This is a genomic window from Anaerostipes sp. PC18, assembly GCF_039789045.1.
Lineage (GTDB): Bacteria > Bacillota > Clostridia > Lachnospirales > Lachnospiraceae > Anaerostipes > Anaerostipes hominis.
This window is the reverse complement of record NZ_CP121164.1, coordinates 2,465,221-2,926,593: the sequence shown is the minus strand read 5'-3', so window position 1 is coordinate 2,926,593 and position 461,373 is coordinate 2,465,221. Positions and strand designations below refer to the sequence as shown.

Annotated in this window: 446 protein-coding genes, 1 tRNA gene, 6 pseudogenes, 1 CRISPR repeat array, 3 riboswitches and 1 other annotated feature (1 of these 458 only partly in view); of the genes and pseudogenes, 376 read left to right on the top strand and 77 right to left on the bottom strand. The window is 42.6% G+C overall.

The window, feature by feature from the left end:
- The first annotated feature begins 334 nt into the window (after window positions 1-334).
- On the top strand, window positions 335-754 hold the full coding sequence (locus P8F77_RS15680; protein ID WP_287519771.1) for a sigma-70 family RNA polymerase sigma factor: 420 nt from the start codon (window positions 335-337) through the stop codon (window positions 752-754).
- Window positions 755-795: 41 nt separating this feature from the next.
- Window positions 796-996: pseudogene (locus tag P8F77_RS15675) on the top strand (helix-turn-helix domain-containing protein).
- A 245-nt stretch (window positions 997-1,241) separates the two neighbouring features.
- Here the strand turns inward: P8F77_RS15675 and P8F77_RS15670 are convergent.
- Window positions 1,242-2,291, bottom strand: a complete 1,050-nt coding sequence (locus P8F77_RS15670) for a LacI family DNA-binding transcriptional regulator (RefSeq protein WP_270432710.1) — start codon at window positions 2,289-2,291, stop codon at window positions 1,242-1,244.
- Window positions 2,292-2,578: 287 nt separating this feature from the next.
- Between P8F77_RS15670 and iolG the strand changes: the two genes are divergently transcribed.
- Genes iolG through iolE form a run of 4 tightly spaced genes read left to right on the top strand, consistent with a single transcriptional unit; the run spans window position 2,579 to window position 6,667 of the window.
- Window positions 2,579-3,586 carry an inositol 2-dehydrogenase gene (gene iolG, locus P8F77_RS15665; RefSeq protein ID WP_148459495.1) on the top strand — a complete coding sequence of 336 codons (1,008 nt, stop codon included), beginning with the start codon at window positions 2,579-2,581 and terminating at the stop codon, window positions 3,584-3,586.
- A gap of 1 nt (window position 3,587) precedes the next feature.
- On the top strand, window positions 3,588-4,376 hold the full coding sequence (locus P8F77_RS15660) for a TIM barrel protein (protein WP_024726408.1): 789 nt from the start codon (window positions 3,588-3,590) through the stop codon (window positions 4,374-4,376).
- Window positions 4,377-4,404: 28 nt separating this feature from the next.
- Window positions 4,405-5,760, top strand: a complete 1,356-nt coding sequence (locus tag P8F77_RS15655) for a glycoside-pentoside-hexuronide (GPH):cation symporter (RefSeq protein WP_148459494.1) — start codon at window positions 4,405-4,407, stop codon at window positions 5,758-5,760.
- Window positions 5,761-5,773: 13 nt separating this feature from the next.
- Window positions 5,774-6,667: a myo-inosose-2 dehydratase gene (gene iolE, locus P8F77_RS15650; RefSeq protein WP_148459493.1), complete on the top strand. Its 894-nt coding sequence runs from the start codon at window positions 5,774-5,776 to the stop codon at window positions 6,665-6,667.
- Window positions 6,668-6,714: 47 nt separating this feature from the next.
- Here the strand turns inward: iolE and P8F77_RS15645 are convergent, their stop codons facing one another.
- Window positions 6,715-7,494, bottom strand: coding sequence for a class I SAM-dependent methyltransferase (locus P8F77_RS15645; RefSeq protein WP_270432707.1), 780 nt, complete (start codon window positions 7,492-7,494; stop codon window positions 6,715-6,717).
- A 179-nt stretch (window positions 7,495-7,673) separates the two neighbouring features.
- Here P8F77_RS15645 and P8F77_RS15640 point away from each other — a divergent pair, with 179 nt between their 5' ends.
- The 10 genes from P8F77_RS15640 to P8F77_RS15595 all read left to right on the top strand — a co-directional run bounded on the left by P8F77_RS15640 (window position 7,674) and on the right by P8F77_RS15595 (window position 18,708).
- Window positions 7,674-8,927, top strand: a complete 1,254-nt coding sequence (locus P8F77_RS15640) for a zinc-binding dehydrogenase (RefSeq protein ID WP_287519776.1) — start codon at window positions 7,674-7,676, stop codon at window positions 8,925-8,927.
- A 3-nt stretch (window positions 8,928-8,930) separates the two neighbouring features.
- Window positions 8,931-9,713: a DeoR/GlpR family DNA-binding transcription regulator gene (locus P8F77_RS15635; RefSeq protein WP_287519778.1), complete on the top strand. Its 783-nt coding sequence runs from the start codon at window positions 8,931-8,933 to the stop codon at window positions 9,711-9,713.
- 322 nt (window positions 9,714-10,035) lie between these two features.
- The gene (locus P8F77_RS15630; protein ID WP_095143014.1) at window positions 10,036-11,454 is read left to right on the top strand and encodes a PTS mannitol transporter subunit IICB; all 1,419 of its coding nucleotides are present in this window, start codon (window positions 10,036-10,038) and stop codon (window positions 11,452-11,454) included.
- 62 nt (window positions 11,455-11,516) lie between these two features.
- On the top strand, window positions 11,517-13,595 hold the full coding sequence (locus P8F77_RS15625) for a transcription antiterminator (RefSeq protein WP_270432701.1): 2,079 nt from the start codon (window positions 11,517-11,519) through the stop codon (window positions 13,593-13,595).
- A gap of 11 nt (window positions 13,596-13,606) precedes the next feature.
- Window positions 13,607-14,050, top strand: a complete 444-nt coding sequence (locus tag P8F77_RS15620) for a PTS sugar transporter subunit IIA (protein WP_034548780.1) — start codon at window positions 13,607-13,609, stop codon at window positions 14,048-14,050.
- Between the two features lie 19 nt (window positions 14,051-14,069).
- Complete coding sequence (locus tag P8F77_RS15615) at window positions 14,070-15,224, top strand: 3-hydroxyacyl-CoA dehydrogenase NAD-binding domain-containing protein (protein WP_287519781.1); 1,155 nt, start codon at window positions 14,070-14,072, stop codon at window positions 15,222-15,224.
- 1 nt (window position 15,225) lies between these two features.
- Entirely contained in the window at window positions 15,226-15,852 is a 627-nt protein-coding gene (gene hxlA, locus P8F77_RS15610) for a 3-hexulose-6-phosphate synthase (RefSeq protein WP_024726417.1), read from the top strand.
- A 29-nt stretch (window positions 15,853-15,881) separates the two neighbouring features.
- The gene (gene hxlB / locus P8F77_RS15605) at window positions 15,882-16,442 is read left to right on the top strand and encodes a 6-phospho-3-hexuloisomerase (protein ID WP_287519783.1); all 561 of its coding nucleotides are present in this window, start codon (window positions 15,882-15,884) and stop codon (window positions 16,440-16,442) included.
- A 346-nt stretch (window positions 16,443-16,788) separates the two neighbouring features.
- Window positions 16,789-18,243 carry an FAD-dependent oxidoreductase gene (locus P8F77_RS15600; RefSeq protein ID WP_081723774.1) on the top strand — a complete coding sequence of 485 codons (1,455 nt, stop codon included), beginning with the start codon at window positions 16,789-16,791 and terminating at the stop codon, window positions 18,241-18,243.
- Window positions 18,244-18,246: 3 nt separating this feature from the next.
- A complete protein-coding gene (locus P8F77_RS15595) occupies window positions 18,247-18,708 on the top strand; it encodes a VOC family protein (RefSeq protein WP_034548782.1) in 462 nt (153 codons plus the stop codon).
- A 29-nt stretch (window positions 18,709-18,737) separates the two neighbouring features.
- Here P8F77_RS15595 and P8F77_RS15590 read toward each other — a convergent pair whose 3' ends face one another.
- Complete coding sequence (locus P8F77_RS15590) at window positions 18,738-19,643, bottom strand: PHP domain-containing protein (protein WP_024726421.1); 906 nt, start codon at window positions 19,641-19,643, stop codon at window positions 18,738-18,740.
- Window positions 19,644-19,758: 115 nt separating this feature from the next.
- Between P8F77_RS15590 and P8F77_RS15585 the strand changes: the two genes are divergently transcribed.
- Window positions 19,759-20,121, top strand: a complete 363-nt coding sequence (locus P8F77_RS15585) for a hypothetical protein (protein WP_270432693.1) — start codon at window positions 19,759-19,761, stop codon at window positions 20,119-20,121.
- A 2-nt stretch (window positions 20,122-20,123) separates the two neighbouring features.
- On the opposite strand, the gene P8F77_RS15580 is transcribed toward P8F77_RS15585, so the two are convergent.
- Both P8F77_RS15580 and P8F77_RS15575 read right to left on the bottom strand, forming a co-directional pair.
- Window positions 20,124-20,924: an ABC transporter permease gene (locus P8F77_RS15580; RefSeq protein WP_024726423.1), complete on the bottom strand. Its 801-nt coding sequence runs from the start codon at window positions 20,922-20,924 to the stop codon at window positions 20,124-20,126.
- Entirely contained in the window at window positions 20,917-21,678 is a 762-nt protein-coding gene (locus P8F77_RS15575) for an ABC transporter ATP-binding protein (protein WP_024726424.1), read from the bottom strand. The genes P8F77_RS15580 and P8F77_RS15575 overlap by 8 nt, the downstream gene beginning before the upstream one ends.
- Window positions 21,679-21,814: 136 nt before the next feature.
- Window positions 21,815-21,869, top strand: a riboswitch (cyclic di-GMP riboswitch).
- A 98-nt stretch (window positions 21,870-21,967) separates the two neighbouring features.
- Between P8F77_RS15575 and sfsA the strand changes: the two genes are divergently transcribed.
- Window positions 21,968-22,663 carry a DNA/RNA nuclease SfsA gene (gene sfsA, locus P8F77_RS15570; RefSeq protein WP_148459484.1) on the top strand — a complete coding sequence of 232 codons (696 nt, stop codon included), beginning with the start codon at window positions 21,968-21,970 and terminating at the stop codon, window positions 22,661-22,663.
- A 69-nt stretch (window positions 22,664-22,732) separates the two neighbouring features.
- On the opposite strand, the gene P8F77_RS15565 is transcribed toward sfsA, so the two are convergent.
- The gene (locus tag P8F77_RS15565) at window positions 22,733-23,983 is read right to left on the bottom strand and encodes an MFS transporter (RefSeq protein ID WP_024726426.1); all 1,251 of its coding nucleotides are present in this window, start codon (window positions 23,981-23,983) and stop codon (window positions 22,733-22,735) included.
- A gap of 111 nt (window positions 23,984-24,094) precedes the next feature.
- Window positions 24,095-24,745, bottom strand: a complete 651-nt coding sequence (locus tag P8F77_RS15560; RefSeq protein WP_303008677.1) for a TetR/AcrR family transcriptional regulator — start codon at window positions 24,743-24,745, stop codon at window positions 24,095-24,097.
- Window positions 24,746-24,896: 151 nt separating this feature from the next.
- Here P8F77_RS15560 and clpB point away from each other — a divergent pair, with 151 nt between their 5' ends.
- Together clpB and P8F77_RS15550 are read left to right on the top strand one after the other, a co-directional pair.
- Window positions 24,897-27,479 (top strand): ATP-dependent chaperone ClpB, encoded by a 2,583-nt coding sequence (clpB, locus tag P8F77_RS15555; protein ID WP_024726428.1) that lies wholly within the window; start codon window positions 24,897-24,899, stop codon window positions 27,477-27,479.
- Window positions 27,480-27,569: 90 nt separating this feature from the next.
- Window positions 27,570-27,728: a putative holin-like toxin gene (locus P8F77_RS15550; RefSeq protein ID WP_328514495.1), complete on the top strand. Its 159-nt coding sequence runs from the start codon at window positions 27,570-27,572 to the stop codon at window positions 27,726-27,728.
- Window positions 27,729-27,897: 169 nt separating this feature from the next.
- On the opposite strand, the gene P8F77_RS15545 is transcribed toward P8F77_RS15550, so the two are convergent.
- Together P8F77_RS15545 and P8F77_RS15540 are read right to left on the bottom strand one after the other, a co-directional pair.
- The gene (locus P8F77_RS15545) at window positions 27,898-28,707 is read right to left on the bottom strand and encodes an HAD family hydrolase (protein ID WP_024726429.1); all 810 of its coding nucleotides are present in this window, start codon (window positions 28,705-28,707) and stop codon (window positions 27,898-27,900) included.
- Between the two features lie 100 nt (window positions 28,708-28,807).
- The gene (locus P8F77_RS15540; protein ID WP_024726430.1) at window positions 28,808-29,293 is read right to left on the bottom strand and encodes a peptidylprolyl isomerase; all 486 of its coding nucleotides are present in this window, start codon (window positions 29,291-29,293) and stop codon (window positions 28,808-28,810) included.
- 173 nt (window positions 29,294-29,466) lie between these two features.
- On the opposite strand from P8F77_RS15540, the gene mltG reads away from it, so the two are divergent.
- Window positions 29,467-30,327 carry an endolytic transglycosylase MltG gene (gene mltG / locus P8F77_RS15535; RefSeq protein ID WP_270432684.1) on the top strand — a complete coding sequence of 287 codons (861 nt, stop codon included), beginning with the start codon at window positions 29,467-29,469 and terminating at the stop codon, window positions 30,325-30,327.
- 273 nt (window positions 30,328-30,600) lie between these two features.
- Window positions 30,601-34,127, top strand: a pseudogene (gene nifJ / locus P8F77_RS15530) (pyruvate:ferredoxin (flavodoxin) oxidoreductase).
- Window positions 34,128-34,194: 67 nt separating this feature from the next.
- Here the strand turns inward: nifJ and P8F77_RS15525 are convergent.
- The 6 genes from P8F77_RS15525 to P8F77_RS15500 all read right to left on the bottom strand — a co-directional run bounded on the left by P8F77_RS15525 (window position 34,195) and on the right by P8F77_RS15500 (window position 40,013).
- Entirely contained in the window at window positions 34,195-35,055 is an 861-nt protein-coding gene (locus P8F77_RS15525; protein WP_095143012.1) for a MurR/RpiR family transcriptional regulator, read from the bottom strand.
- A gap of 45 nt (window positions 35,056-35,100) precedes the next feature.
- On the bottom strand, window positions 35,101-35,739 hold the full coding sequence (gene dhaL, locus P8F77_RS15520; protein WP_347256184.1) for a dihydroxyacetone kinase subunit DhaL: 639 nt from the start codon (window positions 35,737-35,739) through the stop codon (window positions 35,101-35,103).
- 120 nt (window positions 35,740-35,859) lie between these two features.
- Window positions 35,860-36,858: a dihydroxyacetone kinase subunit DhaK gene (locus P8F77_RS15515; protein WP_347256183.1), complete on the bottom strand. Its 999-nt coding sequence runs from the start codon at window positions 36,856-36,858 to the stop codon at window positions 35,860-35,862.
- Between the two features lie 12 nt (window positions 36,859-36,870).
- Window positions 36,871-37,728, bottom strand: a complete 858-nt coding sequence (locus tag P8F77_RS15510; protein ID WP_347256182.1) for a sugar phosphate isomerase/epimerase family protein — start codon at window positions 37,726-37,728, stop codon at window positions 36,871-36,873.
- 15 nt (window positions 37,729-37,743) lie between these two features.
- On the bottom strand, window positions 37,744-38,940 hold the full coding sequence (locus tag P8F77_RS15505) for a hypothetical protein (RefSeq protein WP_287519246.1): 1,197 nt from the start codon (window positions 38,938-38,940) through the stop codon (window positions 37,744-37,746).
- Between the two features lie 161 nt (window positions 38,941-39,101).
- Window positions 39,102-40,013, bottom strand: a complete 912-nt coding sequence (locus P8F77_RS15500; protein ID WP_270432412.1) for an aldose 1-epimerase family protein — start codon at window positions 40,011-40,013, stop codon at window positions 39,102-39,104.
- A 303-nt stretch (window positions 40,014-40,316) separates the two neighbouring features.
- Here P8F77_RS15500 and P8F77_RS15495 point away from each other — a divergent pair, with 303 nt between their 5' ends.
- The 8 genes from P8F77_RS15495 (at window position 40,317) to P8F77_RS15460 (ending at window position 47,165) form a co-directional block, all read left to right on the top strand.
- Entirely contained in the window at window positions 40,317-41,195 is an 879-nt protein-coding gene (locus P8F77_RS15495) for a ketose-bisphosphate aldolase (RefSeq protein ID WP_287519241.1), read from the top strand.
- Window positions 41,196-41,217: 22 nt separating this feature from the next.
- Window positions 41,218-41,667, top strand: a complete 450-nt coding sequence (locus P8F77_RS15490) for a PTS sugar transporter subunit IIA (RefSeq protein ID WP_287519239.1) — start codon at window positions 41,218-41,220, stop codon at window positions 41,665-41,667.
- A 13-nt stretch (window positions 41,668-41,680) separates the two neighbouring features.
- Entirely contained in the window at window positions 41,681-41,986 is a 306-nt protein-coding gene (locus tag P8F77_RS15485; protein WP_039946376.1) for a fructose PTS transporter subunit IIB, read from the top strand.
- Window positions 41,987-42,011: 25 nt separating this feature from the next.
- Window positions 42,012-43,094 carry a PTS fructose transporter subunit IIC gene (locus tag P8F77_RS15480; RefSeq protein WP_270432418.1) on the top strand — a complete coding sequence of 361 codons (1,083 nt, stop codon included), beginning with the start codon at window positions 42,012-42,014 and terminating at the stop codon, window positions 43,092-43,094.
- 120 nt (window positions 43,095-43,214) lie between these two features.
- Window positions 43,215-44,855 (top strand): Na/Pi cotransporter family protein, encoded by a 1,641-nt coding sequence (locus P8F77_RS15475; RefSeq protein ID WP_347256181.1) that lies wholly within the window; start codon window positions 43,215-43,217, stop codon window positions 44,853-44,855.
- A gap of 94 nt (window positions 44,856-44,949) precedes the next feature.
- Window positions 44,950-45,606 carry a ribulose-phosphate 3-epimerase gene (gene rpe, locus P8F77_RS15470; protein ID WP_137329705.1) on the top strand — a complete coding sequence of 219 codons (657 nt, stop codon included), beginning with the start codon at window positions 44,950-44,952 and terminating at the stop codon, window positions 45,604-45,606.
- 2 nt (window positions 45,607-45,608) lie between these two features.
- Entirely contained in the window at window positions 45,609-46,430 is an 822-nt protein-coding gene (locus P8F77_RS15465) for an Mrp/NBP35 family ATP-binding protein (RefSeq protein ID WP_347256180.1), read from the top strand.
- Between the two features lie 321 nt (window positions 46,431-46,751).
- Window positions 46,752-47,165, top strand: coding sequence for a 3D domain-containing protein (locus P8F77_RS15460; protein ID WP_034548802.1), 414 nt, complete (start codon window positions 46,752-46,754; stop codon window positions 47,163-47,165).
- 46 nt (window positions 47,166-47,211) lie between these two features.
- Here the strand turns inward: P8F77_RS15460 and P8F77_RS15455 are convergent, their stop codons facing one another.
- Window positions 47,212-48,126 (bottom strand): sugar phosphate nucleotidyltransferase, encoded by a 915-nt coding sequence (locus tag P8F77_RS15455; RefSeq protein WP_024726446.1) that lies wholly within the window; start codon window positions 48,124-48,126, stop codon window positions 47,212-47,214.
- Window positions 48,127-48,476: 350 nt separating this feature from the next.
- Window positions 48,477-49,220: a CRISPR direct-repeat array (repeat unit 30 nt; unit sequence GATAAACAATAACAAGAGTTGTATTGAAAT).
- A gap of 254 nt (window positions 49,221-49,474) precedes the next feature.
- Between P8F77_RS15455 and P8F77_RS15450 the strand changes: the two genes are divergently transcribed.
- The 11 genes from P8F77_RS15450 to P8F77_RS15400 all read left to right on the top strand — a co-directional run bounded on the left by P8F77_RS15450 (window position 49,475) and on the right by P8F77_RS15400 (window position 59,441).
- Window positions 49,475-51,403, top strand: coding sequence for a BglG family transcription antiterminator (locus P8F77_RS15450; protein WP_024726447.1), 1,929 nt, complete (start codon window positions 49,475-49,477; stop codon window positions 51,401-51,403).
- A 184-nt stretch (window positions 51,404-51,587) separates the two neighbouring features.
- Window positions 51,588-53,693 (top strand): BglG family transcription antiterminator, encoded by a 2,106-nt coding sequence (locus tag P8F77_RS15445; protein WP_303009399.1) that lies wholly within the window; start codon window positions 51,588-51,590, stop codon window positions 53,691-53,693.
- Window positions 53,635-54,099, top strand: coding sequence for a PTS sugar transporter subunit IIA (locus tag P8F77_RS15440; RefSeq protein ID WP_024726449.1), 465 nt, complete (start codon window positions 53,635-53,637; stop codon window positions 54,097-54,099). The genes P8F77_RS15445 and P8F77_RS15440 overlap by 59 nt, the downstream gene beginning before the upstream one ends.
- A 43-nt stretch (window positions 54,100-54,142) precedes the next feature.
- Window positions 54,143-54,427, top strand: coding sequence for a PTS sugar transporter subunit IIB (locus tag P8F77_RS15435; RefSeq protein ID WP_024726450.1), 285 nt, complete (start codon window positions 54,143-54,145; stop codon window positions 54,425-54,427).
- Between the two features lie 23 nt (window positions 54,428-54,450).
- The gene (locus tag P8F77_RS15430; protein WP_024726451.1) at window positions 54,451-55,821 is read left to right on the top strand and encodes a PTS transporter subunit IIC; all 1,371 of its coding nucleotides are present in this window, start codon (window positions 54,451-54,453) and stop codon (window positions 55,819-55,821) included.
- Between the two features lie 15 nt (window positions 55,822-55,836).
- On the top strand, window positions 55,837-56,511 hold the full coding sequence (locus tag P8F77_RS15425) for a class II aldolase/adducin family protein (RefSeq protein WP_095142958.1): 675 nt from the start codon (window positions 55,837-55,839) through the stop codon (window positions 56,509-56,511).
- Between the two features lie 146 nt (window positions 56,512-56,657).
- Window positions 56,658-57,035, top strand: a complete 378-nt coding sequence (locus tag P8F77_RS15420; RefSeq protein WP_347256179.1) for a hypothetical protein — start codon at window positions 56,658-56,660, stop codon at window positions 57,033-57,035.
- The gene (locus P8F77_RS15415; protein ID WP_287519220.1) at window positions 57,029-57,901 is read left to right on the top strand and encodes a class II fructose-bisphosphate aldolase; all 873 of its coding nucleotides are present in this window, start codon (window positions 57,029-57,031) and stop codon (window positions 57,899-57,901) included. The genes P8F77_RS15420 and P8F77_RS15415 overlap by 7 nt, the downstream gene beginning before the upstream one ends.
- A gap of 20 nt (window positions 57,902-57,921) precedes the next feature.
- Window positions 57,922-58,443 carry a YjbQ family protein gene (locus tag P8F77_RS15410; RefSeq protein ID WP_024726454.1) on the top strand — a complete coding sequence of 174 codons (522 nt, stop codon included), beginning with the start codon at window positions 57,922-57,924 and terminating at the stop codon, window positions 58,441-58,443.
- Window positions 58,444-58,453: 10 nt separating this feature from the next.
- On the top strand, window positions 58,454-59,143 hold the full coding sequence (locus tag P8F77_RS15405) for a triose-phosphate isomerase (RefSeq protein WP_287519217.1): 690 nt from the start codon (window positions 58,454-58,456) through the stop codon (window positions 59,141-59,143).
- Window positions 59,144-59,288: 145 nt separating this feature from the next.
- Window positions 59,289-59,441: a hypothetical protein gene (locus P8F77_RS15400; protein WP_270432438.1), complete on the top strand. Its 153-nt coding sequence runs from the start codon at window positions 59,289-59,291 to the stop codon at window positions 59,439-59,441.
- 80 nt (window positions 59,442-59,521) lie between these two features.
- On the opposite strand, the gene P8F77_RS15395 is transcribed toward P8F77_RS15400, so the two are convergent.
- On the bottom strand, window positions 59,522-60,355 hold the full coding sequence (locus P8F77_RS15395; RefSeq protein ID WP_024726456.1) for a class II aldolase: 834 nt from the start codon (window positions 60,353-60,355) through the stop codon (window positions 59,522-59,524).
- Between the two features lie 320 nt (window positions 60,356-60,675).
- On the opposite strand from P8F77_RS15395, the gene P8F77_RS15390 reads away from it, so the two are divergent.
- From P8F77_RS15390 to P8F77_RS15315, 16 genes are all read left to right on the top strand, one after another.
- On the top strand, window positions 60,676-61,086 hold the full coding sequence (locus P8F77_RS15390) for a PTS sugar transporter subunit IIA (protein ID WP_024726457.1): 411 nt from the start codon (window positions 60,676-60,678) through the stop codon (window positions 61,084-61,086).
- Window positions 61,083-61,568 (top strand): PTS sugar transporter subunit IIB, encoded by a 486-nt coding sequence (locus P8F77_RS15385; protein ID WP_024726458.1) that lies wholly within the window; start codon window positions 61,083-61,085, stop codon window positions 61,566-61,568. Before P8F77_RS15390 ends, P8F77_RS15385 begins: the two co-directional genes overlap by 4 nt.
- A gap of 15 nt (window positions 61,569-61,583) precedes the next feature.
- Window positions 61,584-62,378 (top strand): PTS sugar transporter subunit IIC, encoded by a 795-nt coding sequence (locus P8F77_RS15380; protein ID WP_034548805.1) that lies wholly within the window; start codon window positions 61,584-61,586, stop codon window positions 62,376-62,378.
- Entirely contained in the window at window positions 62,350-63,219 is an 870-nt protein-coding gene (locus P8F77_RS15375; RefSeq protein ID WP_347256178.1) for a PTS system mannose/fructose/sorbose family transporter subunit IID, read from the top strand. The genes P8F77_RS15380 and P8F77_RS15375 overlap by 29 nt, the downstream gene beginning before the upstream one ends.
- Before the next feature lie 20 nt (window positions 63,220-63,239).
- Complete coding sequence (locus P8F77_RS15370) at window positions 63,240-64,286, top strand: zinc-binding dehydrogenase (RefSeq protein ID WP_270432444.1); 1,047 nt, start codon at window positions 63,240-63,242, stop codon at window positions 64,284-64,286.
- Between the two features lie 3 nt (window positions 64,287-64,289).
- A complete protein-coding gene (locus P8F77_RS15365) occupies window positions 64,290-65,777 on the top strand; it encodes a xylulokinase (RefSeq protein ID WP_148459454.1) in 1,488 nt (495 codons plus the stop codon).
- A 7-nt stretch (window positions 65,778-65,784) separates the two neighbouring features.
- The gene (locus P8F77_RS15360) at window positions 65,785-66,348 is read left to right on the top strand and encodes a DUF4428 domain-containing protein (protein WP_287519204.1); all 564 of its coding nucleotides are present in this window, start codon (window positions 65,785-65,787) and stop codon (window positions 66,346-66,348) included.
- 15 nt (window positions 66,349-66,363) lie between these two features.
- Window positions 66,364-66,621 (top strand): HPr family phosphocarrier protein, encoded by a 258-nt coding sequence (locus tag P8F77_RS15355; protein ID WP_024726464.1) that lies wholly within the window; start codon window positions 66,364-66,366, stop codon window positions 66,619-66,621.
- A gap of 193 nt (window positions 66,622-66,814) precedes the next feature.
- Complete coding sequence (nadA, locus tag P8F77_RS15350; protein WP_024726465.1) at window positions 66,815-67,723, top strand: quinolinate synthase NadA; 909 nt, start codon at window positions 66,815-66,817, stop codon at window positions 67,721-67,723.
- 44 nt (window positions 67,724-67,767) lie between these two features.
- Entirely contained in the window at window positions 67,768-69,075 is a 1,308-nt protein-coding gene (locus P8F77_RS15345; RefSeq protein WP_287519199.1) for an L-aspartate oxidase, read from the top strand.
- Window positions 69,044-69,898 (top strand): carboxylating nicotinate-nucleotide diphosphorylase, encoded by an 855-nt coding sequence (nadC, locus tag P8F77_RS15340; protein ID WP_334293352.1) that lies wholly within the window; start codon window positions 69,044-69,046, stop codon window positions 69,896-69,898. The genes P8F77_RS15345 and nadC overlap by 32 nt, the downstream gene beginning before the upstream one ends.
- Before the next feature lie 180 nt (window positions 69,899-70,078).
- The gene (locus tag P8F77_RS15335; RefSeq protein WP_287519192.1) at window positions 70,079-72,052 is read left to right on the top strand and encodes a PTS sugar transporter subunit IIA; all 1,974 of its coding nucleotides are present in this window, start codon (window positions 70,079-70,081) and stop codon (window positions 72,050-72,052) included.
- Window positions 72,053-72,278: 226 nt separating this feature from the next.
- Complete coding sequence (locus P8F77_RS15330) at window positions 72,279-72,998, top strand: ribulose-phosphate 3-epimerase (RefSeq protein ID WP_270432448.1); 720 nt, start codon at window positions 72,279-72,281, stop codon at window positions 72,996-72,998.
- Window positions 72,982-73,410, top strand: coding sequence for a PTS sugar transporter subunit IIA (locus P8F77_RS15325; protein WP_024726470.1), 429 nt, complete (start codon window positions 72,982-72,984; stop codon window positions 73,408-73,410). Before P8F77_RS15330 ends, P8F77_RS15325 begins: the two co-directional genes overlap by 17 nt.
- 14 nt (window positions 73,411-73,424) lie before the next feature.
- On the top strand, window positions 73,425-74,492 hold the full coding sequence (locus tag P8F77_RS15320) for a fructose-specific PTS transporter subunit EIIC (RefSeq protein WP_270432450.1): 1,068 nt from the start codon (window positions 73,425-73,427) through the stop codon (window positions 74,490-74,492).
- 34 nt (window positions 74,493-74,526) lie between these two features.
- Entirely contained in the window at window positions 74,527-74,841 is a 315-nt protein-coding gene (locus P8F77_RS15315) for a PTS fructose-like transporter subunit IIB (protein WP_270432456.1), read from the top strand.
- A gap of 50 nt (window positions 74,842-74,891) precedes the next feature.
- Here the strand turns inward: P8F77_RS15315 and P8F77_RS15310 are convergent, their stop codons facing one another.
- The 4 genes from P8F77_RS15310 to P8F77_RS15295 are packed head-to-tail and all read right to left on the bottom strand — an operon-like array spanning window position 74,892 to window position 78,248.
- A complete protein-coding gene (locus P8F77_RS15310) occupies window positions 74,892-76,103 on the bottom strand; it encodes an ABC transporter permease (protein ID WP_347256177.1) in 1,212 nt (403 codons plus the stop codon).
- Window positions 76,090-76,977 (bottom strand): ABC transporter ATP-binding protein, encoded by an 888-nt coding sequence (locus P8F77_RS15305; protein WP_347256176.1) that lies wholly within the window; start codon window positions 76,975-76,977, stop codon window positions 76,090-76,092. Before P8F77_RS15305 ends, P8F77_RS15310 begins: the two co-directional genes overlap by 14 nt.
- Window positions 76,961-77,722: a hypothetical protein gene (locus P8F77_RS15300; protein WP_287519185.1), complete on the bottom strand. Its 762-nt coding sequence runs from the start codon at window positions 77,720-77,722 to the stop codon at window positions 76,961-76,963. The genes P8F77_RS15305 and P8F77_RS15300 overlap by 17 nt, the downstream gene beginning before the upstream one ends.
- Window positions 77,691-78,248 carry an RNA polymerase sigma factor gene (locus P8F77_RS15295; protein WP_287519182.1) on the bottom strand — a complete coding sequence of 186 codons (558 nt, stop codon included), beginning with the start codon at window positions 78,246-78,248 and terminating at the stop codon, window positions 77,691-77,693. The genes P8F77_RS15300 and P8F77_RS15295 overlap by 32 nt, the downstream gene beginning before the upstream one ends.
- A gap of 206 nt (window positions 78,249-78,454) precedes the next feature.
- On the opposite strand from P8F77_RS15295, the gene P8F77_RS15290 reads away from it, so the two are divergent.
- From P8F77_RS15290 to P8F77_RS15280, 3 genes are read left to right on the top strand one after another with little or no spacing between them, the layout of a single operon-like run.
- Window positions 78,455-80,809: a formate C-acetyltransferase/glycerol dehydratase family glycyl radical enzyme gene (locus tag P8F77_RS15290; protein ID WP_287519179.1), complete on the top strand. Its 2,355-nt coding sequence runs from the start codon at window positions 78,455-78,457 to the stop codon at window positions 80,807-80,809.
- 1 nt (window position 80,810) lies between these two features.
- Window positions 80,811-81,722, top strand: coding sequence for a glycyl-radical enzyme activating protein (locus P8F77_RS15285; RefSeq protein WP_287519176.1), 912 nt, complete (start codon window positions 80,811-80,813; stop codon window positions 81,720-81,722).
- 15 nt (window positions 81,723-81,737) lie between these two features.
- The gene (locus P8F77_RS15280; protein WP_024726478.1) at window positions 81,738-82,418 is read left to right on the top strand and encodes a transaldolase family protein; all 681 of its coding nucleotides are present in this window, start codon (window positions 81,738-81,740) and stop codon (window positions 82,416-82,418) included.
- 328 nt (window positions 82,419-82,746) lie between these two features.
- Here the strand turns inward: P8F77_RS15280 and P8F77_RS15275 are convergent, their stop codons facing one another.
- Together P8F77_RS15275 and thiC are read right to left on the bottom strand one after the other, a co-directional pair.
- Window positions 82,747-84,102 carry a sodium-dependent transporter gene (locus tag P8F77_RS15275; protein WP_270432474.1) on the bottom strand — a complete coding sequence of 452 codons (1,356 nt, stop codon included), beginning with the start codon at window positions 84,100-84,102 and terminating at the stop codon, window positions 82,747-82,749.
- Window positions 84,103-84,126: 24 nt separating this feature from the next.
- Window positions 84,127-85,428, bottom strand: a complete 1,302-nt coding sequence (thiC, locus tag P8F77_RS15270) for a phosphomethylpyrimidine synthase ThiC (protein WP_347256175.1) — start codon at window positions 85,426-85,428, stop codon at window positions 84,127-84,129.
- 92 nt (window positions 85,429-85,520) lie between these two features.
- A riboswitch (TPP riboswitch) is annotated at window positions 85,521-85,624 on the bottom strand.
- Between the two features lie 207 nt (window positions 85,625-85,831).
- Here thiC and P8F77_RS15265 point away from each other — a divergent pair.
- From P8F77_RS15265 to P8F77_RS15245, 5 genes are read left to right on the top strand one after another with little or no spacing between them, the layout of a single operon-like run.
- Window positions 85,832-86,662, top strand: coding sequence for a patatin family protein (locus tag P8F77_RS15265; protein WP_148460327.1), 831 nt, complete (start codon window positions 85,832-85,834; stop codon window positions 86,660-86,662).
- A gap of 30 nt (window positions 86,663-86,692) precedes the next feature.
- Window positions 86,693-87,721, top strand: a complete 1,029-nt coding sequence (locus tag P8F77_RS15260; protein WP_148460326.1) for a hypothetical protein — start codon at window positions 86,693-86,695, stop codon at window positions 87,719-87,721.
- Between the two features lie 9 nt (window positions 87,722-87,730).
- On the top strand, window positions 87,731-88,432 hold the full coding sequence (gene vanR, locus P8F77_RS15255; protein WP_148460325.1) for a VanR-ABDEGLN family response regulator transcription factor: 702 nt from the start codon (window positions 87,731-87,733) through the stop codon (window positions 88,430-88,432).
- Window positions 88,433-88,466: 34 nt separating this feature from the next.
- Window positions 88,467-89,567: a HAMP domain-containing sensor histidine kinase gene (locus tag P8F77_RS15250; RefSeq protein ID WP_148460330.1), complete on the top strand. Its 1,101-nt coding sequence runs from the start codon at window positions 88,467-88,469 to the stop codon at window positions 89,565-89,567.
- Window positions 89,564-91,198: a putative manganese-dependent inorganic diphosphatase gene (locus P8F77_RS15245; protein ID WP_148460324.1), complete on the top strand. Its 1,635-nt coding sequence runs from the start codon at window positions 89,564-89,566 to the stop codon at window positions 91,196-91,198. The genes P8F77_RS15250 and P8F77_RS15245 overlap by 4 nt, the downstream gene beginning before the upstream one ends.
- Here P8F77_RS15245 and P8F77_RS15240 read toward each other — a convergent pair.
- From P8F77_RS15240 to P8F77_RS15215, 6 genes are all read right to left on the bottom strand, one after another.
- Complete coding sequence (locus tag P8F77_RS15240) at window positions 91,163-91,759, bottom strand: CoA pyrophosphatase (protein ID WP_024726483.1); 597 nt, start codon at window positions 91,757-91,759, stop codon at window positions 91,163-91,165. The genes P8F77_RS15245 and P8F77_RS15240 overlap by 36 nt on opposite strands.
- A 9-nt stretch (window positions 91,760-91,768) precedes the next feature.
- Window positions 91,769-93,187, bottom strand: coding sequence for a [FeFe] hydrogenase H-cluster radical SAM maturase HydG (hydG, locus tag P8F77_RS15235; RefSeq protein WP_024726484.1), 1,419 nt, complete (start codon window positions 93,185-93,187; stop codon window positions 91,769-91,771).
- Between the two features lie 12 nt (window positions 93,188-93,199).
- Complete coding sequence (locus P8F77_RS15230) at window positions 93,200-93,451, bottom strand: TM1266 family iron-only hydrogenase system putative regulator (RefSeq protein ID WP_024726485.1); 252 nt, start codon at window positions 93,449-93,451, stop codon at window positions 93,200-93,202.
- Between the two features lie 252 nt (window positions 93,452-93,703).
- Window positions 93,704-93,799 (bottom strand): ATP-binding protein, encoded by a 96-nt coding sequence (locus P8F77_RS15225; protein WP_235824630.1) that lies wholly within the window; start codon window positions 93,797-93,799, stop codon window positions 93,704-93,706.
- On the bottom strand, window positions 93,775-94,257 hold the full coding sequence (locus tag P8F77_RS15220; RefSeq protein ID WP_347256174.1) for a hypothetical protein: 483 nt from the start codon (window positions 94,255-94,257) through the stop codon (window positions 93,775-93,777). The genes P8F77_RS15225 and P8F77_RS15220 overlap by 25 nt, the downstream gene beginning before the upstream one ends.
- A gap of 39 nt (window positions 94,258-94,296) precedes the next feature.
- Window positions 94,297-94,758 carry a hypothetical protein gene (locus P8F77_RS15215; RefSeq protein WP_347256173.1) on the bottom strand — a complete coding sequence of 154 codons (462 nt, stop codon included), beginning with the start codon at window positions 94,756-94,758 and terminating at the stop codon, window positions 94,297-94,299.
- Between the two features lie 474 nt (window positions 94,759-95,232).
- Here P8F77_RS15215 and P8F77_RS15210 point away from each other — a divergent pair, with 474 nt between their 5' ends.
- The 5 genes from P8F77_RS15210 (at window position 95,233) to P8F77_RS15190 (ending at window position 98,727) form a co-directional block, all read left to right on the top strand.
- Window positions 95,233-95,556: a Cna B-type domain-containing protein gene (locus P8F77_RS15210; RefSeq protein WP_287519164.1), complete on the top strand. Its 324-nt coding sequence runs from the start codon at window positions 95,233-95,235 to the stop codon at window positions 95,554-95,556.
- Between the two features lie 5 nt (window positions 95,557-95,561).
- Window positions 95,562-96,017, top strand: coding sequence for a Cna B-type domain-containing protein (locus tag P8F77_RS15205; protein ID WP_330625657.1), 456 nt, complete (start codon window positions 95,562-95,564; stop codon window positions 96,015-96,017).
- Between the two features lie 95 nt (window positions 96,018-96,112).
- The gene (queF, locus tag P8F77_RS15200) at window positions 96,113-96,610 is read left to right on the top strand and encodes a preQ(1) synthase (protein ID WP_270432492.1); all 498 of its coding nucleotides are present in this window, start codon (window positions 96,113-96,115) and stop codon (window positions 96,608-96,610) included.
- A 109-nt stretch (window positions 96,611-96,719) separates the two neighbouring features.
- Window positions 96,720-97,970, top strand: a complete 1,251-nt coding sequence (locus P8F77_RS15195; protein WP_137329658.1) for a DUF2369 domain-containing protein — start codon at window positions 96,720-96,722, stop codon at window positions 97,968-97,970.
- Between the two features lie 82 nt (window positions 97,971-98,052).
- On the top strand, window positions 98,053-98,727 hold the full coding sequence (locus tag P8F77_RS15190; RefSeq protein ID WP_024726492.1) for a DUF5105 domain-containing protein: 675 nt from the start codon (window positions 98,053-98,055) through the stop codon (window positions 98,725-98,727).
- Window positions 98,728-99,040: 313 nt separating this feature from the next.
- On the opposite strand, the gene P8F77_RS15185 is transcribed toward P8F77_RS15190, so the two are convergent.
- Both P8F77_RS15185 and P8F77_RS15180 read right to left on the bottom strand, forming a co-directional pair.
- Complete coding sequence (locus P8F77_RS15185; RefSeq protein ID WP_347256172.1) at window positions 99,041-99,541, bottom strand: EcsC family protein; 501 nt, start codon at window positions 99,539-99,541, stop codon at window positions 99,041-99,043.
- A gap of 49 nt (window positions 99,542-99,590) precedes the next feature.
- A complete protein-coding gene (locus P8F77_RS15180) occupies window positions 99,591-99,722 on the bottom strand; it encodes a hypothetical protein (RefSeq protein WP_347256171.1) in 132 nt (43 codons plus the stop codon).
- A 539-nt stretch (window positions 99,723-100,261) separates the two neighbouring features.
- On the opposite strand from P8F77_RS15180, the gene uvrC reads away from it, so the two are divergent.
- The 10 genes from uvrC to P8F77_RS15130 all read left to right on the top strand — a co-directional run bounded on the left by uvrC (window position 100,262) and on the right by P8F77_RS15130 (window position 108,025).
- A complete protein-coding gene (gene uvrC, locus P8F77_RS15175) occupies window positions 100,262-102,145 on the top strand; it encodes an excinuclease ABC subunit UvrC (protein WP_287519154.1) in 1,884 nt (627 codons plus the stop codon).
- Between the two features lie 29 nt (window positions 102,146-102,174).
- On the top strand, window positions 102,175-103,110 hold the full coding sequence (gene hprK, locus P8F77_RS15170; protein ID WP_024726495.1) for an HPr(Ser) kinase/phosphatase: 936 nt from the start codon (window positions 102,175-102,177) through the stop codon (window positions 103,108-103,110).
- A 5-nt stretch (window positions 103,111-103,115) separates the two neighbouring features.
- A complete protein-coding gene (locus P8F77_RS15165; RefSeq protein WP_347256170.1) occupies window positions 103,116-104,054 on the top strand; it encodes an ROK family glucokinase in 939 nt (312 codons plus the stop codon).
- Between the two features lies 1 nt (window position 104,055).
- Window positions 104,056-104,964, top strand: coding sequence for a UDP-N-acetylmuramate dehydrogenase (gene murB, locus P8F77_RS15160; RefSeq protein ID WP_024726497.1), 909 nt, complete (start codon window positions 104,056-104,058; stop codon window positions 104,962-104,964).
- 11 nt (window positions 104,965-104,975) lie between these two features.
- Window positions 104,976-105,830 carry an RNase adapter RapZ gene (rapZ, locus tag P8F77_RS15155; protein WP_024726498.1) on the top strand — a complete coding sequence of 285 codons (855 nt, stop codon included), beginning with the start codon at window positions 104,976-104,978 and terminating at the stop codon, window positions 105,828-105,830.
- Between the two features lie 3 nt (window positions 105,831-105,833).
- Entirely contained in the window at window positions 105,834-106,760 is a 927-nt protein-coding gene (whiA, locus tag P8F77_RS15150; RefSeq protein WP_024726499.1) for a DNA-binding protein WhiA, read from the top strand.
- Complete coding sequence (locus P8F77_RS15145) at window positions 106,757-107,014, top strand: HPr family phosphocarrier protein (RefSeq protein ID WP_024726500.1); 258 nt, start codon at window positions 106,757-106,759, stop codon at window positions 107,012-107,014. The genes whiA and P8F77_RS15145 overlap by 4 nt, the downstream gene beginning before the upstream one ends.
- 14 nt (window positions 107,015-107,028) lie before the next feature.
- Window positions 107,029-107,101, top strand: a tRNA-Thr gene (locus tag P8F77_RS15140).
- Between the two features lie 94 nt (window positions 107,102-107,195).
- A complete protein-coding gene (locus P8F77_RS15135) occupies window positions 107,196-107,678 on the top strand; it encodes a hypothetical protein (protein ID WP_347256169.1) in 483 nt (160 codons plus the stop codon).
- Between the two features lie 119 nt (window positions 107,679-107,797).
- Window positions 107,798-108,025 (top strand): hypothetical protein, encoded by a 228-nt coding sequence (locus tag P8F77_RS15130; RefSeq protein ID WP_347256168.1) that lies wholly within the window; start codon window positions 107,798-107,800, stop codon window positions 108,023-108,025.
- 267 nt (window positions 108,026-108,292) lie between these two features.
- Here P8F77_RS15130 and P8F77_RS15125 read toward each other — a convergent pair whose 3' ends face one another.
- A complete protein-coding gene (locus P8F77_RS15125; protein WP_347256167.1) occupies window positions 108,293-109,012 on the bottom strand; it encodes an ImmA/IrrE family metallo-endopeptidase in 720 nt (239 codons plus the stop codon).
- Window positions 109,013-109,019: 7 nt separating this feature from the next.
- Window positions 109,020-109,343, bottom strand: coding sequence for a helix-turn-helix transcriptional regulator (locus P8F77_RS15120; RefSeq protein WP_024726504.1), 324 nt, complete (start codon window positions 109,341-109,343; stop codon window positions 109,020-109,022).
- A 157-nt stretch (window positions 109,344-109,500) separates the two neighbouring features.
- On the opposite strand from P8F77_RS15120, the gene P8F77_RS15115 reads away from it, so the two are divergent.
- From P8F77_RS15115 to P8F77_RS14955, 33 genes are all read left to right on the top strand, one after another.
- A complete protein-coding gene (locus P8F77_RS15115) occupies window positions 109,501-109,713 on the top strand; it encodes a hypothetical protein (protein ID WP_270433296.1) in 213 nt (70 codons plus the stop codon).
- An 86-nt stretch (window positions 109,714-109,799) separates the two neighbouring features.
- Window positions 109,800-110,072 (top strand): hypothetical protein, encoded by a 273-nt coding sequence (locus P8F77_RS15110; RefSeq protein WP_270433297.1) that lies wholly within the window; start codon window positions 109,800-109,802, stop codon window positions 110,070-110,072.
- 17 nt (window positions 110,073-110,089) lie between these two features.
- On the top strand, window positions 110,090-110,500 hold the full coding sequence (locus tag P8F77_RS15105) for a DUF1492 domain-containing protein (protein ID WP_235824521.1): 411 nt from the start codon (window positions 110,090-110,092) through the stop codon (window positions 110,498-110,500).
- Between the two features lie 11 nt (window positions 110,501-110,511).
- Window positions 110,512-111,516 (top strand): hypothetical protein, encoded by a 1,005-nt coding sequence (locus P8F77_RS15100; RefSeq protein ID WP_024726508.1) that lies wholly within the window; start codon window positions 110,512-110,514, stop codon window positions 111,514-111,516.
- A 190-nt stretch (window positions 111,517-111,706) separates the two neighbouring features.
- A complete protein-coding gene (locus P8F77_RS15095) occupies window positions 111,707-111,991 on the top strand; it encodes a hypothetical protein (RefSeq protein ID WP_009291007.1) in 285 nt (94 codons plus the stop codon).
- Between the two features lie 14 nt (window positions 111,992-112,005).
- The gene (locus tag P8F77_RS15090) at window positions 112,006-112,278 is read left to right on the top strand and encodes a phage holin family protein (RefSeq protein ID WP_009291008.1); all 273 of its coding nucleotides are present in this window, start codon (window positions 112,006-112,008) and stop codon (window positions 112,276-112,278) included.
- Entirely contained in the window at window positions 112,265-113,062 is a 798-nt protein-coding gene (locus tag P8F77_RS15085; RefSeq protein WP_347256166.1) for an N-acetylmuramoyl-L-alanine amidase, read from the top strand. Before P8F77_RS15090 ends, P8F77_RS15085 begins: the two co-directional genes overlap by 14 nt.
- Window positions 113,063-113,164: 102 nt before the next feature.
- On the top strand, window positions 113,165-114,046 hold the full coding sequence (locus tag P8F77_RS15080) for a hypothetical protein (protein ID WP_347256165.1): 882 nt from the start codon (window positions 113,165-113,167) through the stop codon (window positions 114,044-114,046).
- The gene (locus tag P8F77_RS15075; protein WP_186992391.1) at window positions 114,027-114,194 is read left to right on the top strand and encodes a hypothetical protein; all 168 of its coding nucleotides are present in this window, start codon (window positions 114,027-114,029) and stop codon (window positions 114,192-114,194) included. The genes P8F77_RS15080 and P8F77_RS15075 overlap by 20 nt, the downstream gene beginning before the upstream one ends.
- A 1-nt stretch (window position 114,195) precedes the next feature.
- Window positions 114,196-115,614: a phage tail sheath subtilisin-like domain-containing protein gene (locus tag P8F77_RS15070; protein WP_051405176.1), complete on the top strand. Its 1,419-nt coding sequence runs from the start codon at window positions 114,196-114,198 to the stop codon at window positions 115,612-115,614.
- A gap of 12 nt (window positions 115,615-115,626) precedes the next feature.
- Window positions 115,627-116,097 carry a hypothetical protein gene (locus tag P8F77_RS15065; RefSeq protein ID WP_024726513.1) on the top strand — a complete coding sequence of 157 codons (471 nt, stop codon included), beginning with the start codon at window positions 115,627-115,629 and terminating at the stop codon, window positions 116,095-116,097.
- 21 nt (window positions 116,098-116,118) lie between these two features.
- Window positions 116,119-116,616, top strand: a complete 498-nt coding sequence (locus P8F77_RS15060) for a hypothetical protein (RefSeq protein WP_347256164.1) — start codon at window positions 116,119-116,121, stop codon at window positions 116,614-116,616.
- A gap of 206 nt (window positions 116,617-116,822) precedes the next feature.
- Window positions 116,823-117,287 (top strand): hypothetical protein, encoded by a 465-nt coding sequence (locus P8F77_RS15055; protein WP_024726515.1) that lies wholly within the window; start codon window positions 116,823-116,825, stop codon window positions 117,285-117,287.
- A gap of 58 nt (window positions 117,288-117,345) precedes the next feature.
- Entirely contained in the window at window positions 117,346-118,569 is a 1,224-nt protein-coding gene (locus P8F77_RS15050; protein WP_347256163.1) for a hypothetical protein, read from the top strand.
- A 67-nt stretch (window positions 118,570-118,636) separates the two neighbouring features.
- The gene (locus P8F77_RS15045; RefSeq protein ID WP_024726516.1) at window positions 118,637-119,104 is read left to right on the top strand and encodes a hypothetical protein; all 468 of its coding nucleotides are present in this window, start codon (window positions 118,637-118,639) and stop codon (window positions 119,102-119,104) included.
- A gap of 44 nt (window positions 119,105-119,148) precedes the next feature.
- Entirely contained in the window at window positions 119,149-120,516 is a 1,368-nt protein-coding gene (locus P8F77_RS15040; RefSeq protein WP_287517179.1) for a hypothetical protein, read from the top strand.
- A gap of 68 nt (window positions 120,517-120,584) precedes the next feature.
- Complete coding sequence (locus P8F77_RS15035; protein ID WP_287517180.1) at window positions 120,585-120,815, top strand: hypothetical protein; 231 nt, start codon at window positions 120,585-120,587, stop codon at window positions 120,813-120,815.
- Complete coding sequence (locus P8F77_RS15030) at window positions 120,812-121,051, top strand: hypothetical protein (protein ID WP_287517181.1); 240 nt, start codon at window positions 120,812-120,814, stop codon at window positions 121,049-121,051. Before P8F77_RS15035 ends, P8F77_RS15030 begins: the two co-directional genes overlap by 4 nt.
- Window positions 121,052-121,125: 74 nt before the next feature.
- Complete coding sequence (locus tag P8F77_RS15025) at window positions 121,126-121,620, top strand: hypothetical protein (protein ID WP_287517182.1); 495 nt, start codon at window positions 121,126-121,128, stop codon at window positions 121,618-121,620.
- Between the two features lie 64 nt (window positions 121,621-121,684).
- Window positions 121,685-122,179, top strand: coding sequence for a hypothetical protein (locus P8F77_RS15020; RefSeq protein WP_287517183.1), 495 nt, complete (start codon window positions 121,685-121,687; stop codon window positions 122,177-122,179).
- Between the two features lie 60 nt (window positions 122,180-122,239).
- On the top strand, window positions 122,240-122,719 hold the full coding sequence (locus P8F77_RS15015) for a hypothetical protein (protein WP_287517184.1): 480 nt from the start codon (window positions 122,240-122,242) through the stop codon (window positions 122,717-122,719).
- Between the two features lie 42 nt (window positions 122,720-122,761).
- A complete protein-coding gene (locus tag P8F77_RS15010) occupies window positions 122,762-124,153 on the top strand; it encodes a hypothetical protein (protein WP_287517185.1) in 1,392 nt (463 codons plus the stop codon).
- A 21-nt stretch (window positions 124,154-124,174) separates the two neighbouring features.
- On the top strand, window positions 124,175-125,122 hold the full coding sequence (locus tag P8F77_RS15005) for a peptidoglycan-binding protein (protein ID WP_024726521.1): 948 nt from the start codon (window positions 124,175-124,177) through the stop codon (window positions 125,120-125,122).
- Window positions 125,123-125,134: 12 nt separating this feature from the next.
- Entirely contained in the window at window positions 125,135-126,142 is a 1,008-nt protein-coding gene (locus P8F77_RS15000) for a hypothetical protein (protein WP_287517186.1), read from the top strand.
- The gene (locus P8F77_RS14995; protein ID WP_024726523.1) at window positions 126,143-126,415 is read left to right on the top strand and encodes a hypothetical protein; all 273 of its coding nucleotides are present in this window, start codon (window positions 126,143-126,145) and stop codon (window positions 126,413-126,415) included.
- A gap of 14 nt (window positions 126,416-126,429) precedes the next feature.
- Window positions 126,430-126,900 (top strand): DUF2634 domain-containing protein, encoded by a 471-nt coding sequence (locus tag P8F77_RS14990; protein WP_024726524.1) that lies wholly within the window; start codon window positions 126,430-126,432, stop codon window positions 126,898-126,900.
- A 15-nt stretch (window positions 126,901-126,915) separates the two neighbouring features.
- Window positions 126,916-128,091 (top strand): baseplate J/gp47 family protein, encoded by a 1,176-nt coding sequence (locus P8F77_RS14985; protein ID WP_024726525.1) that lies wholly within the window; start codon window positions 126,916-126,918, stop codon window positions 128,089-128,091.
- 9 nt (window positions 128,092-128,100) lie between these two features.
- On the top strand, window positions 128,101-128,694 hold the full coding sequence (locus tag P8F77_RS14980; protein WP_024726526.1) for a putative phage tail protein: 594 nt from the start codon (window positions 128,101-128,103) through the stop codon (window positions 128,692-128,694).
- Between the two features lie 10 nt (window positions 128,695-128,704).
- On the top strand, window positions 128,705-129,733 hold the full coding sequence (locus P8F77_RS14975) for a hypothetical protein (RefSeq protein ID WP_024726527.1): 1,029 nt from the start codon (window positions 128,705-128,707) through the stop codon (window positions 129,731-129,733).
- A 57-nt stretch (window positions 129,734-129,790) separates the two neighbouring features.
- A complete protein-coding gene (locus P8F77_RS14970) occupies window positions 129,791-130,000 on the top strand; it encodes a hypothetical protein (RefSeq protein ID WP_024726528.1) in 210 nt (69 codons plus the stop codon).
- 2 nt (window positions 130,001-130,002) lie between these two features.
- A complete protein-coding gene (locus tag P8F77_RS14965) occupies window positions 130,003-130,215 on the top strand; it encodes a hypothetical protein (protein ID WP_024726529.1) in 213 nt (70 codons plus the stop codon).
- A 45-nt stretch (window positions 130,216-130,260) separates the two neighbouring features.
- Window positions 130,261-130,485, top strand: a complete 225-nt coding sequence (locus tag P8F77_RS14960; RefSeq protein WP_143266056.1) for a hypothetical protein — start codon at window positions 130,261-130,263, stop codon at window positions 130,483-130,485.
- Window positions 130,486-130,489: 4 nt separating this feature from the next.
- Entirely contained in the window at window positions 130,490-131,080 is a 591-nt protein-coding gene (locus P8F77_RS14955) for a hypothetical protein (protein ID WP_347256162.1), read from the top strand.
- Between the two features lie 582 nt (window positions 131,081-131,662).
- Here the strand turns inward: P8F77_RS14955 and P8F77_RS14950 are convergent.
- The 4 genes from P8F77_RS14950 to P8F77_RS14935 all read right to left on the bottom strand — a co-directional run bounded on the left by P8F77_RS14950 (window position 131,663) and on the right by P8F77_RS14935 (window position 133,840).
- On the bottom strand, window positions 131,663-131,836 hold the full coding sequence (locus tag P8F77_RS14950; RefSeq protein WP_022261054.1) for a YdeI/OmpD-associated family protein: 174 nt from the start codon (window positions 131,834-131,836) through the stop codon (window positions 131,663-131,665).
- 71 nt (window positions 131,837-131,907) lie between these two features.
- On the bottom strand, window positions 131,908-132,582 hold the full coding sequence (locus P8F77_RS14945; RefSeq protein WP_024726532.1) for an Ig-like domain-containing protein: 675 nt from the start codon (window positions 132,580-132,582) through the stop codon (window positions 131,908-131,910).
- Window positions 132,583-132,601: 19 nt separating this feature from the next.
- Complete coding sequence (locus P8F77_RS14940; protein ID WP_024726533.1) at window positions 132,602-133,252, bottom strand: Ig-like domain-containing protein; 651 nt, start codon at window positions 133,250-133,252, stop codon at window positions 132,602-132,604.
- A gap of 111 nt (window positions 133,253-133,363) precedes the next feature.
- The gene (locus P8F77_RS14935) at window positions 133,364-133,840 is read right to left on the bottom strand and encodes an entericidin EcnA/B family protein (protein WP_024726534.1); all 477 of its coding nucleotides are present in this window, start codon (window positions 133,838-133,840) and stop codon (window positions 133,364-133,366) included.
- A gap of 121 nt (window positions 133,841-133,961) precedes the next feature.
- On the opposite strand from P8F77_RS14935, the gene P8F77_RS14930 reads away from it, so the two are divergent.
- From P8F77_RS14930 to P8F77_RS14920, 3 genes are read left to right on the top strand one after another with little or no spacing between them, the layout of a single operon-like run.
- Complete coding sequence (locus P8F77_RS14930) at window positions 133,962-134,636, top strand: response regulator transcription factor (RefSeq protein ID WP_287517188.1); 675 nt, start codon at window positions 133,962-133,964, stop codon at window positions 134,634-134,636.
- Window positions 134,633-135,994, top strand: coding sequence for a HAMP domain-containing sensor histidine kinase (locus P8F77_RS14925; protein WP_287517189.1), 1,362 nt, complete (start codon window positions 134,633-134,635; stop codon window positions 135,992-135,994). Before P8F77_RS14930 ends, P8F77_RS14925 begins: the two co-directional genes overlap by 4 nt.
- A 2-nt stretch (window positions 135,995-135,996) precedes the next feature.
- Window positions 135,997-137,367, top strand: coding sequence for a sodium-dependent transporter (locus P8F77_RS14920; RefSeq protein WP_287517190.1), 1,371 nt, complete (start codon window positions 135,997-135,999; stop codon window positions 137,365-137,367).
- A 58-nt stretch (window positions 137,368-137,425) separates the two neighbouring features.
- Here P8F77_RS14920 and P8F77_RS14915 read toward each other — a convergent pair whose 3' ends face one another.
- The 3 genes from P8F77_RS14915 to murF form a co-directional block, all read right to left on the bottom strand.
- A complete protein-coding gene (locus tag P8F77_RS14915; RefSeq protein ID WP_287517191.1) occupies window positions 137,426-138,268 on the bottom strand; it encodes an MBL fold metallo-hydrolase in 843 nt (280 codons plus the stop codon).
- Between the two features lie 24 nt (window positions 138,269-138,292).
- Window positions 138,293-139,681, bottom strand: a complete 1,389-nt coding sequence (locus tag P8F77_RS14910; protein ID WP_287517192.1) for a solute carrier family 23 protein — start codon at window positions 139,679-139,681, stop codon at window positions 138,293-138,295.
- Window positions 139,682-140,091: 410 nt separating this feature from the next.
- Window positions 140,092-141,447: a UDP-N-acetylmuramoyl-tripeptide--D-alanyl-D-alanine ligase gene (gene murF / locus P8F77_RS14905; RefSeq protein ID WP_287517193.1), complete on the bottom strand. Its 1,356-nt coding sequence runs from the start codon at window positions 141,445-141,447 to the stop codon at window positions 140,092-140,094.
- A gap of 119 nt (window positions 141,448-141,566) precedes the next feature.
- On the opposite strand from murF, the gene P8F77_RS14900 reads away from it, so the two are divergent.
- The 38 genes and pseudogenes from P8F77_RS14900 (at window position 141,567) to P8F77_RS14715 (ending at window position 177,965) form a co-directional block, all read left to right on the top strand.
- On the top strand, window positions 141,567-142,124 hold the full coding sequence (locus tag P8F77_RS14900; protein WP_287517194.1) for a GerMN domain-containing protein: 558 nt from the start codon (window positions 141,567-141,569) through the stop codon (window positions 142,122-142,124).
- A gap of 18 nt (window positions 142,125-142,142) precedes the next feature.
- The gene (locus tag P8F77_RS14895) at window positions 142,143-145,604 is read left to right on the top strand and encodes a DNA polymerase III subunit alpha (RefSeq protein WP_287517195.1); all 3,462 of its coding nucleotides are present in this window, start codon (window positions 142,143-142,145) and stop codon (window positions 145,602-145,604) included.
- 81 nt (window positions 145,605-145,685) lie between these two features.
- Window positions 145,686-146,675, top strand: coding sequence for a 6-phosphofructokinase (gene pfkA, locus P8F77_RS14890; RefSeq protein WP_006566089.1), 990 nt, complete (start codon window positions 145,686-145,688; stop codon window positions 146,673-146,675).
- A gap of 68 nt (window positions 146,676-146,743) precedes the next feature.
- Entirely contained in the window at window positions 146,744-148,102 is a 1,359-nt protein-coding gene (locus P8F77_RS14885; protein WP_024726544.1) for a potassium transporter TrkG, read from the top strand.
- 23 nt (window positions 148,103-148,125) lie between these two features.
- Entirely contained in the window at window positions 148,126-148,770 is a 645-nt protein-coding gene (locus P8F77_RS14880; protein ID WP_024726545.1) for a TrkA family potassium uptake protein, read from the top strand.
- Between the two features lie 61 nt (window positions 148,771-148,831).
- Complete coding sequence (locus tag P8F77_RS14875; RefSeq protein ID WP_024726546.1) at window positions 148,832-149,605, top strand: RNA methyltransferase; 774 nt, start codon at window positions 148,832-148,834, stop codon at window positions 149,603-149,605.
- An 8-nt stretch (window positions 149,606-149,613) separates the two neighbouring features.
- The gene (locus tag P8F77_RS14870; protein ID WP_347256161.1) at window positions 149,614-150,033 is read left to right on the top strand and encodes an NfeD family protein; all 420 of its coding nucleotides are present in this window, start codon (window positions 149,614-149,616) and stop codon (window positions 150,031-150,033) included.
- 10 nt (window positions 150,034-150,043) lie between these two features.
- The gene (locus P8F77_RS14865) at window positions 150,044-151,015 is read left to right on the top strand and encodes an SPFH domain-containing protein (RefSeq protein ID WP_024726548.1); all 972 of its coding nucleotides are present in this window, start codon (window positions 150,044-150,046) and stop codon (window positions 151,013-151,015) included.
- 73 nt (window positions 151,016-151,088) lie between these two features.
- The gene (locus P8F77_RS14860) at window positions 151,089-151,895 is read left to right on the top strand and encodes a transporter substrate-binding domain-containing protein (RefSeq protein ID WP_024726549.1); all 807 of its coding nucleotides are present in this window, start codon (window positions 151,089-151,091) and stop codon (window positions 151,893-151,895) included.
- A gap of 11 nt (window positions 151,896-151,906) precedes the next feature.
- Entirely contained in the window at window positions 151,907-152,590 is a 684-nt protein-coding gene (locus tag P8F77_RS14855) for an amino acid ABC transporter permease (RefSeq protein WP_024726550.1), read from the top strand.
- Window positions 152,580-153,329, top strand: a complete 750-nt coding sequence (locus P8F77_RS14850; protein WP_006565743.1) for an amino acid ABC transporter ATP-binding protein — start codon at window positions 152,580-152,582, stop codon at window positions 153,327-153,329. Before P8F77_RS14855 ends, P8F77_RS14850 begins: the two co-directional genes overlap by 11 nt.
- A gap of 76 nt (window positions 153,330-153,405) precedes the next feature.
- Window positions 153,406-154,059: an SGNH/GDSL hydrolase family protein gene (locus P8F77_RS14845; protein ID WP_270430869.1), complete on the top strand. Its 654-nt coding sequence runs from the start codon at window positions 153,406-153,408 to the stop codon at window positions 154,057-154,059.
- A gap of 38 nt (window positions 154,060-154,097) precedes the next feature.
- Window positions 154,098-155,036, top strand: coding sequence for an ornithine carbamoyltransferase (gene argF / locus P8F77_RS14840; RefSeq protein WP_095142869.1), 939 nt, complete (start codon window positions 154,098-154,100; stop codon window positions 155,034-155,036).
- Window positions 155,037-155,039: 3 nt separating this feature from the next.
- A complete protein-coding gene (locus P8F77_RS14835; protein ID WP_287517196.1) occupies window positions 155,040-156,023 on the top strand; it encodes a biotin--[acetyl-CoA-carboxylase] ligase in 984 nt (327 codons plus the stop codon).
- 12 nt (window positions 156,024-156,035) lie between these two features.
- Window positions 156,036-156,365, top strand: a complete 330-nt coding sequence (locus P8F77_RS14830; RefSeq protein WP_024726555.1) for a DUF6145 family protein — start codon at window positions 156,036-156,038, stop codon at window positions 156,363-156,365.
- Window positions 156,366-156,368: 3 nt separating this feature from the next.
- Window positions 156,369-157,136 carry a type III pantothenate kinase gene (locus P8F77_RS14825; protein WP_024726556.1) on the top strand — a complete coding sequence of 256 codons (768 nt, stop codon included), beginning with the start codon at window positions 156,369-156,371 and terminating at the stop codon, window positions 157,134-157,136.
- The gene (dusB, locus tag P8F77_RS14820) at window positions 157,120-158,118 is read left to right on the top strand and encodes a tRNA dihydrouridine synthase DusB (RefSeq protein WP_287517197.1); all 999 of its coding nucleotides are present in this window, start codon (window positions 157,120-157,122) and stop codon (window positions 158,116-158,118) included. The genes P8F77_RS14825 and dusB overlap by 17 nt, the downstream gene beginning before the upstream one ends.
- Before the next feature lie 85 nt (window positions 158,119-158,203).
- The gene (gene greA, locus P8F77_RS14815) at window positions 158,204-158,683 is read left to right on the top strand and encodes a transcription elongation factor GreA (protein WP_024726559.1); all 480 of its coding nucleotides are present in this window, start codon (window positions 158,204-158,206) and stop codon (window positions 158,681-158,683) included.
- Window positions 158,684-158,695: 12 nt separating this feature from the next.
- Complete coding sequence (lysS, locus tag P8F77_RS14810; RefSeq protein ID WP_287517198.1) at window positions 158,696-160,645, top strand: lysine--tRNA ligase; 1,950 nt, start codon at window positions 158,696-158,698, stop codon at window positions 160,643-160,645.
- An 833-nt stretch (window positions 160,646-161,478) separates the two neighbouring features.
- Window positions 161,479-161,757, top strand: coding sequence for a molecular chaperone (locus tag P8F77_RS14805; protein ID WP_287517199.1), 279 nt, complete (start codon window positions 161,479-161,481; stop codon window positions 161,755-161,757).
- Between the two features lie 84 nt (window positions 161,758-161,841).
- Complete coding sequence (locus P8F77_RS14800; protein ID WP_287517344.1) at window positions 161,842-162,051, top strand: helix-turn-helix transcriptional regulator; 210 nt, start codon at window positions 161,842-161,844, stop codon at window positions 162,049-162,051.
- A 6-nt stretch (window positions 162,052-162,057) separates the two neighbouring features.
- Window positions 162,058-163,083 (top strand): hypothetical protein, encoded by a 1,026-nt coding sequence (locus P8F77_RS14795; RefSeq protein ID WP_287517200.1) that lies wholly within the window; start codon window positions 162,058-162,060, stop codon window positions 163,081-163,083.
- Window positions 163,080-164,360, top strand: coding sequence for a DNA (cytosine-5-)-methyltransferase (dcm, locus tag P8F77_RS14790; protein WP_287517201.1), 1,281 nt, complete (start codon window positions 163,080-163,082; stop codon window positions 164,358-164,360). Before P8F77_RS14795 ends, dcm begins: the two co-directional genes overlap by 4 nt.
- A 3-nt stretch (window positions 164,361-164,363) precedes the next feature.
- Window positions 164,364-164,657: a hypothetical protein gene (locus tag P8F77_RS14785; RefSeq protein WP_287517202.1), complete on the top strand. Its 294-nt coding sequence runs from the start codon at window positions 164,364-164,366 to the stop codon at window positions 164,655-164,657.
- Window positions 164,658-164,746: 89 nt separating this feature from the next.
- Window positions 164,747-166,144: a serine/arginine repetitive matrix protein 2 gene (locus tag P8F77_RS14780; protein ID WP_287517203.1), complete on the top strand. Its 1,398-nt coding sequence runs from the start codon at window positions 164,747-164,749 to the stop codon at window positions 166,142-166,144.
- A 58-nt stretch (window positions 166,145-166,202) separates the two neighbouring features.
- Window positions 166,203-166,799 (top strand): CHC2 zinc finger domain-containing protein, encoded by a 597-nt coding sequence (locus tag P8F77_RS14775; protein WP_287517204.1) that lies wholly within the window; start codon window positions 166,203-166,205, stop codon window positions 166,797-166,799.
- Window positions 166,771-168,180: a virulence-associated E family protein gene (locus P8F77_RS14770; RefSeq protein WP_287517205.1), complete on the top strand. Its 1,410-nt coding sequence runs from the start codon at window positions 166,771-166,773 to the stop codon at window positions 168,178-168,180. Before P8F77_RS14775 ends, P8F77_RS14770 begins: the two co-directional genes overlap by 29 nt.
- Window positions 168,181-168,500: 320 nt before the next feature.
- A complete protein-coding gene (locus tag P8F77_RS14765) occupies window positions 168,501-168,698 on the top strand; it encodes an excisionase (protein ID WP_287517206.1) in 198 nt (65 codons plus the stop codon).
- Between the two features lie 103 nt (window positions 168,699-168,801).
- On the top strand, window positions 168,802-170,031 hold the full coding sequence (locus P8F77_RS14760) for a site-specific integrase (protein WP_287517207.1): 1,230 nt from the start codon (window positions 168,802-168,804) through the stop codon (window positions 170,029-170,031).
- Between the two features lie 158 nt (window positions 170,032-170,189).
- Window positions 170,190-170,651: pseudogene (locus P8F77_RS14755) on the top strand (lysine--tRNA ligase); the annotation flags it as partial.
- 348 nt (window positions 170,652-170,999) lie between these two features.
- Window positions 171,000-171,167, top strand: a complete 168-nt coding sequence (locus P8F77_RS14750; protein WP_303007440.1) for a DUF6075 family protein — start codon at window positions 171,000-171,002, stop codon at window positions 171,165-171,167.
- A 219-nt stretch (window positions 171,168-171,386) separates the two neighbouring features.
- On the top strand, window positions 171,387-172,526 hold the full coding sequence (locus tag P8F77_RS14745) for a DUF4474 domain-containing protein (RefSeq protein ID WP_287517209.1): 1,140 nt from the start codon (window positions 171,387-171,389) through the stop codon (window positions 172,524-172,526).
- The gene (locus tag P8F77_RS14740) at window positions 172,523-173,431 is read left to right on the top strand and encodes a metallophosphoesterase family protein (protein WP_287517210.1); all 909 of its coding nucleotides are present in this window, start codon (window positions 172,523-172,525) and stop codon (window positions 173,429-173,431) included. Before P8F77_RS14745 ends, P8F77_RS14740 begins: the two co-directional genes overlap by 4 nt.
- Window positions 173,432-173,535: 104 nt before the next feature.
- Window positions 173,536-173,997: a hypothetical protein gene (locus P8F77_RS14735; RefSeq protein WP_287517211.1), complete on the top strand. Its 462-nt coding sequence runs from the start codon at window positions 173,536-173,538 to the stop codon at window positions 173,995-173,997.
- On the top strand, window positions 173,975-174,931 hold the full coding sequence (locus tag P8F77_RS14730) for a hypothetical protein (RefSeq protein ID WP_287517212.1): 957 nt from the start codon (window positions 173,975-173,977) through the stop codon (window positions 174,929-174,931). The genes P8F77_RS14735 and P8F77_RS14730 overlap by 23 nt, the downstream gene beginning before the upstream one ends.
- A gap of 59 nt (window positions 174,932-174,990) precedes the next feature.
- Window positions 174,991-175,815: a diadenylate cyclase CdaA gene (gene cdaA / locus P8F77_RS14725; RefSeq protein WP_287517346.1), complete on the top strand. Its 825-nt coding sequence runs from the start codon at window positions 174,991-174,993 to the stop codon at window positions 175,813-175,815.
- Window positions 175,793-177,022 (top strand): CdaR family protein, encoded by a 1,230-nt coding sequence (locus tag P8F77_RS14720; RefSeq protein ID WP_287517213.1) that lies wholly within the window; start codon window positions 175,793-175,795, stop codon window positions 177,020-177,022. Before cdaA ends, P8F77_RS14720 begins: the two co-directional genes overlap by 23 nt.
- A gap of 10 nt (window positions 177,023-177,032) precedes the next feature.
- Entirely contained in the window at window positions 177,033-177,965 is a 933-nt protein-coding gene (locus tag P8F77_RS14715) for a glycosyltransferase family 2 protein (RefSeq protein ID WP_287517214.1), read from the top strand.
- 36 nt (window positions 177,966-178,001) lie between these two features.
- Here P8F77_RS14715 and P8F77_RS14710 read toward each other — a convergent pair whose 3' ends face one another.
- Entirely contained in the window at window positions 178,002-178,715 is a 714-nt protein-coding gene (locus tag P8F77_RS14710; RefSeq protein WP_287517215.1) for a PIG-L family deacetylase, read from the bottom strand.
- Between the two features lie 200 nt (window positions 178,716-178,915).
- On the bottom strand, window positions 178,916-179,353 hold the full coding sequence (locus tag P8F77_RS14705) for a GtrA family protein (RefSeq protein WP_287517216.1): 438 nt from the start codon (window positions 179,351-179,353) through the stop codon (window positions 178,916-178,918).
- 224 nt (window positions 179,354-179,577) lie between these two features.
- Between P8F77_RS14705 and P8F77_RS14700 the strand changes: the two genes are divergently transcribed.
- From P8F77_RS14700 to P8F77_RS14595, 22 genes are all read left to right on the top strand, one after another.
- A complete protein-coding gene (locus P8F77_RS14700) occupies window positions 179,578-182,244 on the top strand; it encodes a YfhO family protein (RefSeq protein WP_287517217.1) in 2,667 nt (888 codons plus the stop codon).
- Window positions 182,241-184,232, top strand: a complete 1,992-nt coding sequence (locus P8F77_RS14695; RefSeq protein WP_287517218.1) for a S8 family serine peptidase — start codon at window positions 182,241-182,243, stop codon at window positions 184,230-184,232. The genes P8F77_RS14700 and P8F77_RS14695 overlap by 4 nt, the downstream gene beginning before the upstream one ends.
- Before the next feature lie 169 nt (window positions 184,233-184,401).
- Complete coding sequence (locus tag P8F77_RS14690) at window positions 184,402-185,778, top strand: glycerophosphodiester phosphodiesterase family protein (protein WP_287517219.1); 1,377 nt, start codon at window positions 184,402-184,404, stop codon at window positions 185,776-185,778.
- Between the two features lie 77 nt (window positions 185,779-185,855).
- On the top strand, window positions 185,856-186,467 hold the full coding sequence (locus P8F77_RS14685; protein ID WP_287517220.1) for a Wzz/FepE/Etk N-terminal domain-containing protein: 612 nt from the start codon (window positions 185,856-185,858) through the stop codon (window positions 186,465-186,467).
- 18 nt (window positions 186,468-186,485) lie between these two features.
- Window positions 186,486-187,901 (top strand): sugar transferase, encoded by a 1,416-nt coding sequence (locus P8F77_RS14680; protein ID WP_287517221.1) that lies wholly within the window; start codon window positions 186,486-186,488, stop codon window positions 187,899-187,901.
- Between the two features lie 22 nt (window positions 187,902-187,923).
- Window positions 187,924-189,099, top strand: a complete 1,176-nt coding sequence (locus tag P8F77_RS14675) for a DUF1972 domain-containing protein (RefSeq protein WP_287517222.1) — start codon at window positions 187,924-187,926, stop codon at window positions 189,097-189,099.
- Window positions 189,100-189,183: 84 nt separating this feature from the next.
- Complete coding sequence (locus tag P8F77_RS14670; protein ID WP_347256160.1) at window positions 189,184-190,293, top strand: glycosyltransferase family 4 protein; 1,110 nt, start codon at window positions 189,184-189,186, stop codon at window positions 190,291-190,293.
- Between the two features lie 4 nt (window positions 190,294-190,297).
- Window positions 190,298-191,398: a UDP-N-acetylglucosamine 2-epimerase (non-hydrolyzing) gene (gene wecB / locus P8F77_RS14665; protein WP_287517224.1), complete on the top strand. Its 1,101-nt coding sequence runs from the start codon at window positions 190,298-190,300 to the stop codon at window positions 191,396-191,398.
- Between the two features lie 38 nt (window positions 191,399-191,436).
- Window positions 191,437-192,564, top strand: coding sequence for a glycoside hydrolase family 99-like domain-containing protein (locus P8F77_RS14660; protein WP_287517225.1), 1,128 nt, complete (start codon window positions 191,437-191,439; stop codon window positions 192,562-192,564).
- Window positions 192,565-192,582: 18 nt separating this feature from the next.
- A complete protein-coding gene (locus P8F77_RS14655) occupies window positions 192,583-193,215 on the top strand; it encodes a CatB-related O-acetyltransferase (RefSeq protein ID WP_287517226.1) in 633 nt (210 codons plus the stop codon).
- Between the two features lie 65 nt (window positions 193,216-193,280).
- Window positions 193,281-194,477, top strand: a complete 1,197-nt coding sequence (locus P8F77_RS14650) for a hypothetical protein (protein WP_287517227.1) — start codon at window positions 193,281-193,283, stop codon at window positions 194,475-194,477.
- A gap of 162 nt (window positions 194,478-194,639) precedes the next feature.
- On the top strand, window positions 194,640-195,734 hold the full coding sequence (locus P8F77_RS14645) for a DegT/DnrJ/EryC1/StrS family aminotransferase (RefSeq protein WP_287517228.1): 1,095 nt from the start codon (window positions 194,640-194,642) through the stop codon (window positions 195,732-195,734).
- A 43-nt stretch (window positions 195,735-195,777) separates the two neighbouring features.
- Window positions 195,778-196,203: an FdtA/QdtA family cupin domain-containing protein gene (locus P8F77_RS14640; protein ID WP_287517229.1), complete on the top strand. Its 426-nt coding sequence runs from the start codon at window positions 195,778-195,780 to the stop codon at window positions 196,201-196,203.
- Between the two features lie 19 nt (window positions 196,204-196,222).
- Complete coding sequence (locus P8F77_RS14635) at window positions 196,223-197,101, top strand: hypothetical protein (RefSeq protein WP_347256159.1); 879 nt, start codon at window positions 196,223-196,225, stop codon at window positions 197,099-197,101.
- Between the two features lie 3 nt (window positions 197,102-197,104).
- Window positions 197,105-198,592: a hypothetical protein gene (locus P8F77_RS14630; protein ID WP_287517231.1), complete on the top strand. Its 1,488-nt coding sequence runs from the start codon at window positions 197,105-197,107 to the stop codon at window positions 198,590-198,592.
- Window positions 198,593-198,606: 14 nt separating this feature from the next.
- Window positions 198,607-200,043 (top strand): oligosaccharide flippase family protein, encoded by a 1,437-nt coding sequence (locus P8F77_RS14625; RefSeq protein ID WP_287517232.1) that lies wholly within the window; start codon window positions 198,607-198,609, stop codon window positions 200,041-200,043.
- A gap of 13 nt (window positions 200,044-200,056) precedes the next feature.
- Window positions 200,057-201,790, top strand: a complete 1,734-nt coding sequence (locus P8F77_RS14620; protein ID WP_287517233.1) for a thiamine pyrophosphate-binding protein — start codon at window positions 200,057-200,059, stop codon at window positions 201,788-201,790.
- Window positions 201,791-201,813: 23 nt separating this feature from the next.
- The gene (locus tag P8F77_RS14615; protein ID WP_287517234.1) at window positions 201,814-202,647 is read left to right on the top strand and encodes an SDR family oxidoreductase; all 834 of its coding nucleotides are present in this window, start codon (window positions 201,814-201,816) and stop codon (window positions 202,645-202,647) included.
- A gap of 238 nt (window positions 202,648-202,885) precedes the next feature.
- Window positions 202,886-203,317 carry an adenylyltransferase/cytidyltransferase family protein gene (locus tag P8F77_RS14610; RefSeq protein WP_287517235.1) on the top strand — a complete coding sequence of 144 codons (432 nt, stop codon included), beginning with the start codon at window positions 202,886-202,888 and terminating at the stop codon, window positions 203,315-203,317.
- Window positions 203,318-203,870: 553 nt separating this feature from the next.
- Window positions 203,871-205,100 (top strand): O-antigen ligase family protein, encoded by a 1,230-nt coding sequence (locus P8F77_RS14605; RefSeq protein ID WP_287517236.1) that lies wholly within the window; start codon window positions 203,871-203,873, stop codon window positions 205,098-205,100.
- A 152-nt stretch (window positions 205,101-205,252) separates the two neighbouring features.
- Complete coding sequence (locus tag P8F77_RS14600) at window positions 205,253-206,209, top strand: glycosyltransferase (protein WP_347256158.1); 957 nt, start codon at window positions 205,253-205,255, stop codon at window positions 206,207-206,209.
- Window positions 206,206-208,224 (top strand): hypothetical protein, encoded by a 2,019-nt coding sequence (locus tag P8F77_RS14595; RefSeq protein ID WP_287517238.1) that lies wholly within the window; start codon window positions 206,206-206,208, stop codon window positions 208,222-208,224. Before P8F77_RS14600 ends, P8F77_RS14595 begins: the two co-directional genes overlap by 4 nt.
- A gap of 80 nt (window positions 208,225-208,304) precedes the next feature.
- On the opposite strand, the gene P8F77_RS14590 is transcribed toward P8F77_RS14595, so the two are convergent.
- On the bottom strand, window positions 208,305-210,632 hold the full coding sequence (locus tag P8F77_RS14590) for a CDP-glycerol glycerophosphotransferase family protein (RefSeq protein WP_287517239.1): 2,328 nt from the start codon (window positions 210,630-210,632) through the stop codon (window positions 208,305-208,307).
- Window positions 210,633-210,650: 18 nt separating this feature from the next.
- A complete protein-coding gene (locus P8F77_RS14585) occupies window positions 210,651-213,194 on the bottom strand; it encodes a glycosyltransferase (RefSeq protein ID WP_287517240.1) in 2,544 nt (847 codons plus the stop codon).
- Between the two features lie 161 nt (window positions 213,195-213,355).
- Between P8F77_RS14585 and P8F77_RS14580 the strand changes: the two genes are divergently transcribed.
- The 12 genes from P8F77_RS14580 to P8F77_RS14525 all read left to right on the top strand — a co-directional run bounded on the left by P8F77_RS14580 (window position 213,356) and on the right by P8F77_RS14525 (window position 231,062).
- Entirely contained in the window at window positions 213,356-214,441 is a 1,086-nt protein-coding gene (locus P8F77_RS14580) for an acyltransferase (protein ID WP_287517241.1), read from the top strand.
- A 70-nt stretch (window positions 214,442-214,511) separates the two neighbouring features.
- Window positions 214,512-215,291 (top strand): ABC transporter permease, encoded by a 780-nt coding sequence (locus P8F77_RS14575; RefSeq protein ID WP_006565700.1) that lies wholly within the window; start codon window positions 214,512-214,514, stop codon window positions 215,289-215,291.
- Window positions 215,292-215,300: 9 nt separating this feature from the next.
- Window positions 215,301-216,044, top strand: a complete 744-nt coding sequence (locus P8F77_RS14570) for an ABC transporter ATP-binding protein (protein ID WP_287517242.1) — start codon at window positions 215,301-215,303, stop codon at window positions 216,042-216,044.
- Between the two features lie 8 nt (window positions 216,045-216,052).
- Window positions 216,053-219,409 carry a CDP-glycerol glycerophosphotransferase family protein gene (locus P8F77_RS14565; protein WP_347256157.1) on the top strand — a complete coding sequence of 1,119 codons (3,357 nt, stop codon included), beginning with the start codon at window positions 216,053-216,055 and terminating at the stop codon, window positions 219,407-219,409.
- Window positions 219,410-219,420: 11 nt separating this feature from the next.
- Window positions 219,421-219,831: a glycerol-3-phosphate cytidylyltransferase gene (gene tagD, locus P8F77_RS14560; protein ID WP_287517244.1), complete on the top strand. Its 411-nt coding sequence runs from the start codon at window positions 219,421-219,423 to the stop codon at window positions 219,829-219,831.
- 21 nt (window positions 219,832-219,852) lie between these two features.
- Window positions 219,853-220,749, top strand: coding sequence for a UTP--glucose-1-phosphate uridylyltransferase GalU (galU, locus tag P8F77_RS14555; RefSeq protein WP_287517245.1), 897 nt, complete (start codon window positions 219,853-219,855; stop codon window positions 220,747-220,749).
- A 7-nt stretch (window positions 220,750-220,756) separates the two neighbouring features.
- Window positions 220,757-221,920: a CDP-glycerol glycerophosphotransferase family protein gene (locus tag P8F77_RS14550; protein WP_287517246.1), complete on the top strand. Its 1,164-nt coding sequence runs from the start codon at window positions 220,757-220,759 to the stop codon at window positions 221,918-221,920.
- A gap of 3 nt (window positions 221,921-221,923) precedes the next feature.
- Window positions 221,924-224,380, top strand: a complete 2,457-nt coding sequence (locus P8F77_RS14545) for a glycosyltransferase (protein WP_287517247.1) — start codon at window positions 221,924-221,926, stop codon at window positions 224,378-224,380.
- Window positions 224,381-224,408: 28 nt separating this feature from the next.
- Window positions 224,409-226,547 (top strand): bifunctional glycosyltransferase family 2 protein/CDP-glycerol:glycerophosphate glycerophosphotransferase, encoded by a 2,139-nt coding sequence (locus tag P8F77_RS14540; RefSeq protein ID WP_287517248.1) that lies wholly within the window; start codon window positions 224,409-224,411, stop codon window positions 226,545-226,547.
- 9 nt (window positions 226,548-226,556) lie between these two features.
- Window positions 226,557-228,941 carry an LTA synthase family protein gene (locus P8F77_RS14535; protein WP_287517249.1) on the top strand — a complete coding sequence of 795 codons (2,385 nt, stop codon included), beginning with the start codon at window positions 226,557-226,559 and terminating at the stop codon, window positions 228,939-228,941.
- A 12-nt stretch (window positions 228,942-228,953) separates the two neighbouring features.
- Window positions 228,954-229,889 carry a glycosyltransferase family 2 protein gene (locus P8F77_RS14530; RefSeq protein WP_024726605.1) on the top strand — a complete coding sequence of 312 codons (936 nt, stop codon included), beginning with the start codon at window positions 228,954-228,956 and terminating at the stop codon, window positions 229,887-229,889.
- Window positions 229,890-229,895: 6 nt separating this feature from the next.
- Window positions 229,896-231,062: a CDP-glycerol glycerophosphotransferase family protein gene (locus P8F77_RS14525; RefSeq protein WP_347256156.1), complete on the top strand. Its 1,167-nt coding sequence runs from the start codon at window positions 229,896-229,898 to the stop codon at window positions 231,060-231,062.
- Between the two features lie 499 nt (window positions 231,063-231,561).
- Here P8F77_RS14525 and P8F77_RS14520 read toward each other — a convergent pair whose 3' ends face one another.
- Window positions 231,562-231,945, bottom strand: a complete 384-nt coding sequence (locus P8F77_RS14520; protein ID WP_347256155.1) for a sporulation initiation factor Spo0A C-terminal domain-containing protein — start codon at window positions 231,943-231,945, stop codon at window positions 231,562-231,564.
- 234 nt (window positions 231,946-232,179) lie between these two features.
- Between P8F77_RS14520 and P8F77_RS14515 the strand changes: the two genes are divergently transcribed.
- On the top strand, window positions 232,180-232,908 hold the full coding sequence (locus P8F77_RS14515; RefSeq protein ID WP_287517252.1) for a helix-turn-helix domain-containing protein: 729 nt from the start codon (window positions 232,180-232,182) through the stop codon (window positions 232,906-232,908).
- Window positions 232,909-232,965: 57 nt separating this feature from the next.
- Window positions 232,966-234,132 carry a cyclopropane-fatty-acyl-phospholipid synthase family protein gene (locus P8F77_RS14510; protein WP_024726609.1) on the top strand — a complete coding sequence of 389 codons (1,167 nt, stop codon included), beginning with the start codon at window positions 232,966-232,968 and terminating at the stop codon, window positions 234,130-234,132.
- Window positions 234,133-234,194: 62 nt separating this feature from the next.
- Here the strand turns inward: P8F77_RS14510 and P8F77_RS14505 are convergent, their stop codons facing one another.
- Both P8F77_RS14505 and P8F77_RS14500 read right to left on the bottom strand, forming a co-directional pair.
- Complete coding sequence (locus tag P8F77_RS14505) at window positions 234,195-235,217, bottom strand: LCP family protein (protein WP_024726610.1); 1,023 nt, start codon at window positions 235,215-235,217, stop codon at window positions 234,195-234,197.
- 10 nt (window positions 235,218-235,227) lie between these two features.
- A complete protein-coding gene (locus tag P8F77_RS14500) occupies window positions 235,228-236,655 on the bottom strand; it encodes an undecaprenyl-phosphate glucose phosphotransferase (RefSeq protein WP_024726611.1) in 1,428 nt (475 codons plus the stop codon).
- 175 nt (window positions 236,656-236,830) lie between these two features.
- Between P8F77_RS14500 and P8F77_RS14495 the strand changes: the two genes are divergently transcribed.
- The 4 genes from P8F77_RS14495 (at window position 236,831) to P8F77_RS14480 (ending at window position 240,449) form a co-directional block, all read left to right on the top strand.
- Window positions 236,831-238,093 (top strand): trypsin-like peptidase domain-containing protein, encoded by a 1,263-nt coding sequence (locus tag P8F77_RS14495; protein WP_287517253.1) that lies wholly within the window; start codon window positions 236,831-236,833, stop codon window positions 238,091-238,093.
- Between the two features lie 94 nt (window positions 238,094-238,187).
- On the top strand, window positions 238,188-238,664 hold the full coding sequence (locus P8F77_RS14490; RefSeq protein WP_024726613.1) for a DUF5721 family protein: 477 nt from the start codon (window positions 238,188-238,190) through the stop codon (window positions 238,662-238,664).
- Window positions 238,665-238,677: 13 nt separating this feature from the next.
- Window positions 238,678-239,532, top strand: coding sequence for a DUF368 domain-containing protein (locus P8F77_RS14485; protein WP_148458611.1), 855 nt, complete (start codon window positions 238,678-238,680; stop codon window positions 239,530-239,532).
- 80 nt (window positions 239,533-239,612) lie between these two features.
- Complete coding sequence (locus P8F77_RS14480) at window positions 239,613-240,449, top strand: DegV family protein (protein WP_287517254.1); 837 nt, start codon at window positions 239,613-239,615, stop codon at window positions 240,447-240,449.
- A gap of 80 nt (window positions 240,450-240,529) precedes the next feature.
- Here P8F77_RS14480 and P8F77_RS14475 read toward each other — a convergent pair whose 3' ends face one another.
- A complete protein-coding gene (locus P8F77_RS14475; RefSeq protein ID WP_024726623.1) occupies window positions 240,530-241,174 on the bottom strand; it encodes a chloramphenicol acetyltransferase CAT in 645 nt (214 codons plus the stop codon).
- A gap of 297 nt (window positions 241,175-241,471) precedes the next feature.
- Here P8F77_RS14475 and P8F77_RS14470 point away from each other — a divergent pair, with 297 nt between their 5' ends.
- From P8F77_RS14470 to P8F77_RS14415, 12 genes are all read left to right on the top strand, one after another.
- Window positions 241,472-243,304 (top strand): NAD(P)-binding protein, encoded by a 1,833-nt coding sequence (locus P8F77_RS14470; protein ID WP_287517255.1) that lies wholly within the window; start codon window positions 241,472-241,474, stop codon window positions 243,302-243,304.
- Window positions 243,298-245,016, top strand: coding sequence for a [FeFe] hydrogenase, group A (locus P8F77_RS14465; protein WP_024726625.1), 1,719 nt, complete (start codon window positions 243,298-243,300; stop codon window positions 245,014-245,016). Before P8F77_RS14470 ends, P8F77_RS14465 begins: the two co-directional genes overlap by 7 nt.
- 83 nt (window positions 245,017-245,099) lie before the next feature.
- Complete coding sequence (locus P8F77_RS14460) at window positions 245,100-246,311, top strand: NADP-dependent isocitrate dehydrogenase (RefSeq protein WP_148459265.1); 1,212 nt, start codon at window positions 245,100-245,102, stop codon at window positions 246,309-246,311.
- Window positions 246,312-246,706: 395 nt separating this feature from the next.
- Window positions 246,707-246,841 (top strand): hypothetical protein, encoded by a 135-nt coding sequence (locus P8F77_RS14455; RefSeq protein WP_270430826.1) that lies wholly within the window; start codon window positions 246,707-246,709, stop codon window positions 246,839-246,841.
- Window positions 246,842-247,197: 356 nt separating this feature from the next.
- Window positions 247,198-247,454: a binding site (T-box leader), on the top strand.
- A 94-nt stretch (window positions 247,455-247,548) separates the two neighbouring features.
- Window positions 247,549-249,006: an anthranilate synthase component I gene (trpE, locus tag P8F77_RS14450; RefSeq protein ID WP_148459266.1), complete on the top strand. Its 1,458-nt coding sequence runs from the start codon at window positions 247,549-247,551 to the stop codon at window positions 249,004-249,006.
- The gene (locus P8F77_RS14445; RefSeq protein ID WP_287517256.1) at window positions 249,003-250,640 is read left to right on the top strand and encodes a bifunctional anthranilate synthase component II/anthranilate phosphoribosyltransferase; all 1,638 of its coding nucleotides are present in this window, start codon (window positions 249,003-249,005) and stop codon (window positions 250,638-250,640) included. The genes trpE and P8F77_RS14445 overlap by 4 nt, the downstream gene beginning before the upstream one ends.
- A gap of 10 nt (window positions 250,641-250,650) precedes the next feature.
- Entirely contained in the window at window positions 250,651-251,430 is a 780-nt protein-coding gene (gene trpC, locus P8F77_RS14440; protein ID WP_270433270.1) for an indole-3-glycerol phosphate synthase TrpC, read from the top strand.
- Complete coding sequence (locus P8F77_RS14435) at window positions 251,427-252,047, top strand: phosphoribosylanthranilate isomerase (RefSeq protein WP_287517257.1); 621 nt, start codon at window positions 251,427-251,429, stop codon at window positions 252,045-252,047. The genes trpC and P8F77_RS14435 overlap by 4 nt, the downstream gene beginning before the upstream one ends.
- Window positions 252,044-253,234 carry a tryptophan synthase subunit beta gene (gene trpB, locus P8F77_RS14430; RefSeq protein ID WP_270433272.1) on the top strand — a complete coding sequence of 397 codons (1,191 nt, stop codon included), beginning with the start codon at window positions 252,044-252,046 and terminating at the stop codon, window positions 253,232-253,234. Before P8F77_RS14435 ends, trpB begins: the two co-directional genes overlap by 4 nt.
- Window positions 253,224-254,009 (top strand): tryptophan synthase subunit alpha, encoded by a 786-nt coding sequence (trpA, locus tag P8F77_RS14425; RefSeq protein ID WP_148459273.1) that lies wholly within the window; start codon window positions 253,224-253,226, stop codon window positions 254,007-254,009. The genes trpB and trpA overlap by 11 nt, the downstream gene beginning before the upstream one ends.
- A gap of 275 nt (window positions 254,010-254,284) precedes the next feature.
- Complete coding sequence (locus tag P8F77_RS14420; protein WP_270433274.1) at window positions 254,285-255,343, top strand: sigma-70 family RNA polymerase sigma factor; 1,059 nt, start codon at window positions 254,285-254,287, stop codon at window positions 255,341-255,343.
- A 462-nt stretch (window positions 255,344-255,805) separates the two neighbouring features.
- Window positions 255,806-256,024 carry a hypothetical protein gene (locus P8F77_RS14415; RefSeq protein ID WP_287517258.1) on the top strand — a complete coding sequence of 73 codons (219 nt, stop codon included), beginning with the start codon at window positions 255,806-255,808 and terminating at the stop codon, window positions 256,022-256,024.
- A 100-nt stretch (window positions 256,025-256,124) separates the two neighbouring features.
- Here P8F77_RS14415 and P8F77_RS14410 read toward each other — a convergent pair whose 3' ends face one another.
- The gene (locus tag P8F77_RS14410) at window positions 256,125-257,435 is read right to left on the bottom strand and encodes a glucosaminidase domain-containing protein (RefSeq protein ID WP_024726635.1); all 1,311 of its coding nucleotides are present in this window, start codon (window positions 257,433-257,435) and stop codon (window positions 256,125-256,127) included.
- A 286-nt stretch (window positions 257,436-257,721) separates the two neighbouring features.
- Window positions 257,722-259,140 carry a glucosaminidase domain-containing protein gene (locus P8F77_RS14405; RefSeq protein ID WP_287517259.1) on the bottom strand — a complete coding sequence of 473 codons (1,419 nt, stop codon included), beginning with the start codon at window positions 259,138-259,140 and terminating at the stop codon, window positions 257,722-257,724.
- 208 nt (window positions 259,141-259,348) lie between these two features.
- Here P8F77_RS14405 and P8F77_RS14400 point away from each other — a divergent pair, with 208 nt between their 5' ends.
- From P8F77_RS14400 to P8F77_RS14385, 4 genes are all read left to right on the top strand, one after another.
- A complete protein-coding gene (locus tag P8F77_RS14400; RefSeq protein ID WP_034548883.1) occupies window positions 259,349-260,158 on the top strand; it encodes an amino acid ABC transporter substrate-binding protein in 810 nt (269 codons plus the stop codon).
- 111 nt (window positions 260,159-260,269) lie between these two features.
- Window positions 260,270-260,941, top strand: a complete 672-nt coding sequence (locus tag P8F77_RS14395; protein WP_024726638.1) for an amino acid ABC transporter permease — start codon at window positions 260,270-260,272, stop codon at window positions 260,939-260,941.
- 12 nt (window positions 260,942-260,953) lie between these two features.
- Window positions 260,954-261,715 carry an amino acid ABC transporter ATP-binding protein gene (locus P8F77_RS14390; RefSeq protein ID WP_006565643.1) on the top strand — a complete coding sequence of 254 codons (762 nt, stop codon included), beginning with the start codon at window positions 260,954-260,956 and terminating at the stop codon, window positions 261,713-261,715.
- A 59-nt stretch (window positions 261,716-261,774) separates the two neighbouring features.
- Window positions 261,775-263,142, top strand: a complete 1,368-nt coding sequence (locus P8F77_RS14385) for a citrate/2-methylcitrate synthase (RefSeq protein WP_270433280.1) — start codon at window positions 261,775-261,777, stop codon at window positions 263,140-263,142.
- 53 nt (window positions 263,143-263,195) lie between these two features.
- Here P8F77_RS14385 and P8F77_RS14380 read toward each other — a convergent pair whose 3' ends face one another.
- Complete coding sequence (locus P8F77_RS14380; protein ID WP_287517260.1) at window positions 263,196-264,017, bottom strand: DUF6612 family protein; 822 nt, start codon at window positions 264,015-264,017, stop codon at window positions 263,196-263,198.
- Window positions 264,018-264,152: 135 nt separating this feature from the next.
- Here P8F77_RS14380 and P8F77_RS14375 point away from each other — a divergent pair, with 135 nt between their 5' ends.
- Window positions 264,153-265,061: an alpha/beta fold hydrolase gene (locus P8F77_RS14375; protein ID WP_287517261.1), complete on the top strand. Its 909-nt coding sequence runs from the start codon at window positions 264,153-264,155 to the stop codon at window positions 265,059-265,061.
- Between the two features lie 22 nt (window positions 265,062-265,083).
- Window positions 265,084-266,175, top strand: coding sequence for a fibronectin type III domain-containing protein (locus P8F77_RS14370; RefSeq protein WP_287517262.1), 1,092 nt, complete (start codon window positions 265,084-265,086; stop codon window positions 266,173-266,175).
- A 94-nt stretch (window positions 266,176-266,269) separates the two neighbouring features.
- On the opposite strand, the gene P8F77_RS14365 is transcribed toward P8F77_RS14370, so the two are convergent.
- Both P8F77_RS14365 and P8F77_RS14360 read right to left on the bottom strand, forming a co-directional pair.
- Window positions 266,270-266,560 carry a hypothetical protein gene (locus P8F77_RS14365; RefSeq protein ID WP_287517263.1) on the bottom strand — a complete coding sequence of 97 codons (291 nt, stop codon included), beginning with the start codon at window positions 266,558-266,560 and terminating at the stop codon, window positions 266,270-266,272.
- The gene (locus P8F77_RS14360; RefSeq protein WP_303007302.1) at window positions 266,551-266,763 is read right to left on the bottom strand and encodes a relaxase/mobilization nuclease domain-containing protein; all 213 of its coding nucleotides are present in this window, start codon (window positions 266,761-266,763) and stop codon (window positions 266,551-266,553) included. The genes P8F77_RS14365 and P8F77_RS14360 overlap by 10 nt, the downstream gene beginning before the upstream one ends.
- Before the next feature lie 533 nt (window positions 266,764-267,296).
- Here P8F77_RS14360 and P8F77_RS14355 point away from each other — a divergent pair.
- From P8F77_RS14355 to P8F77_RS14340, 4 genes are all read left to right on the top strand, one after another.
- Window positions 267,297-268,157 (top strand): PRD domain-containing protein, encoded by an 861-nt coding sequence (locus P8F77_RS14355; RefSeq protein WP_270430198.1) that lies wholly within the window; start codon window positions 267,297-267,299, stop codon window positions 268,155-268,157.
- A gap of 109 nt (window positions 268,158-268,266) precedes the next feature.
- A complete protein-coding gene (locus P8F77_RS14350; RefSeq protein WP_024726645.1) occupies window positions 268,267-270,129 on the top strand; it encodes a beta-glucoside-specific PTS transporter subunit IIABC in 1,863 nt (620 codons plus the stop codon).
- 632 nt (window positions 270,130-270,761) lie between these two features.
- Window positions 270,762-272,165, top strand: a complete 1,404-nt coding sequence (locus tag P8F77_RS14345) for a glycoside hydrolase family 1 protein (RefSeq protein ID WP_287517264.1) — start codon at window positions 270,762-270,764, stop codon at window positions 272,163-272,165.
- A 114-nt stretch (window positions 272,166-272,279) separates the two neighbouring features.
- The gene (locus P8F77_RS14340) at window positions 272,280-272,492 is read left to right on the top strand and encodes a helix-turn-helix transcriptional regulator (protein ID WP_148460047.1); all 213 of its coding nucleotides are present in this window, start codon (window positions 272,280-272,282) and stop codon (window positions 272,490-272,492) included.
- 135 nt (window positions 272,493-272,627) lie between these two features.
- On the opposite strand, the pseudogene P8F77_RS14335 reads toward P8F77_RS14340, so the two are convergent.
- A pseudogene (locus P8F77_RS14335) lies at window positions 272,628-272,735 on the bottom strand (TnpV protein); the annotation flags it as partial.
- A gap of 227 nt (window positions 272,736-272,962) precedes the next feature.
- On the opposite strand from P8F77_RS14335, the gene P8F77_RS14330 reads away from it, so the two are divergent.
- Window positions 272,963-273,886 (top strand): TDT family transporter, encoded by a 924-nt coding sequence (locus P8F77_RS14330; protein ID WP_287517265.1) that lies wholly within the window; start codon window positions 272,963-272,965, stop codon window positions 273,884-273,886.
- A gap of 75 nt (window positions 273,887-273,961) precedes the next feature.
- Here the strand turns inward: P8F77_RS14330 and P8F77_RS14325 are convergent, their stop codons facing one another.
- Entirely contained in the window at window positions 273,962-275,050 is a 1,089-nt protein-coding gene (locus P8F77_RS14325) for a histidinol-phosphate transaminase (RefSeq protein WP_024726649.1), read from the bottom strand.
- A 167-nt stretch (window positions 275,051-275,217) separates the two neighbouring features.
- Between P8F77_RS14325 and P8F77_RS14320 the strand changes: the two genes are divergently transcribed.
- The 26 genes from P8F77_RS14320 to P8F77_RS14195 all read left to right on the top strand — a co-directional run bounded on the left by P8F77_RS14320 (window position 275,218) and on the right by P8F77_RS14195 (window position 302,401).
- A complete protein-coding gene (locus tag P8F77_RS14320) occupies window positions 275,218-278,352 on the top strand; it encodes a DUF5717 family protein (protein WP_024726650.1) in 3,135 nt (1,044 codons plus the stop codon).
- On the top strand, window positions 278,349-279,401 hold the full coding sequence (locus P8F77_RS14315) for a DUF5716 family protein (protein WP_034548891.1): 1,053 nt from the start codon (window positions 278,349-278,351) through the stop codon (window positions 279,399-279,401). The genes P8F77_RS14320 and P8F77_RS14315 overlap by 4 nt, the downstream gene beginning before the upstream one ends.
- Complete coding sequence (locus P8F77_RS14310) at window positions 279,398-280,198, top strand: hypothetical protein (protein ID WP_024726652.1); 801 nt, start codon at window positions 279,398-279,400, stop codon at window positions 280,196-280,198. The genes P8F77_RS14315 and P8F77_RS14310 overlap by 4 nt, the downstream gene beginning before the upstream one ends.
- On the top strand, window positions 280,173-281,168 hold the full coding sequence (locus P8F77_RS14305; RefSeq protein ID WP_024726653.1) for a hypothetical protein: 996 nt from the start codon (window positions 280,173-280,175) through the stop codon (window positions 281,166-281,168). The genes P8F77_RS14310 and P8F77_RS14305 overlap by 26 nt, the downstream gene beginning before the upstream one ends.
- Before the next feature lie 24 nt (window positions 281,169-281,192).
- Window positions 281,193-283,832 carry a valine--tRNA ligase gene (locus P8F77_RS14300; RefSeq protein ID WP_287517266.1) on the top strand — a complete coding sequence of 880 codons (2,640 nt, stop codon included), beginning with the start codon at window positions 281,193-281,195 and terminating at the stop codon, window positions 283,830-283,832.
- Window position 283,833: 1 nt separating this feature from the next.
- Window positions 283,834-285,072, top strand: a complete 1,239-nt coding sequence (locus P8F77_RS14295) for a folylpolyglutamate synthase/dihydrofolate synthase family protein (protein ID WP_024726655.1) — start codon at window positions 283,834-283,836, stop codon at window positions 285,070-285,072.
- Window positions 285,069-285,212, top strand: a complete 144-nt coding sequence (locus tag P8F77_RS14290) for a hypothetical protein (protein ID WP_022261227.1) — start codon at window positions 285,069-285,071, stop codon at window positions 285,210-285,212. The genes P8F77_RS14295 and P8F77_RS14290 overlap by 4 nt, the downstream gene beginning before the upstream one ends.
- 13 nt (window positions 285,213-285,225) lie before the next feature.
- A complete protein-coding gene (locus tag P8F77_RS14285; protein ID WP_270430208.1) occupies window positions 285,226-286,557 on the top strand; it encodes a tetratricopeptide repeat protein in 1,332 nt (443 codons plus the stop codon).
- Window positions 286,558-286,678: 121 nt separating this feature from the next.
- The gene (spoIIAA, locus tag P8F77_RS14280; protein ID WP_006565629.1) at window positions 286,679-286,984 is read left to right on the top strand and encodes an anti-sigma F factor antagonist; all 306 of its coding nucleotides are present in this window, start codon (window positions 286,679-286,681) and stop codon (window positions 286,982-286,984) included.
- Window positions 286,985-287,002: 18 nt separating this feature from the next.
- Window positions 287,003-287,416: an anti-sigma F factor gene (spoIIAB, locus tag P8F77_RS14275; RefSeq protein ID WP_024726657.1), complete on the top strand. Its 414-nt coding sequence runs from the start codon at window positions 287,003-287,005 to the stop codon at window positions 287,414-287,416.
- Between the two features lie 9 nt (window positions 287,417-287,425).
- Complete coding sequence (locus P8F77_RS14270) at window positions 287,426-288,151, top strand: SigB/SigF/SigG family RNA polymerase sigma factor (protein WP_024726658.1); 726 nt, start codon at window positions 287,426-287,428, stop codon at window positions 288,149-288,151.
- A 171-nt stretch (window positions 288,152-288,322) separates the two neighbouring features.
- Window positions 288,323-289,666, top strand: a complete 1,344-nt coding sequence (rho, locus tag P8F77_RS14265) for a transcription termination factor Rho (protein WP_270430209.1) — start codon at window positions 288,323-288,325, stop codon at window positions 289,664-289,666.
- A 109-nt stretch (window positions 289,667-289,775) separates the two neighbouring features.
- Entirely contained in the window at window positions 289,776-289,976 is a 201-nt protein-coding gene (rpmE, locus tag P8F77_RS14260; protein ID WP_009290709.1) for a 50S ribosomal protein L31, read from the top strand.
- 78 nt (window positions 289,977-290,054) lie between these two features.
- Window positions 290,055-290,987 (top strand): DUF1385 domain-containing protein, encoded by a 933-nt coding sequence (locus P8F77_RS14255; RefSeq protein WP_148460036.1) that lies wholly within the window; start codon window positions 290,055-290,057, stop codon window positions 290,985-290,987.
- Window positions 290,980-291,816 (top strand): peptide chain release factor N(5)-glutamine methyltransferase, encoded by an 837-nt coding sequence (prmC, locus tag P8F77_RS14250; protein WP_270430210.1) that lies wholly within the window; start codon window positions 290,980-290,982, stop codon window positions 291,814-291,816. Before P8F77_RS14255 ends, prmC begins: the two co-directional genes overlap by 8 nt.
- 11 nt (window positions 291,817-291,827) lie before the next feature.
- Window positions 291,828-292,901, top strand: a complete 1,074-nt coding sequence (prfA, locus tag P8F77_RS14245; RefSeq protein WP_287517267.1) for a peptide chain release factor 1 — start codon at window positions 291,828-291,830, stop codon at window positions 292,899-292,901.
- Between the two features lie 2 nt (window positions 292,902-292,903).
- Window positions 292,904-294,802: an NAD(+) synthase gene (locus tag P8F77_RS14240; protein ID WP_024726663.1), complete on the top strand. Its 1,899-nt coding sequence runs from the start codon at window positions 292,904-292,906 to the stop codon at window positions 294,800-294,802.
- A gap of 191 nt (window positions 294,803-294,993) precedes the next feature.
- Entirely contained in the window at window positions 294,994-295,443 is a 450-nt protein-coding gene (locus tag P8F77_RS14235; RefSeq protein WP_024726664.1) for a PTS sugar transporter subunit IIA, read from the top strand.
- A 14-nt stretch (window positions 295,444-295,457) separates the two neighbouring features.
- A complete protein-coding gene (locus P8F77_RS14230; RefSeq protein WP_024726665.1) occupies window positions 295,458-296,894 on the top strand; it encodes a PTS ascorbate transporter subunit IIC in 1,437 nt (478 codons plus the stop codon).
- Between the two features lie 48 nt (window positions 296,895-296,942).
- A complete protein-coding gene (locus P8F77_RS14225) occupies window positions 296,943-297,239 on the top strand; it encodes a PTS sugar transporter subunit IIB (protein WP_024726666.1) in 297 nt (98 codons plus the stop codon).
- 15 nt (window positions 297,240-297,254) lie between these two features.
- Window positions 297,255-298,127 (top strand): L-ribulose-5-phosphate 3-epimerase, encoded by an 873-nt coding sequence (locus tag P8F77_RS14220; protein ID WP_024726667.1) that lies wholly within the window; start codon window positions 297,255-297,257, stop codon window positions 298,125-298,127.
- Window positions 298,127-298,519, top strand: coding sequence for an HAD hydrolase family protein (locus P8F77_RS14215; protein ID WP_347256153.1), 393 nt, complete (start codon window positions 298,127-298,129; stop codon window positions 298,517-298,519). Before P8F77_RS14220 ends, P8F77_RS14215 begins: the two co-directional genes overlap by 1 nt.
- 16 nt (window positions 298,520-298,535) lie before the next feature.
- Window positions 298,536-299,222 (top strand): L-ribulose-5-phosphate 4-epimerase, encoded by a 687-nt coding sequence (locus tag P8F77_RS14210; protein WP_024726669.1) that lies wholly within the window; start codon window positions 298,536-298,538, stop codon window positions 299,220-299,222.
- A 12-nt stretch (window positions 299,223-299,234) separates the two neighbouring features.
- Window positions 299,235-300,338 (top strand): L-ascorbate 6-phosphate lactonase, encoded by a 1,104-nt coding sequence (ulaG, locus tag P8F77_RS14205; RefSeq protein WP_024726670.1) that lies wholly within the window; start codon window positions 299,235-299,237, stop codon window positions 300,336-300,338.
- Window positions 300,339-300,355: 17 nt separating this feature from the next.
- On the top strand, window positions 300,356-301,414 hold the full coding sequence (locus tag P8F77_RS14200) for a hypothetical protein (protein WP_024726671.1): 1,059 nt from the start codon (window positions 300,356-300,358) through the stop codon (window positions 301,412-301,414).
- Window positions 301,415-301,435: 21 nt separating this feature from the next.
- Window positions 301,436-302,401 (top strand): sugar-binding transcriptional regulator, encoded by a 966-nt coding sequence (locus P8F77_RS14195; protein WP_270430211.1) that lies wholly within the window; start codon window positions 301,436-301,438, stop codon window positions 302,399-302,401.
- Between the two features lie 211 nt (window positions 302,402-302,612).
- Here P8F77_RS14195 and P8F77_RS14190 read toward each other — a convergent pair whose 3' ends face one another.
- Entirely contained in the window at window positions 302,613-303,644 is a 1,032-nt protein-coding gene (locus P8F77_RS14190) for an STAS-like domain-containing protein (protein ID WP_287517268.1), read from the bottom strand.
- 275 nt (window positions 303,645-303,919) lie between these two features.
- Between P8F77_RS14190 and deoC the strand changes: the two genes are divergently transcribed.
- From deoC to P8F77_RS14170, 4 genes are all read left to right on the top strand, one after another.
- Entirely contained in the window at window positions 303,920-304,597 is a 678-nt protein-coding gene (deoC, locus tag P8F77_RS14185; RefSeq protein ID WP_024726674.1) for a deoxyribose-phosphate aldolase, read from the top strand.
- 13 nt (window positions 304,598-304,610) lie between these two features.
- Window positions 304,611-305,624, top strand: coding sequence for a Gfo/Idh/MocA family oxidoreductase (locus tag P8F77_RS14180; protein ID WP_024726675.1), 1,014 nt, complete (start codon window positions 304,611-304,613; stop codon window positions 305,622-305,624).
- Window positions 305,625-305,639: 15 nt separating this feature from the next.
- On the top strand, window positions 305,640-307,487 hold the full coding sequence (locus P8F77_RS14175; protein WP_287517269.1) for a PTS mannitol transporter subunit IICBA: 1,848 nt from the start codon (window positions 305,640-305,642) through the stop codon (window positions 307,485-307,487).
- A 106-nt stretch (window positions 307,488-307,593) separates the two neighbouring features.
- Complete coding sequence (locus tag P8F77_RS14170) at window positions 307,594-308,358, top strand: DeoR/GlpR family DNA-binding transcription regulator (protein WP_287517270.1); 765 nt, start codon at window positions 307,594-307,596, stop codon at window positions 308,356-308,358.
- Between the two features lie 114 nt (window positions 308,359-308,472).
- On the opposite strand, the gene P8F77_RS14165 is transcribed toward P8F77_RS14170, so the two are convergent.
- The gene (locus tag P8F77_RS14165; protein ID WP_347256152.1) at window positions 308,473-308,676 is read right to left on the bottom strand and encodes a cold-shock protein; all 204 of its coding nucleotides are present in this window, start codon (window positions 308,674-308,676) and stop codon (window positions 308,473-308,475) included.
- Between the two features lie 159 nt (window positions 308,677-308,835).
- Entirely contained in the window at window positions 308,836-309,261 is a 426-nt protein-coding gene (locus tag P8F77_RS14160) for a hypothetical protein (protein ID WP_024726678.1), read from the bottom strand.
- 183 nt (window positions 309,262-309,444) lie between these two features.
- Here P8F77_RS14160 and P8F77_RS14155 point away from each other — a divergent pair, with 183 nt between their 5' ends.
- Window positions 309,445-309,897 (top strand): PaaI family thioesterase, encoded by a 453-nt coding sequence (locus tag P8F77_RS14155; protein ID WP_270430215.1) that lies wholly within the window; start codon window positions 309,445-309,447, stop codon window positions 309,895-309,897.
- A 305-nt stretch (window positions 309,898-310,202) separates the two neighbouring features.
- On the opposite strand, the gene P8F77_RS14150 is transcribed toward P8F77_RS14155, so the two are convergent.
- The 6 genes from P8F77_RS14150 to P8F77_RS14125 all read right to left on the bottom strand — a co-directional run bounded on the left by P8F77_RS14150 (window position 310,203) and on the right by P8F77_RS14125 (window position 314,889).
- Entirely contained in the window at window positions 310,203-310,586 is a 384-nt protein-coding gene (locus P8F77_RS14150) for a molybdopterin cofactor-binding domain-containing protein (protein ID WP_287517348.1), read from the bottom strand.
- Window positions 310,587-310,792: 206 nt separating this feature from the next.
- Window positions 310,793-310,921, bottom strand: a complete 129-nt coding sequence (locus P8F77_RS14145) for a hypothetical protein (protein WP_287517350.1) — start codon at window positions 310,919-310,921, stop codon at window positions 310,793-310,795.
- Window positions 310,922-310,929: 8 nt separating this feature from the next.
- A complete protein-coding gene (locus tag P8F77_RS14140; protein WP_287517352.1) occupies window positions 310,930-311,163 on the bottom strand; it encodes a hypothetical protein in 234 nt (77 codons plus the stop codon).
- A 209-nt stretch (window positions 311,164-311,372) separates the two neighbouring features.
- Window positions 311,373-312,647: a VanZ family protein gene (locus P8F77_RS14135; RefSeq protein ID WP_270430216.1), complete on the bottom strand. Its 1,275-nt coding sequence runs from the start codon at window positions 312,645-312,647 to the stop codon at window positions 311,373-311,375.
- Between the two features lie 42 nt (window positions 312,648-312,689).
- Window positions 312,690-314,147 carry a GHKL domain-containing protein gene (locus P8F77_RS14130; protein WP_287517271.1) on the bottom strand — a complete coding sequence of 486 codons (1,458 nt, stop codon included), beginning with the start codon at window positions 314,145-314,147 and terminating at the stop codon, window positions 312,690-312,692.
- A complete protein-coding gene (locus P8F77_RS14125) occupies window positions 314,131-314,889 on the bottom strand; it encodes a LytTR family DNA-binding domain-containing protein (protein ID WP_024726684.1) in 759 nt (252 codons plus the stop codon). Before P8F77_RS14125 ends, P8F77_RS14130 begins: the two co-directional genes overlap by 17 nt.
- A gap of 269 nt (window positions 314,890-315,158) precedes the next feature.
- Between P8F77_RS14125 and P8F77_RS14120 the strand changes: the two genes are divergently transcribed.
- The 14 genes and pseudogenes from P8F77_RS14120 to spoIIID all read left to right on the top strand — a co-directional run bounded on the left by P8F77_RS14120 (window position 315,159) and on the right by spoIIID (window position 328,798).
- Window positions 315,159-316,124: a GTP-binding protein gene (locus P8F77_RS14120; RefSeq protein WP_024726685.1), complete on the top strand. Its 966-nt coding sequence runs from the start codon at window positions 315,159-315,161 to the stop codon at window positions 316,122-316,124.
- 13 nt (window positions 316,125-316,137) lie between these two features.
- A complete protein-coding gene (locus P8F77_RS14115) occupies window positions 316,138-317,094 on the top strand; it encodes a GTP-binding protein (RefSeq protein ID WP_270430218.1) in 957 nt (318 codons plus the stop codon).
- A 176-nt stretch (window positions 317,095-317,270) separates the two neighbouring features.
- Window positions 317,271-318,179: a D-alanyl-D-alanine carboxypeptidase gene (locus tag P8F77_RS14110; RefSeq protein WP_287517272.1), complete on the top strand. Its 909-nt coding sequence runs from the start codon at window positions 317,271-317,273 to the stop codon at window positions 318,177-318,179.
- 491 nt (window positions 318,180-318,670) lie between these two features.
- Complete coding sequence (locus P8F77_RS14105) at window positions 318,671-319,747, top strand: zinc-binding dehydrogenase (RefSeq protein ID WP_024726688.1); 1,077 nt, start codon at window positions 318,671-318,673, stop codon at window positions 319,745-319,747.
- Between the two features lie 35 nt (window positions 319,748-319,782).
- On the top strand, window positions 319,783-320,496 hold the full coding sequence (locus P8F77_RS14100; protein WP_287517273.1) for a ribulose phosphate epimerase: 714 nt from the start codon (window positions 319,783-319,785) through the stop codon (window positions 320,494-320,496).
- 54 nt (window positions 320,497-320,550) lie between these two features.
- A complete protein-coding gene (locus tag P8F77_RS14095; protein WP_024726690.1) occupies window positions 320,551-321,921 on the top strand; it encodes an MFS transporter in 1,371 nt (456 codons plus the stop codon).
- A 24-nt stretch (window positions 321,922-321,945) separates the two neighbouring features.
- Entirely contained in the window at window positions 321,946-323,001 is a 1,056-nt protein-coding gene (locus tag P8F77_RS14090) for an NAD(P)-dependent alcohol dehydrogenase (protein WP_024726691.1), read from the top strand.
- A 15-nt stretch (window positions 323,002-323,016) separates the two neighbouring features.
- The gene (locus tag P8F77_RS14085; protein WP_024726692.1) at window positions 323,017-323,856 is read left to right on the top strand and encodes a class II fructose-bisphosphate aldolase; all 840 of its coding nucleotides are present in this window, start codon (window positions 323,017-323,019) and stop codon (window positions 323,854-323,856) included.
- Window positions 323,849-324,820 carry a sugar kinase gene (locus tag P8F77_RS14080; protein ID WP_148458726.1) on the top strand — a complete coding sequence of 324 codons (972 nt, stop codon included), beginning with the start codon at window positions 323,849-323,851 and terminating at the stop codon, window positions 324,818-324,820. Before P8F77_RS14085 ends, P8F77_RS14080 begins: the two co-directional genes overlap by 8 nt.
- Window positions 324,821-324,873: 53 nt before the next feature.
- Entirely contained in the window at window positions 324,874-325,866 is a 993-nt protein-coding gene (locus P8F77_RS14075; protein ID WP_024726694.1) for an aldo/keto reductase, read from the top strand.
- 164 nt (window positions 325,867-326,030) lie between these two features.
- Window positions 326,031-326,753 carry a DeoR/GlpR family DNA-binding transcription regulator gene (locus P8F77_RS14070; protein ID WP_207727503.1) on the top strand — a complete coding sequence of 241 codons (723 nt, stop codon included), beginning with the start codon at window positions 326,031-326,033 and terminating at the stop codon, window positions 326,751-326,753.
- Window positions 326,754-326,880: 127 nt separating this feature from the next.
- Complete coding sequence (locus tag P8F77_RS14065; RefSeq protein WP_024726696.1) at window positions 326,881-328,233, top strand: dicarboxylate/amino acid:cation symporter; 1,353 nt, start codon at window positions 326,881-326,883, stop codon at window positions 328,231-328,233.
- Between the two features lie 20 nt (window positions 328,234-328,253).
- Window positions 328,254-328,367 (top strand): annotated as a pseudogene (locus P8F77_RS14060) (HPr(Ser) kinase/phosphatase); the annotation flags it as partial.
- Between the two features lie 155 nt (window positions 328,368-328,522).
- Window positions 328,523-328,798 carry a sporulation transcriptional regulator SpoIIID gene (spoIIID, locus tag P8F77_RS14055; RefSeq protein WP_024726697.1) on the top strand — a complete coding sequence of 92 codons (276 nt, stop codon included), beginning with the start codon at window positions 328,523-328,525 and terminating at the stop codon, window positions 328,796-328,798.
- Window positions 328,799-328,851: 53 nt separating this feature from the next.
- Here the strand turns inward: spoIIID and P8F77_RS14050 are convergent, their stop codons facing one another.
- A complete protein-coding gene (locus P8F77_RS14050) occupies window positions 328,852-329,493 on the bottom strand; it encodes a hypothetical protein (protein WP_024726698.1) in 642 nt (213 codons plus the stop codon).
- A gap of 162 nt (window positions 329,494-329,655) precedes the next feature.
- On the opposite strand from P8F77_RS14050, the gene P8F77_RS14045 reads away from it, so the two are divergent.
- Together P8F77_RS14045 and P8F77_RS14040 are read left to right on the top strand one after the other, a co-directional pair.
- Window positions 329,656-330,975 carry a replication-associated recombination protein A gene (locus P8F77_RS14045; protein ID WP_024726699.1) on the top strand — a complete coding sequence of 440 codons (1,320 nt, stop codon included), beginning with the start codon at window positions 329,656-329,658 and terminating at the stop codon, window positions 330,973-330,975.
- A gap of 3 nt (window positions 330,976-330,978) precedes the next feature.
- Window positions 330,979-331,845 (top strand): aldo/keto reductase, encoded by an 867-nt coding sequence (locus P8F77_RS14040; RefSeq protein WP_148458722.1) that lies wholly within the window; start codon window positions 330,979-330,981, stop codon window positions 331,843-331,845.
- Window positions 331,846-331,886: 41 nt separating this feature from the next.
- Here the strand turns inward: P8F77_RS14040 and P8F77_RS14035 are convergent, their stop codons facing one another.
- The 3 genes from P8F77_RS14035 to P8F77_RS14025 all read right to left on the bottom strand — a co-directional run bounded on the left by P8F77_RS14035 (window position 331,887) and on the right by P8F77_RS14025 (window position 333,609).
- Window positions 331,887-332,072: a hypothetical protein gene (locus P8F77_RS14035; RefSeq protein ID WP_024726701.1), complete on the bottom strand. Its 186-nt coding sequence runs from the start codon at window positions 332,070-332,072 to the stop codon at window positions 331,887-331,889.
- The gene (locus P8F77_RS14030) at window positions 332,069-332,815 is read right to left on the bottom strand and encodes a tyrosine-protein phosphatase (RefSeq protein WP_024726702.1); all 747 of its coding nucleotides are present in this window, start codon (window positions 332,813-332,815) and stop codon (window positions 332,069-332,071) included. Before P8F77_RS14030 ends, P8F77_RS14035 begins: the two co-directional genes overlap by 4 nt.
- Before the next feature lie 647 nt (window positions 332,816-333,462).
- Complete coding sequence (locus P8F77_RS14025; RefSeq protein WP_347256151.1) at window positions 333,463-333,609, bottom strand: hypothetical protein; 147 nt, start codon at window positions 333,607-333,609, stop codon at window positions 333,463-333,465.
- A gap of 107 nt (window positions 333,610-333,716) precedes the next feature.
- Between P8F77_RS14025 and P8F77_RS14020 the strand changes: the two genes are divergently transcribed.
- The 19 genes from P8F77_RS14020 (at window position 333,717) to P8F77_RS13930 (ending at window position 354,667) form a co-directional block, all read left to right on the top strand.
- Window positions 333,717-334,061: a hypothetical protein gene (locus P8F77_RS14020; RefSeq protein WP_024726704.1), complete on the top strand. Its 345-nt coding sequence runs from the start codon at window positions 333,717-333,719 to the stop codon at window positions 334,059-334,061.
- Entirely contained in the window at window positions 334,058-334,231 is a 174-nt protein-coding gene (locus P8F77_RS14015) for a hypothetical protein (protein WP_155854002.1), read from the top strand. Before P8F77_RS14020 ends, P8F77_RS14015 begins: the two co-directional genes overlap by 4 nt.
- A gap of 478 nt (window positions 334,232-334,709) precedes the next feature.
- A complete protein-coding gene (locus P8F77_RS14010; RefSeq protein ID WP_024726705.1) occupies window positions 334,710-336,113 on the top strand; it encodes an AAA family ATPase in 1,404 nt (467 codons plus the stop codon).
- Window positions 336,103-336,735, top strand: coding sequence for a hypothetical protein (locus tag P8F77_RS14005; RefSeq protein ID WP_235824515.1), 633 nt, complete (start codon window positions 336,103-336,105; stop codon window positions 336,733-336,735). Before P8F77_RS14010 ends, P8F77_RS14005 begins: the two co-directional genes overlap by 11 nt.
- Window positions 336,736-336,759: 24 nt before the next feature.
- Window positions 336,760-337,104, top strand: coding sequence for a Fic family protein (locus P8F77_RS14000; RefSeq protein WP_330606997.1), 345 nt, complete (start codon window positions 336,760-336,762; stop codon window positions 337,102-337,104).
- A 349-nt stretch (window positions 337,105-337,453) separates the two neighbouring features.
- Entirely contained in the window at window positions 337,454-337,960 is a 507-nt protein-coding gene (locus P8F77_RS13995) for an SEC-C metal-binding domain-containing protein (RefSeq protein WP_024726707.1), read from the top strand.
- Between the two features lie 226 nt (window positions 337,961-338,186).
- On the top strand, window positions 338,187-339,473 hold the full coding sequence (locus tag P8F77_RS13990; RefSeq protein WP_024726708.1) for a hypothetical protein: 1,287 nt from the start codon (window positions 338,187-338,189) through the stop codon (window positions 339,471-339,473).
- Window positions 339,460-340,131 (top strand): DUF6320 domain-containing protein, encoded by a 672-nt coding sequence (locus P8F77_RS13985; RefSeq protein ID WP_270430228.1) that lies wholly within the window; start codon window positions 339,460-339,462, stop codon window positions 340,129-340,131. Before P8F77_RS13990 ends, P8F77_RS13985 begins: the two co-directional genes overlap by 14 nt.
- A gap of 18 nt (window positions 340,132-340,149) precedes the next feature.
- The gene (locus tag P8F77_RS13980; RefSeq protein WP_024726709.1) at window positions 340,150-341,082 is read left to right on the top strand and encodes an alpha/beta hydrolase; all 933 of its coding nucleotides are present in this window, start codon (window positions 340,150-340,152) and stop codon (window positions 341,080-341,082) included.
- 102 nt (window positions 341,083-341,184) lie between these two features.
- Window positions 341,185-341,646 carry a MarR family transcriptional regulator gene (locus P8F77_RS13975; RefSeq protein ID WP_024726710.1) on the top strand — a complete coding sequence of 154 codons (462 nt, stop codon included), beginning with the start codon at window positions 341,185-341,187 and terminating at the stop codon, window positions 341,644-341,646.
- A gap of 18 nt (window positions 341,647-341,664) precedes the next feature.
- Window positions 341,665-343,833 (top strand): ABC transporter ATP-binding protein, encoded by a 2,169-nt coding sequence (locus P8F77_RS13970; RefSeq protein WP_024726711.1) that lies wholly within the window; start codon window positions 341,665-341,667, stop codon window positions 343,831-343,833.
- Window positions 343,826-345,661, top strand: a complete 1,836-nt coding sequence (locus P8F77_RS13965) for an ABC transporter ATP-binding protein (protein ID WP_024726712.1) — start codon at window positions 343,826-343,828, stop codon at window positions 345,659-345,661. The genes P8F77_RS13970 and P8F77_RS13965 overlap by 8 nt, the downstream gene beginning before the upstream one ends.
- A gap of 102 nt (window positions 345,662-345,763) precedes the next feature.
- Window positions 345,764-346,753: a Gfo/Idh/MocA family oxidoreductase gene (locus P8F77_RS13960; RefSeq protein WP_024726713.1), complete on the top strand. Its 990-nt coding sequence runs from the start codon at window positions 345,764-345,766 to the stop codon at window positions 346,751-346,753.
- Between the two features lie 14 nt (window positions 346,754-346,767).
- Window positions 346,768-347,538 carry a peptidylprolyl isomerase gene (locus tag P8F77_RS13955; protein WP_024726714.1) on the top strand — a complete coding sequence of 257 codons (771 nt, stop codon included), beginning with the start codon at window positions 346,768-346,770 and terminating at the stop codon, window positions 347,536-347,538.
- A gap of 22 nt (window positions 347,539-347,560) precedes the next feature.
- The gene (locus P8F77_RS13950) at window positions 347,561-348,952 is read left to right on the top strand and encodes a PLP-dependent aminotransferase family protein (RefSeq protein ID WP_024726715.1); all 1,392 of its coding nucleotides are present in this window, start codon (window positions 347,561-347,563) and stop codon (window positions 348,950-348,952) included.
- Window positions 348,953-348,981: 29 nt separating this feature from the next.
- The gene (clpX, locus tag P8F77_RS13945; RefSeq protein WP_024726716.1) at window positions 348,982-350,391 is read left to right on the top strand and encodes an ATP-dependent Clp protease ATP-binding subunit ClpX; all 1,410 of its coding nucleotides are present in this window, start codon (window positions 348,982-348,984) and stop codon (window positions 350,389-350,391) included.
- Between the two features lie 86 nt (window positions 350,392-350,477).
- A complete protein-coding gene (locus tag P8F77_RS13940) occupies window positions 350,478-352,433 on the top strand; it encodes a fructose-bisphosphatase class III (protein ID WP_006565581.1) in 1,956 nt (651 codons plus the stop codon).
- A 12-nt stretch (window positions 352,434-352,445) separates the two neighbouring features.
- Window positions 352,446-352,928 carry a gamma carbonic anhydrase family protein gene (locus tag P8F77_RS13935; RefSeq protein ID WP_006565580.1) on the top strand — a complete coding sequence of 161 codons (483 nt, stop codon included), beginning with the start codon at window positions 352,446-352,448 and terminating at the stop codon, window positions 352,926-352,928.
- Between the two features lie 53 nt (window positions 352,929-352,981).
- Complete coding sequence (locus tag P8F77_RS13930; RefSeq protein WP_006565579.1) at window positions 352,982-354,667, top strand: S8 family peptidase; 1,686 nt, start codon at window positions 352,982-352,984, stop codon at window positions 354,665-354,667.
- Window positions 354,668-355,034: 367 nt separating this feature from the next.
- Here P8F77_RS13930 and hydE read toward each other — a convergent pair whose 3' ends face one another.
- Window positions 355,035-356,084, bottom strand: coding sequence for a [FeFe] hydrogenase H-cluster radical SAM maturase HydE (hydE, locus tag P8F77_RS13925; protein WP_287517274.1), 1,050 nt, complete (start codon window positions 356,082-356,084; stop codon window positions 355,035-355,037).
- A 138-nt stretch (window positions 356,085-356,222) separates the two neighbouring features.
- On the opposite strand from hydE, the gene upp reads away from it, so the two are divergent.
- The 14 genes from upp (at window position 356,223) to P8F77_RS13855 (ending at window position 371,132) form a co-directional block, all read left to right on the top strand.
- Window positions 356,223-356,855 (top strand): uracil phosphoribosyltransferase, encoded by a 633-nt coding sequence (gene upp / locus P8F77_RS13920; RefSeq protein WP_006565577.1) that lies wholly within the window; start codon window positions 356,223-356,225, stop codon window positions 356,853-356,855.
- A 111-nt stretch (window positions 356,856-356,966) separates the two neighbouring features.
- Window positions 356,967-358,793, top strand: a complete 1,827-nt coding sequence (typA, locus tag P8F77_RS13915; RefSeq protein WP_006565576.1) for a translational GTPase TypA — start codon at window positions 356,967-356,969, stop codon at window positions 358,791-358,793.
- Window positions 358,794-358,898: 105 nt separating this feature from the next.
- Complete coding sequence (locus tag P8F77_RS13910; RefSeq protein ID WP_024726720.1) at window positions 358,899-359,534, top strand: single-stranded DNA-binding protein; 636 nt, start codon at window positions 358,899-358,901, stop codon at window positions 359,532-359,534.
- A gap of 192 nt (window positions 359,535-359,726) precedes the next feature.
- On the top strand, window positions 359,727-360,215 hold the full coding sequence (locus P8F77_RS13905) for a cob(I)yrinic acid a,c-diamide adenosyltransferase (protein ID WP_024726721.1): 489 nt from the start codon (window positions 359,727-359,729) through the stop codon (window positions 360,213-360,215).
- Window positions 360,216-360,244: 29 nt separating this feature from the next.
- Window positions 360,245-361,129 carry a 4-hydroxy-tetrahydrodipicolinate synthase gene (gene dapA, locus P8F77_RS13900; RefSeq protein ID WP_287517276.1) on the top strand — a complete coding sequence of 295 codons (885 nt, stop codon included), beginning with the start codon at window positions 360,245-360,247 and terminating at the stop codon, window positions 361,127-361,129.
- A 12-nt stretch (window positions 361,130-361,141) separates the two neighbouring features.
- Complete coding sequence (gene dapB, locus P8F77_RS13895) at window positions 361,142-361,897, top strand: 4-hydroxy-tetrahydrodipicolinate reductase (RefSeq protein WP_024726723.1); 756 nt, start codon at window positions 361,142-361,144, stop codon at window positions 361,895-361,897.
- Window positions 361,898-361,977: 80 nt separating this feature from the next.
- Window positions 361,978-363,171, top strand: coding sequence for a pyridoxal phosphate-dependent aminotransferase (locus P8F77_RS13890; protein WP_287517277.1), 1,194 nt, complete (start codon window positions 361,978-361,980; stop codon window positions 363,169-363,171).
- Window position 363,172: 1 nt separating this feature from the next.
- Window positions 363,173-364,225 carry a histidinol-phosphate transaminase gene (hisC, locus tag P8F77_RS13885; protein WP_024726725.1) on the top strand — a complete coding sequence of 351 codons (1,053 nt, stop codon included), beginning with the start codon at window positions 363,173-363,175 and terminating at the stop codon, window positions 364,223-364,225.
- A 150-nt stretch (window positions 364,226-364,375) separates the two neighbouring features.
- Window positions 364,376-365,248 carry a DUF5688 family protein gene (locus P8F77_RS13880; RefSeq protein WP_024726726.1) on the top strand — a complete coding sequence of 291 codons (873 nt, stop codon included), beginning with the start codon at window positions 364,376-364,378 and terminating at the stop codon, window positions 365,246-365,248.
- Between the two features lie 86 nt (window positions 365,249-365,334).
- Window positions 365,335-366,513 carry a sporulation integral membrane protein YtvI gene (ytvI, locus tag P8F77_RS13875; protein WP_287517278.1) on the top strand — a complete coding sequence of 393 codons (1,179 nt, stop codon included), beginning with the start codon at window positions 365,335-365,337 and terminating at the stop codon, window positions 366,511-366,513.
- Window positions 366,510-367,358 carry a thymidylate synthase gene (thyA, locus tag P8F77_RS13870; RefSeq protein ID WP_024726728.1) on the top strand — a complete coding sequence of 283 codons (849 nt, stop codon included), beginning with the start codon at window positions 366,510-366,512 and terminating at the stop codon, window positions 367,356-367,358. Before ytvI ends, thyA begins: the two co-directional genes overlap by 4 nt.
- Window positions 367,359-367,367: 9 nt before the next feature.
- On the top strand, window positions 367,368-367,865 hold the full coding sequence (locus P8F77_RS13865; protein ID WP_270430233.1) for a dihydrofolate reductase: 498 nt from the start codon (window positions 367,368-367,370) through the stop codon (window positions 367,863-367,865).
- Between the two features lie 69 nt (window positions 367,866-367,934).
- The gene (locus P8F77_RS13860) at window positions 367,935-369,005 is read left to right on the top strand and encodes a branched-chain amino acid aminotransferase (RefSeq protein WP_287517279.1); all 1,071 of its coding nucleotides are present in this window, start codon (window positions 367,935-367,937) and stop codon (window positions 369,003-369,005) included.
- Between the two features lie 150 nt (window positions 369,006-369,155).
- Window positions 369,156-371,132 (top strand): sodium-translocating pyrophosphatase, encoded by a 1,977-nt coding sequence (locus tag P8F77_RS13855; protein ID WP_024726731.1) that lies wholly within the window; start codon window positions 369,156-369,158, stop codon window positions 371,130-371,132.
- An 81-nt stretch (window positions 371,133-371,213) separates the two neighbouring features.
- Here P8F77_RS13855 and P8F77_RS13850 read toward each other — a convergent pair whose 3' ends face one another.
- Both P8F77_RS13850 and P8F77_RS13845 read right to left on the bottom strand, forming a co-directional pair.
- Window positions 371,214-371,516, bottom strand: a complete 303-nt coding sequence (locus P8F77_RS13850; protein WP_287517280.1) for an MATE family efflux transporter — start codon at window positions 371,514-371,516, stop codon at window positions 371,214-371,216.
- Window positions 371,517-371,895: 379 nt separating this feature from the next.
- On the bottom strand, window positions 371,896-373,131 hold the full coding sequence (locus P8F77_RS13845) for a peptidoglycan-binding protein (RefSeq protein ID WP_287517281.1): 1,236 nt from the start codon (window positions 373,129-373,131) through the stop codon (window positions 371,896-371,898).
- Window positions 373,132-373,269: 138 nt separating this feature from the next.
- Here P8F77_RS13845 and rsmH (P8F77_RS13840) point away from each other — a divergent pair, with 138 nt between their 5' ends.
- From rsmH (P8F77_RS13840) to P8F77_RS13760, 17 genes are all read left to right on the top strand, one after another.
- Window positions 373,270-374,325 (top strand): 16S rRNA (cytosine(1402)-N(4))-methyltransferase RsmH, encoded by a 1,056-nt coding sequence (gene rsmH, locus P8F77_RS13840; protein WP_287517282.1) that lies wholly within the window; start codon window positions 373,270-373,272, stop codon window positions 374,323-374,325.
- A 29-nt stretch (window positions 374,326-374,354) separates the two neighbouring features.
- Window positions 374,355-374,717, top strand: a complete 363-nt coding sequence (locus tag P8F77_RS13835) for a ferredoxin domain-containing protein (protein ID WP_287517283.1) — start codon at window positions 374,355-374,357, stop codon at window positions 374,715-374,717.
- Between the two features lie 189 nt (window positions 374,718-374,906).
- Entirely contained in the window at window positions 374,907-375,608 is a 702-nt protein-coding gene (gene cas6 / locus P8F77_RS13830) for a CRISPR-associated endoribonuclease Cas6 (RefSeq protein WP_095142870.1), read from the top strand.
- Between the two features lie 11 nt (window positions 375,609-375,619).
- Window positions 375,620-377,344 (top strand): CRISPR-associated protein, encoded by a 1,725-nt coding sequence (locus P8F77_RS13825; RefSeq protein WP_287517284.1) that lies wholly within the window; start codon window positions 375,620-375,622, stop codon window positions 377,342-377,344.
- A complete protein-coding gene (locus P8F77_RS13820; RefSeq protein ID WP_287517285.1) occupies window positions 377,345-378,286 on the top strand; it encodes a type I CRISPR-associated protein Cas7 in 942 nt (313 codons plus the stop codon).
- A gap of 3 nt (window positions 378,287-378,289) precedes the next feature.
- Window positions 378,290-379,048, top strand: coding sequence for a type I-B CRISPR-associated protein Cas5b (cas5b, locus tag P8F77_RS13815; protein WP_287517286.1), 759 nt, complete (start codon window positions 378,290-378,292; stop codon window positions 379,046-379,048).
- A 75-nt stretch (window positions 379,049-379,123) separates the two neighbouring features.
- The gene (gene cas3, locus P8F77_RS13810; protein WP_287517287.1) at window positions 379,124-381,703 is read left to right on the top strand and encodes a CRISPR-associated helicase Cas3'; all 2,580 of its coding nucleotides are present in this window, start codon (window positions 379,124-379,126) and stop codon (window positions 381,701-381,703) included.
- 338 nt (window positions 381,704-382,041) lie between these two features.
- Entirely contained in the window at window positions 382,042-382,575 is a 534-nt protein-coding gene (locus P8F77_RS13805; RefSeq protein ID WP_287517288.1) for a nucleotide-binding protein, read from the top strand.
- A 67-nt stretch (window positions 382,576-382,642) separates the two neighbouring features.
- Entirely contained in the window at window positions 382,643-382,864 is a 222-nt protein-coding gene (locus P8F77_RS13800) for a hypothetical protein (RefSeq protein WP_024726750.1), read from the top strand.
- The gene (locus P8F77_RS13795; RefSeq protein WP_148458687.1) at window positions 382,845-383,156 is read left to right on the top strand and encodes a YbjQ family protein; all 312 of its coding nucleotides are present in this window, start codon (window positions 382,845-382,847) and stop codon (window positions 383,154-383,156) included. The genes P8F77_RS13800 and P8F77_RS13795 overlap by 20 nt, the downstream gene beginning before the upstream one ends.
- A 155-nt stretch (window positions 383,157-383,311) precedes the next feature.
- On the top strand, window positions 383,312-383,917 hold the full coding sequence (locus P8F77_RS13790) for an epoxyqueuosine reductase QueH (RefSeq protein ID WP_034548907.1): 606 nt from the start codon (window positions 383,312-383,314) through the stop codon (window positions 383,915-383,917).
- 181 nt (window positions 383,918-384,098) lie between these two features.
- The gene (locus tag P8F77_RS13785; protein ID WP_148458686.1) at window positions 384,099-385,178 is read left to right on the top strand and encodes a carbamoyl phosphate synthase small subunit; all 1,080 of its coding nucleotides are present in this window, start codon (window positions 384,099-384,101) and stop codon (window positions 385,176-385,178) included.
- Entirely contained in the window at window positions 385,171-388,371 is a 3,201-nt protein-coding gene (gene carB, locus P8F77_RS13780) for a carbamoyl-phosphate synthase large subunit (RefSeq protein ID WP_024726754.1), read from the top strand. Before P8F77_RS13785 ends, carB begins: the two co-directional genes overlap by 8 nt.
- 172 nt (window positions 388,372-388,543) lie before the next feature.
- Entirely contained in the window at window positions 388,544-389,875 is a 1,332-nt protein-coding gene (locus P8F77_RS13775) for a glutamine synthetase family protein (RefSeq protein WP_024726755.1), read from the top strand.
- Between the two features lie 33 nt (window positions 389,876-389,908).
- The gene (locus tag P8F77_RS13770) at window positions 389,909-390,466 is read left to right on the top strand and encodes an ANTAR domain-containing protein (protein WP_051405181.1); all 558 of its coding nucleotides are present in this window, start codon (window positions 389,909-389,911) and stop codon (window positions 390,464-390,466) included.
- A 34-nt stretch (window positions 390,467-390,500) separates the two neighbouring features.
- Window positions 390,501-391,715 (top strand): LL-diaminopimelate aminotransferase, encoded by a 1,215-nt coding sequence (locus tag P8F77_RS13765; RefSeq protein ID WP_024726757.1) that lies wholly within the window; start codon window positions 390,501-390,503, stop codon window positions 391,713-391,715.
- Window positions 391,716-391,889: 174 nt separating this feature from the next.
- Entirely contained in the window at window positions 391,890-393,155 is a 1,266-nt protein-coding gene (locus P8F77_RS13760) for an SH3 domain-containing C40 family peptidase (protein WP_024726758.1), read from the top strand.
- Window positions 393,156-393,463: 308 nt separating this feature from the next.
- Here the strand turns inward: P8F77_RS13760 and ychF are convergent, their stop codons facing one another.
- Window positions 393,464-394,561 (bottom strand): redox-regulated ATPase YchF, encoded by a 1,098-nt coding sequence (gene ychF / locus P8F77_RS13755; protein ID WP_287517289.1) that lies wholly within the window; start codon window positions 394,559-394,561, stop codon window positions 393,464-393,466.
- A 143-nt stretch (window positions 394,562-394,704) separates the two neighbouring features.
- Here ychF and lgt point away from each other — a divergent pair, with 143 nt between their 5' ends.
- From lgt to P8F77_RS13685, 14 genes are all read left to right on the top strand, one after another.
- Complete coding sequence (gene lgt, locus P8F77_RS13750) at window positions 394,705-395,586, top strand: prolipoprotein diacylglyceryl transferase (protein ID WP_024726760.1); 882 nt, start codon at window positions 394,705-394,707, stop codon at window positions 395,584-395,586.
- Window positions 395,587-395,781: 195 nt separating this feature from the next.
- A complete protein-coding gene (gene mraZ / locus P8F77_RS13745) occupies window positions 395,782-396,213 on the top strand; it encodes a division/cell wall cluster transcriptional repressor MraZ (RefSeq protein WP_148458817.1) in 432 nt (143 codons plus the stop codon).
- 16 nt (window positions 396,214-396,229) lie between these two features.
- Window positions 396,230-397,165, top strand: a complete 936-nt coding sequence (rsmH, locus tag P8F77_RS13740; RefSeq protein WP_148458682.1) for a 16S rRNA (cytosine(1402)-N(4))-methyltransferase RsmH — start codon at window positions 396,230-396,232, stop codon at window positions 397,163-397,165.
- On the top strand, window positions 397,152-397,685 hold the full coding sequence (locus P8F77_RS13735; protein ID WP_186992392.1) for a hypothetical protein: 534 nt from the start codon (window positions 397,152-397,154) through the stop codon (window positions 397,683-397,685). Before rsmH (P8F77_RS13740) ends, P8F77_RS13735 begins: the two co-directional genes overlap by 14 nt.
- 12 nt (window positions 397,686-397,697) lie before the next feature.
- Complete coding sequence (locus tag P8F77_RS13730) at window positions 397,698-399,512, top strand: penicillin-binding transpeptidase domain-containing protein (protein ID WP_287517290.1); 1,815 nt, start codon at window positions 397,698-397,700, stop codon at window positions 399,510-399,512.
- Window positions 399,513-399,596: 84 nt separating this feature from the next.
- Window positions 399,597-401,333: a penicillin-binding transpeptidase domain-containing protein gene (locus P8F77_RS13725; protein ID WP_024726765.1), complete on the top strand. Its 1,737-nt coding sequence runs from the start codon at window positions 399,597-399,599 to the stop codon at window positions 401,331-401,333.
- Between the two features lie 41 nt (window positions 401,334-401,374).
- Window positions 401,375-402,343 (top strand): phospho-N-acetylmuramoyl-pentapeptide-transferase, encoded by a 969-nt coding sequence (gene mraY / locus P8F77_RS13720; protein WP_006565520.1) that lies wholly within the window; start codon window positions 401,375-401,377, stop codon window positions 402,341-402,343.
- 14 nt (window positions 402,344-402,357) lie between these two features.
- Complete coding sequence (gene murD / locus P8F77_RS13715) at window positions 402,358-403,722, top strand: UDP-N-acetylmuramoyl-L-alanine--D-glutamate ligase (RefSeq protein ID WP_287517291.1); 1,365 nt, start codon at window positions 402,358-402,360, stop codon at window positions 403,720-403,722.
- Between the two features lie 63 nt (window positions 403,723-403,785).
- Complete coding sequence (locus P8F77_RS13710; RefSeq protein ID WP_081723787.1) at window positions 403,786-404,844, top strand: putative peptidoglycan glycosyltransferase FtsW; 1,059 nt, start codon at window positions 403,786-403,788, stop codon at window positions 404,842-404,844.
- Between the two features lie 11 nt (window positions 404,845-404,855).
- Window positions 404,856-405,623 carry an FtsQ-type POTRA domain-containing protein gene (locus P8F77_RS13705; protein WP_270430251.1) on the top strand — a complete coding sequence of 256 codons (768 nt, stop codon included), beginning with the start codon at window positions 404,856-404,858 and terminating at the stop codon, window positions 405,621-405,623.
- A gap of 114 nt (window positions 405,624-405,737) precedes the next feature.
- Window positions 405,738-406,877, top strand: coding sequence for a cell division protein FtsZ (gene ftsZ, locus P8F77_RS13700; RefSeq protein WP_024726769.1), 1,140 nt, complete (start codon window positions 405,738-405,740; stop codon window positions 406,875-406,877).
- Window positions 406,878-407,001: 124 nt separating this feature from the next.
- Window positions 407,002-407,796: a sigma-E processing peptidase SpoIIGA gene (locus P8F77_RS13695; RefSeq protein WP_148458680.1), complete on the top strand. Its 795-nt coding sequence runs from the start codon at window positions 407,002-407,004 to the stop codon at window positions 407,794-407,796.
- A gap of 4 nt (window positions 407,797-407,800) precedes the next feature.
- The gene (gene sigE / locus P8F77_RS13690) at window positions 407,801-408,532 is read left to right on the top strand and encodes an RNA polymerase sporulation sigma factor SigE (RefSeq protein WP_034548912.1); all 732 of its coding nucleotides are present in this window, start codon (window positions 407,801-407,803) and stop codon (window positions 408,530-408,532) included.
- 176 nt (window positions 408,533-408,708) lie between these two features.
- Entirely contained in the window at window positions 408,709-410,127 is a 1,419-nt protein-coding gene (locus P8F77_RS13685; protein WP_287517292.1) for a GH25 family lysozyme, read from the top strand.
- 442 nt (window positions 410,128-410,569) lie between these two features.
- Here the strand turns inward: P8F77_RS13685 and P8F77_RS13680 are convergent, their stop codons facing one another.
- A complete protein-coding gene (locus tag P8F77_RS13680) occupies window positions 410,570-410,740 on the bottom strand; it encodes a type II secretion system protein (protein ID WP_287517293.1) in 171 nt (56 codons plus the stop codon).
- A 150-nt stretch (window positions 410,741-410,890) separates the two neighbouring features.
- Between P8F77_RS13680 and P8F77_RS13675 the strand changes: the two genes are divergently transcribed.
- The 4 genes from P8F77_RS13675 to P8F77_RS13660 all read left to right on the top strand — a co-directional run bounded on the left by P8F77_RS13675 (window position 410,891) and on the right by P8F77_RS13660 (window position 414,818).
- Window positions 410,891-412,222 (top strand): glycoside hydrolase family 25 protein, encoded by a 1,332-nt coding sequence (locus tag P8F77_RS13675; RefSeq protein WP_287517294.1) that lies wholly within the window; start codon window positions 410,891-410,893, stop codon window positions 412,220-412,222.
- Window positions 412,223-412,303: 81 nt separating this feature from the next.
- Window positions 412,304-412,663 (top strand): methylglyoxal synthase, encoded by a 360-nt coding sequence (locus P8F77_RS13670; protein ID WP_024726772.1) that lies wholly within the window; start codon window positions 412,304-412,306, stop codon window positions 412,661-412,663.
- A gap of 57 nt (window positions 412,664-412,720) precedes the next feature.
- A riboswitch (ZMP/ZTP riboswitch) is annotated at window positions 412,721-412,800 on the top strand.
- 116 nt (window positions 412,801-412,916) lie between these two features.
- Window positions 412,917-413,630, top strand: coding sequence for an IMP cyclohydrolase (locus P8F77_RS13665; protein WP_287517295.1), 714 nt, complete (start codon window positions 412,917-412,919; stop codon window positions 413,628-413,630).
- A 9-nt stretch (window positions 413,631-413,639) separates the two neighbouring features.
- Complete coding sequence (locus P8F77_RS13660) at window positions 413,640-414,818, top strand: phosphoribosylaminoimidazolecarboxamide formyltransferase (protein ID WP_148458678.1); 1,179 nt, start codon at window positions 413,640-413,642, stop codon at window positions 414,816-414,818.
- Between the two features lie 136 nt (window positions 414,819-414,954).
- Here P8F77_RS13660 and P8F77_RS13655 read toward each other — a convergent pair whose 3' ends face one another.
- From P8F77_RS13655 to P8F77_RS13640, 4 genes are all read right to left on the bottom strand, one after another.
- Complete coding sequence (locus tag P8F77_RS13655) at window positions 414,955-415,251, bottom strand: TipAS antibiotic-recognition domain-containing protein (RefSeq protein ID WP_330625541.1); 297 nt, start codon at window positions 415,249-415,251, stop codon at window positions 414,955-414,957.
- A 3-nt stretch (window positions 415,252-415,254) separates the two neighbouring features.
- On the bottom strand, window positions 415,255-415,506 hold the full coding sequence (locus tag P8F77_RS13650) for a MerR family transcriptional regulator (RefSeq protein ID WP_330625542.1): 252 nt from the start codon (window positions 415,504-415,506) through the stop codon (window positions 415,255-415,257).
- A 67-nt stretch (window positions 415,507-415,573) separates the two neighbouring features.
- Window positions 415,574-416,323 (bottom strand): TIGR03915 family putative DNA repair protein, encoded by a 750-nt coding sequence (locus tag P8F77_RS13645; RefSeq protein WP_024726775.1) that lies wholly within the window; start codon window positions 416,321-416,323, stop codon window positions 415,574-415,576.
- Window positions 416,324-416,370: 47 nt separating this feature from the next.
- A complete protein-coding gene (locus tag P8F77_RS13640; RefSeq protein ID WP_270430257.1) occupies window positions 416,371-417,843 on the bottom strand; it encodes a putative DNA modification/repair radical SAM protein in 1,473 nt (490 codons plus the stop codon).
- Between the two features lie 169 nt (window positions 417,844-418,012).
- Here P8F77_RS13640 and P8F77_RS13635 point away from each other — a divergent pair, with 169 nt between their 5' ends.
- From P8F77_RS13635 to guaB, 44 genes and pseudogenes are all read left to right on the top strand, one after another.
- Window positions 418,013-418,921 carry a DMT family transporter gene (locus P8F77_RS13635; RefSeq protein ID WP_270430258.1) on the top strand — a complete coding sequence of 303 codons (909 nt, stop codon included), beginning with the start codon at window positions 418,013-418,015 and terminating at the stop codon, window positions 418,919-418,921.
- 102 nt (window positions 418,922-419,023) lie between these two features.
- Window positions 419,024-421,924 (top strand): insulinase family protein, encoded by a 2,901-nt coding sequence (locus P8F77_RS13630; protein ID WP_287517296.1) that lies wholly within the window; start codon window positions 419,024-419,026, stop codon window positions 421,922-421,924.
- Window positions 421,925-421,935: 11 nt separating this feature from the next.
- Entirely contained in the window at window positions 421,936-422,841 is a 906-nt protein-coding gene (gene era / locus P8F77_RS13625; RefSeq protein WP_024726779.1) for a GTPase Era, read from the top strand.
- Window position 422,842: 1 nt separating this feature from the next.
- Complete coding sequence (gene recO / locus P8F77_RS13620; RefSeq protein WP_287517297.1) at window positions 422,843-423,583, top strand: DNA repair protein RecO; 741 nt, start codon at window positions 422,843-422,845, stop codon at window positions 423,581-423,583.
- A gap of 90 nt (window positions 423,584-423,673) precedes the next feature.
- A complete protein-coding gene (locus P8F77_RS13615) occupies window positions 423,674-425,065 on the top strand; it encodes a glycine--tRNA ligase (protein ID WP_024726781.1) in 1,392 nt (463 codons plus the stop codon).
- A gap of 327 nt (window positions 425,066-425,392) precedes the next feature.
- Window positions 425,393-425,707, top strand: a complete 315-nt coding sequence (locus tag P8F77_RS13610) for a sigma 54-interacting transcriptional regulator (RefSeq protein ID WP_287517298.1) — start codon at window positions 425,393-425,395, stop codon at window positions 425,705-425,707.
- Window positions 425,704-425,925, top strand: a complete 222-nt coding sequence (locus tag P8F77_RS13605; protein WP_287517299.1) for a hypothetical protein — start codon at window positions 425,704-425,706, stop codon at window positions 425,923-425,925. The genes P8F77_RS13610 and P8F77_RS13605 overlap by 4 nt, the downstream gene beginning before the upstream one ends.
- A 99-nt stretch (window positions 425,926-426,024) precedes the next feature.
- Window positions 426,025-426,468 (top strand): hypothetical protein, encoded by a 444-nt coding sequence (locus P8F77_RS13600; RefSeq protein WP_006568076.1) that lies wholly within the window; start codon window positions 426,025-426,027, stop codon window positions 426,466-426,468.
- A gap of 138 nt (window positions 426,469-426,606) precedes the next feature.
- Window positions 426,607-427,875: a dihydroorotase gene (locus tag P8F77_RS13595; protein ID WP_024726783.1), complete on the top strand. Its 1,269-nt coding sequence runs from the start codon at window positions 426,607-426,609 to the stop codon at window positions 427,873-427,875.
- 107 nt (window positions 427,876-427,982) lie between these two features.
- Entirely contained in the window at window positions 427,983-429,161 is a 1,179-nt protein-coding gene (locus P8F77_RS13590) for a hypothetical protein (protein ID WP_024726784.1), read from the top strand.
- 363 nt (window positions 429,162-429,524) lie between these two features.
- Window positions 429,525-430,415, top strand: coding sequence for a substrate-binding domain-containing protein (locus P8F77_RS13585; RefSeq protein WP_024726785.1), 891 nt, complete (start codon window positions 429,525-429,527; stop codon window positions 430,413-430,415).
- Between the two features lie 40 nt (window positions 430,416-430,455).
- Window positions 430,456-431,307, top strand: a complete 852-nt coding sequence (pstC, locus tag P8F77_RS13580; RefSeq protein WP_287517300.1) for a phosphate ABC transporter permease subunit PstC — start codon at window positions 430,456-430,458, stop codon at window positions 431,305-431,307.
- Window positions 431,307-432,206, top strand: a complete 900-nt coding sequence (pstA, locus tag P8F77_RS13575; protein ID WP_287517301.1) for a phosphate ABC transporter permease PstA — start codon at window positions 431,307-431,309, stop codon at window positions 432,204-432,206. The genes pstC and pstA overlap by 1 nt, the downstream gene beginning before the upstream one ends.
- 3 nt (window positions 432,207-432,209) lie before the next feature.
- Window positions 432,210-432,962, top strand: coding sequence for a phosphate ABC transporter ATP-binding protein PstB (pstB, locus tag P8F77_RS13570; protein ID WP_270430267.1), 753 nt, complete (start codon window positions 432,210-432,212; stop codon window positions 432,960-432,962).
- Window position 432,963: 1 nt separating this feature from the next.
- Complete coding sequence (gene phoU, locus P8F77_RS13565) at window positions 432,964-433,617, top strand: phosphate signaling complex protein PhoU (RefSeq protein WP_270430268.1); 654 nt, start codon at window positions 432,964-432,966, stop codon at window positions 433,615-433,617.
- A pseudogene (locus P8F77_RS13560) lies at window positions 433,614-434,294 on the top strand (response regulator transcription factor). Before phoU ends, P8F77_RS13560 begins: the two are co-directional and overlap by 4 nt.
- Entirely contained in the window at window positions 434,291-435,946 is a 1,656-nt protein-coding gene (locus P8F77_RS13555; RefSeq protein WP_270430269.1) for an ATP-binding protein, read from the top strand. The pseudogene P8F77_RS13560 and the gene P8F77_RS13555 overlap by 4 nt, the downstream one beginning before the upstream one ends.
- A 221-nt stretch (window positions 435,947-436,167) precedes the next feature.
- The gene (gene pyrF / locus P8F77_RS13550; RefSeq protein WP_287517302.1) at window positions 436,168-437,091 is read left to right on the top strand and encodes an orotidine-5'-phosphate decarboxylase; all 924 of its coding nucleotides are present in this window, start codon (window positions 436,168-436,170) and stop codon (window positions 437,089-437,091) included.
- A 10-nt stretch (window positions 437,092-437,101) separates the two neighbouring features.
- Window positions 437,102-437,869 carry a dihydroorotate dehydrogenase electron transfer subunit gene (locus P8F77_RS13545; RefSeq protein WP_270430270.1) on the top strand — a complete coding sequence of 256 codons (768 nt, stop codon included), beginning with the start codon at window positions 437,102-437,104 and terminating at the stop codon, window positions 437,867-437,869.
- Window positions 437,869-438,771 carry a dihydroorotate dehydrogenase gene (locus P8F77_RS13540; protein ID WP_024726794.1) on the top strand — a complete coding sequence of 301 codons (903 nt, stop codon included), beginning with the start codon at window positions 437,869-437,871 and terminating at the stop codon, window positions 438,769-438,771. Before P8F77_RS13545 ends, P8F77_RS13540 begins: the two co-directional genes overlap by 1 nt.
- Before the next feature lie 30 nt (window positions 438,772-438,801).
- On the top strand, window positions 438,802-439,239 hold the full coding sequence (locus P8F77_RS13535; RefSeq protein ID WP_024726795.1) for a CBS domain-containing protein: 438 nt from the start codon (window positions 438,802-438,804) through the stop codon (window positions 439,237-439,239).
- Window positions 439,226-439,900, top strand: a complete 675-nt coding sequence (pyrE, locus tag P8F77_RS13530) for an orotate phosphoribosyltransferase (RefSeq protein WP_024726796.1) — start codon at window positions 439,226-439,228, stop codon at window positions 439,898-439,900. Before P8F77_RS13535 ends, pyrE begins: the two co-directional genes overlap by 14 nt.
- A gap of 14 nt (window positions 439,901-439,914) precedes the next feature.
- Window positions 439,915-440,370 carry a VanZ family protein gene (locus P8F77_RS13525; protein ID WP_024726797.1) on the top strand — a complete coding sequence of 152 codons (456 nt, stop codon included), beginning with the start codon at window positions 439,915-439,917 and terminating at the stop codon, window positions 440,368-440,370.
- A gap of 1 nt (window position 440,371) precedes the next feature.
- Window positions 440,372-440,701, top strand: coding sequence for a hypothetical protein (locus P8F77_RS13520; RefSeq protein WP_024726798.1), 330 nt, complete (start codon window positions 440,372-440,374; stop codon window positions 440,699-440,701).
- A gap of 9 nt (window positions 440,702-440,710) precedes the next feature.
- Window positions 440,711-441,301 (top strand): HD domain-containing protein, encoded by a 591-nt coding sequence (locus tag P8F77_RS13515; protein ID WP_024726799.1) that lies wholly within the window; start codon window positions 440,711-440,713, stop codon window positions 441,299-441,301.
- 16 nt (window positions 441,302-441,317) lie between these two features.
- Window positions 441,318-443,306 (top strand): aminopeptidase, encoded by a 1,989-nt coding sequence (locus P8F77_RS13510; RefSeq protein WP_287517357.1) that lies wholly within the window; start codon window positions 441,318-441,320, stop codon window positions 443,304-443,306.
- A gap of 60 nt (window positions 443,307-443,366) precedes the next feature.
- Window positions 443,367-443,870: a 5-(carboxyamino)imidazole ribonucleotide mutase gene (purE, locus tag P8F77_RS13505; protein WP_287517303.1), complete on the top strand. Its 504-nt coding sequence runs from the start codon at window positions 443,367-443,369 to the stop codon at window positions 443,868-443,870.
- Window positions 443,863-444,588, top strand: coding sequence for an N-acetylmuramoyl-L-alanine amidase (locus P8F77_RS13500; RefSeq protein WP_287517304.1), 726 nt, complete (start codon window positions 443,863-443,865; stop codon window positions 444,586-444,588). The genes purE and P8F77_RS13500 overlap by 8 nt, the downstream gene beginning before the upstream one ends.
- Window positions 444,589-444,649: 61 nt before the next feature.
- Entirely contained in the window at window positions 444,650-445,675 is a 1,026-nt protein-coding gene (purM, locus tag P8F77_RS13495) for a phosphoribosylformylglycinamidine cyclo-ligase (RefSeq protein WP_024726803.1), read from the top strand.
- The gene (gene purN, locus P8F77_RS13490; RefSeq protein WP_024726804.1) at window positions 445,669-446,295 is read left to right on the top strand and encodes a phosphoribosylglycinamide formyltransferase; all 627 of its coding nucleotides are present in this window, start codon (window positions 445,669-445,671) and stop codon (window positions 446,293-446,295) included. Before purM ends, purN begins: the two co-directional genes overlap by 7 nt.
- A gap of 16 nt (window positions 446,296-446,311) precedes the next feature.
- On the top strand, window positions 446,312-447,583 hold the full coding sequence (purD, locus tag P8F77_RS13485) for a phosphoribosylamine--glycine ligase (RefSeq protein ID WP_024726805.1): 1,272 nt from the start codon (window positions 446,312-446,314) through the stop codon (window positions 447,581-447,583).
- Window positions 447,584-447,714: 131 nt separating this feature from the next.
- Window positions 447,715-448,092 carry a GntR family transcriptional regulator gene (locus tag P8F77_RS13480; protein ID WP_024726806.1) on the top strand — a complete coding sequence of 126 codons (378 nt, stop codon included), beginning with the start codon at window positions 447,715-447,717 and terminating at the stop codon, window positions 448,090-448,092.
- Window positions 448,093-448,101: 9 nt separating this feature from the next.
- A complete protein-coding gene (locus tag P8F77_RS13475; protein ID WP_287517305.1) occupies window positions 448,102-450,564 on the top strand; it encodes an ATP-dependent Clp protease ATP-binding subunit in 2,463 nt (820 codons plus the stop codon).
- 56 nt (window positions 450,565-450,620) lie between these two features.
- The gene (locus tag P8F77_RS13470) at window positions 450,621-451,034 is read left to right on the top strand and encodes a hypothetical protein (protein ID WP_024726808.1); all 414 of its coding nucleotides are present in this window, start codon (window positions 450,621-450,623) and stop codon (window positions 451,032-451,034) included.
- 15 nt (window positions 451,035-451,049) lie between these two features.
- Complete coding sequence (radA, locus tag P8F77_RS13465) at window positions 451,050-452,405, top strand: DNA repair protein RadA (protein ID WP_024726809.1); 1,356 nt, start codon at window positions 451,050-451,052, stop codon at window positions 452,403-452,405.
- A 54-nt stretch (window positions 452,406-452,459) separates the two neighbouring features.
- Window positions 452,460-454,118, top strand: coding sequence for a glutamine--tRNA ligase/YqeY domain fusion protein (locus tag P8F77_RS13460; protein WP_024726810.1), 1,659 nt, complete (start codon window positions 452,460-452,462; stop codon window positions 454,116-454,118).
- A 146-nt stretch (window positions 454,119-454,264) separates the two neighbouring features.
- Entirely contained in the window at window positions 454,265-454,870 is a 606-nt protein-coding gene (locus tag P8F77_RS13455) for a GrpB family protein (protein WP_347256445.1), read from the top strand.
- A 141-nt stretch (window positions 454,871-455,011) separates the two neighbouring features.
- Window positions 455,012-455,284: a co-chaperone GroES gene (locus tag P8F77_RS13450; RefSeq protein ID WP_006568089.1), complete on the top strand. Its 273-nt coding sequence runs from the start codon at window positions 455,012-455,014 to the stop codon at window positions 455,282-455,284.
- A gap of 21 nt (window positions 455,285-455,305) precedes the next feature.
- Complete coding sequence (gene groL, locus P8F77_RS13445; RefSeq protein WP_006568088.1) at window positions 455,306-456,934, top strand: chaperonin GroEL; 1,629 nt, start codon at window positions 455,306-455,308, stop codon at window positions 456,932-456,934.
- A 184-nt stretch (window positions 456,935-457,118) separates the two neighbouring features.
- Complete coding sequence (locus P8F77_RS13440) at window positions 457,119-457,964, top strand: hypothetical protein (protein WP_024726812.1); 846 nt, start codon at window positions 457,119-457,121, stop codon at window positions 457,962-457,964.
- Window positions 457,965-458,125: 161 nt separating this feature from the next.
- Window positions 458,126-458,947 (top strand): sulfide/dihydroorotate dehydrogenase-like FAD/NAD-binding protein, encoded by an 822-nt coding sequence (locus P8F77_RS13435; protein ID WP_022261290.1) that lies wholly within the window; start codon window positions 458,126-458,128, stop codon window positions 458,945-458,947.
- 2 nt (window positions 458,948-458,949) lie between these two features.
- A complete protein-coding gene (gene gltA, locus P8F77_RS13430; RefSeq protein WP_024726813.1) occupies window positions 458,950-460,338 on the top strand; it encodes an NADPH-dependent glutamate synthase in 1,389 nt (462 codons plus the stop codon).
- A 15-nt stretch (window positions 460,339-460,353) separates the two neighbouring features.
- On the top strand, window positions 460,354-460,722 hold the full coding sequence (locus tag P8F77_RS13425; protein WP_024726814.1) for a PTS glucitol/sorbitol transporter subunit IIA: 369 nt from the start codon (window positions 460,354-460,356) through the stop codon (window positions 460,720-460,722).
- A gap of 123 nt (window positions 460,723-460,845) precedes the next feature.
- Window positions 460,846-461,373, top strand: partial view of an IMP dehydrogenase gene (gene guaB / locus P8F77_RS13420; RefSeq protein ID WP_024726815.1) — the 5' end (the start) only. 927 nt of this gene lie beyond the right edge of the window; the window shows 528 of its 1,455 coding nt (coding positions 1-528); its start codon is at window positions 460,846-460,848; the stop codon falls past the right edge of the window.

The following is a 461,373-nucleotide window of genomic DNA, read 5'->3' as shown; positions in this document are numbered from 1 at the left end:
TTTACCCAGGAATACATCAAGAATACAGTAGGAAAAGATATAAACTATTTAAAGCTTACAGACTATATGTTTTGTACGGGCATATTTTTTTTTTTATGTGACTGCATGTTTTTCGTGACAACGGAGCTGTCTAGTCTCTTATGATAAATACCGCAGGAATAGCAGATACAATTAGGCTATGCAGGAAAAGATAAATCAAATATCACTTTTTAGCTCGTACAGACTATATGTTTTTAGCTTTTTTATATACCTCTTTTTGCAGTTATAAACAAATATTTTCGCTATGAAATATTCCGTTTGTATAGTTTAGCTCTTGCAGAAAGGAGATGAGATTATGGGAACCTCTTCTTTCGAGCATATCGTCAGATTACAATTTAATGCTTTGATGATGATTGTCATTAAAGGTGCATTATCAAGTCATAGAAGACAGATTGCTAGGCGTTCAAAACATGAAATACTATTTTGTGAATTGCCTGAAATGAAACAAATTGAACATGGTATGAATGATGAATATTCTTGCGATTTTGTATCGTTTCAAGTTATGCATTTTGTAATTTATGTAGCTGATGAAGAATTAAGTACAGCATTGAAAGAATTAACAGAGAAACAGCGTAATGCTATCTTGTTGCATTTCTTTCAAGGCATGAACGACAGAGAAATCTCAAAATTGTATCATGTATCACGTTCAGCTATCAATAACAGACGGGTTAGAGGACTAAGAAAATTACAGAAGTTATTGAATGAAAGGGAATAGGAAAAATGAAAAAAGATTAAGGTTATCCCTCTTACGACCTTATTTGCAGAGCGTCTAATGGAGATGAAAAGGCAGTCAGATGAATTTTAGACTTTTACAACGCTTATATCTCTAAAGTATGCTTGCGTCCATGCTATCATGCAAATGGTACTGTAAATATGCAGGTTGATGAAGAATTAAAAGGTCGAATTCATACAGAAATGATGAAAGCCATTTTAAGGTTTGAAATCAGAGAGAAGTAGTCAAGTGGTATGAAAAAAGGAGATACACAGTTTCATTTCATGTGCTATCTCCCTTGTGGTTTATATTGTCATATCAAGGCTCTTCAATCGTGGTAAAATGAATGTTTTTCAATTTTGAAATTGCTTATAAATATAGTGTTTATGGGGATAATTCAAAATCTTATATAAAATTTATCATAAATATTTTATGTACGTCAAAAATCCGGAGAGGGATCAGAGATGATCCTTTCCCGGATTTTTAAGTTTTATGAGTTCTCCAGGTTCTGGGAGCAGATGATGGAGATGTTGGTATTCGTTTCTTCCGATTCTGGAAGTTTCCCTTTCTGCAGATAGTCCCGCAGGTAGATCATAGGCAGATAGCCCTGTCTGAAAATATCCTGGGAAATTGTAAAATCAATACTTCCATTTTGTAGAAGCCGTTTTGTGCTCTCTGATATATCATGGCAGATGATCTTAAGAGAATCCTTCATGCCCAGTGTGTTTACGGCCTCGGTACATCCGGCCACACTGCGGTTGGCCATATATATACCGCAGATACCGGAGGTCTGTTCAAGAGCCTCCGTAACTTTCCGGAAAGTTGTCTGATAGTCATTGTATGTCTCAATGACCTGTATCTGGTCTTTTCTAAAACCGATTTCTTCCATCCTGTCCAGAAAACCTTCCAGGCGGGTCCGGTGACCGTCAAATTCCAGGTTTCCCACAGCAGCCAGGATGCTGCCTGAAACGGGGATACACTTGCTCAGAAGCTCAGCGGCAATGCGCCCGCTCTTATGATAGTCCTGTCCGATGAAACAGAGCCGCCGGCTTTCCGGAAGATCCGAATTCAATGTGATGACGGGGATATTGTTGTCGTTCAGCGCAGAGACGTGAGTTTCAATGGAAGGATTGTTGAGGGCGCACAGGGCGATGCCCTGGACTTCTTCATCCAGCAGTTCATCCAGCAATTCGATTACCTCGCCGGGAATATCTGTCTTGCATTCTTTCAGAATAATCTCTACGTGAAAATCCTCCAGCTCAGACCGGGCCGCATCGATGCCCCGTAAAATTTCAGTTTTAAAATGGCCTGTCCAGTTGGGCAGGAGTACTCCCAGTTTTATATGAGAATAGGAAACTTCGGACAGCTTGGTCTGGTATGCCTGTCTCGGTGACAGATAGCCTGTTTCCCGGATCGCTTTCATGACCCTGTCATGGACGTCTGGGCTGACATGGGAACGGTTGTTTAATACCCGGTCTACGGTGCCCCTGGAAACTCCGGCCAGCTCCGCGACCATCTGTATCGTAGGTTTCTTTTTCATTGGAATGCCTTCTTTCTCTGCTTTCTTGTGTGCATTTGCATTCTATCATATCAGGAAACATGCTGCAATGCTTTGGGTTGGTCATTTTTCACAAAGGACCAGGCGCAGAAGCCTGATAAACACGTAATGTGCAAAAGCACATATAACGTATAATGCACAAAAATACAGAAAACCAATTGATTGCATTGACTTTGCTGCTGGGTGGACCTATAATTATAAGTGCAAAAGCACATGAATGATACAAAAACACAATTAAATCAAAATCATCAGAAAGTGAGGTTCATCAAATGAAAGTAGGAATCATTGGAGCAGGGAGAATCGGAAAGGTACATGCAAAAAATATCTCTATGTTTGTGCCGGAGGTTGAGATCAAGACAGTTGCGGATCCGTTTATGAACGCAGAAACAGAAAGCTATCTAAAAAACTTAGGGGTCCGGGAAGTGACAAAAGAAGCCCGGGATATTTTAAATGACAGGGAAATCGAGGCTGTTCTGATATGTTCTTCCACAGACACTCACTCAAAATACATCATAGAGTCCGCCAGGGCAGGGAAACATATCTTCTGCGAAAAACCGGTTGACTACGATTTAGATAAGGTTCATGAGGCTGTCAAGGCGGCTTGTGATGCCGGAGTAAAGCTTCAGATCGGATTTTGCCGCAGGTTTGACCACAACCACAGGGGAGTGTACGACGTGGTGAAATCCGGCAGGATCGGGGATGTACATATGATCAGGATCAGCTCCAGGGATCCGGAGCCGCCGGCCATTGACTATGTAAAAGTATCCGGAGGAATTTTTTACGATATGATGATTCACGATTTTGACATGGCAAGATTCCTGGCCGGCTCAGAGGTAACAGAAGTCCATGCGGCAGGTTCTGTGCTTGTTGACCCGGAGATCGGGAAAGCGGGGGATGTGGATACTGCCGTGGTTACCTTAAAGTTTGAAAACGGAGCCATCGCAGTCATAGACAACAGCAGAAAGGCTGTGTACGGATATGATCAGAGAGTAGAGGTATTCGGTTCCAAAGGCTGTGTAAGAAATGAAAATGACGTACCAAATACGGTTGTAGTATCTGATGAAGACCGGACGAGCTATGAAAATACATATAAGATCATGTGGGACCGCTACACAGGAGCTTTCGTCTCCGAGATCCAGGCATTCGCAGATGCAGTGTTGAATGATACCGAGACACCAGTGGGCGGAGAAGACGGCCTGTATCCGGTGCTCATGGCTGCAGCGGCGACAAAATCCCTGAAAGAAGGAAGACCGGTCAAAATCGCGGAGGTAGAATAAAATGGGTTTAAGAAAATGTGCATGTATCGATACTTTATACACAGAGCTGCCCTGGAACGAACGTTTCCAGGCAGCCAAGGATGACGGGTTTGAAGCTGTGGAATTCTGGGACTGGAGAATCCGGGATCTTGAGGAAACAGCGAAGGCCGCAAAAAATGCAGGAATCCAGATCAGCGGGTTTAACGGTGATGCTGATTATTCCCTGGTGGACCCTGAGCATAAGGAGAAGTATCTGACTGAGTTAAAAAAATCCATCGGAGCGGCTAAAAAAGTAGGAGCGCTCAGTGTCACGATCCATTCTAACGCTTTGGGGGACGGCGGAGTTGTTGTAAACCATTATGATCACCTGTCGGATACAGTAAAGCTCTGCGCGATGTACGACACACTCTTGGAATGTGCCAAGCTTGCCGAAAAAGAAGATATCAATGTCAATCTGGAAGCGCTGAACATTACAACAGACCATGAGGGGAACTTCCTGAAATATACTCAGATGGGTGCAGAAATATGCAGTCTCATCGGTTCCCCGAGACTGAAACTATTGTATGACGTTTATCATATGCAGATCAATGAAGGCTGCATCTGTGACACAATTAGTAATTACAGCGGGCAGTTCGGACATATCCATGTGGCAGACGCACCGGGAAGACATGAACCGGGTACTGGTGAGATCAATTATAAAAAGGTGATCAGACATCTTGAGGAATGCGGATATGAGGGTTACGTGGGATATGAATTGTTTCCTCTCACCGATACAAAAGCTGCAGTTAAGGCAATCATGGAAGAATGTTAATGCGCAGGAAAAAGGATGGGTATAAATTATGAAGAAAATATCATTTGGAACGAGAGTCGCCTACGGGTGCGGCGATACGGCATGTAACATCGTCTACGGCATGATCTCCACCCTGCTCACCCTGTTTTACACAGACTACGCGGGTGTCTCTCCCATCACCATCGGTATGGTCATGTTAATCTCAAGGGTTTTTGACGGTAGCTCAGATCTGATCATGGGATTCCTTGTGGACAGGACAAAATCCAGGTGGGGAAAATCCAGGCCGTGGCTGCTGTGGATGACGGCCCCTTATGCGATTGCCGCAATCTTAATGTTTACTGTGCCTCATTCCACAGAGTTTGTAAAAGGCATCTACATATTTGTAACCTATAACCTGACAACGACGGTTATCTACACGGCGATCAATGTTCCATACGGATCGCTCTCAACCATGATGACTAGGGATTCATACCAGCAGGATCTGCTTTCCATTTTCCGCATGATTTTATCTCCGGTGGGAAGGATCATATCTGTCACATTTACCATGCCGTTGGTAAAGCTGTTCGGGGATGACCAGTCAGCATGGGTCAAGACCATGTTTCTGTGGGTTGCCATTGCCGTTGCGCTCCTGCTGTTCTGCTTTTTTAAGTGTGAAGAGACAGTGAAAGTGGACGTAAAAAAAGAAAAGAAGGTCTCTGTAAAGAAGAATCTGAAAGCACTTCTCACCAACAAATATTTCTGGTGCGTGCTGGGGCTCTGGTCCATCCAGGTCATTCATCAGACCATCGTAGGGACTGATCTTCCTTATTACTGTAAATATGTATTCAAAAATGATTCGTGGATGTACAGCGCCCTGTATTTTCTTGAGACAGCGGTCATGATACTGGGGGCTATGGCTTGTCCGTTCCTGATCAAAAGGTGGGGAAAACGGAATGTGACCCTTGCTGGAAGTATCTTAGCCGTGGTGTCCCATCTTCTGATCCTGGTAAATCCATTCAGTTTCCAGTGGTTCTTTGTTGTGACCCTGATTCGTTCTGTTGGTGTATCCCAGCTTTCCGCCACGATCTTCGGCATGCTGGGTGACGTAGTGGAATACGGCTACTGGAAAAACGGCTTCCGTCAGGAAAGCCTGATCTTCGGAGGAGCAAGCCTTGGATTTAAGGTGGGGACTGGTATCGCCAGTGCATTGATGACTGGACTGATGACAGCCAGCGGCTATATCAGCTCCACCAGCGGAAATGTGGTACAGCCGGCTTCTGCAGTGAATACGATTGGAAATATCTATAAATTTGGTCCGGTCATCATATGGGTGGCAGCGATCATTCTTCTGCTGATCTATAAGCTTGACAAGGAGTATCCGTCCATCTCCAAAGAACTGGAGGAGAGAGAACTGAACGAGGCATAGAAAGGAATAAGAAATGTTGGACAAAAATAAAGTGAAGCTGGGCATTGCGCCCATCGGCTGGACAAACGATGACATGCCGGATCTTGGGAAGGAAAATACATTTGAGCAATGTATAAGTGAAATGGCACTGGCTGGTTTTACGGGATCTGAGATCGGCGGCAGATACCCGAAGGACCAGGGGATCTTAAAGAAGGCATTAAGCCTCAGAGGCATCGAGATCTGTAACTGCTGGTTCTCTGCATTTCTGCTTACCAAACCTTACGGGGAGGTTGAAAAAGAGTTCATAGACCAGGCACGGTTTCTGAAAGATATGGGTGCGAAGGTGATCGGTGTCTCCGAACAGAGTTACAGCATCCAGGGGAAGGATGTCCCGGTCTTTGAAGGAAAATATGTGATGAATGAGAAAGAGTGGAAGAGACTGACGGATGGGCTGAACAGGCTCGGGAAGGCAGCCAGGGAGATCGGTATCACATTGACGTATCATCACCATATGGGAACGGTGATACAGACAGAGGAAGAGATTGACCGTTTTATGGATTCGGTGGATCCGGAGCTGGTATTCTTACTGTTTGACAGCGGTCACTGTTCCTTCGCTGGGATCTCACCCGTAAAGATCCTTGAAAAATATATCGGCAGAACAAAACATATTCATTTGAAGGATCTGCGCACCGATGTTGTAAAACGGGCAAAAGAAGAGAAGTGGAGTTTCTTAAAAGGAGTCAGGAACGGAACCTTCACAGTGCCTGGGGACGGGGATGTAGACTTTGAACCTATCTTTGACTTGATCGGATCAAGGGGGTATGAAGGTTATGTGGTCGTGGAGGCCGAACAGGACCCCGCAGTGGCGAATCCTTTGGAATATGCTATGAAAGCCAGAAACTATATAAAAGAAAAAACAGGCCTGTAAGACAACAAAGAGGAACCGTTCCATTTCATAAGAGCGGTTCCTCTTTGTTATTTGTAAGCGCTGACTCTAAGTCTGCGGAATGGCTGAAAACATGTTCCGTCAGGCTGAAGAGCTGTCTGCAGGGAGGCTTCTATGACTTCATGCCGGAAGGCCTCTTTTTGAGCCTCAGGGACACATTTGATAAAAGGTACGATGCTGGGCTGGTCGATCCACCGGATCATTTCATCAGAGTTTGAAAAATACCGGTCCGCATTTTCTTCTATGATCTCTGCAGAGGTAAATCCAGACTGCTTCATGAAAGCTTCATATTCGTTTTTGGAAGGCATAAACCATGGCCATTCAAAGAAGGTGAAGTATGGTTTAAATGGGTCAGTTTCCATAATCCTGCGGATGGATCCAAAGAAATCAGAACAGTTTCCCTGTCCGGCAAAATTCCATAAGATCCTTCCGCCAGGTTTTAACGCGGCGTGAGAGTGCCTTAAAAGAAGGGAGTGGTCCTTTACCCAGTGCAGTGCAGCGTTGGAGAAGATCACGTCAAACTCTTCTTTAAACGCCATATCAGCCATGTCCATATGATAAAACTGTAAATTATACTTCTCAAGCTGTCTTGCCGTCTTAATCATTCCTTCAGAGGCATCGATCCCCACAACTTTTCCTTCAGGGACCAGAAGGGATAACTGTTCTGTCAGAACCCCGTCCCCGCAGCCTAAGTCCAGAATGGATTCCTTTCCCGTTAGATTCAATTCTAAAATTAACCGAGTACCCCATTCCTTTTGATGCCTTGAAGCTTTTTTATACTTTTCACCGTTGAATTCATATGTCTCCATTGATTTTACCCTCCTTGCCGATTGAATTGATCTGCCTATTATATCACGCCGCTGAGCGAGGATTCAATCAAATTGACTGTTGCCAAACAAAAGAAGGCGTGGTATGATATTTGTGAAATGAAAAAAAATATAAATTTTTAAAAATAATTAAAAATTTTTGCAAAGCCAGGAGGGGCATTATGAAGGCTAAAGGTGTGAGAATGTATGGGGCAAAAGATATCCGGCTGGAAGAGTTTGAACTGCCGGAGATCAAAAAAGATGAGGTGCTTTTGAAGGTCATGAGCGACAGCATCTGTATGTCTACATGGAAGGAAGTAAAACTGGGAAGCGGTCATATCCGCGTACCTGACGATATCGCAGACCATCCAGTCATCATCGGACATGAGTTTTCCGGAGTGATCGAAAAGGTGGGATCTAAATGGGCAGATGAGTACAAAGCTGGAGAACGGTTTGTTGTGCTGCCGGGTATCCCGGATCAGATGGGGGCACCGGGTTATTCCTATGAGCACTTCGGAGGCGCGGTAACTTACTGCATCGTTCCAAACGATGTCATTGAAAAAGGCTGCCTGCTCCACTATGACGGTGATGCTTTCTATGAGGTTTCTGTGTCAGAGCCTATGTACTGCATCATCGGCGGTTATATGGCCAACTACCATACAAAACCTGAGACCCATGAACATTTTATCGGAGCAAAAGAGGGCGGAAATATCGCAATTCTTGGAGGATGCGGACCGATGGGGCTGGGCGCTATCAGCTATGCGCTCGCTATGGAAAATAAACCTAAAATGGTTGTAGTCACAGAGATTAATGACGACCGAATTAACAGGGCAAGAGAAGTAATCTCAGAAGAGGATGCCAAGGCGAGGGGCGTTGAGCTTCATTATGTAAATACAGCAAAGATGGACGATGAAGTCAAAGAACTGATGGATCTCACCGGAGGAGAGGGATATCATGATGTGTTTGTATACGCTCCGGTAAAAGCCATCGCGGAGACAGGAAACAAGATCCTTGCGTTTGACGGATGCATGAACCTTTTTGCAGGACCTGCCGACAGTGGATTTTCCGCAGACATGAACCTGTATGACTGCCATTACAGAAATACTAAGCTTCTGGGATCTTCAGGGGGCATTAAGGCAGACCTTCTGGAAGCGCTCGATCTGATCGCGAAGAAAGAGGTAAATCCGGCCGTTATGATCACTCATGTCGGAGGCATCAATGCAATCGTTGACACAACCCTTCATTTACCTGAGATACCGGGAGGAAAGAAGCTTACTTATACACAGTTTGAAATGCCGTTAACTGCCATTGATGATTTCAGAAAACTGGGTGAGACGGATCCTCTGTTTGCGAAGCTCGCGGATGCCTGCGATAAGAATCAGGGATTATGGAATAAAGAAGCAGAAGAGATTTTATTAGATCATTTCGGAGTATAATATATGTTTGCAAGAGAGCGGAAAGAAGAATTGCTCGCCTACATGAGAATACATAAAAAGGCTGGCATCCATGAATTATCGGAAGAATTCCATGTGACCGGCGCCACCATAAGGTCCGACTTGAGTGAATTGGAGAAAGAGGGACACTTGATTCGGACCCACGGCGGTGCACTGTTAAAGGAAGATGAAGTTACTAAGGAGGCATTTCTTGCCTCCCGGTGGAATTTAAACCCGGATAAAAAAAGGATCATTGCCGAGGGAGCAAAGGAATATGTCAGTGAGGGTGATATCATCTTGATCGACAGCGGTTCCACCATGCTGGAGTTTGCAAAGGTTCTGACGGACTTCAACGACTTGAAGGTTGTGACAAACGATTTGAACATCGCTCTTGAACTGCAAAAAAAACCTTCGATTCAGGTGATACTGATCGGAGGAACTGTAAGGAACCAGTTTGATTGTACCTTTGGTTCTCTGGGGATCGAATTCCTTGAGAGGATTTCTGTGGATAAACTGTTTTTATCACCGAATGCTTTATCTGTGTCCAAAGGGCTGACCACGCCAAATGAGGAGACGGCAGCGATGAAGCGTGCGATGATGAGAACCGCTACGGAAGCATACATGCTGTGCGACAGTACGAAGATTGGACGCAAAACCTTTTGCCGGTTTGCGAGGCTCTGTGATTTTCAGTATCTGATCACAGATGATGGGATTGGAAGTGCTGACAAAAAGGAACTTGAAAAACAGGGAATGAAGGTAAAGGTGTGCAGGATGAAGACCGGGGACTGACTTGGTCTTTATCTGGCCACCGATAATGAGTTAAAATTTTATTTTCGAAAAAAGGGGAGAAAAATGATGAAAATTATTCTCCCTTTTTTGTGTTAGGAGGATCAGTAAAACCACGTTTTTATGCAGTTTGTAAGGGATAAATAAGGGAAAATATGTAAGAAAACTTTGTCAAAAATTCTTCTGCAAAATTTACCACTGGCAATAGTGGACGTATAAAAATACAATCAATATAATGGAATTATAGATAAACGTTTATCAAGTTAATACCATTAACCGCAGAAATAAATTATACCAAAAAAGAGGACAAAAAAGGAGGATTGTTATGGCAAATGGTTTCAAAGCTAAAGTCCAAAAAATGGGCGGCTTCCTGTCAGGAATGGTCATGCCGAACATTGGAGCATTGATTGCCTGGGGTATTTTCACATCTTTGTTCCTGAAGACTGGATATTTTCCAAATGCAAAACTGGCCGAAGTAATTGAGCCTACACTTAAGTTCTTAATTCCATTGTTATTTGCTTACACTGGGGGGCATACTGTTTACGGAAGACGTGGTGCTGTAGCAGGTACCGTAGCAACAATCGGTGTTATCGTTGGATCTGACGTAACGATGATGATCGGTGGTATGGTAATGGGACCTCTCGGTGCGTGGATCATCAAACAGGTTGATAAAATCTTTGACGGTCACATAAAACCAGGTCTGGAAATGTTAGTAGATAACTTTTCACTTGGTATCGTGGGAGCAATCATGATGATACTTGGCTACATGATCGTAACACCGATCTTCTCAGCAATCACAGGTGTGTTAACAGTTGCCGTTGATTTCCTTGTAAGCCACAGCTTAATCCCATTGACAGAAATCTTTGTAGTTCCTGGACAGGTACTGTTCCTGAACAACGCGATCAACCATGGTATCTTTACACCGTTGGCGATCGAGCAGGCAGCAGAAACAGGGAAATCTATTTTGTACTTAATCGAAGCAAATGGTGGTATGTGGGCAGGTCTTGTATTAGCATTCTGTGTATTCGGTAAAGGAATGGCTAAAAAATCTGCACCAGGTGCGGCAATCATTCAAATCATCGGTGGTATTGGAGAAGTTTCTTTCCCATATGCACTGATCAAACCGATCACACTCTTAGGGCCTATGCTCGGTGGTATCGCAGCAGTATTCTGGCTTCAGATCATGGACGGTGGTGCTGTAGCAGCCGTATCTCCTGGTTCTTTGATCATGTTAATCGTTATGTCACCAAAGGGCAAACTATTTGTCAACTTGATGGCTTACTTGATAGCAACCGTGGTATCCTTTGCGGTGACAGCATTCTTCTTAATGAGGGATAAAACACCAGAGGATGAACAGGAAGTTGCTGGAATCGACATGAGCCAGTTTGTGGAAAGCCACAGCGCTCCTGGAGAAGAGAAAAAAGCAGCAGCAACAGATACAACTCTTCCGAAAAAAGAAGTTAAAAAAGTTGCATTTGCATGTGATGCTGGAATGGGGTCCAGCGCAATGGGTGCTTCTATGCTGAAGACACAGCTGAACAAGATTGGAATGTTCATTGATGTCAGCCATGTATCCATTCATCAAATTCCAGCAGACATAGATGTTATCGTAACGAACGAAAACTTATATGAAGCTGCAAAAAATTCAGCTCCTGCAGGAGTTCCGGTCATAGCGATCGAAAATTTCCTGGATGCGGCAGAACAGGCAGCAATCGCAAAGAAGATTAAAGACATGTCTGAATAGTCAGGCTGCGGCGCCATAATTGAATGATTATGGCGCCTTATAAGTAAAGGAGCTGCAAAATTATGCTGATGTCTAATCGTGTAAAAGATATCATACAGATTGTCTTAAGCAGCCGTGGTTTCGTAACCATGAAAGCTATTGCCAATAAAATGAATGTCTCAGAGAGGACCGTGTACCGGGAAATCCCCGAGGTGACTGAAGTGTTAAGGCAGTATCAGATTACATTGAAAACGGTGAGCAAAAAAGGAATCCGGGCTGTCGGTCTGCCTGAACACATTCAGAAACTCCAGACAGAATTAGGAGAACATAAAAAACTCCAGGTAGTGGACCCTAAGGAACGAATGTATTTTGTTCTCTTAGAGCTGCTTCATCAGGATGACTTCATGAAGACAGAAGCATTGGCAATCGATATGGGCACATCTCTTCCGACAATCAGGAATGATCTGAAAAAGATTGAAAAGATTCTTCCGGAGTACAATATTAAATTAATCTCAAAAAAGGGAGACGGAATCTGCCTGGGCGGTGAGCAGGTGGCGAGAGATCATCTGATGGTCAATATCATCATGAAAAACACAGATATGGATGTGATCGTACACTGGCTTGCGGGGAATGTCAGACAGTTTCATCCATTTATGCAGAAGTTGGATGAATACGGATACATGGAGCTGTTTCAGACCTGTGAAAAAATATTAAAAGATATCAGCCATAAACTGATTCAGAAAAACTATCAGATACTTGATCAGAATTATGCTGAATTAGTCATGTTGGTGTCGCTGCTGATTCGCAGACACAAAATCGGTAATCGGAAATACAGTACAGATTTTACCGTGGAACATGTGGACAAGAATCTGAAAAAACTTGTTGCCGCATTGATCCGGATGTTGGAAAAGAAATATTCTATTTCCCTGGGCGAGGCAGAGAAAGAATATCTTCTGTGGGTTATGGATATCAGTGTCGGAAAACGGAACAATGAAAATGTGTTTGTCAAAAATTTTGTGCTCAGGCCAAAGATTGAAGAGTTTGTGGAGCTGGTAGAAAGGCGTATGGGCATTAACCTGAGCCAGGATACAAAGCTTATGGACGGACTGTTGACACATATCGATAAAGCCCTGGTGCGGACAAGGAGCGGAATGAGTATCTCGAATCCGATCATCCGCGACATTGAAAAAGATTATTCGCAGCTGTTTTCCATTATAAAAGATACGGTCAGAAAAGTCTTCCCGGATGATTATTTTCCGGATGATGAGATAGGGTATCTGGTATTATATTTTGCGGTATCATTGGACAACATTACAAAGAAGACATTCCGGGTGCTGGTGGTATGTTCCAGCGGCATGGGATCTTCCAAGATGCTGGCCAGCCGTCTGGAGAGGGAGATACCCGAGATTTATGTAAGAAAGATTGTATCTTTGGTAGGATTGGGAGAAGAAGACTTAAACGATTATGACTTGATCCTGTCAACCATCCCACTGTATTTAAAAGACAGGGAGTATCTGAAAGTTTCTCCGCTCCTGAATGACAATGAGCTGGAGATTGTAAAAGAAAAAATAAGAAGGCACAAGCATCAGACTTTAAGGAAGATTGAGGAACAGGAAAGAAAGGCGGCGGAGTTAGAAAGCAGCAACAGCATCGTATCTTTAAAACAGTTAAAACAATTAACTACGTGGGCAGTAGACTTATTGACTGAATTCCATGTGTATGAAATTAATAACCTGAAGGATGAAAACCACTTATTCTCAAATCTGGAACATACGATCTGGGAAGCCGGGATCTTCATCGGTGAACAGGAGATTAAAAATTATGTGATCCGGCATGCAAATGAATGCCGTTTTACAATACCAACGACGGAAATCAGTTACTTTGAATGTTATTTAGAGAAAATAAAAAAACCGCTTTTTTTCGTTTACCATTTAAAAGAAAAACGAATGGTAGATCCTCAGGAGGGGGATGCGATCAGTAACATTATATTTTTCTTCTATCCAACGGAAATGGATGAAGTACAGCAGATGTTTCTGCGCTATATTACTGAATTGATCATCGAAGACCGGGATGTCATGAAGTTAATAGAGAAGGGCGACGAAGAAGAAATCAGGCAATGCTTTGGACACAGGTTCAGACATTATATAGGAGAATCAATTTAGGAGGTTTCATTATGGCAGATAGGAAGAGTATTTTTAACGAAGACAACATCAGATTGAACGCAGCTTTTGCTACGAAGGAAGAAGCTATCCGGGCTGCGGGGCAGATCCTTGCAGACAATGGTTATGTAAAAGAAGAATATATAGATGACATGCTGAAGAGGGAAGAAGTGGTCTCTACCTACATCGGCAATCACATTGCGATTCCGCACGGCATCGTAAAATCCGAAGAAAGGATTATGGCTTCAGGAATTTCTTTTATCCAGGTTCCTGAGGGCGTAAACTATGAAGGAAAAACTGCAAATGTCATCATCGGAATTGCAGGTAAGAACAATGAGCATATTGAGATTTTAGGAGATATCGCAGTGGCATGCTCAGATCTTGACAACGTAGAAAAACTTAGAAATGCAAAGACCAAAGAAGAAATACTGAACGTATTTAAAGATGTGGTCCGCTAGAATTGACGGAGGGAAGAAAATGAAAGCAGTACACTTTGGGGCTGGCAAGATCGGCCGCGGATTCATTGCAGATTTATTGCATGATACAGGATATGAAATCGTATTCGTGGACGTAAACGAGAAAGTCAACGCGGAACTGAACAAATACCATAACTACTACTTGTATGTGATCGAGGAGGATTACAGGAGAAAAGAAATCGACAAGGTTTCTGCACTTTCACCGATTACAGAAGAAGATAAAGTCGTGGAAGCGATCATGGAAGCAGACGTAGTCACTACGGCAGTGCTGGCAGACAATTTCCCTAAAATTGCAGGCACTCTTGCAAAAGGGCTGAAGGCCAGATTAGGAGCAGGCAAAGAAAGAGTCAATGTGATCCCCTGTGAGAACGCATTGTTCAACGGAGATCTGCTTTTAAAGGAACTTGTCAGAACTGGAATTGCTTCTGAGGATGACTTCTTAAAAGCAGCGGCATTCCCGAATACGGCAGTAGACCGTATGGTATTCGGTACCGACAAAGACGGCAGAGACGGAATTGACATCGGAAAAGATCACGAGCTGGCAGTGGAAGTGAACAAGCTGGTAGACCCTGAGAAACTTCCGATTACCGGAGCAGAATATACCGATAATCTTCAGAAATTCCTGGAGAGAAAACTTTATACGATCAACTGCGGACACGCATGGTCCGGTTATATCGGAAAACTGATGGGATATGAGATTATCCAGGATTACTTCGCGGTGCCGGAAAATATAGAAATGACAAGAGAAGTCATGAGAGAAGTTGCGGCCCTGATGGTTGCAAAACATGGATTTACCGAGAAGGAAATGGAAGACTACATTACATTCGCATTAAACCGTTTCTGTACTCCTGGCATCAAAGACACGATCACACGTATTTCCAGAGCACCGATCAGAAAGCTTGCACCGAATGACCGTCTGGTGGGACCAGCTGTACAATGTGAGGAAAGAAACCTTAAAAATACACTTCTCCTGAGAGGTATCGCAGCAACATTCCTGTTTGATGTCAAAGAAGATGAGCAGTCAGTTGAACTGCTTCAGTATGTGGCTGATAACGGCATTGAAGATGCAGTGACTCATTTTACAGGCATTAAAGCGGGAACCAGAATGTTTGATGAGATTGTCAAAGATTACAACGAATTAAAGGAAGGAAAATGAAATGAAATTACAGTTAGCATTAGATGAGATGAACCTTGTAGATGCACTTCGTTTCGCTGACAAGGTTGCGGAGCACGTTGACATCATCGAAGTGGGAACTCCTTTTGTTATGGACGAAGGAATGAGGGGTGTGCGTGAATTTCACCGTTTCTTCCCGGACAAAGAGATCCTGGCCGATTTAAAGATCATGGACGGCGGATATCTGGAAGCAAGCTATGCCTATGAGGCGGGTGCCGCTTATGCGACAATCCTTGGTGTTTCTGATAATCTGACCATTGAAGGTGCTTTAAAGGCTGCAAGAGATTATGACAGAAAACTCGTTGTGGATATGATCTGTGTGGAAGATCTTCCGGCCAGAATCACGAAGATGGAAGAAATCGGAGTTGACATCCTGGCAGTTCATACAGGGGCTGACCAGCAGGCAGCAGGCAGAGAGCCGATCCAGGATCTTCAGGTCATGACAGAACATGCAAAGAAGGCTCAGATCGCTGTTGCCGGAGGTATCAACAGCAAGACCATCGATAAATATGTTGCCTTAAAACCGGAGATTATTATTGTAGGATCTGCGATCGGACACGCAGAAGATCCGGTTGCGGAAGCAAAGGCGATCAAAGACGCGATGCTTTAAATCACACTTTGAGACTGGAGGTAAAGATTATGACAGAATGTAAAAATATGATGGCGATTCTCGGAGAATTAACCGACAACGCAAAAGAAGTAGATAATGAACAGATAGAGGCAGTGGAAAAACTGATCACAGAGGCAAAAAGAATTTTTGTAAGCGGTGCGGGACGCTCCGGATTTGCTGCCAGAGGATTTTCCAACCGCCTGATGCATCTTGGGTATACCGTATTCTTTGTCGGTGAGCCGACCACACCGTCTATTCAGGCAGGAGATCTGCTGATTGTCGGCTCCGGTTCCGGAAATACCGCAAGCCTTGTGTCTAATGCCAAGAAGGCAAAGAGCCAGGGTGCAAAGGTGGCGACAATTACAATGTTCCCTGAGAACACAATCGGATCTATGGCGGATGCGGTGATCACACTTCCAGGAGTCACAAAGAAGTGTGACAATCATGAAGGAGCGGGAACTGTTCAGGCTGCCGGTTCCGGATTCGAGCAGTTAAGCTGGATTACATATGACTGTATGGTTATGGATCTGATGAGGATCACAAATCAGTCAGATGACGATCTGTTTGCAAGACATGCAAATATGGAGTAATAACAAATAAGACAATACGGATGTTTCTGGGGTTGCCTGAGAAGAATATGATAGTACAAAAGAAGAGCTGGATAATCTGGAAAACCTTCCGACGCTGACGGGAGAGATTCCGGATTCTATTTACAGAGCAGCATTTGATCCGATAAGAAAACTTTTCAGCGGAGACAGGCTTACTGGGGCAGCGCAGAGGTGCCTGGAACATGGTCTTCCTTATGAAGCTCTGAAAGCCAGACGACTGATAAAATAATAAAGACATTTTTAGCAGAAAAGCTGTGTTCCCCTTCATCCGGGACACAGCTTTGTTTGTTATTTATCCTGATCTTATGTTACAATAAGTCTGTATTTTATGTTTAGCAGCAGTGGAAAAAATACAGGAAAGGGTGTGTATATTGTGGATTATACATTTGATGTCATTATCATAGGAGCAGGACCTTCCGGGATTTTCTGCGCGTATGAGCTTTCACAAAAGAAACCGGATTTAAGGATATTAATGATAGAGAAGGGAAGAAGGATTGAAGACCGGTCCTGTCCCAAAAGAAAAACAAAAGTGTGTGTGGGCTGTAAGCCATGTTCCATTACTACCGGATTTGCAGGTGCAGGCGCGTTTTCTGACGGAAAGCTTTCCCTGTCTCCTGATGTGGGCGGAAATCTGCCGCAGATCCTTGGCTACGAAAAGACAGAACAGCTGTTGAAAGAATCTGATCAGATCTATTTGAAATTTGGGGCGGACACAAAAGTGTACGGACTGAATGAAGAAAAAGAAATTGCCAGGATCAGAAAAAAGGCAATTAAAGCCAATCTGAAATTAATCGAGTGTCCGATCCGGCATCTGGGCACGGAAGAGGGGTATAAGATATACCAAAGGCTTCAGGAACACCTGCTTGGTGCCGGAGTCAGGATAGAATTTAACACCATGGTTGAAAATATCATGACTGCAGAAGGACGGGTGCAGGGTGTTGTCACCGATAAAGGAGATACTTTCTATGCAGAGGAAATTGTAGCCGCCGTGGGCAGGGAAGGATCTGAATGGCTCAGCAACCTGTGCAGGGAACACGAGATTGAGACTGAGGTGGGAACGGTAGATGTAGGCGTCAGAGTGGAAGTCCGGGATGAAATCATGGAAGAACTGAACAAGAGCCTGTACGAGGCAAAGCTGGTATATTATACGCCGACCTTTGACGACAAGGTTCGTGTGTTCTGTACCAATCCTTCAGGGGAAGTGGCTACAGAATATTATGAGGACGGACTCGCTGTGGTAAATGGCCATGCATATAAGGCAGAAAAATATAAGACGAAGAATACAAATTTTGCAATTCTTGTATCGAAAAATTTCACGAAGCCGTTTAAAGAGCCTATCCAGTACGGGAAACACATCGCACAGCTGAGCAATATGCTCTGTGACGGAAAGATTCTTGTCCAGAGGTTCGGGGATTTTGTCAGAGGACGCAGGACGACGGAGGAACGCCTTCTCAGAAATAACATTACGCCGACTTTAAAAGACGCGGTGCCCGGGGATCTGTCATTGGTATTTCCTTACAGAATCATGAAAGCGATTGAAGAGATGATCTATGCACTGGATCAGGTGACGCCGGGGATGGCCAGCGATGAAACGCTGCTCTATGGAGTGGAAGTAAAATTTTATTCCAATAAAGTCGTCACAGACCAGTCGTTTGAGACCAACATCAAAGGCCTTCGGGCGATCGGTGATGGAGCCTCCGTTACAAGAGGCCTTCAGCAGGCATCGGCTAACGGACTCAGCGTTGCCAGGAGTATTTTAAAGACGAAGGGAGTTTTTATATGAAATATATGTACAGTCTTATCCGTATCAGATATTAATAAATCCAGAAAGTTTTATGAGGATTTATTCGGATTGGAGCTTTATCAGGATTATGGTATCAATATATCCTTCACCTGCGGTCTTTCACTGCAGCAGAACTTTGACTGGCTGGTGAACATTCCAAAAGAGAGAGTTCAGAAAAAAACAAATAACATTGAAATCTGTTTTGAAGAAGAGGATTTTGATGGATTCTTGAAAAGGTTGAAAACTTTCACGGATATTGAGTGTTTGGGGAATGTGATCGAGCATGGCTGGGGACAGCGTGTCGTCAGGTTTTATGATCTGGACGGGCATCTCATCGAGGTGGGAGAGTCAATGAAGATGGTGATCACCCGATTCCTGAATTCGGGGCTGACTATGGAAGAGATTTCAGTGAAGATGGATGCTTCAGCAGAAGATCTGCAAAAATTATTAGACAATGAAGAATGATATTTTGAAAACAAAAAAAGCAGGTCCCTCTATTGTGGGGTACCTGCTTCTGCTTCTTCAGATTCTTCGGTTTCTTTCCGGCAGGAAGAATGAAGGTATGCTTCATTGGCAGCCTTGCCCGCTGCTGTCAGACGTTCCAGTCCTTCTTCCGGGCAAAGGAAAGAACCGATCGGATAAGGTGTCTTTGTATATATGCCGTGGAAATCCGTGCCGCCGGTCATAAATAAGTCATGTTCTTTGGCCAGGGATCTGATATGATCCATGGTCCGCTCATCATTTCTCGGATGATTCAGTTCGATACCGTCAATGAGTTTTTCTTCAATGAGCATTTCCATGAGCATGGGATTTTTGTATTCTCCCGGATGAGCCAGAACGACAATGCCGCCGCAGGAACGGATCAGACTTACTGCTTCATGGGTTGTCATATCTTTCTGGGGCAGCTTGTATTTAGAACCGGATGAAAAAAGCTCTCTGTGGAGTTCTCCAATAGGGGTTCCTGTATATCCCAAAGAAGCCAGGACCTGCATCATATGTACTTCGTACAGGGTGGTACTTTCACGGGCGGCCTCAAAGAGCTGTTCTTTTGTGATCGGATAATCTTCCATGATTTTTTCGTACATGGCAAGCTTCGTCTGCCGCTGATATTCCAGATACCGGTCAAGTTTTCTCTGAAGTTTCTTTACATCGGCGGGATAGTAGCAGAGAAGGTGAGGTTTTGTATCTGAAGCCTCGTGGACAGAGTTGATCTCGACTCCGGGGATGACATTGATCCCAAGTTCTTCTCCGAGAGCAAGCACAGCGGGAATAGAGTGGGTGGAATTGTGGTCTGTTACGGCGATATAATCCAGGCCGACGCGTTTCGCCTGGGAGATCAGCTGGTCGACGTTTAAAGCGCCGTCGGACAGCACAGTATGTGAATGAAGATCTGCTTTCATTTTTAAATTCCTCCTAGTAATTTGGCTGATTATATTATATCATGAAGATAAGCAGATTTAACAGAAATACTTATAAAATAAAAGACTGATCAGGCAGAAAAAGGGGGCTATCGATATGAATTTAGAAGACTTTTATAGAGGAAGAGACGAAGATTATCCGGTAATCATCGGAAGATTTATGGGAAATGAGAATCTTTTAAAAAAGTTTGTCAAGAATTTTGCGGATGATCCAACCTATGGACGGCTTTGCGAAGCGAGATACGCTTTCATTTTCAGAAAATATTTTGAGGTATTCGGACGACATACTGTGATCGAGGAAGTGAGCCAAAAGATCGGAAGAACAGATATCATCTATGACTATGACAAGCAGGTATTGGTGAACAATCTGGAAGGACTGAGTATGAACAATAATGATATGAGATCATCGGAAATCAACGGGCAAAGATCGTTTGATTTCCTTTGGTCTCATTTGTTTTAGGATCAGATTTTTCTCTGATACATTTTCTTTATAAATCCGGTCAGGGCGTACAGAAGCATAGCGATGATGCATAAGATAACGATAGACATTAGTACCCAATCCATTTTAAATACCTGGCTTCCGTAGATGATCAGGTATCCAAGGCCGGAGCGCGCGGCCAAAAATTCTCCGATGATCACACCTACAAGAGAAAGTCCGATATTTACGTTCATAATGCTCAAAAGCAGCGGAATACAGCTTGGTATGACTGCCATGGTCAGGCAGTCTTTTTTGGTTCCTCCGAGAGTCCGGATGAGAGTCAGACGCTCCTTATCTACGTGGAGAAATCCACTGTATAAATTCAGGATGCTTCCGAAAACCGCAATGGAGATCGCGGTGATAATGATGGTTTTCATATTGTTTCCGAGCCAGACGATCAGGATCGGAGCAAGAGCTGATTTCGGGAGACTGTTTAAGACTACAAGGTATGGGTCAATGATCCTGGCAGCCGTGGGGAACCACCATAATATGGTTGCGATCAGCACTGAAAATAAAGTGATCAGCGCAAAGCTTACGAGCGTTTCGGCCAGAGTCACCCCGATATGAAGAAAGATGGAATGGTCTATTACCATGCCGTAAAAACACCGGATGATCCTGCTTGGACTGCTGAAAATAAATCCGTTCAGTATATTCTTTGAAACCGCAGTTTCCCAGGCAAATAAAAGAAGGAGAAGCAGAAGGACCTGGGCAACCCGGATCCAATATTTTTTCCGTTGTATTTGGTTTAAATACTCGGACTGTTCTTTAGAAATTGGATCAGTCATTGATTTCCCTCCATAATTGATTAAAATAATCTTTGAACTCCACTGCATTTCTTGCAGCCTGCGGTGTTTTTTTTCCACAGGTAAGGTGAATAGGCACAATGGTCTTGACAGTTCCCGGACGTTTGGACAGCACAATGACACGGTCGGCCATACTGATCGCCTCAGAAAGATCATGGGTAACGAGGAGAGCTGTTTTTTTCTTTTCTTTTATGATGGTGCCTATATCATCGGATACCTGGAGTCTTGTCTGGTAGTCCAATGCAGAAAATGGTTCATCCAGGAGAAGTATATCCGGGGACAGGGCGAGAGTACGGATCAGAGCAGCCCTCTGGCGCATACCTCCGGAAAGCTGGCTGGGATAAGAATTCTTAAAGTCTTTGAGTCCGTAAAGTTCCAACAGCCGGTCAACTTTATCAAATGCCTCCGGATCTTTGATATTTTGTATCTTGAGTCCCAGAGTAACATTTTCATAAATAGTGCGCCAGGGGAGAAGCTGATCCTTCTGGAGCATATATCCGATATGGTCGGTGGACTCCTCGATCGGCGTGCCGTTGATCTTGATGGTGCCGCCGGACAGGGGAAGAAGCTTTGCAATTAAATGCAGCATAGTAGATTTTCCGCATCCGCTCGGGCCTACTACCGCAACGAATTCACCGCTTAATACATCAAAAGTGACTGAGGAAAGAGCCGTAGTTTCTTGCTTCAGAGTATGGTAAGAGTAGGAAACCTGCTCTAAGGAAAGGGCAGTGGTCATTCTTATATCTCCTTTCTTGGGGGATTATAGTATAGATTATGCTGGAAAGAAAAAAGGTGATATTAATCCTTGATATAAGAGAGAACAGCAGACAATAATTAAAGTGTAGACGAAAGTGGTTTGTCTCGGACAATTTCATATTCATCGGTAAAACTGTCGAAAGGCAGTGACACAAAGCCAAGGCTCTCAAAGATTGAGGGTTTGGGGAGTTGAAGTGGGCTTGCCCACTGTGTCCTTGACATCAAATCTTCCAAAAGTTATCATTATGGGCGGATAAGGAGATAACAACATGCATTATGATCATATCATTTCAGGTACATTCTTAAAACGCCCCAACCGGTTTATAGCCATTGTCCTCATCGGAGGACAGGAGGAAGAGGCACACGTAAAGAATACGGGAAGATGCAGGGAACTGCTGATACCAGGAGCCAGGGTTTATCTTCAGCGGCATAACGACCCGAAGCGAAAAACAAAATATTCACTGATCGGTGTGAACAAAGGAAGTCTGATGATCAATATGGATTCACAGGCTCCTAATAAAGCTGTGGAAGAATGGCTGAGAAAGGGAGGAATCTTTCCTTATATAAAAGAGATCAAGGCAGAAAGGAAGTATGGAAATTCCAGATTTGATTTCTTTATCAGAGGAGGAGAACTCATGACGGAAACCAGAGAGGTCTTTGCCGAAGTAAAAGGAGTGACCCTGGAAGAGGATGGAACAGCATGGTTTCCGGATGCCCCTACGGAACGGGGAGTCAAGCATATAGAGGAGCTCATACACTGTGCAAAGGAGGGGTATGAGGCATATATCATCTTTGTCATTCAGATGAAAGGAGTGCATTGTTTCAGGCCCAACGACCGCACCCACAGGGCATTTGGGGATACTCTGAGGAGAGCAGCGGATTCTGGAGTACAGGTACTTGCATTGGACTGCCTTGTAACAAAAGACACAATGGAAATCGATAAAAAAATCCCGGTGATTCTGTAAACAGACCACCGGATCAGGAAGAGGAAGCAGACAATTTTGTTGCTGCCTCCTCTTATTATATCAAGTTTTTTATTCAGCAGCTGGTTCTGCCAGGGAAATTGTCCGGAATATTTTTCTGGATTTCCAGGAGATCAGACAGCAGATCAGACAAGCGCCGTAGACCGCAAAATAAGACTGGCCCTTTAAAACGTCAAACAGGACTCCATATACGGCCTGCCCCAGAGGCTGGGAACACATGGACAGTGCCATAATACAGGAGATGACTTTGCCGATCAGATGGTGCGGTGTCAGAATCTGTACAAATGAGAGCATCTGTACGGTAAACATTGTGGAGCAGACCATCATAAAGAAACTGCACAGGGTGATCACAATGTAGGCTGCCATTGGAAGAATATCCAGATTCAGCACGAGTCCGATCGGGAGGAGGGCTGCTCCGCTGAGCAAAAGCAGAACATGGACACCCTGGATATTCAGCCGTTTTGCAAAGACTCCGGTGAGAATGCCGCCCAAAAGGCCTCCGAGGGCTAAGGCTCCCTGAGCATATCCATAAAGCTGGCTGGACATATGGAGAAACTGCGTGATGATCACAGGCAGGCCTACGATGATCAGGGCACTTAAAAATAAGTTAAATGCGCAGACAATCAGGATTCCTTTCCCTATGACAGGCTGTTCTGTACGGATGAAGCGGAAACTATCTGAAAGATCCTGTTTTACTACCGCAAACACACTGGTTCCCTTTTTCGGCTTTTTAAACGGGATATGGATAAACAGTTCCATTGTGGCAGAAAATAAAAAGCAGACGATGCTCACATATAATATCGGGCAGATTCCGTAAAATCCGTATAAGGCTCCGCCTGCCACCGGACCGATCAGATTGGCCAGAGCATTGACCTGATTGATGACTGCATTTCCGGAAAGCAGACGGTCCGGGCTTATAAGAACAGGAAGGCTTGCCTGGACTGCCGGCTGGTATGCTCCCTGAATGCCGTAGAGGAGCATCAGGGTGATGATCAGAAGCAGTACCAGGGAAACATGACCCAGAGCTGCCGTAAACAGCAGGATCAGTGCGCTGGTCGCGTAATCAAGAATCACCATGATATTTCTTTTGTTGACCCGGTCCGCAACGATTCCCCCTGCGGGTGACAGAAGGATCATAGGAATAAATGAGCAGGCGGTGACTACGCCGAACAGGGATGCAGATCCGGTTTCATTCAAAAGGTACAGAGGAAGTGCAAACCTCAGGATGGAATTGCCGAACAGAGAAATGATCTGTCCGATCACTACGAGGGAAAAATCCCGTGTGAATAGTTTATCGTTCATAAAAACTCCTTTCATACATTCGGTTGGTATGTAAAATGACAAAAAAATTGGTGTTTTCACCAGTCACCAAGACCGGACTGTATGAGTCCAGTCTGAGGACGGATGGATGAGTCAGCTTTTTTCTTCAAGCTGTTTTCGGTAAGATTCAAGCACAAGGAGTGCTTCGTCATCCAGCAGAGGTATTCCGAGCCGTTCCAGCAGATCTTTCATAAACTGTATTTTGTGAATGAGTTCTTCTTCTGTATTTTGGATGATAAATGGATTCATCCAGAGATTGAACAAGATGAGCATGGCTTCTGAAAGTTCTTTTGGATATTCTGTTTTTATGGAACCATCCCTGACTCCTTGTTCCACTAACGGCAGAATCAGCCGGGGTGCCGTATCATTCAGACTGTCAAAAAGCTGTTTCATGAGGAAGCGCGGATTTTTCATGATATTAGGAGCGGCCTTGATGATCAGCTGATTGCCTGGATTGTTTATTGATACGATTATCAGCTTTTTTAATTTTTCAAGTCCTGTACCGGATTCATTCAAAATATCTTCGTAGTCCTTCTCCTGCCCGCCGTAGAGCTGGTCCATGACGGCTTCTATAATCTCACTTTTGGATTTAAAGTGATGATATATGGCGCCTTTCGTCAAATCCCCCAGTTCGTCGATGATATCCTGAATGGTTGTGTGCTCGTAGCCTTTTTCCAGAAATAATTTCAGCGATGCGTCCAAGATCCTCTGCTCTGTAATCTCGGGATATTTATTTCTTGCCATGGAATAACATCCTTTCTTATATACATACTATTGGTATGTATATAAAATAGCAGATACATGGAAGAATGTCAAGAAATGAAAAAATAATACTTGCTTTTTATATGCTAGGTGTTATACTAAATATAGAACAAATAAGATTGGAGGAGTGAAAATGAATATTAATAAGTTTACTCAAAAGTCGGTCGAAGCAGTAAATCAGTGTGAAAAGATTGCTTATGACTGCCAAAACCAGGAAATTGACCAGGAACATTTATTATATAGCCTGCTGACCATAGAAGACAGTTTAATCTTAAGTCTTTTGGAGAAGATGAATGTCAATAAAGATTCCTTTTTGGCCCAGGTACAGCAGCTGCTCCAGAAGAAACCGAAGGTTTCCGGCGGACAGGTATACATGAGCCAGGCGCTGAATCAGGTACTGCTGGCAGGGGAAGACGAGATGAAAGCCATGGGAGACGAATATGTATCTGTGGAGCATCTGTTTCTTGCCATGATCAAAAAGCCAAACAATGCGGTGAAAGAACTGTTCAGAGGTTATGGAATCACCAGAGACCGTTTCCTGGAGGTTTTGTCCAAAGTAAGAGGAGACAAAAAGATAACCACTGATAATCCCGAGGCAACGTATGATACGTTGGAGAAATATGGATACGATTTGGTGAAGCGCGCCAGAGAGCAGAAACTGGACCCCGTGATCGGGAGAGACAGCGAGATCCGGAATGTTGTCCGCATCCTGTCAAGAAAAAGCAAGAATAACCCGGTGCTCATCGGAGAGCCCGGCGTCGGTAAGACTGCGGTAGTAGAAGGACTTGCCCAAAGGATCGTCCGAGGGGATGTACCGGAACAGTTAAAGGACAAGACGATTTTCTCTCTGGACATGGGATCTCTTGTGGCAGGTGCCAAGTACAGAGGAGAATTTGAAGAACGTCTGAAAGCAGTTCTTGAAGAAGTGAAAAAGAGCGAGGGACAGATCATCCTGTTCATCGATGAGCTGCACACGATCGTAGGAGCAGGAAAGACAGAGGGCTCCATGGATGCGGGCAATATGTTGAAACCGATGCTGGCCAGAGGAGAACTCCACTGTATCGGAGCGACTACTCTGGATGAGTACCGTCAGTATATTGAAAAAGACGCGGCTCTGGAGAGAAGGTTCCAGCCGGTCATGGTGGATGAGCCTACCGTTGAAGATACGATTTCTATTTTGAGAGGAATTAAAGAGCGCTACGAGGTTTTCCACGGGGTAAAGATCACAGATGGATCTTTGGTGGCTGCTGCGACCCTGTCAAACCGCTATATTACGGACCGTTTCCTTCCAGATAAAGCTATTGACCTGGTGGATGAGGCATGTGCCATGATCAAGACAGAGATGAACTCCCTGCCTTCAGAGCTGGATGAGGTCCAGAGGAAGATCATGCAGCTGGAAATCGAGGAAGCTGCGCTCAAGAAAGAAGATGATAACCTGAGCAGAGAACGTCTCTTGGAACTTCAGAGAGAATTGGCAGAGATGAGAGAAGATTTTAATGCCAAGAAAGCCACATGGGAGAATGAAAAGTCTTCCGTGGAGAGGGTTTCCAAACTGAGAGAAGAAATTGAATCTGTAAACAACGAAATACAGATTGCACAGAGAAACTATGATTTAAATAAGGCTGCGGAACTTCAGTATGGACGCCTCCCTGAGCTGAAAAAACAGCTGGAGGAGGAAGAAGAAAAGGTCAGAAAAGAAGACAGATCCATGGTCAGGGAAAGTGTAACAGACGAAGAGATCGCCAAGATCATTTCCCGCTGGACCGGTATCCCTGTGGCTAAACTTACGGAGAGTGAGAGAAATAAGACACTTCATCTGGATGAGATCTTACACAAAAGAGTTGTGGGGCAGGACAATGCAGTGCAGCTTGTGACGGACTCTATCATCCGTTCCAAGGCGGGGATCAAAGACCCGAGCAAACCGATCGGCTCTTTCCTGTTTCTTGGACCTACAGGTGTAGGAAAGACGGAGCTTGCCAAGGCACTGGCAGAGAGTTTATTTGACAATGAACAGAATATTGTCCGCATCGATATGAGTGAATATATGGAGAAACACTCCGTAGCCCGTCTCATCGGGGCGCCTCCGGGATATGTAGGATATGAGGAGGGTGGACAGCTGACGGAAGCAGTCAGAAGAAAACCTTATTCTGTTGTATTGTTTGATGAGGTGGAGAAAGCTCATCCTGATGTGTTTAATATCCTGCTGCAAGTGCTGGATGACGGAAGGATTACAGATGCTAAGGGAAGGACCGTAGACTTTAAAAATACGATCCTTATCATGACTTCCAATATCGGTTCCACCTATTTGCTGGAAGGCATTGATCAATCCGGTAATATTACAAAAGAGGCAGAAGACATGGTTATGGCAGACTTAAAGAACCATTTCAGGCCGGAATTCTTAAACCGCCTGGATGAGATGATCCTGTTTAAACCGCTGACGAAGGAAAACATCACGAATATCATTGACCTGTTAGTTGCAGAATTGAATAAACGTCTCAGTGACAAAGAGCTTGCCGTAGAGCTCACACCGTCAGCAAAAATCTTTGTGGCGGACAACGGATATGACCCGATGTACGGTGCCAGACCGTTAAAGAGGTATCTGCAGAAGAGCGTGGAAACATTGGCTGCAAGGCTGATCTTAAGTGATGGGGTTAATATGGAAGATACGATCCTGATTGATGAACAAAACGGGGAACTGACGGCAAGAGTGAAATAAGAAGATATATAAAAAGGCTGTTCTAAACAACAGTCTTTTTATGATGAGTAAAATATTGTAATTAAATATAAAATATAGTATAATTTGCTTATGGAGTATTTCGTGTACATGGTGGTAGCCTCCCGACTCATAAAAAAGGGGAGGTGGTGTGAGATGACAGCATTTGAAGCAATCTCATTGATGATTTCATTCAGTCTGTTTACTGTAACACTGCTTGCCTACATAGATAGGAAAAACAAGCGTAAATAAATAAGCCTACCCTGTACTTGGCGGTCTGGGTAGGCTTATGCACAAACCGGAGGCTAACCACCTCAGTGGGCGATATGCTCCTTTCTTTACTTATACTATACTATTTTTGGGCGTTTTTGTAAAGGATTTCAGAGATTTCGCTGAAGTTTCTCTTTTCAAAACTCTCTTTTTACAAAAAACCATAATGTTCCAGTGCATTCCAAATTCCATGTGCGTCAATGTCCGTTGTCACATACTCCGCAGTATCTTTTACACAGTCATATGCATTCCCAAGAGCGATACCGTGTCCTGCAGCTTCAAACATGGGCAGATCATTGGGGGCATCTCCGAAAGCATAGCAGTCATCGATTGGGATGTTAAGGTATTCCGCAATAAAAGTAATGGCAGTTCCTTTGGATGTGTCTTCCGGGATAACTTCATAAAAATCTTCGCCATTTTTGATGCACTTGAACGGAAAGTCCAGGGAGTGAATATCTTCAATAAAGGCGGTCATATTCTGAGGCGTATCCGGACTGGAAAAGCAGACCAGTTTATCAAAGGATTTTACATTGTTCCAGTTAAATTCTATCACCATGCCGTCAGAACTTCTGCATACTTGGATCATGGAAGCGTAATAGGGATGGAACGAGGTGTCATCGTCAGTGTAATAGGAACAGCGGCTTCCTTCCAGACAGGCACGGATGCTGTGGCTACGGCACAAATCTATGATCCGGGATTGGATATCTTCAGGAAGCTCACGGTGGTACAGGATATCTCCCTTGTAGCGGAGATCGGTGCCGTTGCCGCAGAGGTAGCCGTCGAAATCCAGGGAAAAGAAGTCATTCCCTATATATGCATAAGGCCTTCCGGTATTCAAGATGATTTTATGGCCGTTAGCCTGGGCCTGCTTTAATGCTTTGGCTGCACTCGGCGGGATCTGACCGGTCTTATTGCTGTACAAAGTCTCATCCACATCGAAAAATAAATATTTATGTTCCAAAAGTGTTCCTCCCTATCTGATGTATCCTCTTTACTGTGTCAAAAGAAATGCTTAGAACCGCACGGTGTCCTAAGCATTTCAAGTAAGTCTTTTAATGTTTTTATTCTTCTACGGTCACAGATTTCATAACCTGTTTTTCCAACGGCGCGTCAGAATAGTCCGTTGCCACCTCAGCGAGTTTATTGACGACATCCATGCCCTCGATGACCTGTCCAAATGCGGCATACTGTCCGTCCAGATGCGGAGATGTTTTGTGCATGATAAAGAACTGGGAACCGGCAGAGTCCGGAGCCATTGACCTTGCCATGGATAACACGCCCGGCGTGTGCTTTAAGTCGTTCTTTACTCCGTTCATGCTGAACTCACCTTTAATGGTGTGTCCCGGTCCTCCGGTTCCGTTTCCGTTCGGACATCCTCCCTGGATCATAAATCCGGAAATAATGCGGTGGAATGTCAGTCCGTCATAAAAACCTTCCTTCACCAGCTTCACAAAGTTTTCTACTGTGATCGGAGCGATATCCGGATATAATTCTGCCTTGATCATATCTCCATTTTCCATTGTAATTGTTACGATTGGGTTTGCCATAATTCCTATTCCTTTCTATATCTTCCTATATAACTGATTATATAGCAAACCAAAAGAATGTCAATGAAGTTACAAATGTATTAAAAATATTAAAAAATCTAATAAAAAGGGTGGTATTTCAGAACAATATCAGTATAATGAGAGATAATCAGTGTCGAATTATGGAGGAATTTATGGGTTTAAGTTTTTACGAAAAGAAAAAGAAATCAAAAAAACTGTGGATTTTACTGCTGGCTCTGGTCATTGCTGCCCTGGGTACAGCCTGCTGGATGTTCAAAGTGAAAAAAGAAGAGCGGGAACAGGCTGCGAGAAAAAAACAAGAAGAGCGGACGGTCAGGATCACGATACCAGAGGGCTATACGGCAGAACTTGCGGCGAAGAAATTTGAACAGAATGATGTCTGCAAGGCAGAAGATTTTTTGAAAGCCGCCGATGATCTTGACAGTTATTCTTATGAGTGGCTGAAATCGGTGCCCGAAAAGGCACAGGTAAGCTATAAACTGCAGGGATTTTTATTTCCTGATACCTATGAGGTATACAAGCATACCGATGCCAAAAAGATCGTGGCTATGATGCTGGACAATTTCAATACCAAATGGGAGCAGCTATCCAAAGAAAACAAGACCGGTCTCACACCATATGAAATCGTGACTCTGGCGTCTGTCGTTGAGAGAGAGGCCAAGGTGGATGCTGAATATGCAAAGATCTCCGGTGTGATCTACAATCGTCTGGACAAAAAAATGAAACTCCAGATTGATGCAACTGTGCTCTATCCTCTTACAAAAGGGAAATATAATAAGAAAAGAACACTGTATAAAGACCTGGAAGTGGATTCCCCATATAATACGTACAAAAATCAGGGTCTCCCGGAGGGGCCGATCTGCAATCCGGGGATCAATGCTTTGAAGGCAGCAGTTTCCCCGCAGAAACATTCTTATCTCTATTACCATACAGATAAGACCGGAAAGGGAACTCATATTTTCTCAGAAACCTTCAGTCAGCACGAAGAATCTCTAAAAAATCAGGCAAAATAGACAAAAGACACTGTTATTTTTTGGACAAGATTTTTCCTTAAAAAAAAGCTTCATAAAGTACTAAAAAAAATACGAAGAAATTTAGTTAAAATCCTTTAAAAACCCGTTTGAATGATGTAAAATAAGGCTGTATACATGATTGTATACAGTTTTATTTTGTTCTAAACAACGGTCCCGTTGTTGTGATAACATCCTGTCTCCTTTGTAAGGAGAAGGGAAAAACTTAAGTGTAGATTGTTAATATTTGCACAAGATTTTTTAGGAGGAAGAAACATGGCAAGAAAAATGAAAACCATGGATGGTAACACAGCCGCAGCACACGTATCTTATGCGTTTACTGAGACAGCTGCAATCTATCCGATTACACCATCCTCACCAATGGCAGAATCAACAGACCAGTGGGCAACACAGGGAAAGAAAAATATTTTCGGACATCCTGTAAAATTAGTTGAAATGCAGTCTGAAGCCGGAGCAGCAGGAACAGTACACGGTTCTCTTGCAGCAGGTGCACTGACAACTACTTACACTGCATCTCAGGGATTACTGCTGATGATTCCTAATATGTACAAGATCGCAGGTGAATTAATGCCTTGTGTATTTGATGTATCTGCACGTGCAATCGCATCTCATGCACTGAATATTTTTGGTGATCACTCTGACGTTTACGCTTGTCGCCAGACAGGGTTTGCAATGCTTTGCAGCTCCAGCGTTCAGGAAGTCATGGACTTAGGCGCTGTTGCTCATTTATCTACAATCAAGGGAAGTGTTCCTGTATTACATTTCTTCGACGGATTCAGAACATCTCATGAGATCCAGAAGATCGAAATGTGGGACAATGAAGACCTTGCAGATATGGTGGATTACGAAGCTCTTGAGAAGTTCAGGGCAAACGCTTTGAATCCGGAACATCCGGTTCTCCGCGGATCTGCACAGAACCCAGACATCTTCTTCCAGGCAAGAGAAGCATGCAACAAATACTACGATGCATTCCCGGCGATCGTTGAAGATTACATGAACCAGGTAAATGCTAAGATCGGTACAGATTACAAATTGTTCAACTACTACGGTGCTCCTGATGCTGAATCTGTGATCATCGCTATGGGATCTGTATGTGAGACCATCGATGAGACCATCGATTACTTAACAGCAAAAGGCGAAAAAGTAGGTGTCGTTAAAGTAAGACTTTACAGACCGTTCGTTGCTGAAAAATTAGTGGAAGTGATCCCGGAAACTGTTAAGACAATCAACGTTTTAGACAGGACAAAAGAACCGGGATCTCTTGGTGAGCCATTATACTTAGATGTTGTTTCCGCATTAAGAGGAACAAAATTCGAGCAGGTGACAATCAACGGAGGACGTTACGGATTAGGTTCTAAAGATACAACTCCTGCTGATATCATCTCTGTATTTAACAATAAAGACAAGAAAGAATTTACTGTTTCAATCAATGATGATGTGACAAACTTATCTCTTGAAAGAGGAGAAGCAGTTTCTTCCACACCGGAAAGCACAGTAAGCTGTAAATTCTGGGGCCTTGGAGCTGACGGTACTGTTGGTGCTAACAAGAACTCTATCAAGATCATCGGTGACCATACAGATAAATATGCTCAGGCATACTTTGATTATGACTCTAAGAAATCAGGCGGTGTTACAATTTCCCACTTACGTTTTGGTGATGACCCGATTAAAGCAACATACCTGATCAACAAAGCTGACTTTGTAGCATGCCATTGTGCTCCGTACATCACAAAATACAACATGGTTCAGGACTTAAAAGATGGCGGAACATTCCTCTTAAACTGCAGCTGGCCGGTAGAGGAGATTGGAGATCACCTTCCGGGACAGGTAAAAGCTTACATGGCTAAGCACAATATCAAGTTCTATGTGATCGATGGTATCAAGATCGGTAAAGAAATCGGACTCGGCGGACGTATCAACACAGTTCTTCAGTCTGCATTCTTCAAGTTATCAGGAATCATTCCGGAAGCAGATGCGATCCAGTACATGAAAGATGCAGCTACCGCTTCTTACAGCAAGAAGGGTGACCATATCGTTAAGATGAACCATGACGCGATCGAAGCAGGTGCCAAGAGCGTCGTAGAAGTTCCGGTTCCGGCAGAGTGGGCTGACTGTGCAGAAGAAAGCTTACTGCACCCAGTATCCGGAGACAGAAAAGAGCTTGTTGATTACGTCAACAACATCCAGAACGCTGTCAATGGACAGATCGGTAACTCCTTAAAGGTAAGCGACTTAGTTCCTTACGCTGACGGACATATGCCTCAGGGATCTGCAGCATATGAAAAACGTGGAGTTGCAGTAGATGTTCCTACATGGAATCCGGACAACTGTATCCAGTGTAACTTCTGTGCTTACGTATGTCCTCATGCAGTGATCCGTCCGGTTGCGATGACAGAAGAAGAACTGGCAGCAGCACCGGAGGCTACAAAATCACTTCCGATGACAGGAATGCCGGATTACAAATTTGTTATGACAACCACTGTTCTTGACTGTACCGGATGCGGTTCCTGTGCAAATGTCTGCCCAGGAAAGAAAGGCGAAAAAGCCCTTACTATGGTATCCTTAGACAGTATGAGAGATCAGCAGGAAGTTTACAACTACGGACAGTCATTACCTGTCAAAGAAGATATCTTCGACAAGTTCAAACCGGAATCTGTTAAGGGAAGCCAGTTCAGGAAACCTCTCCTTGAGTTCTCTGGAGCTTGTGCAGGATGTGGAGAGACACCATATGCAAAACTGATCACTCAGTTATTCGGTGAAAGAATGTACATTGCCAATGCAACAGGATGTTCTTCCATCTGGGGCGGTTCTTCACCGGCAACACCTTACACAGTAAACAGAGAAGGACAGGGACCGGCTTGGTCAAACTCTCTGTTTGAAGACAATGCTGAGTTCGGTTTAGGTATGTTCACAGGACAGACTACACTGAGAGCTCAGACAAAAGAAAAAGTTGCTGCCCTGGCAGAGACAACAGAAAATGCAGATGTAAAAGCAGCTGCAGCTGAATATTTAGACACTTACACAGACGGCAAGAAAAACGGAGCGGCTACCAAGAAGTTAGTTGCAGCGTTAGAGGCATGCGGATGTAATGAAGGAAAAGAGATCCTTAAGATGAAAGATTACTTATCTAAGAAATCTCAGTGGATCTTCGGCGGTGACGGATGGGCTTACGACATCGGATTCGGCGGTGTTGACCATGTACTTGCAAGCGGTGAAGATGTAAACATCTTTGTATTTGATACAGAAGTTTACTCTCTAACACCGGCGGTCAGGCATCTAAATCCACACCGGCAGGAGCGATCGCTCAGTTCGCAGCAGCTGGTAAGGCTGTGAAGAAGAAAGACCTTGCAGCAATCGCAATGAGCTACGGATATGTATATGTTGCTCAGGTTTCTATGGGTGCTGATTACAATCAGACAGTCAAAGCAATCGCAGAGGCAGAGGCTTATCCGGGACCTTCACTGATCATCGCTTACGCTCCATGTATCAACCACGGTATCAAGGGCGGAATGAGCATTGCTCAGTCTGAAGAAAAGAAAGCAGTTACATCAGGATACTGGAACTTATTCCGTTTCAACCCTGAATTAGCTGAAGAAGGAAAGAATCCATTCTCCTTAGATTCTAAAGAGCCTACAACAGAGTACAATGACTTCATCATGGGTGAGGTTCGTTACAACGCTCTTGCTCGCCAGAATCCTGAGAGAGCTAAGGAACTGTTTGAGCAGGCAGAAAAGAATGCCAAAGAAAAATATGCTCGTTTGAAAGAATTAGCAGATAAATAAAATATCTTTAGCAAAAATGAAGAAGTCGGGACACTGATTAGCAGTATCCCGGCTTCTTTTTTTGATTCTACAATTTTGTTGTTGATAAGTAAACTTCCATCTCATCCGTTCGCTTTTTGAGAGAGGGAGAAGATTTTGAAGTCTGTGTCAATAAACATATTTTGACCGCGTAAAGGAGTGCATCACATATGGCCATAGAACACAAATGTGATAAGGGTTCTTTTGTCTCATTGAACAAAGGGTGTTCTTCGGTGCTGGACAGAATATGATCAGAGACCCTTGCCAAAGGTGAATCACTGTCGGAGGTAATCGACATGATCGTCATTCCGATATCTTTTGCGATATCAGCAGCCTGAAGCACTTGTTTTGAAGTTCCGGAACCAGAAATTGCGATCACAACGTCTTCTTTACTGCCAAGGCTAACATTGTTCAAATAGTACTCAGAAATGGAACTGCTAAAAGACTGAACACCAAACCGGGAAAGCCGAAAGCTTAAATCCAATGCAATCGGTGTCGTGTTTCCTGTAGCTATGATATGAACCGCAGGAGCTTTGAGCAATATAAGAGCACATTGCAACAGTACATCTTTGGACAAATTGGATGAGAGGTTTCTTAAGTTTTGAATATTGCGTTCAAACGTATAAGAAACAAAATCTGTATCTGCATCAATGCCAATATCATTGGATTTTGTGCCGATATCTCTGGATAAAATTAAACGTAGCTGATAGTATCCCTGATACCCTAGATGTTTGCAGGTTCTTACAACCGTTGCCTCGCTGGTACCGCTGGCTTTGGCAAGTTGGGATACGTTCATCATGACAACTTCATCCGGGTGATCTTTTATATAGTCGGCAATTTGCTTTTCCTTTGAAAATAACTGTTGATAAAGGTTGTCGATGCTGTCTAAAACATTGATTTCGCTTGACATACAACCTCCTTTCATTGTTGGTGGGCTGCTATGCATATAAGTTAATTATAGTATAGACTGGATAGAAGACGCAAGACAATCTAGGATAAAATAGCAGCTGGTTGCACCTGCATCAAGAACACCGCGGCTTCGTTCTCCCAGACGGCTTGACCGTCCAATCTTAGCTATCATATCTTTGGTAGACTCCCATCCTTTTTTAGCGGCATCCCTCATGGCATCCAGACATTCAGAAAAATCTTTCCCTGCTTCTTTTGCTATTATGAAAGCTTCTTTTGCAGGGATCAGAGTATCAAGAAGAGTCTTGTCTCCAAGCTTTGCAGGGCTGATCTCCTGGATCCCTTCCGCAGCTCCGGTGATCATCTTTCCGAATACCTCTACATCAATGTCCTCTTGATCTTCGCTTGCAGCAGAAAGCTCATCAAATAAAAGTCCGTATAACGGCCCCATAGAACCTCCGATGTCCTCCAAAAGAGTCTCTCCAAGGGTACACAGGCCTTCACTCATATTGTAGGTTTGTCCCTTGAGTTTTTCCTCACACATGGTAAACCCTTTATTCATGTTGATGCCGTGGTCACCGTCACCGATCTTTCCGTCGATCTCGCTCAGATAATCCCTCTGCTCCTGAATCGTCTTGATCAGCTTATCAACAATGACTCCTGCTTCCGCATTTTTAAAACTTGACATAATTCTTCTCCTCACTTTAAACTCAGACTGCTTCTTCTGTTATTTATTGTAACATAAGGATCACACTTTTCAATTTGTTTTGGGTCCAGTGATGCTCCAAATTTATGGAAAACGCCGGACTTACAGCTGTTTTAAACCGACAGAGTCGCTGGGCATGTCGATGCATTCTTTCAGTTCATCGTCAAGCTTCATGACAGTTAGCGTCACACCCATCATCTCAAGGGAAGTAAAGTAATTACCCACATATGCCTTGTGAACACTGATTCCTTTTTCTGCGAGAACTTCTTCCACTCGGTCATACACGATATACTGTTCCATTACCGGAGTTGCCCCCAGGCCTGACAAAAGCACTACCACTTCGTCTCCCTCTGCAAACGGCAGGTCCGGAAGGATGATATTCAGCATCTCATCTGCGACCTCACTGGCGGTCTTTAACGGCTGCACATTGATCCCCGGCTCCCCGTGATGTCCGATTCCAATTTCCATCGTACCGTCTTTGATCTCAAAGTTCGGATGTCCCACAGCAGGGATGGTACACGGTGCGGTTCCAATTCCTACGGATCTCGTGTTGTCGATCGCTTTCTGTGCCGCTGCAATGACTCCGTCCAGATCGGCACCCATGGAAGCCTTTGCGCCTCCGATCTTCCACATGAGGACTTCCCCGGCAACACCGCGGCGTTTTTCCAGCTCATCCTTTGAGGCAGATGCACAGTCGTCGTTGGCAACCACTGTTTTTACATCGATTCCCAGTTTCTTTGCTTTTCTCATAGCCATTTTGACATTCATGTTGTCCCCGGCATAATTTCCGTAAAGACATGCAACACCCTTTCCTGAATCAGCCTCTTTCATGGCGTCCAAAAAAGCTTTGGCCGTAGGTGATGAGAAAATCTCTCCCACAGCTACCGCATCACACATATTCTTTCCAATGTAACCGATAAATGCCGGTTTATGTCCGGAACCCCCTCCGGTGACAATTCCTACTTTGCCTTCCACCGGTGCGTCTTTATATTTCAGGACACGGGGATCTTCTGTAGGCGCCACAATATCCTTGTGTGTCTTTACAAATCCTTTCAGCATATCCTCAACAGCGTAATCAGGATTGTTTACAATTCGATTCATCTGTTCTCCCTCCTATATCTCAGCCGCGATGGCTTTCAGATTCTTAAGTCCTTCAATGGCAAGTTCTTCTCCTGTATCAGCAAACTTTCTCCAGATCGCACAGTTTCCGGACAGTTCTTCAAAGCTTGGGTCAAAGGATTCAATGACTAACGGTCCATCATAACCGATTTCCTTTAACGCCGTGAAGAATTCCTTAAACGGCACCAATCCGGTTCCCGGGATTCCCCTGTCGTTTTCATTGACATGCACATATCCGAGATATTCCTTTCCGCAGGTCTTTACAGCTCCGGCAAAGCTCTTCTCCTCGCGGATCATATGGAAGCAGTCAAGATGAACTTTGACATTTCCTGTTCCCACATCCTTGCAGAACTGAACAGCGTCCTCCGCAATGTTGAGGAAATGTGTCTCGAAACGGTTGACACACTCTACACAGATGGTCACATCGCCTGTTTCTTTAGCATATTCAGCCACTTCACGCATACATGCCACACCGTAGTCCCACTCTTCCTGTGTTCTTGATTTCTTTGTGAGATAACCCCAGCCCGCATAGTTTACTCCGCCCAGGATCGGTGCTCCCAGTTCGTTGCAGATATCCACGCATTTTTTCATGGCCTTGACGCCCGCTGCCCTAATCTCTGGATCCGGGGAGATCGGGTTCGTCTCCGGTGTCAGTGTTGTCGTGCAGACACAGTCAATACCCACCCGTTCCAGTTCAGCCTTTACCTGTTTTACTGGAAATGTAAATGGATTGGAAATCGCAAAGTCAATGACTTCAAATCCCAGTTCTTTTGCCTTTGGGATGATCCATAAATCTTTTTCAAAAAAGGATTCAGTCCAAATAAAACTGTCAACTCCAAATTTATTTCTCATAAAAGCTCCTTTCAGTTAGATGCTGGCTGGTACTTCAGGATTGTTATTTGCATAGTTTTGAAGAATTACCAGGGATTCATAAGAACTGGTGTTTTTAACTATAACGCCGTTTTTTGCAGCTTTTTCAGAAACAAAAAATTCATCACCGGAAATATCGTCAAAATGGAGCAGCCCCGGAGCCTCGCATTCAAAACAGCCGAAAGTTCCGTGGCCCTGTGTGATCACAGCACCATATGCAGCCTGATCAGTGAGAGTATAAGTTTGTCCAGGAAGTATAGTGACTTCTTTCGCAGCGACAAAATCATTTGCATAGGCAACCCACTTTTCAATAGCTCTATTTGATTCTGTCTTGATTTTCGGCATACGGAAGTAGGTTTCTTTATAATCAGGGCGTGTGCTTTCCTCCCAGTCAATCTGAGCAAAAATAGCATCCAGGTCTTTTTTTTCTTCTTCCGGAGCGCAGTCGGTCAGAAGATTATGTGGGTTTACTTCACCCATGGTTACATTTTCCATGATAGTATTTACATCACTGTTCCACTGGGGTTCAAAGGTTACCACAGAGGCCGGGGCATGGATAACACCGGCCGGAGTATACCATCCTGTCCCTAATTTAATACGGTAGGCTCTGGAAAGTTCTGTGATTCTTGTATCTTTCACGTCGTAATTTTTAAGACAGTCCATAACCTCTTCTTTGGTTGTGGACGGATCAAAACCAAAATAAGTCAGAGGGAATCTTCCCAGATAAGAAGAGTTATATTGCGGTGGGAAGTAGTAGGCTTCTGGCTTTCCGTGCATTCCGATTTTATTTGCGCGCTCTTCTGTCAAATGCAAATGGTGGAATAGAGGCTTGTCATAGTCATACAATTTTGCAAAAACAGGCCAGGTTCCGTACTTTTCCATCAATGTTTCCCCGATCAGGGAAGAACCCAACTCATCTACAAACTCTGAGAGAAGTATTTTTTCTTTTGTTTTTTTATCTGCAAGCACGTAGCTCATGCCTTCTGTCTCCCCGGTCTCAGGACCATTGAGAGCCTTTGTTATGGAACCGAGCCAGCGTTCGCAGATTCCTCCGCGGCTCATGCCGAGTGCATAATAGTCATCGGGATGAAGACGAAGCCTGTGTCCCGGTTCGTTGAATCCTCTTGGCACCCAGGTTGGTGTAAGCTGTAAAATACCTTTTCCTGCTTCAAATACTTTCTTAATTGTTGACATTCTCATTACCTCCTTAAAAAATGAATAGTTTCTTTATGGCATAAGAAATTCCTGCGGAACCTCCTATAGCTTATCGTGCGCAGCGCACAAATGTGCAAAGAAATCATTTAACTTCGTTAAATTACATTTGGCGCTCAAAGTGAGCAAGCCCGCTTTGTTCTTTATAAATAGGATTCCCATTGAGCCTTATTGGTGAATAAATTGACCGTAACGGAAAATTCCTTCGATTCTCCAGGGGCTAATGAAAGGATATTCCCTGAGTTCTTTACCTGGTGACGGCCGTCTAAGGACGCAGTACAAGGTTCCAGTCCCAAAACATAATCACGTTCTCCCATCATTTTCCATTGGATACTTTGAGGGAACTGGCAGGTAGGAAATTGAATCTGTATGCCTTTTTCAATTTTGGTGTTATAGACCATCATGTTTGCAGTATCCGTATTGTAAGTATGGTAAAAACATTGTTCAGAAAAATTCGGTGTGGGAGGAAGTATTTGATTCCAGGAGCTTAACCCTTTTTTTGACGTCTCATCTCTCGGTGAGACATGGGCTGAATTTATGTAGATTTCTGCATGTTCATCTAACAGCGGATAACCAAGATTTATGTGGTAAAGATACATCAGAGGTTCTGTTTTTGAACCTTCATTCAGGATATTATCCTTCAATATAATCTGATTGGATATTTTTGAAATAGTAAAAACGCGTTTTAATGTGAATTTTGCATTTCCATGGAGACCATGCATTTTCCCCTCATCTTCATTGGGAGAGCCAATGTTGTTAAAGCCGCATGTTGTGAGAAAACCGCAGTTAAATGATTTTAGAAAGCCGAAACCATCCTGCCCCAAAGTATAGTAAGATGGGGCCACTTCTCCTGCCACGGAAGTATAGCTTAAATTTTTCCCATCCAGGCAAAGCCGGGAAATGTCGGCGCAGCGGTCAGCGTTAATTACCAGTTCCATGCCTAATCCATTCCGTATGTGAAGCATATGCATATGATCACCTTTTCCGTGCATCAGCCGGTATTCTTCTACACCCATGATCTGTGAAGGGTGTCCAATATAGTTTTTCTGCTGCATAAAAACCTCCTTAATATATTTAAAGTAATATTAACCAGATAAAGGCTGTGAGAGAAATAATGTTTCTTGTATAAGAAATAATATTTCATAAAAGTCCTTGATTTAAGTGAATATTAGCATGTTTTTTTGGATTTGTATATAGAAAAGTATAAAATATAAAATAATATTTCATAAAATGATTGACAAATATCATAAGGGAAGTTAATATAATAATATCAAAATCAACAAAGGCAAGATGTATCTATAAAATTCCTTTGTGAAAAGTAGCTAAATTATCCATCAAATTTAAAAGGAGATTTCATTATGTTATTGAACATGAAAGATTTATTGGCAGTCGCAAATGAGAAGAACTTCGCTGTACCGGCATTTAATATTGGTACCGGACAGATTTTGAACGCAGTTGTTGAATGTTGTGAGGAAAAACAGGCGCCGGTTATTCTGGCGATTCATCCGAACGAATTGGAATTTCAGGGAGACAGCTTTATTGAAATGTGTAAGGACAAGGCTAACAAATCTCATGTTCCTATGTGTATCCATTTAGATCACGGTGAGACGATGGAGCAAGTGCAGAGAGCTATCCGCTGCGGATTTACTTCTGTTATGATTGATGCATCAAGCAAATCATTTGAAGACAATATTTCCATTACAAAAGAGGTGATTAAAGTCGCCCACCCGTTAGGCGTATCTGTAGAAGCTGAGCTTGGAACCATTGGGGATATCAAAGAGGATTCAGGAAACCGTGAGATCGGAGCAAAAGAGATCGTATTTACACAGCCGGAAGACGCAAAGAAATTTGTTGAGGAAACAGAATGCGATACGCTGGCCATTGCGATTGGTACGGCTCATGGTATTTATCCGAAAGATTTTGTACCGCACTTGGAGCAGGAATTGCTGACGGAGATCAAAAATATAGTTTCTATTCCATTGGTACTTCACGGAGGTTCAGCAAACCCGGATTCGGAAATTGCAGAAGCAGTAAAACGGGGAGTTAATAAGATTAATATATCTTCTGATATTAAAGATGCTTTTTATCAGCAGACAAGAAAAACTTTGGCGGATGATGCTGTTATCAGAGAGCCCTTCGATCTGTATGTTGACAGTATTGCTGCCATGAAGAAGGTTGTAAATCAAAAAATCGACTTGTTTAATTCTGCGGATAAAATGAAATATTACAGATTATAATCATTTTTGAAAGGAAGAAGCCATGGATATTAAGAGTGTTTTAGACGACAGAGTGATCCGTTCAGATCTTTTCGCAGTCAATAAGGAAGATGCACTGCAAAAAATGACTGAAATGCTGCAAAAGGCAGGCTATGTTGATGATGCAGCCGGATTTATTGCAGATGTTATGCAAAGAGAAAGTCTGGGTTGTACAGGAATTGGGAATTACGTGGCCATCCCCCATGGAAAAAGTCCATCCGTATCAAAAGTTGGGATCGCCATCGCAAAGCTTCAAAATGAGATTGAGTGGGAAACCAATGATGGAAAGGGAGTCAAGGTCATCTTTTTGTTCGCAGTTGGAACTGATAATGAGAATGCTATGCAGCATTTAAAATTGCTTGCACAAGTAGCAGGGAAACTGGGAAATGACGAAGTTGTTGGAAAGCTCTTAAATGCAGGTTCTGTTGAAGAGATCAAAACGACATTGGAATAAGAAAGGAGCACCTATGAACATTGTTGGAGTAGCGGCATGTACGGCTGGAATCGCCCATACATATATTGCCAAAGAAAAGCTTGAGAATGCTGCCCGAAAGAGAGGACACAAGATTCATATGGAAACACAAGGGGTGATCGGAGTTGAGGATGCGTTAAGTTCCGGTGAGATTGAGACGGCTGATGTCGTCATTCTGGCGACGGATGTAAGTATTTCCGGGAAAGATCGGTTTGAGGGAAAAAAGGTGGTAGAAGTGCCTACAGAGACAGTGGTCATGTCTCCGAATAAATTAATAGAGAAGATAGAGGAGCTTGTATAAAATATTATAGAAGGAGATAAATAATATGAAAGAACTGCAAATAAAAAAACATATGCTCACAGCAATTTCATATCTGATCCCATTTGTATGTACCGCAGGTATGCTGATGGTGATCGGTAACATTGCAGGAGGAAGCTCTGTAGAAGACTTTACAAAACAGCTTGCTTTCCCTGACTTTTTGACAACCATCGGTGGAACTGCACTGGGATTTCTCCCGATCGTTATTTCCACAGGGATATCTTATAGTATAGCAGATAAAGCCGGTATTGCTCCCGGTATCATCCTTGGACTGCTCTGTAAAGATGCGGGATTTGGTTTTTTAGGGGGGCTAGTCAGCGGTTATCTGGTCGGATATCTGACTGTTTATCTGTTAAAAGTTATGAAAGTACCAAAATGGGTTGCAGGATTGTTGCCTCAGTTAATTCTTCCCCTGATCGGATCCCTGGCGGTAGGGCTGGTCATGAAATATGTGATCGGAATTCCGATCAATGCGCTGACCAATGCGATTACAGATCTTTTGGTGAATATGCAGAACAATGCGGGTATGATCATCCCATTTGGAATATTGGTTGGAATATTGTCGGCGGTTGATTACGGCGGCCCGATCAACAAAGTTGTTTTTGTTTTTGCATGTGGTGTTATGGCAGAGGGAATCGGTGGGCCCATTGCGATTTTGATGCAGGCATCAATGATAGCGCCTTTTGGCCTGACGATTGGATATTTCTTATCTAAGATCATGAAGAAAGATATTTTTTCTAAGGAAGAAGTAGACAACTTGAAATCAGCATTTGTCATGGGATGCTGTATGATAACAGAGGGATCTTATCCCATCATTTTAAATGACTTGATTCGGATTACAATTTGTACCGGTGTAGGTGCCGGCGTGGGTGGTGCTGTATGTGCGGCTTTGAACGTTACATCCAAGGTTCCCACGGGAGGGCTCTTTGCACTTCCGGGATTTAACCATCCGCAATACTGGCTTTTGGCATTATTGATCGGTTCCTGTGTATTTGCGGTGCTGCTTCAGTTCCTTAAAAGAAAACCTGTCAAAGGAAATGTTGAAATTGAAGAAAAAGAAATTGATTTGTCATCATTAAAGATTAGTTAACCAAATAAAGTTTAACGTTAATTTTACAAGGATTTAACATTATTCTCCACGAAAATCATGTAAAATAAAATTGCTGTTAAGTTATGGTGAAATGATTGTGAGACAAAGGAGAATAAAAATATGAATACAACGATTGTATTAGGACTGCTGGGAGGACTTGCCCTGTTCCTGTACGGTATGCAGATGATGGGCTCCGGCCTGGAGGCAGCTGCGGGCAACCGGATGAAACGGATCTTAGAGAAACTGACGTCCAACCGGTTTCTAGGAGTCGCCGTAGGGGCAGGGATCACAGCCGTCATTCAGTCGTCTTCCGCTACGACTGTCATGGTCGTAGGATTTGTAAATTCAGGGCTTATGACGTTGAATCAGGCAGTCTGGATCATTATGGGGGCCAACATTGGGACAACCATTACCGGGCAGCTGATTGCTCTGGATGTAGGGGCCATGGCACCGATCTTCGCTTTTGCAGGAGTTGCGATGGTCTTGTTTCTGAAAAAGCCAAAGATCCAATACATAGGACAGATCATCGCGGGCCTGGGTGTGCTGTTCATCGGAATGGACATGATGAGCACAGCCATGATGCCGCTTAGGGATGCACCTGCATTTATTAACCTGATGACAAAATTCTCGAATCCGTTGATCGGTATCCTGGCAGGGGCAGGGTTTACAGCTCTGATCCAGTCTTCCTCCGCATCTGTGGGTATCCTGCAGGCCTTGGCAGCCAGCGGACTGATCGGATTTAACAGTGCGGTGTTTGTACTGTTCGGGCAGAATATTGGTACCTGCATCACGGCGATCCTTGCAGCCATCGGTACAGGGCGGAGCGCCAAAAGGACTACGGTGATTCATCTGCTGTTTAATATTATTGGTACCATTATTTTTACAACCATATGCCTGACACTTCCATTGAGTGATCTGGTTGCATCCTGGACACCGGGAAATGCGCCGAGACAGATCGCGAATATGCATACACTGTTTAATCTTGCCACAAGTTTTCTGCTCATCCCATTTGGAAACCAGCTGGCATCTCTTGCGGTGAAGATCCTGCCGGAGAAGGAAGAAGAAAAACAGAAACAGAAGCATTTGAAATATTTAAGGACTTGGGATGCGGGTCTGGATCCCAGGATCGGAGGCGCTGCCATTCATATGGAAGAAGTGGGAAAAGAGATCCAGAGAATGCTTGAGATGGCAAAAGAAAATGTGGACGAAAGCTTCCAGTCCTTCTTAATTGGAAACAGCCACAAGTTAAAGGAAGTGGAGGAGAGAGAGACATATATTGACTATCTCAACAAAGAAATTTCCGGAATCATTTCCAAAATGATGGTGACTGAGACCAATGAGAAGACTTCTGAGATCATCAGTCTATACTTTAAGATGACAGGAAATATCGAACGGATCGGTGACCATGCCGTCAATATATGTGATTACACAAAGATCATTGAGGAGAAGGAGATCAAGTTTTCCCGCCAAGCCAGGGCGGAGTTAAAAGAGATGAAACAGATCTGCCACAATATGTTCCGGTATTTCCAGAGAGAGATCCAGGATACAAAGAAATGGCTTGAGGATCTTCACGAGATGGAGCGTTTTGTGGATGCAAAGACACAAGAGTTTTACGACAGCCATCTGAGAAGGATGAAGAGGGGAGAATGTAACGACGAGGCTTGCATCATCTACTCTGAGATGCTGGTAGACTTTGAACGGATCGGGGACCACCTGTGGAATATGGCCAAAGCCATGAGGGAAATTGCAGAAGAAGTTTAGTGTAAAGGGGAAGAGCTTTTCTTCCCCTTTTTTCTCTGAGGATATGTTATAATACTACTGTTAGAGTATTAGTGGATAAAAAGGAGAAGGTAGCATGGAATACATTTTATCGCCGTCGATTTTATCGGCAGACTTCAAGACACTTGGTGACGATATCAGAAAAGCAGATGCCGCTGGGGCCCAGTGGATCCATATCGATGTGATGGATGGAGACTTTGTGCCGAATATCTCATTTGGTATGCCGGTCATCAAAAGCATCCGCAGCGTAACGGACAAGGTATTCGATGTCCATCTGATGGTAGAAGAGCCGGGAAGATTTATTGACGAATTCGCTGCCTGCGGGGCAGACTATATCACAGTACATGCGGAAGCGTGCACCCATCTTGGCCGTGTGGTCCAGCAGATCAAAGAAAAAGGCTGCAAAGTGGGAGTTTCGCTGAATCCTGCCACTCCGCTGAGTGTGTTGGATTATGTGCTGGATGACCTTGATATGGTGCTCATCATGTCAGTGAATCCAGGGTTCGGAGGACAGTCTTATATAGAAGCAATGGATCAAAAGATCAGGGACTTACGGAATATGATCGAGAAAAAGGGACTTGATGTGGATATCCAGGTGGACGGAGGCGTGACAGCTGATAATATCGCCCATATCAAGGAATGTGGCGCCAATGTATTCGTAGCAGGATCTGCCGTTTTTAACGGAGATATAGAAGAAAATATAAAGAAACTTTTTAAAGCAATGGAGGTTTAGAGATGAGTGAGTGTACTCATGACTGCAGCAGCTGTAGCGAAAGCTGTTCTGACAGAACGCAGTCACAGACAGATTTTATGGAACCATTATACAAAGACAGCAGTGTAAAGAAAGTGATCGGAGTTGTGAGCGGCAAAGGCGGCGTGGGCAAATCTATGACCACAGCCCTGCTGGCCGTGGCCGCAAACAGAAAGGGGCTCCACACAGCCATTTTGGACGGTGATGTGACGGGTCCGTCTATCCCACAGGCATTTGGCCTGCACGAAAGGCTGCTGGGCAATCAGGAAGGGATTATCCTTCCGGCTCTCACTAACTTTGGTATCGAGGTCGTATCAGTGAATCTCATGCTGGAGGAGGAGACCCAGCCGGTGATCTGGAGAGGCCCGGTGGTGGCCGATGTGGTCAAACAGTTTTGGGGTAAGACATTATGGCGTGACATCGACGTAATGTTTGTGGATATGCCGCCGGGAACAGGGGAAGTGCCTCTGACGGTATTCCAGTCCGTGCCTCTGGATGGGATCGTTGTGGTAGCTACTCCTCAGGATTTGGTTGGAATGATTGTTGAAAAAGCAGTCAATATGGCTAAGATGATGAACATTCCAATCCTCGGAATCGTGGAAAATATGAGTTACATCAAATGTCCGGACTGTGGAAAAGAGATTTCTATTTTTGGAGAGAGCCATATAGACGGAATTGCCGAAAAGTACCAGATCCCAGTGCTGGGAAAACTTCCGATTGATCCAAAGCTTACAAAAGCCTGTGATGAAGGCCTGATCGAAGATGTAGAAGAGCTGTATTTGGACGGAGTGATCGAAACTCTTTAAATAGCTGTTTTTAACATAATGTCGAATTCTTTTTTTAGTTATCAGATTTTAAGTTAATATAGAATAGTATTCAATAAAAAAGAGATGAATCCCATGGATTTGTCTCTTTTTTTGTAATATATTCGTAATATTAATTTGGGGATATCTGGTGAAATCATGTTCTTTTTTTAATACAACGGTTGACAAATCGTTAATTGTTAAGTAAACTAGCACTAAGTTGTTACGAAAATATTTCAAATATTTAAAAAGTAAGAATAAATCTTAAAAAACTATCATAGGTTATACAGTAACCAAAATGATTTGCTTTAGAAAGAGGATATTATGAAGATTTTAAAAATAGCAGCAAAGAAAAAGTTTTTACTGCTTGCCATGATGGCAGCAGTAGTGACGGGTGCACTGTTTACCGGTTCATCATCTACAGAAGCTAAGGCTAAAAAAGTACAGTATTTAGGAAAATATAAATTGACCGCATACTGCGGATGCAGAAAATGCAGCGGAGGCTATGGAAACAAAACCGCTACGGGAAGAAGAGCCAAACAGGGACGTACGATTGCCGTAGATAAACGAAAGATTAAACTGGGAAGTAAAATTAAGATCAAGGGAAAAACATATGTAGCCGAAGACGTGGGCGGCGGAGTAAAAGGAAAACACATCGATGTTTATTTTAATTCCCACAAAAAAGTAAAAAAATTCGGACGCAAAAACAACGTCAAAGTATATAAGATCAAAAAATAAAAGAGAAACTGCTGTACTTCATGTAAGAACGTACAGCAGTTTTTTTTTAAAACTGTTCCGGATACAGACCTTCAGATCTCATGGCTTTCAGAGCATCCATGACATGCTGCTTGTCCTCTTTATATGTCACACCATACCATTGATCTCTGGAGACCAAAACGTCCATTGTAGCTTTTCCTTCCTTCATCAGCAGGCTGGCCACGCTTGGTATAAAATATTCACATTTTAATGGATTCTCTTTTAGAGAAGCAGAGAGGAATTTTGAAAAACCGGTTTCCAATTCGTCTATGATCATAGGGCGGAATCCAAAAAAGTTCATAGATACAAGGGTGTCAAACGGAAGAGATGTCCAGGTATTTCCGTCATCTTCTGTAAACTCGGCGTGATCTCCGCGCTTTTCAATATGAGTCCGCTCTGTGATGGAGAGCAGCTGATGATTTTCATCAACTTTACAAATTCCTCTGGATACATATCCGCTGTCTGTCACAGTATTTCCAAGATGGTATCCGACCATTGCAAATTTTGCTTTGGCGGAAGAAGACTCTTTCATAAGAAATTGGGCCATAGCCTGATAGCCGTGGATGCCGTAATAATCATCGGCATTGATAACGGCAAATGGTTCCTCAATAAATGGCTTGGCACAGAGAACCGCATGGGCGGTACCCCATGGCTTTATCCTGCCTTCCGGGACAGAGAAGCCAGCAGGAAGGCTGTCCACTTCCTGAAATGCATAACAGACTTCCATTCCGTCCGGAATCCGGGAACCTACCGTCTCCTTAAAATCTGTTTCAATCTCTTTTTTAATTATAAACACTACTTTTCCGAAACCGGCCCGTTTTGCATCATAAATAGAATAATCTATAATTGCATGTCCCTGGTCATCCATAGGGTCCATCTGTTTCAGCCCCCCGTAACGGCTGCCCATGCCGGCGGCAAGAATCACTAACGCTGGTTTTTTCACTTTTGATACCTCCAAATCAATTTCTGAACAACATTATACCTTATCGCGCAAAGCGCGTCCATCCGAAGGGTATAAAATACGGTGTGCCCTGTGGGTATAACATACCTTATCATATGAAGCACGTTCATTCGAAGGGGATAAAATAAGGTGTGAAAAGTACAGAGAGGCTGTTTGAGTTTCCCAACCCCGAAACAGGGAAAAAACCTGAGAAGCGGCGTGAAATGGCGAATTAGACTTAGTTTAAGCTGGGAAACACAAAAAAACAAATTAGTTGGGAAAAAACAAAGGAAACGTTGATTTTATCAGGAAAACTGGCTATAATAAAAAACAGAAATGGCTTAAAAGCGTTGGATAAACAATAACAAGAGTTGTATTGAAATATGCGAACTCCGGCGTTGTTTCTTCTGCGGCACGGGATAAACAATAACAAGAGTTGTATTGAAATGTTGTCAAACGAGGTTGCAAAATTAAATTCGGCTTTGATAAACAATAACAAGAGTTGTATTGAAATTACAGGGCGCAAAAATAGAACTTGCCAGGCGGGAGTGATAAACAATAACAAGAGTTGTATTGAAATTGCACTGAGAATCTTTGGCCCGGACCTCCTTTTTGGATAAACAATAACAAGAGTTGTATTGAAATACTTGTTCCGGGCTCAGAACCCGGATATTTTCACAGATAAACAATAACAAGAGTTGTATTGAAATGAAACTCCAAAAACTGGGGATATGCGGCATGTGGCGATAAACAATAACAAGAGTTGTATTGAAATTTCCCCTTCCATTTCACTACTGGATTCATTTTTCGATAAACAATAACAAGAGTTGTATTGAAATTGTAAAAACGTCGATGAGCATGGATGGATACACAGGGATAAACAATAACAAGAGTTGTATTGAAATCTTTCTAAACATTTATTAAAAAGTATCTTTTTATAAGATAAACAATAACAAGAGTTGTATTGAAATACGTTAGAAAGACGATTATCTATACTAGATATACGATAAACAATAACAAGAGTTGTATTGAAGTTTAAAACTTCTCTTTTAGTGTTCCGCTAATTGGATAAACAAAAACAGGAGTTGTCCTAAAAACAATAGTGAAGTTCAACAAAACAATATTCTGCTTAAATTCAACAATCTTTCTTTTACCCAAAGATCCGGTCTCCCCGGATCTTTATTATATATTATATAAATACAAGAATCCCAGGTATGGTATATGGTCTTTGATACAATCCTGCTTTACCTGCGGCAGACCCGCTTATTATCAGTTGCGGAATAGGATACTGTTAAGGTATAATGATATATATGACCAGCGGATATAAAAGTAACACAAAAGAGGGATTTGAATGTTTAACCAACGACAAATTGAAATATTATTAGAATTCTGCAATCACTCCGATGAGTTCCTGACAGCGTCCCATTTTGCAAAGAAACTGGACGTGAGCCTACGGACGGTTCAGGGGGACATGAAAGTGATCCGGAAGGAACTTGCGGATGAGACGTGTGCGGAATTGGTTTCCAAGGCTTCCAAGGGAAGCTGTATCCAGGTGAAAAACTATGATGAATTTTCCGCATTCGTGAATTCTCTGTACCAGCAGTACACAACGGTATCTCTCAATTACCCTACAAGCCGCATCAGCAAGATACTGCTTTTGCTCCTGAACAGACACCGGGCCGTATCTGTTATGGAATTGGAAGACAAGTTTTATATTTCGAGATCCACACTGCAGAATGATTTGAAGAAAGTAGAGGAAATCCTTGAAAAGTTCCAGCTGGAACTATTAAAAAGCAGCAATAAAGTCATGATCGACGGATATGAGATCAATAAGAGACGATGTCTGGCGGAACAGGACCTCTATCTGGCCCATATCAAAAATGAACAGGGCATGGTATATATTGATGAGAGACAGCTGGCAAAGATTAAAAATATACTGACTGATATTTTTGTGAACTATAAGTATCATATTATGGACACCGACTTCAACAATGCGATTCTGTTTTTGAATATCATGATCTGCCGGATGGGCGAAGGATTTTACATACAGCCGGGCGAACTGGATATTTCGGAACAGCTGGGCAATGAGTACGAGATTGCCAAAGCAGTCTTTGGAAAAATCAGCCGGAGATTTTTCATAAAAGTGCCGGATGAGGAGATACGGTATTTTTCTCTATACCTGAAGGGACAGGGCAATAACAGAGATTCAGATACGATTACCCAGGAGATGGATAATTTTATTTCTGAAGCTTTTGAAGAGATCCGGCGGAACTTTGGAGTGGATTTTACTGACAACATAAATCTGCGGATCACATTGGCACTGCACTGTATGTCTTTGAGTATCCGGATCAAATATGACATGCAGGTAAAGAATGATATGCTCAACTATATCCGGGAGACCTTCCCGCTTGGATATGATATTGGAGCTTATTTTGCATTTCTGCTTCATCAGCAGTATGGAAAGCGGGTGTCGGAAGATGAAGTGGCGCTCCTGGCCGTCCATTTTTACAGCAGCCTTTTGGAGCTGAACAGCCGCCAGGGAAATAAAAGGATTCTCGTGATCTCCGCTTTGAAAAACAGTATGACGCTTTTGATGAAACAGACCCTGCTAAAATGGTTTTCGGAGTATGTTTCAGTCATAGACTTCATGAATCCTATGGATGTGACAGAAGACATGCTGGATGAATACGATATTTTTCTGACCACAGAAAAAGAAGAATTTTTTGAGAAGGGACTGGCGATGTATGTGGACACATTCCCGAATCAGCATGATTATATGAATATTAAGCTGAATATTGATGGATTTAAGGATATAGAAGATGTGGCAGATATTTTTCATCCGGAGCTGTTTTCCAGCGTGAAGTCATCGAATAAGGAAGAAGTGCTCAGTATGCTCTGCGAAAAATCCACTGCTTATTTCCAGGTAGAAAATCTTCATTTACAGGTTTTACAGAGGGAAGAAATCGGCAGTACCTTTTTCAGCAAACAGATCGCAGTGCCTCATCCGATGTATGCGGTTTCATCCGATACGTTTGTGGCAGTGTGTGTATCGAAAGAACCTATCATTTGGGATGAAGAGAAAAATGAGGTACACTTAGTGATGCTGATGCACATCGGAAAAAATAATCCGCAGGCATTTCAGCTTTGGGACTATTTTTCCAAAATGTTCGCCGATAAGTCTCTGGTGGAACGTCTGGTGGAAGATCCGTCTTATCCTAATTTTATCCGGCTGGTAAAAGGGGCTCTGGAGACAGGCATCAACAGTACGGAGACAATTTAAGATCGTTTAATATAATCAGGGCAGAAATTCGTTTTTTGGGATTTCTGCCCTGATTTTATGTTATAGGGAGAAGGTCCGGCAGTTTTTAAATTAACCCAATTTCACGTTTTTCTATTGCATCTGATTGGACTTTTTTGTTGAATCAAATGGATTTAGAATAGAACTAAGCTCAAGGAGGAGAAAAATGAACAGGAGAAGCAATAAGATTCTGAAGGATCTGATCCTCGGTATTCATGCAGACGTTTCCGGATTAGAGGAGAAATATAATATACAGGAGAGAACGATACGGGCAGATATAAAAGAGCTGAATAAAGATCTGGAAGCATATGAGCTGCCGGTGATCGCCTCGGATCTTGACGGAAAGCTGTGGATTGACACAGATAAAAAAGTGGATATCCGGGCCTATGAGAAATTTATATCGAAGTACGACTTTTATACTTATTACCTTTCAAAAAAGGAACGTTCCACCATTCTTGCAATGATCCTTCTGAATGCCAGCGGATATGTGACGGTGGACCAGCTGAAAGAAAAGATCGGGGTCAGCCGCAATACCCTGCTTCAGGATCTTCAGGAATTGAAAATCTGGTTTAAAGAAAATGGAATGACGCTGGTATCCCAGGTAAGGAGGGGATATATTATTGAGGCATCGGAGCTGGATGTACGGAAAGGCATCTTAAAGCTTCTGGAAGTAAATGGCGATGACAATTACTATAAGAACGGATACGATCTGAGTGTTTTTTGGAATCTTCTGTTAAAAGAGGCAGACAGCCTGGAGATTTATGAGAAGATGAAAAACTGTATTCTGGAAGAAGAGGAAGAGACACAGATATTTTTTGCCGACTATTCTTTTTTTGAGGCTGTGACAGAGCTTACGATTGTAGCCAACCGGATCGTACGAAAGCATTTTCTTCCGGGGTATTTCACCAACGAATGGAAATATTTAAAAGAAGGCTCCAAATACACGTTCAGCAGAGGGCTGTTCGGGAAAATTTCAGACATGTTTCAGATGGATGTGCGTGAGGTCGAAATCCTCTACTACACGGAGTGTCTGAATGGAAAAAGTTGTTTAAAGGACGATGCACAGAAAACTAATGCGCTGGAACTCAGAGTCATGATCGCGGAAACCATCTATCAGATCTCCAGCTGTTTTGGAATCGACTTTTATCTGGACTTTACTCTTTATGATTTGCTGGTGGCTCATATGCGGTCCGCGGTGCACCGGCTGAAAAACAGTGAAGTTCTGGTAAACCCGCTGAAGGATACGCTCATGCAGGATTATCCGAAGATTTTTGAGAGTGTGAAACAGCATCTCGGCTCACTGGAAGATTATGTGGGCCAGAAATTTTCAGAAGATGAAATGTCTTTTATGGTGCTGTATTTTGCCTCGGTGATGGAAAAAGAAAAGGCAGAGACAGAAAAGAGCAGGAAAGTAAAAGTGGCTCTTGTATGTGCAACCGGAAGAGGGACGGCACAATTTATGCTGGCGAAGCTGAAGACGCTGGATGATATGATCGAGATCGTCAGTATCTCTTCTTTCCATAATATGAGGGAGATCGAGAAAAACGGAACCCAGATGATCATCTCAACAATCCCGTTAGATAATGTGAAGATTCCATATGTGGAAGTGCGGTCGCCTATGCTTGAGAAAGACGATATCCTGGATATTCAGAGAAAGGTCCTGGAAATACGGGAGGGAGACGGCGGAGACAGTAAAGAACGGGAGCCGGAAATCACAAGTCCGCCGGATGTCAATATTCAGGGTGCGTTCTATGATCTGCTGAATGAGGAGAGGATTCAGGTGGGATACGAGGCCAAAGATTGGGAAGATGCGGTTCGCCAGTCGGGAAATCTGCTTCTTTCTACAGGTGCGGTAGAGCCTGGATACGTGGACGAAATGGTAATGAATATCAAAAAGAACGGTCCTTATATTGTCGTCTGCCCGGAAACGGCGCTGCCTCATGCAGATACAGAAAAGGGGGTAATCAAAGAGGCAGCTTCACTTCTTAGATTAAAGCATCCCATCGATTTTCACAGTGGAGTTAATGATCCGGTTCGATATGTGATTGGAATGAGCATTCAAAGTGCGGAAAGCATTAACCGGGCAATTTATGATTTAATGATGATTTTTGGAAATGAGACGATAAAGAAAAAATTAGATCAGATGGCGGATACAAAAGCGATGTTAAATGCAATCAAACAACTGGAAAATAATTATAACAAGGAGAAAGATAATGAAAAAAATAATTGGCAAAGCAGACAAAAATTATCTGGCAGTGTCTTTATCAGGTGAAAATGACAAGGAGATTCTTGGCCAAATGGCAGATGTTATGTTTCAGGAAGGATATGTAAATGAGGGATTTCATAATGCCATTATTCGAAGAGAAGAAAACTTTCCCACGGGTCTTCCTACAGGAGAAATTAATGTAGCTATTCCTCATACGGATCCTGAATATGTAAATAGACCAGCGGTATGTTTAGGAATTTTAGACAGTCCGGTCAAATTTAACGTTATGGGAATGGAAAATGAAACAGTTTTAGTTTCTGTTCTCTTCATGCTGGCAATTAAAAAGAAAGAAGATCAGTTAGGACTGCTGCAGAAATTAATTGCAACATGTCAGGATCAAGAAATGTTAAAGGTAATTCAATCTGGTGATAAAAAGAAAATAGATGAAGTATTAGGAGAGCTAGTGAAGTAAAAAGGGTAACAATTATTTATTTAAATAAAAGGAGACGATGATTATGAAAAGAATTTTAATTGCGTGTGGTTCAGGAGTATGTACATCTACAGTTGCTAATCAAAAAATTTCGGATTTTCTAAATGAAAATGGATACGAAGGTCAGTACAAAATGGAACAATGCAAAGTTACTGAAATTGTGGCAAAATCAGAGAATTTTGATTTTTGCATCTCCACTACAGCAGCACCAGCGGGTGCAAAGTGTCCGGTATTAGCAGGATTGCCGTTGCTTACAGGAATGGGAATGGAAAAACTTTATCAGGATATTTTAGAACAAATGAAAAAATAGTTTGAAAGGAAGGTATGAATATTATGGGAGCATTACAAGGTGTATTAAAAGTATTCGATTTTATTTCTGGTTTAGGAGCAACGGTAATGATGCCGATTCTGCTTACGATATTTGGGTTAATACTGGGTGCAAAATTTGGAAAAGCACTTCGTGCAGGTTTAACAGTTGGAATTGGTTTTGTGGGATTAAATCTTGTCATTGGAGCGATGGGAGACAGTCTGGCTCCGGCAGTACAGACAATGACAGAAAGATTTGGATTGACATTATCCACAGTTGATGTTGGATGGCCTGCGGCAGCAGCAATTGCGTTTGGGTCTAAAATCGGAATGATTATGATTCCATTAGGATTAGTGATTAATATCATAATGCTGATTACAAATACAACACAGACCATTGATGTGGATATTTGGGATTACTGGCATTTTGCTTTCACAGGAGCATTAGCAGCGGCTTTAACAGGGAGTTTTACCATTGGACTGATTATTACGATTGCAAATATGATTATTGTTATGGTAATTGGAGATTATACTGCTCCGAAGGTAGAGGAAACCTTAGGAATGCCGGGTGTGTCATTGCCTCATGGGTTTACAGGAGCATTTGTCCCGATTGCAATTGTCATTAATAAGATTATTGATTTGATCCCAGGAGTTCGTGATATTGACATTAATATTGAAAAGCTTCAAAAACGTTTTGGTGTATTTGGTGAACCAATGTTAGTAGGTACCGTATTAGGTGCGGTCATTGGAGCATTGGCAGGATATGATATTGCAAAGATATTGCAGACAGGTATTACATTAGGTGCGGTATTGGTTTTGATTCCTAAGATGGCAGCTCTGCTGATGGAAGGATTGATGCCAATTTCAGAAGCAGCATCTGAATTTGTAAAGAAAAGATTTAAAAACAGAGGAAAGATTTATATTGGATTAGATTCTGCAGTAGGTGTAGGGCATCCAACCTGTTTAACGGTATCTTTAATTTTAGTACCATTGTCAGTTCTTTTGGCTGTAATTCTGCCTGGAAATACTGTTTTACCAATGGCTGATTTGGCAGTTCTTCCTTATATTTTTGTATTGGTTGTACCGTTAGTGAATGGAAATGGATTTAGAACTTTAATTACTGGTATTTTATGTCTGGTATTTGGATTTTATATTGCAACAGATTTGGCACCAATGATTACAACTGTTGCGAAATCTGTAAATTTCGCAATTCCAAACGGAGCAACAACTATTTCCTCCATTTGTGATGGAGCGAATCCTTTAACATGGGTTTTAGTAAGATGCAATAATTTTGGTGCTGTCGGAGTAGCAATTTTCGTAATTATAGCATTGGCACTGGCAGTATTGAATAGAAAACGTATTTTAAAAGAAGCAGAGGCAATGCATTCTGAAGGATAAAAACGGAGGAAAATTATGTTTGAACATGAGAAGGCTCAAATGATTAAAACCGGAACAAAAATGGACCGATATGGTTTAATTGCTTTATCAGGCGGGAATGTGAGCCAGCGTATGCAGACAGGAGAGATACTGATTACACCATCTGGAATGATTTATGAGGATATGGTACCAGAAGATATTTTAGTAATGAATTTGGAAGGAAACGTAATCGAAGGGACCAGGAAGGCTTCATCTGATACAGAAGGTATTTTATACATCTTTAAAAATAGAAAAGATATAAATGTGGTAATTCATACGCATCAGCCGTATGCAACAGCTATAGGACTGGTTCAGGATAAATTTGAAGTCAATTTAACAACATTGGCAAATGCCTGCGGCGGGGATGTGGCAGTAACACCATTTAGTTCAGCAGGCAGTGTTGATATGGGGAAGGATACTGTGAAATATTTAGGAAATTCTCTAGCTGTCATTTTATCAAATCATGGGGTTATGGCAGTAGGAAAAGATTTGAAACAGGCTCTTTGTTCTGCGGTATATCTGGAAGAAGCAGCGAAAACATTTTTGGCGGCTAAATCTGTTGGAGAACCGAAAAAAATGTCAAGGGAGCAGGTAAAACAAGCAGTAGAATTGTTCCATTATTATGGACAGGGAACGCCAGAGATTCCAAAAGAATTAGTCAAAAGAATATAAACGAAAGGGAAGCAATGATGAAACATTATGTATATAGACCATCCCATTTTTGCATTCAAATGACAATACCGGGTTTATTTACTGGGCTGATAGGAATTTTTTGTTTTATCCGGTTTCTTTCAGAGGGACGAAATCCTGTATATTTGATGATTTTATGTTTATGTATTTATAATGTTTGGAATGTATTTATTTCTATCAGTAATCCTTCAGAAATTATGATAAGGAATGGAAGCATTGAATTTTACGCCTATAGAAAAAGTCATAAATATAAGATTGATCAGATTCAAAGCTATCATATGAGACCTTTGGCAGGAAATACGAGAATGTATATGACGTTTAACAATGGAGGGATTTTAAAAGGGAGATATTGGATAAGAATATCTGAATTTTCAAATAAAAAAGAACTGGAAAATTATTTCTATGATTTAGATAGTAAAATTAATCCAGATTCTCTTGTGACAGAGGCAAGAATACAGGGGAGAAAAAGATTGAAGACAGTTTTACAGGAGGAAATAAAATGTTAGTTACATTAAAGGAATTGCTGGATCAGGCCAAAATTGAGAAAAAAGCGGTTGGTGCTTTTAACGGAACTACGTTGGAGTCCATTCGTGGCATTATTCAGGCCGCAGAAGAATTAAATTGTCCTGTGATTCTTCAACATGCACAAAGTCATGATGACATGATTGATCTGGAGGAAATTGGACCAGTTATGTTGTATTATGCGAAACGTGCAAAAGTACCAGTTGCACTCCATTTAGATCATGGAAGCAGTTTTGAGCGGTGTGTGCAGGCACTTCGTTTAGGATTTACTTCTGTTATGTATGATGCATCAGCAAAAAGTTTTGAAGAAAATGTGGAAGAAACAGCAGAAATCGTTAAAATAGCTCATGCGGTTGGAGCAAGTGTAGAAGCTGAATTGGGACATATCTTTACTTCTGAAGTTGTCCAGGGAGAGGGAACAAGTTCTGACAGCACAGATGATTATGAAGACTTGAATGATATTTATACAGACCCTCGGGCTGCAAAAGAGTTTGTAGAAAAGACAGGTGTTGATTGTTTGGCAGTTGCATTTGGTACAACACATGGAGTATATCTGACAGAACCTAAACTAGATCTTCCGCGAGTTGCAAGAATTAGTGATGCAGCAAATGTGCCATTGGTAATGCATGGAGGTTCTGGTGTATCTGATGCGGACTATAGAATTGCCATTGAAAATGGAATCTGTAAAGTGAATTACTATACATACATGAATACAGCAGGTGGAAAAGCATCAAAAGAGTACTGGAAAGATGAAGAGACTCCTTTATTTTATGATTCCATGTCTTTAGCAGCGACAGAGGCAATCAAAGAAGATGTAAAAAGAGCAATTCAGGTATTTCAGAAATTGTAAATTTAGGAGGAGAGTCAAATATGGCAGTATATAAAGAAACGATTAAAGTGGAATCTCATGGGAAAACACCAACTTATATCAATATTACACCTGAGGTAAAAAGAGTTATTGAGGAAAGTGGAATTCAGAATGGAATTTGTACTGTGATTTCTCCGCATACGACCTGCTCCGTATTTTTTGAGGAATTTGTCCACGATTATAATGAGGATGGAGACGAATTTTTGCAGGAAGACTTAAACAATGCTCTGGCAAAGATCATTCCGGATCATATAAGTGGGGACCAGTACAATTATCCGGGAGAGGAACACTACAAAGAAGTGGAAACCTGGCCGGATGTAGATTTTTGGCTTCCGGGAGGAGACAGGACCGCTTTATTCAACGGAGATGCCCATCTGAGATCTACGATTCTCGGGTCCAGTGAAGTCTTCGATGTGGAGGACGGAAAATTAGGAGTCGGTGTTACAGGATATGTCTATTTTGTAGACTTTGACCGCACGCGTCCCCGGGAAAGAAAATGTAAAATAGTTGTCATTGGAGAGTAAGGAGGAGAACATGGGAAATATGCAGTCACCGTTTTTGATTGTAAATCCAAAGTCATATTTATACGGAAACGAGAGTCTTAAATTGGCGAAGGCCGCAGATCAGGCGGCTAAAGATACCGGACTGCCGATTATCTTTACTTGTCCATATGCAGATGTGAGAATGATCCGTGAGAATACGGAAAACATCATTGTATGCGTACAGTCTATGGACCCGCTCACACCAGGACGGGGAATGGGGCATGTTCTTCCGGAATCTTTAAAGGAAGCAGGAGCGGATGCAGTTTTTCTGAACCATGCCGAAAATCCTAAGACGCTGTCTGACCTATATGCATGTATCCGGCGCGCAGCCGAGCTTGACATGACTTCTATCGTATGTGCGGACTCCATTACGGAAGCAAAAGCCGTGGCGTGTATGAACCCGGATGTTGTCCTGGCGGAACCGACGGATCTGATCGGAACCGGTCAGGTAGCAGACGATGCTTATACAATGGAAGCAATCGATCAGGTACGAAAAGTAAATCCTGATGTACTGGTGGTGGTTGCTTCCGGAGTCAGCACGGCGGAGGATTGTTACAACATGGTACGGCTTGGGGCTGATGGCACGGGAGGAACGTCCGGGATTTTGAATGCCCCTTCCCCGGCTGTCAGGATTAAAGAAATGGCAGAGGCAATTGTGAGGGCAAAAAAGGACACTGTTTAGGCGATTTGAAATTTTAATATTACATTGGATAAAAATCTTTCAAAGACAAATACTGATTTTGTGGCAGGATTGGTTTTACTATGCAATAGACAAAAGCATATAAATCTGTCTCATTAAAGTAAAAGAACTGGAGGTAACAGACCCAATGGCAAAGGCTGGTATGAGACGGCCGGATCCCAAAGAACCGCATGGTACAGAAAGTAACCATAAGGCACATATTCCAAAAAATGATGTGCCTCCTGTACCGGAGATTCAGGGTAAGGCAAAGTCAGGGAACAAGAAAGCAAATCCCATGTAACTATAATGACATGAAAAAACATCTATTTACTTTAGCTGAATAGATGTTTTTTTGAGATATATTAAATTCCCTCAAAGGGATTATTCATTAATGATGGATACCAGTTCTGCTGCCTTTTTGCTGACATTTTCTATGGACTGAATGCTAAGTCCGATAACGTTCACTTCGTTATGATTCTGTTCATACGCTTCCCCAAAGGTAGAAATAAAAGCTTTTCTTAAATCAGATCCGTAATTTACCTTCAACAAGTTAAATTTCCTTGCCTTCTGGATCGTCTCAAACGGAATCCCGGAACCACCATGCATAACAAGCGGCACGGGAGAAACCTTTGAAATTTCTTCTAATAACGGAAGATCGACTTTTGGAGTCAGATCCAGGCCGTGTACATTTCCAACGGATACAGCCAAAAGATCACAGCCGGTTCTCTCGACAAAATCTGCCACCATGGAAGGATCCGTTTTGCTGTCTGCTTCGTTTACGATATCCTCCTCTTTCCCCTGGAGGGCCCCCAATTCTGCCTCAACAGGAACTCCGTAGAAGTGGCAGTACTGTACTGCGCGTTTCACCTCCTGAATGTTTTCTTCAAACGGAAGATGAGAGGCATCGATCATAATAGAAGTAAATCCTGCATCCACACATGCTTTCACATGTTCGTAAGATTTTCCGTGATCAAGGTGAAGACCCACCGGCACATCACTGTCCTTTAAGGCATCTTTTGCAAGATATGTGATTGTGTCCGGGCTTGAGAGTCTTAAGTTATTAGAAGATATCTGAATATATCCGGGAAGTCCTGCCTTGTTCAATCCTTTGGCGATGGCATAAGTCATTTCCAGGTTTGTCGTGTTAAATGCAGGCAGGATATAATGATGGTCTTTTGCATATTTCATCAGGTCAAATCCATTTACAATTTTCATTTCCATATAGCGGCGGGGTTAAAAAAGCCGCTTCCTCCTATCTAATCTGAAATTTTTCATTTTTACCGTTCACCAGTACGTACTAAGCTTGATTCGATTATAACAGGGAAAAAGTCTGTAACTGTTTCGGTTATTGCACGATTCATGCCGCAAAATCCATTCCGGAAGAAAGAAGCTTCTGCGTAATAAATTGCGCAGTTAATCATGCAAAATGCTGGCAGAAACTGCGGCAATGATTGTGCAAATGTCTGTGAAAAACCCGGAAAGCGGCGTGGTATACTTCAATTACATCAAAGGCCAGATGAAAAGGAGGGAAAAGGATGAAGGTCATTGCAGTATCCCACGGCAGCTATTCAAAAGGGCTGGTGGAAAGTACCCAGATGCTCGTGGGCGAACAGGAGGATTTGGTAGCATATGGGCTGTTCCCCGAGCAGACAGTAGCAACTTTAACGGAAAAACTGAAAGCGGAGATTGATCAAACCGGAGATGGAGAAGAGATCCTGTTCGTATCTGATCTGTTCCACGGAAGTCCGTTCAATGCGATTGTTTCTTTAATGGAGCATCATGACATATATCATGTGACGGGAATTAACCTGCCATTAATGGTAGAGGTAATGATGGGGCGCTATGCGGGAAAAAATGCGGCAGAGATTTGCGCAGGGCTCATAGAAGCGGCGCCGGGAACAGTAAAAGACGTAAGAAAGTTATTTGAGGAGGTAGATGAGGAATGAAAAATGTCGTGTTAGCCAGAGTCGATGACAGGCTGATCCATGGAGAAGTTGTCTCTGTATGGACTCCGAGCTTAAATGTCAACAGGATCATCGTAGTGGATGACGAAGTTGCGGCAGACAAATTCAACAAACGAGTCATCAAAGCCCTTGCTCCAAATGGTGTTAAGGTAAATGTATACGGGACCGAAAAAGGAGCGGAGGTTCTTAAAAAAGATCCGAAGGAAGCAGGAGAGAGGGTTATGATCCTCACAAAAACACCCATTACATATGACCGCATGACGGATCTGGGTCTTGAGATTAAGGACGTTAACCTCGGCGGAATGGGACTTAGAGGAGAAAGAACACCGTTTATCAAAAATGTAGCCTGTGATCCGGATGAGATCACCGCGATTAAAAACCTGATGACAAAGAACGTGCATGTTTATTATCAGCTCGTCCCTGAACAGCAGGTGATTGAAGTTACCGGATACTTGGATAAATAGAAGGAGGAAGTATATATGGAAAAGATGACCATCATACAGGCAGCCTTATGCGGGGTTGTTTACTGGCTGGCAGTTGGAAACCTGCCGTTTGTAGGCCTTTGGTCCTTACAGAGACCGCTGGTCTGCGGTATGATCACCGGCTTAATTCTGGGCCATCCGGTACAGGGAGCCGTGATCGGTGCAACCATTAACTTAGTTTATTTGGGATTCATGTCGGCGGGAGGAAGTATGCCTGCAGATATGGGACTGGCAGGAGTCCTGGGAACAGCCTATGCGATCGTCGGCGGTTTGGACACCGATACCGCTTTGGCGCTGGCAGTACCGATCGGTATTCTTGGAACGATTGTCTGGGCAGGACGTATGACCTTTGACTGCTTCTTTGTACATATTGCAGATAAGTATATAGAAAAAGAACAGTATAACAAAATCTGGCGGGCAAATGTCTTATTTCCTCAGATCATGTGTTTTCTCATGACGGCAATCCCGTGTGCTCTCGCCGCATACTTTGGGTCTAACTATATCCAGGGAATCCTGAATATGTTAAGCGGAAAAGTACTGACTGTCTTCCAGATCATCGGTGGTTTAATGCCTGCACTCGGAATTGCGATCACACTGCAGTACATCTTCAAAGGGGAATCAAAAGTATTTCTGTTTGCAGGGTTCTTACTGGCTGTATACTCAAAGCTTCCATTACTGACATTGGGTATCATCGCATTGCTCGTGGCAGTTGTATACGTTCAGGTCACCTCTGCTATGGAACCGGCAGAAGCAGCAGTTATTGATGATGAAGATGATGAGGAGGACGACTAAGATGGAAAATAAAAAGAAAAGTTTGATCCCAAAGGCCGCCTTGATCAAAGCCTGGTTCATTTGGGAGACATTTCCCCAGACATGCTATAACTATGAAAGAATGATGGGGCAGGTTGTTGCCCACATGTTTTCGGCAATCATTAATTTCCTGTATAAAGATAACCCGGCAAAGCGCAAAGAGGTCATGAAACGGGAAATTGAATTCTTCAATGTACATATTGAGTTCGGTGCATGTATCCTTGGTATGGCGGTTGCCCTGGAAGAACAAAAGGCCATGGGTGAAGAGATACCCGATGAATTTATCACGAACTTAAAAACTTCTCTGATGGGGCCTTTAGCCGGTATGGGTGATACCATCTGGCAGGGCGTGGTAATCCCGATTCTTTTAGCGGTATGTATCGACTTAACCCGTTCCGGAAGCGGAAATATATGGGGAGCCATCATATACGCAGTTGTGATTATTGCAGCCGCATATGGCCTGAGTTACTGGAACTTTATGTTCGGCTATAAAGCCGGAAGTGAGGCAATCATGGACTTCCTTGAAAAGGGAATCCTCAATAAATTGATCAAAGGTGCTTCTATCATGGGATGCATGGTAATGGGCGGCCTGGTGGTCAACTATGTAAAGGCAAGCTGCGGACTTAAAGTGGTAAGTTCCACATCTACTTATGACATTCAGACGAGCTTTCTGGACGCGATCTGCCCAAGCATCCTTCCGCTTGCAGTGACCATGCTCGTTTACTATCTGATGAACAAGAGAAGATGGTCTTCACTGAAAATCATCGGGCTGATCGTTGTAATCGGTGTGGTAGGCGGAGCGACCGGAATCCTGGCATATTAAGTTCAGAAAGAGTGAGAAAGATGAAAGCAATCATATTAAATCAACCAAAAGATTTTGCCGTCAAAGAGATTGAATTACCGGAGTTAAAAGAAGGCGAGGTGCTGATCCGGATCAAGGATTCCGGCATCTGTACCAACGATGTACGGGACTTTAATGGAGACTGCAGTTACAGCTACCCAAGGATCGGCGGACATGAGTACTGCGGAGTGATCGAGGAACTTGGAAGCGGAGTCAATAAGAAACGTTTCTCTAAGGGACAGAAAGTGGTCCAATATATCATTGACGACTGCAGGGAATGTTTCTTCTGCAAGCATGGGGAAGAAAACATCTGTGAAGAACATCCGAAGAGCAAAATTTTCACAAACCCGGACGGATTGTCAGGATACGGCGGATTTGCAGAATTTGTTGTGGCAAAAGCAGAAGACCTGTTTGTATATCCGGACAGTACATCGTTTGAAAAAATGGCATTTACCGAGCCTTTGGCATGTGTAGTCAACAGTATCACCCGTACAAATATTCAGTTTGGAGATGATGTGGCTGTCATCGGAGGCGGTACCATGGGCATGCTTCACGTAATGCTTGCCAAATTAAAGGGAGCCAGAGTGATTTTAAGTGAGCCGCTTAAGGAGCGAAGAGACAGGGCGCAGAAGCTTGGATGTGACGATGTAATCGATCCGATGGCGGAGGATGCCGCTGAAAAGGTAAAAAAACTCACCGGCGGCAGAGGTGCCCAGGTGGTATTCAATACGACAGCGATCCCGGCCGTTGCGGCTCAGGCTGTGGAAATGACTTCCCCCGGAGGCATGAGCGTCATGTTCAGCTCCATGCATCCAAACGATCCAGTGCCGGTAGATATGGGAGCCGTGCATTCTTACCAGAAGACAGTCACAGGCGCCGTTAGTCCGACCATTACATCTTTCCACCAGGCGGTACAGCTGATTGGAAAAGGGCTGATCGACCCAACCGTTCTGACGGAACAGATTTTTGATTACCGGGACTTTGGCAAAGCCATTGAGGCGGCAATGAAACCGGATACATATAAAGTGATCCTCAGATTTGGAGAATAGCAAATGGAACAGTATATTGGAATTGATATAGGGACTTCTTCTGCAAAGCTGACGCTGATCGACGGAGCGGGAGAGATCAGGAGAGAAAGCAGCAGAGAGTATGAAATTTCACAGCCAAAACCGGGATGGAAGGAGATTGATCCCGAAATCTGGATGAATGCGGTGGAAGAAGCCATGGCGGAACTTCTTTCAGGAGAAGATCCGGAGCACATCGGAGCCATTGGTGTCACGGGACAGATGCATACCGCAGTATTTCTTGGATGGGACGGAGCGCCTATACGCCCGGCATTGATGTGGAATGACACAAGGACCATGGATCTTGTAAAGGAAACAAAAGAAAAGATCTATAAGGTCCCGGAAGTTTCCTATATCTCCAATATCATTTCCACCGGAAGCCCGGCAATTAACCTGCTGTGGCTGAAGAAAAATGAACCGGAACATTTTCAGAAGATGAAGACATTTTTGATCGGACCGGATTATATCGTTTTTCGGCTTACGGGGCAGTGTCAGACTGATTATTGTGAGGCATCCACTTCTTCTCTATTTGATTTAAAGACAGGAACATGGTCTTCGGAGATCCGGAAAATCTTAGGGTTTCCGGAGGACATTTATCCAAAGGTAAAAGGAAGCGGAGAGACGGCAGGATATGTGGCCGAAGTCTGGAGGCGAAAATTCGGCTTCAAAAAGCAGGTAAAAGTGATTGTCGGCACCGGAGATAATCCGGCAGCAGCCATATCCACAGGATGCTTTTCCAATATGTATCCGGTCCTTTCGCTTGGAACATCCGGTGTCCTGATGTTCCCGAAGGAAAAGATAGAGTTTGGGGCAAAAGGAAAAAATATTATGTTTTCTGTGGATGGTGAAAACACCGTGATTCTGGTCCAGGGTGTGGTACAGTCATCGGGAAGCAGTTTTGGCTGGTGGGTCAGACAGATTCTTAAAACAGATGATTTTTCGGCTGAGACTGACGGAGTGGATCTTTCAAAACTCGGAGAAAACAATCTGATCTTTTATCCGCACCTTGCAGGTGACAAGACGATCTATGGAGATCCGGCTCTGAGGGGAGCTTTGATCGGCATCGGAACTGAAACTGCAAGACAGGAGATAACTGCTGCAGTCATGGAAGGGATTTGTTTTGGTGTGAGACAGCTTACAGAAGTCATGCACGTTGGACGGACTGCGCTTCAGAATCTGAAAGTGACCGGCGGAGGCTCCAAAAATGAAGTATGGATGCAGATTCTTGCGGATGTCCTGAATACGAGAGTAGAACAGCTGGAAAGCGGGACCGGAGCGGGATATGGCATAGCGCTCATGGCAGCCGCAGCTGCAGGGCAGGACGTAACACTTGAGCAGATGGTTGGCAGGACCGTTCGGATTAAAAAATGTTTTAACCCAAGAAAATATAATGCGGGGCTTTATGAAATCAAATACCAGAAGTATAAAAAGATATATGGGGCGCTGTCAGAAGTGCTCCGTGAGCAGAAAGGGTGATTTGGAAATGAGGACATGTGATATCTGTGATGCACCTTTGGGAATGTTTAAGAAATTTCGATATGCGGAAGGGTATATCTGCAAAGAATGTTATGAAAAGGCCAGCAACTATTTTACAGAGACGATCGCAAAGAAAAGTTATGGTGAAATCAGGGAGTTGTGCGAAAGGAAGAGTGAACTTTCAGAGGACTTTGAAATTACAGGGCGGATCGGGAATTATATTTTGATGGATGAGAAAAACAGAAAGGTCTGCCTTCTCAATAACCGCATTAACCAAAAGCAGGTTTCAGAGCCGGAGTTTTATTCGCTGGATTGGATCAGCAGGTGTCGGATCGATTACAGACCTTTTATGTCTCTTGAAGAACTGGAATATAAGATCAAGGCAAAAGAGGCGGGTACGATTCAATACCTGAAGGTTTTGATCAAACTCCGGGATGGCCGGGAGAAACAGATTTCTTTGTTCTCAAATCCCATCAGGATCAAAAGCTTTGCAATGAAACAGTCCTTCTCATTTGCAAAACGGATCGCGGAAGAAATCGAAAGGCTGAGAGGTGAATCTGTCCAGGTATGATCAGGGAGGAAAAAGATGAAGCAGTTTGATTTTGAGGTGCAGTCACCCGTTGGGATCCATGCGCGTCCGGCTGTACTGCTGGTGGAGAAGGCGCGGACGTACCAGAGCAAAATAACTCTGGAAAAGGGATCTCAGAGAGCGAATGCCAAAAATATGATATCTCTTCTGACACTCAGGGCTCATCAGCATGAAGTAGTAACCTTTATCATAGATGGTGCGGATGAGAAAAAGGCAGAAGAGGAATTGAAAGAATTTTGTATTCATAATCTCTAAGAAGACAGCATCTTTATCAACGGAATCGGCGGCGTTGATAAGGATGCTGTTTTAAGTATTTTGTTGTTATAAGTTAAGCATTTATGCCGGAAACTCCCTCTAAATACTTGATAACAATTGATCAAAGTGGTATATTTAATCTTAATATGGAATCATATCAGTTGGGATAATTCCCTTGCTAAGGAGGAAAAGGATGGATAACCTCGCAAAAGAGATTGAAGATTTAAAAAGAGAAAGAAATGCGGTCTTATTGGCCCATTATTATGTAGATGATGCTGTACAGGCAATTGCGGATTATGTTGGGGATTCGTATTACCTCGCAAAGGTAGCGCTGAATGAGTCGAAAGATGTGATTTGTTTTGCCGGTGTAAGCTTTATGGGAGAAAGTGCAAAGATCCTGAATCCTGACAGGACTGTGATCATGCCGGACCAGCTGGCTGACTGTCCGATGGCCCATATGGTAGACTTGGACAAGATCCGGAAAGTAAGAGAAGAGTATGATGATCTGGCAGTGGTCTGTTATATAAATTCTACGGCAGAGATCAAGTCTTATTCGGATGTCTGTGTGACATCTTCCAATGCCATGAAGATTGTAAAGGCTCTGCCTCAGAAGAATATTTTCTTTATTCCAGATGAAAACCTGGGAAGATATATCGGATCAAAAATACCGGAGAAGAACTTTATTTACAATGACGGATTCTGTCATGTACATACAAGCATTACCGCAGACAATGTTAAGAAAGCCAAGGAAGCACATCCGGATGCAGAGATCCTTGTACATCCTGAGTGTACGATGGATGTAGTGGAACTGGCCGACTATGTAGGGAGCACATCCGGGATCATCGATTATGCCACTGCATCTGATGCGGACAAGTTTATCATCTGTACAGAGATGGGGGTATTATACGAACTTAAGCAGAAGAATCCGAACAAGACGTTTTATTCTGTGGGACACAGACAGTTCTGTCCGAACATGAAGAGGATCACCCTTGAAAATGTCAGAGACACACTCAGAGATATGAAAAACCAGGTGGAATTGGATGAGACACTGCGTCTTGACGCAAAGAAAGCGTTGGATAAGATGCTGCGTATCGCTCAGTAGATAAAAAGCAGCCGTTTATCCGGGGGAAAGGATTATTTTTAATTATGAGATCAGCAGATGTAATTGTGGTTGGAACCGGCGCTGCGGGATTGTTTCACGCTCTGTTCCTTCCAAAAGATTACAGAGTCATTATGATTACCAAGACAGAAGTAGAGGAAAGTGATTCCTTTCTGGCGCAGGGAGGAATTTCCGCACTGCGCAATGAAGAAGATTACGACTTGTACTTTGAAGACACCATGAAGGCAGGACACTATGAAAATGACAGAGCAGCCGTGGATAAGATGATCACTCGTTCCAGGGAAATTATCCATGAGCTTATCGGATTCGGTGTTCAGTTTGATCAGAGAGATGGGGAGACTGAGTATACCCGGGAGGGGGGACATTCCATTTTCCGGATTCTTCATCATGATGATGTGACAGGAAAAGAAATTACGGGCAAGCTCTATGAGGAAGTGAAACGGCGGGATAACATTGAGATCCTTACTCACTCTACGATGATCGACCTGATTGAGGAAAAAGGGGCCTGCCGGGGAGTTGTCTATGTGACATCCAAAGGAGATGTGGACTGCATCTATGCAGGAAAGACCGTACTCGCAACGGGAGGAATGGGAGGACTGTTCAGACATTCCACCAATTACAGACATCTCACCGCAGATGGGTTGGCAATCTGCCTGCGCCATAACGTGGAGATCCAGAATATCAATTACATACAGATTCATCCGACTACTTTTTATTCTGACAAGCCGGGCAGGAGCTTTTTGATCTCGGAGTCTGTCAGAGGGGAAGGAGCCTATTTATACAATAAAGACGGGGAACGGTTTATAGATGAGCTGCTGCCCAGAGATATTGTGACCGCGGCCATCCGTGAGCAGATGGAGAAAGATAGGACCGATTATGTGCGGCTGTCTGTGACTCATCTGGACGGAGAGCGGATCAGACAAAGATTTCCTAACATTTATAAGCAGTGCCTGGAAGAAGGATATGACATGACGAAGGAATGGATTCCGGTGACTCCCGCACAGCATTATTTTATGGGAGGAATCAAGGTAGATTTAAGAAGCCGTACATCCATGGAGGATTTATATGCAGTGGGAGAAACCAGCTGCAATGGAGTCCATGGAAAGAATCGGCTGGCAAGCAATTCTCTGCTGGAATCTCTTGTTTTTGCCCTGGAATCAGCCGAGGATATTGCAAAGGCACCAAAAAAGCCTTCAGAATGCCAGGTTGATTTAGCAAAGTATCATGATATTTTCGGTATTCAGGAGGAGAACAAACGTCTTGTGCTGGAAGAGATCAAAAGAAAGGATGGGGATTTCTATGATAAATGGTGTAACAATGGCGGTAAATATTGATGAGTATCTGCTGAATGCGTTAAAAGAGGACATCACCGGAGAGGATGTCAGCACCAATGCTGTCATGCCAGAACCAAGACAGGGACAGGTCGAGCTGATCTGTAAAGAGGACGGAATTGTCGCAGGCCTGGAAGTGTTTCACCGCGTATTCACACTTCTGGATGAACACGTAACTTTCGAGACAAAGCTGAGCGATGGAGACGAGATCAAAGCCGGTCAGCTTATGGGAGTGCTCAGAGGAGACATCCGGGTCCTGCTGTCAGGAGAGAGGACGGCGCTGAATTATCTTCAGAGAATGAGCGGGATTGCAACGTTTACCAATTCCCTCGTAAAAGAATTAGAAGGTTCCTCCACACAGCTTCTGGATACGAGAAAGACAACACCGAATATGCGTCCGTTTGAGAAATATGCGGTAACAGTCGGAGGCGGCAAGAATCACCGTTATAATCTCTCTGACGGGGTGATGCTGAAAGACAACCACATCGGCGCTGCCGGAGGGGTCCGGGAGGCAGTCTATGCGGCAAGAGCGTATGCTCCATTTGTGCGGAAGATTGAAGTAGAGACCGAAAATCTTGCCATGGTGAATGACGCCCTGGAGGCAGGTGCAGATATTATTATGCTGGACAACATGTCGGATGAAATGATGAAGGAAGCAGTTAAAATCATCGGAAGTCGTGCTCTCACAGAGTGTTCCGGCAATGTGACTAAGGAACGGTTAAAGAAGATCAAAGAGATTGGAGTGGATTTCGTATCTTCCGGGGCATTGACCCATTCGGCTCCGATCCTGGATATTTCACTGAAAAACCTGAAACCAACAGAATAATAAAAGAGTGATATGGGAAGGCCAGAAAATACAGGATATTTTCTGGCCTTTTTCAGTGGTTTTTACTGATAGTGGAAGGGATGCCTTTAAGTGAGCGTTGACAGAAATCATAGGAAAGTCTAAAATAATAAATAATATATATCAATAAACAATGATAAAAAGTAATAAAAAGGAGTTCCTATGCTTTCCAAGACTGCACAAAAAATAATGAAAGTGCTGATCCATCAGGATGATGATTTTATCACCTATGAGAGAATTGCAGGGATGCTGGAGATTTCTGAGCGGAGTGTACATAATTATATGAAAGAGGCAGCTGAATTTTGTGAAGAGAATGGATATCAGCTTGTCCGCCGGAGGGGAAGAGGGGTCTGTCTTCAGGCAGGGCTGCACAGAAAAGAATTGGAACACTTATTTCCGAAAGACCATATCCCCTGCGAAACAAGAAAATACCGGATGCGCTATATTGTCAGGACTCTGATTGAAAATGGGGAGCCTTACACGGCGTCTTTGTTTGCGGAGGAGCTGTTTGTCTCCAAATCCACGATCCGCACAGATATCGAGAAGGCAAATAAGATTTTAGAGCCGGACAGAGTATGTATCAGGCAGATCGTGGGAAAAGGAATTGTCATACAGGGCCGGGAATTTGACCTGAGAAAAGTTCTGGTATGCCAAAATCAGAAAGTTTATCTGGAGGAGGCTCCGAAGTCAGCCACAGTGCCGGATTACAGAATCGATCCGGTGACATATGCAAGATTTTTATCTCAGTACAGAAAGAGCACAGCCGATAAGGTAATTTCCTGTATTCAGCAGCTGGAGAGACAGATCGGCATGCAGTTTAATGATTATACATTTTGTATGCTGGCCGAATATACGAGCAGTCAGATGAATCGGCTGAGAGGAGGACATTGTCTGGAAGAGTCTATGATCAGCAGACTTACACTGGTAGAGGAGATCGCCGACTGGACCGACATACTCACAGGACTTCTGAACAGACAATTCCGGATGAACATTGACCCGAGGGAGGGATTGTATCTATATCTTCTGCTTCTCGGAGCGGAAGTACAGAACAGCAGCCGCATTGTTAATAAAAAATTTCTGATCGAAAAAGAGATAGATATCGAAGACGCCGCCCAGAACATGATTCAGTACATTTCTTCCATTGTGGGGAGAGATTTCAGGGAAGATCCTCTGCTAAAGACAAGTACAGCCTTATTTCTGAACAGTTCCTTCATAAGAGTAAAGTTTGGGTTTGAGATTAAAAATCCTTTTCTGGAAGAGATAAAGAGGACGTACTCAGCCATATTTTCAGCCTGTTTTACGGCAAGCAAAGAATATGAAAGCCTTGTGGGCGCATTTCCGACGGAAGATGAGATCTCATATATGGCAATTCTCTTTGGCGGGGCCATGGTTCAGAATAAGAGGGACATCAATACAGTCGTTATCGGCAGCGGCGGAGTGGGGATCGCTCAGATCATTACCAGGAAGATCGAACATAAGATTATGGATATCAATGTTACATCTGTACTCCCGGCAAATGCAGGAGTCATGATAGATGAGAGTCAGTATGACCTTGTGATCACCACGGTTCCCTCATTGAAGATCAAACACCCTTATGTGGTTTATACGACTCCGCTTGTGGGAGAGCAGGATGTCTTCAGGATCAAGAAAATTTGTCATGAGATGAAAGAAGAGAAAAAGAATCTGGAAAAACGATGGACCATTAAGAATTTGATGGAGGACGAACTGATTTTTCTGGAGTCGGGGACATTGACGAAAAAAGCCCTGTTACATAAGGTGTGCAGAAAGCTGCAGGACGGGGGCTATGTAAAGGACGGCTTTTATGAGGATGTACTGAGAAGAGAAGAGATCAGCGTATCCGTGCTGGGAGGAGGCGTTGCGGTTCCCCATGGCATGGCAAATCTCGTTGAAAAGCCGGCTGTGGCGATCATAAAGACGGACCATAAAGTTGAGTGGGATGAGGGAAGCGTGGATGTGATATTTTTACTGGCGCTGAATTTTGAAGACATTCAGTCCACCAGAGCATTTTTTGAAACATTTTACGAAATGACGATGGAAAAGAATGCGGCAAAACTCATAAGGAAAGCGGGTAATAAAGAAGAGATCAAGAATATTATCATGATGAATTCGGATTAAGAAGGTGTCTTTTGGGCACTTTCTTTTTTTATATAATGAAGAGAGACTGAACGCTATGTCATAAACTGCAGTTGTTTACCCGCAATTTTTGGTTTTGCCTCGGTGCAGTGCAGCGTTTTTGCAGATATACAACTGCAAAAAGAGAACAAAAGAGATATTGAATAATAATATAAATAAATATAAAATAATAATAAACAAGGATAAATAATAAAAAGAAAGGAAAGCTATGAAAAGAGCAGCGGAAAAGGAACTTATGGTTTCTGCATCTGTTTCCTGCATGGATCTGTGTCATCTGGCAGATGCCGTAGAGGAAGCCGAGGAAGCGGGAATCTCGTTTTTTCACTATGATATGGTGGATGGAAGGTTTAATGATTGTTTCATATTATCGGAAACACTCTTAAAACAGATGAGAGGCATAACCAGCCTCCCCATAGAAGCTCATCTGGCCGCTTATGAGCCAGAGCGCTATATCGGCATGTATGCCGATGCGGGAGCAGATTACATAGCGGTACACTATGAGGCGATGAAAGAACCTCTCAGGGTGCTTGAACAGATCAGGAAAGCGGGTGTCCAGCCGGTATTGGCATATAAATCCACGACACCCCCGGGGGAGAATTTCATCACACTGGCAGGTGAAGCGGCCTGGATCTTAAAACTCACAGTCGACCCCGGGTTTTCAGGACAAAAGATGCAGGAGGGGGCACTCGGTCACATCAGGCAGATGAGGACGATGCTGAACGATGCAGGACTGAAGACGAAGATTCAGGCAGACGGCAACATCAATCAGGATACGATTCCGAGAGCGGTAAAAGCCGGGGCAGACATCTTAACCGGAGGAACATCGGGATTGTTTCTTAAAGGAAAGACAGTAAAGCAATGCTGTGAAGACATGCTAAAAGCGGCAGAAGAAGCAAAAGGAGTAAAGAACTATGGAATTAATGAATGAAGGACTGATCGTATTTGACCTGGAAGCGGCGTCACCGGAAGAAACAGTCTCTAAGATTGCCGGAGTAATGGAAGAACAGGGACGTTTGAATGACAGGGCGGCATATGTGGCGGATGTTATAAAGAGAGAGGAGGGAGCGCCGACAAGTATAGGATTTCTGATCGCCACACCCCATGCGAAATCGGTCCATGTAAAGGAACCGTCTCTGGCATTTGCAAGGCTGAAAGACCCGGTGCAGTGGGCGAATGAAAAAGTCCAGATGGTCTTTCAGATCGCAGTTCCGGACCCGGGACAGGGAGATAAGCATCTGGAGATTCTGGCGAAATTGTCAAGAAAGATCATCCATGATGACTTCAGAGAGCAGCTCATGAATGTAACCAATGAAAAAGAAGTGTTGGAACTGATACTATAAGGAGGAGAGAGAAGATGAACGAACTTGCAGGTATTTTTAAAGATACAAGAAAACATCTGATGAACGGAGTGTCCCATATGATTCCGTTTGTAGTGACCGGAGGTATTTTAATGGCAGTTGCCGTCATGGCATACGGGCAGGGAGGTGTTCCGCCGGAAGGGACCTGGATGGCAACTTTATGGAACTTTGGTTCTACCGCGCTGAATTTGATGGTACCGGTTTTGTCAGCATATATTGCGGCATCCATCGCAGACCGTGCGGGTATTTGTCCCGGATTTGTTGGAGGAATGATCTCCATCAGTGTCGGAGCCGGATTCCTGGGAGGAATCGTAACAGGACTTCTTGGCGGAATTGTATGCTACTATTTAAAAAAGATCAAAGTGCCGAAAGCATTGAGCTCCATCATGCCCATCATGATCATTCCGATCGTCGGTTCTTTAATAACCATGGGATTTATGCAGTATGTCCTTGGAGCACCGATCGCAGGAATTATGGACGGAATGACAAAGGTTATGGAGCATTTGGGAAATGGGAATAAAGTAATTTTAGGTGCAGTATGCGGACTGCTAGCAGGCTTTGACTTTGGCGGACCATTTAATAAGGTAGCATATACCTTTGGCGTGGCTACGGTAAGTGCCGGCGTGTATACATATGCAGGGCCTATGGCTGTGACAATGACAGCACCGCCGCTTGGATGTGCTCTGGCAGCATTTTTAGCAAAGAAAAAGTTTACCCAGGAAGAGAGAGAAGCAGCAAAGAGTGCAGTTGCCATGGGCTGTGTAGGGATTACTGAGGGAGCTATTCCGTTTGCGGCCAACGACCCGCTGCGTGTCATTCCATCGACCATGATCGGTTCGGCTGTAGGCGGAGCCGTGGGTTATCTGTTCAATATTACAAATCCTGTTGCCTGGTCCGGCCTGATTATGATTCCTGTCCTTGGAAATCCAATTGGATTTCTTGTATCCCTTGCCATTGCCGTCGGAGTGACTGCGGGGCTGATGATTCTGCTGAAGAAGGATATTACAGAAGAGGCAGCAGGCACAGACGAAGGGGATTTAGACATTGATCTTTCATTTGAATAAAGAACATCAGAAAATCTAGAGGAGGTATTCTATCATGAAATTTTTAGCGGTTACGGCATGCCCGTCAGGGGTGGCACATACCTATATGTCAGCGGAGGCGCTGGAGAAAGCGGCCAGGAAACACGGGATCGAGATTAAAGTGGAGACACAGGGGTCTATCGGGATAGAGAACCAGATTACACCGGAAGATCTGATCGGAACGGATGCGGTGATCCTTACGAAGGATATGCCGATCAAGGATGAGGACAGATTTGAAAATATTCCAAAGGTCAAAGTAGGAGTCAGTGATGCTGTGAAGAAGGCAGAGGCAATCATTACGAAGCTGGAAAAAATGGTGGAGGAACTTTAAACAAAACAAGGGCGGCTTTCGTAAAGCCGCCCCCTTTTATACCGTTTTATCTATCTTATCTCTGCTTTTTGATAGATCCTGTATAATAAAGGCTGAAGAATTAAGCATATGACCGCATATACAGGAATGATAACGGCTGCTGTGGTCATGACTTTTCCTCCTAATTCCACAAGTCCGGATTCTTTAATATCTATATATATTTCTAATAACTGATCCGGAAAGAAAGAACACACTCCCGGCAATGTAATGATCCTGCTTAAAAAAGGAAGCGCACACAGTACAATGAACGGCACAATGACGGCTGTTGGAGTCGAACGTGTGATTGCCGATACAAGCATAGCAAGTATGGAAGCAAACAGCGTACCAATATAACCGCCTGCTGCAATAAATAGATATGCCTGCAGAAAAGAAATATTATAAACACTTCTCCACATGTCCAGCTGAATAGGGCAATTTGCACCGTCTGTGCCCAATACGAAAAGTACAGTCAGAGTATATAAAAACACAAAAACAACATAAAAAACCGTGGTAATTAAAAATCCCGCCCACATCTTTGATAAAATCCCTTTACTTCTTCCTAATTTGGCTGAAAAGAAAATAGAATCTGCCTTTGTCTGAAACTCATCTGAAAAAATACCGGATACCAAAAAACCAATGATTAACGCTAAAATCAGAATAAATGTGGATATGTTCTGCAGCAATGCGCTCCATCCGTCTATATATTCATAGTGAAAAGGTGTTTCCAGATTTTTATATTGCCGTATCAAAAATTTTTTTTGTTCATCCGTAAAAGTTTCTTTTCCCGAATCAAGATATTCTTTTAAAGCAGAAATTCTTTTTTTGTAAATATTTTTCACATCCCTGCCGGAAACATGGTCAGCCGCAAAACCGTCGTAATCTCTATATTTACTGAATGCACAATTAATAACATCAAGAATGCCGGTAATATCCTGCATTTTTGCAAATGCTTTATCCTGTTCCAGCAGGTCATCTGACAATGCTTCTTTGGAATTTTTAATTTTCTTATTTTTCTCCAGCACCTTTTGAAGGACATCCTCGGTAAGATCACCTGCCCATTTGTTCTGGGCTGTTCTAAGGTTTTTTGCCGCTGAGATTCCAGTCGAGCTGTTTCCGTTATCATCAATATACTCAACTTTGTTAATTGTCAGAATACTGGTTAGAATGAGGGTCACCAATAAAACCAGAACGGCTATCCTGTTTTTAAACTTAGAAAATATTTTTTTCAGTTCAAATCGCAGCATTTTCATCACCTGCCTTTTCTCCAAAGTAATATAAAAATACATCCTCTAATGATGCTTTTACACATTTGGCATTTGTAAACGGCCTTTCCTGAGAAATAATGCGCAAAATAATTCCGTCCGGTTCTGTTTTCATATTGGAAATCCTGTACCTTTTTATAAAATCAGAGACCATATTCTTTTCTACAAAACATTCCCATACTGTTTCCGGCATAGAGTTTATGATTTCATCTGCAGATCCTTTGTGCATGAGCTCTCCGTCTTTCATCAGCCAGATTTCATTGGCTATATATTCAATATCAGAAACAATGTGAGTAGACAGAAGAACCTGTCTTTGCTCTGAGAGTTCACTGATTAAGTTTCGGAAACGAATCCTTTCATTTGGGTCAAGCCCTGCCGTGGGCTCATCAAGTATGAGGATTTTTGGATTATTCAGCATTGCCTGTGCAATCCCTGCCCTGCGTTTCATGCCGCCGGATAATTTTTTCATTTTTTTATGCGCTGCCTTTGATAGCCCTACTTTAAAAAGTAATTCCTTTACCCGCTCTTTTGCGGCAGCCGGAGGGATTCCTTTTAATGCTGCAATATAAAGCAAATAATCCTGCACCGAAAATTGTGGGTAAAACCCAAATTCCTGCGGCAAGTATCCTAATAATCTGCGGTATTCGCTGTCCATTTTGAAAATATCTCTGCCGTCACAGCGGATCGTTCCGCTTGTAGGTTTCAGCAAGGTACACAGCATTCTCATTAACGTAGTTTTTCCTGCTCCGTTTACTCCCAACAGACCATATACTCCGTTTTTCATAGTGAGATTTATATGGTTTACAGCAGTAAAATCTCCAAATTTTTTTGTTAAATGATCAAGTTCTAATTTCATCAAGCGGCACCTCCAAATATTTATTACAACTTTTTAAAATACGGCAGACAGCAAAGACAAGGAAGAGAATTGCAAATCCCAATAAAGTAAACCAGATCGGAACAGCAACGATTTTATATAGACTTTCATTTAAAATGATAAACAGCCATACGGCGCTCCATATAATACATAAAATGATTGCTGCCGTTTCACTGAAACAATATTTGCTGCATAATATACCAAAACAAATACAGGCAGTGATGCTCAATGGAAAAAGAAATTGAATGACCAGCTCTGACACCCCAAAATGCAGTCCCGCTGCAGCAGTCCCGCAAAATACAGTAATCAGAAAGGTATCTATAATGCCAAATAACAGCATACGTGCCGCATATACTTGTTTCAGAGAATAGTAAGAAGCAGCTTCTATTTCCATACACTCATATGACCTGTTTTTCCATAGTTCAGGAATCATAAGTATTACAAACAGTGACGCCATTACCCCCATACTTTTTTTTGCGTATATTTCATCGGTTACAGAGGTTAAAAGAATCCACAATGTCACTAGAAGTAAGAACTGGAGAACCCACCACTTTTTTTGTATGATTTTTGTCTGTATCCATAAAAATTCACGGTAAGACAGCACTCTTTCCCGTTCTGCCGTTAAAAAGGCAGTTTTTGATTTGCGGATTGTTTCTTGTATTCTTTCCTCATGCAGTTCTGCCTGTACGGTTTCTTTATACATTTTCATCCTTTCTTCCAAATTCATAATTTTCCTCCTTTCTCATCCATTCTTCTAACTGCTGCTTGGCTCGTTTTAAACGGTATTTCACTAATGGGAGACCTATCTGTAATGTTTCAGAAATTTCTCTGAGTTTCAGTTCCTGAAAGTAATAAAGAGTAATTACCTCTCTCAATTCATCTGGTAATTGTTTAAGTGCCTGCTCAATAAAAATTTCGTTCAAAACATACTCCATTTGATGCACCGCTTTATGTTCCCTGACGAATTCTGTTTCTTCCACAGGTGTTTCTTTTATTTTTTTCAAATAATCCTTACATAAGTTACCTGCTATCGTATATAGATAGTTCAAAGTTTTTCCTCTGTAATGATAATCAGACAATTTTATAAAAAAATGTATAAAAGTTTCCTGTGTTAAATCTTCAGCATACTTTTGATCAAAACAATGAGAATGGCAGTAAATTAAAATATTTTTGTAATATGTATGAATAAACAAATCAAATGCAGTATCATCGCCTTGTTTCATTTTTCTGATTAATCGAAAATCACTGTACACAAAATCCTCCTTTCTCATTGCTGGAACTTTAAAATACTTATCCACTTATTATATATAACGAATCAGCAGTGGATAAAGATAGTACGAAGAAAATTTTTTTAATACACTAAATTTGCATTATGTCTTGCAAAACAATAATAAATAATATATAATAATATAAAACAATAAATTTTAATATATAGAACAAAGCAGGGAAGGAGCAGTATATGGAGGGTGTTTTTCAGACAGACAGAGTAAAATACTTAAAAGATAAAATGTTATCGGAACCAAGGTATGCTTCCATTGAGCAGGCACTCATTATAACGGACAGCTACAAACGACATGAGGATCAGCCGAGGATTATTCAGAGAGCGCTGGCATTAAAAGCATCATTGGAGAAGATTAAGATCAGTGCAGAACCGGAGGAACTGATTGTGGGCAACCGCACGGCAGGAGTCCGCTATGGGGTGGTCTTTCCGGAAAGCGGAAGCACATGGGTGGATAAGGAGTTTGAGACTCTTCCCACAAGGCCGCAGGATAAGTTCCATGTCCATCCGGAAGACATTGAAACATTCAGAAAAGAGATTAAACCTTACTGGGAAGGAAAGTCTCTGGAAGATGTCCTAAATGAGAGATATGGAAAAGAAATAAACGAGATATCAAAAGTAGTGAAGATTAACCAAAAGGACCATGCCCAGGGGCATATCTGCCCTAACTGCGTGACATGGCTGAAGCTTGGTCCGGCAGGACTTCAGGAACAGGCAAGAGAGAAACTTACATCCTGCAGTGAGGAGCAGAGAAATTTCTACGAAAGTGTCGTTCTGGTGATGGAAGGCGTCAGAAACTTTATGCTGCGCTATCATGACCTGATGATGGAGCTTTCAGAAGATCAGGACGATGAAGCCAAGAAAGAATCTATGATCTGTGTGGCAAAAAACTGCAAAAAGCTGAGTCAGCATCCGGCAGAGACCTTTCATGAAGCGGTGCAGTCTATATGGTTTTTGTTTGTGGTTCTGCAGATGGAATCCAATGCTTCTTCATTTTCACCGGGGCGTCTGGACCGCCACCTGATCTCTTACTATGAGAATGACATAAAAGAAGAAAGAATCACAAAACAGGATGCACTCGAAATCATCGAATGTATGTGGCTCAAATTCAATGAGATCGTTTATATGAGAAATTCTCACGGCGCAAAATATTTCGCAGGATTTCCGATCGGGTTTAATATAGCTGTCGGAGGCCAGGATGAGCATGGAAATGATTATTCCAATGATCTTTCGTTTTTATTTCTGGTGGCCCAGAAACACCTTGGACTTCCTCAACCGAACCTTTCCGTGAGGCTCCACGAGGGCACAGGGGATGATCTTCTATTTGAAGCGGTCCGTGTCGTGTCAAAGGGCAGCGGAATGCCTCAGTTTTTTAATGACAAAGCAGTGATCCCGTCCGTCATGGAGCTTGGGATCGAAGAAAAAGATGCCATGGATTATGCCATCGTTGGATGCGTGGAGCTGACGACACAGGGAAATAACCTCGGATGGAGCGATTCTGCCATGTTTAATCTGAATAAGGCGCTGGAAGCCGCAATGACCGGCGGAATCTGTCTGCTCACAGGAGAGAAGATCGCTCCTGATTACGGAAGCCTTGAGACTTATGAAACGTTTGAGGAACTGGAAGATGCATTCCAAAAACAGATCGATTATTTCATGGACAAAATGATCCTGGCCTGTGAGGAGGTAGAGAAGGCACACATCGACCTGCTGCCGTCTCCGTTTCTCTCAGCATCGATCGACGACTGTATGGAAAGAGGAATAGACGTGACAGCAGGAGGAGCAAAATACAACTTATCCGGTATCCAGATGATCCAGGTGGCAAATCTTGCAGACAGCCTGGCGGCAGTAAAACAGATGGTCTATGATGATAAGAAAATTGAGCCGGAAAGACTGCTCCATGCATTAAAGACAAACTTTGAAGGAGATGAGGTCATGAGGACCATGCTCTTAAATAAAGTGCCTAAGTACGGAAACGACGTGGACTGGGTGGACGCCATGGGTACAAAATGGGCCGAATATTTTAAAAACCGTCTGCGCACATTTAAAAACTACCGCGGAGGTCCATACCACACGGGAATGTATACAGTCTCAGCCCATGTACCCATGGGGGAAAATGTCGGGGCGTCACCGGACGGACGCTACGCAGGAGAGCCTCTTGCCGACGGCGGTATGTCTCCGGTTTATGGAAGAGATATGAAAGGTCCGACGGCGGTCCTGAAATCCGTATCAAAACTGGATAAAAATCTTACCACAAACGGAGGGCTGCTGAATATGAAATTTCTGCCTGAATTTTTTAAAAACGAATCCGGTATCCGAAAATTTGCCGGGTTTCTGCGAAGCTTTGTAGACCTGGAAATCCCTCATATACAGTTTAATGTTGTACGGAGAGAGGATCTCATAGCAGCAAAGAAAAATCCGGAGCAGTACAGGGGCCTTACGGTCCGGGTGGCCGGATATACCGCATATTTCACAGAACTTGCAGATGAACTTCAGAATGAGATCATCGCTCGCACCAGCTACGGAGACATATGATATGAAAGGAACAATCTTTGACATCCGCAGATTTTCAACCCATGACGGGGACGGTATCCGGACGACGGTCTTTTTCAAAGGCTGTCCCCTGTCTTGTGTGTGGTGTCAGAACCCGGAGGGGATTTCATTAAGGCGGCGTCCGCTATATTTTGAGAACCGGTGCATACACTGTAAAATGTGTGCGGCAGAAAGCGTGAACGGCGGAATGAAATGCAGGGGAGATACGATGCTCATGAATATTGACGCGTCGGAAGACTGGGAATATCTTGCAGAATTGTGCCCGTCAGGTGCTATCGCCATGGATTCCAGGGAGTACAGCGTGAAAGAAGTGATGGAAGAGATCAGAAAAGACATGGTATTTTACAGGCATGGCGGCGGAGTCACTTTGTCAGGAGGAGAGCCGCTGCTTCAATGGGAGTTTGCACTGGAAATACTGGAGCAGTGCAAAAAAGAAGGAATTCATACTGCGATAGAGACTTCCCTGTATGCAGAACAGGAAGTACTTGAAAAACTTTTGCCGTATCTGGATCTGATCTTTGCAGATTTTAAAATAATGGATGGGGAAAGACACATAAAGTACGTGGGAGTACCAAATCCGAAGATCAAAGAAAATATAAGGTATCTGCTGGAATCGGAAAAGAAAGACCAGGTCATCATACGGACACCGATGATCCCGGGCCTTACCGCGTACAGAGATAATATTACGAAAATTGCCGGATATATCAGCAGGATATATCCCGATGTTTCATATGAAATTCTAAACTATAACCCCCTGGCGGAAGCCAAGTATCATTTAATTGGCAAAGAGTTCTGTTTTGCCGAAAATCCAGAGATGTATTCCAAATCACAGATGAGAGAATTTGAGAGCTGGGCAAGACAGGGCGGTGTAAGCAATACGATCATGGAAATTTAAATAAAGGAGAACAAGATGAAATTTATTATTGATGATGCAGATGTGGAAGCTATTAAAAACTTATATGAGTATTTTCCTGTGGAAGGGGTAACTACCAACCCGTCCATCTTAGCCAAGAGCAAACGGCCTCCATATGAGGTGCTTGGTGAAATTCGTGAATTTATCGGAAAAGATGCGGACCTTCACGTGCAGGTTGTCTCAAAGAGTGCCGAAGATATGGTCACAGAAGCAAAAGAAATGCAAAAACGACTTGGAGAGAATACATATATTAAAGTCCCCACTACAAGGGAAGGATTAAAGGCAATGAAACTTCTGTCTGCCAAAGGGGTAAAGATAACGGCCACGGCCATTTATACTCCGATGCAGGCATTTTTAGCGGCAAAGGCAGGCGCCGCTTATGCAGCGCCATATGTAAACCGTATCGATAATCTGGGGGCCGATGGAATTGAGACGGTGAAGAAGATTCACGATATTTTTCAGAACAATGGGCTTAAAACAGAAGTGCTGGCTGCCAGCTTCAAGAATTCACAGCAGGTATTGGAACTCTGTGCCTATGGGATCGGTGCTGCAACCATCGCACCGGATGTCATAGAGGGACTGATCAAAAATGACGCTGTAACCGCCGCAGTAGGCGCATTCACAAAAGACTTTGAAGGACTGTGCGGCGAAGGAAAGACCATGAAGGATTGTTGTTAAAGCAGTATAGAAAAAACAGGGGCCGATTGAGAGCTTTTTCAGTGATTAATAAAAGCGCATGACAAGAGCATGCGCTTTTGTTAATAAATTTATTTTAAGTATTTTTTCAGAATGCCGGTTAATTCTTTTACGTCAACAGGCTTTGCTATATGGGCGTTCATGCCACACTCTAAGCAATGCTGGCCATCCTCTGCCCTTTCCAGTTCTGCACCCAGGCTAGGATGGCTGAGTCCGGTTGAATACAGACTCAGTCTCTTGGCGGCATAAAAGAAAAATGCGAAGTGGATTTTCCACTTCGCAATAAAGTCTGACTTTTAGGTGTCACCTATTACACTGTGATAACTCCCATTCCCTGGAATATGGAGAACAGGAGAATGGCTATGATACAGATCGGTGCAAAAAATCTAATCATTGGAATATATAAATTTTTTCGTTTGAAATCTCCTGAACTTTCCACTTCATCAATGATTTCTTTTGGTTTGATAACATAAGCGGCAAATATGCAGGTGCAGAATGCTGCAATCGGCATCAAGACGCTGTTGCTCAGGAAGTCGAAGAAATCCAGAAAACTGAAGCCAAGAAGCTTAATATGACCCCATATACCAAATCCCAGAGATGACGGCACTGCCATGATCATTGCAATGACAAACATGGTAATGCAGGCTCTGATGCGGGATAAATGAAACTTATCCATTACGATGGAGACCAGCGTTTCCAAAAGAGAAATCGCAGAAGTCAACGCCGCGAAGAAAACTAAAATGAAGAAAACAGCTCCAATGACAGTTCCCAGGGCCATGCTGTTAAATACCTTCGGAAGCATTTTAAACATCAGGGATGGTCCGGATGCAAGCATATCCGCATTGCCTCCTGAAAATACAAAGACCGCAGGAACGATCATAAGCCCTGACAGGAATGCAACACCTGTATCAAAAATCTCTACCTGTGAAACAGACTTCTCAAGGTTAGACTTTTTCGGCATATAGGAACCAAATGTAATCATGATTCCCATAGCAAGGGACATGGAGTAGAACAGCTGTCCCAGAGCAGCAAGGAATGTGGTAGGTGTCAGATCCCTGAGATTTGGCTTGATGTAATACAATACACCTTCCATGGCACCCTTTCTGGTAATGCAGTATACGGAGATTCCGATCAACAATACAATTAAGACCGGCATCAGGATCGTACTGACTTTTTCAATACCGCCTTCAACCCCGAGAGCTACGACAATCAATACAAGTCCTGCAAAGATCAGGAGCCATACCATAGGGCTTACGGACTGGCTGATAAAGCCTTCAAAGAAAGTATCTCCAGCCGCCTGGCTGATATTTCCGCTTATTGAGACAAACAGATATTTTGTTACCCATCCTCCAATGACACAGTAATAAGGGAATATAATAAACGGTATGATACTGGTCAGATAACCGATAAACTTATACTTTTTATTAAAATAGGAAAATGCATGTATGGCACTTTTTCCGGTTCTCCGGCCAATGGCAATCTCGGTGATCATCAGAGTAAACCCAAAGGTCACTGCAAGTATCAGATAGATCAAAAGGAAGCTTCCTCCTCCGTATTTAGCTGCCAAATATGGAAATCTCCATATGTTTCCTAATCCTACCGCTGATCCCGCAGTCGCAAGCACAAAGCCGATTCTGCTGGAAAAGCTGCCTCTTTCTTCATTCATAAATCTGTGAAATCCTCCTTTAGTTTATACTACGTCGACATCTTCACCTGCCAACACAGCATTCATATTTCGAACGGAACACATTTTTCCGCACATGGTACATGTATCTTCTCTTTCAGGTTTTGATTCAGCGCGGTACCTTCTTGCCTTTTCAGGGTCTAAAGCCAGATCAAACTGGGCCTCCCAGTCAAGCTTCTGCCTTGCCTTGGCCATCTGGTTGTCCCAATCGATTGCTCCTTTTATGCCTTTGGCGATATCCGCCGCATGGGCTGCAATCTTTGAAGCCATAATGCCTTCTTTTACATCGTCTACATTTGGAAGACGCAGATGCTCGGCCGGTGTAACATAACACAGGAAGCTTGCACCGGATGCCGCTGCAATGGCACCTCCGATCGCTGAAGTGATATGGTCATATCCAGGGGCGATATCGGTAACCAGCGGCCCTAACACATAAAAAGGCGCACCTTTGCATATAGTCTGCTGAATTTTCATATTTGCCTGTATCTGGTCCATTGGCATGTGTCCGGGTCCTTCGATCATTACCTGGACATCCTTTTTCCAGGCCCGGGCCGTCAATTCTCCCAAAGTTACCAGCTCCTCGATCTGAGAAATATCGCTGGCGTCTTTAATGCACCCCGGACGGCAGGCATCCCCGAGGCTTAGAGTAACGTCATATTCATTACAAATGTCCAAAATCTCATCATAGTATTCAAAGAACGGATTTTCACAGCCGGTAGCTTCCATCCAGGCAAAGATCAATGATCCGCCGCGGGAAACAATGTTCATCTGTCTCTTCATGGCCTTAAAACGGTCTGCAGTACTGCGGTTAATCCCGCAGTGAATGGTCATGAAGTCGACTCCGTCTTCCGCATGCATTTTAAATATGTCGATCCATTCTCTGGATGTGATATCCTTGAGAGCCTTGTTGTAGTATACGATGGCATCGTAAATCGGAACAGTGCCCAGAATGGCCGGGCATTCAGCCACAAGCTTTCTTCTGAAGGTCTGAGTGTCCCCGAAAGAAGAAAGATCCATGATCGCTTCAGCACCCATGGAGACAGCCTGGTTTACTTTCTTCATTTCCATATCCATATTCAGACAGTCTCTGGATGTTCCAAGGTTGACATTGATCTTTGTTTTCAGGGAATTGCCGATGCCGAACGGCTTTAAGCATTTATGATTTTTGTTGGCCGGTATGACGATTGTTCCGGCGGCAACTTCATTCATAAGCTTTTGAAGATCCATTCCTTCATAGGCAGCTACAGTTTCCATTTCCTTGGTCGCGATGCCGGCTCTGGCGGCATTCATCTGTGTTGTGTAAGTCATCTTACAACCTCCTCGTTTCAATCAGTCGGGAGGGAATCTAAAATGCAGTATTTAGTTTTCGGAACATTACTTTTTAATGTACATGCTTCCGTTACAATAAGCATCTAAATCCCTACGTTGGCATTACCCAAATCAGGTATGATGGTCGAAGGTTCATCCTTCCTCTCAGCCCGTAAAAGCTCCCATTTTAGTTTCAAAAACGACCTTAAAGGTCATCTTTCGTATTGTATCATTGTTTATTAGAAAGTGCAATGGTTTGAAAATTGCAATATCAGCCAAAAGAGACAATCAAGTGATAAAAACTCATACAATAAGTTTCCAGTTTTTGTGTTATAATAAAGGAAAGGAGAAGCATTTCCGCGGATTACGGGGAGTGCCCAAACGCAGTTAGGAGTGAGAGAAAATGGCAAGTTTAATATTAGAGGGCGGGACATTCCGGCCTATTTTCAGCGCAGGGGTGATGGATGCCCTGCTGGACCGCGACATTATGTTTCCGTATGTGATCGGAGTGTCAGCCGGCATCTGTGACGGCTTTTCTTACGTATCCAGACAGAGGGAGAGAAATCTTCAGATCCTTATGAATCACAGAAATGATCCCAGGTATGTAGGAAGACAGAATCTTATCAAAGAAAGAAGCCTGTTCGGGCTGAATTTTGTTTACAATGTGATCCCAAATAAATTATATCCGTTTGACTGGGACACCTTTTACAAATATGACGGAAAAATCCTAGTGGGAGTTACCAATGCCCTGACCGGGGAAATCGAGTACAAAGACGGAAAAGACTTGGATGAGGAGTGCATGATGCTGAGGGCAACCTGCGCACTGCCGCTTATTTTCCCGGCGATCAATCTGGACGGTGTTCCTTATTTCGACGGAGGAATCGCAGATCCGATCCCGGTTCGCAAAGCGATACGGGACGGCAATGACAAGCATTTGATCGTACTCACAAGACCAAAGGGATATAAAAAGGAGCTCAGCAAAAGCCATAAGGTTACATCAAGGCTGCTGAAAAGAAAGTATCCGAAGCTTCCGGACCTGCTTTTGAACCGTCATGTGGAGTACAACCGCACTGTCCGGTACTGCGAGAGACTGGAGAGAGAAGGAAAGGCTGTGATTCTCAGGCCGGATCATCCCATTGACAGTTTTGAAAAGGATATCGATGTGCTCAGGGAGACTTATCAGATGGGATACGATATGGCAATAGAAAGAATAGAAGAAATCAAAAAACTGTGATACAATAAATTAGAAGAAGAGGTGGTCAGGATGGCAAGAATTTTGTATTCAGAGCGGCCGTATGTAGAAGAACTATCTACCAATAAGACAAGAAATTTAATAGTAATCTGTGAACGCCTCTTTCTGCCGGTGCAGGCAGATGCAGCCAAGCTTGAACTGGCCGGGGAGATCGCCGGCAGACTCATCGATGAGCCCCAGGTTCTTCTCTGGATGCTTCAGTTGGAGGCAATTGAACTTTTGTTTGAACTTTGGGAACAGAAGGATGGGCAGTTTGCACTGGAGCCCAATTTTAATGATCTTCAGCAGCTCCGGTATCTGGGCTTCATTCATGTGGAAGAGGACCAGGTGGCTGTTAATATAGAGGCAAAGGATCTGTTTTATTTTATTTTAAAGAGCCACAAGTCCGGGAAGATCATGGAAAGGCATACAAGATGGGAGCAGGTTATTTTCGGGATGCTGTTTACTTACGGTATTCTCGATGTATATTACTGCTATGATATTTTTGTGCAGGTGACAGGGGAGAAGATATCTTATGACGAGATGGAAAGGTTTCTCCTGATCCGGATCGTATTTTGGCGAAGCGGCATCCTGCTGCGCAATGAGAAAACAAAGCGCCTGTTTATGGTGAGCCGTGAGGTCCTTGACCGGAACGAAGTGTTTGACGAGTGGAACGAGTATCAGGATCTTAATTTCAAGGAATATACGGAAGATGAGTATGTGGCGCTTGCCATGGGCAACGGCGTGACCGGATGGCCGGGAGTCTCCGAGATGTTTACTTATATTCTGGAGGAGATCGAGGACGACCGCTACAAGGCTATGGTCATTATGAAGTCCATTATTTTGATGATTCAGAACGGTGCCAGTTATCTGGATACGGTTGTAAAAGTATCCAGACTCCTAGATGCCGAAGAAGAGGACGAAAAGATTTTTTACGATTGTTTGAAAACTGTTTTTTATCATACGCCCATTTATGGGAAAAAAGGCCATACGCTCTCGGATATGGCGAAGAAACAGGACGACGTGCCGTTTCAGGTGATCAACGGCGGCAAAAAGATATAGGAGGTATCAATGAAGCAGTCAAATGTGCTTGTAGTAGATGATGAAAAGGAAATCGCTGATTTCATAGAGCTCTATTTGAAAAATGAAAACTATGAGGTGTTCAAGTTCTACAACGGTGCCGGGGCACTGGAATGTGTGGAACAGGAGCAGATCGATCTGGCAATTCTGGATGTGATGCTCCCGGACATCGATGGCTTTGAAATATTAAAAGAAATACGGAAAGACCATAACTTTCCGGTTATCATGCTGACCGCAAAGACAGCATCTATGGATAAGATCAACGGACTGACCCTGGGAGCGGATGACTATATCGAAAAACCGTTTGAACCGCTGGAGCTGATGGCGAGGGTGAAAGCCCAGCTGCGCCGTTTTATCCGCTATAATGACGGCAGCGGCCAGAGCAGTGAAGATACTCTGGAGATTGCCGGACTGGTGCTGAACAGGAATACACACCAATGTCTGTATGGGGAAGAGGAAGTGATACTGACGCCTCTGGAGTTTTCGATCCTCTGGATACTCACTAAGAATAAGGGAAAGGTCATAAGTTCGGAAAATCTGTTTGAGCAGGTGTGGAAAGAAAAATATTTCAAGAACAACAACAATACAGTTATGGTCCACATCCGCCACCTGAGAGAAAAGCTCGGAGAGGTGATGGGACATAAAGAGCTGATCAAGACTGTCTGGGGAGTGGGATATAAAGTTGAGGAGTAAGTGGAACAAATACCGGAGCTTAAAAATCAGGATTATGCTCCAGACCTTAGGCATCAGCCTGCTCGTAGGTATCTTTGGTTATCTGTTTATTTTTGTCTTTGTGGACGGAGTGCTTCAGGCGCCGTTTGCAGACAGCATGGTGCACTTTTTTGAGCAGTTCGGATTCGACAATGAGAGTGCTATTCATCTGTACCGTGCGATCTTCTGGGATAATAAGACCATGATCATTTCTACGGGATTTATCTTTCTGTTCTTATGCAGTTTTTATCTGGGTATGTCCAGGTTTACAACCTATTTGAGGCAGATTGAATCCGGGATCGATATGATCCTGACAGACTCCAGCGATCTGATCGAGCTGGAGCCGGAATTGCAGCCTATGGAAAACCGTCTCAATGAGATCAAGGTCAGTCTGAAGGAACAGCGCAGGCAGGCCCAGGAGAGCGAGCAGCGCAAAAATGACCTGGTGGTATATCTGGCCCATGATTTGAAGACTCCTCTGACATCGGTTATTGCATACCTGAGTCTTTTAAGCGAGGCACCGGATATGCCTCTGGAACAGAGGGCAAAGTATACAGATATTTCTCTGGAGAAAGCCAAACGTCTGGGGGACCTGATCAATGAATTTTTTGAGATTACAAGATACAATCTTCAGAATATTACTCTGGAAAAGAAGACATTCTATCTGTATGTTTTGTTAGAACAGGTATTGGATTCTTTTGAACCGGTCTTTAAAGAACGCGGCCTGACCTGCCACACGGAGATCGAAGACTCGATCCTGATCCACGGGGACCCGGACAAACTGGCTCGTGTCTTTGAGAACCTCTTAAGAAACGGAGTTTCCTACTGTTACCCGAATTCAGCTATCGAGGTCAGCGCATCGGGAGAAGAAAAAGAGACGGTGATCAGGATCAGGAACCAGGGGAAAGAGATACCGAAGCATAAACTTGAGAATTTATTTGAAAAGTTTTACCGTCTGGATGAAGCACGGTCTACGGAGACCGGCGGAGCGGGCCTTGGTCTTGCAATCGCCAGGGAGATCGTAGAGCTGCATCAGGGAACGATCACTGCGAACAGTAATAAGGATTTCACGGAGTTTATTGTCAGACTTCCAATGGAACAGAAGGAGGAGCCATGAAAAGTACTTATGTAATCGGGCACAGGAATCCGGATACGGACTCCATTTGCTCTGCGATCGCCTACGCGAATCTGAAAAATCAGGTAAACGGAGGGGGATTTGAAGCCCGCAGGGCCGGCAACGTTAACGGAGAGACGAGTTTTGTATTAAAGCAGTTTCATGTGAAGGCCCCGGAGTTTTTGAGCGATATCAGGCCCCGTATGAGCGACATCACGCTGCATGAGGTGGAAGGTGTCAGACAGGACATCTCGATCAAGGAGGCAGGGGACCGGATGAAGAAGCTGAAACTGGTGGCTCTTCCAGTCCTGGAAAATAACCGTCTGAAAGGTATGGCGACGATCAGTGATATCGCCCATGCGGACATGGATGTTTATGACAGTGAGATTCTGGCAAAGGCAAAGACTCCGTATCAAAATCTGGTAAAAACTCTGGATGGTGTGATGACGGCAGGCAATATTTCAGATGTCATCGATCACGGAAAGGTAACGGTATCTGCTGCCAGCATCGACAAGATGGAACAGTTTGTGACAGAGGGGGATTTAGTGATCCTCGCGGACAGAGACGATGTTCAGAAGCGCGCTATTGAGATCGGCGCCCAGTGCATCATCGTATGTATGGGCAGCAAAGTGAGCAGGGAAATCCAGGAGATGGCAGAGTTAAAAGGATGCCATATCCTTGTGACGCCTTACGACACTTTTACAGCCGGCAGGCTGGTCTGCCAGTCCATGCCGATTTCCTATGTGATGACCAAAGAAAATATCATAACCTTTTCTTCCAATGACTATGTGGATGATGTGAAGGCACTGATGGCAAAAAAGAGATTCCGCTATTTTCCGGTGCTTGACCCCAGGGGAGACTTCATCGGTCTTGCATCCAGACGGCGTATGCTGGGATTTGAGAAGCGGAAAATGATCCTGGTGGACCACAATGAACTGTCACAGGCCGTGGAGGGACTGGAAGAATGTGAGATCCTGGAGATCATTGACCATCACCGTCTGGGCTCTATGGAAACCATGTCGCCTGTCTATTTCAGGAACCAGCCGGTAGGATGTACGGCAACGATCGTGACGCAGATGTACGAAGAACAGGGTGTGGAGATCACTAAGCCGATGGCAGGTCTGCTCTGCTCCGCGATCCTTTCCGACACGCTCATGTTCCGGTCACCGACCTGTACTCCGGCGGATGAGGCTGCTGCCAGAAAGCTGGCCGAGATTGCAGGGATAGAGGTAGAAGAATATGCCAAGCAGATGTTCCGTGCGGGAAGCGACTTGAAGGGCAAAGCTGCCGATGAGATCTTTTATCAGGATTACAAAAAATTCTCCTCAGGAGATGTCTCCTTCGGAGTGGGACAGATCACGTCTCTGGATCAGGGCGAGTTAGAGGAGATCAAAGACAAGATCATACCGTATGCCGAGACGGTCAGAAATGAACAGGGATTGGATATGATCTATTTTATGCTGACCAATATTCTGGAAGAGACAACTTATCTCATTATGATCGGAGATAAGAGCAGCGGTATTATCTCACAGGGCTTTGGAGCAGAGACAGACGGATGTGTCGCAAAGCTTCCGGGTGTGATGTCCAGAAAGAAACAGTTAATCCCGAATATACTGAATATTATACAGCAGTAATCTGGCAGTCATGCCCCAGATCACGCGCTCTTTGAAGCGGTAAAAACAAACCTCATATTTCCCTTTTGCCCACGGATAATTTTCTCCGTTTGGAATATCGGCAAAAGGGAAATTTTTTTGCGGTTTAGTCATGAGAATGCTGCTGTAATATTCCGGTTCGTTTTCAAGAAAGAAATCAAGAGGGACGGTAAAGACAGAATCCACCTCATCTCTGGAAAACTGTCCGTGATAGTCATGCAGCTCTGCCAGGAACGGTTCAATCCTCGTCTGATACGGGGTTACGAGATAATCTAAGGCCCCGAAGACTTCAATATGTTCCCTTTGTATAAATAATTCTTCTGTCGTCTCCCGGACAGCCGCCTCATAGGTCGTTTCTCCCGGCTCCACTTTTCCACCGGGGAAACAGACTTCGCCCGGCTGTTTATTTAAATGTCTGGCACGTACCTCAAATAAAACGTGGTACCCATCCTCCTTTTTTATCAGGGGAATGAGTACCGCAAATGACGTTTCCTTTTCTTTACCGATTCGTTTTGGGATATGATGTCTTAAAGATTCAAACATGGGGTTCTCCTAAAATCTGAAATCACGCTTTCCTTCATGGATATTTTCAATATATTCTTTTGCTTTTTGCTTTACCACCGGATTTGTAATCGTCTCCAGCGCTTTTTGGATCACTTTTTCTCCTTTTTGTTTTGTATCCTCAGAGGCGTAGTCTTCCAGATACTCTTTGAGGGTCATCATGGCGTTTGGACCGCAGCAGTTGGCGATCTGGCCTGACTTTACAAGGGACATGAAGCGGTCGCCGGTCCTTCCCTCCCGGTAGCAGGCAGTACAGAAGCTTGGGATATGGCCCAGGTCAAGAAGCCAGTTTACCACCTCGTCTAAAGTACGGTCGTCACTCCGCTCAAACTGGGCAGAATTGTCTTCAGGTTTTTCTGGTTCTGCGTATCCGCCCACGCTGGTGGAAGATGCACCGCTGATCTGGGATACACCGACCCTGAGCACTCGTTCCCTGGACTCTTTTGTCTCTCTGGTGGAGACAATAATGCCGGTGTACGGCACTGCCACACGGAGGATGGCAACGATCTTTTCAAAAATATCATCGTTGATTCCGTTTTCAAACTCATCTGGGTCCACATCCTCTGCCGGACGGATTCTGGGAACACTGATCGTATGAGGACCCACGCCGAACCTGGCTTCCAGGTGCTCCGCATGCATCAGAAGTCCTGCAAAGTCATAGCGGTACATATTCAGGCCGAACAGGACACCGATCCCTACGTCGTCAATCCCGGCTTCCATGGCACGGTCCATAGCTTCTGTGTGATAAGCGTAATTATGTTTCGGGCCGGTAGGATGCAGAACTTCATAGTTGTCTTTATGATATGTCTCCTGAAATAAAATATACGTTCCGATTCCTGCATCCCGCAGCTTCTTATAATTTTCTACCGTTGTTGCGGCGATGTTTACATTGACGCGGCGGATCGCTCCGTTTTTATGTTTTATTCCATATATGGTTTTAATACTTTCTAATACATACTCGATCGGAATATTGACCGGATCTTCTCCGGTTTCCAGTGCAAGACGTTTGTGTCCCATGTCCTGAAGTGCGATGACTTCTTTTTTGATTTCCTCCTGGGACAGTTTTTTCCTGCGGATATGTTTGTTTTTATAGTGGTATGGACAGTAAACACAGCCGTTGACACAATAATTTGCGAGGTAGAGAGGCGCAAACATAACAATCCGGTTGCCATAAAACTCTTCCTTGATCTTGATGGCCAGGTCAAAGACCTTCTGCATCAGCTCTTTATCTTCACATGCCAGCAGGACAGATGCCTCTCTATGGCTTAAACCTTTCAGCTTTTTTGCTTTTTCAATAATTGACAGGATCAGTTCCCGGTTATCCTTATTGGCATCTGCGTAGGCAAGGGTATCCTTGATTTCCTGATCGCTGATGAATTCTTCTGCAACTTTTGAATTTGGCTGGTACATAATTTTTCTCCTTTATTTTGTTTTTGCAAACATTGATTTGACGCTGATTCCATCGATCATTCCCAGTTTGCCGGAAAGAGTGCTGATTGCATTTTCCGGCGCATCCAAAACGATGGATATGATGTTGATGTCCTTTTCCCGGTAGGGAATGCCCATTCTGCCCACGATAAAATCCCGGTATTCATGCAGCAGCTGATTGGTGGGAGTTATGCCTTTTTCTTCCTCGATGATAATACCGATCAGCGCAATCCGTGTTTCCTTCATATGATTATGAACCTCCTTAAAATAAAAAGGCATATCCCATAGGAATATGCCTGATCATCGCAGTATAAGAACAGAGTTTCACCTGAGAAACTCTGTGGTTGGCTTATAAAGGATCAATCTTGGCATCGGGCAGTACCCTGGCTTCAGAAAGATGTTTTTCACTGCTTTTATAGTAGCCCAAAACAGGGCAGAAGTCAATCGGCCTTTCCCGTCTCATTAATATGGATAAGGCGGGATCCAAATAAAATTTTTCTAATTTTCTTGTTTCACCAGAGGAAGTGTTATGGTAAAGGCTGTATATCTGCCCTTTTCTGACATGGCCTTTATGGTGCCGCCATATTCCTCCAAAGAGATCCGAACAAAATATAGGCCCAGGCCCCTGGTGTGATATGAGGCATGTCTTCGGGAGAGATTCCTTCTCCAGTATCAGTAAAAGTGATGACCGCTTCCTTATCAGAGTACTCAGCGGTTATAGTCAGGGAACCTTCCGGCAGATGTAAATAGTAATAGATACCGCCAGTGTCTGTGTACGGTTTTGTCTCTGTGTAGACATAGGACAGAAATTCATTGCAGTCCATGAGACAGGGCGGCTCATGGATCCCGCCCTCACGTATAAAATCAATATAGGTCTTGATGGCCGACACAGGAGCTTTTAAGTCATGGGCGGCGATGGAAAGAAATTCTTTGCGTTCCTCCAGCATCTTTGACAGGCGGGCTGTCTTTGCCTCCACTTCCTCCTGAAGCTGCTGGGTGAGCTGCTGGTTTTTGACGATCAGTCCCCGGTTATAACGGATGATCAGAACCATAAAGAACAGAACCATGAGAAAACCGCTGTACTCATCCTGTCATCCGAAGCAGAGTGGCTCGTACGCTCCCCCGGTCCATAAGTCAGTAAAAAGGCCAAACCCAAAGACTGCGTTTCCGGCGAGCAGCCATACAGAGGACTTTTCCTTTACAGCCCCCAGGAAGGCCAGAAGGATTAAATAGAGGCTGACCATCAGTTTGGAAGTATATACAATGGTTCCATATACATTGACCACACTTGGAAACCCAGGGAACAGTGCATAGGTAAAAATAACCGGGGACACAGCCATAAGGGCAGTAAACGTATAAACAGACATATGAAGCTTAATCGGCAGAATCCCGCTGCACAGCCGGATTGTCAGCAAAACCATACAAGACAGCATTGCAAAATATGACACATCTTCAATGAGATAGGAGATGCCGCCCAGATCCCATCCGGGCCAGTGGATGAATGGGTAGCTGACGTGAACAGAAAAAAACAGGCAGACCAGGCTGTATGCCACAAAGACTGGGTCCGGCCTTTTTCGGATTCAGACACCCAAATAACAGCGGCTCCCAGCGGGAAAAAGCACAAAAGAGCATAAAAAATCAGCTTTTGGGCCAGGGCATTTGTGACCATACCGTTTGTACCAAGTATAAGAGGATAGGTAAGCCCGCTGTAATAATGGGTATCATTGGCTGTCTGGATGACCAATTCCACACTTCCTGAGGGGAGAGAGACCAGTGTATTTTGTATATGTCTGGAGACGGGTTTCGTGTCCGGGGTGCCCATCTGGCGGACCAGCTTTTGGTTGACATAGATTCGGCAGGAAGATCTTAATAGTACTGGAGGTGTTGTCGCTGAAGGTGTCCTAGGACAACCTGATTTATCAATTCCTAGATTTGATTCAAATAATTCTGGCGATGAGATTAAAGATATCAGCAATAGCTTAGAAGGTTATGCGTTAAAAACAGTAACTGCAAAGAATGCTGAAGATATGGCGCGAAAGCAAGCAACCGTGATTGTCACAGGAAATAAAGCAAAAAGAGGCGGCGGTATTGGTGCTAATGGCAGTGTCGTCATAGGTACAGAAGACAATGGGTATAACCTGTCTGTTAAAAAGAAGTGGAATACGGTATCCGGAACTGTTCCCAAATCTATTGCAGTAGATTTAATAAAAATAGATGAAAATGATAATAAGACAATATTAGAAACAGTGAAACTAAGCGCAGAGAATCATTGGGAATATACTTTTAAAGATTTGCCAACCCAATATACTTACGTTGTTAAAGAACACAAGCTGCTGTTACAAAGTCTGTAACGAAGATATGGGATGACAAGGAAGACCAGGACGGTATTCGTCCCAGCGAGATTTTTGTTCAGCTCTATGCGGGTGACAAAATAGCCGGAGAAGCAGTGAAATTAAACTCGGATAACCATTGGTCTTATACATGGATAGATCTTGCGAAATTTGAAGACGGCAAAGAGCTAGATTATTCCATTAAGGAAACTGAGATTCCAGATGGCTACACAGGAAAAGTAGAAATTGATAAGGATGGGCACTTCATCTTAACAAATACCCATCAGGTTAAATCAATAGAGCCAACAGAAGCAAGCGAGCCAGAAGAACCAAGGAAACCAAAAAAAGCAAGTCAGCCAGATAAACTCAAGTACGTATCAAAGAATCCACAAACCAGTGACTCTGGTCAGTTCTTAGGATACATATTCCTATGCGGCGTGACAGCCAGTATTTTATTCGTTTCGTTTAGAAAGAAAAAGTGAAAACACTAAAAAAGGAGCGGAAAATATGATATACTGGTAAAAGAATCACAGATATATGAAGACCTGTGATTTTAAACAAAACAGGAGGAATTAAGATGAGTGGTAGAACCAATGTGGAATTGGAAGGTATTACGTTGCTGGGAAATCAGCAGACAAAATATCCGAATGATTATGCACCGGAAGTGTTGGAGACTTTTCCGAATAAGCATCCTGACAATGATTATTTTGTAAAGTTTAATGCGCCGGAATTTACAAGTCTGTGTCCTATGACTGGTCAACCGGATTTTGCGACCGTTTATATTTCCTATGTCCCGGGGGAAAGGATGGTGGAAAGCAAATCCCTCAAGTTATATCTGTACAGTTTCAGGAATCACGGCGATTTCCACGAGGACTGTATGAATATTATCATGAAGGATCTGATCAAACTGATGGACCCGAAATATATTGAAGTATGGGGAAAATTTACGCCGAGAGGCGGGATTTCGATTGACCCGTACTGCAACTATGGGAAGAAGGGAACGCCGTGGGAGCAGATTGCTTTTGACAGACTGGCTCACCATGACATGTACCCTGAAAAGGTGGATAACCGGTAGTATTTCAGATAATAAATTAATTTGGGAGCTATTAACTGCTGTGTTCTTTGCGGTTGGGGGACTTGTGAGATACACAGTAACAAAGACATGATAAAAAGGAGAGAACGTTATGAGAAGAGCATTAAAAGCCGTTGTGTGCTTAGGGCTGTCCCTTTCGTTGGGATTCAGCACTGTAGCATTTGGAGCGGAGAAGAAGGAAGGTATTTCTAGTGAAGTGGTTAACAAAAGAGGACAGTTGTCCTCTGAAGTCCAAAAAGTAAAAGATATCCAGGGTTTTAATACTGCTCAAAGCACCAAGGTTTCAAAGAAATCAAAAAGTGTTCGGTCAGTAGCTAATTTAAAAGCTTATCATATCAACACTCGAGCAAGTATCAATGCTATAAACAAAAAGATTGAAAATGGCCAATTTAATGTTGCTAGCCCAATAACAGGCAGCAATCAATTAATATCTAATATTTATATGCCAACAAAAGGAAAGTTATGTGTAAAGTTCTCGAATGTTTACGTTACATCTACGGGTGTGCCTACACAAACACCAGCGAATTGTACTGTCACATTAACTGACAGTAAAGGAAATTTTGTAGCTTCTGGTTATTCAGATGAAGGCACAGTGATTGCCAATTATGTTAATGAAGGGACATATAGATTAACTGTATCATCACCTTATAATTCAAGCGTTGCAACTGGATATATACCTTTCTATTATTCAAGTAATAATGGGAATTTGTCTGGAACAGCTAAATATATAGCAGGAAATGGTGGAAATAATTATCAGAATTTTTCTGTTTCCAAGAGAAGTCAAGTTTGGACAGATCTTGTTTCAGATAAAGGCTACTCTTTAAAGAGTCATATTGAAAAAAAGAGCGGTAAAAAATGGGTGCGAGTAACTGATCAGAAATATAGTTATAATTCGAATCTTAGAAAATATCATGCACTAAGTAAGGGGAGTTATCGTCTTGTTATCTCAGGAACATCAAAGTATGATATTTTTACTGCCAGATATGGAAAAAAAGCTTACACAGGCAAGTATGCAACCAAAAAATCCAAATCCAAATCTATCAGCCGTAAGAAATCCAAGACAAATGTGCTGACAGCTTCAGATGCTAAGAAGAAGACCCATTGGTACAAGTTTAAAGTCAGTAAACGCCGTTCTACACAGTTTAAGGTTACTACATATAACAGTTCAGGAAGTGTGACTGCAACGCTGTACAAGGGAAAGAAGAAGCTGAGCTCACGTACGGCATACAGCCCAAGTTATATTACTTTCAAAGGAAAATTATCAAAAGGAACCTATTATGTAAAGGTAACAAAAAATACAAAGAATACAAGCGGAAAATACATAGTCAAATATGTAAAATAAAAAGCTTTGCAGCAGAGCCGACAGACTCTGCTGCAGCTGGCTTTTGCTTTAAAACATTTTCTAATATATAGGAGAACAGGTTATGAAAAAGCAGATGAAGAAAAAATTGGCGGTATTACTAAGCCTTGTTTTAATCATTTCTCTGGCTTTGGCCGGATGCAAGAAGAAAGAGGAAATTCCGGAGCCGCACAAGCTTGCAGAAGCATATTATCTTTTGTATACCAGAGGTAATACAGAGGAACTTGTAAAATATGGTATTACGGAAGCAGACGCAAAAAAGGCATTAAAGAGCTATAAGACAAGTATGAAGTCTTCTTTCATGACATCTGCAAATTATGCCGGAGGCATGTTTAAATCTGAGGACGCGGATAAAGTTATTGATTCAATACTCCATGCGTTAGCAAAGCTTAAATATGAAGTGAAAACAGATGAAAAGGACGAAGAGGAAGGAACAGCAACAGTCATTCTGAAAACACAGAGTATTAACCTTGCAAAAATACAGTCTGAGCTTATGAAAGATATGCAGAATGCTATAAAATCAGGAAAAATCAAAAAGAAAGAACAGTTAGGCTCCTACATTCTTTCCAAAATGGCGGAACTGATTAAAGAAATAAAGCCTACAGAAGAAATGAAAGAAGTCATTTTAACCATGAAATTAAAAACAGTGAAGCAAAATAAGAAAGAAGTCAAAAGATGGATGCCTGAAAACAGTTACACATTTGGGACACAGATAGTTAAGATTCTGATTACCCAGTAAGTTCTACAGTAAACTGCTGCTGTGTCAGAAATTATTAGTAATCCTAAGACTTTCTTCAGGTCATTTTATACTTTGTTTAGAATTGTTTATTTTCTATCCATTGTTTCCGGGGAGGATTCTGATATACTTAGATTATAGTTTTTCATATATATTAATCCTCTCTTTTCATTAAATAGGTAACCCCGCATTTGACATTGCGGGGTTATTTTTATTGAATTGGCGCTGATACCTTTTTCGCAAAAATGCTCTTTAACTGTGTAACATTTCAAGGAGAAATGCTTTTACTTAGATTATCCATTTCTGTTAAAATTTCTTATTCACCTATTAAATTTGAAATACGATTTTCTTTTTCCACAATAAACCTTTTCTGATAGAATATATCGGCATACTCAAGCACTTTTTTCATTTGTGCTGTATCAATCAATGCACCCGTAACTGCGGAAGCAATCGGCACTGCTTTTCCTATCGCTTTTAATGTCAGTTTTCGGCCAATTTGCTCAAAGGCTTCTTTGAAAATGTTGTTTTCCAATCCCTTTGCCCCTACATTTTGAAGTGCCTTTTGTGCGGATTTATGTGCTAGCGCTCTCATTTGTGCCAACAATAATGGTATTCCACCACGAGCTGCCATATCCGTCCATGTTTTTTTCGCTGTTTGCTTCACAACGGCAGCTTGACTCATCAACATAATCTTACCAATAATATTCGTTGCTTCATTGTTGGCATCGCTTGTACTTGGACTTAATGCGTTTGTAAATACTTCACTTGCTATTACTAATTCAGTACTATCGTTTTTTACATCATATCCATAGAACATTGCTATTGATTGTACTGCTCTGAAATACAGAAAAGTGCTTAAAACAATGTTAAAAGGCTAATTTTTGTATTTCAGAACCAGAGTTTTGGTTTACCTTAGTGATGATCTGCTTCTCATTAATAGAAAATTTAGCCGCCTGTTCCTCAATAGTTTTAAATCCACTTCCGATTACATTCATCATTTGAGAATATAATTTTTTCTCCGATATATTAAGGCTAATATCAATTCCCCATTTCTTAATTTTCTCGGGTACAAGTTGTCCTGCCTTTGTACCTAACTTTACAAGTTTGCTGGGTTCAATAAGTTTAGTGTGTTGTATTTTATAACACAGCTTGTAAATTTCGCGAGTGTATCAATAGGTATTTCTTGTTTCGACAATCATCATTCAGAAATAGCCATTAATGCCAATCTGTTTGATATTAAGTATAGCTCGCAGAATACAATAAATCCATATCATTTAATCTTAAATCCGCTATGTAACAGATAAGAAAGCGAAATCAAATTTCAAAGTTCATGACTTTTTAATAGCACAGAAACTAATACTATTTTTTATTCCATAGGTCTGCTTGAGTCCTAGCTTTTGATAGACGTCGCAGTTTCCGAAAGAATAAAAAAGCCCTATGGGTGTTATGATGGGGGCTTGTCTACTTTGTTCTTTTCTGTTTCTTTAGAGTATGATATCATGGTACACACATGTTGGGATGATGGAGGAGAGCCAGGATGTTTAACATACAGGAAGAATTAAAAAAACTTCCGGCAAAGCCCGGGGTTTATATCATGCATAATGACAAAGATGAGATCATATATGTAGGTAAGGCGATCAAACTCTGCAACCGTGTGAGACAGTATTTCCAGGGCAGCAGAAATTTGACCACAAAGATTCAGCATATGGTATCTCATATTGCATATTTTGAGTATATTATTACAGATTCAGAACTGGAAGCACTGGTGCTGGAGTGCAACCTGATCAAGGAGCACCGGCCCAAATACAACACCATGCTGAAGGATGACAAGAATTATCCGTACATCAAAGTTACCACCAATGAAGAATATCCCCGGATCATGCTGGCCAGAAAGATGAAGCAGGACAAGTGCAAATACTTCGGGCCATATACAAGTGCGGGGGCAGTAAAGGATATCATTGAGCTGCTGAGGAAGCTTTTTAAGATCAGGACATGCAGCAGGAAACTTCCAAAGGATATCGGAAAAGACCGTCCTTGCCTGTACTATCAGATCAAGCAGTGTGAAGGGCCTTGTCAGGGATATATTTCTAAGGAAGATTACCAAAAATCCATTGAGAAAGTTCTGGGCTTTCTAAACGGAAATTATAAAGATGTATCCGAAATGCTCACCGAAAAGATGAACCAGGCGGCTGCCGAGCTGGAATTTGAATCGGCCGCAGAGTACAGAAATCTGCTGAAAAGCATTGCAAAGATCGCAGACCGTCAGAAGATCAACAGCCATGGATTTGAAAACAGGGATATCATTGCCTTTGCAAAAGAAAAAACAGATGCAGTAGTTTCTGTCTTTTTCATACGGGACGGAAAGCTTTTGGGAAGAGAATATTTTCATATGACCCAGGACGAGGAAACTTCGGATCAGGAGCTCATGAGTGCATTTGTAAAGCAGTTTTATGCAGGGACACCATATCTTCCAGGGGAGATTTTTCTGGAATGCGGTATGGATGACATAGAAATCGTAGAAGAATGGCTGTCCAAGAAACGGGGAGGACGTGTCCATATCAGGATCCCGGTACGAGGTGAAAAACACCGTCTGGTGGAACTGGCGAAAGAAAATGCACGGAATGTCCTGAACAGGGATAAGGAAAAGCTGAAACGGGAAGAACAGCGCACAATCGGGGCGGTTAAGGAAATTGAGCAGCTTCTGGGGATTAAGGGACTACACAGGATGGAGGCTTTTGATATTTCCAATATCAGCGGATTTCAGACGGTGGCATCCATGGTCGTGTTTGAGGACGGTAAAGCCAGAAAGCGGGATTATAGAAAGTTCCGCCTGAAGTCTGTGGACGGTCCGGATGATTACAAGAGTATGGAAGAAGTCCTTACAAGAAGACTGTTACACGGACAGCGGGAGATCGAGGAGTTGAAAGAGAAAAATCAGGACCTGGAATTTGGCAGTTTTACGAAGTTTCCGGACCTGCTGCTGATGGACGGAGGAAAAGGACAAGTCAACGTTGCGGAGAGGGTTTTAAAGGATCTGAATCTGGAAATCCCTGTGTGCGGTATGGTGAAAGATGACAATCATAGAACCCGTGGATTGTACTATAATAATGATGAAATCTACTTTCCAAAACGAAGTGAAGCTTTTCTGCTTGTGACCAGGATTCAGGATGAAGCCCACCGGTTTGCCATTGAGTATCACCGGTCACTGAGAGCAAAAGGACAAGTCAGTTCTGTGCTTGATGATATCAAAGGCGTCGGTCCAAAGCGAAGAAAAGAGCTGATGAAACATTTCAAACAGATACAAAACATCAAAGATGCCACGGAAGATGAGATCATGCAGGTGCCGGGCATGACTCGGAAAGCGGCAAAAGAAATCTATTCGTTTTTCCATTTGTCTCAGGAAGAAAATGTGATAAACTAAGAATAACAATCGGACAAGGAGGATTCATTATGAGCGAAGAATACAAGGTATCGGTGGCAGAACTGGCAAAAAAGCTGGAGTTGATCCCAGTGATCCCGGACATCAACACCAATGACATTTATATTACACAGGCAGAAGTAAACCGTCCGGCATTGCAGCTGGCAGGCTTTTTTGACCATTTCTCATCATCCAGGGTGCAGATCATCGGAAATGTGGAATATATATACATCAACAATATCTTGGAGAAGGAAGATAACTGCGACCAGATCCTGGACCGCCTTTTTAGTGCCCAGATCCCGTGCCTGGTATTCTGCCGGGGAAAAGAACCGTGTGAAAAGATCATTAATTTCGGAAGAAAATATGGAGTCCCTGTTTTTATCAGCAAGGATTCCACCTCAGAATTTACTGCGGAAGTGATCCGCTGGCTCAGTGTGGAACTGGCTCCGAGGATTTCCATTCATGGAGTTTTGGTGGACGTTTTCGGTGAAGGTATTCTGATCACAGGAGAGAGTGGTATCGGAAAGAGCGAAGCTGCCCTTGAGCTGTTAAAGAGAGGACATCGTCTCGTATCAGATGATGTGGTGGAGATCAAGCGTGTGAGCAAAGATACCCTGATCGGCTCATCCCCTGCTGTGACCCGGTTCTTTATTGAACTGCGGGGTATCGGCATCATTGATGTGAAGAATCTGTTCGGTGTGGAGAGTGTCAAGATGACCCAGAGCATTGATCTTGTCATTCAGCTGGAAGACTGGAACAAAGAAACAGATTATGACAGGCTTGGACTGGATGAAAATTATATAGAATACCTGGGGAATAAGGTAGTGGCACATGCGCTGCCGATCCGTCCGGGAAGAAATCTGGCCATCATCGTTGAGGCTGCGGCCATTAATCACCGCCAGAAGAAGATGGGATATAATGCCGCGGAAGAATTATACAAAAGAGTGACCGGGAAATTGGAGGAATAAGCAGTATGAATTACATTTATGGAGTCGATGTAGGAGGCACCACCGTAAAACTGGGACTGTTTCAGGAGGACGGAAGCCTTATAGAAAAGTGGGAAATTCCCACCAGAAAAGAGGACGGCGGAGCACATATCATAGAGGATATCGGAGCGGCGCTGAATGAAAATATCGCATCCCGTGGGATAGAAGCCGGACAGCTGATCGGGGCAGGTGTGGGTGTCCCCGGGGCAGTACTTTCTTTTGAAAAGGTCAATGAATGTGTCAACCTGGGCTGGGGCCAGGTCAATGTGGCAGAAGTATTAGGAAAGCAGCTGGGCTGTCCTGTCAAAGTTACCAACGATGCAAATGTGGCGGCACTGGGAGAACTCTGGGCAGGAGCCGCAAAAGATTATCGAAGTGCGGTCATGGTTACTCTGGGAACAGGCGTGGGCGGAGGCATGATCGTCGATGGACAGATTATCAACGGCAGCCACGGATACGGCGGCGAAATTGGTCACATGACCGTAAACCCGGCGGAGACACGCAGATGCAACTGTGGGAAGACCGGCTGTCTGGAACTGTATGCTTCAGCAACAGGAATTGTTTATGAGACAAAAAAAGCATTGGAGGCATCTGACATAGAAACGCCGCTGCGCCGGCTGAACGGCTTTTCGGCAAAAGATATTTTTGATCTGGCAAAAGAAGGAGACGCCTTCGCCATGGAACAGGTTGACCGGCTGGGAGAGAAGCTGGCAATGGCATTCGGAAATATAACACTGACAGTAGACCCTGACGTATTTGTCATCGGGGGAGGCGTGTCAAAGGCGGGAGATATCCTTCTTGACGCCATTAAAAAGCATTATGGGACATATACCTTCGGCGCTGTAAAAGAAGGGAAATTTATTCTTGCGAGTCTTGGAAACGACGCGGGAATTTACGGCGCTGCAAGGCTGATTAAAGGAGAATAGCATGAGTACGATTCTTGAAGAATTGAGACAGAAGATCGCACCTGAACGGGTACTTACAAAAGAACCAATGAAAAAACATACGACCTTCCGCATCGGCGGAGAGGCGGAACTGTACGTCGTTCCTGAAACTTACGGGGAAGTGCAGTGGACAGTGAAAACCGCAAAGAAATACGGAATTCCCATGTTTATTTTAGGAAATGGAAGCAATCTACTGGTAGGGGACCGTGGAATCGACGGCATTGTCCTTCAGATTTATAAAAATATGAATGAGATCACAGTAAACCGGACTGAGATCACGGCTCAGGCAGGGGCATTGCTGAGTTCCATTGCCAGTGAAGCGCTGAACCAGAATCTCACGGGATTTGAGTTCGCGGGAGGCATACCCGGAACATTCGGAGGGGCGATCACTATGAATGCGGGAGCCTACGGAGGAGAAATGATCCAGGTGTTAAAAGAAGCCACGGTACTCACGAAAGAAGGAGATATCCTTACCCTTACTGCCGATGAACTGGAACTTGGATACCGAACCAGCAATGTCATTAAATGCGGATACACGGTGCTTGGCGGTACGATTTCTTTGAAGGAGGGAGACCCTTCTGAAATAAAAAAACAGATGGATGAGTATACATTGGCCCGAAAGACGAAACAGCCTCTGGAACTGCCGAGTGCAGGCAGCACCTTCAAGCGCCCGGAAGGTTATTTTGCAGGGAAATTGATTGATGATGCAGGACTCAGAGGATATCAGGTCGGAGGTGCACGTGTGTCAGATAAACACTGCGGATTTGTGGTAAATCAGGAGAATGCAACGGCGAAAGATGTTCTTCAGCTGATCGAAGACGTTCAGAAAACAGTGAAGGAGAAGTTCGGAGTGGACCTGGAACCGGAAGTGAAACGGGTCGGAAAGTTTTAGAGGAATTACGTATGAGGTTTGTAATTGTAACCGGGATGTCGGGGGCGGGAAAGAGCAGTGCTCTCAAAATGCTGGAAGATATTGGATATTTTTGTGTGGATAATCTTCCAACCAGACTGCTGTGCAAATTTGCTGAGCTTACCCTTGACAAGACTGCAAATATATCCAATGTCGCTCTCGGCATTGATATCCGGAGCGGAGCATCCATTGATGAATTTTTGGATGAGTTAAAAAAAGTCCATGATATGGGTGTCAAATTTGAGATTCTGTTTCTCAATGCCAGCAACCGTATTTTGATCAAACGCTACAAGGAGACCAGAAGAAATCATCCCCTGGCACGCAGCGGCCGGATTGAAGACGGCATTGAAAAAGAGCGGGAAGCAGTGAATGAATTAAAAAAATATGCGGATTATGTCATAGATACCAGCCAGCTTCTCACAAGGGAGCTGAAGGCTGAAATTGACAGGATATTTGTCCGGGAAGAGGAATATGCTAATTTCAATGTGGCAGCAGTGTCTTTTGGGTTCAAATTCGGCATACCGGCAGATGTAGACCTGGTGTTTGACGTAAGATTCCTTCCCAATCCTTATTATGACCTTTCCCTGCGTCCTCTGACCGGCAATGACGGTCCTATCCAGGAGTTTGTCATGAAGCATGAGGAGTCCAGAGTATTTTTAGAGAAATTAGAAGATATGCTCAAATTTTTGATTCCCAACTACATCAAAGAAGGAAAATATAATCTTGTCATAGGGATCGGCTGCACCGGAGGGAAACACCGTTCTGTCACCATCACGAATGCACTGGCAGAAAAATTAAAACAGCTGCCATATCCGGTGAAAGTTGAGCATAGAGATATAACGAGGTAGGAAATGTCATTTTCAAGTGAAGTGAAAGAAGAACTTGCAAGACTTACGAGCGGAGCAAGACACTGTAAAATCGCAGAGCTTGCCGGTATTCTTAACTTTTGCGGGGAAGTCCGCGAAGAGCAGGGAAGCTATCTGGTAAAGGTCCATACGGAGAATGTATCTGTGGCGAAACGGTTTTTTACGCTGCTGAAAGATACATTCGGTATTCATGGAGAACTTCAGGTAAAACGCAACGAATATCTGAAAAGAAGTCGAAATTATTCGGTTTTTGTTGACAAACATGAGGATTGTGTTTTATTATTGAAAGCAGTGAAATATTTCGAGCCGAAAAACTTTGGATTAGTCCTGCAGAACACGTGCTGTAAAAGAGCCTATATCCGGGGAGCATTTCTGGCAGCCGGTTCCATGAGTGATCCGGAGAAGAATTATCACTTTGAAATTGTAACTCTTCATGAACAATTTGCGGAACAATTGCAAGATGTGCTTGATTTTTTTGAATTAGATGCTAAAATAGTTATTCGTAAGAAGTACTATGTAGTGTATATCAAAGAAGGTGCCAAGATCGTTGATGTACTGAACATCATGGAAGCACATATAGCTTTGATGAACCTCGAAAATGTCCGTATCTTGAAAGATATGAGGAACACGGTGAACCGCCGTGTAAACTGTGAGACTGCCAACATCAACAAGACAGTGTCAGCAGCCGTGAAGCAAGCCGAGGATATTCGATTTTTACAAGAGCATAGAGGGCTTAGTGAACTGAACCAGGGACTACAAGACATCGCCTATCTGCGATTGGAACATCCGGAGGCTACTCTGAAAGAGCTAGGAGAGATGCTGAATCCCCCCGTCGGCAAATCAGGGGTCAATCATCGTCTTAAGAAGCTGAGTAAGATCGCTGAAGATATGAGAATGGGAGGATCATTATGATTTCTAAGAGTATCGATATTCATGTGACCGAGAACAAGGAAGAACGTCCGGTTGCTTTTCTTGTCCAGATGGCCAGCCAGTTTGAGAGCAAGATTTTAATCGAGGCAGGCAACAAAAGGATCAATGGAAAAAGTATCATGGGTATGATGAGTCTTGGGTTGGATGATTTAGACAATATCACTGTTGTTGCTGACGGAGCAGATGAAGAAACTGCCATCACAACAATTGAAGAATATTTGACAAAAGGAGCATAAAAGGCTCCTGACATGCTGAAATAGCTCAGTTGGTAGAGCACTTCACTCGTAATGAAGGGGTCGCCGGTTCAAATCCGGTTTTCAGCTTTGGCGCAAACACTGTAGATATCAGTGTTTGCGCTATTTATTTATTTCATAGGAAAGTTCTACGACCTCCCTATGAAATAAAACGCTCCGCGGGTTGGCACAGATGCGTAAGGAAATTATTTGCCTGCGGCAAATTGCATCAGGCACGCAAAGTTGTCAAGCCCCTCAAAGAGTGAGGGGTTGGGGCGTTGAAGTGGGCTTGCCCACTTTGTTCTGTCTTTTTAGAAGCATCGAAAACGGTCTTTGCAATGTTTTTTCAATGTATCGTAAATTGGAAGCTTCTTTCTCTATGGATTTTATTATCAATACATATGATCTGTATAGGATTGTTACAAAAGGTAACGATCAGTTGTTTTTTACAACGCATAATACTGATATACTGGATTTGCCTTTACCAAAGCTTTCGTTTGTATTTTTGAGAAAAGATTCAAATGATGAGTCTCAACCAATTAAATGTATTAGTGCTGCTCAATATTTAAAGCGAAACACAGATTCTTTAAGGAATGCAGTGGATAATGATTTGTTTTCGTCAGCGCCAAGTGTAGACTATGTTTATAAAATAGCTGATTTAAAATAAGAGTTTTTATGCAAAAGAGGATAGTAAATGAGTGAAAAGAGAAAAAATAAATATTATCATTATTTGGTCGAAGGAGAAGATTGTAAAGTACTGTAAAGGAAGTTTTGTGTATTACACAAGTGAAAAATTTAGAGGATGAATTAATACGAAGCTGTGATATAAGGCAAATTAAGGAGTTGACTGGAAGCAAATCAAATAAAGACTTTAAGCGTGATGTAATAAAAGATAATAGTTTTCATAAGAAATTACTAAAACATAATTCTAATTTTCAAAAATTTTGGATATCTTCAGATGCGACCTATAAATGTATAAATAATGATGCAGAGAGAATTAAGCTCAGGAACTAAATAAAAATCAGCACTTCCTCCTTTGGAAAATGTTCGTAAACAAAGTGTATGACACGGCAACAGTGGTAAAAGGGAAGACCTTATACAGGAAAGATGCCCGGACTGTCCAACTGCGATGGAATCATAAAACCCGGATGGTCAGAACAGTTTATACCGGGACACATTAAAAAGAATAATTGAGATAATAAAAAACTCATATCACATGGCTGTTGGACATATGATATGAGTTTTTTATTGTAAGACTTTTGCCAAGTCAAATATGTTCTGTTATATATTGTTAAGCAGCTGCTGTTCAATCTGCAGAAGCATTCTGTCATTTCTGGATGTGTATACAGGGGTGTGCTGCTTTCTGATATGCTCCATCCTGCAGTGGAGGCATAAATCTTCCGATGAATTATAAATTGTCTTTCCGCATATTATACAGGGCTTTATACTGTAAATAAACTCCTCCATATCATCATTATAAAAATGACGGTACATGGCCTTGTCAACATCACTTACCTCTCTTGCTGCGGATTCTTTCCAAAGTCTGTAATTCTGAAATGCGTAGGACCCGGCCTCTCTGCTGATCTGGAAAACCGAGGAGACATCATCCTCATTCCGGCACTGTGCAAAATGGATGGCCATTCTGGGGGCCAGAATATTGCTTGCAAAAAAATTGGCCTGCTGTTCGTTACAGGCACATTCTCTGGAATGTCCCAGCATAATATGTCCCAGTTCGTGCATAATGGAGAACCGAATCCTGAAAGGAGATTTGCTCTCATCATAGGCTATGATCCGATTGGCTCCGTAACGGAAAGCGTCTTCTGAATAATTTCTGCAGTATTGATAGAGCCGTTCATTGATATCCCGCATATTCTGATAGGTGAAAATACGGTATCCATAGTGCCTTAAAATGCTGTAACAATCAATCGGAAATGACTGGACTTCACAGTCTCTGTAAACATCGAGTATCTTAACAAGTATATCGTGATAATTCAAATCCACCAGTCCTTTATAATTCAGATAACATCTTTATAAGTTCTAATTTTTCCTCAATAGACATTTCTTTTCCGTTTCTTGCGATCAGTGTTTTCAAATCTTCATATGATGGTTCTTTTTTGCTGTCAGAGGTCAGGAATTCATCGTCGCAGAAATACTCAGTGGTGACACCGAGTTCCTTCGAAATCTTTAATAAAACTTCTATGTCTGCCTTTCTGCTGTCTCTCTTGATCATCGAATAAATAGTCGTAGGTGCCACATTGATTTTCTTGGCCAGTTCATTGGCATTCATGTGATGTTCCTGCAGTAACAGCTCCAACTTTGCTCCAATTCCCATAAAATATACCGCCTTTCTAATAGAAAGAATAGCATAACAAAAACCAGAAGTAAATAAAAAAATATGCAAATGCGTATAATTATCTTGACATATAACTCATATGCGTATATTATATCAATATAAGATACGCAAACGAGTAATATCAGGAGGTGAGCTGTTGCCATATTTAAATTTAAAAACTGAATTAAAAAAAACAAATATTACAAATGAAGAGGTTGCACATGTATTGAGGCTGCGGACAGAAGACGTGCTGGACAAACTGGAAGGCTCAGGGAGATTCACCATCGGAGAAGCAATGCTTCTGAAAAAAAGGTATTTCCCCCGGATGCCGCTGGAATATCTGTTTGTACATACAGCGTCTAAGCCGTAACAATTTTACTTTTTATATTAATGAGTATAGAACATTTGTTTGGAAAAGGCAATGGGCATAATAGACAAAATTTAGAGAGGAGTACTATGTTTGACTTTCAGACTGAAAAGGGAAAAACTGACGCAGTTATCAGCATTTTGCTGCATCACTATACAAAGGAGCAGTTATCAGAATTTTATGGAATTTCCATAAGAATGATCAATGAGTGGATCGGGGCATACCGGAGCAGAGCGGCGGCTGAGATCAGAGACAGGCAGATCCGCTTTAACGGAAGAGCCGTAAATAAGATGAGGCCTCTTGTGACCGTTTACAGACCGACGTCCGGAGCAATGTATATAGGATGGAAACATATCAGATAAAGAAATGAGGGATTAAGTTGACAGAAAAGGAATTGGGTCAGATGCACTATCTGAACAGGGAAATTGAGAAACTGAATGAAGAACTCAGCTGGATGGAATGTAAGAGTATGATAAAGTCACCGCTGTTGACGGGGATGCCGTTTGGGACCGGTGTCAGTGACAAGACAGCAGACTATGCGGTACGAATGGAGGAGATCCGGGAGCTGATCGACCTGTCCATTAAAAAACTTCTGCACACAAGGGCAGAGATCGAACGGTTCCTGCAGGAGATTGAAGACCCGGAACTCAGGCTTATTATACGGCTTCGTTCCATCAATAATCTTGGATGGCAGGAGATTGGGGAAGAACTTGGAATGGACAGGAGGACTGCGTCAAGGAAGTATCAGAGATTTTGTGAGGAGAAGTTTATTCACAATGTACAAGAATAATGGAGGAACGTATGGACATATGGAAGAACACAGTTATAACGGATAGAGGAATAGAACTTCAGACAAAGTTATTGGATGGACAGGGACTGAAGATTACAAAGGTGAAGGCAGGAGCCGGGCAAGCACCGCTTTATGATCTGAGGAGCCAGACAGAGGTTCTGGATGTCAGGCAGGAAATAAATCTTCGTCCCGCTGTCATAAAAAATGATCAGATTACAATTCCTGTTCTTTTAGAGAATACGAAGCTGCAGGAGAGTTATGATCTGTGGCAGATAGGGTTTTATGCAGAAGATCAAGATGGAAATGAAGTTTTATATTGTTTATCTCAGGCAGAAAGAGGAAGGTTTATACCTGCCGTAAACGAAAGCCCTGGTTTTTCGATTACATGGGAGTTTTGTTTTAAGAATTCGGATACTGCTCCGTTTGATATTGATATCGATCCAAGCGGATTCGTATCCCTTGAAGAATATAATGTACATTCTGCAGCCATAGATAATTTAGAGGCGGATATACAGCAGATCCTTTCTTATTTGTATCCGGTTGGAATGGTAATTGCTTTTGCAGAAGAATTTAATCCGAATGAATCTTTGCCAGGAACTTGGAAGAGATTTGCAGAAGGAAAAACCTTAATGGGAGTGAATGAAAATGACAGCGATTTTATTCATGTAGAAAAGCCAGGAGGTTCAAAAACACATTTACATTCGACTGGAGATTGTAAAATAAATACCAGACAGCTTCCTACTCATGATCACGGTCAAAGAAATATGTCAGGTACTTTTCGGGCGTATTGTTATAAAGATTGGAAATACTCCGGAATTATTTCAGGGGCATCAAAGGCTTTGACAAATGATATGACCACAGGCAATAAGGATGTGGGAGGGATAACTTTTACAGTAAATGCTTCCCATAAACATGACTCCGTCGGAGAAAATCAACCTCATAATCATGGAAACACAGGAAGCGGATTAAATTTACCGCCATATGTAACGGTATATTACTGGAAAAGGGAAAGCTAGATTTGCCCACAATGTCCCCTATAAGGATGATATAGTTATCATAGAGAATAAAGGATAAGAGACGTCAAGTAAGGTAAAAGGGTCTCATTATCCTTTATTCTTTTTTTAGCTACAGCTATTTGAAAGGAGATGGAGATATATGGACACATAGAGCAAGATAAGATAACAGATGTTAGGAAAGGAGCAAGCAGTGCTGGAACAAATTTTAGCAATATGCGGTGGCATCAGCATCATTGGCGGAGCGGGTGCGGTTATTTATAAAATTGTATATCCTGCTATGCATTTCAGCCACCGCGTAGACCAGTTAGAAGAACATTCGGAGAAAGATTATCAACGATTAAAGGGATTGGAAGAAATGCAGAAACAGCAATCCAAATGTTTAGCTGCAATGCTAAACCATCAGATTACAGGAAATGGGATAGAAAACATGAAAAAAATAAGGGATGAACTTCTGGAAAGTATCATCGAAAAATAGGGAGGAGATTACAAATGGATTTAAATTTTATCAGTGAGTATTATATGCCGATGGTACTGACAGCGTCTTTCATTATTGGTTATGTAATTAAAAAATCTTTAGATTTTATTCCTAATAAATATATACCATTGATTCTGGCTGTCTGCGGTGCATTTATGGGATGCATCTTAAAGAATCAGATAAATCTGGAGTCTATTATATCTGGAGCTTTTTCCGGGCTTGCCAGTACGGGACTGCATCAGACATTTACAAGGCTAGTGGAGGGGGAGAAATATGGCGAGCTATAACATAAGTGCGGGGCATAATCCATCTAACAAAGTTGCCTGTGGTGCAGTGGGATACTTGGATGAATCAAAAGAGGCCAGGCAGATTGTAAAAGAGATTATACGGCTTTTACGATCTGATGGACATAAAGTTTATGAATGTACCTGCAACAATGGAAAAAGTCAGGGTGACGTTTTAAAAAAAATTGTTTCTAAATGCAATAAAAGAGAGGTTACGTTAGATATCTCGATTCACTTAAATTCAGGGAGAAACGATTGTATTGGTGATGGAAAAGTAGCCGGAACAGAAATCTGGTGTACTGCCTCGTCAGGAATAAAAAAGCGTGCCGCTGAAAAAATATTAGATAATATGAACAAGATTGGATTTAAAAATAGAGGAATTAAGACAACCAGCGGTCTATATTATCTAAATCATACAAAAAACAAAGCAATTCTAGTGGAAGTCTGTTTTGTGGATGATAAAGATGACTATAAACTATATAAAAAAGTTGGTTATAAAGCCGTGGCAAGAGCAATAGCAGAGGGAATTATTGGAGAAGAACTAAAGGGAAAGAAAGAAGAAAAATATACTACAGTAAAAAGCAGTTCATCTAAAAAGGCAATACGCTGGCTTCAGGCTAACTTAAATAAGTGTTATAAGGGAAGTCTTATGAAACTTTCAGAGGACGGAATTTGGGGTCCTAAAACTCAGGAAATGCTTGAAAAATATTGGGAGCAGCTAAATTGGAGAAAAGGAACTTATGCGGGAAGAAAAACGTGTAAAGCCCTGTATAAAAATAGGAGATAAATAGTTTGCCCACAATGTCCGCAGCATTAGTGCTATGATAATAATACACCAAGAAGGGAACGTAAGTTTGGTAGGTGTAAATATAAAAAAGGAGGTGAATCTATGAATGAACTTGTTTACCAGAGGTTAACTGAAAACGCATGGATGATAGAGAATCTCGCAAAATACAATGGAAAACCCGCAGTTTTCTTAAGAAATGCACCCAAAGATTCAGACGAATTATGGGAGGGGGATATCTACCCAAGAATTGTTTATGATTTGCTTATTCAGTCAGATCCGAAAGGTGACATTACAGGAAGGCTGGCCATAAGGATGTTCTGTAAGCCGGATCAAACAGCCGTCTGGGAAAATTTCGAGAGAGAATTAATTTCTTTATTTCATCACTGTTTTTTCTCTTTTGACAATATGACAATAGGAATGAAATGGTTGCGGTCCAAAACAATTAAGCCGGAAATTGGAGAGGATTCTAAAGGATATTTGGTTTGTTTTCAGCCGGGAGCTTTTTTTAAACAGGACGCGGGCAATTCAGATATTGTTGCTGTTTTTCAGAAGTGGCTGAAAGAGTTGAATGATCAGATTAGAATACCTGGAATGGAGAATACAGGTCCCACATGGAAAGCTACAGACGAGAATCCAGCTGTTTATTGCCGTCTGGGGAATATTCTTCCCGGAACGTATAATGATACATGGGAGGTATCTTGGCTGACGGCAACCGTGAAGATTCATGTAATAGCTCGAAGGAGAAAAAGCATAGAACTGATCAGATCTATATGTGAGCAGTTGAACCTTAAAGACAAGTTGAAAATGAGTGATGGGGGTATGTTTTTTATAGATTCGGTAACGTTTAAAGATAATGCGGATAGCTTTAAAGATGGACAAATTTTAGTCAAAGGACAGTACGGTGTTCAAAAGAAGGAAGAAGAGATATCCAAAATAAAAGATGTAAATTTTAAGGAGGATCAAAATGCAAAAAACGATTTATAGCTTAGAAGAATATGCGTCAAATCCGGAAAGTCTGGATGCATCAGCAGACATGGTTCGTGCAGCTTTCACTTTTGCAGGAAAAACAGAGGCGGAGATTAAAGAAGCTAAAAAATTAGTAAGAGATTTTAAAAATAAGGAGGTACAATAACATGATGACAGGAACTTATGATCCAGGAGAAACAAAAATCAGACCAGGGGTTTATCGAAGATACACAACCCCGGAAAAGAAAACCGTGGCGGAAGCAATCAATGGAGTATTCGCGATTCCTATCCAGGCAGACTTTGGTCCGGTGGGAACCGTACAGGTACATACGAAGGCAGAAACTGTGGAAGATATGTATGGTTCAGGCGGAACAGTAAAAGGTGTTCTTAATTTATTTGATAATGGGGCATCTAAGGTCTATGTATATAGACTTGGTTCAGAGGGAACAAAAGGAATTTTGGAATTAATGGATGATCAGGGAGAAAAAGCGGTAACACTTGAAACAAAATATCCGACAAAACTCGTGTTCTCATTAACTCTGAAGCAGCCTCTTTCCAGTTCTTCTAAAAAGGAAGTGACGATATACCAGGGAAGTTCCTTAAAAGAGAAGTTTACCTACGAGACTGGAAGTGAAGAAAATGAAGTAGATGCATTTATCAGAGAGATTAACCAGAAATCTTTTGTATTTACAGCAGTTAAGGCAGATGGAGAGAAGAACAGCCTGGCTCAAGTATCACAGAAAGAAAGTACTGCGGGTACAAATCCAACGGTTGTTACAGGAAATTATGAAGAAGCATTTGAAGCATTTGAGGCATATACATGGAATGCATTAGTTGCGGATACAACTGACACAGCAGTACATGCACTGCTGAAAGCCTATATGCAGAGAATGAAGAGTAACGGGTGCGCAGGGATTTGTGTAGTAGGAGAGAGTGCGGAAGTTGACTTTGCTGAGAGAATGTCTCATGCGAAAGAATTTAATTCAGAAGCTTTTGTTTATGTTGGTTCCGGATTTGTAAATAAAAATGGAGAAAAAATTGACGGATATGAAGCAATTACTGTGATTGCAGGAATTATCGGAAGCTGTCCGGCGAATCAGTCCATTGTACATTCAGTTATAGCAGATGCCGTGGAACCCCTGGAGATTCTCTCAAAAGAAAAATATATTCAGGCAATTGAAAACGGAATGCTGATGCTCTCTCAGGGACCGGAAGGAGAAGTCTGGTTTGACAGCGGAATCAATACTTTGAATGTGTTAGAAGAAAATCAGGATGCAGGGTGGAAAAAAATCAGAAGGACAAAGACAAGATTTGAATTGTTCGATCGTCTTCACAGGACTATTTCACCGGTTATTGGGAAAATCAATTGTGACAGTGACGGAATTGCAAATGTGATCAAACTGGCAAAGGATGTGCTGGATGCGATGACAAGAGAGGGAAAACTTATGGACGGAGCAGATATCTATGAGGACCCTCAGGAGCCGCACGGACCGGAAGATGTACATTTTATTGTTGCTGCCACTGATCTGGACAGCCTGGAAAAAGTATATTTAAATTACCAGTTTAATTTTTCAGCAGAAGCGTAAGGAGGAAAAGAAATGTCAAATACAAATTATAGAAACATTATGACAGGGAAAGACGGAAGATTGTTTGTCAACTTTGAAGGAGTGTCAACACTGCTTGCGGAAGTAAAAGAGTTTGAGATCAAAGCGAGCTTTGGGAATGTAGAGTATAAACCACTCGGAACTGCTCAGCAGTATGCTATCCCGGATAAAGTAAAGTTTACACTCTCATTTTCAGAGGCTGTTGTGCGGGATGATCTGGTTATGGAACCTTTGCTTAAGAGTGTCAAAAAGGGTGTGATTCCATCCTATGATTTTCAGAGTGTCGCACTGCGTTCAGCAGATGGGAAAGAACAGCGTCTTTTATTAAATGGATGTGTACCGGATGGAGATTTTGACCTGATGACTCTGAAATCAGGAGAAATCATTACAAGACACCAGAGTTTTGTAATTAACCAGACACCGGAATTCTTGAAATCATTGCCGGAAGGGGCAAGCTTGAACTAAGAAAAAGAGAGGAGAAAAGATATGTCAGATAAAATGAATGGAATGCAGGTAACCGCAGAGAACGAAGTTGATTTAATCCAGGGACTGCTTCATGCAGCAGATTATAAAAACGATGAGGAAATGCAGAAGACTGTTGAGATTAAACGGAATGGCAAAGTTTATTTTTACTTTAAAATCCGTCCACTAGGAGAAGAAGAACTTTTAGACGCAAGGAAAAAAGCAGCCGTTATGATGCCAAACCCAGCAAATCCAAAACTTCCTCCTGTAGAAAAGGAGATCCGGCTCGATGAATTTTCTGCATGGAAAATCTATTTTGCAACGGTAGATCCTGAGAAAGTATGGGATGCACCGGAAGTGATCCAGGGGCTTAAGGCTAAGGGATTCTCAGTACTCAGAGGCATCGATGTCATTAATACTGTGCTGAGAGCAGGAGAAAAGGACAAGATTGATGCAGATATTGATAAACTCAGCGGATTTTATGATACAGAAATGACCGAAGAGGAATACGCAAAAAACTGATCAAAGCCAGTCCATTAGCTGAAAAACTTCATTATATCTGGCAGAATCAGGGGAAAATGCCTTCAGAGATCCTTCAGCTCCCGAAGGGGGAGAAGGCATTTATCCTGGCCTCCACCCAGATTGTACTGGAAGAGCTTATGGAGTGGCAAAAAGAAGAAAAATAGGATATAATTATTCCAAAGAACAAGTTGTTCGGAGGACATGATATGCAGAAGTTTGGAAATGATGGGACCGAGTTTTGGTGGAATGATGAGGTTCAAAATCTTGGATTAAAAATTGGTGTTTTTTTTTGTATCATTTTTTTTATTATCCCATTAAAAATGGAAAAACCAGGCTCGCTTTTATTCATATTATCAGGTTGTATTTTAGTTTTTTTGGTTGTTGCTTTAATACACATTAGTATGTTAGAAAGAAAAAAAGTTCCTGCCCTTTATATGAATGAGGAAGGAATCGTCGTATGGGGAGATTTTTGTTCATGGAATCATGTTAAGTCTGTTGAGATAAAATCTTTGTATCGAGGAGCAGCGGGTCCGCGTGATTGGATTTATATTTATTTTCAGCTTCCAGAAGACGAAAAAGAACGGTGTTTTGCCATAACTCCTGAAAAAGAAGAAATCATGGAAATAAAAATATATATAGAAGCATTTTGGGAATATTACAAAACAAATTAAATATTAAATAAAAAATGAAGCAATCCTGCTTCTTTTTTATTTGAAAGGGGGGATATATATGAGTGATAAATCTTATGAAGATTATTTGGAGGAACAGGTCAAAAAAACGGCTAAAAAATTATCGAAAAATCAGCGGGAATATTATCAAGTGTATCAAAGGCTGGAAAAAAAGAAAGAAATGATTTTGAACATGCAGACAACTGAATCGGCGGTGAAGCCTTCTTCTGATGATATCATAGGGGTTGGAACTAATGTAACTGCCACTATCCTGGATAATAAATATCAAGCCATTATTCAGAGGGAATTGCCTGAAATAACTCCTGCCAGAACTTTCATGCCGGCTACCATACTTGTTTCTGGATATAACGTTGCAAAAGAAGCAAATAAAAAGGAAGGAGACCCTTTTAAACAGACAACAATCGAAGCAGCATCTGTGGGAACAACGTCAGCAGTAACTGGGATAATAGAGGCTGCTGCGGGAGCTAAATATGGAGCATGGGCCGGACCAGTGGGAATTCTGGCTGGTGCAATTGGAGGATATGTAGTATCAAAATATGGAGATACCTGGTATGAAGGTGCCAGAAAATATGGAGAGGAAGTTCATAAAAAGAAATTCCATCCTTTTATTGATCAGATTAAGGATAAAGAAGGCGACATACATTATACAACTGCAAATAAGGAGAAAGCCATAAAATATTTTGGTACAAATAAAAAGGCTGTCAAATATGGTGCTGCAATATCAGTAAAAGACAGACAAAATGAATTGAGCGAATTTCAGAAAAAGAGAGCTGCAAATAACAGCGTTTCCAAAAGGTCAGCACCCAAAAAGAAAGATAGTTTCTTCAGCAGATTAAAGAAGCAGCTATGGAGTCTCTTTAAACATAATGCCAATGGAAGTTTTGTGGACAACCCAATGCTCAGCTGGGTTGGAGAAGAAGGTCCTGAAGTGATCATACCTTTAAGTGGGCATAAACGAGACCGGGGTCTTGACTTGTGGCAGCAGGCGGGACAAGCACTTGGAGTTACTGGTTATGCTAATGGCGGAATGATAGGAGGAACACCAGGGAAACAGTCCCCGCCGAGTATGGGACAGACGAAGGAAGGAATTCGTGTGTCTGTAGGAAATATTAATATTTCGTTAAAGAGCAGCGGCGGCAGAGGAAAGAGTACCAATATGCTTTCTGCACTAAAGGAGCAAAAAGAGGAAGTTTCTGATGAACTGTGTAATATTCTTGCGGATGCGCTGGAAAGTGCTTATCAGAATATTCCGGCAGTGTCCTAAAGACAATTAAAATAAAGGGGAAATAGGGTATAATTATTTTAATAAGTGATGATTGGGAGGAAATCTTATGCAGAAATTTGGAGATAACGGAAATGAGTTTTGGTGGAATGATGATGAAGGAGATTTCATTTATATAGGAATTTGTATACTTGCGTTTGCAGGGCTGATATGCTTAATGATTCATGTGCACCTTGATCTGTTTGGTTTGTTTTTGACTTTTTGTTGTTCATTGTTTTTTGGAATATGTGCAGTAAAACTAATTTATCTCCGAATAAAGAAGATTCCTATGCTCTATATGAATGAAAAGGGGATTGAATTAAGAGGACACTTTATATCATGGGATTGGATAACAGAAGTTACGAAAAAGAGAGTGCCAAAACACTATGAGATTAAAGAAAAATATCAAATTGCAATATATTACTATGCGCCAGGAAAGAAACGCAAAAAAAGTTCTGGAATTCTGCCGCCTCAGGAAGAAATTCAGGAATTAAAAGAATATATAGAAGCATATTGGAACTATTATAAAAACCAGTAAAAAAGAGCTGATTGCTCTTTTTTTTATGGAGGAAGGAGATATTGATGACAAAAGAAGAATATGAAGATTATTTGACATATTTAGAAACGTTAAATAAACAAATTGAAAAAACGGCGCAAAAAATTTCAAGTCCAGGATTAAGCTATAATCGATCATATAATTACCTAAAGCAGCAAGAACAGAAAATACTTGGTTTTTCCAATCAAGATGTTAACTATAAATTAAAAGGAGTACCAGATTATATATATGGCGGAGGAGGTGAAGTTACAAAAGCTCTGGCAGATGAATATATCAATAAAGAAATAGCAAATGAAATTACAGGACTTGCAGGAGAAGAAATAAAGAGTATGGGATTGTATTCCAAAATAAATAGTGTAAATGGTAAAATAATAAATGCTAATAATTTAGGGAAAGCAGGGAAGCTTGCAAAAAAAGGGTATGGGAACTTTCTTAATATCGGATATTTAACAGCTGCACATAATGTGGTTAGTGAGGCACAGAAAGGAGGAGATGTAGGTAAACAGCTGATTATTGAAACAGGTTCAACGGCGGCTTCAAGCGGAACGGCAACTGTTGTATCTGGTGTACTTGCTAAGTACAGCGTACTTGCAGGGCCAGCAGGGCTTGTTGCAGGGGCAATAGCAGGATACCTGGTCTCAGAATATGGGGATGATGCATATGCCGCTGCGGAAAAACATGGAAACAAAGTTTGGGAACAGACGTATACTCCACTGGTAAAGAAATATAGCAATAAGAAAGGGGAATTGCAGTATAAACCTTCATATAGCCGTGAAATTTTAAAAAGTTATAATAAAAGTAAGGCTCCCACATATGGTTTTGCAGTATCTGATAAGTATAAGCAGCAGCAAATGGACAGCTATAATGCAATGATGAGACAGAGTAAAAAAAACAAAGTGCTACAAAGACAAAATGCAGCAAAAAAATCGACACCTAAAAAGAAAGAAAACTTTTTCAGCAGGTTAAAGAGGCAGCTATGGGGGCTCTTTAAACACAATGCTAATGGAAGTTTTGTGGATAATCCAATGCTCAGCTGGGTCGGTGAAGAAGGTCCGGAAGTCATCATACCTTTAAGTGGGCATAAACGAGACCGGGGTCTTGACCTGTGGCAGCAGGCGGGACAGGCACTTGGAGTTACCGGGTACGCGAATGGCGGAACGGTAGGCGGAGTACCGGGAAGACAGTCCGCACAGGGTATGGGGCAGGCGAAAGGAGGAATCCGTGTGTCTGTCGGAAATATCAATATTTCATTAAAGAGCAGCGGCGGCGGAGGAAAGAGTACCAATATGCTTTCTGCACTAAAGGAGCAAAGAGAGGAAGTTTCTGATGAACTATGTAATATTCTTGCGGATGCGCTGGAAAGTGCTTATCAGAATATTCCGGCAGTGTCCTAAACACTATTAAAATAAAGGGAAAAATAAGGTATAATTATTTTAATAGGTGATGATTGGGAGGAAACGTTATGCAGAAATTTGGGGAAAATGGGAATGAATTTTGGTGGAATGATGATGATCAAGATGCCAAATCTATTGCAGCTGGATTTTTACTTATTGTTGGATGTATTCTATATTTGAAAATAGGGACTTCATCCTATATTATGACTATTGTTATCTTGCTTTTACTTTTGTTGTTTACGGGTACTTTAGGATGCACTATGTATCGTCGAAAAAAAAGATACCTGAACTTTATATGAATGAACAAGGAGTGAATATAAGGGGAAGTTTTATCTCATGGAACTGGATTATAGAAATGGAAATAAAAACTGTTTCATATGGACCAACGGTTAAAGATTCAGAAATGATATTTATTTATTATCATAAACCTGAAGAAACAGGGGAGCATACCATAAGTATAATGCCGGATGAAGATGAGATAGAAGAAATAAGAAGATATATAGAGGCATTTTGGCAGTACTATAAGACCGAGTGAATATAATGCATTATAAGATGTACTTTGAGATTCTGGCTTTTAATAAATATAAGAGCAGCACGGGAGAAAATAATATGCAGAAATTTGGTGACGATGGAAATGAATTTTGGTGGAATAATGATGATCAAGACACTATGCTAATTATACTCAGTGTCCTATTCGCCACAGGGTGTATCTTTTTCTTAAAATACATAAAAGTTCCAATAGGAGTTTGGATTTTAGTAGCAAGTTTTACAGTGTTTTGTATAATATTACCCATACGATTGGTTTTTCTTCGTAAAAAAGGGATCGTCATGCTTTATATGAATGAACAAGGTTTGAAGGTTAATGGATATTTTATTGCTTGGAATCATGTCGTAAAAATTGAGATAAAAAAAGTACCAGGTGGAAGAGGTTCAAGACCTAAAGATGAAATTTTTATTTTTCATTCAGAACCGGGAAAAAAAAGAAAGTTTACAGCCTGTTTAAGCCCGGAAGAAAGTGAAGTTGTAGAAATAAAAGTATATATAGAGGCATTTTGGAACTATTATAAAACAAGTAGTTCAGAAACCGGAGAAATTACTGTTTGACATACAGAACTCATGAGAATAAAGAATAGGTTGTTTGGCGAAATAAAAGGGTGGAGGAAAAGACATGCAGAAGTTCGGGGAAAACGGAAATGAATTTTGGTGGAATAATGATGATCAAGATACCATGTTAATTATACTCAGTGTCTTATTTGCCACAGGATGTATCTTTTTTTTAAAATACATAAAAGTACCAACGGAGGTTTGGATTTTAGTAGCAAGTTTTACGGTGTTTTGTATAATATTACCTGTACGACTAATCTATCTTCGTAAAAAGAAAATTCCTAATCTTTATATGGATGAACAAGGTTTAAAGATTAATGGGAGGTTTATTTCATGGAATTGGGTTATAAATATTGAAATAAAAGAAGTACCGGCTTCAAAACCTCAAATGTCAAACTTTGAAGATAGAATTTTTATTGTCTATCATAAACCAGGGAAAAATAGAAAAATTAAAGCTTCTTTACTTCCGGAGAAAAGTGAAGTTGTAGAAATAAAGGAATATATAGAGGCGTTTTGGAACGATTATAAAACAAGTAGTTCAGGAACTGTAGGAAATTAATATTTGACGTACAGAACTCATAGGCGTAAAAGCTTGGTTATTGTTTGGTAGGATAAAAGGATGGAAAAGGTTATGCAGAAATTTGGGGAAAATGGGAATGAATTTTGGTGGAATAATGATGAACAGGATACAGTGGGAATCATAATAGGTGTTATGGTTATAATAGTAGGTATTTTCTTTTTTCGGTATATTAAAGCACCGCTGATTGATTTAGTCTATGTAGCTTGTTTAATGGTTTTATTTGGAGTAGCTATAGGACGGACTGTATATCTTCGCAGACGAAAAATTCCTAATTTATATATGAATGAACAAGGTTTAAAAATCAATGGTTCTTTTATTGAGTGGAATTTGGTTATAAACGTTGAAATAAAAAAAGTGCCAGTTGGAAGAGGTTCAAGACCTGAAGATAGAATTTTTATTTATCATCGTAAACCGGGGAAAAAGAGGAAATCTACAGCCTGTTTAATGCCAGAGGAAAGTGAAGTTGTAGAAATAAAGGAATATATAGAGGCATTTTGGAACTATTATAAAACGATTTAAAAAGAAGCGTAAGGGCTTCTTTTTTTGTGGAGAGGAGGACATATGACAGAAGAAGAATACAAAGAATACCTGGAGTATTTAGAAAAACTGGATCAGGAAATAAAAAAAACTTCCAGGAAAATTTCTAATAACGGACCGGGCTATAATCGCTCTTTTCATTATCTAAATCAGAAAGAACAGCAAATTTTAAGTATCATAAATCAAAATGTAGATTATAAAGTAAAAGGTGTATCAGATAAAGTATATGGTGGTGCAGGGAGCATAGCGACTGGTCTGTCAGATGAATATATTAATAAAATAATGGCGAGAGAAATCACAGATATGGCCGGAAGTGAAATTCAGAATACAGGGTTGTACTCAAGATTAATTCGTACAGATGGAAAAATAATCAATGCAGCGAACATAGGTAAAGCAGGGCGCTTTGCAGAAAAAGGATATGGAGAGTTTTTGAATCTTGGAAATTTGATGGCTGTTCATAATGTGGCAGAAGAAGCACAGAAGTATAAACGTTATAAAGAAGGGAAAGGAACGGAAATAGGTGATCCAGGGAAACAAGTAATTCTTGAAGGCGTATCATGGGGAACAACTAAGATTGCACAAGGTGGCACAAAGCTGTTATTTAGCAAACTGGGTGCAGAGTATGGTGCATTTGCAGGTCCGGCAGGAATTGTTGCGGGAGCACTAGCAGGGTACCTGGTCTCAGAATATGGGGATGATGCATATGCTGCTGCGGAAAAACATGGAAACAAAGTTTGGGAACAGACGTATGATCCACTGGTAAAGAAATACAGCAATAAGAAAGGGGAACTGCAGTATAAACCTTCGTACAGCCGTGAAATTTTAAAAAGTTTTAATAAAAGTAAAGCTCCCACATACGGTTTTGCGGCATCAGATAAATACAAACAGCAGCAAATGGACAGTTATGATGCTATGAAGAGAGATAGCAAAAAAAATGCAGCAAAAAAATCGACACCTAAAAAGAAAGAAAACTTTTTCAGCAGATTAAAGAGGCAGCTATGGGGTCTCTTCAAACATAATGCCAATGGAAGTTTTGTGGATAATCCAATGCTCAGCTGGGTCGGAGAAGAAGGTCCGGAAGTGATTATACCTTTAAGCGGACATAAACGAGATCGGGGCCTTGACCTGTGGCAGCAGGCGGGACAGGCACTTGGAGTCACCGGGTACGCGAATGGCGGAATGGCAGGCGGAGCACCGGGAAGACAGTCCGCACAGGGTATGGGGCAGACGAAAGGAGGAATCCGTGTGTCTGTCGGAAATATTAATATCTCATTAAAGAGCAGCGGCGGAGGAGGAAAGAGTACCAAGCTGCTTTCTGCACTAAAGGAGCAAAGAGAGGAAGTTTCTGATGAATTGTGCAATATTCTTGCGGATGCGCTGGAAAGTGCTTATCAGAATATTCCGGCAGTATCATAAGAACAGAAAGGAAACGAAAAAATGGATATTGAATTAAAAGATAAGGCGAACAAAAAAATAAAAATCCCTATGCTTCCGGAAGAAATTGAGTATTCCAGTTCAGCAAGATTCCAGGAATATAAAATATTGGATCTGGGAGAGGTAAAACTGCCAAAGGGAAGAAATCTGTGTACCTATAAATGGACAGCATTATTTCCCGGCAGTTCAAGAGAAAAAATGTCATTTATTCATGGAACATTGAAAACACCATCCTATTATATCAATATAATGGAGTACTGGAGGAAACAGCATAAAAAACTCAAGCTTATTATCAGTGGGACATCGGTGAATGAACAGGTATATATTGACAGCTTCAGTTATGTACTCACGTCGTTGGGAGATTATAAATATACCATTTCTCTTGTGGAGGCGGTTGACCTGAAGGTAAAGGCTAAGAAAAGATCTTCAAAAAAGGGAACCAAGAAGTATAAGGTAAAGCGAAACAGAGAAACTCTCCATGGAGTCGCAAAGAAGTTTTATAAAGATGGGACCAAATATAAAGTTATTTATAAAGCTAATAAAAAATTAATTGATACCAGAGTGAAGAGAGAAAGGAAAAAGAAAAAATCAATCAGTAAATATACGATTTTTAAAGGGCAGGTGCTGACGATACCATCAACAGCAACTGCCTTTTCTGCAAAAAAAGCCTCCGTGCTTAAATTGCAGAAAGCTATTAATAAAGATAAGTATGCAAAACTGACGGCGAATGGGGTGCTGGACAGCAAGACAAAAAATGCAATGAAGAAAATTTTTATTAAGAGAGGATCCAGGGGTGCAGTTGTCTTCTTTGTACAGGAAAAGGTAAAGGTATACCAGGATGGTATCTGTGGAGCTAAGACAGTTGCTGCTATCCGGAAATACCAGAGAAAACATGGTTTATCAGTGGATGGTATCGCAGGGTATGATACATTGAGAAGAATGTTGAGTTAGGAGGGGAGAAGAATGAGCCAGACCTATAAAGAACCCAAATATTCCTGCATTATAAAGACAAAGAAAACAAAATATGATGTGTCAGGGTTGATGATGAATCTGGTCATCTCTCAAAATAAAGATGACCTGGCTAAGGGTGTATCATTGACAATTCCAAATCTCAAAGATACATACAAGCATTTATATAACAACATTAATGTCAGAGATTCGTTAGTTTTGTACTGTGATACAGGAAGCGGAAGGAAAGAGATCTTTCGCGGGATTATTTGGGAAAAAAATTATAACAGTGATGTAGAAAAAGATCTTACATTGACTGCATATGACAGACTGATTTATCTTCAAAACACAAAAGATAATTTCTTTTTTGCAAAAGGGAGAACGACTGAGAGTATTGTCAAAAGCATATGTAAAAAATGGAATGTGAAACTTGATTATGATTATGAGGGGACGAAACATAAAAGAAAGGTTTACAGAGGAGAAAAAGTTTCCGATGTCCTGACTAAAATATTAAAAGAGGCAAAAAAGAAGACAGGAACAAAATACATTGTGTTTTGTAAAAAAGGCATTGTTTATATAAGAGAGAGAGGGTATAACAAAAAAATATATGAGTTGAATCATAAGGAAAATGCACTATCCCAGAATACAAAAGTGACAATGGATGGTATGGTGACAAAGGTTTCAATTTATAAGGAGCAGGAGATTACTGGTAAAAAGGATAAGGCGCCAAAAAAGCTTACTTCAATGAAAGAAAATACAGAAAAATATGGAACTTTGCAGGAGATTATCATTCGGGATCAGGATGATAAAAATTCTAAAAAAGCGAAGAAGGAAGCGAAAGAACTTCTTAAAAAACATTCTAAGCCGGAATATACAAGAACAGTGAAGGCCGTGGATAATCCGTATATAGAAAAAGGACATAAAATCAAGAGCAATGCTGGTGCGCTGAACGGATATTACTATGTCAAAGGCGTGGAGCATGACTGTGCCAATGGGACAATGACATTGGAGGTGGAAAAGTAAATGGCAAAGAAGGGGAAGTCAAGACTGGCAGCTGTTTTGCAGAGCAGAATGGGCACGGTAAATCAAGTAAATCAATCCCAGACAGCAGAAGTGGGGAAAATGCAGAAAAACGGAATTATATTAGAGGATTTTCCTGATGATGTAATAGGACCTGATGAGTATGGTTTGTGTTGTCTTGGTAAGGAACAGGAACCCCGAGAAGGGGATCAGGTTCTGATTGTCTGGGCTGATGATCTGCCAGTAATCGTAGGAGTCTTAAAACAAGAAAGTTAAAGAGAGGTGGAAATATGGAAAATGTATTCCCGGAAGATTTGGATATAGAAGAAGATGAGTTGGATCAGCTGGAAGATGAACTGACAGAAGACCGTCCCGGATACAAAAAAAGTATTTTTTTTGATGAGGAGACAGGAGATCTGAAAAGAGACGGAACTGGAAAAATTGTAGAAAGCAGTGGTATTGAGGCGTGGATTCAGTGGTGCATGAAAATATTGAAAACCCAGCGCTACTCATGTCTGACTTACAGCGATGATATCGGAATTGATATGGAGGCAGCTTTTCAGGCTGAATCCAGAGAAGAATCCGAAAATATTTTAAGAACAGAAATTAAGGAAGCGCTGGAAGCAGATCCGTACGGTAGGACTGAGGTAGTGGAATCTGTGGAATTTCAGTGGCAGGAAGAGGATTCTTTAATTGTAACATGTAATATTACCGGGATGGATTCCAGCAATATTACAATTAATACTAAAATGGAATATTAAAAAGGAGAGATTGTGATGGATGAAGAAATTTTAGAAATGATTGAAGAGACAGATGAGGATGATTTTCAGATTCCCGAGTTTTTAGAAGAAGGAAGCGAAGAAGAAATTCATAATACAATGCTGGGAGAACTGCCTAATGACATTGACGTGTCAGAAGGAGGATATATTTATGACCTCACAAGACCGACAGCAATGGAAATATCAAGAATGAAACAGTTTGAACTGATTGAGGCATTAAAGCTGATTTGGCCAAGATTTGCAGAGGGGATTTACCTGGACTACCACGCAGAGACAAGGGGATTGGAACGGAAAGAAGCTGCAAATGCGGAAGGTATCTTAACAATTACCGGAACACCGGGTACGGTGATTGAGTCCGGAAGTGTTTTTACTACAGAAGAAATCAATGGTGAAGATGCAAAGGAATATGAGACACTGGAAGAAGCTCGAATCCCTGAATTAGGGAGTGTAGAAGTACCAATACAATGTGTAGAAGCGGGGACCATCGGAAATAGTGCTGTAAACACAATCGTTTTGCAGCAGAGCACAAAAGAAGGTATCACCGGGGTAACAAATTATGTTCCGATTTCAGGCGGATATGGGGAAGAAGATGATGACAGTCTAAGAGAAAGAATTATGGAATATGATCAGTCACAAGGAATATCCTTTGTGGGAAATATAAGTGATTACAAGAGGTGGGCTGAATCTGTGGACGGCGTGGGATCTGTACATGTGATTGAAGCAAAGGACAGCAGCGGGATAGTAAAGATTGTTGTTACAGATGCATCAGGAAATCCGGCAGAACAAGATCTCTGTACACGAGTAAAGGACTATATTATGGGTACAGATGATCCTGAAAAACGTTTAGCACCTGTCAATGCCATAGTGGAGGTAAAACCTCCTCAGAAACAAAATATTACAGTTGAAGCAAATGTAGAATTAGAGGACATTACAATTGATGAGCTGCAAACAAAGTTTAAAGCATCTATTCAGGATTACCTTAAGAAAGTGGTTGAGGAAGGGAAAATAAGATATACGCAGATTGGAAATATCCTTGGGGATATTCCGGGAGTATATGATTATTCAGGATTAAAGCTGAATGGAGGAACAGCAAATGTTCAGGTTGAAGCACTCAGTATTCCTTTTCTTGAAAATGCAGATTTTCAACTAATGGATGAAACCAGCCAGGGTTAGGAGGTAATTATGTCGAATAGAACTGAGTTGATGAAAAAGATACTAAAAAGTGAGCAGGCACAAAAAATTATTGATGAAATAAGCCCTGTATATGGAGAAAGCTATGTTTGCCTGTGGCTGTTCCAGATAATTGGGAGAGAATTGGACAAACTTGACGACTTTATACAGAATTTGAGAGATGAGACAGTCATTCAGACAGCTGATCAGTGGGCATTGAAATATTGGGAGGAACAATATGGAGAGATAGAGGCGCCTCATCTGCCGGAAGAAAAAAGAAGACAAAATATTATGGATAAGATAAGAAAGAATTATCATAATCCCAGACAGATGGAAAATGCTCTCTCTGCGCTTACCGGATATCAAGTTCAAATTGAAGAGAATACAGAGAAAAATAACTTTGATGTGCTTGTTCGCGGATATACGCAGGATTTAACAGGAGCAAAGGAGTTTATAGACAAAGTAAAGCCAGCTCATTTAACTTATGAAATCAGAGTCTCAGAGCTGATACAGGCAGTTGTAAATATATACTGCGGATGTGCTATATCTGAACATGAACATTATGAGGTAACAGTACTTTACCTCGATGCAGAAATTACAAGGTAGGGGGAATAAAATGAATATTTGGGGAAATACAGTGATTACAAATAAAGGGAAGGATCTTCATGCAAAACTTTATAATGGGAACACTTTAAAGTTTACAAGAGTAGAGGCAGGAGCAGGGAAAGCAGAAGTACCGGATCTGCGGTATCAAACAGAAGTTCTTCAGATGAAAGATAAGCTTTCTGTCCAAGGCGTAGATACATCAGGTAATGTTACATCAGTATTGGTTATGCTGGATAATTTAAAAATTACAGAACGTTATGATTTATGGCAGATTGGTTTTTACGCAGAGGATCCGGACGAAGGAGAAATACTTTATTGCCTTGCACAGGCGACCGAAGCAAAAGTAATTCCTGCAAAAGATGAGAGCAAAGGTTATACTATATCATGGAAATTTGATTTTAAAAGCGGAGGAGATGAATATCCTGAAATAAAAATGGAACCAGCAGGTTTTGTTTCCTCTGAAACATTCGCAAAACATAGAGACAATCAGGAATGTCATGTTTCCGTAGAAGAAAAGGGAATCTATAATGATAAGTATACAAAAAAAGAGACAGATCAACTATTCCAGCAGTTTCTCGAACAGATTTATCCGGTTGGAAGTATTTATACCAGTGTAACAAATGTCAATCCATCTGCTTTCCTTGGAGGAAAATGGGAAAGGTTCGGAAATGGACGAACATTATTCGGGGTTGATGAAAATGACGGATATTTTAACAGTGCACAAAAATCTGGGGGACAGAAAAATGCAGTGGCTGTCAGTCACAATCATGGTATTCAAGGATTTAACTGTAATGAAGGCGGTTATCATAACCATTCTGTAACAAATGTACACTTTTATGATAAAGCTACGGCAAAGGGTGATAACTATGCCAGATGGAATTCTTCCGGAAATAAAACAACAACATGGGGGTCTGTGACATATGGTGGAAAGCATCAGCATTGGATTCCATGGCATCAGACAGATGCGAAGGGAGAAAGTGGTGAAGGGAAGAATCTTCCGCCTTATATTTGTGTATATTTTTGGAGAAGAACAGCTTAGTCAAAATATGTGATATAATGATTAAAAAGTAAACGGATTGTTACAGGAGAAAAGATTATGAGCATTCAGGATGAGGAATATTATTGGAATAATGATAATAGCAACACCGTTATTATACTATCGCTTTGTACTATTGCAGTCAGTATTTTTATATATCACATAGGAATCAAAAATATGCTGTTAGGAGTGTTTCTGCTGATTTATTCTGTTTTGTGTGTGGATATATTAATTAGAGAAACGAGAGCAAAAATACAGGGAAAGAAATAGTAATGGTTGAATATTATCATTCAACAGCTCATTCTATAAAACAGTCTGTTATTAATATTTACCTTAAAGAGGAAAAAAATCTTAAAGTACGGTTGGATATTTTCCCGGCCTTAGCGACAAGAGAGGTTTTTTATGAAATCGTAAAAAGGTGGAAACCTGAGAAAGCAGAGGAAATAGCAAAAAAGCTGGAAGAAGACATATGTATACAAATTTAGAAGGAGCAGAAGCTCCTTCTTTTTTGGAAAAAGGAGGGATTATCAATGGAAGACTGGGAAATAGAGTTAATGCAAACACCAAATACTATTCCATCATATATGATGGGAGAATATCAGAGAATGAAATATAGAAGAAAATATAGGTCTTCCAATAAAGTAGTTGAACCAGGATATATTACAGGTGCTTCAAATTATTCAATGATTGGAGCTATAGAAAAAGGATTGAATCTTACAAAATTTAGCCGGATTAGCAAGTTACTATTTTACTGAATGGATGGGAAAAGCTTATGATGAGGCGCCGGTGTGGGCAAAGACAAAACAAGGGCAGCAAGCTATGAATGAGGCAAAAAATAATCAGAAGAAGCAATTGAAAGGGGTACGATTTGATACACTCAGTCCAAAGTTCATTCAGAGCAATCTGGATCAGTATGGCGGAAAGAAAAGAACAGGGTTGGATATCATTCGGCGCTCCCAAAAAAGATTTGAATCTTCCTATCAAAAAAGTGGAATGTGGAGAAAAACTGCAGAAATAAATAATAATGCAAGATATCAAGAGAAAAATTTCACTAAAAGGCAGCAGGCAATATCCAGACCGACAAAAAGTCAGACAAATAAATCCATATTATATTTTGACCGTTTGATAAAAAGGCAGAAAAACAATGTTAAAAACTATTGGACAAAACGAGTGAGAGGTGCAGAGAACTTTATTAAAAAACATTTTGGGTTTTTTAAAAGAATCAAAAAAAATGCAAATGGAAGTTTTGTTTCGGGTCCAATATTGAGCTGGGTTGGTGAGGACGGACCTGAAGTGATTATTCCTTTAAGTGGGAAGAAGAAATATCTGATGAGCTTTGTAATATTCTAGCGGAATCGTTAGAAAGTGCATATCAGAATATCTCAGCTGTAAATTCTGTGTTATAATTTAGTTACAACAATACAATGATTCGGAGGGATAGAGATAATTTGTCATAATTGCGGCAAAGAGAACAGGGAGGATGCTCTGTACCGCGAATGGTGCGGCTTAAAGCTGGAGGCTTTAAATGAAAAGGACCAGTAATTTCGTCTGTTCCTGAGCAGGAAAAAGCGGAATACCGGTATCTTTTGGAGTGTTGTAACACTTTTCTATGCATGGTTAGCATTAAGTTATTGGTTTGTCTGGTTTGGAGCCGTTTATAGTGTAGTCGTTATTATTTTAAGGTTTGTACAGGCGGAAAAAGTAAAAAATCTATCCGCAGACCTGGTACAGTCTTATCAGAACAAGAAGAAGCTTCTCATCGTAACTCTCATTGTGAATGTGTTAGTTAGATGGTTTCCGGTGGCTCTCGCAGGGTATTGGAACGATAAGATCAAGATTAACTATGTGATGAAAAGTCTTGAGTTTGTAAAACAGTGACAGGAAAATAAAAAGACCAGGAAACAAAAATTTGATTTTGTTTCCTGGCCTTTTTTATTTGAATTGGTTTTCAACATAATTCCGCATTTCCTGCCGGGTCTTCATCTGTTTGGCACCGTCGATGACCTGACGCTGTTGGTCAGAAGTCAGCGAAGAAAATGCAGACAGGGCATTTTCGTGCTGTGCCAGTTCCATCGTAAAGCCAATTGGAATATCTTCATTTCTCATAGTCATCACCTCAGAAATAGTATGACCGGAATCAGACAAAAAATACGGAAATAACATTTTATGCATTGCAATCAGTCGTAATCGTCATAATCATCGTCGTCGTCCCATTCCACATAGACGTGGACATAGGCTTTTACCTTCGGGTTATCTTTGCAAGTCAGCGTGATGGTTGCTCTTCCAGGTTTTTTGCCATAGATATAACCTTTGGAATTGACAGTCGCAACTTTTTTGTTGCTGGAAGAAAACGTTACCTTTTTGTTTGTGGCAGTCCGGGGATAAACCTTGTATTCGATGTCTTCCCAATCATGAACATCTACATCGGTGTAGCGGTCTTCCACCCAGATTCTGGTTGGCTTTGTATACTTCTTTTTTGCTTTTTTCTTTACCGTGATAGTACAGGTCTTTTTCTTCTTTGTACCCCGGATACGGCAGGTGATTTTAGCTTTTCCGGTTTTCACTGCTTTTACAGTGATGTCATCATCTCTGCGGTCTCTGCTTACAATCTTCACAATTTTTTTGTTGCTGGTAGACCAGATCAGCTGGTCATCGTCGTAGTCAGAAGGACGCGCATAGGCTTCCAGTTCAAATTTTTGTCCAACCCGAAGGGTTTTCTTTGAATAGTTCAGCCTTCTTATAGAAGTCGGTTTTGGATCGTCCTCATCGGCATGGATGCTGAGCGGTGACATAATGACCGTCAGACTTAACAATGCTGCCAGTACAGCAGGCAGTAATTTTTTTATTTTCATATTCTCCTCCCATGAATCTTTAATCGTCATATTCTACAATAACATATACATAAGCTTTTACTTTCGGATTTGCTTTACATGTCAGTGTGATCTTTGTTCTGCCCGGGCGGATTCCTCTTACATCACCCCGGGAGTTTACTGTTGCTATTTTTGTGTTGCTGGAACGGAAGGTTACTTTTTTGTTCGTAGCTTTTTTTGGATATACCTTATAATCAATATCCTCAGTATCATTCACGTCTACATCCATCCGTTTATCATCCAGTTTGATCTTTGTCGGTTTTATGTATTTCTTTTTCACTTTTTTCTTTACGGTTACTGTACAGGTTTTCTTTTTCTTTGTTCCGCGGATGCGGCAGGTGATCTTTACTTTTCCGGTTTTCATGGCTTTTAATGTAATATCATCGTCTCTGCGGTCTTTGCTGATAATTTTTACGATTTTTTTGTTGCCGGTAGACCAGATGAGCTGATCGTCATCATAATCATATGGTCTGGCATAAGCCTTCAATTCAAATTTCTGCCCGACTCTGACAGTCCTCTTTTTATAGTTGAGTTTTCGGATAGAAGTGGGTTTCGGGTCATCGCTGTCTGCATGGATTACTGCAGGGGACAGGGAAAGGGAAAGTCCCATCATGAATCCCATAAACATTAACAAAATTTTTTTGATTTTCATGGCTTTTTACCTCCTTCGTCATTAAATACGTTTGCAGTGATAAATATCTTCCGGCCTGCCTCGTATGCTGACAGGAAGCAGGCCTGAGATATTTAAAATTAAATTCAGCTGTTAATCATCAATACCGAACTTGTTTTCTAAAGAATCTTCTGCAAAATCAAGTTTGTCTTCGAGAGCGTCAATCTTGCGCTCGATGTCTTTATATTTTTCAGCAGAGAGTTTTCCGGTATCATATTGATGCTCGTAATCGTCATCCAGAGTATCAAGTTCATGGTCGATCGCATCCAGTTCTTTCTTTAAGCTATAAAATTTATCTTGATTTTTGGAAGCGTTGGAAGCGGGTTTTGCCGCCTGGATTTTCTTTGTAATCTTTGAGATTTTTGTCTCATATTTGCTGAAATCAGGTGTGTCGGAAGTGGTTGTCTGAGTCGCTGTTGACTTTTCAGTGGCTTTTTCAGTTCCCTTCGCTGTTGTGGCGATATCCTGTGTGGTAGTTGATTCGGCCTGATCCTTCGGGGTACTCTGGCATCCTGCAAATAAGAATACAAATGTAAGGCAGGCTAATATGGCTGTTATTTTAATTTTCATAATAAAATCTCCTTTCTTATATTTTTGATAACTTTATTATAGTTCCCGATTATTAAAATTAAATTAAAACATTTTCATAAAATTACATTTATATTATAATAGTTCCATATGGAGGTATGACATGCGCCTGTTAATTGTGGAAGACGAAGGGGATTTAAGAAGCATCTTAAAAAAGAAACTGAAGAAAGAGCATTATACCGTAGATGACTGCGGAAACGGCCTGGATGCACTGGATTATATCTCCATGGCAGATTATGACGGCATAATTCTGGATATTATGCTTCCTGGACTTGACGGACTGGAACTGCTGAGAAAGATCCGGAGAGAGGGCAGCGACACGCCGGTATTGTTTCTGACTGCAAGAGACGGCATTGAAGACCGCGTGAAGGGCCTGGACCTTGGAGCCGACGACTACCTTGTAAAACCTTTTTCGTTTGAAGAACTTATGGCCAGGGTGCGGGTCATGATGCGGAGGAAACCGGCCCTGGTTTCTAACCGGCTGACGATTGATGACCTGGTCCTGGACTGTGAATCAAAGGAAGTTACCCGTGCAGATAAAAAGATATCTCTTTCCAGCAAAGAATTTATGGTCCTTGAATATATGCTGAGAAATCAGAATATTGTGCTGTCCAGGGATCAGATTGAAAAGCATGCATGGAACTATAATTTTGAGGGCGGATCTAATGTGGTGGATGTCTACATCCGTTATCTGAGGAAGAAGATTGATGAAGGATTTGGCTGTAAGCTGATCCACACGGTGAGAGGCGTTGGATACGTTCTGAGGAAAGAAGTATGAGACGATTTTCGATTAAAAAAAGAGTTACCCTTTGGTATACAGGGATGATCGCTGTCGTGCTGGCAGCAGTATTTGCAGGGGTTTTCATATTTATCAATCAGCTGGAACTGTCCAAGACAGAGGAAGATCTTCAGGGAATGGTAGCCGACTTTGCTCACGATATAGAGTTCCAGAACGGAACCTATTATCTGGACCCGGAGGTAGACTATTATGACGACGGCGTCATGTTTTGTATCTATGATCAGGAAGGAAGGCTGCTGCACGGCAGTATGCCCGTGGAGTTTCCGAAAGAAACAAAGCTTCAGTCTCATGAAGTCCGAAACATAGAGAAGGGAAGCAAGCAGTGGATGATCTATGACGCCGCTTATCAGTACGGTACAGGAAAGGCCATCTGGATCAGAGGGATCGTTTCTATACATGGCATGGAACAGATTATGCATATGGTTCTGCTGGCCTTTTTAGCTGTATATCCGCTCCTGATTCTGGCCATTGGGCTGATCGGATACATGATGACGAAGAAAGCTCTAAAGCCGGTAGATGATATATGTACTACCGCAGGGGACATCAGCAGCGGTGCGGATTTGTCAAAACGTCTCCCGGAGCCAAAATCGGAAGATGAAATGCGTCAGCTGACATGTACGTTCAATGAAATGTTTGACCGTCTGGAAGCATCATTTGAGGATGAAAAACAGTTTACTTCCGATGTCTCCCACGAACTAAGGACTCCGGTTTCTGTGATCATAGCACAGTGTGAATATGCCCTGGAGGAAGATACACTCAGTCAAGAACAGAAACATGAGATTCAGATTGTTCTTCGCCAGGCTAAGAAAATGTCGGATCTTATCTCACAGCTTTTGATGATTGCCCGGAGCGAGAGAGGAAAAGAGAATTTCCAGTTTGAGCCTGTGGATATGAGTATGCTGGCAGAAATGACATTGGAGGAATTGTCACAGAGAGCCGATGAAAAAAGGATTCATCTGCTGAGTGAGATCGAGCCCGGCCTCACAGCCAGAGGAGACCAGATGCTTCTGACCAGGATGCTGATTAATCTGGTGGAGAATTCCATTGACTATGGAAAGAGAAATGGAATAGTGAAAGTATCGCTGTTCAAAAAAGACGGGAAAATCCGGGGAATAGTGAAGGATGACGGACAGGGCATCGGAGCGGAACATTTAGACAAGATATGGAACCGTTTTTACCGCGCTGACAGGAGCAGGAACAGCCAAAATCAAGTCAGGGGTACCGGTCTGGGCCTGTCTATGGTAAGATGGATTGTCAGGATACATGAAGGACAGATTTGGGTAAAAAGTAAGGAAGGAGAAGGTTCAGAATTTATCTTTGAATTAAAGGAAAAGTAATTATGGAAAAGAGAGAAAAGTTTTCGTCGAGGATTGGATTTATCTTAATATCGGCAGGATGCGCCATAGGGATCGGAAATGTATGGAGGTTTCCGTTTGTAACCGGACAGTACGGAGGAGCTGCCTTCGTATTGGTATATTTGTTTTTCTTATTTGCGCTGGGACTGCCGATCATGGTCATGGAGTTTTCAGTGGGGCGTGCCAGCCAGAAAAGTATCGCAACTTCGTTTCAGACATTGGAGCCCGAGGGAACAAAGTGGCATTGGTACAGCTATTTCGGAATGGCAGGAAACTATCTGCTGATGATGTTTTATACGACTGTGGCAGGATGGATGATCAGTTATTTCTTCAAGATGCTGAAAGGCGATTTTGTGGGTAAAAATCCGAAACAGGTTGAGGCTGTGTTCGGAGAACTTTTATCAAAGCCGGAAGTGCTGATTTTCTGGATGCTGGTTGTCATTATTGTTGGATTTTTAATCTGTTCTCTGGGGCTTCAGAATGGTGTGGAAAAGATTACTACAGTCATGATGTCTTGTTTATTTGTGGTTATTCTTGTGCTGGTCATAAGAGCAGTCACACTTCCGGGGGCCTCAAAAGGGCTTGCATTCTATCTTGTGCCGGATTTCCAGGCCATGAAGGAGCAGGGAATCATGAAAGTAGTCTCTGCGGCTATGGGACAGGCGTTCTTTACGCTGAGCCTTGGGATCGGAGCTATCGCAATTTTCGGAAGCTATATTGACCGGTCTTACCGTCTGACAGGAGAAGCTGTCAGCGTGGCCGTATTGGATACACTTGTAGCTCTTATGTCAGGACTGATTATCTTTCCGGCCTGCTTTGCTTTCGGAGTGCGGCCGGACAGCGGACCAAACCTGGTATTTATCACACTGCCGAATGTATTTAACGAGATGCCGGGTGCCAGGATATGGGGAGCCCTGTTCTTCCTGTTTATGTCCTTTGCGGCGCTGTCGACAATCATAGCAGTGTTTCAGAATATCATTTCTTTTGCACAGGATTTATGGGGCTGGACAGTCAAGAAAGCGAGTGTTTTCAACGGGATACTGATCACCATATTGTCGCTTCCGTGTGCACTCGGATTCAATGTGTGGAGCCATATCATGCCTTTTGGGGCGAAAAGTACGATCCAGGATCTGGAGGATTTTATTGTGAGCAACAATATTCTTCCGCTGGGGTCTTTAGTGTATCTGCTGTTCTGTGTGACGAAATACGGCTGGGGATGGAAAAACTTCAGCGAAGAGGCCAATGCGGGAAAAGGAATCAAATATCCGGAATGGACGAGGAAATATGTTACGTTTATTCTTCCGCTGATCGTTATCTTTATTTTTGTACAGGGTTATATCGACAAATTCAAATAAAACGGCAGGATGGCAAAAGGGTCTTGGAATTATCCAGGGCCCTTTCCCTTTACTTAACCTATAAGCTGATCACGCTGCCTGTTTTCATATAGCGCACTTTTTCTTTCATTGTTTTTTTCAATACCCGGAAAGCGGGAATACCCGTACAGTGGCCGGTATAGACACAGGAGATATTCCGTTTAAGCAGTTGTCTTCCAAGCTCCTGGATGTCTTCCGGCCTGCCGCTCATACTGCCCGGACCCCGGAGCCCCATGGTATGAAAACCGCCGAATACATAAGAGACCTTCTTATCTGCTGTCTTCAGGGCGTAATTTACTTCGTCAATGATAGAAACAACACCTGCATGGCAGCAACTGTTGAACAGAACCAGATCATTTTCACGCTCAAATACGAGACTCTGCTCGTGGCTGAAATTATCAGGACTGAAACCGTTTTTTGACTTAATATACATGTGTCCGCGGCGGCCTCTCTCCGAAAGTCCGGGAATGCTGTGTGAGACCGTCCAGACGCCTGGCTCTGTTTCCACTGTGCCGGACATAAACCTGAGACGGTTTCGATAGTTCTTAAGAACACCCTTCGGTACACCGATGTATTGTCTGTACAGCAGGAATTTAGAATAACAATTTTCTCTGACAGCCTTTTGAAGATAAAGCACCGCTTTTGAATTCTCGGAGAAGAATTCCCGGTACCCGCCGGAGTGATCGTAATGAGCGTGGGAGAGAAAGGCTGCATCCACATCGGAAAGACAGATGCCCAGCCGGTGCGCATTTTCTGCAAATTGTCCGGAGGCACCGGTATCCAGAAGATAGTTTTTCCCTTTATACTCAATATGCATTGCCAGTCCGTGTTCTCTGCACAGAGAGTCCGGAGCCTGATTCTCAATGAGAGTCGTAATTTTCATATGATCTTCCTCCTGAAACGATGATTAATTGTCTGTTTTTTCCTTTGGTATCGCTACATTTAAGACGATAGCAACCAGAGCCGCGGGAACGATCCCGGAGCCGCCGAAGATCAGCTGAACTGCCTGAGGAAGGTTTGCCAGGGCCTGGGCGTTGGCACCGAGTCCATAGCCGAGTCCTAAAGCCACAGATACGATGGTTACAACCCGGTTGCTTACTCCGTCTTTGGTGATCAGCTGGATTCCGCTGACTACGATGGAAGCGAACATCATAACCGCAGCTCCGCCGAGCACGGACTGGGGCATGATGGAGACCAATGCCGCCAGTTTGGGAAACAGTCCGCAGATTACAAGGAAGCCTGCGCCCATGGAAATAGAATATAAGTTGACAACCTTTGTCATTCCCACAAGACCTACGTTCTGACTAAAGGATGTATTTGGGAGCACTCCGAAAACAGAAGCGAAGGAAGATCCCAAACCGTCACAGATCACGCCGCCGGAGAGTTCTTTATCGGTGGCTTCTCTGGACAATCCTCCCTCTGTGATGCCGGAAATATCGCCTATCGTCTCAACAGAAGTCACGATAAACATAATGGCGATCGGTATGATAGCCTTCAGGTCAAATACGATCTTGACGGGCATGAGCTTAGGAAGAGAGAACCAGCCGGCATCGGCCATTTTATCCCAATTTAAAACCCAGGAAGCTGTCTGCACGGCACCCTCTGCATTTGTATAGGTAGTGGGCAGAAACAGGCCCATGACAGCGCAGAGAATGTAGCCCACGATAACACCGATCAGAATAGAGGAACTGCTGGTTACACCTTTTGTGAAATGCTTTAAGACAACGATCACAATCAGTACCACAGCTCCCACAAAAAGGTTCGGGAGGGAACCGAAATCCCCAGCTCCGGAGCCGCCTCCGAAAGAATTGATCCCCACAGAGATCAGGGACAGACCGATGGCCATGACCACTGTACCGGTGACCACAGACGGAAAAAACTTTCGCAGGGGCTTTAAGAAAAATCCCAGAACCCCTTCAAACAGGCCGCCGATGATGCTCGCTCCCAGAATGGCTCCGTATGCTGCCACTCCGCCGCCCATAGAGGCTGCCACCCCGGAACACACTCCGATAAACCCGGAGCTGGTACCCATGACGACCGGAAGGCGGGCACCCACTGGTCCAATGGTGAACAGCTGTACAAAGGTTACGAGGCCGGCTACCAGCATGGCATTTTGTAAGATAGATACCTGAAGAGGGCTGCCTGCACCGATGCCGCAGGCGCCGGCGATCAGGATGATCGGAGTCAGATTTCCTGCAAACATTGCCAGGACATGCTGCAGTCCTAAAAGGACAGCCTGGGGAAAGGGAATTCTTCCTTCCAGATCATGAGCGGACGAAAATGATTGGTTTTTCATATAAATCTCCTTTTTAATATTAGATAATGAAGAAAACCGGAGGACAATTTTCTCTTCCCTGAGGGAATCTTCTCCGGTTTGCCTATTTAAAGTAGCACAGCAGACGAAGAATGTCAAAAAAAGACGCATCACAGAAGAATCCATAAAAAATAAACGGGGAAAATATAAGATAAACGGTAATAAAAAAGGAAAAATAAGGGTCAGTAAAAGTTTTCATGACAATAAAACAGCCACTTATTACATTGACGCACAAAAATCTGAAATATGATGTATAATAAATCTAAATTCAAGGTTCCCTCCCTTGAATTAGAGATAACCCTCTCTCACACATTAAGTGTATTTTGGTATAATGAAAGGCCTTCCATCGCCAGGTGGAAGGCCTTTCATTTTTGCATCCGTCAAAATTTTTCTTAGTCAAGGGCTTTTGCCACTTCATACAGCTTCATCCCATTGGATGCTTTGATCAGTACTACATCATGTTCTGATAGATAATTCTTTAAATAAGATATCAGATCATGATTGGAAGCGAACCATTTCGTTTTTAGTGAGGGATTCTTTTTTTGTGCAGCTTTTGCATATTCTTTGGAAAGGGTTCCCGTGATGTATAGATCCGTAATATCTGCCGTGCCCAGGAATTCGCCGACTTCCCTGTGGTAATCCGGAGAATCTGGTCCCAGCTCCAGCATATCGGACAGAACCGCGACTTTTTTTCCACTGTCCTGATAATCTGATAAAATTTTAAGACCTGCTTTCATAGAATCGGGACTGGCATTGTAGGCGTCATCAATGACCGTGTATCCATGCATTTTGAGAATGTTCTGGCGCTGTCCGGAAAATGTGGCAAGCTGCCGTTTGATCGTTTCCATCGGAACATCATAGGCAAGGCCCAGGGCGATTGCGGCAAGGGCGTTGGAGACATTGTGATCCCCAAGAACATTTAAAATGATTGGTTCCCTCATATCTTCATGGACGAAAGTAAAATGGGTCTGACCATTGATCTCTTTTACTTCCTCAGCACGATAGGAGCAGTCTTCTGAAAATCCAAAAAATTTATATGAATGTGTCACATAACCGATATGTTTTCGGATCATATCATTGTCGCCGTTTAAGTACAGTACGCCGTTTTTGGCCAGACCGTTCTGGATATCCAGTTTTTCACGGCAGATATTGTCCCGGCTTCCCATCTGTTCAATATGGGAGACACCTACATTTGTGACTACCGCAGCATTTGGGCGAATGATCTCTCCGAGAATCGTAATCTGCCCCGGTTCACTCATACCCATCTCCAGCACTCCGATCTCATCCTTTGATGTGAGGCGGTCCAGGGTCAAGGGCACACCGACCTGGCTGTTCTGGTTTCCAATGGTCTCAAACACACGGTATTTGCCCTTCAGCACATGGGCGATCATCTCGCGGGTCGTGGTTTTTCCAACACTTCCTGTAATTCCGATGATCGGAAGGGACATTTTATTTCTATAATAAGATGCGATCTGCTGCATGGCCTTTAAGGTATCCGGCACCCTGATAAATGGATGCGGACCTTCTGCGCGGTCATGTTCCTGAGTCAGAGCAGCTCCGCCGTCTTTCAGGGCGCTGTCGATAAATTTATGTGCGTTTACACGTTCACCGATGATGGGTACAAACAAGGTATCCGGCCCCACTGTTCTGGAGTCTGTGCTTATGCGTTTGATCGGCATAGAAGAATCGCCGCACAGAAGGGTGCCGCCGGTTGCAGCTAAAATATCCTGAATGGTCATATGTTCCATAATCTTACTCCTTTATCTTCTTATCTTTTCCTTAGCATTATAGCACAGGAAATGGTTTTGTGGTAAAATCTATATATCTGTATAGAATTGTTGTTCGATCAATCGAAGGAGGACATGTTATGAGAAAGAAAAAACTGATATTTGCCGGACTGCTGGCTGTGGCTGCTGCAGCGGGATTAGCCGGATGCAGTAATGATAATACAAAGAAGGCAACAAAAGCTTCCACTGAGGCAGAAAAGACCACGGCAAAGAAAAAGACAACAGGGAAAAAAGCCGCAGCCACAACGGCAGAATCAAAGAAGCCGGTTGTAAAAGAGTGTACCATCTATGCGCCGGATGACAATGTGGAGACATTGATTCAGGGAAAGGTAAAGATCCAGGATGTGACGGCGCAGAAGCTGCTGAAAGAGATGATCAAGATGGGAACCCTGGAAGAGGGGACGAAGATCAACTCTTTCCAGATCAAGAAGCAGACAGCCTACGTCGACTTTAATAATACATTTGAAAAGACCCTGCGCAGGATGGGCAGCTCCGGTGAAGTGCTGACAGTTCAGGCAGTGACAAAGACCATCTGTGAGAATCTTGGCACAAAGTCAATGAAGTTTACGGTGGAGGGGAAAGTATTAGAGACCGGACATAATATTTACGATGAGCCTCAGAGACCGGGTGAAGAATAATTACAGGAGAGAAAGTCCATGAGTTTTACACACTTACATGTTCATACAGAATACAGTCTGCTGGATGGATCCAGTAAGATCAAGGAGCTTGTGCATCAGACCAAAGAACTGGGGATGGACAGCATTGCCATCACAGACCATGGCGCCATGTATGGAGTCATTGATTTCTATAAGGCAGCCAAAGCTGAAGGCATCAAGCCAATCATTGGATGTGAGATCTATGTGACGGCTGGATCCAGATTTGAAAAGGACGGCAGACAGGGCAGCAACAATTATTTCCATCTGGTCCTTTTGGCTGAAAATGACCAGGGGTATCACAACCTGATGAAGATTGTATCCAGAGGATTTACAGAAGGGTTTTACTATAAGCCGAGAGTAGATTATGAAGTGCTGGAGACTTACAGTGAAGGCATCATTGCGCTGAGTGCCTGTCTGGGAGGAGAGATCCCTACTTATATCAGAGAAGGAGACTATGAGAAGGCAAAAGAAGCTGCCCTGAGGCTGGAGAAGATCTTCGGCAAGGGCAATTTCTTTCTGGAGCTCCAGGATCATGGGATCAGTGAGCAGACAACAGTCAACTCAGCCCTGCTGAAGATGTCCAAGGAGACAGGGATCGAGCTGGTGGCCACCAATGATCTCCACTATACCTTTGCGGAGGACGTGGAGCCCCATGATATCCTGCTGTGCATCCAGACCGGAAAAAAAGTGGCGGATGAGGACAGGATGCGGTATGAAGGCGGACAATATTATCTCAAATCACCTGAGGAGATGGAACGGCTTTTTCCGTATGCCAGAGAAGCCATAGACAATACAGAAAAGATAGCAAAGCGGTGCAATGTGGAGATTATCTTCGGAGAGCAGAAGGTGCCGAAGTTTGACGTGCCTGAGGGTTATACATCTACTTCTTATTTAAAAAAGCTTTGTGATGAGGGCATCAGCCGCCGTTACAAAGAGGTGTCCGGGGAACTCAGAGACCGTCTGGAATTTGAGCTGGACACGATTGAAAATATGGGATATGTGGACTATTTCCTGATCGTATGGGATTTTATCCGCTATGCCAAAGACCATGGTATCGCTGTGGGACCCGGGCGGGGATCTGCGGCGGGAAGTATTGTATCCTACTGTCTGGAGATCACAGATATTGAACCCACCAAATACCAGCTTCTGTTTGAGCGCTTCCTGAATCCGGAGCGTGTATCCATGCCGGATATTGATATTGATTTCTGTTATGAGCGCAGGCAGGAAGTCATTGACTATGTGGTGGAGAAGTATGGAAAAGATAAGGTGGTTCAGATCATAACGTTCGGAACTATGGCGGCCAGGGCGGTCATCCGGGACGTGGGAAGAGTTCTGGATATTCCTTACGCCAAGGTGGACAGCATTGCAAAAATGGTGCCCAATGAGCTGAATATCACCATAGAGGGGGCGTTGAAAAAAAGTCCTGATCTGAAAAAGGCATATGCGGAAGATGAAGAAACAAAATATCTTATCGACATGTCGAAGCGTCTGGAAGGACTGCCGAGGCACGCATCCATGCATGCCGCAGGCGTAGTGATCGGCAAGGATTCCATTGATGAGTTTGTGCCTTTGGCAAAAGGTACAGACGATGCCATAACGACGCAGTTTACCATGACCACCATCGAAGAATTGGGACTGCTCAAAATGGATTTCCTGGGACTCCGGACATTGACTGTCATCCAGGATGCGGTGCACCTGATTGAGAAGAAAGAGGGCAGGCCGTTTAACATTAATGATATCGATACGGAAGACGCAAAAGTCTATGAGATGATCGGCCAGGGAAAGACAGAGGGTGTGTTCCAGCTGGAAAGCGGCGGCATGAAATCTTTCATGAAGGAACTGAAGCCGGAGAGCCTGGAGGAGATCATCGCGGGTATCTCTCTTTACCGGCCGGGACCGATGGACTTTATCCCGAGATACGTTAAGGGAAAAGTAGATAAAGAGAGCATCCGCTATGACTGCCCGCAGCTGGAGAAGATCTTAAAGCCCACATATGGATGTATCGTATATCAGGAACAGGTAATGCAAATCGTAATGGAGCTGGCAGGATATACTCTCGGCCGCAGTGACCTTGTGCGCAGAGCCATGTCCAAAAAAAAGGGCGACGTCATGGTGAAGGAGCGGAAGAATTTTGTATATGGCAATGAAGAGGAAGGAATCCCCGGCTGTATCAAAAATGGCATCGACGAAAAGCTGGCAAATCATATCTGGGATGAGATGCTGGATTTTGCAAAGTATGCCTTTAATAAATCCCATGCGGCAGCCTATGCGGTGGTCTCTTATCAGACTGCTTATCTGAAATGCTACTATCGAAAAGAATTCATGGCTGCATTGCTGACCTCCGTTTTGGGAAACACTAATAAGGTATCAGAATATATCTATGCCTGCCGGAAGATGGGAATCAGGATACTGCCGCCGGATATCAATAAGGGCGAAGGAGCATTTTCCGTGGATGACGGATGTATCCGCTACGGGCTCAGCGCCATCAAGAGTCTTGGAAAGCCGGTCATAGAAGAGATCCTAAAGGAGAGATCCGAGCATGGGCCTTTCAGGAGCCTGAAAGATCTGGTGGAACGGCTGTCCAGTAAGGAAATGAACAAACGGACCGTGGAGAGCCTGATCAAATCCGGGGCACTGGACGGACTTGGGCGGACAAGGAAACAGCAGATGTTCGTCTACGCAAGTATCCTGGAGAGTGTCCAGAAGGAACGCAAACAGGAGATCTCCGGACAGATGAGCCTTTTAGACTTTATGTCGGAGGACCAGCAGGAGAGCTTTGAGATAAAGTACCCGGACGTTGGGGAATATGACAAAGAACAGAGACTGGCAATCGAAAAAGAGGTGCTGGGCATCTATGTAAGCGGACATCCGCTGGAAGACGATGTTGAGATCCTGGAGAGACTCACAACAGCCAGTACATCCGATTTTGTTGCGGAAGAAGAGACGGGGCAGCCGGTATTAAAGGATAAGCAGACCTGTATCATCGGAGGCATTATCAGTGACATGAATATAAAACTCACCAGAAACAACCAGAATATGGCGTTTCTGACGGTGGAAGATCTGATGGGAACAGTGGAAGTCATCGTATTTCCGAGAGAATTTAACAACTACCAGCATCTTCTCAAAGAGGATGCCAAGATCTTTGTAAAAGGAAATACCTCTATCTCAGAGGAAGAGAGCAAGATGATCTGCAGCCAGATCAGCACGTTTGACGACCTGTCCCAGGAGATTTGGGTACAGTTTGATGACAAGGACTGTTTTTTTGCAGAGCAGGAACGGTTTTATGAGATGCTGAAGCCTTACAGGGGCAGCAATCCGGTGATCGTCTATTGCAGGAAGGAGAGAGCCGTGAACAGACTGGACCGGGCTTTCGCGGTGAACAGTGAGAATGAACTCATATATGTACTTGGAGAACGATATGGAAAAGAAAATATCAGGATCAAGAAAACAGGGTTAAAATAATTATATTGAAAATCTTTAACAAATGCATTAAAATGAGTCTAACAAAATATAATTTTATGCTATTATTTGGAGGATTTTAACATGGGAACACCGAAAGTAAGAACAATTGGAGTACTGACCAGCGGAGGGGATGCACCCGCAATGAACGCTGCCACAAGAGCAGTCGTTAGAGTCGGTTTAGAGCGCGGTTTAAATGTAAAGGGTATCAGAAAAGGATATAATGGTTTATTGAATGAGGATATCATCGATCTGACTTCAAGACACACTGCAGATAGTATTTCACGGGGAGGAACCATCTTATTTACTGCCCGCTGTGATGAGTTTAAGACACCGGAAGGACAGAAGAGAGGCGCAGAGGTGTGCCGCGAACAGGGAATCGACGGACTTGTTGTCATCGGTGGAGACGGTTCTTTCCAGGGAGCGCAGAGACTTGCGGAACTTGGGATCAACACCATCGGAATTCCCGGCACCATCGACCTTGACATCGCATGTACCGAGTATACCATCGGATTTGATACAGCAGTCAACACGGCGATGGAAGCCATTGATAAGATCAGGGACACATCCACATCCCACGAGCGCTGCAGTATCGTTGAGGTAATGGGACGCGGCGCCGGATATATCGCACTGTGGTGCGGAATGGCAACCGGAGCGGAAGATATCCTGATCCCGGAAAGCTTTGACGGCAACATGCCGAAGTTAGAGCAGCAGATCATCGAACATCTGCTCAGGAACAGAGCGTTAGGAAAGACTCATCATATGATCATTAATGCGGAAGGTGTTGGACATTCCTACGGCATGGCCAAGAGGATCGAGGCAGCTACAGGAATTGAGACAAGAGCTACGATCTTAGGTCACATGCAGCGAGGCGGAAGCCCTACAGCAAAAGACAGGGTGTATGCTTCTATGATGGGAGCCTATGCAGTGGATCTTTTATGTGCAGGAAAGAGCAACCGTATCGTCGGATATCAGAACGGAAAGTTCATGGACATCGATATGGACGAGGGTCTGGCAATGGAAAAGCATGTGGATGACTATCAATTACAGATTGCCCATTTACTTGGAAAATAAAAAGATTTTATGGAAAAAGCGATCTTTTAAAGATGGCTTTTTCTGTATATAAGGAGAAATGAAAGGGAATGAAGAAGATTAAGCCGGTCCATATTATATTATTTGGATTCTTATTTGTCATACTGATTGGGTCTGTGCTGCTGACATTGCCGATCGCGTCAAGGAACGGCCACGCCACGCCTTATATTGACGCATTGTTTACATCCACAACATCTGTGTGTGTCACCGGGCTGGTGGTGGAGACAACGATGACTTACTGGAGTACTTTCGGACAGTTGGTGATCCTGGTGCTGATACAGCTGGGAGGTCTGGGTGTTATCACATTCACCACAGGAATGTTTTTGTTTCTGAAGAAAAAGCTGACAATGAAAAACAGAATCCTGATCCAGGAGTCCTTCAGCTTGAATACAATGTCCGGTCTCATAGAACTGGTCCGCAAGATTTTAAAGGGGACTTTTATTATAGAAGGGATCGGAGCGGCATTATTTGCAACACAGTTTATTCCGGAATTCGGTGTAAAATACGGCATATGGGCATCTGTTTTTAACTCTATTTCCGCTTTTTGCAACGCAGGGATCGATATCGTGCAGATGGATAGTCTCAGAAGCTACATTACAAACCCAGTAGTGAATTTTACTGTCATGGGGCTGATCATTTTAGGAGGCCTCGGTTTTATCGTTTGGAGGGACTTGCTACGGGTATTCAGGGAACTGATCCATAGGGAATTTCCGCTTCGCAGAGCTTTCGGAAAGCTGAGACTTCACTCTAAGATCGTATTGTCCACCACAGTGATTTTAATTTTTATCGGTACCGTATTTATTTTTATCTTTGAATATGCAAATACTAAAACAATAGGAAACCTTTCTCTTGGCAATAAGCTCATGGCATCTATGTTCCAGTCTGTCACAGTAAGAACGGCGGGATTTGAGACTGTTCCCCAGGCGGCGCTGACCGAGGGCTCCTCTCTGATCTCTATGATTCTTATGTTCATCGGAGGCTCTCCTGTGGGAACAGCAGGCGGAGTTAAGACGGTCACATTTGTTGTTTTGGTTTACTGTGTGCTCGTAACGGTCAAGCAGGAGGGAGCGATCCATATATTTAAGAGAACCATACCAATGCATGTTATACCAAAGGCACTGACGATCATTTGTGTCAATCTGATTGTACTGTTGTCTTCTATTTTGATCGTACTGGTATCTGACACCGCATCCTTTATGGATACATGTTATGAATGTGTCTCCGCACTTGGAACCGTGGGTCTTAGCAAGGGACTGACACCGGATTTGAGTGTGATCGGAAGGCTGGCGATCATCGTCACCATGTATCTGGGAAGGGTCGGTCCTGTCTCTTTGGCAGTGGGATTTGCAGTCCGGGGTAAAAAGAAAGTATTGGCAGCGTATCCGGAAGAAGATATTATTTTAGGATAAAAGCATATAAAGGAGTAAGGATAATGGGAAAATCATATGCAGTGCTTGGGCTTGGTAAATTTGGCAAGAGTGTGGCCTTAAATCTGATGAAAGATGGGGCGGAAGTGCTGGCAGTGGACCAGAAGGAAGAATTGGTCCGGGATATTGTGGATTATGTTACCTGTGCAGTCTGTGCGGATGTCACAGATATGGAAGTGATGAACAGCATCGGGCTGGAAGAGATGGACGGGGTGGTCATTGCCACTGCGGAAAGTCTGGAAGCCAGTGTTATGGCACTGATGATCGCAAAGGAGATCGGAGTTCCGTATATCCTTGCTAAGGCAGATGGAAGGCTGAAAGGAGAGATTCTAAAAAGGATCGGCGCCGATGAGGTGGTATATCCTGAGGAGGAAATGGGTGCCAGGACTGCCTACAATCTTGTGAGTGGAAAAGTGATGGACCTGTTTGACCTGTCATCCAAGACCAGTATCGTGGAGATCCATCTGAAAAAAGGCTGGGTTGGGAAAAATCTGCGCCAGCTGGATATCCGTGGGAAATATAACATCAATGTTGTGGCCATCCATAGTGGAGAAGATTTTAACGGGGCGCCGGATCCGGACCAGATATTAAATGAGCGCGACAGCCTGATTGTGATTGGAAATAAAGAAGATTTGATCAAGCTTAGATAAATGGAAGTGATGTCCGGACTGGGGTTTTCCTGTACCGGCTTTAGATAGTGGAGAAAAACTTATGATTACAACATCACAGAATAAACAGATCAAACAGGTGGTAAAATTACTGAAAAGTTCCAGAGAGAGAAAAAAGACCGGACTGTTTGTTATTGAGGGACTCCGCATGTTTCGGGAGATACCGGAGGACCGGAGAGAAAAAGTATTTGTCTCCAGTGATTTTATAAAGGAGCATAGAGAAATACTCCGGGGAATTTCTTTTGAGGAGGTATCTCCCCAAGTTTTCCGTGAGATCTCTGATACAGAGACACCCCAGGGGATTCTTTCCCTGGTGAGAATGGAGCAGACCCCGATTTCTGAAATATTCAAAAGGGACGGCAACAGCATTCTTTTGCTGGAGAACCTACAGGATCCGGGAAATCTGGGGACATTGATCAGGACCGGAGAAGGAGCAGGAGTCTGCTGTGTCATCATGAGTAAAGATACGGTGGATATCTACAACCCAAAAGTCATACGCTCTACTATGGGTTCCATCTTCCGGGTGCCGTTTTGTTATGTGGAGGATCTGGCTGAGATAGTGGAACTGTTAAAGCAGCGTTCCATTCATGTTTACGCGGCGCATCTGGACGGTTCAGATTACACGGATGAATGCTATGATAAAATCAGTGCATTTCTCATAGGCAACGAAGGGAATGGGCTGACAGACCGAATTGCGGCTTTGGCAGATAAGAGGATCAGGATCCCGATGGAAGGCCAGGTCGAATCATTAAATGCAGCTATGGCCGGAGGACTTCTCATGTATGAGGCCAGGAGGCAGAGAAAAGGAGGTAGCTGATTATGTATATGGTATACTGGTTGATAGCGGTCGCTGTTTTCCTCTTGTTGGAGATATTGACCCTGGGACTTACGAGCATCTGGTTTGCGGTCGGGTCTTTGGCAGCAGCCATCGGCGCGGGACTGGGCCTGCCATTTTTCGGGCAGTTGATCCTGGCCGCGGCAGTTTCCTGTGTCGTTTTTGTATTTGCAAGGCCGTGGGCCAAAAAATATCTGAACAGCAAGACAGAAAAGACCAATGCAGAGAGCCTGATTGGGAAGACAGGTATTGTTAAAAAAAGAATCATCAATATTAAAGGCCAGGGAATGGTCTACATCCAGGGTATGGATTGGACGGCGCGTTCTGCCGATGATGAGGAAATCCCGGAAGAGACAGAGGTAATCGTAGAGGAAATTAAAGGTGTGAAACTAATCGTGAGCAAGAAGTAGGAGGTGCAGAATGTTTATTTTATTATTGATCTTATTTTTCATTATCATCATGGCGATGCTTTCCAGCATCCGGATCGTTCCGCAGGCAAATGCCTATGTGGTGGAACGTCTGGGAGCATTCAAGGAAACGTGGTCTGTAGGGCTTCATATCAAGGTCCCGTTCATTGACCGAGTGGCAAGAAGAGTAAACCTGAAGGAACAGGTTGTGGATTTTCCACCTCAGCCGGTTATCACAAAAGACAATGTTACCATGCAGATTGATACAGTCGTCTATTTTCAGATCACAGATCCAAAGCTTTATTCATATGGAGTTGAGAATCCGATCATGGCCATCGAAAATCTGACAGCTACAACATTGAGAAATATCATCGGTGACCTGGAGCTTGACCAGACATTGACATCCAGAGAAACTATTAATACGAAGATGCGTGCTACTTTAGATGAAGCAACAGACCCATGGGGGATCAAAGTCAACCGAGTGGAATTAAAGAACATTATTCCGCCGTCAGCAATCCAGGATGCCATGGAAAAACAGATGAAGGCGGAGAGGGAGCGAAGAGAAGCGATCCTCCGTGCGGAAGGTGAAAAGAAATCCGCCATCCTCCGCGCAGAAGGCCATAAGGAATCAGTGATCCTGGAAGCAGAGGGTGACAAAGAATCTGCGATCCTCCGTGCAGAGGCGAATAAAGAAGCGACCATCAGGGAGTCTGAGGGACAGGCGGAAGCGATCAAACAGATCCAGAAGGCTAACGCAGACGGTATCGAATTCTTAAAGAAAGCCTCCCCAGATAATGCGGTACTCCAGTTAAAGAGCCTGGAAGCATTTGCAAAGGCGGCAGACGGAAAAGCTACGAAGATCATTGTCCCATCTGAGATCCAGGGAATCGCAGGACTGGTGAAATCCATCACGGAAGTGGCCGCGGACGAAAAACCTTCTCTAAGGGACGAAATTGAAGAGAGTTTGACCAATTCTTCAAAATAAGATATAATATCCATTAGTGTGTACTTTTTCAAAACGAAAAGGCACGAATATTATCATTTAGGAGGAAAAAGGAATGAGATTGAAAAAAGTTTTAGCAGTAGGTCTCGCAGCTGTCATGGGGATCAGCCTGGTTGCATGCGGCGGCGGAAATAAGAAAGACTCCAAGGAAAAGACATATAAGATTGCATCTGACACAACATTTACACCATTTGAATTTGAGGATAAGGATGGTAACCGTGTAGGAATCGACCTTGATTTATTAGATGCGATTGCAAAAGAAGAAGGATTCAAGTACAAAGTGACAGCGGTTGGTTTCGATGCTGCCATGGCTTCTGTAGAGTCCGGACAGAGCGACGCAATGATCGCCGGTATGTCTATAACCAAGGAAAGAAAGCAGAAATACGATTTTTCTGAAGCTTACTATGATTCTAAAGTCGCTTTCGCTGTAAAAAAAGGCGGAAAGACATTTGATAATATTAAAGACAAGAAAAAAGCAGAAAAAGAAGCACTTTCCAGCCTGAAAGGAAAGACAGTGGCAGCAAAAGTAGGTACGGTAGGTGCCACATATGCCAATGAAAATGCTGAAAAGTATGGCTATAAAGTAAGACAGTTCAAGGATTCACCGACAATGTACCAGGCAGTGCTGACAGGAAATGCAGCCGCATGCTTTGAAGATTTCCCGGTCATCTCTTATCAGATTGGGCAGAAGAATCTGAAATTACAGGTAGCTTTCACATCCGAGAGCGGAAGCCAGTATGGATTTGCTGTAAAGAAGGGCAAAAACTCTGAACTCGTAGAGAAGTTTAACAGCGGATTAAAGAAGATTAAAGACAACGGAAAATATCAGGAAATTGTAGATAAATATACAAAGACTAAGTAGGCGGACAGATTATGAACTTTATAGAACTATTTCAACAGTATTTTCCGTCATTCTCGACGGCGCTGGGACTGACACTGCAGCTTGCCCTGGCTTCTCTGATCTGTGCCAGCATCATCGGTATTATCTTTGGTATGTTCAGCGTATCAAAAAACAAGATACTGAATATTATCTGCAAGATTTACGTAGATATTATCCGGGGAACTCCTCTTGTCGTACAGGTATTTATCATGTACTACGGAGTGGCGGGAGCCTTTCTGCAGCCTATGGATTTAAACTGGGATGATTTCGGAGGTCCTTTTATGGCTGCCGTAGTAGCCCTCAGTTTAAATGCCGGCGCATATATGGCTGAGATCGTCCGCGGGGGGATCGAGTCTGTGGACAAGGGCCAGATGGAGGCGGCAAGAAGCCTCGGACTGCCTTACGGAAAGGCCATGTCAAAGGTCATTCTTCCGCAGGCGATCAGGACAATGCTTCCTTCTATCATTAACCAGTTCATTATTTCCATTAAGGATACCTCTCTGGTGTATGCCATCGGTATCCGGGAACTTACGATGAACAGCCAGATCATTACGGCGAACGAGCCGACCTCTGTCATGAGCATTTATGTGATGGCAGCTATCTATTACCTGGTGATCTGCACCATCCTTTCTAAGGTGGCAAATATTGTGGAAAGGAAGTTGTCTTATGGAAAATAAAGATAATAAAAAAGTGAAGGTTCAAGTAAAAGGGCTGGTCAAGAGTTTCGGTGAGTTAGAGGTATTAAAAGGAATGGATCTGGAAGTCGCAGACGGAGAGGTCGTATGTCTGATCGGACCTTCCGGTTCCGGAAAGAGTACATTTTTAAGGTGCCTTAATCGCCTTGAAACTATCACTGGCGGAGAAGTTGTTGTCGACGGATTCGACATCACGGACAAGGGTACAGATATTAACAAAGTGAGAGAGAATATCGGCATGGTATTCCAGCACTTCAATCTGTTCCCGCACAAGACCGTACTGGAAAACATCACAATGGCCCCGGTACAGTTAAAGAAAATGACATTGGACGAAGCCAAGACTGTCGGAAGAAACTTACTGAAAGATGTGGGACTCGAAGAAAAGGCCGATGTCTATCCGGCACAGCTTTCCGGAGGACAGAAACAGCGTGTGGCGATTGCGAGAGCGCTTGCCATGCATCCTGACATCATGCTGTTTGACGAGCCGACCAGCGCGCTGGACCCGGAGATGGTCGGTGAAGTTCTAAATGTTATGAAACAGCTGGCCAAAAACGGAATGACCATGGTTGTTGTGACACATGAGATGGGCTTTGCGAGAGAAGTTGCGGACCGTATCATCTTCATGGACGGTGGATATATCGTCGAACAGGGAGAACCGCATGAGCTGCTGGCCAATCCAAAGGAACCAAGAACCATTAATTTCTTAAATCAGGTATTATAATAAACGATACAGAGCAACCGCTTCTTATGATATGAAAATAAGAAGCGGCTGTTTTTATTCTATAAGGAGGTTTCTCATGAAGACAATTCTGTGTTACGGAGATTCAAATACATACGGCTATAACCCGGAAAACGGTTTCCGGTATCCATATGACTTGAGATGGACGAGTATATTAGAGAAAAATATGGAGGGACGGGCCAGGGTGATCCCGGAAGGCCTCAACGGAAGGACCACCTGCTTTGAAGACGAGATCCGTCCTGGAAGAAACGGTTTTGCCTACCTGGAGCCCTGTCTCCATTCGCATGGGCCTTTGGACCTCGTGGTACTCATGCTGGGTACCAACGATCTGAAGATCCGGTTTCAGCTGACACCGATGGATATTGGGAAAGCCATTGAACGGCTGATCAAAAAGATATTGGAGATCACGCCTCAGAAGAGAGAGGATGGGAAACCGGCCGAAATTCTCCTGGTGTCGCCGATCCTGATCGGGGAGAATATAAGAGAAGTGGCAGATGGAGAGACAATGGGCTTTGAGCGGGCGTGTGAATATTCCAGGCGTCTGGCGCCTGTTTATAAAGAGTGGGCAGACCGTTACGGTATTCATTTTATGGATGCCGCACAGTTTGCAGAACCGTCCGAAAAAGATGCATGCCATTTGAGTGCAAAGGGACACAGAAAGCTGGGAGAAGCCATCAGTAAGGCTTGTGAAAACATATTGGGTGCTATATAATGATTGTTATGCAAAGGCCATAAAACGGAGGAAGAAAGATGAATTTAAAAGGAAGAAATTTTTTAACACTGAAGGATTTTACCCCGGAAGAGATCGGTTATCTGCTGGACCTTGCGGCACAGTTAAAAGAAGATAAGAAAAAAGGCAAAACAGGAGACAGTTTGAAGGGTAAAAATATCGCCCTGATTTTTGAAAAACCGAGCACGAGGACGAGATGCGCATTTACCATCGGATGTATTGATGAAGGCGGACATCCTGAGTATTTGGGAAAGGACGATATTCAGCTTGGATATAAAGAAAGCGTGGAGGATACGGCCAGAGTCCTCGGAAGAATGTTCGACGGCATCGAATTCAGGGGATTTTTACATGAAAATGTGGAAAAGCTGGCGAAATACAGCGGTGTTCCGGTATGGAACGGCCTCACCGACGATTATCATCCGACACAGATTTTGGCAGACTTTCTGACGCTGAGAGAACAGTTTGGAGAATTAAAGGGCTTAAACTTCGTCTTCGCAGGGGACGGACGCAATAACATGGGCAATTCTCTCATGATAGGATGTGCAAAGATGGGGATCAACTTCACCTGTCTGGCCCCTAAAAGCCTTTGGCCGAAAGAAGAATTGATAGAGCAGTGCAGAAAGTATGCCCAGGAGTCCGGAGCCAAGCTTACCTTTACTGAAGACACCGATGCTGTAAAGGGAGCCGACTGTATTTACACCGACGTTTGGTGCTCTATGGGTGAAGAAGACAAAGCCGCAGAGAGGGTGGCTCTGCTAAAGCCATTCCAGGTCAACGATGAACTGATGAAGAAAACAGAGAAAGACACAACCGTTGTCATGCACTGTCTGCCGGCGGTAAAAGGAAATGAAGTCACGGAAGATGTATTTGAAAAGCATGCGGAAGTGATTTTTGATGAGGCGGAGAACCGCATGCATACGATTAAGGCGGTTATGGTCGCAACTCTTGGGGAAAAATAAACAATGAAAGAAAAGATCCTCAGACAATTAAAACAATGCGGAGGCTATGTATCCGGGCAGGAATTGTGCGAAACATTCGGGGTGTCGAGAACCGCAGTCTGGAAACACATAAAGGCTCTGAAAGAAGAAGGCTATGTTATTGACTCTGTGAGTAATAAGGGATATAAACTGGTGAAATGTCCGGATATTCTCCTGGCAGAAGATATAAAGAGCAGTCTTTCAACTTCCTGGCTTGGTAAAACGATCAAGGTGATGAAAACAGTGGATTCCACCAATCTGGAGGCGAGGAGACTCGCGGAGGCGGGAGCTTCCCACGGGACACTTGTGACAGCGGAAGAACAGACCTCAGGGAAGGGCAGAAGAGGCCGCTCCTGGGTTTCAATGCCGGGACAGGGTGTCTGGATGAGTTTTGTACTGAGACCGGATGTCGAGCTGGAAAACAGCTCCATGCTGACTCTTGTGGCGGCTCTGGCCGTAGAAAAAGGAATCAAAGATGCAGCAGGCATTGACGGAAAGATCAAGTGGCCCAATGATGTCCTGATCAACGGAAAAAAAGTATGCGGAATCCTCACGGAACTGAGCGCTCAGATGGATGAACTGAATTATATTGTTGTAGGAATCGGGATCAATGCCAATATTGGACAATTTCCGGAAGAAGTCAGGGACAAAGCTACATCTCTGCTTTTAGAGACGGGAAAATCTGCCGACCGGATCAAACTTCTCTGCAGGGTGCTGGAATATTTTGAGTATGATTATGAAATCTTTAAAAAAACTCAGGATTTTTCCATTCTGATGGAAGAATATAACAGTTTTCTTGCACATCGCGGACAGGAGATCAAAGTTGTAAGGGGAAATGATGAATATATCTGTAAGTCCGGGGGGATCAACCGGCGCGGAGAATTGATCGTGGAAGATTCTCTCGGACGGACCAGAGAGATTTTTTCCGGAGAAGTATCGATACGGGGAATCCACGGTTACAGTGTATAAACAGGAGGAAGTATGTATCAGGAGACCATAACTCTATGCGGTTCTAATGGATATGAAAAGAAGTATTATTTAAATGAAGATTTTGAATCCCTTCCACAGCAGATCAAGGATGAATTAAAGATTGCCTGTGTGCTGTACACAGAAGAGATCGGGGGCATTTTAACGCTTGAGTTTGATGAGGACGGGAAGCTGTCATTTAAAACGACAGCCGGGGAAAATGATTATTTTTATGATGAAATCGGAAGTGCACTGAAGATAAAAGAAATGCAGCGGGACAGAGCGGACCTCTGGCAATCGCTGGAACTGTTTTTTCGGGTGTTCTTTCTGGGAGAAGAGGTATAAGCAATGTTATTGACAATGGACGTGGGAAATACCAATATTACAGCCGGTATTTTTGTGGAGAAGGATCTGGTGGAACTGTTTCGCATCACAACGAAACTTCCGAGAACTTCAGATGAGTTCGGAATTCTGATCCGGGATATGATCGCCGCCAAGGGTTTGGATACAAAGGAGATCAGCGCTGCGATCATCGGATCGGTAGTGCCGAATATCATGTATTCTCTCACCAACGGAATCATCAAATATTTTGATGTGACTCCGGTGATCGTCGGACCCGGCATCAAGACCGGGATTAACTTGGGAAGGCTGAATCCCAGGGAAGTAGGAGCAGACCGGATCGTGGATCTTGTAGCTGCCTATGAAATTTACGGAGGGCCTACTCTGGTGATCGATTACGGGACTGCGACCACCTATGACGTGGTTACGGAAGACGGAGTATTTCTGGCCGGAGTCACCGCGCCGGGCATCCGGACCTCTGCCAATGCCTTGTGGAAGGGAGCGGCAAGGCTTCCGGAGATCGAGATAAAGACGCCGGAGAGTATACTTGCCACCAATACGATCACGAGCATGCAGGCAGGACTTATGTACGGGGTCATCGGAGAGACAAAATATATCATTGAGCAGATGAAGAAAGAAACTGGGTTTGAGGACATGAAAGTCGTGGCAACAGGAGGATTGGGCAAGATGATTTCCAGAGAGGTTCCGGAGATCAACTGTTTTGATGATACACTGACATTGAAGGGATTGCGGATTATTTATGAAAAGCAGCAGTAGATTAAAGCCATTGGCCATTGGGGATATTAAAATAGAACATCCCTTTGTGCTGGCACCTATGGCAGGGGTCACGGATCTTCCTTACCGGCTCTTATGTAAGGAGATGGGGGCTGGGCTTCTCTGTACAGAGATGGTCAGTGCCAAGGGAATGTACTACAACAGCCCCAACACAGGTCCTCTTCTTGCAAAAGAGGAAAAAGAAAGGCCCATTGCAGCCCAGATTTTTGGTTCCGATCCCGAACTGATGGCAGACATGGCTGTCAGGATCGAGGATATGGGTTTTGACATCATTGACATCAACATGGGCTGTCCGGTGCCGAAGATTGTAAATAACGGAGACGGATCGGCCCTGATGAAAAATCCTGTCCTCGCAGGAAAGATCATTAAAGCCATGGCAGACAGGTTAAGTGTACCGGTGACGGTGAAGATCAGAAAAGGTTTTGATGACGAACATGTAAATGCAGTTGAGATGGCAAAAATCGCAGAACAGAGCGGAGCGGCTGTGGTCGCTGTACACGGGAGAACAAGAGAGCAGTATTATTCGGGGAAAGCCGACTGGAAGATCATAAGAGAGGTTAAAGAAGCAGTCTCTATACCGGTCATAGGAAATGGCGATATTAATACTCCATTGGATGCGCAGGCGATGTATGAGGAAACAGGCTGTGATGGATTTATGATTGCCAGGGGAGCCAAAGGAAATCCGTGGATCTTCAAAGAGCTGTGTCATTATTTTGACACAGGAGAACTTCTTCAGAGGCCGGATGTTGAGGAGATCATTCAAATGGTTTTAAGACATGCCAGAATGATGATAGAATGCAAAGGTGAGTATATCGGCATCCGGGAAATGAGGAAGCATGTCTCATGGTATACCCATGGGCTTGCCGGTGCGGCAAAGCTGAGAGACCAGGTGAACCATGCAGAGAGTATAGGAGAACTGGAGGCGATCATCAGAAATAACGGGGCGTCCTCTGTTGACAAATAAAACAGTACTGAGATATAATTTACGGATGAGCGTGTACGAACCAGACGGACAGAAGGATTGATATAGAAGGAAAGGAAGCGAAAATATGGCAGAAGCAAAAAAGAATATTCTGACTCAGGAGGGCTTAAAGACATTAGAGGATGAATTACAGGATTTAAAAGTTGTCAAAAGAAAAGAAGTAGCCCAGAAGATCAAAGAAGCGAGGGAGCAGGGAGACTTATCAGAGAATGCCGAGTACGATGCTGCGAAAGATGAGCAGAGGGACATTGAGGCAAGGATCGAAGAATTAGAACAGATCCTGAAAAATGCAGAGGTGATCGATGAGGAATTTCAGCACGGTGTCATCAGCCTTGGCTGCCTTGTAAAGTTAGAAGACATCACATTTGATGAAGAAGTTACTTATCATATCGTCGGTTCCACAGAGGCTGATATTCTGAATAACAAGATTTCCAATGAAGCACCGATTGGCAAGGCACTGCTCGGAGCGAAGATCGGAGATGTGGTAGAAGTGGAAGGCGTAGGCCAGGTGAATAAATATAAAGTTTTAGACGTTAAGAGAAAGTAAGAGGATTGGAAAGTGGCAGAACAGAACAAAGATGCGGGCGAACTTGTCAAGGTACGCAGAAATAAACTGGAAGAATTACAGAGTGCAGGAAAAAATCCGTTTGAGATCATGAAGTATGATACAACGCATCACTCTATGGAGATCAAAGACCATTTTGAAGAACTGGAAGGAAAAGAAGTGTCTGTTGCAGGCCGGATGATGTTCAAGAGGGTCATGGGAAAGGCTTCTTTCTGTAATATACAGGATCTTGAGGGACGGATTCAGGCATATGTGGCCAGAGACGAAATCGGTGTGGAGGAATACAAGGACTTTAAAAAGATGGATATTGGAGATATCATCGGAATCAAAGGTACTGTATTTGCGACCAAAACCGGCGAAAAGTCCATCCACGCAAAAGAGGTTGTACTCTTATCAAAAAGCCTGAAGCCACTTCCGGAGAAATTCCATGGCTTAAAGGATACCGACGCCAGATACCGCCAGAGGTATGTGGATCTGATCATGAATGAGGAATCCAAAGACACGTTTATTAAACGCTCTAAGATCATCAGCAAGATCCGTTCCTTCTTAGACGGACAGGGATTTATGGAAGTAGAAACACCGATGCTGGTGCCGAATGCCGGAGGAGCGGCGGCCAGACCGTTTGAGACCCACTATAATGCATTGGATGAAGATGTAAAACTCCGCATCTCCCTGGAACTTTATTTAAAGAGACTGATCGTCGGCGGCCTGGAAAAGGTGTATGAGATTGGCCGAGTATTCCGAAATGAGGGTGTAGATACAAGACATAATCCGGAATTTACTCTGATGGAATTATACCAGGCGTATACAGATTACAATGGAATGATGGAACTGACAGAGAATCTGTACCGCTATCTGGCACAGGAAGTCGTGGGAAGCACCACGATCACATACAATGGCATTGAGATGGATTTGGGCAAACCGTTTGAAAAGATCACAATGGTTGAGGCTGTAAAGAAATATGCGGGTGTTGACTTTGACGAGATCCATACGGTTGAAGAGGCAAGAAAAGCTGCGGATGAACATCACGTAGAATATGAAGAACGCCATAAAAAAGGCGATATCCTTAATCTGTTCTTCGAGGAGTTCGTGGAGGACAATCTGGTACAGCCTACATTTGTATTGGATCATCCGGTTGAGATTTCTCCTCTTACGAAGAAGAAGCCGGAAAATCCGGACTATGTGGAACGGTTTGAGTTTTTCATGAACGGATGGGAGATGGCAAATGCCTACTCCGAGCTTAATGATCCCATCGATCAGAGAGAACGGTTTAAGGCACAGGAAGAACTGCTCGCCCAGGGTGACGAAGAAGCAAATTCCACAGACGAAGATTTCCTGAATGCATTAGAGATTGGTATGCCGCCGACAGGAGGCATTGGTTTTGGAATAGACCGAATGGTCATGCTGCTGACAGACTCATCTGCGATCAGGGATGTATTGTTATTCCCGACAATGAAGTCACAGGGCGCTGCGAAGAACGAAGCAAACAACGCTGCACAGTCTACTCCGGTAGCTGCAAAAGTAGTTGTTCCGGCAGAAGAAACAGCTGCACCAGCGAAGGTTGAGATCGATTTCTCTAATGTAGAAGTGGAACCATTATTTGAAGACATGGTTGATTTCGATACATTCAGCAAGTCAGATTTCCGTGCGGTAAAGGTAAAAGAATGTGAAGCAGTTCCAAAATCTAAGAAGCTTCTGAAGTTCGTATTAGATGACGGAAGTGGCGTAGATCGTGTGATTTTAAGCGGAATTCACGATTACTATGAGCCAGAATTCTTAGTAGGAAAGACATTGCTTGCAATCACAAACCTTCCACCACGTAAGATGATGGGAATTGATTCTTGCGGTATGATTATCTCCGCTACACACCTTGTAGAAGGAAGAGAAGGACTGAATGTTCTGATCCTGGATGACAAGATTCCGGCAGGAGCAAAATTGTACTAAGAGTAAGAAAATTTAAGCTATATTTTAAACAGAAAAACAGGTTACTACACCACATTTACACCAAATTTTTTAAAAGTCGAAGAAAAGGACTCTGCAAAAGAATGGTGTAAAAGAAAACTAGTAATAAAAGATACAGTTGAGTGTACCCAAAAAGTTGGTACACCCAGCTGTTTTTTGTTTTATTAAAAATATCTAAATATCAAAGTGGAAGTAATCAGCGTTGTAGTTGGTTATTTTTTATTCTATATCGCATATCAACAATTCAAAAATTTTTATATATTTCCCAGAAAACCCTGTAAAAATGCCTCTCAGCATTTCGTTATATAGAAGGATATTTAATAATATCAATCTTTGGACATTGACAATTGAATAGCTTTTGAATATGAGGATACCTGAACTGAATATGCGTGCAGCGTATTTTTTAGAGTATGCATTAATATCAAGGAAATTAAATTTCGGTTAATTGTTTTTTGAACTATAACACATACCACAATTCTAAAATTTTTATAAATTTACAAGATTTTTTTGTAAAAATGCCTTTTAGCGATCTGATATATAGAAGGGTATTTAATATATCAATCTTTGCACCTTGATAATTGAATAGCTTTTGAATATGAGGATACCTGAATTGAATATGCATGCGGCGTGTCTTTTCAGAGCATACAATCCTAAAAGAAGAGGGTTAGGGAACGGAAATATTTGAAAGCGTAGTAAAAGGATTTATTAACTGCGAAAGAGATAGCTTAATAAAAACTATATGTGTAGGTGATGAAGTGCAAAAAGCTATATCTACACTTGATTTTTTTGATACAGAATTGAAAGGAACGATATTTATGGCAAGATTAACGAAGTATGAGAAGGAAACTATTTTGATAACACGTAAAGGCGATAAAGAGTACAGTATTTATACTTCTAATCAGGTACTTCGAAGAAAATTGAATTGGTTTTCAAAAGCATATCCGAAACTTTGTAAGATTACTGATCAGACGGAAGAAGGTAATAAAAACTATGATATTGAGAAGATCAGAGTAAGTATTAGAGTGGTAGCTCCTAGTTTAAAGAAAAGGAAGGATTTTATGAAAAATGTTCTTTTAGATTATTTAAAATCTTAATAAAACTCAAGGATTTCTTGAATAAAGCTGATATAAATGTTAAAATTAAGAAGTAATTTGGTTATAAACTCTGTGGAGGTTGCTATGGAGATAAGTTACAATAATTTATGGAAACTCATGATAGATCAAAATATAAACAAATCAAAACTAAAAGAAATGGCGGGAATAAGTACGAATGCTGTAGCTAAATTAGGGAAAAACGAAGCAGTATCTATGGATACATTAGCAAAAATTTGTAAAGCTCTAAACTGCGATATCGGTGATATTGTAGAATTTAAAAATATGGGGGAGTGATTTAATATGTCTATAAAATACAACAGAAATCTGAATGAACTTGAGGAACAAGCATGCAAATGGTGGCCAGAAAATATTGTGTCACTTGAAGCTGCTTCAAGTATTATTCCAACACTTGTAAGAACACAAGATCAATTTATTTCGATACTAACATTATCGGATTCAAATAATCCAAACAGTATTTTTGCGGTAATGGAAGCGGCTAACTTTCCTGCGAATTTATTCTTAAAACATTTGATGGTATTAACTGATTTTGGAAGTGAGCCTCTTCAAAGAGTGAATCGTGATTTTAATATATATTTTCCGAATGGAGAACTGATTTATGCTGTTAATGGACAAGCTGTTCAATATTGCTTTACAGCATTACCTGCAAGAGGGAGTCTTACAAACAAAAAGATGCATACAGATGTTGAATCTATTTTAGTTGCAGATTCTCTGAATGGTTTTTATAAAGATTTGATTACACTATTGTTGTTTGGCAGTAATGCCGTTGATGATCAATTAGCAGAAATATTTTCAAAATGCACTGTTGGAAATATGATGGGAAAAGCTGAGGAATTAAAGGAATTTATTAAACAGCGCTATATATTTGTAAGTAGAATAACAGGAGGAGCACAAGCCAATGGATTAGGAAATGCTGCTCAGGTATATGCAGAAACTTATTTGAAAAATAAGTTAGGATCAGAATATACCATAAAAAGCAATGGCCATATTCCTGGTATAACACAGAATGATCGGACAGAAACCACTTTTGATTTGTCAGTGGAACATAATGATAAGTATGTAGGAATTGAAATAAGTTTTCAAGTTACTACAAACTCAACTATTGAAAGAAAAGCTGGTCAAGCTCAAGCGAGATATGAAGCTGTGGATGGCACGGGACACTATATAGCATATATCATCGATGGTGCAGGCAATTTTCAAAGAACGTCAGCATTAACTACTATTTGTCAGTACAGTCATTGTACAGTTGCGTATACAGATAGTGAATTTGATGTTCTTATAAACTTTATTCAGGAGAAAATAGGATGATAAAATTTATAGATTTGTTTGCTGGAATTGGAGGTATTCGAATCGGTGCACAAAACGCATTGAATAAATATGGGATTGACACCGAATGTGTTTTATCTAGTGAAATTGATGCAAAAGCGTGTGAAACATATAATCTTAATTTTAATGAATTTCCAGAGGGAGATATTCATAACATTACAAGAATTCCTCCCTTTGATTTCCTTTTGGGAGGATTCCCTTGCCAGCCATTTTCCTATGCTGGAAAAAGAAAAGGGTTTGGTGATACAAGAGGAACTTTATTTTTTGAAATAGAGAGGATCTTAGAAAAATACCAACCCAAAGCATTTTTGCTTGAAAATGTAAGAGGTTTGTATACGCATGATGGTGGACGAACATTTGAAACAATTATGGAAAAACTTCATAATTTAGATTATGGAACATATGATTTGTTATTAAATAGTTCGGATTTCGGGGTTCCTCAAAATAGAGTTAGATTATATATATTAGGAATTAAAGGTGCGACACCAACAATGTCATTAGTAACAAACTTGGGAGCAACTGATTCACATTCATTCAAAAAGGAATATGAACAGCTAACATTATTTCCTAAGGGAGAAGAAATAAAAAAATCTACGGTTGCAGATATCTTGGAAGATGAAGTAGAAGAAAAATATTACTGTTCTTCTGAATTTGAGGAACAGTTAAAATCTGTTATAGGAGAAGATTTGTCTAAGTTGCATGGATACAGATTGATTGATTATCGAGGCGGTCAATCGCTTCATTCATGGGAGTTAGGTAATAGAGGAAAGTGTTCTTCACAAGAGATTAAATTTATGAATCTGTTAATTCAAAATCGACGAAAACCAATTTTTGGCAAACAGCAAGATGGAAAGAAATTGATTTTAGAACAGATAAAAACATTCTATACGGATCCAGACATCGAAGAAGTGATAAATTCACTAATAAAAAAAGGGTATTTAAAGGAGGTTGATGGAAAATATAATCCAGTGTGTGGAAATATGTCATTTGAAGTCTTTAAGTTTTTAGATCCAAACAGTATTTCAATTACATTAACCTCGTCAGATTGCAATCGACTTGGTGTAATTCAGAATAATAGACCAAGAAGGATAACGCCTCGTGAATGTGCAAGATTGCAAGGATTTCCTGATTCGTTTATGGTAAATCCTACGGATGCATATGCATACAAACAATTTGGAAATTCGGTTTCAGTACCAGTTATTCAGGCATTGATTGAAGATTTTTTAAAACATAATATGGATAAACTTGAATGGAAATAAATAATGATCAAACCAAAGGCGATCAACTGTAATTACTCAGTTGATTGCTTTTGTTTTGCTCATTTGCAAAACTTTCTGATTGGTGCACAAATCAGAAAAACAGCGAAAATCGATGTGATTGATTACGGGACAGGATCAAGAATTTCGAATTTTGCTGAGCAGGTGTACAGAGGGATGCAATCCCTTTGTGCCAAAGGTGCAGGAAGTGGCGAACGTTCTGCTAGGGTCAAGGGACAAAGTCCCTGGCAGGTTAAGGGCGGCAGCCATTGCCCAGTTAAGAGACGTTTCGTCACTTAGTACTAGGTATATTTCCTGACGATAAAGGCAGGATTTATAGCAGCTTCGCTGCAGTTCTCTGTGAGAACAGAAAGAAAGGAGACGACAAAGTGAAATTAACTAGACATAATGGAAGAACTGGAAAGAATGGTGTTTATAATCCCAAGCACAATGATCGACAGTTCGATATTGACAATAGTGATCATATCGATTTGGAACGAGCCAAGAGAAATGTTTATTGGGATTGTTATAATGGTATCAGATCTGCTTCAGTCACAGGAAAAGAGGATGAGATTGTCGATTCCTTTGAAGAAGTGGAACAACTATTTTATAAGATTCATTATCAAGATTATGTGGAAGGACAGAATGCAAGAAATTTGAAAAATCATCATCCTGAAAGAAACAGAACAACAGATGATATTAGAACTCATAAGAAAACTTGTCCGGAAGAAACCATTTATCAGATTGGAACAAAAGATGATTATGTTGATCCGGATGTGTTGTTGACTATCGTAACAGAATTTATAACAGAACTTAGTGATCGCTTTGGAGAACATTTTCATTTATTGAACTGGTCCTTGCATTTGGATGAATCCACTCCACACATTCATGAACGCCATGTTTTTGATTGTAAGAATGCTTATGGAGAAATATTTCCCCAACAGGAAAAAGCACTTGAAACATTAGGTTTTGAATTGCCAAATCCGGAAAAGAAGGCTGGTAGATTTAATAATAGAAAAATGGTTTTTGATGCTACCTGTAGAATACTTCTTTTTGATATTTGTAAAAAGCATGGATTAGAGTTAGAAGAAGAACCAAGTTATGGTGGAAGGGAATATCTTGAAAAGCAAGATTATATTCGAATGAAGCAGAAACAGGATCTTGCATTTTTGGAAGAATCAATTCAGAGTCAAATAAAAGTGGTTAATCAGAAAAAATATGAGGTCTTTGAACAAGAGGTTCAGCACAAAGAAAACAGCATAAAGATTATTGATCAAGAGAAAAAGCTCAAAGCACAGTCAGAAGAATTTTTTGATAATGCGGAGCGAATTCTGCAGCAAGACGAAACATTGAAACAGCTTGAATTTAAAATTGAAGATGTAGAAAAATTGATAGATGATGTTACAGATGAGGTTTATGAAAAAGCGGTGGAAAGAATTGCAGATGAAATTGAGATCGCTACTAGGAAAGAGGATATTAAATTAGTGGAGGACAGTAAGAAATGGGTTTTAAGCCCAGAGAGAAAGGCATCTAAAAGGGAAAAACAGTATGCTCTTGATCGGTTAGATGGAGTAATTAAAAAGATTGAATATGCAATTACGAAGACGATTTCGAAAATGAAAAACAGATTATTGAAACCGGAAAACAAAAAAATCATGGTTCAAGAAATAAAAAAAGAAGTAAAACCATCTATATTAAAAAAATTATCTGAGAAGAAAGCAAATATAACAAGAAATGGAGAAACTGGAAAATTAAATAAAGAATCCTCATTAGATAATGAGCGATAAGAGCATTTTGGGAATTCCGTTGGAATAAACAGAGTGCTCTTTTTTGATTGGAGGGATTATGGGATTATTTGATGAAGTGAAAGGAAATGTGACAGTTCGGCAGGTAGCTGAATTTTATGGATTTAAGATAACAAAATCAGGGCTAATCAGTTGCATTTTTCATAATGACAAAACACCAAGCATGAAAGTAGATAGAAGATATTATTGTTTTGGTTGTGGAGTGACTGGTGATGTAATAGATTTCACAGCACAGCTCTTTGGTCTGTCCTTAAAAGAAGCGGCATTAAAATTAGCAGATGATTTCGGAATTCAAATATCCAGAGCAGACAGACAAAAGACGAAAAAGCAAAGGAATATTTCAAAGAGTAAACCAGAAGAGCATTTAGTAAAATCAGAAGAACAAGAGTATATAGAGTGTGTTCGTGTGATGCTGGATTACCGTATATTGTTGCGAAAATGGAAGAAAGAATTTGCACCTAAATCGCCGGAAGAGGAGTGGGATGAAAGATTTGCAGAGGCGTTAAAATACCTGACCATTGTTGAATATTACTTAGATCTTTTATTATTTGGAGAAGAGGAAGAAAAAGCACAAGTTGTTGAATTGATTAAGAAGGAGGTTGAAAAGATTGATAGAAGATGCAGAAAAAATGGATGAAAATAAAAAGAAGGATACTTTGAAACGGATGAGCGAGATGGCAGATCTAAATGCAATCAGACAAATTAAGGAATGTTTATTGAAAAATGAAAAGGGAGATATCAAAGGAACAGTACAAAATTATATGATGATTTTTCGAGATGATCCATTGGTTAAAGGTTGTCTCCGGTATAATCGGTTGTCTGAAAGAGTCGATATATCGAGAAAACTTTGGTGGGATGAAGATTGGGAGATTCTGACCGACAATGCGATTGATCAGTTTTATTTATATTTTGAAGTATACTATGGATTAGGAAATGAAAAAAATTTGTATAAAGCATTGCAAATTGAAGCTGCAAACAGAGCGTATCACCCGATTTGCGAATATCTAGAATCATTAAAATGGGATGGCAAAGAACGAATCCGGTATGTGCTGAAAAAATATATGGGGGCAGATGATTCAGACTATGTATATGAAGTATTAAAACACTTTATGATGGAGGCTTTATTGCGAGTGTTTTACCCGGGAATAAAAGCGGATGAAATGCTTTGTCTTGTGGGACAGCAAGGCGCAGGAAAATCCACGTTCTTTCGTTTTTTATCCTTGAAAGATAATTGGTTTTCGGATGATTTAAGAGATTTGGGCGATAAGAAAGTATTTGAATCAATCAGAGGTCATTGGATCATAGAAATGTCTGAAATGATTGCTGCTATCAGTGCAAAAAGTAACGAAGAAATAAAATCATTTTTGAGCCGACAAAAGGATACATATAGAACTGCCTATGCACGTTTTGAAAAAGACCGAAAAAGGCAATGTGTGTTCGCCGGATCTACCAATACCTATCAGTTTATTCCGTTTGATAGAACTGGTGCAAGAAGGTTTCTTCCAATCATGATTGATGCTTCAAAAGCGGAGAAACATATTTTAGATGATGAAGAAGAAGCCAGAGCATATTTTAATCAATTGTGGGCAGAAGCAATGATTCTTTATCATAGCGAAGAAAACAAAGGTAATCTTCGGAAATTCACAAAAGAAATGCAAAAGGAAATTGATGAGTACCGGAAACAGTTTATGCAAGAGGACACTTTGGCAGGAACAATTCAGGGGTGGCTTGATAATTATAAAGGGAATTATGTATGTTCTATTCAGATTTGGAGTGAGGCTTTTAATCACGGGGATCGTGAGCCTAAGAAGTATGAGACGAATGAAATTTGTCAAATTATGGATACTCAGATCATTGGATGGAAAAGAGGTGGTTATCATAGATTTACTTCAGAAGGGTATGGAAGACAACGTTGCTGGACTCGAAAAAGTGAAGAGACAGAGGGTGGCAACGAAATTGGTGGAGATGGATTTAGAGAACTTTCGGCAACAGAACAAATGGAACTTCCGTTCCAGTAGCCCGACAAGAGGGAGTAAATCTCCCTGATAATACAGTTGTTTTATTCAAAAAACGAACTTTGTTGCCAGTTTTGATGACATATGAAAATGTTGATTTTACTGGCTATTTATATAGTTTTCTCAGATGGCAACAAAGAACAATAAAAAATAAAATAGAAAAGAAGCTACTGTGTTGATTTTCGGTATGAAAGAAATAAAAAGTTTTGAAATAGTTTGTTGCCAGGAGTTTGATGAAACCAAATTACTTGAAAAACAAGTGTCTCTCTCTGTCGGGGAGATTAAAAAAATGATAAAAAAGTAGGAAGGGGGGGAAGATGCCTATGGTAAAAGAAGTTCCTATTTGGGAAAAGAGTAATTTAACTCTTGAAGAAGCAGCTGCATATTCTGGTATTGGAATTAACAAGCTCCGTAAAATGACGGATGAGCAGAATTGCGAGTTTGTTTTATGGAATGGAACAAAGCGATTGATTAAACGTAAAAAATTAGATGAATATACGGAAACAGCATATTCTATATAAATAATTGGTGTAAAAAATGAATGATTAGGCGTAGAAAAGGGACTTTGCAAGCGTTATAATAAGTTTGCAGAGTCCTTTTCTTTGTATAGAAAAGGAGAAAAGAATGCAAAAAAGAAAAGATCATAAAGGGAGAGTGTTGAAAGACGGAGAAACCTATCGAAAAAATGATGGACTTTATATGTATCGTTGGATTGGCGGAGATAAAAAAAGACATGCGGTATATTGTTCTACATTAGAAGGCTTGCGTGAAAAAGAAAAAGAAATTCAGAATGATCTGCGGGATGGGATCCAACAAGGAAGTTCGAACATCACATTGAATGATGTCTATAAAATGTGGAAAAATGATAAGGTAGGATTAAAGCAAACAACTCGTAATAATTATATCTATATGTATGAGCATTTTGTTATGAATGATTTTGGAAACAGAAAGATAAAGGAAATCCGAAAATCAGATGTGCGAAGATACTATAATGGGATTGTAGATTCTAAGAAAATGTCAGTTGCAACATTGGAGAGTATTCATACGGTGCTTCATCAAGTATTTATATTAGCGGTTGAAGATGGTTATATTAGGATAAATCCAAGCGATTTAGTTTTAGGAGATGTGAAACGATCACATAACTTTGAAACACCTAAACGTCATGCTCTTACAATTCCACAGCAAGAAGCTTTTGTTTCTTATATAAATAAAAGTGAAAAATATAAACATTGGCTTCCGTTGTTTACATTCTTCTTGGGAACAGGATGTCGTGTATCAGAGGTGGTAGGGTTACGTTGGGAAGATGTTCATATGGATGAGAATTACATTGAAATTAATCACAATATGGTGTACTATCAGAGAGATAAAGGTAAGTGCTATTTTTCAGTAACATCACCAAAAACTACTGCAGGATATCGAATTATTCCAATGTTGCCAGAAGTAAAACAGGCGCTTTTGAATGAGAAAAAGTATCAAGAGGAAGTTGGGCTAACTTGTCAGGCATCAATTGATGGATATACAGATTTTATCTTCTTGAATAGAAATGGTTTTGCACATAATCCTCAGACAATCAATAGAACAATTAAACGTATAACCCTGGCATATAATGAAGAAGAAATAGAAAGAGCAGAAAGAGAACGTAGATCACCAGTTTTACTTCCTAATTTTTCTTGCCATAATTTGAGACATACATTTGCTACAAGGTATTGTGAGAATGAAACAAACCTTAAAGTAATTCAGGAAATTATGGGACATAAAGATATTGCAACAACGATGGAAATTTATGCGGAAGCAACAAAAGAAGCGAAAGTTAAATCATTTGAAGATTTGAGTGGTAAGATTAAAATTTCATAATAAGGGACGCACACCGACAACTGCACCACTTTTACACCAAATTGGTGGTAACTTGTAATAAAAGTTGTAGAGTTATATTAAAATGTAGATTATTAGAAGCTTGAAAAATAGAGAAGCGTAGAGGCAAATAGATATATATAAAATCTCGCTGCAAGCTCCCGACAATGAAGTCACTGGATGCCAAGAAGGGCGAGGCAAAGGCGGAAAAAGCAGTTGCAGCAGAGGAAAAACCGGCTGAGAAAGTTGATTTTTCCAATGTGAAAATCGAGCCGCTCTTTGAAGAAATGGTTGACTTTAACACTTTCATCAAGTCAGATTTTCGTGCTGTGAAAATCGAGGCATGTGAGGCAGTTCCGAAGAGCAAGAAGCTTCTGAAGTTCACTCTGAATGACGGAACAGATCGGAAACGCACGATTTTAAGCGGTATTCACGAGTATTACGAACCGGAAGAACTGGTCGGAAAGACTGCAATCGCAATCGTAAATCTGCCCCCAAGAAAGATGATGGGCATTGATTCTGAGGGTATGCTGATTTCTGCAGTACACGAGGAAGGTGAAAGAGAGGGATTAAATCTGCTGATGGTGGATGACCGGATTCCGGCGGGAGCGAAGCTGTATTAAATCTTCGTAAAAGACTTAAAAAGTAGATTTTTTGTTGCAGAGTACGAAAAATAAAACTTTCTTAATGGGCTTTAATAAGTAATTTAAAATGAAACCCATATTAGCACAGGTGAATATTAAGTACTATAAGGACACTTTTCTAAAAACATTTTAGAGAGGTGTCTTTTTCTGTTATGGCCAAGAAATAGAAATTGGAGGAAAGAAAATGACAAAAAGCATGAAATTAATTTAAAGACAGGAAACAGGAACATATTACAAAGCACTGGTCTATTGGCTGGGAGTATCAGAGGATACGAGAAAGCATATAAACCGAGTTTATGACTTTAAAATGGGATATGTAATGTCTGTGTGCCTGCAGGAAGCTGGCAGACAAGCGGAAGTCAGAGAATTGTCCACATAGCTTTTAATCTTTATGCAGACAGAACACCGGGTATCTTTGAGTATGACGATTTGGACGGGCAGATTGATGAGACAAGGCGCTGTTCTGTAAACGATTTGTTTTATGCTGAAAATTAGGATGCAAGGACAATAAAAGATATTCACTGGTTTAAAAGATTGCTGAAGAAGCACTCTGAAATCAGGTTTCTTCAGTGATAAGAGATAAAGTCATAAGTGCAGTAAATGTCGTTATTTATTTGGCAGATTAAAGAAGTTTTTAAGTCAAAGTCAGAAAGTAACGAAAAAAGGAGATGTGGAATAAAATGTATTACGAAGATAAATAAAGGAAGAAATATTGTGTTAGCAACATCTATTTTCATTATCTTGGCTGTTGTAGCAGCGGCTGTGCTGATTGCTTTGATCATATGGCGTATCAGAAGCCGCCGTTTCCGTCCGAGTGCGGATATACAGCGCCAGCAGATGGAATTAAATGCCGACCTGAAAGACGCCGGGTTTGCATATGAAATAAATGGTGACTACTTTTATTCACTGATGGACTGCTGGCAGCGTGAGGTCGGATACTGCCGGCTTTATGATGAAGCAGCGCCGATGTTTAATATGATCATAGACTGTGAGCCTGTTGAATTCTCCTACGGAGGAAAAAGATGGATGATTGAACTGTGGAAGGGACAGTATGGAATTACAACAGGAGGAGAGATCGGTATCTACAACACAGAACGGGAGGATATCGAACACGAAAAATTCAGAGGAACCTTCTATGAAAATATACGGGATGACGAGAGACTTCCATTATCTTATGTATTGAGGAAAAACGGTAAAGTTCTTCTGCGCCGCAAGGCAGTCCACTGGTGGCTGACCGGCTTTAAACTCGGTGAGTTTTCAGAGACGGATACTCTTACTATGGACGCATCCATCACGTTTCCAAACCGTGAAATGAGGGATTCTTTTATAGAAAGTCTGAGGAAAACAGGCTATAGAAAAAGAGAATTTTCGGTACGCAGGAATACTGTGAATATCCATTATACAGCACCTCATTCAGTGCAGCCGGAAGCCAGAGACGGCATACAGGAAGCACTTGTACAGAAAACCAACAAAAATAACTGCCGATTGTATGAATTTATCACAGAAAAGTACCCAAATACACTTGACAAGATTGAATATATAAAGGCTGTCATGCCGGAACTCTATACAATCTTTGTAGATTCTCTTTATGCAAAAGGAATCTATGAAGCATTTGGATGGATCAAAGACTGGCTGACGGGAAAGCGGCCCGAACCAAGACCGCAGGAACCGCCGTGTCCGCCGGAACCACCATGCCTGCCAAAGCCGCCGTGTCCGCCAAAACCATCGTGTCCATCGGAACCTCCATGTCATCCGTGCGACTCCTGTCCGCCGAGACAGCAGTGTGATTCCAATGACTGCTGCTGCCAGCCGTCAGACTCCTGCCATCATTGCGGAAAGCATAGAGAAGAATGAACTACCGAACAGTAGAGCGGAAACTGGACCAGGTATATAAACATGTGCCAGTCATACCATTTGATTCCGGCACAAAACTGGTAGTTATGAGTGACTGCCACAGAGGACAGGGAAACGCAGGAGACAATTTTTTGGCTAATCAGGCAGTGTGTTTTGGCGCATTGGAGTATTATTTTCAGAAAGGATTTACGTATGTTGAGCTTGGAGACGGTGACGAGCTGTGGGAAAACAGGAAATTAAAGACAATCGTAGAGGTTCATGATGACATCTTCTGGATGCTGTCCAGATTCTACGAAGAGAAACGGCTTTATATGGTGTACGGAAATCATGATATCGTGAAACGGGATAAAGGCTATATGAGGCGGCATTGCGGATGTTATTACTGTGATGCTGTCCATGAGGAGCAGTCTCTTTTTCCGGATATCTCTGTCCGTGAGGGACTGATTTTTCGAAACAGGAAAGATGGAAAAGAAATTTTTATGGTACACGGACATCAGGGAGATTTTCTGAATGATACCCTTTGGCCGCTTTCCAGATTTTTAGTGAGATATGTGTGGAGATATATGGAACTGATCGGATTTTTAGACCCTACCGGAGCTGGACGTCCGAGAAAGGCTAAAGAGCGGATCGAGAAAAGACTGGCCGATTACGGCAGCAGCAGACAAAAGATTTTGATCGCCGGGCATACGCACCGGCCGGCGTTTTCAAAGCCGGGAGAAGGAACCTATTTTAATTCCGGAAGCTGTGTGCATCCCAGATGTATTACATGTATTGAGATTGAAGACAATCAGATATCTCTCGTAAAATGGTCTGTCCGGTCCGGAGAGGACAGAATACTCAGAGTTGAGAGAGAAGTACTGGAGGACCCGGTATCCCTAACAGAGTATGCCGAGACAGAGAAGTAAATAAAAGAGCAAATTATGAGGTACAGACTCCTTGGTCTGTACCTTGTTTTGTGATATAATGTCACCATGCCCAGATATGCAGCTAAGAAGGAGGGGTACATCCTGTGATTTCAGAAGAAAAAGTAAAGATTATGACTTCTCTGGTCCAATATGAAAAAAAAGAGGGAACCGGAGATTTACGCATAAACCGGTACAGCTGCGGTGATTATGTAAGAATGGAGACAATGAAAGTAGGAGTGGCTTTAGTGGTTGCACTGCTTCTTCTAACAGGGATTATCGTTATCTTCCACATGGAGGATGTGATTTCCATGATGAGAAAGGGCACGATTGCTGTTCCGGCAATACTGATACTGATTTGTTTCGGAATTATTTTTTTCTGCTATGTAAAGTCTGCCAGAAGAAGGGCAGAAAAGCGTTATAATGAAGCGATGGTACGGATCAAAGCTTATGAAAGACAACTTGAAAAGCTTCTTGAAGTCTACGAAGAGGAAGAAAAAGAGGACAATAGCCCTAAGATAGATATAGATACAGAGGAGTTGGCAGATGGAAAAATTATTGATTTATAGAGAAAAAATTTTAAATTTCCTGGCTTCCCACTGGCAGGTTTGCGGCCCGGTGGGGAAATTTATCGGAGGAGTGTTTATCTTTTATGTGATAAACTCCCTGTTTGGGTATTCCAAAGTATTGAATCAGCCGTTCAGTATACTGATCCTGGCAGGGATCTGTGTGTTTCTTCCGTTTTCAATGACATTTTTACTGTGCAATCTGATCATCATCATTCATTTATCTATGGTATCTGTTGAGATTGGAATCATATATTTCATTATCCTTGGTATTTACTATCTGTTATATCAGAGAATGTTTCCAGGGATGAGATATCTGCTGTTTATGACGCCGGTCTTTTTCTTTTTTCATCTGCCCGCTGTGGTGCCGCTTTATGTAGGGTCTTTTATTGGCATTACAGGGATTCCGGCCATTGTCATGGGTACATTTTTGTATATTTTTGCTATGACGGTCCAAAGCGGTGTTGTACAGGTAAACAACGGGTCCTTCGGAAGCCAGCTGTATAATTTTGTGCTTCAGGGAACTATAGAAAATAAGGAATTGATCGTATATATCCTCTGTTTTATATTTGTCGCGGCACTGATCGTGGGCATTCGAAAAATGCAGGTCGATTATGGTTGGTATTTTTCTATTTTTATCGGAGGGATTGCCTATGTGATCGTTGTCCTCGTAGGAGGCTTTTTTACGGGAAACCGTGTAGACATCGCAGGGGAATTGGCTGTCGCGGCATTAAGTATCCTGGCAGTCATGATGATGCAGTTTTTCAAAGTTATTGTTGACTATTCCAGACAGGAGACGATGGAGTTCGAGGACGAGGATTATTACTATTACGTCAAGGCGATTCCGAAGAGCAGGGTCAACGAAGAGGAAATAAATATAACAAAGATCAATCCTTCAGGCAAGAAATTTGGATTTAAAAAACATAAGGGAGAGTAGATTTGGAGCAGTTATTATCAGTCATCGAAAAGTATTTATATTGGTTGTCTATTCCACAGATGACAATCACAGATATTCTGGATATCCTGATTGTCAGCGTGCTGATTTATGAAATCGCCCGCTGGATCAAAAACACAAGGGCATGGACACTGTTAAAAGGAATCATGCTGCTTGTTTTCGTGGCAATGGCTGCTTATGTTTTTCAGCTGCACACGATTTCCTGGCTCATCAATAATACAATGGGAGTGGGAGTGACTGCGGCGATCATCGTTTTTCAGCCGGAACTCAGGAATGCCCTGGAACAGTTAGGACGGAAAAATCCGATCGTAAATCTTTTTTCTTCCGATGAGAGCAGGGATGAGAAAATAGGATATACAGACCGGACGATACAGGAAATCGTTCGTGCTACCATCGAGATGTCAAAGGTTAAGACAGGAGCGCTGATCGTATTGGAGAGAGAGGTTCCACTGGGAGAGTATGAGAGGACGGGAATTCCTGTCGATGCGAAGATGAGCAGCCAGCTTCTGATTAATATTTTTGAGCATAATACTCCGCTTCATGACGGGGCAGTGATCGTGAGGAACAACCGGATCGTTTCGGCAACCTGCTACCTCCCGCTAAGTGACAGTCTGGAGATCGGAAAAGAACTGGGGACCAGACACAGGGCAGCAGTGGGAATCAGCGAAGTTTCCGACAGCGTGACGATCGTAGTCTCAGAGGAGACGGGAGGCATCTCCATTGCCCAGGGAGGCAGGATTTACAGGGGACTGACCCCGCAGCAGCTGAGAGACCGACTGGCCGTGGTAAAGAGTGATTACAGCGATGGAAGAAAATTCAGACTCTGGAAAGGATTGAACCGCAATGAAAGAAAAATTAGGAAATGATCTCATATTAAAAGTATTCTCTCTTGTCCTTGCAATCCTGCTCTGGCTTTTTGTCATCAATACAGAGGACCCGGTGATCACAAAATCTTTTTCTAATATTCCTGTGGATATGCTCAATGAACAGGTGCTGGATGAATTGAACAGGACTTATAAGATCACGGAGGGTTCAACCGTCAGTTTTACGGTCAAAGGGAAAAAGACAGTCCTCGATAAGCTGAAGAAGAGTGACTTCCGGGCTACCGCAGATGTATCTTCCATGTCAAAGGTAAATTCAATCCCTATCAAAATCGTACCGCTGAAGTTTGCAGATCAGCTGGAGATAGTATCAGGCAATAACCAAAGCGTTAAGGTGAAACTGGAAGACCTGAGGAGAGTCCAGGTACCGGTGACAGTGGAGACAACAGGAAAACCTGCATCGGGCTTTACAGTTGGGAGCAAAACAGCCGCGCCGAATCTGATATCCATTTCCGGGCCGAAAAGCGTGGTTAAGCAGGTTAAATCTATCAAGGTCATCGTGGACGTTACCGGTCTGAAAAAAGATATCTCGATCATTCATAAAGTTGTCTGCTATGACAGTGAAGGAGAGCAGATTGATCAGTCCCGGCTGAAGCTGGACAATGATGAAGTAAAAGTTAAAATAAAATTCAGCAGGACTAAAACCGTGCCGATTGTAGTCAAGACAAAGGGAACCCCGGCTAAGGGATATGCCCTTGGAAGTATAGACTATTCACCCGAAGAGATTGAAATTACCGGTGAGCAGGACGCGCTGGATCAGGTCGATGAGATCGCACTTTCTAAGATCGATATAAGCAACAGTACAAAGAGTATAGAAAAGACCATCAAAGCAGCGGACATCAAACTGCCGGAAGGGATCACATTTGTAAAAGACACAAGCAAGATCGAAGATATCGTTGTCAAAGCAAACATTGAGAAGTACAAAAAACGGACGATCACTCTCTCCACGGATCAGATCCAGCTGATCAATAATGAAAATAATTATAAGATTGAATTTGACCAGTCTGAAGTACCGATCAAAGTGACGGGACTGAAATCCGTCGTAGACGATCTGACGGCCAGGGATTTAAATCCGAAGATTGATGTCTCTGTCTATGAAACCGGCACACATACGGTCCAGGTCCAGTTGAAAGAAGTAAAAAATATGGACATCATAGGAAACGTACAGGTAAAAATTACAGTATCAGAATAGGAGCCTAATTATGAAGACAATGTCAATCGTCCTTCCGGCTTATAATGAAGAACAGATGATAGAAAAAGCTGCAGGGGTTATCACAGAACTCATGAAAAAGGAAAAAATAAGCTATGAGCTTGTTTTTGTAAATGACGGATCAAAAGATCAGACGTGGGAAAAAATCGTTGAGGTAGCCGAACGTGATCCAAATGTGAAAGGAGTCTGTTTTTCGAGAAATTTTGGAAAAGAAGGGGCTGTATTCGCAGGTATTGCCAATGCTTCCGGTGATTGTATAGCGGTTATGGATTGTGATCTTCAGCATCCACCTGAGACGCTGGTTACAATGTATCGGTTATGGGAACAGGGCTATCAGGTAATAGAGGGTGTGAAGGCATCCAGAGGCAAAGAAGGATTCATTCACAAATTTTTTGCTAAAACCTTTTATAAGATTATCAGCAATGCCACGGGTGTCGATATGTCAAGGGCATCTGACTTTAAGCTTTTAGACCGTGCAGCAGCAAATGAGTTTTTAAAATTACCAGAACGAAATGTATTTTTTAGGGCATTATCCTCCTGGGTTGGGTTTAAGACTACTTATGTGGAATTTCATGTCCAGGAGCGCGAGGCCGGAGAATCAAAGTGGTCCATGAAGTCACTGTTCAAATATGCCATTAACAATATTACTTCGTTCAGTGCTGTGCCAATGCAGGTGGTTACATTCTGCGGTGTGATCTTTTTCCTGTTTGCAATCGTACTGGCAGTACAATCACTGTATCTGTATTTCAGCGGAAGGGCCGTGGCCGGCTTTACGACAGTTATACTGCTGCTGCTGATCATTGGAAGCATTCTGATGTTCAGCCTGGGAGTAATCGGATATTATCTGTCAAAGATATACGAAGAAGTGAAAATGCGGCCGAGATATATCATATCAGAAATAACAGAGACTAAGAACGTAAACTAAAAACAGCGGAGGGATCTGATTCCTTCCGCTGTTTTGCTATGAATCCCAGTCATTTGCTTTGACCCAATTTTCATAGTAGTGCATCTGCCGGTGCTTTCGTATAGTTCTGCGTTCTCTGTAATAGTAAGGAAACATCTTCTTTTTCACCCGCATATATTTTGGCTCCTGAGGCGGACCGATGGGCCGGTCAGGAGGGAGCTGTCTGTAGTACCTGCCGAAATAATACAGCCGGTCAAAATCATGTTCTTTTTTCGCGGCTGAAGTTACGATATTGGATGTTCCGATATGATGAGGGTGCCCATATTCCCCTTCAGGGTTATGTGTGGCGATCTCTTTCCAGTTCTTATACCGCAGCAATGTCTGGATATCTTGTTCTATGCGGTTTTTATATGGCTCCCATGAAACGCGTCTTCTGTTGACATAGTCCGGATAATTCAACATAATACTTGGGGAACCTGCCACGTTCATGGCATATTTGAATTCTTTATATCTTGTGAGATGGTATGTATTTGCATTGGTAAGGCACACAACCAGATACCGGTCCTTCGCAAGGTGGGCGCCGCCCCACAGGGATTCATCGTCGGGATGTGCAACGATCATAAGGCGGTCAATACCTTTTAAATCTAATGTGTCTAAATATTTCTTTGTGGCACCCTCCTTCACCGGCAGAGAAATGCTGATGACTGCCAGAACAAAGGCAAAAATGAGAGTGATATATATCATTGTCTTTTGTGAACGGTCAAATTTCATGATGGCCTCCGTTTTGAGGTTTTCTAATTTCATTGTAAAAGCTTATATACTGGATGAGTTATATAAGCTACATTATTATAGAATCAAAGGCAGAGGTTTTCAAGAGAGTTTGCTGTTTTGTAAGATTATTTAATTTTATAAAAATATCTGTTATATTGTCGCTCGAAATGTAACAAAATGATAATATAATTATTTCATCTTTATCGTGCACCTGCTTCATCTTTTGTATTTGTTTCTTTAAATACTAGAAATTTACTGATAAAATAGTTTACGATTGTAACGATGATCTGAGTTTCCAGTTTTGCAAGCCATTTTGCCTGGCTGATATACTGGACGAGAACAAAAACACCACCGACTTCTATAATCATTGTAGAAAGACGCCCCAGAACAAACCGGCAAAATTCAATCCATACTTCCTTCCAGGAAGAACTTTTGGAGGCAAAGACAAATATCTTATTCACAACAAAAGCAAATACGATAGCGGAAGCAACTGAAATGATATTGCTGATCGTATAGTTTACTTGACAGGCATACACCAAGACATTAAAAATTAAAAGGTTGACAAGTGTTGTACATCCTCCGAAAAAAACATAACGGAGCCCCTGATTATTACATAATTTTTTAATTATATTTACCATATTGATTTCCTCTTTCGGTTTCCATAGATTTTAAACTTATTACATTATAGAATTACATACAATATTTTGCAACAATATGAAGAATTTCTTACAATAACAAAGATCTGGACATAGATATGGGAATATATAGTTGTCTGTGGTATAATAACTCATATTTAAATATATGATATCATATCTTGACAACTTTGTTCTTGAAAAAAATCAGATTTAAAGGAGAGACATTCATGACGACACAAAAGAATACAAGAAAATATTATTTACTATATCTCGTGTTATTCGTTTTCATGTGCTTTACGGCATTTTATCCATTTATTGCGGAGGGCAAGTCTTTTATCTGGGCCGAAGGAGTAGAGGATGGGCTGTCACAGCATTTTGAATCACTGGCCTATTGGGGACACTACCTGAGGGAACTGGTTAAAAATATTGCATCAGGGCATCTGTCTCTTCCTATGTGGAATATGAGTCTCGGTTACGGGGGGGATATTTTATCGACTTTAAACTACTATGCTATCGGAGATCCCCTGAATCTTCTGTATATTTTTGTGCCTGTGAAGCATACCGAGACCATGTATAATTTCATGATTCTGCTGCGCATGTTTCTGGCAGGTGCTGCATTTATGGTATACGGAAGAAAGATGAACAAAAATAATTTTGCAGTGGTTTTAGGGGCGCTTGTCTATGTGTTCTGCGGATTTACGTTTCGTTCAGGGCTCAGACATCCGTTTTTTATTAATCCGATGATTTATTTCCCACTTTTATGCCTTGGTGTTGAAAAGATTTTTAAAAAGGAACGGCCGTATTTATTCATTATTGTCACGGCTGTGGCATCTATGAGCAACTTTTATTTCTTATATATGCTGACTATTTTTACGGTAATATATGCGCTGATTCGCTTTTACCAATACTATACAAAAGAACGGCTAAAGAATTTTTTTGTTCTGCTTAGAAATTTTGCAGGATATTATATACTGGGAGTTGCCCTGTCGGCAGTGATCCTTCTGCCCGCGGTCTATGGGTTTTTAGGGAATGGACGGGGAGGAGGACAGGTTCACAATCTGATCGCATATCCTTTTAAATATTACATTTTGTTTTTAGAGAATTTTGTTGGATACGGAAACAGCGGACAGTCTACCAACGTAGGTTTCATTCCCATTGCCGGCATCGTTGTATTATTTTTGATGTATTCAAGGAGAATGAAACACAAAAAGTATAAGATGGCGTTTGTTGGATGCATTATATTCCTGGCCCTTCCTGTTTTCGGTTATATTTTCAATGGCTTTTCTTATGTGACCAACCGATGGAGCTTTGTGTTTACATTTATTATAGCACTGCTTGTGGCAGAGATGTATCCGAGGCTCTTTCACATGTCAAAACGCCAGATTATTGGTATTCTGGTGGGTATCTCAATCTATAATCTGATCATCAAAGTGGCAGAGCTGAGCAAGTCGGATGTATTTAAAAATGATGGGGCTTACATGGCAGGCATCCTTCTGTTCTTGTTTTATTTGGTCTTCCTTTTCTTTCAGTGGAAAGGCATGGATGATAAGCGTATGGTGACTCGGATTGCCGTGGCTGTCCTGGTTGTGACCAGTATAGGAGTCCATGGTTTTTACCGATTTGGTGACGGGGGAAGATACTATGCAGGTGAATTTTTAAATTCAGGAGAGGCGTTGAAAGCTATTCAGTCAGAGGAAAATAAGCTGTTGAAAAAACAGGCGGCCGGCCGTCTGGTCAGAGTGCACGATGAAGGTCAGAGATTTCACAATTATGGACTGCTGGATGGGCTGAATACAGTCAGTGCCTATTACAGCATAATTCCAAAGGAGACAATGGAAGCTGTAAAAAGTTATGAGACTTTGGGAATGCAGTACGCAGACAAATACCATGGACTGGATCTCAGGCAGGGACTTTTAAGTCTTGCCTGTGTAAAATACATTACAGTGCCGAAAGACCAGAAGCTGGAAGGATACCGACTCCTGGATGAGACAGAAGAATCCAGGCTATATGAGAATCCGTATGCACTTCCGTTTGGTTATACGTATGATTCATGGATCAGCCAAAAGAAATATGATACAATGAATGGAGCAGAGCGGGAGCAGGCCATGCTGAAATGTGCGGTTCTGGAAGATGAAGTAAAAGGTCTGAAAAAGCAGAGCAGTCTGACAGCGCAGACAGAAGAAAAAATTCTTTCCGGGAAACACAGTACATCCGTAGACAAGGCCGGCAAATGTAAAAAATATAGTCTGGAACTGGATTCGGACAAGGAACACTATCTTTATATAAAAAATCTTCATTACAGTCCTTTGACAAAAAATAATTCAAATGTTGGCGAGATTGCTTTGAAAGGGAAGAAGGGTAACCGTGGAATTGATGTGACAGACGGTTCGGAGGAACACCATATTTATATTCAGGATAAAATGAGCTCCTATTATTTTGGGCGACATGATTATCTGATGAAGATATCGGACAGCGGCAAACTTGAATTTCGATTTCCGAGTACCGGAACATATAAGGTGGGTTCGGTTTCGCTGATTTCCGTGAAGCCACAGGATATGAAAAAGGAGATGAAGGAAAGAAAACGTAATTCATTAAAAAATATTTCTTATAAGAATAATGTTTTTACCGGGGAGATCACGACGAAGAAAACAAAATTATTATGTATTCCGATTCCGTATTCCAAAGGCTGGTCGGCCGAAGTTAACGGAGAGAAGCAGCAAATTATAAAAACAAACGGAATGTATATGGGACTGGTGCTGAAGCCAGGAGAGCATGAAATTACTTTAAGATACCGGACGCCATGGCTGGTTCCGGGGACTGCCATCAGCAGTATGGCCGGATTTATATTTATTATTTATATAGTAGTATCAAGAAAGAAAAGAGGATTAATATGAGAAAAATAATAGGGGGATTGGCAGCAGTCTGCCTTGTAGGCAATCTCTTGCTTTTTCAGCCGGAGATAAAGGAAGTAAAGGCGGAGACAGGAGATAATGCATCAGTTTCTGTCACGGATACAGATGAATATAAAACAAAGGAAGTTATTGTAAAGTTCAAAGACGGCCTGACCGAAAATGAAAAAGAAAATATAATGAATGAGTCACCCGGGAATGCACAGCAGGTGACGGATTCCATAACTGTCGTAAAGACAGATACGAAGAAAGAGACAGCAGCCGCAGTAAAAGAACTGGATCAAAATAGCGACGTAGAATACGTTCAGCCAAACTATGTCTATCGGCTGGTGGATGGAAGGGGAAGGACATCAGGGAAAGAGACTGCGATGAAGACAGCAGCAGTCAACGATCCATTCTTTTATGCACAGTGGGGGCTCCTGAACTATGGGTCGAATCTCACAGATTATGTCCATGATCAGCAAGGCGGACAGGACATTACCATTTCACAGAAAAAAGGATTGGATATTAATATAAAGAATCTCTGGAAACAGCTGAACAAAAAAAACACTCAAAAGGTAATCGTGGCAAATATTGATACGGGGGTTGATTATACCAGCCCTGATCTGAAATCTGTCATGTGGAAGAACACGAAAGAAAAGAAAAACGGGAAAGACAGCGATAAGAACGGTTATAAAGACGATATTTACGGGTGGAACTTCTATAGCAATAATAATAAAGTATTCTCAAACAAATCTTATATAGATTCAGATGGATATGTTTCTTATGAAGACGACCATGGGACCCACGGTGCCGGGACGATTGCCGCTGTTCGGAATAACGGATATGGCATTGCAGGCATTGCGTCCGGTACAAACGTAAAGCTTATGTCCATAAAAGTTCTGGGCGGAAAAATGGGAGAGGGGACAACGCTCAGTGTCATCAAAGGAATAAAATATGCAAAAAAAATGGGGGCTAAAATCTGCAATTTCAGCTTTGGGTCCTATCAAAATGACAGGATGCTTCGGGATGTTATAAAAGAAAATAAAGATATGCTCTTTATCTGTGCCGCCGGTAATGAGAGAAATAATAATGACCGGTATCCTGTTTATCCTGCCAGCTATAATTACAGTAATGTAATATCTGTTGCGAATCTGGATTATACCGGATATTTAGACAGGTATTCAAACTATGGAAAAAAGAGCGTGCTGTTGGCGGCTCCCGGCACTGATATTTTTGGACTGGGTGTCAGAGAGAGAGGAATCATTGAAAGCGGAACGTCCATGGCGGCTCCAATGGTGACGGGTACGGCGGCGCTGATTTACGCAAAATATCCGGGAGTAACACCGGCTGTGGTGAAATCTGCGCTGAAACGCGGAGCAGCCAGACTCAGCAGTTTAAAAGGGAAAGCAGCTTCCGGTGGGTATTTAAATGCTGAGAAGACGGTGAATTCTAATTATTATCCTCCGTATATTACGGTAAAGACATCAAAGAAAAAGAATTATTCAGTGGTTAAGGTAAGCGCAAAGAAAAGAGGCAGCACTCAAATTACAAAAGTAAAATACATAAAGGGTAAAAAGACTGCTGCATACTTTGCAAACGGGAAAAGGGGTTATTCTATAAAAAACAGCTCTATTAAAGTTAAAAAGACAGACTATTATACAATATATGCCAGAGACAGTGCGGGAAACCAGACTGTAAAGACAGTAAAACTTACTGCAGGAAAACCTCCGAAGCTTAATGTAAAAAAATATAGAATGAGTCGAAGAAGTACGAAGGTAAAAATAACAGCAACCGATGAGAGTAAGAAAACCTTGAAATTCAGATATACAAAGGGGAAAAAGTCAGTCTCCTACTTCAAAAAGGGGAAAAAAGGAATGAAATTAAAAAATAAAAAAGGAAAAGCAGATTTTCAAGGGAAAAGAAATTGTTATTATACCATATATGTTAAAGACAAATGTGGAAATGAGAAAATTAAGAAAGTAAAATTATAGTGAAAAAGAGTTTTTAACCATTGAGAAATGTCTGATTTTGTTAAAAAGAATTGGGTAAATGTGTTGTAGATTTATTACTTTTGTGATAAAATAGGGAATCACAGAGATAGGGTTAGGATGGGGATTGATATATATTGTTCAGCATGAGAGAGAAAGCATGAGGTGTAGTATGAAAAAGCTAAAATTTTTACTGCGAACGGCATCATTGTGTATGGCGTTTATTTTGATGGGCACAAATACTGTGTCAGCCAAAACCCCTAAGGTAAAAAAGATTAAATTTTCCAATGTTTCTTCCAAAAAGACCATGTACAGGGGCACATCCAAAAAGTTTACAGTAAAAATAACTCCGTCCAAAGCCAAAAGCAGAAAGCTTCAGTGGTATTCCAGCAATAAGAAGGTGGCCACGGTTAGTTCTAAGGGAACTGTAACTGCGAAGAAGAACGGAACGGCCTACATCACAGCCAGGGTGAAATCACAGAAGTCTAAAAAGGTGAGATGTAAGGTTACGGTAAAGACCAAAAAGGTTTCTAAAGTTTCTTTTAATTCAAGTAAGGTTGTACTTCAACAGGGAAAATATTATACAAGGAAGCCTTCGGTGTCACCATCTTATGCTTATAATAAAAAAGTTACATATAAGTCATCAAACACCAAGGTGGCAACTGTGAATTCTTCCGGAAAGATTTATGCAAAGGGACAGGGGACAGCGACGATTACAGCAACAGCTGCGGATGGAAGTAAAAAAAAGTCGAGTTATCCTGTGAGGGTGATTGGCAAAATAAAAAGCAGTGATGCAAATTTTGTTGCACACCGCGGATTAAGTTCTGAGGCACCGGAGAATACGGTAAAAGCATTTGAGTTAGCAGGAGATGCAGGATTTTGGGGTGCAGAGACAGATATCCGCATGACGAAAGATGGTAAATTTGTTGCTGTACATGATACCACTTTAAAAAGAACATGTGGTGTTGATAAAAGTCCGGAAGATATGACAGAAGCAGAAATCCGTAAGTTGAAGATTATCAGCGGTAACGGTTATTCTAAATATAAGAATGATCCGAAAGCAAATAAAATTGCATTTTTAGACGAATATCTTGATGTGTGTAAAGAAAAAGGAATGGTCCCGGTTATTGAAATTAAGATGGAATATACAACAAGCGGCAGAGTATCGGACAGCAGGATGCAGGGAGTTGTGGAAGATGATTTACAGAAATTAAGTGATACTGTGGAGACTAAAATGGACGGCGGACAATATATGTTCATTGCCTATGATTTTGATACTATGGTTGAGATGAGAAAAATAGTAAAAGATATGCCAAATGTTAAGCTTCAGCATGTGACCAACGACGCAAATGCAGGGATGATTAACTACTATTATAAAAGAGGAATTGCGTTAGACTGTAATTATGAGAAGATTTCTGATGCCACGTTGGAAAAATTCCTTGATTCTAAAGTACTGGTAAATTTGTGGACTGTGGATAATGAAGAAAAGGTTTGGGATTTTATTGGTAAGAAAGTAGATTATATTACGACGAATAAGAAGTTATGGTAGTCCTTAATAAGGATCAAGTATAAAATAAATTATTATTTAGAGTCATGAAATAAATTCTGTGGAGAGGGAGTGCTGAAATGAATGAAAACGACGAAGTTGAAATTGATTTAGTGGAGATGTGCAAATATTTTTTTTCAAAATGGATTATTATTTTAGCTATGATTGTGATGGGTGCAGCTGTTGCAGCCGGATTTTCTATAATATTCAATAAAGTGGTTTATACTTCTGAGGCTAAGTTATATATATCAGTTCCTAAAACGTCTGATAAAATATTGATACGTGATAATGCAAATGAACTTGTACAAGATTATATAGAATTGCTTAAATCAGACTTGATTCTAGAAAAAGTTGCGAAAGATACGAAGTTATCAACGTCAGAAGTTGAAGATTCTGTTGTTGGAACTCAGGTGGAAGGAAAGCGTTTTCTTGTTATTACGACGCAAAGCTTTGAGAAATCTAAAACAAAAGATATTTCTGAAGCAGTGCTAAAGACGTTGACTGATACAATAACTAAGGTTTTAAAAAAAGACAAGCCTCTCATTGTGGAACGAAGTGGGGAGCCTACAAAATCAACTACAATGAATTTTAAAAAGAATGTAATTCTTGGTGCAGGAGTAGGTTTCGTAATTATTTTTGGTGTTTTGTTTATATCGTTTATATTAAATAGTAAAAAGAAAAACACTAAATAGCAAAAAGGTTGTGGGGATATGAATATTAAACAGTCACAAATGCAAAATCTTATTATTTACCTGTTAGATGTATCGGGAATCATTTTGGGCTATTTTGTCATGATTTTTCTAAGGTTCCGAGGCAATGTGGATTGGTATATGAATAATATGGTCTTTTACCGATTAGTAATCGCTGTCTTTATTATGACTTTGATTTACTTTGTGTTTTACCCTAATAAAGACTTTTTTAAAAGAAGTTTCTGCAGAGAGTTATGGCATAATTTGAAAATTAATGCACTTGCGGCAGCATTTATGGCAACAGTAGCATATCTGATTGATGATGCAAAAGATTATTCCAGATTTATCTATATAATGACGATGGGATTCAGTTTTTTCTGGATGCAGATTGTACATTGTTTTTACAGATGGTATATGCTCAATTCACGAAAATACAGCCAGACGAGTCAGAAAATGCTGATTATTACAACTAGTAATAAAGTAGAAGAAGTGGTGCGAAATGTAATAAAAGAGAAAACATGGAATTTGTGGATCACTGGGGTCGTAATTCTTGATAAAGATTGGGAAGGACGGACAATACAAAATATACCTGTTGTAGCAAATAAGGAAAATATGTTTTTATATACAGTAAGATCTGTTGTGGATGAAATATTTCTTTATGTTCCTAATTCCAGTCAAATTCCTCTGCGGGCAATAATTCAAAACTTCAGGGACATGGGTATTTCAGTTAAATTGAATATTGACTTGTTTGATATGGAGATTGAGACAGAAAAATATGTTGATAAAGTTGGGGAATATAATACGGTTTGTTTTGCGCCAAAAATAACACCGCTTCATATGGTTATTTTTAAAAGATTGATAGATCTGATCGGAGCCACAGTGGGATTAATGATTACTTTCCTGGTGGCAATTATACTCGGCCCTCTTATTAAAATAGAATCATCAGGACCAATCTTTTTTTCTCAAAAAAGAGTGGGGAGAAATGGAAGGATTTTTAAAATATATAAGTTTAGATCTATGTATTCCGATGCCGAAAAAAGAAAAAAAGAATTAATGGAAAAAAATGAAATGAATGGCCTGATGTTTAAGATGGAAAACGATCCGCGAATCACAAAAGTTGGTAAATTCATTAGAAAAACTAGCCTTGATGAATTACCGCAGTTTTGGAATGTGCTTAAGGGGGACATGAGCTTGGTTGGGACGCGGCCTCCTACAGTGGATGAATTTGAACAATACGAAGGATATCATAAACAACGCCTTAGTATGACTCCGGGACTTACTGGAGTGTGGCAGGTAAGTGGAAGAAGTGATATAAAAGATTTTGAGGAGATTGTAGCTATGGATGTGGACTATATTAATAACTGGTCCTTAAAGAGAGACTTTGGAATTATTCTGCAGACGATCAGAGTGGTATTGACGAGCAGCGGGGCAAGATAAAATCTGCAATTGAGGATGGGAAATGAAGAAACATATGAAGAAAAGACATATCTTTATTATTGGATCAAAAGGAATACCTGCGGAGTATGGAGGATTTGAAACCTTTGTTGATAAGCTGACAGAGAACCAAAAGAATACTTCTGTTCAGTATTATGTGGCATGCATGAATGCAAAGAAAACAGCATTTACACATAACGGTGCCAAATGTTTTAATATAAAAGTTCCAAATGTCGGAGCTGCAAAAGCAGTGTATTATGATATTGCGGCCTTGAAATGGTGCATTGGCTATATTAAACAGCATCAACTCAGAGATGCTATTATTTATATACTGGCCTGTCGAATCGGACCATTTATTGGATATTATAAACGTCTGATGAAGAAACTTGGAGTGGAGTTATTTGTAAATCCGGATGGTCATGAGTGGATGCGTGATAAATGGAACTGGCTGATTAAAAAGTATTGGAAGTTATCAGAACGACTGATGGTAAAAAATGCAGACTTGCTGATATGTGATTCAAAAAATATTGAGAAATATATTCAGACTAATTACAAGGCTTATCGGCCCAAGACAACGTTTATTGCCTATGGAGCTGATGTAGAAGAATCTCCTTTAAAAAATAATGATCCTAAGCTTATAAACTGGTATAAAAAGTTCAATATTCATTCCAAAGAGTACTATCTGGTTGTTGGACGGTTTGTACCGGAGAATAATTATGAAACTATGATAAGGGAATTTATGGATTCCACTACAGAGAAGGATTTCGTTCTCATCACCAATGTAGAAAAGAATAAATTTTATGAAAAACTTAGAAATGAAACTGGTTTTGAAAATGATTCCAGAATTAAATTTGTAGGAACAGTCTATGACCAGGAATTGTTGAAGAAGATCCGTGAGAATGCATATGGATATCTTCATGGACACGAAGTAGGGGGGACTAACCCCAGCTTGCTGGAGGCTCTTGGGAGCACTCAGCTGAATTTTCTGCTGGACGTTGGATTTAACAGAGAAGTTGCAGAAGATGGAGCTTTTTATTGGAACAAACAAAAAGGAGTATTGTCAGATTTGATAGAACGAGCTGATCAGTTAAATGATCAGGAGGTCTTAAAACTTGAAGAAAAAGCAAAAAATGCAATACGAAACAGATACACTTGGGACAACATTTGTACTGCCTATGGAAAGTTGTTCTTAAAAGCCTGATCACCAGTGTTCATATAATAATAAGATATTTGTAAAACATTTTTATTTCAACATATGAAAGGAAACATTTGAATGCGCATCTTAATGCAAAGCAGAAAAAATTTTAATTCTCTTTCAGGCGGTGACACTGTCCAGTTGACGAAAACAAAAGAACAGTTAGAGAAATTAGGAGTTAATGTAGATATTAGTTTGGAATGGGAGCCGGATCTTTCGAACTATGACATAGTTCATTTGTCTAATGTAACAAGAATTCAAGAGACATTTCTGCAAATACAAAATGCCAAGAAGCAAAAGAAGCCAGTTGTTTTATCGACTATATTCTGGCCCATGGAAGATTTTGAAAAAAATGGACAAATAGGGATTAGAAAGATTCTAAATGAAAAATTAAGTATTGATAGTATTGAAAGAGTCAAAGCGATTGCTAGATTTTGTAAAGACAAAGAAGCCAGAAATAAATCCACAAAAAATTTAATTTCTGTAGGATATACAAAAATGCAAAAATATGTTCTCGATAATACAGACATTTTTTTGCCCAATTCAGAAATAGAAATGCAGAAGTTATGTCAAACATTTCATTTTTCTACAAAAAAATATGTTGTAGTTCCTAATGGCATTGATGCCGAAATTGCGGCCAGGAAGCTTGGACTTCCGGAATTAACAGAATTTCAGCAGTTTAAAGATGCAGTTATTTGTGTTGGAAGAATTGAGACAAGAAAAAATCAGTTAGCCTTGGTAAAAGCACTTGACGGAAGCAGTTATAAGTTAGTCCTTGTTGGTGCAGTATCTTCAAATCACCAAAAATACTACAATGAAATAAAAAAATATATTGATAAAAATGAGAATTTCTATCATTTTCCATATATTCAGAATGAAAAATTATACCAATTATATAAAATGTGCCGAGTGAGCACACTGCCTAGTTGGCTTGATACCCCTGGATTAGTAAGTTTAGAAGCGGCAGCCATGGGATGCAATCTGGCAGTCAGCAGCAGGGGATCTACAGGAGAGTATTTTGGTAAAGATGCATTTTATTGTGAACCGGATGACTTGAAAAGTATTAAAAATGCTATTGATTTGGCTTATACTAATAAAGATAATAAAAGGTTACAAGAAAAAGTATTTCAAAAATATACATGGAAGGAAGCTGCTAAGGCCACTTTAAAAGGCTATGAGATGGCGATGAACAGGAGATAAGATTATGAGCAGTAAGGTAATGGTGGTATTTGGAACGCGTCCGGAAGCAATTAAAATGTGTCCGCTGATAAATGAACTAAAGTCCAGAGAACATTTGCAGACTATTGTCTGTGTGTCTGGTCAGCATCGGCAAATGCTGGATCAGGTATTAGAGGTTTTTAGGGTAGTACCGGATTACGACCTTTCCATTATGAAAAAGCAGCAGACCCTTTTTGAAATTACTACGAACATCTTAAGTAAAATTAAAGAGATTTTGGCAGAAGAAAAACCAGATGTAGTTTTAGTACATGGGGATACTACGACTACCTTTGCTACAGCCTTAGCCTGTTTTTATTTACAGATTCCTGTTGGACATGTTGAGGCAGGATTAAGAACATATAATATCTTTTCTCCATATCCTGAAGAATTTAACAGACAGGCAGTGAGTATAATCAGTAAATATAATTTTGCACCGACAGAATTGGCTAAAACTAATTTAATAAAAGAAGGAAAAGATCCGAAGACAATATTTGTAACGGGTAATACAGCCATTGATGCGTTAAAAAGCACAGTCTGTAAAAGATATACACACCCGGATTTAAAATGGGCCGAAGGAAGCAGATTAATCTTAATTACAGCACACAGACGAGAAAATTTGGGGGAACCTATGATACATATGTTCCGTGCAATTCGCCGTGTAATGAGCGAATTTTCCGATGTAAAAGCCATTTATCCGATTCACATGAACCCAGTTGTCAGATCCACAGCAAAATCTATATTAAGTGGAGAAGAAAGGATCAGGATTATCGAACCCTTAGAAGTCATAGATTTTCATAATTTTTTAAACAGAAGCTATATGATTCTGACTGACTCCGGCGGAATTCAGGAAGAGGCTCCTTCTCTTGGTAAACCGGTACTGGTTATGCGCGATACGACTGAAAGGCCGGAGGGAATTTCCGCGGGTACGTTAAAGCTTGTAGGAACGGAAGAAGAAACTATATACAGAAATTTTAAGCTGCTTTTAGAAGATGATACAGAGTATATGAAAATGAGTAATGCAAGCAATCCTTATGGAGATGGATTTGCCAGCAGGAGGATTGCGGACATTCTTTTAGCTTCAATCTAAGAAGTGTATACTTAATAAAATCAACTGGAGGAATAACGATGGAAAAAGATGTTCGCATAATCGCTAATTATTTACCACAATATCACACAATCCCGGAAAATGACATGTGGTGGGGAAAGGGATTTACAGATTGGTGTGCGGTTAAAAATGCTAAGCCGATGTACAGTGACCACAAGCAGCCGAAATGTCCATTAAATAATAATTATTATAGTCTTGATAATAAAGAAGCGATTAAATGGCAGGCAGACCTTGCAAGGGAATATGGGGTTTATGGTTTTGGAATATATCATTATTGGTTTTCTTCAGAGCTGCAGTTATTGCAGACCCCAGCAGAATTGATTTTAAACAATACTGATATAGATATAAATTTTATGTTTATATGGGACAATTTGACTTGGAAACGGACCTGGAGCAAAATATCCAGGGGATTGGACTGGGCGCCCAATTATGATGAAAAGCAAAATTCTGATATTGATTCAGGTATTTTAGCGGAATTAGATTATGGAAATGAAGAAGACTGGAAACGGCATTTTGATTATTTATTACCCTTTTTTAAAGATAAAAGGTATATAAAAATTAACAATAAGCCAATGTTTTCTTTCTTTCAGCCGAGAAATGATATTGAAACTATAAAAAAAATGGTTTCATGTTGGAATAGATTGGCCATTGAAAATGGATTTGCTGGAATAATGTTTTTAAGCAAGGAAAGTGTTTGGCCTGAAAAACTGGAATATCAAATGCGATATGCTCCTTTTGCGCCTACGACAAAAAAGAATTTTATAAAATATAAATTAAAAGATTATTATGCAAAAGTCTTTAAAAAAATTGGTTTTTATAGCTACGATCAATGTTGGAAAACTATTATTTCTGAAGCAAAAAAATCAAATAACTCTTCATATTTATGCGGATTTGTGTCTTATGATGATTCCCCAAGAAGGGGAGAAAAAGGAAGAATCATCACCAAATCAACTCCGGACAAGTTTCAAAAATATATGTCTCAATTAATAACGATAGCTAAAAACCAAAGAAAAGAATTCGTTTTTCTGATGGCGTGGAATGAATGGGGAGAAGGTGCGTATTTAGAACCAGATACGGAACATAACTTTGAGTATTTAGAAGCTTTGCACCAAGCAATCGAAGAGGGAAATAAAGGGAACAATATATAAAAAAGTGGGAGTTTGATTATGTTTTTAATAAATTTTGCAAGAAAGATAATCAATGAAATAAAGCTGAGCATATTTCAAGATAGATGGAAGAAGAATAACAAACATAATGGTACTCTGCCAATAAACATATTTAATGCCCAATTAGTCTCTGTGGGCAGAAAAACATATGGAGAGTTAACGGTTATACAATTTAATGACCATGCTAAGCTAATACTCGGAAACTATTGTTCTATTGCTCAAAATGTATCTTTTATATTGGATGCAGAGCATAACACTAAAACTCTTTCAACTTTTCCTTTTAAAGTTGCATGCTTACAAAAGGTTAAACATGAAGCTACTTCCAAAGGTGATATTGTGGTAAAAGATGATGTGTGGATTGGATACGGCAGTATAATATTATCAGGAGTACACATTGGACAGGGAGCTGTAATAGCAGCAGGAAGCGTTGTATCGCATGATGTTCCCCCGTATGCAATCGTTGGAGGAGTCCCCGCACGATTAATTAAATATAGATTTTCTGAAGAAATGACAAAAAAGCTATTAAATTTTGATTTTAGTAAGTTAAATGACGAATCGATATATTGTAATATTGATTATTTATATAAAGAATTATCTGATGATAACATCAACTCTATCTTATCCAAATTTTAATAATTTTCTAATATTTGATATTTAATATAAAAATATTCGGATTAGAAGAGTGGACGGAGGGGAAAATGAAAGTTTCACTAAGAACATTAAAATACATAGGATTTAGTCTGGTATTAATGTTTGCGGATATTTTACATAATGGGAATTTAAACTTGATATATTTATTTGGAATTTTTATTATTTTCCGCTTTCTTATCAAAAAAAGATACTTTTATCACGTAGAAATTCGATATTTAATTCCATTTCTTTCTATTGTGCTTATGTTTATCATTTTTACAGACCAACCTTTTTCTACGATAAAAATGTTTGTTTATTTCGGGAAGTTGTTTATCAATATAGCACTATTATTATTTTTTCAATATAATTTTTCTAAGAAAAATATAAGAGAAGGAATGAAGTTCATCTTAGCTACATTAAGTTTATTGTTAACCCTCGCATTGATCTTTCATAACAATAATATCTTTTGGAGATTAAATGATCCATTTAATTCTTTCTCTAAAACGCGTTTACAACTTTTGTTTTCGGAACCTAGTGTATTAGGCTTGTTTGTTGGAACTCTGTTAATCTTTTCTTTTTATTCATTTTTAGAGTTTGGAATTGATCGATTATGTATGATTGGAGTGGTGGTCCCTCTTATATGTTTAGTACTGTCTTTTTCATTGTCTGCAATGGTATATACTGCAATAGTAATTTTATATTTGGTTGCAAAAAAAATATTAAAGGTAATACCAACCAAAAAATTAAATGAAAGAATATTAGTACTTATTATACTAATTCTTATGATGATGTTTTTCATAATGATCACAGAAAATCCTGTCAGGAATAGAGTATTAGCTATACTTAATGGTACAGATGGTTCATTTAATTTTAGGTGGAATGCAGCTACTCAATGCTTATTCTCTATTTTAGAAAAAACAAATTACTTGGGTCTTGGATTTGGAAATATGAATACAGAATATGGAAGATCAATATTAGAAAGCGTTGGTATGAGTGATATCTTTGCTAATTCTTTTTTGTATTTTATTGCAGAAGCAGGAATACTTGGGGTATTTTATATTGTTTTTATTATCAATTATTGTATTAAAAATATAAGAAAGAATAAGTACTTAGGACAGGATGATTGTACAGAACTAAAACAAGGTCTTTTGATATATGTGTTTATTAGCCAGATTGCAGGGGGTTATTTTACTGATCCATTTATTTGGTGTCTCTATGGAATAATATGCGCAAAAAATTTGAAAAGAAGTGGTTTGAAAATTTAGTTTGAATTTTTTGTGATAATTCACTCTGCAGTAACTTGTATCCTTTAATTACTAACTTATGATACTTTGTTTCTTGTTTAACCAGGAAAGAAAAATGATAAAGAGAAACCAAAATGAATCTATTAAATTAATTGAAAGTGAATTATAGTTGGAGGCAAATACATGATAATGGCGAATAACTTAGGAAGACAATATTCCTTACATGCTGAAGAATATGAAAAAAAAGCTTTAGAAGTCTTAAGATCCGGTTGGTATATCCTTGGAAATGAAGTTAAGGAATTTGAGAAAGAATGGGCTGCTTATATTGGAACTAAGTATTGTGTGGGACTGGCAAGCGGTCTTGATGCTCTTTGGATTAGTTTCAGAGTATTAGATATTAAAGAAGGTGATGAAGTCATTGTTTGTGGTAATGCTTATATTGCCTGTGTTATGGGTATTACAATTAATGGAGCAACTCCTGTTTTTGTAGAACCTGATGAGTATGACAATATAGATGGAGACCAAATTGAACATAAGATTACTGAACGGACAAAAGCTATCTTAGCAGTACATCTTTATGGCACTTCTTGTGATATGACCAAAATTATGAAAATTGCCAATGAACATAATTTAAAAGTAGTAGAAGACTGTGCACAAAGCCATGGTAACCATTGGAAAGGAAAGACTGTTGGAGGATTTGGGGATATTGGGTGTTTTAGTTTTTATCCTAGCAAAGGTTGTGGCGCTTTTGGTGATGCAGGTTGTATTGTTACAGACGATAAAGACTTAGCTGACAAGTTTAGGGTGTTTAGAAACTATGGCAGTCATGTGAGATATCAAAATAAGATTGTTGGCGCTAATAGTAGATTAGATGAACTTCAGGCAGGTTTGTTAAGAGTAAAGATGAAACATCTTGATGAATTTAATGCGGAGCGCTGTAAGTTAGCAGAGAGATATTATAACGAGATTACGAACCCTTTAATTCAACTTCCAAAACTTCGACCAGGTGCGGATTCAACATGGCATCAAATGGTGGTTCATGTTCCAGAAAGAAGAGATGAATTAATGAATTATTTAAAGGAACAAGACATTGGAACAATTATTCACTATCCGATACCACCACATTTAAGCGAGGCCTATCAATATCTTGGATATAAAAAAGGAGATTTTCCTATTACTGAAAAGTATGCTTCAGAAGTCTTAAGCTTACCAATGTATAACGGTATGACTTTTGAGGAACAAACGTTAGTAATAGAAGCTATTAATGAGTTTAAATAAAGTGCGAAATTTAATACACTTTTTGAATATAAGGAGATAGGATATGTCTATAAAAGAAAAATGTCCAATAATACATTTTGATGATTTAGGTGACGAAAGAGGAAAGTTAGTTGTTATAGAAGGTGGAAAAGGGATACCTTTTGATATACAAAGAGTATTTTATATTTACGAATCCGACTCAACGGTTGTTAGAGGACAACATGCAAATAAAGAGTCAGAATTTGTTCTAATTAATGTATCTGGAAAAAGCAAGGTCAGAATTACAGATGGAAAAGAAGAGTTTGTCGTTGAATTAAATAAACCAATGATGGGGGTATATATTCCAACAATGATTTGGAAAGATATGTATGATTTCTCGTCTGATTCAGTACTACTGGTGCTTGCAAGTACTCACTACAATAGTAAAGAATATATACGTGATTATGATGACTATTTAAAAATCATGGGGGAAGAGAAAAACAATGAGTAAACCGCTATTATCTTTGTGTATGCCGACAAATGGGGTTGTCGAATGGGTTTTTCCAGTTTTAGAAAGTATATATAAACAAGGTTGTGATAATTCGTTATTTGAAGTTGTAATTACTGATAATGGGAACAATATTGAATTTAAAAGATTAATTAAAAAATATGTCTCTGAGCATGACAATATCCTTTATGCGGAAACAAAAGTGCTTCCATTTCATAATGAAATTGAATCTTATAAAAGAGCTTCCGGTGAATTAATTAAATTTGTCAATCACCGCACACTTTTGATTGATGGGACATTACAAATACTAATAGACTTTATTGACAGACACAAAGAAAAAAAACCTATTATTTATTATTCTAATGGGGTATTGATGCTTGAGCGAAAAGAAAATATGTTTAAAACATTTGATGAATTTGTATGTAATTTATCATATTGGTCTTCTTGGTCCACAGGCATGACAATATGGAAAAGTGATTTTGAAAAACTGCCCGTTAATATATCTAATTTTAATGAGTTATTTCCTCATATGGATGTTCTTTTCGCAGAGAAAGAAAGAGAAAATTATATTATTGATAATAGAAAGATATTTAATGAATTGCCGGTGAATGGAATATCTAAGGCAAAGTATGATTTATTTTATGCTTTTTGCGTAGAATATTTGGCAATTATTTTGAAATTATTGCTAAATGGAGATATTAAAACTTCTACATTTTTAACTATTAAAAATGATAATCTTATATTTATTAGTAGGTTATATTTAAATTTTGTAATAAGGAAAAAACCCTGTTCCTATGATCTTTCAAGTTTAAAAAATTCAATAAAAGTGTTTTATAGCAGAAAAGAACTATTTTTTGCAGTTTTCAAATTATCTTTAAATAAAATAAAAAGGAAGGGGTAGAATATGGCTATTTTCGTTTTTTCACAAAATGTTAAACTTGATAGTTTAAAAAAATATGTTGATTTAAAAGAAGATAAGAATATTATTATTACTACTCATTTTTTGTTTGAGAATGAAAGAAAATTCCTAGAATCGTTGTTCATAAATATTGATTTTTATACTTTTGCAGATTTTTTGTCTGATACAGAAATGGAGAAAATAGATTTAGAATCTTATTCTTCTAGTAGTATACCATATGAAGAGTATCTAAAAAATATAAAAAAGAAGAAAAATATTTTAGTTATTTCAAAAGTTGTTTCTCAATTTCAACAAGGAAAAAGATATATATTTTCTGATGACTTAGGAATAGAGTTAAAAGCATGGGAAAGAATGGGATTTAAGTTTCTGGAATGCGATTATTATTATCACTCCGAAACATTAACATTTAAACAAAAGATTAAGCTGAGATTAAAAAAAATACGTTTATTGAGAAAATTAAAATCATTAGTAGTAAAAAGCACTTTTATACATCAACCTAATGAAGTGAGTGTAGCGTATTATAAAGGTCACAAATATGTTTTTTTAGGAAAAATGAATAGAATAGACTATAGATTGAGCATACCATTTAAACCTTCTGAAGAAGAATGTCATAGATTAAACAAAGGAGAATTTGAAACGAAGCAGTTTTGTACTTACATGACAACTTGGCATGAACATGGGAAGTGTAATGTACCAGATGAAGATAAATATGAAGTTCGATGGGCTCAAGATGGCTATCTTCCCCCAAATTATTCTCATAAAGATTATTTTTTTAAACCTAAGAATGTCAAGTACTTTTGTTGGGATATATTAGGGACTCAATTGTTCAAAAATCAGGGGTTACCATATGAGATGATTCCTTTTAGAAATAAACTATATTTACCAGAACCCAAATTCCCAATGAATGTGAAAAATGTGTTAATAGTTGCATCGGGTTCCGGTGATTGGACAGCGTTAAAAAATAGATCTGATGATGACATTATGGTTGATGCCTTTGTTCAAATGGCTAGAAGATTTCCTAATATCCATTTTGTATACAGATGCCATCCTACTTGGATTCATCCACAAAATGTGGGTGTAAATGCAATAAATAGAGTACATAATTATTTTGAATGGTTAAGATTGAAAAATTTAACATTATCAAGCAATATGCCTATTCCAGATGATGGAAAGGAATTTCGGTTTTCCTTTTCGAGAAGTACTCTTGATGAAGACCTGACAACTGCTGACTTTGTATTTGGTGAACATTCTATATCAATGATTGATGCTGCTTTTAAAGGGATACCTTTTAGTTCAGTCAATCTTACAAAGAGAAGAAATTTTTTTGTTGGAATAAATGATTTAGGATTTCCTTCATGCAGTACAATTGATGACATAGCAAGTATGATCGATCTTGCGAATACTGCTGAATTCAAAAATACTTATTTAAAAGCAGTAAAGAACTATAATAATATGACAAAGACAGATAAATAGATTGAGGTTCTTTCATGAATATATTGCTGAGGAAATATAATAATCTTTCAAAACCAATTAAAGCGGCATTATGGTTTACTATTTCAAATGTATTACTGAAGGGGATTTCTTTTATAACGTTACCTTTATTCACTAGGATGATGTCTACAGATGAGTATGGAATTTTATCTTTGTATCAATCTTGGGTTCTTCTCGTTACTATTACTATTACAATGAATGTATGGACAGGCAGTTTTAATGTCGGTCTATCAAAAAATGTCGAAAAAAAAGATGAGTATGCCGCTGCCGCACAGGGATTGGGTATTACAATTTCTGTAATCTTTTTGGCTCTGTCATTAGTGAATATTAAAAAGATATCGGGTTTTTTTGGATTAACTCAAATAATTACTTTGGCAGTGTTTCTACAAGTTCTGTTCGACATACCAATTAATGTATGGTCTCAAAAAATGAGATTTGATTATTCATATAAAAAAGTAGTTCTAGTATCTGTGCTTACGGCTATTATTAATCCCATTATTGGTTATTTTTTAGTGCTATATTCAACGAATAAAGCTGATGCTAGAATTCTTAGTTTATTAGGAGTAGAAATCTTTTTTGGTTTAGTGTTAGGCATTAGCAATTTGGCAAAGGGTAAGAAATTCTATGACAAGTCAATTTGGAGATATATATTTACATTTAATGTGGTTTTGATTCCTCATTATTTATCTTACCAGATTTTAAATCAGTCAGATAGGGTCATGATATCGAAAATGTGCAGCAATTCGGATGCTGCAATGTATAGCGTTGCCTATAATTTCTCAATGTTAATTACTCTTGTTACAAGTGGAATTGAAGCTGTTATTACTCCGTTTACTTTTAAAAGGATGAGAGATGGTAAAACTGATAAATTAAAAAAAGTTGTTAATATAGCAGTTGTTATTGTTGCTTTAGGTTGTATATTACTTATGTGCGTTATACCAGATGTATTTAGATTAATGATGACCGAGGCTTATTATCCATCCCTTTATATTATACCTATAGTCTCATCTGCGGCATTTTTTCAGTTTTTATATCCTATTTTTAGTAATGTCGAATTATTTTATGAACAAAAAAAATATATTACTTTTGCGTCATGTTTTGGTGCTGCTATAAATGTAATTCTTAATTATATTTTCATACAATTGTTTGGGTATATTGCAGCTGCTTATACGACTCTAGTATGTTTTATTTTATTCTGCATAATGCATTTTATTTTTATGAATAAAGTGCTCAGAGAGAATAAGAGTAAACCAGTTTATGATATTAAATTTATTTTACTGATATCTATATTTTTACTGATAAGTTCATTTATAATTTTAATATTATATTCAAATTCAATAGCAAGATATATTGTGATAAGTGTCATCTTAATGCTGTTAGTATTTAATAGAAAGAAATTAATGGATCTTTATGAAAAGAACTTAAAAAGTTAAAAAGGAGATTTTTATGTATTCAAACGAAAAAAGTGTTCAAATACTTTTAAAGCTTCTCAAAGAGTATAAAATTAAAGATGTTGTATTATCCCCAGGTGGTTCAAATGCACCTATTGTAAAATCATTTGAATACGATAAAGAGTTCAATTGTTATTCAGTGGTTGATGAAAGAAATGCTGCATATGTTGCTTTAGGAATGGCACAGCAGTCGAGGAGGCCAGTGGCTTGCGTATGTACTGCTGGGACTGCAGTAAGTAATTATTTGCCTGGAATAACAGAAGCTTTTTATCAAAATGTACCGGTTGTTGCAATTACATCGGATGGATTGTCTTCTCTACTTGATCAACTAGAACTTCAAAAAATTGATCAAGTAGGGATTTTCAAAGGTTGCATTAAAAAAGAGGTTTCACTTCCAGCTGTTAAAACAGAAATGGATGAGTGGTACTGTAATCGTTTAGTAAATGAAGCTTTATTAGAATTAAATCATCATGGTACAGGTCCAGTACATATCAACATTCCTATTACATTATCTTTGGAATGCAGTGAGAAGGTACTTCCAAAACAAAGAATAATTGAACGACATACTATTTCAAACACAGACTTTTCTTCATTTTCAAGTTATTTAAGAAATAAGAAAATTATGATTGTTGTTGGAGAAAACTTGAAGATAAAAGATACACAGATAAAATTATTTAATTCTTTTTTTGAAAAGTATGATTGCTTTTACTCAGTAGAAGCTGTTTCTAATTTGAACTGTAACGGATGCGTAACTACTTATCCGATAACAGAGACAGAATATGCGTTTAAGAGACCTGAATTAATACCTGATATAGTGATATCCCTAGGAAATTTTGTCGCAACATACAAACTCAAAGAGATATTGAGAATGTATAATAAGAAAATTGAAAATTGGCTTGTTTCAGATTCTGGATGTGTAAGAGATCCTTATTTTTCTTTAACAAATATCTTTGAAGGAAATTTTGTTGAGTTTTTTCAAAAATTAACGAGTGTTAATTTTGTTGAAGCAAATCATGATTATTATAAGAAATGGGATAATGCGGCCAGTTCTATAAATTTGGGTGATTTAAAATTTTCAAGCTTAAGTATTGCAAGAGAACTCTCAAAGAGCATTCCTGATTATTCAATTCTTCATACAGCTATTTTAAACAGTACGAGGATCACTCAATTTTTTGATTTTAATAAGACTGTTAAGTACTACAGCAATCTAGGTGCTTTGGGAATTGATGGATGTCTCGCTACATTTATCGGTCATTCATTGGTGACAGAAAACTTGTCTTTCCTTTTAATAGGAGATTTGAGTTTCTTCTATGGAATGAATGGAATAAGCATTCGAGGTATAAAAAATAATGTAAGAATAATTTTATTAAATAATGGCGGTGGAGGAGAGTTTAAAATTAAGTTGCCATATAATGGTATGGATAAATTCGTATGTGCACAAAATAAAAGAACTGCTAAAGGATGGGTAGAATCACTTGGATTTGAATACTTTTCAGCTGCCAGCAATGATGAGGTTAGAGATGCTCTTTCAATTTTTGCGCAAGAATCAGAAACACCGTTATTCCTAGAGGTATTTATAGATATTGATGAAGATTCTCAATTAATACGTGATATTTATGCTTCGAATACAAATAATCATTCTACAGCATCTGTATCTCTGAAAAAAGGTATCACTAAACTATTGCCAAGTGATGTTAAAGATAAAATTAAAAATATATTAAACCCGTGAAATAAAATGATGGGAGAGTTACAGTGAATTTAATTCGTAGATTATTTAGAAAGATTAAAAATATGTTTTCCCAAAAGGAGATAATACCTATTTATCAACCTGTAGATACAAATAAAATTCTTCAGAATAAAGTGATTTTGATAACTGGTGGGACTGGTGGCATTGGGTTTGCAATTGCAAAGCAGGCAGTTGCCAGCGGCGCAAAAGTTATATTATGTGGGACCAATGCAGCTAAATTAAATAAGCTATCTTTGGAGTTGGGAGAAAATGCAAATAGTTATAATTTTGATTTAAGTAGCTTAGATGATGTTGAAAATATATTGAGAGAGATTACTTCGCTTTTTCCTGAAAACCGCATTGATATTCTTGTTAATTCAGCTGGTATTCATGGAGAATTGAACTTCCTTAAAGAAAGTGTCGAGGAATTCGACAAAGTAATGAATATTAATGTAAAAGCAACTTATTTTATCAGTCAAGCAGTAGCAAAGCAAATGATTGAAAAAGGGATTAAAGGACATATATTAAACGTCTCTTCGTCATCTGCTTTAAGACCTGCTTCAACTCCATATCAAATATCTAAATGGGCAGTTAATGGAATTACGAAAGGATTGGCTGATGTCCTCTTACCATATGGTATTATTGTTAATGCCATTGCTCCAGGTCCAACGGCTACTTCAATGGTTAAGGATGTTAATAATAAAAATCTTTATTTTGAACACCAGCCATCTCACAGATATGCGACTCCTGAAGAAATTGCAAATTTGGCCATTTTTATGTTAAGCGATATGGGAAATATGATTGTTGGTGACACTTACTACATAACTGGCGGTAGTGGTACAATATCCTATCACCGTTAGAAAGACCTGTTTTTAAAATTTAATTCTTATAATACTTTTTATATTAAATTACATAAGTGTAATTTGGGCTTAAATTTAAATTTTGAAAACTTCTATAAAAAGTATTTAATAGGCTTGGAACCTTTTCATAGACATAGATTGGAAGGAAAAAATACCATTTCACAGTATCTCCAAAAATTATGGTATCAGTCCCTGGAGAGGGGTTATAAACACTACAACTTATTACGAGGAAGAGAAAATGAAAAATTATAAAATAGGATATACAACAGGAGTATATGATATGTTTCACATTGGACATCTTAATATTCTTAAAAGAGCTAAAGAACAATGTGATTATTTAATTGTTGGTGTGAGTACTGATGAAGTTGTTAAAAGCTACAAGAATAAAACGCCAATTATTCCATTTGAAGAAAGAATTGCTATAGTACAAGAGCTAAAATGTGTTGACGAAGCAGTTCCACAAAAAAATATGAATAAAATGGAGGCATGGAAAAACCTTCATTTTGATGCGCTGTTTCATGGATCAGATTGGAAGGGTAGCGATATGTACAATAAAATGATCGATGAATTCTCACTTGTAGGTGTTGATGTTGTATTTTTGCCACACACAGAGGGAGTATCATCGACATTACTATCAGAAGTATTGCATAAAATAAATTGTGACATATAACTTAATATAATAATATAAAAAATTGAGAATAAATGAAATCTATTGATGAAAGATAGAAAGAATCAAAAAATTAGAAAAGAGGGTGGAGAAATAAAGAGGTAGACAAGGTTTTCAGAGTGAATGAAAAAGCAATGTTCATCTTGTAAAAACGTTGTGGCTGATGTTCAAAGGGGCAACAGGTACAAGATGTTTGTGAATTTAGTTGAGGTAATTCAATGATTTCATAAACGCCGCTGGCAAGCTATTTAACAGAAAACTTATAAGGGGTGGAATTTAAATATTCTATGTAGCCGCATTATTTAAGAAATAAATAACTGATTTAACACAGGTAGTAGAATTAAAAAATATATGTTATTATAGAACAAAGAGAAAATATTGTTATTAAATGTATTTTTTAATAAATATTGTGGAAATGGTAGAATATGTATATAAAAGAGGGGAATTTAGAGACTTAGTGGAAACTGGTATCTTAGCAGAGGACTATTATAAACTAATTCAGATGAATCATTATTGGGATGAATATGAAAATTAATAGGTAAAATAGGGGTGACTAATGAAGCATAAAAATGTACTAGATAAGATCATTATTTTGATATTAAAAGTTTTTGTAATTTCGGCGTTAATTTTACCGGTCTTAACAACTAAAGCAAAAAACCCCGAATTAGACGGCTATTATTCCAGGTTTATATTAAATAATTTTTTTGCCCTGCTGGGTATAATAATAATTTTATTTACAGCTTTACCATATAAACGGTTTATGTCTCGATTTTTATTTGGAGCATTTTTGTTATTTGCTATTTGTCTGAGTTATAATATTTTATATTTAAATAATTTGGAAGTTATTCAATTTCCTTGGGCTCGTTGGAACACAACAATTAGCTTCGCATTATTAATAACACTTTTGTTAGTGAAAACTAAAGAAATATTTGAACAAGGAAATATAATTCGATATACAATTTGGGCAATAATTGTAACTAATGTTATAGGTGTTGCTTTTTATTTAAAAGGTTATTTGTCCTTACATATATATAACTTTAAACTTGTTTTAACGAAAATTGATCCTAATTACTATGAAAAACGTTTTAACTGGATTTATTTCTATAAATGCCAGTATTCCTGTATGCTGCTGTTATTTATAGGATTATTTGTAGTCCATAAAAAGAAGTTTCGTAATAAGCTTACCTATCTGCTGAGTCTTGTAATATTGTTCTGCTGTTTGTTTGTTGCTCATACAAACACTTCTACAGTTTGCGCTGTATTTATTTTAGCAGCTGATTTTGTTGACTATCTGTTTGCTAATAAAAGATATCTATTTACTAAAATTACATTATTAGTGATGTCTTCTTTAGGAGTAGCAAAATTGATCTTGAGTTGGATAGCTCAAGAAAGAGATCTGAGTAATTTAGGTTCCAGAATTCCAATCTGGAAAATGGCAATAGAAAAAATTAAAGAAAATCCACAAGGATTAGGGAATCGTTTTGCTTTAAATCCTAAGGACTGGTTACAAATTGCGCCTACATGGAAAACAAATAATTGTCATAATATTTTTTTAAATGAGATGCTTAGATTTTCGATACCGGTTGGGTTCTGTTATTTAGGCTTTTTTTTGGCAAGCTGTGTCTATTCGTTGATGAAAAAATTTTCTTTTTTAAGATTAAGTATCTGGATATCTTTTTTTATTGCAGTTTCTATGGATTACTCAGTTCAGACTCCGGAATTATCCATGGTTATGTTTATGATTTATTGTATTTTTTTCTTTCCTTTAGAAGAAGTGGAGGAATAAGAAAGATAAAGTATTTTAGAGAAAAGAACATTGGGCTTTTTAAAAGTTATAAGATTTCATTGAGGTTATCAAAAGATAAAATAGAATGTTATCTGATATAAAATATCTCAATTAATATAACTATTTTGTTTTTACTTAAGGAGGATGTAAAAGTGAAACTATATATTGTAGTACCCTGTTATAATGAAGAGGATGTACTTCCGGAGACATCATCAAGACTGCAAGAAAAAATGCAGTTTCTAATACACAATCAACAGATTTCTGAAGATAGTCATGTCGTTTTTGTCGATGATGGATCCAAGGATAGGACATGGGCGATGATAGATGAATTACATCATCGAAATTCATTATTTTCTGGCATTAAGCTGTCTAAAAATAGAGGACACCAAAATGCTCTTCTAGCAGGATTAAGTTTCGCGGCAGAGCATGCTGATGCAGCTGTCTCTATGGATGCTGATCTTCAGGATGATATTAACGCTATTGATGGGATGATCAAAAAATACAATGAAGGTTGTGATATCGTATATGGAGTGCGAAGTACGAGAGATAAAGATACATTCTTCAAAAAGTTTACGGCCGAAACTTTTTATAAGGTATTAAGGCGTTTAGGAGGCGAGATCATCTACAATCATGCGGACTATCGATTGATGAGTAACCGTGCGTTAAAAGGACTTGCTGAATTTAAGGAAGTAAATTTATTTCTGCGCGGAATTGTACCTATGATCGGATATAAATCGGACACTGTTACCTATGAGAGAGGGGAGCGATTTGCCGGAGAAAGTAAGTATCCGCTGAAAAAAATGTTATCCTTTGCTTTTGAGGGAATCACCTCTTTGAGCATAAAGCCGGTTCGTTTAATATTTGATTTTGGAGTTGCTATATCTGGAATCAGTGTCATTGTATTGCTATATTTTTTAGCACAATATTTTATGGGAAATACAGTTAGCGGGTGGACTAGCCTGATTATGTCTATATGGCTTCTGGGAGGATTTCAGTTAATGGCCATAGGGATTATTGGGGAATATATCGGAAAAGTTTATCTGGAAACAAAGGCAAGGCCACGGTTTATTAATGAAGTTATATTAAATAACGACGGAGAGAGTAAATGAAGCTGAAAAAGTTAGTATATTCTGCCCCCTTAATTTGGTTATCTATTTTCTTGGTTTACCTGCTTTTAAGTTTTCCATTTATAGTTTTAAATAAAGAAATTGGAAGTATTTCTATCGCTATGCGTGTAGCAGCCTTAGTTTTAAGCTTTTCTTTGCTTATTTTTGTTTGGATTGGTTTTACTAAATCTAAATTAATTGAAAAAAACTATTTTGTATTGATCTTTCTTGGGATAGCAGTTATCTTACAGCTGATATTTGTATTTTATTTGAAAATACAGCCGACCAACGATTTATTATATCTGCACGATGAAGCGATTTCCATTGTTAAACATAAGCATGAAATTTCTTTGACGAATTTTAGAAATTATTTTGCACAATATCCAAATAATTATGGTTATCTAACTGTTCTCTATACATGCTATAAAATAGTAACTTTCTTGGGAATAGGTACTAAATACTTGGTTGCAGCCGGCAACATTTTAAATATCCTAATGATTAATGGTGGAATTTTATTGGGGTATTATGTAATCAGGATTTTAAAGACTTGTAGACTGGCAAATTTATTTCTATTATTTTTTCTGTTAAATCCATGGACTTATTTATCTGTACCATATTATTATACACATACAGCATCGTTTTTCATTTTAATGTTAGTAATAGCCTGTATGCTTATAATTAAAAAGGCAAATAGCCGTTGGAAGAAAATTATCTTTTATATATTGGAAGGATTTATATTATACTGGGGAATCAAAGTTCGAATAACAAACATCTTTCCGATAATTGCTTTGATTTTTGTTTTTTTTGTATTCGGAGACAAAAGAGATTTGAATTTACGAAAAATAATTTTTTCAGGTGCTCTGATGTTATGTGGGACCTTGGCTGGAGGCTGCTTCTTTCAGGGTGCCTTTGGAGACATAATGCCTAAAAATAATAAAAACTCTTTTCCAATTACCCATTGGCTTATGATGGCCTCTCATGGTGATGGGCGATTTAACAGGGAGGATGTTTGGTTTACATCTAGTTTTAAGACAAAGAAAGAAAAAAAAGATGCAAATATTAAGAGGATTATAAAAAACTATCAACAGGCAGGAATCAGGGGTACCGCAAAATTAGTGGGAATCAAGCTGCGGTCAGTATGGCTGATTGGAGATGATGACGCAAGTAAAATGTTAGTCAGTGCACCTGATTATACTCGGCTGCATGACTTTATCTCTGGTCCGGACAATGGAGGGCTTCTGATGTATTGCTATCTATTTAGGAGCCTTACTTTGTTATTTATGCTGCTTAATGTTCTATATTTGTTGAAAAAGCCTGATTCGTGGAACTACCTAATTGCACTGATTTTATTAGGAGCTATGGTATTTCATTGTGTATGGGAGGCTAATCCTAAATATAGTATTTGTTTTATGGGATTGATGGCTTACTCAGCGATTATGGGATATGACGGCTGGAAAAATAAGAAGGATAATAAATTGTCGTTTTCTAAAAAATCATTAAGAATTTATCTTGTTTGCGTAGTATGTGTGGCAGTTATGCTAAATATTCGTTATGATTTTTTTAGTATCCGGTCTCATAAAAATAATAAATATTATGCAGCTGCCCAGATGAAAGGATCTCACACTAGGGAAATCACTGCGCAGAGAGGGGATATTTTAAGCCAAACATTCCAAACGTCAAGAGATTTTAATACCATAGACCTGAATATTCTATTTTCTAAAGGAAATTTCCAGATTAGGTTACTGGATGAAAGAGGACAGATCATTCAAAAAAAGGAAATTTATCCAGACACAGATGAAAGTCATTTTACCTGGAAGTTATTTAAGGGTGTTATGCCAAAAGGACAAAAAGGATATTGCATATCTGTGATTTGTTTATCCAATGGTTCACAGCTAAGAGTACCTGTTTATCAAACAGGAAATTATGACGCGTATCCAAAAGGAAATATGATTTGGAGAGGAAGGGAATTTAAAAATACTGATATTATCTTTGGCGTATATCAAAAAAATAGGAAATAGGGCAGAAAATTCATATAATAATAAAATAGAAAAGGTTAAACCCTGCTGCAAAGAAAATTTTGTTAGCAGGGTTTGATTTTTTACAGAAATAATCTTGAGATTTCTTTTGTAATGACTTCAGACAATGCTGATAAGTCTTTCATGGGTTGTTTTTTTAATTGAAATTCATCATCTTCTACAATTATTGTATCAATTCTAAAAAATTGTGATAATAAAACATTATAGTCGAGTGGGTCCTGAGGATGTAAAGTAACAATACCATCAAACTGGGAAGCATAGGATTTATTTAAAAATATATTTTTAAGTATTACAATTTTCTCAGATAAGGAATGTTTTGCAATAAAAGTTAAAATGCTATCATCTAAATAATTGTAATTATCTACTAAAAACATTTGGCAATCGTTCTGAGTACACCCATTCAAAAATGTTTCTAAAAAGGATAATAACTCTCTGCTTTCATCATTATTTATTACATAAAGGTAAGAGAATTTAGATTTGTCTACCTTTGGCAACAATAGGACCTCTTTCGTCTTAAATGGTTTATTACCACAAGGAATCATAAAATATTCCCGATTATCGTACACAGCTGTACGTATATTATCGGTTGTATCTTCCAGCTGTTCCTTAGAAGGAAGGATTGGGACAGCGGAACAATCTGAAGCCAAATCGGTATATTCTTCTGTATTTGACCTGTGCAGACCAACACTAAAATAGAGTCGTTCGTCAAATGAGGAATATATTCGGATTTTGTTGGTGAATGTAAAAGCGGTGGTTTTGTTCTGCACCCATATTGCCTTTTCTTTGGCCAGATTCTGATAACCCAAATATAATCTTTTTTTGGAAGAAAATCCTTCAAAGAGCAAATAATCCTTTTGAGTAAAATGTCCAAATAATATTGTTGTATCAAAAGAAATATTATTACAAATACGCTGACTGTTTCCCCTGTATAGCTCAAAGATATCCTGATTTACAATATCTGTTGAGTTATCCATGTTGTAGAGATATTTTGAAAGATATCTGTGCGCTGCATATGTCTCTTTATCATAAGGAAGCCGGCCTGAACAGTCTAAATATCTGACATTTTTATTTATTTCAGAGATTACTTCTTTATCATTTTTCTTGAAAGATGATGCGATTAAAGTTACATCAAGCTGGTCATAGTCGATCCAATCTAAAGTATGAAGTAAGTGTAAATAAGCATGCTGATCCAGGTTTTGCAGGAAATCGATGAAAAATGCTATTCTTTTTTTTGTGCTGTGAAAAGATGTTACGAATGGGGAAGAAGCATTTTCTTTTACAATACTCCATATGGAGTTATCCAAGGTGTGAATGTATGGAAAACTTACTTCGCTATTCTGTACCATTTCTTTAATCTTTTTTGGGCTTTGTGGATTTAGATTGCAAAAAGTCAATAAATCTGTATATAATTGTTCATTTAACAACCTGTTTTTTAAGATATAAACCGGGGTTTTCATCTGAACAAAATCTTCATATAAAACATTTCCATCTGTAATTACACATCTATATTTTAGATCCCGGCAGTCAATGTGAGGAGGTAGAAGGTACTGACTAATCACATCATTTAACTGAAATATGTCATATGCCGCAAGTGGTACGGAAATGTAAATGTCTTCAAAATCTAATTGCTCAATAATATCTGCATAAAATGATGCAGAAGCTGACATTTCTTTCGCTGTCTTGCACTGCAGTGCTGGAAGAAGTAAAACAGTACTTTTTGAGTTTGTACTGTACCTGGACGCAGAAGGCAATGAATGAGAAGGGTGAAAGGACAGTACTCCTTGGATAATTTTACCGTCATACATATTTTTTAATTTATAGGCACTCTCCAGCACAGTCTTCTGATATTGTTCATTAGCTGAGAGAATATAATCTGCCTGCAGGTAATGGCGTTCCACAAATTGTTCTGTATCAACATTTATAATACCTTTGTCATATCCTGAAAATGTAAAGGCAGAGTCATTTCCCGTGCAGATTAGAGTCTGTTCCTCACGCTTTACGAATGTTGAAGTAAAATAACCGTCAGTAACTAAATACTGTGAGACAGCAAGAGATTCGTAATATTCAGAAGAGTACCTTTTTACAAAACGTATATTACAGGTTTGCTCATAATAGGTTAAGTCTTCCTCCAATAGATCAGGAGATTCAATGCTCCATATATGAGTAAGACTGGAATCAGAAACTGCATTTAAAAACAAAGATTTAGGTTTACCTTTTAAACCGCTTCCGTTGTCCGCTTCATAGAAAACAGTATTTTTGATAATAGGTTTCTTTAAACATTCGCAATAAAAAATTGTGTTTTTTAAACCAGCAGCAGAACTCTGCAGCTGTTGATCAATACCTTTTTTGTATTGTTCATAAGATAATTTACGTTTCTTAATTGTATCCATATATATACTCCATTAATTCTAATCAAATAATTGTTCAAATTCTTTATAAACAGATAAATTATATTCATGGGGGTCAAAGCTGTATTGTGGAACTTTATTTTCCATATAGGCTTTGAAACCACAATAAATACTTTCAGAATCCTTCTTGATGACCAGCTGTCCATTCTCAATATAAGTATCTTTTCCTGTTGAAAAATCAGAAAGTATAATGGGGATTTCCAAAACCCGGGCTTCTTGTATTACCATTGGCTGTCCCTCATAATTTGACGGCAGTATAAAACAATTACATTGTTTTACAAAAGAAAAGGGGTTATTTAAGTTACCGGTAAGAACAACAGAATCTGTCAGGCCAAGCGATACAATCTGATTTGTCAAATTATCCATCAGAGGGCCTGCACCCAAGATGTATAATTTTGTATTTTGGTATTCCTGATGAAACTTTTTGAAAGCTGTAATAAGGTTAGCATGGTTTTTTTCAGGGGAAAGGCGGCCCATAGTTACAAAAACGGTACAGTCGGAGTCAGGCATTTCCATTATATCCATGTTGATTTTTTGATTATCCAAATTCTCGTTTATACATTTTATATAATAATCCTTTCCTTGGATCTTTAAGAAAGAGGGCTGCATCAGTGCTTCCTGAATGCGTTCGTAGTGAACCGTATTTCTTGCAAATGTAAATTTATCTTTTATTTTAGACGTAGATAAAGACTTTCTGTTTTCATCCATGACTGATTTACTGCAGGAAACTAGTTTGTCGTAATAAGGGTAAGTTGAAAATACAACTTTAAGTCCTTTATTTAAAGGCATTTGACCATTTACTTTACGGAATCTGTCCTTTATCAAATCATTGTGCTGCCAGATATACTTTTTTGGAATATCAGAAAATGCAAATAAAGTGGCATGGTGAGCGCTGTAACCAGTAAAATCGATTGCATAGTCAAATCTGGAATTACCAAAAATTCTTTTAAATTCACGACGAAAATACGACTTAGGAGCAATTTTATCCCACAGACTGTTTACTATTCCTTTTTCCATAATCAATTTATAGCGGATATCATCATTCAGACTGCTGTTTGCTCCGGCAACTTTAGTGATGACTCTTACTTGCTTATTCACAGAATTAATAATTGGAGTATTATTTATACTTTTGTTTAAAAGAGTTAATAATGTAATGTCAAATTTATCATGGTCAATGATATTTAATAAACTTAATAAAGACTGAGTAATGCCATTAGGTTTTAAATCACTGCCAAATATGACTATTTTTTTCTTTTCTGTCACCATATCAGATATAATGTGATACGGTGATTTGTTGTTCTCAAGCAGAATATCTAATAGGCGGCCGCAGACATTGCCGTCATCATATTGACAGCATGATGTTTTTTGTTCGTGATATATGCTTTTGTATGTTTCAATAACAGACTCAAGATTATTGATCCATTTCGGAATATCTGCCATGATTTTTGTCTTTGGCCCAGGCAGAGTGTCTACAGAATGATAAAGACCTCTGTACTTTTGATATTCTTCAAGATCCGGTATATAAAATAAAATAGGGCGTCCGGTTGCCAGAAAGTCAAAATAGATACTGGAGTAATCGGAAACTAAAATATCAACTACCGATAAGATTTCATTTGTATCAATGATCGCAGGTATAAACTGTGAAGTAATGTTTTTACTATTTTTGATATGCTTGTATACAATTTGATGCGGTTTTACTAAGACTTGATATTCATCAGTATTTATATTAGATTCCAGAGTATCTATGAAATTAAAATACTCCTCTAACCCTATATCAGGATTTCCGTAATCTCCGCCTTTCCATGTCGGCGCATACATGATAATCTTTTTTTTCGGATCAACATTTACTCCATAGGAAATCAGTTTATTAATAATGACATTTCTGTTCGTATTAAATAGATTATCATTTCGAGGTTGTCCTTCCTGGATGATATTTCCTTGATAGATACCATCCAGCTTAAACGCCTGCTTATAAATTGTGGTCATGAACTCACTTGGAGAAATTAAATAATCTGATGACAAAAAATTCTTTATGGTATTCCGGGTTTCAACATTGCCATCTGGCAAATCAAAACCTAGTGTCTTTAAGGGGATACCATGCCAGGTATTGACATAAATCTGTCCTTCTTTTGGAGTATAAAGAGGTGGAAAAGTAACGTTATTAATAAGATATTTTGCACTGGCCAATTGTTTTAAATATTCGTCATCACTCCTGGAGATAAAATGAACATTATCGCAGGAAGCATATTCTTCAATTACCTTTTTGTTATCTTCCATATCTTCAAATACCCAGTAATGATCATATTTATTAAAATCAGATCTGCTTTTAAAAGTTTTAAAAATGGCATAAGGATTACAAATCATTCCCCGACCCATATAAGATTCATATAAAACAGCATGAGGATTAATTTTGCTCTTATTATAATATTCGACATAGGTAGCCTGACGGATTTTAGCCTCATTTTTATTGTGCTTACTTTTTTCAGTATTTATAATATTTGTAAAAGTATTTATCTGGTTTTTTAAACGTGAAAAACTTGACATAATTCCTCCTGATTTTACTTCATCTCATTTTGTTACATCTTCTTAACATTTTAACATATAGCATCAAGGAAACCAAACTATATTTTAATGTAGAAAAAACAGAAAAAGAATGATAAAATTATAAAAAATATTACGAATAAGTACAAGAAAAGGATAGAACGATGAAATTTAGTAAAGAGGATACATTATTTATGAAAGGACTGGCCATTTTGATTATGTTTTTTCATCACAGCTTCTTAGGACCGGACCGATGGATGAATTTGCCGATTACCTTTTTTCCATTTGAAAAAGAAGCAGTCGTTTATTTAGCAGGCTTTTTTAAGATCTGTGTAGGTATGTTCGTTTTCCTTACAGGGTATGGCATGATGACTTCGGCATCGAATAAGATTAAAACAAAGCTGGATATGAAAAAATATTTGATTAATAGGTATACATCTCTTATGTCAGGATTTGTGTTTATTTTTATTGCTGTACAAGTGTTAGCAATTCCTACAGGTTACTTTCAGGAGGTTTACGGAAAGGGTGCATTGTCAGTCTGTTATTTTTTTATTGATGCGATAGGGCTCTCACATTTGCTGGGAACACCTGTTTTTTGTCCTACATGGTGGTATATGAGTTTAGCAACAATATTTGTCATTGTTTTTCCGATATTTGTGAAAATGCTAAGGGAATATGATATATTAGTACTATTTATATCATTTCTGCTTCCGTTTGCATTGAAGCTGCCTATGACAGACTTTATTAGATGGATGCCATGTTATTTTCTGGGAATGTATTGTGCTGAACATGATATTTTGGCTAAAATTAAAAATGGGTATAATAATCAGAAATCAGGGAAAAAATTAATGCTGTTTGCGTTGGCTGCAATCGGCCTGCTTGGTATAATAAAACTTAGACAACATCCATTTATTGGAGCAAAATTTATAAATATTTGGGATTGTTTGGCTCCAGCCTTTGTAATTTTGATAGGTTATCTTTTTATTGTAAATTTTAAAGGTTTAAAACAGGTTTTAGTATTCCTTGGAAAACATTCCATGAATATGTTTTTAATTCATACTCTGTTCCGAGGGATGTTTTTTCAGAAATTTATTTATTCATTTTATTATGCATGGCTGGACTATGCCGTTCTGCTTGCAGTCTCACTTGTGAGCTCAATGCTCATAGAACTATTGAAAAGAATTGTAAGATTTGACAAGGTGATAAACAAATTGAAAAGCCGCCTTTATATAAAATTAGGAATGAACTAAGATTGTACGGTTGTTTATGTATCTGAAAAATGATATAATTTGTTAGTTGTAATAATAAATATGGAGAAAAATGATGAAAACATATATTGAAAATTTTAAAAAGTACAGATTTTTGCTCTATGAGCTTGTAAAAAAAGGAGTCAAATTAAAATACCGGCGCTCTTATTTGGGAATTCTTTGGACCCTATTAGAACCATTGCTTACAATGATAGTCCTGAGCATTGTCTTCGGTACGCTTTTCGGTAACAAAGACCCGCAGTTCCCAGTCTATATTCTGACCGGTCGCCTTATGTACAGCTTTTTTTCATCGGCGACAAATGGTGCTATGAAAGCAATCAGAACGAATGCGGGGATGATAAAAAAAGTATATGTCCCAAAGTATATTTATCCATTGTCCAGTGTTTTGTTCAATTATATTATTTTTGCAATATCACTGATAGTTTTGGTGGTTGTAGGGATTGTGCTGAAAGTTTATCCTTCTGTTTATATGCTGCAGGCCATCATACCTTTATTTTTGATTCTTGTGACAGCTTTTGGTGTGGGGATGATTCTCTCGACTATGGCAGTTTTTTTCCGGGATTTAGAATATCTGTGGTCCGTGGGACTGATGATCATCATGTATGCCTCAGCGATTTTTTACTATCCTGAGAAATTACTGAAATCCGGATTTGGCTGGATTCTTAAATGCAATCCCTTGTATTTGCTGATTCATAATTTCAGACAGGCTGTTTTTGGTCTGCCTATGAATATGAAGTTTTTAGCCGCATCTGTTGCATTTGCTGCAGTAAGTATTGTCATAGGCTTGGTTTTCTTCTACAAGAAACAAGATGAATTCATACTGCATATATAGGAGGGTGTCATGGCTAAGAATAAAGAAGTTTTAAAAGTTGAGCATGTAGGAATGAAGTTTAATCTGAGTCAGGAAAAAGTTGATAACTTAAAAGAGTATGTTATAAAATTGCTGAAAAGGCAGATCTCATATAATGAATTTTGGGCCTTAAAAGATATAAATTTTAGTCTGAACAAAGGAGACCGCCTTGGAATTTTAGGATTGAACGGAGCTGGTAAAAGTACATTGCTGAAAGTTATTGCAGGTGTACTGAAAGCAACAGAAGGGACGGTAGTCACAAAAGGCAAGATTGCTCCGCTGCTAGAATTAGGTGCAGGTTTTGACCAACAGTATACTGGTCGTGAAAATATTTATTTATATGGCGCAGTTCTTGGATTTTCTAAAAAGTTTTTGGATGATAAGCTTGAAGAAATCATCAGCTTTTCAGAACTTGGTAATTTCATTGATGTGCCTGTTAAGAACTATTCATCAGGAATGAAGTCAAGGCTTGGATTTTCCGTTGCCACATTGGTTGAACCGGATATTCTGATTTTGGATGAAGTTTTGTCGGTTGGTGATGCTAAGTTTCGCAGGAAAAGCGAAGCAAAAATTATGAGTATGTTTGACAAGGGTGTTACGGTGCTGTTTGTATCTCATTCTCTGGAACAGGTTCAGAGACTCTGTAACAAAGCAATTCTTTTGGAAAAAGGCAGGATTATTGCAAGCGGTGACATTAGTGAAGTAAGTAAAATTTATGAAGAGAAGACTAAATAGGTGCTATTATGCTGCATAAATTAAAAAGATTTACAAAGGGCGATAAGGATGTTATAGATGTTTACAGAGAGGTTTCTCGCAAAAAGTGCGTAGATACCTCTTTGGTGTTATTGGAGGGAGCTCAAGGCAAAAACTATAATGGAAATATGTTTTATCTTCTCAAGGAAATAGAACAAAATCCAAAGTGGAAGGATAAACATCCTATTTTTGTGGCTACCAAAGATACGGAAAAAAAGACTAAAGAGATCTTAAAAAATTATAAGTTTTTTAAGGCACAAGTTGTTGTCCGTAATTCAAAAAAATATGCAGAATATCTCGCCACAGCAAAATATCTGTTTACGGATAATTCTTTTCCTACTTACATGGTGAAAAGGGAAGACCAGGTCTATGTGAACACATGGCATGGAACTCCAATAAAATATTTAGGCATCAGTGACCTGAAAAATGCCACATCTCTGCCAAATGTCCAAAAAAATTATTTTATGTGTGATTATGCACTGTTCCCAAATGATCATACCAGAGAAGTGTTTTTAGATGATTATGATCTCAGAAATTTTATGACTGGCAAGTGCCTGATGTGTGATTATCCAAGAAATGATGCCTTTTATGATGGAAGTGCACCGGCAGATAAGATTAAAAATATTGCGTATTTACCTACATGGCGCGGGTCGGGACGCATTGCAAATGTAAAAGAGCAAAAAAGAATTGTCGCTGAATTTTTAAATGAAATTGATAAAGGGCTGGGGGATGATCAGGTCTTATACGTTAATCTGCATTTCTTAGTAGGAAACGATATGGATTTTAAGCAGTACAAGCATATCAAATCTTTTCCAAAAGACCAGGAGACATATGACTTTTTAAAAAATTGTGATATGTTGATTTCAGATTACTCAAGTGTAATTTTTGACTTCGCAGTATCACAGAAGCCAATTGTATTATATGCATATGACCGGGAGAAATATGAAGAAGAGAAAGGAACTTATTTTTCCATAGATGAACTGCCGTTTCCAATTGTAGAAAATGTAGATTCACTTTTATATGAAATAAATCATGTAAGGGAAATTGATACGAAGGATTTTATAAATAAGTTTTGCAAGTATGCGGACAGGTATTCCAGCAGAAAATTACTGGAGTTAGTGTTCCGGGAAAAAGCAGAAAATCTTTATATCCAATCTGCACGCTTGAATAATAAAAAGAATCTTTATATATACGGTGATACATTAGGGGATGACTCACGGAAATATTTATTAGTCAGGTATTTAAAAGCACTGGATTATTCTAGGTATAATGTCATGCTGGGCTTTAAAGGAAAACTGTCCTACCGGAAAGTAGAGTTCTTAAAGAATGAACTCCCGAAAGAAGTTCTGGTCCATGGATTGGTAAATAATTATACTTTTACGTTAAAAGAAAAAACACTTCTTTGGCTGAGAAAGAAGTTGAGAGTCACGAATTATTCAGACAGGATCAGAAGTATTTTTGAGTATCAAAAAAATCGTCTTTTTGGAAAGATGAAAATAGATGAGTTTGTTCAGTTTAGTGTGGACGGAGAAAAGATGATTGATACTTTTTCTGTCTTGATATGCGAAAAAAGTATCATACTTCTTCCGTATGAAGTTGAAGGATGTAAAGTTCTACATTCCTCTTTTCTCTTTAATAAAAAGCTTGCATTAAAAAAATTTGATCGGGTTTTAGATTGGAGAAAAAAAGATTTTAAAGAGGAACTTATAGAAAAAGAGGAAAATGTCGATGACGCAAAAAAGAAGTTTTTCAATAAGACAATAGAGTATTCAGCGTTATTTATAAAAACTTTTAGGACACGATTTTATTATACAGCGGTATCTTTGGTCCGTTATTATTCCGTAATTGATGTCAGCCAGAGAGAAGTTGAAATTGAAGCTGGTGATCAAAAGCTGCAATCTTGTTTTTTGTTTAAAAAAGGTATTCCTTGGTTTGGTGACGGCAAACTAAATATTTGTATTTTTAAAATTCATAATAAAACGATTGAAAAAATGAAACTCAGCAGTACGTTGCACTGGTGCTGGGAAGACAGAGAAGGATTTGGATTTAAAAAGAAAGTAATCTATGGACGCAAAGAAAACGGTTATAAAATTTCAGCTGTCAGCAAATACAAAGATATTAACCGGACTATTTATTATCGAGCGAATGATAATGGATTTCTGGCATTGTCTGTCCGGCCAATAAATTTTACGGATGTCAATTGGCAGAGAATAAAATTATGGGCCGCATCACTCGCAGCAAAAGCTCTTCAGAAGAAAAATTACATTTTATTGTATGAGAAAAATTGTTCCAGATATGAGGAGTCAGCGTCTGTTTTATATGAAGAACTCATTGATCAAAACTATAAAAATGTATTTTTTGTCTTGGATGAAGAGTATCTCAAAAAACACGGGAGTGAAATTAAACAAAAATATAAAAATAATTTGATTTCAAAGTTTTCTCTTAAACACTATTTCATGTTTTTTGCATGTAAGACATTTATGTCTTCAGAAAGTATAGGGCATGCATTAGAAACAAGGTGCAGCAGCAAAGCTGTCAGGAAAAGAATCGTCAATAAAAGATTTAACTATATATTTCTGCAGCATGGTGTTATGTATATGATTTCTCTGGATTCTGTTTCCAGAAAGATGTTCAGTCAGATGCCGAAAAAAGCTAAGGAGTATAGAGTTGTAGTTTCATCTAATTTGGAGGCAGAACATTTTCTTGATTTTGGGCAGCACAAACCAGAGCATATATATTTGACAGGACTATGTAAGTTTGATAAAAACAAATGGAATGAAGATGCAGACAGGATTGTTATCATGCCTACATGGAGACCATGGGAGTATAATCAAGCAGTTGAAGATCTTTACCAGACGAAATATTATAAAATGTTGGAGAGGATGGTATATGCAGTTCCTGAAAGTCTTCGGAAGAAGCTGACTCTGCTTCCCCACCCGCTCATCTCAGAGATATTTAGGGGAAATGGAAATGAATTCAGTCAGTACCTGTCTGAAGCTGACTTGAAGTATGATACCATTTTACAGAACACAAAAGTGCTTATTACGGATTATTCTTCTATTTCTTATGATGCTTTTTACCGAGGGGCAAATGTAATTTTCTATTGGGAAGAGCTGGAAGAATGTCTGAAGGAATATGGATCAAATACGAAACTGATGTTAAATAAATCAAACGCTTTTGGAGATATATGCTATAATGAAAAGGAACTGTCACAAAAGTTGATCGAAGATTATGAGAATGGGCAACGAAATGAATATATCGGCAATTATCAGAAAATAGTCGAATTTCACGATGGAAACAATACAAAACGTCTGTTAAAATGTTTACAGAAAGATAATATTATTTAGGAGGCAATTTCATGAAGAAAGTTATCACTTATGGGACGTATGATCTGCTGCATGCGGGACACATTAACTTATTACGAAGAGCAAAGGAATTGGGAGATTATCTAATCGTAGTTCTCTCAACCGATGAGTTTAACTGGGATGAAAAACAGAAAAAATGTTACTTTACCTATGAAGAACGAAAAAAACTGCTGGAGGCAATCCGATATGTTGATTTGGTAATCCCTGAAAACAACTGGGAACAGAAGGTTTCGGATGTTCAGGAGTATCATGTGGATACTTTTGTCATGGGGAATGACTGGGAAGGCAAATTTGATTTCTTAAAAGATTATTGTGACGTAGTTTATCTCCCCAGAACAGAGGGCATCTCTACCACTAAAATAAAACAAGATTTAGGATTGATGGGGAAACAAAAAGGAGAATAAGAAATTATACAGGAGGTCCTTATGAGTACACAAAAGGTAAGAAAAGCCGTAATCCCGGCAGCAGGTTTAGGTACAAGGTTTTTGCCGGCTACAAAAGCAATTCCGAAGGAAATGCTGCCGATCGTGGATGTACCTACTGTTCAGTATATTATAGAAGAGGCAGTTGCCAGCGGAATCGAAGAAATATTGATCATTACCAATTCCAACAAGCATTGTATGGAGAATCATTTCGATAAAGATTATGAACTGGAAGCACGTTTGAGTGAGTCCGGCAAGACGGCTCAGGTCAAGATGATCAATGATATTGCCAACCTTGCCAATATCTATTATGTACGCCAGAAGGAACCTAAAGGTCTGGGACATGCGGTTCTCTGTGCGAAATCCTTTATCGGAAATGAGCCTTTTGCGGTACTCTTGGGAGATGATGTCGTGATAAACAAAGGCGGACAGCCTGCACTTCAGCAGCTGATCAATGCTTACGACAAGCATCACGCCTCTGTTGTGGGGGTACAGACTGTTGCGGAAGACCAGGTGAGCAAATATGGTATTGTTGCACCGAACCGCAATGTACCCGCTGACGGAAGAGCTGTAAAACTGGATAACATGGTGGAAAAACCGAAACAGGAAGAGGCACCCAGCCGTATGGCGGTGCTGGGCCGCTATGTTCTGACTCCGGAAATATTTGAGCTTCTTGAGAGCCAGGGAACCGGAGCAGGAGGAGAGATCCAGCTCACAGATGCTATCTGCCGGCTGATTGATACCCAGGCTGTATATGCCTATGACTTTGAGGGTATCCGGTATGACGTGGGGGATAAATTCGGATTTATCAAGGCTACCATTGATTTTGCACTGGAGCGTTCTGATCTGAGAGACCAGGTGGCAGACTATCTGAAGGAAATTGCAGAAAAAATGAAATAGGTGAATTGTGAAAGAACTTATAAAAAGTATTTTGATACAACTGTATAGGATGATGACCAGGTTCATCCCGGTATCCAAAGATATCATAATTTTTCAGGCCAGCAATGGGAAAAATTATACAGGAAATCCACGTTTTATTTATGAGGAAGCTGTGCGGTCAGGATTGGATGAGAAGTATAAATGTGTCTGGTTTCTTCTGGATGTAAGCATTGAAATTCCCGGAAAGTGCAGGAAAGTAAGGAATAATTATTTAAAATACTTTTGGTATTTAATGAGAGCTGGGGTCTGGATTTTTGACAGTCGTCAGCCTCTTTATTATATAAAAAAAAGGAATGTGGTCTTTCTTCAGACATGGCATGGAACCCCGCTAAAAAAGTTAGCTCTGGACATGGAGAAGTTAGATCTTAATGGAAGCAGTGATATAGAAGATTACCACAACCAGTTTCTGGAGACAACGAAAGACTGGGATTTTCTGATTTCACAGAATCGATTTGCTTCTGATGTTTTTCGCAGTTGTTTTTCCTATAATAAAGAAATCTTAGAAATTGGTTATCCCCGCAATGATATTCTGTTCAATGAGTGGAATGAAGAGAATACAGGAAAACTGAAAGAAAGCTTGGGACTCCCTTTGGACAGGAAAATTATTTTGTATGCTCCTACGTGGCGGGACAATGAATTCAGAGGTGACGGAGATTTTGTATTCGCTACCAATATGAACTTTGCCCGTATGAGAGAGGCTTTAAAAGACGAGTATGTGATGATTGTCAAATATCATTATCTTGTGTCAGCGGAGATTGATTGGAGTCCCTATTCGGATTTTATCTATACATTTGATGAAACGAAAGATATTGCATTTTTATATCTGGCCGCGGATCTTCTCATCACAGATTATTCTTCGGTGATGTTTGATTACAGTCTGCTGAAAAGGCCTATGCTGTTTTTTGCCTATGATCTTGACAATTACAGAGAAAATTTAAGAGGTTTTTATTTTGATTTCCTCAAAGAAGCTCCGGGACCTGTTTCCAGGGATACAGAACAGCTGATTAGAGATATTAAGTGTTATTCTCCCGAAGAGTGGACGGAAAAGTACAGTGTTTTTGCAGAAAAATATCACCAGTTTGAGACGGGAACTGCTTCAAGGCAGGTATTGAAAACCTTGGGATTGGAGTAGCATATGTTTAATAAATATATAGACAGAATAAAACCGGCCTTAACTAAAATTGAAAAAATAAATGTTCGGGCGTATTATGCGAAATGTTACAGAGAACATGCAATACAGGAACATTGGATACTTTATGAAGCATTTGCCGGAAGAGGAATTTTGTGTAATCCTAAGGCGATGTTTGAAGCGCTGAGAAGAAGGAGTGAATTTAAAGATTATCGGCATATTTGGGTGCTGGACAGCATGAAAAGCCACAAAGACCTGATTTGTAAGTATAAAAACGATCCCTCTGTTATATTCATAGAACGTCACTCTAAAGAGTATTTAAAATATTTGGCGGAAGCAAAATACCTGATCAATAACAGTACATTTCCGGGATATTTTATTAAGAGGAAAGAACAGGTATATATTAATACCTGGCACGGCATTCCCCTTAAAAAGATGGGCTATGATATGCCCGGCGGAAATTTCAACTCTGCCAATACCATTCGGAACTTTCTTGCAGCGGATTTTTTGCTGTCCGCTAATAAATTCCAGTCTGATATGTACTGGAAAAGCTATAAGCTAGAGGGACTCTGGAATGGTAAGGTGATAGAGACCGGCCATGCCAGAAATGATGTGTTTTGGAGTGATAGTAAAGAAAGTATTTATAAGCATTTAGACAGTCTGGGGCTGCCTGGCAGCCATAAAAAGAAGATCGTACTCTATGCTCCTACATGGAGAGGAGAAGATTTTTCAAAACCAAGGGAAGAGGCTGATGAATATCTTCATTTTATTGAGGAGATGGAGAAGAAGCTTTCTTCTGATGAGTATCAGATTCTTGTAAAGCCGCATCAGCAGGTTTACCATCAGATTAAGGAGCGGTCAGATATAAAAGGAAAATTTGTTCCATCTTCGGTCGACACAAACGAATTATTATCTGTGACCGATATTCTTGTTACGGATTACTCCAGTATTTATTTTGACTTTTTGGCCACAGGCAGACCTGTATTGTTTTATATTCCTGATTTAGAAGAATATGAAGATACCAGAGGATTTTATCTGCCACTTAATGAATTGCCGGGGCCTGCTGTAAAGTGTCTGAGTGATGTGTCTCAACGGATTATGAATATAGAAGATGTACAGTGTGAATACAGCACGTTGTATGAAAAAAATGTCCGCTGGGTGTTAGAATATGATGATGGGCATGTTTGTGACAGAATTATCGATGTAGTGTGGTTCGGAAAAGATCAGTCTGTCTGTCAGCAAAGGGTGACAGAAAAACCGAAGATACTTTTGTACAGGGGCGGACTGTCTGAGAATGGAATTACCAGATCCTTTATGAGCCTTTTAAATATTATAGACTATGATAAATATGATGTCACCATAGGTGTAGAATATCCTGGAATCATACCGGGAGACATGGAAAAGCTGCTCTCCTTAAATAAAAATGCCAGGTGTATTGTATATATCCCTGAGGCGTCCGGTCCATGGAAAGAGCTAGTCGCCAGGAAAAAAATATTAAAGACTGGGGTATATAATGATGAGCAGTGGGAGAAAGTTCCTGCTGAATTTTTTAGATGGGATTTCCGGCGAACTTTTGGTGACAGTCAGTTTGACGTAATTGTGGAATTCGGAGGATACTCTCCTGTATCTTCTTATCTGCTGCTTCAGGCCGAAAACGGTAAAAAGATCATTTGGCAGCACAATGATCTGGCGTTAGATGCAAAAAAAGTAATACATGGCGTTAAGCCGCATGAAAAAAACCTGAATACCATATTCTACTTATATAAGTATTATGATAAGATCGTAAGCTGTGGAGAATATGTGATGAAACAGAATATGAAAAGTTTTGCTGCTAGCGGGACGTTTCATAAGTTTACTTATGCAAGAAATGCATTGGATATTGGACGCTTAGAAAATGATCTGAAGCAGGATTCTATATCGGGAACAGATCTCTATGGTCAGACAAGAAGGTGGCCTGATGATAAGTTTATAAACTTTGTCACAATGGGAAGAATGTCCACAGAAAAGAATCAATTGAACCTGCTTCGCAGTTTTGCAAGGCTGCAGGAGAAATACGGAAATGTGATGCTTCACATTCTTGGGGACGGACCTTTAAGAAAGGAAATGATGCAGGAAATAAACGGCCTTCATATAAGAGATAAGGTTGTTTTGACCGGACAGATGGAGTATCCGTTTTCCTATATGAAAAGGTGCCAGTGCTTTATCCTGCCGTCTCTTTATGAAGGACAGCCGTTAGTTTTATATGAGGCGAGAGCTCTGGGGCTTCCTTTGATCATCTCTAAGTTTTCCTCTGTATCTGACAGTATTACAGAGGGAGGCCAGTATTTGATTGGAAACAGCGAAGATGAAATATATGAAGGCATGGAAGCTTTTATAAAAGGCAAAGTTCCGGAATATAGTTTTTCAGCAGATGAGTATAATTCAGAGGTATTTCATGAATTTGAAAAGGCTGTTTTAGGATAAAAGAATTAAAGTACAAGGAGAATAAACAATGGGAGTTAGCGTTGTTGTTCCTTTTCATAAAGGAATTCATTATTTAGAAGATTGTCTTGAAAGTCTGTCAAAACAGACGATAAGAGAGTTTGAAGTGATTTTGGTGAAAGATCGTGTGGAAGAAGAGATTGATCAGACGGTTGCAAAATTCCGTGATAAAATGGAAATAAAAGTAGTATCCAATGAAAAGAAATCGGGAGCAGCAGCAGCGAGAAATCTTGGAATCCAGAATGCAAAAGGGGATTATATTTACTTTTTGGACAGTGACGACTATATTCAGGATGATGCTTTAGAATCGCTCATGAATAAAATGTGTGATGAGAAGGCGGATGCCGTATATGGAAAAACAAAATACACCTGGTTGAATTATCATAATTTTTTCATCACGGAAGAAGCAGAATATGAGATTCAGGAGTATACCGGAGACTGGAAGAAAGACTTGATTTTACAAAGGCCGGAATTCCCTTTAATTACGGTCTGTAATATTCTTATAAAAAAAGGTATTCTGTTCGATGATAATCTGCAGATTTTTAGTGATTTACCATATTTATCAAGAATGGTGAACAGCGGTCAGAATATTGTGTACTGTGCCGATGCTGTCTATATAAAAAGAAGACATAACGATGAAATACAGTTTCCGTCATTATCTTATGGCGACAGGAAAGATTATTGGAAACAATTGGGACAGTCGCTTCTGAAAATGCAGGAGGATGTTTCAGCTGATGTGAAAGACTCTGTGGATAAAAAATTGTTTGAGTATTTATCTGAGAAAATTCAGAACATTCGGCAGGATAGAGCAGCAAACTGGGAGAAAAGCACTTTTTCTGATTTACATCTTTATATGAAAAACATTTCGGAGGCTACAATAAACGGCATGCCAAAAAGCGGACGTATGCTGGCAAGAGCCGGAAAAGCGGATGAGATTTCTAAATGGAAAAGGAAGGCGGATTTGATTTGGAAAAAAAGGAAAATAATTCGTGTTTTTCGCAGCAGATCTTATCGGATGCAGACAATAACTCACATGTTTTTTCAGAAATTCTCGCAGAAGAATAACTGGATTGTGTTTGAAAGTTTTCTGGGGAAAAATTACTCTGACAGCTGTAAATATATTTATGAATATTTGCTGAAACATTATGGAGATCAATATAAATTTATTTGGATCATCAACGACAAGTCTTTTAAGATTCCAGGGAATCCGGTAAGAATCAAACGTTTTAGCTTTAGATATTATTACTACATCACGAGAGCAAAATATTGGGTCAATAACATGCGCCAGCCAAAATGGTTTGATAAGCGAAAAGAGCAGGTATTTTTAGAAACCTGGCATGGAACCCCTCTGAAAAAACTGGTTTTTGATATGGACGATGTTTTTTCGGCAACACCAAAATATAAAATGATTGTATATTCTCAATCCAGGAATTGGGATTATCTGATTTCTGATAATCCTTTTTCTACGGAAGTCTTTCAGAGCTGCTTTTTATATGATAAGGGGAAAATACTGGAGACAGGCTACCCAAGAAATGATATTTTATATGCGCCGAACCGGGATGAACTGGCAGCTTCCATCAAAGTCAAACTTGGCATACCGGAGGAGAAGAAGATTATACTCTATGCACCGACATGGAGAGACGACGAATTTTATGATCAGGGAGAATATAAGTTCCAATTAAAATTGGATCTCAAGTATTTGAGAAAAGAACTTGGTCAGGAATATATGGTATTGCTCCGAACTCATTACTTTATTGCAGATTCCATCGACGTGACAGGGATGGAGGATTTTGTTGTCAATGTGAGCAAGTACAGTGACATTGCAGACTTGTATTTGATCTCGGATATATGTATTACAGACTATTCTTCTGTGTTTTTCGATTATGCTAATCTCAGAAGACCTATTTTATTCTTTACTTATGATCTGGAAAAGTACAGAGATGTTCTGCGTGGATTTTATATCAGTATAGAAGATGATGTACCGGGGCCGCTGCTTTTTACAAATGAAGAAATTGTAGATGCAGTAAAAAACATTGATAAGATTGAAGAACAATACAAAGACAAATATGATCAGTTCTATGAAAAATTTTGTTCATTTGATGACGGACATGCAGCAGAGCGTATCGTAGAACGTGTATTCAGACATTAAAGGACTGCTATGATTAAAAGAACAGTTAGAAAATCACAAATAGATAAATATGGACGGATTCTGTGTGCAGCACTATTAGCGGTTTATTTTGTATTTGCATTGACACAGTCCAATGCTTTCAAGGGTGAAATGTTCAATGCCTTAAAAGTCGAACATGAAAAAAATGATAGTATTCACAAAGGTTGGGAGAAATCTGTTGATTTCCGGGCTGAATATGTAGATTTACAGCGGCTGGAGATGAGTATTATCAATCCCAGGGGAAGTGCCGCAGAGGGAAATATACGCTTTTGGATCACAGATCAGGAGAAAAAGGTTATCTGGCAGGAAGATGTACCAATGAGCCGTCTTGCAGAAGCGAAGTTTCACAAAGGTATCCGCGGGACCGTTATTACAATAAAGAAACAGATGAAGAAGGGAAATGATTATACACTTCATTTGAAAGTACTGGAGGGCAGTGAAAGTCAGGGAATTACCTTAAAGAGCAAAAATATAACGATTTACTATAACGGCTTTAATGTGAAGAAATATGTTATGCTGCTGGCATCAATCCTTGCTCTCTTCATCCTGATATTTATTCCAAACAGGCTTAATGAAAAATGGAATCTGTGGCTCAGCCGCGGAATGTTTCTCATAACACCAGTTTTTTGTTATGTTCTGATGGAGAGATTTACATCGGTTTCTCTTAAATATATAGGCATAAAATATGGGCTGTTGAATCTTTTGATTTATGCTGCGGTGCTGGCATTCTTCTATTTGATTACGAACCGCACACGATGGGCTTCCATATTATCGATACTTTGTACATCGGGTCTGGGTATTGCAAACTTTTACGTGACAAGATTTAGAGGGACGTCCCTGATGCCGGTGGATTTTGCCACGATTGGAACGGCTGCAAACGTGGCTACTCAGTATGAATATGATGTGAATACAGCAGTTTTATGGAATGGAGTACTGATTCTGGCCTTTGTAATTTTAGCAGTCAGACTGCAGTGCTCAAAAGGTGTGCGGGGGAAAAAGCGTTTTGTCCCGGCAGCAGTGTTTGGAGTACTTCTGGCAGTATGTGTTTCTGTTTTTGGGAGTACGGACCGCTTGAGCAGGCTGGGTATTCACATAAAGGTTTGGGACCCTACTGTGAGTTGTAATAAGTATGGCTACACGAGTGTATTCACATCCAGTATAAAGTTTTTGATTACCGAAAAACCAACAGGTTATTCTGTAGAAAAAGTGGATGAAATCATGAAACCTTATGTTGAAAAGGCAGAAAAACACAATAAAAAAGTGTCTGGTAAAAAGCCTAACGTGATCACCATAATGAATGAAGCATTTTCAGATCTTACTGTATTGGGAGATATCAAGACCAATAAGGATTTTATGCCGTTTATCAGAAAATTAGATAAGAACACAGTGAAAGGGACAATGTATATGTCCAGCTACGGAGGACAGACGGCAAATTCCGAATTTGAATTCCTGACAGGCAGTTCCATGGCATTTTTACCGGGAGGATCTGTTGCCTATCAATATCAGGTGAAGGATACTATGGGGAGTCTTGCGACAACTATGGAAGGGCAAGGATATCAGGGAAATCTGGTTCTGCATCCTTATCTGTCAAATGGTTATAATAGAGAGAAGGTCTATCCTCTTCTTGGATTTAAGGATTATTTATCGATTGTAGATTTTCAGAATCCGGAAGTCTGCCGCAGTTTTATTACAGATCAGGAAGATTTTAATAAGATTACATCTGAATATGAAAAAGCTAAGCAAAACAGCAGTGCTCCGTTTTTTATGTTCAATGTGACAATTCAAAATCATGGTGGCTATGAGAAAGATTATTCTAATTTTAATCAGGAGATAAAGATTACTGATACAAGCAGTAATCCGTCGGTAAACCGATATTTGAGCCTGATCAAAAAAACAGATGATGCTTTTAAGAATTTAGTCTCTTATTTTAAAAAGGTGAAGGAACCGACCGTCATTGTAATGTTTGGCGATCACCAGCCAAAGCTGCCGCAGGAATTTTATAATAAGGTAATGGATAAAGAGAATGGTTCCGCCCTTGAGAATGAACAGAAAAAGCATGAAGTACCTTTTATTATATGGGCAAATTATGATATCAAAGAAGAAGAAGTAAAGGCAATCAGTCCCAATTATCTGTCCGCAAAGTTATTGAAGGTGATCGGAGGGAAAGTGACTCCGTATGAAAGTTTTCTTCAAGATTTATATACAAAATATCCTGTCGTAACGGGAAGTGTATATATGGATAAAAAGTATAACCTTTTTAGCATTGACACGCTGGATGACCTGCCGGAGGATTTAAAAGAGTACTGGATGGTCCAGTACTATCATCTGTTTGCAAAGGATAAGAGAGACGATTCTTTATTTTTCCTGAAGGAGTAGGAGGGCAGGGCTATGGTTACAATTCTATTAGCAACATATAATGGAGAGGATTATTTGAAGGCTCAATTAGAATCCATTGCTTCCCAGACATATGGTAATTGGAGGCTTATCACAGGAGACGACGGATCCTGTGACGGGACTCTGAACATCTTGAGAGAGTTTAAAAAGCGCTATCCGGACCAGGTGAAGATCATAAAAAATGAGCCTGCCACCGGAAGTGCCAAGAATAATTTTATCAATCTTCTGAGAAATTCGCACGGACCGTATTTTATGTTCTGTGACCAGGATGATGTGTGGAAACGGGATAAGATTTATGAGACGATGAAGAAGATGGAAGCCATGGAGGAACGGTATGGGAAGGATACGCCGATCCTTGTACACACGGATCTTTCAGTGGTAGACGAAAATCTGGAGATGATCGCAGAATCCTTCTTCCAATATGCAAACCTGCCCAAAAGGATTGCATTAAACCAGCTGATCGTACAAAATTCTGTAACCGGATGCACAGCAATGATTAACCGGGCACTTCAGAAGTATTTTCTGCAGCCGCTTCCTATGGGGAAAATTCTGATGCACGATTACTGGGCGGCTCTTGTCGCCAAGATTTTCGGGAGGATTGCCTTTGTCAATGAACCTACGATGTATTACAGGCAGCATGGAAATAATTCCGTGGGAGCGAAGAATTCAAAGAATCCTGTGTTTTTAATGCAGAGACTCAAAGAGGGCAAAGAGTCCTACCGGAAACAGATGATTAAATCTATGGAGCAGATCCAGGGATTTGTAGAAACCTATGGGGAAGAAATCGAAGGACTGGATGAATATAATCTTTTGAAAACTTATGGGAATCTATATTATAGAGGAAAGATGCGCAGACTTTACTTCTACCGGAATCATCAGGTTCTGAAAGAAGGGAAAATCCGTAAGCTGATGCAGTGGCTGTGGGGTTAAGATGAGATGAAAAGTGGTATGAAGCTTATACTGAAATATATTGTAATGTACTTGTCGTGTCTTTGGCCCAGGAGCAGAAAGGTATGGGTGTTCGGTGCCTGGCTCGGACAGCAGTTTGCCGATAATCCTAAATATCTTTTCATAGAAGCAAACCAGATGGAAGGAATCCGCCCGGTCTGGATTACGAAAAATCCCCAGGTTGTCAGGGAAGTGAGGGCGCTTGGCTATGAGGCCTATCTGTTTTCTGACCGGAAGGGGATTCTCTGTCAGCTCAGGGCGAAATATGCGGTGATGTGCAATGGGATCAGTGATCTGAATCATGCATTTCTCGGCAGAGCCGTATTTTTGAATGTCTGGCATGGAGTTCCGCTCAAGAAGGTTGGATATGATGATACCAAGGAAAAAGACTGGGACAGCAGGGGACAGAGGATCCGGCGTAAAATTCAGCAGTTTCCTCTGGGAAGAGAGTATGTGGTAGCCACGAGCCGGACCTTTTCCGAGATTTATAAGAGTGCATTCCGTCGTCCCGCGGAGCAGATCCTTACTTATGGACAGCCCAGGAATGATTTCTTCTACGATAATGAGGAGCTTTTCCCGGTGAATGAAAAACTGAGGAAGCGGCTTGAGGGACAGAACGTAGTCCTTTACGCGCCAACACACCGGCAGGAAGGGAAGACTCCGTTTCCTTTGAAGGAGCATTTTGACTTAAAAGGCCTGGATGAATTCTGCCGGGATCATCAGATACTGTTTATCATCCGCAGACATTTTTATCATATCCATGAGGATGTAGATCTTTCGGATTATTCCAATATTGTAGACATGACAAAGGATTCGCTGGATATTCAGGAGCTGCTGATAGAAACGGATATACTGATCACCGATTACTCCAGCACATATATCGACTATCTGCTGCTGGACCGCCCGGTCATTTTCTATGATTTTGATTATGACAGCTATATTGAAAAGGACAGGGAGATGTATTTTCCTTATGATGAAGTGACACCGGGGATCAAGGCCGGGACCTTTGATGAATTAATGAACGGCATGAGTCAGATAGTCTCAGGAATTGATGATTTTAAGGAAGACAGAAAAAAAGTCAGGGACCTTTTTTATTGTAAAAGAGGACAGAGAGAAGTGGGCAGAGCGCTTCTGGAAAAGATGCAGCTTTTGTAGGTGATATGCAGACGAAAAATTCCATATGCAGAAAAAGAGACAGTGAAAAGCTGATTCTCCGTAGATGAAACGGAGGATCAGCTTTTTCTTTTATTTATCAGGAAAGACTTTGTTTTTGATCTTTCTTACCTGATGGGAAATAGTCTGGTTGAGGGTAAAGAAAGGGGCATGGTGTTCTTGAGATAAGGTAAGAGGAATCATGCAGTAAAAAAGGAGGAGAAACATATGAGAGCGGCTGTCTATTATGCACCAGATGATTTGAGAATGGAAGACATGGAAACCCCTGAGAAACCGGACCAAAAAGCGAATCCAGATCGCACATCCGGATTTCCGTCAGATACTGGCCGAAGACTATGAGCAGAGATTCCATGAAAGCTGGAGTATGGATGAATAGAAGAGAAATATTTAAGAAATGCCGTCCTTTATCCGGAAGTAATACCCGGGTAAAGGACGATTTTATAAACGGTCATTCTAAATGGAAGAAAGCTGATAAAATAATTTAATATTCTGAGAAATATTCAGCCAGCTGAATAATAAACTGACTGTTTGTAGGACGTTCCAGCGTGAATGTCTGAGTTATGCTCCAGAATAATTCTTTGTTTCCCTTGTTCCAAACAGTGTCGATGGCATGGCGGATCGTCCTCTCTACACTGGTGGACGTGGTATGATTCTGCTCTGCAATATACGGATACAGACGTTTTGTAATGCCGTCAAAAACCGAAGGATCCTGCACTCCTTTTTCAATTGCCTGTCTCAGGTAGAGGTAGCCTTTCAGATTCGGGGTGATGCCCAGCTGTTTTAAAAGTTTGCTGATCTTTCCGGAAAGGTCCAGATGCTGAGTTCCGGAAACTGTCTGATTTAACAGCTGATTAATGTGAATCACGTGAGATGTGGTATCAGGTATAGGTGCCCTATCCTTTGAATGGATGACCGAAATTTGTAAAATTGTATCATCTGACAGTACCAATTGAAGATTTTCGTTTTGCATGATATACTCCCCTTATAAAGATAATGTTGGTTCCTTAGATTATGTAATCATGTTCATTATAGAGAATAATGAGGAATATTGTCAACTTATGGAGCAATGGATTTATTCCATATTTGGAAGGTTAAGCGGATGAATTATAAAAAACTAAAGGAAATTATGCAGTCAAAAAATTTTACTGTGGAAGAACTGTCAAAAACCAGCAGGATTCCGATAGGAACTTTATCAAAAATTGTATGCGGTATTACACCAAATCCCAGGTATAATACGATGGAAGAAGTGGCGGCCTCCTTAAATTGTTCTCTGGATGAGTTTTCCAACAGAGAGCCAATGGTGCCATACAGTTACGAGGATTATATTCAGAAGTTCAAGAGACTGCCGGCGCATCAAAAAGAATATATCAAATATGTGATCAATCTGGAATATGACAAAATGGTGTCTCTGACATCGTCAGGTAAAAAAGCTATGAAATGTTTTGAATTTACCAGTGTGGAGGATGGGCTGGCCGACTATGGGAGCCAGAAAGTACATGATGTATGGGTGGAACAGAATCCGATTACAAGGGAATGTACATTTTTTGTATGGGTGCGCACAAGCAATCTGGAACCAAAGTTTTGCAGAAATTCAGTTCTGGGTTTTCAATATCTGGATGGACGTCTGCCGAAGCATGGAGAGATATGGATGTTTCTTCGGGCCGGATATTTATGCATAGGACGCTATTTTAAGAGACACGGCGTCCAGTTTCTGAGATCATTAAACGGCACCATAGATGATGAATTGATCACCAATTCTCTGGAATATAAGAGAGTCGGAAGATACGTAGGAACGATTGATATTCCCGATTTGACATCCACCGTTTAAAAGCTGTAAATCTGTCAATACTCAAGATATGACGTTAGAAAGGGTGTGACAGAGCATATGAAGCTGGAAGAAAAAGCAATTCTCCATTTTTTGGACAGATTTGATGAGACTCCGTTTCTTGTTAAAATCAGAGAAGAAGAGTATACAATCGGGCATGGAAATCCCAGGTTTTCCATTATTTTTAAAAAAGAGCCGGATCTGAAGGAGATGATCACAAGTACGTCTCTGGCGCTGGGAGAGGCATATATGCGGGGTGATTTAGAGATCGACGGGGATCTGTATCAGGCCCTGTACTATTTTCTCGGACAGATGGGGAACTTTTCTGTGGATACCAGAGTATTAAGGAAACTGATGTTTCCGTCTCTGGGGAGAAGAAAGCAGAAAGAAGACGTCGCATCGCATTATGATCTGGGAAACGACTTTTACAGTCTCTGGCTGGATGAGACTTTAAATTATTCCTGCGGGTATTTTGAGAATGAGCAGGACACGCTTTTTGATGCACAGAAAAAGAAGACACAGAGAATACTGGAAAAGCTTTATCTAAAAGAAGGTATGGAGCTTTTGGACATTGGATGCGGCTGGGGATATCTTCTCATAGAGGCCGCAAAGAAATATAAAATCCGGGGCACCGGGATCACACTGAGCAGAGAACAACAGCAGGGATTCGAAAAGAGGATCAGGGAAGAAGGACTTGAGGATTACCTGCATGCTGAACTGATGGATTATCGTGATCTTGCGGGATATGGGAAAAAATTTGACCGGGTTGTCAGCGTGGGTATGCTGGAACATGTGGGACGAGATCATTATGAACTGTTTTTCCAGTGTATCAAAAGGGCGATGAAGCCAGGAGGGGTGTTTCTCCTGCATTTTATCAGTGCGCTGGAAGAACATCCGGGAGATCCATGGATGAAGAAATATATTTTCCCGGGAGGCGTGATACCGAGTCTGCGGGAGATCACCAGCCTGAGCGCCAAGTATCGTTTTTATTTACTGGACGCAGAGAGTCTGAGGAGACATTACAATAAAACGCTGCTGTGCTGGGATAAGAATTTTAATGAGCACAGAAGAGAGATCGAAGAACGGTTCGGAGAGACATTTTCCAGGATGTGGGATCTGTATCTTTGTGCCTGTGCGTCAACCTTTCAGAATGGCATCATTGATCTGCATCAGCTTTTATTTACCAATGGGATAAATAATGAACTGCCGATGACCAGATGGTATTGATGTATAGAATGATATAGAAAAAGGTATTCCGCAAGTCGTTTTGACTTTGGAATACCTTCTTTTTAATATCCGATTACATTTATAATCTTTTGGTTGATCCGTCCCAGTTCATCGCTGACCTGATAGTTTTCAGTGTCAAACAGGTATTGATGTACCTGGACAGCATTTTCTTTCAGAGTTGTTGGAAAGCCATACCATACTCCGAGATACTTGTATTCCCTCTGATCAAACGGGAATCCTTTTTGACCCTTAATGTCATAACGGAAGATAGACAAGAGCATAGAGAACAGTTCTTTCTGGTCCATATTGGTTTTGATCTGGGGAAGAATCTTATCCATGGCGCCCATCAGGCCAAATGGATTTTTTTTGCCTTTGGCAAAGATCTTTTGAAGAACTTCACGCTGCCGTCCGGCACGGGCAAGGTCGCCTCCTGCCGTATAGCGGATTCTCGAATATGCGACGGCCTGGTTCCCATCCAGTGTCTGTACTCCGCCGGTCTTTATCTTGGGGGAATCGCCTCCGTTTAAACGGTTCATATCACCGATATAGCTGTTCAGATTTTTTAAAATAGAGGAATCAACCTTTACTTCTATGCCGCCGATGGAATCTACGATGTCCGCAAGAATTTTGAAGTTTACGGTCGCATACTGGGTGATATTCAAATCCAGGTTTCGGTTGATGGTACTGACAGCGAGTTCGGGACCTCCCATGGAATACGCTGCATTAATCTTTGTGTAGTGGCCGTTGACGCTCACATAAGTGTCCCGGTAGATGGACAGCATCTTGATCTCTTTTGTCTGATTGTTGATGCTGACAACGATAATGGAATCAGAGCGGTTGCCGCGGTCCGACATACTGCCGGTCTGGGAATCAATGCCGAACAGGGCAATATTGGTGTAATCTTTCATATTGGCATCCTCATGGACCGTGACCAGTTTGCTCTGATTCATTGGTGTGGAATTGATCTTGCCCAGTTTCGTGTAGGAAACTCCCAAGATCACGCCGATCAGAACAACGATCAGGAAAAGTAGGATAAAGATCCAGCGGATATGGGAATGCCGTCGTTTTTCTGCTTTTACGCCCATAAAAAACCTCCTAGTATGCGTTTTTGTTGATAAATCCTTTGAAAACGGTCAGAAACAGGATTTTAAAATCCAATGATAAGGTCCAGTTTTCAATATAATAGAGATCGTGCTCGATCCTGCCGCGGATGGATGTGTCACCGCGGAAACCGTTGACCTGGGCCCAGCCTGTGATGCCCGGGCGGACCTGATGCTTGATCATATAGCGGGGGATCTCTTCCTTAAACTTTTCTACAAACAGCGGACGCTCCGGACGGGGCCCCACAAGGCTCATATCTCCCCGCAGAACATTATAAAACTGAGGAAGCTCGTCCAGACTGGTGTGACGGATGAACCTGCCGAACGGGGTCACCCGCGGGTCGTTTGGTCTTGTCCACTGAGTGGCTTCTTTTTTTGGATCCTGAACACCCATGGAACGGAATTTGTACATCTTAAACGGTTTGTTGCCAAGCCCGACTCTTTCCTGCGCAAAAAAGACCGGTCCCGGTGAGCTGCGTTTTACCAGCAGTGCGATGATCAGCATCGGAATAGCCAAAATGACCAGGGCACAGGCAGATCCGATGATGTCAATGATCCGCTTGGCAATACGGTTTACGACGTTTGTCAGCGGCACATTGCGGATATTGATGACGGGAAGACCGTCCAGATCCTCGGTGTATGGGTTTGTGGAAATAAAGTTATAATAGTCAGGTACAAATTTTGTATGGACACCGGACTTTTCACAGATGGCCACCAGTTTTTCCAGCTTTTCGTATTCATCCAGATTCAGGGTAATCGCCACTTCGTCCAGAGTAGTCTGGCTTAGGTAGTCTTCCAATTCGTTTAAAAGGCCGATTTTTTTGATCCCTCTGTATTCAAAATTGTCGCTGATGGTATCATCAAAAATACCATGGATATAAAGTCCCCAGTGGGGATTGGCTTTGATGCGGTCAATGTAGGCGGCGGCAGAGGTACTGAAGCCGACCAGGACTACGTGTTTTAAATTTCGTCCGCTTTCCCGTGTTCTGTTCAGCACCTTTCTGATTGTGAAGCGGGAAAGAACTCCGATGACAAAATTAATAGAGAAAAATAAAAGCAGGAGGCTGCGGGGGAAGTTCTGCAGTTTTGTCAGGACAATGGCAACAGACCCGATGCCCAGGCCGATAAGATTTGCCTTAAATAGGTTTAGGATCTCACGGCTTCCGCGCTGATACCTTTTGGGGGTATATAGGCCGAAAAAGGCATATAATAAAAGAAGGATAATGATTGTAATAAAAACCGTCTTCTGGTAGTATGAAAATCCCAGTTCATATTTTCCGACAAAGAAAAATAGCTTAGAGACCCATGAATCCTTTCCCCATTCGAAGCGGATCTTATGTGACAGAAAAGCCGATAAATAAATACAGACCGCATCAATAAAAATATGCAGACGGTTTAAATAGGCTTGGTTTTGCTTAATCATTTGTTTTCTCCTCTTTACGATAATATTACACTGTACTTATTATAAGTGAAAAAGGGCAAAGGCACAATGGAATTATTTCTTATGTTTTTCTTAGTTTTATAACATTTAGAACACATTTTTTACACATTTATTTTGTACTATTTAAGCAAGTTAAATACGAAAGGAGATACAGGTTATGTACGAAGATATGAATTTTAATAATACAGAATATACACAGCCGGATCAAAATCAAAATAGAGGAAACGCAAACAAAACAGTCAGGAGGATTGCAAAACTTGCGGCTGCCGCAGTGGCTTTCGGACTGATTGCAGGAGTAACCATGCAGGGAGTCCAGTATGGGTTTTCTGCAATGGGCATCGGCAATGGAGGAACACAGCTGGCAACGACCAATACAACAAAAACCTCAACAAAGGGAACAACATCAGGAAAAGAAGATTTATCCACTGTGGCATCCAATGTCATGCCGTCCATCGTTTCTATCACAAGCAAGTATGAGACCAGTTCAGGTTACCTTTTCGGACAGCAGCAGAATGAGAGCGAAGGAGCAGGTTCCGGCATTATCGTCGGTAAGAAAGACGGGTATCTGCTGGTTGTCACAAATAACCACGTCATCGCTGATGCACAGTCTTTATCCGTCGGATTCACAGACGGTACCAGCGCATCCGGTATGATCAAGGGATCGGACAATGACGCGGACCTGGCAGTTGTCGCAGTAAAGGTAAAGGACATTAAAGCTGCTACATTAAAAAAGATCAAGATCATCACACTCGGAAATTCTGATGACCTGAAAGTGGGAGAGCAGGCAATCGCCATAGGAAATGCACTCGGATACGGACAGTCAGTGACCGGCGGGTATATCAGTGCACTGAACAGAGAAGTGCAGCTGACGGATAAAACCATGACGCTTCTTCAGACAGATGCAGCGATCAATCCCGGAAACAGCGGAGGCGCTCTTCTCAACAGTAAAGGGGAACTGATCGGGATCAATACGGTAAAATATTCTTCCGAAGATGTAGAAGGAATGGGATATGCAATTCCGATCAATACGGCGAAACCGATCATTGATCAGCTGATCAAGCAGAAAACCGTAGATAAATCCGAGCAGGCATACCTTGGAATATCAGGCCAGACCATATCCAGCGATATGGCAGCGCAGATGGATATGCCTCAGGGAGCGCTGGTGCGTCAGGTTGTCCGGAATTCACCGGCTCAGAAGGCGGGTATCAGTGCCGGAGATGTGATCATCAGCTTTGGCGGGGGCACGGTTTCTACAATGGAGGGACTGAAAAGCAAAATTGAGAGCAAAAAGGCCGGAGATACGGTAAAAGTTGTTGTAAAACGGCAGAATCAAATGGGGACTTACGAGAAGAAAACGATCAGTGTCAAATTGGAAAAAAAGACGGATGACGGCTCTTCAGGCAGTACACAGAATAACTAAGCGGAAACGGTTGAATTCTCAAAGCATACAAGTTACAATGAAAACGGGCGGCAGGCAGCCGTCCGTTTTTAACGTAACAGAAAAGAGGGTTCATATGATTTCAATTGAGATAGAACACATAAAATCTTTTATGGCCGGCTTTCTGACGGGGGACGTGTGTGACCAGTTTATGCTGTGCGAAGGCCGGCTGTCCATGGGGACCGTGTATGAATTTGACGGAAAAATGATGAAAGATTTTTATGATACAGACGAATGGGAAATACTGAAAGAGTATCCGTATATACCCTGGAAAATGGAGAAGCAGAGAATATTTGCCCTTATAAAGGGGAAAAAGACCCCTCTGTCTTTTCAGTTTGTGCTTATGCTGGCACCGAAACGAATGGAAGCCTTTCTTTTGAAATATAATATATCTGATAGGCCGCAGGAGATCGGAGGATTATTTTTAAATATTTATTTCGACAGAGAACATTTAAAGTGCACGACAGGAGTGTCAAGAAACACATTTGTTCCGGATAAAACCCTGGAGACAGCCTGGGATGAAGAGATAACAATATTTTTGAAAGGCAGATAGGAGGAGCGAGCCTATGAAATTATTAAAAGAGATTTGTCGGGGGATACTGATCGGGGTTGCCAATATCATTCCCGGGGTAAGCGGAGGGACCCTGGCGGTTTCTATGGGAGTTTACGATAAGATCATCTATGCACTCACACATATACGCAAAGAGTTTAAACAGAGCCTTAAAATACTGGTCCCTGTAGGCATTGGAGCAGTGATCGGACTTATAGGACTTTCCTTTGTCATTAAATGGCTGTTTGAGTATTATCCGATTCAGATAAACTTCCTGTTTATCGGTCTGATCATCGGAGGACTGCCTGCCATTTTTAAGAGAATGGAAGGAGAGAAAAAAGGTCTTTCTCATGGGATTGCATTTCTTTTTATGTTTGCACTGGTTGTACTCCTGCCTCTTTTAGGGAGCAGCACGGCATCGGAAGTGATCCTGACTGCCGATCCCCTGATGATGGGGAAAATGTTTTTGATCGGGATTATTGCGGCGGCTACGATGGTCGTACCGGGAGTCAGCGGTTCGATGGTACTTTTGATTCTGGGATTTTATCAGCCGATTCTCCGTGAGATCACACAGTTTATGATCAATCTGGCGACTCTGAATCTGTCCGGCCTCACTCACGGTATCCTGCTTCTGACACCTATGGCTGTCGGGATCATAGCAGGAGTGGTGATCATCGCCAAGATCATAGAATATTTGTTTGAACATTTTGAAGTCATTACTTTTGCGGGAATCGGCGGACTGATTCTTGGTTCCCCAATTGCAATTCTTTATGAGGCAAATTTTGATCATTTTAATTTGTTCTCAGGGCTGACGGGATTAGCTGCACTGGCTGCGGGCTGCATCTGTGCCTATTATCTGGGCGAAGATTAAAGGGTTTTCATTTATAGAAATATATGATATGATATGTAGTAATGAATACTATATCGGAAAGTTTTAAAAGGAGACGCCATATGAGTTTTAATATTGTCTGTGACAGCTGCACGGATTTGACAAAAAAAGATTTTGAGAAAGGATGCTATACATGGATACCTCTGACATTGCTGATCGGAGATGAAGAGATCATCGATGACGATACGTTTGACCAGCATTCTTTTCTGGAAAAAGTGGCAAACAGCAAAGGAGCCTGCAAGTCAGCCTGTCCGGCGCCGGAAGCTTATATGGAGGCATATAAAAAGGCAGATGATATTTATGTGGTGACTTTATCTGCAGAGCTGAGCGGATCCTATAACAGTGCCGAACTTGGGAAAAAACTGTATGAGGAGGAGCGCGGAGAAAAAAATATTCATGTATTTAATTCCAGAGGAGCATCCAGTACGCAGCTTCTCATAGCAAGAAAGATTTATGAATATGCTTCCGAAGGCATGCCTTTTGAACAGGTGGTAGAAAGGGTAGAGGATTACATCAAAGGGCAGAGAACTTTTTTTGTTCTGGAGACATTGGATGTGCTTCAGAGAAACGGAAGGCTGTCAAAGGTGAATGCAGTCCTTGCCACAGCTCTGAATATAAAGCCGGTTATGGAAGGGACCAAAGAAGGTATTATACAGAAGCTGGCACAGGCCAGGGGACCAAAGAAGGCATTGGCCAAAATGGTGGAATGCATTGTGAAAGAAGGACAGGACCTGACGGATCGGATTTTGGCCATTGCACACTGCAACTGCTATGAAAGAGCAGTGTATCTTAAGAAACTGCTCGAAGACAAGCTGGAAGTCAAAGAGATCGTCATAGTCGACACTAAGGGAGTCAGCAGCCTGTATGCATGTGACGGCGGTGTAGTTGTTGCATATTAGTTAATAGTGGAATGCAAAAGGAAACGGTTTTTGGACCGTTTCCTTTTTTCGTGGATTGATACAAGGAAATGCTCATTGTATTAAAGCGTAAAATCTTTTGAAATCAGTGCCTGGATTTCATTGATGAGAAGACTGGTATGATAGCCGTCGGCAGCGGCATGGGAAATTGTGACCGTAAACGGCATTTGATAGCTGCTGTTTTTCATCTGGTATTTTCCATAAGTTATAATCGGAAAGAGATTTGGGCTGCCCTCGGCAGTCATAGTGCTGTATCCGGTAAAAGACAGCCAGGGTACACAGGAAATACAGAAAAAATTAGGGGGCTGTCCGGGCCTGGCTTTGATCCCTTTGTTATTTCCGTATGCAGACAGATCCTCTGTCATCTGCCGGTAGAAAGAGGAAAAGTTTTCGGTGTAGTTCGTCCACAGGTCTGAAAAGGTGTGGTCATCATCGTGAAAAACAGTATAGGAAGGATGGACGATATCCCAATATCCGGGCTGTCCGTCTTCGGAAATACCCATTCGGAATTCTTTCATGCGGTTGATAACGGTTGAGACACAGTAGACAAAGCTCGGATAAAATCTGAGGCCTTTGCTCCTGGTCAGTTTTAAAAATTCTGTTACATCTAATTCAGCGGTCAGGCTGTAACCGCATTTTATTGTTTGGGTAAAATATTCAAAATGTTCTCTTCTCTCCCAAGTCTCGGGGTTGATATGTTTAAACATGAGGCACCTCCATTTTCTAACTATTGTATTTTATTATAAAGGAAAAAGAGCAATGTGTAAAAACAGATTGTTAAAAATATGTATAAGTTTTTTGCTGGGATATGAAATATTTTGCACGAAAGCATGAGGGTTCAGCAGTGTGCAGCATGGAAACCACTGTGAATAAGATGTTCAAAAAGCCTGAATTTATGCAGTTTTTCGTTATTTAATTAACGGTGTTTTTAGACGAAAACTATTGTATGACAAATGGAAATTGTATATAATTAGATACAATATTTATAAAGAAAGGGTGATGAAATGAGTCGTTTAGAAATTGTAACGCCGGACCGTGCACAGATTGTGATGGAGGGTCTTTATAAAGATTTGGAGAGAAGGATCGAATCCAGTCCGCCGGGGATCTGCCCGGTCGATATGTCAAGGGCATTTCTTGAGTTATGTCATGCGCAGACATGCGGTAAATGTGTGCCCTGCAGGATTGGTCTTGGCCAGCTGAAAAATCTGATCAATGATGTGCTGGATGGAAAGGCAACCATAGAGACATTGGGACTGATCCGGGATACGGCGCGCTCAATCATGGACTCAGCAGACTGTGCGATCGGATATGAGGCTGCAAATATGGTATATAAAGGAGTGATCGGCTTCAGAGACGACTATCTGGAACATATCATGTACAACCGGTGCCTGATGTCATTAAAACTTCCGGTGCCCTGTGTGTCTTTATGTCCGGCGAGAGTCGATATCCCGGGTTATATTGCTTTGGTCAGGGAAGAAAGGTATGCGGATGCCGTCCGCCTGATACGCAAAGACAATCCCCTGCCGACAACCTGCGGCTTTATATGCGAGCATCCGTGCGAAGCTAAGTGCCGCAGAAACATGATCGATGATTCAGTGAACATCCGGGGATTAAAACGGGCAGCCGCAGATTTTGCCGGCAAAGTTCCTCCGCCGCCGTGCAGTGAAGAGACCGGAAAAAAGGTTGCCATTGTGGGCGGCGGACCGGGAGGACTGAGCGCTGCTTATTATCTGAGACTGATGGGACACGATGTTACAATTTATGAGATGCTGCCGAAGCTGGGCGGCATGTTAAGATACGGCATTCCAAATTACCGGCTTCCAAAGGAACGTCTGGATGAAGATATTGAGGCTATCCTTGCCACTGGTGTCAAGGTGCAATATGGCACTGTCATTGGAAAGAATTGTTCTGTAAGTGAATTGAGGGAACAGCACGATGCTGTCCTGATATCCATCGGCGCCAGCACCGATAAAAAGCTTGGACTCGAGGGAGAAGACGCAAAAGGTGTCATTTCCGCAGTCCAGTTTTTAAGAGATGTAGGCCATGGACGGTGTGAGTGCCTGGAGGGACAGGAAGTGGCAGTGATCGGCGGAGGCAATGTCTCCATGGATGCGGTGCGGACAGCAGTCCGTCTCGGTGCCAGGAAAGTAAGCATTGTCTATCGGCGGAGAGTTGCCGATATGACGGCTTTGGAGGAAGAGATTCAGGGAGCCGTGGCAGAAGGGGTTGAGGTGAAGACCCTGATGGCTCCGTCAAAGATTGAGGTATCAGAAGACGGATATGTAAAAGGAATCTGGGTCACGCCCCAGATGATCAGCAGGATACAAAATGGCAGAGCCAGTGTGAGGCCCACCGGTGAGGAAGATATCTTTATCCCATGTGAGACGCTTGTAGTGGCGATCGGACAGGATATTTTGTATGAGCATTTTGAGGAGAACGGAGTACCTGTTCAGAGAGGCAAGATCAAGACAGAAAAATACGGCGGATTTGACGATATTCCGGGAGTGTTTGCAGGGGGAGACTGTGCAACGGGACCGTCCACGGTTATTTCTGCCATCGCTGCAGGAAAAGTCATTGCTGCAAATATTGATGAATATCTTGGTTTTCATCATGAAATCACCTGTGATGTGGAAATTCCGGAGCCACGTCTTGACGACCGTCCTCCGTGCGGCCGGGTCAATATGACGGAGAGAGAAGCCGGAGAACGTGTAAATGATTTTGAAGGAGTAGAAAACTGTATGTCAGAAGCTGAGGCTTATCAGGAGTCCGGGCGGTGCCTGCGCTGTGATCACTTTGGATTCGGCGTATTTAAAGGAGGGAGGGATACGAAATGGTAACACTGACGATTGATCAAATGAAAGTAACGGTGCCTGAGGGCACGACAATTATGGAGGCGGCAGCTTCCATTCATATCGATATCCCAAAGCTCTGTTATTTAAAAGGCATTAATGAAATCAGTGCATGCCGCGTCTGCGTTGTAGAGATGGAAGGCAAAGATAAACTGATCACATCCTGCAATAATGTAGTGGAAGAGGGCATGGTCATCTATACGAACAGTCCCAAGGTGCGGTTAAACCGCAGAAAAACGGTTTCGATGCTTCTGTCACAGCATGACGGACAGTGCATCACCTGCAGCAGGAGCATGAACTGCAGCCTTCAGAAGATCGCAAATGATTTTAATATACTGGACAATCCATTTAAAAAAGAATTCGTACATAGAGAATGGGATAAAACATTTCCTTTGATCAGGGATGCGAATAAGTGTATCAAATGTATGCGCTGCATTCAAATTTGTGATAAGGTACAGGGGCTGAATGTATGGGATGTATCCGGCACCGGAGCAAGGACGACGGTGGACGTCTCCAGAAACCGGGATATCCGGGTGGCGGACTGTTCTCTCTGCGGACAGTGCATCACACATTGCCCGGTCGGGGCGCTGAGGGAGCGGGACGACACTTCTATGCTGTTCAGCGCCCTGGAAGATGAAAACAAGATCGTGGTTGCTCAGATTGCACCGGCAGTCAGGGCTGCCTGGGCGGAGCAGCTTGGCCTTTCCAGAGAGGAAGCTCCGGTTGAGAAGATTGTGACGGCATTTCGGAGAATGGGAATAGACTATGTGTTCGATACGACATTCTCTGCCGATCTTACGATCATGGAAGAGGGGAGCGAGTTTGTCAAACGTCTGCAGGATGGAGATTTAGAAGAGTATCCCATGTTTACTTCATGCTGTCCCGGCTGGGTAAGATTTATAAAGACTCAGTACCCGGACATGATTGGAAGGCTTTCCACAGCCAAGTCTCCGCAGCAGATGTTCGGTGCGGTCATGAAGACTTATTTTGCAAAGAAACTTGGAGTAGATCCGGAACGAATCTTTACGCTGTCCATTATGCCGTGTCTGGCTAAGAAAGCGGAAAGGGAGATGGACTTATTCTATGAAGAATATGCAGGCCATGATATTGATTGTGTACTGACCACAAGAGAACTGGACAGAATGCTCCGCGCAGAACATTTAAATCCTCAATTTTTAGAGGAAGGGGAATTTGATTCTCCGTTTGAAGTGGGCACAGGTGCGGGCGTTATTTTTGGGGCAACCGGCGGTGTTATGGAAGCGGCTTTGAGATCGGCTTATTTTCTTGTGACCGGAGAAAATCCGGATGCGGATGCTTTTCATGAGATCCGGGGAGTCAAACGACAGGGATGGACAGAAGCCGAGTTTGATGTGGCGGGAAATGTCATCCATGTCGCCGTAGTAAGCGGTCTTGGTAACACAGGGAAGCTGATGGAAGCCATACGCAGAAAAGAAGTGAAGTATGAGTTCGTAGAGGTTATGGCCTGTCCGGGAGGCTGTGCCGGAGGCGGAGGCCAGCCGATCCATGACGGACAGGAACTGGCAGAAGAGAGGGGATCAAGCCTCTACTTCCTGGACCGGAATACAGATATCCGTTTCTCACATGACAATCCGGACATACAAAACCTCTATGAAGAGTTTTTTGAAAAACCACTGTCTCACAGGGCACACCAGCTACTGCATACTGAACACCAGGTCTGAATCTATCAATCTCTTTGACATGGTTTTCTTTTTTCGCTATAATAGTAACAATTTATGGAGAATGCAAGAAAAGGAGAAGCAGTATGAGCAAGATAGAGATGACGACACCATTGGTTGAGATGGATGGGGACGAAATGACAAGAATTCTTTGGAAAATGATCAAAGACGATCTTTTGTCCCCGTTTATCAACCTGAAGACTGAATATTATGACCTTGGTCTGGAGCACAGAAATGCCACTGATGACCAGGTGACCTTTGATGCGGCAGAAGCCACCAAAAAATATGGTGTTGCTGTTAAATGTGCTACGATCACTCCGAATGCCGCAAGAATGGATGAGTATGACTTAAAAGAGATGTGGAAAAGTCCGAACGGTACAATCCGTGCTATTTTGGACGGAACAGTTTTCAGAACTCCGATCACAGTCAAAGGAATTGAACCGACAGTCCGCACATGGAAAAAGCCGATTACCATTGCAAGGCATGCTTACGGTGATGTCTACAAAGGCGTGGAGATCAAAGTACCGGGAGCGGGAAAAGCAGAATTGGTATACACGGCAGAAGACGGAGCTCAGATAAAAGAGCTCATTCATGATTTTGACGGGGCAGGAATTCTTCAGGGCATGCATAACACAGAGAGTTCGATCAGGAGTTTTGCCAAGAGTTGCTTTACATACGCATTGGATACAAAACAGGATCTCTGGTTTGCCACGAAGGATACAATCTCAAAGAAATATGACCATACATTCAAGGACATTTTCCAGGAAATTTATGATGCAGAATATAAAGAAAAATTTGAAGCAGCAGGTATTGAGTATTTCTATACATTGATCGACGATGCAGTTGCCCGTGTCATGAAGTCAGAGGGAGGCTACATCTGGGCTTGTAAAAATTATGACGGGGATGTGATGAGTGATATGGTATCTTCCGCATTCGGATCTCTTGCCATGATGACCTCTGTTTTAGTATCGCCGGATGGATATTATGAGTATGAAGCGGCGCACGGAACAGTACAGCGCCATTACTACAAGCACCTGAAAGGGGAAGAGACATCCACGAATTCTGTTGCAACCATTTTTGCATGGACGGGAGCCTTAAGAAAGCGAGGCGAATTAGATTCCAATGAAGAGCTGGTTAAATTCGCAGACAGGCTTGAAAAGGCGACGATTGATACGATAGAAGAGGGAACTATGACAAAAGACCTTGCATTGATCACTACGCTTAAGAACGTCAAAGTAGCAAACAGCGGAGATTTTATCAAAGCAATCGCTGAGAAATTATCATACCTTATCGCGTGAAGCACATCCACCCGAAGGGTATAAAATACTATCGTTAATTGTCTCCTTCTGTTTAACCGATACTTATCCAGGAGGTTTTCCTCGAACATAAGGAGTTATTCAACAATGAAAAAGAAGATCCTGACTGTCTGGCTGTCAGGATCTTCTTTTAATATTGAAATGGAAAAAATTGCTGATTTTATTTTGACAGAATGGTATAATCAATAGCATAACATTTTCAAACAGATCAGTACTCATCAAACAATGGAATTATCCAACGATAGTTTTTTATCACTATTGGAGGAGCACATTTTAAAGCGTGACGGAGATAGTGGTAATAAACTCATAGATTACTTTAAAATATAGTTACCAAATAACTGCAAAAGAAAAATTTAGAATAACGGAAGGAGGAGCTTGTGGTGTTATCGAATGAAGATTTTCAGCAGCTTGCGGGATTGTTTGATATAAAACTGAATCTGATTCCCCAGCAACTGGGCGCCACAGAAGGACGAATCGAAACAGTGGAGAGCAGTGGGCACTTTAAAAAATAGCAGAGGATCATTCAGAACAAATTAGAAAACAAATGATCTGTTTAAGATGGAAATGTAATAATAGTAAAATTATGGTTGAAAAACAAAGAGAAATGTATTATAATGTAAATTAAGGATGAGGAATCATTCTCACCATATCTTGTACGAATATATCATTCATCTCTTCTCAACTATAAACTACTACTAAATTACGCGGCATCAGATGTACGAATCTCATTTCAACCGAATCTAAATAAAATTCTAATCCTTCCAATCATCGAAGTGAGAATGATTTCCATCCTTATACTGATGCACATGAAAAAAGAAAAAAGTTCTTGACATTATTTGGTGCCCTGGAATATAATAATAAAAAATTGAGAAATCCTTTGAGCAAAAGTAAGTAGCATGTCAAGCGGTTTTACAGAGAGCTGCCGGTTGGTGGAAGACAGCAGATACGAGTCATGCGAATGGGTTTGTGAGGAGCGCAGAGAACGCATATTGTCAGTAACTGTCGACGTGATCCCGCGTTACGGGAACGGAGTATAAAAGCTTAGGCGGAGTACTCTAAGAGGAGAGTCTGTAATTTCGGAAGGACTCTTAAATTTGGGTGGCACCACGGTCTATCGTCCCTTGTATGAGGGATGATAGGCCTTTTTTATTTCATAGGAAAGTTCTACGACCTTCCCTATTTAATAAAAACGCACGATGTGAAAAGATAGGAGGATTATATGTTAAGTCCAACATTAGAACAGGTGAAAAATTTATTGACGATTTATCCGACGGTACCGGTGTTTTATGAGGTGCTGGCCGATCATGTGACACCGATTCAGGTATTTATGGCACTTAGAAAGACCGGTACCCCATCTTTTATACTGGAAAGTGTGGAAAACAGAGATCAGTGGGGGAGGTATTCATTTATCGGTGTGAATCCCAAAAAGGAAGTAAAGATAAACGGCACTGAGATAGAAATAGACGGTAAAAAGCAGACAGTGGAAAATCATATTTCATATTTAATCGAGATGGTCAATGCATACCAATCTCCGGTGCTTATTGATAAGCCAAAGCTTACCGGAGGGTTTATCGGATATTTCGGCTATGACACGATTCGGTTTGTGGAAAAGAAACTGGTCAATGTGCCGGAGGATGACCTGAACATGCCGGAATGTCATTTGTGTATGTATGATGAGATTATGGCATTTGACCATCTCACGAACCGGGTGATCGTCATTCAGAATGTCCACGGGGATGATGATCTGGAGACAAAATATAAGAGCCTTGAGCCTAGAGCAAGGCAAATGATTGAACAGATCGACAATTTCCGGATGACCAGAAAAGATCGCACAGATAAAAAAGAGACTAAGATTATTTCTAATCTTACAAAGGAAGAGTACCAATCCAAGGTGGAAAAAGCAAAAGAATACATAAGAAACGGTGATATTTTCCAGGTAGTGCTGTCACAGAGATTTGAAGTGGAAAGCGAGGCAGATCCGTTTGATGTTTACCGATGTTTAAGAACAACAAATCCATCGCCGTATTTATACTTTTTTGACTTTGTAGATTATCAGATCGCAGGTGCCTCCCCGGAGATGCTCGTAAGTGTTACCAATGGAATCGTGACCACAAAACCGATCGCGGGTACTGTGCCAAGAGGGACTACGAAAAAAGAGGATGATATTCTGGTCAGACAGCTCATGCATGATCCGAAAGAACAGGCGGAGCACACGATGCTTGTAGATCTTGGGCGGAACGATGTGGGAAGAGTCAGCCGATTTGGAACAGTTCGTGTGGATAACTTTATGTCAGTAGAAAAATATTCAAAGGTTACCCATTTAGTCAGCGACGTACAGGGAGAACTGAGAGAAGACAAAACTGCACTGGATGCTCTTATGAGCATACTTCCTGCAGGCACATTGTCCGGTGCACCGAAAGTCAGAGCCATGGAGATTATAGATGAACTGGAAAATAAAAAACGCGGGCTGTACGGAGGAACCGTGGGATATCTGGCATTTGACGGAAACATCGATACGTGTATTGCGATCCGCACAGTGCTTTTTAAAGATGGAAAAGGCTATGTCCAGGCAGGAGCCGGGATTGTGGCCGATTCAGAACCGGAAAAAGAATACGAAGAGACCAAAAACAAAGCGCTGGCAGTCATCAATGCGATTAAGGAGGCGGCAGAATTATGATTTTATTAATAGACAATTACGATTCATTTACTTATAACATCTGCCAGGGGATCGGCGAGCTGTATGAAAATATTGAGGTCGTCAGAAATGATGAGGCTACGGTGGAAGAACTCGCACAAAAAGAGATCGAAGCACTGATCATCTCTCCGGGACCGGGATATCCGGAGACTGCGGGCATATCAAAAGAGGCAGTCCGGTATTTTGCAGGGAAAGTTCCGGTGCTTGGAATTTGCCTTGGACACCAGGCCATCGGCGAAGTATTTGGGGCAAAAACAGTTCATGCCAAATCTCTGATGCACGGAAAACAGAGTAAGATTCAGATTGACAGCAGCTTTCCTCTGTTTCAGGGACTTCCGGAAACAATTTCGGCAGCCAGATACCATTCTCTGATCATTGAGAGGGAGGGAATACCGGAAGTGCTCACTGTTGCGGCCGAAGACGATGAGGGCCAGATCATGGCTGTAAAACACAGAGACTATGACGTGTACGGCATACAATTTCATCCGGAATCCATTTTGACGGAGTCAGGAAAAACAATCTTTGAAAATTTCTTAAAGATGGCAGGCATAGAGACAAAGGCAGAAAATAAGGTGAAAGAAATAGAACCTGCACAGAAAACTGCAATGAAACCATATTTAGAAAAAATCGTCGAGGGAAGACATCTGACGGCTGATGAGGCATACGAGGCTATGGACTGCATCATGTCAGGAGGTGCGACCCAGGCTCAGATTGCAAGTTTTGTCACAGGGCTGCGCATGAATCATGAGACGGTGGATGAAATTACCGGATTTGCAAAAGTCATGCGCGCAAAAGCGGCCGTTGTTCCCGATGAGACAGAGGCTATTGACATTGTAGGAACCGGCGGTGACTTGGCCAGCAGTTTTAATATCTCCACAACATCCGCTTTTGTGATCGCAGGGGCGGGACAGAAGGTTGCAAAACATGGAAACCGCAGTGTCTCATCTAAAAGCGGAGCGGCCGATGTGCTGGAAGCCTTGGGTGCCAGGATCGGACTTTCCCCGGAACAGAATCAGAGATGCCTGGAGGAAGTGGGAGTCGCCTTCCTGTTTGCACAGACTCACCATGGCTCCATGAAATATGCCGGACCTGTGAGAGCCCAGCTTGGTGTGAGATCTGTATTTAACATTTTAGGGCCTCTGGCAAATCCGGCGATGACAAATTATATTGTACTCGGTGTTTACGAGGAAGATCTTCTGAGGCCTATGGCAGAAGTTATGCAGAATCTGGGTGTGAAGCAGGCAATGATCGTGTACGGGGATGATTGCCTGGATGAGATCTCCATATCCGATACGACCAGTATCTGTGAGATCCGGGATGGTAAGCTGATTTCTTATAAGATCAGTCCGGAAGAATTCGGAATCTCTATGGCAGAAAAGGACTCCATCAAAGGAGGAACATCCGATGAAAATGCGGTGATTACCAGAGAAATCCTGACTGGAAAAGAACAGGGGCCAAAAAGGGACATCGTACTTCTCAATGCGGGAAGCGCCCTTTATACCATAGGGGCCGCAAAAGATATGAAGGAAGGAATCGAGATGGCAAGGCAGTCCATTGATTCCGGCAGGGCCATAGAAAAACTGAACCAATTCATTGAATTTACCAATCGCTATTAGGAGAAAACCAATGATTTTAGATGATATTGTAGAGAAGAGAAGAGAACAGCTTGAGAGAGAAAAAGAAAATTTCCCACTGGAAGATATGAAGGAGATGGCTTTAAATTCCAGGAGGGTCTCTTTGGATTTCAAAGCCGCCCTGAAGGCTGACGGCATTTCCATTATATCCGAAGTAAAGAAAGCATCCCCGTCCAGAGGGATCATCTCAGAAGATTTCCGTCCCACAGAGCAGGCGAAGGCCTATGAGGAAGCCGGCGCAGACGCCATTTCCTGTCTGACAGAGGAACATTTCTTCAAAGGAGCAGACAAATATCTGGCGGACATCAGAGCCAGCGTAAATCTGCCGATCCTGAGAAAAGACTTTATATTTGACGAATACCAGATTTATGAGGCAAAAGTGCTGGGAGCCGATGCAGTCCTGCTGATCGCCGCGATCCTTTCAGAAGAAGAACTTATAAAACTTTCCCGGCTGGCGGCATCTCTGGGACTGTTCTGCCTTACAGAAGTTCACAATGAGGAGGAACTTCAAAAAGTTGTCCGCTGTAAATGTGATATCATCGGCATTAATAATCGGGATTTGAACACGTTTCATGTGGACTTGAATACTACGAAACGATTGGCAAAACTGGTACCGTATGATGCAGTTCTCGTCTCCGAGAGCGGCATGAAAAACGGAAACGATATAAAGGAAGTGAAAGAGTACGGGGCCGATGCAGTGCTGATCGGAGAGACCCTGATGCGCTCGGGAGATATTAAAAATACAATCAATGAACTGAGAGGGAGTCTATGAGAATTAAAATGTGCGGGCTTCGCAGACCGGATGAAATAATTTACGCAAATGAGTGTCTTCCGGACTATATAGGGTTTGTTTTTGCTGAAAGCAGAAGGAAAGTCAGCGGCGGAGAGGCAAAAAAATTGGGGGAACAGCTGGACCCGCTTGTTAAAAAAGTCGGCGTTTTTGTAAATGAACCGCTCCGGTCACTGATTTCCATATCAGAAGAGGCAGGACTCGACATCATTCAGCTGCACGGAGATGAAGACGACGAGTATATCAGAGAAGTGAGACATAAAACCGGAAAAGAAATATGGAAAGCTGTCCGGGTGAGAACGGCAAAAGATATTCAAGCAGCGCAGGAACTCCCGACGGATAAGCTTTTACTGGACAGTTTTTCAGAAGAGTCTTATGGAGGCACGGGGAAGGTCATGGATTTTGCTGTGCTTGATCAGGCAGAGATCAGGAAACCGTATTTTATAGCGGGAGGCCTGACGGTTGATAATTTGCCTGTGATCTTGAGAAACACAGAACCGTATGGAATTGATATTTCCAGCGGGATTGAGACCGGCGGAGTCAAGGACAGAGAAAAAATGCGGAAGGTGATACAGTTGTGCAAGAGGAGGAAAGCATGAAAAAAATCGGAAGATTCGGAGATTTCGGAGGCCAGTATGTGCCTGAAATCGTAATGAACGCAGTTAATGAACTGAATGAGGCATATGAAAAATATAAAAATGATCCAGACTTTTTGGAAGAGCTGCATGAATATTATAAGAACTATGCAAACAGGCCGTCTATGCTGTATGAGGCAAAGCGTATGACCAGGGATCTGGGCGGTGCGAAGGTATTCCTGAAAAGGGAAGATTTAAACCATACCGGAGCCCATAAGATCAATAATGTGCTCGGACAGATTTTGCTTGCGAAGAGGATGGGTAAGAAGCGTATCATTGCCGAGACCGGAGCAGGACAGCATGGGGTGGCAACAGCCACAGTGGCGGCGCTGTTTGATATGGAATGTGTCGTCTACATGGGAGCGGAGGATGTGGAACGCCAGAGTCTCAATGCTTACCGGATGGAACTGCTCGGAGCAAAGGTAGTGGCTGTGCAGAGCGGGACACGGACCTTAAAAGACGCGATCAATGAGGCTATGAGAGACTGGGCTACGAATATTGAAACGACTTTTTACTGCATCGGTTCTGTTATGGGGCCCCATCCTTATCCGACCATGGTCAGGGATTTTCAGAAGATCATCGGGGAAGAGACAAAACGCCAGATACAGGAGAAAGAAGGAAAATTGCCGGACTGTGTCATCGCATGTGTGGGAGGCGGGAGCAATGCCATGGGAGCTTTCTATGATTTTGTAAAAGATAAGAAAGTGCGCCTTGTCGGAGCCGAAGCAGCGGGAAGAGGAGTTCATACAATCCAGCATGCCGCCACGATCGCCAGGGGGAGCAAGGGTATTTTTCACGGAATGAAGAGCCTTTTTCTTCAAAATGAGGAAGGACAGATTGATGAGGTTTATTCTATTTCCGCAGGGCTTGACTATCCGGGAATCGGACCGGAGCACGCCCACCTTCATGACATCGGCAGGGCAGAATATCTGAGCATCACGGATGAACAGGCGGTGTGCGCATTTGAGTATCTGACAAGGATGGAAGGGATTATCCCTGCCATTGAATCAGCCCATGCGGTAGCTGCGGCAATGGAAATAGTTCCGAATATGAAAAAGGATGAAAGTGTCGTGATCTGTCTGTCCGGGCGGGGAGACAAGGATGTATTTCAGGCAGCAAGATATAGAGGGGTGAAGTTAGATGAGAATTAAAGAAGCATTTGAGAAGAGAAAGACAAATGGACAGAAAGCGCTGATCACCTATATTGTGTCCGGTGATTTTGGATATGAGACTACAAAGAAAAACATCATGAGCATGGTAAATGCCGGGGCGGATATCATAGAAATCGGGATTCCGTTTTCTGATCCCATTGCAGAAGGGATCGTAATCCAGGAAGCCAGCCAGCATTCCCTGGAAGGAGGGACTACACTGGCCGGAATTTTTAAAATGGTCAAGGAACTCAGAAATGAAACTGATACTCCGTTTGTGATGATGATGTACCTAAATACGATCTACCGTTTTGGGACGGAACGTTTTTTTGATCTCTGCAATGAATGCGGGATCGACGGTGTCATCGTGCCGGATATGCCGTTTGAGGAAAAGGATGAGATACAGGGGACAGCCACGGCACATGGCGTTGACAATATCAGCTTGGTGACGCCTGCTTCTCACGACCGAATCGAATCCATCGCAAAAGACGCAGAGGGATTTTTGTACTGTGTCTCATCCATCGGTGTGACGGGGACAAGAAATGAGTTTACCACAGACTTTGACGCGTTTTTTGACGTGATCAAGAAAAATACAGAAATTCCCTGTGCCGTAGGGTTTGGGATTTCAGGCCCCCAACAGGCCAAAAAGATGAGCCGGTACTGTGACGGTGTCATCGTGGGCAGTGCTATTGTAAAGATCATCAGCGAGTATGGGGAAGACAGCCCCAAAAAGGTATATGAGTTTACGAAAGGCCTTCGGGATGCGTTGGATGAATAAAAATTTTTGTGCAAAATGTACAAATTGTATTGGTGAATAAATGTCAGATATTAATAAAATTTAAAAATATTTTTCTGAAAACTTATTAAAATTTTAAAAATGTGGTAAAATAAGTATATAAAGCAAAATGCTGAGACCGGAATTAGCTCCGGTCTTCTTTTATATCATAGAAAAGTTCGTTCTGTGGAATAAAAAAGCCCCTCAAAGAGTGGAGCTTAAGAGATGAAGTGGGATTGTCCACTTTGTTATTTTTCAGAGAAAGGAGCCACACTGCAGTGCAAATAGAGAAACGGATACAAGAACTTATAAAAATGGCCGGTCAGAACCATAATGTCATTCAGCTGGATGAGGTCGATCAGATCTTTGATAAGAGTTTAAGTGAGCAGGAATTTGATTATGTTATCGGCCGTCTGAGAGACCAGAGTATAGTATTTTCAGATTTTACAGCAGCAAGCCAGGCAGACCGGCAGCAGACAGACGCGGCAGAAGCTGAAAATCCTGTGATGGAGGATTCAGTGAAGGCTTATCTGCACAGGATAGGCAGGATTCCGCTGCTTTCCAGAGACCAGGAAGAAAGACTGGCAAAGGAAATTGAAGCGGGAAGCCAGTCAGCAAAAGATAAAATGATCAATTCCAACCTGCGTCTGGTCGTCAGTGTTGCAAAAAGATATGCCGCCGGCAGCAACATGGCCCTTCTGGATCTGATCCAGGAAGGCAATATAGGACTTATGAAAGCAGTGGACAAGTTTGATTACCGGAGAGGGTACAAGTTCAGCACATATGCCATGTGGTGGATCCGTCAGTCTGTCACGAGGGCTATCGCGGACCAGGCCAGGACTATCCGGATACCGGTCCATATGAAAGAAAAGATGGGGAAAGTGAACAATGCGGCCAGAAAATTTCTGGAAAAAAACGGACGGGAGCCAAATGCAGATGAACTGGCAGAATCGATGGGGATCGGCAGAGATCAAATGGATGAGATCATGAGATTGTACAGTGACACTGTATCTTTAGATTCTCCGGTCGGAGAAGAGGAAGACGCGATGCTCATAAATTTTGTGGCGGATGAGAGCATGCCGGAACAATATCAGACGGCGGAGCAGGGAATTCTCTCTGAACAGATAAATGAGATATTGTCGGAACTTACCGAACGTGAACAGACGATTTTAAGGCTGCGTTTTGGGTTTGTAGAAAACAGGATCTGGACCCTGGAGGAAGTAGGGAGAGAATATCATGTGACAAGAGAGCGCATACGGCAGATCGAAGGAAAAGCTTTGAGAAAGTTGAGAATGAAAAAAGAAACGAAATCTCTCAGAGCCTATATTGAAGACTGATTTTGGTAACAAGAGAAAAGATAACTGGGAGAAGGATGTGCCATGCAGGCACTCCTTCCTTTTTTGTTGCATATGAAAGTTCGTCCTATGGACAGGATGCGAACAAATGTATGAAGGAATCATTTGTATTCAGCAAACTGCTTAAAAAATATTTATTTTTGGTCTAACTCTTTTTCCAGGTACCAATACCGAAACGAGCAATTTGCCAAAATATGTGGAAAAATTGGGTGAGGAGCTTAAACAGATCCACGGATAAAGAAAAAATCACAGAAGCCATCTTGGGCGCTGATGAGACGATCGTCCCCTTGGCGAATAAAAAGGATAGGATAAAGACGGCAACAATGTTTCTTTAGATGATTTCTTTGTGGATCAGGAACAGTTTAAAAAGATCAATGAACATAAAAAACAGGGGTTTTTGGTCTTACGTTTTCTCTGTCAGACGGAAAGAAAGCCACAGTAAAAGTGACATTGACAGGAGATCACAGAGAAGCCTTTGGCCCTGACGGAGGAGACTGCCAGCCGGAAACAGAGGAGACTGTGCCGGAATGGGAGTATAAGAAAAGAGCGAGAAGGGGGCGTGTCAGCAGAACAGGAGACGAGAGACAGATTCTGTGTCTCATTCTGGTGTTCGGGACGGCATTGACCGGATTTGCAGCAGGGTTAGGGAAAAAGAAAAAATAAAGAAGGCAGAGTAATAAAAGCTCCTGGGGCCCTTAATGAGTGAGGGGGTACAGGAGCTTTTTGTGAATCTGAACAGATCAGATTTGTCTTATAAAAACCATTATTTAAATTTTGGACGGTCGAATGTGACTGTGTTGCCTGTTGCATAGGCACTTCTGAACTGACTGTACATGAGTTTTCCGATCTTCTGTGCATATCCCGGATCTGTAGCATACTGATGCCAGATGTACTTAGTATTTGGATTATAGCGGAATTTGTACAGAGTATTTTGCTTGTATGTACTGTTATTAATATACTCCTGACTGACATATTTTGCAGCGCCTTTAATGGCTTTGTCCACACTTGTCCAGCCCTGATAGTATGCGTAGCTGAAACCGCACAGCTGTGGGTCAGAATCATAGGCTTTGATACCATATAAGTTATATACTTTTTTAGATGAGATCTTTTTTGTCTGATATTTGCCGTTTACTTTTTGAAACCCTGTGACATTGCCCTTTTTGTCTTTCACAACAGACTTTCCTGTTATAACCTTGGTAATCCATTTGCCCTGTGAAAGAGTGCTTGTACCATAACCGGTCTCCAGGATCGTCTGGCAAAGGAAATAAACAGGATCGATCTTATAGGTTTTCGCAGCGCTGTTGAGAACAGAACCTTTGTTTTTCAGTACACTTTTGGATTTTACCTTACTGTTTAAGAGACTGTTATACTTTGAGCTGTTGACGGTGCGGTATGTATTCAGACGCAGATACTGGTAGCCGTGAGTCGGATCAGTACTGGTCGGCACATAGTTGTTGTAGTTGATTTTTTTACCACCATAAGATTTAACTGTCTGGGATTTAATATAATCGGATGTCTTCTTATTATAATTAGTCGTTGTGTTTTTTGTGTATAAGTAGCTGTTTCCCGGTTTGTTGATGTGGATTCTCTTTGCTGAAGAGATATAGGAATAGTCCAGTCCTAAATTCTTGATTGTAAAATTAGCCGGAAGCAGAATGTTATATTTTTTGGTCGTGTAGTACTTGACTGAGACGGGTGCAACGGATAATTTTTTCTTCTTACCGTTTACATAACAGGTTTTATTATTCTTATAGAAAGTTAGTGTTTTGTTCTTGTGCTTTAGTACAAGTTTGCCTGTTTTTTTGTTGTAGCTGCGTTTGATTTTCGGCCCATTTTTAACCAGAATACTGTAGTAAGGTATCATGTTAATGCTCTTCATCTGAATACCCGGTGTTTTGGTCGAAATTCCTTTTTTAGCGTATGTAAAGTTAAGCTGTTTCCCTGTATAGTATCTTGTCTTGCCGCCGTATCTGATCTTTAGAGAAGCAGCCGAGATATCCGGTTTTGGAAAACCGGAAAAAATGGATGTAAAGGCAAATAACATCGTAAATGCTGCAATGACTCGTTTTTTCATAACCTATTTATCCTCCTGTTGAAATTGAAATGTAATATAAGTATAGCATTATATTAAAAAATATACAATAAAATTGTAATATAAATGTAATATTTAAGGCGGACAGAGCAGAAAAAATTTGTTTTAGGAGAGGACAAAGTGGACAGGCCCGCCTCATCTCCCCAACCCCTTATTCTTTGAGGGGCTTTTAAACTTTGTGCGCCAGATGCGATTTGACGCAGTCAAATGATTTCCTAAGTAATAAAAAATAGCCCAGGATCTGTCCCTGAGCTATTTCGCCTTTTATTTAGTTGAATACTGGTGTGTCATAAATAAATCCGCTGGTGCTTGAATATACGCTTTGATATGTATTCATCAGCTTGCCGATGGACTGGGCATAGGCCGGATCAGAGGCATACTGATGCCAGAGATAATTTAGATTTTGGTTATAACGGATTTTATAAAGTGTATTTTGTTTATATGTATTGTTGTGAACATACCATTTAGATAAAAATTTACCGGCTCCCTGAATGGCTTTATCCACACTCGTCCAGCCCTGATTATAAGCGTAAGTGAATCCGCACAACTGTGGAGCGGCATCGACTGCTTTTATGCCATAGAGGTTATAGACTGTTTTTTTCTGCTCCGCTGCGGATAAAGTTTTTACTTCCAAATATCCGTTTTCTGTTTTGACATACTCCCGTTTACTTTTTCTGTCTTTAGAGGCTATGTATTTAAATGCTGTGATCTCGCCAGAAGAGTCTTTTGTCAGAGATTCACCGGTAACAATTTTACCTTTTAGATTTACAGATTTCAACTTTGTATCTTTTAAATCAGCAGATTTAATTCCCTTTGCCAATGTGCTCGTCCCATAACCGCTTTCCTGTACTGTCTGGCAAAGAAAATATAGTGGGTCCAGATTATAGGTCTTTGCGGTATTTGTAATGACTGAGGCTTTTCCTGACAGAACACTTCCGGTTTTTTTAGAAACCATAGTTTGAAGTGTGGAATTAAATTTGGAAGAATTAACCGAATGATAGGTGTCTATGCGAAGAAATTGGAAACTGTTCGTATTATCCGCAGTTACGGGGATGTATTTTTTATAGTCGATCGTTTTTCCGCCGTAAGTTTTCCATTGGGCCTGCTGTTTTTTTATGTAATTGTTCAAAGTCGTATTATACTTTGTTGTCGTATTGGATTTGACTGGTGATACAGGTTTGCTTTCGGCAGGCTTTGCATAATCAATGCGTTTTGCGGAACTTGAGTATGTATAGCTGATGCCCAGATATTTGGCTGTAAATTTCGCCGGGAGCAGAATATAGTTTTTGTTGATGCTTCTGTATTTTACAGTCAGCGGAGCAGTAGTAAATGTCCGTTTTACTCCGTTGGTATAGGCATACTTTTTATTTTTATAGAAGGTGATCGTCTTCTTTCCGTTGGTGAGTACCAGCTTTCCGGTCTTGCTGTTGTAGCTTCTCTTTACTTTCGGTCCGTTTTTCACGATCGCATTATAATATGGAAGCATGTTGACCTTGTTGATCTGGATGCCCGGGGCCTTTCCTAAATCGATTTTTTTTCCTTTATAATAAAATGTGAGCTGTTTTCCCTTGTATGTGCGGTTTTTTCCGGAATAACGCAGTGACAGGCTTCCTGCGAAGACAGAGGCACTCATAGAGACGCTCAGTACCACGGACATGGCGAGTATTTTAAGTCCTTTTTTTCTCATGGTAGATATTTCCCTTCCTTTCTTTACCAAAGATAAACTTACTATAACACGGATCGCACCGCAAAAACAAGGATTTTGCATGGAAAAGAGCAGGAAATACTATCCATGGAGATTGACAAAAAGCAAGTAGTTTGATAGTATATTAACGTATGAATTTAGTACGCTAATGTGCTATCATGACAGGAAATAAAAACGGAGGAGTTTTAGGATGAGAGTGAAAAAATTATTAGTGCTTTGCGTGAGTGCTGTGCTGGCAGGGTCTATGCTTTTGGCAGGATGTTCAAAGAAAGAAGAAAGTAAGACAGACGAGTCTCTTCAGTATGTAAAAGACAACAAAGAATTAATTCTGGGATTGGATGCATCTTTCCCTCCTATGGGCTTCACAGATAAGGATCAGAAGATCGTAGGTTTTGACATTGATATGGCAAAAGAAGTTACCAAGAGAATGGGGATCAAATTAAAATTACAGCCGATCAACTGGGATTCCAAAGACCAGGAGCTGCAGGGCAAGACAATCGACTGTATCTGGAACGGCCTGACATACAGCGAAGACAGAGCAAAAGAGATGCTTTGTTCTGAATCTTACATGGATAACCACCAGGTAATGCTCGTACCGGAAAAGAGCAAGATCAAGAGCTTAAAAGACATTAAAAAGCAGCAGGTGGGAGTACAGAAAGGTTCTACGGCGGCAGATGCGGTTGACAAGACAGAAGAATTAAAGAATGCAAAGATTGTTTACTTCGGCAATAACGTTGAGATCTTAAATGACCTTGGAAATGGCTGTGATGCAGCTGTCATGGATGAAGTGGTAGCAAAATATTACGCCAAAAAGGACCCGGGAAAATTCAAGATCTTAAATGACAATTTAAGTACTGAGAAATATGTCATTGGGTTCCGTACCGGAGATGAGAAACTGAAAACCGAAGTGGAAAACCAGTTAAAGGACATGAAAAAAGACGGAACATTGGCTAAGATCAGTAAAAAATGGTTTGGCGAAGATCTGACAACAATCAAATAAGAGACAAGAAGCAAGAGGCTTTTTTCAAAGCCTCTTGATTTTTTCACCAACACAGAAATTAATTTCTGACAAGAAAAATTCCGGAAAATTTATACTTATAGGAGCAAAGAAATGATAGATAGTATCATACAATGGTTTGAAAAACTGCCTGGCATTGCAGATATGCTGTTACATAACGGATTGGATCAGACACTGATCATCTTTTTCCTCACACTGGTCTTCGGTCTGACATTGGGGCTTGTGCTGGCGCTTGGGAGGATGACCAGATTTAAGATCATTCAGCTGCCGGTGCGTTTTTACCTGCTGATCATGAGAGGTACACCGCTTATTCTCCAGTTATACGGATTTTATTTCGGCCTGAATCTGCTTTTAGGCATACGAATCGAGCGAACCATGGCCGCAGTCGTGGCATTTTCCTTAAATTATGCCGCTTATTTTGCGGAGATCTACCGGAGCGGAATCCAGGCAATACCGAACGGACAGTACGAGGCAGCAAAAGTGCTGGGATTCAGTAAGGCACAGACATTTTTTAAGATCATACTGCCGCAGGTAGTCAAGATCATACTGCCGCCTATGGGAAGTGAGTGCATGACTCTTGTAAAAGATACTTCCCTAGCACATGTGATTGGTGTCATGGAAATTTATGTGGTCGCAGCCAATAATATGTCCAGAAGCCGCGGGATGGAATATTTGATCGTGGCAGGTATTTTTTATCTGATCATGAATATGATTGTATCTAAAGTTTTTGGCATCCTGGAAAAACGGATGAGCTATTATCGTTAAGGAGGAAAGAAAATGAGTGTTTTATCTGTGACTAATCTCCAGAAAAATTTTGGAAAGCTGAAGGTCTTAAAAGATATTTCTTTCCAGATTAACGACGGAGAGATCGTGACGATCATTGGTTCCTCCGGTTCCGGGAAATCCACGCTGTTAAGATGTATGAACCAGCTGGAAAAGGTGACGAAGGGAACCATTGAGATCAACGGCCATACGCTGGTATCCATGAACGGAGACACGCCGGAGTATGCGTCAAAAGAGGTACAAAAGAAAATACTGATGGAGACAGGATTTGTTTTTCAGAATTTTAATCTGTTTCCTCATTACAGTGTGCTGAGAAATGTAATGGAGGCTCCGGTACAGGTGGCCGGTATCCCAAAAGAAGAAGCCAGAGAGAAGGCATTTGGACTGCTCAGGAAGCTCGGACTCGAAGAAAAGGCCGATGCCTATCCGTGTGAACTGTCAGGCGGACAGTCCCAGAGGGTCTCCATAGCAAGGGCGCTGGCGCTGGAGCCGAAAATTCTGTTCTTCGACGAGCCGACTTCTGCACTGGACCCGGAGCTGACCGGAGAGGTGCTGAAGGTCATCAAATCCCTGGCAGATCTGAATATGACCATGGTGATCGTCACCCATGAGATGGCATTTGCGAAAGAGATCTCAGACCGGGTCATCTTCATGGACCAGGGAGTCATCGTGGAAGATGCGGCTCCGGAGGATGTGTTTAACTCAGCCAATGAGCGGACGAGGGAATTCCTCGGAAAGTACCATGATATTGCATAACAGTGCAGTAAACAGGGCTTTTAATTGTTAAGAATCATAGTAAGAAAGGAGCAATCAAGATGATAAAAAATATGCCGAATAAGTTTTCTGAAATTACACCTGAAATTGAAGAACTGGCAAAAAAGTGTGAGAAGAAAATTGATCCCACCCTTTTTGAAAAGTATGATGTGAAAAGAGGGCTGCGGAAACAGAGCGGAGAAGGTGTACTTGCAGGACTGACTGATATTTCGACGATTATGTCCTATATGGTCGAGGACAGAGAGATTGTTCCCTGTGATGGAAAATTATATTATCATGGAATTGACATTGAAGATATTGTCCAGGGATTTATCAAAGAAGAGAGGTATGGATTCGAGGAGACAGTCTACCTCCTTTTATTCGGGGAACTGCCCAATGAGGAACAGCTTCAGGATTTAAAACAGCTCCTGGCGGAATACCGTCAGCTTCCGACAAATTTTGTCCGGGACATTATCATGAAGGCTCCGAGCCGGGATATGATGAATACGCTGGCGAGAAGTGTGCTGACGTTATTTTCTTACGATGATAACGCCAGTGATACTTCCATACCAAATGTGCTCAGGCAGTCGCTTCAGCTGATCGCACTTTTCCCTGTGCTCGCAGTTTATGGATATCAGGCATACAGCCACTATAAAAAAGGAGAAAGCCTGGTGATCCATCCGCCTCAAGAGAATCTGTCCACGGCGGAAAACATTCTGTATCTGTTAAGGCCGGACAGCAAGTATACAAAACTGGAGGCAAAAATCCTGGATCTTGCGCTGGTTCTCCATGCGGAGCACGGCGGCGGAAATAACTCAACTTTCACGACTCACGTGGTTTCCTCTTCGGGAACGGATACATATTCTTCTGTGGCAGCGGCGCTGTGTTCTTTAAAGGGACCGAAACATGGGGGAGCCAATATCAAGGTTGTCCAGATGTTTGCTGATATCAAAGAACATGTGAAGGATTGGACGAATGAGAAGGAACTGAAAGGATACCTGACCAGGATCGTGAGGAAAGAGGCCTTTGATAAGTCCGGACTGATCTATGGAATGGGGCATGCGGTCTACTCTATTTCCGATCCGCGGTCAAAGGTATTAAGTTACTTTGTAGAGGGACTGTCAAAAGAAAAAGGAAAAGAAAAGGAATATGCTTTATATACCAATGTAGAAAAGCTGGCCAAAGAAGTCATTGCCGAAGAGCGCAGAATATATAAAGGCGTCAGCGCAAATATCGATTTTTACAGCGGTTTTATTTACAGTATGCTGGATCTTCCTTATGAACTGTATACTCCGCTGTTCGCCATCGCGAGGATCGCAGGATGGAGCGCACACAGGATGGAGGAGCTTGTAAACGGAGGAAGAATCATTCGTCCGGCGTACAAAGGTGTGGCCGGACATAAAAAATATACACCGATAAAAGAACGTTAATAACATGGAAAAGATATGGGCCTGCCGGAGGAATCCGGAAGGCCCGCTGTAATTTACTGTGCAGTTGTTGTGGAAGGCGCCGCGGTCGTTGCAGGAGCTTCCTTATAAGTATCGAGGTCATCAGGAAGTGTTACTTTCACATCTTTTCCGATACTGTTATATTTAACATTAACGATCATTTTGATCTTAAGCTTCGTATCTTCTTTGCTTGAAACAACCATATTGATCTTCTGTGCAGTGATCTCTGAGTCTTTATTGACGGTCATGGTACCGGACATAGAGTCAAACTTTACCTGATCCGCATAATTGGTACTGGAACCTGCAGCGCCTGTGGAATTCATCTGCCCCATCATTTTATTGATGTAGTCGTTGAGTGCTTTCTCTTTAAACTTAAAGGAGATAATATAATTATCATCTTTCTTTTCCATCTTCAGGTCTTTGTAATTGTCAACAGACATATCAAATTGTCCGGTAGAATTTTCCATCTGTTTCTGCATGGCTGTAAAGTCCATTTTCTGTTTCTGTTTCTGACCGGAATAGTTCATATAGTAGTAACCGTCAGCGTAATAGGCTTTGATGACCATATCCTGACCGGCAATCCCCATGGTGAGGTCCATATCCATCTTCATGTCTTCCGATGTCATGTCAGTAGCCTTCATCTTGAGTCCCATGTTCATCTCAAGGCTGGAACTGGTGGATGAAGTACTGCTCATCTTCATTTTGATATTTCCGCTTATATCGGCAGATTTTACCTTGCTCATTTTCTTCGTGGCAGCTTCCAATACTTCCTCGGGAGTTTTCTTCTTACATCCTCCCAGTGTAAAAAGCATCACGGCAGCCAAAGTAAGTGCCAGAACTCTTTTTAATCTCTTCATAACTGTCCTCCTGTGTTCTTAATAAAATTAGAATACATTACAAAATAATTATATCTGTTTTTCTTTCCAAGGTAAAGCAAAACGAGTATAATACATCATAACAAGAAGGTTGAAAACAAATAGGAGGATGGGAGCATGAAAAGAGAATTATATTTAAAATCTGAAGAAGACAGCCACCGTCTCCATGTATTAGCCATAACGCCTGAACATAAGCCTGAGGCAGTGGTCCAGATCTGCCATGGGATGAGTGAGCATAAGGAACGTTATCTTCCGTTTATGGAATATTTGGAAAGCTGCGGTTATGCTGCAGTGATCCATGACCACAGAGGACATGGTAAGAGTATAGTGAGAGCAGACGATCTTGGATATTTTTATGACACCTCCGGACGGGCCGTCGTGGAGGATGCCCATCAGGTTACAGAGTGGATCAAAAAGGAGTTCCCTGGCCTGCCTGTCCATTTATTTGGGCACAGCATGGGTTCTTTGATCGTGCGGTGTTATTTGAAAAAGTATGACTGGGAACTGAGCTCGCTGACCGTATGCGGAAGTCCCAGTAAAAATCCCCTGGCAAAGCCGGCCGCAGGGATGGCAAAGATCGCATGCAGAATCTGCGGAGACCGGAAGAAAGGTTTATTTTTTCATAAACTGGCATTCGGAGCCTTTAAGAAGCAGCTCAAGGACGGCGAATCTTTCAACGGATGGATCAGTTATGATAAAGATAACGTCAGGAAATATGATGAAGAACCGCTGGACGGGTTTGTCTTTACAAACAACGGATTTTTAAACCTGTTTCATCTGATGGATGAGACTTACAGCCGGAGGGGATGGGAGAAGAAAAAGACTGAGCTGCCGATCTTGTTTATAGCAGGAGAAGATGATCCGTGCATTGTATCCCCAAAACAATTCTGGAATGCGGTCTCTTTTTTAAAGGAGCTTGGTTATGCCAATACGAGAGGAAAGCTATATCCCGGATGCAGACACGAAATATTGAACGAAGCGTGTTCCGATCAGATCTATAACGAAATACTCAAATTTATCGAATAAATGAAATAGAGGATACATAATCATGAAAGCAAAGAGAATACTGCTTACAGCACTCTGTATGATGCTGGTATGGGCAGGAGGAGAGAGACAAATTCAGGGAGCATCGAAAAAACCGGGGAAGCCTTCAGGAGTGATGGCCACCGCCGTAAAAAGAAATGTTGTTCTGTCCTGGGTTAAGGGGAAAAAGGCCACAGGGACGGAGATTTACCTGTACGACAAAGAGAAGAAAAAGTACAGAAAAAAGGCTGTCTCAAAGGCATCCAGACATGTGATCAAAGGATTGAAGCCCGGAGTCAATTATCGCTTCAAAGTCCGTTCTTACAGGAAATACAAAAAGAAGGAATATTACAGCGGATTTTCTAAAACAGTTAAGGTATCAATGGCAGCCAGAGGAGAATCTACCATTAAAAATTTCCTGAAAACAGCCGCAGCCCCGGTGGGCACCACCTTATACATCTGGGGCGGAGGATGGAATAAGGCTGATACCGGAACCGGGAATGACGGGAAGAGGATCGGACTTAACGGCGAATGGAACCGGTTTTTCCTGTCACAGAATTCAGGGTATAATTACAAAAAGTACCGCTACCGCAGAGGAAAAGGGCTGGATTGCTCCGGCTTCGTCGGGTGGACCGTATATAATATCAGAAATACGGTGCCGGGCAAAGGCGGTTATGTGAGGAAGGCAAAAGACCAGCCTAAATTATTCGCTCAAAAAGGCTGGGGAACATATAAAATCAAGAGTAAGGTGACAGACTACAAAGCAGGAGATATTATGGGATCTTCAAGCTGCGGCCATGTATGGATCGTTATCGGCTCCTGTAAAGACGGCAGTGTCGTTTTGGTTCATTCCAGTCCGAAAGGAGTGCAGATTTCCGGAACGGCCACACCGTCAGGAAAGAAAAAAAGCCAGGCACTGGCACTTGCCAGAAAATATATGAAAAAGTATCATAGAAAATGGTACAAAAGATATCCGGACTGTTCCAGGGGAAGGAGCTATCTTACCCAGTACGGACAGATGAGATGGGATATTTCCGGAGATCATATTATGGAAGATCCGGAGGGTTATCACAGGAAAAGTGCTGAGGTGATCCTGAAAGATATATATGAAAACTAGAACACAAGGAGGATAAATTTGAAATAAAGAGGTAGTGGATAGAAAAAACAAAAGGGCATAGCGTTCATCAGAGATTCGTCCGTTTATATTATCCTCATAGATTTTCTGGATTCTTCATATATCCATAGGGTGGATTGCTTGTGAGTGGGAAGCCTGCCATTCCTTTATTGCGTAATACGTTCCGAACTTTCTGGCTCATATTTTTGGCGTGCCATTCGTTGAATAAATCCTGCATGGGCACAAGGTCGCTGATGCCTTTGGCAGTGTCAATTTTGTCTATGATGGCGATATACCTCACGTCCAGACGCTCAAAATTTTCCTCCAACAACTGCCCGACAAAGTTCATCATTTCCATAAATGCGGGTCTTGTGAACGTCACTCCCAAAAGCCCATCCTGCTCGTCGTCGCGGAGTTAAAGCAGAAATGGTTATGCAGATGTCCTCCGTCAAGGTGGGTAACAACGATTATCTGGTAGCCGTGCCATGCGATATATCCTCCTGTCTTTTTTTCTTTTTTCGGGGTAAACAGGGGTGTCCCCTGAGTAAGTCGACGCCCATAAGCGGTGTGGGTTGGGATTATGGCTGACACAATCCTATATCCTTTTCACCTCCGTTCTGGATTCCATTTCTCCTGACTTTTGGATAAATGAAAAAGCCGCTACACCACATCACGGATGACAGGAGAGTATTTCTCCTGCTTTGATTCGTAATGCTATGTAACGGCTTTGAAATTCAAAACCATGCTGCAATACACCAGCCGAAAAGAGCAGCATACTTTCGGTGGCGCTCAGCCTTGTGTGTTGGGTGACATTCCATTCTATAATCTATGTGCTTGTTTCCTGCGTTTCTTAAATTTCTCCTTTGCATACTCATAGGCTTCTTGGATAATTGCGTTTACCGTGGGATGCTGATTTTTGGTTATTGACAAGAATATCAAAATGTGATAGCCTGAATGTAATGAATGAATGAATGAATGACTCCATCAGGATTGTTACTGTGAGGCAGGCAAGACCTGACATTACACGCCGTAACTGAGTGCGTGTAATGGGGGTCTTTTTTTTGTTTTCTCGTCATATTCAGATAAGGAACTTGTAAAGAAACAGATTATCGGGGGAAAGAGAAATGAGTGGAAAGCGATGGATTGTTACAAGTGTGATCAATAACAACGTCGTGAGTGCCAGAAATGAACGTAATCAGGAGAGGATTCTGATTGGAAAAGGAATCGGTTTTCGAATGAAGTCCGGAGACGAGGTTGCTCCGTCAAAAATAGAAAAAGAATTTTTCTTAAAATCCAAAAATGCAGCCGGTAAGCTCTATGCGCTGATTGCGCAGACACCGGAAATATATATGGAAATTACATCTGAAATTGTAAAGATGGCAGAAAAAGAGCTGGATAAAGAACTGGATGAAGCGGTATTTCTGCATTTAATGGATCATATATCGTTTGCTGTTTCCCGTATGAAACAGGGCATTGCTTTTAAATGCGTGTTATTATGGGAAATACGAAGTTTTTATCCAAAAGAATTTGCTGCTGCCAAAAAGGGGTTAGAGCTGATCAATGAAAAAACGGGGGTTGACCTTCCTGAGGATGAGGCGGGCGCGATGGCGATCCATATCATCAATGCGGAGTTTGATTATGAGAATGTGAATGACTCTGTGAGAATGACGGAGCTTATTCATAAAATTATAAATATTGTACGTTACCAGTACCATATGAATTTTGATGAAGAATCTGTACATTCTGTCCGGTTTACCACGCATTTGAAATTTTTTGCCAAAAGAATTTTTCAGGATAATATGCTGGATAGTGACGATTCTGAATTTCATGAAATGATCCGCAAAGAGTACGCAGAGGCTTATATGTGTGCGGAAAAAATAGCAAGGGTCATTTCGGAGGACTATCAGCTGACCGTTACGGAAGAAGAAAAAATCTATCTGGCTGTATATATCCGCAGAATCACTATGGCGGAAGGAAAAGAATAAAGATTGGGAAATTGGGAAAGGACGGTTTACTGCAGGAGCTGGAATTTCTCTTCCAAAATACAGAGCAGCAGAAACCTGCTCCAATTTCATAACGTTAGGGAGGTATTATATGAATCATAAAAAATTAGCAGCCGATATTTTACAGCTTGTAGGCGGTGATAAAAACATAGCCAGTGTTACAAATTGTATGACACGGCTTAGATTTCATTTAAATGATGTAAAAAAAGCAGACGTAGAAGCTATAAAAAAATTAAAGGGTGTTCAGGGCGTTGTAACGAAAAACGGACAGTTTCAGATTGTCATCGGAACAGATGTGGGAAACGTCTGTGAGGAAATCCAAACACTGGGTGATTTCGAAGAGAATGCAGCTGCTGGCAATGAAGAAAAAAAAGGCATAATTGCATCCTTTTTTGGCACATTAACAGCAATTTTCCAACCAGTGATTCCGGCGCTTGCCGGCTCTGGTATGATCAAGGCGCTGCTTGCTTTAATGGTGGCATTTAAATTAGTAGATAATGCTTCCCAGACTTACCAGATCTTCTCTGCGTTTGGCGATGCGCTGTTTTATTTCTTGCCGTTTATTCTGGCGTTTTCCGCAGCGAAGCGATTTAAATGCAACCCATATGTGGCTGCAGTTCTGGCAGGCGTACTGTTACATCCTTCTTTTACCGGATTAAATACCGGTGATGCGGTAAAACTGTTTGAGATTATTCCGGTAACAATGATCTCTTACAGCGGAAGTGTTGTTCCGATTTTACTGATCGTATGGGTACAGTCTTATATAGAACGTTTTGCAAATAAAATATCTCCGAAACCGGTTAAAATTTTCCTTGCGCCAATGATTACCGTTATTGGAACGGGCATTGTGGGAATTGTGATCGCAGGACCCCTTGGAAATCTGGTTGGTCAGGTGATCGCAGTTGGGTTTAACTGGTTAAATGAGTATGCAGGCTGGGTGATTCCTGTTTTGATGGGTACTTTCTGTCCATTCTTCATTATGACAGGTATGCATTACTGCTTTGCGCCGATTCAGACAATTCAGTATGCAACACTGGGATATGGTACAATTCTGGGCCCCGGCATGCTGGCATCCAATATTGCTCAGGGAACAGCAGCGCTTGTTGCAGGTTTTCGAAGTAAAAATAAAGAATTAAAACAGCTTGGTATTTCTTCCGGTGTTACAGGTTTGATGGGTATTACAGAACCGGCTTTATATGGTGTAAACCTCAGATTAAAGAAACCATTATATGCATCTATGATCGGCGGCTTTGCGGCGGGTCTGTACGCAGGTATCACAGGAATTCATACATTTTCTTCTACTACGGCAGGCATTTTTGCACTTCCGGTATATATTGGAGGCGATGGTTTTAATAATGTGATCAATGCAGGGGTTACCATTGTGATTTCTATCGTTGTAACAGCAGCCGCAACATTGATCATTGGATTTGAAGATCCGAAGGAGGAAGAGGAGCGGGAAGATCTCCCGGATAGAAGTATTGAGCCGGAAAGATCAGATAAAGCGGTCAAAATCTCGATAGATTCTCCATTAACTGGAAATATCATTCCTCTTAAAGAGGTGAAGGATGAAGTGTTTTCCAGCGGAATTGTGGGCAAAGGTGCGGCAGTAGTGCCGGAAAAGGGAGAAGTGGCAGCTCCTGAAGATTGTGTGGTAGAATCCATTTTTGACACAGGTCATGCAATTGGGTTAAAAACAATGGACGGAGTGGAGCTTTTGATCCATGTTGGTCTGGATACTGTGGAGTTAAAAGGAAAATATTTTGAGGTACATGTAAAACAGGGTGAAAAAGCAGCCAGGGGACAGCTGCTGATATCCTTTGATATTCAGGGGATCAAGGAAGCGGGTTATGATGTTACGACTCCGATTGTTGTGGCTAATACGCCGGACTATCTGGACGTATTAGCGAAAAAAGTGGGAAAAGCCGGAGAAGATCTGATTACGATTTTAAAATAAGGAGCATTCCCGTAATTCATAAATCTCGTCAATGGACGAGAAAAGAACCTCACAGTATAATTAAGATATCTTCTTACAACTTTAGTGGTAGGAATAGATATTGGAAGTGAGACTCACTTTGCCAGAGGTTTTGAATGGCGGGGATGTGAACTGACCAAGAGAGTTCTTAAATTTAGCAGTGACATCTATGGTTTACAAAGTAACTGTAAACAGTAAAGCGTCCGCCAAGTGCTTGGTGCTGTGAGCAGGAATGTAAGTACATGATACAAAGCAGAGCCAGAATAGCTGCGCTGGATTTTATCCGTAGGGCATGACCCTGTCAAGGAGCATAGGCAGCACCCAACTATAGATAGACAGAACGAAGGAATTTAGGACCCGGATGGAATGTTTGGTGATCCTGTTAGACATGGGAGGTTTGTTACTGTAGGAAAGATGGGAATGAAGAATGGCCTTCATAAAAGAGCAAGACGTTTATTCTTTTGCACCCTTTTTTACCTGAAATCAAGCACAATAATGCAGATTTCCATCTATATGGCTTTGAATTGTAACTTATACAGAACTATTAACTTTTGACAAAAGGGCTAAAACAAAGGCTTTTTTGTGCAAAATCAATAAAAAGAAATAGAGAGATTATGAGTTTTCAAAAAGATTTTTTGTGGGGCGGCGCTTTGGCGGCAAATCAGTGTGAAGGTGCATATCTGGAAGATGGAAAAGGTCTTTCCATTCAGGATGTTATGCCAAAGGGTGTTGCAGGGCCGGTATCAGAACAGCCTGTTCCTGAAAATTTAAAATTAATAGGAATTGATTTTTATCATCGCTATGAAGAGGATATTCGTCTGATGGCGGAGATGGGATTTAAAGTGTTCCGTATGTCAATTGCATGGAGCCGGATTTTCCCAAAAGGTGATGAAGAACAGCCGAACGAAAAGGGATTGGAGTTTTATGACCGTGTTTTCGATACCTGCCGTCTTTATGGGATCGAACCCATGGTAACGCTTTCTCATTATGAGACGCCGCTTTATCTGGCAAAAACATATGATGGCTGGAGGAGCCGCCAGATGATTACCTTTTTTGACCGTTATTGCCGGACAGTGTTTGAACGGTATCAGGATAAGGTAAAATATTGGATGACCTTTAATGAGATTAATGCATTATGGCATTTTCCACTTATGGGAGCCGGAATTTGGACACCGAAGGAACAGCTTACGGAGCAGGACAAATACCAGGCGGCACACCATGAGTTCGTTGCCAGTGCATTAGCTGTTAAGCGGCTCCATGATATGATTCCTGATGCAAAAATGGGATGTATGGTTTTAGGTGCGTTGAGCTATCCTATGACGCCAAAACCGGATGATATGATTGCCATGATGGAGGCTGACCGTAAGGTAATGTTCTTCTCAGACGTGCAGACCCGGGGATATTATCCGTCCTATATCAAAAAGTATTGGGAGAAAAACGGAATTTGTATTCAAATGGAATCCGGGGATGAAGAACTGCTGAAAAATACGGTAGACTATGTTTCCTTCAGCTATTATATGAGTAAATGCACAGCTGCGGATTGTTCCTTGTATTCCAAAGGTGCAGGAAATCTGACCAGCGGCGTTAAAAATCCATATTTACCAGAAAGCGAATGGGGCTGGCAGATCGATCCCCAGGGTCTGCGCTATACATTGAATTATTTCTATGATCGTTACCAGAAGCCGTTATTTATTGCAGAAAATGGTCTGGGAGCAAATGATCAGCTGATAGACGACGGACAGGGTGGATATACAGTCAGGGACGATTACCGGATTGAATATCTGAGAAATCATTTAAAAGAAGTGGAAAAAGCTTTGGATGATGGTGTAGATGTCATGGGTTATGCGGCATGGGGCTGTATTGATGTGGTCAGCGCCTCCACGGCACAGATGAAAAAGCGGTATGGTTTTGTATATGTGGACCGGAATGAGGATGGAAGCGGAAGCCTGACACGTTATAAAAAGAAAAGTTTTTACTGGTATCGTGATGTGATCTCTTCCAACGGAGCGTCATTGTAAATTCTGATTCCTTACATAAATCTCACAGGGTGTTTCAACGGACGGAGTATGGTCCCTTTGAAATACCCTGTTTTTTTTCCTGCGATAATAGAAAAAAAGTAAAGAAGGGCTGACATGATTAAGTATGACAAACTTTGGGAAACAGCAGAAAAAAGGGGAATCACAAAATCCATACTGACTAAAAAGTATAATGTAAGCAAAGCTCAGCTTTATCGTTTAAGATACAATCAGCCGGTAAGCACGAACACGCTTGACCGCTTTTGTAATATTTTGGAGTGTGATATTAGCGACATTATGGAACATATACCAGATGATAATTTCTTTTAAACGGTAAATTTCTTGTTTATAATTATGGATAGGCGGATAAGCGTTTTTTTGGCTTATCTGCCTTGATTGCTATAAGGCAAAACAGACTTTTGCTGTCTGTTTTGCTGCTTGTATTAGTTACAGGATAGTAGGTTATGCCTGTCTGTCAATGTCTGCAAGGTAGGCGTCCAGTCTGTCGCTTGTAAGAAGATTGGTGTATGTAACTTTGCGGTACTGTTTCAGATAATTCAAATGTCGCAGCAGTCATGTTTAGCAAGCCAGTCACACAACTCTTGCAAACCTTTTGTGAAGGAAGAAAAGCGAGCTTGCTTATACTCTGTACGACCATAGGAATCCATAATGCAAATACAGGCATAGATCCAGGTCTTATAAGAAGATAATATCAGAAGGAAGATAGATTAAAAAAGCGAAAGTTAGCCAACATGTTTCATGACGCATTGGTGCCTTTCGCAGAAAGGTGGATTATAAAAATGAAAAACACGATAGAGAGAATACCTTTGCCTTTAGCGGGGCCGATGCTCGGTTTTGCCGCCATGGGAATCATGATAGAAAATTATTCTGTAACTTTAAAGTCAATCTGCGGAGCCATGGCCGTCTGCCTGCTGATCCTTTTGCTGGCCAAGATCGGGACTTGTCTCGACAGGGTGAAAGAAGAACTTGAAGATCCGGTCAACTGCAGTATTTCGGCTGCATTTTCCATGGGTCTGCTTGTCCTGACCGCCTATATCAAGCCTTATGTGGGAGATGCCGTTTCTATCTTGTGGATTCTTGCGCTGGCGGTGCATGTGTATCTTTTGGTATATTTTAACGGACACTTCATATATTACAAGTTCAACATTAAAAATGTATATGCAAGTTTTTTTATCTTTTATGCCGGACTGGCGATGAGCAGCATGACGGCTCCCAACGTCGATATGAGAGAGATCGGCCGCTGGTTTTTCTGGGCAGCCCTTCTGTTTACGGTGATCATTGCTGTACCGATCATAAAGCGGTATACAGCAGTAAAAGAAATACCGGAACAGTATCAGCCTCTGATCTGTATCTTTGCGGCACCCGCAAGCCTTCTGCTGGCAGGGTACTTAAACTGTTTTGAAAAGCCCGTGGCATGGCTGGTGATCGTGCTTACGGTTTTATCTGTGGTTCTATATGTATTTGTGCTTGCGATGGGATTAAAATATATCGTCATGCCGTTTACAGCGTCATTTGCCGCTTATACATTTCCGTTTGTGATCAGTGCGGCAGCATTAAAAGAAGCTTTTATCACACTGAGCCAGTGGGGATATCCGGTGACCTATTTAAAATGGATCGTAGATTTCCAGACCGTGCTCTCGGCAGCTCTGCTGATCTATGTGACACTGCAGTTTCTAAAATATATATTCTATGCCAAACAATAAAGACATTCAACGATCGTTTTTTAGCACTATTGAAGGAACGCATTTCAAAGCGTGACGGAAATAGTGCTAAAAAACTCATTTGTGCAGAAGGGTGTCCAGCAGTGCATTATTTTCCTCTGCTTTTCGGAAGCAGAATCTGATATATTCCCCGTCAAGCCCTTCAAAGCTTGAGCAGTCACGGATCATCAGCCCCTTTTTGATGCAGCGTTCAAACATTTCATGGGAGGCGGTGCCGTCCATCAGGCGGACAAGCAGGAAATTGGCATAGGATGGATAAATCTTAAAGAAGGGGGTGCCTGAAAGTCTGTCTGTACATTTTCTGCGTTCTTCTGCGATGTAAGCCTTTGTCTTTTTAATATAGTCTGTATCCATGAACATTGCTTCGCCGGCAAGTGCCGCAAGAGTATTGATACTCCATGGATTTTTTCTGTCCTCCATTGCCCTGATAAAATCCATGTTTCCGCTGATCCCGTATCCGAGGCGGATACCCGGTGCGGCAAAGAATTTTGAAGTTCCACGTAAGACAAATAGATTGTCAAACTTACGGGTCAGGGGTACGGCAGTGACAGCATCCATGTCCGGTGCAAACTCTACATAAGTCTCGTCCGCCAAAACAAAAATGCCGTGTTTTTTACAGTGGGAAAGGATTTCCGAGATTTCGTCCTTGTTTAATGCACTGGATGTGGGATTGTTTGGATTGCAGAATGCGAACAGATCTACATCACCGGTGAGAGAGCGCTTCAAGTCTTCAATATCCAGACGAAAGTCAGAGGATTCCTGAAGGTTATACTCCAGGCAGGTTCCGCCGATCATCGAGATTTCCCGCATGTATTCAGAGTAAGTCGGGGACAGCAGCAGGGCTTTTTTCGGACGTTTCAGGTGCATGGTCAGGCTGATCAGCTCAGTCACTCCATTTCCGACAATGATATGTTCCATGGGGATCTGGGCGTACAGGCTCAGGGTAGAGCGCAGGGATTTGTAGTCACGGTCGGGATACGTGCAGACAGCATCCACATGACGGATCAGGTTTTCCCGGAACAGTGGGGAGATCCCAAGAGGATTTACATTGCCTCCGAAAGGAATGATGTCTTCTTTTTTGATTCCATATATTTCTTCTGCTTTTTCTAAGTCGCTTCCGTGGAAGACTTGCTTCTTTTTTGACATAGTTTCACCTTTCTTTATCTTTTATATTTTGTCGAAGTTTGCTATAATATTACGGAGCAGAGGTCAAAGGACGTGAAGTATCCATGACCTCTGAAATACAGAATTATATTACAGTCCATTATAGACCAAATACCCTGAGACCACCAGTCTTAAAATCGGAGGAACCCATGACAGAAAAGATGAAGCAGTTCGTACAAATTGTACAGGAAGATGAACAGTGGGCAAAGACCCTCTTTTTTTCTGAGGCCTTCAAAAATGAGTATTTGGAGGAGAATTCCAGGGAAAAAGAAATTTATCATCAGCTCCTGCTAGGCCGAAACCGGGGCCAGATCTTTGAAGAGTTTTTGATCTGTATCGGGGCAAAAGAACCTGCGGTGCTGAGACCGGAAAAGGTTGCGTATGAGATCCGCCGGGTGAATGCCGTTGAGCCTCTGTATGTAAAGATTCACAAAGAGGGCAGCGGCTATGTCCAGGGGAAGATCCGTCTGGATTCCACGTTTCTGTCTCTGGAAAAGACAGAATTTTCAGAAGAGGATTTTGTGCAAGGGGTACTGACCATTCCGGTGCTGTTTTCGGATGCAAGGGAAGAAAGCCGGGGAATCCTCACAGTTTCTGCCCCGTACAGCAGCTGTCAGACAGATATTCTGTTCAATGCAGAGAAAGAGAGGAACGACGGGGTTTGGAATCTGTCCGATCAGATCTTCGATGCGTATATGGAATTTTGCCTTGGCAGATGTCATGTCACGGAGTTTGCGGAAAAGGAAATGAATCTGACCGCACAGATGGAGGGAGAGGCATCCTTAGAGATACTGAGGACTCTCTTAAACCTGCACTGTCATATTGTTCTCGGCGCAGAGGAAGCGATCGAGAGAGGCTTTGCAAGACTTGAGCCGAATATGAGCGAGGTTCAGTCAGATCATTTTTACTATGGCTACTATTTATATTTGAAAGCGCTTTATTTAAAGACACCGGATCAAACAGAGTATGCAAAGGACCGGATTCATGAGCTCTTTCAGGAAGCGGACGATCAAAAGGGATATCTGCTGTGGATGCTGATTTATCTGGACGAAGAGCTGGCATATGATTTCGGACTTCAGCTTCAGAAGATAAAAGAAGTCTATGAAACAGGCCAGTGCAGCAGTTTTTTATGGTTTGAGGCTGTCAGCATTTGGAACCAGGATCACAGCAGGGCAAAAAAGATCACTGATTTTGAGAGAGAGATCATTCATTTCGGCATTTGCCGGGACCTGTTTGGGAAAAGCATGAAAAAACACATTTACGGTCTTGTGCTGAAAGAAAAAGGTTTCTCGGAGGAGCTGCTTTGTGATTTAATACTGTCCTTTCAGAGAGAAGAGTCCAGGGAAGGGCTCCAGGCGATCTGTTCTATGCTGATCCGGGGAAACTGTATTGATGAGTGTTTTCATATATATTTTAAAAAAGCTGTCCGGGCGGGGATTCAGATGATCGGACTCCAGGAATCTTACCTTCGTACGATTCCAAAGGACCGGTATCCGTATCTTGAGAAGAATGTACTGCTGTATTTTTCGTACAGCAACAGTTTAAGCAGCCGGGAGAGAGCTTACCTGTATGCCAATCTTGTTAAGAACCGGAGAAAATATGAGGCAGTATTTCCATCTTTTGAGCCGCAGATTGAAGAATTTCTCTTAGAACAGCTGGCAGAAGGCAGGATCAATACCAATCTGTTTATTCTTTACCAGGCCTTCTTTGACCGTCTTTTGGAAGGGATGAAGGGCAGGGCCGGAATCGCAGGTATTATGGCGAAGCAGAAATTGATCTGCAGGAATCCGGCGGTGGAAAAGGCTGCCGTCTATCATCAGGAGTTAAAAGAAGTTCAGAATGTTTCTCTGGAGAACGGAGAAGTTTATGTGACGGTCTACAGCGACCCTCTGGTCGTGTTTATGGATCAGGAGGACAACCGCTATCTGTCCCTGGAATATGAATTTTCAAAGCTGTGGACGAGGGAGCAGGAGGAAGCCGTATTTTCGGGGCTTGGCAGGAGAAATGAAGCATATCTGATCCGCAGAAGCCTGGTCTTTGCACAGAAGGCAGAATATGAACCCGGAGATATTCCGGATGTGAGGGCTGTCCTCGAGTGTCAGAGTCTGAAGGAAGAATACAGGCACAGATTATTTGAAAAGCTTCTGGACTATTACTGGAAGCATGGAGAGCAGGAACAATTAGAGCAGGCGCTGTCTATGGTCCAGTGGAAATTTCTTTCAGACGAAAACTGCAAGCAGATGCTGGAGTATTTCATTGCTGGCCGCCACTACAAAGAAGCGATGAAAGGCATGGAGATCTTTGGATTTGATTTCATGGACCCGGAGCCGTTAAAAGAGGTCGTCCTGCATGAACTCACATCCCGCAGCCGGAAGAGGGTGCAGACTTTGATCGATATGTGCCTGGCGGTTTTCAGGGGACAAGTATACAACAGCGAAATCCTTGCATATCTGGAACGTTTTTTCAGGGGAGAACTGGATCAGATGCGAAAGATCTGGAAACAGGGAGACAGACACAAAATATATGATCAGCAGTTTACGGAGCAGCTTCTTGATATGGCCGCCGGGAAAGGCGCAGGGTGGGAGGACCTTCCTGTCTTCTTATCTTATGTTGAGAGGGATTTCAGAGACAGAAAGCTGATCAAGAAATTGGCGGGCCAGTTTGCAGAACTGTCTTATGAAGAAGGAATACACGTATCGGATGAGTTTTATCCGATCCTGGGAAGGCTGATCGATCAGGGAAATTTAAATCTGATCTGGCAGTGGGCTTATCTGGATTTTTACAAAGATAAAGAATTATCAGAAGAAGTAAGAGAAAGGATCAAAAAGCTTATTGAATGGCAGGAAGACCGACGCTGTATTCTGCCGGTGCTTTTAGAATATAAGGAGCAGATATCTCTCCCGTATGAGTGCTATACTTATACTTATGTAGTTTATACGGGAGAGAAAGCAAGCGGTATGGTATTTCACTATGCAGAAAACAGGTCGGAGCCGGCCAGAGAGATTCCTATGAGAGAACTGCTGCCGGGGTATTATGTGGCCGAAGTGCTGATTTTTGCCGATGAGTCGGCAGATTATTATGTGACAGCACCGGGAGAAGAGAGACGCAGGAGAAAAGATATCGTCTTTCTCGACCATTCTGGCAGGAATCAAAAGGGAAGATTTTATCAGCTGAATCACATGCTGAAGGAAAAACAGAGGGAGAGCGTAGCCATGGAGATGGAAATCTACGCGTATGAAAAGGCAATGACGGATCTGATCCGTCCGATGACAGAGGATCTATGATGAAAATAGGCATACAGATAGAACAGAGAATGATATATCAGTGTTCCGTAACGGATGGAAAGATCGTGGAAGAAGAACCGAAAAAGTTTTCCGGGGACTGGACGGATTATGTGCGTGAGGAATCGGAAAAGCATGCGGATACGTCCAATCTGTTTATGGGCATCATTTTGGAGGACCCGGAGGAGGACTTGGCGGCAAAAGCCGCGGAGCTTAGGAAAGAGTTGGGATTTTCGGAGGAACAGCTGAAGCTGCTTACGAAGGAGGCGGCCTTTCTGGGACTTGCGGGGGAACGAAAGGAACAGCTAGATCAGGGAGCTGTGGGGCTGTTTGACTATTCCGGTCAGAGATTGTTTTATTATCTGGTAAAAAAGCAGAATGGGCAGCTGCTCGTAGAGAGAGAAGACTATTCTGCTTTTATGAGAAACACCCGGCTGCCCCATCAGAAAGACATGGCATTTGAGAACGCCGCCGTCCAGGCCATATCCCAGGAGGTTACTTCTTTAGTTTATTTGTACGGCAGAGGATTTGACGGCGGATGGCTGAAAAGTGCTGCGGCAAAGCTGTGTGCGGGACGGCGTGTGTTTATGGGAGATCATGTGTACGCGACAGGGGCAGTCTGTCTGCTGGGAAGAAAAAATGCGGCGGATCTTGACTCTGCTGTGATCCTTACCGACACGGTTATGATGTACCAGATCGGCGCCATGGTATGGAACCACGGCAAAGAAGAATTTCTGCCGGTCATAAAGGGAGGAAAGCCATGGTTTGAGAGCCGGGGAAATATGACGGTACTGGTTGAGACAGCGGCATCTATTCCTGTGGAGATCAAACCCCTGTTTCCCGGCAAGGGTGACAGAATGCGGTTTCCGATTTCCTTAAAAGGCCTTAAAAAACGTCCGGGGCGTGCTACAAAGCTGAAGATTGAAGCTGAGTGCACCGGGGAGACAAAGTGCAGGATCAAGATCACGGATCTGGGGTTTGGAAAATTATATCCTTCTACACACCAGGTATTCCAGCAGGTGATTTCATGGGAGAGGAGGGGACAGCCATGAGAATGGTATTATGTGAAACGGAGGAGAGCAGGCGGACTTACACGCTGAATTCCTTTGGACAGACCATTTCTTCCTATGAAGAATTATGTTATATTATTTCAGGACAGTATTTATATTTTCTGACAGAAGGAATCCCGGAAGGAATGAGAGAGTGGATCGAAGAAGAACTCGGTCTGGTTCTGCCGGCAGAAGAAGAGACAAAGAAGCAGCTGGAGCACATCATCGGCTACCGGAATTATTTTACGGTTCCCGAGCAGAGAATGCTGGTCCAGAAGATGCGCACGGCGTATCTATACTCCTCTGTGCGAAAGCACAAAATGCTCGGCGACTTATATCTGAAACATTCCAGATATCTGAGCGCCTATCACGCATATCAAAAGTCGCTTTCCGGGCTGATGCAGCTGAAGACAAAGGAACAGCAGGAGGTCCTGTATCACACAGGACTCTGCCTGACCCGGATGTTTCGCTTTCAGGAGGCAAAGGAGTTTTTCAAAAGGAGCTGTCGCCTTAAAGAGAATAAGAAATGCCAGGAAGCATATTTCATAGTCTCTTATATGCATGGAGATTACCAGAAGTTTTTGGAGGACGGCAGAGCACTTTCCTTTACAGAAGAACAGCTGAGCGAGATCCATGAAAACATCTCAGGTATGGAGGAACGGTTTTCCGGAAGCGAGGAATCCACAGCACTTAAGAAGATTGACTATCACAGAAAGAAACCCGATGACCTGATGACCAGAAGGCTTACCTGGTCGATGCTGGAACGGTGGAAAAATGAGTACAGAAGAGAGATTGTCTGAAATTGAATATCAGAAAAAACGGATGGAATTAAATCGGCGTTTTGTGGAAATGTATGAAGATGAGGTGTCTTATATTCTGGAGCAGAAGGAAGATATCGAGATCATGGAGAAGCTTTCCGATGAAGAAGCAAAGCTGATCAGTGAGGAGGCCAGAAAATACAACCGCATCTTTGCCAGGATTTTTTATGATTCCGCAGGCGGACGAGTCTCCGATGAGGAATTTCTGCCCCTCTGGGAGAGGGAAGGGGAAATAAGGCAGGGTCTGTCCCGTATCCAATCCCTGGAGGGTGAAAAAAAGCAGATCGAGAAGGAGATCTCAGTCCAGGAAGACGAAGAACGTGATCTGAAGAGAAAAGAGCGTGAGTTTCATGGGAAGTTCATCAACAGGAGGGCCTATTTCCTTTCTTCGCTGATCATGGCTCTGACTGCTGCGGGACTCGGCACGGCGGCAGTTTTTTATTTTGAGCTCCGACTGAGCGTATCCCTCTGGCCGGCAGCGGCAGCGGTGCTCGGTGCGGCTGTGATCCTTCTGATTCTCAGGACAAGAAAGAAAAAGGCGGCAGAGAAAAAGAAAATGTATCGTATGGTGAGAAGCCACAAAGAGACTTCGGGACGGCGGCTCAGATCGGAGTATGATACGATTGTCAATGATCTGGAGTTTTGCAGGGAGAAATATCAGGTGCTGTTTGGATATATTTCCGAAGAACAGTGGAAATTATTCGAGTTTTGTGCTAAAGTTGCAGCGGAATTAAATTGCAGTGAAGAACTTTCCGCCCAGAGGAAGACATTTGTCCTGGCCATGGAGCAGTGCAGAATGCATGCACCTCAGGCCTGGTGTTATTATCCAAAGGCAATTTATGATATACCGAAAAGGATCAAACGGATGGAATGGCTGTCCGGCCGTCAGAACATCTGCGAGCAGGCAATGGTGCAGCATGAGCGGGCGATCCGCAACAATCTTTTAGAATAATATATAAAAAGTAGGAGATATGAGATGAGTAAAGAATTGGAAAAGACTTATAACCCGTCTGAGATTGAAGACCGGTTATACCAGAAGTGGCTTGACAACAAATATTTTCATGCAGAAGTGGATCACAGCAAAAAACCGTTTACGATCGTGATTCCTCCTCCCAATATTACGGGCAAGCTCCATATGGGACATGCACTGGACGAGACTATGCAGGATATCTTGATCCGTTTTAAGAAAATGCAGGGTTACAATACCCTTTGGCAGCCGGGAACGGACCATGCCAGCATCGCAACGGAAGTCAAGATCATCGAGGCGCTGAAAGAGGAAGGCATTGAGAAGGAAGAGCTGGGAAGAGAGAAGTTTCTTGAGAGAGCCTGGAAGTGGAAGGAAGAATACGGCGGAACCATCGTCAGCCAGTTAAAGAAGCTTGGTTCTGCCTGTGACTGGGACAGAGAACGTTTTACGATGGATGAGGGCTGTTCCAAAGCAGTGGAAGAGGTCTTTATCAAGTTATATGAAAAAGGTTATATCTACAAGGGTTCCAGGATCATTAACTGGTGTCCGGTCTGTCAGACTTCGATCTCCGACGCCGAGGTAGAGCATGTGGACCAGGCAGGACACTTCTGGCATATTAAATATCCGGTTGTGGGAACAGATGATTATTTAGAGATCGCTACTACCCGTCCCGAGACAATGCTCGGAGATACGGCGGTGGCTGTCCATCCGGACGATGAAAGATATACACATCTTGTAGGGAAAATGCTGGAGCTTCCGCTTTGCGGCAGACAGATCCCGATCGTGGCGGATGAATATGTAGACAAAGAGTTTGGAACCGGTGCTGTGAAGATCACTCCTGCCCATGATCCAAATGATTTTGAAGTGGGAAGACGACATGACCTTCCAGTGATCAATGTGATGAACGATGACGCCACGATCAATGAAAACGGCGGCAGATATGAGGGCATGGAGCGCTATGAGGCGAGAAAAGCCATCGTAAAAGATCTGGAAGAACAGGGATACCTGGTAAAAATAAAAGAACACGAGCATAACGTCGGAACCCATGACCGCTGCAAAGCCACCATCGAGCCGATGGTTAAACCGCAGTGGTTCGTAAAGATGGACGAGCTCGCGAAGCCTGCCATCGAGGCGGTTAAAAACGGGGACATAAAATTTGTGCCGGAACGTTATACAAAGACATATCTGCACTGGCTTGAGAATATTCGTGACTGGTGTATCTCCAGGCAGCTCTGGTGGGGACACAGGATTCCTGCATATTACTGCGATGAGTGCGGTGAAACTGTGGTGGCAAAAGAAAAACCGGAAGTATGCCCAAAATGCGGATGTACACATTTTACTCAGGATGAGGATACTCTGGATACCTGGTTCAGCTCTGCGCTGTGGCCGTTCTCCACGTTAGGCTGGCCGGAACAGACGGAGGAACTGGATTATTTCTACCCGACCAACGTATTGGTAACCGGATATGACATTATCTTTTTCTGGGTTGTCAGAATGGTATTTTCGGGATATGAGCATACAGGGAAAGCACCGTTTGACACGGTGCTGATCCACGGGCTCGTGAGAGACGACAAAGGAAGAAAGATGAGCAAATCTCTGGGCAACGGAATCGATCCTTTGGAGGTCATCAGCCAGTATGGGGCAGATGCACTGAGATTTACTCTGGTCACCGGAAATGCACCGGGCAATGATATGCGTTTTTACATGGAGCGTGTGGAAGCCAGCCGGAATTTTGCCAACAAAGTGTGGAATGCATCCCGTTTTATGATGATGAACTTTGAACAGGCGGACTTCTCTCATGTGGAACTTCCCGACCTGACAAGCGCAGACCGCTGGATCTTATCCAAGTTCAACACTCTGGCCAAAGATGTGACGGATAATATGGACAAATATGAGCTGGGAATTGCCGTACAGAAGCTTAATGACTTTATATGGGAAGAATTCTGTGACTGGTATATCGAGATGGTGAAACCGCGTCTTTATAACGATGAAGACAACACGAAAGCCGCAGCTTTGTGGACACTGAAAAAGGTACTCTCCGAATCACTGAAGCTGCTTCATCCATTCATGCCGTTTATCACAGAGGAGATCTACTGTAATCTGACAGGAGAAGAATCCATCATGCTGGCATCCTGGCCGGAATACAGAAAGGAATACAGCTTTGCTCAGGAAGAAGCCGCAGTGGAACTCATGAAAGAAGCGGTGAGGGGAATCCGTAATATACGGGCCGAGATGAACGTATCCCCGAAAAAGAAAGCAAAAGTATTTGTTGTCTCTGAGAAAAAAGAAGTGAGGGATATCTTTGAACAGGGCAGGGTCTTCTTCGGAACCCTCGGGTATGCAAGTGAAGTTTGTGTACAGGCGGATAAAGAAGGAATTGCCGGGGATGCCGTATCCACAGTCGTTCCGGATGCCGTAATCTATATGCCGTTTGCAGAGCTTGTCGATATTGAAAAAGAAATTGAGAGACTGAAAAAAGAACAAAAGAAACTGGACGGAGAGATCAAGCGGTGTGAAGGCATGCTCAATAATGAACGTTTCTTAAGCAAAGCACCGGAACAAAAAGTAGAAGAAGAGAAAGAAAAGCTGTCAAAATACCGGCAGATGCTCGAGAAAGTGGAAGAACGTCTGGGCCAGCTTGTAAAATAACATGACGGATTTTGAAGAAGCAAGAAATTATTTGAATCATGTGACGGGTTTCGCTAAAAAAACATCCTTATCCAATGTACAATGGATTCTGGATGTTTTGGGAAATCCGGAAAAAGCTCTGTTCATGATCCATGTAGCAGGTACCAACGGAAAGGGCTCGGTCTGTGCATTTCTGGACTCGATCCTTACGGGTGCAGGAAAAAGGACCGGACGGTTTTCGTCCCCGCATTTGATCCGCATGGAAGAACGGATACAGATCGGCGGCAGAGAGATCTCCGAAAAAAGATTTGCAGAAGTCTTTGCAAAAGTAAAGAGTGCTGTCTTTCTGGCAGTAAAGGAGGGGGCAGAACATCCTTCCTTCTTTGAATTTCTGTTCTTTATGTCACTTGTATTTTTTCAGGAAGAAAATGCGGAGGTCTGTATTATCGAGACCGGAATGGGCGGAAGACATGATGCGACTAATGTGATCGTGCCGAGGCTTTCTGTTATCACTGCGGTGAGTCTTGATCATCAGGAATTTTTAGGAAACACTCTGGAACTGATCGCCGCGGAAAAAGCAGGGATCATAAAACCGGGGGTTCCTGTGATCTGTCTCAGGCAGAAGCCTGAGGTTCTCAGGGTATTTCAGGAAGAGGCGGCACATAAAGATTCGGAATTCCTAACAATTTCAAAAGATAATCTTATTTTTTCTGAAAAAAGCAGTGATTATATTGATTTTTTGAGAAAGAGTGCGTATGATAAAAAGAGTAAATGCCTGAAATTAGGCCTGTTGGGCGATTTTCAGTATGAGAATGCCGCTCTTGCAGCGGCTGCAGTCCGCCTGCTGTTTCCTGACCTGAAAAGAAAGACGGTATTTAACGGTCTTTCCTCGGCTTTTCTGGCAGGACGGATGGAGGAAGTGAGCCCCAATATTTTTATAGACGGAGGACATAATCTTCAGGCGGCGGAGGCATTCTGCCATACACTAGAGAAGTATTTTCCGCAGAGAAAACTGATTGTTTTTGCCCCTTCCCATAAGAAGGAAGAAGAGGGCATCCTGAAGCTTCTCACGGGAGTTGAAAACTTGGAAGGGATCATAAAGGTTCCGGTTGTGAACCGGGAGATACCGGAGGATGATTTCTTAAAGGCATATAAGACAATAATACAAAAGTCAGAGGAGGGGGTTCTCTGCTTTTGTATCGGCTCTTTTTATTTAGCTGGTAAGGTTAAAACGTTTATCTTGAATGGAGGAAGAAAATGATTAATTACAGAGAAGAGTTAAAAAAATTTGAACCTTGCTTAGATGTGGACCAGGCAGAGGATGCCATTTACAGCGATGATTTAAAAGATGTAGAAGATCTGATCAATGAAATCAAAAAAGACATAGAAGAAGAGAAATAGTAAGGTGGCAGATATGAAGAGTAAGGAAAAGATTAAAAACAGTTCCAAATACTACTACAATCTTGGGCTGGAGAAAGCCAATGCCAACGATCTGACCGGGGCTGTAAAGAACCTGAAAGCTGCGTTGTTTTATGACAAGAATGACATGAATGCCAGGAATCTTTTGGGCTTAGTCTATTATCAGATGGGTGACATCGTCCCTGCCCTGAGCCAGTGGGTTATCAGCAGCAATCTGAAAAAAGAAGAAAACGCGGCCATTGATTATCTGAAAGATGTGCAGGAGAATCCTGTCCAGCTTGACACAGTCAATCAGGTCATTAAAAAGTATAATCAGGCTCTTGTATATGCAAAACAGGGGAATGAAGACCTGGCAATGATCCAGCTGAAAAATGTTGTTTCCATGATGCCGAATTTTATCAATGCACAGCTTCTGATCGCCCTGCTTTCCATCAAAGATGAGAATTTTAAAGACGCTCAGAAGGCTTTAAAAAATGTGCTGGATGTTGACTGCAAAAACCCAAGGGCATTAGAATATCTGCAGGAGACGGAAGCTCTTTTAAAACCTGCGGACATGAAAGCAGAAGACAGTGATTCCGAGAAGACAGAAGGACCGAAAAAGAAGGGTATTAGCAGCGTTGTAGGCAAATACGAGGAGCTGCCGTCCAACCGCCACCGCATGGTATATATGATAGGAGGCATTGTGATCGGCGTGCTTGTTTCTCTGGTGCTCTTATATCCGAGTATTAGGAAGGCGTCCAGCTACAAGTATTCATCCAAAATTGAAAATTATAAGGAACAGCTTCTCGCCAAAGAGACTCAGTTAAAGAGCAACGAAAAAGACATCAAAGAGGCAAAGGCTGCTGAGGCAAAGGCGAAGAAAGAATTAAAAGAATTTGTGGGAGACAGCAAGACAGAGGGAATCTATGATTCTCTGCTGACAGCTATGCAGTATTACGGCGACCGTCAGTATACGGAGTCTGCCGATGCCCTGCTGAACATAGACAGGGATAAGCTGGGCTCAAAGAAGATGAAAGAGATTTATGACGATCTGGAACAGAAGGTTTACCCATATGCGGCCACAGGCCTTTACAATAAGGGAATCAGTGCGTATAATCAGGGCAACTACAAAGATGCCATCAGCACCCTGAAAAAAGCCATCAAAGTCAAAGACACAAACGTGGGATCTTATTTCTACCTTGCCAGATCTTATGAGAAAAATGGTGACAAAGACAAAGCAATCAAGGCATACGAGGATGTCATCCAGAAGTTCCCGGGCACCAACAGTGCAAGGAATTCACAGAATTATCTGAATCAATTACAGAACAAAAAAGCTAAAAATCTTTAAAACAGCATTTGGGCTGACAAAGAAACCGATAAGACACGAAAGAGAAATATATCCGGAAGATATCAAAACCTTCCGGTGTATTTCTCTTTCATTTTTTTATCATTAAAGGAGTGAATCATCTATGGCAACAGAATATCAGGTTGAAAACAGGACACTGTACGTAAGGCTTGACGGAGAACTGGATCATCATTTGGCAGAGCGTGTCAGGCATAAATGTGATGTGATCCTGAAGTCATATCCGATCAGGGATATTGAATTTGATTTTAAGAATACCGGTTTTATGGACAGCTCCGGGGTGGGAATGATCCTTGGGCGGTACAAGCAGCTGAAGCCTCTCGGAGGCACGGTGAGCGTGGTAAATGTCAACGATGTGGTAAAACGGATCGTACACATGGCGGGTCTGCACAAGATCATCAATGAGCGATAGCGATAGGGAGGATAAGAAATGATACATTTAGAATTCAACAGCGAATCAGAAAATGAAGGGATCGCAAGAGTGCTGGCGGCAACCTATATGATGAAGTTTGACCCGACGATGGAAGAGATGGCAGATGTGAAAACGGCGGTTTCCGAGGCGGTCACGAACTGCATCGTCCACGGCTATGAGGACGACCAGGGAAAGATCTGCATGGATATTTCAAATGAAGGCAGTGTTTTGAAAATCGTCATTGAGGATTTCGGTGTCGGTATTCCGGATGTGAAACAGGCAATGGAACCTATGTATACTACAAAGCCTGATGAGGAGCGGACGGGGATGGGATTTTCCTTTATGGAAGCATTCATGGACAAGATCGAAGTCAGCTCCGAGTCAGGAAAAGGGACCAGAGTCATCATGGAAAAGAAAGTGACCGGGAAATAGGCCTTTTATATGGACGAGACAAGAGAATTGTTAAAGCTTACGAAAGAAGGAGATCAGGGTGCGAGAGAGAAGATAGTGCTTGACAACATGGGACTGATCTGGAGTGTGGTAAAGCGTTTTACAGGTCGGGGACACGAGCCCGAAGATCTGTTCCAGATCGGGAGCATCGGACTTTTAAAGGCAGTGGACAAGTTTGACCTCTCCTATGATGTGAAATTTTCTACTTATGCGGTGCCGATGATCACCGGGGAGATCAAACGGTTTTTAAGGGATGACGGGATGATCAAGGTCAGCCGTTCCTTAAAGGAGATCGCCTACCAGGTCCGGCAGGCAGGAGAGGCCTTTGCCATGAAGTACAACAGGGAAGCAACTATAGATGAACTCTCCAGAGAGACAAAGATCGCCAGAGACGAGATCGTCGTCGCACTGGAGGCAAACAAAGATGTGGAATCTATTTATCAGCCAAGCTATCAAAGCGACGACAGCCAGGTGCTTTTGGTGGACAAACTGCCGGGAGAGGAAAATGAGTCGGACACTGTCATCAACCATGTGATGCTGGAAGAACTCATGGATACGCTGTGCGGAGAGGAGAGAGAATTGATCACCATGCGATACTTCCATGGGAAGACACAGCAGGAAATCGCGAAAAAACTTTCGATTTCCCAGGTACAGGTTTCAAGGATGGAAAAGAAAATTTTACTCCGTATGAGAAAACAAATTCTTGGACATAGTTGAAAATTGTGGTAGTATAATCTAAGAGGGAAATTTCCCTCTTACGATTACAATTCTGTAAAGATCGATCAGATTACAGGTCATCGGATACATCATCCATTTACCCGCACTGAATATTGCATATCGAATCAAAACAAGAAAAATCTTATGTATTTAAACAAAGGAGAACATTCTATGGTATATGAATCTATGTCTTTGCTCGAACTTAGAAAGGCGGCAAAGGAAAAGAATCTGAAAGGCATCAGCAGTCTGAAAAAGCAGGAGCTGATTGAATATTTAAATGATTATGACAATGAACATAAACAGAGTGATCCGGAACCGGAGAAAAAAGCAGAGCAGACAAAAGACGCCAGGACTGACCGTGTTCCCAGAGACATAAAAAGCCTGGACAGCGGAAAAAAAGCCAATGGGATACTGGAAGTTCTGCCGGACGGTTATGGATTTATCCGCTGTGAGAATTATCTTCCCGGAGAGAATGATATTTATGTTTCACCGACCCAGATCCGGAGGTTTAACTTAAAGTCCGGAGACATCTTAAACGGCGCCATCCGCGTAAAAAGCCAGAATGAAAAATTCGGAGCCCTGCTGTTTGTAGAGTCCGTAAACGGATATCACCCCGAGGCGGCAGCAAGGAGGAAGCATTTTGAAGACCTCACGCCGATCTTTCCGAACCAGAGGCTCAGACTGGAGACCGAGCGGGCGACGATCCCGATGCGCATGGTGGATCTTCTCTCACCTGTGGGAAAAGGGCAGAGGGGTATGATTGTATCACCTCCCAAAACGGGAAAGACCACGCTGTTAAAACAGATGGCCCAGAGCATCAGCCAAAATTATAAAAAGATTAAGCTGATCGTGCTGCTCATCGATGAGAGACCTGAGGAAGTGACAGATTTTAAGGAATCTGTGGAGGGACAGAACGTGGAGGTCATCTATTCTACTTTTGATGAGCTCCCCGACCATCATAAGAGGGTGTCGGAAATGGTTCTTGAGAGAGCAAAACGCCTCGTAGAACATAAAGAGGACGTGGTCATCCTTTTGGACAGTATCACAAGGCTTGCCAGAGCGTACAACCTCACCGTGCCCCCGAGCGGAAGGACTCTCACAGGAGGGCTTGACCCGGCGGCACTCCACATGCCAAAAAGATTTTTCGGAGCGGCCAGAAATATGCGGGAGGGCGGAAGCCTTACGATTCTTGCCACTGCACTGGTGGAGACCGGAAGCAAGATGGATGATGTCATCTTTGAAGAATTCAAGGGAACCGGAAACATGGAGCTAGTGCTAAGCCGTCATCTCTCTGAGCGCAGGATCTTCCCGGCGGTGGACATCGCCAAATCCGGTACAAGAAGGGATGATCTCCTGCTTTCCAAAGATGAACAGTCCGTGGTCACCGCACTGCACAAAGAATTGTCCGGAAGCCGTTCAGATGAGTTTTTCGAACAGACACTGAATATGTTTAAACGTTCTAGAAATAATAAGGAATTTATTGAATTTGCGAAGAAATCCCTGCTGAGAAAATAAGAGAAAAAGTATTTGCATTGTGGAAGATGCTGTGATATAATGAGAAAGCTGTTTAAGAATAAACAAAAGGAATGTTTAAGATAAACTAAGATCAAAGAGGTGAAGAAACATGCGCGAAGGAATCCATCCAGAATACCATCAGGCAAAAGTAGTCTGCAACTGCGGTAACGAATTTGTAACAGGATCTACAAAGGAAGATATCCACGTTGAAATCTGTTCTAAGTGTCATTCTTTTTACACTGGACAACAGAAAGCTACTCAAGCTCGCGGACGTATTGACAAGTTCAATCGTAAGTATGGTACTAAGTAGAAAACATGAAATGATAGGTTGAGGTTGCGAAATCTCAGCCTATTTTGTTGTATTAGGATTTATCAGAAAGGACTGACTATGAAAGTAAGGATTGGCGGGCAGGCGGTCATGGAAGGCGTCATGATGAAGAACGGAGACCGCTATGCAGTTTCTGTGAGAAAACCGGACGGGGAGATCGAGACGAAGACCGAACGGTATATGAGCATATCCGATAAATATTCGGTCCTGAAGCTCCCGGTCCTGCGGGGAGTCGTAAATTTCGCGGAATCTATGGTGGTCGGTATGAAGACGATCACTTATTCGGCTGACTTCATAGAGGACGGGGAAGAAGAGCCGTCCCGGCTGGAACAGTGGCTGAACCGCCATTTCTCAGAGAAGTGGGAAGGGGTCCTCATGGGAGGCATCGTGGTACTGTCATTTGCCATTGCTATCGGGCTGTTCATGGTGCTGCCTTATTTCCTCTCCAACATTTTTGAAGGATTCGGCATGAGCCGTCCGGCTGTTCTGCTGCTGGAGGGCCTGATCCGGGTGGGAATTTTTTTAGGATATATCATTCTCATATCCAGAATGAATGATATCAAACGGGTCTTCATGTATCACGGGGCCGAGCACAAAACGATCAACTGCCTGGAGGCAGGGGAGGAGCTCACACCTGAAAATGTAATGAAATATTCCAGACTGCACAAGCGGTGCGGCACCAGTTTTCTGTTTTTTGTCATGATCATAAGCATTATATTTTTCTTTTTTATCCGTGTCGACACGGTGTGGCTGAAAGTTGTATTGAGACTTCTGCTGGGCCCGGTGATCGCAGGGGTATCCTATGAGTTTATCCGGTTCGCCGGAAATTCAGACAATCCGGTGATCACGGCGCTCAGCAAGCCGGGGCTGTGTCTTCAGCTGCTGACGACGAAAGAGCCGGATGAGAGCATGATCGAAGTGGCAATCCGGTCAGTGGAAGGTGTCTTTGACTGGAAGACATATCTGGAGAAAGAAAGGAAAAAACGTGAATAGGAAGATTTGGGTCACATATGGAGCGGAAAAGCTGCGGGAAGCGGGGATCGATAACCCGGATGGTGAAGCATGGTATCTGTTTTCCCATAGTTTTTCTTTAAGCCGGGAAGAATACTTATTTTCGATGACTACACCGGTGGAAGAAGGGGAAGAATTAGAGCAGTACAAAGCTTTGCTGGACCGCCGGATCAGGGAGAGGGTCCCTCTCCAATACCTGACCGGGACTCAGGATTTTATGGGATATACATTCCGGGTGACTCCGGATGTGCTCATACCGAGACAGGATACGGAAAGTGTCATTGAGGCGGTTGTGGAAGGGAACTATCCCCATGAAAGTATCCTGGATGTCTGTACAGGCTCCGGATGTATTGCCATCAGCCTCTGTCTGATGCTGAAGCCGGACGTATGCATCGGTACAGATATTGATGAAAAGGCCTTGGAAATTGCAAAAGAGAATGGAAGAAGACTGGCTCCTATGGTAAAATTTAAAAAGAGCGACCTTTTTTCCAGGGTAGACGGTTCTTTTGACCTGATCATCTCCAATCCTCCGTATATTCCTACAAAAGACTGTATGGAACTGATGCCGGAGGTAAAAGACCACGAGCCTATGCTGGCTCTTGACGGAAAAGAGGACGGGCTGTATTTTTACCGACAGCTTGTAGGGACGGCCCCGAAACATTTGAACGGCGGAGGCACCCTCGTATTTGAGATCGGTTATGACCAGGGAGCGGCGGTAAAAACGATGATGGAGGAAGCAGGGTTTTCCTCTGTGGAGATAAAGAAAGACTTGGCGGGCCTTGACCGGATGGTCATCGGAACGCTGGCATAAAGGAGAAGAAGATGTTTGATAAGTTAGAAAGTTTAGTAGAGAGACTGGATACCGTACTCCAGCAGCTCAATGACCCGGATGTGGCAACGGACCAGAAACGTTTCAGGGATCTGATGAAGGAGCAGAGTGATCTGGCTCCCATCGTGGAGAAATATAAGGAATATGTGCAGGAGAAACAGAACATAGAGGAAAGCCTGGAACTTTTGGAAGAGGAATCCGATGAGGAGATGAAGGAACTTGCGAAAGAGGAACTTGCAGAGTCCAAAGCGAATGTAGAGCGGCTGGAAGAGGAATTAAAGATTCTTCTGATTCCAAAAGACCCAAATGACGACAAGAACATCATTGTGGAAATCCGGGCCGGAGCCGGCGGGGATGAAGCTGCCCTGTTTGCGGTAGACGTGGCCCGCATGTACAGGAGTTATGCGGAAGGACGCCGCTGGAAGGTGGAAACACTGAGTTTTAATGAAAGCGGGATCGGAGGCTTTAAAGAGCTTGTATTTATGATCTCGGGCCAGGGTGCCTATTCCAGGTTTAAATATGAAAGCGGAGTGCACCGTGTGCAGAGAATCCCGGCCACTGAGTCCGGCGGAAGGATTCATACATCTACGATCACTGTGGCCATTATGCCGGAAGTGGAAGATGTGGAAGTGGAAGTAGATTTAAATGACTGTAAGTTTGATGTATTCCGTGCATCCGGAAACGGAGGACAGTGTGTCAATACGACAGACTCAGCGGTGCGGCTGACTCATCTGCCGACCGGAATCGTTGTATCCTGTCAGGATGAGAAGTCACAGCTTAAGAATAAAGACAAGGCATTGAAGGTGCTGCGCTCCCGGCTGTATGAGCTGGAGCAGCAGAAGGCCCACGATGCAGAGGCTGAAAAGAGAAAGAGCCAGGTGGGAACCGGAGACCGTTCCGAGAAGATCAGAACTTACAATTATCCTCAGGGCCGTGTGACAGATCACAGGATCAAGCTGACTCTCCACAAATTGGATTCTGTCATGAACGGGGATCTGGATGAGCTGATCGACAGTTTAACCGCTGCGGACCAGGCAGCCAAATTAAGCAATATGGAAGAAGAGTAGATATGAAAGATGGTTTTATTAAAGTAGCTGCGGCGACACCGAAGGTGAAAGTCGCAGATCCGGAATATAACACAAAAGAGATCATAAAAATTATCAGACAGGCAAGAGATGAGGAGGCCAGCCTTCTGGTTCTTTCCGAACTGGCCGTTTCCGGCTATACATGCGGGGACCTGTTTTTGCAGGACCCTCTGCTGGATGAATCCCTTAGGGGACTCATGGAGATTAAGAGGGAAACAAAAGGGATGGACATGGTCGTCATCGTAGGCTGTCCTTTAGTTGTGGAACATAAGCTTTATAACTGCGGTGTGTTTTTATTTGACGGGCGTATTTTAGGTGTGGTGCCGAAGATTCACCTTCCGAATTACGGAGAGTTTTATGAAGCCAGACATTTTGCAAAAGGAAAAAGAGAAGTAAAAGACATTTTGCTGGATGGTGAGTATGTTCCGTTTGGAGCGAACATCCTGCTGGAATGCACAAATATCCCCGAACTGACCATTGCCATGGAAATCTGTGAGGACCTCTGGGTTCCACTTCCGCCAAGCACTTATCACGCTCTGGCCGGAGCAACCGTCATCTGTAATCCATCTGCCAGTGTGGAGATCACCACGAAGGAGGTTTACAGGAGCGCTCTTGTGTCAAATCAGTCTGCAAGACTGCTCTCAGGTTACGTGTATGCCAATGCAGGAGAGGGAGAATCCACAACAGATGTGGTTTACAGCGGACACCATCTGATCTGTGAGAACGGAACTGTGCTGGCGGAGGCAAAGCGGTTTGTAAATGATGTGATCTATGCGGATATGGATGTGAAGCGTCTTGCGGCAGAGAGAAGAAAAATGACCACCTTTTTCGAGGAAGAATCTGAGGAATACCGGAGTGTACCGTTTATTCTTCCGATAAAAGTTAACCAGCTTACAAGAAAGTTTCCAAAGAATCCGTTTGTGCCGTCCAGCAGGGAAGAGCGGGAGAAACGGTGTGATGAGATCTTATCCATTCAGTCTATGGGGCTGAAAAAACGTCTGGAACATACGAACTGCACACATGCGGTGGTGGGAATTTCCGGAGGACTGGATTCTACCCTTGCGGTTTTAGTGACCGTGCGTGCTTTTGATATGCTGGACATTCCAAGGGAAAATATTATCTGTGTAACGATGCCATGTTTTGGAACGACGGATCGGACGTATCAGAACGCGGTATCCCTGATCCATGAATTGGGAGCTACTTTAAAAGAAGTCAATATTGAAAAAGCCGTCAGACAGCATTTTAAAGATATTGAACATGAGGAAGATGTCCATGATGTGACTTATGAAAACTCCCAGGCCAGAGAGAGGACTCAGATCCTTATGGATATTGCAAACAAGTACAACGGCATGGTCATCGGGACAGGTGATATGTCGGAGCTTGCTCTTGGCTGGGCTACCTATAATGGGGACCATATGTCCATGTATGCGGTGAACTGTTCTGTGCCGAAGACTCTGGTGCGGTACCTGGTACTGTATTATGCAGAGACGGTTGAAAATAAAGAGTTATCCGACGTGCTGATGGATGTGCTGGATACCCCGGTGAGTCCGGAGCTGCTTCCTCCGGTGGACGGTGTGATCTCACAGAAGACAGAGGACTTGGTGGGGCCTTATGAGCTGCATGATTTCTTCCTATATTATATGCTGAGATTCGGATTCCCGAAGGCAAAGCTTTACCGTATGGCAAAGCTTACATTTGCAGGTGACTATGATGATGAAACCATACAAAAGTGGCTGGATAAGTTCTACTGGCGGTTCTTCAGCCAGCAGTTTAAGCGCTCCTGTCTGCCGGACGGGCCGAAGGTGGGAAGTGTTGCGGTGTCTCCGAGAGGAGATCTGAGAATGCCGAGCGACGCCAGCGTGAATATCTGGCAGAAATCATAAAAAGAGAAATAGAGATTGTTCTAGTTTTAGAACAATCTCTATTTTTTTGTCAAGATAAAGAACTGAAGTTGCACGTTTGTGCGGAAACTGAGAATTTGTTGTAAGCGATATTTGAAAATGCTAAGATATAACCAACTTAAGTGAGAGAAGTTAGAGGAAAACATACAAGTTGCATAAAAAAGGAGGTAATTATGAAAAGCATAATCAATGCAGAGAATATCCAGCTGAACGCAGAAGCTACAGATTGGAAAGATGCCATGGAAAGGTCAGGGAAGCTCCTGGTGGACAGCGGTTACATTACACCGGACTATATTGATCTGACCATCCGGTGTGTGGAGGAAAACGGCCCCTATATCGTCATTACCCCAGGGCTTGCGTTGTCACATTCCAGACCTGATGCAAGTGTACATAAAACAGGACTCAGCCTTTTGACCTTAAAGGAACCGATCCGCTTCGGAAGCGAAAATGATCCGGTAGATATTGTACTTACTCTGGCTGCCACAGATGATACTTCCCATTTAGAGATGCTGCAGGGAATGGCCGAATATATTTCGGAGGAAGAAAATCTTGAGGCAATAAGGACAGCAAGAGATCCAGAGACGGCAGCCAAAGCGATCAATGAATTTGAAGCTGATCTTTAGGGAGGAGTAAAAGAATGGAAGTATTAAACACATTTTTCACATTTATCTCCAACAACATTCTCACAAGAGCTGAATTGTTTGTAGGGCTGATCGTATTGATAGGATACATATTACTGGGGAGAAAATGGTACGAGACCATGGCTGGTTTTATAAAGGCGGTGGTAGGATATATGATCTTAAATGTAGGATCTGCAGGGCTGGTCACAGCTTTCCGGCCGATTCTTGCGGGGCTGAACCAAAAGTTTCATTTGAACGCAGTGGTGATTGATCCGTATTTTGGGTTAAACGCAGTCAATGCAGCATTGGAAAACATCGGCCTCTCAGCCGCATGGACTATGACATCTCTGCTTCTTGCTTTCCTGTGGAATATTCTCTTACTGATGTTCCGGAAGGTGACAAAGCTTCGGACCTTACTGTTGACAGGACACATCATGGTACAGCAGGCGACAACCGTCACATGGATTGTATTTTTGTTTGTGCCGGGTCTCAGGAATATCTGGGGAGCCGTGGCAGTGGGGATTCTTGTGGGGACCTATCAGGCTGTATTTTCTAATCTCACAGTGGAGCCCACTGATCACCTGACGGACGGAGAAGGCGGGTTCGCTATCGGACATCAGCAGATGTTTGCAGTTTGGCTCACAGATAAGATCGCACCAAAGATAGGAAAAAAAGAGGACTCCATTGAGAATATAAAGCTTCCCGGATTTTTACAGGTTTTTAGTGACAATGTTGTATCCACGTCAGTTTTGATGTTTCTGTTTTTCGGAGTGATCATGGCGGTTCTGGGAGAAGAATTCCTGCGGGGAATCGATGATAGCTTTTCAAAGGATACGGCTTTTATCATCTATATCTTTTCCAAGGCACTGAGCTTTACGGTTTATCTGAATGTACTTCAGGCAGGTGTCCGCATGTTTGTGGCAGAACTGACCGAATCCTTTAAGGGTATTTCAGACAAACTTCTGCCCGGGGCAATCCCGGCAGTGGACTGCGCGGTAGCTTACGGATTTGGCCCGGCAAACGCTGTCACCATCGGATTCTTCTTCGGAGCTGTCGGACAGTTTTTGGCCATCGCGGGACTTCTGCTATTTCATTCCCCGGTCATGATCATTGCGGGATTCGTTCCCTTGTTTTTTGACAATGCAACCATCGCAGTCTACGCCAATAAAAGGGGCGGCGTAAAAGCGGCAATGATCCTTCCATTTGTATGCGGAGTGATCCAGGTAATGGGCGGTGCAGTCTGTGCCCTGCTGCTTCAGCTGGTGGCATTTGGGGGATGGCATGGAAATATTGACTTTTCAACCATTTTCCTCGGAGTATCTTATATTGTAAAGTATCTGAAAATACCGGGAATCATTCTCTGTGTGATTGCGATGCTTGCAATCCCGCAGCTTCAGTACTTAAGATCTGATAAGGAAAAATATTTTAAGATCGGACAGGAAGAAGAATATTGACCAGGCAGGTAAGAAACTAAAAATATGAAATAAATGGAGGTAATAATTATGAGAATCAAAGCACTTGCAGCATGTGGAAACGGTATGGGGTCCAGCCAGATGATCAAAATGAAGATAAACAAGGTATTTAAACGGCTGGGGATCGAAGCGGAAATCGGACATATGAGTGTCGGGGAGGCAAAAGGTGTCGCAAACAATTACGATATGATCTTTGTCTCCGAAACTTTTACATCTCAGTTCCATCCGGGGAAAGATACAAAAATCATAGGACTGAAAAACCTTCTGTCCGAAAAAGAGATCGAGGAAAAGATCAGAACAGCATTGGATATGCCAAAAGAATCATAGAGGAGAAAAAGGAAGATGTATGACATTAAAAGAAATCCTTTAGGAATTTATGAGAAGGCTCTGCCTGATTCCTTTTCATGGAAAGAAAAGATCCAGGCGGCGAAGGCGGCAGGATATGATTATATAGAAATCTCAATTGATGAATCAGAAGAGAGGCTCTCAAGGCTTGACTGGACGGACAGCCAGATAGAAGAAATCCGTGAATATATGAGACAGGAAGATATCGTGATTCCTACTATGTGCTTAAGCGGCCACAGAAAATATCCGTTTGGAAGCAAAAACATGGAGACGAGGAAAAAGGCATTTGAAATCATGGAAAAAGCGATCCTTCTGGCCCAAAAACTTGGTATCCGGTGCATCCAGCTGGCTACATATGATGTCTACTATGAGGAATCGGATGAACAGACTGAAAGGCTCTTTTTGGAAGGAATGAAAAAGTCCGTGGAGATGGCCAGCAGAGCGGGAGTCATCCTGGCAATGGAAATCATGGATACGAAATTTGTAGGTACGATCTTGAGGGCAATGCATTATCTGAGAGAAATTCCGTCCCCGTATTTTAAGATTTATCCGGATATGGGAAATCTGACTCAATTCAGCAGCGATGTGGGAAGTGAGCTGGAACTTGGTATAGCCGAAACCGTGGCCATCCACGTAAAGGAGACAAAACCGGGAGTATTTAAGAATGTTCCGTTTGGAGAGGGAACGGTTCCGTTTACGGAGATTTTCAGGAAACTGAAGGAATTAAATTATACGGGCATGTTTTTGATCGAAATGTGGGCAGACAATACAAAAGGGCAGTCCATGGAGGAGGCGGTTGAGACAATACGCAAAGCCAGAGATTTTGTAGAGGACAAGATGCGCAGGGCGGGAATGAATCCTGCGGCGTAATGGGGGAAAACATGTATCGGATGGTGGTTACTGACCTGGACGGAACTTTATTAAACTCAAAAAAGCAGTTAGGGGATGATCCCGGGAACGAGAGACTGGTCATTCACAGAAAGTTTAACTGGACGCTTGACGCAGAGGACAGAATTCCCATCCGCATCGTAAAAGATCTGGAGGAGTATGTGAAGCATACGCAGGTTTACAAAATTGTAGCCAGCCATGAGGATAAAAAATTTCTGGATGAAGTCAATGATATGGAAATACTGAAAGCAGCAGGGCTTGGCATCGCCATGGGAAATGCAGATCCAGAGGTAAAGAGATATGCGGACTGTGTCACGTTATCAAATGACGAGGACGGCGTGGCTGTAAAAATAGAAGAATTATTCGGAGAATAAAAGAAAGGAGATTTTTATGCTGGAGGATTTAAAGCAGCAGGTATATGAGGCAAATATGGAACTGCCCAGAGAGGGCCTGGTAACTTATACATGGGGCAATGTCAGCGGGATTGACCGGAGCAGGGAGTTGTTTGTAATTAAGCCAAGCGGTGTGGATTATGAAAGTCTTACTCCAGAGCAGCTTGTCGTGGTGGACTTGAATGGAGAGAAAGTGGAGGGGGATCTTAATCCTTCATCGGACACCCCTACCCACCTGGAACTTTACAGGGCATTTCCGGAAGTGGGAGGAATCGTCCATACACATTCCTCATGGGCCACATCATGGGCACAGGCAGCCAAGGGAATTCCGTGCTATGGGACCACACACGCCGATTACTTTTACGGGGAGATTCCATGTGCCAGATCTTTGACACCGGAAGAGATCGACCAGAACTATGAAACGAACACAGGGCTTGTCATTGCGGAAACTTTTATGGGAAAGAATCCTATGTATGTGCCGGGGGTGCTCTGTGCAAACCACGGGCCGTTTTCCTGGGGAAGGAATGCAGGGGAGGCGGTACATAACGCAGTCGTTTTAGAAGAGGTTGCCAAGATGGCATACCGGACGGAGCATCTGAGAAAAAGTGTGGAGGCCGCTTCCCAGGATCTTCAGGATAAACATTTTTTCAGGAAACACGGGGAACATGCATATTACGGCCAATAAAGGAGGATTAAGATGAGTAAAATAGAAGAGATTACGAGAGAAAGCTGGATCATGGGTACTTTTCCGGAGTGGGGGACCTGGCTGAATGAAGAGATTGAGCGCGAGGAAGTGAAACCGGGAACCGTTGCCATGTGGTGGCTTGGATGCACCGGGATGTGGTTTAAGACGCCGGGCGGCTGTAATATTACGGTGGATCTATGGTGCGGCAACGGGAAAAGAACCCACGGAGACGGAAAAATGAAGGTGGGACACCAGATGGCAAATATGTGCGGGGCCCGCGCTATGCAGCCAAATCTCCGGGCAGTTCCATTTGTGCTGGATCCTTTTGCGGTGAAACAGGTAGATGCAGTATTGGCGACCCATTATCATCAGGATCATATGAGTGCAGAATATGCGGCACATGTGATACAGAGCAATATGACAACTGTAGATGAGAACGGAAAAGAGATCCCGGTACCGTTTATTGGCCCTAAGAAATCAGTGGAGCTCTGGCAGAAGTGGGGAGTGCCTGAGGACCGCTGTATCACCGTAAGGCCGGGGGATACAGTCAAGATAAAGGATCTTGAGATCATAGCCCTGGATTCCTTTGACCGCACCTGTCTTGTGACTACGGATTCTACAGGGGCCGACAGGGAAGAACTGACCGGGATCTGCCCGACTGACATGGATGACAAAGCGGTGAATTATTTGATTAAGACACCGGGCGGAAATATTTATCACAGCGGGGATTCCCATTACTCTATCTATTTTGCCAAACATGGGAAAGATTATGATGTGGATGTGGCGTTTGGTTCTTACGGGGAAAATCCAGTCGGCATGGCTGATAAGATGACATCCTGCGATATCCTCAGAATGGCAGAGGCTCTTCAATGTAAGGTTGTGATTCCGATCCATTACGATGTGTGGACCAACTTTATGGCAGACGTGAATGAGATCAGAGTACTGTACGATATGAAAAAAGACCGGCTGGATTATAAGTTCCATCCATTCTTCTGGGAAGTAGGAGGAAAATATATTTATCCGGCAGATAAGGACAAAAAGGCATATCATCACCGGAGAGGGTTTGAAGACTGTTTCGAGGCACCGCAGAATATCCCATTCCGCTCCTGTTTATAAGAAAGAGAGGAGAACGAATGAAAGTAAAGAAAAAAGTGATCGGGAATCTGGAAAAGTGTTATTCCATTGCCCCTCTTTCTTATCATGGGAAAGACTATATGCTGGTGGCAGCGGAAAAGGTAAATCAGTGCCGTCTGTATGACTTGGATGGAAAACTGGCCGATGTGATCTGGGAAGGACCGGGGGGAACCATGTCTATGGTCCAGATCCCCGGTACTGACGGAATCTTTTTGGCCACCCAGCGGTTCTATTCTCCAAATGACTCTAAAGAAGCCAAGATCGTATTGGTTTCTCCCGGAGAAAGTGGATGGAGTGTAAGAACAGCTGCAAAACTTCCGTTTGTCCACAGGTTTGATATCATCACCAGAGACGGCATCAGTTATGTGATCGCATGTACTTTGAAATCCGGACACGAATATAAAGAGGACTGGAGAAGCCCGGGAAAAGTGTATGTGTGCAGGCTGCCGGAAAATATGGACGCAATTGATGAAAACCATTCTCTGATATTTACTGTTTTAAAGGAAGGGATGTTTAAAAACCATGGATACTGTAAAGCAGCGATGGAAGGAATAGAATGTGCGTTTACGGCATCCAATGAAGGAGTTTTTCAGTTTATCCCCCCGGCAGCAGGGGAAGATGCATGGGTGATCAGGCAGCTGACAGACCAGCCTTCCAGTGATATGGCATTTGCAGATATGGACGGGGACGGGGAGCCGGAAATGCTGACGATCTCGCCGTTCCACGGAGATACAGTCCGTATTCTGAAGAAGCAGAACGGTCAATATAGAACTGTTTATACTTATGAAAAGCCGGCGGAATTCGCTCACGGAATCTGGGGCGGGGACATCCTGGGAAAACAGGGAGTCCTGGTCGGCCACCGCAAAGGCGAACGGAATCTTATGTTTTTTACCTGCGGGGAGGAAGGCTATGAAGCAGAAATCATAGACCGGAATGTGGGACCTGCCAATGTCCTGTCTTACCAGACTGAGGAAAAATCCTATATTCTTTCTGCCAACCGGGAAATTAATGAAATTGCTCTGTACGAGGTGGAAGAAGGGGAAACAACTGTGATATAATGACGGCAGTGAGGTGAGGAAATGAAAGAGTATGATTCTTTAAATGACAGTGAAAAACGAAATATGCTGGCAAGTGTTGCAAACCTATATTATAATGCGGAAATGACACAGAATCAGATCGCTGAGCGCTTTTTTACCTCTCGTTCCAAGATTTCCAGGATGCTGAAAGAGGCCAGACAGCTTGGGATCGTGGAGATTACCATCAAAGAACCATGGGACCGGAATACAGTGCTGGAACAGAAACTGATGAAGCAGTTCTGTCTGAAGGATATCCGCGTGATCATACCGAAGGAGTCCAATGATACTCTGATCCTGCAGAAGCTGGGCGAAGTGGCCGCCTATTATCTGGACAGCCAGATAGATGAAGACACAGTGCTCGGAATGTCATGGGGAAACACCATGTACCACACAGTGAAAGCTGTAAAGACAAGTAAAAATATATCTCTGACGGTCGTTCCGATCATGGGAGCTGCCAGTGTGGGGAAACCCGAGAGGGATGCGCTGGATCTTTCCAAAGAACTTGCCCATGCCTACGGAGGAGATTACCATTACATCTATGCTCCCCTGTTTGTGAATTCAAGTGATATCAGGGATAGCCTTGAAGAAGACCCAAACATAAAAGAGACCCTGACGATAGCAAAGAGAGCCAACATTATTCTGACCAGTGTAGGATCAATTGTGTATAAGAGCTGGAAGTCTTACTTAAGCACAAAAGATTTATATTACTTAGAAAAAAACGGGGCGATCGGCCATATCGGCGGCCATTTTTACAATCAGGATGGAATAGAGGTGGAGACACCGTTTGTAAAGAGGATGATCGGACTCAGTCTTGAGGATATTAAAAAGGCAGAAAATGTGATCTGCGTGGCCGGGCTCGAGATGAAAGCCGAAGCAATCCTTGGGGCTGTCAGAGGCGGATATATTGACACGTTGATTACAGATGAGAATGCTGCCAGACGAATGTTGAAAATCATAGACCATGAATAATTTCTAAATAGATGCATCTCATGCTGATCTAGAATGAGGAGATGCATTGGAGTAGTGAAAAGTGCGGAAGTCTGACTGCCAAAGATCATTATGGGGTTGATTATTGCTAAGTAACTCTAAGAAAAAGAAGATATCTTGAATGAAAAAGATACCTTCTTTTTTTGTATACAATAAAGTTATAAGTTTTGTATAAAATTTTTCGATATATTAGTTAGCCTAAAGTAACGTGATTTATCATTTTTCGTACATTTTCACTTTCATTAACTATATTTATTTTTATATCCGGATGAGTTCGTTTAAAAACGACAAATAATTCATGAGCAAATCCTTGTCCGATTTCCGTAATATCTTTGAAATCAAGAGTGATTTCTTTAAAACAATCAAATCGGCGGCACAAACGCTTTGCCTGCGATCTAGATACTGGATAACCATTTTCAAACATATTTTTTATTGGAATTTGTGTTCTTATAAACTGCCCATCGTCATTAGAATACATATCAAACACCTCTTTCAGATTTTTTTTTGTCCAGTTTGATAAACTCATCACTATTTCTGTCCCAGGTTTATCATTCCATTCTTTTAATGATTCAATATCCTCTAAATTTTCTAAAATATCAGAATAGCTATTGTGAGTAAAAATCTTACCATCTGATAATACACAAAAAGTGTCTAATATTCGTGAAGTAAAAAAGATACCTTCACCCGAATGCTTTTCTTTATCAGTTGTCAGTTTTCCTTTGAATAATTCTGAAATTGCATCGTTGATACTGGTAAATTCATAATATTTTTTAATTTTTTCGAAAATACCCACCCCATTGTCGCCAATTATTATTGTTGTATTTAAGTAATTCTGAACAATATACCAATGAATATTAGATGCTTCGGAATGATCAATAGCATTATTGAACATTTCCATAAAAGAATATTCCCAAATTGTTCGTACATTTAGAGGAAAATTTTTTATATATTCCTCAACATCGTTAATATAAACGCGATCTTCTTCCAAAGGATCAGAAGCTTTATAGTTAACTAACTTGGTTTTTTCAATTAATTTAAGCTTACTTTTAGAGGAGGAATCTCTGGCAATTATATTATTAGAAATCATTTCTCTAATATATCTATACACAGTATTTAAGGAGATTTGCAATTTCTCTGAGGTTAGTTTTGCAATGTTGCTGTTATTATTATGAATTTGTTCTAAAATATATAGTTTTATACTTTCACGTTTTTCATTTGTAAACATATAATCCTCCTTTTTAACTATTTTTATTCTTTTTTTAACTTTACATCTTTACTATATCACTTAAAGTGGATTTTGTTAACATTTTGTCTAATCTTTTTTTGGATTCGTTATTCGATTTATTCTTAAAAGCTTCTATATTTATATATTGTATACATTTAAAACTTTTACTAGGTTGTATTTAATTTTGTTTATTGTTGCATTTTGAAAGAAAATATGATAATATACAAGCATAAACAAAACTATATAAAAGTAAACAAAATGGAGGAATCAAAAAGATGAAGTTAAGTGCAGAGCTAATAGCAGGTATGGTAGACCACACAAATTTAAAAGCATTCGCAGACGAGGCAATGTTTGAAAAGCTGTGCGGGGAAGCGAGAGAATACGGTTTTAAGATGGTGGCCATCAATCCAGCACAGACAGAACGGTGCAAGCGTCTCTTGGAGGGGTCCCCGGTACACGTAGGTGCGGCTATAGGTTTCCCGTTAGGACAGACAACACTGGAGTGCAAAGTATTTGAGACAAAAGATGCCATTGAAAAAGGTGCGGATGAGATCGACTATGTCATCAACATCGCAGAGTTAAAGAACAAGAACTATGACTACATAAAAAAAGAAATGGAAGACATCGTTGCAGAGTGCAGAAAAGCCGGAGTGATCAGCAAAGTGATCTTTGAAAACTGTTATCTCACAGATGATGAAAAGGTAAAGGTTGCCGAGATCGCAAAAGAAGTAAAGCCTGACTTCATCAAAACTTCCACTGGGTTTGGAACAGGCGGTGCTACACCGGAAGACGTAAAACTGATGAAAACTACAGTGGGTGATGAGGTGAAAGTCAAAGCTGCCGGAGGCATCAGAGATTTAAAGACAGCGCTTCAAATGATTGAAGCGGGGGCAGAACGTCTGGGAACTAGTGCAGGTGTGGAAATTGTGGAAGAATTAAAAAAACAGGACTAAAGAGGTGGACAAAATGAAGAAAGTAAAAGTATGTTTGATCGGTTCCGGAAGAGCGGGAATGATTCATGCAAGAAATATGGCTGGAAGCGTTCCTGGGGGAGAAATCTATGCAGCCTGTGATCCCGATGTCAAGGCAGCCAAAGCCGCGGCAGAGGAACTTGGGATCGATACCTATTATCAGGACTACAAGGAAGCCATCGGCGATGAATCCATCGATGCGGTTATCATAGCCTGCCCGACAAAATATCACAGGGAGATCGCAGTGGCAGCGGCAAACGCAGGAAAGCATATCTTCTGTGAAAAGCCTATGGCTATGAATGAGGAAGAATGTGATGAGATGATCAAGGCAGCCAAGAGTAATAACGTAAAGCTCCAGATCGGATTTATGAGACGGTTTGATGACAGCTTCCGGGAAGCAAAAAAAATGATCGAGGAAGGTGAGATCGGGGACGTGGTCCTGGTGAAATCTCACACAAGAGGGCCGAGCAAGCCGCGTGAGTGGATGTATGACATTGAAAAGAGCAACGGTCCATTGGCAGAAGTCTGCAGCCATGATATTGACACTGTGCGGTGGTTTGCGGGAAGTGAGTTAAAGAGTGTATACGCACTGGGAGGCAACTTCCGAAATAAGGAGATCGCAGAACAGTATCCGGATTTCTATGACAATGTGATCGTGAATGCAGAGTTCGAAAACGGAGTGCATGCCTGCATCGAGGGCGCCCAGTATGTGCAGTATGGATATGATGCAAGAGTTGAGATCCTTGGAACCAAAGGAGTCATCTGTATCGGGGATATGCATGAGAAGAAGATCACCAGCGCCAACGAAAGCCATCAGTTAAAGAGGCCTTCCATGCACAGCTGGACCCATCTGTTTAAGGATGCGTATCTTTTGGAGGACAGAAGTTTTATAGAGGCAATTTTAAATGACAGCGAAGTAGAGTGCAGCGGTTACGACGGAAAAATGGCAGTGAAGATCGTGAAGGCGGGGAATGAATCAATTGTACAGAAGAAAATAGTCATGTTATAAGGATAGGAGGGTATTATGGGAAATGAAGCGACAGGATTCCGTGCCAGGATCCAGAAGTTCGGAGGTGTTTTAAGCGGCATGGTAATGCCGAATATCGGAGCGTTTATCACTTGGGGACTGATCACGGCGATGTTCTTAAAAACCGGATGGTTTCCAAATGAGAAGATCGCAGTATTGATCGATCCAATGCTGAAATATCTGCTTCCGTCACTGATCGGTTATACAGGAGGAAAGAATTTTTACGGCGACCGTGGCGGTGTTATAGGTGCCGCCGCAACGATGGGGGTCATCGTAGGATCTGACATTCCCATGTTTATGGGAGCGATGATCATGGGGCCGTTGGCGGCTCTTTGTATGAAGCGTGTGGACCGTCTGTTTGAGGGGCGGATCAAACCGGGCTTTGAGATGATCGTCAACAACTTTTCCTGCGGGATCTTAGGAATCTTTTTAGTACTGGCGGCGTTTTTTGCCATCGGACCGTTTGTGCAGGTATTAAACCATGTCATGTCCTCCGGGGTAAATGTGATCATTGACCATGGACTGACACCGTTTGCCAGTGTGTTTATTGAACCTGCAAAAGTATTGTTTTTAAATAATGCTATCAACCATGGAATTCTTGGGCCGCTTGGAATCACTCAGGCAGCGGAGGCAGGAAAGTCTATCTTATTTATTCTGGAACCGAACCCGGGTCCCGGAGTTGGAGTTCTGCTTGCCTATACGTTTTTTGGGACAGGAACAGCCAAAAAGACGGCTCCTGGTGTAGCCATCATCCATGCATTCGGCGGAATCCATGAACCTTATTTTCCATATATCCTTATGAAGCCTCAGATGATCCTGGCTTCCATCTGCGGAGCAGTGTCAGGAAACTTTATTTTCCAGATGTTTGACTGCGGACTGGTAGCAACCGCTTCACCGGGAAGTTACTTTTCCGTGCTGGCAGTGGCACCGAAATCTGACTATCTTCCGATCATTGCCGGAATGCTCATATCCACTGCCGTATCATTTGGAGTCGGGGCGTTTATCCTGAGACTCTGCCGTGACTCCGATGAAGAAGCGCTCCAGAAGGCAGTGGCAAAGAAAGACTCTATGAAAGCAGAAGGCACAGGAGGCGGAGGCCTTATAGGTGCACAGGAAGTCATTGATTTCACGGGAAAAGTGATCAAGAAGGTGTACGTGGCATGTGATGCGGGAATGGGATCCAGCGCCATGGGAGCCTCCATACTGAAGGACAAAGTAAAACAGGCAGGTCTGGACATTGAGGTGAAAAATGTGGCGATCCCGAATCTCCCGGCAGACGTGGATGTGGTTGTCACCCATGAATCACTGACGGAGCGGGCTATGAGAGAGCGTCCGGAGGCCATACATATCTCCGTGGATAACTTCCTTTCCAGTCCAAAGTATGATGAGATCGTAAGAAAACTGACAGAGGCGAAAAATCCTCTTCCAGTACTGAAAAAGGAAAATATCAAAGTGACAGATCAGCCGAAAACAAAAGAAGATGTAATCCATATGATTGCGCAGATGCTCTTAAAAGACGGATATGTCACAGAAAGCTATGAGAAGGGCATGCTTTTAAGGGAAAAAGAAAATCCGACCAATCTGGGCAACGGAATCGCTATCCCGCACGGTGTTCTGGAGGCCAAGAAGGAAATCAAGGCATCGGGTATTGCCGCATTGATCGTACCGGACGGAATACTCTGGAATGACGAGACAGTGAGACTGGTTATCGGGATCGCAGGAGCCGACCAGGAACACCTGTCTATTCTTTCAAATGTCGCACTCACTCTGAATCAGGAGGAGGCAGTGAGAAAGATTGTAGATGACAGGGACGTAGAAGAACTATATCACATTTTGACGAAATAGCAGAAGCAAAGCTGCGGGGGCGGTAGTTCCCGCGGCTTTTCCTTTTGAGGCCGCTGTGCTATAATTTATCTTAACAAAAAGTACACGAAAAGCACGGAGGGATCGCATGTTTGCAGAAGAAAGAAAAGAAAAGATCATGGAGCTTCTAAGGCAGAATAAGAGGACGAGCATCGGGGAGCTCACCGAAATGTTTCAGGTCAGCGGAACAACGATCCGTACTTACCTCACAGAGCTTGAAAGAGCTGGAAAACTCATCCGGACACACGGAGGAGCCATGCTGAATGAAGATGTCCTGGACATGGAAGAGTCCATCTCAGCGAGAAAAGATAAACGGATGGAAGAAAAGCAGAAGATTGCAAAGACTGCCAGAGCAATGATCGAAGACGGCGATATGATCCTCCTGGACAGCGGGACGACGACGCTGGAACTCGCCAAGCTCTTAAAGGATGCAAATAATCTGACGGTGGTGACCAATGATCTCCAAATCGCTTTGGAACTTCAGAGACATCAGGGGATTTATCTCATATTTTTAGGCGGTCATGTGAGAAACTATTTTGAATGTACGGTGGGCAACATGGGACTTAAATTTTTGGAAAATCTGTCTGCAGACAAGGCCTTTATGTCTGCCAATGCCCTCTCCATGGCTAAAGGTGCCACCACGCCGAATCTGGAACAGGCGGAAATCAAAAAAGGGATGATGGGGATCGCAGAGTGGAAATATCTTATCTGTGACAGTTCAAAGATCGGAAAACGCACCATCTGTTCCTATGCAAAAGCGGAGGAGTTCCACCGGCTGATCACCGACGCACAGATACCGGACCATGCAAAGGAGGTCCTGGAAAAGCAAGGAATAGAAGTGGTTTGTTCCTGAAAGGATAAGGAGGGAAGGCCGCAGAATTTTCTATGAAATAAAGAATCCCGCAGACAGTGGTGTGCACCGTCTGTGGGATTCTTGCAAAATCTATTTAATTCAAAAAGAAAAAGATTAAGCTAATTTGGATACGTTCTCAGCCTGTTTTCCGCGAGGTCCTTCTGCGATTTCAAAGCTAACCTGCTGTCCTTCTTCTAAAGTCTTGAATCCATCACCTGAGATTGCTGAGAAGTGTACGAATACATCGTCTCCGCCTTCCTGAGAAATAAATCCGTAACCTTCTTCTGAGTTAAACCATTTTACTGTACCAGTGTTCATTTGGGTACCTCCATTAAAAATAAAAATTAACATTACTTTCATTATCAGCGAAATAAAAAGATCACGTTCCAGAGGGATACATAGCAATGCAACATCTACCCGGACGTGATCTATACATTCACTAATAACAGTAATTATCATACCACAACCATTGTTTTTTTACAAATACTTTTTTAAACTATCGATACTTTCTTCGTAGAGTTTTACAAGATCAGATGCCATCGACAAATTGTCCTTGGAAGCGTCACAGTTTTTATGAGAACTCTGTATCAGCTGGATCATTCCCATGGTATATCCCTGGATGGACATTTCTGCTAAATGGCTTGTAGATTTGTCGGCGAGGGCTTTCATCTTGGTCATCCATTCCGCATATTTTTTCTGAATTTCGCCGATTTCTTCCGGCTGCTGCATGTCTTTTGTCATAGCCTGTTTGACTCTTGAAAAAAAGTCCTGGAACTGCTGTTCCTGCTGTTCTAGACAACCTTTCAGATCACAGTCTGAGGTGGCCTGGGTGAGCTCAGGCATGGTATTTAACACCATCTGAAGATTTTGATACATCTCGTTTAATAAGTTCTGGTTATCCATAATGAAACTCCTTTCAAATACATCTGTTACAGGTAGCATTTACATAAAACAGAAAAATTATACCCAAAGGGCACATCGTATTTTATGTCCTTTGGACCTTTCGCACTTCGCGCGTTAAGGTGTGCAAAAAGGAGTCATCTGTGTTAAAATTATCAGAAAGCAAAAAGAAGGGAAGTGAATCTTATGGGTAACCGTGAGAGTTTTGAAAAAAATATGAGGCGCAGAGTGGAGGCCATCCGCCATGTGAGCGACCACAGTATTTTCAATGAATTGAAAGGAAAGATTGTGGATTACAATTATGATGAAAAACGTGTGACGATGGAATATGAGGTCGGGGATTTCCACCGAAACGGATTTAATATTATGTTTGGGGGATCTTTGGTGGGGATGTTTGACATCACCTTTGGCACGCTGACAAGCGGACTGGGCGATTATGATATCGCACCCACGGTCCAGCTCTCCACTTCCTTTCTGAAGGGAATCCCCATTGGATCTAAAGTGACAGTAAAAGCCGAAGCTGTATCCACTGGAAAAACGATCATGAATTTCATGGGAAAAGCATATGTGGGGGACGAGCTGGTGGGCAGTGCCACCGGAATATTTAAGACTCCGAGACCATTTAAAACATTTCGGTAATCTGTAATTCATGACATTTTCCACATGATTTCCGTTCGGCTCTTAGAATGCCTCACTCCAGTCATGTAGAAAATGGACATAATGTCATACCCGCAGGGCACACCGCATTCTCCCACCTCGCAGCCTTTTTTTACGGAAGTCAGGCCAAGACGGTTTCTGAGCATCTCTAACAGGGATTCTCTCACATCTTTCAGTGTCCGGGTAGAAAGATCGGTCCTGCACAGGACGCAGCAGCTCCAATAGAGATCGTTCCGTGGTTTTCGATGAAAACTCCATTTATCCCCCTTATATATAATCAGATTTTTTCAATGCCTCAAAAGGGACCTCATTGACTGGAATCCCGGTTGCGTGAAGAAAAGCATTGCGGATGGCCTGGGCAGGAGGAATTGCGGGAGGCTCGCCCAGAGCCTTGTTTCCGAACGGGCCGTTGGATCTTCAAGTTCTACAAAGTCCAAACAGAGATCCGGGGAGTACATCATAGTGGGAAGTTTGTAGTCTAACAGGCTGCCGTTCAGTACGCGCCCGGTCTTTTCATCCAGGAGCATCTGCTCACTCAGACCATAGCCTATGCCCACGGATATATCGCCGTGGACCTGCATGGAGGCCATCTGTGTAAAAACAGTGTCGGAACCCTGCCCGATTTCTGCGGCACCGGTCCGGAGATGGACACTTCCGTCCTGATTGAGGATAAGTCTGGTTCCGGATATTCCCGGACTGGTTTTAATATAAGCTGCGTTTTTCCTCCCAGTGTATGTAGCCTGCTCCGCGCCTCATACACTCTTTGACGCCGTTGGTGTTTGCGGCGAGCGGAGTTAAAACGGGATCTTAAAAATATCCGTCATATAAATTGATCTCCGGGAATCTTAACGGGTCCATAGAAATTTTATAGGCCAGATCATCCATCATCCGCGGTAGCACCGTTGGCTGCGATGGCATGGCCGTGGGAGGCGTAGGCCACCTGGTTGGAATAGGCTTTCATATCTTTGGCGAGGATTTTTCCACCTTTTGTAACATCTGTTGTCAGGTCATATTCTATGGAGTGGCGGGTCCTGGTGTTTGCAAACGTTTCCTTTCTGGAAAGCTCCAGTTACACCGGACGGCCGCCGACAGAGGCGGACAGAAATGTGTTGAGAGGTTCATAAAGAAACTCCTGTTTGTTGTCGAAGCCTGCCCGATGACTCTTCTCACGATATGGAGGATCTGGGTGGAACATATGACAACGATCCTGTCTTTTTCCATGTAGGCATAGGAAATCGGCGGCTCAATGTGGCAGTACTGGACGATAGGGGTGCGGGAACTCTCGCTGAGTACAGCATATGCTTTTTATGCTTTGACCAACAGTTTTCATAGGAAATCCCCCTCTGAATATAAAATACCTGAGCGTTTTCTAAAAACATTCTATGAAAAAGAATGCTGTTAGAGACGCCCAGGCCACGATCTGACGAAAGTCAGCTGACGCATGAAGCCAGAAAACGTTATTTGTGGAAAATATACACGGTAACAGATTCCGCGTAAAATATTTTATCTTTGACGGTTCCTTTCAGAAGAACGCTGCGGTTCTTTTTCAAGTCCTTTAAGCTGCCTTTCCGGTAGCTGGTTTTTGTTCCCTGATCATAGGCATCACAGACGGTAATCTTCAGATCCTTTTTGTATTTTACTGTGATATGAATATTAGTGCTTTCAGCAATTTGTCCGCCGTTTTTCTTGTCATCATAAGTGTTGATCTTGCTGATCGTAAATGTTCCTTTTCCCAGACTAATGACAGTACCGTTCAGTTCTTTCTTTTCTTCGGAAGGTCCATCTGTCTTGACGCTCTCGCTGTCTGTATTGACAGGGTCGGACAGAACAATGATATCCGCATTCCTGTCGTTTTTAGAAAACCAGACAGAAACTTTGGAATGTTTTTTCACAGATTTCAGCTGAGATAAGCTGTATCGCTTATAGACAGTATTGATCTGATGAAAGCTGGTCTTCTCTTTTTCATAGCTTAAGTGGAAGATTTTTGTAGCAGGGGTGATATTTATGACAGAAGGATCGCCGAATGCCTCATCTGTGTCGCTGGTACAGCGGAGCTTTCTGTTACTTCCGGAAATAAAGTAACCAGTGTAATCAGGCTCTCTTTTTGGTATGTCCTCCCCGCCTATGACAGTACTTTTATAATGCACGAGGCCCAGGCGGTTCCCGAATTCCGCATAGGCGATCACACCCGCTCCGACAAACGAAAGGAATCCAAGGATGAGACTGATAAGATAGATCCGGTGAAGATCTTTCCTGCACAATGCCGTTAGAATATGGAAGCAGAGAATCCCCGCGGCAGCGCCGAGCACATTCAGGAGCAGGTCGTCAATGTCGGCAGATCCAAGATAAAAAACATATTGGCTGGTCTCAAAGAAGAGACTTAAAAGAGCCGACAGGAACAGAATCTTTCGCTTAGAAATTTTTGGGCTTTTCAACAGAGCAAGAAGATAACCAAAAGGAAGGAAAATCAGGCTGTTTCCCAAAAGATTTGATATGCTCCACAAAAAATTTCCGTTCCCTGCAATGCGGGAAAAATTAAGAAAGGTCTGAAAAGGAATAAGGTTGGATGAACGAAATCCCTTTTTTTCACCGGTCAAAAACTTTGGAAGAGCAGAGAGGTCCGTATCTTTTAACAGAACGATCTTTATCAAAATCAACAGATAAAATATAAATACTGCCCAGAAAAATCGTTTGAAATATTTGTTTGTTTTTGTTTGTCTTTGTTTGTTCATAGTGATCTCCTTTGCTATGTGTGGAGATCAGGCAAAACGGAATCATTCAGAACTGGTAATTTCAAGGTGCTGGATGAATTTCCCGTTGTTTGTATAGGAGTTTAAAATAATGTTAGGATAGGTTTCCAGTATCTTATGGACAATCATCAGCCCATTGCCCCGGCCCAGTCCTTTATCTGACAAGCCGGGCACTACGTCCTTCTCCCTCCGGACAGAGTTGGAGATGACAGCTTCATACATATCTTTATTTGAGACGAACCGGATGTCGATCTGTTTGTCCATGGTAAGAGCAGCTTCCTCCATGGCATTGTCGAGGAAAATTCCCAAAATGCGGATAAAGTCCAGAAAATCAATGTTATCTGTGATCAGACTTTCTTTAAAGACACCGTCGAACGACAGGCGGATGTCTAAGTGCTCCTGAAAGCCGGCAGAGATTTTATAATATAGAAAAGCTCTGAGCTGTTCATCGTCTGCCTGCTGCAGCTGGGCATATAAATCATTTTTCTTAAGCTCATCCTGAAAATAAGGATTGACGGTTTGTTTAAAATATTCTTTCAGAGGTTCATCATGGCTGTTCTCAATTAGATGGCCCAGTGTAAAAAGGATATTTTTCATATCATGCTTTAAATTTCTGATCTCGGTCAGATTTTTCTCCAGATCATTGCTGTACAAAAGCAGGTTTTCCTCATAGCGCCGTTTTGCGTCAATGGTAAAACGATATTTGGAAAACATAAGAAGGGTCGCCAGGATGATGATCTGAATCAGCATGACACAGAGCGTTATCGTATCAATACAATTCATGATCTGATTATAAAATTCAAGATAATTCGCCGTATAAAAAAGCGTCATGAACGTGGAAAGCTGATATTGAAAAATCAGAGCCAGTAAAAACAAACAAATGGTACATAGAATAAAATTGCGGGCGATCTTCGGATATGACTTTTCCAGCACTGAAATTTTGAAGAGATATTTCCCGAAAATTTTTTTTATCAGAAAGATAAACAGTGTGTCCAATAACACCACAGCAGCGGAAAGAAGGACAAAGATCCCTGCTTTGACCAGATATTCAGTCTGCAGTCCGTTTGCATAGCGGAAATAAAAATCTTTAAAAGAGTCATAAATGTTCCGAAGAAACATACGGTTTGCTACATACAGGATAAATGTGATCCATGAAAACAAAACTTTGCCTTTCTGAAGCTCTTTTCTGTAGTAGCCGATGCCGAAGATCAGAAAGAAGATCAGGAAATCTGAAAATCCTTCAATAAAGTACGTTTTCGACACGACCATGAAGATTACAGAAAATAGCAGCAGATAATCAGGGAGCCGAAAGCGCAGCAGATTTAAAATGGCGATAGACAGAACAGAAACAAGGCTCATCACGAAGTACTGCATAACCGTAGTACCAGTCATTGACAGTATTCTTGGAAACTGTGTGTACCATATCACCCACATGGCTGCAGGATAAAGCAGCCACATGATCTTTTTAGCTTTGTTTTCCATAGATGACTCCTTTTATTTCATTTCTCTGCCGGAAGGAACAGGGGACCGTATCCCCATTGATAAACTTGACCATTCCGTCAGAGAGACTGATCATATGGCACTTCTGGACAATAACGGAGCGGTGGCTCTTCATAAATCCCTCTCCTAAAGTCTCAAGTGCATGGTCGATCGTTTCACGGACTGTAATGGAAGAACCGTTCACTGTATGATAGCAGATACAGTGGGACTTCGTCTTGACTGCCTCCACATACAGGATATCGGCTTTGGGAAGTGACAGCTCCTCGTCGGTGCCGATTTTTAAAGTGACAGTTTCCGTATCCTTCTCAGATTCATCTGGAGGAAAGCTTTTTTGGGCCAGATAGATATACTGATAACAGCACTGGTTCATCTTCATAATGTCTGTGGTCTTTTCGATAAAGCCAAAAGGCTCCACTCCAGATTTCAGTACTTTAAGTGCCAGTTCATAGTGGTTCGTCACAAATACGATCTTTGAACCGGGAAAACTTTTTTTGACCTGTTTTGCAATATCAATTCCATTAAATTCATTGCTTCCAAAGTCCAGATCCAGAAAGAAAAGATATTCACCGGGATGTTTCTTTAAAAAAAGAAACAGTTCCTGATAGCCGGAGGCAACACATGCAATCCGGCCCTCAGAGATGGACTCTGATAAAATATGTTCTACCTGTTCTCTGATGATTTTTAAAATAAAAGGATCATCATCGCAGAGAATGATTTCTAACATAAAACTCCTTTCTAATTGCCTGATCTCTTTTGATTCCTATACAGGAACTACTATAAGAGAAGAAATCAAAAATGTCTTAAAAATATCCTGTGATACCGCGGACAGAACGTGAAGTTTTAAGAATTAATTACGTTCAGGACAAAAACCGCGCATTCGGGATGTTTGAAATATTTTCAAAAAGTAGTACAATAAAAAAATACTGTGGTATAAATAAATTATATGTGACCCGGCCGCAGGATGCAATCATCCAAAGAAAGGAAGTAAGATTTATGACAAAAATAGATATCATTTCAGGATTTTTAGGAGCAGGCAAGACAACGCTGATCAAGAAGCTTTTAAAAGAGGCTCTGGGACAGGAAAAGGTTGTCCTGATCGAAAATGAATTCGGTGAAATCGGCATCGACGGCGGATTTTTAAAAGAGGCCGGGATTCAGGTGACGGAGATGAATTCCGGATGTATCTGCTGTTCTCTGGTAGGAGACTTTGGAACAGCGCTCAGAGAAGTGGTTTCACAGTATGCTCCGGACCGCATCATCATCGAGCCGTCCGGCGTTGGGAAACTGTCCGATGTGATCAAAGCCGTGCAGAAGGAAACAGAGAACTGCTCTCTTACCCTAAACAGTTTTGTCACGGTGGCAGATGCGAAAAAGTGTAAAATGTATATGAAGAATTTCGGAGAATTTTACAATAATCAGGTGGAATACTCAGGCACCGTCATATTGAGCAGAACGGCACAGATGCCGGAAGAGAAACTCGGACAGGCAGTGGAATTGATCAGGGAGCATAATCAGAAAGCAGCCGTGATCACAACACCGTGGGAAGAACTTGACGGAGAGAAGATACTCGCCGTAATGGAGGAAGGAAACCAGCTGGAAATGGAACTTCTTGAAGAAGAGGAGATCTGTCCGGAATGCGGACACCACCACAGCCATGGGGAGGAACACCATCACCATGCCGATGAGGTGTTTACAAGCTGGGGAGCGGAAACACCGAAGAAATACGAAAAAGAAGCAATGGAGCAGATTTTGAAAGATTTATCGGGAACAGACTGTTATGGAACGATCCTGCGGGCAAAAGGCATCGTAGAAGGGCCGGATCATACATGGCTGCACTTTGACCTGGTACCGGGTGAGTATGAAGTCCGTGAGGGAGAAGCAGATTATACCGGAAGAATCTGTGTTATTGGCTCAGATCTGGACACGGAAAAGATCCAGGCTCTTTTTGGGCTTGAATAGGGAGGTAAAAACTATGGAAATGCCGGTTTACCTGATATGGGGATTTTTAGAGAGCGGCAAAACTTCTTTTATAAAAGATACTTTGAACCAGGAATATTTTGCAGACGGTGAGCGCACGATGATTCTTTCTTTTGAAGAAGGGGAGGAAGAATACGAAGAAAGCTTTCTCAGGGAAAGTAATTCTTTTGTCCTGCAGGTGGAGGATATAGAAGACTTTACTCCGGCCTTTGTGGAAAACTGTGAGAAGAATTATCATCCGGACCGTATTATGATCGAATACAATGGAATGTATCAGATCGAGGATGTCATGGACGTGATCGATGAGACGGATATGGAATTGTATCAGATCATTGTCACGGTGGATGCATCCACTGCAGAGCTGTATTTGAAAAATATGCGCTCACTGATGGTGGAAATGTTCAAGATGGCAGATATGGTTATTTTCAACCGCTGTACTGATGAAACCAATGCGTCTTCCTATAGAAGGAGTATTAAGGCAGTAAACCGAAGAGCGCAGGTAGGATTTGAACGGGCGGACGGAAAGGAATTTGAGCTGAATGAGATGCTCCCATACGATCCGGAGGCGGAGATCATCAGGGTGGAAGAAGATGATTTTGGGATCTGGTACATTGACGTTTTGGAACGGCCCAATGTCTATATGGGCAAAGTGGTGGAGCTTTCCAATGTGTTTGTCAGGAGGCCTCATGGAATCCCTGCCGGACTGATTCTGCCGGGCCGGTCTGCCATGACCTGCTGTGAGGACGATATTACATTTATCGGTTTCATCTGTCAAATGAATCATGTCAAGTCTTCTACGATCAAAAAAGTACAGGATGGTTCCTGGGCCGTGCTGACGGCAAAAATCAGTATGGAAAACCATAAAGCGTACGGAGGAAAGCAGGGCCCGGTTCTAAAGGCACTGCGCATAGAACAGGGAACACAGCCAAAAGATAAGCTGATCTGCTTTTAATCAGCACACTGTAAGAAACGGAGGCAAACGTCGGCCATTTGGCCCAAACGTTTGTCTCTGTTTTATTTGAGGCAGGATGATGCCCAATACAAGGTTTTTTTATCACGGCTCTTTTATTTATCTTTATACTGAAAATTAGAAAGACAAACTGAAAAGATAAAACAGGAGGGACTAGAATGAAAAGAAAAAGAGTTTGGCTGTTGATCATCATCCTTGCCGCGGTATTGTGGGTAAAAGGCGGATATTGTTTTCCTGAGGATATTCCATTTGGGGGCGCTGTTTTCAGAGAGGTATCAAATTTAAGACAGGTCTCAGATCAAAAGATCTACAGCAATTTTGTAATTCTGGCAGAACAAAAAACGGGTAAGATCCTGATGAATAAACAGGGAAACCAGAAAATATATCCTGCCTCTTTAACAAAGATTATGACGGTTCTGCTGGCTGTGGAATCTGTTTCAAATGACGACAGGGAAATCTTGCTGAGCCAGGATATTTTTCAGTCTCTGGCCCAAAGACATGCCTCGATGGCAGGATTTCTGCCGGGGGAGAAAGTGAAATTAAAAGATCTTTATTATGGAGCGATGCTGCCGTCAGGAGCGGAGTGCTGTCTCGGGCTGGCAAAGTATCTGGCAGGAAGTGAAGAAAAGTTTGCCGTGCTGATGAATCAGAAGGCAAAGGAGATCGGAATGAAACATACAAATTTTGTGAATTCAACCGGCCTGCATGACCCGCAGCATGTTTCAACAGCGGAAGATCTGATGATCCTTCTCCGGTACGCATTGGAAAACCCACGGTTCAGAAAGGTATTTGAGGCGATGCAGTACCGGACGGAAGCCACTCAAAAGCATCCTGAGGGACTTCTTCTGCGCAGTACCCTGACAGATTATAAAGACCAGCTGAAGCCAAAGAATGGAAGGTTTCTCGGCGGAAAGACAGGATATACAAAAGAAGCGGGACTCTGCCTGGCAAGCTGGGTCAAAATAAGCGGAAAGGAGTATATACTGGTGACTGCGGGTGCCAGAGGAGACCATCAGACCAGACCGTTCCACGTACTGGACGCGGAATCTATATATCAAGAATTATAGGAAGTCTGAACGGAAATGTATTTAAGCCAGGGGCGTATCCGGAATATATATGTGTCCGGAAATTATAAAGGTACAGGCATTTCATATGAACTGCGATTGAAACAGGTTCTGAGAATAGCGGGCTGCTTAAATTCAGTACTATAAAGAAAAAATATTGGCCATAGATGATCGTACAAGTGTTGTGATAAGAATTTGGCGTAGGCGTTCAATAATGAACGCCTATTTTTGTTGTTCTCAAATGTAAAGAACATTTATATTATGAAAAAGATAGTCACCGGTTAAAAGGATGATAAGCTTCCTATCTTCGGTGAAAATGTATAAAAAACAGAAAATAATTTGGAAAACAGTAACAAAATCTTTGAAAAGCAACATAAAATGCTTGAAATACAGAAAAAGTGATGATAAGATGAAACCATAACAAATGAAGAATGAAACATTTGTTTTCGGCCGAAACCAGTTAACAATGAGATTCATAATTTGGAGGAAAAGCGATGAAAGCATTAGCAAGATATGGAAAAGAATTTGGAGGATACAGAATGATTGATGTTCCGGAACCGGAATGTGGACCGGAGGATATTATCATCGAGGTGAAAGCCGCTGCAATTTGCGGTGCGGATATGAAACATTATAAGGTTGAAAATGGATCTGATCAATTCAATTCCATTCGCGGACATGAATTTGCCGGAGAGATTATTAAGATTGGTTCAGAGGTGAAAGATTGGAAAGTTGGACAGAGAATCGTATCTGACAATAGTGCCCATGTTTGTGGTGTATGTCCGGCGTGTGAGAATGGCGATTTCCTTTGTTGTGAAGAAAAAATAAATCTAGGTTTAGATAACAATACATGGGGTGGAGGTTTTTCGAAATATTGTAAGATTCCAGGAGAGATTTTGAGAATCCACAAACATGCAATATGGAAGATTCCAGAAGGTATTGAATATGAAGAAGCGGCAGTGCTTGACCCAATTTGTAATGCCTACAAAGCTATTGCACAGCAGGCGCATCTTCTTCCAGGACAGGATGTTGTAGTATTTGGAACAGGCCCGCTTGGCTTATTTTCCGTTCAGATTGCGCGCATTATGGGGGCGGTGAACATTGTAATGGTAGGCCTAGAGGAGGATACAAAGGTACGCTTTGGTGTTGCAAAAGAATTAGGCGCTACACATTGTGTGAATGGGTCCAGGGAAAACGTAGTAGAACGTTGTCAGGAAATCTGCGGTAAAGAGAACCTTGGACTGGTGATTGAATGCTCCGGCGCCAATATTGCACTTAAGCAGGCAATTGAAATGACAAGAGCAAATGCAGAGATTGTCCGCGTTGGTATGGGATTCAAACCGTTAGAGTTTTCTATTAACGACATTACATCCTGGAATAAGAGCATCATTGGACATATGGCATATGATTCTACTTCTTGGAGAAATGCGCTTCGCCTTCTGCAGTCAGGTGCTATCAAAGTAAAACCGATGATTACACACAGAATTGGACTTTCTGAGTGGGAAAAGGGATTCCAGGCTATGGCAGACAAGGAAGCAATCAAAGTAATTATTACTTATGATTATGAGGACTAATAGAGAAGCGTAACAAAGTATTTAAGGAAGAGGTTATGAAGAGAAAATTAATGATTGCGCCATCGGTAGGGTGCTGTGATTTGTTTCATGTGAAAGAACAGATGGAAATAATCAATCAACACTCAGACTTTTTGCATATGGATATCAAGGACGGAGTCTATGTGCCAAGTTATGGAATCGGACCGGATTATCTGGATTACTTAAACCGGCACATAGATCAGCTAAAGCCGATGGATGCGCATCTGATGGTAAAGCGTCCACAGCAGTATCTGGAGGTATTTGCCAGGGCGGGCGCGACATACATTACACCTCACACAGATTGTATCGAAGGAGATGCGTTTGTGACAATTCATAAGATTAAAGCGTTGGGCTGCAAATCCGGTGTTGCACTTAGCCCGTCTGTTCCGTTGTCAACAATTGAATATTATCTCCCGCTATTGGATAAGGTGACAATTATGATTGTGGATCCTGGTATCGCTGGACAACCAGTTGACTCTCAGATGTATGTTAAGATCAAGCGACTGGCGCAGATGCGAAAGGAACGAGGCCTCCACTTCCTGATTGAGGCAGATGGGTCCATGAACAAAAGTTTATACCGGCCGTTATATGAGGCAGGGACGGATCTTGTAGTGATGGGACCTCCGGCGCTTTGGAATAATGACAAAGATTTTAAAAAGGCGTGGGATATTATGGAAGAAGATCTCGAGAGGGAGCTCAGGGACGCCGGATGTGACGAAGAAATTTTGTAGTCACGAAGAGATGCTATATGAAAAAGCTGATATTTTACCGAAAGGAAATAGAATATGAATAAAAAGAATGCAAATATTGGAGCAAGGCTGGATCGTCTGCCTAACTCATCATGGCATATTAAAATGTGGCTGGTAACAGCCTTTGCACTGCTGGTTTGCTGGTCAAACGGTATCGGCGGCGCAGTACAAAACATCCTGTTAAATGAGATTCATTGGCTGGAGCCGGGTTCCAGACTGCTTGCCATGTGGGGAACCATTTATACGGCGGGGCAGTTATTTGGAGCATTAATCGGGGGCCCGATCGGAGATAAGATTGGACGTAAGAAATCTATTCTTTTATATGAAATAGTACATATTATCGCAATGATCGGAGGCGCGCTGTCACCAAATGTATACGTACTCTATGTGTTCAGACTGATTCAGGGTCTCGGACTGGGAGCGTTGTTAGTTGTTTTATTTGCCGGATTCACAGAGTATGTACCTGGAAGAAACCGTGGTACATGGTCAAGCCGTACTTCCTTTATTGGAAACTGGGCGCACCCTGTCTGTAATGGTATCGCGCTGCTTGTCGGTTCTATTGTGGCAAGTTATGCGTTGAACTGGAGAATTCAGTTTATGATTCCATCTGTACTTTCTATCATCGCAAGTATCCTAGTGTATAAGAAGTTTCCGGAATCACCAAGATGGCTGGAATCACAGGGGAGAGTAGAGGAGGCAGATGAAATTGTAACAAAGATTGAAAAAGAGATTGAAGCAGCGACAGGCAAACCGCTCCCGGAAGTGACAGAGGGACCAAAGCCGGTCAAACAACTTCCGTATTCGGCATTATTTAAAGGAAAGCTTTTAAGAAGAACGATTGTAGGTTCACTTGTACTGATTGGTATGAATACCATTCAATATACATTGATGAACTGGATGCCGTCCATGCTTTCCTCTATGGGATTTGATACATCACAGTCACAGTTTATGACAATGTTTGGCCTTTTTGGAGCACCCTTTGGAATATTCATTGCGTCATTAATTATGGATAAGATTCCAAGAAAGGCAATGGGAGTTGCACTGCTGGCAATTATGGCTGTATTCGGAATTATTACAGGGCAGCAGTCTTCAATGAGCGGGCTGATCATTTGGACATTCCTGCTTAACACAGCAATTTATATGTATGTATGTTATGCTTCCGCAGTATATGTGCCGGAGATGTGGCCGACATCTGCAAAGCTTTCTGGATCTGGTTTTAGTAATGCCATGGGACGTGTGAGTAACATTTTCTTCCCCTTCCTTGTAACATATGTTGCCAGTACAATCGGAGCAAATGGTGTGTTCGTTCTCATCTCCATTGTTGCGGTAATCATTGCTGTAGCTATCTTGTTCCTCGGCATTGAGACGAGAGGAGAATCGGTAGAAGATATCGGAAACGTTGACTGACAGACAGATGAAGGAGGTTCTATTATGCAGAATTCAGAAGCAATTTTAGTGACACCGAAACAATTTGAGATTCAGGAGTGCCCGATGCCCGAGCCGAAAGAAAATGAGATTTTGATGAAGGTGGAATATGTGGGAATGTGCGGGTCAGACATTCATGGATTTGAATTCGGACCGTTTATCCCACCGAAGGATCCAAATCAGAAAATCGGACTTGGACATGAGGTGGCTGGTGAAGTCGTGGGCGTTGGTGCAAAAGTTACGAAGTTTAAAGTGGGAGATAAAGTGCTGATTGAGCCCGGAGTGCCGGATGATACATGTGAATATTGCAGAACCGGCCGTTACAATATCTGCCCGAAGGTTGATTTTATGGCGACACAACCTAACTATAAAGGGGCGCTGACACAGTACATGACTCATCCGGAAGAATGGACTTATCATATTCCGGAGGAGATGTCTACATTGGAAGGCGCTCTGGTAGAACCGGCGGCAGTCGGTATGCACGCGGCAATTTTAGGAGGTGCACAGACTGGAAAAAGCGTTGTGATTCTCGGGGGCGGAGCAATCGGACTTATGGTACTTCAGGCCTGCTTAAGTCTGGGTGTTACAGATATCACTGTAGTAGATGTGATTCAAAAACGTCTTGACCTTGCTAAAAGGCTTGGCGCCAAGAGAGTTATAAACGGGAAAGAGGAAGATACCGTTGCGGCAATTCGATCAAAGGAATTATACGGAGATCATGGTGTGGATTTGGTGTTTGAGGCAGCAGGCTCTGCATTTACAACCAATCAGGCGGTACAAATGGTAGCGCGTGGCGGGAAAATTATGATGGTTGGAACACAGTCCCAGCCGGTTCCGATTGACTTTTTAAAAATTAACCGGGAAGTGACAATTCAGACTTCCTTTCGGTACTGTAACAATTTCCCGCAGACTATCGAAGCGATTGCAACCGGGAAGTTTAATGTAAAAGATATGGTAACAAATATTTACGAATATAAAGACGTTCAAAAGGCATTTATGGAAGCCATCGACCCGGTGAGAAAAGCCGATATAGTAAAAGGTGTTGTGAAAATTTCTGAATAAGAAAAGGAGAAGAATATGATTTCAGATATCAGATATTGGGAAAAAAAAGCAAAAGGAGGACATTATGCAATTCCTCATTTTAATGTATGGAATGCGGAGATGCTGATGGGAGTAATTGACGCGGCAGAAGAGCTCCGTGCGCCGATTATTATTTCTTTCGGTACAGGGTTTGTTGGAAATACTTCCTTCGAAGACTTCTGCTATATGATGGAATCTATGGCAAAAAATGCAACAATTCCTGTGATTATGCATTGGGATCACGGCCGCAATATGACGATCCTTCAGAATGCGGTGAACCATTGCATGAATTCTGTAATGCGCGATGCGTCTGCTCTTCCATATGAGGAGAATGTGGCGGAGATTAAAAGATGTGTAGATTATTTCCATGCATATAACATTCCGGTGGAGGCAGAACTTGGACACGTAGGAAATGAGACTGTCTACGAAGAGGCATTGTCAGATTATCATTATACTGACCCGAAGAGGGCAAAAGATTTTGTGGAGAGAACAGGATGTGATTCTCTGGCAGTTGCCATTGGAAACGTGCATGGGGTATATACCTCCGAACCGGAACTTGCATTTGATATTCTGGAAGAGGTTGCCAAAGCAGTAGATGTGCCGCTTGTACTTCATGGCGCTTCAGGTATTGGAGACGAGGATATCAAAAAGGCAATTTCACTCGGTATTTCTAAAATAAATATTCACACAGAACTCTGTCAGGCAGCGATGGAGGCAGTCAATGCACATAAGGATGAGCCATTCCTGGCAGTTCAGCGTGAAGTGAGAAAAGCAGTTAAAGAACGTGCAATGTATAAGATTAAACTGTTTGGTGACGACGGAAGGGCTGATGAATAAAGTGGATAAGAAACTAGACGTAATTATTATTGGCGCAGCGCTTGTAGACCTGCCCCTCAGGCCGGTGGGGAAGGAAGTATTTGATGTAGTATCTTATCCGGTGGACGGGATTAAGATGACCATCGGGGGCGATGCGATCAATGAAGCGACAATTATCACTCGATTAGGACATAAGGTGGGACTGATGAGCTGTGTTGGGGTAGACCTGCCGGGGTGGTTTGTCATGGATCACTGTAAGACAAACGGTATTGATACAACCTATATCAAGCAGGATCCGACCAAAGATACCTCTATTAACGTAGGGCTTGTAGCGGAAGACGGAGAAAGAACATTTATTACAAATCGGCAGGGAAGCTTATGGAAATTCTGCTATGAAGATCTGGATATGTCTGCATTAAAGGACGCAAAGATTCTTTCATTTGCAAGTATTTTCAATAATCCCTTATTTGACAACAAGGCGCTTGTCTCAGTCTTTTCAAAGGCAAAGAAGGAAGGAATGACAATTTGTGCGGATATGGTGATGCCGAAGGTGAATGAAACCTTAAATGACATTCGCGAGGCACTGAGCTATGTAGATTACTTCTTCCCCAATTTTGAAGAGGCAAGTGAGATGACGGGAGCGGTCAAGGAAAACGAAGTAGCCGATATCCTGTATGGATGCGGTGTTAAAAACGTTGTTATGAAGATAGGAAAGCGGGGATGTTATATTCGCAATTCAGAAGGGTCTGTGATTGTTCCGGCGGCCAAGGGAGTGACGGCGATTGATACAATCGGAGCAGGAGATAATTTTGCATCTGGATTTATCACAGCGTTGCTGGAGGGCAAGACGCTTCGGGAATGTGCCGCCTATGCAAACTGCACTGCAGCGGTTTCGGTCCAATATGTTGGCGCCACCGGCGGAGTAAAGGACAGAGCGATTGTGGAAGAAATGTTTACAAGGTATCGTAAAGATTATGGAGCGTAGTACATGCAGTATTGTGTGCAGGGGCTCTATAGACAAGAAAGGAACAAAAAAGTATGAAAACAATGAAGCTTGGTAAGACAGGAATTGATATTTCAAGGATCGGTCTCGGAACATGGTCAATCGGCGGAGGCTCGGCATGGGGCGGAGACCACGATATTCAGGTTGTGGTGGACACTATCAAAGAGGCTCCCAAGGCTGGTGTAAATCTGATTGATACCGCACCGGGATATAACTTCGGCAACAGCGAGAAAATCCTCGGAAAAGCTTTGGAAGGAATGAACCGGAATGAAGTAGTCGTTATTACAAAATGTGGTGTCACATGGGATCAGGAGATGAAAGGCGACCTTTTTAACAAGGTAAACGGAGTTCAGCTTTACAAGAACTTAAACAGTGCGTCTGTAAAGAAAGAAATTGAAGCATCTTTGGAACGTCTGGGAACAGATTATGTGGATGTTTATATGACACACTGGCAGGCAATAGAAGGAAGCGAATATTACGTGCCGATTCAAAAGACCATGGATGTGTTAAATGAATTGAAGGCACAGGGAAAGATTAAAGCAATCGGTGCAGCCAATGTGGATATCCGCCATATCGAAGAATACCTGAAATGGGGGCAGCTTGATATTGTGCAGGCAAAATACTCAATTCTTGACCGTGGTATTGAAGAAGAAATCATTCCTTGCTGCCGTGAAAATGGAGTGACGATTCAGGCGTATTCACCACTTGAGATGGGACTGCTCTCAGGGACAATGCCGAGAGATTACCAGCCAGTAGGCGCACAGATTCCGAAGAAATGGTTCCAGCCGGATCACATGCAGGATGCCATGGACATGATGGATGAGTGGAGACCGCTCTGTGAAAAATACAACTGCACTATCGCGAATCTGGCACTTAGCTGGATTCTTGCACAGGGAGACTTCTTGAATCTGCTGAGCGGATCTACAACTGTGGAGCAGATTCAAGAAAATGTAAAATCAGCAGAGTTAGAATTAGATCCAAAAGATGTACAGATTATGCGTGATATGGCAGAGAAAATTGATAAATAAAGAAAATAGCAAGTAATACTCCTTTAAATGTTGAAATTAAAAGAGTAATCTTTGATTTCAACATAAGATGTGATATAATTATTTCCAAGTGAAATAGCGGAGATGGTATAGAGAAGGGGAGTGAGTTAGTGGCAGCAAAGGATAGGCTTGAATTGATCAAAAAAATGATTCAGACAGAAAAAAAGGTGATTGTGTCCGAATTGAGTACATCATTTGGCGTGACGGAGGAGACGATCAGACGCGACTTGGAAAAATTAGAGAACAAAGGGGTTTTGAACCGCACCTTTGGCGGTGCAGTTCTGAATGTTGAAAATCAACGAGAAGGCATTCATTTTTATCAAAGAGCGGGAATCCATATAGAAGAGAAACGGAGGATGGCAACAGTATTTGAACCGATTTTAAGAGGTAAAAGTACGATTGCCGCAGATGCGAGCACCTCTGTGATGGAAGTTGTCAAAAGGGTGAAGAACAGCCGTGATATTACGATACTTACAACTTCAACAGCCATGCCGGCAGAGCTGGCAAGCACTGATATCAACATCATTTTAACCGGCGGAGTCTTTAACCGCAGTACCTTGTCTTTGCAGGGAAAGACAGCAAGAGAAAATATTCGCAATTATCATGTGGATATTCTGTTAATCAGCTGTAAGGGAATTGACATAGAAAAGGGTGTGATGGATTCTAAAGAGACGGAAGCGGAAGCAAAGAAGGTTATGATTAAACAGGCAAATGAGGTCGCGCTTTTCGTGGATCACTCCAAATTTGATAAAACGGCTTTTGCGCATTTGGCGTCATGGGATCAGATTGATTATCTGGTTACCGATCGCAGACCAGACGACAGATGGGCGGAATTTTGCAAAGAGAACGATATCAAGCTTATATATTAGAAAGAAGCATCCCGGAACGTGGATATAGGTGTTTCGGTGTAAGCAGAGGACTCTTGTGGATGTTATATCTCAGACGGGATACATGCGCAAGGGTCCTTTTATGGTTCATGGAGAACGGAGGAATTTGATGGGAAAGCGACAGGACAGGAAACCAATGTCCATTATGAAAAAAATGGCCATTGCATTGTTTGGGGGCATTGGTGTGGGAATTCTCTTCCTGCTGTTACGTGAGTATTTGAATGCGAATGGTATGGGGCAGGTTTGGGATATAATTAACAAAATCTTTTTTAACGATATTACAAAGGATGACGGATTTAAGTCAATCGGTATTTTTTACATTATAAGCCAGTTGTTTATGAATGGATTACAATTGGCAATTGTGCCACTGGTGCTGGTATCACTCAGCTTGTCACTGTGCAGTATGACAAATCCGCGGAAACTGGGGGAAATTTTCGGAAAGACACTTTTTTGCTTTATATCATTTTATGTGGTTGGAGCATTTTTGGGAGGCTGTTTTGCATACATGGTTAAAACACTTGGTTGGTTTTCCGTTCAGCTGCCCACTGCGGACACATCGAATCTGGCAACAATGGATTCTTACAATCCGCTCACAACCATAGTAAATGCAGTGCCGAATAATATCTTTTCTGTATTTACGACCAATACGAGCATTCTTGCAGTTGTAGTGATTGCGGTTATCATCGGACTTACCATGAATGCACTCAGAAAGCAGTCAGAACCCGTTAAAAAGGTTTTGGAGAGTCTGAATGAGATGATTCGTGTGTACATGGAATTTCTGATTAATAAGATCAGTCCCATTGCAATCTTCTGTATGATTAGCAGAACCTTTGCAACTTATGGGGTAGAGTATCTTCGGCCTGCACTGGCATGGATTGTATCGACAATTTTTATTTGTATTCTGCTTGTATTTACGATCTACCCATTGGGAGTTTGGTTTACTACAGGGTTAAATCCACTGACATTTATCCGGAAGGTATTAAAAGTAGGACTTTTTGCAGCGGCGACACAGTCTTCAGCGGCTACCCTCCCTTTGAACAAAAAGACTTGTGTCGAGGAGCTTGGATGCAGTGAGGAGATTTCAAACTTTGTATTGCCTACGGGTATGACAATAAATATGAATGGAACTACCGTCATGCACATGATGGCAATTACATTTATTGCAACCTCGGCAGGGCTTGATGTCACACCGGCTCACCTTGTGCTTGCGGCATTTCTCTCTATTTCTACATCGATGGGGACTCCGGCGATTCCGGTTGCCGGGACTACGATGGTATTCGCGGTATTGAATGGACTGGGATTCAATTCGGAACTTTGCATGATAGGATATGCGTTGGTTCTGGCGATGAACTATCCTCCGGGAATGGCGGTAATTACATTGAATGTAGTAGGAGACGCTGCGGCAAATGTAATTATAAATTCAAAAGAAAAGGAACTAAATAAAGAGATATATAACAGTTAAGGAGACATAGTGACGGTAAAATTAAAAGAAATCTGGATATTGACCTGACGGATAGGACGGTAGAACTGGCAGATATCAATCGTCCGGCACTTCAACTGGCAGGTTTTTTTGACCATTTTGAATCGGATCGTGTATAAGTGATAGGAAATGAGTTACCATTTACCATGTATCGTGTTTTATGTGAGTATCCGGCCTTAGCTCTGAGTCTTGTGCAATAGCCGGCGAAATCAAGGAATAAGCCTTAGAGCCCCTGCATACACTGTAAAAACAGAGAATGCAGGGGATTTTTATGAAAGAGTACATTGAAGAACGCGCGGTAGAAGTCGGCAATTATATCGTAGATAAAAAAGCCACAGTCAGACAAACTGCCAAAGTGTTCGGAATCTCTAAATCTACCGTACATAAAGATGTGACGGAACGATTGGAAAAGATCAATCAGTCCCTGGCCAGGAGGGCCAGAGAGGTACTGGATCTCAACAAATCGGAGCGGCACATACGGGGCGGCATGGCGACCCGTGGAAAATACCAGAAGATTAAAAAAAATACAAAAGCAATTCAGGGGTGAATTGCTTTTGTATTTAAGATACGGTATACCAAAGAAGGCAGCGCTTTTATGGGTCAGCGGCCGGCATTGACATTTCCCGTCTGATTATGTAGGAGCTGTTCATTGTACTTCAGCAGGGAGGATATCGGTTTTGAAAGTGTCAGATACTGTCTTGTATGACACCTGAGCGAAGATTTTTTCTGAGCGTATAATTTTTGCGGAGTAAAAAAGTCAGAGCCCTCAAACGGTGTCCTTTTAATGGAAATATCAATCACGATATCTAAAAAACGATTCTGGTGAAAGATCTTCCTGGTACATTCCTTTTTATAAGTAGGATGGAGCTTATTGATGGTGAACTGGAAATACAAAGAATTCATCGCCGGCTCTTCACTGTCCAGCAGGAACTGATAATCTCCGCTGAGCATTTTTTCTACTTCTTCCTGTGTCAGGGAAAACTTTGTCTTATGGACCACATGTCCGCTGGTCTGATTCTGAATGAAAAAAAAGTTTGTGTGGTCTTCCTCATAAATATAGTAACGGATATTCGGTTCTCTCTCCAGCCCCTCAAACATCAATACTCTTACGGGCATGCTGATCATGTATTTTTCAGGAGACCTGGACAGCAGGTATTCCTCCTGTATCTTTTCGTATTCTGTCTGACTGATATTTTTGCTGACTTCAGTGTAAGAAAGCTTTTCTACTAATATTTTACCCATAATAACTCCAATACGCAGTTTTGGTTTATTGTTTCTTATCAATATACTAGTGACATTATATCAAATCGTGTATATAAAATCATGACTTATTTCTAAAAAAAGTCTTAATTTTGCGTGGATTTTCATCGGCCCCTATGTTAAGATTACCAAAAAGGAGGAGATATGGATTTATTTGATTATGCAAGACAGAAAAACGGAAGGAAAGAAGCTCCGCTGGCCGGCAGGATGCGGCCTGAAAACCTCGATGAAGTCGTGGGACAGGAGCATATCATAGGAAAGGACAAGCTGCTTTATCGGGCCATTCAGGCAGATAAACTCAGCTCGATCATTTTTTACGGGCCGCCGGGTACTGGGAAGACGACGTTAGCAAAAGTCATTGCCCAGACAACCCAGGCCAATTTTGTGCAGATGAATGCCACTACCTCCGGCAAGAAGGAAATGCAGGAAGCCGTGAAGGAGGCCAAAGAAGCACTGGGGATGTTCCAGAAAAAAACGATTCTGTTCATCGATGAGATCCACAGGTTTAACAAAGCCCAACAAGATTTTTTGCTGCCTTTTGTAGAGGACGGGACAATCATCCTGATCGGGGCCACAACGGAAAATCCTTACTTTGAAGTAAACCAGGCGCTCATCTCAAGATCCAACGTTTTTGAACTCAAGTCTCTGGAGGCAGAGGACATTAAAAAGCTGCTGGTCAGAGCCGTGACCGACGACGAGAAGGGCATGGGGATCTATCAGGCCAAGGTTACGGATGAAGCCCTGGACTTTTTGGCAGACATGGCCGAGGGCGATGCGAGGAGTGCCCTGAATGCCATTGAACTTGGAATCCTCACCACAGAACCGGGAGAAAACGGACAGATCGTGATTGACATCGGCGTGGCCCAGGAGTGCATCCAGAAGCGGGTCATGCGGTATGACAAGGGCGGGGACAACCACTATGATATTATCTCTGCATTTATTAAGAGCATGAGGGGATCGGATCCCGATGCCGCAGTTTACTATCTGGCCAGGATGATCGATGCCGGAGAGAGTGTTACCTTTATTTCCCGGAGGATCATGATCTGCGCTTCGGAAGATGTGGGGAACGCGGACCCGCAGGCTCTGCAGGTTGCGGTCGCGGCATCTTTAGCTGTGGAGAGGGTCGGACTTCCGGAAGCCAGGATCATTCTTGCACAGGCGGTGACCTATGTGGCGGGGGCGCCTAAGAGCAATGCGGCTTATATGGCTGTGAACCAGGCATTGGAGGCCGTCAGAAAGAGAAAAAACGGGATGGTTCCAAACCATCTGAGAGATGCCAGTTACAAAGGGGCGTCCAAACTGGGACGGGGGATCGGATACCGGTATGCCCATGATTATCCGGGACATTATGTCAAACAGCAGTATCTTCCGGATGAACTCATGGGAACCGTATTTTATGAACCAACAGAGAATGGATACGAGAAAAATATCAGGAAATATTTGGAAAGCCTGAGGGAGGAATGAGTCATGAACAGTTTACAGGATGGATATACGCTGAGAAATGGAGTAAAAATTCCATGTATTGGCTTTGGGACCTGGAAGTCCCCAGACGATGTGGTTTGTGAGAGTGTGAAAATGGCGATTCAGGCTGGTTACCGCCATATAGACGGGGCAGCTGCATATGCCAATGAGGCAGGTGTAGGAAAAGGAATCCGCGAGAGCGGAGTGCCCAGGGAAGAACTGTTTATTACGAGCAAGCTTCCCAATGCAGACCATGGATATGAAAAGGCAAAGAAATCATTTGATAAAACACTGGAACATTTAGGCCTTGACTATCTGGATCTTTACCTCATTCACTGGCCGGTTGTGATCGAGCATAAGGACGACTATGAGCAGGATATCCTTGACACATGGAGAGCTTTTGAGGAGCTTTATGAGGCGGGTAAGATCAGAGCCATCGGTGTCAGCAATTTTATGATCGAACATCTGGAAATATTAAAGAACCATGCAAAGATCATGCCAATGGTCAATCAGGTGCAGCTTCACCCGCAGCATCCTCAGGAAGAGATGGCCGCTTACTGCAAAGAAAACCAGATCGTGCCGGAGGCTTGGAGTCCGCTGATTCAGGGACAGGCATTTAAAAGAGAGCTGTTAAAAGAAATGGCCGTAAAATACGACCGTACTGTGGCTCAGATTTGTATTCGCTGGATCATGCAAAAAGGTGTGGTCCCGCTGCCGAAAGCGTCCAGCATGGAGCGTATCAGGGGAAATGCAGATGTTTTTGATTTTGAGATCAATGAAGAAGATATGGAAAAGATTGCAACGCTCAGATCTTATGGGATGATCGGGGAGGAACCGAGTATACCGAGAACAAGACAAGTCGTAGGATTTTAAAAACAGAAGGTGCATTCCGGGAATGGGAAGCACCTTCTGTTTCAGTCTTTACTTTTTTTGTATAGAAAAATAAGCACCCACAGGAGCAGCGGATAAAAAAACATCAGTGCCAGCATACCGTAGAACGCTCCGTTTCCGGTAAATGCACAAAACAGAGTGAGGCCTATGACGAGAAAAATGGACAGGATCACAAGGATGGACAGGATACGTTTTGTTTTTTGTTTCATGAGTTTTTCCTTTCCAAGACAAGTTCTTTCAGATGTGTAATTTCAGGATCGGACAATCCATGTTTTGTAAGATAGGACACAAGGTGAAGTTCTTCAAACAAATTAAGCAGCTGTTCCATATGGGCGGCATCTGAGCCGAGCATCGGAAGCATGGATTTATAGTCAGGAAGTTTCATGGCTGCTTTGTTTACGCCGCGCTGATTGTATGTAAAGGAAACCTGATATTCTGCGACGATGTCTTCTCTGGCAGCGCCAAGAAGTGTTAGGAGTATGGCAGAAAGAACACCGGTCCGGTCTTTCCCTGCGGTACAGTGGAACAGAACTCCGCCTTTGTTAAGACATTGAACGACAGTTTTCACTGTGCCGGCGATCAACTCAGGACTGTCATACAGCATTTTCTGATAACCGTCAGCCAGGCTTTTGGTGAAGGCCTTTGAGGCTGAGTCTGCAGCATTTTCAAAGTCAATCTCTTCTTTTTGAAGGGGACAGTGATAATACTGCATTGACTCCGGAACCTGATCTTTCATAAGGAGTGTCTCGGATCTGCTCCGAAGATCTATGACAGAGACAATCCCGCATTTCTCAAGCTTTTTCCATTCGTCTGGAGAAAGGAATGCAAGACAGTCACCGCGGTATAGGCGGTTCCATCGGATGACTGAGCCATCCGCGGTTTCCAGGCCGCCCAGATCCCTGATATTAAATGCATGTTCTAAACGGATTCTTTTTAATGGTGTGTAATTCAAAAGATAACCTCCCGCACAATAGATTTGTTTCTTCTATTTTAATGGGAAGAGAAAGAAGATACAAGGGGTGATTTTGGACAGAGTGTGACGTTCTTCTTTATATAAACAGATACTGGAATACATTGAAAAAGTATCCCACAAAACAGTTATGAATAACCGCGCCTATGGCGACACCCGCCAAAATATATGGTGTGACCCCTTTTACTGTGATTTTTGCTGTCTTCCATGCATATTTGACTCTGTTTTTAAAGCACAAAGATTCCTGCGGCACATCCAGGACATGATCAGATTCATTAAAAGATTCGTTTTGTTCTTTCCGGCGGAAAGTAACTTTGGATGTAAGAGATTAGGAAGACCAATATTCCCAGCAGCACCATGATCTTCATCGTGTCATATATAAAAAACTGTATACTGTTTCCAACCCTGGATGAGGTATCAAGGCCAAAGGATTCTAAAAGTTTTTTTATGATTTGGTTCAGCCAATTCATTCCGGGGATTTCATTCTGAAAGAAAATCCATATTGATTTTATTGTATCCATGTTGTTAAAGCCCTTTCTTATATATAGATATATATAAATGTATTTATGTATAGAGTATAAATAATTTTCGCAGCGATCTTTATGATTGCTCAGGTCACCACTAAATTTTTACGATAATTTTTTGCCTGTCAGTGCATGCAAAGTCCGAAGGGCAAAGAACACTCCTTCAGATGAAATTGAATAGTAGGTCCATTTGCCTTCTCTGCGGCCCGATACAACTCCGGAATCACACAAAATTTTCATATGATGGGACATGGTAGGCTGCGAAACATCAATCTTTTCATTAAGCTCTTATGATAGTCTCTCTACAAAGGCGGTGAAAGAATGAAGAATATTGGAAGACTGCGATTGGATTACAGGAAGTGGATTATCTGGAGGTATCAGACTATCTGATAGAATTGTCCAAGGAAAATATATACGGTAAATTATCGAATGAGTCTGTTGAAAAGCTTTTGTATTCTCATTACGAAAATATGACGGAAGATGACCGGATAAGTCGAAGAATGGAATGTGACTTAGTATCAAACCGTATTGTACAACTATTGAAGGATGATTCTTTCACTTTCAGTCCGGCTGTGCTGAAGTCAATTCATAAATACTTGTTTCGGGGGATTTATGATATTGCGGGAGAGATCAGATCATATAATATTTCTAAAGCAGACCCGATTTTGAATGGAGAGACTGTAAAGCATGCTAATTTTTTATGATTGAAGATACATTCCAATATGATTTTGAAGAGGAAAGACATTTTAATTATCTTGCCTGTGATGAATTTGAATTAGTGAGTCATATAGCAAGATTTACCTCTGCTATCTGGCAGGTACATGCATTTGGAGATGGAAAGGTAACATTGGGACACCAAGGAAAAGTGGCATAAACAGCAACAAATTACTTTGTATCACTCCATAATAAAATTAAATAACATATAAAATTCAGGAATACCTATAAAAAAGGGTGTTCCTTTTCTATGTGCGCCGGGCATGGCATGTATCTCCGCCAAGTGTAGCGGATCACAGACTGTTGACAGTGATTTTTGAAAAATAGCAATCCGATATTGTTTAACGGTCTGGTACTGAACTGTTGGCTCTGGGCTTATCTTGCAGATGTGAATGAAGAGGCACAGGAGGGGATTGTGTTGAATGAAATAGTATATACGTAAATTTTTGGCGGATTTCATTTGATTGTGGAGCCCGCGTTTTTCTAATAAATACGACAAGAAAATCGAAGGACAAAAGCGGAACAAAAAGTATAGAATATGAGATTGAATATTGAATTATAAATAAGGGAATGATATAATAGGAGCATCAATAGAAATAATACAGAAATATGAATTATATAGGGGCATGGAGGTTGTTATGGGCGGACGTTTTGTCAGGATAGAAAATATAACTATAGAGAATTTTAAAAATGTAAAGTACGGAACCCTTGATCTTACAAATCGCAAAAAAAATTATCGTGCAAGTATTGTGGGGGTGTATGGACAAAATGGTTCAGGGAAAACTGCGTTAGTTGATGCATTACAAGTGCTTAAATTTGCATTATGTGGAAAGGCTATTCCGGAAAAATATGCGGATTATGTTCATGTTGACGAAGACCATGCTACTTTAAAATTTCAATTTAAAATGCAAAGGGATGAAGTCAGTTATGACATTTGGTATCAATTTTCATTAAAGAAAATGATAGATGATACACATTCTAATGAAGAAGGCGTAAATGCTGATCTGGAATATAAAACACAAATATATGATGAAGTATTAAGCTTCGCATACACTTCAAAGGATGAAAAAGTCCGTAAGGGGCCACTTGTTGATACAAGAACTTCAGGAGTGTTTGTGCCAAAGTCGAAATTTAATGAACTTTTAGGTGAAGTAACAAATGATATTACAGAATTGCTTGTAACGAAACGTCTTGTTCAGACGCAGGGAAGAACATTCGTTTTTTCACGAGAAATGATAAATGCCTTTAGGAAAAACTGTAAGAACGAAAAATATATGGCATTAATTGAAGGGTTATACACATTTGGAAACAGAGAACTTTTTGTTATTGACACGGAAAATTCGGGATTGATTAGCATGAATGCCTTGCCGTTGGCATTTAAGTATAAAGAAAAAAATTCAGAAACTGTTGGAAATTTAATGCTGCCCCTGAATGTGGCAGCTCCAATTCCGGAGGATGCAATGGAACTGGTGAAAAAAATTATTTCTAATATGAACATTGTTTTAGAAGAAATCATTCCGGGCCTAACAATTGATATTGTTGATTTGGGACCGATGGTTTCGAAGGATGGTAAGATTGGAAGGCTTATTCAATTGATGTCTTTAAAAAATAATAAAGCAATTCCTTTTCAATATGAGTCAGAAGGAATTAAAAAAATTGTTTCGATTTTACAGTTGTTAATTGTTGTATATAACAATCCATCTATTACAGTTGCTATTGATGAAATGGATGCCGGAATTTTTGAATATTTATTAGGCGAACTTCTCAATATTATATCCGAAAGAGGAAAAGGGCAGTTGATCTTTACATCTCATAATCTTAGGCCGTTGGAAACGATTGATAAGGGATTTATTGCTTTTACAACAACAAATCCGGATAATCGTTACATTCGTATGACAAATGTGAAAGGAAACAATAATCTCCGGGATTTCTATTATCGAGATATTGTTTTAGGTGAACAGAATGAGCCGGTTTATAATCCGACCAATAATTATGAGATAGCTTTAGCGTTCAGAGAGGCGGGTGAAGTATTTGGCTCGTAAGAAAATTGTACTTGTCATTGTAGAAGGTCCTTCAGACAATGCTGCTCTGGGTGTCATGTTGAATCAAGTATATGATAAAGATTCGGTGTATGTTTATATCATGCACGGTGATATTACTACCAGAACAGGAGTAACTTCACAAAATATTATTTCCAAAATAGGAAATGAGGTGCGTGGTTATGCAAAATCGCATCATTATACAGCAAAAGACTTTAAACAAATCATTCATATTGTTGATACAGATGGTGCGTATATTCCTGAGGATCGAATATTGGAAGAACAGGATTGTAATGAGATTTTGTATGAATCTGATGGAATTCACACATTGAATCGACAGGCAATTATCAGACGTAATCAGCAGAAACAGGAAAATTTGTATCGTCTCACGAGCACAGGACAAATCTGGAAGATTCCTTATAAAGTGTATTATATGTCTTGTAATTTAGATCATGTATTACATAATAAGAGAAACAGTACAGATGAGGACAAGGAAGATGATGCATATGCGTTTGCTATAAGATATAGAAAAATCTGGAAGGATTTGTCAAGTTTATCTGTGAATCGGATTTTTCTGTTGAGGGCGAATATAAAGAAACATGGGCATATATTGAGGATGGTATGAATTCGATCGAGAGGCATACAAATCTTGGGATTTGCATTACGGAAGAATTACAAAACAGAAGAATTAATTAGTAAAAAGAATGCAGTTCAGATGTTTGATTCGGGATTTTTCAATAATTTGGAAGCGGCATTGCAGAGTGTTAATAAAATGCCACAACCAACTTTCGATAAAATTGTTGAAAAATATGTAGAAATGAATGTTGCTCACCCGTTTAGAGAAGGAAATACGAGAACTACTGCGGTATTTATCGAACGATATTTAAACAGTATTGGTTTTCCAGTCAATAACGATATGTTTCAGAAACATGCTCAATATTTCAGAAACGCTCTTGTGCGTTCTAACTATGCAAACTATCCAAAAGGGATTTGAATAGAATTTAAATATCTGGAACGATTTTTTTATAACTTACTTATAGAGGAAAAATACGAATTGCGGAATAGGGAATTGATTGTACGAAATCTGTTTTAGCAGAGAACAAAGTGGGCAAGTCTATTTCAGCTCCACGGCCCCTCAATTAAATAAAAAACATGCAGAAGACCCTGAAACTCAAGGCCTCCTGCACGTAAAGGGGAGGATAAGTATTCTAATCTATTGATTAGACATTAAGAGTATGTCCCCTGTAATTATTTTTATACACAGATTGAAAAAATATTTTAAATTTGTTATAGTATCTTAAGTATCACGAAAGCAATAAAATCAGTAAAAGGATGGATAAATCATGGGATTACTTCAGGAATGGCGCGACTATGCGTATAAATTTGACGACCGTACACAGGAAGGACAGCAGTTTTGGCTTTCCTATTTTGGAATCGAAAAAGAGATTTACGAAAAGTTATTATCAGATAAAGACTTTGTAGAAAAAGGAACCGTCAAAGAGCTGGCAGAAAAATACGAGACTGAACTTCAGTTCTTTGTAGGTTTTCTGGATGGGATCAATGACAGTCTGAAAACTCCGAATCCGATCGAGGAGATGGAGGAAGATACAGAAGTAACTTTAGATATCGACTTTGAAAAATTATACTACAACATGGTTGCATGCCGTGCAGAATGGCTGTATGAGCTGGAACAGTGGAATGATATTCTGTCAGAAGAGAGAAGAAAAGAGTTATATAAAGAACAGAAATCATCCACGACAGTTGTAAAAGGCGAGAAGATCGGAAGAAATGATCCGTGTCCTTGCGGCAGCGGCAAGAAATACAAAAAGTGCTGCGGAAGAAATGCGTGACATTTTCCACATGATTTCCGTTCAGCTCTTAGAATGCCTCACTCCAATCATGTAGAAAATGGTCATAATGTCTTCTGGAGGTGGTATCTTCTCAACAAAAGATGCTGTCCTCCGACTGTGCTGTAAAACTGTTTATAACACCCGAAAAGTTGTCAATTAAGTTTGGCAGCTTTTTGTTTATAGATAGAAATTTCTTTTAATTTTGCTTTTTGGGAAGGTAAGAATTATGAAAAAGAGAGAAGATCATATTACATGGAGGAAGCTTGACAATACGGCCCAGCTTTTTCCGGTGATCGCAAACAGGGAGATCAGCCATGTTTACCGTATCTCAGCCACTCTGAAAGAGGAAGTACGTCCGGAACTGCTCCAGAGAGCGCTGGAAGATGTCCTTCCGTGGTTTGACGTGTTTCGGGTGCGGCTTCGAAGGGGATTTTTCTGGTTTTATTTTGAAGAAAATAAGAACCGGCCCCAGGTGGAGGATGAGACCGAGTATCCTTGTCGGTATATCGATCCCCATGGAAGGAGGAAGTTTCTGTTCCGTGTTTCCTATTACAGAAGGAAGATCAATCTGGAAGTATTCCACGCTGTCTCAGACGGCATGGGAGCCATCACGTTTTTAAAGGAGCTCACTTACCGCTATATTGATCTGCTCAGGAACGAGTCCAAAGGAGAGATGAAAAAATATTCTCCGAGCGAAGAATGTATTTTGGATCAGGAAGACAGTTACTTTAAGCATTACAGAAAGAAAAAGGGAAAGGGTTACAGCACGCAAAAAGCTTATCAGATGAAAGGAAGAAGGATTTACGGAGGCGCCATCAGCGTCATACACGGTTATGTCAGTATTGCGGATCTGAAGAAAACCTGCAGGAGCTGCGGGGTCAGTGTCACTAAATATCTGACCGCCGTATTAATATACAGTATATATGAAGAATACATGAACAGGCAGCAGGATAAAAATCCTATCGGGATTAATCTGCCGATCAATTTAAGGGCTTTTTTTGACTCCAGTACGACCAGCAACTTTTATGCGGTGACGTTGATAGAATTTTTATCCAGGGGGGAGGACCATACGTTTCAGGAGGTCCTTTCTGAAGTCAGCCGGCAGATGGACGAAAAGATTAAAAAGGAAAAGATCGAGGAGGTGCTGTCCTATAATGTTTCAGCAGAGAAGAACCCATTTATACGGATTCTGCCGCTGGCTGTGAAAAACCTTGGACTAAGTTATAAGTTCAGGCGTTCCAGCAAGTCAGCGACTACTACGCTGTCCAACCTGGGACAGATCAAAGTGCTTCCCGGATATGAGGATGAGATCGAGAAATTTCATGTGATGATGGGTGTCTTCAAGACACAGGAGATGAAATGCGCCATGCTGAGTTATAAAGACCAGGCGGTCATCACATTTACGTCGGTATTCCAGGAAAGCTATCTGCAGAAAGCTTTTTTCAGAAATCTGGCGAAGGAAGGAATCAAAGTAGCCATAGAAAGCAATGGGGTAATCAATGAAAAGGTGTAAGAATTGCCAGGTGGAAGTCCTGGATGAGACAGTGACGTGCCCGCTCTGCAACAGGGTACTGATTGACGACGGAAAACCCTTTCAGCCGGAGAGAATGTACCCTGATCCGGAAGAAGAAAGAGAGAGGCTTTACGGGATTAAAAATATTTTTTTTATTCTGCTTGGTATGATTGCAGTTCTTATGGGAATCATCAATTATATTACATATAATGGATTCCTTTGGTCGGCAATCGTCCTTGCAAGTATTTTATATCTGATGGTGACTGTATCCTATTCGATTGTACACAGGAGAAATCTGGCTGCAAAAATTGTTGTGGAGGTAATCGGCGGAGGAATCCTGGTATCTGTCATTGACTATGTCATCGGATATGAAGGATGGTCTGCGGCTTATGTCATACCGGGGCTGATCCTGACGGCAGATCTGGCAGTGGTAGTGCTGGTACTGGTAAACAGAAAGACATGGTACAGTTATCTGATGTACTTGATTTTTATAGCGGTCTTGAGTGTGGTACCGGTCATCATGTACCTGTTCGGACTCTTTGAACAGCCGCTGATCGCATGGATATCCTGCGGAATTTCAGTGCTGACGGTATTTGTTATTTTAGCGGCGGGAAACAAGCAGGGGAAAAATGAACTGGCCAGAAGATTTCACACTTAATCAGAGAAGGAGCATACTATGAAACGAGCAAGTTTGCGCGGACAGATGGCCGTTCAATGCATCAGAGGATTTACAGCGACACCCAGAGGAAGGACGTATGCCACCGGCATGGGACACCAGAATCCGAAGGAATATCGGTGGAAGTGTCCGAAAGGATATACAAACGAGAAACGGGCACATGAGAATTTTCAAATGGAATTTTTATTTCCGGATCAGGATAAAAATGACCTGGCAGTTCTGCAGCTTCACGGCGGCGGATATATCGGGACTCTTAGAAACGCATACCGAAGAGCAGCCCTTCAGTACTCCATTTGCAGCGGGGGAGGAAGTGTCCTGTCACCGGATTACCGGGTTGTGCCGGAACATCCGTTTCCTGCGGCGCTTAAAGACGCTGTCTCATCCTACCGATGGCTGACAGAGGAGAAGGGGTTTTTGCCGGAAAAGATTGTGGTTGCAGGCGACTCGGCGGGGGGAGGACTTGCGCTGGCTCTCGGATTATATCTGAAGGATCATGGAATTTCCATGCCGGCAGGTTTTATTTTGATGTCACCGTGGACGGATTTGACGCTGAGCGGAGAAAGTCTTAAGTATAACTACGGGAGAGATCCGCTGTTCGGCAGATCAAAGGTCACGATGCTTTATGATTCTCTGTATCCGGGAAGTGAGGATGTAAACAATCCATATATTTCTCCGCTGTTCGGAGATTATCATGGATTTCCTCCGATGCTGTTTCAGGCAGGCGGCAGGGAAGTTTTGCTGGACGATACACTGAGAGCGGCAAGAAAGGCGAAGGAAAGCGGTGTTTCGGTGAGATACAGTGTCTATCCCGACATGTTCCATGTGTTTCAACTGGCGATGGGAATGCTGCCGGAAAGCAAAGAGGCCTGGAGAGAGATCAGGACCTTTTTCAGAATGATTTTCGGACCAAAAAACGTTACTAAATATTCATAATTCTTTTCTTGTATTTCCATTTGCACTGTGCTATGATAACTATTAGTCAACTAATGATTAGACAACTAATGTATTTTTTCAAAGTTTTAGAAAGGAGTCATCATGTATGAAGATGACGGCATTTATCACCTGCTTCTGAAGATCAACCATAAGAATTTTGCAATCGGATTTGCCTATTTAAAAGAGGCAGGTCTGCATCCGGGGCAGATGCCGCTGATCACCGGCCTTTACAAGAAAGAAGGAGTGACTCAGAAGGAAATTGCAGATAAATTGGGCATTAAGCCTTCAACGATCAATGTCATGATCCGCAGGCTTGAAAAAAGAAAGTTTGTCATCAGGAAGCAGGATCCGGAAGATCAGAGGAGGAGCCTCGTGTATCTCACGGAGCACGGCCGGCAGATCTATGAGAAAATTTCCGAAGCTACCGTCGAAATCAAAAATCAGGTCATGAAGACCTTCACGGAAGAGGAAAAAGAAGAACTGTTCCGGCTGCTCACAAAGTTTTATGAGGGGCTTGATAAATTAGTTGATTTGGAAATAGAAACTTGTAAATGTAAGGAATAATCGTAGAAAGGAGACATCATGCTGAAAATATTCCGATATCTGAAAAAAGCATATATCCCGATCGCATGTATTGTTTTGCTTTTGTGTGTGCAGGTCAGCTGTGAACTGACGATCCCGACGTATACGTCCAATATCGTCAATGTGGGAATCCAGCAGGGCGGAATTGAGGACGCAGTGCCGGATGCCGTCCGGGAAGAGTCCATGAAGGCACTCATGGGAATGATGAAGCCAAAGGATGCAGAGAAAGTGAAGGATGCCTATGAATTATATTCGAGAAAACAGGTGAAAGACTCAGATTATAGTTCTTATAAAAAAGGCCGTCTCTATGTGAGAAAAGACATCAGTAAAAAGGAGAGGGAGGACTTAGACATAATCCTGTCAAAACCGATGCTGATGCTGGAAATGAAAATGATGGAGCAAAGCGGCCAGACCAAAGAAAATGCCAGGATGGCGCAGAAATTCAAGGGAAAGAGCATTGACGACATGCCGGAAAGCATCATCAGCCAGGCCGCGATCTCTTTTGTAAAAGCTGAATATAAGGCCATGGGACTTGATTTAGACCAGATACAGACCAACTATATGTTAAGGACCGGAGCCATTATGGTGGGGCTTGCGCTGCTGGCTATGGCTGTGTCCGTAACCGTGGTGCTTTTGTCTGCAAAACTGGCAGCCAGACTGAGCAGGATTCTCCGTGACCATATTTTTAAAAAAGTCATGGATTTTACGAACTCAGAGTTTGATAAGTTTTCCACGGCGTCCCTGATCACCAGGAGCACGAATGATATCCAGCAGATCCAGATGTTTGTGACCATGATGTTCCGGATCGTTGTATTTGCACCGCTGATGGGGCTTGGAGGCATCTATAAAGTACTGAAGACCAATGTGGACATGACATGGACCATTGCCATCGGAGTCGTGGCGATCATGACCGTAATTTTAGTCCTGTTTACAGTGGCCATGCCAAAATTTAAGGTTTTGCAGAAGCTGATCGACCGGCTGAATCTTGTATCCAGGGAAATCCTGACCGGACTTCCTGTCATCCGTGCATTCAGCACCGAAAAGCACGAAAAAGAACGGTTTGATACGGCCAATAAGAACCTGATGAAGACCAACCTGTTTGTCAACAGGGCGATGACTTTTATGATGCCGCTCATGATGCTGATTATGAATGCCATGACAGTCCTGATCGTCTATGTTGGAGCAGACAACATTGACCTGGGAAGGATGCAGGTGGGAGATCTGATGGCATTCATCCAGTATGCGATGCAGATCATCATGTCATTCCTTTTCATATCCATGGTATCCATTATGATGCCGAGAGCCCAGGTGGCAGCAGAGCGTGTCAATGAAATTTTAGACATGGAGATCATGATCAAAGATCCAAAACAGCCGAAAAAATTTCTGAATGAAAAAAAGGGAGAAGTGGAATTCAGGCATGTTTCTTTCCGATATCCTGATGCAGGAGAGGATATGCTCCACGACATCAGTTTTACGGCGCCTTCGGGAAAGACTACGGCGTTTATCGGAAGCACAGGAAGCGGAAAGTCTACGCTGATCAATCTGATCCCAAGGTTTTTTGATGTGACGGAGGGGAGCATTTTTGTTGACGGAGTGGATATCCGGGAGGTAAAACAGTCGGAATTAAGAGATAAATTGGGCTATGTACCCCAGAAGGGTGTCCTGTTTTCCGGAACCATCGACTCGAACCTGCGTTACGGAAAAGAGGATGCATCCGAAGAAGAGGTGAAGAAAGCGGCAAGGATTGCACAGGCTGCAGATTTCATCGAAGAAAAGAAAGAGGCATATGATTCTCCGGTCGCCCAGGGAGGCTCCAACGTATCCGGAGGACAGAAACAGAGGCTGTCCATCGCCAGGGCGGTCGCCAAGGACCCGGAGATCTACATTTTTGACGACAGCTTTTCCGCACTTGATTATAAGACGGATGTGACACTTCGGCAGGCACTGGCCAGAGAGACAAAGGGAAGCACGACCCTGATCGTTGCGCAGAGGATCAGTACGATACTGCACGCAGACCAGATCGTTGTCTTAGATGAGGGCCGTGTCGTGGGCACAGGAACTCATGAAGAACTGCTGGAGTCATGTCCGGTCTACTTACAGATTGCAAAATCCCAGTTATCTGAGGACGATTTTGCAAAAGCTAGAGGGGAGGCGGCAGAACATGAGTAATCAGAACAGAAGACCAGTCAGGAGAATGGGTCACGGCCCGATGCAGGGCGGAGAAAAGGCAAAAGATTTCAAAGGAACCATCAAAAAGCTTTTAAAATACATGAGACGATATTACGGCGCCATCGCTTTTGTTATTTTGTTTGCCATTGCCAGTACGGTATTCAACATTGTAGGCCCAACCATACTGGGAAATGCCACAACTGAAATTTTTAACGGACTGGTAAAAAAAGTCCAGGGAACCGGCGGTATTGATTTTTCCAAGATACGGGGCATATTGCTGACGCTTCTCGGACTGTACCTGACATCTGCGGCATTTTCATTCCTCCAGGGACTGATTATGACCCACGTGTCCAACAACACCACATACCAGATGAGAAAAGATATTTCTGAAAAGATCCACAGGATGCCGATGGAATATTTTGAGAGCAGAACGTTTGGTGAAGTGCTCTCAAGGATCACCAACGATGTGGATACTCTGGGACAGAGTCTGAATCAGAGTATGACACAGATCATTACTTCTGTGGCTACCATTATCGGTGTGTTCGTTATGATGATCAGGATCAGTGTTCCGATGACGGTCGCTGTGGTCGTGATCCTTCCGGTTTCCTTCCTGATGATCGGGGCAATCATGAAAAAATCCCAGCCTTATTTCCAGGCGCAGCAGGCATTGCTTGGGGAAGTCAACGGCCAGGTAGAGGAAATTTACAGCGGCCACAACATCGTAAAAGTATTCAATAAAGAAAAGAGTGTTGTGGAAGAGTTTGAAAAAGTAAATGAAAAATTATATAATTCAGCATGGAGATCTCAGTTCTTCTCCGGGGCAATGATGCCACTGATGCAGTTTGTGGGAAACCTTGGCTATGTGGTCGTTGCGATCCTGGGAGGCTTTCTGGCAATCAAGAATACCATTGAGGTAGGGCAGATCCAGTCATTTATCCAGTATGTAAGAAACTTTACCCAGCCGATCACCCAGCTGGCCCAGGTCGGCAATATGATGCAGACGACCGCGGCCTCCGCAGAGCGTGTCTTTGAATTCCTCGAAGAAGAGGAGGAAGAAGAAGTAAAGGAGAATCCTGTGGATGTGTCTTCGCTGGACGGAAATGTGACCTTTGAACATGTATCCTTCGGGTACAATGAAAAACAGAGGGTCATTAACGATTTCTCCGTGGAAGTCAAAGAAGGACAGAAGATCGCTATCGTCGGGCCGACAGGCGCAGGAAAAACGACGATGATCAAACTTTTGATGAGATTTTATGATGTCAGCGGCGGATCGATCAAGATCGACGGTTATGATGTCAGAGACTTTAAAAGAAGCGATATCCGGCAGATGTTTGGAATGGTTCTCCAGGATACATGGCTTTACAATGCTTCCGTCCGTGATAATATCCGGTACGGAAAGTTAGACGCCAGCGAAGAAGAGATCCAGGGAGCGGCAAGAGCTGCATTTGCCCATCATTTTATCGAGACACAGCCGAAAGGTTATGATATGATAATAAATGAGGAGAGCAATAACATTTCCCAGGGACAGAAACAGCTTCTGACCATTGCGAGAGCGATCCTGGCCGACCCTAAGATCCTGATCTTAGATGAAGCTACCAGTTCCGTTGATACAAGGACGGAGGAGCGGATACAGAAAGCCATGGATAATCTGATGGAAGGAAGGACCAGTTTTGTCATCGCACATCGTCTTTCTACGATCAAGGATGCTGATATGATCCTCGTCATGAACCACGGGGATATCGTAGAACAGGGAAATCACGAGGAACTGCTTGCGAAAGGCGGTTTCTATGCGAACCTCTATAACAGTCAGTTTGAAACAGCGGACTAGAAGGAATTTTATCTTCCGGTCCTGAAAGCCTCCGGTACCGTCGGTGCATTTTTGCCCCGATGTGCCAGAGGCTAAATTGCATTTAGGTATAAGGAGGAAATTATGGTACGGTTGGCATGTATAGGAACGAATTTTATCACGGATTGGCTCTTGGAAGGCATCCGGGAGGTCGAAGGGATCGAGCTTTCAGCGGTCTATTCAAGGACAATGGAAAAGGGGAAAGAATTTGCGGCCAAATACGGGGTCGATAAGGTATATGATAATTATGAAGAACTGGCAAAGGACCCTGAGATCGATGCGGTCTATGTGGCAAGCCCTACCTACTGTCATTTTAAGCACACGATGATGATGCTCAACCACAAAAAGCACGTGTTATGTGAAAAGCCTGTGGCATCCAATTTAACGGAGCTTGAACTGATGATTCAGGCGGCAAAGGAAAACCAGGTCGTATTTATGGAAGCCATGAAGTCCGTACATACACCCGGATTTAAAGCAATGAAAGAACATCTTCCTAAGCTCGGCACCGTGCGCCGTGCCACGATCCAGTACTGCCAGTATTCTTCACGATATGACAAGTTTAAAAACGGAATTATTGAAAATGCTTTTAAGCCCGAGCTTTCCAACGGAGCCATTATGGACATCGGCGTGTACTGCGTGCATTTTCTTGCAGCTTTATTCGGGATGCCGGAAAAAATACTGGCAGATGCCATATTCCTGGACAACGGTGTGGACGGGGCAGGCTCTCTCATCGCGTCCTATGGGGATAAACAGGCGGAAGTCATTTACTCAAAGATCACCAATTCCAAGCTTCCGACCCAGATCCAGGGAGAGAAGGGCTGCATGATCGTGTCAGAGTGCCCGAATCCAAGAGAGATCAAGATTCTTTACAACAACGGCAGCGAAGAGATCATTGAATGTGACAGCCGTTCCAACCCGATGAATTACGAAGCACAGACCTTTGTGGAACTGATAGAGACAGGGCAGACAGACCATCCATATCTGGAAGCTTCTGTCATGGAAATGAAGATCATAGACGAAGCCAGACGGCAGACCGGAATCGTATTTCCGGCAGATAAAATCACAGAACAGTAAAGGAGAACAGATTCATGAAAAAGAAACTGATCGCAGGGGGGCTGATCCTCTGCACATTAGCGCTTTGTGCATGCCAGACCGGAAAAAAACAGGAGAAAACAGAGAAAGCAAAAACCACCGCCCGGACATCCACAGAGGCAAAGGTACTCAGCAAATATAAAGAGATCAGGATCAACGGAGCTAAAAAGACTGTGCAGATCGGGGAACCGTCCAAAGGGGAGACGGTTGCCATTGTGAAAGTCAAGGGTTACGGAACAATGAAGTTTAAGTTTTTCCTCAAAGACTCCCCGCTGGCAGTCAAGAACTTTTTGACTCTGGCATCCAACGGATATTATGACGGAATTATTTTTCACAGGGTCATCAAAGATTTCATGATCCAGGGAGGCGATCCGACGGGAACAGGAAAAGGCGGGCAGAGCATCTGGGGAAAAGAGTTCAAGAATGAGACTTCCGACAAACTGATCCCGGTAAGAGGCGCTCTCTGTATGGCAAATGCAGGACCCGACACTAACGGAAGCCAGTTTTTTGTAGTGCAGAACAGGGAAATCACTGATGAAATGCTGGATTCTTCTCCGATAGAGCTTACAAAATCGCAGAGGAATCTGTTTAAAGACCAGGGAGGATACCCGTCTCTGACCGGAGACTACACGGTATTCGGACAGCTGTATGACGGATACGATGTTCTGGACAAGATTGCCCAGGCTCAGACTGTGTCAGATGCAAAGGCCGAAAACAAACCTAAAAAAGACATTGTCATTCAAAAAATCACTGTAAAGAATTACTAGAAAAACTGCTGGGGAGGGACAGATGCTTACCATCGGACTGGATCACACAAAAAAAGAACCGCTTTACAGGCAGATTTATACTTATATCCGGGATGAAATACGGAGTGGGGCTCTGCCCTGCGGGTCCAGGCTTCCGTCCACCAGGAGGCTGGCAAAGCATATGGACCTGAGCCGGAATACGATCGATCTGGCCTACGGCCAGCTGACAGCCGAAGGATATATTGAGGCAAAGCCCAAGCGCGGATATTTTATCTGCCAGGTGGAAGACCTGGCGTCTTTAAATATTCCCGTGGAGACAGAGGAGGAAGATCCGGTGCAGGAGGAAGATCCGATCCCTTTTGATTTTTCTCCCGTAGGAGTCGACATGACTCTGTTCCCCTATAATGTATGGAGACGGCTTCTGAAAGAAGTCATGATGAACGACAACAGTGAGCTGTTCCAAAAAGGAGAAAATCAGGGGGATTTAGGCCTGAGGAGGGCTATTATGTATTACCTCAGGCAGTCCAGAGGCGTCCACGTGGGCACCAGCCAGATTATCATAGGAGCGGGGATTGAAAACTTGCTGTTTCTCCTGAGCCTGACTCTGGGTAAGGGCAGGACCATGGCCATGGAAAACCCGGCATACCTAAACGCCTATCAGACGGTCCGCGAACTCGGATTTCAGGTACTTCCCGTAGACATGGACGAGGAAGGCATGAGGGTTTCGCAGCTGGAGCAGAGCGGTGCGGATCTCGCCTATGTCACGCCCGCCCGTCAGTATCCTACCGGTGTAGTTCTTCCGATCGGCAGAAGGAGCCGGCTGATCAAATGGGCCAGAGAAAAGGAAGAACGGTATATTATTGAGGATGACTACGACAGTGAGTTCCGGTACTATGGAAAGCCGATCCCGGCCCTTCAGGGCATCGACGAGAGTGATAAGGTAATATATATGGGTACTTTTTCTAAAGCGATCGCCCCTGCCATACGAATCGGTTATATGGTGCTGCCCAAAAGCCTTGTGCCTGCATACAGAAAGACTGCGGGTATTTTTTCCTGTGCGGTATCCAGGATCGACCAGAGTGTACTCACCTCTTTTTTGTCGGAAGGTCATTTTGAACGGCACTTAAACCGGATGAGAAATGTTTATAAAGAAAAGCACGATCTTCTGATTCAAAAGCTGAAGGAAATTGACAGCCGGATCACAGTTTACGGTGCCGGAGCAGGCCTTCATGTGCGCGTTGATTTTCATATTCAGGATACAGATTGGTTTGAAAAAGAACTGCTGAAAAGGGGAGTCAGGGTTTATCCTCTTTCGATGTATTATATAGACGGAGGTCCCGAAAAGGAGCAGTATATTTTAGGCTTTACGAAAATGCAGAAAGAAGATATGATAAAAGGACTTAAAGCCATCCGGGATGTTTACCGGCTGGCATGACATTTTCTACAAGAAATGAGGTACAAATAATGTCTGAAGAAATAAATGAAACAGAATTAGAAGAAAAAGAAGTGCCTGCAAAAACTACTGAGGAGAAAGACGAAACCCATGATGTGGAGCGCTACTGCTATCTGTGCCGCAGGCCGGAATCGATTACCGGAAAGATGATCACGCTTCCCAAGGATATACATATCTGCGTAGACTGTATGCAGAGAACTATGGACAGTATGGGAAACGGACAGTTCAGCTTTATCGATGCCACAAACATGGACCTGAACAATATGGACTTATCCCGTCTGATGGAAAATATGCAGGAACCGCCTGCGCAGGCAGTGAAGAAAAAAGATAAAAAGAAGAAAAAGAAAGAAAAAAAAGAATTAAATTTAAGAGATATTCCGGCACCGCACAAGATCAAGGCTATGCTGGATGAATATGTCATAGGACAGGATTATGCAAAAAAGGTCATGTCTGTGGCGGTCTACAATCACTATAAACGGGTGGTGACCAACACCATGGAAGAGATCGAGATCGACAAATCCAACATGCTCATGGTCGGGCCTACCGGTTCCGGAAAGACGTATCTGGTAAAGACTCTGGCGAGGCTTCTTCAGGTGCCGCTTGCCATTACGGATGCCACTTCTCTGACGGAGGCTGGCTATATCGGAGATGATGTGGAGAGTGTGCTCTCCAAGCTTCTGCAGGCAGCAGACAATGATGTCGACGAGGCAGAACACGGCATTATTTTTATTGATGAGATCGATAAAATCGCAAAGAAACAGAATACCAACAGCCGTGATGTCAGCGGAGAATCCGTACAGCAGGGGCTGTTAAAGCTTCTGGAGGGTGCGGAGGTAGAAGTGCCGGTGGGTGCAACAAGCAAGAATGCCATGGTGCCCATGACGACAATTAATACAAAGAACATCCTGTTTATTTGCGGGGGTGCCTTTCCTGATCTTGATGAAATCATCAAAAAGCGTCTCATGAAGCAGACATCTATCGGCTTCCATGCAGACCTAAAAGATAAATTTGACAAAGACGAGAACATTCTGTCCAGAGTCACTGTGGATGATCTGCGGGAATACGGTATGATACCGGAATTTTTAGGGAGACTCCCGATGGTATTTACGCTGGAAGGGCTGTCAAAGGATATGCTGGTCCGTATTCTGAAAGAGCCGAAAAATGCAATCTTAAAACAGTACCAGAAGCTTCTGGAGCTGGATGAAGTTGAGCTGATATTTGACGAAAGTGCGCTGGAAGCAATCGCGGAAAAAGCGCTGGAAAAGAAGACAGGTGCCCGTGCATTAAGGGCGATCATAGAGAAATTTATGCTGGATATCATGTTTGAGATTCCGAAGGATGACACGATCGGAAGAGTGATCATCAACAGGGATTATATTTTAAATCACGGTACGCCGGTGATCGAACTGCGGGGACAATAACAGAAAAAAGCCGGATCATATGATCTGGCTTTTTGCCTAATATTTTTGCTGAGGAGATGATATAATAGCTTTATGGAGGATTGTGTATGAATGATTTTAAGTATTTGAAAGAATTGTCCAAGCAGTACCCAAACATTTCTGCGGCCTCTGCGGAAATTATTAATTTGCAGGCTATTTTAAATCTTCCCAAAGGAACAGAGCACTTCGTTTCCGATCTGCATGGGGAGTACGAGAAATTCAGCCACATATTGAGAAACGGTTCCGGGGCGATCAGGGGGAAGATTGACGACCAGTTCGGCAATATTTTAAGCATCAAAGAGAAAAAGAATCTGGCGTCTGTCATCTATTATCCCGAGCAGAAGATGGACCTGATGGAAGAGGAATTGTCCGAAGAAGAGCTGGATTCCTGGTACCGGACCACGCTGATCCGGCTGATCCTCATGGCGAAGCTGGCCGCAAGCAAGTATACGAGATCGAAAGTGAGAAAAGCTATGCCTCCGGTGTTTGCGTACATCATGGAGGAATTGATCACAGAACACGGAATGCTGGACAAGGACGAGTATTTTGACCAGATCATCGAGACGGTTTTAAAGACCGGGCAGGTCAGGGAGCTGATCGCAGCCCTGGGCCATCTGATCCAGAGGCTGACCATCGACCATCTCCATGTGATCGGGGATATCTATGACCGCGGACCGGGAGCACACCGGATCATGGACTGTCTGATGGATTATCATTCTCTGGATATCCAGTGGGGAAATCATGACATTCTCTGGATGGGAGCGGCATCCGGACACGGGGCGTGTATTGCCAATGTGGTGAGGATCAGCGCCAGATATAATAATCTGGATACCCTGGAAAACGGATACGGAATCAATCTCATCCCTCTGGCGAGGTTTGCGCTGGACTGTTATAAGGATGATCCCTGCGAACTGTTTACGATCTCGGGGGATGTCCAGGAAGAGGATGTCAGGGAGCTGGATCTAAATAAAAAGATGCACAAGGCCATTGCCGTCATTCAATTTAAACTGGAGGGCCGTCTGATCAGGAGAAGACCGGATTTCGGCATGGAGGAGCGCCTGCTTCTGGATAAGATCAACTATGAAAAAGGCACCATCTGTATGCGGGGAAAAGAATACCCGTTAAAGGATACTCATTTTCCGACTATCGATCCAAAGGATCCGTACCGGCTGACCAAAGAAGAAGAGTATGTGATGGAACATTTGATTACTTCGTTCAAATACTGTGCTCATTTGCAGGAACATGTGCGGTTTCTTTTTTCAAAAGGCAGTATGTATCTTACATATAACGACATGGTGCTCTATCACGGCTGCGTTCCGCTGAATGCAGACGGAAGTTTCCGTCAGGTGAAGATCAACGGAAAGAAATACGCGGGGAAGGCCCTCTGCGATGTGCTGGAACACCACGCCCGCCAGGGATATTTTGAGCAGGAAAATTCACCGAAGAAAAAGTACGGACAGGATATCATGTGGTACATATGGTCCAATGAAAATTCTCCGGTGTATGGAAAAGATAAGATGGCTACCTTCGAGCGCTATTTTGTGGAGGACCCTGACTTGAAAAAGGAGACGAAGGATTATTATTATCAGCTGATCGAGGAGGAGGCAGTCCTTTACCAGATACTGGAGGAGTTTGATGCCGACGGCATGAAAGGTCATGTCGTCAACGGCCATATGCCTGTCGCTGTCAAGGACGGAGAAAGCCCAATCAAATGCAAAGGAAAGCTGTTCATCATTGACGGAGGCTTTTCAAAGGCATACCAGAAAAAAACAGGGATCGCAGGTTATACTCTCGTTTCCAATTCTTACGGAATTAAACTGGTTGCCCATGAGCCGTTTAAATCCAGAGATTTTGTTATCCGTGAAGAAACAGATATACATTCAGATACGGTCCTGTCTAAAAAGGTGATCCGCAGGAAACGGGTCGGGGATACGGACAACGGAAAACGAATAAAGGAAAGCATTAAGGATCTGGGCTGTCTCGTGACAGCATACCGAAAAGGAGAAATTTCAGAAAGAATCTAAGGAGCAGACACTATGGAAAAGACATATTATCAGGCACCTACGGCTGCAGTGCTGGGAGACGTGGAATTGGGAGACGGAGTTTCTGTCTGGTTCTCCTCTGTGGTCAGGGGCGACGAAAACCGTATAAAGATCGGAAATCAGACCAACATCCAGGAAAACTGCACGGTCCACGTGGAGGAAGGCCATCCGGTTCTCGTAGGGGAGCGGGTGACGGTAGGACACAACACGATTCTTCACGGGTGCACTATTGGGGATGAGACAATGATTGGCATGGGAAGCATCATCATGAACGGAGCCGAGATCGGCACACATTGTTTCATCGGGGCGGGAAGCCTTGTGACGGAAGGAACCGTAATCCCGGACGGAAGTCTTGCGTTCGGACGTCCCGCAAAGGTGGTCCGTCCGGTAACAGAAGTAGAAATCCGCCATATCAGGGAAAGCAGCCGGTATTATGTGGAAACTGCACAAAATCATCTCATAGAGAAAAAATCATAATTTCAATAGACATTTCATAACTATTAAGCAAGATTATTTTTAGGGAGAATTTTATGCCGGATGCTTGCATTGGTGCGGCAGTCAATGAAAATTACCGCGATTTTATTTCCGGATTCAGGACCAGTCCGAATGAACTTCGGGACTTTTATCACACAGACTGCATCACTCAGGTGAATTTTCAATATGCGATCGTCTATGTAGATGAGCAGCAGGCGGCTGCTTCCCCTGTCTCCAATTTTTCGGGAAATGCAATTCCCAGGTGCTACGGCCTCATGGATATGCAGGTTCTGGAGGAGACCGGGGCGGCCCAGGTGCAGCGGTCGGGGCTGGATCTTACGGGACAGGGAGTCCTGGCAGCAGTCATAGATACAGGGATCGACTATACCAATACTGTGTTCCAGCTGGGAAATCAGACTACAAAGATTCAATATATGTGGGATCAGACGATACAGGGAGAAGATCCTCCAATGCCTTATGGATATGGGACAGAATATACAAAAGAGCAGATTGATGAGGCGTTGCAGGCAGAAGATCCCCTGGAGATTGTTCCGAGCCAGGATACGTCGGGGCATGGGACATTTCTTGCAGGCATGATCGCGGGAAATGAAGTACAGGAAGAGAATTTTTCAGGGATCGCACCAGGGTCCGAGCTGGTGGTGGTAAAACTGAAACAGGCAAAAAGCTACCTGAAAGAATATTACTGTATTGACCCTTCAAAGGAAGTATATGCAGAATCAGATATCATGCTGGCGATCCGCTATGTTCTGGAGAAGGCAGATGAACTTAATATGCCGGTTGTGATCTATCTGGGACTTGGGACCAATCTTTCTTCCCACACCGGAACTTCACCGCTGGCCAGGCAGATTTCAGCCCTGGCATACCAGCCGGGAATTGCGATCGTTGTGACCGGGGGAAATGAAGGGCAGGCCAAACATCACTATGCGGGTACTCTCTCAGATGGAGAGGTTGTGGTGGAAATAAAGGTGGGACCGGGGGAATATGGATTTACGGCGGAACTGTGGGGCTTTCAGCCAAACCAGTTTTTTGTGGACATCGAATCGCCCTCCGGCCAGAGAACCGGTGTAATATCAGGAGGCTACAAGGGCAGAAGAAATATCACATTTCTGCTGGAACAGACGAGTCTCATCGTAGATTATTTTACCATTGACATATCCACTGGTTCGCCTTTTATCCGCATGAGATTCCGTGCCCCGGCAGAGGGAATATGGAAGGTTCATGTCACAGACGAAAATGTAGGGAGCAGGGAGTTTGACATGTGGCTTCCCATACGGAATTTTATCACCGATGAGACTTATTTTTTGGAATCCACACCGTATAATACACTGACTGCACCGGGAAACGCGGCACCGGTCATTACTCCTTCCACTTATAATCAGAGCAATAACAGTTTTTTTATCGAAAGCGGAAGGGGATATCCCAGGACCATGACCATACAGCCAGATTTTTCGGCGCCGGGTGTCAATGTGATCGGAGTCCTTCCAAGGAACAGGTTTGGGATGAAGACGGGCGCCAGTATTTCAGGGGCAGTGGTCGCGGGTCTTGCGGCACTGCTGTTGGAGTGGGGTCAGGTCAAAGAAAATGACTTGATCATGAACACGCTGAGACTGAAAAATTATCTGATCCGCGGAGCCAGGAGAGATCCGGACCGAAATTATCCAAACAGGGAATGGGGATTTGGGGCCGTGGATGTTTATCAGGCTTTTTTAAGAATCCGTTAGAGACGGCACTACAAAAGAAACTCCATGTTTGCAGACTTATTTCCAGTTTTTTGCATCTTGTTTCGGGAATAATTAATTTATAGTAACAAGCAGAATACACAGGAGTAGTAGGATGTAGAGAGATAATATTTATGAAAAGCTGTGCCCTTATGTAGAGAGGGCAAAAGGCGGAGACGAACAGGCCTTCGAGTATCTCTATCACCATTGAACAGAGAGCTGGTCCTTCAATGTGAATCTGCAGTTGAGCGCAATCATCGCTGTGACAGTAATTGCGGCACTTTAACAGCAAGAGGAAATAAATCATTATATCATGCGGGAGCCATAGGAAATTCGGCAAGAAACTGCCGAACGGAAGGGGAGACAGGATTTATAAATATTCCCGGTAATCTCCGCGGCTAAATTCCAGGTGATAACCGATGCTTTCCATCCTGCGTCCGAGACAGCCTACGCATTCGGCGGCCTCATCTCCGGTGCAGATCTTGTTGTCGTAGAGAGCATAATCTTTCCTGACATCAATCGGGGAGAGATTCGGCATAACCACATTTGCACCGGCCAGGATTCCTTTTTCACGGCCTTTCGGATCAATTGTTCCAAGTGCCGTGGTGGAAGGCAGCAGGAGATGGTGATTCATCAGGCGCAGGATGCTGATCATATAAGTTGTGAGGTCCGCTGTGCCGGACGGCTCGTCCTTAAACGGTGTATCGTGATGAGGGATGAACGGCCCGATCCCTACCATTTTAGGATTCAGCTCTTTGATAAACAGAAGATCTTCAGCCAGATGGGCAGCCGTCTGTCCGGGGGCACCTACCATAAAGCCGGTACCGACATGAAAGCCGGCTTTTTTTAAGTCCCACAGGCACTGCTTGCGGCGGGCCAGTGACATCGCTTCGGGATGAAGTTTTTGATAGTGCTCCTCGGTGGCTGTCTCATGGCGCAGGAGATAACGGTTGGCTCCCGCCTCAAAGAGAGCCTGGTAGCTTTCCGGTGAGCGTTCCCCAAGGGACAGGGTGATAGCGCAGTCTGGATAGGATTTGCGCATGGCGGAGACAATAGAGACCATACGCTCATCATGAAAATAAGGGTCTTCACCTCCCTGAAGGACAAAACTTCGGTATCCAAGCTCATATCCGCTTTCACATGCGGAGAGAATCTGCTTCTCAGTCAAACGGTAACGGCTGACATTTGGGTTGGAACGGCGGATACCGCAGTATAAGCAGTCATTTTTGCAGTAGTTGGTAAATTCAATGAGCCCCCTTGGGAAAACTCCGGTGCCATATATTTTCTGAGCTTCTTTCCGGGCCAGGGATGCAAGATATTCGGCATCCTCTGCTGTCCTGTGTTCGAGCAGGCGTATAAAATCTTCTTTTGGCAAAATCTGTTCTTTATATAATCGGTTGATCAACTCAAAATGATTCATGAAGATCAGGTTCCTTTCTTAGCATATTCGTGAAAATATCATACCATAATAGAAATAGAATAGAAAGGATTTCTATGTGGGCCTGTTTGTGATAAAATTTTTATCAGAAACTACAGAAGATACAGAAAGGAAACTGTTATGAACGAAAATGTAACTGTTTTTAGCCATCCGTTAATCAAACATAAGATTTCCCAGTTAAGGGATGAAACGTGCAAGACCAAGGAATTCAGGGCACTGGTGGAAGAAATTTCTATGCTCATGGGTTATGAGGTGCTCAGGGATCTGGAGATGGAAGAAATCGAGATCAAGACACCGATGGAGACAACCACGGCACCGATTATTAAAGGAAAGAAGCTTGCTCTGGTCCCGATTCTCAGGGCAGGACTCGGCATGACCGGAGGGATTCTGTCCCTGGTGCCGTCTGCTAAAGTAGGACATGTGGGTATGTACAGAGACGAAGAGACTCTGGAACCCAAAGAATATTACTGCAAACTGCCGGAAGGGATCGACCAGCGCATGATCCTGATCGTAGATCCCATGCTGGCAACCGGAGGATCTGCGGATGCGGCGGTTCAGTTTGTGAAAAAAAAGGGCGGAAAGCAGATAAAGTTTGTCTCCATCATAGCAGCGCCTGAAGGAGTAAAACGCCTGTCGGAGGCACATCCTGACATTCAGATCTACTGTGGGGAGATAGACAGGGGATTAAATGAAAACGGATACATTCTGCCGGGACTCGGCGATGCCGGCGATCGTATTTTCGGAACGAAATAAAGAATGAATGAGGGAATTACATTGGGAAACAATGAGAGTAATATTTGAATCTTATATCTGAATGTGCTAAACTACAAAAGTTGACGTTTTTTAAAGGAAAGTGAGTAAAAGATGGTAAGAGAAGATATTAGAAATATTGCGATTATTGCCCATGTAGATCATGGAAAGACCACATTGGTGGATGAGTTATTAAAACAGAGCGGTATCTTCCGTGAAAATCAGGAAGTAGAAGAAAGAGTCATGGACTCTAACGATATTGAGAGGGAACGCGGTATCACGATTTTGTCAAAGAATACCGGCGTGCGCTATAACGATGTAAAGATCAATATTATTGATACTCCGGGACATGCTGACTTCGGCGGCGAAGTAGAGCGTGTGTTAAAGATGGTAAACGGAGTGGTTCTTGTAGTAGACGCCTTTGAAGGCCCTATGCCACAGACAAAGTTTGTATTAAAAAAAGCGCTGGAATTGGACTTGTCTGTGATCGTCTGTGTCAATAAAGTAGACCGTCCGGAAGCAAGGCCTGATGAAGTGGTGGATGAAGTACTGGAATTACTGATGGAACTGGACGCAGACGACAAGCAGCTGGACTGTCCGTTTGTCTTCGCGTCCGCAAAGGGCGGATATGCGGTTGCCGATCTTTCCGATGAGAAGAAAGATATGAAGCCACTGTTCGACACTATCATTGAACACATTGAGGCGCCGGAGGGAGATCCGGAGAAACCGACTCAGGTATTGATCAGTACCATTGACTACAATGAATATGTGGGAAGGATCGGAGTCGGCAAAGTGGACAATGGTTCTATCAAGGTAAACCAGGAGTATATGGTTGTAAATGCCCATGAAGAAGAGAAACAGCAAAAGGTCCGCATCACCAAGTTATATGAATTCGAGGGTCTTAACAAAGTGGATGTGAAAGAGGCAGGCATCGGTTCTATTGTTGCCATTTCCGGAATTTCAGACATTCATATCGGGGATACGATCTGTGACATGGATGAGCCGGCTGCGATCCCGTTCCAGAAAATCTCAGAGCCTACGATTGCTATGCAGTTCATGGTCAATGACAGTCCTTTGGCCGGACAGGAAGGAAAGTTTGTCACCAGCAGGCATTTAAGGGACAGGCTGTTCCGTGAATTGAATACGGATGTCAGTTTAAGGGTAGAGGAAAGCGATACCACAGACAGTTATAAAGTATCCGGCCGTGGAGAGCTCCATTTATCCGTTCTGATCGAGAACATGCGCCGTGAGGGTTATGAGTTTGCAGTGAGTAAAGCGGAAGTCCTCTATAAGGAAGATGAGAAAGGCAAAAAGCTGGAACCGATGGAGATCGCCGTAGTTGACGTGCCGGAAGAGTTTGCCGGAGCCGTCATCGATAAATTAAGCCAGAGAAAGGGTGAACTTCAGGGTATGAGTTCTGCCAAAGGCGGTTATTCAAGGCTTGAATTCTCTATTCCGTCCAGAGGTTTGATCGGATACCGGGGAGAATTTTTGACAGATACCAAGGGAAACGGCATTTTAAATACAGTATTCGACGGTTATGGACCTTATAAGGGAGATATTCAATACCGCAAGCAGGGTTCCCTGATCGCGTATGAAACAGGGGAGACTGTGACCTACGGATTATTTGCGGCCCAGGAGAGAGGAACGCTGTTCGTGGGAGCCGGAGAGAAGGTTTACAGCGGCATGGTCATCGGGCAGAACGGAAAAGCCGAGGACGTTGAGGTGAACGTGTGCAGAACGAAAAAGCTCACCAATACCCGTGCATCGGGTTCCGACGATGCTTTAAAGCTTTCGCCGCCGAAAATTTTAAGCTTGGAGCAGGCCTTAGAGTTTATCGACACCGATGAACTCCTGGAGATCACTCCGGAAAATATCAGAATCCGAAAAAAAATTCTGGACCCTACGATGAGAAAAAGACAGGCGTATAAGAAACAATAATGTCAAAACCTTCCGAATATTTTGTCGAAGGATTTTTCTTCTAATTGTTGTCAGTTTAGAATACTCTGTATAGTACACGAATTGATACAAGAAGGGAGAAAAAGTATGACAGAAAAAGGAATCAATAATAATCAAGTGGAGGTAGCGGGCGAGATTATATCCACCTTTGAATACAGCCATGAGATTTTTGGCGAAGGTTTTTATATGGTCAAACTTTTAGTAAACAGGTTAAGCGAAGCGACTGATGAAATACCATTGATGATTTCCGAACGTTTAGTGGACGTTACAAAGGACTGCCGGGGGAAATATCTCAGGGCTTTCGGACAGTTCCGGTCGTATAACAAACATGAAGAAAACCATAATCATTTGATTTTGTCTGTCTTCGTCAGGGATTTGGAGTTCCTTGATTCTATGGAAGACGTTAAGCCGAATCAGATCCAGCTGGACGGGTTTATATGTAAGCAGCCGGTTTACCGGATGACGCCGCTCGGAAGAGAAATCTGCGACATTTTGCTGGCTGTGAACCGCTCCTACGGGAAATCCGATTATATCCCTTGTATCTGCTGGGGAAGGAATGCCAGATTTGCGGGGAGTCTTGAGATCGGCTCCAGGATTGAACTTGTGGGAAGGATTCAGAGCCGTGAGTACCAGAAGCGGATCAGTGAATTTGAAGTTGTAAAGAGGACTGCATATGAAGTGTCTGTGAATAAACTGGAAATGAAGGTCCCGGAAGAAGAGTAAAACCCTTTGTTTTGCAGGACATACGGGTAAGTCAGCATAAAATCGGGGGATTTCACTAGGTATTACCGCAAAGCACACCGTATTTTAAACCCTTCGGGTGGACGTACTTCGTACGATAATGTATAGATTTTTTGCCGGAATGGTGATATAATAAAGCGATATTACTAAAGGAAGATTCTTTGAGGTGAAAAGATGAAAGGACGAGTGGAAGTTTACTGCGGCCAGGGCAAAGGGAAGACATCGTCGGCCTTAGGCCACTGCATCAAAGCAGCAGGACAGGGGAAGCAAGTCATTATTGTTCAATTCCTGAAAGGAAAAGACACGGAGGAAATCAGCTTTATAAGACGCCTGGAACCAGAGATCCAGCTGTTCAGTTTTGAGAAGTATGAACAGCACTACATGGATCTGACGCCTGAACAAAAGAAAGAGCAGGAGCATTTCATCGGCAACGGCCTCTGTTATACGAAAAAGGTCATTGACACCAGACAGTGCGATGTCTTAGTGCTTGATGAGGTACTCGGACTTTTAGATCTTGGACTTCTTTCTGAGGAGGAACTGGTGGCTTTGGTCGCCGAAAGGGATGAGGAACTGGAAGTCATCATGACAGGAAGAAGGCTGCCTGATTCTTTGAAGGACTGGGTGGATGACATCTACTGCATTAACGCAATTAAAGAATCATAAGGTTACATAAGAGATTAGGAGGAATGTATATGGCTATATTTACCGGAGCCGGCGTTGCATTGATCACGCCGATGAAAGAAGACTTATCAGTAGACTATGACCAGCTTGAAAGGGTCATTAACGATCAGATTGATCACGGCACCGACAGTATCATCATCTGCGGGACCACAGGGGAAGCATCCACGATGTCTCACAAGGAGCAAATCGAGGTCGTTTCCGCATGTGTTTCATGCGTCAACAAACGGGTTCCGGTCATTGCCGGGGCAGGTGCTAATTGCACAGACGAAGCCCTTTATCTTGCCAAGGAGTCGGAGAGAGTCGGAAGCGACGGGCTTTTAGTTGTAACTCCATACTATAACAAAGCCACACAGGCAGGCTTGGTCGAGTATTACACGAGTATAGGTAATTCTGTAAACATTCCTATCATTATGTATAATATCCCGGGAAGGACCGGAGTAAACATTCAGCCTGAGACGACGGCAAAGATCTTCAAATCAGTGGAGAATATTGTGGGTATGAAGGAAGCCAGCGGCAATCTTTCACAGGTTGCGGATGCCCTCTATCTGACGGACGGAGAACTTGACATGTATTCCGGAAATGACGACCAGATCCTTCCGGTCTTATCTCTTGGAGGTAAGGGTGTGATCTCTGTATTGTCCAACATCGCACCGCAGGAGACTCATGATATGGTCATGAAGTTCTTAAACGGAGATGTAAAGGGCAGCCAGGAGCTTCAGATGAAGTATATGGACGTGATCCATAAACTGTTCTGTGAAGTGAACCCGATCCCTGTAAAAAGAGCTATGGCAGAGCTGGGCTTTGGAGCCAATGCAGTGAGAAGGCCGCTTACAGAGATGGAAGAAGGCCACGCACAGGAACTCATTGAATCTATGAAAAAAGCAGGAATTCTTTAAGGAGCAGCACAAATGATAAAAGTAATGATGCACGGCTGCAATGGTGCTATGGGACAGGTGATCAGCGAGATCATCGAAGAATCCGAAAGTGCGGTCATGGCGGCGGGAGTAGACTTTAAAGACGACGGACACAATCCATATCCGGTATTTAAAAATTTGGAAGACTGCAATGTGGACGTCGATGTAATCATTGATTTTTCCTCCTCCAAAGCCACGGACCGTCTGTTAAGCTATGTGGCTGAAAAGCAGATACCGCTTGTCTTATGTACGACGGGCCTGAGTGAAGAACAGTTAAAAAAAGTCGAGGAGACAAGCAAAAAGACCGCAATTTTAAGGTCTGCCAACATGTCCCTCGGAGTCAATATTTTATTAAAGCTTGTGAATACGGCGGCAAAGGTGCTGGCAGATGCGGATTTTGATATTGATATCGTAGAGAAACACCATAAACTGAAAGTAGACGCGCCGTCAGGAACTGCCCTTGCGTTGGCAGACGCTGTCAATGAAGCGCTTCACAACGAGTATGAGTATGTTTATGACCGAAGCCAGAGAAGGATCAAGCGTCCGAAAAAAGAGATCGGCATTTCGGCGGTCCGCGGAGGGACCATAGTCGGACAGCACGATGTGATCTTTGCCGGACAGGATGAAGTCATTGAATTTCATCACACGGCCTACTCCAAAGCAATCTTTGGGAAAGGAGCAGTCAGCGCGGCAATCTACCTGGCGGGCAAACCGGCCGGCATGTATGACATGAGCGACGTGATCGGTTAAATAATGTTTGAAACCAAAGGCGGTACGGCTGATTATTCGTACTGCCTTTTTGTGAACATACGAAAGAAAGAGTGGGTTTTATGTTATCAAAAAAAGTATTAGAGTTATCGAAACAGCACTCCGTGATCCGGGATATTTTTGAATTCGGCATGGAGAGGGCCAAAGAAGTGGGAACTGAAAATGTATTTGATTTCAGCATAGGAAATCCATCGGTGCCTGCCCCTAAGGAAGTGGATGATACAGCCATGGAGTACATAAAAGGCGGCGATCCGGTGGCAGTCCATGGATATACAAGCAACGCCGGAATATTTGAGGTGAGGGATGCCGTGGCGGCGTCTCTAAACCGCAGGTTTGCTACAACTTACAGCGCGGATAATATTTTCATGACCATAGGGGCTGCTGCTGCCGTGGGCATCTGCTTTAAAAGCCTGGTGGACGGGCCGGAGGATGAGATCATCACCTTTGCGCCTTATTTTCCCGAATACCAGGTATATGCTGAGGGAGCCGGGTGTAAGCTCACCGTTATACCGGCTGAGACTGAGACATTCCAAATTGATTTTGATAGGCTTAAGTCTGCCATCAATATGCACACGAAGGCTGTGCTGATCAATTCCCCGAACAATCCTTCCGGAGCCGTTTATTCCAAGCACACGATTCAGAGGCTTGCAGAGCTTCTCACGAAGAAGCAGAAGGAGACAGGCCACAGCATTTATATCATATCTGACGAGCCATACAGGGAGATCGTCTATGACGGAATAAAGCTTCCCCACGTTCCGAAATTTTATGACAACACATTAGTCTGTTATTCTTTCAGCAAATCCCTTTCCATACCCGGAGAACGGATCGGCTATATCATCGCACCGTGTGAGGCGGAAGATTACGGGAACCTTCTGGCTGTATTTATTGCTGCGGGAAGGCTGCTTTCTTATGTGAGTGTGCCTGCCCTGTATCAGAAGGTAGTCGGCGACTGTGTTGATCTCACGGCGGATCTCTCCGTATATCAGGCAAACAAGGACTTATTTTATAACGCCTTGACGGATATGGGCTACGAGTGTGTGGAGCCGGGAGGTGCTTTTTATCTGTTCCCCAAGGCTTTGGAACCGGACGCAAATGCATTTTGTGAGCGGGCAAAGAAGTATGACCTGCTGATGGTTCCGGGGGACAGCTTCGGATGTCCGGGTTATGTGCGGATTTCGTACTGTGTACCTACGGAACGGATTGAGAAGGCGCTGCCTCTGTTTCAGAAACTGATCGATGAATACAAGGAGAGATAAGATGAAATCTTGGAGAGATAATATAAGAAATGTAGTCCCGTATACTCCGGGAGAACAGCCGAAAGAGGACGGTGTGATCAAGCTGAATACGAATGAGAATCCATATCCTCCTTCTCCGAAAGTTTTAGAAGCAATGAATCATATTAAAAATCTGAGAAAGTATCCGGACCCGGCGGCGGCGGATCTCACAGAAGCGATCAGTTCCTATTACGGTCTGAATCGGGATGAAGTCTTCGTCGGAGTCGGCTCAGATGACGTTTTGGCCATCGCTTTTCTGACATTCTTTAATTCCGGAAGACCGGTGTTTTTCCCGGACATCACCTATTCATTTTATGATGTCTGGGCCGGCCTGTTTCAGATACCTTATGAGACCAAAGCCTTGGACGACGAGTTCGGCATACGTGCCGGGGATTACTACGGGGAAAACGGGGGAGTGATCTTTCCGAATCCCAATGCACCGACAGGGGCTCTTTTAGAATTAGAAACAGTCAGGGATATTTTAGATCACAACAGAGACGTTCTTGTGATCGTGGACGAGGCTTACATCGACTTTGGAGGTGAAAGCGCGAGAAGCCTGATTCCTGAGTATGATAATCTGCTGGTCGTACAGACGTACTCTAAATCCCGCTCTCTCGCGGGGCTCAGGATAGGATATGCCATGGGAAATAAAGAACTGGTCAAGGCCATGAACGATGTGAAGTATTCCTTTAATTCTTACACGATGAACGAGCCGGCCATTGTCATGGGAAGGGCGGCGATCGAGGACGAAGCTTATTTCCAAAAGACAAGAGAAAAGATTATAAAAACTAGAGAATGGTTTCAGGAAGAGCTGAGAAATATGGGATTTTCTTTTGCGGATTCTAAAGCAAATTTTGTCTTTGCATCACATGAATCTATTCCGGCCAAAGAATTATTTGAAGCGGCAAAGAGAGAGAAAATATATGTCCGGTATTTTAATAAGCCGAGAATTGACAATTATTTAAGAATTACGATCGGCACAGATGATGAGATGCAGACTCTGGCGGAGTTTTTGAAAAAACAAATAAGGCCATAGGATAAAGCAGGCAGGTCACGGAAAATTTCCGGTACTGCTTGCTTTTTTAAAAACTTTGAGGTAAGATAATAATGTAATTATTTCTAAATTATGGAATATACGAGGTGGGGTATGACGTAGACTTCCGTTTCAGCAAGGAAGGAGACGGTTATGTTGACCAGACCAGAGTTTTTAACTTATGTAGAAGAACACATACTGGAGTATGTGAAGGACCCGGAGGAAAAGCAGGCCTCCATCCGGCAGGTGACAAAGAACAATAACATCAGTTTAAACGGCCTCTGTATCGGAAAAGGAGAAGAAGTCTGCCAGCCTATCATTTATTTAGACTCCTATTATGAGGATTACCGGGAGGGAGCAGATCTGGGAGAGATCTTATGCAGGATAGGCGGGGTCTATGAGGACAGCAGGGCGGACAGTCCGATTGATACTTCCCTTTACAGGGATTACAGCCATATGAGGGATCTTCTGTTTTTCCGTCTGGTAAATTATGAGAAGAACAAAGAACAGTTAAAGGACTGTCCCTGTGAGAGAATCGAAGATTTGGCCGTGACTTACCGGTGGTTTGCCCATCACGACAAGAATGGGATGGCCAGTGCTCTGATCCGCAATCAGGATCTTGACTTATGGGGCATCACGAAGGATAAGCTCATGGAAGATGCAAAAGCAAATACAAAGAGGGTCTTTCCGCCGCTGCTCCGCCCTATGGAGCAGTTATTTCCGCAGATGGAGGCAGGAGGAGAATTATATGTCCTGACCAACGAAGAAGGACTTAATGGTGCGGGAACTGTCCTCTATGACGGGATACTCGACAGTTTTTCCGATCAGATCAAAGGTGGATTTTATATCCTTCCCAGCAGTATCCATGAGGTTCTGCTTGTGCCTGAAAAGGAAGGAAGTGATCCGGCGGCCCTTTCAGAACTGGTGAAAGAGGTGAACCGAACCGTGGTGGATGACGGTGAGATCTTGTCTGACCGGGTTTACTATTATAAAAAAGGGCAGAATGTATTTATGTCGAAAGTGTGAATTTTACATCCGGAGGGACTGTGACCTTGTCATCCGGAGAACGTTACTTTATAATGTAAATAATTAAAAAGCTGGGGTGATGAAAGATGAGACGTTGGGAAATATATCTGGAAATATTCATGGAACTTATAGTGATCGCGGGAGGGGCCTTTCTTCTGATCTTTTTTCTGCCTAAGTGCATCGGATTCTTATGGCCCTTTGTGGCCGCTTGGATTGTGGCGATGCTGGCCCATCCGGTGATCGCATTTTTGGAAGACAAAATCAGTCTTCCAAAGAGATTCGGCTCGGCATTGATCATCATTGGGGTGATCGCAGGCCTGATCGCACTGATTTCATTTATTTTCAGCCAGCTGGCAGCCCAGATCGTGGGATTTGCGGCTAACCTTCCGGATTTAAGAGAGACGGTCCAGACGCAGCTGATGAATCTTAAAGAACAGGCGGTACACCTGCTGGATTCTCTGCCGTACGGAATGGGGGTAAAGTTTGATACGATGCTCGGTTCCACGGACAAGGTGCTGGACAAGGCGGTGAGTGCCATCGGGAATTACGGCATGGAGCATTCCGGCAATGTGGCCAAAGGCATGACCAGCGGATTTATCGGCACGATCGTTATGTTCTTTGCCTCATATCTGTTTATCGTAGATAAGGATAAGATTGTACAGGGGTATGAAAAGCATGTCCCGAGGATGGTCCGTCACAAGATCGGCATCTTCTACCACAATACACTGGGAGTTCTGGCAAGTTACTGCTGGGCCCAGGTAAAGATCATGGTCATTATCATTGCGATCCTCTGGATCGGCTTTATCATTGCGGGGATCAGCTATGCATTTTTCCTCGCAGTTGTGATCGCAATTCTGGATGTGCTTCCGATCCTTGGGACCGGGACGGCGATCATCCCGTGGGCACTTTATAAGATCCTCACAGGAGACATTAAGACAGCCATTATACTGCTGATCATCTACGTGATCTGTCTTGTGACCAAACAGGTGCTTCAGCCCAAAATGATGGGAGACAGTATGGGGATTTCACCCCTTGCCACTTTATTTTTGATTTATATCGGCTTAAAGCTTTCGGGCATCGGCGGCATGCTTTTGGCTCTGATCCTGGGCATCTTCGTGTATAATCTATATAAACTGGGGATCTTTGACCGGAAGATCGCATTCTTCCGGCGAAGGATCGAGATGCTGACGATCAACAGCGAGAAGGAAGAAGAACAGATAAAAGAAGAACTGGACAGACGGGAAAGAGAGGGAAAAAAATCATGAGTTATGCAGATACTCTGTTCATCAATATGTGCAGAGATATTTTAGAAAACGGGACCAGCACAGAAGGAGAAAAAGTCAGGCCCAAATGGCCGGACGGCACACAAGCTTATACGATCAAGCAGTTTGGCGTTGTGAACCGTTATGATCTGTCAAAGGAGTTTCCGGCGCTGACACTGAGGAAGACGTTTGTCAAGTCTGCTGTGGACGAACTGCTCTGGATCTGGCAGAGGAAGTCAAATAACATACATGATTTAAAGAGTCATGTGTGGGATGAATGGGCGGACGAAGACGGCTCGATCGGTAAGGCATACGGCTATCAGATGAGGGTAAAGCATCAGTATGCGGAAGGTATGATGGATCAGGTGGACAGGGTGATCTACGACTTAAAGAACAATCCATACAGCCGCAGGATCATGACAAATATTTACGTTCATCAGGACCTGCATAAAATGAATCTCTATCCATGTGCTTACAGCATGACATTTAACGTGACCAAAAAACCGGGACATGAAAAGCTTGTTCTGAACGGCATCCTCAATCAAAGATCTCAGGACATTCTGGCGGCGAATAACTGGAACGTAGTCCAGTACTCGGTTCTGCTCTATATGCTCGCACAGGTATGCGGCATGGAGCCGGGAGAGCTTGTCCATGTGATCGCTGACGCACATATCTATGACCGGCACATTCCGGTCATAAAGGAACTGATCAAGCGCCCGGTTTATGACGCGCCGAAGTTTTCCATGAATCCCGATGTGAAAGACTTTTATGAGTTTACTGTGGATGACTTTAAGATAGAAGATTACAAAGCAGGGGAGCAGATTAAGGACATCCCCATTGCCATATAGGAGAGAAATATGAATTTGATTGTGAATGCGGACAAGAACTGGGGAATCGGCAGGGAAAACCAGCTTTTAGTTCATATACCAAACGACATGAAGATGTTCCGGCAGACTACGACAGGAAAAGTCGTGGTGATGGGAAGGAAGACATTAGAGAGTTTTCCAAACGGCATGCCTCTTCCAAAGAGGACAAATATTGTCATGACGACAGATCAGGATTACGACGGCCGGGGAGCCATTGTGGTCCACAGCGAGGAAGAATTGTTTGAAGAACTTAAAAAATATGCGGATGAAGACATCTTTATCATTGGGGGAGAGAGTATATACCGGATGATGCTTCCTTACTGTGATACGGCTTATGTCACCAGACTCGACTATGCATATGATGCAGATACCTATTTTCCGGATCTTGACGCACTGGAAGGATGGGAGATTGTAAAGGAAAGTGAAGAACAGACTTATTTTGACCTTGAATATGTATTTTTGAAGTATCAGAAACGGAATGACGATTGACAGAAGATTCAAAAAGTTTCATAATAAAACTTAATGAAAAACTACATATAACAGGAAGGAAGAGATAACATGTTAGATATCAAAGTTGAAAAGACACAGTGCCCGAAAGAAAAACCGGGAAAAGATGATCCGCTTCTGTTTGGGACCATTTTTACAGATCACATGTTTGTGATGGACTATGATGAGGAAAAGGGATGGTATGATCCGCGCATCGTTCCCTATGCTGATCTCACATTGTCACCGGCTGCAACGATCTTTCATTACGGACAGGGTGTCTTTGAAGGGCTGAAGGCATATAATTCAGAAAACGGAAATGTGAATTTATTCCGCCCGGACATGAATGCAAAGAGATCTAACCGTTCATCTGACAGGCTGTGTATTCCGGAAATTCCGGAAGAAGACTACATCCAGGCGATTGAGCAGTTAGTTGCTCTGGACAAGGACTGGATTCCAAGTGAGCCGGACCATTCTTTATACATCCGTCCATTTATTATCGGAACAGATCCGTTTTTGGGCCTGAAGACTTCCAGATACTATCAGTTTATTATCATTCTGTCACCGGTAGGGCCTTACTATCCGGAGGGACTGGACCCTGTCAGCATCTGGATCGAAGATGACTACGTAAGAGCTGTACGCGGAGGTATCGGAGAAGCCAAGACCGGGGGCAATTATGCGGCCAGCATTTTATCCCAGGTGAAAGCACATGATGAAGGATATTCCCAGGTACTCTGGCTGGACGGAGTGGAAAGAAAGTATATTGAAGAAGTAGGAGCTATGAATATCTTCTTCAAGATCGCCGGCAAGGTAGTGACTCCGAAGTTAAACGGAAGTATTCTGCCCGGTATCACCAGAGACTCAGTTATAGAGCTCTGCAAAGAGTGGGGATATGAGGTAGAAGAAAAGCGGATTTCCATAGATGAGATCTATGAAGCACACAAAGCAGGGATCTTGGAAGAAGTCTGGGGAACAGGAACTGCGGCCGTTATCTCACCGGTGGGCAAACTGCGCTGGGGAGATGAGATCATGCAGGTAAAAGACGGAGGAATCGGTGAATTAAGCCATAAACTCTATGACACTGTAAGCGGAATCCAGCTGGGCAGGATTGAAGATACCCATGGATGGATTGTGGAAATCAAATAAATGTTACGGCTGGAAGAGGAACCTCTCTTCCAGTCTTTTTTTTAATTGTAATATTGTATTCTTGAAATGACTTTGGTATAATATAAAAACATGACTAAAAGTCATAAACTCAAATTCATATATTATGAGGAAATGAAAGGAGATTGGACAATGGAAATGTACATTGCGATTGCGGCCGGAATCTTATCTCTGGTTGTTGCATTTGCACTGATGACGAAAGTAAAAGGTGCGGATGAAGGAAATGACCAGATGAAAGAAATTGCCGGAGCGATCAACGAAGGAGCCCATGCATTTCTCAGGGCAGAATACAAGCTGCTTATATTATTTTGTATCGTAGTATTTGTATTGATCGGCCTTGGAATCCAGAGCTGGGTATCAGCAGTATGCTTTTTAGTGGGAGCATGTTTTTCTGCTCTTGCAGGATTTATCGGAATGCATACAGCAACAAAAGCAAACGTAAGAACTGCAGAGGCAGCAAGATCAGGCGGGATGAGCAAAGCTTTATCCATTGCGTTTTCCGGCGGTGCCGTTATGGGACTTACTGTGGTAGGTCTTGGACTGTTCGGTGTTACTATGGTTTACAAGGTGACAGGAGATGTCAGCGTACTGACAGGATTCAGTTTGGGAGCATCCTCTGTGGCATTGTTCGGCCGTGTGGGCGGTGGTATTTATACAAAAGCCGCTGACGTCGGAGCTGACCTTGTAGGTAAAGTAGAAGCAGGTATCCCGGAAGATGATCCGAGAAACCCGGCAGTTATCGCCGACAACGTAGGTGACAACGTAGGTGATGTAGCAGGAATGGGTGCCGACTTATATGAATCATATGTCGGATCTATCGTATCTGCCATTACCATCGGTGTTGTGGCATTCAGCGTAAAAGGGGCTGTTTACCCGCTGATACTCGCAGCGATCGGAATTGCGGCATCTATTCTCGGTGTTATTTTCGTAGTAAATACGAAGAGCCAGAATCCGCACAGGGCACTGGACGGAGGTACATACTTCTCAAGTGTAATCGTTTTGATTGCGGCATTCTTCTTAAGCCGTCAGTTCTTCGGAAACCTGGATACTTTCTGGGCAATCCTTGGCGGTGTCTTGGTTGGTAATATTATCGGTAAATTAACTGAGTTCTACACATCCAGTGACTACGGCGCAGTTAAGAAGATCGCTGATCAGTCTGAGACAGGATCTGCGACAACGATTATTTCAGGACTTGCAGTAGGAATGGAATCCACAGCATTCCCGATCATCTTCATCAGTATCGCGGTTATTGTGGCATATCAGTTCGCAGGTTTATATGGAATTGCTCTCGCAGCGGTAGGTATGCTTTCCACAACAGGTATCACGGTAGCAGTCGATGCTTACGGACCGATTGCCGATAATGCCGGCGGTATTGCAGAGATGGCAGAGTTAGATGAATCTGTGCGTAAGATCACAGATAAGCTTGACGCAGTAGGTAATACAACAGCGGCTATGGGAAAAGGATTTGCCATCGGTTCTGCGGCATTAACCGCATTGGCACTGTTCTCTGCTTATTCACAGGCTGTTGACCTGACAACGATCAACTGTCTGGACCCGAAAGTAATCGTAGGTGTGCTGATCGGCGGAATGCTTCCGTTCTTATTCTCAGCGTTTACTATGCAGTCTGTAGGTAAGACAGCAAACGAAATGATCGTGGAAGTACGCCGTCAGTTCAAAGAGATTCCGGGAATCCTTGAAGGAAAAGGAAAGCCGGATTACAAGAACTGTGTTGAGATTTCCACATCAGCAGCGTTAAAAGAAATGCTTCTTCCGGGTGTTATGGCAATCATTGCCCCATTGATCATCGGTGTTCTTTTAGGAGTGGAAGCTCTCGGCGGATTATTAGTTGGATCTTTGGCATCTGGTGTTATGATGGCGATCTTCATGGCAAATGCCGGAGGAGCCTGGGATAATGCGAAGAAGTATATCGAAGAAGGAAACCACGGCGGAAAAGGCAGTGACGCTCATAAAGCAGCCGTTGTCGGCGACACTGTAGGTGATCCTTTCAAAGATACATCAGGACCGTCTATCAACATTTTGATTAAGCTGATGACGATCGTAGCTTTAGTATTCGCACCATTATTCTTGAGTATCGGCGGAATCTTATAAATGAATTTAAAAATCCATGGAATTATTTGAGGTTATCTCATCTGATTACCATGGATTTTTTATTTCTCAGGAAAGACCTTGTCACGCAAATTTGTCAAGCCCCTCAAAGAATGGGGGCCTAAGCGATGAGACAGGTTTGCACACTTTGTTCTTTTGCCGGGTCAGTTTTCCTTTCCCGTGGATAAAATGCGGCAGCATGATCATACAGGAGATCACCTGTCCGAGGCCGGAGATACCGAATAAAATATAGTACCTGAGATAATCCGAAGTTAGGGAGACAAGCTCTCCGCTGGCACCCAGAAAGGCAGCAATCTGGTCTGAAAACAAAAAGCTGAACACTGTCATGGAACCTGAAAAAATCAACACCAGGAATATACTGTTCATAAAAGAGTGCAGAGCCTTCCGGTCATTTCCGCGGCCGATGAAGACGGATGATAAAGCCTACATGAGTGAAATAACAAAGCTGTATACATTGTCCCAGAGATTAAATCTGACTGTATTTTATCAGCAGGGCATTATACATCATAGGAAAAGAGAAGAGACCAAATCCTATATCTTCCTGAAAATACAACAGACAGATACTTTTTAGAATTGCAGATATACAAAGGAAAAGGCAGCGGGAATTGAACCCCACCGCCTTTATGAATGGACGATATCTCTGCTGGATAAGTATCCTTTAAACAAAAGGAGCCATTCAGCGATCGTTTTTTATCACTATTGGAGGAACGCATTTCAAAGCGTGACGGAAATAGTGATGAAAAACTTATGGATTAAGTTCCGCGATCCGACTCACTGCCACGTAGATCTCGCTGATCTTATACCAGGTTGGATAATCTACGACTCCGGTCTGTCCAAGGCCGAATACATTTTGGAATACTCTCACGGCATTGGCCGTCTGCTGTCCGTATGTACCGTCCACCGGTATCGTAGGAATAGAAGGATAGTCCTTTGCGATCCGGTTTAATTGTTCCTGCATTTGACGGACTTTTTCGCCGGTGGAGCCTATGGACAGATCATAACCCGGCCAGGAGGAAGGAATGCCTGAAATCTGCTCTGCGGTATTGATATACATACTTTCTCCATAGTAATATCTGAGAATTTCGATAGGAGTATATCCTTGATCTCCCAGATACTTAGAACCCCATTGTGTCATCCACTCCGGACAGCTTACCCGTTTGCCGTCACAGTATTGTGTCAGGATCGGCTGGCGCACGTTCGGCCGGGACAGATAACTGGCGAAGATTTCATCCACAATGGTGTTGATGGAATCATATGTTGTCTTTCCATTGATCCATTTGTGGTCATAGGCGGTGGAGGAAGTAATCGTAAAGTCGTGTCCTTTGTTTCTGTACCACTCAGTGTAAACTCTGTTCAGAGTAAAGGACATGATCGCCAGAATGTTGGCCTCCAGGGACGAACGAGGCCATGTGGAGTAAACCTCACAGGCAGCCACATTTTTAATGTAGTCTTTATAGCGCACATAATAGTTTTGGGCGGTCTGGTCAGTAATAGCTCCGTCGTGGACAATGACGAATTCAGGGATCACTACCCGGCTAAGTACGATCTCACCGGATTCATTGACTGGCTTGATCTCATCTTCTGCAATTTTAGGAGGATAATCCCCCCAGAGGGTATGAGGGCCTATGACTATATTATCAAGTGTTGTAGTTGCAGTTTCCAAGGGAACCATGGAAACATTTTGAAGACCGTTTGTATCTGCCAGAATCTGAGCTCCCGAGATCGTTACCGGCTCATAGCCGGGTGCTGTCACATGCAGATTATATTCTGAGTATGGCTGGTTTTCACTCGGGGAAAGACTGTATTCCACCGGAGGAGCATCAAGCGCTACCTCTTCGGTCTGTCCGTTCTGATCAGTGGTTACTTCCTCTAGAACCTGATCGGATTCTCCGGTATAGGAGATAGATATAGTAGCATTCCGCACCGGAACATATCCAATGGTAGAGTTTACTTGAATTTTTAAGTTGCCTTTGTCTGCCATTTAAAAAATCCTTTTTCTTTTACTATATGCCGGCGTGATAAAAATATAACCAGAGTCACTTCTGATGTGTGTTTCCTAGATTTAAGAAATATGATAACATTAGAAAAGAATAGGAAGCAAAAAGAGAAAGAGGTAATCATGGAAAATCAGGAAGAAAAACAGAAGCACAAGAGACGTATCCGGTACAGCGGAACCCATCCTAGAAATTATAAAGAAAAGTATAAGGAACTTCACCCGGAAAAATATCCGGACACGGTTGCAAAAATTATTCAAAAAGGCAGTACGCCTGCCGGCATGCACATTTCTATCTGTGTGAGAGAAATCCTTGAGTTCCTCCAGATCAAACCGGGACAGACCGGTCTGGATGCAACGTTAGGTTATGGAGGGCACACGCTGGAGATGATGAAATGTCTGGAATCGAAAGGACATATGTATGCTCTGGATGTGGATGCCATAGAACTTAAGAAAACTAGAGAACGCCTAGAGAAACTTGGTTACGGACCGGAAATTTTAACGATCCGTCAGCTGAATTTTGCAAAGATTGACGAAATAGCGAAAGAAGCAGGACCGTTTGATTTTGTCCTGGCGGATTTAGGCGTCTCGTCCATGCAGATTGACAATCCGGACAGGGGATTTTCCTACAAAACAGAAGGTCCGCTGGATCTGCGCCTAAATCCTGAAAAAGGAGTTTCAGCAGCGGAGAGGCTTAGAAACATCACAAGACAGGAGTTACAGGGGATGCTGATGGAGAATTCAGATGAGCCTTATGCTGACGTGATCGCCCGTGCCGTTGTCTCTAAGATTAAAAAGGGAACAGCCATCGATACGACTACAAAATTGAGGGAAGTGATCGAAGAGGCTCTGGAATTTCTGCCGGAGCATGAGAAGAAGGGAGCCGTGAAGAAAACGTGCCAGAGAACATTTCAGGCTTTGCGGATTGATGTAAATAGTGAGTTTGAAGTTTTGTATGAATTTTTAGAAAAGCTGCCCAATGTACTGGCAAAGGACGGCCGGGCTGCAATCCTGACCTTTCACTCCGGGGAAGACAGACTGGTAAAAAAATCTTTTAAACGTCTGCTGCGGGAAGGGATTTATCAAGAGATTTCAACCAATGTGATCCGTCCGTCGGCAGAAGAATGCAGGATGAACAGCCGTGCACGGTCGACAAAGATGAGATGGGCTATAAAGGCGTAATAAGTTCTATAAGTCAGGAGGATGAAGGGATGATTTATGAGGAAAAAGAACTGGAAATGGAAGGCGTGCTTCAGACAGCCAGACAGATGTGTACTGCTGCCAGAACCGCACCGAAAGCAAGAGGACTGAATGAGTGCTGTGGTTGGTGCAATCAGGCAAACTGCCAGGGATGCAGGGAGAACCAAAGCATCTGTGTATTTGATCCGATGGATCTGGGAATTGCATTGGGCTCGGCAGTCAGCGTGGCGTCCATGAATCATGTGGATAATCGGATCATGTTTTCTGTTGGAAAAGGAGCATTATCATTAGGGATGCTGGGACCGGAAGTGAAGATGATCCTTGGAATTCCGCTGGCGGCAGCAGGAAAGGCACCTTATTTTGACCGCAAATAACTGTTTAAGGGAAGCTGAAGAATGGCTAAAAAATGTTGTATAATTTTGAAAAATATAGTAAAATAGAACAATAGAGTGGTTTGTGTATAAAAGCTATTAATGAATCATTCCCTCTAAGGCAGTCGTTATGATAGGTACTATCAGCATTTATACGATATGAGGGTGCATACAAAAGAAAGGGGTGGGGCAGTGGATTTACAAGTTTTTGAAATTCGGCTAAAAGTATATCTGTTAGAAGATATCCCTGTAGAAGCAGTTCAAAAGAAGACAGCCGCACTGATTGACATTTGTCTGAGCAGAGACGAAGCACTTCAAAAATTTCATGAGGCAAATCAATTTAAAAATTATTCTTTTGGAAATCCATATCCATTAGAAAAGGACAAAATTTATAAAAAGGATAAGGTGTATGTCATAACAATCCGCACCATTGATCCACAGCTTGCAAAAGTATTTTCCGAAAAATTAATTCATGAGCGATCCGATGAGATGCAGGCATTAACCTGCGAAATCAAAATTATCCCCAAAGAAAAGAAAATTATTGATACGATTTATTCTATCTCTCCGGTGATTGTGAAAGCAGAGCGCTACTGGAGGGGTGTTTTTTCTTTACAGGAGTATGAAAAAAGACTGACCGTAAATCTTATAAAAAAATATAATGCCTTCTGCGATACAAAGATAGATGAAGATTTTGAATTCATTCGTATGATTGAGGTCAAAAACAGAACTCCGATCACTGTTTCTTATAAGAAAATAAAACTTTTAGGAGATAAAATTACGTTAAAGGTAGCGGACAATGAATTGTCACAGGAACTGAGTTATATGACTCTGGGAACAGGACTGGGAGAAATAAATGCGCGGGGGGCTGGTTTTGTAAATTACAGGTGGATGTAGGAGGTAGCATTTTGCTTAGAGAGTGTACGGAAATATTCAAGGAACAATTACAGCAAAACAATAATCTGCTGTTCGATTCTTACATACCGGCCAACGGAACATATCTGATCGTGAAGGAAGACGGAACATTATTGGAGCCTGTGGAAATTGAACTCGATAAAAAAAGCGGTCAGATAAACCGCACCAACCGTTATTTCACTAAAATCTGCCAGTATGACTATTACAGCAGGCTGATCGATATGAATAAACCGCAGGACAACAAAAAAATCATTCATTCCAATAATTATCTTTCATTTTTTGTGAAGAAAGAGAGTTTTCAAAACGGAAAACTGGATGCGGAAGCCATTGATCGTTATTTTGATGCGGTCAGCCATCCGGAGCTTAAATATAAGGGACAGACATTGAAGATTTATCAAATGCTGGAAGAAGAAATCGGAGGTGTTTCTAGGGATATAGCAGAAAAGAACCGCATGTGGATAAAAGAGAATATTTTTCAGCTGGATGTGGATCTTTCCAAAAAAGATTATCTGAAAATATTTTTTGAAGCACCGATGGAGCAGTATCAACGGGAAAATGACAGATATCTGGTGCCGAATATTTATAACAGCAATGATTATAATCTGGAGATGAAAGGCGAAGTTTACGGCCTGCCAAATAACAATCTCGGAATGAATGCGAAAAAACCTTTCCTGTCCAGCCGTACGAAAAAAATTGAGGTGCCGTTTCTGCTGAACAAAGAGGAAGTCCTTCTTCAGAAAAAGTTTTTTGATCATCTGATGAACTTTGCCATGGCGGGTAAATCCAATGTATATATCGATACGGATCAAAGGACGATATGTGCGTTCAAAAACAATGAAATCATTGATCGTGATTTTAAGGGATATTATCTGCGGATTCAAAAAGGAAAAGAAGTAGAAATCCACAGCAGCGATATTATTCCAAGTTATCACCCTTCTGTAAGAAGGCCGTTAGTATATCGAAATGCCCTTTCCTATACTCCGAAAGAGCATAAAGAAGGAACCGAATATGGCACTTATTATACGAAAGAGAAGATCCAGAGTCTGCTGGACGCAGTTTTCTTTTCTAAATTTCTGAAGGGCAATTATTTTACGCCCCAGGATAAACTGGGAATGAATGATGGATATATCAAGCGGAATCTCATCATTTCCAGGGAAGCTATTTTTGACTGGCTGTACAAAGATGAAGAGGTGCAGGCCGCAAAGGTTCTGGGAAACGTATCTTTGGATTTAGTACTGGGAGCGTTGAAGGAAGGCTACATTTTTAAGGCCATGGACTGCTTTAATTTGCGCCACTCACTGTTGGAATATTTTTCGGATAAAGGAGAGGATACGATGGAGAATAGAATTAATCAGATAGTGACCGATTTAAAGGCAAAACTGGATGCGAAGGAAACATCTGAAATACAGTCAGATAATGAATACTTTTTTGCCGTCGGACAGCTGGTACAGTATTATATTTCATTAAATAAAGGAAAAAAGAAGACACATGCATTGGTAAATCCGTTTTTAAATGCAAAAACAGATGCAGTCTTAAAAAAGAAACTGGTACAATTTTTCTTGAAATATAATTATGATATCGAAGTATCGAGCAGACGTTTCAATAACCTTTACTGCATGATAACGGAATATGAGCTGAAAGGGCAATTTGAGAAGGATTTGATGATAGCAGGCTATTTACACAGCAGTCTGATTTATGTACCAAAGGAGGATAAGTAAATGGATAAAAGAGTATATGGAGTCTTAGGAATTTCTTCAATTATGGCTAACTGGAATGCCGATTTTACCGGATATCCGAAAACCGCACAGGATGGAACAACCTTTGGCAGTGACAAGGCACTGAAATATCCAATGAAAAAAATGTGGGACAATGAAGGGAAGAAAGTTCTTTATATCAAATCTATGAAATTTTCCGACGGGAAAAAGGGTGAAGTGACATTGGTTCCAAATTCCCTGAAAGAGCGGTACGAATATTTATATGGCATAGAGGATCTGAAAAAATGTAATGACACAAAGGAAGTGATCACAAACTTATTCCAAGCGGCAGACGTAAAAAATTTTGGAGCAACGTTTGCCGAAGAAAAAAACAATATATCCATCACCGGAGCCGTTCAGTTTGGACAGGGATTCAATAAATATGAGGGGACAAGCCCGGAGGAACAGCAGATTTTATCTCCGTTCAGGGACGGATCGAAAGACGATAAAAAGGAAGAAGCGAAAAACTCTACACTCGGAACAAAAATCGTCAGCAATGAGGCTCATTATTTCTATCCGTTTGTTGTAAATCCTCTGGCATATAAAGAGTTTGTCCAGCTGGGCGTGACTGACGGATACACAGAAGAAGACTATGAGAATTTCAAACGCACGGCGTTAGTTTCAGCCACTGCTTTTGCCACTAACTCAAAAGAAGGCTGCGAAAATGAGTTTGCTCTGTTTGTGGAGACAGATCCGGATTTATATCTTCCGAACCTCTCTGAATATATGACATTTACAAAGGGAGAGGATAAAAACATCATCGCATTTGAAGATACCGCATTTTTAGATGATCTCGCAGACAAAATCAAAAGCGTGGAAATTTACTATAATCCTTATACAACCAAATTAGATTGTGAAATCCAGGGAGCAAGATACTATAATATCATTACACAAAAAGAGGTGTAGCCAATGGAAGTATGCAAGGTTACTCTGAAAGGAAGGACTGCGTTTTTCAAGAAGCCGGATGTGAACAGTTATTATTATTTTACTTATGGCCAGATTCATAAAGTTGTTCTTCTCGGGATCTTTGGAGCCGTACTTGGCTATTCAGGCTATGAATCCATAAAAACAGATAAAAGGAAAAAGCATTCCATGGCAGGACCAGGTTTCCCGGAGTTTTATGAACGGCTCAAAGACTGCAGACTTTCTATCGTGCCGAAGAATGAGAAAGGCTGGATTCCGAAAAAAATCCAATACTTTAATAATTCAGTCGGCTATGCCTCCAAGGAGCAGGGCGGCAATCTGATCATAAAAGAACAATGGCTAGAATCACCGGAGTGGGATATCTATATTCTCCTGGATTGTGAGGAGAGCCGTAAACTCTCTGAAGCTTTGATGGGCAGGCGCTGTGTTTATTCTCCTTATCTCGGGAAGAACGACCATCCTGCGGATCTTTTGCATCCTGAGATTATGGAGGCAGAGGAAATTTCACCGGAAAACAGGCAAATGGATTGTCTGATGCCAAAAGGAAAAGTCACATTTGCATATTTGGATGAAGACGACGATGAGGAAGAGGATTTCTATAAGTATGAGGAAGGACTGCCATATGCATTGGACCCTTTCACAAACCTTTATGTTACAGAGCCGTTTGTCTATACGAACCAATATGTAAAAGAGTGTGAACTGCCCTTATACCGGGCGGGAAAAAATATCATTGTATTTTATTAAAATACCGCCGGAGAGGATTCTGTCTTTGAGCAGAATTCTTTCCGGCGGGTTTTTACATTATTAGGGGGAACAGATATGTATTTTGATAAAGATGTTGTAAAAATAGAGGATCTGATCAGACAACCGGAGCGGTATTTTGCTCACAAGCCAAAGAAAGATGACAGGAAAAAAGAAACATTAAAAGAGCACACCAATCTGGCAGAATCTTATTTTCTAAAGATTTTTGAGGAAAAGAATCTGGAGCACTGCATGGAGGTGTTTGAAAAAAAATATTTTGATCAGATCAGCTGGGACGCGAAGAATCTTTTCAGGAGTATGATATTTGGAATTGTAACCTTTCATGATTTTGGAAAAGTAAATCCTTATTTTCAGAAGGAGAAGATGGATCATGAAATGCCGGAGACTAAAAAGATTTTTTCTAATAGCCATCACTCTTTGATCTCGGCTGTTCTTTATTTTGAATATTTTATGGAAAAAGTATGGGCGCTTGACAAGAGTGATAAGAAGCAGCTGAAGGAGTTCTTATTTCTGAATTCTTATTTGATAGCAAAACACCACAGTGATTTAGACACATTTGCAAATTATCTCAAAAGTTTTGAAGATGAAGATATTTATCATTTGATTGAAATGTTGGAAGATGAAGAAAATCTTGAATTTTATAAAAAGCGATTCAAGTGTTCTCTTGGAAGAGAAAAACTTGGGAAAGCCGCAGGAAATGTAAAAAAGACAGCCCGTGATAAAAAAAGCCGGACCAGGCAGATTCTTTTTTACGCGTATGAACGGCTGATCTATTCTCTGCTGGTTGCCAGTGACCATTATGCTACATCAGAATATATGAGTGGAGTGCAGATCAGGCATTTTGGCGGAATGGAGCATATGGATGAGTTTTGCAGACAATATTATGGGACAGAACTTAATCATGGAATACGAAATTATGAGCAGGAAAAATATTTGGAAGAAAAAGCTCTGCAGAAAGAAGAGAATATCAATATTATGCGGACGGAACTTTTTCTGGATGCTGAAAGGGAATTAAAAAAGCATATGGATCAGAACGTTTTCTTCATTGAAGCACCGACCGGAAGCGGGAAGTCGAATTTGGCTGTCAATTTAAGCTTTCAGCTTATGAAGAAAAATTCTCGCATTGGAAAGATATTTTATGTATACCCATTTAATACATTGATTGAGCAAAACCTTGAGTCTATGGAAAAAATATTCGGGGGATCAAAGGTTATGGAGGATATTGCAGTGGTAAATTCCATGAAGCCGATTCCAATGGATCGGTTTAAGTTAAAAACAGATGAGCTTCAATATTATCAGGAAGCACTGCTGAACCGCCAGTTTTTAAATTACCCTATGATCTTAACGACCCATGTCAGCCTGTTTGATACGATGTTCGGGAGCAGAAAAGAAAGTACATTTGGCTTTCATCAGCTGGCAAACAGCGTTCTTGTCTTGGACGAAATCCAGAGTTACCGAAACAGTATCTGGACGGAGATTATTTTATTTTTAAAAGAATTTGCATCATTTCTTAATATGAAAATTATCATAATGTCCGCCACACTGCCGAACCTGGATGTGTTATCTCCGGAACTTGAAAATGCCGTGCCGCTGATCAGGGACAGAGAGAAATTTTTTTCTCATCCGGTTTTTAAAAACAGAGTACATGCGGATTACAGTCTTATGAAAAAAGACTTTACCATGGAAGATCTGCTGGATCATGTATTAAGTCAACAGGAGCTTAAGAAAAAGGTCCTGGTAGAATTTATAAAAAAAGAGTCTGCTTATACATTTTTTCAAATGCTTCAGGAGGATGGACGACTGGAAGTACCGGCTGAACTGCTCACAGGAGATCAGAGCATTCTGGAGAGAAAGCAGGTGCTGAAAAAGATTGATTCCGCAGGGGAGCAGGGCATGATTTTGGTGTCAACCCAGGTGATCGAGGCCGGCGTAGATATTGACATGGATATCGGATATAAAAACTGGTCTAAATTGGACAGTGAGGAGCAGTTTATGGGAAGGATCAACAGGTCCTGTAAAAAGCAAGATGCAGTCGTATACTTCTTTGAAATGGATAATCCGCGGCATATTTACCGGGACGGAGATGCCAGGATAGAAAATCTGGAATATACGCTGGCCAATGAAGAAATGAGAGTGATTCTTTCTGAAAAAGCGTTTCAGAAATATTACGGTTCTGTTTTAGAGGTATTAAAGCAAACCTTTATGGAAAGTACGGGAGATTACGGAATCACAGCATTTTTTGCGACACAGCTCGGTCTCCTGGATCATACTAAGATTGAAAAAAGAATGCAGCTGATTCAGGATGATATGTGGAGCATGTCAGTTTACCTTTGCCGAAAAGTAGAAGAGGAAGATGGGACAGTAATCGATGGAAAGGAAATCTGGGACAAGTACAAAGAACTTTTGTTGGATCAGAAAATGGATTATTCCAAGAAAAAATATGAGCTTTCAGAAGTCAGGAGTAGGATGAACTACTTTACTTATACGATCCAGAAAACAGACTTAATGTACAGTGACAAAATCGGGGAACTCTATATGATTGAGGATGGGGAGAAGTATTTTCAGAATGGAAGGCTGGTGATAGATTTTATGCAGAATGTAGGAGAAGATATAAAAATATTTAATAATGATGGGTGATTGACATTGAAAGTTCAAAGTAGAAATGCAAAATTTATGTTATTGACATAATAAATTAGTATAGTTATAATTATATTTGATAAACTATAACTTAAGAGGTTTTGAAATATTAACATACGGGCTTATCTTTATGATGCCTTACGATTAACAGTAACATATGATGTGAATGTCTAACTTGATAGAAAAGTTAGGCATTTTTTAATATCTAGAAGATTTATTTTGTAAATGTTTCTAGCACGTATATTAATTGATATTTGACAATCAACTAAGATAGTGATACATTATAAATGAAAATAATGTCAGAAAATTAAAAGTGTATCTAAGAGTGGAGGTCAAATATGGATTGTTTTTCAAAAATTAATAATATTCAGAGAAAAGATAATTTTGACTATGTATGTCTAAAAAAAACATACATAGTAAAACCTACAAAGTCAAAAAGTTTAAAAAAAGTTTTTTTAGTTCATGGTCATGATATAGCTTTAAAAGAAGAGATTACTAGAGTGCTGGAAAAACAAGGAATTGAGGTTGTGTTATTGGATGAATGCATGAATGCAGGTCTCACAATCTTTGAAAAACTGGAAAAATATAGTGAGGTAGATGCCGCTATTTGTCTCTTGACCTGTGATGACATCGGGAAAGAAAAAAATAAAAAAAGATTTAAAGGCAGAGCAAGGCAAAATGCTATTTTTGAAACTGGATATTTTATTCACAAATTAGGTAGGGATAAAGTACTGTTAATTTGTGATCCAGAAGTAGAATTACCAACAGATTTGCAAGGTGTTGTCTATAATAAAAAACAAGACTGGCGATTAAAAGTATTGAAAGAGCTAAAAGAAATCGGCTTCGTCATTAATTTGGATAAAATTTTCTAATTGACACTATAATAAAAATATTATATTATTGTATTATAAAATTAATACAAAAGGAGACGCATTCTTTATGCTGAAAAAGCTGATTGCCCCAATCATTGTGACGGTTTTCACAATCGCATTTTTATTATTTTACTTTGGACTGATTTTTGTACTCATTCCATTATCTGTCGTTCTCCGTCTGCTGATCGGTCTGATTCCGCTTTGTCTGGCGGGTGTCTCCGTTTTCGTACTCGTTGAACGCATTAAGGAAGTAAGGAGTGGTGAGGAAGATGATCTTAGTAACTACTGAAGCAATACCGGGAAAAGATTTTGAAGCATTAGGAATGGTCAAAGGCAATACCATTCAGACCAAAAATGTAGGAAGAGATATTACTCAGGGGTTTAAACATTTGGTTGGCGGTGAACTGAAAGCCTATACAGAGATGATGAACGAAGCCAGGGCGCTTGCCACAAAACGTATGGTAGAGGAGGCAGAAGCATTAGGGGCAGATGCAGTTGTATGTGTCCGCTATGCATCAACGGAAGTCATGTCGGGTGCTGCCGAGATTATGGCCTACGGCACAGCAGTTAAATTTAAATAAACAATGGCATTGCCGGTTCTGGTGTAATTCAGATGGCAATGCTGTTTTTTTGTTGCTGAGGAAAATATTAAACTTGTCCTCTTTGTACAATTTTCAACTTTGATAAATTGAAATCCTGCTGTTTTCGTGTATAATAATACACAGGAGTGAAAAAGATGAAGGAAAATTATCAGAAAAAGTTAGACGGTATCATAGAAGGGCTTCAGGGAAAGAGGCCTTCTCTTTTGCTGCACAGCTGCTGTGCCCCGTGCAGCAGTTATGTTTTGGAATATCTCTCGAAGTATTTTCAAATCACAGTATATTATTATAACCCTAACATTGACTCCAAAGAAGAATACGAAAAAAGAGCCAAGGAGCAGGAGCGTCTGATCTCAGAGATGGAACTTCCGGATAAAGTATCTTTTATAAAGGAAGAGTTTCGTCCGGAAGAGTTCTATCAGGCAGTCAAAGGATATGAAAGAGAGCCGGAGGGCGGGAAGAGATGTCTTCGGTGCTATCGGCTGAGACTTACTGAGGCGGCGAAAAAGGCAGGAGAATTGGGAAGTGACTATTTTACCACGACACTTACCATCAGCCCACTGAAAAATGCCCAATGGCTCAATGAAATCGGTCAGCAATTAGAGGCGCAGTACCAGGTGAGGTTTCTGCCGTCCGATTTTAAAAAGAAAAACGGTTATAAACGCTCTGTGGAATTATCACAAAAGTTTGACTTGTACCGACAAAGGTTTTGCGGGTGTGTTTTTTCGAAAAACAAAAAATAATTGTCAAAAACCCTTGCAAAAGGTTTTTATTTGTGATAAAATTTTTACAATTTGTAGAGAGATATATCTAAAATAATACCACATATTGCATTGAACTGCGTCTGGCATCAATGCTTGGATTCGTGATTTTTATTTTTGGATATATTTTTTTTATGCACATTTTTAAGGAGGAAACAGATTCATGGACGCATTTTTGATTTTGGAAGATGGGCAAGTGTTTAAAGGAAAAAGTTTCGGCGCCAGGAAAGAAGTCATCTGCGAAGTTGTATTCAATACATCGATGACAGGCTACCTGGAGGTGCTTACGGACCCGTCCTATCAGGGACAGGGAGTCGTCATGACATATCCGCTGATCGGTAACTACGGTGTATGTCTTGAGGATGCGGAATCCGTAAAGCCATGGCATTCGGCTTTTATTGTAAGAGAATTATCAAGAACCGCAAGTAACTTCAGAAGTGAACAGGATTTGGAAAGTTATCTGATCGCTAATGATATTCCTGGAATCCAGGGAGTGGATACGAGAGCGATTACAAAAATTTTGAGAGAAGAAGGCTGTATGGGAGGCATGATCACAACTAATCCGGACTATGATCTGGATGAGCTCCTTCCAAAATTAAAAGGATATCAGGTAAAAGACGCGGTTAAGACCGTATCAAGAAAAGAAAAAGAACATTTTCCGGGAGACGGACTGAAAGTTGCCCTGTTAGATCTGGGTACAAAGAGCAACATTGCAAATTCTCTCAACAAAAGAGGATGTGATGTGACCGTTTATCCGGCATTTACAGCGGCAGAAGAAATCCTCGGGGATCAGCCGGACGGGATTATGTTATCCAACGGGCCTGGAGATCCGAAAGAATGTGTGTCCATTATAAAAGAAATAAAAAAATTATATGACAGTGATGTGCCGATCTTTGCGATCTGTCTGGGGCATCAGCTGATGGCTCTGGCAAACGGAGCAGATACGAGAAAGATGCGTTTCGGGCACCGGGGCGGCAATCACCCGGTAAAAGACCTGGCTACTGGCCGCGTTTATATTTCTTCCCAGAACCATGGATATGTGATCAAAAAAGAGAGTGTACCAAAGAATCTGGCAGAAGTTTCATTTATCAACGTCAATGACAAGAGTATTGAGGGACTCCGGTATAAGGGGAAAAATGTCCGCACCGTACAGTTCCATCCGGAGGCCAGCCCGGGGCCGGTAGATACCGCTTACTTGTTTGATGAATTTATTGAAATGATGAAAGGAGCAAAAAATGCCTAGGATTGAAAGTATTAAGAAAGTATTAGTCATTGGATCCGGACCAATCGTCATCGGACAGGCAGCAGAGTTTGACTATGCAGGAACCCAGGCCTGCCGTGCCCTTCAGGAAGAGGGAATCGAGGTTGTTTTGGTGAACTCTAATCCGGCTACCATCATGACCGATAAGGATATTGCAGATAAAGTCTACATTGAACCCCTGACTGCAGAGGTCGTGGAAAAGATCGTAGAAAAGGAAAAACCGGACAGTATTCTCCCGACATTGGGAGGACAGGCTGCGCTGAATCTGGCGATGGAGCTGGAAGAAAAAGGGTTTCTTGAAAAGAGCGGAGTGCGCCTGATCGGTACTTCCTCCACTACGATCAGAAAGGCTGAGGATCGCCAGGAATTTAAAGATACGATGGAAAAGATCGGCGAACCTATCGCGGCAGGAAAAGTTGTCACAGACATCCCAGCGGGTGCTGAGTTTGCCGAAGAGATCGGGTATCCGGTCGTCTGCCGTCCGGCCTATACTTTAGGGGGAAGCGGCGGAGGAATCGCCCATGACAGAGAAGAATTAGAAGTGATCCTGGAAAACGGTCTCAGACTGAGCCGTGTCGGGGAAGTTCTGGTAGAGCGCTACATCGGCGGATGGAAAGAAGTCGAATATGAAGTGATGCGCGATGCAAGCGGAACCTGCATCACTGTATGTAACATGGAAAATATCGATCCGGTCGGCGTTCATACCGGAGACAGCATCGTAGTGGCTCCTTCCCAGACCTTAGGGGACAAAGAATACCAGATGCTGCGTACTTCTGCGCTGAACATTATCACAGAACTTAAGGTAAACGGCGGGTGCAACGTACAGTTTGCGCTGAATCCGGACAGTTTTGAATATTGTGTCATCGAGGTAAACCCTCGTGTCAGCCGCTCTTCTGCGCTGGCGTCCAAGGCTACGGGATATCCGATCGCAAAGGTGACGGCAAAGATCGCCATCGGATATAATCTGGATGAAATTCCAAATGCCATCACAGGAAAGACTTATGCAAGCTTCGAGCCGATGCTGGATTACTGCGTTGTAAAAATGCCGCGTCTTCCGTTTGATAAATTCATTCATGCAAAGAGAACTTTGACGACTCAGATGAAAGCTACCGGAGAAGTCATGAGTATCTGCGACAACTTCGAGGGTGCCCTGATGAAGGCCATCCGTTCTCTGGAACAAAATGTAGACAGCCTGATCTTTGGCAGCTACGGGGACATGTCAGATGAAGAACTGACAAAGGAATTAGAAAAGATCGACGACATGAGGATCTATGTGATCGCAGAGGCAATCCGCAGAGGATTTGATTACAATACTATTTTCAATATCACAAAGATCGACCGCTGGTTCTTAGATAAGATTGCCGTTCTGGTAGAGATGGAAAAGAAATTGAAAGAAGCAGGGGAATTGGATAGAGAACTGCTGGCAGAGGCAAAGCGCTTGGAGTTCCCGGATTCTGTTATCGGAAAGCTGACAGGGAAAACTGCAAAAGAGATCAAGCAGCTGAGAAACCAGTTTGGTCTTCATGCGGCTTATAAGATGGTAGACACATGCGCAGCTGAATTTGAGGCGAGCACTCCTTACTATTATTCTGTATACGGAAGTGAAAACGAAGTAGAAGAGCTGAGCAAGAAGAAAAAAGTCATGGTACTGGGCTCCGGACCGATCCGTATCGGACAGGGAATCGAGTTCGACTACTGTTCTGTGCACAGCGTATGGGCATTAAGAGACGTAGGGTATGAAACCATCATCGTCAATAACAATCCGGAGACGGTTTCCACGGACTTTGATGTGGCAGATAAGCTTTACTTTGAACCGCTGACAGCCGAGGATGTGGAGAGTATCGTGGATCTGGAAAAACCGGACGGAGCCGTAGTGCAGTTCGGAGGACAGACTGCGATTAAGCTGACACAGGCTCTGATGGAGATGGGAGTTCCGATCCTCGGGACAAGTGCAGAAAATGTAGATGCGGCCGAAGACAGAGAGCTGTTCGATGAAATTCTGGAAGAGTGCTGTATCCCAAGACCAAAGGGAACGACCGTATTTACATGCGAGGAGGCGCTGAACGCAGCACATGACCTGGGTTATCCGGTTCTTGTAAGGCCGTCCTATGTTCTTGGAGGACAGGGAATGCAGATTGCTGTTTCCGATGAAGATATTGTATCCTTTATCGAGATCATCAACCGCCAGACCCAGGAGCATCCGATCCTGATCGACAAATATTTGGTCGGAAGAGAAGTGGAAGTGGATGCCGTATGTGACGGGGAAGAGATCATCATTCCTGGTATCATGGAACATATCGAGCGTGCCGGAATTCATTCCGGAGACAGTATTTCCGTCTACCCGACGATCAACCTGAGTGATAAGGTGAAACGGGTGATCGCAGAGTATACAAGGAAGCTGGCGAAATCATTGAATGTAGTCGGCCTGATCAATATCCAGTTTATTGTCTGTGATGAGGAGGTTTATGTCATCGAGGTAAATCCTCGTTCCAGCCGTACGGTACCTTACATCAGCAAGGTAACCGGAATTCCGATCGTAGATCTGGCTGCCAAAGTGATCGCCGGAGCCAAGATCAGGAATCTGGAATATAAGCCGGGACTCCAGGAAGAGTCTGAATATTATGCGATTAAAAAACCGGTGTTCTCCTTTGAAAAACTGAGGGGCGCGGAAGTCAGCTTAGGGCCGGAAATGAAATCCACCGGAGAATGTCTGGGAGTTTCCAAAAACTACAATGAGGCATTGTATAAGGCGTTCCTCGGAGCGGGAATCAACCTTCCGAAGTACAAGAAGATGATTCTCACGGTGAAGGATTCAGATAAAATCGATGCGGTGGATATCGGAAGAAGATTCGTGGATCTTGGATACGAAATTTTCTCCACAAGGAGCACGTGCAGAGTGCTGAATGAAAACGGCGTGCCTGCCCATCCGATCAACAAGCTGGAAGAAGAATCTCCGAACTTGCTTGATTTGATTTTAGATGATAAAATAGATTTAATCATAGATACACCTTCTCAGGGAGTAGGGCGCAGCAGGGACGGATTCCTGATCCGCCGTTATGCGATTGAAACCGGTGTGACTTGTCTGACCAGTCTGGATACGGCAGATGCACTGCTCACCAGCCTGGAATCAGGAAGTAGAGACAATTTATCAGTTGTGGACATTGCACAAATTTAAACGTACAACGGGGTACCTTTAAGTCTATTAAAGGTACCCCTTTTTTCAGTATTACAGGAGGACGGTGTTCCCTCTGCCCTGATTGACAATAAAAATGTAACTTGATAGAATTATCTTAACCGCTGGCTGTAATTTTAAGTCAGATATTAAAAAAGAAAAGAGGAGTGATGATATGGACCGATATACCAAGCAGGACATCATAGATCTGGTCAGGGAAAATGACGTACAGTTTATCCGGCTGCAGTTTTCCGATGTGTTCGGGACGCTTAAAAATGTGGCAATCACTGCAAGACAGCTGGAAAAAGCATTGGATAATAAGTGTATGTTTGACGGGTCTTCAGTGGACGGTTTTGTGCGGATAGAAGAATCCGACATGTATCTGTACCCTGATCTGGACAGCTTTCTCATATTTCCATGGCATTCCCAGAGCGGAAAAGTCGCGAGACTGGTCTGTGACGTGTACGGACAGGACGGACTTCCATTCATCGGGGATTCCCGCTATATCCTGAAGAAAGTGCTCAGGAAGAGCAAGAAGCTTGGATATAATTTCAATGTAGGGCCGGAGTGTGAATTCTTTTTGTTCCACACGGACGAGGAAGGCTGTCCCACGACGCTGACTCATGAAAAAGCAGGCTATTTTGATGTGGCGCCGCTGGATCTTGGTGAGGCGGCCAGAAGAGATATGATCCTGAATCTGGAGAATATGGGATTTGAGATCGAAGCCTCTCACCATGAGGTGGCTCCGGCTCAGCATGAGATTGATTTTAAATACGACAATGCACTCCGTACTGCGGACAATATCCTCACCTTTAAATTTGTAGTAAAGTACATTGCAAAACGGCATGGGCTGTATGCGAGCTTTATGCCGAAGCCGATCTCCGGTGTGGATGGTTCCGGAATGCACCTTAATATGTCTCTTTGGAGCGAAGGCCAGAATATGTTCGCAGACTCCAGAGGCGAACTGGGGCTCAGCGATGAGGCGTACCACTTTATGGCAGGCCTGATGAAGCATGCGCCGGAGATGTCGCTGATCACAAATCCATTGGTGAATTCCTATAAGCGCATCGTGCCGGGATATGAGGCTCCGGTGGATATTTCCTGGTCTCCGGCAAACAGAAGTCCGCTGATTCGTGTGCCGACGGCCAGAGGAAGCGGAACACGTCTGGAATTCAGAAGCCCGGATTCTGCGGCCAATCCTTACCTTGCGCTTGCAGTGAGCCTCGCGGCAGGGATCGACGGCCTTGAAAATAAGCTGCAGCCCGGAAAGGCATCTACAAAGAATCAATACGAAGTTACAGAGAAGGCAAAATTAAAAGCCGGTATCGGGGCCCTTCCAAGGGATATGAAGGAGGCAATGGACCTGTTCAAGGACAGTGAGTTCATGAAAGAGGTGCTCGGACATCATATTTTTGACCGGTATCTGGATGCAAAACAGGGAGAATGGGAATCTTATCAGAAAAATGTCTCTCAGTGGGAAATAGATGAATATTTGTACAAGATTTGACAGGCAGAAGGCAGGCGTCATTCATACGGGGAGGTGGGAAGCTTGGTTCATATTTTTGTTCTTTTCCCGAAACAGGAGCAGGCAAGGAGTATCCGCAACCTGCTTGTGAGAAACGGATTTGAAGTGACGGCTGCCTGTGTCACAGGCGCCCAGATCATGCAGCGGGCCGAAAGCCTGGAAGACGGGCTGATCGTCTGCGGATATAAGTTTGCGGACATGGTCTGCAGTGAACTGAGAGAATATCTCCCTGACGGATTCAGGATGATTGTTTTAGCTCCACAGGCGAGTCTGGAATTTTTGGATATCCAGGGGATGGAGTATCTGCCAATGCCTTTAAAGCCCCCGTTTCTGATGGAAAAAGTACGGGAAATGGCGGACGCTCTGTGCAACGCTCAGAAGAAAAAACGGCACAGGCCGAGACAGCGTACGAGGGAAGAGCTGGAGATCATCGAAGAAACGAAGGAACTGCTGATGAAAAACAACCGGATCTCAGAACAGGAAGCCCACGAGTATATTCAGCGCCGCAGCATGAACAGCGGTGTGGGACTGATTGAAATGGCTAAGATGATCCGGGATTCATATAGATACTAAACGGACTTTTATAGTAAATTATTAGGAGGACATCATGTTTAAGATTAACGAAAATTATTTAAAATTACCAGGAAGTTATTTGTTTTCAACCATTGCCAAAAAGGTCAATGCATACCAGGAAGCCAATCCGAACAAAGAGCTTATCCGTCTGGGGATCGGGGATGTGACACAGCCGCTGGCTCCGTCGATCATCGAGGCGCTTCACGGCGCAGTGGATGAGATGGCGGCAGCGGAGACCTTTCATGGCTATGCACCGGACCTTGGATATGAATTTTTAAGAAATGCTATCATGGAAGGTGATTACAGGTCACGGGGCGCGCAGATTGAGGCGGACGAGATCTTTGTCAGCGACGGAGCAAAGTGTGACTCGGGAAATATCCAGGAGATCTTTGCACAGGATAATAAAATCGCTGTCTGCGATCCTGTTTACCCGGTCTATGTAGACACCAATGTCATGGCAGGCAGAACGGGTACCTATGACCCAAAGAGTGAGACATGGAGCGATGTGATCTATATGCCGTGTACGGCAGAGAATAATTTCGCGCCGGAATTTCCTGAGGAAGTGCCGGATATTATTTATCTGTGTTTCCCAAATAACCCGACTGGTTCTACGATCACAAAAGACCAGCTTCAGGGCTGGGTGGATTATGCCAACAAAAACGGAGCGGTCATCATTTATGATGCGGCATATGAGGCATATATTTCAGAAGATAATGTGGCCCACACCATCTATGAGTGTGAAGGAGCACGGAACTGTGCCATTGAGTTAAAGAGTTTTTCTAAAAATGCAGGCTTTACCGGTGTGCGCCTGGGATATGCGGTGGTTCCGAAGGATCTGAAATGCGGAGACGTAAAACTCCATGATTTATGGGCAAGACGCCACGGAACAAAATATAACGGTGCACCATATATTGTTCAGAAAGCGGGAGCGGCTGTTTATACAGAGCAGGGAAAAGCCCAGCTGAAAGAACAGGTCGGCTACTATATGAATAATGCAAAAGTCATCTTTGAGGGATTAAAAGAAGCGGGATATACCGTGTCCGGCGGAGTCAACGCACCATATATCTGGTTAAAGACTCCGGAGGGAATGTCTTCCTGGGATTTCTTTGACCACCTGCTGGAGCAGGCGAATGTGGTGGGAACACCGGGATCAGGATTCGGACCGAGCGGGGAAGGCTATTTCCGGCTCACGGCATTTGGAAATTACGAGAATACGGTGAAAGCCATTGAACGGATTAAAAATATATAAATGTATTTTGCAGGACCATGCCTTTGCCGGCATGGTCCTTTTAAAGTTCCTGACACAGAGTTTTGTCAAAATATGACGATTCATTGACATTTTACACAGAATGTGTTAAGTTAATTTTAATAATGTTATAATAAGTTCACAATACGCAGGAAGGAGAGGGAGACACAGAGGGATATGAAGCATAAGATAGCAAAGGGAACGATGGCAGCCGGACTGTCACTGGCATTCATTCTCGGAGTTTCTACATTCGCAGACGCCAAAGGCGATCAGTACCAGACCGGTCTTGCGGGATCTGCGGCAGCTATGGAACAGTACACAGAGTCAGACAGTTCAGCACCAAAGAAAAATGTAAAAGCAGCCTCGGCTACGGCGGCAGTGAAGAAGACGACAAAGACACAGCATATTACAGAAGTTAAAAAGCAGCCGGCAGCGACTTCCGCAAAACAAAAGGTGACAGCAAAACAGCCGGTGACGGCTGCGGTACAGAAAAAGACAAAAGAGCCTGAATTTTCTGCTTCATTTTACAGGGGAAAGGCAACACCCAACGTGCGGTCTGTACTGAATATCAGAAAGAAAAAGAGTATTTCCAGTCCTGTGGTTGGAAAGTTCAAAAAAGGAAACATCGGCACAGTATTAAAAAAGGGAAAAGAATGGAGCAGGATCCGTTCCGGAAAAGTGACCGGTTATGTGAAGAACGAGTATCTGATCTGGGGAAGCAATATTCACAGTTACGCAAAGGAACATAATTTTCCGAAAAAAGCAGTGGTGAAAGTAGATACACTGAAGGTCAGACAGAAACAGTCTACCAAAGCAAAAGTTTTGACACTGGTCTCCAGAGATGACAGCTACAAAGTCCTCGGAGAATCTGCAGAGTGGGTCAATGTGAAGGCAGACGGGGACAAAGGCTATCTGGCAAAAGATTATGTCAGTATTGGGTATTACTATACCAGTGCAAAGTCAACGGTAAAAAATACAAAGACAGCAAAGAGTACTGCGAGTACAGAGAGAACAACCGAGAGCGAAAGGCAGGATTCCTCTTCTCAGGAGAGTGGGAGCAGTTCCTCAGGAACTACCCGCCGGCAGGTTGTAAATTATGCTCTGAAGTTTGTGGGGAATAAGTACCGCTACGGCGGAAACAGCCTGACAAACGGCACGGACTGTTCCGGATTTACTCAGCAGGTGCTCGGTCATTTTGGTTATAACATCAGCAGAACATCCTATTCCCAGGCAAACGATGGACGCACCATCTCCATCAGCAGCGTCAAACCCGGAGATCTGCTGTTCTATAAACGGGGAGGCCGGATCAATCATGTGACCATGTACATTGGAAACGGTCAGGTAGTCCACGCGAGCAATTCCGCCCCATATCCAAGGGGAGGCATCAAAGTATCCAGTATGGGATACCGGACACCGTGCAAAGCAGTGCGCATCATCAACTAAGTGAGAGAAGATTATTTACATATACCAAGAAACCGCCGCGGTTCACAAATGTGAACCACGGCGGTTTCTCTGTAAAAAGCAAATGGAACCATCCAGTAAATATTATGTCCATTTTGACCGGTTTGGAGGCCTTGCATTCGAAGAGATGTTAGTTTTTCTTCTTTCAGAAAAGGCTCGGAGGCGGTGTGCGAAGCACAGTGAGGCTGTTTGAGCGTCAGCGAGTTCCGAACGGGCCGCCGGAGAGACTTTGCTGAAAGTTAGAAAATCTTACATCTCTGAGACAGCAAGCCGGAAAACAGGTCAAAATGTCACACATTAAACTTAAACACAATCACGTCTCCGTCCTGTACGACGTATTCTTTCCCTTCCTGTCTCACCAGTCCTTTTTCTCTGGCTGCTGCGATGCTTCCATTTTCAACCAGATCATCATAGGAAACCACCTCGGCGCGGATGAAGCCCCGCTCGAAATCAGTATGGATCTTTCCGGCCGCCTGGGGTGCTTTTGTTCCTTTTGTAATCGTCCAGGCCCTCGTCTCGTCTTCCCCGGATGTCAGATAACTGATCAGGCCAAGCAGTGAATAGCTGGCAGAGATCAGTTTATCAAGGCCTGACTCTTTAAGGCCCAGATCCTCTAAAAATTCTTTTCGTTCTTCGTCGTCCAGTTCTGCGATTTCCTGTTCAATCTGGGCACAGATTACGAAAACACCGGCATCTACATCTTTTGCATAAGTTCTCACTTCATTTACAAACTCGTTGGATGCGGCATCATCCATGAGATCATCCTCACAGACATTGGCGGCAAAAATCACAGGCTTGATCGTTAAGAGATTGCAGGAATTCAGGATTTCCTGTTCTTCTTCATCATCGGTCACGAATGTCTTGGCCAGTTTTCCGTCTTCAAGATGGGCTTTTACCCGCTCCAGAAGTTCTACTTCCTGGGCGAGGGACTTGTCATTTCGGGAACCTTTTTTTGACTTGGCAATTCTTCTGTCAAGAACTTCGATGTCGGAAAAAATCAGCTCAAAATTGATGGTTTCGATATCCCGAAGCGGGCTGACTGAACCGTCTACATGGACGATGTTTTCATCTTCAAAGCAACGGACTACATGGACAATGGCATCGACCTCACGGATATTGGCCAGAAACTGGTTGCCGAGGCCCTCACCTCTGGAAGCTCCCTTGACGAGACCTGCGATGTCTACAAACTCGATAACTGCGGGAATGACTTTTTTTGAGTGATACATCTCGGACAGCACGTCCAGCCTTTTATCCGGCACGGTAACGATCCCTACGTTCGGGTCGATGGTGCAGAACGGATAGTTGGCAGACTCGGCACCCGCTTTCGTGAGAGAATTAAACAAAGTACTCTTACCTACATTTGGCAGTCCTACGATTCCTAATTTCATTGTGTATTGATTCCTTTCTTAATGTCTTTGCGTAAATATAGTCCTGTGATCCAAGGACATTGATACAACAAGTCTACCATAAGAACCTTGAAAAGAAAAGAAAAATGGGATAAGATGAAACGACGGAAAGGAGTAATGCGAATATGGAAAATGAAATCCGGTTTCCATTTTTGGGTATTGTGTTCAAACATGTGGGAGAGGGCATCAGTATCGGAGGATTTGAGATTAAATATTACGGTATGGTCATTGCACTGGGTTTTCTGCTGGGGATGCTGGCGGCGGCCAGGATGGCTAAGAAAAACGGAGTTAATCCGGAGCTGGTCTTTGATTTCATCATCGCGGTGATGATTCCTGCTATCATTGGGGCAAGACTTTACTATGTTATTTTTTCCTGGGATTACTACAAAGATCATCTGACGGAGATACTGAATACCAGGAGCGGAGGCCTTGCCATTTATGGAGGGATTATCGCTTCGGTCATTGTGATGGTAATCTTCTGCAGAGTGAAGAAAATAGAATTTTTCAAACTGGCGGATATTGCGGTGCCGGGGCTGCTGATCGGCCAGATCCTGGGCCGGTGGGGGAACTTTTTCAACAGGGAAGCGTTCGGCGGCTTTACCAATGGGCCTTTGGCTATGCAGATCCCCACAGACTATTTCGTAAAACACGGAAGACTTTCGGAGATTGTGGATGCCGGGCTGTATGACCAGGCTGTGTTTGTGGGAAGCGGAAGCCATATGAACACCTATATTCAGGTACACCCTACGTTCTTATATGAAGGACTGTGGAATCTGGCACTGCTGATCATCATTGTCATCATGTCCAGGCACAAAAAATTTGACGGCCAGATGCTGGTAATTTATGCCATGGGATATGGGATTGGACGATTCTGGATCGAGGGTCTTCGGACAGACCAGCTTCTGATTCCAGGGACACAAATCGCCGTATCCCAGGTAGTTGCGGTACTTTTGGCTGTTGGGGCACTGCTCGTCCTTCTCTGTAAGTGGAGAAAACGGAAACAATAAAAGTGTGGAAAAGAAACTGTTCACAGAAAAAATTCTGTGGACAGTTTTTTTATTTCTTGATTTTTTGTGGACAATCCATTAGAATGGAGACAGTAGTGGTGAGAAGTGGTGGATAGTGGGTAGAAAAGACCACAAAGTGTCACAACTGATCATCAGGTGGAGCGCACCCGGTTTGGGAAACGGCAGGTGATTACCATGTTCATGGGCGAATACAATCACACAATCGATGCTAAAGGCAGACTGATAATCCCCTCAAAGTTCAGAGAAGCACTGGGCAATGAGTTTGTTCTTACAAAGGGATTGGATGGATGCCTATTCGTGTTCCCTATGAAAGAGTGGGAGGCTTTTGAGGAAAAATTAAGAAGCCTGCCGCTGATCGATAAGAATGCACGGAAGTTTTCGAGATTCTTTTTGGCCGGAGCATCCACTTGTGAATTGGACAAGCAGGGCAGAATCCTGGTGCCGGGCACACTGCGTGAATTTGCACAGATGGATAAGGAAGTAGTTCTTACGGGCATGCTGGACCGTATTGAGGTATGGAGCAAAGAACAATGGCTTGAAAATAATGCTTATGACGATATGGACGATATTGCCCAGAGCATGCAGGAACTAGGTTTGAATATCTGAATGGAAGGAAAGACAAATGGATTTTGAACATGCATCTGTGTTGTTGGATGAAACAATAAGGGAACTAAAGATAAAACCGGACGGTATCTACGTGGATGGGACTCTTGGAGGAGGCGGACATGCCTTTCATGTTCTTAACAGGCTCTCTGAAAAGGGACGATATATTGGCATTGACCAGGACGAGGATGCGATCAGGGCAAGCACCAAGCGGCTTGCTCCGTTTCAGGATAAAGTTACGATTGTAAGAGATAACTATGTGAATATGCCGAAAGTGCTGAAGGATCTGGGGATATCCCGTGTGGACGGAATTCTTCTGGATCTTGGCGTTTCCTCTTTTCAGCTGGATGAGAAGGACAGGGGATTCACATACCGCGAGGACGTACCGCTGGATATGAGGATGGATCAGAGGCAGACTTTTTCTGCAAGAGACATAGTCAATGGATACAGTGAACAGGAGTTGTTTCATATTATCCGCGATTATGGAGAGGACAAGTTTGCTAAAAATATTGCCAAACATATTGCAGCAGAGAGAGAGAAAGCACCGATTGAGACAACAGGACAGCTTATTGAGGTGATCAAACATGCAATACCGATGAAGGTGAGGGCTGTGGGAGGACATCCTGCAAAGAGGACATTTCAGGCCATCCGGATTGAATGTAACCGGGAGCTGGAAGTCTTAAAGACAAGCCTTGACCAGATGATCGAGCTGTTAAACCCCGAAGGAAGACTGTGTATCATTACTTTTCATTCTTTGGAAGACAGAATTGTGAAACGGGCATTCAGAAAAAATGAAAATCCGTGTACCTGTCCACCGAATTTTCCGATTTGTACCTGTGGAAATGAATCGAAGGGTAAGGTTATTACAAGAAAGCCAATTTTACCGACCGAAGAAGAACTTATGAGGAACAAAAGAGCAAAAAGTTCAAAATTAAGAGTGTTTGAGAGAAAATAGTGAGGGGGAGAACAGCGAAGTGAATAAGACGAGACAAGAGCGATATGAATTTATTTACGGAAATACTGCGCGGAAAATGGAAGCGGCACCGGCAAAACCCGAGTATGAACCATCCAGGCAGCCGAAAAGGAAACCGGCAGTACGCACGAAAAGAAAGACAACACCTCAGACAAAGGCAAACCAAACAAAAGCTCTGGAATTTGATTTTGCGTTTATCAAAGCGCTGGCAGCAGGAATGCTTGTGATCGCACTGGTAAGCTTCTTCTATTTATCGGAGCAGTCAAAACTGGAGCGACAGCGGTCTGTGGTCTCTTCCAAGAAATCGGAGCTTAGCACACTGCTGGTCGAAAATGAGGATCTGAACCTGGAGATCGAACAGAGTATCAATCTTTCTGCGATCCAGGAAACGGCCATGAAGAAATATGGAATGAAGAAACCTGCGCAGAGGAAGGTGATTGCATATGAAAGTAAGAATGTTGACTATGTGAGACAGTACAATAAAGTACCCGATTCAAAGTAAGGAGCGGTTTTATTGAGAAAAAAGAAATATAAGAAGATCAAAAGAATAAACAATGCTATGAGAGTCAGAGCTCTGTCTGTATCGGCTCTCATAGCAATTCTTTTTATTTGCCTTATGGGCCGGCTGGTTTATTTCAGTGTGGCAAAAAATAAGACATATGAAAAAAAGGTTCTGGCACAGCAGAATTACCAGAGCCAGACGCTTCCGTACAAAAGAGGAGATATCCTCGACAGAAACGGAAACACGCTGGCTACCAGCCAAAAGTTATACAGTCTGGTCCTGGAACCGAAAAATATCCTGCGGACAGAGCAGACTCAGAAAAATGCACTGTATGCACTGACGAAATATATGGATCTTGACCGGGACGATCTGCTGTCCTATATGAAAGACAACAAAGACTCTTATTACTCAGTGTACAAAAAAGACATGAAATACAGCGAAGTGGCAGATCTGAAAGATTTTCTGAAATCGAAAAACGGAAAAAAGGTTGTGGGGATCACTTTTTCTGAAAAATATGTGAGGAGATACCCCAATAAGAGTCTGGCAAGCCACCTTCTCGGGTTCGTATCCGACGGAAGCATCGGAACAACGGGGATTGAGCAGTATTATAACAGTACACTGTCCGGTGTGGATGGAAGAAAATACACTTATCTGAATGAGGAACTTGAACAGGATGACTCTATTGTAGATCCGGAAAACGGCAAAACACTTGTGTCTACTATTGATATCAATATCCAGAAAATAGCGGAAGACCGTTTGGCAAAGTTTGAAAAAAAATACGGCAGCAAGGGAAGCTCTATTCTGGTCATGGACCCGAACAATGGGGAAGTCCTGGGAATGGCCAACTCAAACAAATATGATCTGGAACATCCCAGAGATGAAAAAGGTCTGCTCTCAAAATATTCTCAGAGCCAGATCGATTCCATGTCAGAAAAACAGAAGGTAAAGGCTTTTAATGAACTATGGAAGAATCCAATCGTCTCCAACAGTTTCGAACCGGGCTCTACCTATAAACCGTTTACGGTGGCGGGAGGACTGGAGGACGGGATTCTCAAGGGAAATGAACACTATTACTGCAGCGGATATAAACAGGTTGGAAAATACAAGATTCACTGTTCTCACAGAGATGGGCACGGAAACCTGAGCCTTTCAGACAGCATTGCACATTCATGCAATGTGGCGTTGATGGATATTGCCTTTAAAGAAGGAAAGAATGTGTTTGCAAAATATCAAAAGGATTTTAACTTTGGAGTAAAGACGGGGATCGACCTTCCGGGAGAGGCTGAGACGGCAGGACTTCTGCACGGCGCGGACCGGATGACGAATGTTGATCTGGCTACCAGTTCCATAGGACAGTCCTTTAACTGTTCTATGATACAGATGGCATCCTCTTTCAGTTCTCTGGTCAACGGAGGCAGCTACTACAAGCCTCATGTAGTGAAGCAGACCAGGGATGACAAAGGAAATGTAGTGAGCAACAAGGAATCCGAACTGGTCAAACAGACGATCTCAGCTGATACATCCAAGAAGCTGCGCACTTATATGGAAGAGACAGTAGAAAAGGGAACCGGTAAAAAAGCGCAGATCAAAGGTTACAGTGTCGGAGGAAAGACAGGGACCGCACAAAAAATTCCGAGAAGTGCAGGGACTTACATTGTCTCCTTCTGTGGATTTGCTCCCGTAGAAAACCCTAAAGTTGTTGTATATGTGGTCATAGATGAAATCCAGAAAGACTCACAGCTCAACACCGGACTGGCTGTTGAAATGGCGAGAGATGTATTGAAAGAATCACTGAAGGACATGAATGTGCCGAAAACGAAAAAATAATACCTGACGGAAACAGTGGTCAAAAACTCATACTTGTTACACTGGATTCATATATTTTTATCAGTATGGATTCCGGAGTTTTTTATGAAAACAAGTTATAAACGAAGGATGCTTCTCATGGGCGGCATCTTTGCATTCTGCCTGATTTTTATGGCCGGAAGGCTTGGCTATCTGATGATCGGGCAGGCCGATAAGTATCTGGCACTGGCCAAAGACCTGCACCAGAGAGAGCGGGAGATCAAGGCCCCCAGGGGGAATATTTATGACAGAAACGGAGTGAAGATCGCATCCAACAAAGCGGTTTACTCTATCTCTGTGATTCACTCCCAGACAAAACAGAAAAATAAAGTCGTATCGGTCCTTTCAAAGGAACTTAAGATAGATGAGGCAGAAATCAAAAAAAAGGTTTATAAAAATTCAGTTAGGGAAAAGATTAAGAGTAATGTTGAAAAAGACGCAGCTGACCGCATCAGAAAATATGAACTTGCCGGCGTTAAAGTGGATGAGGATTATAAACGGACCTATCCCTATAATGATCTGGCTTCAAAAGTCCTGGGATTTACGGGAGGAGACAATCAGGGGATCGTAGGGCTTGAGGTGACATATGACTCTTACTTACAGGGCAAGCCCGGAAGAATCCTGACACTGACGGACGGCGGAGGAAGAGAGATTGACGGCGCCTACGAGGAGAGGGATGAGCCGGTGGCCGGCAATGACCTGTATACCACACTGGATGTGAACCTGCAGAACTATGTGTGGCAGGCCTGTGAAAAGGTAAGAAAAGAAAAGGGAGCAAAAAGGGTTTCCATGATTATCATGAATCCTCAAAACGGAGAGATCTATGCCATGGTCAACACTCCTGAATACAATTTAAACGAACCGTTTAAACTGAAAGGGAAAAAAGAGAATACCACAGGAAAGAAGAGGCAGGAGCTGCTGAACCAAATGTGGAGGAACACATGTATCAATGATACATATGAACCGGGATCTGTTTTCAAGATTGTGACTGCAACCGCCGGTCTGGAGCTTGGCAAGGTAAAAGTGACGGACCACTTCAGCTGTCCGGGATTCAGGATCGTAGAAGACAGGAAGATCCGCTGCCATAAAACAACGGGCCACGGAGCCGAGACTTTTAAGGAGGGCGTTATGAATTCATGCAACCCGGTTTTCATGGAAGTCGGAGCCAGGGTCGGAGTAGACGGCATGTATACGATATTCCGCCAGATGGGGCTGTTTGAAAAGACCGGTATTGATATTCCGGGTGAGGCAAACTCTATTATGCACAACAAGAAAAATGTGGGGGCCGTGGAACTTGCGACGATGTCTTTCGGGCAGTCCTTCCAGATCACTCCGCTTCAGCTGATGAGGGCTGCCAGCGCCGCAGTCAACGGGGGCACTCTTGTAACGCCGCATTTCGGCATGAAGGCAGTGGATTCATCGGGAAAGACAGTCAAGACTTTTGAATTTGCTAAAAAGAAACATGTGATTAAGAAAGAAACATCCGAGACGATGAGAGAACTTTTAGAGGCAGTGGTTTCAGACGGTTCCGGAAGGAACTGCAAGATCGAAGGATATTCCATAGGAGGAAAGACTGCGACCAGTGAAAAGCTGCCCCGCGGAACAGGGAAATATATTTCCTCATTTTTAGGCTTTTCAAAGGCAGAACATCCAACCGTGATGGCTTTGGTCATGATCGACGAGCCGAAGGGAACTTATTACGGAGGAGCCATCGCAGCGCCGGTGGTCCGGGAGGTATTTAAAGTTGCACTTCCTTATCTTGGAATTTCCAAGGATTATACGGTTGATAAAACAAAGAAATAAAGATATACTGAAAAGATAAGAAAAACAAATGAGGTGAAAGCATGAATTATAGTATCGTAAAACCAATTTTAATTGCATTCTTCGTCAGCGTGGTGCTGAGCCCGATGATGATTAAATATTTACAGAAGCTGAAGTTCGGCCAGTTCATCCGGGGAGAGGGACCCGAGTCCCACCTGAAGAAGTCAGGGACCCCGACGATGGGAGGCCTGATTATCCTGCTTGGAATCATTGTGGCTTCTCTGTTTTATGTGAAAGATTATCCGAACATTATACCGGTTCTCTTTGTCACCCTCGGATTCGGTTTCATCGGTTTTATCGATGATTATATCAAAGTCGTGATGAAGAGAAACCTTGGACTCAGGGCCTGGCAGAAGATGCTGGGACAGATCATTGTGACCGGAGTGTTTGCATACTATCTGATCAATCATACAGATATCGGAACCTCCATGCTGATCCCTTTTTCGCACGGAAAATATTTGGAGTTAGGAGCACTGTTTGTTCCCGCTATCTTTATCATCCTGCTGGGAACCGTCAACGGGGCCAACTTTACGGACGGACTGGACGGTCTTGCATCCAGTGTCACTGTTTTGATCGCTACCTTTTTTACGGTTGTAGCCATCGGAGCGGGTATCTCCGGAAATGATCCGGGATTGTGGCCGATCACTTGTGCCACCGTGGGGGCTTTGCTTGGATTCCTAGTGTTCAATGTTTACCCTGCGAGGGTATTCATGGGAGACACAGGTTCCCTTGCGCTGGGCGGATTCGTGGCTGCCACAGCGGTTATGCTGAGGCTTCCTCTGTTCGTGCCGCTTGTGGCCTTCATCTACATGATCGAGGTATTATCGGTTATGATCCAGGTAGTTTATTTTAAGAAAACAGGAAAAAGAGTTTTTAAGATGGCGCCGATCCATCACCATTTTGAGCTGTCCGGCTGGCCGGAGACAAAAGTTGTTGCCATATTTGCCATCGTCACAGCAATCTTATGTCTGATCGGCCTGATCGCCATTTAGATAAGGAGCAGTAAATGACATTAAAAGATAAGAAGGTTTTAGTTGCGGGAGCGGGGAAGAGCGGAATAGGTTCTGCCAACCTCCTGATCCGTTCCGGGGCATCTGTCAGTCTTTATGACGGAAATGAACACTTGAAGGCACAGGATGTCTATGACAAACTGGAAGGAAAGAAACAGATTCCGCTGATTCTCGGAAAACTCGGACCGGAAGAGGAAAAAGAATTTGATCTTTTAGTACTTAGTCCCGGAATCTCTGTCAACGCCCCGGTATCAAGGCAGTTTATGGAGTCCGGCAAGCCTGTCTGGAGTGAGATTGAACTTGCATTTCATGTTTCCAGGGGACAGATTGCGGCTATCACAGGCACGAATGGAAAAACAACGACCACAGCGCTGGTGGGAGAAATCATGAAGTGTTTTTACAGCGACGTGTATGTGGTTGGGAATATTGGAACACCGTATACGAGCGTTGCTTTGGATACAAAAGACGAAAGCGTTATTGTGGCCGAGATCAGCAGTTTTCAGCTGGAAACGATACAGGACTTCCGCCCCCAGGTTTCGGCCGTTTTAAACATTACACCGGACCATCTGGACCGACATGGTACAGTGGAAGTCTATGCAAAGACAAAGGAATCCATTGGAAAGAATCAGACCGGGGATCAGGTGATGGTGCTGAACTATGAAGACGCAGTGACCAGAAATATGGCAGAGAGGGCAAAAGCCAGGGTCGTATTTTTCAGCCTGGACCATGAACTGGAAGAAGGAGTCTATTTTAAAGACGGATCTTTCATGCTTGCAGAAAACAAAACAGTGCAGACCATATGTACAGAAGCCGATATTAACCTTCTGGGCGGGCATAATTATGAAAATATTTTAGCGGCGATTGCCGTATCCCACTATATGGGAGTTCCGTCAGAGCAGATCAGACAGGGAGTTTCTGGTTTTAAAGGAGTGGAACACCGCATAGAATATGTAGATACCATTAAAGATGTTGCATACTACAATGATTCTAAGGGAACTAACACCGATGCCGCCATCAAAGGGATCAAGGCCATGAACCGTCCGACGTTCCTGATCGGGGGAGGGTATGATAAAAAAGCAGAATATGATGACTGGATCGAGGCCTTTGACGGCAAAGTGAAGGAACTCATCCTTTTGGGCGCGACGGCAGAGAAGATCGGTAAAACAGCCGAAGCCCACGGTTTTTCCCAAATCGTATATGTAGATACTCTGGAAGAAGCAGTGGAGTATGCATCACAGCATGCAGTTTCCGGTGACGCAGTCCTTTTATCTCCGGCCTGTGCAAGCTGGGGTATGTTCCCGAACTATGAGGTACGGGGCGACCGCTTTAAGGAGTATGTAAAAAAATTAAAGGAGCGCTAAGATTTGAAAGAAAGCAGAGTCAGTGAAAAATACATGCCAAAGCGACGTTATCTCGATTATCCGATGCTTTTTATCGTGATGTTTCTCGTTGGATTCGGCCTGATTATGATCTTTAGTACAAGTTCATATAAGAGTACGCTGAACTTCGGGAATCCATATCACTGGCTGATCAGGCAGTGTTTTGCAGTTGGAGTAGGAGCGGTCTTTATGGCAGCACTCACATGGTTTGACTACAGGATTCTCAACGCAAAGGTCATTGCCTATGGCTGCTACGGCCTCAGCGTAGCACTTTTGATCATCGTACTATTTATCGGTGCCGCTAAAAAAGGAGCTGTGCGCTGGATTTCCATCGGAGGATTCCAGTTCCAGCCTTCCGAAGTCGCAAAAATTTTCCTTGTGATCTATCTGGCATACATATTATCACAGAATGCCCATCGGATGCGTACCATGGCTGCTGCTGTGAAAGTCATCATACGATGTCTGCCGATTATCGGCCTGGTTGCCTATCAGAACCTCAGTACGGCTATCGTTCTGACAGCAATGGTAGGGGTTATGATTTTTGTGGTAAGTCCGAAAACCAAAGAACTTCTGGGGATTGCCCTTTCGGGTGTCGCCGGTTTAGTGCTTTACCTGACGTTTTCCAACAGTTACCGGAATGAACGTGTGGCGATATGGAAAAATCCAGAGACACACCCAAAAGGACTTCAGACGATGCAGGCACTGTACGCCATAGGTTCCGGAGGCCTGTTTGGGAAGGGCCTGGGCCAGAGTATGCAGAAGATGGGCTTCATACCGGAATCCCACAATGATATGATCTTTTCGATCATCTGTGAGGAGCTGGGCTTATTCGGAGCTGTCTGCCTGATCCTTCTGTTTATGCTTTTAATATGGAGAATGCTTCTGATCGCCATGAATTCGGATGATCTGTTCGGGTCCCTGATCGTGGTCGGGTTTATGATTCATATCGGAGTGCAGGTATTTATCAACATTGCAGTTGTAACAAATACGATCCCTCCGACCGGTATCCCTCTGCCGTTTATCAGTTACGGCGGAACTTCGATCCTGGTGGTTATGGCGGAGATGGGGCTGGTCTTATCGGTATCCAGGAAAATACGCATGTAGAGGAACTGATTATGGATAAAAATGAAAAGATAATTACAATCAGTCAGGCCAAAAAGCAGCAGAAGGGCCCTGGGAATAAGAAAAAAATTATCGGCTGCATTGTCGGCCTGCTGCTTATTCTCTGTATTATTTTATTTGCAGTATTCCAGACGAAAAAGATTGTCATAAAAGGGAACAGCCATTACACAGAGGGTGAGATAGAGGCCGCACTGAAGAAAAATACATACACGGGCAACGGGCTGATTCTGTTTCTGAGAAATAAGATTGCACCTGTAAAGACGCTTCCGTTCGTAGACTCTGTAACGATAACTCTTAAGGGAACTGATCGGGTGACGGTGCAGGTCAATGAAAAAAAAAGGGCCGGGTGTCTGAATTATAACGGGAAATATGTTTATTTCGACAAGGAAGGATATGCGCTGGAAATTTATGAGAAGCACTATGATGATGTGCCGTTGGTCACAGGGCTGAATTATAAAAAAATTGCACTCGGTGAAAAAATACCGGAGAAGAAGGCCAGCGTATTTGAGCAGATACTAAAAATTACCATGGCCATCGACAAGTATGAACTTCCGGTAAGCCAGATCCATTTCAATGCAGAGGGGCAAGCCCTCCTGATCAGCGGAGATTTAACGATTAATCTGTGGAACAGCCAGGAGCTGGACTTGAAACTTACAGAGCTTACGGGAATCCTTCCGAAGATGAAAGGAAGGAAGGGAACCATCTCGATGAAATATTTTACAAAGGACAATCCAATTGCGATTTTCAAGAAGAAAAAGTAGTTGAAAGTTTAACAGAAAAACTGTATCATGTAAGAAGATAACATGAAAAATAGTATGGATGAGTATAAGAAAATTTGAGATAGAGATTGAAGGAGGAGCATCGTGGTCGAGATTATGCCGAATGTAGAAAGCACACAAGCCAGAATTTTAGTCATTGGAGTCGGGGGAGCCGGCAACAATGCAGTTAACCGCATGGTTGACGAAAATATACAGGGAGTGGAACTTGTAGGAATCAACACGGACAGGCAGGCCCTGTCTTTATGCAAGTGCTCTACGAAGATCCAGATAGGAGAAAAGCTGACCAAAGGTCTCGGTGCCGGTGCAAAACCAGAGATCGGAGAGGCCGCGGTGGAAGAAAATCGAGATGAGATCACTCAGCTGGTACAGGGTGCCGATATGGTCTTTGTCACCTGCGGTATGGGCGGCGGAACAGGTACTGGAGCAGCGCCCGTGATTGCCGAGATTTCAAAGTCTCTTGGGATTCTGACCGTCGGTGTTGTCACAAAGCCCTTTACCTTTGAAGGAAAGCCCAGAATGAACAATGCTGTCGCGGGAGTGGCGCGTCTTCAGGATCAGGTAGACACGATGATCGTAATCCCGAACGACAAGCTGCTTCAGATCTGCGAGAAGAAAACAACCATTCCGGACGCCCTTAAAAAAGCTGATGAAGTGCTTCAGCAGGGTGTTCAGGGAATTACCGATATGATCTACAATCCCGGACTCATTAATGTTGACTTTGCAGATATCCAGACGGTTATGCGCGACAAGGGTATCGCACACATCGGTATGGGTGTTGCGGATGAAGAACTGGAAGCAATTAAGGCAGCCATGGAAAGCCCGCTCCTGGAGACTACGGTTTCCGGAGCTACCGATATCATCGTCAACTTCTCAGGAGATGTGGGTATGCTGGAGGCACAGCAGGCAGTAGAGTACTTGAAGGATACTGCGGGACAAGAAGTCAACGTTATCTTCGGTACTGTCAACTCTGATATGGGTGACCAGATCAGCGCAACCATCGTTGCCACGGGAATCCAGTCTGAGGCAGGAGCCAGAGGAGCAGGATTTAAGAAGAAAAGCATCACACCTCCTCCCGTTTTTTCTGGACAGCCCATTTACAGCAGCCAGCCGAAAAGTGAGCCGGCCGAAACATCAGAATCTACATATGGGAGCAAAGAACAGGAGACTGCCAGTGTAGAGGACCATGATTCAAAAATCGTGATTCCGGAGTTTTTATTAAAGAGCAGAAGAAAATAAAATATACGTGGGACAAGCCCGTATCTTGCCGTAAGGCAGGATACGGGTTTTTTTGTAGAATTAACGTAGCTGTCACTTCTCTTTTTTGACAAAGTACGTGCGCCTCTTTCTTTATAATAAGCTTATGTTTTTTTTGATGATGTTTTTGGAACAGTGGCTGGTCCTTCTGGGGCTGCTGCTTATTTTAAGAAGTTCGCTGAAATCACAGAGTTCTGTCTGGCGTATCCTGCTGGCATCAGCGGCCGGAAGCGGACTCGGGTGTCTGACGGCATGGGCGGCGGAAGGAAATCAGGCAGTCCAGCTTGGATTTCTCGCGGCAAGCATCGGAGCGACCTCTTGGCTTGCATTTCCGCTCTCTCTAAGGAAAAGTCTGATATGTTCCGGATATTTATTTGCACTCTCGGCCTTGCTGGGCGGACTGTGGAGCTTCGTTAAATACCGTTTATCCATCCATATCTGGATTTTCGGCTGTTTTGCGGCGTTTCTCCTCTTGGCTTTTTTGTACTGTGCGGTCTGGGAAAATATCAGGAGCCAGAAAGATTCTTTATACCAGGTATCATTTGAACTCCTCGGCAAGACGGTCAGAGTCACTGCTTATTTGGATACGGGGAATTTTTTATACGAACCGATAGAGAAGATCCCGGTCTCCGTCATGGAGGAACAGGCACTGGATCCATATTTAGATGAGTCATTAACCATTTTAATAGAAAAACATAAGCTAAAAGATATAAGAATGATCCCGTACAGGACGGTTGGCAGGGAAGACGGCCTGATGATGGGGATTCTTGTAGCTAATATCAGGATCAAGAATAGCAGCCAGACATGGATGGCAGAAAGAGGATTGATAGGACTGTCAGAGAGCCCGCTTTCCCGGGACGGCCACTATCAGTTATTGCTTCATCCGGATCTGGTCAGATAAGGTAATGGGAGGTTGTACAGTGCTGAAACTTAATGTGACATGCCAAAAGAGGACATTTTTAGCGAAAGGAAAAGAAATCCACTATATAGGGGGTGCAGAAATTCTGCCGGCTCCTCTGGAAGCAAAGGAAGAGGAGAAGATGATACATAAGCTCGGGACAGCGGAGGAACCGGAAGCAAGGGCAAAGTTAATTGAGAGAAATCTCCGTCTGGTAGTATATATAGCAAAGAAATTTGACAATACAGGGATCGGTGTTGAAGATTTGATCTCTATTGGAACGATCGGACTGATCAAAGCCATCAACACATTCAATCCGGCCAAAAAGATCAAGCTTGCTACATACGCTTCCAGATGCATTGAGAATGAAATCCTGATGTATTTGAGAAGAAATAATAAGACGAAGATGGAAGTGTCCATCGATGAACCACTGAACGTGGATTGGGATGGAAATGAACTTCTGCTTTCGGATATCCTCGGAACAGACGAGGATATTATTTACAGGGACCTGGAGCATGAGGTGGACAGGAAGCTTTTGCTGAATGCCATGAAAATCCTCTCTGACCGGGAGAGAAATATCATTGAGCTGAGATTCGGCATTAACCAGAAGGACGGGGAGGAGAAAACACAGAAAGAGGTTGCCGATTTAATGGGAATCTCCCAGTCTTACATATCCAGATTGGAAAAGAAGATTATTAAAAGATTAAAGAGAGAGATGTCCCGGATGGGATGTGTCTGATCAGTGTAAGAGAGAAAGCCGCATGGGAAAAATCCTGATGCGGTTTTTTCATTTCATAGGAAAGTTCTACGACCTTGTGTTACACGAATACAGATGGAAAAATTTCCTTTGTAATCGGGCTTTGAAAATGAGGGGAATAATGTTATACTACTGATAAAGTGAAAAGGAGAAGACAAGTGAGAGTAAAGGGGATAAAGAATAAACTTGCAGTATTTGTTTCAGTAATCGTATTGGCTGCTGGAATTTTTTCCGTCAGCTGTGCCTCTGTTTTTGCAGAAGAAAAAAGTGCGGAAGAAAATGATCCGGCCAACAGTTGGCGGTTCAAAGATGGAAAACCGGTAAAACAGCAGGAGCCAATAGGTCCATCCATATCAGCCAGAGGAGCCAGAGCAGTTTCAAATGCATGGAAAAATGTAAACGGAGTGTTTTTGAATTCTTTGGGAGATCCAATTCCAAATGCCACTGCAAAGGGAATTGATGTGAGCAAATGGAACGGCAAAATTGACTGGAATAAAGTCAAAGCAGACGGAATTGACTATGCGATTATAAGAGTTGGATATGGTGAAAATTTAAAGAGCCAGGACGATCCCACATGGGCATATAATTCATCTGAATGTGAGAGAATTGGGATGCCTTATGGAGTTTACATATATTCGTATGCAACTAATACGACGAAAGCAAAAAGCGAAGCAGAACATGTGATACGTCTGGTCAAGGGTAAGAAGCTTTCCTATCCGATTTATTATGATATGGAAGATGAGAAATTTCAGGGAGGATTGTCAAATCAGAAACTTGGAGAAATTGCCGATACTTTTATAAAGACACTGGGCAGTGCAGGTTATAAGAATGTCGGTGTTTATGCAAATAAATACTGGTTTACTTCACGGCTGACAAGCAGTGTATTTGATAAATATCCAAGATGGGTTGCACAGTATAATTACCGCTGTGATTATACTGGAAATTATCATATGTGGCAGAGTACAGATTCAGGAAAGGTCAGTGGAATCGGTACAAATGCAGATCTGAATTTTAAAATAGGCTCATGGAACGTCAATGCACTGCAAACGGCGGCTGTCTCCTCGGTGAAGCTGAATAAGACAAGCCTGAAGCTCATAAACGGTTCTTCCTATACATTGAAGAAATCAATCGCGCCATCCAATGCTTCCAATAAAACTGTGACATGGACCAGTTCCAATAAAAAAGTGGCAGCTGTCTCTTCCGCGGGAAAAATTACTGCAAAGGGCGTGGGGAAAGCAACGATCACAGCGAAGACATCCAACGGGAAAAAAGCAGTCTGCAAAGTTACTGTCCGGCCCAAGACAAACAAGATTATAAAGCTAAAAAAATCCGGAAAGAAAAGTATTAAGATTACCTGGTCTAAGGTCAGCGGGACTACAAAATATCAGATTTATATGTCAAAAAAGAAATCTTCCGGTTACAAGAGGATTAAAACCACATCGGCTAAAACATTCAGTTTTACTAAAAAAGGGCTGAAGAGAGGCAGACGTTACTATTTTAAAATACGTTCATATAAAACAGTTGGAAAAACGAAGTATTACAGCAGTTACAGTCCAATAAAATCAGTAAAAAGATAGGAATATGAAGCAATAAAAAAGATCCTGAGCAGGCAATGTCATTAAGTTAAGATGATGTATTAAGATTCCTATATCAGAAATGGTATAGGAGTCTTTTTGTTTTGTAAAAAATGGTTGACATAATGATTCGAATGTGTGGCCGCTTTCACTGCTTATTCTATAAAGATGTAGCGAAAGCGGCCCTTGTAATTAAGAAATATCTTGATTGCAAGGAGGAATATATTATGTCAGATTATAATGAAGATATCCGTAGATTATAACTACAAATATCTTCATTTTTTTAATCATTATAAAATTAACTTAATGACATTGCCCTATGGGATCTTTTTTTAAGCATTTATTCGAAAGTGACGGTATTATCGAGTCTTTGATAGGTGTAGTTTTTTGGTTTATACTGATAGATAATTATAAGGCTGTCTGGACTTATATATAAATACTGTATCTATGGTGGTGCCTTGTTCATGGCTCCATCCGGGACCCTTAGAATATTAGCTCTGTCTATGTACCCGGTCAGAGTCGGCACTAACAACGCGATCAGGATCGCCAGAATAACCAGCATGACGATTAATTCAACTAAAGTAAAGCCTCTTTTGTTTCCTTTTAAACGATTCATATAAACCCCATCCTTTGTCGTTTGTTTTTCTTAATTTATCACAGGAGAATGAAAATATATAGTCAACTGAGACAACTTGTGATATGATAATCCTACAAATGTAGGATTATTGAAAGGGGCAAATGATGAAGAAAAGTTTTTGCGGTGTTTATGGCTGTCAGTTTGATGTCGGCCACACTGCAGGTATTCGTAAATGGTAATCAGTCAGAAACTAAGCAGAAGAAGGAACAAGGAGAAGAGAACAGCTGGCGTTATAAAAACGGTATACCGATATATTCCGGACAGTCTTTCAGCAGATCTTCAAAAACATATTCAAATGCCTGGAATAAAGTCAACGGCATGTTTGTCAATGATCTGGGAAATCCGATTCCGGGAGCAGTGAAGAAGGGGATAGATGTCAGTCAATATCAGGGGACGATTGACTGGGAGAGGGTGAAAGCATCAGGTATTGATTTTGCTATTATCCGGTGTGGCTACGGAATGAATCAAACAGACCAAGACGATAATCAATGGCTGCGGAATGTATCAGAATGTGAGCGTCTGGGTATCCCCTATGGAGTTTACCTTTATTCCTATGCAAATACAGTAGAAAAGGCCAGAAGTGAGGCAGATCATGTAATTCGTCTGATTGAGGATAGAAAATTATCATATCCTGTTTATTACGATTTGGAGGAGGATTCTTTATCAAAGCTTTCAAATTCCAAATTGGCACAGATTACAGAGACTTTCACCGGAAGATTGAAGGCGAGCGGTTATAGCAATGTAGGGATATATGCAAATAAAAGTTGGTTTGAAAAGAAATTGACAGACAAGATATTTCAAAAGTATCCCAGATGGATTGCACAATATAATAGTTTATGTACTTATTCCGGAAGCTATGTTATGTGGCAGTGTACGAATAAAGGTACGGTAAATGGCATTAACGGAAATGTGGATATAAACTTCCTGATCAGCAGTATTCCGGCAAAGAGTATTAAACTGAGCAAAAAGTCTCTGTCGCTGAAGAAAGGTTCGTCCTGTATACTGAAAAGTTACATAGAACCTGAGAACTCATATCCGGCAGTTAAGTGGTCCAGTTCCAGTTCGTCTGTGGCATCCGTCAGTTCGTCAGGCAAAGTGACGGTCAAAAGGGTAGGGACAGCGGTTATCTCCGGAAGAACAGGAAACGGAAAAAAGGCTTCCTGCAAAATTACGGTGATCCCAAAGACGAATAAAATAAAGAAACTGAAAAAGAGCGGATCAAAGGGGATTAAAATAATATGGTCAAAAATTTCCGGTGTGTCCAAATATCAGATTTATATGTCCGGGAAAAAGTCCTCCGGATTTAAAAGAATTGCAACCGTATCTGCAAAAAAAGTATCTTATACAAAAGGCAAGCTAAAAAAGAAGAAAAGATATTATTTTAAAATCAGATCGTATCAGACCATAAAGAAAAAGAAAATTTACAGTAAATTTTCCAAAGTAAAATCTCTCAAACGGTGATCTAAAGATATTCCTCTTGTAAAAATGGCTGCTTTAGTGTAGATTAGCCTTACAGTCATTAAACATCAGGAGGATAAAGATATGATAATTGCATTGATCGCACATGACAAGAAAAAAGACGAGATGGTGGAATTTGCAAAGAAGTATAAAGAGACATTAGCAAAATATGACTTGGTCGCAACCGGCACAACCGGAAAACGGGTAGAGGAAGCCACAGGACTTCCGGTGAAGAAATATCTTTCAGGACCGTACGGCGGAGACCAGCAGCTGGGAGGCAGGATTGCAGAGGGAAAGATCGGACTGGTCGTTTTTTTCCGGGACCCACTGACCGCACAGCCTCATGAGCCTGACGTGTCTGCACTGCTTCGTGTCTGTGATGTGCACAAGGTACCGGCAGTCACCAATACTGCGGCTGCAGAACTGATGATTCAGATGTTTTAGCTGTCAGGACTGAGTATTTTGACTTGAAAAATGACAGATCATAGTGTATATTTATTTTGAAAGCTGTGCGACTGGCGGATAGTGGAGAAACCACGGGGAGCACGGCAGCAGAAATGCCGGCCGCCTGGGCAACTTTTATTCAGTATGCCCAGGCGGCCTCTTTTATTACATTGAAAAGGTCTGCGAACCTTTCGTATGGAATAAAAACCTCTCCGCAAAGCTGCACACAGATACAAAAGGAGGATGCAAGGCAATGAAGATGTTGTCATTAGAAAACGAGTTAAAAGGGAATTCATATCCTGGAAGAGGAATTGTGATCGGAAAATCACCAAACGGGGCCTATGCAGTGACTGCATATTTTATCATGGGAAGAAGCGGGAACAGCAGAAACCGTGTGTTTATCGAGGATGGAAAAGGCATCCGGACACAGGCTTTTGATCCATCAAAACTGAGTGACCCGAGCCTTATCATCTATGCTCCGGTTAAGGTACTTGGAAATAAGACGATAGTGACCAACGGAGACCAGACGGATACAATCTACGAACTCATGGATAAACAGCAGACATTTGAACAGGCATTGAGGACGAGAGAGTTTGAGCCGGATGCACCGAATTATACTCCGCGTATTTCAGGCATTATGCATGTGGAAAACGGAACCTACAACTATGCAATGTCTATTTTAAAGAGTAATAACGGCAATCCGGATGCATGCAACCGCTATACATTTGCCTATGAGAATCCGGTAAGCGGAGAGGGACATTTTATCCACACCTATATGCAGGACGGAGATCCGCTTCCAAGTTTTGAGGGAGAGCCTAAATTAATCGTTTTAGACGATGATATTGATGCGTTTACAAACCGTGTATGGGAAAGTCTGAATGAGGACAACAAAGTATCTCTGTTTGTGCGTTATATCGATATCAAAACAGGAGAATATGAAACAAGGATCGTGAACAAGAATCAATAGGAGGAGACCATGAAGGAATTAGAGTTAAAATACGGATGCAATCCAAACCAGAAGCCGTCAAGAATTTACATGGAAGACGGTGAACTGCCGATCAAAGTGTTAAGCGGTAAACCGGGATATATTAATTTCCTTGATGCATTAAACGGCTGGCAGCTGGTGAAGGAACTGAAAAAGGCGACCGGTCTTCCGGCGGCAGCTTCCTTTAAACACGTTTCTCCCGCTGGCGCGGCGGTAGGTCTTCCGATGACCGATGTGGAAAAGAAGATTTACTGGGTAGATGACATGGATATGGAATTTACTCCTCTTGCCAATGCGTATGCCAGGGCGAGAGGTGCCGACCGCATGTCTTCTTTTGGAGATTTCATTTCACTTTCCGATGTGTGTGATGCGGCAACGGCCAAGATTATAAAAAGAGAGGTGTCTGACGGAGTGATTGCTCCGGGATACGACGCAGACGCACTTGAAATTTTAAAAGAAAAGAAAAAGGGAAACTACAATGTGATCGAGATCGATCCGGATTATGTGCCGGCTCCGGTAGAGCGCAAAGAAGTGTTTGGTGTTACCTTTGAACAGGGCAGAAATGAACTGAACATTGATAAGGATTTCTTTAACGATATCGTGACGGAGAATAAGGAACTGCCTGATTCTGCCAAAATCGATCTGGCGATTGCAATGATTACATTAAAGTATACCCAGTCTAATTCAGTATGCTACGCAAAGGACGGACAGGCGATCGGCATCGGTGCGGGACAGCAGTCCAGAATTCACTGTACCCGTCTGGCAGGACAGAAAGCCGACAACTGGTATCTGCGCCAGGCTCCGAAAGTCATGGGACTTGAGTTCGTGGACGGCATCCGCCGTGCGGACCGTGACAATGCCATTGACCTGTATATCGGGGACGACTATATGGATGTTCTGGCCGACGGAGCATGGGAAACTATTTTTAAAGTAAAACCGGAAGTGTTCACAAGAGAAGAAAAGCGTGAATGGCTGGATCAGATGACGGGTGTGGCACTTGGATCAGATGCATTTTTCCCGTTTGGCGATAATATCGAACGGGCACACAAAAGCGGCGTTTCTTATGTGGCTGAGCCGGGTGGCTCTATCAGAGACGACCATGTCATTGCAACATGCAATAAATATAATATGGTGATGTGTTTTACGAAAATCCGTTTATTCCATCACTAAAGTATAGCAGGAAGGAGAGGAACCACAATGGTTTTTCTCCTTTCTTAAGCTTATGAATGCGTCTGGCAGTAGATGAGGATTGCTTTGGAAACAAATTTGGCGGTTCCTTCTCCGCCGGCACGGTCTATAGACTTTTTCATTCTGTCATCACAGGTTCGGAGGTCGGATCTTTGTTTATGAGACGGCCGAATTCCGCAAAGTTTGCCATAAACTTTGTATTCATGACCTTCCGGTCCTCCTCTGTATAATCCTGTGTCTTTTGTTCATCTTCGTAGAAAGCATCGGTACCGCCCCAGCTTTTTCTGGCCTCGGATTTATAGCTTTCCAGCGTTTCTTCGTTCAATGTCTGATAATTCAATGATTTCACTCCTAACATTTGAATTACAAGAGCGAAGTCGATCAGATGTTCCAGCCGGTCCTTTTTGATCCTCAAAAGCTATATCTGCTGATCTAATGCTTTTTGTCGGTCAAAATCCGAACGGTCCAGGATCTCTCTGATGTCTTTTAAAGAGAATTCAAGTTCCCGGAACAGTAAAATATTCTGAAGGCGTTCCAGTGCCCGGGTGACGTACAGCCCGTAGCCAGCCTCTGTGACACGGTCGGGACATAAAAGTCCGATCTCGTCATAATAGTCGAAAGTGCGTACACTGACACCGGTTAATCTGCTTACTTCTCTTACTGTTTTCATCCTGGTCTCCTCCTGGTAAATATAGAATAGCCTATCACGCCGCGTGAGAGTCAAGAAATAAAATAGATTACAGGAACTCTGTCATGTGTTTGCGGTACCAGAGTGGCATCATGGTTCTCTGACAGCGGGGATTTTTTCTGGCTTCTACGCCGATAGTCTCGAAAAATACTTTCCAGAGGTCTGTGTAAATATCCGAAATTTCAGAGGTCTTCAGTCGGTTTAACTCATCCTCTGAGAGGGTGGTCATATAGTAGTCCTGATCACAGGGATGGACGACGGCAGTCCATCGGTTATCGTCGATAATCATCCAGTTTTCGGAGGGCATGCGGTCCGTAAACTGGGGAGCCAGGATGGTCAGGACATCACACTTGGGTTCAATATGGGAGATAAGAACATGGTCTATTTCGGAAAAACGCAGAAATTCCCGGAACAGATGGGCTTCATTTAGGACTTTCCGGTCCAGTTCAAACAGATTCATTACAGCAGGCTCCTGCAGCATATTTACAACGGAAGGCCCATAGTGAAAACCATAGATCAGGAACCGGTAGATTATATCCAGTTTTTCTTCCTGAAAAGACATGGCAGCGCGGTATACCATCTGGTAAGCGCGAAAAGAAATCTTTTTTTGTATGGAACGGATGACACTGGCGGTCTGATTGGGATCGTGATCTACATGACGGTAATCACAGAACAGTTCGAGATTCCCTATGGGTTCGGTTTTGAGGCGGATATTTTTGTGGCCTAAGCGGGATGCCCAGGCAGTGTATATACAGGACATCATATCTTCAAAAGTATCTTTGCAGGTAAAAATTATCATATATTTTTCTCCATTAAAATCAGCCGGCTCTGAAGAGGCCTCTGGACTTATATCTGGCCGCTCAGAGACTTACAGGTGTCCTCGGCTGAGGGGCTCGATGAAAAATTCTGATCGTCAAACAGGGACAGCTGTTCATATGTCTGGGGATGGTCGATCTCCCAGGACTTTTTGTAATCCTCTCCGATCAGCTGGCGGGTGATGAAGTTCTCCTCGATTGGGATATGAAACATCATCTTTCCGTTACAGGTGATAAAGTATTTTGCCCGTTTCAGGACGACACCGATCTTTTTTAGATTTTCAAATGTCAGGGAGCGCTGTCTGCGGCTCTTGACAATACGGTAGGCGGATTTGGTCCCGATGCCGGGAACCCTTAAAAGTTCCGCGTAGCCTGCACGGTTGATCTCCACAGGGAAAAGCTCCAGATGCCGCAGTGCCCAGTCGCACTTGGGGTCCAGCATGATATTGAAGTTGGGCCTGTCAGTACTCAGCAGTTCCTCTGCGTGAAAGCCGTAAAACCTTAACAGCCAGTCGGCCTGATACAGCCGGTGTTCCCTGAGAAGCGGAGGCGCCGTATCCAGGGAGGGAAGGCGGGAATCTTCATTGAGCGGGACATAGGCTGAGAAGAAGACACGTTTCAGATCAAACTTCTGGTACAGCTGCTGGGTAACGGAAAGGAGCTGAAGGTCATTCTCTGCGGTGGCTCCGACAATCATCTGAGTGCTCTGCCCGGCGGGGACAAACGGTGCGGGCTTGTCCCCACCGGGCGGCAGGAAAGAGTTCGATGCCAGCTGTCTGTGCTCCTCGATGCGGCCGGACCGGACATCGTCGAAGATCGTGTGCTTTAAATTGCGGTTGCCGCCAAAGCGTTCCATCATAGGGTCCTTGCCGATGGACAGACGATGGTCTGCGATGCCGGAGCGGATCTGCTCCATGGGCTTTAAGATCGTTTTCTGTGTCTTGTGAGGAGCCAGATCTTTTAATCCTTCCGGCGTGGGCAGTTCCAGATTAATGCTGACGCGGTCCGCGAGATACCCGAGGGTTTCCAGCAGTTCTTCCGGCGCACCGGGGATGGCTTTCACATGGATGTAGCCGTTGAAATGATACTGGTTTCTTAACATAGACAGTGTCCGGCACATGAGCTCCATCGTATAGGAAGGGCTCTTTACCACACCGGAGCTTAAAAACAGCCCTTCGATGTAGTTGCGGCGGTAAAACTCTATGACTAAGCGGCAGACTTCCTCAGGGGTAAACGTGGTGCGCACCCGGTCGTTGGATGAGCGGTTTAAGCAGTACTTGCAGTCGTAGATACATTCATTACTCTGAAGTATCTTTAAAAGGGAGACACAGCGGCCGTCGGATGCAAAGCTGTGGCAGATGCCTGCGGCCACTCCGTTGCCCAGTTTTCCCTTTTCACCTCTGCGGTCGGCTCCGCTGGACGTGCAGGCTACGTCGTACTTGGCTGCATCTGCAAGAATTGTTAACTTCTCCTGCAATGACAGGGAAGGGCTGAAAGTTTCCATAATTCACCTCACGATATCGAATGTTTGTTCTTTTATTCTAGCACAGCGTCATACGAAAAGCAAGGAGGAAAAGAACAAAAGTTCGAATGAAAAGCAGTTGCGGCAATACGCTGATAAATGGTATCATTATACTTAACGGAAAAACAGTACAGAAGGATGAGGGGGTTGTATGAATCATAAAAATAAAACGATTCTCGGCAAGGCAGCGTTGTTCGGTTCTGCACTGATATGGGGCAGTTCCTTTTTTATTATGAAAAATACCATTGCCAATGTTCCGGAAAATTTTCTGCTGGGGATAAGATTTTTAGCGGGGGCATTGCTTTTGTGTATCTTTTTTCATAAGAAACTCGGAAAGATAGATAAAAGTTACTTTAAGACAGGATTTGTGCTGGGAGGATTCTGGTTTTGGGCTTACTGGTTCCAGACAGAAGGACTGTATCACACGACGCCCGGAAAGAATGCATTTTTAACAGCTATTTACTGTGTGGCAGTACCTTTCGTCACATGGATATGGCAGAAGAAAAAGCCTACAAAACAAAATTTCCTGGCCGCACTGATCTGTATCACAGGGATCGGGCTGATTTCGCTGAACGGAAATCTGACCATTGGCATCGGTGACGGACTGACTCTGGCGGGAGGCCTTTTATTCTCCCTCCATATCACATATCTTGGTATGAAAAGCGGCCAGAAAGATCCGGTACTGCTCACAATCGTACAGTTTTTGTTTGCAGGACTCTGGGGAGCCGGACTGTCCATATTGACCGAAGAAATCGGCACCATTCATTGGACGGCCGGACAGGCAGGCAGCCTGGCTTATCTGGTCATCATGTGTACTGCTGTGGCAGTAACCTTTCAGAGTGTGGGGCAGAGCCGGGTGAGTTCGTCCTCCGCATCCCTGATCCTGAGTCTGGAGTCCGTGTTCGGTGTGCTCTTCAGTGTGATTTTTTATGGAGAAAAGGCGACGGTTAAGATCCTGATCGGTTTTGTGCTGGTGATGACGGCGATTTTGATCTCTGAGACGGATTTGGGCAGAAAGCCCGGGCGCAGTCTCTATTGGAGAAGACAGGTTGATGAATAAAAGAATTATCAAATGTGGTATAATTTATCATGAACAGAGAAAAATTTTCCGTCTGTGCGCACGGCGGATCAAATATAAAATAAGGAGCAAATTTCGGAGGCTATGATGAAGAATTATGAATTGGTAAAAGAAGAACAGATCAAAGAGCTGAATGGGACCGGATATGTGTACCGTCACAAAAAGACAGGGGCCAGGGTTGTGGTGATATCCAACGAAGATGACAACAAGGTATTCCAGATTGGATTTAAGACACCGCCAAAAGATGATACCGGAGTTCCTCATATCATGGAACACTCTGTACTCTGCGGCTCCAGGGAGTTTCCATTAAAAGACCCGTTTGTGGAACTGGTCAAGGGGTCCCTTAACACATTTTTGAATGCAATGACATACTCTGACAAAACGGTATATCCGGTGGCAAGCTGCAATGACAAAGACTTTTTTAACCTGATGCATGTGTATTTAGATGCAGTATTTTACCCGAATATCTATACGAAACCGGAAATCTTAAAACAGGAGGGATGGCATCACTCTCTCGAATCAGAAGATGCGCCCGTGATCTACAACGGCGTCGTTTACAACGAAATGAAGGGTGTGTTCTCATCCCCGGACCAGCAGCTGGCGCGTCTGATCCAGAAGTCTCTGCTCTCCGACACTCCGTACGGGTTTGAATCCGGAGGCGACCCGGAAGCGATCCCTGAACTCAGCTATGAGCAGTTTTTGGATTTCCACAGGACTTATTACCATCCGTCCAACAGCTATATTTATCTGTACGGGGATATGGATGCGGAAAAGTACCTGACATTCATAGACGAACATTATCTGTCTGATTTTGAAAAGAAGCAGGTGGACACATCATGGAAGCCCCAGGAAGCTTTTAAAGAAGTAAAGAGAGTAGAGGCAGTATATCCAGTCAGCGAACAGGATGAGATACAGAACAAAACGTTTCTCTCCTATAACGCAGTCATAGGAACAAGTCTTGACAAAGAACTGTATATCGCATTCCAGATTCTTGACAGGGCACTGTTCTCCATGCAGGGCGCGCCGGTGAAAAAGGCTCTGATGGAAGCCGGGATCGGCAAGGACATCAGCAGTTCTTACGACAATGGCATCGAACAGCCTGTATTTTCTGTGGTGGCCCAGGAGGCAGACGAGGCAAAAGAGGCAGACTTTGTGCGCATCATTGAGGACACCCTGCGTAAGATTTCTAAAGAGGGGATTCAGAGACGAAGCCTGGAATCCGCGCTGAATTATTATGAGTTCCAGTATAAAGAGGCTAATTTCGGCAGATTTCCAAAGGGACTGATGTATGGACTTCAGATGTATGACAGCTGGCTCTATGACGATCATGAGCCGTTTATGCATATCAAGACCAACGATGTGTTTGAGTTTTTGAGAAAACAGCTGGACGGAAGTTATTTTACGGATTTGATTGAAACTTATCTTCTGTCCAATACACATAAATCCATTGTGGTGCTGAAGCCGGAGAGGGGCCTTCAGAGCCGGAAGGACCAGAAGACGGCGCAGAAGCTGAAGGAATTCAAAGAAAGTCTTTCAGAAGAAGAGATCAGGCAGCTTATTCAGGCTACAAAAGAGCTGAAAGAATATCAGGAGGCGGTGACTCCGAAAGAGGACCTTGAAAAGATTCCGCTTTTGGATATTAAAGATATTAAAAGAGAGATCCGGCCTCTCTGCAATGAAGAAGTATCGGTGGACGGAGTAAAGGTCATATGGCATCCATATTTTACAAACGGCATCTGCTATCTGAAGATCGTATTCGATATGTCGAAGGTCCCGGCAAGGCTTGTGCCTTATGTGTCTCTCATGTCAGAAGTATTCCGTAGCGTAGATACGCAAAAACACAGCTATTTTGAACTCGGAAATGAGATCGGCATAGAGACCGGAGGCATGGTGACGACGATGGACGTTCTGCCGGCTGGTGCCGAAGGAGTGAAAAGTTATTTTGTCATCAGGACAAAGTGTTTTTATGAAAATGCAGAAAAGGCATTTGAACTTATGGAAGAGATCCTGTTTGAGAGCAAACTGGACGACAGGAAACGTCTGAAAGAGATCATCGGGCAGATCTACACCAATATGAAGACGGATCTTACCCAGGCCGGACATAAAACGGCATCCAACCGTGCCATGTCCTATTTCTCTCCTTATGCAAGGTATAAAGAGCAGATCCAGGGCGTTTCCATGTTTGAGTTTGTAAAAGACTGGTATGAATCCTTTGAACAGGAGAGCAGCAGGATCACAGACAGTATGAAAGAGGCATGCAGGTATATTTTCCGAAAGGAAAATATGATGGTGAGCTACACCGGAAAAGAAAAAGAACCGTCCTTTATGGAGGATGCGGTGCGTAAATTCACAGCACGCATGTTTACCGGCGAATTGGCCAAAGAGGAGACAAAGATCCTGCCGGAGAAAAAGGAAGAAGGATTTGCTACGGCCGGCGGTGTCCAGTATGTCGCATGCGCAGGAAATTTTGCAGAACAGGGTTATGAATATACGGGAGCTTTAAATGTTCTCCAGGTAATCTTTTCCTATGAATATCTCTGGCTTAATATCCGTGTAAAGGGCGGAGCCTACGGATGCATGTGCAGTTTCATGCCTCAGGGAGACAGTATGTTTGTATCCTATCGGGACCCGAATCTCTTAGAGACTTACCAAGTCTACGAAAATGCGGCTGATTTTGTGGAGCATTTCGATATCGATGACCGTGACATGGTAAAATATATCATCGGAACGATCAGCAACATGGATACTCCGCTGGAGCCGGATGATCTGGGAGAGAGAAGCTTCCAGGCTTATCTTCTAGGAAGGACAGAAGAAGAACTTCAGAAGTACAGAGACCAGGTGCTGTCCTGCAGTCAGGAGACGATCCGTTCGCTGGCACCGTATGTGCGCTGTGTAGTGGATGCGGGAAATAACTGCACCATAGGAAATGAAGATAAACTGAGAGAAGCTAAGGATAAATTTAAAGAAATCAAACACGTATTTTAGGAAGGAATTTTATGAACACAGGAATGAAATCGGGATTTGTGACACTGATCGGCAGGCCAAATGTGGGGAAATCTACTCTGATGAACCAACTGATCGGACAAAAGATCGCGATTACCTCGAAAAAGCCCCAGACAACCAGGAACAGAATCCAGACAGTATTCACCGACGACAGGGGGCAGATTGTATTTTTGGATACTCCGGGGATCAACAGGGCAAAGAACAAGCTCGGCGACTATATGCTGAAAGTCGCCGAGAGGACTCTTAACGAAGTGGATCTTATTTTATGGCTGGTGGAGCCGACCACCTTTATCGGAGGCGGAGAGCGCTATATCATTGAACAGCTGGGCAAAGTAAAGACCCCGGTTATCCTGGTGATCAACAAGACAGACACGGTGAAAGACGAGGAGATTTTGAAAGCGATCACCACATACAAAGACGTATGTGAGTTTGCAGAGATCATACCGGTTTCCGCACTGAAGGGACAGAACACGGACGATGTCATAGACAGTATTTTTAAATACCTTCCGGAGGGGCCGATGTTTTTTGACGAAGATACGGTCACGGACCAGCCGGAGCGGCAGATCTGTGCGGAGCTGATCAGAGAAAAGGCACTGCGTCTTCTGGACCAGGAAATTCCCCATGGGATTGCGGTAGTCATTGATTCCATGAAAGAGAGAAGGCACGGACATATCATTGATATCGATGCGACGATCGTGTGCGAGAGAGATTCCCATAAAGGAATCATCATCGGAAAACAGGGCAGTATGTTAAAGAAGATAGGTAGCCAGGCACGGATAGAGATGGAAAACCTTTTGGATATCAAAGTGAATCTTCAGCTCTGGGTGAAAGTCAAAAAGGACTGGCGTGACAGTGACATGCTTCTCAAAAACTACGGGTACAACAAGAAAGAAGTATAAAATGGGTCAGGAGATCAAAGTAACCGGTCTGGTATTGAACGCCGGAAATATCGGAGAATTTGATAAGAGAGTCACGCTTCTCACAAAAGAGCGGGGAAGGATCACGGCGTTTGCAAGAGGGGCGAAAAAAGCCACCAGTCCATATGCCGCGGCCTGTCAGCCGTTGACATTCGGAGAGTTTTCCCTGTATGAAGGAAGAAGCTCCTTTAATCTCATGTGGGCAGATGTAGGCCATTATTTTGAGGGCGTCAAGGAAGATCTTCTTTTGGTTTCCTACGGCAGTTATTTTTGTGAATTTGCATCTTATCTTACAAGGGAAAACAATGATGAAAAAGAGATCCTGAAACTCCTTTACCTGAGTCTCAGGGCGCTTGAAAAAAAGACCATAGATCCGAAGCTCATACGCAGGGTGTACGAGATAAAACTCATGGCTCTCTACGGACAGGGAATGGAAGTCTTTTGCTGTACACAGTGCGGCAGCATAGAGGAGCTCAGTTACTTTGACAGCGGTGCGGGAGGGATTCTCTGCTCAAACTGCAGGAAATCCGGAGGAAGAGCGGTACATATATCCGGATCTGCGGTATATACGCTTCAGTTTATTTTAAGCAGTCCCCCGGAGAAGCTGTATACGTTCAGAGTTTCGAAGGAAGTTCTGAAGGAACTTGAGTCTGTCAGCGAGTCATTTTTAAAACAGTATGTCAGCCATCATTTCAAGTCGCTGGATTTTTTGGAACTGCTTTGACTTTTTTAGCATATCTCTTGAAAAAAGAGGGGTTACACGCTACAATAGAACAGATTATAGGAAATGAAGAAACGGTGAGGTAGAAACAATATGGAATTAACAATGGAGAAAATCGTAAATTTAGCAAAGGCCAGAGGTTTTGTGTACAGCGGATCTGAGATTTACGGCGGATTGGCAAATACATGGGATTACGGAAATCTTGGCGTGGAGCTTAAAAACAATGTGAAGAAAGCATGGTGGAAGAAATTTATTCAGGAAAGCCCGTACAATGTAGGTGTGGACTGCGCCATCCTGATGAATCCCCAGACCTGGGTTGCTTCCGGACATCTCGGCGGGTTTTCTGACCCTCTGATGGACTGTAAAGAGTGCCACGAACGTTTCCGCGCAGATAAGATTATCGAAGATTATATGGATGAACACGGCATGGAGATTGAGGGCGGCTCTGTGGATGGATGGACCAAAGAAGAGATGGTGGATTTTATCAATGATCACGACATCGTATGCCCGTCCTGCGGCAAGAAGAATTTTACGGATATCCGTGAATTCAACCTGATGTTTAAGACGTTCCAGGGTGTGACCGAGGATGCGAAAAATACAGTTTACCTGCGTCCCGAGACGGCTCAGGGTATTTTCGTAAACTTCAAAAATGTGCAGAGGACATCCAGAAAGAAGATCCCGTTCGGCATCGGACAGGTAGGGAAATCTTTCAGAAATGAGATTACTCCCGGAAACTTTACATTCCGTACAAGAGAGTTTGAACAAATGGAGCTGGAATTTTTCTGCGAGCCGGATACAGATCTTGAATGGTTTGCTTACTGGAAAGAATTCTGCATTAACTGGTTAAAGACACTTGGCATCACCGATGATCAGATGAGAGTCCGTGACCATGGAAAAGAAGAACTGTCTTTCTACTCCAAGGCAACTTCAGATATCGAATTTTTATTCCCATTCGGATGGGGAGAGCTGTGGGGCATAGCGGACCGTACAGACTATGACCTGACACAGCATCAGAATACTTCAGGGGAAGATTTGACCTACTTTGACGATGAAAAGAAAGAGCGCTACATTCCATATGTAATCGAGCCGTCTCTTGGAGCCGACCGTGTGACTCTTGCGTTCTTATGCGCCGCTTATGACGAAGAAGAACTGGAAGGCGGAGATAAACGTACCGTCCTTCATTTCCACCCGGCTATTGCACCGGTGAAGATCGGAGTGCTTCCGTTATCCAAGAAATTGAGCGGAGGGGCAGGCAAGGTTTATGAGATGCTTGCAAAATACTACAACTGTGAGTATGATGAGCGCGGAAATATCGGAAAGAGATACAGAAGACAGGATGAGATCGGTACACCGTTCTGTGTGACATATGATTTCGACTCTGAAGAAGACGGCGCTGTGACCGTCAGAGACCGTGACACTATGGAACAGGAACGGGTGAAGATCGAAGATCTGAAAGAATATTTTGAAAAGAAGTTTGACTATTAAAATCTAACGTTTGAACCGGCCGGGCAGTTATCCGGCCGGTTTTTTATTTCTTAGGAAAGTCCTTGAATTACAAAGCTTTTTAATATGCCAGTCGTTCACTGCTTTCTTCCAGATAAATGATCCCGCAATAGGAAAATCCGTTTTTTCTGAGCAGACTCTTTATGATCCTGTTATCATGGTGAGTATCGATCCTTATTCCCTTATAGATATGTTCATAAGAATAGTCTCGTCCTGTTTCATAAAGAGTCTGACATCAGAATAGAGTGCCATAAATTCGGCTTTGTGTATTTTTTGGTGCAGACAAATCAGGGAGGATGAATTTATAATTTGAGATGCAGTCAGGCTAAAGTGTTCCCGGAGTTGCGCAAGGCCGCGGGTCACGGCGCCTTTGCCGGGGCCGCCACAAACCGGAATCTGGAAGAGATGGTGAAGCAGAAAAGTTTCCGGGAAGATTTATATTATCGTCTTATAGTGTTTCCAATCCATATACCGCCCCTCAGAGAGCGCAGGAAAGATATTGAATCCCTGGCACTGCTGTTTCTTGGGAAACTGAACAAAAAGTATGGTTTCAAGAAATCCTTTTCTTTCGAGACACTGGAACTCTTGAAAGAGTACCGCCGGCCCGGAAACATCAGAAATTGAAAAACCTGGTGGAGAGAGCGGTGATCATCAGCAGTGAGGACCTGATCGGGCCGGAAAGCATACCGGTGGATCTGAGAGAAAAAAGAAGGGTAAAAAGGGACAGAAATCCGCATATTGATCTTAAGACTTATGGCAGCGTCAGAGAAGCCGCAGCGAGCCTTGGAATGACAGCGCCTATCTTTGTAATAAAACGAAAGCAATATATAGAGAAATTGTGATCTTTTTATTATCCTAAGAAATTTGTAATATTTTCTGCATAGTTTTATCATACTTTTCTGGTATACTAAATCATATCAGGCAACAGGAAGGGAGAAACTATGAGGAAATTGGTATTTAATAAAAAGTTTTTGGCTGCAGTGGGGATCGTCCTTGCAGTGGGCGGATGCTTTTTTGTAAAGGGAAGGATGAATACAAAAGCTGCGGATGACAGCATTTTTGTTCAGAATATGAGTGTCCAATACAAACAGTGCGAGGGAACATCCAAAGAGATTCTGGAAGAAGATATTGACGAACATATCTCAGAGGAGATCATGGCGCTGGAGGAGAAGGGACATACCTACGAGATCGGTGAGGCTTTATCTGCCAAAGACAGTGAGTTTATCCCGGTGATCAAACAGATCAACGATGAGACTGCATATGAGGCCATCGGCGGAATCACAGTGAAAAATAAGAACTATGTAGTAAAGGTAAAATCGGCTCAGAAGATTACCGAGGAAGATGTGGAAAACGCACTGGAGGCGGTAAAGGACCAGTTGAACTAAATAAGATACCAAAGTTTTATACGAAGCACAGAGGAAAAGCTTTTTAGCCGGCCGGGCAGTATTTCTCTGTGCTTTGTTTTGTTGCCCGTATTCAGGCACATATGTTATGATAAAATAAAATCAGCAGGAGGAGATTATATGATTTTAATTAAAAACGGAAGAGTCATGGACCCGGAAACCGGATTTGATAAAGTGACCGATCTTGTTCTTTCCGATGGAAAGATTAAAAGTATAGGAAATACAGAAACAGCTAATTATGAACAGATCATAGACGCAGAAGGCATGGTCGTGGCTCCTGGTCTGATCGATGTCCATGTGCATTTCAGAGACCCTGGATTTACACACAAAGAAGATATGCAGACAGGAAGCCGGGCGGCCCTTCACGGAGGTGTCACCACAGTGGTTTGTATGGCAAATACAAAGCCTGTGGTGGACAGTACAGAGATACTGGATGACATTTTGAAACGGGCACAGAAGCTGCCGATCCGGCTTGTCCAGACTGCGGCGGTATCCAAAGGTTTTAAAGGGAAAGAACTCGTGGACATGGAAGAGCTGAAAGCCCACGGGGCACTGGGATTTACAGATGACGGTCTTCCGCTCATGGATGAAGAGATCGTCCGCAAGGCTATGGAGACTGCGGCAAAACTTGATGTTCCGGTCAGCCTTCACGAGGAAGATCCGAAATATATTAAGCGTCCGGGAGTCAATGCCGGAAAGGTTGCCGAACAGCTTGAGTACGGAGGGGCTTCCGATGAAGCGGAGTCGGTGATGGTGGAAAGAGACTGCCGGCTGGCGCTGGAGACCGGGGCATCTGTGGATATACAGCATATCAGTTCTGCCAAAGCCGTTGATTTCGTGAGAGATGCCAGGGCAAAAGGCGCTCGTGTGACGGCGGAGGCGTCGCCCCATCATTTTACTTTGACGGAAGAGGACGTTCTCATCTACGGTTCCCTGGCCAAGATGAATCCGCCTCTCAGGACGGAAAAAGACAGGGAGAGGATCATCGAGGGACTGAAGGAAGGCACTATAGAGATCATCGCCACAGACCATGCGCCTCACTCTGAGGAAGAAAAGGCAGCAGGCCTTGCAAAGGCACCGAGCGGTATTACCGGACTGGAAACTTCTCTGGGACTTGGAATTACAAAACTGGTAAAGGAAGGACACCTCACTTTGATGGAACTCCTGGAAAAAATGACGGTTAATCCCGCAAAGCTTTATCACCTGGAACAGGGAAGGATACAGGAGGGCAAACCGGCAGATTTGGTTCTGTTCAGGGAGGACGAGGAGTATATTGTAGAGAAGTTTTATTCCAAGGCCTCAAACTCACCGTTTAAAGGCTGGAAGCTCTACGGGAAAATTTATTATACTATTTGCAGAGGCGCTGTTTACAACATTTCCGGGGATTAAAAACTTCATGAGAATGTCATATTTCTGAGATATCTGCATGATATAATTAAGACATAATATTTAGGTTAAGCCGCTTCCACAGGGCAGTTACGGAGGAGGTGTGTCTTATGAAAAGATGCAGTATCTGTTTTACCAGTATCATTTTATCCGTTGTTTTAGGTGCCCGGCTCATTGGTTTTCCGATTTCTGTTTCAGCCGGTGACAGGAAGAATGCAGCCAACGTGTCAATAGGCCGCATGGGTTCCGATGTACGGGGAGGCAAAGGCGCCAAAGCTTCCGGGATGGATAAGGATATCATGGAAGCGGGCCGGTTCACCAGCATGAACGAGGCTTCCATGTATATGATGTACGGAGACGGCATGTATACTTTTACCCAGTCTTATCTGAGAGACCACAGCGACAGGCTGGTCGAACTCAGGGTGAAGGAAGAGGGAAGTCTGATCCTTGTATCTTTTCAGGAGGAAGACAACGCACAGATGCCGTCTCTCCTGGATAGGCAGAAGAGGCCTGCAGGGCAGCGGATACCGGACGGGGCCGTGAAACTTAAGGCAGAACCGGGAACCTATTATGTGAGGCTGCCGAAAGACTTTACCACGGTTTTTATCGCACCGTTTGTCATCAAAGATAACCCGCGTAAGCTATCCAATGAGATATCCTACATTCAGAGCGGGCAGGGAAGATATACATATCACTCCTTTACCATGGGAAAACGGGGAACTGCTGATATCACGGCATCCCCGATCGTGAAACAGAAAACTCCGGTTGTATTTTACGTCCAGAGAAGAGAAGGCCGACGCTGGAAAAATATCGGACGGCAGCAGAAGTCTTATTTTACCAGTGATACAGGCACGGTTGTCTATGGACTGAAGAAGGGAACCTACCGGATTGCAGCAAGAGCAGGTACAGAACAGGGATATTCGCTCTGTGTGATCAAGACATTTATCCCGGCAAAGTATAAGACGAAGAAAAAGAAAGCGAAGACGTTAAAAAGATTTCGGGAACAGTATGATTTGTATACAGTGACAGAAAAAGCGTCCAGATGGTACCGAATTTCAGTTCCGAAGAAGCGGAAAAAGATATTTATGGAAGCAGAAACTTATATGAACTCCGGAAAGATCAGGTTTACCGTTTACAAAAAAGGCAGGAAAAAGCCTGTAAAATCCCTGTCTTTATCGGGAGAAAAGGTTAAAACATTTAGTTTTAAGAGCAGCAAAGGTACCTATTATATAAAGGTCATGAAATCAGGAAAACAGGCAAACGGGTCTTACTGGCTGTATCAGTATTGATCTGAGAATGAGAAGTAAAAAGGAAGAATCTATGTGTTGATGCATAGGTTCTTTTTTTGTTTCAGAGGAAAGTTCTTTGACCTTCCCTATGAAACAAAAACGCTCCGCGGGTTGTGCACAGATGCGTGAGGAAATCATTTGTCTTTTGCAAATCGCATCTGGCACGCAAAGTTGTCAAGACCTCAAAGATTGAGGTGTTGGGGAGCTGAAGTGGGTTTGCCCACTTTGTTTTCTTCACAAAAGTAAAATACCGATAAGTATTCTGTGAAGTTTTACTCAGATTTAACATAACCTGTCTTTTGAATTTTACATTGGACGAGTAAGATATGACTTGTAGCGATGAAAAGCCAAAAGGAGATTATTATGAGAAAGATGAGGAAAAGAATTTTAAGTGTTCTACTGACAGCAGTGGCAGCGACAACTTTACTGGCAGGCTGCGGAGGCAAAGACGAAGGTAAAAAAGCAGCAGGAGAAGATATCACCGTTGTATCCAGAGAAGACGGGTCTGGGACAAGAGGAGCGTTTATTGAGTTATTTGGAATAGAAGAAAAAGATAGTGACGGAAATAAGATAGATAACACGACAACGGAAGCAATGATCACCAATTCCACTTCCGTTATGATGACGACCATAGCTGAAAATGAGGCGGCGATCGGCTACATATCTTTAGGGTCCTTAAATGATACAGTGAAGGCTCTGAAGATTGACGGAGCAGAGCCGAGTACAGAAAACGTAAAAAATAAGACTTATAAGATCGTGCGTCCGTTCAACATTGTGACAAATGAGAAGAAACTGAATTCCCAGGCTAAAGATTTTATCAAGTTTATTATGAGCAAAGAAGGTCAGAAAGTAGTTGCGGACAACGGTTATATTACGGTCGATGACAAAGCTGCGTCATACAAAGCCTCCGGGGCAAAAGGCAAGATCGTCGTGGCAGGATCATCATCTGTTACCCCGGTCATGGAAAAGTTAAAAGAAGCTTATACGTCACTTAACAAAGATGTAAAGATCGAAGTTCAGCAGAGTGATTCTACAACAGGAGTGACTTCCACAGTTGACGGAGTCTGCGACATCGGGATGGCATCCAGAGAACTTGCCGACAGTGAAGTGAAAAAGGGCGTAAAGCCGACAGTCATAGCACAGGATGGTATTGCAGTGATCGTAAACAAGAAAAACGATGTATCCGAGCTTAAAAGTGACCAGATAAAAGGTATTTTTACAGGTGAAGTGATTTCCTGGGACGATGTGAAATAAGGCCATATGATGCAAAAAGAGAGATAGTGGGGAAATAAAGATGAAACAGTACAAAGAAAAGATCATGAAAGGTGTATTTCTGACCGCAGCCTGTACTTCCATACTGGCAGTCATACTGATATGTGCATTCCTGTTTATGAACGGCTTACCCGCTATTGGGGAGATCGGACCGGCAAACTTTCTGGCCGGAGAGCGATGGATGCCAAAGAATGGATTCTTTGGCATCTTCCCAATGATCCTGGGAAGCCTTTATATCACGGCGGGAGCCATCATCGTAGGTGTTCCCATCGGAATATTTACGGCGGTCTTCATGGCAAAGTTCTGCAGCGGGAAGCTTTATAAAATATTAAAGCCGGCAGTGGATCTTTTAGCAGGTATTCCATCTGTGGTTTATGGTTTCTTCGGTATGGTCGTTTTGGTACCAATGGTCAGAAATATTTTCGGTGGCAACGGAAACAGTATTCTTACGGCGTCACTGCTTTTAGGGATCATGATTCTGCCGACGATTATCGGTGTTTCTGAGAGTGCCATCCGTGCAGTGCCGGACAGCTATTACGAAGGTTCACTGGCCCTGGGGGCGAGTCACGAGAGAAGTGTGTTTTTTACAGTGCTGCCGGCGGGTAAATCCGGTATTCTGGCAGGTGTCGTGTTAGGGATCGGAAGAGCCATAGGAGAGACCATGGCGGTTGTCATGGTTGCGGGAAACCAGGCCAGGATGCCGATGGAACTTTATAAGGGAGTCAGGACACTGACGGCGAATATCGTTTTGGAAATGGGTTATGCCACGGATCTGCACAGGGAAGCGCTGATCGCTACGGCTGTGGTGCTGTTTGTTTTTATCCTGCTGATCAACCTTTCTTTTTCCGCATTAAAACATAAGGAGGAATTCTGATGGAGGCGATGACGGCAAAGCCATTAAACTACATAAAACAGGTTAACAAGGTCACAACGAAACAGAGATTTTCTTCATACAAAAGAACTCCGCTCTCTCTGCTTCTGTATCTGCTCGTGTTGATATCCACGGTCTTTACGGCGGGAATTTTGATCTATCTGATCGGATATATTCTGGTACACGGGGTTCCGTATCTTACAAAAGATCTGTTTTCTTTAAAATATACATCCACCAATGTATCGCTTTTTCCGGCTATGGTCAACACGGTCAGCATGACAGCGCTTGCACTTTTATTTGCAGTGCCGCTGGGAATCTTTTCTGCAGTCTATCTTGTGGAATATGCCAAAAAAGGAAACCGGCTTGTGGGGATCGTCAGGATTACTGCGGAAACTCTTTCAGGAATTCCATCCATTGTATATGGACTGTTTGGTATGCTGTTCTTTGTGACCACATTAAAATGGGGACTGTCCATTTTATCGGGAGCTGCAACACTGGCGATTATGATTCTGCCGGCTGTGATGAGAACCAGCGAGGAGGCATTAAAATCTGTCCCGGATTCTTTCAGGGAAGGAAGCTTCGGGCTTGGAGCGGGGAAATTGAGAACTGTCTTTCAGATCGTGCTTCCGTCTGCAGTGCCAGGCATTTTGTCGGGAGTAATATTGGCAGTGGGAAGAATCGTGGGAGAGACGGCGGCACTGATGTATACGGCCGGAACAGTGGCGGAGATCCCATCCAACGTAATGGGTTCCGGGAGAACATTGTCGGTCCATATGTATGCCCTCTCCAGCGAAGGTCTGCATATTAATCAGTCTTATGCCACGGCGGTGGTCCTGCTGGTCGTAGTGATCATCATCAACGCGGTGTCGACATTTATTGCCAAGCGGATAACGAAAGGATAGAACATGGAATCTAAAATTAAAGTACAGAATCTGGATTTATATTACGGGGATTTTAAAGCACTCAAAGCGATTAATCTGGATATTTCCCCGAATGAGATCACGGCATTTATCGGTCCGTCCGGCTGTGGAAAATCTACACTTTTAAAATCTTTAAACCGTATGAATGACCTGGTGGAGGGATGTAAGATCACAGGAAAAGTCACTCTGGACGGAGAAGATATTTATGGAGATATGGACATTAATCTGCTCAGAAAACGGGTAGGCATGGTGTTTCAGAAGCCGAATCCGTTTCCTATGAGTGTCTATGACAATGTAGCCTATGGGCCGAGGACCCATGGAGTCAGGAACAAAGCGCAGTTGGATGAGATCGTGGAGAAATCTCTGAGAAACGCAGCAATCTGGGATGAACTGAAGGACCGTCTGAAAAAAAGTGCCATGGGCCTTTCGGGAGGCCAGCAGCAGAGACTCTGCATCGCCAGGGCTCTGGCAGTGGAGCCGGAAGTGCTCTTGATGGATGAGCCGACGTCTGCGCTGGACCCGATTTCTACCTCAAAGATCGAGGACCTTGCGGCAGAGCTGAAATCCAAGTATACTATCATTATGGTGACCCATAATATGCAGCAGGCCGTCCGTATTTCCGATAAGACCGCATTTTTCCTCTTAGGGGAAGTCGTAGAGTATGGAAAGTCCGATAAACTGTTTTCCATGCCGAAAGATCAAAGAACAGAAGACTATATTACAGGAAGGTTTGGTTGATATGAGAAATCGGTTTGACAGACAGCTTGAACAGCTGAATATTGAAATGATCGAGATGGGTGCCCTCTGTGAGGATATGATTCATCTGGCAGGGAAACTGGTAGATATAAAGAGCAAAGAGATGATTTTAAGGATCAATGATCTGGAAGAAGAGATCAATCAGAAAGAGCGGGACATAGAGAGACGATGTATGAAGCTTCTGCTCCAGCAGCAGCCGGTGGCCGGGGATTTGAGGGTGATCTCTGCGGCACTCAAAATGGTTTCGGATATGGAACGGATCGGGGACCAGGCCGTGGACATCGCGGGCATCGTAAAAAAGAGTGATGTGGTGACTGTGATGAATAACCACACCCACGTGCTGATGATGGCTGCAAGCACGATCGCTATGGTGACAAAAGCTGTGGATTCTTTTGTAAAGAAAGATCTGGATGCCGCGAATGAGGTGATCAAAGCAGACGACGAGGTGGACGCTCTGTTTTCCAAAGTAAAAAAAGAAGTGATCTCTTTGATCCATGAGGACCCGGAAAAAGGAGAGGCCTGTGTAGCGATTGTCATGATCGCCAAGTATTTTGAACGGATAGGCGATCACGCCAGCAATATCGCCGAATGGGTGGAATTCTCTATTACCGGGGAGTATAAAGGAGGAAGTCTGTGATTTATATTGTCGAGGACGATGCAAACATACGGGAACTTGTCATCTACACTCTTCAGAGTACAGGATTTGATGCGGGGGGATATGAAAGCGGCATCAGTTTTTTTAAGGACCTTTCAGCCGGAAGGATTCCTGAACTGGTGCTTCTGGACATTATGCTCCCGGGTGAAGACGGTATCAGTATTTTAAGGAAGATCAGGAACAATCCTGAGACAAAGAATATCCCGGTGATCATGATGACGGCGAAGGGCTGCCGAGTATGACAAGGTGCTGGGCTTAGACAGCGGAGCGCGGATGATTATATTACAAAACCTTTCGGTATGATGGAACTGGTATCCCGGATCAAAGCGGTTTTAAGGCGGGTAAAAAAAGAGGAGCCGACGGAAGAACTCTCGGCAGGAAATCTCTATATCCATGTGGGAAAGCATAAGGTCCTGGCAGACGGCGAAAAGGTGGAACTGACCTACAAAGAGTTCCGCCTGCTCTGTATGCTCATGGAGAGCAAAGGCAATGTGCTCACCAGAGACCAGCTTCTCACAAATATTTGGGGATATGATTTTGACGGCGAGACACGGACGGTGGATGTCCATATCCGTACCCTGCGCCAGAAGCTGGGAAACTGCGGCGCTATGATTGAGACTGTGAGAGGGATCGGTTACCGCATTGGAGGCAGTGAATGAAGCGTAAGATTTTTCTGAATATGAGTTATATCGCCCTGATCACGGTGGTGTGCACTACGGTATTTTTATCTGCGGTTGCTTACGGAAGATATATGTCCCAGGTAAAAGAGGGGATTCAGAACGAGGCCGGATATATGGCAGAGTCCCTGAACCAGCACGAGAACCAGAGTCTGGATGCATACAAAGATATCACGATCAGCAGGATCACGCTGATCGCTTCAGACGGGAAGGTCCTGTATGACAGTACGGGAAAAGAAAAGTCTATGAGTAATCACAGAAATAGAAAAGAGTTCAAAGAAGCGGTAAAAAACGGGGCCGGGGAGAGTACAAGGATCTCTAAGACGCTCAAAAAACAAACGTATTATTATGCTGTGAAGCTTTCGGACGGCAGTGTCTTACGGCTCAGCCGGGAGACTCAGACTATTTTTAACCAGGTGGAGGGAGTACTGCCTGTCCTGATTTTAATGATGGCAGTGGTCTTTGTTTTGGCGTTGGCTCTTTCAAGACTCCTCACCGGAAGGATTATCGAACCGATCAACCGGATCAACCTGGAGCATCCGGAAGATGAGAACACCTATGACGAGCTGTCGCCTCTGCTGGTGAGGATTCACCGGCAGAATGAGGCCATAAAAGAAAAGATCAGAGAGATCAAGGAAAAGCAGATCGAGTTTACGACGATTACAGAAAATATGAGCGAAGGCTTTCTGATCCTCAACGATAAATCTGTGGTGCTCTCTTATAACACAAGTGCCCTCAGGATCCTTGACATCAATGAAGACCAGTGCAGCAACCAGAATGTATTGTCAATCAACCGCAGCCATGAATTCCGCAGAGCGGTGGAGATGGCTTTGGGCGGAGAGCCTTCCGAGGAAGTGATGGAATTCCGCGAGCGCAAATACTTGCTTATGGCCAATCCGGTAACGGTATCAGGCGCGGTTAAAGGAGTGGTGCTGATGATGATCGATGTGACAGAAAAAGAAGAAAGAGAAGAACTTAGAAAAGAATTTTCCGCAAATGTATCTCATGAGCTGAAGACTCCGCTGACGACGATTTCAGGATATGCGGAGCTTATGAAAGATGGACTCGTAAAGCAGGAGGATGTAGGCCGGTTTTCGGAAAAGATCTACACAGAGGCCAGAAGGCTCATTTCCATGATAGAGGGTATCATCAAACTGTCCAGGCTGGATGAAAATCAGATTGTGCAGGAAAAAGAAGAGATCGATCTGTACCAGATAACCTTGGAAATTAAAAATTCTCTGTCTATGAAGGCAGCAGAGGCAGGGATTGATCTACATGTTCTTGGATCTCCTTGCACAGTCTCTGGTGTCCGTCAGATCTTGTACGAAATGTTATATAATCTCATAGAAAATGCAGTCAAGTACAACGACCGGGGAGGTCATGTGTCTGTAACCGCTGCTGCCATGGAAGGGCGGGCTACAGTGATCGTAGAAGATGACGGTATCGGCATTCCACCGGAAGATGCGGATCGTATTTTTGAACGGTTTTACCGGGGAGACAAAAGCCATTCCAGTGAGAGAGAAGGCACAGGCCTGGGGCTTTCTATCGTAAAACACGGGGCGAAATACCACGGCGCCAAAATCGAAGTGGAAAGTGAAGTGGGAAAGGGAACAAAAATTGCAGTTATTTTTTAGCCTAAAAGAGGCGGTCCTTTTTGGATCGTCTCTTTTTTTCTTTCTCTTTTTATGGTATGATTTCAATTAAGTATGAGTTTTTTATCACTCTTTCCGTCGCGCTTTAAAATGCGCTCCTCCAATAGTGATAAAAAACTTTTACAGAGTGGCGCCTTCTGTTTTGCTGGATAATATCTCCGGCAAATGTTACGTCCATTTTCATAAAATAAAGGAGAATTGACATGATCAATGAATTAGTAAAAAAAATAAAACAGCTGGATGCACCGATCGTGGTGGGATTGGACCCTATGCTTGATTATGTGCCTGACCAGATAAAGAAAAAAGCATTTGACGAATTCGGAGAAACTTTGCAGGGTGCCGGGGAAGCAATCTGGCAGTATAATAAAGGAATTATTGACACTACATACGACCTGATCCCGGCAGTAAAGCCTCAGATTGCTATGTATGAGCAGTTCGGTGTGGAAGGACTCACTGCTTTTCATAGAACATGTGAATATGCAAAGGAAAAAGGACTGGTGGTGATCGGCGATATTAAGCGGGGCGATATCGGCTCCACATCAGCGGCCTATGCGGTGGGACATGCCGGAGCGGTACAGGTGGGCAGCAAAAAATACCGCGGGTTCGATGAAGATTTTCTGACGGTGAACCCATACCTCGGAAGCGATGGGATTCTTCCGTTTATTGATGTGTGCAAAGAAGAAAAAAAAGGATTGTTTATTCTTGTGAAGACGTCCAACCCATCCAGCGGAGAGTTCCAGGACCAGCTGGTGGACGGAAAACCTCTGTATGAACTGGTGGCAGAGAAAGTAGCCATGTGGGGTGAAAGCCATATGGGAGACAGTTACAGTTATGTAGGGGCCGTCGTAGGGGCAACCTATCCGAAAATGGGAGAGGTCTTAAGAAAGATTATGCCGAAAAACTACATTCTGGTTCCGGGATACGGAGCGCAGGGAGGAAAAGCAGAGGACCTCAAACCGTTCTTTGATGAGGACGGACTGGGAGCCGTCATCAATTCCTCCAGAGGCATCATCTGTGCGTACAAACAGGAACAGTACGCCGGATTCGGAGCCGAAAATTATGCGGATGCATCCAGACAGGCTGTGCTGGATATGAAAGAAGATCTGAAAAAGGCATTTGTAAAATAAGGAGAGACATATGGGAAAACATAATATAAAGGCTGAGATCGTCAGCCAGAAGAAGCTTTCCGCAGATATTTTTGACATGACACTGAACGTCGGAGATATGGCCAAAGAGGCTTTGCCGGGACAGTTTGTATCTGTCTACGTCAACGACGGAAGCAAGCTGCTGCCGAGGCCAATCAGTATCTGCGGCATTGACGCAAAACACAAAACGGTCAGGATCGTTTACCGGATCGCAGGCAAAGGCACAGAACTTCTGAGCACTTATGAAGCAGGGACCAGGCTTAACGTGCTGGGACCACTCGGCAATGGTTTTAACATGAAAAATGAGAAAGCAATTCTGATCGGAGGAGGCATCGGGATACCTCCGATGCTGGAACTTGCGAAACAGCTGAAATGTGAGAAGACCATTGTGCTCGGTTACAGGAATCAGGATACGTTCCTGAAAGAAGAATTTGAAGCATACGGCGAGGTCCTTGTTTCTACGGAAGACGGTTCCGTGGGGACAAAAGGTAATGTCATTGATGCCGTGAGAGAACAGGCGGGAGAAGGTTCTGTGATCTATGCATGCGGGCCGACTCCTATGTTGAAAGGCGTGAAAGCTTATGCGGAGGAAATGGGGCTGGAAGCCCAGATTTCTCTGGAAGAGAGAATGGCATGCGGCATAGGAGCATGCCTGGCCTGCGTCTGTAAATCAAAAGAAGTGGACGGTCACACCCATGTCCGCAATAAACGGGTCTGCAAAGACGGGCCTGTATTTGACGCAAAGGAGGTAGAGTTCTGATGAATTTGGGAGTAGAGATCGCAGGAGTTTCTTTAAAGAATCCAGTGACCACAGGTTCCGGGACCTTCGGTTCCGGGGAGGAATACAGTGAATTTGTCGATCTGTCCAGCCTTGGAGCGGTGACGACAAAAGGTGTTGCCAATGTGCCTTGGGAGGGAAACCCGACCCCCAGGGTGGCTGAGACTTACGGGGGCATGCTCAATGCGGTAGGACTTCAGAATCCGGGCGTTGATGTGATGATAAAGAGGGACCTGCCATTTTTAAAGAAAGCGGGTGCTGCTGTGATCGTCAATGTCTGCGGGAGAACCGTGGAAGATTATATTGAGGTGGTGGAACGGCTTTCCGATCAGCCCGTGGATCTTTTGGAGATCAATGTCTCCTGCCCGAATGTTAAAGAAGGCGGCATTGCTTTCGGACAGGACCCGAAAGCGTTGTATGAGATCACGAAGGCAGTGAAAGAAAAGGCAGATCAGCCGATTATCATGAAGCTGAGCCCTAACGTAACGGATATCAAAGAAATGGCAAAAGCCGCGGAGGCAGCGGGGAGTGATGCACTTTCCCTGATCAATACCCTGACCGGAATGAAAATTGATATAGAAAAGAGAGACTTCCTTCTGGCCAATAAAACCGGAGGACTCTCGGGGCCGGCGATCAAGCCGGTGGCAGTGCGCATGGTATACGAGGTGTGCAGTACGGTGAAGATTCCGGTGATCGGTATGGGAGGAATTTTAAACGCGGAAGACGCCCTGGAATTCATTATGGCCGGAGCCACTGCGGTGGCCGTGGGGACAGCCAATTTTACGGACCCCTGTGCGGCAGTCAAAGTCATTGACGGTATCAAGTCTTACATGGAACGCCATAACATAGAAGATATCCGGGAATTGATCGGATGTGTAAAGTAAACTGCAAAGGATGACGGAAGTGAGGCCAGCATGAACATATTATTTTTTTTGACGCCTAAGGAAGATGTGTCATATCTGCCGGAAGATTATACTTTGAGACAGGCGCTGGAGAAAATGAAATACCATGGATACTCGGCAGTTCCCGTATTGACTGGCGACGGCAGGTATGTGGGAACTGTGACGGAGGGGGATCTGCTCTGGGCAATGATGGATGACGCAGGATTTAACCTTGAGAAAGCAGAACTGATCTTTTTAAAAGATATGAAACGCAGAAGGGACAACAGGCCGGTGACGGTCAATACAGATATGGACGACCTGGTGGATGTGATCAAAGACCAGAATTTTGTCCCGGTCATCGACGATGAACAGCGGTTTATCGGGATCGTCACAAGAAAAGATGTGATCGGGTTTTATTACAGAGAATATCAGAAGGCTGAACATAAGGAGGAACATGATGGAACAGTATAAAAAAGAGTTTATTGAATTTATGATCGACTGCAATGTTTTGAAATTCGGAGATTTTGTGACCAAAAGCGGAAGAAACACGCCGTTCTTTGTAAATACGGGATTTTATCGGACCGGAGCCCAGTTAAAGAAGCTCGGAACTTATTATGCAAAGGCCATTGAAGCGAAATTCGGATTTGACTTTGATGTCCTGTTCGGACCGGCATACAAAGGAATCCCGCTGAGTGTAGCCGCTGCCATTGCAATCTCTGAAAACTATGGGAAAGATATCAAATACTGTGCAAACCGCAAGGAAGTAAAAGACCACGGGGACACAGGAATCCTGCTTGGAAGTCCGATCGAGGACGGAGATAAGGTCGTGATCATTGAAGACGTGACCACAGCCGGAACCTCGATCCAGGAAACACTTCCGATCGTGAAAGCCCAGGGCGATGTGGATGTTTTGGGACTCGTAGTTTCTGTGGACCGGATGGAACGGGGACAGGGAACAAAGAGCGCCCTGGAAGAAATCCGTGAAAATTACGGGCTGGAAACTACGGCCATTGTAACGATGCAGGAAGTGGTGGAACACCTGTATAATAAACCTTATAATGGAAAAGTTATCATTGACGATACATTAAAGGCAGCTATTGACGCATACTATGAGAAGTATGGCGTTCAATAAAGAAGGGTTTATTTGTGACAAGAAAAAAGAAAAGGGCAGCCAGGTTTGGCTGCCGGATTTTATTTTATTTGTATCTTATTGTGATGTTTTATTTTGTGCTGTTCAGTGAGCGTTACGGCAGAGAGACAGGGTATGACACATCCCATGTAAATCTGGAATTGTTTAAAGAGATCAAACGGTTCTGGATGTACAGATCACTGCTTACCCCGGAGGCATTCATAACAAATCTGGTCGGAAATGTTTTTGCATTCTGTCCGTTTGGATTTCTGCTCCCTGTCATGACGGAGAAAAAGAGGGGATTCATTAAAGTTGTTGCCGGATCTTTTTTATTCAGTCTGATCATCGAGAGCTGCCAGTATATTTTTAAGGTTGGGGTCTTTGATGTGGACGACTTACTGTTAAACACGATTGGCGGCCTGATCGGCTATATGATCTACAAGATTGCCGTCACGATTTACCGGAGGAAATAACATGCGGGTTAATAAAAAGAAACGCCAGGCTTATCGTCCGTCGGATCATGTTGTATCCAGGGAGTCAGCGGTTTCCAGCATTCTCGGAGCCATAGGAATTTTCGGCTATCTTATTTTAGTCGGAGCTTCCTTTCAGGCGGCCGGAAACGGGGGAATACTGCTCGGCGCAGCTGCGTGGGTGCTGTTTGGCATCTCTGTCTTTGGAATGATGCTGGCAGTGCGCAGCTATCACGATACGGCGTCCATCAGGGTCTGGAAAGTGGTCGGAAGTATTACAAACGGAGCTGTGCTTTTGTTTTCAGCTGCTTTGTTTCTGATCGGATTGATTTAGGAGGGAGTTATGGAACGACTTAAGAAACAGATGGAGTTTATCATAGAGGTGGATAAGCTCAAAGACATTATCCGCCAGACGAATCTGACGAATGGGGAGAGAAAAGAAAATGATGCGGAACATTCATGGCATCTGGCTTTGATGGCTGTTTTTCTCTCTGAATATGCAAAGGAACCGGTGGATGTCCTTCAGGTGATCAAGATGGTCCTGATCCATGACCTGGTGGAAATCGACGCAGGCGATACTTATTTATATGATGAAGCCGGAAACGGAACAAAGGCGGCCAGGGAACAGAAAGCAGCGGAACGGATCTTCAATATTCTTCCCGGGGATCAGGCAGAAGAGCTGTTTAAGCTTTGGCAGGAATTTGAGGACCGCAAAACTCCGGAGTCCAAATTTGCGAATACACTGGACCGGATTCAGCCGGTTCTTTTAAATGATGCCACAGAGGGAAGGGCATGGAGAGAACATGACGTCTGCATTGACCAGATTATGAGCAAAAATGAGTATACCAGTCAGGGATCTGATGTACTCTGGACGTATATTCAGGATGTTTTTGAGAAAAATATAGAAAACGGAAATATTAAAAGGAGCTTATAACGTGGATGAATTATTGATGGAACGCCATTTTCTAAATCAGGAAAGGCTCAGGGCTATTTTACAGGAAGACTCTGTAAAAGAGCCTTTTTTGGATTATTTTAGAAAAATGGCGGAGAGGCTTTTATTTGCCGATGAAGTATATGGAGTAAAAGACAAGCAGCTTTCTTTGCTGAAAGTGTGGAATAAAGAGTGGTATAGGCAAATTCTGCCGTCCCATTATGATGAATGCTATGGAAATCCGGACTATGCCCGCAAAGCTTTGGGAGAAGACTTCGGGGATATCTTGTGTTTTTTGTATGCAGAGATACAGGGGTGTTTCATTTATGCGGTGGAAGGACAGCTGTTTGAACTGACGATCATGAATGAACTGTTTTTAGAGATTTATCAGTTGTTTCTGGAAGGAGAACCGGAGAGAAAGACGGCGAGGCAGGTCATCTTCGACCATATGCGTGATTACAGCCAGGAACTCTGCTTAAGCCGAGTCAGAGAACAGCTGGATCCAAGTGTATCCTCGGCATCTGACATTGTGATGAAGTCAGATCTGTCAGATCCGGACGTGCTTTATCTGTACGGCGAGTACGTTTCCGAAAATGAGACAAAGATGCTTTCTTTTTTAAACAGTCTTCCGAAGGAACGGATCAAAGCTATTGCGAAAACGTTTGTGGACGGATTCCATGATGGTTTTATTATCAACAACATTGACATGACAAGAAAGGCAACTGTGAATATTCGTTATCACCTGGGATTTGAACCGATCATCAGGGAGGCTGCGCTGCAGTTTCAGGAGATCGGGCTTACTCCAATTTTATACCGGGGAACTGCAGGCGTGATCACAAGGGGGATGTCGAAGGTGGGATACATTTCCACGAGCCCGAATCCGCAGTTTGAGTATGACCACAGATTTGACCAGGCACTTTTTTTTAACAAAGCTTTTATGAGTCACAAGCTGGAAAGTTACCGGAACGCATATGAAAAGTTGAAGGAGGAAGCTGCTTTATTTGCCGGTCCCGCATGTATGGAGACGTTCGGTGAGCTGCCGTTTACACCGGAGAATAAAGAGACCGGACTGCGCCTTTCCGAGAAACAGGAAAAGCTTTCTGTAGAGTACCAAAATGAGTCCAGCAAGATAGCCAACGAGTATATGAAGCCGGAGGAGCGGAGTTTTACGATCATTGCATATCCGCTTCCGGAAATCGGGAAAAATTTCGAAGAAATTTTCGAGGAGGTGGCTAAGGTCAATACGCTGGACAAAGAAAAATATAAGAAGATCCAGCAGCATCTGATCGATGCCCTGGACCAGGGTGTGGAAGTCCACATAAAGGGGGCAGAAGATAACGAAACAGACCTGTATGTGGCCCTGCGCGAGCTGGAAGATCCTGAGAAGGAGACAAACTTTGAAAATTGTCTGGCAGATGTAAACATTCCGGTAGGTGAGGTGTTTACTTCCCCGAAATTAAACGGGACTAACGGAGTGCTCCATGTAAGTGAGGTCTATTTAAGAGATCTGAAATTTATTGATCTGAGACTGGTTTTCAAAGACGGTATGATCACAGAGTATTCCTGCCGCAATTTCGAGTCAGAAGAAGAAAATAAGGCATTTATAAAGCAGAATCTTCTCTATAACAGAGAGACTCTTCCCATGGGAGAGTTTGCTGTTGGAACCAATACTACGGCCTATGCCATGGCACAGAAGTTTGGAATTTTGTATCAGCTCCCGATCCTGATCGTTGAGAAAATGGGCCCACATTTTGCAGTGGGAGATACCTGTTACAGTCACAGCGAAGCAACTGAGCTGCACAATCCGGACGGAAAAGAGATCGTGGCAAAGAGCAACTGTTTTTCAGAAAAAGGAGAATATTTTAACTGTCATACGGACATTACCATTCCCTATGAGGAACTGGATTCCATCTGTGTGATCAGACTGGGAGGCGGGGAAACAGCCCTGATACAGGGAGGAAAATTTGTCCTCCCGGGCACAGAAATCCTGAACGAACCATTGACGTGACCGGATCCAGTAGGTAGAATAGAAGAAAACAAATCGAATTATGACAAAGGAGACAGAATTATGGCAAGAGTAGCGATTGTTATGGGAAGCGATTCCGATATGCCTGTCATGAGCAAGGCGGCAGATTTTTTAGAGGAGATGGGGATTGATTTTGAGATGACCATCATTTCTGCTCACAGGGAACCGGATATTTTCTTTGAATGGGCAAAAGGAGCCGAGGAGCGCGGAGTCAAAGTGATCATCGCAGGTGCAGGAAAAGCGGCCCATCTTCCGGGTATGTGTGCAGCACTGTTCCCGATGCCGGTGATCGGAATACCGATGAAAACCTCAGATCTTGGGGGAGTGGATTCTCTTTACTCTATTGTTCAGATGCCGTCCGGAGTGCCGGTTGCATCGGTTGCCATCAACGGAGGACAAAATGCCGGAATCCTTGCAGCGCAGGTTTTGGCTTCGTCTGATGCCGGTCTTCTTCAAAAACTAAAAGACTATAGGACAACCATGAAAGAATCTGTCGTAAAGAAGGCCGATAAGCTTAACCAGGTTGGATATAAGAACTATGAATAAGAAAAGACTTGCAGCCGTACTGTTATGTACGGCTGTTTGCGCTGGACTTACAGGAGTTTCAATACAAAACCGGAATACTTTGGCGGGGGACCGCCGGATTATGGTGGCCATCGACGCTGGACATCAGAAAAAGGGTGACACCAGGAAAGAGCCCATCGGACCGGGTTCCCGAAAGAAGAAAGCAAAAGTGGCATCGGGTACACAGGGAGTGGCGACAAAGGTTCCGGAATCAAAGCTTACGCTCAGTGTAGCCAAGAAACTGAAATGGGAACTTAAAAAAAGAGGCTATAAAGTCTACATGGTAAGAAGAAAGCAGAACGTCAACATCAGTAATAAGAAAAGAGCGCTGCTGGTGAATAAAAGCGGCGCCGATGTCTGTATCCGTCTCCATGCAGATGCCGGGGGAAAGAGGGTACGCGGTGCTTCGGCCTTATTTCCGACAAAGAAGAATCCTTATGTAAAGAAGTTGAGCAAGCCCAGCAAAAAGCTGTCCAGGGATGTGCTGAAAAAATATTGCAAGACTACCGGTATCAAGAACAGAGGCCTTTCAGGGAGGAATGATCTGACGGGCACAAACTGGAGTAAAGTTCCGGTGACACTAATCGAAATGGGATTTATGACGAATAAAAAAGAAGACAAAAAGATGCAGAAGAGTTCTTTTCAGAAAAAGATGGCGAAAGGAATTGCAGACGGCATTGACTGTTATTTCGGAGAATAAAGGAGACTCTCCCTGTGGGCGGGGTCTAAATAGAAAAAGATACATTTTTAGGAGGAAAAACATGGATTACAAAAAGGCAGGAGTGGATATTGAAGCAGGTTACCAGTCCGTAGAACTCATGAAAAAGCACGTGCAGGCCACAATGAGAGAGGAAGTTTTGACAAACATCGGAGGGTTTTCCGGGGCTTTTTCATTAAAGAAGTTTAAAGATATGGAAAATCCGACTCTTGTATCCGGTACCGACGGAGTTGGGACAAAGTTAAAGCTTGCTTTTATTATGGATAAGCATGATACTATCGGTATTGACTGTGTGGCGATGTGCGTCAATGATATCGCATGTGCGGGTGGAGAGCCTTTGTACTTTTTGGACTATATTGCATGCGGAAAAAACTTTCCTGAAAAGATCGCCACCATCGTAAGCGGAGTGGCAGAAGGATGCAAGCAGTCTGATGCGGCTCTGATCGGCGGAGAAACTGCTGAAATGCCGGGATTTTATCCGGAGGACGAATATGACTTAGCCGGCTTTGCCGTGGGAATCGTAGACGAAAAGGACCTGATTACGGGAAAAGAGATCAAAGAAGGAGACGTGCTGATCGGCATCGCATCTTCAGGAATCCACAGCAACGGATATTCTCTGGTGCGCAAGGTATTCGATATGTCAAAAGAATCTCTGGAAACTTTTTATGAAGAATTGGGAACGACTCTTGGAGAAGCGCTCCTGGCGCCTACGAAGATTTATGTGAAAGCCTTGAAGGCGATTAAAGAAGCGGATGTGGAGATCAAAGGCTGCAGCCATATTACCGGAGGTGGTTTTTATGAAAATATTCCGAGAATGCTTCCGGAGGGGGCACATGCGGTCGTTCACAAGGATGCATATGAAGTGCCTGCTATCTTTAAGCTGCTTGCAAAAACCGGGGATATCGACGAAAAGATGATGTATAATACATACAATATGGGAATCGGCATGATGGTGGCCGTGGATGAAAAGAGTGTGAATGATACGCTGGAAGCCCTGGAACGTGCCGGAGAAACAGCATTTGTAGTAGGTGAGATCAAAGCCGGTGAAAAAGGTGTGACGGTATGTTAAAGGTTGCGGTATTAGTATCCGGAGGCGGCACGAATCTGCAGGCTGTCATCGATGCTATAGAAGAAGGGCGTATTTCCAACGCAAGGATCGATGTGGTGATCAGCAACAATAAAAATGCCTATGCATTGGAGCGCGCCGCAAATCATGGAATCGAAGCGGTGGGACTGTCGCCGAAGGATTTTGAGAGCAGAGAATTGTTTAATGAGGCACTTTATCAGGAATTGGCCGGCAGGGAGATTGATCTGGTAGTGCTGGCAGGATGCCTTGTAGTAATACCTGATAAGATCATTCATGAGTTTGAAAATCGGATGATCAATATTCATCCGTCCCTGATCCCGTCTTTCTGCGGGAAGGGCTGCTATGGACTAAAAGTCCATGAACAGGCTCTGAAAAGAGGAGTCAGGATTTCAGGTGCTACTGTTCATTTTGTGGATGAGGGAACGGATACCGGTCCGATCATTATGCAGAAAGCTGTGGAGGTCAGGGAAGATGATACACCCGAAACTCTTCAGAGACGGATCATGGAACAGGCAGAGTGGGTGATTCTTCCTGAAGTGATCAATCTGATCGCCAAAGGTAAAGTTTCAGTTTCAGAAGGACACGTAAAGATCGAGAAATAAAAGAAAGGATAGAAGGATGGATATACTGATTGTTGGCAGCGGAGGAAGGGAACATGCCATTGCCTGGGCAGCGGCAAAAAGTCCGAACGCAGATAAGATTTACTGTGCTCCGGGGAACGCAGGAATCGCAGAATTTGCAGAGTGTGTGGATATTGGAGCCATGGAGTTTGACAAACTGGTGGCTTTTGCAAAGGAAAAAGAGATCGGCCTGACCATCATTGGAATGGATGATCCGCTGGTGGGAGGTGTTGTAGACGCTTTTGAGGCTGAAGGACTCAGAGTGTTCGGACCGCGCAAAAATGCGGCGATCATTGAAGGCTCCAAGGCATTTTCTAAAGACTTGATGAAAAAATACAAGATTCCGACGGCGTCTTATGAGAATTTTACAGATCCTGAACAGGCGATGACTTATCTTGAAACGGTCAAAATGCCAATCGTGCTCAAAGCAGACGGGCTGGCACTGGGAAAGGGAGTTTTGATCTGTGAAACTCTGGAGGAAGCAAAGGCAGGCGTTAAGACTTTAATGTTAGACAAACAGTTCGGGGATGCCGGCAATGAGATCGTCATCGAAGAGTTTATGACCGGCAGGGAAGTTTCCGTACTGGCTTTCTGCGACGGAAAGACAATCCGATGCATGACTTCCGCACAGGATCACAAGCGTGCCAAAGACGGAGACCAAGGACTCAATACCGGAGGTATGGGGACCTTTTCTCCGAGTCCATTCTACACAAAAGAAGTGGAAGAATTCTGTGAAAAGTATATATACCAGCCGACGATGGATGCCATGGCTTCTGAAGGACGTCCGTTCACAGGAATTTTGTTCACAGGGCTGATGCTTACAGAAGACGGACCGAAGGTACTGGAATATAACGCCAGATTCGGAGATCCGGAGGCGCAGGTGGTCCTGCCCCGGATGAAAAATGACATGATTGAAGTGATGGAAGCCTGTATTGATGGAAAACTTTCCGATGTTACTCTGGAATTTGAAGAGAATGCTGCAGTCTGTGTGGTGCTTGCATCTGACGGATATCCGGAAAAGTATGAGAAAGGTTTTGAGATCAGGGGACTCGATAAGTTTAAAGGCCAGGATGGATACTATGTGTTCCATGCAGGGACAAAGTTTGACGGAGACAAGATCGTGACCAACGGCGGCCGGGTTCTTGGTGTTGTGGCAAAGGGTGATGACCTGAAAGGTGCCCGCAGCAATGCATATAAGGCTACGGAATGGATCGATTTTGAAAATAAATACAAGAGAAATGACATAGGAAAGGCCATCGACGAGGCGTAATGATTTATGTCTGGGAAGCAGGACAGAGTAGAGATTCTTTGTCCTGCTTCTCTATTTTTTTACATTGACATTCCGTGCTATTTATTATAGTCTAAGTATAACAAAAGATATGAAAGAAGGAAGGGATGAAAATGCTGCTTGAAGTAGATTTTAACAGCGATCAGGCCATTTATATTCAATTGAGAAACCAGATCATCGTCGGGATTGCGTGTTCCGACATCCAGGATGGCGAGTCCCTGCCGTCGGTGCGCCAGCTGGCACAAATCTTAGGTGTAAACATGCATACGGTAAATAAAGCATATGCTATATTAAGAGAAGAAGGCTATTTGAAGCTGGACCGGAGGAAAGGCGCAGTCGTAAGCGTGGATGCCAATGAAAAGGCAAAACAGTTGGAGGAATTGGAAAACAGCCTTCAGATTTTGGTGGCTCAGGCCATCTGCAAGGGTGTGACGCGAGAAGAATTATATCAGCTGATCGACCACGTATATGGGCAGCTTGACAGAAATTAGGAGGACAGAATGAGAAAATTACCACTTACCAGATATTTAAGCCATGCATTGGAGGAGGCGGGGAAGATATCCGCAAGGCTTGGAGCGGAACATATAGAAACTTTGTCTCTTCTGCTGGGACTGTTTAAAATGAAGGGGTCCCTGGCCTGTGAGATACTGAAGATGCACGGGGTGTCTGAGGAGATCTTTTCAGAAGCTTTTAAGGCGCGTACCGCAGAAAAAAAGAGGCGTACAAAGGTAAACACTTTTACCCCCAGAGCAGAGGAGATTTTAAGCCTTGCCGCCCAGATGGCAGTCAAGTACGGAAGTGATGTGCTCGGCACAGAGCATGTGCTGCTGGCGGTTTTGAAGGACGGCGAAAATGAGGCGGTCCAGTTACTGGTACAGCAGAAAATTCCGGTGGACGCCATATTTATTGATATATTGGTAACCATGGGAATCGATTATAAATCTGCCAAGAATGAATTTTCCAACAGTTCGCCGGATGATTATTTTGCGGAAGACGGAGCCGGAGAAAGTATTTTAGAAAAGTTCAGCACGGATCTGACCCAGAAGGCAAAAGACGATGAACTGGATCCAATGATCGGAAGAGAAGAAGAGATGGAGCGGTTGATGCAGGTATTGTGCAGGAGGTCCAAAAATAATCCTTGTCTGATCGGAGATCCGGGTGTGGGAAAGACCGCTATCGTGGAGGGACTGGCTGCGAGGGTCGTGCAGGGGAACGTGCCGCTCAACCTGAAGGATAAGAGACTGCTCTCCCTCGATTTGACGAGAGTGATCGCAGGGACCAAGTACCGTGGGGAGTTTGAGGAGAGGATGAAACAGATTATTTCTGAGGTGACGGAAGATCCTTCGGTGATCCTCTTTATTGATGAGATCCACACGATGATCGGGGCAGGAGGCTCTGAGGGAGCCATGGACGCATCCAACATACTGAAGCCCTCCCTTGCCCGGGGAGACTTTCAGCTGATCGGGGCCACGACCAGTGAAGAATATACCAAGTACTTTGAGAAGGATGCAGCACTTGTGCGAAGGTTTCAGTCTATTTTGGTGGAGGAGCCTTCGGCAAAAGAAGCAGTCAAGATCCTTGAAGGGCTCAAATATAAGTTTGAATCTCACCACAGAGTTCTGATTCCGGAAGAGGTGACTTCCTATGCGGTGGATCTTTCCTGCCGGTATGTCAATGACCGGTTTCTGCCTGACAAAGCGATCGACGTCCTGGATGAGGCCTGTGCCAAAAAGCGGATGAAGTCTTTGAAAGTGCCGGCGGATATGAAAGAGGAACAGGAGCAGCAAAAGCAGATTGTAAAAGAAATGGAAGCTTACATCAGCAGCGGGCAGATTGAAAAAGCCAGAGAACTGAAGATCAAAAAAGAGGAGCTCGGCAAAAGTCTTAAAAAGAAGTACCGCAGGATGGAAAACCAGCAAAAGAAAATACCTTCCATTGAGATGGAAGATGTGGAGGAGATCATTTCCCTCTGGACCAAGATTCCAGTGAGCCAGCTGAAACAGGGAGAGATGGAGAGACTTAGAAATCTGGAAAAAACTCTTCACAAACAGGTGATAGGACAGGATAAGGCAGTGGAGGCTGTGTCCAGAGCCATAAAGCGCAGCAGGGTCGGACTGAAAGATCCAAAGCGCCCCATCGGTTCCTTTTTGTTTTTAGGACCTACCGGTGTGGGGAAAACGGAGCTTTCCAAGAGTCTTGCAAAAGCCATGTTCGGAAGGGAAGAGGACCTGATCCGCGTAGACATGTCCGAATACATGGAAAAGCACAGCGTATCAAAAATCATCGGATCGCCTCCCGGATATGTCGGGTTCGGAGAAGGCGGGCAGCTGAGCGAGCAGGTCAGAAGGCATCCATACTCCGTTATCCTGCTGGATGAGATAGAAAAAGCGCATCCTGATGTATTTAATATCCTGCTCCAGGTGCTGGATGACGGACACATCACGGACTCTAACGGAAGAAAGGTCGATTTCAAAAACACAGTGCTTATTATGACTTCCAACGCGGGCGCGTCCAGAATCATTTCTCCGAAACAGCTTGGGTTTGTGAGGACTTCCGATAAGGAAAAGAATCACGAGAAGATGACCCAGGGTGTGATGGAGGAGGTGCGGCAGATTTTCAAGCCCGAATTCCTGAACAGGATAGACGGGACGATCGTATTTACCATGCTGACGAAAGATGAGCTCCGGGAGATTGCAAAACTGTTTTTGAACAATGTGAAGGAACAGCTGATGAAAAATCATCGGATCTCGGTGAAGATCACGCCGAATGCCGTCTCACTGCTGGCAGACAAAGGGTACAGTGAGACGTACGGTGCAAGACCGCTGCGCCGTGTGATTCAGAGCGAGATCGAGGACGTTCTGGCAGATAAGATCTTAAGCGGTGAGCTTCGGGACGGAGCAGCGCTTACGATTGGAGCAAAAGACAAAAACCTTACTTTTTCGATAAAGGATGCTAGTAAATAAGTAGGAAATATTATATAATAAAATAACAAATGCAGATTTAATAGGAGGATAAGAACATGTCAGTGGTAACAGAGTTGTTTCGCAGCGAAGAAAATGGGACATTAAGCTTCGGAGATTACACATTAGATACGAAAGCCAAAAAGGACAAGATCGAGTTTGAAGGGGATATGTACAAAGTTAAGACCTTCAAGACAATGACGAAGCTGGACAAAAACGGACAGCTGATCTTTGAATCTGTACCGGGCTCCGCAGTCCACAATTTTGCTGCAACAACAGACGGAGTGGCATTTGAGATCGAGGCATCAGAAGATGTTCAGGTAACACTCGAGGTGGAGCCTGAACAGGAGTACCGCGTATATATAGACAATACAAATGTTGGAAACATGAAGGCCAATCTCGGAGGCAAACTTATTCTGAGTGTGGAACTGAATCCGGGCATGACAGCCATGGTCCGCGTGAAGAAACAGTAAGGAGCAGGAACTGATATGGCAAAGGCAAAAACCGTCTTTTTCTGCAGTGATTGCGGACATGAATCATCCAAGTGGCTGGGACAGTGTCCGGCCTGCAAATCGTGGAATACCTTTGTAGAAGAAAAACAATCAGTGACAAAAAAGGGAGGGGCAAAGCCCAGGCGGGCTTCTGCCTCTCCTATGAATATGTCAGAAATTTCTATAAAGAGTGAGGAGCGTATTCCGACAGGCATAGGTGAGCTGGACAGAGTCCTCGGAGGAGGAATTGTGACCGGCTCTCTGTCTTTAGTTGGCGGGGACCCGGGCATCGGAAAGTCCACCCTGCTGCTCCAGGTATGCAGGAATTTAGTAAATGCAAGGCGGAAAGTTTTATATGTTTCCGGGGAAGAGTCCGCACATCAGATCAAGATGCGGGCAGAGAGGATCGGGGCATTTGAGGATGAACTTCTGCTGTTTTGTGAGACGATCCTGGAGGAGATCCTTGAGGGAATCCGCAAAGTCCACCCGGAGTTTGTCGTTATAGACTCCATCCAGACGATGTTCAGTGAAGAGCTGACCGCCGCGGCGGGAAGTGTATCTCAGGTCCGGGAAGTGACGGCTCAGATGATGAGGATCGCAAAAGAAGAAAATATCGCAGTCTTCATTGTTGGACATGTGACAAAGGAAGGTGTCGTGGCAGGGCCCAGGACACTGGAGCATATGGTGGATACGGTCCTTTATTTTGAAGGGGAGAGAGAGGCGGCATACCGGATTCTGAGGGGAGTGAAGAACCGCTTCGGCTCCACAAATGAGATCGGAGTGTTCGAGATGTGCGCAGATGGCCTGGCAGAGGTGGAGAATCCGTCCAAGATGATGCTGAACGGACGCCCTGTGGACGCCTCCGGTTCTGTGGTAGTATGTTCCCTGGAGGGAACCAGGCCGATTCTCATCGAGATCCAGGCACTGATCTCTCCCACGAGCTTTCAGATGCCGAGGAGAACAGCGGTGGGAATTGACTACAATAGAGTCAATCTTCTCATGGCAGTTTTGGAAAAACGGGTCGGTCTCCAGCTGGGCGGCTGTGATGCCTATGTGAACCTGGCCGGAGGCATGAGGCTGGGAGAACCGGCTATTGACCTTGGAATTATTTTGGCCATTGCATCCAGCTATAAAAACATGCCTCTGCCGGAAGATACGATCATCTTTGGGGAAGTTGGGCTGGTAGGCGAAATCCGGAGAGTATCCCAGGGAGACCAGAGGATCAAAGAGGCGGAAAAGCTTGGATTTAAAACCTGCATCCTTCCCAAGGCAAATGTTGACAGCTTAAAAATCAGGACAAACATGCGGCTTTTGGGCGTCGCAAATGTAAGAGAAGCCCTTGATTGTATTTAAAATATGTCTTATATTATTAAAGAATAACGAAAAGTATGGAGGAATGGAGACACGATGGAAGAGGCGATCTCAAAAAATTTTATAGAACAGATCATTGAAGAAGATCTGAAAGAAGGGAAATACGAAAAAATTGTTACCAGGTTCCCGCCGGAGCCAAACGGCTATCTGCATATCGGACATGCCAAATCAATCCTTTTAAACTATGGACTGGCCAAAGAGTACGGCGGAGATTTTCATTTCCGGTTTGACGATACGAATCCGACGAAGGAGAAAACCGAGTATGTGGATTCGATCAAAGAGGATGTGGAGTGGCTCGGAGCAGATTATGACCAGACGATTTATTTTGCATCCGATTATTTTGACCGTATGTATGAATGTGCAGAGTTCCTGATCAAGAAAGGGAAGGCCTATGTGTGCGATCTGACACCGGAGGAGATCCGGGAATACAGGGGAACTTTGACGGAACCGGGAAAAAACAGTCCGTACAGAGACCGGATGCCGGAAGAGAATCTTGAATTATTCCGTGCAATGAAAAACGGAGAGTTTGAAGACGGCAGCAAGGTGCTTAGGGCTAAGATTGATATGACTTCCGGTAATATGAACATGAGAGACCCGATCCTTTATCGTATTGCCAGAATGGAGCATCACAATACAGGTGACGATTGGTGCATTTATCCGATGTATGATTTTGCACATCCGCTGGAGGACGCCTTTGAAGGCGTGACTCATTCCATCTGTACACTGGAGTTTGAGGATCACAGGCCGTTATATGACTGGGTGGTAAAAGAGTGTGAATTCTTACATCCGCCGAAGCAGATCGAGTTTGCAAAACTTTATCTGACCAATGTAGTGACGGGAAAGCGTTATATTAAGAAGTTAGTAGATGACGGAATCGTGGATGGATGGGATGATCCCAGGCTTGTTACATTATCCGCATTGAGACGCCGGGGATATACGCCGGAATCCATCCGCAGGTTTATGGAACTGGTTGGTGTGGCCAAGAGTCACAGCTCCGTTGATTATGCCATGCTTGAGTACTGCATCAGAGATGACCTGAAACTGAAAAAGCCAAGGGTATCAGCTGTTCTGGATCCGATTAAGCTGGTTATTACAAACTACCCGGAAGATCAGGTAGAATATATGGAAGTAAAAAATAATCAGGAAAATGAAGAGATGGGTACGAGAAAGGTGCCGTTTTGCAGAGAGTTGTATATAGAGCGGGATGATTTTAAGATTGAGCGGCCTAAGAAGTATTTCCGCCTGTATCCCGGAAATGAAGTGCGGCTGATGAACGGATATTTTGTGACCTGCACAGACTATGTGGCCGATGAGGACGGAAATGTCACAGAGGTACACTGTACCTATGACCCTGCATCCAGAGGAGGCAACAGCCCCGACGGACGAAAAGTTAAGGGGACCATCCATTGGGTTGCTGCTCCTTTTGCCAAAAAGGCGGAAGTCCGTTTATATGAAAATATTGTAGACGAGGAAAAAGGCGTGTATAACGAGGATGGATCTGTCAATTTAAATCCAAATTCTCTGAAAATATTAAAGGACTGTTATGTAGAGCCGTCTCTTGAGGAGGCAGCTCCGGGAGACAGCTTCCAGTTTGTCAGACAGGGGTATTTTTGTCTGGATACAAAAGATACTTCAGAGGACCACATGGTATTTAACCGCATAGTTTCTATGAAGAGTTCTTATCAGCCTAAATAGGAGCAGAAGAAAGATAAGCTGTTTTGCAACGGCTTATCTTTTCATTTGAAAGCTCTGCAAACTTTCCCAAGAAATGAAAAACGCTCCGCGGGTGAGGGTTGGGGAGATGAGGCGGGCTTGACTACTTTGTTTTAATTTTGGGAACAATGAAGGAGAAGAAGATGAAAAACCTTACGGAAATGTCCAATGAAGAACTGTGGGAACTTTTCCCCATCGTTTTGTGCGGCCATAAGGAAGAGTGGAAGCAGATGTATGAAAATGAGAAGAAGCTGCTGCTTCATTTGATCGGGCGGGACCAGGTGGTGAGGATCAGCCATATCGGCAGCACGGCTGTGAAAGGACTTTTGGCCAAGCCTACTATTGATATCCTGTTGGAGATTGAAGAACACTGCGAACTGAAGCAGCTGATCCGGGGATTGGAGAAGGAAGGATATATCTATGTGAAAAAACCAGGGAATCCTCCTCCGCATATGATGTTTATGAAAGGTTATACTTTACAGGGATTTGCAAAGAAAGTCTATCATCTCCATGTAAGGTATCCGGGGGACTGGGATGAACTTTATTTCCGGGATTATTTGAAACGGCATCGGGAGGCGGCGGAAGAATACGGGAAATTAAAGACTGGTCTTCAGAAAAAATATGAGCATGACAGGGATGCCTATACAAGGGCAAAGACAGATTTTGTAAGAGAGTGCACGAAAAAGGCCCGGAAAGAGTTTGGAGATATCTACCGGCCAGACGGTGAAAAGTGAAAAAATTTTTCAAAAAGCCCTTGCAATTTTTGATAGGGTGTTATACTATATTTTGTGATTAGCACTCGATGAGAGTGAGTGCTAACAATAATCGGGTAAATAAGACAAAAGAATTTCATCTGAATTTTAGGAGGTAATGATATGAATTTAAAACCATTAGGAGACAGAGTAGTGCTGAAACAGCTGGAAGCTGAGACTACAACAAAATCCGGAATCGTGTTGACAACAGCATCTCAGGAAAAACCGCAGGAAGCCGAAGTTGTCGCAGTCGGACCTGGAACGGATGAAGTAAAAATGGAAGTAGAAAAGGGACAGAAAGTCATCTATTCCAAATATGCGGGAACTGAAGTGAAATGTGGAGATGATGAATACATCATCGTAAAACAGAACGATATTTTAGCAGTTGTAGAATAGGATTTTTGGAGGAGACGAATCATGGCAAAAGAAATCAAATACGGAATTGATGCAAGAAAAGCATTAGAAGCAGGCGTGAACCAGTTAGCAGATACAGTCAGAGTTACCATCGGACCAAAGGGAAGAAATGTAGTGTTAGATAAGTCTTTTGGTATTCCTTTGATCACAAATGACGGTGTGACGATCGCAAAAGAGATTGAATTAGAAGATGCATTCGAGAACATGGGTGCTCAGATCGTAAAAGAAGTTGCAACAAAGACAAACGATGTTGCGGGTGATGGTACTACAACAGCCACCGTTTTAGCCCAGGCAATGGTAAATGAAGGAATGAAAAACCTTGCGGCAGGTGCAAATCCGATTATTTTAAGAAAAGGAATGAAAAAGGCAACAGATGCGGCAGTAGAAGCAATCGCTGAGATGAGCAGCAAAGTAAACGGCAAAGATCAGATCGCAAAAGTTGCTGCAATTTCTGCCAGTGATGAGGAAGTCGGGGAGTTAGTTGCGGATGCTATGGAAAAGGTGTCTAACGACGGTGTTATCACAATCGAAGAATCTAAGACAATGAAGACAGAATTAGATTTAGTGGAAGGTATGCAGTTTGACCGCGGATATTTATCTGCTTACTTCTCAACAGACATGGAAAAAATGGTCGCTGAATTAGAAGACCCATATATCCTGATCACAGATAAGAAGATTTCTAATATTCAGGATATCCTCCCAATCTTAGAGCAGATCGTACAGAGCGGAAAGAAACTTCTGATCATCGCAGAAGATATTGAAGGCGAAGCACTGACAACATTGATCGTTAATAAACTGCGCGGCACATTCTCTGTGTGTGCAGTGAAAGCACCTGGATACGGTGACAGAAGAAAAGCGATGTTAGAGGATATTGCAATCCTTACAGGCGGAACTGTGATTTCTGAGGAAGTCGGATTAGATTTGAAAGAAACAACGATCGATCAGTTAGGCCGTGCAAAATCTGTAAAAGTTGAAAAAGAAAACACAGTGATTGTTGACGGAGAAGGATCTAAGGATGCAATCCAGGCAAGAATCGGACAGATCAAGGGTCAGCTGGATGAGACAACTTCTGAATTTGATAAAGAAAAATTACAGGAAAGACTCGCAAAATTATCCGGTGGTGTTGCAGTTATCCGTGTAGGTGCGGCGACAGAGACAGAGATGAAAGAAAGTAAACTTCGTCTGGAAGACGCCCTGGCAGCGACAAAGGCAGCAGTTGAAGAAGGTATTATTTTCGGCGGCGGTTCTGCTTATATCCATGCTTCCAAGAAGGTTGCAAAGATGGCAGAAGAATTAGAGGGCGATGAAAAGACAGGTGCAAATATTATCCTCAAAGCTCTCCAGGCTCCATTATTCCACATTGCTGCAAACGCAGGACTGGAAGGTTCTGTTATCATCAATAAAGTTGAAGAACAGGAAGTTGGATTCGGATTCGATGCATTAAATGGAAAATATGTAAATATGATTGAAGCAGGCATCATTGATCCGGCTAAGGTAACAAGAAGTGCATTACAGAATGCAACCTCTGTTGCATCTACCTTACTGACAACAGAATCTGTTGTTGCTAATATCAAAGAAGATGCACCGGCAATGCCGGCTGGAGCAGGAGCTCCGGGAATGGGAATGATGTAATCGGATTCCATAAGGTGTTTAATTGTAAAAGAGATACAGAAACAAAGAGAAGGCTGATGAATTCGTCAGCCTTCTTTTTTTCATGACATAAAAAATGCATTTCAGTACAAAAGGGTAGACAAAGAGTAAAGAAAGAAGTATAATATTTACAATTCCTAAAATATGTAAGAAGGAGGCGAAAAAATTGCCGGAAGAACAAATGATAAAAGACATGTATAATCTGATGCAGCAGGTGAATTCCAGTATGACAGCCTTTGACGGACGAATGGGACGTGTTGAGAGAAAAGTGGATCTGCTGACGGTAAAAACAGAGAATCTGGAAGAAAAAACAGATATGATCGTTCAGGACATTCAGAGACTGGATGAGAAAACAGATGGACTGAGCCAGGATATCCAGAGGCTGGACGAAAAAACAGACGGTCTGAGCCAGGATATCCAGAGGCTGGATGAGAAGACAGACGGACTGAGCCAGGATATCCAGAGACTGGACGAAAAAACAGACGGACTGAGCCAGGATATCCAGAGGCTGGATGAGAAGACAGACGGACTGAGCCAGGATATCCAGAGACTGGACGAAAAAACAGACAGAATGGAAAGCAGTATTCAGGAATTAAATGAAAGAACCTCTGCTTTGGAAGAAAAAACAGATCAGCTGGATCAGACGACAAAATTCCTAGGTGAACAAAACAGCCTTCTCTTACAGCGCACTGATATTCTCACAGAAAAGTCAAATCTTATGTCAGAAAAAATAGATTTTATATCAGAGAAGACAAATTCCATAGAATCCCGTTTGGAGCGAACGGAAGGAGAGGTATCTGATCTTAAAACGAAAATGGAAGCTGGATTTTCCGATATTCATATGATCCTGGAGAATGAAATCTGCACCAAATTAAATGTACTCTTTGAAAACCGTGAAGATTCATCCAGATACAAGATGGTTATAAGAAGACAGGATGTTTTGGAGACCGATGTCGATCTGTTAAAAAAGACAGTCACAAATCACAGTGTAAAATTAAACAAAATATTTTAAGGAGAAGGAGCCGGTTCTTTCTCCTTTTTTCTGTGCAGAAACAAGGCAGGTTTTTTCATTTGTTAAGAGTATTTTAAGAATTTCAAAAAAATGCTTTGCTATTGTACAGTTTCACGATATAATAAAAAAGATATTAAAAGATGCAGAAAGAGGTGTATTTGGTGTATAAAATAGTAAAAAAAGAGACACTTAATAACTTGGTTGAATTGATGGAAATTCACGCACCATTCGTTGCAAGGAAGTGTGAACCAGGTCAGTTCATTATTATCCGTGTTGATGAAAAAGGTGAGAGAGTTCCTTTGACTATCGCAGACTATGACAGAGAAAAGGAAACAGTCACGATCATTTATCAGGTTGTCGGATATTCCACAGAATTATTAAGCAAGAAGAAAGAGGGAGACTATGTAGCCGATTTTGTAGGTCCTCTTGGACAGCCGTCCATCTTACATAAACGAGAGAGAGTTTTAGGTGTGGCAGGAGGAGTCGGTGCAGCACCTCTTTATCCTCAGCTTCGCAAACTTGCCGAAATGGGAGTTCCTGTAGATGTTATTATCGGAGGCAAGAGTGCAGAATTTGTTATCTTAAAGGAAAAATTTGAAGAGTTCTGTGAAAATGTATTTATTGCCACAGATGACGGAAGCCTTGGAACAAAAGGATTCGTTACGAATGTTCTGGAAGATCAGATTGCAAAAGGCGTGAAGTACGACGAAGTCATCGCGATCGGACCGTTGATCATGATGAAAAACGTTGTAAAAATTACAAAACAGCATGATATTCCGACCATGGTATCCCTGAATCCAATCATGATTGACGGAACCGGTATGTGCGGCGGATGCCGTGTCACAGTAGGCGGAGAGACGAAGTTTGCCTGTGTGGACGGACCGGATTTTGACGGATTCCAGGTGGATTTTGATGAGTGCATGAAACGTCAGACAATGTTCAGAGAAGAAGAACACGAGTGTAAGATTGGGAGGGGTAAATAGTCATGGCAAATATGAGTCCAAATAAAGTAGCAATGCCGGAACAGGATCCGAATGTTCGGAATAAGAACTTTAAAGAAGTTGCTTTGGGATATACGAAAGAAATGGCTATGGAAGAAGCAACCCGCTGCTTAAACTGCAAGAATAAACCGTGTGTCAATGGATGTCCGGTCAACGTACCGATTCCGGAATTTATCGAAAAAGTAGCCGCAGGCGACTTTGAAGGCGCTTATGAAGTAATCACAAGTGAGAATGCCCTGCCTGCCATCTGCGGCCGCGTATGTCCTCAGGAAAATCAGTGTGAAGGAAAATGTGTCCGTGGGATCAAGGGTGAACCTGTTGGAATCGGGCGTATGGAGCGGTTTGTTGCAGACTACCACATGGCAAATGCAAAACCGGCTGAAGTCAACATCGAAAAGAATGGAAAGAAAGTCGCAGTCGTAGGATGCGGACCAGCAGGTATTACCTGTGCCGGGGAACTGATCAAAAAAGGATATGAAGTGACAGTATTTGAAGCACTGCACAAGCCAGGCGGAGTACTGAGCTACGGAATTCCGGAATTCCGTCTTCCAAAAGACTTAGTGGCGAAAGAAATAGAATCCGTTGAGAATCTTGGCGTGAAGATCGAGACCAACGTTATCGTCGGAAGATCTGTTACCATCGATGAACTGATGGAAGACGGATATGAAGCTGTCTTTGTGGGCAGCGGAGCAGGCCTTCCAAGATTTTTAAATATTCCTGGGGAAAACTACCTTGGAGTTTATTCTGCCAATGAATTTTTAACCCGTGTAAATCTGATGAAGGGCTATGAATTCCCAGAGTACCCGACTCCGGTAAAGATCGGAAAGAAAGTTGCAGTCGTGGGAGCAGGAAACGTGGCAATGGATGCTGCCAGAACAGCTAAGCGTCTCGGAGCAGATGAGGTATATATTGTTTACAGACGAAGTGAAGAGGAAGCACCTGCCCGTCTGGAAGAACTTCATCATGCAAAAGAAGAAGGAATTATATTTAAATTTTTAAATAATCCGGTAGCCATTAAGGCAGACGAGGACGGATGGGTAGAGAAGATGGAGATCGTAAAACAGGAATTAGGAGAACCCGATGCCTCAGGAAGAAGATCTCCGGTTCCGATTGAAGGATCTAACTACGATATTGATGTAGATACTGTTGTCATCGCGATTGGACAGAGTCCGAACCCATTGATCCGTCATACAACACCAGGATTGGATGTTCAGAAATGGGGCGGTATCATTGTTGACGAAGAGACGATGGAGTCAAGCAAAGACGGAGTCTATGCAGGAGGAGACACTGTCACGGGTGCGGCAACTGTCATTTTGGCCATGGGTGCTGGAAAGAAAGCGGCGGCAGCCATTGACAAAAAGTTAAGAGGATAATCGGGAGGACAGGATATGAGCAAAACAATTTTTCAAACGTCTGTCTATGAATTGGGAGACCAGGTTGATGCCTTTTATGATGAAGGGATGTTTGTGCTGTTCGGTGAGAATGTTCCGGATACACTGAAAGATTTCTGCCATTTTATCGATGTCAATCAAGTAGACGGGACAATCAGCAAAGGAAACACACTGGTGATTGACGATACAGAGTTTAAGATCACCGCTGTGGGAGAAATTGCCCAGTCTAATTTAGAGACTCTTGGACATCTGACAGTAGTATTCAGCGGGGCAGCTGAGGCAGGGCTTCCGGGAAGCATCTGTGTTGAGGCCAATCCAATGCCTAAGTTAAAAGTCGGATCAAAGATCACAATTGAAGAAGACTAGACGATTGTACAAAGGATTATTGTTTGAGGACAATAATCCTTTGCTTGTTGACAAAGAATTTAGAATTTGTTATAGTATAAAACTATAAATTAGAATACGAAAGACATAGAAAGCGAGGAAAAAATGGGAAAGATAATTGGCCAGGGAATCACATTTGACGACGTATTATTAGTTCCGGGATATTCAGAAGTAATCGCAAATGAAGTGGTGACAGAGACCCGTCTGACAGACAAGATTTCATTAAATATTCCTTTGATGAGTGCCAGCATGGATACGGTAACAGAGCACCGTATGGCGATCGCAATGGCAAGGCAGGGCGGTATCGGTATCATTCATAAGAATATGACCATTGCACAGCAGGCAGACGAAGTGGACAAGGTAAAACGTTCAGAAAACGGTGTCATTACAGATCCTTTTTCTTTAAGTCCTGAACATACGATCCAGGACGCAGATGACCTGATGGGAAAATACCGCATATCAGGAGTGCCGATTACTGAGGGAACCAAACTGGTCGGAATCATCACAAACCGTGATTTAAAATTTGAAACAGATTTTTCAAAGAAGATCAAAGAATCCATGACATCAGAAAATCTTGTCACAGCGCAGGAAGGGATCACCCTGGAAGAGGCAAAACAGATTTTGGGGAAGGCA

What these genes read in the sequence shown, in the direction of transcription:
- radA (WP_024726809.1), top strand. Translation starts at nt 451,050, where the DNA reads ATGGCAAAGGCAAAAACCGTCTTTTTCTGCAGTGATTGCGGACATGAA.
- P8F77_RS14775 (WP_287517204.1), top strand. Translation starts at nt 166,203, where the DNA reads ATGGGATTATTTGATGAAGTGAAAGGAAATGTGACAGTTCGGCAGGTA.
- P8F77_RS15375 (WP_347256178.1), top strand. Translation starts at nt 62,350, where the DNA reads ATGATGAAGATGATGAGGAGGACGACTAAGATGGAAAATAAAAAGAAA.
- P8F77_RS14505 (WP_024726610.1), bottom strand. Translation starts at nt 235,217, where the DNA reads ATGGGCGTAAAAGCAGAAAAACGACGGCATTCCCATATCCGCTGGATC.
- P8F77_RS15065 (WP_024726513.1), top strand. Translation starts at nt 115,627, where the DNA reads ATGTCAAATACAAATTATAGAAACATTATGACAGGGAAAGACGGAAGA.
- P8F77_RS13650 (WP_330625542.1), bottom strand. Translation starts at nt 415,506, where the DNA reads ATGAAAACAGTAAGAGAAGTAAGCAGATTAACCGGTGTCAGTGTACGC.
- P8F77_RS13615 (WP_024726781.1), top strand. Translation starts at nt 423,674, where the DNA reads ATGGAATTAACAATGGAGAAAATCGTAAATTTAGCAAAGGCCAGAGGT.
- P8F77_RS13890 (WP_287517277.1), top strand. Translation starts at nt 361,978, where the DNA reads ATGTTATCAAAAAAAGTATTAGAGTTATCGAAACAGCACTCCGTGATC.
- P8F77_RS13455 (WP_347256445.1), top strand. Translation starts at nt 454,265, where the DNA reads ATGAAGGAGAAGAAGATGAAAAACCTTACGGAAATGTCCAATGAAGAA.
- P8F77_RS15040 (WP_287517179.1), top strand. Translation starts at nt 119,149, where the DNA reads ATGACAAAAGAAGAATATGAAGATTATTTGACATATTTAGAAACGTTA.
- spoIIAB (WP_024726657.1), top strand. Translation starts at nt 287,003, where the DNA reads ATGATACATTTAGAATTCAACAGCGAATCAGAAAATGAAGGGATCGCA.
- P8F77_RS13955 (WP_024726714.1), top strand. Translation starts at nt 346,768, where the DNA reads ATGAAAAAGAAACTGATCGCAGGGGGGCTGATCCTCTGCACATTAGCG.
- P8F77_RS15680 (WP_287519771.1), top strand. Translation starts at nt 335, where the DNA reads ATGGGAACCTCTTCTTTCGAGCATATCGTCAGATTACAATTTAATGCT.
- P8F77_RS15505 (WP_287519246.1), bottom strand. Translation starts at nt 38,940, where the DNA reads ATGTCAACAATTAAGAAAGTATTTGAAGCAGGAAAAGGTATTTTACAG.
- P8F77_RS14025 (WP_347256151.1), bottom strand. Translation starts at nt 333,609, where the DNA reads ATGTCCCATCATATGAAAATTTTGTGTGATTCCGGAGTTGTATCGGGC.
- P8F77_RS14870 (WP_347256161.1), top strand. Translation starts at nt 149,614, where the DNA reads ATGGTATACTGGTTGATAGCGGTCGCTGTTTTCCTCTTGTTGGAGATA.
- P8F77_RS14115 (WP_270430218.1), top strand. Translation starts at nt 316,138, where the DNA reads ATGGAAATGCCGGTTTACCTGATATGGGGATTTTTAGAGAGCGGCAAA.
- pstB (WP_270430267.1), top strand. Translation starts at nt 432,210, where the DNA reads ATGGAATCTAAAATTAAAGTACAGAATCTGGATTTATATTACGGGGAT.
- P8F77_RS13805 (WP_287517288.1), top strand. Translation starts at nt 382,042, where the DNA reads ATGGATTGTTTTTCAAAAATTAATAATATTCAGAGAAAAGATAATTTT.
- P8F77_RS14220 (WP_024726667.1), top strand. Translation starts at nt 297,255, where the DNA reads ATGTATGACATTAAAAGAAATCCTTTAGGAATTTATGAGAAGGCTCTG.
- P8F77_RS15630 (WP_095143014.1), top strand. Translation starts at nt 10,036, where the DNA reads ATGGCAAATGGTTTCAAAGCTAAAGTCCAAAAAATGGGCGGCTTCCTG.
- pfkA (WP_006566089.1), top strand. Translation starts at nt 145,686, where the DNA reads ATGGGAACACCGAAAGTAAGAACAATTGGAGTACTGACCAGCGGAGGG.
- P8F77_RS15585 (WP_270432693.1), top strand. Translation starts at nt 19,759, where the DNA reads ATGAATTTAGAAGACTTTTATAGAGGAAGAGACGAAGATTATCCGGTA.
- nadA (WP_024726465.1), top strand. Translation starts at nt 66,815, where the DNA reads ATGGATAACCTCGCAAAAGAGATTGAAGATTTAAAAAGAGAAAGAAAT.
- P8F77_RS13680 (WP_287517293.1), bottom strand. Translation starts at nt 410,740, where the DNA reads ATGAATCGTTTAAAAGGAAACAAAAGAGGCTTTACTTTAGTTGAATTA.
- P8F77_RS14015 (WP_155854002.1), top strand. Translation starts at nt 334,058, where the DNA reads ATGATTGAAGATACATTCCAATATGATTTTGAAGAGGAAAGACATTTT.
- P8F77_RS15290 (WP_287519179.1), top strand. Translation starts at nt 78,455, where the DNA reads ATGGAGGGTGTTTTTCAGACAGACAGAGTAAAATACTTAAAAGATAAA.
- P8F77_RS14510 (WP_024726609.1), top strand. Translation starts at nt 232,966, where the DNA reads ATGAAGCTGGAAGAAAAAGCAATTCTCCATTTTTTGGACAGATTTGAT.
- P8F77_RS14330 (WP_287517265.1), top strand. Translation starts at nt 272,963, where the DNA reads ATGAAAAACACGATAGAGAGAATACCTTTGCCTTTAGCGGGGCCGATG.
- P8F77_RS14370 (WP_287517262.1), top strand. Translation starts at nt 265,084, where the DNA reads ATGAAAGCAAAGAGAATACTGCTTACAGCACTCTGTATGATGCTGGTA.
- P8F77_RS14635 (WP_347256159.1), top strand. Translation starts at nt 196,223, where the DNA reads ATGCCGACAAATGGGGTTGTCGAATGGGTTTTTCCAGTTTTAGAAAGT.
- P8F77_RS15265 (WP_148460327.1), top strand. Translation starts at nt 85,832, where the DNA reads ATGGCAAGTTTAATATTAGAGGGCGGGACATTCCGGCCTATTTTCAGC.
- P8F77_RS15165 (WP_347256170.1), top strand. Translation starts at nt 103,116, where the DNA reads ATGAATTACATTTATGGAGTCGATGTAGGAGGCACCACCGTAAAACTG.
- P8F77_RS13800 (WP_024726750.1), top strand. Translation starts at nt 382,643, where the DNA reads ATGCTGAAAAAGCTGATTGCCCCAATCATTGTGACGGTTTTCACAATC.
- P8F77_RS13675 (WP_287517294.1), top strand. Translation starts at nt 410,891, where the DNA reads ATGGCTGTCAGTTTGATGTCGGCCACACTGCAGGTATTCGTAAATGGT.
- P8F77_RS15275 (WP_270432474.1), bottom strand. Translation starts at nt 84,102, where the DNA reads ATGAATGAAGAAAGAGGCAGCTTTTCCAGCAGAATCGGCTTTGTGCTT.
- P8F77_RS15250 (WP_148460330.1), top strand. Translation starts at nt 88,467, where the DNA reads ATGCTCCAGACCTTAGGCATCAGCCTGCTCGTAGGTATCTTTGGTTAT.
- P8F77_RS14855 (WP_024726550.1), top strand. Translation starts at nt 151,907, where the DNA reads ATGAACTTTATAGAACTATTTCAACAGTATTTTCCGTCATTCTCGACG.
- P8F77_RS14650 (WP_287517227.1), top strand. Translation starts at nt 193,281, where the DNA reads ATGAAAGTTTCACTAAGAACATTAAAATACATAGGATTTAGTCTGGTA.
- P8F77_RS15430 (WP_024726451.1), top strand. Translation starts at nt 54,451, where the DNA reads ATGGGAGCATTACAAGGTGTATTAAAAGTATTCGATTTTATTTCTGGT.
- P8F77_RS14065 (WP_024726696.1), top strand. Translation starts at nt 326,881, where the DNA reads ATGGGAAAGCGACAGGACAGGAAACCAATGTCCATTATGAAAAAAATG.
- P8F77_RS14240 (WP_024726663.1), top strand. Translation starts at nt 292,904, where the DNA reads ATGAAAGATGGTTTTATTAAAGTAGCTGCGGCGACACCGAAGGTGAAA.
- P8F77_RS13480 (WP_024726806.1), top strand. Translation starts at nt 447,715, where the DNA reads ATGCTGCTTGAAGTAGATTTTAACAGCGATCAGGCCATTTATATTCAA.
- P8F77_RS15050 (WP_347256163.1), top strand. Translation starts at nt 117,346, where the DNA reads ATGAGTGATAAATCTTATGAAGATTATTTGGAGGAACAGGTCAAAAAA.
- P8F77_RS14175 (WP_287517269.1), top strand. Translation starts at nt 305,640, where the DNA reads ATGGGAAATGAAGCGACAGGATTCCGTGCCAGGATCCAGAAGTTCGGA.
- P8F77_RS15230 (WP_024726485.1), bottom strand. Translation starts at nt 93,451, where the DNA reads ATGAAGGAAACACGGATTGCGCTGATCGGTATTATCATCGAGGAAGAA.
- hprK (WP_024726495.1), top strand. Translation starts at nt 102,175, where the DNA reads ATGAGCGAAGAATACAAGGTATCGGTGGCAGAACTGGCAAAAAAGCTG.
- P8F77_RS15305 (WP_347256176.1), bottom strand. Translation starts at nt 76,977, where the DNA reads ATGAAATTAGAACTTGATCATTTAACAAAAAAATTTGGAGATTTTACT.
- P8F77_RS15670 (WP_270432710.1), bottom strand. Translation starts at nt 2,291, where the DNA reads ATGAAAAAGAAACCTACGATACAGATGGTCGCGGAGCTGGCCGGAGTT.
- P8F77_RS13630 (WP_287517296.1), top strand. Translation starts at nt 419,024, where the DNA reads ATGATGAAGAATTATGAATTGGTAAAAGAAGAACAGATCAAAGAGCTG.
- P8F77_RS14670 (WP_347256160.1), top strand. Translation starts at nt 189,184, where the DNA reads ATGCAAAGCAGAAAAAATTTTAATTCTCTTTCAGGCGGTGACACTGTC.
- P8F77_RS13990 (WP_024726708.1), top strand. Translation starts at nt 338,187, where the DNA reads ATGAAAAAGAGAGAAGATCATATTACATGGAGGAAGCTTGACAATACG.
- P8F77_RS13500 (WP_287517304.1), top strand. Translation starts at nt 443,863, where the DNA reads ATGAATAAGAAAAGACTTGCAGCCGTACTGTTATGTACGGCTGTTTGC.
- P8F77_RS15580 (WP_024726423.1), bottom strand. Translation starts at nt 20,924, where the DNA reads ATGACTGATCCAATTTCTAAAGAACAGTCCGAGTATTTAAACCAAATA.
- P8F77_RS14345 (WP_287517264.1), top strand. Translation starts at nt 270,762, where the DNA reads ATGAGTTTTCAAAAAGATTTTTTGTGGGGCGGCGCTTTGGCGGCAAAT.
- P8F77_RS15015 (WP_287517184.1), top strand. Translation starts at nt 122,240, where the DNA reads ATGGAAAAGGTTATGCAGAAATTTGGGGAAAATGGGAATGAATTTTGG.
- P8F77_RS15110 (WP_270433297.1), top strand. Translation starts at nt 109,800, where the DNA reads ATGTTTGACTTTCAGACTGAAAAGGGAAAAACTGACGCAGTTATCAGC.
- P8F77_RS15245 (WP_148460324.1), top strand. Translation starts at nt 89,564, where the DNA reads ATGAAAAGTACTTATGTAATCGGGCACAGGAATCCGGATACGGACTCC.
- hydE (WP_287517274.1), bottom strand. Translation starts at nt 356,084, where the DNA reads ATGAATCATTTTGAGTTGATCAACCGATTATATAAAGAACAGATTTTG.
- P8F77_RS15575 (WP_024726424.1), bottom strand. Translation starts at nt 21,678, where the DNA reads ATGACCACTGCCCTTTCCTTAGAGCAGGTTTCCTACTCTTACCATACT.
- P8F77_RS14860 (WP_024726549.1), top strand. Translation starts at nt 151,089, where the DNA reads ATGAGATTGAAAAAAGTTTTAGCAGTAGGTCTCGCAGCTGTCATGGGG.
- iolG (WP_148459495.1), top strand. Translation starts at nt 2,579, where the DNA reads ATGAAAGTAGGAATCATTGGAGCAGGGAGAATCGGAAAGGTACATGCA.
- P8F77_RS14795 (WP_287517200.1), top strand. Translation starts at nt 162,058, where the DNA reads ATGTCTATAAAATACAACAGAAATCTGAATGAACTTGAGGAACAAGCA.
- P8F77_RS13585 (WP_024726785.1), top strand. Translation starts at nt 429,525, where the DNA reads ATGAGAAAGATGAGGAAAAGAATTTTAAGTGTTCTACTGACAGCAGTG.
- P8F77_RS14045 (WP_024726699.1), top strand. Translation starts at nt 329,656, where the DNA reads ATGGATTTATTTGATTATGCAAGACAGAAAAACGGAAGGAAAGAAGCT.
- purM (WP_024726803.1), top strand. Translation starts at nt 444,650, where the DNA reads ATGGATTACAAAAAGGCAGGAGTGGATATTGAAGCAGGTTACCAGTCC.
- P8F77_RS15380 (WP_034548805.1), top strand. Translation starts at nt 61,584, where the DNA reads ATGGAAAAGATGACCATCATACAGGCAGCCTTATGCGGGGTTGTTTAC.
- P8F77_RS13760 (WP_024726758.1), top strand. Translation starts at nt 391,890, where the DNA reads ATGAAGCATAAGATAGCAAAGGGAACGATGGCAGCCGGACTGTCACTG.
- murB (WP_024726497.1), top strand. Translation starts at nt 104,056, where the DNA reads ATGAGTACGATTCTTGAAGAATTGAGACAGAAGATCGCACCTGAACGG.
- uvrC (WP_287519154.1), top strand. Translation starts at nt 100,262, where the DNA reads ATGTTTAACATACAGGAAGAATTAAAAAAACTTCCGGCAAAGCCCGGG.
- P8F77_RS14540 (WP_287517248.1), top strand. Translation starts at nt 224,409, where the DNA reads ATGGGAGTTAGCGTTGTTGTTCCTTTTCATAAAGGAATTCATTATTTA.
- P8F77_RS15625 (WP_270432701.1), top strand. Translation starts at nt 11,517, where the DNA reads ATGCTGATGTCTAATCGTGTAAAAGATATCATACAGATTGTCTTAAGC.
- P8F77_RS14630 (WP_287517231.1), top strand. Translation starts at nt 197,105, where the DNA reads ATGGCTATTTTCGTTTTTTCACAAAATGTTAAACTTGATAGTTTAAAA.
- P8F77_RS14910 (WP_287517192.1), bottom strand. Translation starts at nt 139,681, where the DNA reads ATGAAAAACCAATCATTTTCGTCCGCTCATGATCTGGAAGGAAGAATT.
- P8F77_RS14915 (WP_287517191.1), bottom strand. Translation starts at nt 138,268, where the DNA reads ATGAAAATTACGACTCTCATTGAGAATCAGGCTCCGGACTCTCTGTGC.
- murF (WP_287517193.1), bottom strand. Translation starts at nt 141,447, where the DNA reads ATGGAACATATGACCATTCAGGATATTTTAGCTGCAACCGGCGGCACC.
- P8F77_RS14080 (WP_148458726.1), top strand. Translation starts at nt 323,849, where the DNA reads ATGAATAAAGTGGATAAGAAACTAGACGTAATTATTATTGGCGCAGCG.
- P8F77_RS13795 (WP_148458687.1), top strand. Translation starts at nt 382,845, where the DNA reads ATGATCTTAGTAACTACTGAAGCAATACCGGGAAAAGATTTTGAAGCA.
- P8F77_RS14720 (WP_287517213.1), top strand. Translation starts at nt 175,793, where the DNA reads ATGAAAGAAAAATTAGGAAATGATCTCATATTAAAAGTATTCTCTCTT.
- P8F77_RS14320 (WP_024726650.1), top strand. Translation starts at nt 275,218, where the DNA reads ATGACAGAAAAGATGAAGCAGTTCGTACAAATTGTACAGGAAGATGAA.
- P8F77_RS14675 (WP_287517222.1), top strand. Translation starts at nt 187,924, where the DNA reads ATGAAGAAACATATGAAGAAAAGACATATCTTTATTATTGGATCAAAA.
- P8F77_RS15490 (WP_287519239.1), top strand. Translation starts at nt 41,218, where the DNA reads ATGGATATTAAGAGTGTTTTAGACGACAGAGTGATCCGTTCAGATCTT.
- mraY (WP_006565520.1), top strand. Translation starts at nt 401,375, where the DNA reads ATGAATTATAGTATCGTAAAACCAATTTTAATTGCATTCTTCGTCAGC.
- P8F77_RS13425 (WP_024726814.1), top strand. Translation starts at nt 460,354, where the DNA reads ATGAGCAAAACAATTTTTCAAACGTCTGTCTATGAATTGGGAGACCAG.
- P8F77_RS13600 (WP_006568076.1), top strand. Translation starts at nt 426,025, where the DNA reads ATGAGGAAATTGGTATTTAATAAAAAGTTTTTGGCTGCAGTGGGGATC.
- P8F77_RS15635 (WP_287519778.1), top strand. Translation starts at nt 8,931, where the DNA reads ATGTTTGCAAGAGAGCGGAAAGAAGAATTGCTCGCCTACATGAGAATA.
- P8F77_RS15075 (WP_186992391.1), top strand. Translation starts at nt 114,027, where the DNA reads ATGCAAAAAACGATTTATAGCTTAGAAGAATATGCGTCAAATCCGGAA.
- P8F77_RS14380 (WP_287517260.1), bottom strand. Translation starts at nt 264,017, where the DNA reads ATGAAGAGATTAAAAAGAGTTCTGGCACTTACTTTGGCTGCCGTGATG.
- P8F77_RS13930 (WP_006565579.1), top strand. Translation starts at nt 352,982, where the DNA reads ATGCCGGATGCTTGCATTGGTGCGGCAGTCAATGAAAATTACCGCGAT.
- P8F77_RS13665 (WP_287517295.1), top strand. Translation starts at nt 412,917, where the DNA reads ATGAAGATGTTGTCATTAGAAAACGAGTTAAAAGGGAATTCATATCCT.
- P8F77_RS15655 (WP_148459494.1), top strand. Translation starts at nt 4,405, where the DNA reads ATGAAGAAAATATCATTTGGAACGAGAGTCGCCTACGGGTGCGGCGAT.
- P8F77_RS15560 (WP_303008677.1), bottom strand. Translation starts at nt 24,745, where the DNA reads ATGGCAAGAAATAAATATCCCGAGATTACAGAGCAGAGGATCTTGGAC.
- P8F77_RS15355 (WP_024726464.1), top strand. Translation starts at nt 66,364, where the DNA reads ATGAAGCAGTTTGATTTTGAGGTGCAGTCACCCGTTGGGATCCATGCG.
- P8F77_RS14110 (WP_287517272.1), top strand. Translation starts at nt 317,271, where the DNA reads ATGAAAAGAAAAAGAGTTTGGCTGTTGATCATCATCCTTGCCGCGGTA.
- P8F77_RS14295 (WP_024726655.1), top strand. Translation starts at nt 283,834, where the DNA reads ATGACGGATTTTGAAGAAGCAAGAAATTATTTGAATCATGTGACGGGT.
- P8F77_RS13960 (WP_024726713.1), top strand. Translation starts at nt 345,764, where the DNA reads ATGGTACGGTTGGCATGTATAGGAACGAATTTTATCACGGATTGGCTC.
- P8F77_RS14530 (WP_024726605.1), top strand. Translation starts at nt 228,954, where the DNA reads ATGGTTACAATTCTATTAGCAACATATAATGGAGAGGATTATTTGAAG.
- typA (WP_006565576.1), top strand. Translation starts at nt 356,967, where the DNA reads ATGGTAAGAGAAGATATTAGAAATATTGCGATTATTGCCCATGTAGAT.
- P8F77_RS13475 (WP_287517305.1), top strand. Translation starts at nt 448,102, where the DNA reads ATGAGAAAATTACCACTTACCAGATATTTAAGCCATGCATTGGAGGAG.
- thiC (WP_347256175.1), bottom strand. Translation starts at nt 85,428, where the DNA reads ATGACTTACACAACACAGATGAATGCCGCCAGAGCCGGCATCGCGACC.
- P8F77_RS14620 (WP_287517233.1), top strand. Translation starts at nt 200,057, where the DNA reads ATGTATTCAAACGAAAAAAGTGTTCAAATACTTTTAAAGCTTCTCAAA.
- P8F77_RS15480 (WP_270432418.1), top strand. Translation starts at nt 42,012, where the DNA reads ATGAAAGAACTGCAAATAAAAAAACATATGCTCACAGCAATTTCATAT.
- P8F77_RS14125 (WP_024726684.1), bottom strand. Translation starts at nt 314,889, where the DNA reads ATGTTAGAAATCATTCTCTGCGATGATGATCCTTTTATTTTAAAAATC.
- P8F77_RS13540 (WP_024726794.1), top strand. Translation starts at nt 437,869, where the DNA reads ATGAATTTGGGAGTAGAGATCGCAGGAGTTTCTTTAAAGAATCCAGTG.
- wecB (WP_287517224.1), top strand. Translation starts at nt 190,298, where the DNA reads ATGAGCAGTAAGGTAATGGTGGTATTTGGAACGCGTCCGGAAGCAATT.
- P8F77_RS14040 (WP_148458722.1), top strand. Translation starts at nt 330,979, where the DNA reads ATGAACAGTTTACAGGATGGATATACGCTGAGAAATGGAGTAAAAATT.
- P8F77_RS14475 (WP_024726623.1), bottom strand. Translation starts at nt 241,174, where the DNA reads ATGTTTAAACATATCAACCCCGAGACTTGGGAGAGAAGAGAACATTTT.
- P8F77_RS14605 (WP_287517236.1), top strand. Translation starts at nt 203,871, where the DNA reads ATGAAGCATAAAAATGTACTAGATAAGATCATTATTTTGATATTAAAA.
- P8F77_RS14035 (WP_024726701.1), bottom strand. Translation starts at nt 332,072, where the DNA reads ATGAAACAAAAAACAAAACGTATCCTGTCCATCCTTGTGATCCTGTCC.
- P8F77_RS14465 (WP_024726625.1), top strand. Translation starts at nt 243,298, where the DNA reads ATGGTAACACTGACGATTGATCAAATGAAAGTAACGGTGCCTGAGGGC.
- P8F77_RS15025 (WP_287517182.1), top strand. Translation starts at nt 121,126, where the DNA reads ATGCAGAAATTTGGTGACGATGGAAATGAATTTTGGTGGAATAATGAT.
- ftsZ (WP_024726769.1), top strand. Translation starts at nt 405,738, where the DNA reads ATGCCGAATGTAGAAAGCACACAAGCCAGAATTTTAGTCATTGGAGTC.
- P8F77_RS14990 (WP_024726524.1), top strand. Translation starts at nt 126,430, where the DNA reads ATGGAAAATGTATTCCCGGAAGATTTGGATATAGAAGAAGATGAGTTG.
- P8F77_RS15370 (WP_270432444.1), top strand. Translation starts at nt 63,240, where the DNA reads ATGAAAGCAATCATATTAAATCAACCAAAAGATTTTGCCGTCAAAGAG.
- P8F77_RS13835 (WP_287517283.1), top strand. Translation starts at nt 374,355, where the DNA reads ATGATTTATGAGGAAAAAGAACTGGAAATGGAAGGCGTGCTTCAGACA.
- clpX (WP_024726716.1), top strand. Translation starts at nt 348,982, where the DNA reads ATGTCTGAAGAAATAAATGAAACAGAATTAGAAGAAAAAGAAGTGCCT.
- P8F77_RS13725 (WP_024726765.1), top strand. Translation starts at nt 399,597, where the DNA reads ATGAAAACAAGTTATAAACGAAGGATGCTTCTCATGGGCGGCATCTTT.
- P8F77_RS14215 (WP_347256153.1), top strand. Translation starts at nt 298,127, where the DNA reads ATGGGGGAAAACATGTATCGGATGGTGGTTACTGACCTGGACGGAACT.
- P8F77_RS14995 (WP_024726523.1), top strand. Translation starts at nt 126,143, where the DNA reads ATGGCAAAGAAGGGGAAGTCAAGACTGGCAGCTGTTTTGCAGAGCAGA.
- P8F77_RS15035 (WP_287517180.1), top strand. Translation starts at nt 120,585, where the DNA reads ATGCAGAAATTTGGGGAAAATGGGAATGAATTTTGGTGGAATGATGAT.
- P8F77_RS14590 (WP_287517239.1), bottom strand. Translation starts at nt 210,632, where the DNA reads ATGGATACAATTAAGAAACGTAAATTATCTTATGAACAATACAAAAAA.
- P8F77_RS14955 (WP_347256162.1), top strand. Translation starts at nt 130,490, where the DNA reads ATGGGAAAAGCTTATGATGAGGCGCCGGTGTGGGCAAAGACAAAACAA.
- P8F77_RS14405 (WP_287517259.1), bottom strand. Translation starts at nt 259,140, where the DNA reads ATGAGAAAAAAAGGACTTAAAATACTCGCCATGTCCGTGGTACTGAGC.
- dusB (WP_287517197.1), top strand. Translation starts at nt 157,120, where the DNA reads ATGAAAAGCAGCAGTAGATTAAAGCCATTGGCCATTGGGGATATTAAA.
- P8F77_RS14100 (WP_287517273.1), top strand. Translation starts at nt 319,783, where the DNA reads ATGAAGAGAAAATTAATGATTGCGCCATCGGTAGGGTGCTGTGATTTG.
- P8F77_RS14170 (WP_287517270.1), top strand. Translation starts at nt 307,594, where the DNA reads ATGTTTGCAGAAGAAAGAAAAGAAAAGATCATGGAGCTTCTAAGGCAG.
- P8F77_RS14945 (WP_024726532.1), bottom strand. Translation starts at nt 132,582, where the DNA reads ATGAAAATAAAAAAATTACTGCCTGCTGTACTGGCAGCATTGTTAAGT.
- P8F77_RS14850 (WP_006565743.1), top strand. Translation starts at nt 152,580, where the DNA reads ATGGAAAATAAAGATAATAAAAAAGTGAAGGTTCAAGTAAAAGGGCTG.
- P8F77_RS14865 (WP_024726548.1), top strand. Translation starts at nt 150,044, where the DNA reads ATGTTTATTTTATTATTGATCTTATTTTTCATTATCATCATGGCGATG.
- P8F77_RS15195 (WP_137329658.1), top strand. Translation starts at nt 96,720, where the DNA reads ATGAGAAGAGCATTAAAAGCCGTTGTGTGCTTAGGGCTGTCCCTTTCG.
- spoIIAA (WP_006565629.1), top strand. Translation starts at nt 286,679, where the DNA reads ATGGCAACAGAATATCAGGTTGAAAACAGGACACTGTACGTAAGGCTT.
- groL (WP_006568088.1), top strand. Translation starts at nt 455,306, where the DNA reads ATGGCAAAAGAAATCAAATACGGAATTGATGCAAGAAAAGCATTAGAA.
- P8F77_RS14730 (WP_287517212.1), top strand. Translation starts at nt 173,975, where the DNA reads ATGGAAAAATTATTGATTTATAGAGAAAAAATTTTAAATTTCCTGGCT.
- P8F77_RS15045 (WP_024726516.1), top strand. Translation starts at nt 118,637, where the DNA reads ATGCAGAAATTTGGAGATAACGGAAATGAGTTTTGGTGGAATGATGAT.
- tagD (WP_287517244.1), top strand. Translation starts at nt 219,421, where the DNA reads ATGAAGAAAGTTATCACTTATGGGACGTATGATCTGCTGCATGCGGGA.
- P8F77_RS15055 (WP_024726515.1), top strand. Translation starts at nt 116,823, where the DNA reads ATGCAGAAGTTTGGAAATGATGGGACCGAGTTTTGGTGGAATGATGAG.
- P8F77_RS14435 (WP_287517257.1), top strand. Translation starts at nt 251,427, where the DNA reads ATGAGAATTAAAATGTGCGGGCTTCGCAGACCGGATGAAATAATTTAC.
- P8F77_RS14885 (WP_024726544.1), top strand. Translation starts at nt 146,744, where the DNA reads ATGAAGAAGATTAAGCCGGTCCATATTATATTATTTGGATTCTTATTT.
- hisC (WP_024726725.1), top strand. Translation starts at nt 363,173, where the DNA reads ATGAAATCTTGGAGAGATAATATAAGAAATGTAGTCCCGTATACTCCG.
- P8F77_RS14705 (WP_287517216.1), bottom strand. Translation starts at nt 179,353, where the DNA reads ATGGTAAATATAATTAAAAAATTATGTAATAATCAGGGGCTCCGTTAT.
- trpC (WP_270433270.1), top strand. Translation starts at nt 250,651, where the DNA reads ATGATTTTAGATGATATTGTAGAGAAGAGAAGAGAACAGCTTGAGAGA.
- P8F77_RS13635 (WP_270430258.1), top strand. Translation starts at nt 418,013, where the DNA reads ATGAATCATAAAAATAAAACGATTCTCGGCAAGGCAGCGTTGTTCGGT.
- P8F77_RS13820 (WP_287517285.1), top strand. Translation starts at nt 377,345, where the DNA reads ATGGATAAAAGAGTATATGGAGTCTTAGGAATTTCTTCAATTATGGCT.
- P8F77_RS15395 (WP_024726456.1), bottom strand. Translation starts at nt 60,355, where the DNA reads ATGAAAATTGTAAATGGATTTGACCTGATGAAATATGCAAAAGACCAT.
- P8F77_RS13970 (WP_024726711.1), top strand. Translation starts at nt 341,665, where the DNA reads ATGCTGAAAATATTCCGATATCTGAAAAAAGCATATATCCCGATCGCA.
- P8F77_RS15445 (WP_303009399.1), top strand. Translation starts at nt 51,588, where the DNA reads ATGAACAGGAGAAGCAATAAGATTCTGAAGGATCTGATCCTCGGTATT.
- P8F77_RS14315 (WP_034548891.1), top strand. Translation starts at nt 278,349, where the DNA reads ATGATGAAAATAGGCATACAGATAGAACAGAGAATGATATATCAGTGT.
- P8F77_RS13790 (WP_034548907.1), top strand. Translation starts at nt 383,312, where the DNA reads ATGAAGGAAAATTATCAGAAAAAGTTAGACGGTATCATAGAAGGGCTT.
- P8F77_RS13850 (WP_287517280.1), bottom strand. Translation starts at nt 371,516, where the DNA reads ATGAACAGTATATTCCTGGTGTTGATTTTTTCAGGTTCCATGACAGTG.
- P8F77_RS13590 (WP_024726784.1), top strand. Translation starts at nt 427,983, where the DNA reads ATGAAAAGATGCAGTATCTGTTTTACCAGTATCATTTTATCCGTTGTT.
- P8F77_RS13510 (WP_287517357.1), top strand. Translation starts at nt 441,318, where the DNA reads ATGGAACGCCATTTTCTAAATCAGGAAAGGCTCAGGGCTATTTTACAG.
- P8F77_RS15090 (WP_009291008.1), top strand. Translation starts at nt 112,006, where the DNA reads ATGGATTTAAATTTTATCAGTGAGTATTATATGCCGATGGTACTGACA.
- P8F77_RS13765 (WP_024726757.1), top strand. Translation starts at nt 390,501, where the DNA reads ATGTTTAAGATTAACGAAAATTATTTAAAATTACCAGGAAGTTATTTG.
- P8F77_RS15320 (WP_270432450.1), top strand. Translation starts at nt 73,425, where the DNA reads ATGAACGAACTTGCAGGTATTTTTAAAGATACAAGAAAACATCTGATG.
- pyrF (WP_287517302.1), top strand. Translation starts at nt 436,168, where the DNA reads ATGATCAATGAATTAGTAAAAAAAATAAAACAGCTGGATGCACCGATC.
- P8F77_RS14495 (WP_287517253.1), top strand. Translation starts at nt 236,831, where the DNA reads ATGTACGAAGATATGAATTTTAATAATACAGAATATACACAGCCGGAT.
- trpA (WP_148459273.1), top strand. Translation starts at nt 253,224, where the DNA reads ATGAGAATTAAAGAAGCATTTGAGAAGAGAAAGACAAATGGACAGAAA.
- P8F77_RS15645 (WP_270432707.1), bottom strand. Translation starts at nt 7,494, where the DNA reads ATGGAGACATATGAATTCAACGGTGAAAAGTATAAAAAAGCTTCAAGG.
- P8F77_RS13775 (WP_024726755.1), top strand. Translation starts at nt 388,544, where the DNA reads ATGGACCGATATACCAAGCAGGACATCATAGATCTGGTCAGGGAAAAT.
- P8F77_RS14355 (WP_270430198.1), top strand. Translation starts at nt 267,297, where the DNA reads ATGAGTGGAAAGCGATGGATTGTTACAAGTGTGATCAATAACAACGTC.
- P8F77_RS15425 (WP_095142958.1), top strand. Translation starts at nt 55,837, where the DNA reads ATGTTTGAACATGAGAAGGCTCAAATGATTAAAACCGGAACAAAAATG.
- P8F77_RS13860 (WP_287517279.1), top strand. Translation starts at nt 367,935, where the DNA reads ATGTTAGATATCAAAGTTGAAAAGACACAGTGCCCGAAAGAAAAACCG.
- P8F77_RS14595 (WP_287517238.1), top strand. Translation starts at nt 206,206, where the DNA reads ATGAAGCTGAAAAAGTTAGTATATTCTGCCCCCTTAATTTGGTTATCT.
- P8F77_RS13695 (WP_148458680.1), top strand. Translation starts at nt 407,002, where the DNA reads ATGTTTTTTTTGATGATGTTTTTGGAACAGTGGCTGGTCCTTCTGGGG.
- P8F77_RS13855 (WP_024726731.1), top strand. Translation starts at nt 369,156, where the DNA reads ATGGAAATGTACATTGCGATTGCGGCCGGAATCTTATCTCTGGTTGTT.
- P8F77_RS13555 (WP_270430269.1), top strand. Translation starts at nt 434,291, where the DNA reads ATGAAGCGTAAGATTTTTCTGAATATGAGTTATATCGCCCTGATCACG.
- P8F77_RS15615 (WP_287519781.1), top strand. Translation starts at nt 14,070, where the DNA reads ATGAAAGCAGTACACTTTGGGGCTGGCAAGATCGGCCGCGGATTCATT.
- P8F77_RS14765 (WP_287517206.1), top strand. Translation starts at nt 168,501, where the DNA reads ATGGTAAAAGAAGTTCCTATTTGGGAAAAGAGTAATTTAACTCTTGAA.
- P8F77_RS15240 (WP_024726483.1), bottom strand. Translation starts at nt 91,759, where the DNA reads ATGTTTGAATCTTTAAGACATCATATCCCAAAACGAATCGGTAAAGAA.
- P8F77_RS15060 (WP_347256164.1), top strand. Translation starts at nt 116,119, where the DNA reads ATGTCAGATAAAATGAATGGAATGCAGGTAACCGCAGAGAACGAAGTT.
- mraZ (WP_148458817.1), top strand. Translation starts at nt 395,782, where the DNA reads ATGTTCATGGGCGAATACAATCACACAATCGATGCTAAAGGCAGACTG.
- P8F77_RS14585 (WP_287517240.1), bottom strand. Translation starts at nt 213,194, where the DNA reads ATGTCAAGTTTTTCACGTTTAAAAAACCAGATAAATACTTTTACAAAT.
- P8F77_RS14835 (WP_287517196.1), top strand. Translation starts at nt 155,040, where the DNA reads ATGAAAGAAAAGATCCTCAGACAATTAAAACAATGCGGAGGCTATGTA.
- trpE (WP_148459266.1), top strand. Translation starts at nt 247,549, where the DNA reads ATGTTAAGTCCAACATTAGAACAGGTGAAAAATTTATTGACGATTTAT.
- P8F77_RS14895 (WP_287517195.1), top strand. Translation starts at nt 142,143, where the DNA reads ATGAGTTTTACACACTTACATGTTCATACAGAATACAGTCTGCTGGAT.
- P8F77_RS15500 (WP_270432412.1), bottom strand. Translation starts at nt 40,013, where the DNA reads ATGCAGCAGAAAAACTATATTGGACACCCTTCACAGATCATGGGTGTA.
- sfsA (WP_148459484.1), top strand. Translation starts at nt 21,968, where the DNA reads ATGCATTATGATCATATCATTTCAGGTACATTCTTAAAACGCCCCAAC.
- P8F77_RS15565 (WP_024726426.1), bottom strand. Translation starts at nt 23,983, where the DNA reads ATGAACGATAAACTATTCACACGGGATTTTTCCCTCGTAGTGATCGGA.
- P8F77_RS14545 (WP_287517247.1), top strand. Translation starts at nt 221,924, where the DNA reads ATGTTTAATAAATATATAGACAGAATAAAACCGGCCTTAACTAAAATT.
- lgt (WP_024726760.1), top strand. Translation starts at nt 394,705, where the DNA reads ATGGAAAATGAAATCCGGTTTCCATTTTTGGGTATTGTGTTCAAACAT.
- P8F77_RS15550 (WP_328514495.1), top strand. Translation starts at nt 27,570, where the DNA reads ATGGAGTATTTCGTGTACATGGTGGTAGCCTCCCGACTCATAAAAAAG.
- rapZ (WP_024726498.1), top strand. Translation starts at nt 104,976, where the DNA reads ATGAGGTTTGTAATTGTAACCGGGATGTCGGGGGCGGGAAAGAGCAGT.
- P8F77_RS14700 (WP_287517217.1), top strand. Translation starts at nt 179,578, where the DNA reads ATGACGACACAAAAGAATACAAGAAAATATTATTTACTATATCTCGTG.
- P8F77_RS15525 (WP_095143012.1), bottom strand. Translation starts at nt 35,055, where the DNA reads ATGTCAAGCGAAATCAATGTTTTAGACAGCATCGACAACCTTTATCAA.
- P8F77_RS15400 (WP_270432438.1), top strand. Translation starts at nt 59,289, where the DNA reads ATGGCAAAGGCTGGTATGAGACGGCCGGATCCCAAAGAACCGCATGGT.
- hydG (WP_024726484.1), bottom strand. Translation starts at nt 93,187, where the DNA reads ATGTACCAGCCAAATTCAAAAGTTGCAGAAGAATTCATCAGCGATCAG.
- P8F77_RS14190 (WP_287517268.1), bottom strand. Translation starts at nt 303,644, where the DNA reads ATGTTTACAAATGAAAAACGTGAAAGTATAAAACTATATATTTTAGAA.
- P8F77_RS14655 (WP_287517226.1), top strand. Translation starts at nt 192,583, where the DNA reads ATGTTTTTAATAAATTTTGCAAGAAAGATAATCAATGAAATAAAGCTG.
- P8F77_RS14340 (WP_148460047.1), top strand. Translation starts at nt 272,280, where the DNA reads ATGATTAAGTATGACAAACTTTGGGAAACAGCAGAAAAAAGGGGAATC.
- dapA (WP_287517276.1), top strand. Translation starts at nt 360,245, where the DNA reads ATGGCTATATTTACCGGAGCCGGCGTTGCATTGATCACGCCGATGAAA.
- P8F77_RS15510 (WP_347256182.1), bottom strand. Translation starts at nt 37,728, where the DNA reads ATGAGAAATAAATTTGGAGTTGACAGTTTTATTTGGACTGAATCCTTT.
- P8F77_RS14950 (WP_022261054.1), bottom strand. Translation starts at nt 131,836, where the DNA reads ATGAGAAATGAAGATATTCCAATTGGCTTTACGATGGAACTGGCACAG.
- recO (WP_287517297.1), top strand. Translation starts at nt 422,843, where the DNA reads ATGGGTCAGGAGATCAAAGTAACCGGTCTGGTATTGAACGCCGGAAAT.
- P8F77_RS15005 (WP_024726521.1), top strand. Translation starts at nt 124,175, where the DNA reads ATGGATATTGAATTAAAAGATAAGGCGAACAAAAAAATAAAAATCCCT.
- P8F77_RS15385 (WP_024726458.1), top strand. Translation starts at nt 61,083, where the DNA reads ATGAAAAATGTCGTGTTAGCCAGAGTCGATGACAGGCTGATCCATGGA.
- P8F77_RS14375 (WP_287517261.1), top strand. Translation starts at nt 264,153, where the DNA reads ATGAAAAGAGAATTATATTTAAAATCTGAAGAAGACAGCCACCGTCTC.
- P8F77_RS15010 (WP_287517185.1), top strand. Translation starts at nt 122,762, where the DNA reads ATGACAGAAGAAGAATACAAAGAATACCTGGAGTATTTAGAAAAACTG.
- rpmE (WP_009290709.1), top strand. Translation starts at nt 289,776, where the DNA reads ATGCGCGAAGGAATCCATCCAGAATACCATCAGGCAAAAGTAGTCTGC.
- ychF (WP_287517289.1), bottom strand. Translation starts at nt 394,561, where the DNA reads ATGAAATTAGGAATCGTAGGACTGCCAAATGTAGGTAAGAGTACTTTG.
- P8F77_RS14120 (WP_024726685.1), top strand. Translation starts at nt 315,159, where the DNA reads ATGACAAAAATAGATATCATTTCAGGATTTTTAGGAGCAGGCAAGACA.
- P8F77_RS13595 (WP_024726783.1), top strand. Translation starts at nt 426,607, where the DNA reads ATGATTTTAATTAAAAACGGAAGAGTCATGGACCCGGAAACCGGATTT.
- P8F77_RS14680 (WP_287517221.1), top strand. Translation starts at nt 186,486, where the DNA reads ATGAATATTAAACAGTCACAAATGCAAAATCTTATTATTTACCTGTTA.
- P8F77_RS15660 (WP_024726408.1), top strand. Translation starts at nt 3,588, where the DNA reads ATGGGTTTAAGAAAATGTGCATGTATCGATACTTTATACACAGAGCTG.
- P8F77_RS14515 (WP_287517252.1), top strand. Translation starts at nt 232,180, where the DNA reads ATGAATTATAAAAAACTAAAGGAAATTATGCAGTCAAAAAATTTTACT.
- P8F77_RS13470 (WP_024726808.1), top strand. Translation starts at nt 450,621, where the DNA reads ATGTCAGTGGTAACAGAGTTGTTTCGCAGCGAAGAAAATGGGACATTA.
- P8F77_RS14195 (WP_270430211.1), top strand. Translation starts at nt 301,436, where the DNA reads ATGAAAGAGTATGATTCTTTAAATGACAGTGAAAAACGAAATATGCTG.
- P8F77_RS14875 (WP_024726546.1), top strand. Translation starts at nt 148,832, where the DNA reads ATGATTACAACATCACAGAATAAACAGATCAAACAGGTGGTAAAATTA.
- P8F77_RS14210 (WP_024726669.1), top strand. Translation starts at nt 298,536, where the DNA reads ATGCTGGAGGATTTAAAGCAGCAGGTATATGAGGCAAATATGGAACTG.
- P8F77_RS15640 (WP_287519776.1), top strand. Translation starts at nt 7,674, where the DNA reads ATGAAGGCTAAAGGTGTGAGAATGTATGGGGCAAAAGATATCCGGCTG.
- prfA (WP_287517267.1), top strand. Translation starts at nt 291,828, where the DNA reads ATGTTTGATAAGTTAGAAAGTTTAGTAGAGAGACTGGATACCGTACTC.
- pstA (WP_287517301.1), top strand. Translation starts at nt 431,307, where the DNA reads ATGGAGGCGATGACGGCAAAGCCATTAAACTACATAAAACAGGTTAAC.
- P8F77_RS15210 (WP_287519164.1), top strand. Translation starts at nt 95,233, where the DNA reads ATGGCGCGAAAGCAAGCAACCGTGATTGTCACAGGAAATAAAGCAAAA.
- P8F77_RS14410 (WP_024726635.1), bottom strand. Translation starts at nt 257,435, where the DNA reads ATGAAAAAACGAGTCATTGCAGCATTTACGATGTTATTTGCCTTTACA.
- cas5b (WP_287517286.1), top strand. Translation starts at nt 378,290, where the DNA reads ATGGAAGTATGCAAGGTTACTCTGAAAGGAAGGACTGCGTTTTTCAAG.
- rsmH (WP_287517282.1), top strand. Translation starts at nt 373,270, where the DNA reads ATGGAAAATCAGGAAGAAAAACAGAAGCACAAGAGACGTATCCGGTAC.
- P8F77_RS14565 (WP_347256157.1), top strand. Translation starts at nt 216,053, where the DNA reads ATGCTGCATAAATTAAAAAGATTTACAAAGGGCGATAAGGATGTTATA.
- upp (WP_006565577.1), top strand. Translation starts at nt 356,223, where the DNA reads ATGAACGAAAATGTAACTGTTTTTAGCCATCCGTTAATCAAACATAAG.
- P8F77_RS15080 (WP_347256165.1), top strand. Translation starts at nt 113,165, where the DNA reads ATGAATGAACTTGTTTACCAGAGGTTAACTGAAAACGCATGGATGATA.
- P8F77_RS14050 (WP_024726698.1), bottom strand. Translation starts at nt 329,493, where the DNA reads ATGGGTAAAATATTAGTAGAAAAGCTTTCTTACACTGAAGTCAGCAAA.
- P8F77_RS14580 (WP_287517241.1), top strand. Translation starts at nt 213,356, where the DNA reads ATGAAATTTAGTAAAGAGGATACATTATTTATGAAAGGACTGGCCATT.
- P8F77_RS14500 (WP_024726611.1), bottom strand. Translation starts at nt 236,655, where the DNA reads ATGATTAAGCAAAACCAAGCCTATTTAAACCGTCTGCATATTTTTATT.
- P8F77_RS14460 (WP_148459265.1), top strand. Translation starts at nt 245,100, where the DNA reads ATGAGCAAGATAGAGATGACGACACCATTGGTTGAGATGGATGGGGAC.
- P8F77_RS14785 (WP_287517202.1), top strand. Translation starts at nt 164,364, where the DNA reads ATGATCAAACCAAAGGCGATCAACTGTAATTACTCAGTTGATTGCTTT.
- P8F77_RS13910 (WP_024726720.1), top strand. Translation starts at nt 358,899, where the DNA reads ATGACAGAAAAAGGAATCAATAATAATCAAGTGGAGGTAGCGGGCGAG.
- P8F77_RS15000 (WP_287517186.1), top strand. Translation starts at nt 125,135, where the DNA reads ATGAGCCAGACCTATAAAGAACCCAAATATTCCTGCATTATAAAGACA.
- P8F77_RS14350 (WP_024726645.1), top strand. Translation starts at nt 268,267, where the DNA reads ATGAATCATAAAAAATTAGCAGCCGATATTTTACAGCTTGTAGGCGGT.
- P8F77_RS14385 (WP_270433280.1), top strand. Translation starts at nt 261,775, where the DNA reads ATGATAAAAAATATGCCGAATAAGTTTTCTGAAATTACACCTGAAATT.
- P8F77_RS13660 (WP_148458678.1), top strand. Translation starts at nt 413,640, where the DNA reads ATGAAGGAATTAGAGTTAAAATACGGATGCAATCCAAACCAGAAGCCG.
- P8F77_RS15030 (WP_287517181.1), top strand. Translation starts at nt 120,812, where the DNA reads ATGAATGAACAAGGAGTGAATATAAGGGGAAGTTTTATCTCATGGAAC.
- P8F77_RS15185 (WP_347256172.1), bottom strand. Translation starts at nt 99,541, where the DNA reads ATGTTCTATGGATATGATGTAAAAAACGATAGTACTGAATTAGTAATA.
- P8F77_RS13785 (WP_148458686.1), top strand. Translation starts at nt 384,099, where the DNA reads ATGGACGCATTTTTGATTTTGGAAGATGGGCAAGTGTTTAAAGGAAAA.
- P8F77_RS14390 (WP_006565643.1), top strand. Translation starts at nt 260,954, where the DNA reads ATGAGTGTTTTATCTGTGACTAATCTCCAGAAAAATTTTGGAAAGCTG.
- P8F77_RS14180 (WP_024726675.1), top strand. Translation starts at nt 304,611, where the DNA reads ATGAAGAAAGTAAAAGTATGTTTGATCGGTTCCGGAAGAGCGGGAATG.
- P8F77_RS15285 (WP_287519176.1), top strand. Translation starts at nt 80,811, where the DNA reads ATGAAAGGAACAATCTTTGACATCCGCAGATTTTCAACCCATGACGGG.
- hxlB (WP_287519783.1), top strand. Translation starts at nt 15,882, where the DNA reads ATGACAGAATGTAAAAATATGATGGCGATTCTCGGAGAATTAACCGAC.
- P8F77_RS15415 (WP_287519220.1), top strand. Translation starts at nt 57,029, where the DNA reads ATGTTAGTTACATTAAAGGAATTGCTGGATCAGGCCAAAATTGAGAAA.
- P8F77_RS14535 (WP_287517249.1), top strand. Translation starts at nt 226,557, where the DNA reads ATGATTAAAAGAACAGTTAGAAAATCACAAATAGATAAATATGGACGG.
- P8F77_RS15220 (WP_347256174.1), bottom strand. Translation starts at nt 94,257, where the DNA reads ATGGTTCTGATCATCCGTTATAACCGGGGACTGATCGTCAAAAACCAG.
- P8F77_RS14075 (WP_024726694.1), top strand. Translation starts at nt 324,874, where the DNA reads ATGAAAACAATGAAGCTTGGTAAGACAGGAATTGATATTTCAAGGATC.
- P8F77_RS15390 (WP_024726457.1), top strand. Translation starts at nt 60,676, where the DNA reads ATGAAGGTCATTGCAGTATCCCACGGCAGCTATTCAAAAGGGCTGGTG.
- P8F77_RS14445 (WP_287517256.1), top strand. Translation starts at nt 249,003, where the DNA reads ATGATTTTATTAATAGACAATTACGATTCATTTACTTATAACATCTGC.
- P8F77_RS15020 (WP_287517183.1), top strand. Translation starts at nt 121,685, where the DNA reads ATGCAGAAGTTCGGGGAAAACGGAAATGAATTTTGGTGGAATAATGAT.
- vanR (WP_148460325.1), top strand. Translation starts at nt 87,731, where the DNA reads ATGAAGCAGTCAAATGTGCTTGTAGTAGATGATGAAAAGGAAATCGCT.
- P8F77_RS14710 (WP_287517215.1), bottom strand. Translation starts at nt 178,715, where the DNA reads ATGAAATTTGACCGTTCACAAAAGACAATGATATATATCACTCTCATT.
- P8F77_RS15145 (WP_024726500.1), top strand. Translation starts at nt 106,757, where the DNA reads ATGATTTCTAAGAGTATCGATATTCATGTGACCGAGAACAAGGAAGAA.
- trpB (WP_270433272.1), top strand. Translation starts at nt 252,044, where the DNA reads ATGAAAAAAATCGGAAGATTCGGAGATTTCGGAGGCCAGTATGTGCCT.
- P8F77_RS14760 (WP_287517207.1), top strand. Translation starts at nt 168,802, where the DNA reads ATGCAAAAAAGAAAAGATCATAAAGGGAGAGTGTTGAAAGACGGAGAA.
- P8F77_RS13520 (WP_024726798.1), top strand. Translation starts at nt 440,372, where the DNA reads ATGCGGGTTAATAAAAAGAAACGCCAGGCTTATCGTCCGTCGGATCAT.
- P8F77_RS14740 (WP_287517210.1), top strand. Translation starts at nt 172,523, where the DNA reads ATGAACTACCGAACAGTAGAGCGGAAACTGGACCAGGTATATAAACAT.
- P8F77_RS15620 (WP_034548780.1), top strand. Translation starts at nt 13,607, where the DNA reads ATGGCAGATAGGAAGAGTATTTTTAACGAAGACAACATCAGATTGAAC.
- P8F77_RS14235 (WP_024726664.1), top strand. Translation starts at nt 294,994, where the DNA reads ATGAAAAGCATAATCAATGCAGAGAATATCCAGCTGAACGCAGAAGCT.
- P8F77_RS15190 (WP_024726492.1), top strand. Translation starts at nt 98,053, where the DNA reads ATGAAAAAGCAGATGAAGAAAAAATTGGCGGTATTACTAAGCCTTGTT.
- P8F77_RS14825 (WP_024726556.1), top strand. Translation starts at nt 156,369, where the DNA reads ATGTTATTGACAATGGACGTGGGAAATACCAATATTACAGCCGGTATT.
- P8F77_RS13460 (WP_024726810.1), top strand. Translation starts at nt 452,460, where the DNA reads ATGGAAGAGGCGATCTCAAAAAATTTTATAGAACAGATCATTGAAGAA.
- P8F77_RS13545 (WP_270430270.1), top strand. Translation starts at nt 437,102, where the DNA reads ATGGGAAAACATAATATAAAGGCTGAGATCGTCAGCCAGAAGAAGCTT.
- P8F77_RS14800 (WP_287517344.1), top strand. Translation starts at nt 161,842, where the DNA reads ATGGAGATAAGTTACAATAATTTATGGAAACTCATGATAGATCAAAAT.
- era (WP_024726779.1), top strand. Translation starts at nt 421,936, where the DNA reads ATGAACACAGGAATGAAATCGGGATTTGTGACACTGATCGGCAGGCCA.
- mltG (WP_270432684.1), top strand. Translation starts at nt 29,467, where the DNA reads ATGGGTTTAAGTTTTTACGAAAAGAAAAAGAAATCAAAAAAACTGTGG.
- P8F77_RS14160 (WP_024726678.1), bottom strand. Translation starts at nt 309,261, where the DNA reads ATGGATAACCAGAACTTATTAAACGAGATGTATCAAAATCTTCAGATG.
- dhaL (WP_347256184.1), bottom strand. Translation starts at nt 35,739, where the DNA reads ATGTCAAGTTTTAAAAATGCGGAAGCAGGAGTCATTGTTGATAAGCTG.
- purN (WP_024726804.1), top strand. Translation starts at nt 445,669, where the DNA reads ATGTTAAAGGTTGCGGTATTAGTATCCGGAGGCGGCACGAATCTGCAG.
- P8F77_RS15420 (WP_347256179.1), top strand. Translation starts at nt 56,658, where the DNA reads ATGATTTTATGTTTATGTATTTATAATGTTTGGAATGTATTTATTTCT.
- P8F77_RS13845 (WP_287517281.1), bottom strand. Translation starts at nt 373,131, where the DNA reads ATGGCAGACAAAGGCAACTTAAAAATTCAAGTAAACTCTACCATTGGA.
- P8F77_RS14640 (WP_287517229.1), top strand. Translation starts at nt 195,778, where the DNA reads ATGTCTATAAAAGAAAAATGTCCAATAATACATTTTGATGATTTAGGT.
- P8F77_RS14930 (WP_287517188.1), top strand. Translation starts at nt 133,962, where the DNA reads ATGCGCCTGTTAATTGTGGAAGACGAAGGGGATTTAAGAAGCATCTTA.
- P8F77_RS15435 (WP_024726450.1), top strand. Translation starts at nt 54,143, where the DNA reads ATGAAAAGAATTTTAATTGCGTGTGGTTCAGGAGTATGTACATCTACA.
- P8F77_RS15325 (WP_024726470.1), top strand. Translation starts at nt 72,982, where the DNA reads ATGGAATTAATGAATGAAGGACTGATCGTATTTGACCTGGAAGCGGCG.
- purE (WP_287517303.1), top strand. Translation starts at nt 443,367, where the DNA reads ATGGCAAGAGTAGCGATTGTTATGGGAAGCGATTCCGATATGCCTGTC.
- P8F77_RS13965 (WP_024726712.1), top strand. Translation starts at nt 343,826, where the DNA reads ATGAGTAATCAGAACAGAAGACCAGTCAGGAGAATGGGTCACGGCCCG.
- P8F77_RS15600 (WP_081723774.1), top strand. Translation starts at nt 16,789, where the DNA reads ATGTTTAGCAGCAGTGGAAAAAATACAGGAAAGGGTGTGTATATTGTG.
- deoC (WP_024726674.1), top strand. Translation starts at nt 303,920, where the DNA reads ATGAAGTTAAGTGCAGAGCTAATAGCAGGTATGGTAGACCACACAAAT.
- P8F77_RS15450 (WP_024726447.1), top strand. Translation starts at nt 49,475, where the DNA reads ATGTTTAACCAACGACAAATTGAAATATTATTAGAATTCTGCAATCAC.
- P8F77_RS14270 (WP_024726658.1), top strand. Translation starts at nt 287,426, where the DNA reads ATGGACGAGACAAGAGAATTGTTAAAGCTTACGAAAGAAGGAGATCAG.
- P8F77_RS15590 (WP_024726421.1), bottom strand. Translation starts at nt 19,643, where the DNA reads ATGAAAGCAGATCTTCATTCACATACTGTGCTGTCCGACGGCGCTTTA.
- P8F77_RS15475 (WP_347256181.1), top strand. Translation starts at nt 43,215, where the DNA reads ATGAATACAACGATTGTATTAGGACTGCTGGGAGGACTTGCCCTGTTC.
- P8F77_RS15310 (WP_347256177.1), bottom strand. Translation starts at nt 76,103, where the DNA reads ATGCTGCGATTTGAACTGAAAAAAATATTTTCTAAGTTTAAAAACAGG.
- P8F77_RS14155 (WP_270430215.1), top strand. Translation starts at nt 309,445, where the DNA reads ATGGGTAACCGTGAGAGTTTTGAAAAAAATATGAGGCGCAGAGTGGAG.
- greA (WP_024726559.1), top strand. Translation starts at nt 158,204, where the DNA reads ATGGCAGAAGCAAAAAAGAATATTCTGACTCAGGAGGGCTTAAAGACA.
- P8F77_RS14085 (WP_024726692.1), top strand. Translation starts at nt 323,017, where the DNA reads ATGATTTCAGATATCAGATATTGGGAAAAAAAAGCAAAAGGAGGACAT.
- P8F77_RS14305 (WP_024726653.1), top strand. Translation starts at nt 280,173, where the DNA reads ATGAGTACAGAAGAGAGATTGTCTGAAATTGAATATCAGAAAAAACGG.
- P8F77_RS14575 (WP_006565700.1), top strand. Translation starts at nt 214,512, where the DNA reads ATGATGAAAACATATATTGAAAATTTTAAAAAGTACAGATTTTTGCTC.
- hxlA (WP_024726417.1), top strand. Translation starts at nt 15,226, where the DNA reads ATGAAATTACAGTTAGCATTAGATGAGATGAACCTTGTAGATGCACTT.
- murD (WP_287517291.1), top strand. Translation starts at nt 402,358, where the DNA reads ATGACATTAAAAGATAAGAAGGTTTTAGTTGCGGGAGCGGGGAAGAGC.
- P8F77_RS14255 (WP_148460036.1), top strand. Translation starts at nt 290,055, where the DNA reads ATGAAAGTAAGGATTGGCGGGCAGGCGGTCATGGAAGGCGTCATGATG.
- P8F77_RS14200 (WP_024726671.1), top strand. Translation starts at nt 300,356, where the DNA reads ATGAAAGTAAAGAAAAAAGTGATCGGGAATCTGGAAAAGTGTTATTCC.
- P8F77_RS13975 (WP_024726710.1), top strand. Translation starts at nt 341,185, where the DNA reads ATGTATGAAGATGACGGCATTTATCACCTGCTTCTGAAGATCAACCAT.
- P8F77_RS15410 (WP_024726454.1), top strand. Translation starts at nt 57,922, where the DNA reads ATGGCAGTATATAAAGAAACGATTAAAGTGGAATCTCATGGGAAAACA.
- P8F77_RS14230 (WP_024726665.1), top strand. Translation starts at nt 295,458, where the DNA reads ATGGAAGTATTAAACACATTTTTCACATTTATCTCCAACAACATTCTC.
- P8F77_RS14135 (WP_270430216.1), bottom strand. Translation starts at nt 312,647, where the DNA reads ATGAACAAACAAAGACAAACAAAAACAAACAAATATTTCAAACGATTT.
- rpe (WP_137329705.1), top strand. Translation starts at nt 44,950, where the DNA reads ATGGAATACATTTTATCGCCGTCGATTTTATCGGCAGACTTCAAGACA.
- P8F77_RS15280 (WP_024726478.1), top strand. Translation starts at nt 81,738, where the DNA reads ATGAAATTTATTATTGATGATGCAGATGTGGAAGCTATTAAAAACTTA.
- argF (WP_095142869.1), top strand. Translation starts at nt 154,098, where the DNA reads ATGAATTTAAAAGGAAGAAATTTTTTAACACTGAAGGATTTTACCCCG.
- P8F77_RS14920 (WP_287517190.1), top strand. Translation starts at nt 135,997, where the DNA reads ATGGAAAAGAGAGAAAAGTTTTCGTCGAGGATTGGATTTATCTTAATA.
- P8F77_RS14480 (WP_287517254.1), top strand. Translation starts at nt 239,613, where the DNA reads ATGAGTTTTAATATTGTCTGTGACAGCTGCACGGATTTGACAAAAAAA.
- P8F77_RS14695 (WP_287517218.1), top strand. Translation starts at nt 182,241, where the DNA reads ATGAGAAAAATAATAGGGGGATTGGCAGCAGTCTGCCTTGTAGGCAAT.
- P8F77_RS14980 (WP_024726526.1), top strand. Translation starts at nt 128,101, where the DNA reads ATGTCGAATAGAACTGAGTTGATGAAAAAGATACTAAAAAGTGAGCAG.
- P8F77_RS13670 (WP_024726772.1), top strand. Translation starts at nt 412,304, where the DNA reads ATGATAATTGCATTGATCGCACATGACAAGAAAAAAGACGAGATGGTG.
- P8F77_RS14310 (WP_024726652.1), top strand. Translation starts at nt 279,398, where the DNA reads ATGAGAATGGTATTATGTGAAACGGAGGAGAGCAGGCGGACTTACACG.
- galU (WP_287517245.1), top strand. Translation starts at nt 219,853, where the DNA reads ATGAGTACACAAAAGGTAAGAAAAGCCGTAATCCCGGCAGCAGGTTTA.
- P8F77_RS14935 (WP_024726534.1), bottom strand. Translation starts at nt 133,840, where the DNA reads ATGAAAATTAAAATAACAGCCATATTAGCCTGCCTTACATTTGTATTC.
- P8F77_RS14975 (WP_024726527.1), top strand. Translation starts at nt 128,705, where the DNA reads ATGAATATTTGGGGAAATACAGTGATTACAAATAAAGGGAAGGATCTT.
- P8F77_RS14070 (WP_207727503.1), top strand. Translation starts at nt 326,031, where the DNA reads ATGATTCAGACAGAAAAAAAGGTGATTGTGTCCGAATTGAGTACATCA.
- P8F77_RS13640 (WP_270430257.1), bottom strand. Translation starts at nt 417,843, where the DNA reads ATGGAAACTTTCAGCCCTTCCCTGTCATTGCAGGAGAAGTTAACAATT.
- P8F77_RS13935 (WP_006565580.1), top strand. Translation starts at nt 352,446, where the DNA reads ATGGAAAAGACATATTATCAGGCACCTACGGCTGCAGTGCTGGGAGAC.
- P8F77_RS13645 (WP_024726775.1), bottom strand. Translation starts at nt 416,323, where the DNA reads ATGATAATTTTTACCTGCAAAGATACTTTTGAAGATATGATGTCCTGT.
- P8F77_RS14660 (WP_287517225.1), top strand. Translation starts at nt 191,437, where the DNA reads ATGGAAAAAGATGTTCGCATAATCGCTAATTATTTACCACAATATCAC.
- P8F77_RS14940 (WP_024726533.1), bottom strand. Translation starts at nt 133,252, where the DNA reads ATGAAAATCAAAAAAATTTTGTTAATGTTTATGGGATTCATGATGGGA.
- P8F77_RS14880 (WP_024726545.1), top strand. Translation starts at nt 148,126, where the DNA reads ATGGGAAAATCATATGCAGTGCTTGGGCTTGGTAAATTTGGCAAGAGT.
- thyA (WP_024726728.1), top strand. Translation starts at nt 366,510, where the DNA reads ATGAGTTATGCAGATACTCTGTTCATCAATATGTGCAGAGATATTTTA.
- P8F77_RS15085 (WP_347256166.1), top strand. Translation starts at nt 112,265, where the DNA reads ATGGCGAGCTATAACATAAGTGCGGGGCATAATCCATCTAACAAAGTT.
- P8F77_RS15495 (WP_287519241.1), top strand. Translation starts at nt 40,317, where the DNA reads ATGTTATTGAACATGAAAGATTTATTGGCAGTCGCAAATGAGAAGAAC.
- P8F77_RS15465 (WP_347256180.1), top strand. Translation starts at nt 45,609, where the DNA reads ATGAGTGAGTGTACTCATGACTGCAGCAGCTGTAGCGAAAGCTGTTCT.
- P8F77_RS13950 (WP_024726715.1), top strand. Translation starts at nt 347,561, where the DNA reads ATGCTTACCATCGGACTGGATCACACAAAAAAAGAACCGCTTTACAGG.
- P8F77_RS14970 (WP_024726528.1), top strand. Translation starts at nt 129,791, where the DNA reads ATGAGCATTCAGGATGAGGAATATTATTGGAATAATGATAATAGCAAC.
- P8F77_RS15405 (WP_287519217.1), top strand. Translation starts at nt 58,454, where the DNA reads ATGGGAAATATGCAGTCACCGTTTTTGATTGTAAATCCAAAGTCATAT.
- P8F77_RS13980 (WP_024726709.1), top strand. Translation starts at nt 340,150, where the DNA reads ATGAAACGAGCAAGTTTGCGCGGACAGATGGCCGTTCAATGCATCAGA.
- P8F77_RS13985 (WP_270430228.1), top strand. Translation starts at nt 339,460, where the DNA reads ATGAAAAGGTGTAAGAATTGCCAGGTGGAAGTCCTGGATGAGACAGTG.
- P8F77_RS14625 (WP_287517232.1), top strand. Translation starts at nt 198,607, where the DNA reads ATGAATATATTGCTGAGGAAATATAATAATCTTTCAAAACCAATTAAA.
- P8F77_RS15180 (WP_347256171.1), bottom strand. Translation starts at nt 99,722, where the DNA reads ATGATGAATGTAATCGGAAGTGGATTTAAAACTATTGAGGAACAGGCG.
- P8F77_RS15515 (WP_347256183.1), bottom strand. Translation starts at nt 36,858, where the DNA reads ATGAATCGAATTGTAAACAATCCTGATTACGCTGTTGAGGATATGCTG.
- P8F77_RS13995 (WP_024726707.1), top strand. Translation starts at nt 337,454, where the DNA reads ATGGGATTACTTCAGGAATGGCGCGACTATGCGTATAAATTTGACGAC.
- carB (WP_024726754.1), top strand. Translation starts at nt 385,171, where the DNA reads ATGCCTAGGATTGAAAGTATTAAGAAAGTATTAGTCATTGGATCCGGA.
- P8F77_RS14690 (WP_287517219.1), top strand. Translation starts at nt 184,402, where the DNA reads ATGAAAAAGCTAAAATTTTTACTGCGAACGGCATCATTGTGTATGGCG.
- P8F77_RS14965 (WP_024726529.1), top strand. Translation starts at nt 130,003, where the DNA reads ATGGTTGAATATTATCATTCAACAGCTCATTCTATAAAACAGTCTGTT.
- P8F77_RS14715 (WP_287517214.1), top strand. Translation starts at nt 177,033, where the DNA reads ATGAAGACAATGTCAATCGTCCTTCCGGCTTATAATGAAGAACAGATG.
- dapB (WP_024726723.1), top strand. Translation starts at nt 361,142, where the DNA reads ATGATAAAAGTAATGATGCACGGCTGCAATGGTGCTATGGGACAGGTG.
- P8F77_RS15120 (WP_024726504.1), bottom strand. Translation starts at nt 109,343, where the DNA reads ATGGGAATTGGAGCAAAGTTGGAGCTGTTACTGCAGGAACATCACATG.
- P8F77_RS15315 (WP_270432456.1), top strand. Translation starts at nt 74,527, where the DNA reads ATGAAATTTTTAGCGGTTACGGCATGCCCGTCAGGGGTGGCACATACC.
- P8F77_RS14685 (WP_287517220.1), top strand. Translation starts at nt 185,856, where the DNA reads ATGAATGAAAACGACGAAGTTGAAATTGATTTAGTGGAGATGTGCAAA.
- queF (WP_270432492.1), top strand. Translation starts at nt 96,113, where the DNA reads ATGAGTGGTAGAACCAATGTGGAATTGGAAGGTATTACGTTGCTGGGA.
- P8F77_RS15485 (WP_039946376.1), top strand. Translation starts at nt 41,681, where the DNA reads ATGAACATTGTTGGAGTAGCGGCATGTACGGCTGGAATCGCCCATACA.
- phoU (WP_270430268.1), top strand. Translation starts at nt 432,964, where the DNA reads ATGAGAAATCGGTTTGACAGACAGCTTGAACAGCTGAATATTGAAATG.
- P8F77_RS15360 (WP_287519204.1), top strand. Translation starts at nt 65,785, where the DNA reads ATGAGGACATGTGATATCTGTGATGCACCTTTGGGAATGTTTAAGAAA.
- P8F77_RS14400 (WP_034548883.1), top strand. Translation starts at nt 259,349, where the DNA reads ATGAGAGTGAAAAAATTATTAGTGCTTTGCGTGAGTGCTGTGCTGGCA.
- P8F77_RS14805 (WP_287517199.1), top strand. Translation starts at nt 161,479, where the DNA reads ATGGCAAGATTAACGAAGTATGAGAAGGAAACTATTTTGATAACACGT.
- P8F77_RS15460 (WP_034548802.1), top strand. Translation starts at nt 46,752, where the DNA reads ATGAAGATTTTAAAAATAGCAGCAAAGAAAAAGTTTTTACTGCTTGCC.
- P8F77_RS14525 (WP_347256156.1), top strand. Translation starts at nt 229,896, where the DNA reads ATGAAAAGTGGTATGAAGCTTATACTGAAATATATTGTAATGTACTTG.
- P8F77_RS13450 (WP_006568089.1), top strand. Translation starts at nt 455,012, where the DNA reads ATGAATTTAAAACCATTAGGAGACAGAGTAGTGCTGAAACAGCTGGAA.
- dcm (WP_287517201.1), top strand. Translation starts at nt 163,080, where the DNA reads ATGATAAAATTTATAGATTTGTTTGCTGGAATTGGAGGTATTCGAATC.
- P8F77_RS14570 (WP_287517242.1), top strand. Translation starts at nt 215,301, where the DNA reads ATGGCTAAGAATAAAGAAGTTTTAAAAGTTGAGCATGTAGGAATGAAG.
- P8F77_RS15070 (WP_051405176.1), top strand. Translation starts at nt 114,196, where the DNA reads ATGATGACAGGAACTTATGATCCAGGAGAAACAAAAATCAGACCAGGG.
- P8F77_RS14090 (WP_024726691.1), top strand. Translation starts at nt 321,946, where the DNA reads ATGCAGAATTCAGAAGCAATTTTAGTGACACCGAAACAATTTGAGATT.
- P8F77_RS15300 (WP_287519185.1), bottom strand. Translation starts at nt 77,722, where the DNA reads ATGAATTTGGAAGAAAGGATGAAAATGTATAAAGAAACCGTACAGGCA.
- P8F77_RS13880 (WP_024726726.1), top strand. Translation starts at nt 364,376, where the DNA reads ATGTTGACCAGACCAGAGTTTTTAACTTATGTAGAAGAACACATACTG.
- P8F77_RS13905 (WP_024726721.1), top strand. Translation starts at nt 359,727, where the DNA reads ATGAAAGGACGAGTGGAAGTTTACTGCGGCCAGGGCAAAGGGAAGACA.
- P8F77_RS14395 (WP_024726638.1), top strand. Translation starts at nt 260,270, where the DNA reads ATGATAGATAGTATCATACAATGGTTTGAAAAACTGCCTGGCATTGCA.
- P8F77_RS15540 (WP_024726430.1), bottom strand. Translation starts at nt 29,293, where the DNA reads ATGGCAAACCCAATCGTAACAATTACAATGGAAAATGGAGATATGATC.
- ytvI (WP_287517278.1), top strand. Translation starts at nt 365,335, where the DNA reads ATGAGACGTTGGGAAATATATCTGGAAATATTCATGGAACTTATAGTG.
- P8F77_RS14485 (WP_148458611.1), top strand. Translation starts at nt 238,678, where the DNA reads ATGAAATTATTAAAAGAGATTTGTCGGGGGATACTGATCGGGGTTGCC.
- P8F77_RS14645 (WP_287517228.1), top strand. Translation starts at nt 194,640, where the DNA reads ATGATAATGGCGAATAACTTAGGAAGACAATATTCCTTACATGCTGAA.
- P8F77_RS14610 (WP_287517235.1), top strand. Translation starts at nt 202,886, where the DNA reads ATGAAAAATTATAAAATAGGATATACAACAGGAGTATATGATATGTTT.
- P8F77_RS14010 (WP_024726705.1), top strand. Translation starts at nt 334,710, where the DNA reads ATGGGCGGACGTTTTGTCAGGATAGAAAATATAACTATAGAGAATTTT.
- P8F77_RS14300 (WP_287517266.1), top strand. Translation starts at nt 281,193, where the DNA reads ATGAGTAAAGAATTGGAAAAGACTTATAACCCGTCTGAGATTGAAGAC.
- sigE (WP_034548912.1), top strand. Translation starts at nt 407,801, where the DNA reads ATGGGAGGTTGTACAGTGCTGAAACTTAATGTGACATGCCAAAAGAGG.
- P8F77_RS14285 (WP_270430208.1), top strand. Translation starts at nt 285,226, where the DNA reads ATGAAGAGTAAGGAAAAGATTAAAAACAGTTCCAAATACTACTACAAT.
- P8F77_RS13940 (WP_006565581.1), top strand. Translation starts at nt 350,478, where the DNA reads ATGAATGATTTTAAGTATTTGAAAGAATTGTCCAAGCAGTACCCAAAC.
- P8F77_RS14105 (WP_024726688.1), top strand. Translation starts at nt 318,671, where the DNA reads ATGAAAGCATTAGCAAGATATGGAAAAGAATTTGGAGGATACAGAATG.
- P8F77_RS14490 (WP_024726613.1), top strand. Translation starts at nt 238,188, where the DNA reads ATGATTTCAATTGAGATAGAACACATAAAATCTTTTATGGCCGGCTTT.
- P8F77_RS14925 (WP_287517189.1), top strand. Translation starts at nt 134,633, where the DNA reads ATGAGACGATTTTCGATTAAAAAAAGAGTTACCCTTTGGTATACAGGG.
- P8F77_RS15345 (WP_287519199.1), top strand. Translation starts at nt 67,768, where the DNA reads ATGAGATCAGCAGATGTAATTGTGGTTGGAACCGGCGCTGCGGGATTG.
- P8F77_RS14290 (WP_022261227.1), top strand. Translation starts at nt 285,069, where the DNA reads ATGATTAATTACAGAGAAGAGTTAAAAAAATTTGAACCTTGCTTAGAT.
- clpB (WP_024726428.1), top strand. Translation starts at nt 24,897, where the DNA reads ATGAATATTAATAAGTTTACTCAAAAGTCGGTCGAAGCAGTAAATCAG.
- cas3 (WP_287517287.1), top strand. Translation starts at nt 379,124, where the DNA reads ATGTATTTTGATAAAGATGTTGTAAAAATAGAGGATCTGATCAGACAA.
- P8F77_RS14325 (WP_024726649.1), bottom strand. Translation starts at nt 275,050, where the DNA reads ATGTCAAAAAAGAAGCAAGTCTTCCACGGAAGCGACTTAGAAAAAGCA.
- P8F77_RS14095 (WP_024726690.1), top strand. Translation starts at nt 320,551, where the DNA reads ATGAATAAAAAGAATGCAAATATTGGAGCAAGGCTGGATCGTCTGCCT.
- P8F77_RS14470 (WP_287517255.1), top strand. Translation starts at nt 241,472, where the DNA reads ATGAGTCGTTTAGAAATTGTAACGCCGGACCGTGCACAGATTGTGATG.
- P8F77_RS15260 (WP_148460326.1), top strand. Translation starts at nt 86,693, where the DNA reads ATGGCAAGAATTTTGTATTCAGAGCGGCCGTATGTAGAAGAACTATCT.
- iolE (WP_148459493.1), top strand. Translation starts at nt 5,774, where the DNA reads ATGTTGGACAAAAATAAAGTGAAGCTGGGCATTGCGCCCATCGGCTGG.
- P8F77_RS13710 (WP_081723787.1), top strand. Translation starts at nt 403,786, where the DNA reads ATGCTTTTTATCGTGATGTTTCTCGTTGGATTCGGCCTGATTATGATC.
- P8F77_RS14845 (WP_270430869.1), top strand. Translation starts at nt 153,406, where the DNA reads ATGAAGACAATTCTGTGTTACGGAGATTCAAATACATACGGCTATAAC.
- rsmH (WP_148458682.1), top strand. Translation starts at nt 396,230, where the DNA reads ATGGATTTTGAACATGCATCTGTGTTGTTGGATGAAACAATAAGGGAA.
- P8F77_RS13705 (WP_270430251.1), top strand. Translation starts at nt 404,856, where the DNA reads ATGGATAAAAATGAAAAGATAATTACAATCAGTCAGGCCAAAAAGCAG.
- rho (WP_270430209.1), top strand. Translation starts at nt 288,323, where the DNA reads ATGGTATATGAATCTATGTCTTTGCTCGAACTTAGAAAGGCGGCAAAG.
- P8F77_RS15335 (WP_287519192.1), top strand. Translation starts at nt 70,079, where the DNA reads ATGCTTTCCAAGACTGCACAAAAAATAATGAAAGTGCTGATCCATCAG.
- P8F77_RS13865 (WP_270430233.1), top strand. Translation starts at nt 367,368, where the DNA reads ATGAATTTGATTGTGAATGCGGACAAGAACTGGGGAATCGGCAGGGAA.
- cdaA (WP_287517346.1), top strand. Translation starts at nt 174,991, where the DNA reads ATGACAATCACAGATATTCTGGATATCCTGATTGTCAGCGTGCTGATT.
- P8F77_RS14225 (WP_024726666.1), top strand. Translation starts at nt 296,943, where the DNA reads ATGAGAATCAAAGCACTTGCAGCATGTGGAAACGGTATGGGGTCCAGC.
- P8F77_RS13515 (WP_024726799.1), top strand. Translation starts at nt 440,711, where the DNA reads ATGGAACGACTTAAGAAACAGATGGAGTTTATCATAGAGGTGGATAAG.
- pyrE (WP_024726796.1), top strand. Translation starts at nt 439,226, where the DNA reads ATGGAACAGTATAAAAAAGAGTTTATTGAATTTATGATCGACTGCAAT.
- P8F77_RS15365 (WP_148459454.1), top strand. Translation starts at nt 64,290, where the DNA reads ATGGAACAGTATATTGGAATTGATATAGGGACTTCTTCTGCAAAGCTG.
- pstC (WP_287517300.1), top strand. Translation starts at nt 430,456, where the DNA reads ATGAAACAGTACAAAGAAAAGATCATGAAAGGTGTATTTCTGACCGCA.
- ulaG (WP_024726670.1), top strand. Translation starts at nt 299,235, where the DNA reads ATGAGTAAAATAGAAGAGATTACGAGAGAAAGCTGGATCATGGGTACT.
- P8F77_RS14985 (WP_024726525.1), top strand. Translation starts at nt 126,916, where the DNA reads ATGGATGAAGAAATTTTAGAAATGATTGAAGAGACAGATGAGGATGAT.
- P8F77_RS15100 (WP_024726508.1), top strand. Translation starts at nt 110,512, where the DNA reads ATGGACATATGGAAGAACACAGTTATAACGGATAGAGGAATAGAACTT.
- P8F77_RS15330 (WP_270432448.1), top strand. Translation starts at nt 72,279, where the DNA reads ATGAAAAGAGCAGCGGAAAAGGAACTTATGGTTTCTGCATCTGTTTCC.
- P8F77_RS14900 (WP_287517194.1), top strand. Translation starts at nt 141,567, where the DNA reads ATGAGAAAGAAAAAACTGATATTTGCCGGACTGCTGGCTGTGGCTGCT.
- purD (WP_024726805.1), top strand. Translation starts at nt 446,312, where the DNA reads ATGGATATACTGATTGTTGGCAGCGGAGGAAGGGAACATGCCATTGCC.
- gltA (WP_024726813.1), top strand. Translation starts at nt 458,950, where the DNA reads ATGGCAAATATGAGTCCAAATAAAGTAGCAATGCCGGAACAGGATCCG.
- P8F77_RS15440 (WP_024726449.1), top strand. Translation starts at nt 53,635, where the DNA reads ATGAAAAAAATAATTGGCAAAGCAGACAAAAATTATCTGGCAGTGTCT.
- P8F77_RS14130 (WP_287517271.1), bottom strand. Translation starts at nt 314,147, where the DNA reads ATGGAAAACAAAGCTAAAAAGATCATGTGGCTGCTTTATCCTGCAGCC.
- whiA (WP_024726499.1), top strand. Translation starts at nt 105,834, where the DNA reads ATGTCATTTTCAAGTGAAGTGAAAGAAGAACTTGCAAGACTTACGAGC.
- P8F77_RS14165 (WP_347256152.1), bottom strand. Translation starts at nt 308,676, where the DNA reads ATGAACACTGGTACAGTAAAATGGTTTAACTCAGAAGAAGGTTACGGA.
- spoIIID (WP_024726697.1), top strand. Translation starts at nt 328,523, where the DNA reads ATGAAAGAGTACATTGAAGAACGCGCGGTAGAAGTCGGCAATTATATC.
- P8F77_RS13535 (WP_024726795.1), top strand. Translation starts at nt 438,802, where the DNA reads ATGAACATATTATTTTTTTTGACGCCTAAGGAAGATGTGTCATATCTG.
- P8F77_RS14830 (WP_024726555.1), top strand. Translation starts at nt 156,036, where the DNA reads ATGTATCAGGAGACCATAACTCTATGCGGTTCTAATGGATATGAAAAG.
- P8F77_RS14960 (WP_143266056.1), top strand. Translation starts at nt 130,261, where the DNA reads ATGGAAGACTGGGAAATAGAGTTAATGCAAACACCAAATACTATTCCA.